This window comes from Sphingopyxis sp., from assembly GCF_965279725.1.
Taxonomy (GTDB): Bacteria; Pseudomonadota; Alphaproteobacteria; order Sphingomonadales; family Sphingomonadaceae; genus Sphingopyxis.
Map to the genome: position 1 here is coordinate 687,501 of NZ_CBDIIL010000003.1, position 451,671 is coordinate 1,139,171.

A 451,671-nucleotide genomic window follows, 5' to 3' on the forward strand; every position below is an offset into this window, starting at 1 on the left:
GCCTTGGTGAGCTTTTACCTCACCAACAAGCTAATCTTACGCGGGCTCATCCTTGGGCGATAAATCTTTGGACCGAAGTCATTATACGGTATTAGCACAAATTTCTCTGAGTTATTCCGTACCCAAGGGCAGATTCCCACGCGTTACGCACCCGTGCGCCACTAACTCCGAAGAGTTCGTTCGACTTGCATGTGTTAGGCATGCCGCCAGCGTTCGTTCTGAGCCAGGATCAAACTCTCAAGTTTGATGTTCGAATTTGCCAAGGTGGAATTCCCTCGCAAACCCGCTCATTTTAAGGAGCCTGGCCTACACAAATTTGGAACGGTCCCGTCATCAACCTGTAGCGAACCACAGGCAAACGAAGAGCCGCTCCCACGTAATGGAAACGTGTTAGACATGTAGGTCAGGCTTGGCTTTTTATCCTGAGTTACTGACACCCTAAAGCTGTCAGACCCAGGGCCGCCGCCCACATGTCCCTTCATCGACAATCACAATTTCAAAGAGCCACCGACAAGAAATGGCGGACAGTTGTCGTTCCCCGCTATTGCTATCGGGGGACATCTGTCCGTATCTGTTGGCGACCGGGTGGAGCGTAGCAGTTTCTGCCGCGCCCCGTCCGGTGAACAGGCCTCTAAGCCCCTCCTCGATTCGCGTCAACAACCTTTTTGCAATTTTGTTTCACTGGCCCTGGAAATTGGCGGAAATACTGGAGTTTTGCGGTGGTCGCTCTTGCTTGTGCCGCGCTGGGGTGGCGGATCGGACCGCGCCAATGCTGGCAAATCCGCGCGAATATCGATTCGATGGACGGCCCCAAGCCCAGCAAAACCGGGTTCCACCGCGTTCGACTCACCAAACATTAGCGGATGCATGCTAGGACATGTGCGATGAATAGCCTTAATGACCAAACCGACCCGCAGATTTCCGTCATTGTCCCCGCTTATGGTGTCGCACACCTGGTGGGCGAGGCGCTGGATTCGCTTATCGCGCAGGATTTCACTGCGTGGGAAGCGATCGTCATCGACGACGGCGCGCCCGACGACGTCGCCGGTGCGGTGGGCCGTTATCTGGCCGACCCGCGCATCCGTTTTCTGGCGACCGCGAATCATGGCGTTTCGGCGGCGCGCAATCGGGCGATCGCCGCGAGCCGCGCACCGCTGATTGCGCTCCTCGATGGCGACGACCTGTTTCGGCCCGGCTATCTGGCCGCGATGGTCGCCGCGATGAACGACGATCCGGCCGCGACCGTCACGACGTGCAACGCCCGCGTCTTCGGCGCCGTGGCGCAAGAGGATCTGGTAGTGGGCGACGACCAGAACCTTGGCGCGACGGGGAAAGTCGCGGATGTTCTGGAACGACGTTTCAACATCTACATCGGTTCGACGTTCCGGCGTGCTGCGTTCGACCGGGTCGGCGGCTTTGATACCGCGATGACCAATTCCGAAGATCTCGACCTGTGGGTCCGCCTGTTGATGGATGGCGGTCACGCCCGCTATATCGACGCCGTACTGGCCGATTATCGGGTTCGCCCGCGATCGGCATCGGTCAACCTGCTGCGGAATATCCGCGGAAACATCCGGGTGTGTGACAAGGTCATTGCCGCGATGCCCGGCACCCATGAAGCCGAAGTCGCCAAAGCCGTTCGCAATGGCGAGCTTGAACGGCAGGAAGTGGAAGCTGCCCTGGCCGCGGTCATTGCCGGAGACACGCAGCGCGGACTGACGATCTTGCGCGCGCAGCGCCACTATCTGGGCAACCCATTATGGTCGGTCGCCTTTGTCTTATGGGGCGTCGTGCCATGGCTTGCGCCGCCGATGCTGGCCTGGCGCCAGCGGCTCCACCAGGGATCGAGCCGCCGTCGTCCGGTGCGGGCCACGACAAAGAAACAGGCATAGCGCAGTTGAGCCTGGTGAGCGGACATGACGAGGCGATCGACGCGGCGCGGTTTGGCGATCGCGTCCGCTCGGCCGTGATCTGGCGCTCAGGCAGTCAGATCCTGGCCCAAATCATCACCTGGACGTCGACGCTGATGGTGATTCGGCTGCTCGACCCGGGCGATTACGGGCTCTTCGCGATGACCCAGGTCGTCCTCGCCTTCCTCGCCTTCCTTAATGGATACGGGTTTGCGAGCGCGCTGATCCAATCCGAAGAGCTCGATCCCTTGCGCGTCCGCCAGGCATTCGGGCTGCTTTTGCTGTTGAACGCGCTGCTCGCGGCGGTGCAATATTTTGGGGCACCGCTTGCAGCCGCCTATTATGGCCAGCCGATCGTTGCCGACCTGTTGCGCGTCCAGGCGCTGATCTTCCTCGCCACGCCCTTCATCGCGCTGCCCGAAGTGATGATGAGCCGAACGCTCGATTTCCGCAAACAGGCCTTCGTCAATCTCGCCGCGGCGCTGGTGGGTGCCGGGACCGCGCTCGGCTGTGCGCTCGCAGGCTATGGTGTCTGGACGCTCGTGTATGCACCAATCGCCTTGTTCTGGACCCGCGCCATCGGACTGACGGTCGCAGCGCGGTTGCTCGTGTGGCCCAGTTTCGATTTTCGCGGGTGCGGCCAGATCATTGGATTCGGTTCGGCGGTCCTCGCCAGTCACTTCTTCTGGTTGATTCAGACGCAAGCCGACATCTTCATTGCCGGGCGCCGATTCGATCCGCACGCGCTGGGGCTTTATGCCGAGGCGCTGTTTCTGGCGCAGATATTTGTGTCGAAGTTCGTACCGCCGCTGAACGAAGTCGCCTTTCCGGCCTATGCTCGGATCCAGGGCGACAAGGACGCGGTGCGCTGGAACTTTCTGAAAGCGGTCCGGCTGCTGCTGTTGGTCCTTGCGCCCGCCTATGCGGGCCTGGCCGTCTGCGCGGCGCCGCTGGTCGAAACGGTGTTCGGGCTAAAATGGCTGGGCATGGTGCCTTATGTCCAGGTCCTCGCGCTGGCGCTGTTGGTGATGACGGTACAAATATTATTCGCCCCGGTGACTAATGCGCTCGGCCGTCCCGCGATTGCGATGAAAGCGTCGCTGTGCGGCGCGATCCTGTTCCCTATCAGCTTCCTGATCGGAGTGCAGTTCGGCCTGATCGGTCTTGCCTGGGCGTGGTTCGTCGCAATGCCGCTGCTGCTGATCATCACCGCACGGCTGTCGGCGCCGGTGATCGGGGTGACCTTGGGCGACATCGGCCGCGCGGCGCTGCCCGGCCTAGCCCCGGCGCTGGTGATGGCGGTCGCGGTCGGGCTGATCGACCATTCTCTTCCCGCAAGTTTCACCGCCCCGATGCGGCTCGCGATCCTCGTCGCCGCGGGCGGGCTGATCTATCCGGCCCTGCTGTGGCTGCTCGAAAAAGACGCGATCGCCGAAGTGCTGCGACTTGTGCTGAGACGTCCCGCGCCGAGCCCAGCGCATGAGACGGCCGTGACGTCAGCTGGACGTCACGACGCAATATAGTCGCGCATCGCCGCCGCTTCAGCCTCGATCCGGTCGATGCGATATTTGACCAGATCGCCGATCGACACGAAACCGACGAGACGCCCGCCGTCGACGACGGGCAGATGACGGATGCGGCGCTGGGTCATCTGCGACAGCGCGCCCATCACCGCGGTTCCCGGATCGCAGGTCACCGGCGATTTCGTCATCACCTCATCCAGCTTTCGGTCGAGCGCTTCGGGGCCATAGGACGACATCAGCCGCACCAGATCGCGTTCGGAAAAGATGCCGACGATCGCGTCGCCCTCCATCACCGGCACCGCGCCGATGCGGTGCTGGGCGAGCAGGTCGAGCACCGCGCGCACCGTATCTTCCTTACGCGCCGAAATCACCGGGCCTGTGTGGCCGTGGAGGATCGCTCCGATCGTCATGCCTTGCCGCTCCCCATGTCGATTCTCTGGATGCAGAGCCTATCATGATTCGCAGCAAAGCCGAAACATCTGGCCGTATTCCATTCGCGCTTGGTCTTGGTCGCGGGTTGGTTCATGGAGGCGCGCATGGTCAAACCCTCTCCGCTCGACAAAGACGCCATCGCGAAAATCGCGTGGGCGCGCTACCGCCGCCTGATGCGCGGCATGGTGCTAGTGTCATTGATCGCGGTCGTCGGCGCGCTCGGCTGGCTGCGTTTCAGCATGGGCGAGGCGCTGAGCATCCACATGATCATCGCGACCGCCGCCGGAGTCGGCCTGTCGGTCATGCTCGGTGCGGCGCTGATGGGGCTGGTGTTCCTGTCGAGCGGCAGCGGCCATGACGAGGCGATCGAAGACCCGTTTGAGAATGATCCGGATATGAACCATGACCGATAGCATTCCGTCCGAAGCCCGCCGCGATCCGATCCTGCGCGTTGTGCCCGCCCCCGCCGACATCAACAGCAATGGCCATATCTTTGGCGGCTGGGTGCTCAGCCAGATGGACATCGCGGGCGGCATCGTCGCCGCACGGGTCGCGCAGGGGCCGACCGCGACCGTGGCGATCGAGGCGATGGAGTTCATCGCGCCGATCCTGCTGCGCGACATCATCTCGGTCTATGCGCATCTCGAACGGCGCGGGCGCACATCGATGGGCATCCGAATCGACGTCATCGCGATGCGTGGCCCCGGTCAGCAGGAGGTCAAGGTGACCAGCGGACTGTTCACCTTTGTTGCGCTGGACGAGAATCACCGTCCGCGCGCGCTGCCGCCCGCCTGACCCCCTATCGGGACAGCAAATCAGCCACCCTTCAGTTTCTGCCGGAAACTTTGCACCACGCTGTCGGTAGCGGGCACGCGCACCCGCCAAACCCAGCTGCTGCCGCGCCGCTCCCACCCCTCGGGCGCCGGATCGATCGTAAAGGGGATCAGGATTTCGACCTCGGCATCGAAAGGCCGCGCGTTGGTCAGCGTGACGTTCCAGGTCTGAAATTCGCCTTTGGCGTCGCGGTCCTGGACCAGCGCGCGAAATTGCACCGCCGGGCTTTGACCGACGTCGTAATCGACCCGCTCGTCCTTGGCCTTGTCGCCGATCGCGGCTTCACCGACGAGCAGGCGCTGACCGCCGATCGTCTCGAAGACCGCGGCAGACCCGGCGGGCAGCGCCAGCCCGAGGCCGTCGGATTCGCGGTTCTGAACGCGCAGCCGCATCATCAGCGGTTGCGGCGCGCTGTTCTGGTATAGCGTTCCTGAATAAAGCTGTTCGACCGCCACTTTGTCTTTGGCCAGCAACGCCACCTGCTTCTGCCCCTTCGCCGACACATCGACACGGAACGGGACGCGGTAGAATTTAAGGTCACCCAGATCTTCGGCTGGTGGCGGTGGCGGTGGGGGCAGTACGACCATCGGTGCGGGGGCTGGCAAGGATCTCATCATCTCGCGCCGATCGATACGGCTGGCGGTGACGACCACATCTTCGGCCTCATTCAACCCGAAATTCTGTTCGATCTCAATGATCGGCGGCAATTGCCAAAGCGGATGTGTGCTGGTGATATCCATCGGCCAGCATTTGAGCAGCAGCGGCCCCGGGGTGCTGCGCGGTAGCGGCGGGCTGTACACCTTGTTCAGCCGCCCTGCGATGACGTTGAGCTGCGCGCCGGGAAAGCTGGTGACACCGCCATTCGCAACCGTGATCCATCCCGTCAGCCCCAGCGTCCTGCCGTCCGATCCGCGGTCGGCGACATAATTGGCCGCCCAGTCGAAGCCTTCGGCGAGATAGAGCAGCTGCACCGTCACCGTCCGCGCGGCCTTGCTATCGACCAGCACCGACAGCGTCGGCTTCGCCGACAGGTCCTTGGGCACCCGGCGATATAGCATCCGTTCGGGCAGGCCTGAACAGGCCAACGCCTCGAAGCCTCCTGCTGCATTTTGCAGGATCACCCCGCCGTTCGGACCAGCCTGAATCACCGCTTCCTGCTCGACCACCTTGCCAGTGGCGCGGTTGGTCCGGCGCAACGTCACGCTGCGTTTCAGATAGGCGTCGACCAACCCCGCGGGCGACAACAGCCGCGCGTCGCGGTTCTTTTCGATCACCCCGTCGGGCAGCCCGCTGACCACCGCGGTTTCGGGCAAGAGCCCCTCGGCGACGCCTTCGAACCGCAGCACCGACGTCCCGGCGGGCAGCGTGACGGTGCGGGTTTCGGTGATGAAGGCAAAGCCCTGCGGCCAATTGGGGTTGATCGGCCCACCACCACGATTGGGCGCGCGATAGACGGTGACCGCGGCGTCGTCGATCTTTGTCGATACGGTGACTGCCGGTTCGGCCTGCGCGCGCGCCATCACCGGCGCCAGCAGCGCCGCGATCCATGTCAGCAGGAGCGCGCCCCGCATCCTGCGCGCCTTAGTAACGCGTATCGAAAGTGACGGTGACGTCCGTCTTGCCATTGGCGGGCACCGGCACCTGCCATTCGACACGGTCGGCCGAGATGCGTTCGCCCTTCAGGCTCTCGTCGCTGATCCGCACATCGCCATAGAGCCCGTCCTGCGCCAGCAGCACCTTCACCGGCGCCGGGCGCGCGTTGGTCACGCTATATTTCATCTTGGTCACCCAGCGCGAATCGCCCTTGCGGGTGCGCGACACCACGGTCGGCTGGACCTTGACGTCAAAGGCATCGCCGGTGCGCAGCGACATCGCCGATCCCATCGGGGTGTGGCCGATGCTGTTTTCGCCGATGAATTGCGGGTCGCCGCGCGCGTCGCGCATATAGACGCGGATCGTCCCGGCGGGCAGCTGGTCGCCGAGGCCGCCCTGGCGGGAGGTCGAGAAACGCAGCACGCTGGACGTGCTCACCGCTTCGGTGCTGCTGCCCAGCCAGCGGTTGACATATTCATAGGTCGATTGCGCCGGAGCGCCTTTTACGTCGAGAAAGCTCACCTGCTTTTGCTGGGCGTTGGCGATCGTGGTGCGGGCGGCGAGCGGATAGAGATAATAGTCGCCGAGCCGCTCGCGATCGTTGCTTTCAGTCCCGGCCGAATCCATCGTACCGGTCATCTGGCGAAAACCGCCGCCCCCGCCCGGATTGCCCGCGACGAGCAAGGTGCGCGCATTGGCAAAGGTAGTCCCGGTGCTGTTGGTCAGCGTCACCCAGCCCTGAATGTCCATCGCACCCTTTGCCGCATCGAACAGCGCGACATAATCGGCGGTCCAGCCCAGATTGGGGGTCAGGTACGACAGCCGCGTCGGAACCGTCCCAGCACTGGCGGCATCGACGGTCACCGACAGCGTCGGGCGCGCGCGCAAATTGGGCGGCAGGCGATCGAACACCGCGCGCACCGGCAAGCCATCGTCGCGCAGCACCTCGATCCGTTCGCCGATCTGGAGCACGATACCGCCATTCGCGGCGAGCACCTTGGCGCGTTCGGTGCGCTCGGCGCCGGTGGCGGGATTGGTGCGGATCAGCGTGATCGACTGGCCGACGGCCTTGTCCATCAACTTGTCGGGGGTGAGCAGGTCGAAATCGAAATTCTGCTCCACGATGGCAAGCCCGCCGCCCGACAGCGTGACCGTTTCGGGGCGGATGCGCGCCGATACGTCGGGAAACTCGATGCGGTTGCGGCCCGCCGCAACGGTCAGCTGTCGTTCGTCCTGCACCAGCGACTGGCCATTGTTATAGATGGTGACGGCGACATCGCCCTGAGCATTGCCCGGCATCGCGTCCTGCGCAACCGCGGGGAAAGTCGTCGCCGCCGCGACGATCGCAACCGCACTGCAAGTCTTTGCCAAAGCGCGCATAAAAAAGCCTCCCCGCCGATGTTTCTGCGGGGAGGCTATGTCATGTCCTGATCAAAGACCAGTGCGAAGATGTACCTACTCGGCAGCCTCGACCCCCGGGCTGCGCGTCGCCAGCGTCCGGCGGGCGCGGCGCGGCTTGGCGGCCGGAGCATCCTCGCTGCCGTCGGCATTCGTATCGGGTTCGGCTTCAACTACGCGCTCGGGGCGACCGATCGCCGGCGGCAGCACCGCGGTGTCGATGCCGGCATTGCCACCATCGTCGTTGCCGTCGGCCTCGGCCGCGCGCGGACGGCGCGGGCTGCGGCGATTGGTGCGCGGGGCAGGCGCTTCATCGGCGGCGGTTTCGACCGTGCCGGCGTCGTCGCCATCGTTGCTGGGCGCTTCGCTGCGTCCTTCGTCACGGTCGCGGCGTGGGCGTTCCTGCGGCTGGCGATTGCCGCGATTGTCATCGCCCTGATCGCTGCGCGCGTCGCGATTGCCGCGCGGTTCGCGCTGGCTACGCTCTGGACGATCGTTGCGGTCGCCACGATCGTTACGATCGTTACGATCGCTGCGTTCATTCCGGTCGCCACGATCATTCCGCTCACTGCGGTCGCTGTCGCTATTGTCGTCGCGGTCGGCGTCCATATCCAGATCGCTGTCGTCATGACCGTCGAAATCTTCGACGCCGCGAATTTCACGCTGGCGGTCCTGCCCACGGTCCTGTCCGTTCTGCGCGTTCTTTTCTTCCTGGCGGATGCGGAAATCGCTCACGACGCGGAAATAATGATCGGCGAACTGGAGGTAATATTCGGTCTGGACCCGGTCCCCGGCCAGCTGCGCATCGCGCGCCAGGTTGCGGTATTTCTCGATCATCTGGGCGCCGTTGCCGCGCGCCCGGCTGTCGATGCGGTTCGCCTGATCGACCCCGCCGCGGCCACCCGATTGCGGGCGGTTATTGTTGTTGCTGTTGTTATTGTTGCGGCCGCGACGGCGACCGCTTTGGCGGTTGTTCATGTTCAACTGAGACATCCTGTCGAAAAGCTAAATAAGCTATGCCAACCCCTTTTGGCCGATCGCGCCATTTGCGCGTCGTGCCCGCGCTTCTCACGCGGTTCTTGCCCTTTACCGCTCGTCTGGACCGAAGCCCGGCACGAACATCGTAAGTGGGAAGCAGATCCACCGGACCAGTATCGATGCGGTGCATCGCCAAAGGTACCCCAGTCGGGTCTGTGACTGGCCCCTAACCCGCTTTGCGGCGAAAACCAAGCAATATTTGCGGGGGCAGGTCAGGCGCGGGTCAGCGAAAGCGCCCGGTCGCGGCCAGCCAGATCCTGGCGGCAGGTGACGGCAAATCCGACGGTTTCAGCGAGATCGCTGACCAAGATGCGCTGCGTCGCGCCGATTTCAAGAATTGCGGCGCCGCCGGGGGCGAGCAGGCGCGGCAGCTCGGGGATGATGCGGCGGTAATCGTCGAGCCCATCGGGACCGGCAAACAGCGCGCCCGCGGGCTCGTGATCGGCGACATCGGGCATCAGCGGCTCGTCGGCGCTGATATAGGGCGGGTTGCACAGGATGAGGTCGAACCGGCCGTCGATGCCAGCGGCCCAGTCGCCCGACTGGACGACGGTACGACTAGCCATGCCCAATTCCTCGGCATTGTCGCGCGCATAGGCCAGCGCCTGTTCAGACATATCGACACCCAGCCCCGTCGCCGCAGGAAACTCGCTGAGCACCGCGAGCAGCAACGTCCCCGGCCCGGTGCCGAGATCGAGCACCCGCGACGGCCACCCCGCTTCCCGTTCGCGCGCCGCGTCCAAGCAGACCTCGACCAATATTTCGCTGTCGGGGCGCGGGATCAGCACCCCCGGCCCGACCGCGATCCGCAGCGTCCAGAAATCGCGATAGCCGACGATATAAGCGATCGGCTCGTGCGCCATGCGGCGCGCAATCAGATGCGCGTAAAGTTCAGGCACAGCATACCGCGCCGGATCGAGCAACACATCCTGCCGCTCGACCCCGAGCGCATGCGCCATGAGCAGTTCGGCATCGAGCCGCGGCGTATCGCTGATCCCGGTGAGCAGATTGGCAGCGGTGCGAATATTGTCAGCAACCTCGCTCATGCCCGTTCATCCACGCCCAATTCCGTTCGTGTCGGGAGAAGTCGAGCCACCCCGCCGCATAGCGCCGTTCCGAGGGGCATCTCGACTTCACTCGATGCGAACGGGTTTGGAGAGGTGAGGCCCGCCCCAACCCCTCCCGTTTGCGGGAGACTAGTCACCCAGCCCTGCCAGCCGCTGTGCCTGATCCTCGGCGATCAGCGCGTCGATCAACTCGTCCATCGCGCCTTCGATGATTTCGGGCAGGCGGTGGAGGGTCAGGTTGATGCGGTGGTCGGTGACGCGCCCCTGCGGGAAATTATAGGTGCGGATGCGTTCGGAGCGGTCGCCCGATCCGACCATCGACTTGCGTGCCGACGCCTCGGCGTCGTGAATTTTCGCGCGCTCCAGCTCGTACAATCGCGTGCGCAGCACCCCCATCGCCTTGGCGCGGTTCTTGTGCTGGCTGCGCTGGTCCTGCTGGATCACGACAAGGCCGCTGGGAATATGGGTGATGCGGATCGCGCTGTCGGTGGTGTTGACGTGCTGGCCGCCCGCTCCGCTCGCGCGATAGATGTCAATCTTGAGGTCACTGTCGTTGATCGCGACATCGACCTCCTCGGCCTCGGGCAGCACCGCGACGGTCGCGGCGCTGGTGTGAATGCGCCCCTGGCTTTCGGTCGCGGGGACGCGCTGGACGCGGTGGACGCCGCTTTCGAACTTCAGCCGCGCGAACACCCCCTGCCCCGACACCGACGCGACGACTTCCTTATAGCCGCCCATTTCGGCCTCGTTGGCCGAGATGATTTCGACCTTCCAACCCTGACCGTCGGCAAAGCGGCTGTACATGCGCAGCAGGTCACCCGCGAACAGCGCCGCCTCATCGCCGCCGGTCCCGGCGCGGATTTCGAGCATCGCGGCGCGCGCGTCGGCGACATCCTTCGGCAGCAATTTTATCGCGAGGTCATGCTCGGCAGCGGGCAGCGCGATTTCGACCGCCGCGATTTCCTCGGCCGCCATCGCCTTCATTTCGGGGTCGGTCAGCATCTCATTCAGCGAGGTCAGTTCGCCGCGCAGCCTTACGACTTCGCGCGCCGCGGTGGCGACGGGCTCGAGCTCGGCAAACTCCTTCGACGCAGCGACAAAATCAGCGGGCGCCATATCGCCGGTCGCCATGCGCGCCTGAAGGGCGGCGTGGCGTTCGATGATCGCATCGATCTGGCGTTCGGAAACCTGGGTCATCTACTCACTGTCGTTTCAATTCTTCGTCATTCTGGATCAATTCTTCGTCATCCCGGACTTGATCCGGGATCCACTGCCGCCGGCGCCGCCTGGACCCCGGATCAAGTCCGGGGTGACGAGGCAGGGAGGTCACTATTTCTCGCGAACAATCCAAGGGCGTGAATGGCCTTGATCAATTTCTTCAATCGAAAAATACTCTTCCAAAGCTCGCTGCACTTTTCCGCGAACGGGCGAAGCGTCATCGGCATTCAAATCCCTAATACGAGCAATGCAAATGGCATCGTGATGCACCTCCAAACTCAAACCTCGGGCGTATCCAGCGCTTTTCGCTTTATCGTACCGCTTCTTGAAAGCCCCGGAAATTGGAACGTCTGTCGTCACAGGTTTGGCTGCATTACGCAGCGCACCCGCGATGCTTGGCGTTATCCGTTCCATCTCAGCATTTTCAGCCAAGATGATAATCTCAGCCAAGTTCGCCTTGCTTGAATCGCCCACCAGCATCGCCAGCCGCTCGATCCCCGCCGCCCAGCCGACCGCTGCCGTCGGCGGGCCGCCGAGCGCTTCGATCAAACCATCGTAACGCCCGCCGCCCAGCACGGTGCCTTGCGCACCCAGCCGGTCGGTGACGAACTCGAACGCGGTGTGGCGATAATAGTCGAGCCCGCGCACGAGCCGCGCATTGCGTTCCCAAGCGACACCCGCCGCATCGAGACCCGACGTCACCGCGCCAAAGAAATCCTGCGCTTCGCCGGTCAGGAACGCATCGATGTCGGGCGCGCTGTCGGCGATCGGGCGGTCCTTGGGATCCTTGCTGTCGAGGATGCGCAGCGGATTCTTGTCGAGCCGCGCAAGGCTGTCCTCGGACAGGTCGCCGCGATGGGCTTCAAAATGCTCGACCAGTGCCGCGCGCCAGGCGTCGCGGCTCGCCGCATCGCCGAGCGTGTTCAGCGTCAAGGTCACGCCCTCGCTGATCCCCAATTCCTTGAGCAACTGATCCGCGAACACCAGCAGTTCGGCATCGGCGAGCGGGCTGTCGCTGCCCAGCACTTCGGCGTCGAGCTGGTGGAACTGGCGGTAGCGGCCCTTTTGCGGGCGTTCGTAACGGAACAGCGGGCCGTGCGTTGCGACCTTCAGCGGCGCATACTGCTGCCAGCCGTTGGTGATGTACGCCCGCGCGATCCCCGCGGTGAATTCGGGGCGCAGCGTGATCGATTCGCCGCCGCGATCCTCGAACGAATACATTTCCTTCGACACCACGTCGGTCGTTTCGCCCAGCGAGCGCGCGAACACCGCGGTCGGCTCGATCACCGGCACCTCGATGCGCTTGTAGCCATAGAGGCGGCGCACCCGTTCGAACGTGTCGACGACATGCGCGAAGCGATCGGCGAAATCGCCCAGCATGTCTTGGGTACCACGCACGGCCTGCGGCGTCGCGATCTTGGCGGATTTGTCCTTGCTCATGGCGGCGGCGTCTAGTCGATTTTGGGGGAGGCGCAAAGGGGGACAAGCCCCTCCCCTTCAGGGGAGGGGCAGCGAGACTTGGTCCGGCGTCAGCCGGGCCTTTAGTCGAGCGGGGTGGGGGGCATCGGCATTGCGCAATCTCGCGAGCCCCCACCCCAACCCCTCCCCTGAAGGGGCGGGGCTATGTCTGGACCTGACGCGCATTTCCCGCCACAATCCGCGTATGAAAAAACAACTGCTCGTTGCCACCGCCCTGATCATCCTCGCCATCCCCGCCGCGTCCGCGCAGGACGGCAACAGCCGGCCGCAGCCGGTCGTCCAGCCGCTGACCATCCCGCTGCCCGCCGACAAGCCCTATCCCGGCACGATGCAGTTGAAGGTCGATGCGACCGACGTCGCGCGCGGCATCTTTCATGTCCGCCAGACGATCCCGGTCGCCAAGGCGGGCAAGCTGACCCTGCTCTATCCGGAATGGCTGCCCGGCAAGCACGCCCCGCGCGGCGCGATCGCCGAGGTTGCGGGGTTCAAGGCGTCGGCGGGCGGCAAAGCGCTGAGCTGGACGCGCCAGCCGACCGACGTCTATGCGTTCGACATCGATGTACCGACGGGCACGAAAAGCATCGAGGTCGCCTTCGATTTCCTGTCGCCGACCCGCACGGCCGAGGGCCGCGTCGTCGTCACGCCCGCGATGATGAACCTGCAATGGGAACAGGTCAGCCTGTATCCCGCAGGATATTTCACCCGCCAGATTCCGGTGCAGCTGGAGGTAACCTTGCCCGACGGGTGGACCGGAGCCGCGGCGCTCGACGGGCTGAAGGTGGCGGGGAACCGCTACAGCTTTGCCCCGACCAATTACGAAATACTGGTCGACAGCCCGATGTTCGCGGGCAAATATTTTCGCAAATGGAGCCTTGGCCAGAATGTCACGCTGAACGTCGTCGCCGACGAAGCCAAATATCTGGAGGCACGGCCCGATCATATCGCGCGGCACGCGGCGCTGGTGTCCGAGGCGGTCGCCTTGTTCGGGGTCCGCCATTTCGACCGTTATGAATTCCTGCTCGCGCTGACCGACGAATTGGGCGGCATCGGGCTGGAACATCATCGCAGCAGCGAGAACAGCCGCAACGCCGACTATTTCACCAAATGGGACGACAATGACAGCGAGCGTGGGCTGCTGCCGCACGAACTGACGCACAGCTGGAACGGCAAATATCGCCGCCCCGACAAATTATGGACTCCCGATTTCCGCACCCCGATGCAGGACAATCTGCTGTGGGTGTACGAAGGCCAGACCAGCTATTGGGATTTGGTCCTGGCGGGCCGGTCGGGCATGCAATCCAAAGACATGATCCTGAGCGAATGGGCGACCAATGCCGGATATTACAGCGCCCAGGCGGGGCGCGCGTGGCGATCGGTCGAGGATACGACGCTCGATCCGGTCATGGCGGGGCGCAAACCCAAGCCCTATCCTAGCTGGTCGCGCGGCGAGGATTATTACAACGAAGGATCGCTGACCTGGCTCGAGGCCGACCTGTTGATCCGCCAGGCGACGAACGATGCCAAAAGCCTCGACGATTTTGCGCGCGCCTTTTTCGGCGGGCGCGAGGGAGATTGGGGGCAGGACACCTATGATTTCGACGATGTCGTCGCCGCGCTGAACGCGGTCCATCCTTATGACTGGGCCGGTTTCCTGCGCCAACGTCTGCAAACCCCCGGACAGGCCGCGCCCGTCGCCGGGATCGAGCGCGCGGGATACCGGCTCGTCTGGCGTGACACCCCCAACGTCTATGACCGCGACCGCATGGCGCAGGCGAAAAATTACGATCTGACCCATTCATTGGGCCTGACGATCGACAAGGACGCGGTCGCCACGGGCATCTTGTGGGACAGCCCCGCCTTCAAGACTGATATCGTCAACGGCACCAAAATCATCGCGGTCGATGGCACCAGCTATAGCAAAGAGCGGCTGGAGGCGGCGGTGCGCGCCGCCACCGACGGCAAGACGCCGGTGCGGCTGCTGGTCGAACGTGGTGGTCGCTATCGCCAGATCGATATCGCTTATCACGGCGGCCTGCGCTGGCCGCATCTCGAAAAAACCGGGAGTGGCCCCGACTGGTTCGACCGGTTGCTCGCGCCGAAACGGCGGCTTTAGACCAGACCACTTCAGCCAGGATCGTCATTGCGAGGAGCGAAGCGACGCGGCAATCCAGAGCGCGCGGTAACCGCCCTGGATTGCTTCGCTTCGCTCGCAATGACGAATTGGAGTAACCTAAAGTCATCAATCTCTAGCGTCCTCTGCTGAAACGGAAGGGCTTAAAGCCTCGACTTTTCGAGCCATCCGGCGCTAAAGGCGCCCGCGATTCTAAAAACAAAGGACTCCACTCTCCCATGCGCATCGACTTGATCCCCGCCGGCGACAGCCCGCCCGACAGCCTGAATGTCCTGATCGAAGTACCGATCGGCGGCGAGCCGGTGAAATATGAATTCGACAAGGCATCGGGCGCGCTGTTCGTCGACCGCTTCCTCCATACTCCGATGCGCTATCCCGCCAATTACGGCTTCATCCCGCACACGCTGGGCGACGATGGCGATCCGCTTGATGCACTCGTCGTCGCGCGCTCGCCGATCGTTGCGGGCGCGGTGGTCAAGTGCCGCCCGGTCGGCGTGCTGATGATGGAAGACGACGCCGGCGGCGACGAAAAGCTATTGTGCGTCCCGGTCAACAAGACCTTCCCCTATTATGCCGATGTCGCGAGCTACACCGACATGCCGCCGATCGTGCTGCAGCAGATCGAACATTTCTTTACCCACTATAAGGATCTCGAACCCGGCAAATGGGCGAAGCTCAACGGCTGGGGCGATGTCGACGAGGCCAAGCGCATCATCGTGGAATGCATCGAGCGCGCGAAGACGGTCGGGTACTGAGGCCAGCGCGCCCCTGCGCCGGCAGGGGCCGATCACCGGCCGGTGCGAGGTTGAACCGCCCGGTGATGGGTCCCCGCCTTCGCGGGGACACGGCTATTCTTCGATGTCCGGCGCCTGCGCATCCCTGATCATCCGCACATCGGTCCGCGGATAGGGGATGCGAATTCCGGCTTCCTTGAACCGGTCCCATATCCCCAGAAACACCTCGCCCTGAATATTGCCTAGCCCCGCCTCGGGGTCTGAAATCCAGATGCGCAGTTCATGCTCGACCGCGCGTTCGCCGAACGCCGTGATCCACACCGCCGGTTCGGGTTCGTCGAGGATGCGCGGGTTCGTTTTGGCTGTCTCGACGATCAACCGCTGCGCCAGCCGTAAGTCGGCGTCATACGGCACCGGAATACGCATCCGCACCCGCACCTCGGGGCTGGCATAGCTCCAATTTTCGACCGCCTGCGTCATCAGCAGCTCGTTCGGGATCAGATGCTTCTTGCCGTCGCGGGTGACCACATTGACCGCGCGCACCCCGATCTTCGCCACGCGCCCAACATTGGGTACACCCCCGGGCAAGGCCGACCCGCCCATGCTGCTGCCGTCGCCGACGACGATGATGTCGCCGGGCTTGATCGACCGGTCCATCAACAGGATGATCCCGGCGATCAGATTGCCGACGGTCTTTTGCAGGCCGAAACCAATTGCGAGACCAGCCGCACCCGAAAACACCGCGAGCGCGGTCAGGTCGATGCCGAGCAGGTCGATACCGAACAGCATCGCAAAGACGAACAAGGAGATCGCGATCAGTTTTTCGGTCAATATCCGCTGGGTCTGGTCGATATGGGTGTTGCGGCGGAGCAACCATTTGGTCGCGCGCATCACGACCTTGACCGCGAGATAGAGCAGAACCGCGACGATGATCGTCGAAAACAGGCCGTAGAGCGACAGGCGATAGGCGCCGACGTCGAGCCCGATCGCCTTCATCGCAACGACAGCGCCGTCGATCCCTTCACGCAGACCGGCCGCCGCACTCATAAGGCCGCAAATCCGCGTTCGAGATCGGCGATCAGATCGGCGGGATCCTCCAGCCCGATCGACAGCCGCACCAGCGGGTCGGGATCGTTCCACGCGGTCGCGGTGCGAATCGGGTTGCCGGGCACCACCAGGCTTTCATAACCGCCCCAGCTGAACCCGATACCGAACAGTGACAGCGCGTCGATGAAACGGGCACGGCCCGCGTCGTCGGCGCCTTTCAGGGTAAAGCCGAACAGCCCGCTGGTCCCGCCAAAGTCGCGCGACCAGATCTGATGGCCGGGGTCGTCCTCCCGCCCGGGGTGGAGGACACGCGCGACCTCGGGCCGCGCGGCAAGCCAGTCGGCAACCACCAGACCATTTTTGCCGTGCCGCTGCATCCGCACGTCAAGCGTCCGCAGGCCGCGCAGCATCAGCGCGCAATCGTCGGGAGAAACTGCCTGCCCCAATTGGTACGCCGCGCTGCGCAGCCGCGGCCACACCGCTTTTGTGGCAGTCAGCGACCCCATCATTGCGTCCGAATGTCCGCCGACATATTTGGTCAGGCTCATCATCGTCACATCGACGCCGTGCGCCAGCGCGGGGAACAGCAACGGCGTCGCCCAGGTGTTGTCGAGCATCGTCAGCACCCCCCGCTCGCGCGCGACCCGGGTGATCGTGGGGACGTCCTGCACCTCAAAGGTCAGGCTGCCCGGTGATTCGAGGAAGATCAGCCTGGTTTGCGGCGTGATCAGCTCGGCGATGCCCGCGCCGACCAGCGGGTCATAATAGGTGGTCGTCACGCCATAGCGTGCGAGCAAGCCGTCACAGAAGGCGCGCGTCGGTTCATAGGCGCTGTCGACCATCAACAGATGATCGCCTGGCGCCAGCAGCGCCAGCAGCGCCGCCGAATTGGCCGCAACCCCCGAGGGGTAGAGCAAAGTACCCTCGGCGCCCGGCTCCATATCGGTCAGCGCATCGGCGAGCGCCCACACCGTCGGCGTGCCGCGCCGTCCATAATATAGCTTGTCATGCGTCGCGTGGCCGCGCGCCGCGAGGTCGGCCATATTGTCATAGAGGATCGTCGAGGCGCGCCACACCGGCGGATTGACGACGCTGCCGCCCAATCGCGGGTCGCCGGTCCATTCGGGCCGGCGACCGCCCTGCACGAGTTTTGTGGCAGGGCGGCGCTCGTCCTTATCCTTGTCGGTTGGGCCGGCCACCTGGCGGGTCAGGCCGCGCCGGTCGCCTTGGGCGTCGCGGGGTCGGCGCCCCATTCGGTCCAGCTGCCGTCATAAACCGCGACATCCTCTTTCCCGAGCAGATGCGCGCCGAACGCGAGGACGGTCGCGGTCATGCCGCTGCCGCAGGTGGTGACCAGCGGCTTGTCGAGATCGACGCCCGCCGCATCGAAAGCCGCTTTCAGGTCGTCGCCTTGTTTCCAGGTGCCGTCGGCGTTGAACAGCGCGCTGTGCGGCAGGCTGCGCGAATTCGGGATATGGCCAGGCGCCAGGCCGGGACGCGGATCGCGTTCCTCACCGGTGAACCGCGCGCCGGGCCGCGCATCGACGACCTGTTCGGCGGCGCTGTCGACATTGGCCAGCATCTGATCCTTGGTGCGCACCGCCTTGGCATCGCGCCATACGGTGAAGTGACGGTGGCGCAGTGTCTGTTTGCCCATTTCGAGCGCGCGGCCTTCGGCCTTCCACTTCGCCAGACCGCCATCGAGCAGCGCGACGTCGTGCGCGCCGAACAATTTCAAAAGCCACCAGGCGCGCGCCGCGCTTTTCAGCGGGCTGTCGTCGTAGAGCACGATGCGGCTGCCGTCGCCAAGGCCCAGCGATTGCATGCGGCTGGCGAATTTTTCGGCCTGCGGCGCCATATTGTCGATGTCGCTCGACGGATCGGTCAGTTCGGCCAGGTCCATGAACACTGCACCCGGGATATGCCCCGTCTCATATTCGGCGCGCGCGTTGCGGCCGGCGTCATCCATGAATTTCGTCGCATCGACGATCCGCAGGTCCGAAGCCCCCAGTTCGCGTTCCAGCCAGTCGGTTGAGACCAAGGCGTCCATGTCATGCTCCTGTTGCGACCGATCGGAACCTTATTGTCCCTTCGTCGGCCATCCTGCTCTGTTCTTTCCGGGGAGGACGAGCCTATGCCCCGCGCTGCGCTTTTTCAAGCGCGCTGGCGCTGTGCCTCAGCCGATGCTGCGCTGCAACACAAAAGCTGCGCTTGTTCGGCGGCGTAGGCAAACTACTGGCTGCGTTTGATCGCCGTGGCGCGCGCACCGGGACGGTCGACCAGATAGGCCGCGCGATCGAGCGCCAGCGGCGCAAGTTTGTCACTGCCGCTGGTGCCTTGCTCGCGGCCGAGCACGAAGCTGGCGGCATTCTGGCCAAAGGCCTCCCCCTCGCCATCCCAATGATAGGTCACGTCAAGCGCGATCACCGGCACCAGCATCGGTTTGCCGCCAATGATCAGCGGCTCGATCGCCGCGCGCGGCAACATGACCTCGGTCGACAGATCTTCGCCGGACCCGACGCCCAGCATCATGTCGTCGCGCAGCACGCTGCCGCCCGCACCGTCGAAGAAGCGACCCAGCACCGCCTCGGGCATCGCCGACCCCTGATTGAGCGCGATGCGGACCATCAGTCCAGTCGCGGGCAGGCTGCCCTGGTTGAGCAAATGGAGCGCAAAGCCCACCGCGACATGGTCGGCGGCAAACCGAATGCTGCGGATGTCGAGTGTCATCGCGACCAGCGCGCGCTGTTCGCCCGCAGCGCGGGTGACCAGCGGCGAGGCGGCGCGCGGCTCGTCGCGGCGCATGGGCGGCACCGGGGCTGCGGGGCGCGGCGTCGGCTGCGGCTCGACAGGCCGGGTGGGCGGGACGGCTGAGCGCGCCGCCGGGGCTGGGGGCGGCGCGGGCGTGTCATCGACAGCCGGACCGGCGAGCGCTGTCCGACGGCGCCAATACCAGAAGCCCGCCCCCAGCGCGGCGAGCAGCGCAAGCAGCCAGGCCCAGAGCGGGACACCCGACGACGCAGCGCCGGGCGCGGTAATCGGTCCAGCTTCCGCCACAGGAGGCGCCAGGGTCGGCGCCGCGGCGCTGTCGGGCGCTGCGCTTGGCAGCGGCAGCAGCACGGAACCTTCGGGCGCAGCTTGCGTCGGCGCTGCGGGGTCGGACGACGGCGCGGCGCGGGACACGGTAGCAGGCGCATCGCCCCGCGCTGCGGGCGGCGTGGGCAACGAAATCGTCGACGTGGACTGAGTTGTGGCGACGCGCGGCGGGGTGGCGGGCTGCGACGGAAGCGGTGTGGGGGTCGGGGTCGGGGTCGAATTCTGGCCGCGTCGTTCGTTCGGCGCGACCGGCGGCAGGCCGTTATCGGAAGGTCCCTGTACCCCCGGCGCGCGGCCATCGTCGGCGGGCGGCAGGCGAAAGATCGATGATGGCGCGGGCGTCGGCGCCGGCGTTTCGGTTTGTTGCGCGGTCGCGGATACCGACGCGCCGGCGGCGATCATCGCGGTCGCCAGCGGCAAAGCCGTCAGCCACCGTCCCTGTCCGAATTTCCGCACCGTCATCGAAATGTCCGCGATCCCAAACTGTTCATATGCTCGCCGCGCCGCTGAATTGGCGCTGAACCGGGCCATCCACGGGATGACAGCGGCCGCGCGCGTCCCTAGATGGTTTCCATGTCCGATTCTACCCCTGCACCGCTCGCGCCGAAACATCTTGGCCAATCCAGCGACCTTCCTGCCGCGCCCGAGGCAGCGATCCTCGACTATGTGCCCAATCCGCGCGCCGGTGAATTATATCTGGTGCGCTTTGCGGCGCCCGAGTTCACTTCGCTTTGCCCGGTGACCGGTCAGCCAGATTTTGCCCATCTTGTCATCGATTACGCCCCTGGCAAAACCATAGTCGAATCGAAAAGCCTCAAGCTGTTCCTCGGCAGTTTTCGCAACCATGCGGGGTTCCACGAGGATTGTACCGTCGGTATCGGTCGCCGCCTGTTCGACGAGATGCAGCCGCAATGGCTACGCATCGGCGGCTATTGGTATCCGCGCGGTGGCATCCCGATCGATGTGTTTTGGCAATCGGGCGCGCCGCCCACGGACCTGTGGCTGCCCGATCAGGGCGTCGCCCCCTATCGCGGGCGCGGGTGAAAATTCATCTTCTCGTCACAATTTATTGACACTAGTGTAAACATTATGACCGCAGCATCGCTTCCGCACGACCATCCTATCGCCGTTGGTTCCGACCAGATCGATTTCATGGGCCATGTGAACAACGCCCATTATCTCAGCTGGGTGCAGGACGCCGTGCTGTCGCACTGGCGCCACATCGCGCCGCCGGAAGCGGTCGCCGCGCATCTGTGGGTCGCGTTGAAGCACGAGATCACCTATCGCCGCCCCGCCTTTCTGGACGACCAAGTCATCGCGACGGTGATCCTGGAAAAGGTTCAGGGCGCACGCGCCTTTTACGAAACGATCATCAAACGCGGCGAAGAGGTGCTCGCCGAAGTAAAATCGAGCTGGTGCTGCATCGACGCCGAAACGCTGCGCCCGGCGCGGCTGGCGAGCGACGTCATCGCGCGGTTTTTTCCGGGTGAGAAAGTCTGAAGCTTTATCCGCTTCTTTTGCTCGTCGCAACGATGTCGGCGTGCGCGCCTAATAGCGATTCCGTGACGGCGCTCGCCACAAGACTGGTGAACGAAGCCGGGGCGGTTCCACCCTCTACGCTCCAGCACGCTTATATCGCCTGCGGCGAGCGTGCGCTGTCAAGGCTTCCAAGCCGCAAGATCGGTGATGCGTTGGCGGCGCCGGACGTTCCGGCAATGTGGGACAGGCTGGGCAGCGATGCACTCGATGCCTATGTTACCGAGTGCCGCAAGGTAGACTTGGCAAACCGTTCTACACATAGCGGAACCTAAGCCGCCACAAAGCGGATCGGCAGCCGCTTCAGCCCGCCCACAAAAACCGATTCGACCCGCGCGGGCTCGCCCGCAAGTTCGAGACTTTTCAGCCGCGGCAGCAGCTCTTCCATCAATATCCGCATCTCCATCCGCGCCAGATGCTGCCCAAGGCACACATGCGCGCCGAAGCCGAAGGCGATCTGCTGGTTCTTTTCGCGGTCGGGATTGAACGCGAACGGATCGCCGAACACATCCTCGTCGCGGTTGCCCGACACATAGTTGAGCATCAGCCAGTCGCCCGCCTGGATCGTTTGACCGCCGATTTCGACATCCTCTTTCGCGCTGCGCATGAAATGCTGGACGGGTGTCGTCCAGCGGATCGCTTCCTCGATCAATCCCGCCTTGTCGCTCTCGGCGCTGCGGAAGCGGTCGAACAGCGCCGGATTTTTCGCCATCTCCATCATCGCGCCCGCAGTCGAGGCGCTCGTCGTATCGTGCCCCGCGGTCGCGACGATCATATAATATCCCGACATTTCGCGGTCGGGGATCGGCTCCCCATTTATCGTCGCATTGGCGATCACCGTCGCGATGTCCTCGCGCGGGTTGGCGCGGCGGTCGGCGGTCAGCGCGCCGAAATATTGGGTGAAATCGGCGATGACATAGTCGAGCATCGCAATCGCCTGTTCGGCGCTGGTGATCGCCTCGCGGCTGCGGTTCAGTTCGGGGTCGGTGGGGCCGAACAATTGCTGGGTCAGCATCAGCATCCGCGGCTCGTCCTCGGGCGGGACGCCTAAAATGTCCATGATCACCCGCAGCGGATAATGCGCCGCGACGTCGCGCGCAAAATCACACTCCCCGCCCTGCGCCAGCATATGATCGACCGTCTCGCGTGCGATCTGCCGAATACGCTCTTCGACGATCTTGAGGTTCTTCGGCATGAACCAGCTCTGGGTGAGCAGCCGGTATTTCATATGGTCGGGGGCGTCCATCTGGACCAGCGAGCGGATCAGATGCCCGTCATTGTTTGGCGTTGCGGCGCGTGCCAGTGCTTCGCCGTCGCGGTTGGTCAGCACCGTCGGGCGGATGCCGTTGGCGAAGCGCTGCGGATCGCGGCTGATCGCCATGATGTCGGCGTGGCGGGTGACAAGCCAGAAGGGGTCGTGATCGTGATTCTCGGCGACCGCGAGCGGCGCGTTCGACCGCGCCCACGCAAGCTGTTCGTGCAGCGGATCCCATTGGCCGTATGCGACGGGGTCGACAACGGCGGCGGCTACCTCTCCAGGCAATATTGGTTTTGTCATGCGCGACAGGTTGCCGATTGAAACTGGCCTTGTCCAGAGCCACGATGCCGCGCCCCATTTTGTCGGCTTAGCCCGAGCCGCGATGGCAATTCAGGCGATTTGCGGCGCACCCGCGGGCATCGCGCTCGCCCATTCGGTCCGCGCCTTACGGATCAATGCCTTCAGGGCATCGGCGTTCCGCCGCCATGCTGCGGCGACCGGCGCGCTCCACGCCGCGCCCACCGCCTTGCCAAACTCTTCGACGGTCATATCGATGAAGGCGTCATATTCGGCGATCGGCAAGGCGCCGTAATTACGGTGGGTGAATACCAGTTCGGTGACGAGCGGCCACACCCAGCTCTCGCCGCTGGCCAGCCCGAACATCATTTGAAGCGTCTCGTCGGTCATCCGCCGCGACGCCGCATCGACCGAAATGAAGCTGGCACGCCGATCAGGATACGCCGCAAAGAAGCGATCGAACAAGCTATGGCGAATCTCGATCCCCGCGTCGACGGCGGCGATCAGACTCGCCTCCATCAACGCGACGTCATTCACTTGAACAGGCTGCCCAAAATCCCGCGCATCAGCTGGCCGCCGAACTTGCCCGCGACCTGGCGCCCGATGCTCGTCGCCGCCGAACGCGCCGCCGACTGGACCATCTTCTCGGTCATCGAGGGCTTGGCGGCCTCGCGCGCGGCGGCGGTTTCCTGGCGCAGCCGCTCTTTCTCTTCGGCGACCTTGCGCTTCGCTTCTTCCTTGGCGGCGATCGCGGCCTGCTTGTCCGCCTCGCCCTGCGCCTTGGCTTCGATCGCGGCGGCCTGTGCCTGATCGGCTTTGGCGGCGAGCAACTCCTCGGCGCTCTCACGGTTGACCGCCGTGTCATATTTGCCCTCGACCGGGGAGATCGATTTGATGATCGCGCGTTCTTTGGCGTCGAGCGGACCGGCGCGCGAACAAGGTGGCTTGATCAAGGTGCGCTCGACCGGCGAGGGCGATCCGTCGGGCATCAAGAGCGAGACGAGCGCCTCGCCGACCTTGAGTTCGGTGATCTCACGCGCGACGTCGATCTTGGGATTGGGACGGAAGGTTTCGGCGGCGGCCTTCACCGCCTTTTGATCGCGCGGGGTAAAGGCGCGCAGCGCATGCTGGACACGGTTGCCGAGCTGGCCCGCGACATCTTCGGGGATGTCGATCGGGTTCTGGGTCACGAAATAGACGCCAACACCCTTCGACCGGATCAGGCGAACGACCTGCTGGATCTTTTCAGCGAGCGCAGGCGGCGCGTCGTCGAACAGCAGATGCGCCTCGTCGAAAAAGAAGACGAGCTTGGGTTTGTCGGGATCGCCGATCTCGGGCAGCGTTTCGAACATCTCGCTGAGCAGCCACAGCAGGAAGGTCGCATAGAGCTTGGGGCTCGCCATCAGCTTGTCGGCGGCGAGAATGTTGACATAGCCGCGGCCATTGTCGTCGCAGCGGATCATGTCCTGAATGTCGAGCGCCGGTTCGCCAAAGAAATGCGCGCCGCCCTGGCTTTCGAGCGTCAGCAGCTGCCGCTGGATCGTGCCGACCGTAGCCTTCGACACATTGCCATATTTGGTCGTGAGTTCGTCGGCGTTTTCGGCGCACCACACCAGCATCGCCTGCAAATCGCCCATGTCGAGGAGCAGCAAATTCTGTTCGTCGGCTACCCGGAAGGCAATCGCGAGCACGCCTTCCTGCACCTCGTTGAGTCCCATCAGCCGCGCGAGCAGCAGCGGCCCCATTTCAGAAATCGTCGTGCGGATCGGGTGGCCCTGCTCGCCGAACAGGTCCCAGAAGATCACCGGATTGTCGCGGTACGCCCATTCGGTGTCGCCGATCTCGGCGGCGCGCGCGGCGAAAATCTCGTGCATCTTGGACATCGGGCTGCCCGCCATCGCCATGCCGGCAAGGTCGCCCTTCACATCGGCGACGAACACCGGAACGCCGACCGCCGAAAAGCCTTCGGCCAGACCCTGCAACGTCACCGTCTTGCCGGTGCCGGTCGCGCCGGCGATCAGCCCGTGGCGGTTGGCGCGTTTCAGCACCAGCGACTGGCGCGGACCGTCAGCGGCCCCGCCGCCGCCAAGGCCGATATAAATCTCCGTCGCGGTGCTGCCATCGGTCATGCGCTGTCCTTCACTCAAAAAGCCTTATCCGAGGTTTAGAGTGACGGCACAGGTCAGGCAATCGCCAAACGGGGTGGGGATGATGCGGTAGGCGTTCCGGCAGCAATCGACCGAAAGCCGATACCACTTATCTCGTCACCCTGAACTTGTTTCAGGGTCCATGGCCTGCCGTTTCCTTTGGCGCAGCGCCTCATTTAGCAGTCAGGCCATGGATGCTGAAACAAGTTCAGCATGACGAGGTTTGAATGGCAGAGCCCCACCCCAAAGCCGACATTACAGTGCCACCATTCACCCCATGATGAATGCATTCAGCTTGTTGCCATCGGGATCGCGGAAATAGCCCGCGTAAAATCCTTCGCCGCGCGGCCCCGGGGGGCCTTCGCACGTGCCGCCGTTCGCCAGCGCGATATCGTAAAGACGCTGGACCTGGTCCTTGTCCTTCGCCTCGAGCGCGACCATCACGCCATTGCCGACCGTTGCAGCGTTGCCATCGAACGGCTTGGTCAGACCGATGCCGGCACCGCCGCCCGGCTTGCCCCACGCGATGAAGCCATCGAATTCCATCATCCGCGGCGTGTCCAGTTCGCCCGCGATAGCATCGTAAAACACTGCCGCTTTGGCCAGATCCTTGGTTCCCAGCGTGACATAACCAATCATCGTCATTCTCCCGACTCGAAATAATGAGAACATAATATGAACAAAGGCCGCGCCGCGCAAATAAAAAGGGCGCCGGACCGGTTGGTCGCGGCGCCCCTTTTATCGGGTCCAAAGCCGAAGCCTATTTCACGCGCACCGCGATAAAGGCCGACGGGCCGCCGCGGCGGAGGATTTCCAACAGCACCGCGTCGCGGCCTGCCTTTTTGGCGTCCGCCACCGCCTTCGCCAGCGCATCGCTGGTTGCAACCGGCGTACGGTTGGCGCTGAGGATTACGTCGCCGCGGCGCAGACCCTTGCGGCCCGCGTCGCTGTTGGCCGACGCGGCGCCGATCACCAAACCCTTGGTTCCGGCATCGACGCCCACCGCGCGCGCGATATCAGGGGTTAGCACCTGCACCGACAGGCCCAGTTCTTCCTGAAGCGCCTTGTCGGCGGCGCCAGTCGGATCCTCGGGCTCGGCCTGCTCCGCTTCGGGGTCGAAGTTGGCGGCGGCTAGCTCTTCTTCGGGCGGACGCGTGCCGACCAGCACGTTCAGCGTCATCGGCTTGCCGTCGCGAATGATTTCGAGCGGGATGCGCGTCCCGGGCTTGGTGTTCGACACGATGTACGACAGGGTCTGCTGCGGCGTGACCTCCTTGCCATTGACCTTGGTGACCACGTCGCCGCGCTTCAGCCCGGCCTTTTCGCCCGCCTGCGCCGGCTCGACGCGCTGGATGAACTCGCCGCGATCCTTGGGCAGACCGAGCGCCGCCGCCAGATCCTCATCAACCGGTGCGATGCCGATGCCGAGATAGCCGCGCTCGATCTTCGCGCCCGAGCGCAGCGAATTGATCACCGGGATCGCCGCGTCGGCGGGAATCGCGAAGTTGACGCCGATGTTTGCGCCGACGGGTGAGATCAGCATGTTGTTGATACCGACGACATTGCCCTGCAAATCGAACAGCGGCCCGCCCGAGTTGCCGCGGTTGATCGCGGTATCGGTCTGGATATAGCGGTCATAGGCGCCGCCCTGGCCCAGATTGCGCTGCACCGCCGAAATAATCCCCGCGGTCACCGTCGAGCCGAGGCCGAGCGGGTTGCCGATCGCAACGACCCAGTCACCGACGCGTGCGGTGCTGCTGTCGGCGAACTTTACGAAGGGAAGCCCGGTCGCCTCAATCTTCAACAACGCGAGGTCGGAGGCGACATCGCGGCCGATGATCTTCGCCTTATATTCTTTTTGATTGGTCAGCGTGATCGTCACCTGACTGACTTCCTCGCCGCGGGGACCGCCCGAGATGACGTGGTTGTTGGTGACGATGTATCCGTCGGCCGAAATCAGGAATCCCGAGCCGCCGCCCTGCTGTTCCTGGGTGATCGGCTCGCGCGTCCCGGCGAAGGGGTTGATGCGGGTGCCGAGCGTGACTTCCTGCTTGGTCGAGATGTTGACCACCGCGGGCTGGAGCTGTTCGACTAGGTCGGCGAAGCTTTCGGGTGCGCCCGAACGCGGCACGACCTTGGCGATTTCGCTCTTTTCATTCTGCGCGACCTGCGCGCCGACAGGAGACTGGGTGACCAGCGCCAGCGCGGTGCCACTCGCCAGCAAAGCCGAAGTGATGCCATAAACATAACGCACGATCGGTAATCCTCTTCTCATCCGAAAAACTCAACAACCCCGGCTGCGGCGGTCTGCGGCGCAGCGGCTGAACGCCAATTGAACATGAATGGGGGCTTTCGGTTCCATTCACCAAAGCACCCGGTCACATCAACCGCCGCTGAATCGTTTCAAATATTCATTGTCGGGCGACATGATGATCGACGTTCCGCCTTGGTTGTTTTCACCCAGGAAGGTCTGGCGATAGCTTTGCATGGCGCGGTAGAAATCGTAGAATTCGGGATCCTTGCCAAAGCTGGCGGCATAGATGCGGGCCGCTTCACCGTCGGCGTTACCGCGGATGATCTGCGCTTCCTTCTGCCCCTCGGCGCGGATCGCGGTGGCTTCCTGCTGGCGGGCAGTCCGCATCCGGTTGTATGCCGCCTCGAGCGTTGCGCCTTCGGGCAGGTCGGCGCGCTTGATCCGCACGTCGATGATCTCGGCGCCATATTTCTTGGCCTCGCGGTTGAGCGCGATCTGGATATTGTCCATCACCGCGCCGCGTTCGGGCGACAGCAAGGTCGCGAAGGTGCGCTTGCCCAGCTCGTTGCGCAGCGACGAACCCAAGATTGTGGCGAGCTGTTGCTGCAGCCGCTCCTCGGTACGGATCGCGGTGTACATGCGCACCGGATTGGTGATGCGAAAACGCGCAAAGGCATCGACCTGCAACCGCTGCTGATCGGTCGAGAGCACCTGCTGGCGCTCCATGTTCACGCCCATGATACGCTTGTCGATATATTGGATGCCGTCGGTGAACGGGACGCGCAGCACGAGCCCGGCGCCCGAGCTGCCGAACTGCTCGTCGGTTTTATAGCGGTTCACCGTGCGCTCGATTTCGCCGAATCGCAGGATCAGCGCCTGCTTGTCCTCGGGAACGATCGCCAGCGATTGCGACAGGATAACGAGAACCGCGACGGCGCCGACGAGCAGGCGCACAGGGTTCTGGAACAGCGAATTCAACATCATTCGCCTCCCTTCGGCGCCGCGGCGGCGGGCGGTGCGACCGGGACGCGTTTCTGGACCTCGTTCAGCGGCAGATAGGGGGTTACCCCGCGCGCTTCGACGACGGTCTTGTCGACGTTCGACAAAACATTCTCCATCGTTTCATAATAAAGCCGCTTGCGGGTCACGCCCGGCGCTAGCCGATATTGTTCGTAGATCTGGTCGAACGCGGCGGTGTCGCCGCGCGCGCGTTCGAGCACCTGTTGCTGATAGGCGCGCGAAAGGTTGATCGCCGATTCGCGTTCCTGCAGCGCCGCGGTGACTTCCTTGAACGCTTCGTCGACCTGGCTCGGCGGATCGGCCTGGCGGATCGCGATGCCCTGAATCGACACGCCGGCGCGATACTGGTTGAGCAGATCCTGCATGCGTTGCTGCACCTGCGCCTCGATCTCGACGCGGCCGGGACCGATCGCATCGGTCAGATTGAAGTTCGCGACCGTCGCGCGCATCGAGCTTTCGGCGACTTCGCGGATCGTGCCTTCGGGATCGGCGAGCTGGAAGAAGAACAGCTCGGGATCACGCACCGACCAGCGCACCTCATACGCGAGGTCGATCAGGCTCTGGTCGCGGGTCAGGACGAAATTCTCATCCGTAGCGTTGGGCGAACCGACCGCCATGGTGCGGATCGCGCGGACGTCTTCCAGCCGAATGCGCTCGATCGGCGCTGGCCAAGTCAGCTTCACGCCCGGACCCGCGGTGCGCGAATAGCTGCCGAGGCGGGTAATCACGCCTTCCTTTTCGGGCGGGACGATATGGAACGAAGAAAAGATGACCCACAATACGACCGCCGCGAGCACGCCCCATTTCCAGAATTTCGCCGAATCGCCGAGATCGAACTGGCCGCCGCCGCCCGAACCGCCACCGCCGAATCCACCGCGTCCCTTGCGCAGCAATTCGTCGAGCGCCGAAGGCCCGCGCGGCTTGCGACCGCGATTGATGTCGATCGGATCGGGGGTCACCCACGGGTTGCGCGGGCCGGGCTTTTTGCCGTCGCCAGACCCATCGTTCCCGCCGTCGCCGCCGCCGCCCTTGGGGCCACTGCCCCATGGGCTGTTCGCCATCAGGCTGATCGCCTCGAAAAATTGCCGCAATCCCCTGGGGCTGCGGCGTTCGATATTGCCGTCGATTTTGTCGTTCATAAGGCTTTTATAGGGTCGGCGCGCGCGATTAACAGGGGGTGCGCGCGAAAATGGGTGGCAATTGACCCGCGCATGCGTATCTGCCGCGGACATGACCGATCAAAGCGCAGACATCGCCCGCCTGGCCGCCGCCGCCGCCGACCTCAGCGAAGGGCGCTCATCGGGACTGCGCCTGCTGGACGACGCCGGATTGCTGGCGGTCGTGCTCGACGTGTCGGGACTGACAGTCGAAGAACGCAAACCGCTGGAGGGCAAGTTACGGACGGGCTTGCTCACAGAGCCGGGCGTGCGCGAAGTCCGCATCGCGATGACCGCCGAGAAAAAAATGATGACGATCATCGCGGTCGGCAGCGGCAAGGGCGGGGTCGGCAAATCGACCCTCGCCGCCAATCTGGCGGTCGCGCTGCAGCGGCGCGGGGTGAAGGTCGGGCTGGTCGATGCCGACATCTATGGCCCGTCGCAGCCCCGACTGATGGACAGCGAAGGCGTGAAACCCGAATCGCGCGGATCGAAACTGGTCCCCGTTCCCAATGCTTACGGCGTGCCGATGCTGTCGACCGGACAGATCGCGGCGCCCGGCCAAGCCATCGCCTGGCGCGGCCCGATGGCGGGCAAGGCACTCGAGCAATTGGTGGACGCGAGTTGGGGCGACATCGACACGCTGATCGTCGATCTGCCTCCCGGCACCGGCGACGTCCAGCTGACGATGATCCAGAAGCACAAGCCCGCCGGCGCGGTGATCGTATCGACCCCGCAGGACCTGGCGCTGATGGACGCAACCCGCGCGATCAGCCTGTTCGAGCAGGCCGAGGTGCCGATTATCGGGCTGGTAGAAAATATGGCGGGCTATGCCTGCCCGCATTGCGGCGAGGTCAGCGACCCGTTCGGCAGCGGCGGCGCCGAAGCGGCGGCGAAGACGATGGACATCGACTTTCTGGGCCGGGTACCGTTGTCGATGGGGATCCGGCTGGCCAGCGACGGCGGCGTGCCGCCCGCGGCCGGAACCGACCCGACGGGCGAGCCGTTCCATGCGATAGCGGCGAAGGTCGCCGAATGGCTGGAAGCCCGCAGGCGCTAACCAACATTGGGGAAATAGCATGGCGATCAACGACGAAAGCGAAATCCGCGAACTGCTCGGGCAAAAGCGCCGCATCGCGGTGGTCGGCGCGTCGCCCAATCCGGCGCGCGCATCAAACGGCGTTCTCGCCTTTCTGGTCGCGCAGGGTCACAATGTGATTGCGGTCAATCCGGGGCATGCCGGGACGACGATCCACGGGGCGCCGGTCGTCGCCACGCTCGCCGATGTCGAACCCCCCGCCGAAATCGTCGATATTTTTCGCAATAGCGACGACGCCGGGTCGGCGGTCGACGAGGCGATCGTGCACGGCGCCAAAGCGGTCTGGATGCAGCTGGGCGTCATCAACGACGCCGCGGCCAAACGCGCCGACGCGGCCGGACTGGTGGTCGTCATGGACCGCTGCCCCAAGATCGAAATCCCGCGGCTAGGCCTGCTGCGGTGAAGACCGCGCTTGCCCTGCTCGCCGCGACGATGCTCGCGGGATGCGTCACGACGCCGAGCGCAAAGCCGCAGGATGCCTTTTTCGCCGCACTGACCGCGCGCTGTGGCAACGCCTATGCCGGAAAGCTCGCCAGCAATCAGGCGGCGGACGCCGACATGCGCGGCCAGGCGATGGTCATGCATATCCGCAGCTGTACGCCCGACCGCATCGAAATCCCTTTTCACATCGACGGGGTCGGTCCCGATGGTGGCTGGGATCGCTCGCGCACCTGGATCATCATGCGGACGACCACCGGCCTGCGCCTGAAGCACGATCATCGCCACGCCGACGGCAGCAAGGACGAGCTGACCATGTATGGCGGCGACACCAACGACGGAGGCACTGCGGCGCGTCAGTCATTCCCGGTCGATGCCGAATCGATCGCGTTGTTCACCCGCACCGGCCGCAGCGTATCGAACACCAATATCTGGTCGGTCGAAACCACCGCCGAAGGCTTCACTTATGGCCTCAATCGAGCGGGACGCGATTTCCGCGTGACCTTTGATTACCGCCAGCCGGTGGCACCCCCGCCCGCTCCTTGGGGCTGGTAGCGCAAAAGCCTTTGCCCTCGCGACTCGCGCCGCTTATCAGCGTCGGCGATGGCGGGTATTCGCGACACGGTTGGAAAAAACAAATCGCGCCTGCCGCAGGTCAGCCGTCGCCAGATGCTGGTCGGCGCGACCGCGGCGGGCGGGCTTGCCATCGCGTGGAGCCTGTGGCCGCGCGACTATCAACCGAACGTCACCGCCGCGCCCGATGAGCATGTCTTCAACGCCTTTCTGAAGATCGGCGACGACGGGCATATCAGCGCGGTCGTTCCGCAATGCGAGATGGGCCAGGGCGTCACGACGCTGCTGCCCCAGATCATGGCCGACGAGCTGGGTGCCGACTGGCGGACGATCGCAGTCGAAACCGCGCCGATCAGCCCGCTTTACACCAACACCCTGCTGATCGACGAGGATAGCGCGGTGTTCATGCCGCGCCCCGGCGTCCCCGATTTCGTGTCCGACGTGCGCGGCTGGGTGCGGCGCGAGTGGGCGGTACGCAACGCCGTGATGCTGACTGCGAATAGCTCGTCGGTGCGGATGTTCGAAGCACCGTGCCGCGCCGCCGCGGCGCAGGCGCGGGCGCTGTTGATGATGGCCGCGGCGGCGCGCTGGGACGCCGACTGGGAAGACTGCGACACACAGGACGGCTTCGTCATATTGGGCAAGAAAAAGCTGCGCTTTGGCGAGCTTGCCGCCGCCGCCGCGCAGCTCGAACCGCCCGCCGAACCGGTCTATCGCGCCAGCAGCGGCGACCCGCTGTACGGCAAGGAACTGACGCGGCTCGACCTGCCCGCCAAGATCGACGGGTCGGCCAATTATGCCGGCGACATCCGCCTGCCCGACATGGTGTTTGCCGCGATCCGCCAAGGCCCCCTGGGTGCGACGCGGCTGAAGAGCATCAATCGCACGAAAGGGATGTCCGCGCCCGGCCTGCTCCACGTCGTCACGCATGAGCGCTGGGTGGCGACGGTGGCGCGCAACTGGTGGGCGGCGAACCGCGCACTCGACCGTTTTGCGCCGGTGTTCGAAACCGCCGGGACGCCCATCTCGACCGACCGGATCAATGCGGCGCTCAAACAGGCGCTGAAGGACGGCGGCTATCGCATATCGCACAAGGGCGACGTGGCCGAAGCGATGACCGGGCGGACCAAAATCGCCGTCGAATATGCCGTCGCTCCCGCCCTGCATGCGCCGATTGAAACGCGCACCGCCACCGCCGCTCCCGACGGCGACGGGCTGCGCGTCTGGGTCGCGACACAGGCGCCCGCGCAGTGCCGCGATGCCATCGCCCGCGCGACCGGCCTGTCGGCGAGCAATGTCGTGCTGTTCCCCATGATGGCAGGGGGCTCGTTCGACGCCTGCCTAGACCATAGCGCGGCAGTACAGGCGGCGATCATTGCCCTGCAAGTCAAGCGCCCGGTCCAGCTTGCCTGGTCGCGGGCCGAAGAGATCATGCGGCTTCCGCCCCGCGCGCCGGCGCGGGCGCGGCTCAGCGCGACGCTGAACGCCGCGGGAGGGATCGACGCGCTCGTCACGCGCATCGCGGTGCCGCCGACCAATCACGAAGTTCGCGCGCGCCTGTTCGACAATATGCCCGCCGACGTCGCGCAACGCGCTGCCGTGGGCAGCGCCGACGCCGCCGCGGTCGAAGGCGCGGCGAGCAGCTATACGTTTCCGCACCACGCGGTCGACCATTGCCCCGCTAACATCGGGCTGCCAACCGGACGCTGGCGCGGCAACTCCGACAGCTACACTGCCTTTTTCACCGAATCGTTCATCGACGAAATGGCGGCGCGCGCCGGAACCGATGCGCTGTCCTATCGTATCGCGATGCTAGGCGACGCGCCGCGGCTCGCGCGGTGCCTGCTCACCGCGACCAGCCTTGGCGGCTGGGAGGGCGGCCTGTCGGGGACGGCGCAGGGGCTGGCGTGCCACAGCATGCGCGGCAGCCATATCGCGCTGATGGCCACGGCGCGGCAGAGCGACAAGGGGTTGCAAGTCGAACAATTGGTTGCGGTCGTCGATGCCGGGCGCCTCGTCAATCCGGCGGTCGCGCGCCAGCAGATCGAGGGCGGGCTGATCTTTGGCCTCGCCGCCGCGGTCGGCGCCACCACCGATTACGAAGGCGGCGTCGCGACGGCGCGCAAGCTGGGCCAGCTCGGCCTGCCGCGCCTGTCGCAGACCCCGCAGATATTGGTCGAATTCGTCGACAGCGACCGCGAACCCGGCGGGCTGGGCGAAATCGCTGTCCCGGTCGTCGCACCCGCGATCGCCAATGCGATGTTCGCCGCGACCGGCCGCCGCAGCCGCCGCATCCCGCTTTCGGCGCACCCCCTATGACCCTGCCCCCCGATCATCCGCCCGTCGCCGCACCCCGCATTGGATTGCTGCTCGTCAACCTTGGCACCCCCGACGCGCCCGATGCGCCATCGGTGCGGCGCTATCTGGCCGAGTTTCTGTCCGACCGCCGCGTCGTCGAAATCCCGCAAATCCTGTGGCAACCAATCCTGCGCGGCATCATCCTGACCACCCGGCCCAAAAAATCCGCGCATGCCTATGCGCAGGTGTGGACCGAGAACGGGTCGCCGCTCGCCGCGATCACGCGCTTGCAAAGCGAGGCGTTGCAGACGGTGTTCGGCGATACGGTGCAGGTCGCTTACGCGATGAGGTACGGCAACCCCGCGATCGGCGTTGCAATCGACGCGCTGATCAGCGCGGGATGCCAACGCATCCTGATCGCGCCGATGTACCCGCAATATTGCGCCGCAACGACCGCGACGGTGGTCGATGCAGTGGGCGAGCATTTGAAAACGCTGCGCTGGCAGCCCGCGCTGCGCTATCTGCCGCCCTATCATGACGACGCCGCCTATATCGGCGCGCTGAAGACATCGGTGGAGGCCGGGCTCGCGGGACTCGATTTTACGCCCGACGTGCTGCTCGCGAGCTTCCATGGCATGCCCGAACGCACGCTGCATTTGGGCGACCCCTATCATTGCCAGTGCCGCAAGACGGCGCGGTTGCTGTCCGAAGCGATGGGCCGCCCGGTCGAGGTCGCGTTCCAGTCGCGCTTTGGCCGCGCCAAATGGCTCGAACCCGCGACCGACACCCAGCTCGAAGCATTCGGTAAAGCAGGCCAGAGCGTCGCGATTTTTGCTCCCGGCTTCTCCGCCGATTGCCTGGAGACGCTCGAAGAGCTGGCGATCCGCGGCAAAGAACAGTTTGAGGCCGCAGGCGGCGGGCGTTTTGCCTATCTGCCATGCCTGAATGCCGACGCCCCCGGCATGGCGATGCTTGAGGCACTAATGCGCCGCGAACTCGCAGGCTGGCTATAGTTACCAAGTGTTTAGGTTGATGCGCTAGATTGCTCCGACGCGGCACCGAAACGGTCCAGCCGCGGCAATTTGGAGATACGCGATGAACCAGATCCAATCGGCAGCGCTGGCGCTCGCCGGGATCGTGCTGGCCTTTGCCGTGCTCGTTTTTGCCATCTGGTGGCTGCGCCGTCCGCGCACTGCCCCTGCCGCGCCGCGCGCGCAGCGCGTTGCTGGCGAAAGCCGGATACCCAAGCTGTCGCGCAAAGCGAAGGTTGAGGTCGAGCCGGTCGAAATCTCTGCCTCCCGGCTGGCGCGGGTGAGCGGCAAGGCGCCGCTCGAACCACAGGCGGCGACCGACTATGATTATCGACCAGTACCCGCCCCTGATGGCGGGGCCGTCGCGGTTGAGGCAACGCTCGACGCACTAGCGTCCGAAGTCGAAGACGAAGCGCATCGGATCGAAAAGGCCAAGGTCGAAGCCGTCACCCTCCGCCTCGTGCCGCAGATCCCGCTGCGCGACGCGATCTCGACCAAGAGCTGGCTTGGCGGGCGCCCGCGCCTTCCCGACGGGATGGCGTGGCCGCAGATCGACGGCGAGCCCGCCGACTTCCTCGCCCAGATCGATTGCGCCAGCCTGCCGCCCGCTTTGTGGGACGGGCTGGGGCCGCGCGATGGCGCGCTCGCCTTTTTCATCCATCGCCGCGGCTATCATATGCAGGTGCTGCATCTACGCGATACCGATGTCGCGGTATCGCCGCCGCTGCCGCTCGATGATCCTGACGGCTGGTTCGGACCGCACGGCGGTCTGCGCTTTGGCGACCTGGAAAGCTTTGCAGTGCGCGCCTTTCCCGAATGGCCGGTCGATCTGGTCGCAGTCGGGCCCGACGACGCCGATCCGCGGGTCGGGGCCGATCCGAACGACATTGGCGCAACGCTCTATAACCGCAGCTACGACATCGCCGACCCCGCCTTTCATCCGTTCGATTGGGGCAGCATGACGGCGATGGCCGCACTGCTCGAAATGCGGCTCGACCGACTGACCACCGAAGTGGTGCCGCTGCCGGGCGCGAGCGCCGCGGAGATGGTCGAACTAGAACAGCGCGCTGCAATGAACCGGAAGGCACGCATCCGCGCCGAGGAAATCATCGCCATCGTCCACGAAAGCGCAGCAAAAGAAGTTTTTTCAGCGAGCGATGCGTCCGCGGTGATGTCGGCGCTGCACGCAATCCATTGGGCGAAAGCGGTGCACCGCATCGATCCCGAAACCGGCGTAGAAGCGCACGACACAATTACCCTGCCGCTGACCACGCACCGCGCCGACGCCAATCTGTGGGTCCATGATTATCAGACGATCCTGTTCGACCGCGCCAAGCACAACTGGTGCGCGAACCCGGACAGTCTGTCGGCGCCGATGCGCGCGTTCTATGAACCGCGCTGGAGTGATCAGGCGGCACGTGAAATGGCAGCTATCGGCCACGAACCCTTCCGCTATGTCCATGATTATGACGAGGATCGCGACGCGGTGCTGCTCGAACTGCCGACCAGCGGACTGATGAGCCGGATGTTCGGCGATTGCGACAATCTGGTGGTGACGATCGACAAGGCGGACCTCGCCATCGGCGACTTTTCGAAGCTGCGGGTGCAGGTGAGCAACTAGCGCCGTCGAACAGCTTTGCAATTGACGTTCCGGTAAACTTGCGGCGCCCGCGCGCCCGGCCTAATCACGATGCCAATAACTCTTTGGGAGAGTAGAATTTATGGCACGTGTAGCAATCGTCACCGGCGGCAGTCGCGGCATCGGCGAGGCAATCAGCCTCAAATTGCAGGAACAGGGCGTCACCGTCATCGCCAATTATGGCGGAAATGACGAAAAGGCGAAGGCCTTTACCGACCGCACCGGAATCGCAGCGATGAAATGGGATGTCGGCGACCATCAGGCGTGCCTCGATAGCTGCGCGCGAATCGCCGAGGAGTTCGGCCCCGTCGATATCGTCGTCAACAACGCCGGTATCACCCGCGACGGTACCCTCGCGCGCATGAGCTATGGCGACTGGGACGATGTGATGCGCGTCAACCTGGGCGGCTGCTTCAACATGGCCAAGGCGACGTTCGGCGGGATGGTCGAGCGCGGCTGGGGCCGCATCGTCAACATCGGCTCGATCAATGGCCAGGCCGGCCAATATGGCCAGGTCAACTACGCCGCCGCCAAATCGGGCATCCACGGCTTTACCAAAGCGCTGGCGCAGGAAGGCGCCAAAAAGGGCGTCACCGTGAACGCGATCGCGCCGGGCTATATCGACACCGACATGGTCGCCGCGGTGCCGCCGCAGGTGCTGGAAAAGATCGTCGCCAAAATCCCGGTCGGCCGCCTCGGTCAGGCCGACGAAATCGCGCGCGGCGTTGCATTCCTGTGCAGTGAGGATGCCGGGTTTGTGACCGGGTCGACGATGTCGATCAATGGCGGGCAGCATATGTACTGACGATGGCAGGCGCTTAACCAAGGCGTTCGCGAAGCGAACGGCAAGTTAGGCGCCGGTGCCGCACAGCGGCAGCCATCGGCACGGTCAGACGGGGCGGCAATCCCAAAAGATCGCCGCCCCGTCTGACCGCCGCCTTCGCGGGGGCAGGCGCAAGCGGCGGCTTTGCCGTCGCTGATCAACACGCTACAACCGCCCCATGACCACCCACCCCCTCTCCGCCGCCCAGCAAGACCTCGCCCAAGCCTATGCCGGCGGCGCGCCTGGCGTGTTCGTTTCGGGTCTCGTCTGGCTGATCGCCGGAATCATTTGGCAGCTTTACGGCATCAATGCCGCTTTCGCCGCGATGTTCATCGGCGGCATGGCGATCCACCCGCTGGCCGTCCTGATCGAACGTATGGCCTTCCGCGCCCCCAAGGCCATCATCGGCAAGCCGCTCGAAACGCTGGCGCTCGAAGCGACGATCTCGCTGTTCGTCGGGGTGATGATTGCCTGGGTGATGCTCGTGCGCGCGCCTGATCTCGCCATACCCATCTTCGCCGCCATCATCGGCGCACGCTATTTCCTGTTCCGAACGCTCTATGGCGAGATAGCCTATTGGGTGCTTGGCGCCGCGATCCTGCTTGTGGCCGGTCTGGCGCTCTTCGGCCTCACCTTGCCCCTCAACCTCGGCTTCCTCGTCGGCATCATCGAACTCGTCGCCGCCGTATGGGTCCTGCGACGCTGGCGCGCCCGCGCTTGAGTGCCCCGCTCCACCCCCCCGTCAAACGGTCGGTCACGATCGCTGGCCACCCGACCTCGATCAGCCTCGAGCCGATGTTCTGGGACGCGCTGGCGGCCGAAGCCGCACGGCAAGCTTTGCCGGTCAACGCACTCGTTGCGCGGATCGACGTGGAGCGCATGGAGGCCGACGACCCGCCGAACCTGACCTCGGCGATCCGCCAGTGGCTGTGGAAAAAACGGGCCGCAGATTAGATCGCGGCATAGACCGCATGCCCAAACGCCGCGCCCTTGTCGGGCGCATGATGCAGAAACAGCGATGGTTCGATCAGCTCGAGTTCCATGATGTGCAGCCGGCCCGCCCCGTCGCCGACCATATCGACCCGCGCGTAAACCGGCAGCGCCGGAGCGGCCGCCAGCGCCATCATAGCGAGGTCGCGCGCCGATTCGTTGGGCTGCCACGGTTCCTCGCGCCCGCCGAATTGCTCCTGCACGCGAAAATCACCCGATGCGGGGCGTTTGACGATCGCGTGGCTGAATTTCCCGCTGAAGTAGAACAGCGAATATTCGCCGTCGGTCAAAATGCCCGGCATCAAAGGCTGGACAAGTCGCCGATGGCCGAGCGCATCGGGGGGTATCACATCGTGCGCCGTAATGCGGTGGGTGCCGTCCGCGCCCCCCGAAATCGCGGGCTTGATCACGACCTCTTTCGCGCCGAGCTTGGCGCGCGCGTCCGCAAGGCACGCGTCGTCCAGCGCGGCGACCTCGATCGTCGGCACCACTGCGACGCCCTTTGCGCCCAATTCGCCGAGATACGCCTTGTCGCTGTTCCAGCGCAGCACCGAGACCGGATTGACCACCGGCAAGGCCTCGGCTTCCAGCCGGTCGAGCAGCGCGTACCAGCCCGCGACATCGCGCTGATACCCCCACGCAAAGAGTGGCAGCACCAGATCATAGCCCGTCAGATCGCCGGGATCGGTCCACACCCGCTGCTCGACGATCAGCCCGGCGCCGGTCAGCGCCGCCGCTTTGCGGGCAAAGGCGGGTTGCCAATTCTCGTGATAGCCCGCCGTCGGAACGAGGATCGCGATGCGAGGTTGGAAGGGCATGGGGAAGCTTTCCTGAAGCCACTCCCTTTGGGGGAGGGGTTGGGGTGGGGCTGTCGAGGTGGCGCGAGGCCGATGGCCCCCACCCGCTGCGCCCCGGATCAGGTCCGGGGCTCGCTGCCCTCCCCTGAAGGAGAGGGCGTATTGCCTATCGTCCCAACAATCCGCGCGCTTGGCCCGCGATGTGCGAGAGCATCGCGCCGTTCGGGTTCGGGATCGTCCGTGCCCGTTCGACCGTCGCGCGGAACTGCGCGACGCGCGGGGCTTGGTCGGCGAGCCATTTGGTCACTGCGGTATCGAGATCGCCCTTTGGCAACTGCGCCAGGAAAATCAGCCGCATCTGCTGGAAATCGCGCGCCAGGCTGTTGACCAGCAGGCGTTCCCATGGATCGGCCGGACTCATATGCGCCGCCAGCGTCTGCGCCCAGTCGAGGCCCAACGCCTCGCCCAGATGGGTGAAAGCGTGGGTCACCGCGACCTCGTCGTCGCCGCGCCGTTCGGCCAGATCAACGATCCCGATCGCGCCGTCGGTCTTGAACAGGCTGACAACCGCCGCGGTCAGCGGTTCGGGCGCCCCGGCGTCGAGGAGCTGCTGGGTCAGCATGTCCCACTGGTGTTTGACCGACGGGCTGAGCAGCGCATCGACCCCCGCCATCAAACGATCGACCCCCGGTTCAAGCCGCGCCACGACCGGCCCCGCCTGCGCCAGCGTCTGGGTGACGCGGAGCAGATCGGCCATTTGCGACGTCATCGCCGATGCCGCCTGGCTGAACAGCGACAGGCGGACGCTCTCGGCGATCTTGGCATCGTCGAGCGCGGTCCAGATCGCGGGCAAATCGAGCAGGCGCTCGACCGCGACGAACGCCGCCGCGATGTCGCCGAGTGCACAGCCTTCCTCTTCGACCAGTTCGAACGGATGGACGATGCCCATGCGGTTGATGATGCGGTTCGCCAGCTTGGTCGCGATGATTTCGCGGCGCAGCTGGTGGTCGGCGATCGCCGCGGCGAAACCGCGCTGCATTTCGGACGGGAACGCCGCGGCAAGATCGCTGCCCAGCGCCGGATCGTCGGGCAGACTGCTGTTCTCGATTGCTTCCTGCAACGCGAGCTTGGCGGTCGACAGCAGCACCGCGAGTTCGGGCCGCGTCAGCCCGCGCCCTTCGGCAGCGCGGCGCAGCAGTTCGTCGTTCGCCGCCAGTCCCTCGACCTTGCGGTCAAGGCGGCCCGACGCCTCGAACGTCTCCATCAAGCGGACATAAGAAGCGACCGCCGCCGAGCCGCCCTTTTCAGCGATCGACAGCGCCAGCGCCTGCAGCCGGTTGTCCTCGAGCACCAGCGCCGACACATCGTCGGTCATCCGCACCAGCAGCGCATCGCGCGCCTCCTGAGCGAGCCGCCCTTCGGTCATCTCGCGGTTGAGCGCGATCTTGATATTGACCTCATTATCCGAACAATCGACCCCGGCGCTGTTGTCGATGAAGTCGGTGTTGATCCGCCCGCCTTTCGCCGAGAAAGCGATGCGCGCGGCCTGGGTGGTGCCCAGGTTGGCGCCCTCGCCCACCGCCCGCACCCGCAGATCCTCGGCATCGACGCGCAGCGCGTCGTTGGCGGGGTCACCGACCTCGGCATTATTCTGGCTCGCCGCCTTCACATAGGTGCCGATGCCGCCGAACCACAGCAGGTCGGCGGGCGCCTTAAGGATCGCGGAAATCAGCGAGCCGGGATCGATTTCGGACACCGACAGGCCGAGCAGCGTCTGGACTTCGGAGCTCAGCGGGATGCTTTTCTGGCTGCGCGGGAAGATGCCGCCGCCCTTCGAAATCAGCTTGGCGTTGTAATCGGCCCAAGATGAGCGCGGCAGCGCGAACATCCGCTCGCGTTCCTTCCAGCTTTTCGCCGGATCGGGATTGGGGTCGAGGAAGATGTGGCGATGGTCGAACGCGGCGACGAGTTGGATCGCTTTCGACAGCAACATGCCGTTGCCGAACACGTCGCCCGACATATCACCGCAACCGACGACGCGGATCGTATCGGTCTGCACATCGACGCCGAGTTCGGCGAAGTGGCGCTGGACCGACAGCCACGCGCCCTTGGCGGTGATCCCCATCGCCTTGTGGTCATAGCCGTTCGACCCGCCGCTGGCGAATGCGTCGCCGAGCCAGAAGTCGCGCTCCATCGCGAGCGCATTGGCAACGTCGGAGAAGGTCGCAGTGCCCTTGTCGGCAGCAACGACGAAATAGGGGTCGTCGCCGTCGTGGATCACGACGCCCTTCGGATGCACGACCTTGCCCGCGACCAGATTGTCGGTGATCGACAGCAAGGAGCGGATGAAGATGCGGTAGCATTCGGTGCCTTCGGCGAACCACGCATCGCGATCAAGCGACTGGTCGGGCAAAGCCTTGGGATAGAAGCCGCCCTTGGCGCCGGTCGGCACGATAACGGCGTTCTTGACGCGCTGCGCTTTCATCAGCCCGAGGATTTCGGTGCGGAAGTCGTCGCGGCGATCGGACCAGCGCAGGCCACCGCGCGCGACCGGGCCGGCGCGCAGGTGAATGCCCTCGACGCGCGGTGAATAGACCCAGACTTCGCGCCACGGCAGCGGCTTGGGAAGGCCGGGAACGAGGCTCGAGTCGATCTTGAACGCCAGCGCTTCCTCTGCCGCAGGGGCAAAGGCGTTGGTGCGCAATGTCGCGCCGATCACGGCGTGGAACAGGCGCAGGATGCGATCCTCGTCGATCGATTTGATGTCGGCAAAGCCCGCGAGGATATCGGCCTCCAGCGCGTCGGCGCGCTTGGCATCGCGCGCCTTGGGATCGTGCAGCGCGCTGAATCGCTCGATCAACGCCTCGGTCAGCTTGGGAGCGTGGCGCAACGCGCTGACGACGGTATCCATGCCATAGGCCGACCCGCCCTGACGCAGATAGCGGAACCAGGCGCGCAGCCACACGATCGCGCGCGGATCGGTCTGGTTGGTCAGCACCAGCTCGTTGAACGCGTCATTCTCCGCCTTACCGCCAAGCACCGCGGCGATCGCGCCTTCGAGAACCTCGGCATAGGGGAGCAGCGCCAATTCATCGACATTGGCGGGCAGGCGCAGCGTGAAATCATGGATCACAATCGGTGGTTCGTCGTCATCCTCGGCCCCCGGAGCGCGGCTTTGGCCAAGCGCGGTGGGGATTTCCTCAAGCACTTCGAACCCGAAATGTTCGAGTGCCGGAACGACGTCGGACAGCGCGAGCGGACCCACCGCGCTGTAAACCTTCAGCCGCAGCCGGTCGTCACCATCGAGGCTCTTGCGCGCCAGCCGGACGCTGCGCGGATTGTCGGCGTCGAGATCGCGCAGCCGCAGGATGTCGCGCGCCGCTTCCTCGGGGTTATAGAGGTTGCGATAATTGGGCGGAAAGGTCGGCGCAAAGCGCGCCGCGAGCGCCGCGGCGCGGCCCGGGTCGCCGCGCTTTGCCAGCGCTGCCTCGACCTCGGGCTGCCAGCCGCGCACCATCTGCTCAAGCTGAGCATTGAGCGCCTCGGTTTCAGGAACGACCCCGCCGCTACGCAGGTCGAGCGTGTAGCGCAGCAACGCCGCGCCGCCGTCTTCCAGCACCATCGTCCAGCCGATGACACCAGCCTTGGCGCTGCGGACCAGCATGGCCTCGACCGCGATGCGGCGACCGGTCGATACTTCGTCGCGCGGCAACCACACGAACACGAACAGGTGGCGGCCCAACGCACTGCGCACCGTCACCAGTTTCGGGCGCGGACGGTCGGTGATCGACATCGAGGTCAGCACCAGCTCTTCCAGCGAGGCGGCGTCGAACGCGATCAGCAGGTCGTGCGGCAGCGCGGTCAGCGCGTGCGCCAGCGCTTTGCCGGCATGTCCCGCCGGATCGAAGCCAAATTTTGCCATCAGCGCGTCGAGCTGCGCGCGCAGCACCGGCACCTTGTCCGGTCGCGCCGACAGCGCCGCACTGGTCCATAGACCGGCGTGGATCGACAGGCGTTCGACCTTCTTGCCCTTCACTTCAGGGACGATCACCAGGTCGAGCAGCACCCGGCGATGGACTGCCGACAGCCGGTTCGACTTGATGAGCAGCGGCGCCTGCCCGCCACCATCGAACCAAGCGAAGGCGGCATCGAGCGCCGCAGGCGACAAAAGCTGACTCTCGCCGCTCTCGCTGACCCCTAACGCATGTTGTACCTTGCCGTCGCGGGTCCGCCATTCATGGCCCAGCTGGGTCATCGCCCCGCCTTCGAACCAGCGGAGCAGCTCGGCCGCCTCGCCGTCGACGCGCATCGCCGCATCGGCGAGCATCGCGGCGCGCATCGCGCGCCAGTCGCGCACGGCGGCGCGCACGTCGCGCAGCGCACCCTCAAGGGCGTCGAGCAGACGGCGGCGCGCGCGCGCATCGCCGCGCTCCAGTTCCATATAGATCACCGACTCGCGTGCCGGCCCTTCGCCCGCCTCTTGCAGATGCCCCTTGGCATCGCGTTTCACCGTGACGACGGGGTGCAGGATGCAATGGACAGCAAGGCCTTGGGCAGCGACAACCTGCGATGTCGAATCGACGAGGAAGGGCATATCGTCGTTGATAATGACGAGCCGCATCCGGCGGTCGGTGCCGTCCGCTGCCATCGGTTCAAGCAACAGCGACGGGGTTTCGGCGATGCGATCAAGCGACGCGCGGCCGGCAAACTGGCTTGCGTCGGCAAGCGCCGCCTTGTCCATGTCGTCCCCTTCGCCGGGCAGCGCGCTGCCGCGCAGCGCGGCCAGATAGGCGGCGGCGATTTTGGCAGGGACTTTGGCGGTGGTGGCGGTGAGCGTGTCCGTTTCCGGCGTGGCGGACGAATTCTGAGGCATAAAGTGCAGCATCCCGAACCAAAAGAAGGGGATCCCTGCCGACGATCGGCGGGGGCCCGTTCGCTTCCCACCCTATGCGCCTGTGGCGCGCGCGGCTCAAGGCCTCGTTCGCTGCTCCGCGTTAATTTATTTCAATATTTGGTTTGTCTATTGCGCGAACGCGATCAGCCGCCGGTGATCGGTACCGCCTTGCGCGCCAGCTTCGCGATCAGCGCCGGATCGTCCGCCGCCTTCGCAACGATGCCGATATGGCCGCCCGGCATCGTGCGCGCGATCAGCACGACAAATTCCGCGTCGCCGGCGTCGTGCTCCAGGATGATCGCCGGATGCGCAGTGCGCAGCGCGGCGAGTTTTTCATCGACGTTGGCCACCGCGTCCCCATCGGGCTTGCGGCGCGCCCGCGCGTCCTTGACTACGCCCTTGAGGCCGCCTGGATAGCGATCGAGATAGGCGGCGAGTTCGCCGCGGCCAACGCCTTCCGCTTTGGCGTGGCCCAATACGCAGGCATATTCGGCAAGTCGCGTCTTGTCGTAGGTCGCCCCGAAAACCAGCTTCACCACCGGCGTCATCGGAGCGCGATCCTGCACCGCCAGCCCGGCGTCGTCGAGCAAGGCGGCAAAGGCTTCGGGCTGCTGCTCGGCAACCAGCGCGAAATCCCATGCCTTGGCGACGGCCTGATAGAGCGCCCCGCGGCTGCGGCTGTCGGCGGCCATGGCGTGTTCGGCGGTTTCGCGCGCCAGCGCCAGCCAGTCGGCGAGTTCGGCATCGGCGCCGGGATCGAGGGCAAAGTCGGTTGCAGACACATCGCTCGCGTTCACGGGCGCGGCGACCTGCCCATCGCTGCTATCGACCAACGCGGCAAAGCCGGGACTCGCATCGCCATCAACGTCGTCGTCGAGATGTTCGCTGTCGGGACCGTCGGCCCACACCGGCACCGGAGCGGTCAGCGGCGCGGCGCTGCGCAGCGCCTGTTCGACCGACAATTGCAATTCCGCCGCTTCGTCGGCGGGTGCCGCTTCCTTCCAGTTGATGACGCCCATGATGAAATCGATGGTGTCGTCGTCGGACGAGAAGGGCAGCAAGATGCCGCGATACATGATCGTGACGCCGCGATCGTTGACGAATTCGGCCTCGAAACCGATCGGCGCGCGGTTGGCAATGATCTGGAGATAATGGTCGGTCAGCCGCGACAGCAGCGAGCGGCCAGGAATCTGGCTGATGTAATGCACATCCTCGTCGATCTGCGACTCGGCGCGCAGCCGGTCGCCGACGAAGGCGATACCGGGATTCTCGACCCCGGCGGTGAAGTCCAGCAGCACTGCATTCGAACCGAAGTCCGCACCCTCCAGATCGAGATCTTCGACCGAGGGATAAGCGCGGTCGGCGAGCAGCGAAGCCCAGTAATTATAAGCCCGTACCTGCATTCGCCGTTCATCGACGCCGACGGACACAGGCGCATCGATCGCCCCGTCATCCTGGTCGTGGCTGCCCGAAAGCAGTCCGCGCATGCTGTCCATCATTCATCCCCAGCCAAAAACATCGAAGCATGTCATGGACCAGAAGTGGTAAAAGCCGCGTAAACGATGATGAAAAGGCCGGGCGACCATCGGCGCGATGGCGAAGGGTGCCGCCAGCCCGATGCAGGCAGTTCCGGCCGCCACCCGACCCTTGTCGCGCGGCGGCCGGTCCGGGGGAGAGCCGGTTTATGTACTGGATGGTATATAAGAAGCCCGGCATGGCGTCAAGCGCATTATGTACCGGTCGGTAAGGCGGTTTTACTAACGCCCCGGCCACAGCTTCAGGCTGGTTTCGACAAGTCGCTCAAGCTCGGCGCGAGAGGCACCTGCCCCCGCCTGCACGGCCATGCCCTGGTTCACGGCAATCAACAGTTGCGCGAGCCCGTCGGGATCGGTGTCGGCCGGGAAATCGCCCTCGTCCTTGGCGCGCGCAAAACGATCGAGCATCGCGCGCTTCGCGGTTGCACTGCGCGCCACGACGGCATCGCGGATGCATTCCGCCTCGGCACCGCAGGCGACCGAGCTGATCACCCCCAGGCATCCGTTCGGATTTTCGGGGCAGCTGTACAGGTCGAGGGCGCCGTACATCAGCCGTTCGGCGACCCCGCGCGCGGTCGGCGCGTCGAGCGCGACGCGCATATAGTCGGTTTTTTCGCGCTCATACAGATCGAGCGCTTTGTTGAAGAGCGCTTCCTTGTTGCCGAACGCGGCGTAAAGGCTGGGCTTGGTAATCCCCATCGCTTCGGTGAGGTCAGCCATCGACGCGCCCTCATAGCCTTTCGACCAGAACACGCGAAGCGCCGCCGCCAGCGCAGCATCGACGCAGAACTCGCGCGGACGCCCTTTCGTGGCAGAGGGAGCTTCGATTTCCATAACGGCTGGTATATAAGTGAAGCGCCGGAAAATGTCCAGCAGCGCCTGGCGTGGACGCGGGCGCCGTCGCGAATGGACTATTCCGGCCGCAAGACAAAAAAGGGAGAGCCGTCGCCGGCCCTCCCTTTTCGTTCGTTCGTCTCAGGTCACTTCAGTTTAAACCGCACCCCGACGCGGAATGCACGTCCCAGCAAATCCGAATAGGTGCTGTTCGCCGCGAGGCCGGTTTCGGGCAGCAGGATCGGGTCGTCGTTGAGCAGATTGGTCACATTGAGGAAGAACTCCCCCTGCGCGTCATTTCCGGCGGAGAATTTCTGCGTCAGGTTAAGGTCGACGTAGAACGCCCCCTTGATGCGGTTGCTGTCATAGGTCGGCGCGTTGACCGTCGAGGTGGGGCAATTGGTCTGGCATTCGATACCATTGGCGACATATTTGCCGGCGCTCACGCCGCGGCCGACCGCGGTGATGCTGAAATCGTCGGCATCGTAAGACGCGCTGACGCGGTAGATCCATGTCGGCGTGCTGGACTGGCCGCCGTTCACTCCGGTCGAATCCACCACTACCGTGCCCGGCACGCCGCTGTCGAACAGGTTCTCCAGATAGCGGGTGGCGAGGCCGCGAAGCGTGAATGCGCCGTTACCGTTGCCAACCGGCAGCCGATAGGACGCATCAAAGTCGATGCCCCGGACTTTCTGGCTTGCCGCGTTGAATGGCTGCGTCTCGATGATCAGATACGGCCGCGCCGGATCCTGCGTGCGCGCGGGATCGGTGGTGATCGCGTCGCAGAAGGCTTGCTCCCCAAGGAAGCACAGATTGACGATCTGCTGTGCACTAAAGGCACTGATCCCACTGTTCACCTTGATGTTGAAATAATCGACCGCAAAGTTGAAGCCTGGGAGGAAGGTAGGCGTGAAGACCGCCCCGACGTTCCATTGATTGGCCTTTTCCGGTCCAAGATTCGTATTGCCGGTGGCAAAACCGGAATAGCTGTAGCCCGACTGCACGGTCAGGCCCGGTGGCACGAAGGACGGGCTGGTCCCGGCCGCGAAGCCGGGATTGGTAACGGCATCGCTGTTGGCCGTACCCGCTTGGAACAGGTCGTTGAGATTCGGCGCGCGGATATCACGCGAACGGGTGACGCGCAGGCGAATGTCCTCGATCGGCTGCCAGGTTGCGCCCACTTTCCAGGTCGTGACATAGCCCGCCGTCGAATAATCGGTTCCACGCACCGCGCCATTGAACTCCAGCCCAAAGCCGAGCGGGACCACGGTTTCGAAATAGGCTTCCTTGACGTCATACGATCCGAAGCTGGGCAGGTAATTGCCGACCGACCAGCGGTTGGTCGCGCCGGTGACGTTGCCGTTGGTGATGATCGGGACCGGCTGGAACTCGTCGGGGACGAATCCCTTGACCTCTTCCTTCCGATATTCGGCCCCGATCGCGATGCTGACATCGCCCGCCCAAGTCGCAAACGGCGTGGCCGAGAAGTTCGCGCCGACCACGGTCTGTTCGATCACCTGGTCGCGATACGGATCGCCCAGCACATAATCGATCGCCGCCGGGTCGGCGACGCCGATACCGAGGCGGTTGAGCGGAACGCATGCGGCGTCGTTATTGGTCGGGTTGGCATCGACGTTGATCAGGCACTGGATCGACCCGGTAGGGAAGCCGCTGCCCGCGGGCGCAAAGGCCGCGTCGCGCGCGGCGTTGATACGCGCGACGTTCTGAATATCGCGCAGCTGCTCGCGCAGCTCGGCGCGGCCATATTGACCGAATATGTCCCAGCGCGCGGTATTGCCGAACGCTTCGAACTCGCCCTGCGCACCGACCAGGTAGCGCTGCACCTTACGCTTGTTGTCGATCCCGCGGCCGGGCAGATCGGCCGATGTCGTGGCGATGGTTACGCTGGTGATACCCTGCAACTGTGCTGGGCCGAGCGCGTTGAGCAGGAAAGCGTTGCAGGTGATCGGGACCGGCGTCTGGGTACAGCCCGTTGCGTTGAGCACGATGCCGGTTTGCAGGTTCGGCCCGGCGTTGAACCGCACCTTCTGCTGGTTGTACGCGGCTTCTGCGAACAGTTCGATGCCGTCGGTGACCTCGAAGCTAACGCGGCCGAACAACCCGTAGCGGTCGTCTTCGGGGTCGAGGCCGATGCGGCGGCCCGAATCGTTGACCTGCCACGATCCACCCTGCGTCAGTGACGGCGCGGCGGTGCCGGTCGCCGATGGGAAGGTCAGCGCTCCATAAGTGTAGGTGAGAGGCGTGCCGCCATTGCCAAAGTAAATTCCGCGCAGGCGGTTGGCGGCGCCGCCAGCCGAATTGGTAATGAGGCTGCCCGGCGCCGAGTTCGCCGCGCCGACCTGGCGGCGGATCAGATACTGCGGGCCGCCGCTGGTCGCCGTGTAGGCGGGGTCCTGGATGCGGACGAAACCGGTGGCATTCCAGTCCCGGTTTACATCGAAGATACCGTCGCGATGGGCGATCTCGCCGCTCACCAAAACATGACCGCGTCCGCCCGCAAACGCCATCCCACCCGCGACGCTGGCCGAATAGTTGAAGCCGTCGCCATATTGGGTAATGCCGCTGTCGGCCTCGATCTTCAGCCCCTCATATTTGTTGTTGAGCATGAAGTTGACGACGCCCGCAACCGCGTCCGAGCCATAGGCCGCGGAGGCACCGCCGCTGACGACTTCGACGCTTGAGATCAGCGCCTGCGGAATAGTGTTGATGTCGACCAGCCCGGTGATCGTCGAACCCACCGAACGCCGACCGTTAACCAGAATCAGCGTCCGTTCCGCCCCCAGGTTGCGAAGGTTGAGCGCATTGATGCCCGCCTGACCGCTCGAAATGTTGAGGCGCGAGTTCGACGGGCGCGTCGAACCTGCAAGCGACGGCAGCGTGTTGACGAAATCGGCAATGTTGTTCGACGGCGAGCTGTTTTCGATCTCCGTTTCAGTAAGCACCGTCAGCGGCGTTGGTGCCTGAAAGCCATCGCGCGCAACGCGGGAGCCGGTGACGATGATCTGATCGCTCGCAGCCGCTTCGCTCGCGTCTGCGGCAGCGACCTGTTCCTGCGCCATCGCGGGCGCGCTGTGAACGAGGGCCAGCGCCGTCATTGCCACGCCAAAGCTTCCCTGGCCGATAAACGACCGACGATTTCGTCCAAGATCACGCATGTTAACCGTCCCCTTAATATTGCACAGAAGCCATGCCACACATCGTTCGATGATGCCCCGGTGCCGATGCACCGGGTCGGCTCGCCCCACTTTGTCCCGCCTGACCGCCCGACGGGCTCGTGGCACCGCCTTTTTGTTTTTGTTGAGTATCCCTCGTACCGATCCGGCTATCGCCGCGTTCAAGGCGCGCGGACAGCCGGTTCCGTGACGGGGAGGTTACAGGGTGGTTACGGTCGGTCAACCGCTTCGCGATGACCCTGACGATATGGACCTATAGCCATAAGGCATGGGGTGCCAATTGCCTCGGTCCGATGCGGATAGCTTGCAGTTATAGGCGGCGGCCCGCTTGCTATGGGGTGACGGCACGGGGCTACGATAGGTTCGCTCTTCATCGTAGGTGTATTTTTTCGAGGAGGGCCTGTTGATCCAGCGCCGCGCATTCCTGCTGGCTTCGGTCGCGCTCGTCACCCTGCCGGGAAGCCTGATGGCAAAGTCCGGCGACAAAAGCGGCAAAGGCTTGGCGCGCACCATCAGCCTGTCCGGCGCGCGCGCGCCGATCGAGATTGTCGAGGACGAGCTGGGGGTGCCGCATGTTCGCGCCGCGTCGCGCCATGATGCCTTTTTCGGGCAGGGCTATCTGGTCGCACGCGACCGCCTGTTCCAGCTCGATATCGATCATCGCCGCGACATGGGGCGCATGGCCGAAGCTTTTGGGCCGCGCTTTGTCGCGGCCGACCGGGCGGCGCGGCTGTTCCTGTATCGCGGCGATATCGACGCCGAGTTGGCGGCCCTGCCGCCCGATGTGTTGGAATGCGCGCGCGGCTATGTTGCCGGGGTCAACGCGCGGATCGACGAACTGGCGGCCGATCCGGCGCAGATGCCGCTGGAATATGGCATATTCGGGATCAGTCCGCTCCGCTGGGATATGCGCGACCTGGTGCGGCGGCGCGGCGTCGGCATGGGCGACGCCGACGACGAGGTGCGCCGCGCGCAGCTTCAGGCGCGGGGGCTGCTCGAGGTCGACCAGCTCATGGCGCCGCTGCGCCCCGCCTGGTCGTTCACGATACCCGAAGGGCTGGACCCCGCGGCGGTAACCGACGCCGACCTTGGCATATTGGATCCGGCGAACCGGCCCGTTCCCTTCGACGCGATCCACGAGGTGCCGCTCGACCCCGGACAGCCGGAGGGCGATCGCTTCGCGCTGGGGAGCAACGCCTGGACAATCGCGCCATCGCGCAGCGCGACCGGGCGACCGATTCTGGCCAATGACCCGCATCTGGGCATCGGCGGCATCAGCCCTCGGCACATGATTCATCTGTCGGCGCCGGGGCTGGACGTCATCGGCGCGGGTGCGCCGGGCCTGCCTGGTATCATGCAGGGGCACACCGATCGCTTTGCCTTTGGCCGCACCAATTTTCACATCGACCAGACCGACCTGTTCATCCTGCGCACCAAAAAAGATGATCCCAGCCGATATTGGCACAAGGGCGCATGGATGCCATTCGAGACGTTCGAGGACGAGATTGTGGTCAAGGGCGCCCCGTCCGAACGCGTGACCTTGCGCTACTCCGCCGGACGCCCGATCGTGTCGCAGGACGCGGCGCGCCATCGCGCCGTCGCCCTGGCCACGGTCAGCATGCTGCCGGGCGCCAACATGCGGTTCGCGATCATCGCGATCAATCTGGCAACCGATTGGGCTTCGCTGCGCCAAGCATTCAAGTTGCATGTGTCGCCGACGAACCTCCATTATGCCGACGTGGACGGCAACACCGGCTGGCAGACGATCGGGTTTACGCCGGTACGGCCCAAGCATGACGGGCTGCTGCCCGCGCCCGGAGACGGCGATTACGACTGGACGGGGCTGCTGCCCGTCGAGGATATGCCCCACGTCTATAACCCGCGTGAGGGCTGGTTCGCGTCGGCCAACCAGATGAACCTGCCGACGGGCTATCCGTATCGCGAGCGGATCATCAGCTTCAACTGGAGCGATCCCTTTCGCTACGATCGCATCGCCGAGGTGCTCCGCGCCCAACCCAAGCACCGGATCGAAGACAGTATTGCGCTGCAACATGACGTCCAGTCGCTACCGGCGCGGGCGCTGGTAAAGCTCCTTCCGGCGAACCTCTCGGCCCAAGCCGCCCCCGCCGCCGCGCTGCTGCGGCGATGGGATTGCGGGATAGAGGCGGACAGTGCGGCGGCGCTGCTTTTCGAGATGGTGATGGTGGCGCTATCGGCGGATTTTCGCGACCGCGTGGTACCAGCCGCGGCGCGTGACCTGATCCCTTCGGTCAACCTGTCCGAAATGCTCCGCATTCTCGCGAGGCCAGACACCCGCCTGGGCGACGATCCCGCCGCCGCGCGCGACGCGCTGATCGATAGCGCGCTGGCAGTCGGCTGGGCCAAAGCGGTCGAACTGGGCGGCGCCGATCCGGCGAAATGGCAGTGGGGTGATCTGCACCGCGTGACGATCCAGCATCCGCTATCCACGAACCCGGCGATCGCGGCCGCCTTTCCTAAGATCGAAGGCGGCCGGTCGGGCGGCGACGGCACCACGCCGATGGCGCGCGGCTTCAATTCCAAGCGTGGTTTCAACGTGTCGCATGGCGCGAGTTATTTGTTCGTGGCCGACGTCGGCGCGTGGGACAACAGCCGTTTCCTGCTGCTGCCCGGCCAGTCCGCCGATCCCCGGTCACCGCGCTATCGCGACTTTTATCCCAAATGGCTTGCCGGGACGATGCAGCCTTTATGGTTCAGCAAGGCGGCTGTGGACCGGCATGCGGCCGAGCGGATGATATTGGCGCCTTCGGCGGGATGACTTAAGCCACCACCAAATCCGTTTGCATCGAGCGAAGTCGAGATGCCCCTCGACCTTACGCTACCCGACGGGTGTCTTGACTTCGCCCGACACGAACGGATCAGACTAAAATCAACCCATCCTATAGCGCCTCGGCAATTGCGACCAGCGCGCGGTCGACCGCTGCGGTGGCTTGGCTGTCGGTGCCGTCGGGCATATCGTTGGCCAGCGCCGAAAAGATCAACGTCTTGCCGCTGCGGGTGGTGAGATAGCCCGACACCGCGCGCGACGCGTTGAGCGAACCGGTCTTGGCGAACAATTTGCCTTCGAGGATCGTACCCTTGAAGCGGCTCTGCAACGTGCCGTCGCGCCCGGCGATCGGCAGTGTGCCACGCCACGCCATGCCCCACGGTTGGCGCGCGATCCACGTCAGTAGGCCGACGGCAGCGCGGGGGCTGATGCGGTTATAGCTCGACATGCCCGACCCGTCGGCGAAGTAATATCCCGCATCGGGCAGCCCCGCCTGCGTCATTACCTGCCGCATCACCGCCTGGCCATCAGCGATCGAACCGCTGCCCGCTTGCCGTGACACGCGGCGCAGCATCAGTTCGGTATGGAGATTCTGGCTCTCTTTATTGATCCGCACCATATTTTCGGCGAGCGAAGGCGCAGGCAGTTCGGCGAGCATCGCGGGTTCCGCGGGCAGAACCACCGGTGCGCCCTTGCGGGCCTTCGGATCGTCAGCGGGCGTCAGCTGCCGGTGGCGCACATCCACATCGCCGTCCACGCGTACGCCGCGCGCGCGCAGCATTCCCTGAAAGCGCCACGCGGCGTAATGCGCCGGATCGTCGATGCCATAGCGCAGCGTCATCGGCGCGGCGTCGGCACCGACCGTACCGGTCATACGGAGGGTGCGGCTGTTCGGCATCCGATCGGCCTCGACCCCTTCTTCCTTGCCCGCGACGGTGACGACCCGATTTTCGATGCTGTAATAGCCCGAAGTCTGAATTGTCGGCGCGGCCCCGACCGCTCCCGGTGCGAGCTGCACCACCAACTCGTTATCGTCGAGTGTCAGCGCCGACGTGCCGGTGCCATAGCGTGACGAGATATTGTTCCAGCTCATCCCCGGGCTCCAGCGCTCGTCGGGGAACCAGCTGTCGTCGCCAATGATATTGCGGACGACGCGCGTCTTGGCCGCGACCGCATCGGCCAGCGTCCGCAGGCAATCGACGGTGCAGTCGTCGGCACTCGACAAAGTCGCATCGCCGCGGCCGTGCAGAATGACGTCGACCGCGCCATCGGCGCCCGTTTCGAGCCGCACCCCGGTGCCTTTCGCATTCTGCTGGAGCAGCGGCAGCTCGGCATAGGCGATGGCGGTCGTAAACATCTTGGTGTTCGACGCCGGAATGAAACGCTCGTCGGGGGCGATCGACACCAGCACGTCGCCGTCGAGCGTCGTGACCAACAGCCCAAACCGCGATCCGGCCGGCCCTTCGGCCAGTTTCTGCTCGACCGTCGTCAACAGCGGTGCGGGCGCCGGGCTGGTCGCCGTCTGGGCGTGGGCCGGAGCAAGAAGGAGCGCGAGCGCGAAGGCCGGAGCGTAGCCTTTGATGAATATCGTCATATGCTCTCCCGTGCATCCCATGCTGTGATAACCCGGTCGCTCACCGTGGGGCGCAGGGTCGTGATGCCGCTGTCGGCGTGGCGGGTCGGATGGACCCGGTTGGTCAGCAGCGTCCAGGCGAGACCGCGCTCAAAATCGATCCACAGGCCGGTGCCGGTAAAGCCGGTATGGCCGATCGTGTCGGCCGAACAGGCGTCGCCGCCATGCCACCCGGCGAAGGCGCGTTCCCAGCCGCAGGTGCGATGGCGTTCGTTCGCTCGGCGCGCTTCGCCCATCATCGCAGGCGACAGCAGCGATCCATCGAGCATCGAGCGGGCAAAATCCAATACCCCGTCGACGGTGCCGAACAGCCCCGCATGACCCGGCGCACCGCCGAGCGCAAAGGCATTTTCGTCATGCACTTCGCCCTTCATCACGCGCCCGCGCCAGCTGCAATCTTCGGTCGCCACCGCCGGGCCGGGCGGCGGTCCATAGCGCAACCCTTCGTTCAGCGGCCAGGCGGAAAGCGCCGCGCCGGTGATGCGTTCGATCGCGATGCCGAGCAGGATGAAGTTGATGTCCGAATAGACCGGCGGTCCATGCCGCCATTCGCGTTGCAAGACGAAAGCGCACAACCGCGCCGGATCGTCGCCATAGGTATAGAGTGGCTCGACCGCGGGCAGGAAGCTGCGGTGCATCAGGCAATCGCGGAAGGTCAGCTGCCGCTCGGCGGCACCCACGACATCATATTGGCGCAGGTCGGGGATCGCGTCGGTCAGCGGCCGGTCGAGCCCGATCCGCCCCTGCTCCGCCAGGGTCAGGATCATCGTCGTGGTCGCGATCACCTTGCTGAGCGATGCGAGGTCAAACCAATGTTCCCGCGTGAGCGCTTCGCGCTCCGGGGCAACAGCGGCCATCCCGGCAAAGCACACCGCGCGCTCACCCGCCGCGCCCACCACGCCCAGCGCCGCGCCAGGAATGCGGCCGCTATCGACCGCCGCCAGCGCCGGAGCAAACCCGCGCTCGCAAATCGTCGCGATCGTCATGGGACCCCCGCCGCGGATGGCGGCGCTGATGGCTCGACGACCGGCTCGATCGCCTTTTCCCAGCGCGCGACCACGCTCGTGACGGTCAGATTGGCGCTGGCGCTCGCCACGGTGCGCGTCATGTCGAGCAATCGATCAAAGGGCAGGATGAAGCCGACGACCAACGCCGTCTGCTCGGGCGTAATGCCGACCGACGAGAGGACCGCGGCGAGCATGAACAGCGAGGCTGACGGGATAGGTGCGGTCCCGAAAGCGGCCAGCGCGCCGGTCAGCAGAATGATGACGAGCATCGACAGGTCGGGGTCAATGCCGACCGCCTGCAACGCGAAGATGCTAAGCAGGCCGACATACATCGCGGTGCCGTCTTTGCCGATGCTCGCGCCGATCGGCAGCACTGTCTTTGCTACCCCGGGGGCGATCCGCAGATCTTCGAGCGCGATGCGCAGCGCGACGGGCAGCGTCGCAGCCGATGATGCGGTCGAAAAGGCGACCGCCAGCGCGTCGACGATCGTCCGGTAAAAGCGGATCACTGGCTGCCGCGCCACAAAGGCAATCAGCGGCAGATGGACGAGCAGGATCTGCAGGATCACCCCCGCCGCGACCGCGACCGCCAACCAGCCGATGTTGGTGAACACCGCGACGCCATTGTCGGCGACCGCCTTGGCGATCAGCGCGAGCACCCCGAAGGGCGTCACTTCCATAACGATCCGCACCAGATGGAACAGCACTTGCCCCGCCGATTGCAGCAAATTCGCCATTGGGCGCCCCTGTTCGCCCGCCAGGATGACCCCGAAACCGAACAGCATCGAAAAGAAGATGATCGCCAGCATGTCGCCCTCGACCAGCGCCTGGACGATGTTGACGGGGACGATACCGACCAGCTGATCATGCAGCGACTTGGCCTCGCCCAGCGCATGCGGGACGGCGCTGCCGAGCGCGGCGCCCGCGCCGGGTTCGATCAACAGCCCGACGGCCATGCCGATCGACACGGCGCAGAAGGTCGTGAAGGCGAACAGCCCGATCGTGCGCGCGCCGACCGAACCCAGCTTGCGCGGGTCGGCGAGCGCGGTAACCCCCGACGCGATGCTGATGAAGACGATAGGGACGACGAGCATCCGGATCAGCCGCACGAACAATTCGCCGATGACGGCGATGGCGGACGTTGCGGCGGGCCAGGCGAGGCCCAGAAACACGCCGATCGCCATGGCCCCCAGGACGCGTTGCCACAGCGGAATCGCGAACCAGCCGCGAAGAAACCCTGTCATCGACCCATATGCCCTGTCCCTATCAGATCCCGCCCCAAAAGCCGGGCTGCGGCGGCGACAGCAGGCCGTTCGCGCCGCTGACTCCGCCGGCGCGATCCTCGGCAAGCCAGAGCGGTCCGTCAAGGTCGGCGAAGGCACTGTTCGCGGCAATCGCCCATGCCGGGGCGATCGACAGCGATGAACAGATCATGCAGCCCGTCATCACGCCCAGCCCGCGCGCGCGCGCCGCGTCCGCGAGTTCAAGCGCGCCGGTCAACCCGCCCGTCTTGTCGAGCTTGATATTCACCACCCCATAGCCATCGGGCAGCGCGTCTAGATCAGCGGCGACATGCACCGATTCATCGGCGGCGATCGGGATCGCCGAGCGGAAACCGACGAGATCACCGTCGGCGTCGGCGGGCAGCGGCTGTTCGAGCAAGTCGACACGCAGATCGGTCATCAGTCCTTGCAGATTGCGAACCTCGTCGATCGTCCAGCTTTCGTTGGGATCGACGATCATCCGCGACTGCGGCGCCGCTGCGCGAACCGCGGTGAGCAAAGCGGTGGGGTCGTTGCGGTCGACTTTGACCTTCAGCAGCGGCGCGGCGGCGAGCGCGGCGGCGGCGCCCGCCATATTTTCGGGGGTGTCGAGGCTGATTGTCATCGCGGTGACGATCGGGCGCAGCGGCTGTTCCAGATCGAGCACCGCGGCCATATTGCTGCCCGCCAGTTGCAGCTCCAGATCCCAGAGTGCGCAATCGATCGCGTTACGCGCCGCCGAGGCGGGCATGCGCTGGAGCAGCTCCTGCCGACCCAGCCCCTGTTCAAGCGCGCCGCGCATCGCCTCGATCGCCGCAATCGCGCTTTCGACGCTCTCACCATAACGGGGATAGGGGACGCCTTCGCCGCGCCCGGTCATGCCGTCCTGACCGATGGTCACTGTCACGACCTCTGCCGCAGTCTTGACCCCGCGCGAGATGCGAAAGGGTGCGTGCAGCGGAAACGTCTCGCCAAAGACGGTCAGGGTGCGACTCACGGCGAAAAAGTCAGGCGGTTTCGGCGAGGGCGGGTGCGCCCGTCGCGTTGACCAGCAGCCGGTCGAGAATCGTCTCGACTCCGAACCGGTAAGGATCGCTGGTCGGCAGGCTGAATTCGGCCTCGGTCGCGGCGCACAGCGCGCGCGCTTCGTCCTCGGCCATCGCCGATGTGTTGAGCGCGATGCCCACGAAGCGCACATCGGCGTTGGTCAGCCGCGCGGCGCGCAGATTGGCCTCGATGCAGTCGGCGATACCCGGCAGCTGATAGTGCGACAGGCCGCGCATATGCGGCCGCACCGGATCGTGACACAGGACGAGCGCGTCGGGCCGCGCGCCGTGCAGCAGCCCCATCGATACTCCGGCGAACGACGGATGATAGAGCGAACCCTGCCCCTCGATCAGATCCCAGCCGCTATCGCTGCGCGCGGGCGAAATCTGTTCGATGGCGCCCGAAATAAAGTCGGCGACCACCGCATCGAGCGGGACGCCGTCGCCCGCGATCAGGATGCCGGTTTGCCCGGTCGCGCGGAAATCGGCGGCGACGCCGCGCTTTTCCAGCGCGCTGGCCAGGCAAAGCGTCGTGTACATTTTACCGACCGAACAGTCGGTGCCAACGGTCAGCAGTCGGTTGCCCGCGCGCGGCTTGCCGTTGCCGATCGGAATGTCGGGCCTTGGGTCGCGCACATCGTGCAGCTTGCGGCCGAGCCTCGCCGCGGCAGCGATCAGGCGGGGTTCGGCGTTCAACCGGTGGTGCAGTCCCGACGCCACGTCGAGTCCGGCCTCCATCGCCGCCAGCGCATCGACGATCAGATCTTCGCCCAGCCTGCCCCCGGCATTGGCGATACCCAGCACCAATGTCCGAGCCCCGGCCGCGCGCGCTGCGGCAAAATCCATTCGCGGCAGATCCAGCGTCAGCCCGCAATCATCGTGGCGATATTCGCCGATACAAATGTCGGGCCGGAACACCGCGAGCCCGCGCGAGGTCTTGATGTCAGCGGCGTCGTTCGCTTGGCCGAGGTAGAGAAGATAGGGCGTTTCGATCATGGCTCAGAGCAACCTGCGGGACGATGAAGGCACCGACATTAACCTCACCCGCGGCGCGGCCCCAATATCCAGCGCCCCATATCCTATAGCTTGACGCTATAGCCCTTCGATCACCGTCGCGAGCACGGTGAGGAAGTCCGCTGCCGTTCGCGATAGCGGACGATTCTGCAAATAGACCGCGTTGATGTCGAAGGTGATCGCGGGCTGCAACGGTCGGCTGGCGAGGCCGGGGGGCAGCGCGGCGTGGGCGGTGAAATTGTCGACGATCGCCATGCCGACCCCTGCGCTGACTAGCCCCGCGGCAACATAATAGGTGCGGGCCGACACCACCTCGTCGAGCTCGACCTCCAGACGGCTGAGTTCGCTCGACAGCATCCGGCCGATCGGGCCGCTCTGAACCGGGCTGATGAATTTTTGCCCGCGCAGCTCGTCCAGATGCAGGCGCGGCGGCGCGGCGGGCATATCCTCTTCGCGGTAGATCACCACCAGCTCGCCCTCGCCGATCACCTGATGCGCGACGGGGGCGGTCAGCGGCACTTCGAAACTGATCGCGATGTCGGTTTCATGCTCATAGAGTTTGCGCACCATTTCGTCGTGATGGAGCGTCTGGAGGTCGAACATGATATCCTCATGATCGCCCAGAAACCGCGCCACTGCGGCGGGAATCGCGCCGAGGCCCAGCGAGGGAAGCGCAGAAATGCGGAGCAAGCCGCCACGCCCGTGGCGCAGATTCTGGCAGGCCTGGCGGAGCGAGCGCACCCGGTCCTGAATGTCGGAGACTTCGGCGAACAGCGTATGCGCGTCCTGCGTCGGGATCAGCCGCCCCTTCGACCGTTCGAACAAGGTCAGGCCGATCGAGCGTTCGGCATGGCGCAGAACCTTGGTCACCGACGGCTGCGAGACATTGAGGGACCGCGCAGCGGCGCTGACCGTGCCGTGCAAGAAGACCGCGTGAAAAATCTCGATCTGGCGCAGGTTCATTCGGTCTTTGTCCCAAGCAGCAGCAATCGGGCCGCGAAAGGCCCGCCTTGCCGCCTTATGCCATTGGGTTATAGGGGCTGCAACTCCCCCCTCTGGACGCGGGACGTCGGTTCGGGACATCTTCCGCGCAGGAAAAGCTGCACCGGCGGCGCGCGCTTCATGCGGCTCACCATCGTTCGCACGGAAGGATCACACCGATGCCATCGCCTGTTTCGTCCCCGGTTCGCCGGACCATCGGCGTGCTTGCGGTGGTCACGGCGTTGCTTGGAGTCGCCGGAGCCATGGCGCGGACGGACGAGGCGGTCGATGTGATCATCCGCGGCGGGACGATTTATGACGGCAGCGAGGGCGAATCTTTTGTCGGCGATGTTGCAATCCGCGGCGACCGGATCGTCCATGTTGGTCTCTCCGGCGGCTATTCAGCCAGGCGGATCATCGACGCGACGGGGATGATCGTCGCGCCCGGCTTCATCGATCCGCACACCCACGCCGACAGCTTCCTGCGTTCGCCCGACAAGGACGTGCGCGTCAACGCCGCCTGGCTGCACCAGGGGGTCAGCACCGTGATGATCGGGGTCGATGGCAACGGCACGCCTGACGTTGCCGCCGATAGCGGCAAACTGGCAGCGTCGGGGATCGGCACCAATATCGTGCCGTTCGTCGGGTTCGGCCCGGTGCGGCAACGGGTGCTGGGTCAGGATGCGCGCGCGCCGGCCGCGGGCGAACTGGGCGCGATGAAGGCGCTGGTTGCCAAGGGCATGTGCGAAGGCGCGGTGGGGCTATCGACTGGGCTCTTCTATGCGCCGCAAAGCTTTGCAAACACCGACGAGGTCGTGGCGGTGGCGCGCGAGGCGGCGATTCGCGGCGGGCTTTACGACACCCACCAGCGCGACGAATCGAGCTACAGCATCGGCCTGCTCGGGTCGGTCGAGGAAGCTATCGCGATCGGCAAGCAGGCGGGAATGCCGGTTCATTTCGCGCATCTCAAAGCCCTGGGCGTCGACGTTCATGGGCAGGCGAGCGCGGTGATTGCCGCAATTGATGCGGCGCGGGCCGCGGGCGTCGATGTGACCGCCGACCAATATCCCTGGCTCGCGTCGGGATCGAACCTCGACGCGGCGCTGCTGCCGCGCTGGGCAGTCGATGGCGGCGGCGCGGCGCTGCTAAAACGGCTCGACGATCCCGCCATGCTGGCGCGGATCCGGGACGAGATGCAGGAAAATCTGCGGCGGCGAGGCGGCGCGAGCGCCCTGCTGCTGATAGACCAGGACTTTCCCTGGACCGGCCGGACGCTGGCGCAGGTCGCGGCCGAGTGGAAACTGGATAGCCGCGATGCATCCCTGCGGATCATCCGTCAGAGCATCACGGCAAAGCAGCAGGGCCAAAAGGGGGGCGGCACGTCGGTCGCATCGTTCAACATGGCGCAGGCCGACGTCGACCTGTTGATGCAGCAGTCGTGGATGGTCACCTCGTCCGACGGATCGAACGGCCACCCCCGCATGTTCGCGACCTTCCCCGAAAAATACGCGCGCTATGTCCGCGAGCGCAATGTCATCAGCGTGCGGACGTTCATCCGCCAATCGACGGGTCGCACCGCCGACATCTATAAGCTGGACCGGCGCGGCTATCTCCGCCCGGGGTACTTCGCCGACGTGGTGGTTATCGATCCCGCCGAATATGCGCCGCGCGCCGATTATGTCCGCCCTCGCGAACTGAGCGTCGGGGTCCGAAACCTGTTCGTCAACGGCGCCTTGGCTATAGATGACGGCCAAACCACCGGGATAGCCGCGGGCCGCGCCCTGTTGCAGCCCCGCCCGTCCAACTGCGCCGCACGCTAAAAGCCGGTTGGCACCGACGATCGTCGCTGCGGGCGAGCAACAAGGACGCCACGCAAAAACGGCATCCGAAGACCAGCCTTGGTCCAACGTCGGACGCAAAAACCCCATAACCGCTCAGTTTTAAGTGATAATTCGGAGATTTTGGAGGCCCGAGCCGGAATCGAACCGGCGTGCGCGGATTTGCAATCTGAACGCCTAGCTACTGGCGGTTTCTTTCGGCCCCTCTTGGGTACGTCTGATCCACAGAAAAGCTGGTTTTTTCGGTTTCCAAATACGGTGTGCGACGGTGAGAGGCTAGCAGGACCCCCAACCTGAGTGCTGCCCACGTGCTGCCCGTCCGTAAACTAGGGCCTTGTACGCGAGCGACATACTCCCGATATTTCGGGGATTGGGGAGTCACCTGCCTGCGATTTGACGGGTCGCATGTTGAAGGAGATACCCAGTGCCGAAGACCCCACCGACCAAGGCCGACCTGTCCACGCGAAGCTTGCGCGGTCTGAACCCTGCGAGTGCGGAGGTAATTTGGGATATCCGCATCTCCGGCTTCGGTCTCCGAACGCGCCGCAATAACGACCCCGCTCAATGGCGCTGGGTCTTCTCCTATCGCGAAGGTGGTCGAGGAAGCGCCCAAGTGAAGCTGTCAAAAGCATATGCTGAAATGACACCCGAACAAGCAAGGCGCTGGGCGGAACGCGAGCGCGGGCGAAAGGGGACCAGCGAGGGTGAACGGCAGAAGCGGTTGACCGCTGACGCCGCCCGGATCAAAGATAAGCGCACACCCACCGTTCAACGCTTGTGGGATGAATATTGGGAAGGCGAAGGCCGCCTCAAGAAAGCCGCGCATAGCTATAGGCAGCTTTGGCGAGACCACCTGTCCCCGACATTTGGTTCGATCAAGGTCACCGATCTCACTCCCGCGATGGTGGAGCGTTTCAAGGTCACGAAGAGGGAAACTCCCGGCGCATGTAACCGCGCTCTGGCTCTCCTGAGCAAGATGCTCTCGCTAGCTGTCCTGTGGGGCTATCGGGAAGGGTGTGCGCCTGAGCACCCGGTGAAGGGAGTTAGCCGCTATCCTGAGCACCAGAGCGAGTTTTACTATACGGCGGATGAATGGGGTCGACTGTTGGAGGCCGCAGACAACGACCAGCACCGGGCGGGGGGACTAGCATTGCGTATGCTTGCATTGACCTCGGCAAGGCTGGGAGAAGTGACACGCGCACACTGGGGTCAAATCGAGTTCGAGACAGAAGAAAAAGGCGGGGGCGCTTGGTGGACGGTTGAAAGCACCAATACCAAAATTGGACGCCCGGTGACCCGCTTCCTCGATCCCGATCTCGCCCAGCGCCTCTTAGAATGGAAGCCTATTTCCATTGCATTGCAGTCTGCGAGACCCGTAGTCGAGCTGGGCCAAGCGGCTCAATGGTGGGTGTTCCCGCAGCAGTTCGATCCCCGATTGCCGCTCTTGCGGCTCAACAACGTTTGGGAGCGAGTGTGGAAGCGGGCAGGCGTAAGGAAGGGCCGCATCCACGACCTAAGGCATACGGGGGCTACCCATCTGGTAATCGCAACGGGTTCGTTGGAGGCAGCGATGATACAATGCGGCCACGCCACCCCCATCACTACTCGGCGTTATGCACACGTAGTTCCTGAGGTTCGCAGGGCGAACGGCATGAGACTGGCGGGTCTCGCAGCACAGGCTGAGGAAGACGCAAAGGCCCGGAAGGCAGCGGATAAAACGGTAGTGCCGATGAAAGGGCAGCGCGATGTGTCAGACGCGATTGGCCGTCCTGCATTGCAAGTCTACAGCGAACGGGTGCCCCGGCAACGTGGATAAGAAGCACAATCCCAAAACTGATTTCCTTGTCGGGCCGTGCCCAGCCTCCTCAGCCGCTTGGCTGCGAGTGAATTACAAGCGCGTCTGTTCGCTGGTGGAAGCTAAGCCGATGCCCCTTCGTCCCCGCTTTGAATAGCAGGCGGGACGGGGGCAGCCCCAGCCTTGCCTTTGCTGAGCCGCCCAACAATCAACTCAGCCCAAGGGCTCCCGTGATTTTCTTCTTCAACGTGTCGCAACGGAGCTTCATCGAGGCGATCAAGAATTGAGGCAAATAGGCGCTTTTCAAAGGCTGGATCAACTTTGACCGCCTCGCGACGGTAGCCTTCGAACGCTTTTGCAACAGAAGCCTTGAACGCGTAGTCCTCTGCAAGGCGAAACCGCTGACCTATTTGCTTAGTCAATATCCAAGCCAACCAGACCGGCCCAGCGACGCTGATGGCAGTCAACAGGACATGCACCCAAAGCAATTGAAGTGACACGTTCGGCTTTTCAATCAACGTGTGGATAGCTTCAATTCGTCCTGCCGAAAGCCATGCTGCCGTTCCTAGGGTTAAAGCGAGAAGGCCGCCAAGCACCATAGTTGACGTACCCAACGCCTTGGCCTTGTTATCAAACGCCGCCCCGAGACCCTGTGTGGTTGCGGCAGCCTGAGCCGCTTCGGTATTCGCAACTAGCTGCTCGGCCTGTTGCTTGAGCAAGTCGATTGCCTTCTGATCGGCATCCGCCGCTGCAAGAGCTTCGCCTACCTTGCCCTTCACTCCTTCGATTTCTTTCATTGCCTTAGCATACGCGGTCTGGGCTTCAACCAACGCCTGTAGATCGGCAGGAAGTGCCTCCGCCGTCGCCCGAGCCGCGTTAATCTCGTCAATCTTAGCGGCGATATCGCCCCCGTCGGTGACGGCTTTGTCGATAGAAGCTTGTAGTTGTCGTAGCCGCCGGAGCTGAGACGTTGGGACTAGCTTTTGATCCTCTATCTTCGTCCAATCAGGATCGGATAACGCGTATTGTTCCAGCAAAACCTTCAAAGCATCAATCATTGAAATGGCGGTGATGTAAACGTGAAAGGCATTTCCGCCCGCAACGTTTGGCAATACTTCGCTTTGGAAGTGCGAGATTCGGCCCGGATATCCGTTCAAAATATTGAGATCTACGTCGCTCACCTCTCTGTCCGGCAAACTTTGAATGACGAGGATCGGCTCACGGATCAGCGCAGCGAATTCATCGCGCGTGATCGCGGGCATATTCCAACCCCAAATCTGGTTTAATGGCTCATCTCGCCCGATATTGGCATGTAGCTGAGTTGCTAGCGCGTCTAAAGCTCCAGATATCTGGTCGAGTATTGCGGTCCCATCAGTCATCCCGTCCCCCACGCTACATGCAGCATTGCCGCTATTCACAATAATATAGTGGCCAATTCTATATACACAACGATGGGTCTTGCCGTTCTGCAATTGATAACGTCGGGCTGGCCTCTCAATCATCTATCCCGAATGACTCCATGCGTTCTCGGCGCGCAAGGAGGGTAGGCTGCGCATCCTCTAACCCTCAGCAGGTCTTGTCGTGAACCGAACACCTGAGCTGTGGTTCGCCGCGCGCAATAACCAGGGCTCGACCACTGGTAGCTAATATATAAGAGAGACCATCATTCGGTCTTTCGGTTAAAACCCCCCCGCCCCCGGTGACCCCATAAGGGAGGGGTTTAGGGGAGGGAGGATGTCACATTCTAGGAGAGAGGAGGGTAGCTGGTGCTGAACCTCGCCCTTCCCTCAGCCCAAGCAATAACGTCAGACCGACAATAGCGAACGCAGTTGCGAGACAACCGAAGATACCTCGGTCCTCCGCCTCTCCATCGCATATCTTCAAGCGTCCGGACACTGAGCTTCAAGACACCGGCTGCTTCCGTGGGCGTCAGAATGATATCGCAGCCTCGGGGGTCGCGAGTGTCAGCCATTGCAGACGCCTTCCACCACCAAGACAGAGGGGTCGAGGCGGTACAGCTTCTTTCGGCCCGTGCCCTGCTTGCTCTCGACGAGAACCCCGTGCTTGTTCCTCAGCTGGGACAACCGCGCCGGAACCTCGGAAGTTCTTAACTCGCAGACGATTTCTAGCACTGTCACCCAGCGATGGCGATTGAGCCACAAATAGCAAAGGAGCCGCGACCACTCACTTTGGCGGATGGTTTTCACCTCTCCTTCGTCAATTTGGAAGGCAACGGAGTTGTTAGGGTAGTTCATCGTGGATCTCCGACGATATGGACGGAGCGCATGAATCAAGAACGCCCGCCCGAATGGGCGCGACGCCTTTACCAAGGGCGAAGCAGAAATGTGGGATGGTCGGCGGCCAACTATATTAGGCCTAATGATCTCTTCGGTGGCCACCGGTGAAAAGCGGCCCTTGCCGCAACCTTATCCGGTTTGATCTTCGAAATAGGAACGCTGGGAAACATTACAAGAGAAAGCGCGCTAACGAGAACCACTGGGCCTCGTGCGTTCCATCTAACGACGTAACAAGTCCCGCAATTCTCCCTCTCGATCAGGGTTATTGGCCAAATCCATCGTGTCTCGAATGGCATCAATCTGGGCAATGAATGGGGAGCTTCGCTGTTCAAGAACCACGCTTCGCGCGCTCCTCAATGTCCGTCCCTGAGCACGCAGAATATCGATTTGCAGTTGCTCGTTGGCTGTGAAGCGAGGGCGACCAGATTGTACCCATCCCCAGTAACTCCAAAGCGCGCCGCCCCCCGCAACCACTGCGGCGAACACCAAGAGCGAGCCGAACGAAATAAGAGCTGTATTCATCGACAATCTCTCCTCGCCCCATACCCGAGAGGCAATGTCACGATTAGCATACATACTCGCGAGGGTGAATGCCGCCAAGTCCTCCAATGGATGTGGTCCGGCTCTTCGGTGAAAATGTGCGAAAAGAACGGCTCGCGCGCGACCTTACCCAGCAGGACCTAGCCGCCAAATTGGGGATGGAACGCAGTTACCTCAGCGAGCTAGAGCGTGGCAGGCGCAATCCGACCGTTCAGGCTTTGGGAAGGCTCGCCGACGCGCTTGAATTAGAACCTTGGGAACTGCTCAGACCCTAGCCGCAAATTTCAGCACAAATTCCTCCGCCCCTGCGTATAGCGTCGGTCAAGCACCGCCTGTCCCCCGTACCCCCTTGGCGACCCCGGCTCGGTATCTTTCATGGCGTAATCGCCTTAGTGTCTCAATGCCATCGCTTCACTGAAATCAACAGCTGCTCTGCTCAGGATGCGGTGCGTCACAGTCGGAACAGCGAGAGTAGCAACGCAACGACCGTGCTGCCCCAGTGCTGCCCAATACGACCGAGCACAGATCAGACGTAGGTCGCATGCGTCCCGCTTACGGCCAAGGCCATTGAGATTCCTCGCGGATTCTGCTATTGAGTTTGGAGGCCCGAGCCGGAATCGAACCGGCGTGCACGGATTTGCAATCCGCTGCGTCACCACTCCGCCATCGGGCCTCATGCCAAATTACCGCATCCCTGAGGGATGGGCCGGGTGTTGGACGGCGCCGCTAGTGAGGGGCTTTCACTGCCTTGTCAAGGATTCGCCCATGCACCGGCTTGTCCCGATGATACAGGGTTGGCGGCACCCCCGTTGCCAGCTATGCGCGTCTATATGGGCAAGGGCTGTATTAGCATTGCAATACAGCCGCGCTTGGGCTAGAACTGCCCCGCACAGGTTCATGCCCCAGGGAATCGGAAAAGGCTGATGGCAACCAAGTTTAGCGAAATCACTGCGGCGGACATGCGCTCTGCCATGATCGACAGCCAGCTGAGGACCAACGACGTTATTGACGCGGCGGTGGTCGGCGCGATGGCGGCGGTGCCGCGCGAGGCGCATGTCCCTGCCGCGCTTGCCAGCGTCGCATATATGGACCGCGCGATCGCGCTTGGTCATGGCCGCGCGCTCAACGCACCGCTGGTTACTGGCCGCCTGCTCGTCGCCGCGGCGATCCGTCCCGGGCAACGCGTGCTGCTGATTGGCAGCGCCACCGGTTACACCGCCGCGCTGCTCGTGCGGCTCGGCGCCGACGTACACGCCGTCGAGGAACAACCCGAGCTGATGGCGATGGCACAGGCGGCGACCGTCGACGCGAAGATACATTGGGTTGCCGGACCGCTGAGCGCTGGCGCCCCCGATGCCGCGGCGTTCGACCGCATCATTATCGAAGGCGCAATCGACACGCTGCCCGACGCGCTTGCCGCACAGCTGGCCGAGGGTGGCCGCCTGGTCGCGGCGCGCCGCGACGGCGCGGTCACCCGGCTGGTCCAGGGGGTGAAGGCCGGCGGCGCGATCGCGCTGCGCAGCTTCGCTGATATGGATGCCGCGCCGCTGCCCGGCTTTGCTGCCCCGGCCGGCTTCCAATTCTAAAGCCATATCCCTCCTTGTTTCAGGCTGACATAACGATGCTCGATACCGATAAAAAACGGCCCCTCTCTCGCGCACGCTGGCTTGCCGGGCTTGCCATCGGCGCCTTGACGCTGTCGTCGGCGGCGCACGCCGAAACGCTGCAGGATGCGCTGGCGAAGGCTTATGAAAACAACCCGACGCTGACTGCGGCCCGCGCTGGACAACGTGCCAACGACGAAAATGTACCGATCCAGAAAGCCGCTGGCTTGCCGAATGTCGGGGTCGGGGTCGATTATCAGGAAAATCTGGTCCTGCCTGGCAACAGCTTCTTCTCGCCCAAACGCTTCGTCAGCGTCGGCGGACAAGTTTCGGTGCCGATCTATCAAGGCGGCGCGGTGCGCAACGCGGTAAAGGCCGCCAAATATCGTGTCGAAGCGGGCCAGGCCGACCTGCGCGCGACCGAGGCGAGCATTTTTTCGCAGACCGTCGGCGCCTATATGGACGTCATCCGTGACCAGGCGATCGTCCAGCTGAACCAAAAGAATGTCGCGGTGCTGCGCACCAATTTGCAGGCATCGAGCGACCGGTTCGAGATCGGCGATCTTACGCGCACCGACGTCGCGCAGTCGGAGGCGCGGCTCGCGCTGGCCGAGGGTGATTTGCGTACGGCGGAGGCCAGCCTCATCGCCAGCCGCGAATCCTATACCCGTCTCGTCGGTGACGCGCCGGTCGACCTTGAACAACCCCCACAGCTACCAAACCTGCCCGCATCGCCTGATGAAGCAGTCGCAATCGCGCTGACCAGCAATCCCGACATCGAGGCCGCGAATCAGGTCATCAATGCCAGTCGCGCCGACATCGGCGTCGCGCGTGCAACGCGGCTGCCCACGCTGTCGGCGACGACCAGCGCCGGTTATAATAACAATCTGAATTCGGTGAATGACCCGACGTCAGACAATACAACAAAACGCGCTTCGGCCGGGCTGTCATTGTCGATCCCGATCTTTCAGGGTGGGCGCCCGTCGGCGCAGGTCCGTCAAGCGCAGTCGCGCACCAGCCAGTCGATCGAAAATTATGTCGAGGTCGAACGCAGCGTGATCGCCCAGACGCGCGCCGCCTATGCCGCGTGGCGCGCGAACGAACAGATCATCGCCGCGACGCAGCAGGCGGTGAGCGCCAACGGGCTTTCGCTGGAAGGCGTACGCGCCGAAAACAGCGTCGGGACACGGTCGATTCTCGACATTTTGAACGCCGAACAGGAATATTTGAACACCCAGGTTCAGCTCGTGTCGGCGCAGCGCAACAGCTATGTCGCGGCCTTCTCGGTCCTTGCCGCGATGGGCAAGGCCGAAGCCCGCGATTTGGGGATCGAAGGCGGTGCGCTTTACGATCCCGAAGTCAATTACAAGCGCGTGCGCGGGCAGATTTGGGACTGGGCCGACGACCCGGCGCCGCAGCAGCAGGCAACCGACACGCGCGCCGTTCCGGCCGCCACTGCGAGCGTACCGGTGGGTCCGCCCGCGCTGTCGTCACAATAACGCTTGGCAAAACACGCCCCAAATCGGTAAGACGACGGTTAACCATACGGTAACGGTGATGGTTTAGGGGGCTAGTGTATGGGCGATATGTCGCGGGAACCATCGATGGAAGATATTTTATCGTCGATTCGTCGCGTGATCGCACGGGATGAGGCGCCGGGTTCGGTACGCGATATCCGCGTCCCCGAGGCCGACGACATTCTCGACCTTCAGGACGAAGAAGATGAAGTCGCCGCCGAGGCGGCGACCGAGGCCGACGAGCTGGTTTCCGAAGCCAGCGCCGGCGCCGCGCGCCAATCACTCGAAGCGCTGACTGCAGCAATCGCCCCGACGGTCGCCGCTGCCGCAGTAACCGCGCCTGCGACCGCCGGGCGCACGATGGAAGATGTGGTCATTGACGCGTTGCGCCCGATGCTCAAAGATTGGCTCGACAGCAACCTGCCGCCGCTGGTCGAGGCGATGGTGGCCAAGGAAATCAGCCGGATTACCGGGCGGCGGATTTAATCAAACCCACAGATCTGGTCTGAACGATCTGCCCGGAACTTGTCGAAGGGCCGTCTTTTCCTCACGCGACAGATCGGAAGCGCGGTGCTTCGGCAAGCCCAGCACGAACGGGCGAAACGGAATCGCGATTTCCTCGGTGAGCCTATCTATCCCGCCCAATCTTCCAGCAAATAGCGCGCGATTGCCAGCGGCGGCGGCGCCGTGAACGGCGCACCCATATCGCCCGCGAGCGCAGCGCGCACGTCGGTCTTTTCGACCCACATCGCTGCCTCGATCTCGGTCGTATCCAGCGTCAGCGCCGGATCGGTCGCGACAGCACGGCAACCGATCATCAGCGACGACGGGAACGGCCAAGGCTGGCTCGCCACATAGGTTACGTCCGAAACGCGGATGCCCGCTTCCTCGAACAATTCGCGCGCCACCGCTTCCTCGAGCGATTCGCCTGGCTCGACGAAACCAGCCAGCGCCGAGAAGAATCCTGGTGGAAAGCCGCCCTGCCGACCGACCAAAACGCGATCTTCAAACTCGGCGAGCATGATCACCACGGGGTCGACGCGCGGAAAATGTTCGGCGTTGCAACTGCCACAGCGGCGTCCCCAACCGGCACGAAACACCGTCGTCGGCGTGCCGCACACCGCGCAAAAGCGGTGCCGCGCGTGCCAGTCGACCAGACTGCGCGCGCCGCCGTAAAGAGCCGCCTCTTCGCCTGAGAGCAGGGGCAGCAAGCGCATGACGGTGCGCGACCGTGCATCGATGCGCGACGCGGCAGCCGCTTCGCGCACAAAATGCGGGATTCCATCGCCATCGAGTCCAAGCAGCAGCAGCGCGCGGTCATCGGCAGGGTCGAGCGCGTCCCACAGCAGGCCGCCGCCCTCGCCTGGCACGAAGTCGATCCCGTCGAGCGTCAGGCACCGCGCGCGCGGATCGGCGACCGCGGCAGCGAAGCCGTCGGCATCGCTGCGCAACGGATCGGCGCGGTCGAGCCACGCGCCGGTGAACCCCAGCGGCAACGGCATCAGCCGATCACATCCTTGAAGAAGGTTTCGCCGAACTTTTCCTGAAACGGCAGCGCGCCCGAGGGCATATATTGGGCGTAGCCCGCGACGCGATACCCCAGCCCCCGGTGGACGAAACCGATCGTCCCCGCTGCCCCTGCCCAGCCGAAAATGCCCTCGCCACCCGGCGAACTCGGCAGCGACACGCGGCCGCCGGCGCCAAAGCCCTGGCCATCGATAAACGTCCCCTTGCGATCGACGCTGTCGGCCAGCAGATTCGACATCGCGAGCCGCGCGGTTTCGGCCTTCATCACCCGCACGCCGCCCGTCGCGCCTTCCCCCAGCAGCATCGCGAGGAAGCGGTCGTAATCGCGCGCGCTCGACACCAGCCCGCCGCCGCCGAACGGATAGGGCGGCGGATCGAGATAGATGGAACTGGTCGCCGGATCGAAGGGGATCAGCGCGCCGCCATAGGGGGCGTAGTTGGTGGTGAAGCGCCCGACGTCCTTTGCCGCGACCATGAAGCTGGTGCTCGTCATGCCGAGCGGGTCGAACAGCCGCGCTTTCAGGAAAGCATCGAAGGACTGGCCCGATACGACCTCGATCAGCCGCCCCATCAGGTCGAGGGCGATCGAATAGCTCCACTTGGTCCCGGGCTCATATACGAGCGGCAGCGCCGCCAGGCGATCGGCCATCGCCGCCAAACTCGGCGCGGGGGTTACTGGCGCAAAGCCCGGGATCGGAAGGCGGCTGGCCGAGCCGCCGACGATGCCGGCATCGTCATAGGCCTTTTTGATCGGGCCTTTCTGGATGATATTATAGCCCAGGCCTGCGGTGTGGGTGAGCAGGTGACGCACCGTGATCGGGGTCTTGGCCGGATGCACGGCGGTGATCGATCCGTCGGGGGTGTCCTGAACTTGCATTTTGGCGAAGGCGGGCAGGAAATCGGCGATCGGCTGGTCGAGCTTCATCTTGCCATCTTCGATCAGCAGCATCGCCGCGATGCCGGTGATCGGCTTGGTCATCGAATAGAGGCGCCACAGCGTGTCGGGGCCGACCGGGGTCGTCGAATCGTTCGACTGCACTCCGGCGCCGAAAAACACCGCCGCCTCCTGTCCCTTGCCGATCGCGGCGAGGGTGCCGGCGAGTTCGCGGCGATCGACGAAGCCTTTGATGAAGGCATGGGTCGCGGGATAGAGCCCGGCGCCGTCGACCTTCCATGCCAGTGCGGCGCGCGGCAGCAACGCGGCGCCGCCGCCCAGCGCGATGCTGCCGAGCAGCGCCCGGCGTGAAACCATCATGTTCATGTGCGTCTCTCCAGCATCATCTTGTCGACCAGCTTGCGATAGAGCGTCGGCAGGCCCGCCGCGTCAAGGTCCGAGATCGGCCACCATTCGCCTTCCGCTGCGGCAGCGGGGGTTTCGGGGGGTGATTGGCGCTGCACGAGTTTCAGCGTCAGGTCGAAATGGGTGAAGCCATGATCGACCTCGGCGATGCCCGACTCGGTCGGGCGCGCATCGGTCCAGTCGCCGCCGGGCAGCGCACGCATCCCGCCGAGCATCCCTTTGTCAGGACGCCGGACGAGCCAGATCCGCGCGTCGCGCTCGATCCAATGCGCCAGCCCGTAACGATGCGGCTTCGCCTTCTTTGGCGGCTTGACCGGCAGGCGTTCGATGTCCGACCGCCCGCGCGCGCGGCAATCGTCCATCAGCGGACAAATCGCGCAGGCGGGGTTTCGCGGCGTGCAAATGGTCGCCCCGAGGTCCATCAGCGCCTGCGCAAAATCGCCGGGCCGGTCAGCAGGCACGAGCGGCGCCAGCGCGGCACGTATCTCGCGCTTCGCCATCGGCAGCGGGGTCTCAATCATCCGGTGGCGTGCGATCACACGTTCGATATTGGCATCGACGACGACCGCCGCGCGGCCAAAGGCAATCGCCGCCACCGACGCCGCGGTATAGTCGCCTATACCCGGCAGCGCGCGCAAGGCCGCCTCACTGTCCGGAAAGCGGCCGCCATGATCCGCGACCACGGCGCGGGCGCAGGCGATCAGATTGCGGGCGCGCGCATAATATCCCAGCCCGGCCCACGCCGCCATGACATCGGCATCGTCGGCCGCCGCCAGATCAGCCACCGTCGGCCATTGTTCAGTGAAGCGCCCAAAATAGCCCGCGACCGCAGCGACCGTCGTCTGCTGCAACATGACCTCGGCCAGCCAGATGCGATAGGGATCGGGTACTTCGTCGCTGCCCGGCGCGATCCGCCACGACAGCACCCGCGCGGCGCGATCATACCACGCCAACAGGCGCGCCGCGACGCTATCGCCGGCATCACCTGTCGACTCACTGGTACATGGGGAAGTCTGGACGCTCACCCCCCGCCTATGGCATGGCACCCGCGATGACGAAAGATACGGGAGAAGACGCGCCGGCCAAAAAGGCGAAGGGGAAGGCAAAACCTGCCAAGCCCGCAGCGCGCATCTATGAACGCCCGCGCGGCGGCGAAGCACGCATGATTTCCGACCTTGTTCCCGAAATCGGCCGCGCCGCCTTTCGCAAATTTGGCTTTATCCAAAGCTCGGTGGTCAGCCGCTGGCGCGAAATCGTGGGCGACCGGCTGGCCGACGTCACCCAGCCCGCGATGATCCGCTTTCCCGTGGGCGCCAAGGCAGGCGGCACGCTGCACCTGACGATCAGCGGCGCGCATGCCCCGATGCTGCAACATGTCGCGCCGGACATCCTCGCCGCGGTCAACCGCTTTTTTGGCTATGCTGCGGTATCGCAGGTGCGCATGACGCATGGCCAAGTCACCCCCGCCGCGCCCGTTCAGCCACCGGCAATGCTCAAACCCGTACCCGCCGAACTGGGGGATAGTCTTCGCGACATCGGCGACCCGGAACTGCGCACCGTGCTCGAACGCATGGCGTCGGGACTGGCGACCGCACCGAAACTCCCCCGGATCAGTTGAAGAAAGACCTGCCGACGATGTCCGTTTTTGACGATTCCCCGCTCGATCGCCGCACTGCGGTGCTGGCGATATCGGGCGCCGCGCTGACGCTGATCGCCGCGACTCCAGCCAAACCTGCACTCTGGTCATCGAAGGTGTCCACTAGCCCGGTCGGCGCGCATGTCGTCGGCAACCCGGCGGCAAAGGTCCGGCTGGTCGAATATTTCAGCTACACCTGCCATGTCTGTGCCGATTTCGCCAAGCTGGGTTCAGCGCCGCTCAAGGCGCAATATGTCGATCGAGGGCTGGTCCTGTTCGAATATCGCAATCTGGTGCGCGACCCGGTCGATATGACCGCGGCGCTGCTCGCGCGCTGCGGCGGACCGGCAGCATTCGCGCGCAACCATCAGGCGATTTTTGCTGCTTTCGACACTTGGATGGCCAAGGTGACAAAATCCACCGACGCACAGAAAACCAGCTGGTTCGAAGGCACCACCGCCCAGCGCGCGCGCAAGATCGCCGCCGACACCGGGCTCGCCGCGCTGATGCGCGCGCGCGGCTACTCGCAGGCACAGCTTGACGCCGCTCTCGACAGCGAGGTCGCGCAGGCCGAGTTGACCGGTATGACCAATATCGGGCGGGGGACCGACCGTGTCGGCGGTACCCCGACCTTTTTCGTCAACGGCCGCAACGCAGAAGTAACGTCATGGCCCGCGCTCAAATCGAAACTCGACCAAGCGATCAAGGGATCGTAAAAGCCTCGCATATTCAGTTTCCGGAGAACATCGCATCATGACCGCATCGCTTCGTATCGCCCTTTTGTCGTCGCTCGGCGCGCTCGCTCTCGCCGGTTGCGGCGGCGGCGCCACCGACACATCCAAAGAACAGGACGTCGTCGCCAAGGTGGCCGCGCCCGCTGGCAAGACTTGGTCGCAGGTCGTGCGCGTCGATGGCGACGGGGTGGTTATGGGCAACCCCGACGCACCGATTAAGCTCGAGGAATTCGGCGCTTTTACCTGTGGCCATTGCGCGCAGTTCGCCAAGGATTCGCACGAGGAGTTGAAACGCGATTTCGTCGACACCGGCCGGGTGTCGTACAAGCTGACCCCGTTCATGCTCCACCCCGTCGACGCGATTGCGGGGGCGATCGTCAAATGCACCGGCCCCGACCGCTTCTTCCCGCTCGCCGACGCGACCTTCCTAGAACATGAGGCATTCATTGCAGGCGCGTCGAAGCCGGCGCCGGGGATTGAAGAATCGATGAAACTGCCGCCGGCGCAGCGCTTTGCCGCGCTCGCCAAGGGCTGGGGTATCGATCAATTCTATCAGCAGCGCGGTGTCCCCGCCGCGACGATTCAGCAATGCCTGAGCAAGGTCGAGAACGTCGAAGCGATCGAAAAGGGCACCAACGCCGGGGTCGCGAAATATCAGATCACCGGTACGCCGACATTTATCATCAACGGCCAGGTCGTCGAAGGCGTCGCCGCCTGGGGTCTGCTGCGCGACCGCCTGCGCACGATGGGCGCGCGCTGATCCGATTTTGCGGGGGGTGGGCATAAGCCTACCCCCTTGCGACTCCCCCGCCCGCGCGGCATGACCGCCGTCAGGGGGATATGTGACACCAAGGTTGCAACCGGTCCGATTCGATAGACTGCACGGGGACGTTCCGTGCAGATAAAACGGCTGCGCCTGACGGGTTTCAAATCCTTCGTCGAACCCACCGAGCTGCGGATCGAACCTGGGCTGACCGGCGTCGTCGGCCCCAATGGCTGCGGCAAGTCGAACCTGCTGGAGGCAATCCGCTGGGTGATGGGGGAATCCAGCCCCAAATCGATGCGCGGCGGCGGCATGGAGGATGTGATCTTCGCTGGCACCGCGTCGCGCCCGGCGCGCGATTTTGCCGAGGTCGCGCTGCACTGCGACACCGAAGGCGCACTCGTCGCGGGCCTGTCCGATGGCGGCGACGGCGACGATCTGGAGGTTATTCGTCGCATCGAGCGCGGCACCGGCAGCGCCTATCGCGCCAACGGCCGCGACGTGCGCGCCAAGGACGTCGCGCTGATCTTTGCCGACGCCGCGACCGGTGCACACAGCCCGGCGCTGGTCAGCCAGGGCAAGATTGCCAATGTCATCGCCGCAAAACCGACCGACCGCCGCGCGATGCTGGAAGAAGCGGCGGGCATCGCCGGGCTGCATGTGCGCCGCAAGGATGCCGAACAGAAACTGCGCGCGACCGAAACCAACCTGACGCGCCTGTCCGAAATCACCGCCGACATGGAAGCGCGCGCCAACGCGTTGCGTCGTCAGGCGCGCGCCGCCGAACGCTATAAGAAACTGAGCGACGAAATCCGTATTACTGAGGGACGGCTGATCTATGCGCGCTGGCGCGATGCCGCCGCCGCCGCCGATCAGGCGCGCCGCGATTCGGATGCCGCCGAGGCTGCGGTCAAAACCGCGCAGCACGAACTCGAAACTGTGTCTGCAGCACAGACCGAGGTCGCGACCCGTGTCGCCGCGGCGCGCAGCGATGCGCAGGCGCAGCGCGATGCGCTGGCCGAGGCTACCGCGAACCAGGTTCGGCTGCTGGGCGAGGAGCGCGCGGCGCGCCAGCGGCTCGACGACCTTGCGGCGCAGCAGGCGCGGCTCGCCGACGATCGAGCGCGCGAGGGCGAATTGGCCCGCGAGGCGCATGGCGCGCTGACCGCGCTGGACGCCGAAAGCAAAGCGCTGGCGCACGACATCGCGGAGCGCGATGCGGGTAAATCGGCGCTCGCCGACGCGAGTCTGGCGGCGCAAGCGCGGCTGCGCGATGCCGAGATTGCGCTGGCGCAGGCGCGCGCCAAGGCAGCGAGCGAAGCCGCCGACCGGCGCATTGCGGTGTCGGCCCGCGAAAGCGCCGACGCCGCCATCCGCCGGATCGCCGCCGACAAGGCGCGCGTCGATGCCGAAATCACCGCGCTGGGCGATAGCGCCGCGCTGGCGGCAGCTCGTGCCGATAGTCTGAAAACCGCCGATGCTGCCGAAACCGCGATCGCTGCCGCCGAAACCGCACTGCAAAATGCCGAAGCCGACCGCGAAGCGACCGCCGGCGATCTGGCGGGCATCGAAGCCGGACTGGCCGAAGCGCGTACCGCACTCGCCGCGCTCGACGGCGAAGCGGCGACCCTCGAACGCGCGCTCGCCGCCGGACGCCGCGACGAAGACCGCATCCTCGATCAACTCCGCGTCGCGCCCGGATATGAAGCCGCGCTCGCCGCCGCCTTGGGCGACGACCTCGACGCCGGGACCGACGGGGACGCGGCGCGCAGCTGGGGCGGCGCCGACGCCCGATCAGACGACCCCATATTGCCCGCTGGGACTCCCTCGCTCGCCGCATTCGTGACGGCTCCCGCCGCGCTAGCCCGCCGCCTCGCCCAGGTCGCAGTCGCCGACAGCGATGGCGGCCAGACGCTTGCGGTCGGCCAGCGGCTTGTCACCACCGATGGCGTGATGCGCCGCTGGGACGGTTTTGTCGCGCGCGGCGATGGCGCCACGGCGACCGAGCGCCTGCAACGCCAGAACCGGCTCGACGCGCTGGCGGCGCAGCGCCCGCAGATCGAGCTTGGCGTCCAGGAACTGCGCAATCGCCGTGACGCCACCGCCGCGCGGGCTGCCCAGCTGACCGAGGCGGCCGCCGCCGCACGCAAGGCGCTGGCGCAGGCCGACGAGGCGCGCCGCACCGCGCTACGCGCTGCCGACCAGGCGCAGGCGGCGATGGATCGCCATCGCGACGCCGCGGCATTGTTCGACCGGCGGCTGGCCGAGATCGCCGACCTGGCCCAGGAGGCCGTCGCCGCGCTGGCGGTGCAGGAAACCGCGCTCGCCGCGCTTCCCGACGACAGCATTGCGCGCGCCGCACTCGATACCGAGGAGCAGGCCGCTGAACGCGCACGAAGCGATGCGAACGGCGCCCGCGAAGCGCTCGCCGCGCATGAACGCGGCCTCGCGGCGCTGAGCGAACGGCAAGCGGTCGTCACTGCCGAAATCAAAAGCTGGAAAGCCCGCGCAGGCGAAGCGGCGCGGCGGGTGGCCGAGATGGACAAGCGCGCCGATGCACTAGCCGCCGAAGCGACCAAGATTGCCGATGCCCCCGCGCAGCTTGCTCAACAGCGCGCCGCCGCTGAAGCGCAGCAGGCGGGTCTGCGCGAGAAGGTCGCAGCGGCCGAGGCGCAGGAACGCGCTGCCGAAGCGGCGCTACGCGAGGCAGAGACCGCGCTGGCGGCGATCCGCGAACGCGTCGCTGCGGCGCGCGAAACCCGCGCCGGAGCGATCGCGCGCTCCGAAAATGCCGAGCTGCGCCGCATCGAAATGGGTCGTTTGTCGGGCGAGCGTTTCGAATGTCCGCCGCCGCTGTTGCCACAAAAGGTGGGATTCGACGGCGAAAGCGTTCGTGATGCGGGGCAGGAATCGGCGCAGCACGACCGGCTGATCGCGGACCGCGAGCGGCTTGGCCCGGTCAACCTCGTCGCCGCCGACGAACTCGTTGAACTCGACACCGAACGCGAAAAGAGCGCCGCCGAGATCGAGGAACTGACGCAGGCGGTGCACCGCCTTCGCGGGTCGATCGGCAACCTCAATCGCGAAGGCCGCGTCCGCCTGCTCGCCGCATTCGAGACCGTGAACGGTCATTTCCAGCGGCTGTTCACAACGTTGTTCGACGGCGGCCAGGCGCATCTCGAGCTGGTCGATTCGGACGATCCGCTCGAGGCCGGGCTCGAAATCATGGCGCAGCCGCCCGGCAAGCGCCTCGGCACACTGACCCTGCTATCGGGCGGCGAACAGGCGCTGACTGCCGTCGCACTGATCTTTGGCCTGTTCCTGACCAACCCGGCGCCGATCTGTGTCCTCGACGAGGTCGACGCGCCGCTCGACGATGCGAATATCGAGCGTTTCTGCGACCTGCTCGACCGGATGACGCGCGAGACCAACACCCGCTATCTGATCGTCACCCACAATGCGGTGACGATGGCGCGTATGCACCGCCTGTTCGGGGTCACCATGATCGAAAAGGGAGTCAGCCGGCTGGTGTCGGTCGACCTTGGCGCAGCAGAGGAACTGCTCGCAGCCGAATAGGCTAAGGCGCCATTCCGACCACCAGCATCGCCGCGAATATCAGCAATCCGGCAAAGCGATTGCTGCGGAACTTGGCGAGTGCGTCCTCGCCATTCGCGGGATCCAGCGTTATCACTTGCCCCATAAAATGTACCGCTGCAGGCAGCAGTGCGATGATCACCAGCGGATCGGGGCGCACCGCCCACAGCGCGCCGCCCCAGCATCCCAGCGCGAACGCATAACAGAGCGCGACCCCGCCCTTCACATGGCGCCCCATTGCACGGGCGCTCGATTTGACCCCGATCAGCATATCGTCCTCGATATCCTGGAGCGCATAGATGGTGTCGTAACCGATCACCCACGCGATGCAGCCGGCATAGAGCAACGGCAGCGCGAATCCCGCTCCCTCGCTATCGGCACCGCCACTCACCGCGACCCAGGCGACAAGCGCACCCCAGCTGAACACCAGTCCCAGCCATGCCTGCGGCCACCAGGTGATACGCTTCATAAACGGATAGCCCGCAACCAGGATCAGGCTGGCGAGGGCGACGATCTGCGCCGGCCGTGGCAGCTGAAGCAGCACCAGCAGGCCGACCAGCGCCAGCAGAATCGCCCACAGAACGGCATTGCGGACCGACACCGCGCCACTCGCGATCGGGCGCGATGCGGTGCGCGCCACCTGCGCGTCGAGGTCGCGGTCGACGATGTCGTTATAGACGCAGCCCGCGCCGCGCATCGCAATCGCGCCGAGCAGCAGCCAAAGGAACAACGGCCAATGGCTGATCGCGCCGCCGCCCAGCCCCAGCGCAAAGGCGCAGGGCCAATAGAGCAGCCACCAGCCGATCGGGCGGTCGAACCGAGCGAGCAGCGCATAGGGGCGCACCGCGGCCGGCAGCAAGGCCATGAAACCACGAAGCTGGCTGTCGGGAGGATGGGGTGCGGTCATCGGCAGATGCCCGATAGCAGCCGCCGCGCCCGTGATAAATGCCTGATCTTTCCGTCAGACGACGGCCACGATCAAGTGGGGCAAAGCGACGGCGTGACGCCAGCGGACGGATAGACCCGCGTCAGATCGCGTCCTTCGCGAACATTATAGGCGGCCTCCGACCGGATCGTCTTCGGTCCCAGCCAGCTGCCATAGGCAATCGGTTGGTAGGTGTAGGTGAGTTCCACCACCATCACCGCCGTGCCTTGGACGGCAACAACCCGCTTGCCAACCGGACCCATGCCCGGGAACCCTGTCCCGGTGGCTCCCGTGCCCGCAGGACCATAAAACGACCGGACCGGCAGGTCGCCATAGCAGCGTTGCCATTTGATTGTTTGGCCGCCATCGGCGTTGCGTTCGAGGCTCGACAAGATGATGCGGCCGTTGCCACGCAAGTTCAGTCCGCGCGCCTGTTCTTCGGCGCCCGTGAACACCTCGTTGATATCCAGTTCGCGCACCTGCGGCAGCGACATATTCGTGCCAAAGGCAATTCTTGACGCATTGTCGGCGGCGCTGAGGCTGATCTGGCTGATCCGCGTGTTTACCAGGGTCAGATTGGCCATCTCGATCCCGCCAAAGCCGACAAGCACCAGCAGCGGGATACAAAAGGCCATTTCGATCAAGACCGTGGCGCGGTTGTCGCGTGCAAATCGGCGGCGCAACATACGGCGCGCGGCCAATTTCGTCCGGATTGAAAAGAGGATCATGGGCATACGCGCCTGCTTGTTTCGGTGTTGTTGTTGTACGGCTGGTTACGCAACACGGACGTCGATCGAAGCGTCGTATGGTCCGATTGACCGAGCATGCGCCATACCGGCAGTACGTTTTCAAAGGTCATGCTGACGGTGTAGAGTACGACGTCTTCGGCGCCGCCATTGCCTTCCAAACCGCGATCTCGGTCGTAGGTGCTGTTGCCATTCAGGTCGGTAAAGCACTCGTTGGAGTCACGAACGCCATTGTACGGCGTCAGGTCCTCCCACGGTTCGGGTCGGCCGATCGCGTCGTAACTCTCATAGGCTTTCCGCGAGAAACTCACCTGCGCGTCCTTGAACACCACGAGAACCTTTGCGCGGACAGAGGCATCAAGCCCGGCCTGATCGAGCGCGTTGCCCTCCAGCGTCGCGGCACGCGCGGCATTGCTGACCGCGCCCTGCAGCACGTGCTGGCCATAAAATTTCCAGCCATAGTCGATGATGCCGAGCAGCAGCAGCAAGAACACCGGCGCCGTCAGGGCAAATTCGACCATCGCCGTTCCACGGCTGTCACGACCGAGACGGCTGCGGTTCACGAGGAGCCGACGGATCATTGCGACAACCTCAATTTCGAAATCTGCCGGGCGATCGCCTGGAACTGTTCGTTGAGCTGCGCGGCGTTATTCGCCTGATAGGCAGCACCGGGCGACGCGCAGTTGCGCAGATTGGTGGTCAAAGTCGTGCCGAAACTGACAACCCAGATGGTGGTGTTGTTGCCCCTTGCCTGCGCACAGATTTGCTGGAAGCGGTTCGTGTGGCGGTTGACGGCATCAGTGTCGCTGCTGGCGCCGATCCGGCCGGTCGATCGCTCCTCGCTCTGGAACGAGAAGTTGTTGCGCGGCGCCGTCGGATCGCCGTCGGTCATGAACACGATGTGCCGGTTGATCGGCCGGTTGTTCGGCGCGGTCGCATTTTCGGCCGCGAGGATGCCCGTCGGCGATAACAGCCGTGCTCCCCACACCATCCCGACGTCATGATAGGTATAGCCTTGCGCCCGCAACGCATTGATCCGGTTCACAAAGGTCGAACGATCGGCCGCGGTCATCGTCGTGAGCCGCATTGCTGGCGGCGGACAGGCAGCGATGTCCGAACCGCTATCGGCCTGGTCGCCGAAGCTGCTGACGTTCGAGGTGCTGGTCGATGTCGTTTCGGCCGTTGATGCGCGACTATAAGCAAATTCAGGAAAGAACATCTTCCATTGCGTTCTGGCATCCGCGGTCGGCACCATATCGATGTTCATATCGAAGGCGTTCGACGGCGCCGTGCTGGTCGGGCCGAACGTTGTCGTGTCACGCTCGATGATGCAGCCGTCCCAGGTAAAGGTTTTGTCGACGCCGCGGGTTCCCGTCTTCAACGTCACCGCATTGCCCGATTTGGCCGGCGCGACGGGCAGGTCGAAGTTCTTGTACGTGAAGTAGCTGAACTGCTTGACCGGCGGCTGCGTCAGCGCCGAAGGCGTCGTTTCGGTATAGATATGGGGACGCGTTTGCCGCTGACAGCGGTTGCTGCTCCAGCGATAGGCATTGCGGGTGTAGGTCCAGTCCTGTTCGTTGTTATAGGTGGTAACGCGGTTCCCGTTGCTATCGAGATACTGCCCCGTCTGCGTGGTTCGCACCGCGCCCGACTTCGTCGCCGTCCCGCCAGCCGCCTGCGTCGGAATGACGCAATTCGCCTGCGTGATGCCGCTGCCAAAATTCGCCCAGGCCGACCAGCTGCTGCCCGACGTGGGATTGCCGGGATAGGTGGTACCACTGGGCGATCCGGTCGTGGTTGTCCCCGTACCCCAGACATCGACAAACGTCGCCACGCGCGTCGGCGTTGATGCGACGTCCGATATCCAATCCGGATTTTCCTCCAGCAGGATGGCGCCGACATTCACAGTGCCGCTGTACGGCACGACGCCGAACCTCAGGCGCCCGTCGCCCATGTCGGCGGTGGTGAGCGTATCGAAAAAATCGACGGCGGCGGTGCGCAGTGCTTCGATGCGCGACACCGAGTCGCCCGAATTGACCGTGTCCATCGACCCCGTCACATCGAGGACCATCATGATGTCGGTGTTGGAAACTTCGAGTTTTGCGGCGCATGACACCGCCAGGTTGAAATCGTTAAACCCGAATATCTTCATGATCTGGGCCGGAAGGCGCGCCGACGCCGACCCGGCGACATCCGACGCGTTCAGCGCCTGCGACGAAAAAGTCACACCGGTGCTGCCATAGGCGCCCGCGCTATAGTTGAATGCGAACATCTTGTTCGCCTCGGCCTTTGCCGCGTTGGTATAGGTGCCGCCCGCCTGTGCGCGGCGACCGGCAAGCACGCCAGCATCGCACGCCTGTTGCAGACGGAGCTGGGCCATATAGGCGCGGCCGATGTCGATCCCGGAACCGACCATGCCGAGCACAGGCACGATCGCGGCTGCGGTCAGCATCATCGCGTTGCCGCGCTGGTCGCGCGACAGCCTTTTTATGCCCCGCCGCAGCCGGGTGAATACGGTCCCTCGCATGGTCAAACCCCTCTTGGTCCAGACACGCGGCCCACTACAGATGCGGGTCTGGCACCTCGCACTAGGGCGAAACTGCTTACCAAACTGCTAATCGAGCGGCACCGGATACGGCTCGAAAACGGCCGTTTTGCCCCGGAACGGGACAATAAGGCTTGAGACACGTGGCAGGTGTGCAGAATAACAGTGTCTGCTATCGCGGAGTTATGCCCGCAACTCCCGCCTGGCCGCCCGCCAGCACGCCCCGTCTGTTCGTCAATTTGCCGCTTGCGCACGACGCTGAGCCATTAATCGACGGCGCTGCGGCGCATTATCTGCTGAACGTCATGCGGCTCAAGGTCGGCGCGCCGATTCTGTTGTTCGACAACCGCAGCGGCGAATGGCTGGCCAGCATCGTCGATGCGGGCAAGCGTGTCCTGACGGTCCGCATCGAACGCCAGACGCGTCCTATCGAACAGGTGCCGGATCTGTGGCTGTGCTTTGCGCCCGTTAAAAAAGCGCGGCTCGACTGGATCATCGAGAAAGCGACCGAGCTCGGCGTCGCCCGGTTGCAACCCATCATCACCGAACGCACGATCGTCGAACGGGTCAAGCGCGATCGGCTGGAGGCGCAGGTGATCGAGGCATGCGAGCAGTGCGGACGCACCGCGCTGCCGGTGCTTGGCCAGCCGGTCAAACTGGCGCAATTGCTGGCAGACTGGCCCGCCAATCGCGCATTGCTGTTCGCCGACGAAGCCGGCGGTGCACCGCTGGCTGCCATCGCGGCCCCGGCTCCCGCCGCGATCCTGATCGGCCCCGAGGGCGGTTTTACCGAACGCGAGCGCGATCTGTTGCTCGCAAACGCCGCGGTGCGCCAGATGACGCTGGGTCCGCGTATCCTGCGCGCCGAAACCGCCGCGATTGCGGCCACGAGCCTGTGGATGGCGCAGCATGGCGATTGGATGGCCGACCGTTGAATACCGAAATTGTTCCGTTCCCGGACAGTTTTCGCGCCAAGCCTCCGATTTTAACCGCATATTAGCTATGCCCTAGCATAGCAGCCCGATGCAACGGCAGGACCAGAGCCGATATTGCTGGCGTGGGGGTCAGCACGCACAGTTTGTACGAGCCATCTTGATGCTCGTCGGGCTGGCGATGACGCTTGCCGCAAATCCCGCCGCCGCGCAGACGACCACGACCTACAGCAACACGACCACCGGCACGATCAGCGAAACCGCGACCACGTGTGCTAGTCCGATGGTGCGCAATTTCTCTGTTGCCGCGAGCGCGCAGATTACGGACGTGAATATCGGGGTGCAATTCACTCATAGCTATCGCGGCGACATTCGGGCCACGTTGGTTTCGCCGACCGGCACCGTCGTCAATCTGATTACCAATGTCGGCACTTCGGCGGACAATCTGAACGTCCTGTTCGACGACAGCGCCGCGACGAGCATTGCCACTCACACGGCAAACGACAGCACGGCCGCCGCGCCGCCCTACCAGCGCACTTTTTCGCCGGAAGCATCGCTCGCGGCGTTCAACGGCCAGGGATCGGTCGGGACGTGGCAGCTCACCATCTGCGATTCGCTGAACGGCGACACCGGCAATTTCACCCGCAGCGACCTGACGCTGACGACGGTACCGATGACGCCGTCGGCCGACCTGTCGCTGACCAAATCAGTGAGCAACGCTGCTCCGGCCTTTGGCGCCAGCATCAATTACGTTCTCAGCGTCACGAACGCGAGCGGTTCGGCGCTCACCGCGAACGCCGTGACGGTGCAGGACATGTTGCCCGCGGGTTTTGCATTCACCGGCGCATCGGGTTTCGGTAGTTACAACAGCACCACCGGCGTCTGGACGGTCGGTAGCATCCCACCCGGCACGACGCGAACGCTGACGATCGCCGGCACCGTGACCGCAACGGCGGGCGCGACGGTCGCTAATATTGCAGAGGTCAGCGCCTCGTCGGGTTTCGATTTCGATTCGACCCCCGGTAATGGCGCGGCGAGCGAGGATGATTATGATACCGCCAGCTTTACCGTGTCGGGCACGCGGGTCGCCGGGACGCCGCCAACACTGGTCTGTCCGGTCGGCTCGACCGTCCAGGATTGGGACGGCGTCACCTGGGCGGCAGGCACGACCAGCGGCAGCTATCCGCTGACCGCGATCGGTACGATGAACTTCAATATCGCGATCAGCGGCGGCGCGTTCTTGAACAACGCGACCTATGGCGGCCAGTCGCCGACGCGTCAGAATGTCTCCACCGGCGGCCTGACACCCGCGCAATTTTCGATCTTCCAGATCGTCGATTTCACCAGTCAGTCGGGGGCTGTCACCACGACGATGACGCTGCCGACCGCCGTCCCTGGCGCGCAGTTCCGCGTCTTCGACATCGACTATGCGGCAGGCCAGTTCGCCGACCGGCTGACCGTGATCGGCAGCTTCAACGGTGCGCCGGTCACCCCGACACTGACCAACGGTGTGAGCAACTATATCATCGGCAACAGCGCCTATGGCGACGCGGCGTCGGCCGATGCGAGCGCCAACGGAAATGTCGTCGTGACGTTTTCGGCGCCGGTTGACACGATAGTCATCACTTACGGCAGCCATAGTCTGGCGCCCACCGACCCGGGCCAGCAGGGCGCCGCGATCCACGACATCACCTTCTGCCGCCCGACGACCAACCTGACGATCGCCAAGACCAGCAGCGTCGTGAGCGACCCGACCAATGGCACCGCCGATCCCAAGGCAATCCCGGGTGCCACGATGCGCTATTGTCTGCTCGTCACCAACAGTGGCAGCGGGACCGCGACTGCGATCAACGTCGCCGACCCCCTGCCACCGACGGTAACCTTCGTTCCCGGCTCGTTGCGCAGCGGCAACAGCTGTTCCAGTACGACAGTGGTCGAGGATGACGACCCGAGCGGGGCGGACGAAAGCGATCCGTTTGGCGCCTCGTTCGGCGGCGGCACCGTTGCCGCCACCGCACCAACGTTGGCACCCGCGAGCGCCCTTGCCGTCGCTTTCAATGTGACAATCAATTGATTTTCTGCAATTTTCATAATCCGATGCGACTTGAGCAGACCGGTACGACGAACAGTGTTCGCCGGGCCGATCGCCGATTCGGCCGCCTGTCGCGGCTTTGCGCGCTGGTCGCTGCCGCCGCGTCGCTGGTCACGGCTCTGCCGGCGGCGGCGCAACGCGTCATCGTCAATCCGTCTTTCGAATCGAACGATCCGCAGGGACCAGGCGCGGCCAATTACGAAATCTATCCGAATGGCTCGGTCATCGGCTGGGATTCGGCATCGGGCGAGATCGAGTTGTGGGACACCAATTTTAACGGTGTTCCGGCCTATGCCGGATCGGTCTTCGCGGAAATGAACGCCAATGTCCCCGGCGCGCTGTATCAGAATATCTGCATGGTCAACGGCGAGTCGATTGGCTGGACCTTTGCCCATCGCGCCCGCGCGGGCGGACCCGCGACGCAGACCGCGCGGTTCCAGATCGCGAACAGTTCGGGAACCCAGCTTCAGGCGCTGGCGTCGCAATCGTCCACGATCAACAATGTGTGGAATGTTAATACCGGATCGACGACCTATTCGGGTCCGTCTGGGGTGCAGCGCGTCCAGTTCATCACGACCGACCCGGGAAGTTTCGGCAACTTCCTCGATGACATCCGCATCACGCTCAACCCGTTCATCGAGCTATCTACGGCGAGCGCATCGGGGGTCGAATCAATCGCTACCGCCAATCTGCCGACGCTGACCGTCAACGGCACGCTGTTCACCGCTCGTACGGTCAATGTCAGCATCACCGGCGGCACCGCAACGCTCGGTACCGACTACACGACCCCGGGTAGCGGCACGAATTTCACGGTCACGATTCCCGCCGGCACGTATCAAAACACCGCCGTGCCGCTCGGCATCCAGATTATCGACGACACCGCGACCGAAAGCAGCGAGACGATCCAGATCGCGCTGAACACCGGCACGGGTTACACGGTTTCCAGCACGTCGAGCTGCGGCGGCGCGGCGCGGACCGCCAGCACCTATACGATCACCGACAATGATTCGCCGGTGGTGCTGGCCAAGGCCTGGACGAACGGAATCGCCGGCGACGCGGTCAGCCTGACGATGTCGGGCGGTCTGCTGCCGACCGCCGGCAGCTCGACCGTCGGCGGATCGACGACCAACGCCACGATGGTCGCTGTGGCGGGCAGCACGTTGACGCTCACCGAGGCCTTTACCGCTGGCGCCGCAGCGAATTACAACAGCAGCATCGAATGTCGGCGCAACAGCGACAATGTCGTCGTCGCCACTGCCGGCAGCGGGCTCAGCCGCACCGTGGTGATGCCGACGGGTACCTCGCTGACCTGCACTTGGACCAACAGCCGTAAATCGGCGACGCTGGTGGTCCGCAAAACCTGGGTCAATGCGCTGACGACCAATGCGGCGACGGTTCAGGCCAGCGGGCTGATCAACAACGCCAGCCTGGCCTCGGTCGCCAACAGCGTCAACGAAACCGACACCAACGCGGCGGTCACCGTCTTTGCTGCCGAAAGCGCGACATTGACCGAAACCTTCACCGTCGGCGACGGCGCCAACTATGCGCAGGCGCTCAGTTGCACCGGCAATACGGCCGCGCTGACCGGCAATGTGCTGACCGTGAACCCGGCCGACACGGCGATCGTCTGCACCTTTACCAACAGCCGCATCGCGCAGCAGCTGCGCCTCGCCAAGCTGTGGTCGGGCGCGACGACAGGCCACACCGCCAGTGCCACGACCAGCGGCGGCACCGTCAATGCGACCTTCAGTTCGACAGCTCCCACCGCGACAAACGGCACCCTCGTCACGGTGCGGGCGGGCGATGTCGTCACGCTGCCTGCCGAAACCTATGGCGGCGGCGCGGCGGCGGCGCTCTACAATGCCACAGTCGAATGCATCGGCGGCAGCCCGCTGGCCAGCGGCGCCACCGGGCGTACTGTGACGATTCAGGGTAACACGACCGCGACGACCTGCACCTATACCAATGCCTATGTCCTGCCGCTGGCGATCGCCAAGACGTCGCTCGCCTACAGCGATCCCGTCAACGGCCTAACCAATCCGAAGCTGATTCCCGGCGGCTTTGCCAATTACAGCCTGACCATCACTGCCCCGGCTGGCACCGCACCGACCAACAACAGCGTCATCGTCACCGACGCAATTCCCGCAAACCTCAGCCTGTTCGTTGGCACCTACGCGCCCGGTCCCGGCCCGATTGCCTTCACCCCAAGCAGCAGTGGGCTAACCTATAGCTTCACCAGCCTCGCAAGCACGGCAGACGATCTGGAATTTTCCAACAATGGCGGCACCAGCTGGACCTATGCGCCCACTGCGGATGCCGACGGCGTCGATGCCACCGTCACGCATGTCCGCATCCGTCCCAAAGGATCGATGATCGCGGGATCGAACTTTACGATCAACCTTCGCGGGCTGGTAAAATAGCCGAGCGAAACGGCCCCGATTGTATTTTGTACCGAACCGTCTAAATGCGCGATATGAGCACGCGAACCGCTTCGGACAGCAACGATCCCATCGTCGAAAGCCGCGACCAGCTCGCGGTCCCCATGATCCAGGGCGAGAAGCCCAAGGACCGCTGGCGCATCGGCACCGAGCACGAGAAATTCGTTTATCGCACCGCCGATCATCGTGCGCCCAGCTATGACGAACCCGGCGGCATCCACGATTTGCTGATGGCGCTGACCCGCTTCGGCTGGGAACCGGTGATCGAGGGCGGCAAGGTGATCGCGCTCGCCGGTAGCGACGGCACCGTCAGCCTCGAACCCGCGGGGCAATTGGAACTTTCTGGCGCGCCGCTCGAAAATCTCCATCAGACCTGCGCCGAAACCGGCCGCCATCTGAAACAGGTGAAAGAGGTCGGCGCCGAACTCGGGCTTGGTTTCCTGGGCGTCGGCATGTGGCCCGACAAGACACGCGCCGAGCTGCCGATCATGCCCAAGGGCCGCTACAAGATCATGCTCGACCATATGCCGCGCGTCGGCAGCATGGGGCTCGACATGATGCTGCGCACCTGCACCATCCAGACCAACCTCGACTATTCGTCCGAGGCCGACATGGTGCAGAAATTCCGCGTGTCGCTGGCGCTGCAACCGATCGCCACCGCGCTGTTTGCCAGTTCGCCGTTCACCGAAGGCAAACCCAACGGCTTCATGTCGTATCGCAGCCACATCTGGACCGACACCGACCCCGCGCGCACCGGCATGCTGCCCTTCGTGTTCGAGGATGGCTTCGGATACGAACGCTATATCGACTATATGCTCGATGTGCCGATGTATTTCGTCTTCCGCGACGGCAAATATATCGACGCCGCGGGGCAAAGCTTCCGCGACTTCCTGAAGGGCGACTTACCCGCGCTCCCCGGCGAAAAGCCGCGCCTGTCCGACTGGAACGATCACCTTTCGACCGCCTTCCCCGAAGTGCGTTTGAAGAGCTTCCTCGAAATGCGCGGCGCCGACGGCGGTCCTTGGAACCGCATCTGCGCGCTCCCGGCCTTGTGGGTTGGCCTGCTCTATGATCAAGGCGCGCTCGACGCAGCTTGGGATCTCGTCAAAGGCTGGAGCATCGAGGAACAGCAGGCGCTGCGCGATGCGGTCCCCAGCGAAGGCCTCGACGCCCCGGCCCCCGGCGGCGGCACCGTCGGCGAACTCGCGCACCGCGTCCTCGACATCGCCGCGCTGGGCTTGGCCGCACGCGGCGAGGTCAACTCGATGGGCGACAATGAAGTCGGCTTCCTCGAACCGCTGCGTCGCATTGCCAAAAGTGGCAAGTCCCCGGCCCACGACCTGCTCGATCGCTACGAAGGACCGTGGGGCCACGACCTTTCCAAGATTTATGACGAACTGAGCTTCTGACGCCAGCCATTGTCACAAACTGCAGCAAATGCGCAACACTGCTGACATGAACGTTAACGGTGCGTGCTTCGGCGATTGATCGAACGCGCGCGCAGGGCCAAGGATCGGCGCGCTTTTCCGCTCTCCATCTCCCACTCTGTTTCAGGAAGCTTGCCATGCGCCACTTTCCTTCCGCCACCGCTATTGCTCTCGTTCTCGCCTCGGCCAGCTGGGCCGCTCCCGCCGCCGCGCAGGACGCGCCCGCCGTCGAAGACAGCGGTCTCGGCGACATCGTCGTCACCGCACAGCGCCGCGAAGAAAATCTTCAGGACGTACCGGTGTCGGTCAGCGTGCTGTCGGGCAACACCTTGGACGCGATCACCTCGTCGGGCAGCGACGTTCGCGTCCTTGCCGGGCGCGTCCCCAGCCTGAACATCGAAAGCTCATTCGGGCGCACCTTCCCGCGCTTCTATATCCGCGGCCTTGGCAACACCGACTTCGATCTCAATGCGTCGCAGCCGGTCAGCCTGGTCTATGACGATGTCGTTTTGGAGAACCCGATCCTCAAGGGCTTCCCGATCTTCGATCTCGACCGCGTCGAGGTGCTGCGCGGACCGCAGGGCACGCTGTTCGGCCGCAACACTCCCGCGGGCATCGTCAAGTTCGATACCGTCCGCCCTGGCGAGACCGGCGGCTATGCACGCGTCAGCTATGGCCGCTATGGCAACAGCCAGGTCGAGGTCGCGGCGGGCGCCGCCGACGACAGCGGCTTTTCGGTCCGCCTGTCGACCTTGTTCCAGCACCGCGACAATTGGGTCGACAATATCGCGACCACCGCGAAAAACGACCTTGGCGGCTATGACGACATCGCCGCGCGGCTTCAGCTGCAATATGAAGATGGTCCCTTCACCGGCCGCGTGACCGGACAGGTTCGCATTTACGACGGATCGGCGATCATCTTCCGCGCCAACACTCAGGTGCCGGGCAGCAATGACCTCGTCGGCCTCGGCGGCGCCGGCACCGAATTCAAACGCGACGAAGTGTATCAGGACGGGCTCAATTTCCAGAAGCTCAATACCTATAATGTCGGGCTGAACCTTGAATATGATTTCGGGCCGGTGACGGCCTATTCGGTCACCTCGTACTGGAACGGCAATTTCCGCAGCCGCGGTGACATCGACGGCGGTTTCGGCGCGGTGTTCCTGCCGGTGTCGGGTCCGGGGCTGATCCCATTCCAGGCGCAGAGCCAGGACAATGTGCCGAGCCTCGACCAGTTCACGCAGGAAATCCGCATCGCGTCGAACAACAGCGGCGGGCTAGGTTACCAGTTCGGCGGCTTCTATTTCAAGGAAGACCTCGACATCTCCAGCTTCGAATTCGGCGGCCCCACCGACGCAACGCCCTCGGCGATCGCGGTGCAGCGTCAGGAGAGCGAGGCCTATGGCATCTTCGGATCGGTCAATTACGCCTTCGACAATGGCCTGAAGCTGCAGGCCGGCGCGCGCTACAACCATGACACGCGCGATTTCGTCGCGTCGCGTCCGGTCGAAACCCGCCCGATCTTCGTCGTCAGCCCGAACACCCCGGTCCCGCCGCAGGCGGCCAGCGTCACCGGCAAGCTGCTGACGTGGGATGCCAGCGCGACCTATGAAGCGTCGGACGCGCTGACCTTCTACGCCCGCGTCGCGCGCGGCTATCGCGCCCCGTCGGTGCAGGGCCGCCTGACCTTCTCACGGACAATCTCGACCGCCGATCAGGAAGAGACGATGTCGTATGAAGCCGGGATCAAGACCGCGTTCTTCGACGACCGCGTCCGCTTCAACCTCACCGGCTATTATTTCGATACCAAGGACCTGCAGCTCACCGCGGTCGGCGGCACGTCGAACGCCGCCAGCCTGCTCAACGTCGACGCCAAGGGTCATGGCATCGAGGCCGAACTGCAGGCCGCTCCCGCCAAGGGTCTGACCTTCTCGGTCGGCGGCGCATGGAACGTGGCAGAGATCGACGATGCCAACGCCTTTGTCGCGGGCTGCGGTTCGGCGACGCCGTGCACCGTGCTCGACCCGGTTCGCCCCGGCAGCCCCGGCATCTTCTCGATCGACGGCAACCAGTTGCCGCAATCGCCGAAATGGACGCTCAACTGGACCGCGGGTTATGAAGTCCCCGTCGGCAATGGCGCGCTTTACGCGTTCACCGACTGGTATTACCGCTCGAAGATCCAGTTCTTCCTCTATCGCTCGGTCGAATTTTCGGACGACAAGCTGCTCGAGGGCGGCGTGCGCATCGGCTATCGCACCGATCGCTTCGACATCGCGGCGTTTGTCCGCAACGTCACGGGCGACGCGTCGCCGACCGGCGGCATCGATTTCAACAACATCACCAGCTACGTCAACGAGCCTCGCATCTGGGGCTTCGAGGCAGGAATCAAATTCTAGGCCGGGACAAGGAAAAAGGGGCGCACTGCCATCGCGGGGCGCCCCTTTTTCGTTCAGGCGACCGGCCCGATGCGGTCGTCGGGTTCAAGTCGGATCAACGGCCGGTGGCGCCCCGCCAGCTTGGCAAAGAAACGCGGCACCGCCGCATGCTCCTGCGCCCAGTTCCAATAGGCGACATAGGCGGGATCGGCGAGGAGATGCTTTTCCTCGGTCTTGGCGCGCCAGTAATAGATGCCGCTGATCATCCCGAGCAGCGCGACGTTGCGCGCGCCCTCGACCCACCCGCCCGTCGTGACGAGGAAGGGCATCGCGCCAACCCACCAACTCAGATTCTTCGACACATAGGCCGGGTGGCGCGTGAACCTATATGGCCCATGCGTGATGATGCCGCGGTGGGTCAGGTTCGAGAAACGGATACCGAACGCCATCGTCGCCCAGCTATAGATCGCGGTGAGCAGCCCAAGCGCGATCGCCCAAGCGACAAGAAGCCCGTAATGACCTTCCAGCCAATGGCCCCAGTCCGACCCATATACCTGATAATCGAGCGGTCCATTCATCAGAATGAAAGGCGGGTAACAGACCAGCGCCGCGACCCATGCCATGCCATAGGGATTGGCGGTGCGGATATGCGCATCGAGCGGCTTCAACGTCAGGATGTAGCCGACGGTCGCAATATGGACGTCGATCAAATAGAGAAGATTGATTGCCCACAGCCCGGTCATATAGGGGTTGGCGAGCACCTCGCTCATCTCCACGGTGACCAGCCCCGAAAAATTTCCCGGTACGATCGAAAGCATGAACGCGGTGAAAAACCCCTTCACCGCCCAGGCGCGCAGATGGTGTCCGATAGCGCGGCTGTCGACCGGTTTCCCCGGCGCGATCAGCCAGCGCCCGAACTGATAGCAACCGTCGCGCGGTTCGACCATGCGGCGGTCAAGCCACAGCATATAGGGCACCGACACAAGCAACAGCCACGGCGCGACGGTTTCGAGCAGGTTCATCGAAAAGGCGTAATTGCCCTCCCAATAATAGCGCATCGTCGCATAGATCAGCGCGATCAGCCCCCAGGTCGCCCACAGACCGGCAAGCTTGGTCAGGCTGATGTCGATCGTCTCGCGCCACGGGCGGCGCAGCGTCCAATCGATCCCGGTCGATGGATTGCGATGCACCTTGTCGACCAACACCGACCACAGCACCATGGGAATACCGCACGCCAGCACGCTGGCGATCGCGGAATTTGGCCCATTCATCCGCCCGCGATCGCCCCAGTCGACCCCCAGGAACGTGGCAATGTCAGGAGCAAACCGGGCGATCAGCAAATAGCTGACCAGACCGGCCAGCCCGACAATGCCGACCCCCGCACTGACCGCCGATCGGGGGCGCGTCCGGCTTGTCGGCGGCGGCGACGCAGCCGGGTTGGCAGCGGCGGGCGGATCGGTTTTCATCATGGGATTCATCGGCTTGACCCTAGCAAAAATTGGTAAGCAAGCCGTCAATATTATTGCCCGATTCGCTGCAAATTTCCTGCCAGAATGACAGTGTTCCAGCCGTTTGACACCGTTCACCGTATGCCCGGTTCGACTCGGCGCGAGTCGCCCCGCAAAGATTCGCCGCGCCGCAAACGGCCTGTTAAGGCGCCCATCAATCGGAGCCGAGGGTTCCACAGAACAACAAGATGGGGTCGCCACTTGTCATCGAAAACTACGGGTCTGCGCCATTGGCGCCAGCGCTTGTCTGCGCTGTTTCAGGACCATGAAATCTTTGTTCGCACGCATGGGCAGGTCCGATTTTTGCGGATTAGTGCGGTCTGGCAAAAGCGCGTCGCGCTGATCGCCGGTATCGTGCTGCTCGCGTGGGCCGGCGCAACGCTTGCCGTGGTCGTTAGCCAACTCCTGAGCGCTGACGAACGCGCCGACGTCGCGCAGCAACAGGCCGCCGCCGCCGCGTCAGAAAAGCGCATCGCGCAATATCGCGACCGGGTCGCCGAAACCGCCGCCGACCTGGAAGAACGCCAAGCGCTGCTCGAGGGGGTCGCAGAAACCCATTTCGGTATCGACCCGGAAGCGATGACTGCACAGCCCGCTGCCGCGACCGACGGACAGGCCCAAGTCGAGCCGCTGAAGACCAGCGCGATTGATCCGAACCTGCCGCCCGAAGCGCAAACACTCGCCCGGCTCGAGGTTCGACAGGAGCGCTTTGCCAAGCGCTTGCTTGCCGCCGTCAATATTCGCGCTGCCAATGCCGAGGAAGCGGTCGCCAAACTTGGCCTCAACCCCGCCGCGATCGTGCGGAGCGCCGCAACCGGCCGCGGTGGTCCGCTGATCCCGTACAAGGGCCGCATGGGCAAAGCCAAGGCGCTCGGCGCCTCGTTCGCCGCACTTGAGGGCGCGTTGTTCCGCATGGAGGTGCTCGAACGCACCCTCGTCGCCGTCCCGTCGGGCAATCCCGCCGACGTGCTGATGATGTCGTCGGGCTTCGGTTATCGCAGCGACCCCTTCACCGGCGCCGGCGCGATGCATTCAGGCCTCGATTTCCGCGGTCCGATCGGGACCCCGATCCTCGCCGCCGCCCCCGGCCGCGTCAGCTTCGTCGGTCAGAAATCGGGGTATGGCAATGTCGTCGAAGTCGATCATGGTCAGGGTATCTTAACCCGCTACGCCCACTTGTCAGGCTTTACCTCGACCGTCGGCGCGCAAGTTGCGGCCGGTCAACAGATCGCCAAAATGGGCTCGACCGGCCGCTCGACCGGCAGCCACCTGCATTTCGAAGTCCGTCTGAACGGCGTCGCGGTCAACCCGCGCCGCTTCCTGGAGGCCAAAGCCGATGTTCTCGAAGCCAAAAACGACGCCCGACAGCGAGTCGGTGCCATCACTGCCCGGGGCACCCACTAAGATGGCGACCGGCGCGCGTCATACGACCTTTTCGATCCTGGGATCGGACGTCGTCGTCACCGGCAATGTCGCCGCCAGCGTCGACCTGCACGTCGACGGCAAGATCGACGGCGACCTGAAATGCGCCAATCTGGTGCAAGGCGAGGCGAGCGAGATCAAGGGCGCGGTGACCGCTGAAACGGCAAAGATCGCGGGTTTGCTCGACGGGTCGATCGAGGCCAAGACGCTGATCGTCCACGCGACCGCGCGGATCACCGGCGACGTCGTCTATGAAACGATCACGATCGAAAATGGCGGCAAGGTCGATGGCAAACTGTCGCACCGCCGTCACGGCGCCGCCGCGATCAAAGCGCCGCCGCCGCTGGAAGTCGTCGAGAACAAGTCGGCACTGGGCATCTGATCCCGCCTCTCGCGGGCACGACATGACCGCGCACGAGTTCGATATCGACTCCCATGTCCACTGGACGTGGGGCCGCGGCGAAGCGCATGGCCGCATCTCCGAACGCTTCGAAACGCGCGTCGAGCGCATCATCAAGGGCGCGCGTATCGTGCGCAACGGATCCGCCGCCAATCCGGCCTATCTGATCGAAATGATCGACGGGCGCGAAGTGCTGAAACTCGGCAGCGAACTCAGCGGCGGATGACGCGGCTGACCTGCATGGTGACGGCGACCCGGTCGCCCAATCCCAAACCCTCGGCGCGCTGAACCGCGACCTTGATCGGCAAGACATAGGTGTCACCGCGCCGGAACAGCGCAGTGGCAAATTCGGTCGAACCAATCTTCGCGGTCGCCGGGACCATGCCCCAGCCATAGCTCGCTTCGCGCGCCGCGTAGCGAACTTCGCCGACCAGTTCGTCGGGGACAGCCGCGAACAGATAGGGCGGTGGGCCGCGCCATTCGATAATCTCGGCTTCAAACGCGAGCATCAGCTGCGCGGTGCCTGCCGTCGGTAGCTCAGCGCCTCGGCAATATGGATGCGCCCGACGGCATCGGCGCCCGCCAGATCGGCAATCGTCCGCGCCACCCGCAAAATCCGCGTATAGCCGCGCGCCGACAGCCGCAGCGCCTCGGCCGCCTGTGCCAGCAATTTACGGCCCGCCTCGTCGGGGGTCGCGACTGCCTCCATCAGCTCGCCATCGATTTCGGCGTTGGTTCGCGCCTTGTGATCGGCATAGCGCGCGGTCTGGCACGCCCGCGCCGCGGCGACGCGCGCCGCGACCTCGGCGCTGCCCTCGGCGGGGGGCGGCAGGACGAGGTCGGCGGCGCTGACCGCCTGCACTTCGACATGCAGGTCGATGCGGTCGAGCAGCGGGCCGGAAACCTTCGCCTGATAATCGGCGGCGCAGCGCGGGGCGCGGCTGCATGCGAGCGCGGGGTCGCCCAAATGGCCGCAGCGGCACGGATTCATCGCCGCGATCATCTGCACCCGCGCCGGAAAGGTGACATGCGCGTTGGCACGCGCGACGCTGACCTCGCCGGTCTCGAGCGGCTGGCGCAGGCTGTCGAGCACGGCGCGTTGAAATTCGGGAAGCTCGTCGAGGAACAACACCCCCAGATGGGCCAGGCTGACCTCGCCGGGCCGCACGCGCAAGCCCCCGCCGACGAGTGCAGGCATCGATGCGCTGTGATGGGGCGAGCGGAACGGTCGCGCGCGAACCAGCCTTCCGCCTTCGAGCTGGCCAGCGACCGAGGCGATCATCGAGACCTCAAGCGCTTCCGGCATTATGTAGCAAACGCACCAAGAGCCATCTGCCCATTTTCTGCCATCGGAAGTAAGTTCCGGCAATGACAGACTACATGGTAACAGGGCTGGTGAAGCGCCGCGCGACACTGGCTGGCGAGATGAAGGCAGCTCAAGCCGCGCTAGGCCAGATGGCCCGCGATCTCGAAACGCTGGACGCTGCAATCAAGCTGGTGGCGCCCGATCTCGACATACCCGCGATTGCGCCAAAGATGGTGCGCCCGCCCGATGACTGGTCGCGCCGGGGTGAAATGTCGCGGGTGGTGCTGGGCATCATGCGGGTGGCGAACAAGCCGCTGACGTCGCGAGAGATTGCCGCACAGATGATCTTACAGCGCGGGTTGACCGCTACCCCCAAGCTGGTCGCTTTGATGACCAAGCGCGTCTCTACGTGCCTTCGTGATCGACGGGCACAAGACTTGGTTCGCAACGTTGAAACTCGCGGCGGGCAATATCTTGAATGGGTGATTGGCTACGGGGTTGGCATCAATGGCATCAATCACCATGTTCATTCCTCAACCGATACCCGTGCACGTTGCCAATTCTAATCGTTACGCTGGTCGTATTGATCAGTACGTTGGTCGATTAATGGGGAACCCGTTAACCTGGCGAACATTGACACGGTGGTATTGACTATGAAATAGCACCCTTAAGCGGCGAAAAATATCGTGCGCGGGGGCATTTGTAACTAAATGGAGTATGTCATGAGCGACGCGATCAAGCGGACTCTTCGAATCGTGGCTTTTCAGTCGAACGATGCGTGGATTGCTCAGTGCATTGAATATGATGTTTGTGCACAGGGCAGCGACGTTGCCCAAGCTATGCGCCGCATCAAAGTGGCGCTAGACGCGGAAGCTGAATTTACGCGCGTAAATCACGGTAAGGAATTTGCCGGGATAGACGCTGCGCCTGATTTTTATGAAGCCATGTTCGAAGAATCCGAGGCTTCGTTGACTTCAGATATGGATTTCCGCATAGCCGCTTAATGGCTTACCCTTTCGGCGGACACCCTACACTTCGCGATTACGTCGAGTGGTGCAACTCTCAAGGTTGCACCACTAAAAGTGGTATGACGACCTCTGACGGAAAAATGATCACGTTTCACACGTTGGCATTTCCCGATGGAAAACACGTCATCGTCTCGGGTATCTCAATGCACGAGCGGCTTGTGCCAACCTACGTTGCCTATTTAGACCGACGGCTTGATGTAAACTCGCCGTTTGCCAAAGTGGGCGACGGCACGGCAGTGCCTGACTGCTAGGCCGCTCGCTGCCAGTAGCCTTTCCACTCCCGGCTTACTCTCGACCCCATCGCCGCTGCCGTTACCATTGCAGCCTGATCTCCATTCGACACGCGACGGTTATCTTCGCGCCACGATGCTTCGCGGGCATAGGCACCGATGTAGGGGCCAGCGATATGATGGTGGGTGCCGACTTCCATCCGGCGAAGGCGGCTGAAATAGCTTTCGGCCTGATTGGTGCAAGCGCCCTTGTCGAAGAACTGGACCGAGTGATTGACGCGCTCGGTCATCCAACCGGCGTGAAGTGCATCCCAGCCAGCGCCTTCGTCGGCGTGGAGAACGGCAAGGTTGGCAACATGGTCGCGGACGTAGGGAACGGCATCGCCTTCGTTGGCGACAACGAACGGAAGCGACTTGCCACCGCGTTCGCGCATGATGACGACGCACTGGCGCTTGCCCGAACGATTGAACGCGAGGCGACGATCCTTGCGATCATCCTTGTGGTTTTCCGGCTTCACGTAGCCGCCAAAATACGCGCCGTCGATTTCGACGATCCCGTCAAGCTGGCGACCCATCTGCTCGCGGGCCATCGCTTCGCGCATCTTGTGGGTCAGGACGAACGCCGTCTTATACTGGCAATCTAGATCGCGGCTCAATTGCAGGGCTGCAACGCCCTTGGCGCCGTTCACGAAGATGACGATCGCTGCGAGCAGATCGACGAACCCAAGCTTGCGGCTGGCGAAAATCGTGCCGCTGGTGACGCTGAACTGGTGGTGACAGGCAACGCACTTGAACTTGCGGCGGGTGGCAATGTCATAGGTTTCGACACAGCCGCAACGCGGGCAAACTGCCTCGCCATCGGTTTCCGGCCAACGCATGTCGCAGAACGCCTTGTATGCGCCATCCTCACCCATCGTGAACACAGCTTTGAGGCTCAACGTGCGAGCCTTTGCAGAGAGAAGAAAGTGTGAACCGTGTGCCATTGTCATCATATCCGTTGCTTATGCATCGTATATAGTGACATTCATGCACTGTTGTCAATGACGAATGTATCGCATATGATGATTTTCACATCATGGGAGATACAAGGTGGCTGACACCGAATGGGAAGCGCGCGTAAAGGGGCTGTTGAAGGCTGAATTGAAGCGGCAAAATGTCTCGTACGCCCAGCTTGTGGATAAGCTGGCAGCGATAGGCGTGGCAGAAAGCGAGCCCAATGTTAGGAACAAGCTAAGTCGGGGGAAATTTACCGCCGTATTTCTGCTCCAATGCCTCACGGCGATTGGTTCACGCGAATTGCGCCTTTAGCTAGCCCTCGTCGCTTTCCGATTTGATTGTCCCGATCATCGACTGACGCCACCATAAAAGGGCGGCGGCGGCAATGTAGAACGCTGCGCCGAGGTAAAGGCAAATTGGCTGAATGGAGTCGATCAGGATGTTGGCTTCCTTCGGAATCTCGGTCGCCAATATGGAGTCTTTGAAAACATCGACGCCAAAGGCGAAGAGCGCAGATCCGATGCCAACGCAAATCGTGGCGCCTAAATTGGCAAGGCCGATTTGCTTCAACTCACTTTCTGTCACGCTGTAGCACTTCATTTTTCGTCTCGAGTAAACGGTTTCGATCGTCGAGCCGTGCATCGGCTGTTGGCCGTTTGAGCTTTGACCTGAATCAACTGCCATCGGTGTCGCCCTCCCCCGAGGTTTCGCCTGTTTCGGGCGCTTCTTCCGAGTAAGGAGAGACGTTCATGTATGATGCTGCGAACGTCTTTGTATTGCCGCATTTGTTGCAGACAAAAAGCACTACCGAAAGACGAAATTTCGCAACAGCCGGGCCATCCACGGCATCGCCGATAATTGCATTTACCGTCCGCGGAACTTCCCACACAATGTTCCCGCAAACCTCGCACTCGAGATCGTGACCGCGCTCTTTTTCCCATTTTTCGAACTGGGCTGCGGCGGCGTTCATCTCCGGCGGCAACAGGTAGCCAAATTTGTCCGGCATGAATTATCCTCGAATTTTCCCGATTTTCCTTTGGAGGTAAAATCAACATTTGAGGAGTCCTTTTTGCCTTGGTGCGTTTGCTACATAATGCCGAGCGCTTCGCCCGGATCGAGATCGGGCAGGATGCCGGGCAGGCAGGCCGCCATCAATGACTTGCCCGCCCCCGGGGGCCCGACCATCAACAGGTTATGCCCGCCCGCCGCAGCGATTTCGAGCGCGCGCTTGGCGACCTCCTGCCCCTTCACCTGCGCCAGGTCGGCCATGCGGCGCGGCTCTTCGACTTCGCCCGGCTGCGGCGCGGGCAGCAAGGCGTTGCCCTTGAAATGATTGAGCAGCGACAGGAGGTCGGGCGCCGCCAGCACCTCGACATTGCCCGCCCACGCCGCCTCGGGTCCCTGCGCCACCGGGCAGATCAGGCCGCGGTCCTCGCTGCCCGCGTGGATCGCCGCGAGCAGCACCCCCGGCGAGGCGGCGACCCGGCCATCAAGGCCGAGTTCGCCGACCACGACATAGCTTGCCAGCGTTTCGGGATCGACCACCCCCATCGCGCCGAGCAGCGCCAGCGCGATGGGCAGATCGTAGTGCGAGCCTTCCTTCGGCAGGTCGGCCGGCGACAGGTTGACGGTGATGACCTTGGGCGGCAGCGACAGGCCGATCGCGGCGATCGCGGCGCGCACCCGTTCGCGGCTTTCGCCGACCGCCTTGTCGGGCAGGCCGACAACGACGAAGCGCGGTACGCCGGGGGTGATCTGGCACTGCACTTCAACCCCACGCGCCTCGAGTCCCAGATAGGCGACGGTGGAAACGATCGCGACCATGATTGTCCCCCGTTTGTTCTCGCGCCTTTCTGGCGGCAAAATGTGGCGAGGTCGAGTCGCTTTTCGTACCGGTTCGGATGTTGGCGAAGGTGCCACGTAGCGTGGGGGTATCGGGCGATTTGACAACATACCAACCAGTCGGTATGACGAGTCGCATGAACCCGAATCAGCCCCCTTCCAACACCCCGTCCGGTCCGTCTGGCGCCCCCGTCCAGTCCGGCCCTGGCAGCAAGGTCGTCAGCGGCGTGGGCGCCGGCATCGCCGCTGTCCGCGCGCCGCGCGGCAGTGCGCGGGCGGCGTTGATTGCAGCGGCGCACACCACAGTGCGCAAGCAGGGCTATTCGGCGACGACCGTCGATCAGATTTGCGCCGCCGCGGGGGTCACCAAGGGCGCCTTTTTCCATCACTTCGCGTCGAAAGAAGCACTGGCGGTGGCGGCGGCCGAAGGCTGGACCGAACGCGCGCGGCCGATGTTCGAGGCGGCGCCGCATAATCAGCTGGCCGATCCGCTCGACCGGCTGATGGGGCATATCGAGCTGCGCCTGGCGATGCTCGACGGGCCGACCGAGGATTATACCTGCTTCGTCGGCACGATGGTGCAGGAAGCCTTTGCGACGAACGACGCAATCCGCGCCGCATGCGAGGCGAGCATCAACGCCTATTGCGAGGCACTGGCGCCCGACATTGCCGCCGCGATGGAAGTTTACGGTGCGCCCGAAGACGTCACCGCGCTGGGTCTGGCTCAATATGTTCAGGCGGTGCTGCAGGGCAGCTTCATCCTGGCGAAAACCACAACCGATCCGGCGATTGCGCGGGAAAGTGTCACCCACCTGAAGCGTTATGTCCGGATGCTGTTCGGACGAATTTGAAGCGAGAGAGAGAAGGAGTCCCCCCAATGCCCCAGATGATTTTTGTCAACCTGCCCGTCACCGACCTCGCCAGGTCGAAGGCCTTTTACGAGGCGGTCGGCGCGGCGAACAATCCCGCCTTCACCGACGAAACCGCCGCGTGCATGGTGGTCGCCGAGGGTTCGATCCACGTCATGCTGCTGACCCATGAAAAATGGGCGACCTTCACGTCGAAGGCGATTCCCGATGCGCATACAACGGCGCAGGTCCTGCTCTGCGTATCGGCCGACAGCCGCGCCGATGTGGACACGCAGGTCGCCAAGGCGACCGCCGCGGGCGGCAAGGCCGACCCGACCCCGACGCAGGATTATGGTTTCATGTACGGGCGCAGCTTCGAGGATCCCGACGGCCATATCTGGGAAGTGATGTGGATGGACCCGGCCGCCATCCCCGCCGCCGAACCCGCCGAAGCCGCGGCCTGACGCCAGCCAAGAGGAGGAGGAAGAGATGACCGATGCAGTCCCCGCCAAGGGTCAGTTGATCGCCGGCCGTGTTTTGAGCGGCCTCGTGATCCTCTTCCTCCTTTTCGATGCCGGGCTGAAGCTGGCGTCGCCCGAGACGGCGATCAAATATAGCCCGCCCGGCCTCGGCTGGCCGCTCGACGTCGGCACGATGTATCTGCTCGGTATCCTGCTGTTGATCCCGACGCTGCTGTATATCTGGCCGCGCACCGCGATCCTCGGCGCGATCCTGATCACCGGCTATCTGGGCGGCGCGATCGCCACCCATGTGCGGATCGGCAGCCCGCTGTTCAGCCATAGCCTGTTCGGCGTTTACCTCGGCGTGATGCTGTGGGGCGGATTGTGGCTGCGCGATCCCCGGGTCCGCGCGCTGATCCCGCTGCGGACGGGAGCGGACCAATGAGCTTTCAAGCCTATCTGGACAATATCGAGGCGAAGACCGGCAAGTCGGCCGAAGACCTCAAGGCGCTGGCGGTCGATAAGGGTCTGGCGACACCCGACGGCCTCGCCCCCGGTATCAAGCCCGGCGCGATCATCGAATGGCTGAAGGCCGATTTCGACCTGGGCCACGGCCACGCGATGGCGATCGTCGCCTATCTCAAAGGGAAGAGGGACTAGATCATGCCCGTCGATCCCAACGCCCCGATCGAAATCACCGGCTATCGCCGGGTACCGCCGTTCGCCGAAGGGCGCATCAAGGACCTGCGCGTGCGATGGGCGCTCGAAGAGATCGACCGACCCTATCGTGAGCGCCTGATCGGTGGCATCTTTGAGGATAAGCCCGAGGCGTATCTGGCAGACCAGCCGTTCGGGCAGGTTCCGGTTTACAAGGAAAACGGCGTAACGCTGTTCGAATCGGGCGCCATCCTGCTTCACATCGGCGAGCAGGACGAGCGCTTGCTCCCCAGCGACCCGGCACAGCGCGGACAGGCGATCAGCTGGATGATCGCCGCGCTCAACAGCGTCGAACCGATGCTGCAGATACTGGTCATCCTGAACGTCACGGGCGCCGGGCAGGACTGGCGGGAGGCCGCAACCGACGCGGCCCGACCGTTCGCCGAAAAGCGGCTGGCGCAACTGGCGCATGCGCTTGGCGACCGTGAATGGCTGGGCGCGGGCTTCACCGTCGGCGACCTCGTGATGATCGACGTGCTGCGCGCGGTGCCGGCGCCGATGCTGGCGCCCCATCCCAACCTGGCCGCCTATGTCGAACGCGGCACCAAGCGGCCCGCGTTCGAGCGGGCGTTAACGGCCCAGCTCGCTTCCTACGCAAACCATGCGCCGCAAGACGCGTGATGGCTGCCGTCCGATCCAAGGAGAGTTATCATGTCTGTGAACCCTAACGCCAAAATCGAAATCACCGCCCTCGACTGGGTTCCCGACTTCGCCCGCGGCTATGTCCGCGATCTGCGCCCGCGCTGGGCGTGCGAAGAAATCGGGCTCGATTATGCCGAGCATCTGATCAGCACGCTGCATCGCCCCGCCGACCATTTCCTGTTTCAGCCGTGGGGCCAGGTGCCGGTGCTCAACGACGGCGGCATCCGCCTGTTCGAAAGCGGCGCGATCCTGCTGCACCTCGCCGAAAAGGATGCGCGCCTGATGCCGCACGACGCCCAGGCCCGCGCCAGCACGCTGGCATGGGTGTTTGCCGCCTATAGCAGCATCGAACCGATGCTCCTCGAACTCGGTAACGTCGATCTGTTCGCCAAGGACGAAGAATGGGCGACATTGCGCCGACCCAGCCTGATCGACTTCATCCACGGTCGTCTCGGCCGACTGGAGGATGCGCTGGGCGACAAAGACTATCTGGTCGGCGAATTCAATGTCGCGGATATCGCGATGGCGACAGTCCTGAAGGGCGGCATCGAGGCCGGGCTGATCGCCGAGCACGCGCGGCTTCAGGCCTATCTCGACCGCTGTCTCGCGCGCCCGGCCTATCGGCGCGCGCTCGATGCCCAGCTTGAATCATTCAACGAAGAAGCGGGTCCACCCGCCTGACACCACCCTGCCCCCGAAGGAGAGACAAGATGACCTATGTAGAAGGATTTGTGGTCGCGGTGCCGACCGCCAACAAGGAAGCTTACCGAAAACATGCCGCCGACGCGGCGCCGCTGTTCAAGGAATTTGGCGTCGCCCGCATGGTCGAGGCGTGGGGCGACGATGTTCCCGACGGCAAGGTCAATGATTTCAAGGGCGCGGTGCAGGCGAAGGATGACGAGACCGTCGTGTTCAGCTGGTTCGAATATCCCGACAAGGCGACCCGCGACGCGGCGACCCAAAAGATGATGAGCGACCCGCGGATGGCGGAGATGGGCGGCGAGATGCCGTTCGACGGCAAGCGCATGATCATCGGCGGTTTCGATTCGATCGTCGACGACCGAACCGGCGGCGCGATGGGCTATGCCGACGGCTATATCCTGCCGGTCCCCGACGGCAACAAGAACGCCTATCGCGCGCTGGCGACCAAGGCGTCGCAGGTGTTCCGCGACCATGGCGCGACGCGCGTCGTCGAGGCGTGGGGCGACGACATCCCGACCGGCAAGGTCACCGACTATGCCCGCGCTGCGCACAAGCAGGACGGCGAAACGGTCGTGTTCAGCTGGGTCGAATGGCCGAACAAGGATGCGCGTACCAAGGGATGGGAAAAGGTGATGGCCGACGAGCGGATGAAACCCGATGGCGGCGAGATGCCCTTCGACGGCAAACGCATGATCTACGGCGGCTTCGCGCCGATTGTCGAGGCGTAGCTTTTGTTCCCCCTGTCGCGCAGCGATGGGGAGGATCAAGAGGAGAAACCAATGGCCGACCCGAAAAAACCCGAACCGCGCATCGCATCATGCCAATGCGGCCAAGTGACGCTGGCGCTGACTGGCAAGCCCATCGTCACGGCCGTCTGCTATTGCGACAGCTGCCGCACCGCCGGCGAGCAATTTGCCCGGCAGCCCGGCAGCCCGGCCGTGGTCGACGCCGACGGCGGCACCCCGCTGGTCCTGTTCCGCAAGGATCGGGTGCGCTGCCTGTCGGGCGCCGACCTGTTGCAGGAGCATCGGTTAAAGCCGGAATCGCCGACGCGGCGCTTTACCGCCAGCTGCTGTCAATCGCCGCTGTTCCTGGAATATACCAAGGGCCATTGGCTGAGCGTATTTCGCAGCAGCCTGAAGCCCAATGAGCGGCCCGCGATCGACATGCGGGTCGTGACCAAGGAGCGACCCGAGGGCGTGACATTGCCGGGCGATGTTCCCGATTATGCGACCCATTCCGGAAAATTCATTGTGCGCTTGATGGCTGCGTGGGCGGCGATGGGGTTCCGATCCCCACCACTTGAAAAAGTGATGGGAGCCGGACGATGACCAAAGCCAGCGCCATCGAGCGCGTCGAAATGCACAACGTCATGAGTCCTGACCATGTGGTGCGCGTCGACAAGGCCAAATATGACGCGATGAAGGCGGCTTTGCTGGCCGCCGTGCCCCCGACGCAGCCGGGCCTGACCGTCGCCGAGATCAAGGCGCGGGTGCTGCCTTTGCTGCCCGACGATTTGTTTCCCGGCGGCGCCAAGGCTGGCTGGTGGCTGAAAGGCGTCCAGCTGGACTTGGAAGCCAAGGGCGTGCTCGCCCGCGAGGCCAGCAAGCCGATGCGGCTGCACCGATTATAGACAAGGCGGAATGAGGAGAGCGACAATGAGCGAAGCATCCAATTTCATCTGGTACGAACTGATGACCACCGACCCCAAGGGCGCCGCCACCTTTTACGGCGCGGTCGTCGGTTGGACCATTGCCGCCGAAGGCGAAGCGACCGCCGGCGGCGTCGATTATCGCATGATCGGCCGCAGCGACGGCGGCCAGGCCGGCGGCGTGCTGGCACTCGATGCCGATATGCTGGCGGGCGGCGCGCGGCCGATCTGGCTTGGCTATCTCCACACCCCCGACGTCGATGCCGCGGTCGCCGCGATCGTCGCCGATGGCGGTGCGGTGCAGATGCCCGCGATGGACATCCCCGTCGGCCGCATCGCGATGGTCACCGACCCGCAGGGCGCGCCCTTTTACATCATGGACCCCGTCCCGCCGCCGGGCATGGAAGGCATGGAAAGCGACGTATTTTCGGTGACCGAGGCACAGCGGGTGCGCTGGAACGAGCTGTCGACGAGCGACCCCGACGCGGCCATCGCCTTTTACAAAAGGCACTTCGGCTGGGGCCAGGAGGGCGAGATGGATATGGGCGAGATCGGCGCCTATCGTTTCATCCAGCGCGGCGACGTCGGGCTGGGCGCGGTGATGCCGCTGATGACGCCTGCGCCGATGTGGTCCTATTATATCGGGGTCGACGACATCGACCGCGCACGCGCCGCGGTGACCGCGAACGGCGGCACGATCACCAGCGAACCGATGGAAATCCCCGGCGGCGAATTTTCGATGAACGGCGTCGATCCGCAAGGCGCTTCGTTCGGGCTGGTGGGTCCGCGCAAGGGCTGACGTAACGCAGAAGGAGAGATACGATGGATAATCAAGGTCCGACCGGCGGGCTGACCCCGCATATCGCGATCGCCAACAGCCGTGCGAGCGAGGCGATCGAATTTTATAAAAAGGCGTTTGCGGCGACCGAACTGGCGCGCATGGCCGCCGACGACGGGGTGCGATTGATGCACGCGCATCTGCTGATCAACGGCGCATCGCTGATGATGCACGACGAATTTCCCGAATATGTCGAGAATGAAAGCGGTCCGCCCGACGGCGTGACGCTGCATCTGCAGGTCGATGATGCCGACGCCTGGTTCAACCGCGCGGTCGCCGCCGGCGCGAGCGTCGTCATGCCGCTCGACAACATGTTCTGGGGCGACCGGTACGGTCAGATCAAGGACCCGTTTGGCCATCAATGGTCGATCGGCTGCCCCGCGAAAGGAGAATGACGATGTCCGACAAAGCAACGCTGTGCCTGTGGTACGACAAGGACGCCGAGGAGGCGGCAAATTTTTACGCCGCGACCTTCCCCGACAGCGAGGTCGGCGGCATCCATCGCGCCCCCGGCGACAATCCGAGCGGCAAAAAAGGCGATGTGCTGACCGTCGATTTCACCGTGCTCGGCTTTCCGTGCATCGGGCTGAATGGTGGCTCGACCTTCAAACATAGCGAGGCCTTTTCGTTTCAGGTCCATACCGACACGCAGGAAGAGACCGACCGGCTGTGGAATACGATCGTCGGCAATGGCGGCGCCGAAAGCATGTGCGGGTGGTGCAAGGACAAATGGGGCATCTCGTGGCAGATCACCCCGCGCGTGCTGACCGACGTGATGACGAGCGGCGACCAGGCCGCCGCCAAGCGCGCGTTCGAGGCGATGATGTCGATGAAGAAGATCGACGTTGCCACGATCGAAGCCGCAATCAAAGGCGAAGGCTGATGCTGATCTATTATGGCCACCCTTTTTCCAGCTACAGCTGGAAAGGACAGATCGCGCTGTATGAAAAAGGGCTCGATTTCGAATATCGCAACGTCGATCCCGAATTCCCGGAGCATGGCGAGCAGTTGCACGCGCTGTGGCCGGTGGGCAAATTCCCGTTGCTGGTCGACGGCGACCGGACATGGTTCGAAACGTCGATCATCGTCGAATATCTCGACCGGGTGCAGCCCGAACCGCGGTTGATCCCGGGCGACCCCGATGCGGCGCTGCGGGTGCGGCAGCTGGACCGAGTCTTCGACCTGCATGTGATGGCGGTGATGCAGGAGATCGTGAACGACCGCATTCGCGGCCCCGAAGGCCATGCGCCGATGATTATCGAGAAGGCGAAAGCCGGGCTCGACACGATCTATGCGTGGCTCGACAAAGAATTGGCGGGGGGCGGCTGGGCGATCCCAGCGGGTTTCACCCTCGCCGATTGTGCCGCGGCGCCGTCGCTCTTTTATGCCGACTGGGTGTATGAGATTCCGGCTAAGCATGAAAATCTGCGCGCCTATCGCGCCCGGTTGCTCGCGCGGCCATCGGTTGCGCGCGCGATCGACGGCGGGCGCCCCTATCGCCACTATTTCCCCGGCGGCGCCCCCGACCGCGATTGATTGTTCCAAGGAGGTTTTATGACGGCCACAGCTGACAATGGATGGGCGCTGTCCATCACCCGCCACATCGCCGCGCCGCCTGAAAAGTTGTGGCAAATTCTGACCGAGCGCCAAGCCGAATGGTGGTGTCCGGTGCCGTGGCGCGCCGAGTTTCTGGTGCAGGAATGGTACGCGGGCGGGCGGACCAGCGTCGTCATGCACGGCCCCGACGGCGAAGAGCATCCGCACGAAGGCATTTTCCTCGAGGTAACCCCCGGCGTCCGCTTCGTATCGACCGATGCCTTGGTGAGGGACGCGGACGGGCGCTATATACCGGCCGGCCCGTTCATGGTCGGATGCTGGGAAATCGCTGCCGAAGCGGGGGGAACCCGCTATACCGCGACCGCGCGGCATTGGGACGAGGACGCCGCCCGGCGTCACGCCGAAATGGGCTTTGACGAAGGCTGGGGCGCCTGTGCCGACCAACTCGCCGCGCTGTGCGAGTAGCGCCCGGCCGGTCCCGTACGGCCGTCCCATATCGGGGTTAACGCGCCGCTGACCGTGCCGCTTGACGCCTTGGTAGGTGCCCGCGCGCGAGGGCTGGGGCATGACGTCGCCAATCGCCCTCGCCCGCACCTTTTTCGTCGCGCTTTGCGCGGCGGTGCTGGCGTTCGCCCCGGCGCAGGCGCAGCAGAGCTTTACCGTTACAACAACGGTGAACTGGACCTGGGAAGACGGCGGTGACGATGATGGCGCGGTCATCGAGGACGAGGACGCCTCGCTCGATGACGCCTCGCTCGATGACGCCCTGCTGGACGATGAGGCGCTGGCCGAGGACGTCGATATGGCGGCAACGCGCCGTTATGCGCCAAGCGCCGCGCTGGCGACGCTGGGCCACGCCAAGGCGCATTACGGCCCCTTTGCGGTGATCGACGCCGCCACCGTCCGCATGGCCGGCGATGTGACATCGGCCACCCCGCGCCAGTTCGCGGCGATGCTGGCGGCGTATCCCGGACTCAAGCGGCTCGAAATGATCGATTGCCCCGGCAGTCTCGACGAGGAAGCGAATTTGATCCTTGCCCGCGCAATTCGCCGTCAGGGCATGGAAACCGTCGTCCCGCTCGGCGGTTCGGTGCGATCGGGTGCGGTCGAGCTCTGGCTCGCCGGAAAGACCCGCCGCGCCGCCGCGAACGCCGAATTCGGGGTCCATAGCTGGGCCGACGAAACCGGGCGCGAGGCGAATGATTATGCCGCGAGCGACCCGGTCCACGCCGAATATCTGGGATATTACCGCGAAATGGGGATGGACGACGCCAAGGCGCGCGCCTTTTACGCGCTGACCAACAGCACCCCGTTCGACGAAGTCCGCTATCTGACCCGCGAGGACATGGCGCGGTTTGTGGCGCTGAACTGACGCATAAGGTCGTCGGGCAAATCAAACCCGAATTTCGTCATGCTGAACTTGTTTCAGCAGCTATGGCCGGACCTGTCCAAAACCGCGGCGCTCCTCGGTAAGGCGGACCATGGACCCTGAAACAAGTTCAGGGTGACGAGGTTTTAGAGGATCTCGTCCGACGCGCTGCATTAGCCTTGCAACACGCTTGACCCGCCCCCACATCGGCGCGCATGGCGAAACGCAGCCTTTACCAGCGATTACGGTCGACCGCGCAGGTCCGGCTCGCGCTGTTCGCCGTCGGTGTGCTGTTGATCATCGTGTCGCCGATCGTCGGCGTGTTGCCCGGTCCCGGCTTTATCATCCTGTTTCCCATCGGGCTGATGCTGTGCCTGCAGAATAGCGCCTGGGCCAAGCGCATCTATGTCCGGTTCAAACGGCGCCACCCACGCTATGCCGGTTGGACCGATCGGGTGATGCGGCGGACCAGCGCGGCGCGGCGGCGCGAGCGCGAGGCGCTGGCGGCGGCCGAGGGCGAAACGCTGGAAAACCGCCGTGATGACAATTGATCGCCCAAAGCGATCGGGGCCAATTGACTTTACTCCGACTCTCGCTTATCCGCGCCTCCATCAGTGGCCGCCCACGTTTGGCGGCCCTTTTCTGTTAAAGCATTTGACGAGATTTAGGGACAACCGCGATGAAGCGTACCTTTCAACCGAGCAACCTCGTGCGCGCCCGTCGCCACGGTTTCCGCGCCCGCAAGGCGACGGTCGGCGGTCGCAAGATTCTCGCCAACCGCCGCGCCCAGGGCCGCAAGAAGCTGTCGGCCTGATCGCTGACGCTTCTGCGCCAGTAAAACTGGTGCGAACGCTTTCAAAACGCAGCGAATTTCTGGCCGCAAACCGCGGCCTTCGCTTTCCCATGCCTGGCTTTGTCCTGCTCGTCCGCGCGCGCGCCGACGACGATGACGCGATGGGCATCGGCTATACCGTCAGCAAGAAAGTCGGCAACGCCGTCACCCGCAACCGGATGAAGCGACGGCTGCGCGAACTGTGCCGCGCCGCGCTGCCCGAATCGGGGATCGCGGGCGCCGACCATGTGCTGATCGGCCGACCGGGCGGCAACGACATCGTTTTTGCCGAGCTGGGCGAGCAGCTCGATTCGGCGTTGCAGCGCGCGGCGAAGAAATTGGCGCGATGAGCCTGACTCCTCTCCCTCGTCACCCCGGACTTGATCCGGGGTCTATCACCGCCGGCGCCGCCTGGATCCCGGATCAAGCCTGTCCTGAGCATAGTCGAAGGGACCGGGGTGACGATGCGGAGGAAATCGCGCGTGAAGTTGCGCAGTTTTCCGGGCATCCGGCATGATCGCCCGCCTGCTCATCCTGATTGCGCGCGGGTGGCAGCTTGGCCCCTCGCGCATCCTGCCACCGACCTGCCGCTACGCGCCGTCGTGCAGCGCCTACGCGATCACTGCGCTGCAACGCCATGGTGCGATCAAGGGTGGCTGGCTGGCGACAAAGCGGCTATTGCGCTGCCATCCATGGGGCGGCCACGGCCACGACCCGGTGCCATAGGATTTCGACCAAGGCATCATCCCCGACATTTTGAGACGAAGAGAGACCAACCAGCGTGGACGACAAGCGTAACCTGATCGCGGCAATTTTATTGTCGGTGGCCATCCTGCTGGGCTGGAATTTCGTTTCCGAGAAATTCTTCCCCACGCCCGACAAGCCCGATGTGACGAAGACGGTCGCTGGGCCGACCGGCGCGGTGACGCCGGGTCAGCCCGCCGCGCTGCCCGCCCCCGGGGTGCCGACAACCGCTGCGGCGCAGGCCGTCCGCCCGATCGAGGCGGTGCTCGGTGAAGGCAATCGCATCGCCATCGACACCCCGGCGATCAAGGGTTCGATCAACCTGGTCGGCGCGCGCGTCGACGACATCACGCTGAGCAAATATCGCCAGACGATCCAGAAGGATTCGCCGCCGGTCCGCCTGTTCGCCCCCGCCGGCACCAAGGCCGCCTATTTCGCCAGCATCGGCTGGTCGGCGCAGGGCGTTGTCGTTCCCGGCCCGACCACATTGTGGACCGCGACCGGAACCAGACTGACCCCGACGACCCCGGTGACACTGAACTGGGCGAATGGCGCGGGTCAGAATTTCCGGATCGAATACAGCATCGACAATGATTATCTGATCACCGCGAAACAGACGATTACCAACACCGGCGCCGCACCTGTCGCGGTGCGCAGCGGCACCTATATCGACCGCACCGGCAAGCCGACCGATCCGCATGAGCAGGACAGCTTGACGATCCACGTCGGCCCGACCGGCTATCTCGACGGCAAGTCGAACTTCACCAATTATGACGAGCTGGAAGAAGCCGCCAACAACACGGTATCCTACACCGCGGCGGGCTGGCTGGGCTTCACCGACAAATATTGGCTCGCCGCGGTGATCCCGGCGAAGGGCGAAAAAGTCTCCGCCGCGTTCAATTCGCTGCCCGGCGGCGCGTTCCGTGCCGCCTTTGCCCGTGACCTCGTCGAAGTCGCACCGGGAACACAGCTGACAACCACGAGCCGCGTCTTTGCCGGAGCCAAGGAAGTCAGCACGCTGTCGCACTATCAGGATGATCAGGGCATCACCCGCCTGTCGAACGCGATCGATTGGGGCTGGTTCGAGTTCTTCGAGGTTCCGATCTTCAAGCTGCTCGACTGGCTGTTCCGCATGGTCGGCAATTTCGGCGTCGCGATCATGGCGCTGACTTTGATCATCCGCCTGGTGATGTTCCCGATCGCGCAGCGCCAGTTCGGATCGATGGCGCAGATGCGCCTGGTCCAGCCGAAGATGAAGGCGCTGCAGGAACGGCTGAAGGACGATAAGCCGAAGATGCAGCAGGAGCTGATGAAGCTCTATAAGGACGAGAAGATCAATCCGCTCGCGGGCTGCCTGCCGATCGTGATCCAGATCCCGATATTCTATGCGCTGTACAAAGTGCTGATGCTGACGATCGAAATGCGGCACCAGCCGTTCATTCTGTGGATCAAGGATCTGTCGGCGCCCGACCCGCTGCACATCCTGAACCTGTTCGGCCTGCTGCCCTTTACCCCGCCGTCGATCCTGTCGATCGGCATTCTCGCGGTCATCCTGGGCATCACCATGTTCCTGCAGTTCCGTTTGAACCCGCAGGCGACCGACCCCGTGCAGCAACAGGTGTTCAAGATCATGCCGTGGCTGTTCATGTTCATCATGGCGCCGTTCGCCGCGGGCCTGCTGCTGTACTGGATCACCAACAACTTGCTGTCGATTGCGCAGCAGCAGTGGATGTACCGCAAGTTCCCGGCGCTGAAGGCGGCGGCAGCGAAGTGAGCGACACCGATCTCGACCTTGAGCCCGGCGCGGATCCGGAGCGCGCCGAGCGCGCGCGCAAGATGTTTTCAGGGCCGATTGCGTTCCTGAAATCGGCGCCCGCGCTCGAACATTTGCCGCCGCCGACGATGCCCGAAATCGCGTTCGCGGGCCGGTCGAACGTCGGCAAATCGTCGCTGCTCAACGCGCTTACCAACCGCCACAATCTGGCGCGCACGTCGGTGACCCCGGGGCGGACGCAGGAGCTCAACTATTTCGACGTCGGCGAACCGCTGATTTTCCGGCTGGTCGACATGCCGGGCTATGGCTTTGCCAAGGCGCCGAAGGATGTCGTCAAGAAATGGCGCTATCTGATCAATGACTATCTGCGCGGGCGCGCGGTGCTGAAACGCACTTTGGTGCTGATCGACAGCCGCCACGGAATGAAGGATGTCGACCGTGAATTTCTCGAGATGCTCGATGTCGCTGCGGTCAGCTATCGCATCGTGCTGACCAAGGCCGACAAGATCAAGGCGAGCGAGCTGGCGGCGGTTCATGCCGCAACCGGGGCCGAGGCCCGCAAGCATGCCGCCGCGCACCCCGAGGTAATCGTGACGAGCAGCGAAAAGGGACTTGGGATTGCCGAACTGCGCACGGCGGTGCTGGAGGCGGTCGAGATTTGACTTTCGCTCCTCTCCCCCTGCGGGAGAGGATGGTGCAGGTTGCGGACGTGTCCGCTACCGGAACCTGGAGAGGGGAGCGTGCTTACGCAACCGTTGACACCCCCTCTCCCAGCTACGACTAGGCAGCAAGCTGCCAAGTCTGCGCAACCCTCTCCCGCAAGGGGAGAGGGATCAAAGGAGACCCCATGAAACTCTTCCTCGGCAACAAGGCTTACTCGAGCTGGAGCCTGCGCGGCTGGCTGGCGGTCAAGCATAGCGGCCTGCCGTTCGAGGAAGTCACCGTCCCGCTGTACGACGAGGAATGGAACAACCGGCGCGAGGGCGACGAGTTTGCGCCGTCGGGCGGCAAGGTGCCGATCCTGTGGGACGGCGACGAGATTGTCGTGTGGGACAGCCTGGCGATCATCGATTACCTCAACGAAAAGACCGGCGGCACCCGCGGATTTTGGCCCGAGGACATCGCGGCGCGGGCGATGGCGCGGTCGATGGCGGCCGAAATGCATGCGAGCTTTGCCGCGCTGCGCCGCAACCACAGCATGAACATCCGCCGCATCTATCCCGCCGCCCCGCTGCTTCCCGAAGTTCAGGCCGATGTCATCCGCATCCTGCAAATCTGGGCCGAGGCGCGAGCCCGGTTCGGCGGCGAGGGCGATTATCTGTTCGGCGACTGGTCGGCCGCCGACATGATGTTCGCGCCGGTGGTCACGCGTTTCATCACTTACTCGATCCCGCTGCCGCCCTTTGCGCTCGCCTATATGCAGGCGGTGGTCAGCCATCCCTGCATGCAGGACTGGATCGGCGGCGCGCAGGCCGAGGACTGGATTATCGAGAAGTTCGAGGGGCCGGAGCAGGGTTAGCGGGCGTCGGCTAGCGACCAATTGCCGACCTATATTGTCGTCATCCCGGACTTGATCCGGGATCCATCCGCCCTCTCAGTATAGGCGGTGCAAGGCCGCATGGACCCCGGATCAAGTCCGGGGTGACGAAGATATGAGGGCAGCTCCCCACCCCAAAGTCGCCATTCGACCTCACTCACGGAATCCGCTTCGTCGGATAGGGTGTGCCGTCTTTATGGAAATAGCCGTCCGGCCCGAACAGCATGTCGATGTCCGAATAGCCGCCGCCGGTGTCGTATTTCTTGCCGCCGCCGAGCGCGACGAAGACGCAGTCGGCGTGCGATTCGTTGATCAGATGATGGCCGTTGGTGCTGCCCTTGGGCCACACGGCAATGTCCCCGGGGCGCATCGGCCAGCGGCCGTCGTCCTCGATCAGTACCGCCTCGCCCGATATCATCACCAGCATCTCGTCTTCGCCGTCGTGCCAGTGGCGCTGCGACGACCAGGCGCCGGGTTTGAGCACGACATGGCTGGCGGCGAAATCGCTGAGCCCGGTCGCGGGGGCGAGGCGGCGATACCAGCGGCCCTGGACGGGCGCGTCATAGGGGGCGGGATAGCCGGTGGTGTTGGTTTGCGGGATGGCATCGAGATCGAGTTTGGGCATGGCGGTCTCCTGCCTCCTCTTGCCGTTCGCATCGCGCGAAGTCGAGATGCCTGCGCCGCGAACGAACGATTGGTGTCTCGACTTCGCTCGACACGAACGGATAAAGGGGTGGCATGGATATTGACCCCGTGAACCTCGCCAAGGCGCTGATCGCCGCGCCCAGCGTCACCCCCGCCACCGGCGCCGTGTTCGACGTCATCGAGGCGGCGCTCATCCCGCTCGGCTTCGCCGTCGAGCGTTTTATCGACGGCATCGAACCCGACGGGCCGGTGGAAAATCTGCTTGCGGTGCGGCACGGCAAAGGTCCGAAGCATTTCGGCTTTGCCGGGCATCTGGATGTCGTGCCGCCGGGCGTCGGATGGACCGGTGACGCCTTTGCCCCCGAGGTGCGCGGCGACCTGCTTTATGGCCGCGGCGCGGTCGACATGAAGGGGGCGATCGCGGCGTTCGTCGCCGCTGCCGCCGCGACGCCGGTCGAAGCGGGGACGATCAGCCTGATCATCACCGGCGACGAGGAAGGCCCGGCGATCTTTGGCACCCGCGCTCTGATGGAGCATATGGAAGGCCGCGGCATCCGTCCCGACATGATCGTCGTCGGCGAGCCGACCTCGGTGAACCGGCTCGGCGACATGGTGAAGATCGGGCGGCGCGGGTCGGTCAATATCTGGATCGACGTGCCGGGGACGCAGGGGCATGTCGCCTATCCGCATCTGGCCGACAACCCGATCCCCAAGCTGATCCAGATATTGGCGGCGATCGATGCGGTGGTGCTTGACAGCGGCAACGACTGGTTTCAGCCATCGAACATCGAATTCACCGACATCGAGGTCGGCAATGGCGCCACCAACGTCATCCCAGCTTCGGCCCGCGCGCGTCTGTCGATCCGGTTCAACGACCAGCACAAGGGCGCCGATCTGGTCGCGATGATCGAGCGGATCGCGCACGATGTCGAACCGAGTGCCAAGGTGCTCGGCAAGATTTCGGGCGAAGCGTTTCTGACCCCGCCGGGCGACCTGTCAGGGCTGGTCGCCGAGGCGATCCATGCCGAGACCGATATCATGCCCGAGATGTCAACGACCGGCGGCACGTCGGACGCGCGCTTTCTCCACGCGCTTTGCCCCGTGGTCGAGTTCGGGCTGACCAATGCAACGATGCACAAGCTGGATGAGGCGGTCGCGGTAGCAGACCTGCACAGGCTTGCCGCCATCTATCGCGGGATATTGATCCGCGCCTTCGCTTAATCGTCGCGGGTGCGGCGCAGGATGACATAGACCGCGCCGGCGCCGCCGTGGCTGATATGCGCCGGGCGCAGCGCGACGATTCCGTCGGCATGGGGCGAATAGGCAAGCCAGTCGGGCAAGGACGCGCGGATCGCACCGCGCGGGCGCGGGTCGCCGTGCATCTGCGGCAGCCGGTCGGCGCCGGGGCGCAGCCGTCCCGCCACCACCAGCAACACGCGCGCGCCGCGCAACAAGCCGCGCCCGATCGCCTCGTCGAGCAAAGCCTGCGCCGAGGCCAGCGTGTGACCGTGGAGGTCGATGCTGAGGTCGGGGCGCACCAGCCCTTTGCGCAGGCGCCGGTCCCAATGGCCGTCGAGCGTCGCCGCCTGATGGGTCCGGCGCGGTGGCGGCAACGGGGCGAGGGGGCGCGATACGAGGGGCGCCGCGGGTGCTGCCGTGTTCCTGGGGGTCGGCGGGGGTGGCCGGACGGTGGGCGGGGCCGTGGGGGCGAGCGGCGCCTTTGCCTTGGGCAACGGCTTTACGGTCGCCGCGACTTTCTTCCAAAGTGCGGTTTCGTCGGAGCCGAGCCGCCGCGCCATGACGACGTCAGCGCGCCGGGATCAGCCGCGCGACGCTGACGCGCGGCAGCAGCAAAAGCGCCGATCCGCGCGCGGACATGCCGCCCGCGATCGCGCGCGCATCGTCACCCGCTCCCCAAAAGCTGTCGATGCGGTTGGCGCCCTTGATCGCGCCGCCAGTGTCCTGCGCGATCCACAGCCCATTGGGTTCGGCGCGGTCGAGCGACAGAAAGACGGGGGCGCCGAGCGGCACATATTTGGGATCGGCAGCAACGCTCGCCCGGCCGGTCACCGGCACCCCGAGCGCGCCAAGCGGACCGGGGCCGGTGAGCTCGCGGAAAAATACCCAGCTGGGATTTTCGTTCATCACCGCGGCGCCGCGCACCGGATCGGCACGGAGGTAATCGAGGATGCCCTGCATCGACGCCTGCCCCGATCGGAGCGCGCCGCGGTCGAGCAGCAATTTGCCAATGCCCACATAGTCGCGGCCGTTCTGCGTGTCATAGCCGATCCGCATGACGCCGCCGTCGGGCAGACGCAGGCGCCCCGAGCCCTGGATTTGCAGGAAGAAGAACTCGGCGGCATCGGCGGCGTAGGCGATTTCAAGCCCGCGGCCTTCGAGCGCCCCGCCTTCGATCGCAGCGCGGTCGTAATAATGCACCAGGTTGGTGCCATCGACGCGGCCCCGAATCTTCTTGCCCTTCAGATCATCCGAAAACTGCCCGAGGTCGACATCGACCAGATCCGCTGGCCGACGGTAGATCGGCACGTCATAGCCCGCGCGTTTCGTCCGGGAACCCGCGATTTCGGGTTCATAATATCCGGTGACGAAGGTCGTACCCGCCCCGATCTGTACCGTGCCGAAATAGCGGGAGAAAAAAGCGAGCGCATCGCTGTCGGACCAGTTTTTCGCTGCGCTGCAGCTTTCGGCCCAGTCCGCGCCCTGCGTCAGGCCACTGGTATCGGAACGACGCTGTACCGAGGGACAGCTGATACGGAACGCCGCGAGCGCCGCTGTCGCCTGCTGCGCCGACACGCCAAGCGTCGCGAAATCCGGACCGGCGAGGACGCCGCTGGTCGCGGCCGTCGTCGCGGCGACGGGAACGGCGGGCGCGGGAAGCGGCGGGCGCGGGGTGGCCGGAATCGGCCGCGCCGCAACGCCGCCCGTTTCCGACGGGCGTGGCTGATACGGGCGGGGGCCGGTCGTCGGCCCGGACGGAGCCGGCTTGGCGGCGGCCGGGCGATTGCCCGAATCGGGGATCACCGACGCGCAGCCCGCGAGCAAAGGCAAAGCGGCGAAGAGGGTAAACCCGAAAACCCGCGTCCGGCGCATCCCGGACGAACCAACCGCGGGCATCGGCGTCAGGCTGCTTCGATTTCGTCGAGCAGCCAGTTGGGATCGTTGCTGCCGATCGCGCGGCGGAACGTCCACAGGTCGTCGGTCGGCGCCGCGTCGCTCATTGAACCGCCGATCAGTTTACCATCCGAATCGCGGGTGATCGCACTGATGTCGGCCTGATAGCGCACCGTGACGCGGGCTTCCTTCCGGTCGAGTTCGACCGCCGTAATTTTCGCCGAATCGATGCGGACGATCCGGTTGTCGAGCTTTTCACCGCGCCCGTCACGCGCCTCGATCGCTTCCACAAACGCTTCATAGCTATCGTCGTCGCACAGGTCGCGCAGCGTGTCGCGGTCGCCCGACCAAAAGGCCTCGAGGATCATCCGATACGCCGATTCGGCGCCCTCCATGAACCGACCGGCATCGAAATTGCGATCGGTCGCGAGCAGTTGGCGCAGGCCGATTTCGGCGGCGGGCTCGTAAACGAGACCCGACGTGTCGGCAGCGCTCGCGGTCGGCGACGACGATGTTTCGCCTTCTTCAAGACGCACCGGCGAGGGCGCCGCGCGCTCATCGCGGCGCGGCAAGACAGGCTCCTGCTCGTGCCCGGTGCGCTTGCCGAGCACCGAATACAGCCGCATGCCAAGGAAGGCGGCAATCATGGCAAGCAAGACGATCGAAAAAGCAGTCACGGGCAAAAGTCCAATGCGGGCAATCGAAACATATTGGCCCATACATAGGCGATGCACGGCCAAGTTTCAAACCACCATGGCCTTCGCCACGCGGGAGGTCAACGATTGCCCATCCCATTTGAGCGGTGATCGCGGCGCTGCGCGCCCATTGTGCTGCCTGTCGCGCGCTGCTAAGCGCCGCCGCAACCGTCCGCCGCGGTCCCGACACGGCCTGCGGCACGGATCCTGTTTCATCTTTTCGAGCGAAAGCAATAGACCATGGCTGACGAGACCAGCGCCGACATCAACAACCCCGCCCTGCAGCCCAATGGCGAAGACACGAGCCCGGCGATCGGCCTGATCTCGCAATATGTAAAGGATCTGTCGTTCGAAAATCCGAACGCGCCGGCGGTGTATCAGTGGCAGGATGCGCCGCAGATCGACGTCCAGTTCAACATCGCCGCCGAGGGTGTCGGCGACGGCCTGTTCGAAGTGGCGTTGAAAATCGACGTCACGTCGAAAGGCGACGCGGGCACGATGTTCGTGATCGATCTGAAATACGCCGGCCTCTTCGGCGTTCGCAACGTCCCCGACGACCAGTTGCAGCCGTTCTTCCTGGCCGAAGCGCCGCGCATCCTGTTTCCGTTCGCACGCCGCGTTGTCGCCGATGCCGTCCGCGACGGCGGTTTCGCGCCGCTGCTGCTCGAACCGATCGATTTCCACGGCCTGTTCATGCAGCAGGTCCAGCAGGCCGAAGCCGAGCAGGCGGGCGACGTCGCGCCGGTCGGCCAGGCGTAACCCGCATCGACGCGGCGGGCTGACGGGGTGAGCAGCCTGATCAAAAATGTCGGGACGATCGGCGGGCTGACGATGGTCAGCCGCGTTTTCGGTTTCGCGCGCGACATGCTGCTCGCACGGGTGCTGGGCGCCGGGCTGGCTGCCGACGCCTTCCAGCTGGCGTTCACGCTGCCCAATACCTTTCGGCGGCTGTTTGCGGAGGGCGCGTTTTCGGTCGCCTTTGTCCCGATGTACAGCCGTGCGCTGCATGGCGCGACAAGCGAAGGCGGCGGCGAGGATGCAGCGGCCAGGTTCGCCGACGATGTGCTGTCGGTCTTTCTGTGGGTGCTGCTCGCCTTTTCCGCGGTCATGATGATCGCGATGCCGGGGATCGTCTGGCTCCTCGCGCGCGATTTCCAGGAGGTGCCCGGCAAGTTCGAGCTGGCGGTGTTCCTTAGCCGGTTGACCTTTCCCTATCTGGCGCTGATCAGTTTTGTGGCGATGCTGTCGGGGCTGCTCAACGCGCGATCGCGCTTTGCCCCCGGTGCCTTTGCCCCGGTGCTGCTCAACATCGTGCTGATCGCAGGCATCACCGCCGGTTGGTGGCTGCGCGGCGACAGCGGCGACGACCGCATCGTCGCCACCGCGCTGGCGGTTTCGGTCAGTCTCGCCGGGGTGGCTCAGCTCGCCTATCTGATCTGGGCGGTGCGGCGCGCCGGACTGAAACTCCACTGGCACCTGCCCAAATTCACCCCCGAAGTGCGCAAGCTGGGGATGCTGATCCTGCCCGCAACCTTCGGCGCCGGAATCTACCAGATCAGCCAGTTCGTCGACACCTTCTTCGCGACGTCGCTGCCACAGGGATCGCTGACCTTGCTCAAGCTGGCCGACCGGCTCAATCAGATGCCGCTCGGTATCGTCGGCATTGCGCTCGGTACCGCGATCCTGCCGATGCTGTCGCGCCATATCCACAGCGGCGACGCCGACGAAGCCCAGCGATTGCAGGGCAATGCGTTCGAGATCGCGACGCTGCTGACGCTGCCGGCCGCGGCAGCGCTGGCGATCTGCGCCCCGGCCTTTGTCACCGCATTCTTCGTCGGCGGCAAATTCACCGATGCCGACGGCGCGATCATGGCCCAGATTGTCGCGGCGCTCGTCGCGGGGCTGCCCGCCTATGTGATCATCAAGATCCTGAACCCGGGGTTTTTCGCGCGCGAAGACATGCGCACCCCGGTGTGGACCGCGCTGGCGGCGCTGATCGTCAATATCGCGATCAACCTGTATGTCGTCGAACGGTACGGGATCGTCGGGCTGGCGGGGGCGACCGCGGTGTCGGCGTCGCTTAACTGCCTGCTGCTCTATGCCATGCTCCATCGCCGCGGCTGGTTCCATTTCACCGCCAAGCTGGCGGCGCGGATCGCCCGCCAGATCGTCGCCGTCGCCGCAATGTCGGTGCTGCTATGGTGGATGATGCCGATGCTGGCGCCCTATTATGGCGGCGGCGTGTTCGAGCGTATCTGGTCGCTAACGGCGCTCGTCGGCGCGGGCGGCGCGGTGTTTTTCACTGTCGCCTTCCTCGTCGGTGCGCTTGACAAGGATCTGGTCGCCATGTTGACGCGGCGGCGCACGAAATCGGCGCCACTAGAGGAGTAAGACATGCGGACGCTATCGGGCATCCAGCCCACCGGAAATTTGCATCTGGGCAATTATCTGGGCGCGATCCGCAACTGGGTGCGGATGCAGGACGAGATGCCGGGCGAGAAGCTCTATTTCTTGGCCGACCTGCACGCGATCACCGTCCACAACGACCCCGCCGAGCTGACCGCGAACACCCGGGAGATGGCCGCGGCGCTGATGGCCGCAGGGATCGACCCTGCCAAGGCGATATTGTTCAACCAGGCACGCGTCCCCGCGCATGCCGAGCTTGGCTGGTTGCTGTTCTGTACCGCGCGCATCGGCTGGCTGAACCGGATGACCCAGTTCAAGGAAAAGTCGGGCAAGAACCGTGAGGGCGCGAGCGTGGGCTTATACGCCTATCCGGTGCTGCAGGCGGCAGACGTGCTGCTGTACCAGACAACGCATGTGCCGGTCGGCGACGACCAGAAACAGCATCTTGAGCTGGCGCGCGACATTGCGACCAAGTTCAACCTCGATACCGAAACCGAGACCTTCACCCTGCCCGAACCGACAATCCCGCCGACCGCGGCGCGGATCATGAGCCTGCGCGACGGCAGCGCGAAAATGTCGAAGTCGGACCCCAGCGATGCCAGCCGCATCAATCTGGTCGACGACGCCGACACGATCATGGCAAAAATCCGGAAAGCCAAGACCGACGCCGAGCCACTGCCGTCGGAAGCCGCCGGGCTGGAGGGACGCGCCGAGGCGAAGAACCTGGTCGCCATCTATGCCGCAATGGCCAACGAGAGCATTGATGCCGTGCTGGCGCGCTTTGCCGGACAGGGATTCGGCGCGTTCAAGCCTGCGCTCGGCGAGCTGCTCGTCGAAACCTTGCAGCCGATCGCGACCCGTCTCGGCCAGCTGAAGGCCGACCCGGCGGCGATCGACGCGGCTCTGGCGGACGGCGCGGCGCGCGCGCGCTCGCTGGCCGAGCCGACGCTCAACGCTGCCTATGCTGCACTGGGGCTTTGCCGCTAATCTCCTGTCAGGGATTGCTTATGGGCAGCGGCACCCCATATTTCTTGATGGAACCAAGGTGCGACGAGCCGGGTTCAACCAAGGTTAAGTCGCATTGGCGCAGTCATGGTATAGAGCGCCAAGGATGCGCGCCCCCGAATCACGGAGCCAAGACGATGAGCAATATGACCCTTCGCCACCTCGGCCTCGCCGCCATGACCGGCGCGGCGCTGGCCCTCGCTGGCTGCGCGACCCCGTTCAAGGCCGATGTCGCGCGTTTCCAGACCCAATTGCCCGCGCCGCAGGGCCAGAGCTTTGTCGTCGAGGCCGGTAACCCGGCGCTCGCCGGCGGCATCGAGTTCAGCCAATATGCCAATCTGGTCGCGGGCGAACTGACCCGCTACGGCTATCGCCCGGCGGCCCGCGGTGAAAGTGCCGACCTGGTCGTGCGCCTGGATTATGGCGTCGACAAGGGGCGCGAGCGCGTCGTGTCGAGCCCCGGCTTTGGCGATCCCTGGTACGGCGGTTATGGTGGCTACGGCCGCGGTTTCTATCGCCCGGTGATCGTCAGCGGCCGCGGCGGACGGCGCTATGTCTATGGCTATCGCGACCCGTTCCTGTGGGGCGGTTTTGGTGGCGGTTTCGGCGGATATAACGATGTCAGCAGCTACACCGTCTATACCAGCGGCCTGAACCTGCAGATCAACCGCGCCGCCGACGGTTCGCGCCTGTTCGAAGGCAGCGCCGAGGCGCAGTCGCGCGACAATAATTTGCAGGCAATCGTCCCGAACCTGGTCGAGGCGATGTTTACGGGTTTCCCCGGCAATTCGGGCGAGCGGGTACGGATTACGGTGGCACCGCCTGAAAAGGGGTGAGATTGCCGCGAGGTTGATGACAAAGGCCCGCCTTTCGAATGAAAGGTGGGTCTTTTTTGCGTCACGGGCAATGTCGGGTTGTGACCAGTTGCGGACATGGAAGGCAAACAGCCCTTCCTCTTCAGAGGAGGGGATAGCGGACCGGCCGCTTCCCATCCCAAAGCGGACATTCTGTCGCTCTGTGGACAATCCCGGGGATAACCCCGGCATAACCCGGTGGATCAGCTGTTGAGGCTGCGCCGGATCGCGGCGATTTCGGCGTCGAGTTCGCTGTCGGCGACGCGCAGCGCCTCGACCGTGCGAACTGCGTGGATCACCGTCGAATGGTCGCGCCCGCCAAAGCGTCGGCCGATCTCGGGATAGGAGCGCGGCGTCAGTTCCTTGGCCAGATACATTGCAACCTGACGCGGGCGCGCGATCGCGCGGACGCGGCGCTTCGATGCCATTTCGGACTTGTCGAGCCGGTAATGCGCGCACACCGCGCGCTGAATCTCGTCGATCGTGATCCGCGGCCGCGCGGTGCGGACATTTTCGGCGAGCCGGTCTTCCGCCAGCCGCAGATCGACCGTCGTGCCGGTCAGCGCCGCATAAGCGAGGAGCTTGTTGAGCGCGCCTTCGAGTTCGCGGATGTTGCGGGTGAAATGCTTGACCAGATAGGCGACGACATCGTCGGGCACGTCGAGCATCGGCATCAGCGCGAGGCGCTGGCGAATAATGCGTTCGCGCAGATCGTCCTCGGGCGCTTCGATGTCGGCGACGAGGCCGCCCGCCAGCCGCGACAGCAGCCGCGTTTCGACCCCGTCGAGCATCGACGGCGGGCGGTCGGCGGTGACGACAAGGCGTTTGCCCGCGGTCATCAGATCGTCGATCGTGTGGAGTAATTCTTCCTGGGTCGAATTTTTGCCGATGACGAATTGCAGATCGTCGAGCAGCAGCAGGTCGGCGGCGCGCAGCCGCGCCTTGAACGCCATCATGTCGCCGCCGCGCATCGCGCCGACGAATTCGAGCATGAACTTTTCCGCCGACATCAGGATGATCGTCGCGGTCGGATGCGCCGCGGCATAATCCTGCGCGATCGCCTGGAGCAGGTGGGTCTTGCCCTGACCGGTCCCCGAGGCGAGGTAGAGCGGGTTGAACTGCGGCGCTTCGACCATCGCCATGCGGCGCGCAGCATTAGCGGCGAGGATGTTGCTGCGCGCGATCACGAAACGGTCGAACGACAGCCGCGGATCGAAGGGCGACGGAACAGTGACTGCCGCCGGAACGGGCGTGTCGAAGGTCGGCAGCGGCGGGCTGGCCAATATCGCCGCACGGTCGCTCGCCCCTGCCCCGCCGCGGACGGTCACGCCGCGCACCGTCGGCAAGTGCTGACGCCACGCCAGCTCGAGCCGGTCGCCGAAGCGCTCGTTGATCCAGTTGGCCGAAAAGCGACTGACGGTTTCGAGCGTTACCACCCCCGACATCGCGCAATAATCGCCAAAACGCACAGGCTTCAGCCAATGGTCAAAGGTGCGAACGCCCAGATCGCGGCGCAATCCTTCGGCAACGCGCGGCCAGAGCGTCGCGGCATCACCGCTCATCGCTCCATCCCTTGCACCATCGCCATGTAGATTTCCGCTCTCTGTCACGCCGTACCGCCCCCGCTGATCCCCCTGCCCTCAAAGCTTCGCGCGGCCAGCCACACGCCGATTCGTCACTTACGCAAGGGCGCAAGCATCCCGCCCGGGACCGAAGGCCCGAAGACGTGCGAATCATGTCGATGTGGCGGCCACCGGCGAAGGCCGACGACGCACCTGTCTAGTCAGGGCGACGCGAGTCGAGCAAGGGGCGGTCGTGTAAAAATACTGAAATAAAAATCTTGACTCGGCAGGGGTACCAGAATCACGTCAAAGTCACATTTATCGACTATTTATCAGATACTTAAATGTTACATTCGCGTTGCAGATCAACGAATCGCCGTAAATCCGTCACTTACCGCGCTGCAACACATTTGCCATCGTCCGGTCACAATCGGAGGCACAAAAAAAGACCCGCGGGCTCTGGGCCGACGGGTCATTTTTGTTCCCTTTCGGGACAGCGTCGATCAGGCGATCAGATTGACGCTCTTGGTCAGGCGCGAGAATTTGCGCGCGACGGTGTTCTTGTGCAGTACGCCCTTGGCGACGCCGCGTGCCATTTCAGGCTGTGCGGCCTTCAGCGCGGTCGCTGCGGCGTCTTTGTCACCGGCGACGATCGCATTTTCGACCTTCTTGACCAGCGTGCGGATGCGCGAGACGCGATTCTTGTTCACGATGGTGCGCGCGGTGTTGCGGCGGATGCGCTTTTTTGCCTGCGGCGTATTGGCCATAAATTCCTCGGTTTCCAAACGGTCTAAGTCAGTCGGAGCGCAGCGTCACCGGAGCAGCCGAATCGCGCGAGTGCAGCGAATCAATGTCCGGATACGGCCGGTTCCGGTAACCCGGACCCTGCTCGAAGGGTGCGCGCATAGCCAGACAGGCCCAGTTGGTCAATCATTTTTGCGCCAAATGGGCAGATCACCGCTGGCATTTGGGGCAGTAGAAGGTCGATCGGCCGCTCTGGACAATCCGCACGATCATGCCGCCGCATACGCACGCATCACCCTCGCGGCCATAGACGCGCCAGTCCTTGGCGAAATAACCGAGTTCGCCGTCAGGTTGCTTGTAATCGCGCAGCGTCGATCCGCCCGCCGCGATCGACGCTTCGAGCACCGCCTTGATCGCCGGGACCAACACCGCAAGCTTCGCCTTCGACACATCCGCGGCTGGCCGGGTCGGCGCGATGCGCGCCATGTTGAGCGCCTCGCAGACATAGATATTGCCAAGCCCGGCGACGATCGTCTGATCGAGCAGCATCGCCTTGATCGGTGCGCGGCGGGCCGCGAGCACGCGACCGAGATACACAGCGTCAAAGGCATCGGACAAAGGTTCTGGACCCAGCGTCACAAAGGCCGGAAAGCCGACAAGCGGATCGCCCGCGACCAGATCGACCGATCCGAATCGGCGTGGGTCGTGGAGCATCAGCCGCTGCCCCGCCGCGGTGTCGATGAGCAGATGGTCGTGCTTGCCCGGCTCGCCAGCGCCGATACGCCAGCTGCCCGACATGCCAAGGTGAAAGATCATGTGATCGCCGCGGTCGGTGGCGATGATACCATATTTGGCGCGGCGCGACAGGCCGGTAACGATCGATCCGGTCAGCCGCTGCGCGAGGTCAACGGGGAACGGGCGGCGCAGGTCGGGACGCATCGTCGAGACGCGGACCAACCGCTGGCCGGTCAGGTGCGGCATCAGGCCGCGGACGGTGGTTTCGACTTCGGGCAGCTCGGGCATGGTCGGGCTGAGCTACGCGCCATTTGCTTGGACGACAAGGCCCGGCTAAAGGCGCATTGCACGATCGCTCTCCCCGCAAAGGCGCATATTTATGGCTACCCCCGAAACCGTCAGCTTCGGATATGAAACGGTCGCCGCGACCGACAAAACCGCGATGGTCGGCGAGGTGTTCAGCCGGGTCGCGCGCAAATATGACATCATGAACGACGCGATGTCGGGCGGCATGCACCGGTTGTGGAAGGACCGCTTCGTGCGCCGGGTCAAACCGCGCGCCGGCGAGGCCATCCTCGACATGGCGGGCGGCACCGGCGACATCGCCTTTCGCATGGAGCCGTCGGGCGCCAGCATCACCGTCGCCGACATCAACCCCGACATGCTGGGCGTGGGTGTCGAGCGCGCCGCCGAGCGCGGTGTGGATTCGCTGGTGTGGAGCGAACAAAATGCCGAGACTTTGTCATTCCCCGACCAGTTTTTTGACGCCTACACGATCGCCTTCGGCATCCGCAATGTCACCGACATTCCCGCGGCCTTGGCCGAAGCACACCGCGTGCTGCGTTATGGCGGGCGGTTTTTCTGCCTGGAATTTTCGACCAACGAATGGCCGGGCTTCGCGCAGGCCTATGACGCTTATTCGCATCATCTGGTCCCCAAGCTGGGCAAGCTGATCGCACAGGATGAGGACAGCTATCGCTATCTGATCGAATCGATCCGGCGGTTCCCGCCGATGCCCGAGTTTGCCAGGATGATCAGCGCTGCGGGCTTCACATCGGTGAAGGTCGAGCCGATCATGGGCGGGCTGGTCGCCATTCATAGCGGGTGGAAGGCTTGACCCGTCCCGTCACCCATATCCTGCGCCTGCTGAAGTGGGGCCGCATCCTCGCGCGCCATGGCGCGCTGCGCGGAATCGAGGGGGCGCCGACGACCCCGCCCGGGGTCAAGCGGCTGTGCCGGATCGCGCGATTCGGAACGATCCAGCCGGAGATTCCCGACTATGCCGCAGCGTTCCAGGCGATCGGCCCCGCCGCGGTCAAGCTGGGCCAGACGCTGGCGACGCGCCCCGACATCGTCGGCGAAGAGGCGGCGCGCAACCTGCTGACGTTGCAGGATGCGCTCGCACCCGTCGCCTTCGAGCGGATCCGCCACGAGATCGAGCAGGCGTTTGAAGCGCCGCTTGAGACATTATACGCCGAATTCGACCCTGTGCCGGTGGGATCGGCGTCGATCGCACAGGTCCACCGCGCGGTGACGACCGAGGGCCGCCAGGTTGCGGTGAAGGTGCGCCGCCCCGGCATCGACAAGCAGTTCGCGCGCGACATCGACACCTACGAATGGGCGGCGGCGCATCTCGAGGCGCTGGGCGGCGAAGCGACGCGGCTGCGCCCGCGCGAGGTGATCGCCAATTTCCGCCGCTGGACGCTGCGCGAGCTCGACCTGCGGCGCGAAGCGGCGTCGGCGTCGGAGCTGAAGGACGCAATGGTCGGGGTACCGACCTATGAAGTCCCGGCGATCGACTGGGACCGCACGACCAGCAAGGTGATGACCCTGGGTTGGATCGATGGCATCAAGATTTCGCACCGAGATGCACTGATCGCTGCGGGGCATGACATGGAGGCGCTCGCGGGCAATCTGGTCCACGCCTTCCTGCGCCAGGCGATCGCCGAGGGATTTTTCCACGCCGACATGCACCAGGGCAATTTGTTCGTGAAGGCCGACGGGACGATCGCTGCGGTCGATTTCGGCATCATGGGGCGGATCAACCGACAGGCGCGCTACTGGCTCGCCGAAATCCTGTACGGCCTGACCACCGGCAATTACCGCCGCGTCGCCGAAATTCATTTCGAGGCGCAGTACGTTCCCGATTATCATAATGTCGAGGAATTCGCGACGGCGCTGCGCGCGGTCGGCGAACCGATGCGGGGCAAGCCGGTGAGCGAACTCAGCGTCGGTCAGATGCTCGACGGGCTGTTCGCGATCACCCGCGATTTCGACATGCAGACCCAGCCGCACCTGCTGCTGCTGCAAAAGACGATGGTCATGGTCGAGGGGGTGGCGACGATGCTGAACCCCAAGATCAACATGTGGGACGTGTCCGGCCCGTTTGTGCAGGAATGGATCCGCGACGAGCTGGGTCCCGAGGCCGCGCTGGCCGACGGCATCCGCGAACAGGGCAAGACGCTGGCGCTGATCCCCGACATCATCCGCCGCCTCGACGCGCAGTTGCCCAGAAAAGGCGCGGCACCGCCTGCCCCGCCGCTGCCCGCCATCGCGCTGATGTGGGAGAGGGGCGAGAAGCGCCGCTGGTGGCGTTATGCGCTGATCGCGCTGGTGGGCGCGGCGGCTGGCGGCGGCGCAATGTACTGGGTCACTTAATCCTCCACTCCTGACGCATTGATCCTATCGCCCCGACGCCGCTCCCCATATGCCCGCATCTTCAGGGATGAAGCATCGGGGGGTGTTTGTGGGACATTATATGAAGCGGTGGATGCTGTTGACGACGGGCGTTTGCCTGTCGGCACTGGCCGGGACGACGACCGTCGGCGCACAACCGACCGCGCCGGAAAATGGTGCGACGCTCGAAGCCCAGATCGCCGCTTTGCAGAAAGCGGCGGAGCAGGCGCGCAAGGACGCCAAGGCGGCCCAGGATTCGGCCGCCCGGGCCGAGGCACTGATTGCCGAACTTCTCGGCAGACAAGCGCCGCCGCCGTGTGACGCCACCGGTTCATCGGCGCCTTTGCTCGATTGCAGGGGCGGTTTGGATCGATATGTCGAAAAGACCGAAGAAACCGAGGGTGAATTGCTGGCCTATCTGAGGCAAAAGCCTTCGGCCGACGGAAAGCCGGTGACCGGCGGCCCACCGCCCAAAAGTCTGGCCAGCGCGACGGGTGATTTCCGCGGCAGCGTCGCCGCCTCGAAAGATGGCACGAACGTCAGCCTGACCAATGATTTCCCGCTCAGCCGTACGAAAGACGACAGGATTCGGGACGGCGAACGGCAACAACGCGCCATTACCCGCAATCTATCCTTGGGTCTGAGCGCGACGTTCGAAGAGGGAAAATCGGGCTATATCGGGAGTTTTTCCGATCTGTCCGACAAGCCACTTGGCGTCGCCCTCGGATTCAACGTTCAATATTATCGGTGGCGGCCGGCCAAAGTCGAAGCCGGTGGGCGCCTGAGCGATATCGGCGAAAAGAAGGTCGCCGATATCATCGCGCTGTGCCGGGCCGAGCAAGTGAAGGACGCTTCGTCGCGGAGCCTGCGGACCGAGATTTTCGGGGCGACCCCTGCGGCAGCGGATATCCCCACACTGTCCGTGGCGACGGACCCATGCCGCCACGAAAACCTGTTGCGCTGGACTTTTGCGACCAAAGAAGACGGTACGTTCAAACATCCCGACGCGGTCGATATCTATAATGCCGCTTTCTGGGTCACCCCGGGCAAGGACGAATTGCCCAAATATGGCTTTGGCGTGACAGCCGAATTCACGCGCCAGCGTTTTTCCTTCATCGACCCCGGAAGTTTTGCGCCCGGCATCATCGTCCCGGGCGCCAACCCGCCGCTGCTCTCGACGCTGGATTTCGACACCTTGGGCGGGGATCGCAAGGTCACCTATGACTGGTTCGGCGGCGGCTACGGCTTTTATCACTGGCCTATCGATGTAACGGTTCTGGAGGGATTAACCCTGATCGGGCGTGGTCGGTACGGGCGCAAATGGGAAATCGATAAAGCCGCGAAGGACGTGGAATTTTGCGCCATCGATGCACCGCTGGCGGGCAGTGTTCCCATTCCCGGTGCCGACGACCGGACCTGCCAGAAATTCCATATCGCGGCGCCCCGCCATCAGTCGGGGTTCGAGGTCACGGGGGAAATCCGGACGCTGTTGCCGCTGACCCGCTTGCACCGATATTTGCCGGAGATCGGGCTCGGCCCCTCGTTCGGCTATAGCGGTATCGACAAGCGCTACCGGGCAGTTGCCCCCTTCTACGTCGCCTTCGACAAAGATCGCGGCCTGAACGGGGGCCTGCAAATCGCCCATGAATGGGGCAATGGCGAGGACAAGGAAACGGTCATTTCGATCTTCTATTCGACGCCCTTCACCTTGGCTGGCAATAAATAACGCCCGCGCCGAGTGGCAACGGAGGCCTAGGCGAGGGCGTCTTTTCGCGCCATATAGGCTGGGTGACCAATCCCCGCATCCTGCTGATCATCGGCGGCGGTATCGCCGCTTACAAATCGATCGAACTCGTCCGCCTGCTTCGCAAGGCGAACCATGTCGTGCGCTGCGTCATCACCCGCGCCGGCGAACAGTTCGTGACCCCGCTGACGCTGGCGGCGCTGAGCGAGAACAAGGTTTACACCAACCTCTTCGACCTGAAGGACGAGGTCGAGATGGGGCATATCCAGCTGAGCCGTGAGGCGGACCTGGTGGTTGTCGCGCCCGCGACCGCCGATTTGCTGGCCAAGATGGCGGCGGGGATCGCCGACGATCTGGCGACCACCCTGCTCCTCGCGACCGACAAGCCGGTGCTCGCCGCGCCCGCGATGAATGTCCGCATGTGGCTGCATGCCGCGACGCAGCGCAATGTGGCGACGCTGCGCGGCGACGGCGTGACGGTGATGGCGCCCGACGAGGGCGAGATGGCGTGCGGTGAGTTTGGGCCGGGACGGTTGCCCGAACCGGCGGCGATCAAGGACGCGATCGATGCCGCGCTGGCCGCTGCTCCCGCGGTCACCGCAATGACTGGCCAGCCCGATTTCGCGCCCGCCAATCACCGCCCCCTGTTCGGCCGCCGCATCCTGATCACAGCTGGACCGACGCACGAGCCGATCGATCCGGTGCGCTACATCGCCAACCGGTCGAGCGGCAAACAGGGCTTTGCGATCGCCGCCGCCGCCGCCGAGGCGGGGGCCGAGGTGCTGCTGATCGCCGGCCCCGTCGAACTGCCAACGCCGCCGGGGGTCATCCGCGTCGATGTCGAAACCGCGGTCGAGATGGCAGCCGAGGTGCAGGAAGGCCTGCCGGTCGATGCCGCGATCATGGTCGCCGCGGTCGCCGACTGGCGCGCCGCCGACCCCGCGGGACAGAAGATCAAGAAGGATGGCAGCGGCGCGGTCCCGCCGCTCGCGCTCGCCGAAAATCCCGACATCCTTGCGGGGGTCGCCAAAAGTCCGCAGCGCCCGACGCTGCTGGTCGGCTTTGCCGCCGAGACCAGCGACGTCCTTGCCCACGCCGAGGCGAAGCTGGCGCGCAAGGGCTGCGACTGGATCGTCGCCAACGACGTCGCCGCCGACCCGATGGGCGGCGAAAGCAACCGGGTGCATATCGTTAGCAAAGCCGGGATAGACAGCTGGGACCGACTGCCGAAAGCGGCGGTCGCCCGCAAATTGATGGAAAAGATCGCCGATGAGCTCGATGCGCGTAGCCCCCGCCAGTCCGATTGAAATCCGCGTCCAGCGCCTGCCGAACGGCGGCGGCCTGCCCCTGCCCGCCTATGCCAGCGACGGTGCGGCGGGGATGGATGTCGTCGCGGCCGAATCGCTGACGATCCGCCCCGGCACACGCCATGCGGTCGCGACCGGCTTCGCAATGGCGATCCCGCCGGGATATGAGGTGCAGGTGCGCCCGCGCTCAGGGCTCGCGCTTAAACATGGCATCACCTGCCTCAACACGCCGGGGACGATCGACAGCGATTATCGCGGCGAGGTGAAAGTGATCCTGGCCAATCTGGGCGAGGATAATTTCGAGGTGAAGCGCGGCGACCGCATCGCTCAGCTCGTGCCCGCCCCCGTCCAGCGGGCAACCTTCGCCGAGGTCACAACGCTCGACGAAACGACACGCGGCGCGGGCGGTTTCGGGTCAACCGGGGTTGAGAGCGAACCCATTGACGAAACCGCTGATGCCGAGGGGCTGGCGTCGCTGTCGGGCATCAAGACGCGGCGATCGAGCGAGTAATTGCTGACCGACGCCGAACTCGACCGATATGCGCGCCAGATCATCCTGCCGGCGTTCGGCGGGGCAGGGCAGGCGAAGCTGAAGGCGAGCCATGTCGCGGTGATCGGCGCGGGCGGCATCGGGTGTCCGGCGATTACCTATCTGGCGGCGGCGGGGGTCGGCAAGCTGACGATCATCGATGATGATGTCGTCGAATTGTCGAACCTGCAGCGCCAGCCGTTGTTTACCGACGCCGACATCGGCGCGCGCAAGGCCGTCGTGGCGGCGGATGCGGCGCGGCGGATCAACCCGCATGTCGAGGCGGTCGCGGTCGCCCAGCGGATCGACGACAACAACGCCGCCGTTTTGCTTCGTGGCGCCAGTCTGATCCTCGACGGCTGCGACAATTTCGAAAGCCGGCTTGCCGTCAATCGCGCCGCGGTTGCGCTGCGCATCCCGCTGCTCAGCGCCGCGATCGGCGCCTTCGAGGGGCAGGTCGCGCATTATGAAGGCTGGCGCGCGGGACAGGCCTGTTACGCCTGCCTGGTCGGCAGCGATCCGGCGCAGGACGGCGTCAATTGCGCTGAAACCGGGGTCATGGGTGCGCTCGCCGGGATGATCGGAACGATGGCGGCGCTGGAGGCGGTGCGCGCGCTCACCGGCTGGGGTTCAGCGTTGACCGGCCGGCTCGCGATTGTCGATATGCTCGATCGGCGCTGGCGCGAAGTCGCTATCGCCAAGGATCCGGAGTGTCCGACATGCCGGGGTTGAACATCATCGTCGCATCGGCCGAGGGCGAGCGTTTCTATGCCGCGCTCGAAACAGCGGCGGCTGCGGCTGCCTTGGGGCAGCCAGCACGGATTTTCCTGCAAGGGCCAGCGGTGGCATTGCTGCGCACGCCCGTAGCCTTTGCAGGCGATGCGACGCGGCGCGGCGCGGGGCAGCCCGATCTCGTGTCCTTGATCGCCGAGGCCATGGCGATGGATGTGCGGCTGATGGTTTGCCAGTCGGGCTTGACGCTCGTTGGCATGACGGCGAGCGAGCTGGTGCCGCAGGTGCGGACCGGTGGGCTCGTGAGCTTCATGGCCGAGATCCGCGGGGCGGATCGGTTACTGGTGTATTGAAGCCACGTCGTCCGCGCGAGGGCCGGGGCGACGTTTATCTCAAGGATTATCACACACCGTAATTGCGTCGGGTTCGGGGCGTTTTCCGGCCGGAACGAAGCGCGCGAGATAGCCGCCGGCATGCTGTTTGTCGTCATAGGACACCAGCTTGTACCCGACCGCCTGAAATTCGCAGACGAGCAGGCGGAACGGGGTGCCATGTTCGGCAATCGGTCGGTCGCCATCGACGACGAGCACCTGTCCACCTGCGCGCAGCGCGGGTCGCAGCCGCCACAGGAAGGCGTAGGGCTCGCCGATTTCATGATACATATGGACCATGAAGACGCGGTCGAAGCTGTCGGCGGGCAGCCGCGGGTCGTCGACGGCGCCAAGCTTGATCGAGACATTGTCGAGCCGTTCGCGGCCGACGCGATCGGCGAGGCGTTCGATCACGTCGGGCATGATGTCCTGCGCCAGCACGCGGCCCCCGGCGCCGACCCGCTGGGCCAGGCGGACGGTGTAATAGCCGTCACCGGCGCCGATGTCGGCGACGGTCATGCCCGGACGGACAATCGGCCGAATCCATCACATCCTCGGCCTCGTTGACCCGGTTCGCGCGCTTCCTCTGTCGACCATTTCGTCGACGTGATCGGTGCGATGGGCCGGTCGGCGGGCGGAAAGTCGCGCGCGGTTTCGGTGCGATCGCTGCCGTCATTCCATGGCGCGTTACAGCCGCCGAGCAGCGGCAGGGAACGCAAGCAGGATGGCGGCGGCGGATCGCTTCATCAATCGATATCCTCGACCTCGACCTTTTCGCCCGTCACCTTCTGCGACAACGCGGCCGCCATGAAGGGATCGAGCGCGCCGTCGAGGACGTCGCCGGGCGCGGTCGAGGTCACCCCGGTGCGCAAATCCTTCACCAGCTGATAGGGCTGGAGAACATAGGAGCGGATCTGATGGCCCCAGCCGATTTCGGTCTTGGCCTGATATTCGCCCGACGCCTCGGCCTCGCGCTTTTGCAGTTCGGCCTCGTACATCCGCGCTTTGAGCATCCCCATCGCGGTCGCGCGGTTCTTGTGCTGCGAGCGGTCGTTCTGGCTGGCGACGACGATACCCGTCGGAATATGGGTGATTCGCACCGCCGAATCGGTCGTGTTGACGTGCTGGCCGCCGGCGCCCGAGGCGCGATAGGTGTCGATCTTGAGATCGCCTTCGTTGATGTCGATTTCGATATTGTCGTCGATCACCGGATAGACCCAGACGCTGGAAAAGCTGGTGTGGCGCCGCGCCGAGCTGTCGTAGGGCGAAATGCGGACCAGGCGATGGACGCCGCTTTCGGTCTTGGCATAGCCATAGGCATTCTCGCCCTTGACCAGCAAAGTCGCTGATTTGATGCCCGCCGTCTCACCGCCCTGATATTCGACCAGCTCGACCTTGAATCCGCGCTTTTCGGCCCAGCGACCATACATGCGCTGGAGCATTTCGGCCCAGTCCTGGCTTTCGGTGCCGCCCGCTCCGGCGTGGACTTCGATATAGGCGTCGTTGGCGTCAGCTTCGCCCGCGAGCAGCGCCCGGATCTTATCCTCTTCGGCGCGCGCCGCGAGCGTTGCCAGCGAGGCGACTGCTTCATCGACCATCGCCTCATCGCCTTCCATTTCGGCGAGTTCGATCAGCTCGGCGGTGTCGGCGCATTCGGTCTCGATCGCGCGCGTCGCGGCGATGGCGGCATCGAGCCGCTGCCGCTCGCGCATGACTTCCTGCGCCGCTTTCGGGCTGTCCCATAGGGTCGGATCCTCGACCTTGGCATTGAGCTCGTCGAGCCGCCGCACCGCACGGTCCCAGTCGAGGAACCGCCGCAGCAGTGCCAGCGCGGCGCCAATCTTGTCGATATGATCCTGCGCTTCGGCGCGCATGTCCTTGCTCCTGAAACTAATGGAGACCGGCCATAGAGGCTCAGCCGTCAGAGACAAGCGGTCAGATGATGCCGCCGCGGTCGTCGAGGAAGTCGTTGTCGCTGCGACCTGCCGGACCCTTCTGCGTCGGCGCGGCCTGCCGCTTGGGGGTCTTGATCGGCTTGATCTCTTCTTCGCGGATCGTCCGGCGCGGTTCGCTTTCGGGCTTGAACGCTTCCCAGATGATCGCCGCCTTGGGGTCGGTGCCCGGCCAGCTGCCATAGACGCGGCGGCCCGACTGGCGATCGATCCGCACCATCCGCACTCCCTTGGGCGCCGCAAAGGGGATCGGTTGGCGGTCGGCGAGCGCCGCGAGCGCGAAATCCTTGAAAATCGGCGCCGCATAGCTGCCGCCTTGAGCATAGCCGCCCATGCTGCGCGGCTTGTCGAACCCGATATACATGCCGGCGATCACGTCGGGCGTGCCGCCGACAAACCACACATCGTTCGGACCCGTGGTTGTCCCGGTTTTGCCGAACAACGGGACATTCAGGTCACGCAGCCGCACCGCGGTGCCGCGCTGGACGACGCCTTCGAGCATGTGGACAACCTGATAGGCGGTCATCGCATCCATCAGCTGCTTGCCCGATTTGGCAAAGCGCGGCATCGGGCGGCCGTCCCAATCCTTTTTGTTACAGCCGTCGCAGGGTTTCCAGTTCGCCGGGAAAATTACCTTGCCGCGGCGGTCCTGCGCATAATCGATCACCCGCGGTTTCAGTTCGCGGCCATGATTGGCGAGCATCGCATAGGCGTTGGTGATTTTTTCGACCGTCGTCGATCCGGCGCCGAGCGCGGTCGACAGATATGGTTCGTGCTTGCCGATGCCCATCGTCTGGATCGTTTCGACGATCGGTTCCATGCCGATCTGGCTGGCGGTCTTGACCGTCATCAGGTTGCGCGACTGTTCGAGGCCCCAGCGCATCGTATGCTCGCCCGACCCGCCCGCGCCGCCGAAGTTGCGGAAGCATTTGTTGCCGAAGCGCGCGCCCTGATAGACGCAGAACGGCCCGTCGACGATCATCGTCGCAGGGGTCATGCCATTGTCGAGCGCCGCGGCATAGACGAACGGCTTGATCGTCGAGCCCGGCTGGCGCTCGGCCTGGGTGGCGCGGTTGAACGGCGACAAACGGACGTCGAACCCGCCCTGCATCGCATAGATACGGCCCGAATGCGGGCTTTCGACGATCATCCCGCCCGACACTTCGGGAATGTTGCGTAAGGCATAGTTATCGCCGCTCGTCGATTTGACGACAATCAGGTCGCCCGGACGCATCGCCGAAAACGCATTGCCGCCAGTTTTGCGATAACCGAGCGTCGCGGCGTTGGCGGGAAGCGTCCCGGTATCGCCGTTGGAAAAGCCGATCTGCGCCGCGCCCGCCGATTTCGACAGCACCGCGGCGACGCGCCAATTGTCATAATCGATGCCGACGAAGCTCGACGCCAGGCGGCTCTGCCACTGGTCATCGGCCTCGATCGTCGCGATCGGTCCCGACCAGCCCTTGCCGGCGTCGTAGCGCTGGAGTCCCTTGCGCAGCGCCATCGTCGCTGCGGCCTGCATCTTGCCATCATAGGGCGTCCGGACCCACAAGCCCCCTGCATAGACGCTGAGCGGTCCGTCGTCGGCGGTTTCGCCGAACTGGGCAATCAACTGGCGCCGCACTTCTTCCATATAATAGCCGCCGACCTGCGCGATCGCGGTGTTGCCGCTGTTGGTCAGGCCGAGCGGCATGGCGCGCGCCGCGTCACGCTGCGCCGCGGTGATCCAGCCATTGCTTTGCATCGAACCCAGCACAAAATTGCGCCGCGTCACCGCCTCCGCCTCGTTGCGCGACCGCCCATATTTCTCTGGCGCTTTCGGCAGGATCGCAAGAAACGCCATTTCGTGCAGCTGAAGCTGATCGACATCCTTGTCGAAATAGGCGCGGCTTGCCGCCTGCACGCCGAACGCGCGGCGGCCGAGCGGGATTTCATTGAGATACAGCTCGAGGATCTGTTCCTTGGTTAGCGCATCTTCGATGCGCATCGCCAGGATCGCCTCGCGCACCTTGCGGCGATAGCTGAGCTCGTTGGTCAGCAGCAGGTTTTTCGCGACCTGCTGGGTGATCGTCGACGCCCCAACCGGGCGACCGCTGTTGGTGAGGTTGGTGAAGATCGCCGACGCAATGCCGGGATAGTCGATGCCGCCGTGGCTGAAAAATGTCTTGTCTTCAGCAGCAAGGAACGAGCGCACGAGGAGCTGCGGATATTCGCTATATTCCAGCTGGACGCGGCGTTCGCGGGCATAGCTGTGCACCGGCTTGCCCTCGGCGTCGCGGACCATTGTCGGCAGCGGCGGTTCATAATCGCGCAGCTGATCGACCGACGGCAGGTCGCGCGCAAACACCGCCCAGATCAGCACGAGTCCGAGCACGCCCGCCAGCGCCAGATAACCAAGCCAGCGGAACCAGCGCCGCGTCCACATATCGCGCAGCCATGCGATGACGGCATTGCTGTCGCGGCGCAGGCGCAGGCGGAAATCGGGCGGGCTGTCAGCGGCCATATGCCCCGCCTCTAAAGCGTGGATCGCCGAAAGGGAAGCGTGCTTGCGGCGAGTTGGCTCACGAGCGTCGTTGGGGCAGGCCGCGCCGCGTTGAGCGGGCGCGGGCGGCGATCATGTCGGTGGGGATGCGTTCGATTCCGACCTCGGCCAGCCATGCGCCCGCGACGCCGAGCAGGCGAGCTTGCGTCTCGTGCGCGCTCCCGCTGCGGCGGCGGGCGCGGGATCGTGGGCGGAGTTACCGGGCGCAGCCGCGCGCGCTCACCGACCAGATGTCGACCAGCGTATCGTCGGCGACGACGTGATAGCTGTCATAGAGATTCACCGTCGGATCGCAGTGAGGCACCGTCAGGCTGACGGGATCGCCGGGCGAAAGCTGCGTCCCGATCCCGGGCGCAATGAGTGCCGCATGCTCGTCGCCCATGAAGGCGAAGGCGGCGGTTTCGGGCGCGCCGCGCTGGACCACCGCGACCCCGCCGTCGGTCGACAGCGACTTGTAGCCGGCATCGATGGTGACAAGGCCGCTGTGGTTGGCGCTGACGACGCGGGCATCGACCGACAGGGCGACTTCGAACGGCGGCTGGTCGCCGTCGCCGGTCAGGTCGCAATCGCAATATTGTTTGTCCATGAAGACATAGCTGCCCGCCTGCAGTTCGGTGAAGATGCCAAGGTCGAGGTCGATGCGGTGGGTGCCGGTACCCGACCCGGTGACAAGCACGGGGGCGAAACCCGCATCCGTCAACGCGGCGATGACACTCTGTAGATAGGCGGTGCGATCGACGATCGCGGCGCGGCGGTCGGCATAGCGTTCGATATGCTGCTGCGACCCGCAGTAAAATTGCACCCCGCGATATTCGAGATTGGACGACGCCGCGATGACCTTGGCCAAGGCGACGGCGGCATCGGCGGATGCGACGCCGGTGCGCCCGCTGCCCGGGTCGATGTCGATGACAACCTCGAGCGTCGCCGCGGCCTCGCCCAGCGCAGCGTCGATCCGCGCCGCGACCCCGGGATGGTCGACGACGGCCATCAACCCTTCGGTGCGACCTGCCAATGCGGCAAGGCGATTGACGGCGCCAGGCGCGGCGACCGGCGAGGTGATCAGGATGCCGGTGACCCCGCCGCTGGCCAGCACCTCGGCCTCGCCGATTTTGGCGCAGCACAGGCCGACCGCCCCCGCCGCCTGTTGGCGCCGGGCAATTTCGACGCTCTTGTGCGTCTTGGCATGCGGGCGCAGCGCGACGCCATGGTGGGCGGCAAGCCCGGCCATCGCCGCAATATTGCGGTCGAGCGCGTCGATATCGAGGATGAGCACCGGCGTGTTGAGGTCGGCGCGCGAGCCTTGCTGGCCGATCAGATGGTCGTGCAAATCGCGGTCGGTCGTCATGCGCGTAAAGCTTTCGGATGCGGTTGAGGAATTTGCCACCTGGGCTGGAGCGGTGACGCTACCCGATCAGTTGCGCGAGCGCATGACCTTACTCCCGCAGCCGGATCGCGGAAGCTCTCTATCAGCGACAAATTCGTCAAGACTAGCTTATCAGCGCGCTGCAATCTGCCGCGCAAAATGGATCTGCACCGCGTCGCGCACCCCGCGGGCAACCTTTTTCTGGCCCGCCGCCGACGCGAGGAATTCAGCGTCCTCCTTGTTCGAGATAAAGCCGGTTTCGAACAGGATCGACGGCGTGTCGGGCGCCTTCAATACCACGAACGAAGCGAAACGGTGGGCGTTGGTGCGAAACTTGACCGCCTCACCCGCCTCGCGTTGCAGCAGCCGGGCAAAATCGGAAGCGACGTTCATCGTTTCGCGCTGGGTCAGGTCGAGCAGGATCGACGAGACATCGCCGCTGTGTGCGCCCAGATCGACGCCATTGATGACATTTGCCTTGTTTTCGCGGGCCGCGAGCCGAGCGGCTTCGCGGTCGGAGGCAACTTCGGACAGCGTATAGATCGACGCGCCGTTGGCGGTCTGATTTTCGGCGGCGTCGGCGTGGACCGAGATGAACAGATCGGCCTTGAGCCGCCGCGCAATGCCAAAGCGTTCCTCGAGCACGAGATAGCGGTCGTCGGCGCGGGTCAGCGCGACGCGCACCCGGCCCGAAGCGAGCAGATCGTCGCGGATGGCGCGGGCGAGCGCAAGGGTGATGTCTTTTTCGCGTTTGCCGCTGTGCGGACTGATCGCGCCGGGATCATGGCCGCCATGCCCGGCGTCGATCACCACCAGCGGCAGGCGGCTGTTGGCTGGTCCTTCGATCCGCGGCAATGCCACCGCGGGCTTTGGTTTGCCGATCGGGACGCTGACGCTGTAGCGCTTTTCGGGCGGTTTGGCACGAAAGCCCGTGGGCGGCACCAATTCGGTGCGCGGACCGCGCGATACCCGGGCAAACTCGTCGGCCGATACCGGACGCAGTTGAAAGGTCAGGCTGCGGCCGTCGGCGGCAAAGCGCGCGCTCGACACAACGGCGGGCCGCGCAAGGTCGAGAACGATACGGGCCGTGCCGGGATCCTTCTGCCCTTGGCGCACCGCGCGCACCAAGCCAATGCCCTGCGGCGAAGGCCCGGGCTGCGCGCCCGCAATGTCGAGCGCAATGCGGTCAGGGCCGGCGAGCAGAAAGGTCGATGCGCCGACGACCAAATCGTCGAACCGCAGGGTGATGTCCGAATCGCCAATTTCGACCGCGCCGATCTGGCCCGCCAGCGCCGCTGCGGGGTTCGATATCATCACCATCAGGACGAGCAGCAGGCCCATGGCGCTTCTATGCCGCCGCGCACGCGCGATGGTCCAGTGCTTATTCGAAAACATATGGCCCCCAGCGGCAGAATGTCGTGAACCATCCGTTAGCCATAGGCCGTCAAACCCCCGTCAACCGGCAGGGTTAACCGGCAATTCAGTATCTTTTGCGGCGACGCGGGGGTTGCGGCCACACGACGGCGTCCCATCTTTCTATCGTGGCGCTGTTGCCGTCTGCCCGTGCCGATGCTAGCACAGCATCACTGACGGTGTCGTTCCCGGTGCCGTCCGGCCTTTTGAGGGGAAGGCCTGCTCCGCAACAATTGCGGAACAAGGCCGCCTTGGCGCCGGATATGCGGGGATCGACAACCTGCCGTCAGTTCACCCGGTTGACCGGACAGTCGGGGCGATCGCCAGACGCCCGCCCTGCCCGCCCGCTCACCCCATGTAACAGGTTGATGCCGCATGAGGCTTGCCATGCCCTCTTTTCATCCCGACGCGGGCGGTTTCGCCCCGGTCGTCGCCGGATGCGGAGACCGCATGCGCGTCCAGGACCGGACGCAAGCCCCCCGCAGCAATAACGTCTTTTTTCTTTTCACCCGTATCCGCCGCGACTTTCCATCCAGGAAGGTCGCGGGATTTTTTGATGGCGCGCCGCGGCGCGCTTGGAGTGTAACTAATGACCACGCGCATGTTGATCGACGCGCGGCACCGGGAAGAAACCCGTGTCGCGGTCACCTTGGGAAACCGCATCGAGGAGTTTGATTTCGAGTCCGCCGAGCATAAACAGCTCAAGGGCAATATCTATCTGGCCAAAGTAACCCGCGTCGAACCGTCGCTGCAGGCGGCGTTCATCGAATATGGCGGCAATCGCCATGGGTTCCTGGCGTTCAGCGAAATCCACCCCGACTATTACCAGATTCCGAAGGAAGATCGCGAAGCGCTGCTGCGCGAAGAAGCCGAGCATGCCGCCGCCGCTGCGCAGCGCGCCGAAGAGGATCTGGACGAGCTGGAAGGCGATGTCGCCGACGTCGAATATCATGACGAAGACGAAAATGGCGACAATCGCGACCACCGCGACGACGATCGGGATGATCGCGACGACGGGGATGACGGCGACGATAACGGCGATGCCGAGAATGGCGACGCCGAAGAGAATAGTGAAGGCGCCGAAGAAGGCCGCGGCGACCGCAAGGGCCGTGGCCGTGGGCGCGGCAACGGCCGCAAGGGCGGTGGCCGCGGTCGCAGCAGCCGCCGCGACGACGACGACAGCGAAAACCGCATGTCGCTGCGCCGCCGTTACAAGATCCAGGACGTCATTCGTCGCCGTCAGGTGATGCTGGTCCAGGTCGTCAAGGAAGAGCGCGGCAACAAGGGTGCGGCGCTGACCACCTATTTGTCGCTGGCCGGCCGTTATTGCGTGTTGATGCCCAACACGATGCACGGCGGCGGGATCAGCCGCAAGATTTCGAACGGCGCCGATCGCCGCAAGCTGAAGGCGATGGTCGACGAGCTGGCATTGCCGCCGACGATGGGCTGCATCGTCCGCACCGCGGGAATGAGCCGCACCAAGGTCGAGATCAAACGCGACTTTGATTATCTGGCCCGCCTGTGGGACGAGATTCGCGAAAAGACGCTGGAATCGAGCGCCCCGGCGCTGGTTCATTCGGACAGCGACCTGGTGAAGCGCGCGATCCGCGATATCTATCACAAGGACATCGAGGAAGTGCTCGTCGAGGGCGACGAGGGCTATAAGGCCGCCAAGCAGTTCATGAAGCTGCTGATGCCCAGCCACGCGCGCCGCGTGAAGCAATATGCCGATCCGGTGTCGCTCTATCAGCGTTACGGCGTCGAAGATCAGCTGGCGGGGATGCTCAATCCCGTCGTCCAACTGAAATCGGGCGGCTATCTGGTGATCAATCCGACCGAGGCGCTGGTGTCAATCGACATCAACTCGGGCCGGTCGACCCGCGAGCATAATATCGAACAGACCGCGGTCAGCACCAATCTGGAGGCTGCGCACGAAATCGCCCGCCAGCTGCGCCTGCGCGACATGGCCGGGCTGGTCGTGATCGATTTCATCGACATGGATCACAGTTCGAACATCCGTAAGGTCGAGCGGGCGATGAAGGATGCGCTGAAAAACGACCGCGCCCGCATCCAGGTCGGCCGCATTTCGGGCTTTGGCCTGATGGAGATGAGCCGCCAGCGCCTGCGGACCGGGGTGCTCGAAGCGTCGACGCGTCCCTGCCCGCATTGCGAAGGCACCGGGCTGGTCCGCACCGCATCGTCGGCGGGCCTCAGCGCGCTGCGCTTGATCGAAGAGGAAGCGGCACGCGGCAGGGGCAACAGGATCACCCTGCGCGCCAGCCAGGAAGCAACCTTCTACCTGCTCAACGAAAAGCGCCGCGAACTACGCGATATCGAGGAACTGTACGGCGTAACGATCGAAATCCTGCCCGACGGCGAGACCGAAGGCGCGCGGATGGCGGTCGAGGTCACCGGGCCGCCGCCGACCCAGCGCCGCAGCTTTGCCCCGATCGCGCCGATCGAGGACGACGACGACGATTTCCCCGAGGATGAGGATACGGACGAAGCCGAGGAAGCGGTCGAAGAGCGCCCCGTCCGGCCGCGCGACCGCGAAGAAGGCGATACCAGAGCCGATGGTGAGGGGCGCAAGCGCCGCCGCCGCCGCCGCGGTCGCCGCGGTCGCCGTGACGAAGACGGCAATGAAATCGTCGAAGGCGGCAATGATGCCGAGGCCGAGGCCGAGGCCGAGGGTGAAGCTATCGACGACAGCGAAGCCGCCCCGGCGGACGCCGCGAGCGAAGGCGATAGCGACGGCGAATCCAGCGAAGCCGCAGCCAAGCCGCGTCGCCGCCGTGGCGGCCGCGGCCGCAAGCCCAAGGTCGATGCGGCAGAAACTGCCGACGAAACCGTAACCGACGCCGTCGAAGCACCGGTGGCCGCGGAGGTCGCCGAGCCGGTCGCCGAAGATGCACCAACTGCCGAGGAAAAGCCGAAGCGCAAGCGCGCGCCGCGCAAAACCAAGGCCGCCGCCGAAGCGGAAGCCGCCGACGCAGCGGTAAAAGCGGCGCCGGAAGCGGTGGAGGCAGCACCCGTTGCCGACGCCGCCGAGCTTGAAGCCGAGGCCGTCAAGCCCGCGCCCAAAAAGCGCGCCAGCCGCGCCAAAAAGGCGGTGGCAGCCGACGCCGCGCCCGAAGCGGCAACGACGGGTGATGCCGAAACCGAAGCCGCCAATGGCGACGAGGACGGCGTTGGTCCCGACGGCGAACCGCGCCGCGGCTGGTGGCAGCGCACCTTCGGCTGATCCAAGCGGAGCACGTCTCATCACTGCTTCCCCCGGCGAAGGCCGCGGGAAGCAGTGATGGCGTTCCGACAAAGTCTCGCCTTGCCTCCACGCTCGCCGCCCCCCACAAAGCTTGCATGGCTTCAGTCGATGTTCAGATGCGCCGCGCGAGGGTGGGGAAGATGATACCACCCTTCCCCCGATCGATGGTTCGAAGGGGCGCCTGGCGTCCGCTGCTCCGGATCGTATTGACCCTGCTCGCAATGCTCGCCGTCGCGATGCGCCCCGCGATGGCGCAATCGATTCTGCGCGATGCCGAGACCGAGGCGCTGTTTCAGGACATGATGGACCCGCTGCTGGTCGCTGCCGGGTTGCAGCCCGGACAGGTGCGCGTCCACCTGCTCGGCGATCGCAGCATCAATGCGTTCGTGGCGGGCAGTCAGGATATCTATGTCTTTGCCGGGCTGATCGAGGCCGCCGACACCGCCGAAGAGGTGCAGGGCGTGCTCGCGCACGAGCTGGGCCATGTCATCGGCGGCCATGCGATTCGCGTCAACGATGGCGCCAAGACCGCGACCGGTATCTCGTTGCTCAGCCTGCTGCTCGGTGCGGCGGCGATCGCGGCGGGTGCAGGCGAGGCGGGTATGGGGGTCATGATGGCGGGGCAGCAAGCCGCGCTCGGCAAATTCCTCGCCTTCAGCCGGGTGCAGGAATCGACTGCCGACGCCGCGGGCGCCCAATATCTGTCGAAAGCCGGGATCAGCGGCCGGGGTAGCCTGGCGTTCTTCAAGAAATTGCAGAATCTGGAATTCCGTTACGCGGTGAAGCAGGACGACGAGCAAGCCTATGGCCGCACCCACCCGATGTCCGGTGATCGCATCCAGACGCTGCGCGAGGTCTATGTCATCGATCCGGCGTGGACCAAGCCCGGCGACCCCGCCATCGAAAAACGCTTTCAGCGGATCAAGGCGAAGCTGTCGGGTTTTATGACCGATCCCGACCGTACGCTGCGCAAATTTCCCGAAACCAACACCAGCATCCCCGCGCGTTATGCGCGTGCCTATGCCTGGCACCGGAGCGCTTATCCGCAAAAGGCGCTGTCGGAAGTCGACGCCTTGCTCAAGACCGATCCGAACGACCCTTATTTCCTGGAACTCGAAGGTCAGGTGCTGCTCGAATCGGGGCGCCCAAAAGAAGCCATCCCGGCGCTGCGCAAGGCCGTGACGATATCGCGGTCGCAGCCGCTGATCAGTGCGACGCTGGGCCATGCGCTGATCGCGACCGAAGATCCGGCGAATTTCGCCGAGGCCGAAGAGGTATTGAAAACTGCGGTCGCGCTCGACAATCAGAACCCCTTTGCCTGGTATCAGCTCGGCATCGTCTATGCGAACAAGGGCGATCAGGCGCGCGCCGCGCTCGCCTCGGCGGAACGCTACACCCTCGAGGGTGGACAGGCATCGCTCGCGCTGCGTAATGCCGAAACAGCGATGCAGGGGCTATCCGAAGGCGCGCCCGACTGGATCCGTGCACAGGATATTGCACTCGTGGCGCGCGCCGAGGTGGAACGCGAACGCAAACGGCGCTAGATTCGCGCGGAGACAAGGGGCGCATCGCTACAACGTGATGCACAAGGGCGACAAGTGACCGATAAGAAAGACGATTATTACCAGCCATGGCTGCGCGATGCGGAGCCGGCCCCGACGCCTGCTCCGCTGCCGCCGACGGCGCCGGGCGAAGGTCTGGCGAAGCCGCGCGACATACCGCCGGTCGGAATCGACCTATCGCGCTATGTTGCCGAGGACAAGCCGCCGCGCAAACCCGTGGTTACATCAGACCAGATGAAAGAAGGCGCGGTCGGAGCATGGCAGGCGCTCCGCGATGGCGCCGACGGCTTTGCCGACTGGACGATCAGAATTGGCGACCGAGCCGATATTCCGGCGCGCGTCGAAGCGATGGAAATCCCGCGCCGCGCGCGCGAACTCGCGGCAAAGACCGGCGCCCTCACCGCCAGCGCCACGCGCGCCATCGGGCGTGGATCGGCGCTGGCGGGCCGCGCCGCCGCCAAAAGCAGCGGAGCAGCGTGGGACAAAATGGCGCTCGGCGACAAGGTCGCCAAACTGTCGAGCGACGCAGGCCGCGGTCTGGGTGACGTCGCGGACCGGACCAAGGCCGGGGTCGGCAATATCGCCAAAGCGGGGACCGAAAGCATCCGGGGCAGCATCGGCGAAGCGGCAACGAAGCTGCGGCCAAGCGCACGCGAGGAACTGGCACCGCCGCCATCCGGCCTCGAACAATTGCTCGCGCGCGAGGAAGCCGCGGCGCGCACCAACAACCCGTCGGCGCCAGACCTGCCCCTCTTTGCTGGCGACGCTGCGATGGCCGCTGCACCGCCAACCCCCACCCTGTCCGAAGGCGACGACCGTTCGCCGCTGGTCGCGCCGACGCCCAAAAGGCCCGCTGCGACCAAAGCGATGGCGGGACCGCGCTTGCCGCAGATCAAGGGGACCGGGATGAACGGCGGAGCAACACGCCTGTTGGGGATGGCGTTCGGCGGCCTGCTGTTACTTGCCGCGGTGTTCTGGCTCGGCGGCCGCATGGGCGGCGGGATGAGCAAGAGCGAGGTCGAAACCATCGTCGCCGACTATATCAAGGCGAACCCGCAGATCATTCCCGAGGCGCTCGAAGCGCAGCGCAATGGCGAAATCGCAAAGGCGATCGGCGCGATCCGCCCGGCGCTCGAAAAACCCTATGCCGGGGCGTGGGCGGGCAATGCCGACGGCGACGTCACTTTGGTGGTGTTCACTGATTATGCCTGCGGTTTCTGCCGCGCGAGCGTTCCCGATGTCGACCGGTTGATCCGCGAAGACAAACGCCTGAAGGTCGTATTCCGCGAACTCCCGATCATCGCACCGCAAAGCCGCGACGCCGCCCTGATGGCATTGGCGGCGGCGCGGCAAGGCAAATATGATGCGTTCCACCACGCGATGTTCGCCGCCAGCTCGCTCGATAAATCCGCGATCGCCGCCGCCGCCGCCAAGGTTGGCGTCGTCACCGATGGCACCGCCGATGCGACAGCGAACGAGGCGTTGTTCCAGCGTGAGCTCGACAGCAACCTGGCGATCGCTACCCAGCTACAGCTCAACGCCACTCCAACCTGGATCGTCGGCGATCAGCTGTTCCAGGGGCAGATCGGCTATGACGGCTTGAAACAGGCGGTCGCCAAGGCGCGCGCGGCGACAAGCTGACCCGGTGACGTTCGACCCCGCCCAACAAGCAATCGCGCGCGGCGTCGCCAATCCCCAGATGATGGCGGCAGCACTCGCGCTCTACGAAGGGCGGCTGCACGAGGCCGAACCGCTGCTCAAGGCACAGTTGAAGCGCGATCCGTTCGACGTCGCCGCGATCCGCATGCTCGCAGAGCTGGCAGCGCGGATCGAGCGCTATGGCGATGCTGAAAATCTGCTCCGCCGCGCGATCGAGATAGCGCCGGATTTCGTCGCGGCGAGGTCGAATCTGGCGACGGTGCTGCATCGTCAGGGCCGTTCGGTCGAAGCGGTCGAGGAGCTCGACCGGCTGCAACAGCTCGACCCCGACAATTTGATGAATGCCAATCTGAAAGCTGCGGTACTCGGCCGCGTCGGCGAGTTCGACGAGGCGCTGGCGCTTTACGAGCAGGTTCTGCAGGGCTTCGTCAAACAGCCCAAAATCTGGATGTCCTACGGCCATATGCTCAAGACCGTCGGGCGGCAGGCCGATGCAGTCACCGCCTATCGCCGCGCACTGGCGCTGGCGCCGACGCTCGGCGAAGTGTGGTGGAGCCTCGCCAATCTCAAAACGGTGGCGTTCGACGATGCCGACCTTGCCGCGATGCTGGCAGCTCTGGACCAGCCCGAAATCAGCGCTGCCGACCGCTTTCACCTGCATTTCGCGCTTGGCAAGGCGTATGAGGATCGCCGCGAACCCGACGCGGCGTTCCGTCATTACGGCGAGGGCAATACGCTCCGAAAAGCGCAGATCCACTATGACGCCGATCAGACCCGCGCGGCGGTCGATCACGCCAAGACGCTCTACACCCCGGCATTTTTCGAAGCACGGAGCGATTTTGGCGCTGATGCGGCCGATCCGATCTTCATCGTCGGCATGCCGCGCGCCGGGTCGACGCTCATCGAGCAGATATTGGCGAGCCATTCGATGGTCGAGGGGACGATGGAATTGCCCGACATCCCCAAATTATTCGCCAAGGCGCGCAATCAGGGCGGGATCGCCAAGCTGACCGGCGCCGACGCACGGGCGCTGGGCGAGCAATATCTGCGCGACACGCGGGTCCAGCGGAAAACCGACAAACCCTTCTATATCGACAAGCTGCCCAATAACTGGCTGCATGTCGGTTTCATCCAACTCATCCTGCCCAACGCGAAGATCATCGACGCCCGCCGTCATCCGCTGGATTGCTGTTTTTCCAACTTCAAACAGCATTTCGCGCGCGGTCAGGCGTTCAGCTACAGCCTGTCCGACATGGGGCGCTATTATGCGGATTATGTCGACCTGCTCAATCATTTCGACAATGTGTTGCCGGGCCGGGTGCATCGGGTGATCCACGAACATGTGATCGACAATCTGGAATCGGAGGTCCGCGGGCTGCTCGCTTATCTCGGCCTGCCGTTCGAGGAGGCTTGCCTCCATTTCTACACCAACGATCGCGCGGTACGCACCGCCAGCTCCGAACAGGTGCGGAGGCCGATCAACAGCGACGGCGTCGGGCAATGGCGCACGATGGAGGCCCATCTGCAACCGCTGAAAGATGCGTTGGGCGCAGCCCTCACGCAATATCCGGCGGCGCGCTGAACCGATTGTGGCAATTTTGTCATACTCGCGTCGAAACCGTTCGCTCCACGGCCGGATGACCGATGCGTCGATTGACGAGGGGAACAAATAGTAAGAGCTTCACTCATCGCTGCGCTGCACCATCTGTAGCGCGGCGCATGAGGGGGGTCTCTATGTCTGGTTTTTCGCGCCGCGCTTTACTTCTGGCATCCTTGTCGGGGAGCATCCTGTCATCGACCGCGCTGTTCGCACAGGAGGCGACGGACCGCGGCATTGATGATGAGATCGTCGTGACGGCGCAAAAGCGCGAAGAAAATCTGCAGAATGTGCCGATCAGCATCCAAGCGCTGAGCACGCGGAAGCTCGACCAGCTCAACATCACCAATTTCGAGGATTTCTCGAAACTGCTGCCCAGCGTATCGTTCCAGTCGAGCCAGCCGGGGGTGACCACGGTCTATATGCGCGGCGTCGCGAGCGGCGGCGACGGCAATCATTCGGGTTCGCTGCCCAGTGTGGGCGTCTATCTGGACGAACAGCCGGTGACGACGATCGGCGGCACGCTAGACATCCATGTCTATGACATCGCGCGCATCGAATCTCTCGCCGGGCCGCAGGGCACTTTGTACGGCGCTTCGTCGCAGGCGGGCACAATCCGCATCATTACCAACAAGCCAAGCACCGCCGGCTTTGAAGGCCGCGTCGACGGCGAGGTCAACAGCGTCAAAAGCGGCGGCATCGGCGGCCGGGTCGAAGGCATGATCAACGCGCCGATCAGCGACATGGCGGCGCTGCGCGTGGTCGGCTGGTACCAGCGCAACGCGGGTTATATCGACAATGTCGCCGGGACGCGTAGCTTCCTGCCGACCCCAGGTGGGATCACGGTCAACAATGCAACGTTCGTCGAAAAAGACTTCAACGACGCCAAAGTCTATGGCGGACGCGCCGCGCTGAAGGTTGATCTGGACGACAATTGGACGGTGACGCCGACCGTGCTCTACCAAAAGCAGACCAGCAGCGGCGTGTTTTCACAGGATCCGCGGGTCGGCGACCTTCAGACTCAACGCTTCAACCCCGATCAGCGGAGCGACAAGTTCATCCAGGCGGCGCTGACGATCGAGGGCAAGCTGGGCAATTTCGATATCACCTATGCCGGTGCCTATCTTGATCGCAAAACGTACCAGATCAACGACTATACCGATTATGCCGAGGCCTATGACGCGCTCTACGCCTCGTCGGGCGGCCTGGCCGGCTATTTCTACTTTGAAGACAGTGCCGGGAACGACATCGACCCGCGCCAGTACATCATCGGCACCGATCATTTCCGCAAGACGAGTCAGGAACTGCGCATCGCATCGCCGCAGGACGAGCGCTTCCGCATCGTCGCCGGACTGTTCTATCAGCGGCAGAGCAACGAGATTCATCAGGATTACAAGGTCGATGGTCTGGCGGCGGCGCTGTCGGTCAACGGTCTGCCCGGAACGCTCTGGCTGACCGAACAAAAGCGCGTCGACAAGGATTATGCGGCATTTGGCGAAGCCAGTTTCGACATCCTGCCGAACCTCACCCTGACCGGCGGCGGGCGCTATTATAAATTCGACAACAGCTTGATCGGCTTCTTCGGCTTTGGCCGCAATCCGGCCGGACCGCCGTTCAACGGCGCGGGCAGCTCGCGCACCGGGGTCGCGGGATGCTATACGACGACGGGCGCAATCCTGCGCGACAATCCGGGCGGAACATTGCTTCCTGCGGCGGTACCCGGCGGTCCCTGCACCAATCTGGCCGATTTCGTCGGCGGCGGACTGGTCCCGAAACGCACCAAGGACAACGGGTTCACGCATAAGTTGAACATGACCTGGAAACCGACCGAAGACCTGATGACCTATGCGACTTGGTCGCGCGGGTTCCGGCCGGGCGGGATCAACCGGCGCGCGACGGTCGCGCCCTATGCCGCCGACTTCCTGACCAATTACGAGCTCGGCATCAAATCGACCCTCGCCGACGGACGGGTACGGCTCAACGCGGCGATTTACCAGCAGCGTTGGAAGAGCTTCCAATTCTCGTTTTTGGGCGCGAACAGCTTCACCGAAATCCACAATGGTCCCAATGCCCGCATTCGCGGTATCGAAGCCGACATCAACGTCCGCGCGACCGAGGGGCTGACGATCACGGCGGCGGCATCCTATACCAATGCCAAGACGCGCAACAATCTGTGCGCAATCGACGATCCGACCTTCACCTGTACCGGAGCAGGCAATTCGATCAGCGCGCCGGCAGGTACGCGCCTGCCGGTCACGCCGAAATTCAACGGCAATGCGACGATGCGCTATGCCTTCCCGGTGGGTTCGGGCGAGATGCATCTGCAATCGGTGATCGCGCATCGCGGGTCGGCCAGCGCCGACATCCGGGTTGCCCAGGCCACCGAGCTGGGCCGGATCGGGGGATCGACAACGGTCGATTTTGCCGTGGGTTATGACTTCGGCAAGTTCAGCCTCGAAGCGTTCCTGGAAAACGCCTTTGACGAACGCGCCGAGCTCGCCCGCTCGTCAAACTGCGGCCAGTGCAACGGACGGGTTCAGATTTTGGTGAACCAGCCGCGAACGATCGGGCTGCGGGCCGGAACCAAGTTCTAGTTTGTTGAACGAGACCCTCACCAAACACAAAAGGCCGGGCCAAAAGCTCGGCCTTTTGATGTGTGTGGCGCTTGGCATGGGCAACATGATCGGGTCGGGGGTGTTCCTGCTCCCGCGCGATCTGGCGCCGCTCGGCTGGAATGCGGTCATCGGCTGGGGGGTGTCGATTGCTGGCACCCTGTGCCTCGCGGTCGCTTTCGCCCGATTGGCCAAAAAGCTGCCCGGCGGCAGCGCCACCTATACCTATGCCGCTGCGGCCTTTGGTCCGGGTACAGGCTTCATCGTCGCATGGAGTTACTGGATCAGTTGCTGGACCGTCGTCGCGACGCTCGCGGTTGCGGCGATCAGCAATTTGTCGATTCTGGCGCCGTCGCTGGACAATGCGGGTGCCGGGACGGCGCTGATCGCGATCGGCTTCATCTGGCTCTTCACCCTCGTTAATCTGATGGGGGTGCGCCGCGCGGGCGGGGCGCAATTGCTCACCCTCGGGCTCAAGCTGATCCCCGTCGTCGGCGCGGTGCTCGTCGCGCTGTGGCTGTGGGGTGCCGGTGACGCGCCGACCCCGACGATGATCGGCACAAAGCCGGTCAGCCTCGACAATATCGGCACTGCTGCAACGCTGACCCTGTTCGCGCTACTCGGTTTTGAAAGCAGTTGCGTCGTCGGCGACCGGGTGCGCGACCCCGAACGGACAGTTCCGCGCGCGACGTTGATCGCGGCCGCGGCGACCGGGCTGCTCTATCTGCTGTCATGTACGACGGTGACCTTGTTGCTGCCGCTCGAAACGCTCGAGGGATCGAACGCCGCCTACGCGACCTTTTTCGGGACGCTGGTGAGCCCGTCGGCAGGGCAAGCGGTCGCGCTGTTCGCCGCGATCGCCGCGCTGGGCGCGCTCAACGGCTTTGTGCTGTTGCAGGGCGAAATCCCGCGCGACCTCGCGCATCGCGGCCTGCTTCCCGCCGCCTTCGCCCGCGACAACCGCTTTGCCGTGCCGTGGGTTACCCAGATCGTGTCGAGCACGCTCGCCAGCCTGGTGGTCTATGCCAATTATTCGCGCGGGCTGGCCGAATTGTTTAAATTCATGGTGCTGGTGACGACGTCGACCGCGATCATCTTTTACATCGTCGGCGCGCTTGCCGCGATCAAACTTGAGCATGAAGGGACGATCAAGGCGTCACCCGCCTTCGTGGCGCTGACCGTCCTCGGCTTTCTATACAGTTGTTGGGCCTTTTACGGCGCGGGTTGGGAACCCGGCCTGTGGAGCGTCGGCCTGACCGCCGCAGGGCTGCCCATCTATCTCGCGATGCGCCGGTCAGCGCCAGCGGGGCGCAAAGAAGCCCCGGTCGCGTAGGATCACCTGCGCCGCATTATGCCCCGGCGCGCCGGTCACGCCGCCGCCGGGATGGGTGCCCGCACCGCACATATAAAGTCCCTTGAGCGGCCCGCGATAGGCACCATTGCCCAGCACCGGGCGCGCCGACCACAGCTGGTCGAGGCTCATATTGCCGTGCATGATGTCGCCGCCGACCAGTCCGAATTTGCGTTCGAGCCCCTTGGGGCTGAGGATCTGGCGCCCGACGATCGAGGCGCGAAAGCCCGGCGCGTGCGCCTCGACGGTATCGATGATCGTATCGGCGGCCTTGCCTTCCTCGGCATCCCAGTCGCGGCCATCAGGCAGATCGGGGGCGAATTGCTGGCAAAACAGGCTGGCGACATGCTGTCCCGGCGGCGCGAGACTGTCGTCGATCGTCGAGGGGATGAGCATTTCGACGATCGGTTTTTTCGACCAGCCATATTGCTTCGCGTCGAGGAAGGCGCGGTCCATATAGTCGAGCGTCGGGGCGAGGATGATGCCCGACTGGTGATGCTCGCCGGGTTCGGGGAGGCAGGTAAAGCGCGGCAGCTCGCTGAGCGCGACATTCATGCGGAAGGTCCCGCTGCCCGCCTTGAACGCCTTAATGCGGCGCTGGAATTCGGGCGCGATGTCGCCTTCGTCGAACATCCGTTCGTAGAGCAGTTTTGGGCCGACATTGGCGATGACGCGCGCGGCGGCGATTTCCTCGCCGCCGACCAGCTTGACCCCGACCGCCTTGCCGTCATCCACCAGCACCCGCAACACCGGCGCTTCAAGGCTGATCTCGACTCCGAGCTGGGTGCAGACCTTCGCCATCATCTGGGTGATCGCGCCCATGCCGCCGATGCTGTGGCCCCACGCGCCCTTCTTGCCATTCACTTCGCCAAACACATGGTGCAGCAGGACATAAGCGCTGCCCGGCGTATCGGGGCTGGCATAATTGCCGACCACCGCGTCGAATCCGAACGCAGCCTTGACCGCTTCGCTCTCGAACCAGCTGTCGAGGAAGGTGCGCGCCGATTTGGTGAACAGTTCGAGCACGTCGCGCTGCTGCGACAGGCTGAGCCTGGTCAGCCCGCGCCCTTGGCGGGCGGCATCGAGCAAGGTCTTGAACCCGTCGCCGACATTGGGCGGCGATTTGAGCGCGAGGTCGCGCAGCACATCGGCGACGCCCTCGAGCATGTCGTAATATGCGGGGAGGCGCGCTGCGTCGTGGGCGGAGAAGCGGGCGAATTCCTTTTGGGTGCGTTCGAGCCCGCCACCAAGCTTGAGGTAGCCACCATCCTCCTGCGGCAGGAAGTTGCTGATCGGCCGCTCGATGACGCGGTAGCCCTGCTCGACCAGCTTCATGTCGGCGATCACCTTCGGCTGGAGCAGGCTGACCGTGTAGCTGGCGACCGAATTGCGGAAACCCGGCGCGAATTCTTCGGTTACCGCGGCGCCGCCGACAACGTCGCGTGCTTCGACGATGCGGACCTTCAGCCCCGCCTTAGCGAGATAGAAAGCGCAGACGAGGCCGTTGTGGCCGGCGCCGATGATCAGGGCGTCATATTGCTTGGTCATATCAAATTCCGTTCGTGTCGAGCGAAGTCGAGACACCGTGAAGGCGTGTATTTCCGATAGGCATCTCGACTTCGCTCGATGCGAACGGGGATTTTAGCGTCATGTTTTGCTCCATCCCGCACGCGGGGCTTGTTCGAGGCGGGATTGAGGGATCAGGTCGCGCATCCGGGCGCAGAAATGCTTGAGGCACACTTCCTTGTCGCTGAGCGGTCCCATGGTGAAGCTTTGCGACTGCATGCCCTGCTGGACGCGGGTAATCAGCACCGTGTCCTCGGCATTCACCTGACGGTTGATCCGCCAGTTGAGGTAACGCGCGGCGCGCATCTCTCGCCGATCGTCGGGCAGCACGTAGGAGATTTCGCGGATCAGGCAGCTGGTCGGGCCGGTCGGCAGCCACTGCATGAAATCGACCTGGTCGGGATAGATGTCGAAGGCGACATTGGGCCACAGCTTGAAATAGAGCCAATGGCGCTGCTTATTGTCGGGCAGATGCGGCACCGGCGGCAACAACCGCTGGTACATGCGCTCGGACCAGTTGACCGACGGCCGGTCGATCAAATCGCCCCACATGCGGTCGACATGGTCCTCGGCCTCGACGCCATAGCTTTTGCCGAACAGGCGGGTCAGGCCAGGGTGCGCGACGGCGATGTGGAGGCCGTCGGAATAATTGTCGCCGACATTCTTCCAGTTCACCTCGCGTTGGCGCAGCGTTACGCGGCCGAGCGCGCCGAGCTCCTGGAAACGATAAGGCGCAACCTGCGCTCCATAGGGTGCCATCATGTCGGCGACCGAGGGGCCGCCATCGTCAGTCAGCCGGACGAACCAGAAGCCGCGCCATTGTTCGAGATCGACGGGGATGAGTGACGCCTTGCCCTTGTCGAGTGTCGGATAGCTGGCGCTGTCGGGAACGCCGGTCAGGCGGCCGTCGAGTTCGTAGGTCCAGGCGTGATAGGGGCAAACGAGCTTTTTCGCGCAGCCCGTAGCGCCATCGACGAGCCGCGAGCCGCGGTGACGGCAGACGTTGGTGAAAGCGCGGACGACGCTGTCGGTGCCGCGCACGACGAGGACGCTTTCGCCGCAATAATCGATACTGTGCCAGTCGCCGGGGTTCGGGATGTCGCTGTCGTGGCAGACGACCTGCCAGCTGGGGCGGAAGATGCGCTCCATCTCAACCGCATGGAACTCGGGATCGCTGTAGGTCCAGGCGGGCAGCGACCAGCCGTCCAGAGAATCGGCGGGGGGCGGGTCGATGTGGTCGAAAGTGTCGCGCAGCGTTGCCATGAGTCGATCCTTGTTGTACAAACGTATAACAAGATGCAGCCCGCTCGCCAAGCCTTTACGCGCGAAAGCGCCGATGCCCGCAGGGCGGACCTGATCGAGGCGACCGCCGCGTGTCTCGCCGAATATGGCCTGGCGGGGACCAACGTCCGCGCGATCTGTGCGAAAGCGGGGGTGTCGCCGGGGCTGCTGCGCCATTATTTCGGCGGCATCGACGATCTGGTCGCGGCGACCTACGAGGCGACGAGCGACCGGATGGACGCGATTTTCGCTGAGGCGGTGGCGGTCGCCGCGCCCGATCCGCGCGCGCAGCTGCTGGCATATCTCACCGCCAGCTTCCGCCCGCCGGTGACCGATCCCGAGCTGCTGGGGGCGTGGACGGCGTTCTGGGCGCTGGCGCGAAGTGATGCGCGAATGGCGAATATTCATGCGGAAAGTTACGCCGGGTACCGCGCGCGGCTGGGCGAGTTGCTGGTCGCGTGCGGCGCGGCCGACGCCGAGCGGATGGCGATCATGCTGACCGCGATGGTCGACGGGCTGTGGCTCGAACTGTCGCTCGATGAAGGCAGCTTCGGCGCCGAGGCGGCGGTGGCGATGGTCGAGCGCGCGGTGGGTGCGCTGCTCCAATAGCTGCGCCCCTGCGAAGGCAGGGGCCCATGTCCCGTCCTTGGTTTTTCGCCAGCGGCAGTTTAACGCGCAACTTCGGGTGATGGACCCCTGCCTGCGCAGGGGTACGGCCTCACTTCGACAAATCGCGCAGCAGGCTGTCCCAATGCGCCAGCGCCGGGGCGATCGCAGCGACCGGCACCCGCTCGTTGAGGCCGTGGGCGAAGCTGTCGCTCGCTTTCGAGAACAGCCCGGCGACGCCATAGCTCGGCACTCCGACGCGGCGGAAATGATAGCTGTCGGTGGCGCCCCCGCTCATCGACGGCACGATCGGCAGGCCGGGCGCGCGCGCATGGACCGCCTTGGTCACCGCGGCGACGACGTCGGGGCGCAGCGGCGAGGCGTCGCTCGCGCTGGCGTCGGGATCGGTGTTCACCTTGACCGCGGGATCGGCGATCACCTTTTCCAGTTCGGCGCGCACCGCTTCGACCGCGACGCCGGGGAAGATGCGGCAGTTGATGTTGGCCGTGGCGCGCTGGGGCAGCGCGTTTTCGGCATGGCCGCCCTTGACTAGGGTCGGCACGCAGGTGGTACCGATCTGGCCAATATATTCAGGGTCGGCGCGGATCGCGGCGATCGCCTTGGCATCGGCCGGGTTGGCGGCAAAGGCTTTGAGCGCCGCGCCAATATCGCCGCCGACCTGATCGGCGACTATCGGCATACCGATCTTGGTCAGCTCATTCTGTTGCGGCGCGAAGCGATAGCTGCCGATTTTGGCGAGCGCGTTCGACAGTTGGACGATGGCATTGGGGTCCGATGGCCGTGAGCTGTGACCGCCCGGATTGGTGACTTCAAGGACGAAGTCGGCATAGGTTTTCTCGCCCGCCTGCAGGCCATAATATTGCGGCTTGCCGTTTTCGCCGATCAGCCCGCCGCCGCCGTCGCCGTTGAGCGCGAATTCTGCGCCCTTATATTTGGCGGCGAGCGCGCGCGTCGTGGTCATCGAGGTTTCCTCGTCGCCCGACAACAGCAGGATAATCGAGCGCTTCGGCTTGAAGCCCTCTTTCTTGAGTTGCGCCATTGCGGCAACCATCATCGACACGTCGAACTTGTTGTCCTCCGACCCGCGGCCGAAAATATAGCCATCCTCCTCGACGGGCACGAACGGGTCGCGCGTCCAATCCTTTGCGTCGGCTTCGACGACGTCCATATGGCCGAGCAGCACGATCGGCTTGCCCTTGCCCGTCCCGGTCAGCGTCGCGGCGAAGGTCGCGGTTTCGCCCATCGGGGTGATGACGATGTCGCTGTCGGCATAGCCCGCGGCCTTCAGCACGCCGGCGTAATAAGCGGCGAGTTCAGGCACCTTGCCGCGCCCCATGACGGTCGGGATCGCGACGCTGTCCATCAGAATCTTTTTCGCGACATCGGTGTCGGCGGGTTTGGCGTGGGCGGGCGCGGCGGCGATCAAGGCGGCGGCGAGGGCGAGCGGGGCGGTGAGGTTGCGCATGGGTGCGGACTATGGCGCGGTCGAGCGGGTTCGCAAGCGATATGGTGACGGAAAGCAATCCGTCATCCCGGGCTTGACCCGGGGCCCGCCCTTTTTGCCTTCAGAACAAGGCAGGCCCCAGGTCAAGCCCGGGGTGACGATAGAAAATCAGGCCGCGATCTTCTTCGCCTTCGGCGCCGGGGTTTTCGGCTTGAACCGGCACAGGTCATCGACCGGGCAACGCCAGCATTCGGGCGTCCGCGCCTTGCAGATGTAGCGGCCGTGGAGGATCAGCCAGTGATGCGCGCCAACGCGGAACGGCCCGGGCGTTCCTTTTTCCAGCGCGTTTTCAACTGCGAGCACCGTCTTCCCCGGCGCCAACCCGGTGCGGTTGCCGACGCGGAAGATGTGGGTGTCGACGGCGAAGGTTTCGGCGCCGAACGCGCAGTTCATCACGACATTGGCGGTCTTTCGCCCGACCCCCGGCAGCTCGACCAAGGTGTCGCGGTCGGCAGGGACTTCGCCGCCATGGTCACGGACAAGGATTTCGCTGAGCGCGATGACGTTTTTCGCCTTGCCGTTGAACAATCCGATCGTCTTGATATGCTGTTTCAGCTCCTCCTCGCCGAGATCGACCATTTGCTGCGGGGTCGTCACCGCGGCGAACAATTTCCGCGTCGCCTTGTTCACCCCGACATCGGTCGCCTGCGCCGACAGCACGACGGCGACGAGCAACTGATAGGTGTTGCCGAACTGAAGCTCGGTCTCGGGACTCGGGTTGAGCTCGGCAAGGCGGCGATAAAATTCGAAGATGTCGGCTTTTTTCATCGCCGTCAGTTCAGCCCCAGCACCTGCGGCATCGTATAGCGCCCGGGCTGTTGACCGGTCAGCCATAATGCCGCGCGGACCGCACCGCGCGCAAAGATCATGCGGTTTTCGGCGCGGTGCGACAGGGTGATCATTTCTTCGTCGCCGGCGAAGATCACGTCATGATCGCCCGCCACCGTGCCGCCGCGCACGCTGGCGAAGCCGATGTTGCCATGACCCCGTGCGCCGGTGACGCCGTCGCGGCCGCGTTCGGAGAAATGGCCAAGATCGACCCCGCGCCCTTCGGCAGCCGCCTGCCCCAACAGCAGCGCGGTACCGCTTGGCGCGTCGACTTTCATCCGGTGATGCATTTCGACGATCTCGATATCCCAGCCGGCGTCGAGCCGCGCCGCGGCCTCGCGCACCAGATGCGCGAGCAGCGTGACGCCGAGCGAGGTGTTGCCGGTCTGAAGGATAGCGATTTCGCCCGCCGCGTGATCGATCAGATAATGATGGCGTTCTTCAAGGCCGGTCGTGCCAATGACGATCGGCGTCCTGGCCGCGATGCACGCGTCGAGCGTGGCTTCGAGCGCCGCGGGCGAAGAGAAATCGACAAGCGCATCGGCGTCGCCGGCGAGCTTCAGAATGTCGCCGCCCTTGTCGATGCCGCAGTACCGCCGCCCGGCTTCGGATATGGCGGTGGCCAGTGCGACGCCCATGCGTCCTTCGCTGCCGATAATGCCGATGCTGGTCATATGCCGTCCCCTGATGCGCGGCCTTCCTTTAGCCGTTGGTGTCGAGCGAAGTCGAGACACGTTGGCCCGGCGCCAAACGCCTCTCGACTTCGCTCGAGGCGAACGGATAGGGTTGGGCATGGAAAAAATTCAGAACATCGTCATCCTGACCGGCGCCGGGGTTTCGGCCGAGAGCGGCATCGACACGTTTCGCGACGGCGGCGGATTGTGGGAACAGCACCGCGTCGAGGATGTCGCGACCCCCGAAGCCTTTGCGCGCGATCCCGACTTGGTGCTGCGGTTTTACGACATGCGGCGCGCGGCGATCCAGACCAAGGCGCCGAATGCGGCGCACGCGGCGCTGGCGCGGCTTGACGCCGCCTGGCCGGGCGAGTTGCTGATCGTCACCCAGAATGTCGACGATCTGCACGAGCGCGCCGGGGCCAAGCGGCTGATCCATATGCATGGCGAGCATTTGAATGCGTGGTGCACCGCATGCGATGCGCGGAGCCCATGGACCGGGACGCTGCTCGACCGTCCCGCCTGCCCGGCGTGCGGCGCGGTCGGCATGCTGCGCCCCGATATCGTGTGGTTCGGCGAGATGCCGTACCGGATGGATGAGATTTATCATGCGCTGAACCGCGCCGACCTGTTCGTGTCGATCGGCACGTCGGGTGCGGTGTACCCGGCGGCGGGGTTCGTCCGCGAAGCCCGCGCGGCAGGAGCGCAGACGTTGGAGCTGAATATGGAGCCGAGCCAAGGGTCGCACTGGTTCGACGAAGCGCAGCATGGGCCGGCGGGCGCGCTGGTACCGACGTGGGTGGATGAGGTTTTGGGCCGCTAGCGCCGCGCGGCGAAGAAGTCCCGTAGCAGCACCGCCGCTTCATCCGCGCCGATGCCGTCATACACCTCCGGTCGGTGGTGCACCGTCGATTGCGAAAAGATGCGGGGACCGTGCACGACGGCACCGCCCTTTGGGTCATCGGCGCCATAATAGAGCCGCGCGATGCGGGCGTGGGCGATGGCGCCGGCGCACATCGAGCAGGGTTCCAGCGTTACGTACAGATCGCAGCCGTCGAGCCGTTCGTTGCCGAGCGCGGCGGCGGCGGCGCGAATCGCGACGATTTCGGCATGCGCCGTCGGGTCGTGCGATTCGCGCGGACGATTGTGGCCCTCTCCGACGATCGCGCCGTCCTTGACGACGACCGCGCCGACAGGCACTTCGCCCAAATCCCGGGCTTTTGCCGCGAGTTCGAGCGCGCGGCGCATGGCGGGAGGAAACAGCGAAGCAGTCATGATCAGGCGCTAGTCGCTTGACGAATCTGCGGCAAGCCGATAAGCGCGCGCCTTTCCCGGCTCACTCCGGTCCTGCCCTCCCCGTTTTGCGGGAAGCACCCGGACGCCGAACCGAAATTTTTTGTACGAGGACAAACATCATGTCGCGCATCTGCGAACTGACCGGCAAGGGTCGTATGGTCGGCAACAATGTCAGCCACGCCAACAACAAGACCAAGCGCACCTTCCTGCCCAATCTGCAGAATGTGACTTTGCTGTCGGACGCTCTGGGCAAGGGCATCAAGATGCGCGTGTCGACCCATGGCCTGCGCACCGTCGAGCATAATGGCGGTCTCGACAACTGGCTGGTCAAGGCCGGCGACGATCAGCTGTCGGCTTCGGCGCGCAAGGTGAAGAAGGAAGTGACTAAGAAGCTGGCTGAAAAAGCCGCTTAAGTCGAGTTCACTTCGCTAAAAGCAATCAGGCGGCCGGTTTACCGGGCCGCCTTTTTGCTGTCCGGCGCTTTTTTGGGTGGCAGATCGACCAGTTCGAACTGGAGCAACAGGCTGCGCTGCCAGCGGTTGAAATTATTGTCGGCGACGAGCCACAGCCACGTGCGGCCCTGTTCGACCGTGACCGCCGCGCCTTCGTAATTTTCGGCGAGCGGGCGGGGGACGCGGCCGATGGTTTGCGATTCCACCACGGCGTCTTTACCGATGTCGGCGGGATCGACGACCGCGATGATCGTTGTGAAGACGGGATTCCAGCCTGTTTTGCGATGAACGAGCAGGATGCGCCCGTCGGGGAGCGGCGCGGCATCGCTGACCGCGCCTTTGCCCTGCGAATCATAAAAAAAACGTGCCGACGGTTGTTTCGAGATGCCGGGAAGGCCCGCGAGCATGACCCCGTGATTCTGGAAGGGATCGTCGCGGCCGCCTTCGGCAAAGATGATGATCCGCCCGTCGGAGATTCGCGCCATGGCCTCCGGTCCGCGCCCATGCGGCCAGTAACGCATCGCAGGAGGTGCGTAACGCGCCTCGAGGTGCGTGATGGCTGCATCGAATTTCCACAGCTGGTTGGTGCGTTCCAGACCGATCCAAGCGCTTCCTTTGACCGGATCGATAAAGAGCGATTCGCTGTCGACCATCGATTTCAGGGCGGGCCAACCGCGGGGCACCGGCAGGGGTGCGATGTCAGCGGCGACCTGCCGTCCCTTGCGATCAAGGGTGAGCCGCGTCCGATAGCCATTGTCGCCAATCAGCAGAAAGCGGCCCGGTGCTATCCGCGCGAGGCCGGAAAACCCGCCAAACCGGCTATGCGGACTGGTCAAATGCCAGCCACGCACGAAGCGCAGCGCGCCGCTGGTCTGCGGCGCAACCGCCAGCGGACGCGCGGTGGCGCGCTGGGTCAGGTTGTCGATCGGGAACCGCTGCACCGTTCCTGGCGCCGGCCCGATGGCGAGAAAGATCAGAGCAGCAAATAAAAGGCGGCGCATCGGCGCGGGATTAGGGCCGCGGCGCGCGAAAGGGAAGCGTTGCGGGGGGCAAAGCTGAACCGCAGCCAACAAGCGCGTTCAGGCTTGGCTCAATGCGAATCACCCATAACCCCTTCATCGACCCACCGCCCAGACGGGCAGCCCCAAGGGGCAGAAGACGAAAGAAGGAGAACGACGATGAAAAAGATGGTGACCCTCTCGATCGCCGCCCTGATGTCCACCGCGACGCTGGGCATGGCGGCTCCCGCTGCAGCGCAGAACGGTTATTACGACCGTGACGGCTATTCGAGCTATGACGTTCGCTACGATCGGAACGATCGTCGTTATGATCGCCGCGACTATCGCCAGGCCGAGCGCCGCGATTACCGCAACGATCGTCGCAACTATCGCAACGACCGTCGCAATTATCGCCAGTGCGACAATGGCACCGGCGGCACCATCATCGGCGCAATCGCCGGTGGCCTGGCCGGCCATGAAATCGCTGGTCGCGGCGACCGTGCCGTCGGCACGATCATCGGCGGTGCAGTCGGCGCAATCGCCGGCCGCGCCATCGACAAGGGGAATGACGGCTGCCGTTAAGGGCAGTCCCGACCTCCAATAATTTGCAGTCCCCCTACATGCCCCGTCCGGCCACCGCCGGGCGGGGTTTTCTTTGCGCCGCGCGCCCAGCCAGGCGACGGGGTTGCCTTAAACGCCGCCAAAGCCTAGGTTCTTGCCCAAGTGCACATCCGCGATTGGCGGATGCGTGAGAGAGACAGGTAATACCAGCCATGCGGCAAATGGCAGCGCCATCAGGGCGACCGCCGCGGCCCGGGCCGACGGCGAAGGGGCGAAGCAAGGCGGAACCCGCCTCGCGGCCCGCAAATTTCGTTCGTCCGCGGAGCTATGCCGCGATCGACCTTGGCACCAACAATTGCCGCCTGCTGATCGCCCGGCCGCAGGACGGCGAGCTGGTCGTCATCGACGCTTTTTCCCGAATAGTCCGGCTGGGCGAAGGTTTGCACGGCAGCGGCCGGATCAGCGACGCGGCGATGGACCGGACCGTGGCGGCACTGGCGATCTGCGCCGACAAGTTGCGCCGCCGCCATGTGTCGCTGTCGCGCGCCGTCGCGACCGAAGCGTGCCGCCGTGCCGATAACGGCGTTGAGCTCGCCGACCGGGTGCGCCGCGAGACCGGCATCGTTCTCGACATCATTTCCGCCGCCGAAGAGGCAAAACTCGCGGTTCTGGGCTGTCACAATTTGATGGAGCCCGGCGACGGTCCGGCGCTGATCTTCGACATCGGCGGCGGCTCGACCGAGTTGATGCACGTCGATGTGTCCGATCATGACGTGAAAATCCACGACTGGATCAGCGTCCCGTGGGGCGTCGTGTCGCTGACCGAACATGCCCCGCTACCCGAAGACAGCCTGGCGGGCCGTCAGGCGGCCTATTCCCACATGCGCGACGTGACCCGCGACGCCTTTGCCGCCTTTGCCGAACGCGCCGTGCAATTTGCCGGACAGGATCTTCGCCTGCTCGGCACCAGCGGCACGGTGACGACGCTGGCTAGCGTCTTTTTGAATCTGCCACGTTATGATCGCCGTGCGGTCGACGGGCTGGTCGTGCCGACCGATGCCATGCGCGACATCAGCCGCCGCCTTGCCGATGCGAGCATCGCCGACCGCGCCGAAATCGCCTGCATCGGCCGCGAGCGTGCTGACCTGGTCGTCGCCGGCTGCGCGATATTGGAAAGCATCATCGACCTGTGGCCCGCGGCGCGCGTCGGCGTCGCCGACCGCGGTATCCGCGAGGGCATTTTGCGCACCTTGGCGATGCAGGGCCGCGACGTACCCGTGACGCGGCGCGAGTATCGCAAATGAGCGGCGGCAGCGGCAAAAGTGGCGGCGGCAGCGGTAGGGGCGGCCTGCATGTGCGGGTCAAAACCGCCAAAAAGCGGAGTGTGTCGTCGACGCGCTGGCTGCAACGCCAGCTGAACGACCCCTATGTCCGGCGCGCGCAGGCCGAAGGCTATCGTTCGCGCGCCGCGTACAAGCTGATCGAACTCGACGACAAATTCGGGTTCATCAAAAAGGCACGCGCCGTCGTCGATCTGGGCATCACCCCCGGCGGCTGGTCGCAGGTCGTGCGCAAGGCCAATCCGCGGGCGCGCGTTGCCGGGATCGACCTGCTGACATGCGAACCGATCGAAGGCGTCGAAATCCTGGAAATGGACTTCATGGACGATGCGGCGCCGGACGCGCTGATCGAGGCACTGGGCAGCGCCCCCGACCTGGTCATTTCGGACATGGCGGCGAACACCGTCGGCCACCAGCAAACCGATCATCTGCGCACGATCGGGCTGGCCGAAACCGCCGCCGATTTTGCGGTGCAAACACTGCTGCCCGGCGGCGCGTTCGTTGCTAAAGTGTTTGCGGGCGGCGCGGACCAGGTGCTGTTGACGCTGCTCAAACGGCATTTCACGACGGTCAAGCACGCCAAGCCGCCGGCGAGCCGCAAGGGTTCCCCCGAACTGTACGTCGTCGCGCAAGGGTTCAAAGGCCGCGCGAGCGTTGGTGACGAAACGACGGGTGCGACCGACGGCGATGCTGGCCATAACGACCGCCGCTGATCGCTGCTTGCCCGGCGGTTTTATGATGCATACAAACGGCGATGACCGCCGTATCTGCAAGGACGCGGCGGAGGTTCACGCCCATTCCCAAGGACAGTCCATGAAGCATCGGTCGCGAAAATCCATTGCCCTGCTGACGATGTCGGCGTTCGTGCTGGCATCATGTGGCGGCGGTGGTGGAAGTTCGAGCACCAGCGGTGGCGGCGGACCGGTGACCGTCACCCCGACCCCGTCACCCACCCCTACGCCAACCGCTGGCTGCAGCCTCGGCGCGCGGCAGACCTTCGCCAAGGCGGTGATCGACGAATGGTATCTGTTCCCCAGCGACGTCGCGAGCGGGGTCAATCCGGCCAGCTCCAGCAGCGTCCAAGCCTATATCGACGCGCTGGTCGCACCGGCGCGGGCGCTCGGCAAGGACCGTTTTTTCACCTACATCACCTCGATCGCCGAGGAGAACGCCTTCTTTTCCAGCGGATCGAGCGCGGGTTTCGGGGTTCGCCTGACCTATGACGCTGCGGGCCAGCGGGTGATCATCGCCGAGGCCTATGAAACCGCACCGGCCTTTGCCGCGGGCATCGACCGCGGCACCGCGATCGTCGGGATCGGGACCAATAGCGGCAACATCCGTACCATCGCCAACATCGTTGCCGCCGAAGGTACCGCGGGGATCACCAACGCGCTGGGGCCAAACGATCCGGGGGTCACCCGCGTTCTGCGCATTACCGATGCCGGAGGCACTCGCGACCTCACCGTTGCCAAAGCCGATTATGCGCTCGACCCGATTTCTGACCGTTACGGGGCCAAGATCATCACCGAGGGGGGCCGCAGCTATGGCTATATCAACCTGCGCACCTTCATCTCGTCGGCAAACCCGCAGCTGCGAGCGGCGTTCCTGGACTTCCGCAATCAGGGCGTGACCGACGTCATCATCGATTTCCGTTACAATGGCGGTGGACTGGTTTCGACCGCCGAGCTGATGGGCGACCTGCTGGGGCGCAATCGCACGTCGAGCGAGCTATATTCACAGACCAATTTCCGCGCCTCGAAAGCGGCCGAAAACGATCGCCATTTCTTTGCCGCGCAGCCCGAATCGATCGCGCCGACGCGGATCGCCTTCATCGGCACCGGATCGACCGCGTCGGCGAGCGAGCTGGTGATCAATTCGATGCTGCCCTATCTCGGCACCAATATGACGCTGGTGGGCAGCAACACCTTTGGCAAGCCGGTCGGCCAGATCGCGCTCGACAAGGCCGAGTGCGACGACCGGATGCGCGTCGTCGCTTTTGCTACCGGCAATGCAACGGGCGCGAGCGATTATTATGGCGGCCTGGCGCCCAAGATCGCCAACAGCTGCGCCGCAAACGACGACCTCAGCCTGCCGCTCGGCGACGCGCGCGAGGCGTCGGTGCGCGCCGCGATCGACTTCCTCGCCGGGCGCAGTTGCACGACGCGCATCGCCGAGGCCAGCGTCGGCCCCGCCGCGCAGGCCAGAAATGTGTCGGTGACGGCCGAACCCGAAATGCTGATCCCCGATCGCCCGAGCGCGGCACAGCGCGAAATGCCCGGGCTGTTCTAGGGCGGGATGGCTTTAGGCCGACCACAATAGTCCGTTCGCATCGCGCGAAGTCGAGATGCCCCTCGACCTTACGCCACCCCGATGGGTTTGGCAGTCACGTCAGTACGACGCTCGCCGCCGCAGACGGCGATTGACCATCTGATCGAAACCGATGTAACGGGCGCCAAGCGACAGGTTCCCCGGCGACGGGGACTAAGAGGGAACGGGATAACCCCGGCTGCCCCTGCAACTGTACGCGGCGAGCTATCGGCCAAATGCCATTGGGACTTTCAGTCCCGAGAAGGCGGCCGATCCGGCGCTGACCCGCAAGCCAGGAGACCTGCCCGTCGCCGTCGTCTTTCGCGCGGGCAGGGTGCACCGAGCGGACGGGGGTGAACCCGCATGACGACAAAGTTGACCGCGTTCGCGCGGGGACGTTGTCGTGCGCCAAAGGGCCAAGGCATCGATCCCGCGTGCGTGCGGTGTTGTCGATGAGGTTACCCTAGATGAATCCCGTATTCCGCTTGTCCGTTTCGCTCGCCGTGCTGGCGGCGTCATCCCCCGCCTTTGCCGAAGAGGTTTCCACCACTCACGCCGTCGCCGACGCCGGCGACAGCATCATCGTCACCGCAACACGCGCGCCGTTGACGCTGGACGAAGTTCCCGCCGCGATCACCGCGCTCGACAAGGCCGCGATTGACCGGTCGCAGGACATCGGGGTCACCGAGCTGCTGCTGCGCACCCCGGCGATCAGCATCTCACGCAATGGCGGCTATGGCACATCGACGTCGCTGCGCATCCGCGGCGCCGAATCCGATCACACCGTCGTCGTGATCGACGGGGTGAAGCTGAATGACCCGTCGTCGACCGGCGGCGGCTTCAACTTTGCCAATCTGCTGGTCGGCGACATCGACCGGATCGAAATATTGCGCGGACCGCAGTCGATCCTGTGGGGCAGTCAGGCGATCGGCGGGGTCGTCAATGTGGTCACCGCGTCGCCGGATAAAGACCTCGAGGGCAGTTTCGACGTCGAGGCGGGTTCGCGCCAGACGGTCAGCGCCCGCGCCGCGATCGGCGGCAAGACCGGCCCGCTGCGCTGGCGGATCGGCGGCCAGCGTTTCACCACCGACGGCATTTCGTCGCACGCCAAGGCGTTCGGCGGGGTCGAGCGCGACGGCTATCGCAACCACAATGTCTCCGGCCGTGCCGAACTGGCGCTGGCCGACAATGTCAGCGTCGATGTGCGCGGCACCTATTCGAGCGGGCGGGTCGAATTCGACGGGTTCAATATCGACAGCAATGATTATGGGTTGAACAAGGAGCTGGTCGCCTATGCGGGTCTGAACATCGATCTGGCCGATGGGCGCTTTCGCAACCGCATCGCCTATGCCCACACCGACACCAACCGGGACAATTTCAACCCCGATCGCGCGCGGCCGCGCAGTTTCGAATCGGATGGCCAGAACAAGCGCTGGGAATATCAGGGCGGTTTCGACCTGAGCGACCGCGTTACCGCGATCTTCGGGATTGAGAACGAACGGTCGGATTTCCGCAGTCGCTCGCCCTCGGCCTCGCTTGGCGTTCCGCTGCCCGTGTTCGCGCGCGGCGAGGCCGAAATCACCAGCGCTTATGGTCAGCTGAGCGTCGAACCCGTCGATGGGCTGACGCTGAATGGCGGCGTCCGCTATGACGATCACGACCGGTTCGGCGGTCAGACCTTGTTCGCCGCGGGCGGGGTGTGGCGGCTGCCGACCGGGACGATCCTGCGCGCGAGCTATGGCGAGGGGTTCAAGGCACCCAGCCTGTTCCAGCTGTTCAGCGAGTTCGGCAACGCCGCGCTCGACCCCGAGGCCGCCAAGGGGTGGGAAGCGGGGATCGCGCAGCAATTGTTCGGCCGCGCGCTGACGATCGGGGCGACCTGGTTCGACCGGCGAACGACGAACCAGATCATCTTCAACAGCTGTTCGGGCACGTCAACCAACCCGCTGTGCTTTGCGCCCGGCAATCCGGGGCAGCGCCGTTCGGGCTTCTACTCGAACGTCTCGCGCGCCGAGGCGCATGGGATCGAGGCGACGGCCGCGTTGACCCTTGGCGGCTTCACCGTCGATGGCAATTATAGCTGGGTGTTGGCCGAGGACCGGTCGCCCGGCACCGCCAATTTCGGCAAATGGCTGCCGCGTCGGCCGCGCCAGACCGCCAATGCGTCGGTGAGCTATGCCTTTGACTTCGGGCTGGGCTTGGGCGCGGCGGTGCGTTGGTCGGGCAAGAGTTTCGACAATGCGAGCAATGCGACGCGGCTCGACGATTACACGCTGGTCGATCTGCGCGCCGAGTTCGCGCTGTCGGATACGGTGAAGCTGTTCGCGCGCGCCGAGAATGTGTTCGACGAGCAATATATGAGCGCGTTCCGCTACGGGTCGCTAGGACGCAGCGTCTATGCCGGCATTCGGGGGAGGTTCTGACATGGGCGCGATCTCGGAACGCCGCGCATCGGCGCTGTGGGTGACGCTGCTGACCGCGGCGAGCACCGCCACGACGCTGGCGCTGGCCTGCGCAACGCCCTTCCCCGCGCTCGCAGCGCTGGCCGCAGTGCATATGCGACGGCGGGACGGGGTGGCGCTTATGCTGCTGGCGTGGCTGGCGAGCCAATGCGTCGGTTTTTTCCTGCTCGGCTATCCGCGCGATGGCAGTACATTGGCTTGGGGCTTCGCGCTCGGCACTGCGGCAGTGGGGTCGGCGCTAGCGGGCTATGCAGCGCTGCGGGCGCTGGCGTACCGAGCGGTCGCGGCGCGGCTGAGCCTTGCCTATGCGGCGAGTTTTACGGCGTATAAGGGGATCATCGTCGTATGGGCGTTGGGTCTTGGCGGATTCCATACCGCGATGGCGCCCGACCTGCTCGCGGACCAGTTTGTCCGCAACGGCGTGATCCTGATCGGGCTGTACGGCCTCTATCGCCTGCTCGTCGCAGCGGGCGTCCCGGCGGCGCCGCAGCCCGCAACGAGCGCAGTCTGATGCTGACCCGCGTCGATCCGGGGCCGGCGGTGGTGGTGTGCAACAGCTGTCGCCATAGCCGTGACGCGCAGGTTGATGCGGGCGGGGTGCGCGGGGGGGCGCGGCTGGTTGCGGCGCTGCGGGATGCCAAGGCGGCCGAGCCGCGCTACGCCCAAATCGCGGTGCAGGAGATGGCGTGCCTGTTCGCCTGCCAGGAGTTCTGCACCGTCCATCTGCGCGCGCCGGACAAGATCGGTTATGTGCTGGGACGGTTCGGCGGCGATGCCGACACAGCGCGCGCCATCCTCGACTATGCGGTGCATTATGCCGCGAGCAATGATGGCCGCGTCGCCTATGCGCTGTGGCCCGAGGGGGTCAAAGGGCATTTCATCACCCGCATCCCGCCGCCGGGATGGATCGTCGAATGACTGCCTTTGTTTCCATCGCGGCGTTCGAGGCGGCGCTCGCCGATCTGCGTGATCTCGACTCTGATGCGCAGGCCGACGCGCGGATGCGGCAGAGCGAGCTTACCAAGCCCGCGGGGTCGCTGGGGCGGCTGGAGGATCTGGCGATCTTCTTCGCCGGCTGGCAGCGCCGCGCGCGGCCGCGGATCGACCGAGCGCGCGCCGCCATCTTCGCGGGTAACCACGGCATCACCATACATGGCGTCAGCGCCTTTCCGGCGAGCGTGACGGCGCAGATGGTGGCCAATTTCGCAAGCGGAGGCGCGGCGATCAACGCGCTGGCGGGGGCGGCGGGGCTAGAACTGACCGTGGTCGCGCTCGACCTCGACCGGCCGACCGCCGATTTTACCGTCGTGCCCGCGTTGCATGAGGCCGAATGTCTCGACGCGCTGAACCGCGGCGCAGCGGTCATCGAGGCAGATCTCGACCTGATCGTGCTGGGCGAAATGGGAATCGGCAATTCGACCGCTGCCGCGGCGCTGTGCGCGCGCAGTTTTGGCGGCGATGCGGCGGCGTGGGTCGGCCCCGGCACTGGGGTCGATGGCCATGGCGTCGCGCGCAAGGCCGCGGTCGTCGACCGCGCCATCGCCTTTCATGCCGATGCGCCGACGTCGGCGTTCGAGACGCTGCGCCGCGTCGGGGGACGCGAGACTGCGGCGATTGCCGGGGCGATCGTTCGCGCGCGCCAGCTGGGCGTCCCGGTGCTGCTCGACGGCTTCATCTGCGGCGCGGCGCTCGCCCCGCTGGCGGCAGACAATCCGACGATCGCTGCGCATTGTATCGCGGGCCATTGTTCGGCCGAGCCGGGGCATCGGCACCTGCTCGACCTGCTCGGGCTCGAGCCGCTGCTGCGGCTCGATATGCGGCTGGGCGAAGGCAGCGGGGCGGCGGTGGCAGCGAACATCATCCGCAGCGCGCTCGCCGCGCACGACCAGATGGCGACCTTTGCCGAGGCGCAGGTTTCGGCGTCACTGTGAGCGGCTTCACGCTCCATCTGCTCCGCCACGGCGCGCCCGAAACGCCGGGATTGCTAATGGGCCGCACCGATGGCGCGCCGACACCCGCGGGCATTGCGGCCTGTGCGGCGCAGGCGGTGGGCCTCGGCATCGAGCATCTGGTTGCCTCCGACCTTCGCCGCAGCCGCGCTGCCGGCGAAGCAATCGCCAAAATTCTAGGCCTGCCGCTGACCATCGATTCGCGCTGGCGCGAGCTTGATTTCGGTGACTGGGACGGACTAGCGAGCGGCGCGGTCGACCGCGATGCGCTTGGGCGTTTCTGGGACGATCCCAACGCCCATCCGCCGCCGGGCGGCGAACGCTGGTCGGCGCTGGTGGCGCGCGTGGCGGCGGCGATCGGCGATCTGGCGCCTGTCCCGACGCTGATCGTCACCCACGGCGGCGCCATGCGTGCCGCGCTCCACACGCTGTGCGGGTTCGAGCAGCGCCAGATCTGGGCGTTCGATCTGCCCTATGCGGCGCGGCTGTCGCTGCGCGTCTGGCCGGGCGAACCGGTGAGCGCCCAGATCATCGGACTCGCGCGATGAAGGGCTTGCTGATCGCGATCCAGTTCCTCACCCGCCTGCCGACGCCGCGCATTACCGTGTCGAGCGACGAATTCGCCGCGTCGATGCGCTGGTTTCCCGCCGTCGGGCTGATCGTCGGCGCGCTGGTTGCGGGCGCCGGGTGGGCCGGAGGGCAGATAGAGCCATGGACTGGGGCGCTGGTCGCACTACTGGTCTGGGTCGCGGCGACCGGCGCGCTGCACCTCGACGGGCTGGGCGACATCGCCGACGCGAGCGGCGCGGCGCACAAGGATCGCGAGCGCCTGATCGCAGTGCTGGGCGATCCGCATGCCGGCACTTTCGCGGTGGTCGCAATCGTGCTGCAGCTGATCGCCAAGCTGGTGCTGCTCCACGCGCTGATCGACGACCGGGCGTTTATCTCCATCGCGCTGATCCCCTTTGCGGCCCGCATCGGGCCGCTGGTCTGGTCGCGCGCGCTGCCCGATCTGCACGCGGGTCTGGGTTCGCGGTTTCGGGATGTCGTGCGGCCGGTCGATTTCGCGATCTGGAGCCTGCTGCTGTTGACCGCCGCATGGTTTTCGCCTTCGCTGCTCACGGCCCCACTCGTCTTTCTGTGCTGGGGCTGGTGGCTGCTGCGACGGATCGGCGGCATTTCGGGCGATGGGCATGGCGCGGGGATCGAGATCGGCGAAAGCATATTGCTCGGCGCGGCGCTGTTACTGGCGCACAGCGGATGAGCGGGCGCTGGACCTGGCATGGCGGCGGACTGGTGGCGGCAAGACGTCATTTCGGAGATGGCGACTGGATCGATCTGTCGACCGGGATCAATCCGCACCCTTGGCCGGGTGTAACCGACGTGGCGCTCGACTGGCAGCGGCTGCCCGAACCAGAGGCGTTGGCGGCAATCGAAAGCGTTGCCGCATCGCATTTCGGGGTTGATCCACGCCATGTCTGCGCGGTGCCGGGAAGCGAGATCGGGTTGCGACAGATCGGCGCGCTGATCGGCGGTCCGGCGCAGCATATTGCGCCCGGATACCGAACGCATGGCGCGATGATCGCGGGTAGCACCGCGACGATGCTCAGCGCCGTCCGCGACGGCGGCACGCTGATCCTCGCCAACCCCAACAATCCCGACGGCCGCGTGATCGACAGCAACGCCATGCAGATGCTGCTGCGCAGGCGCGGGTCCGACGGCTGGCTGCTGGTCGACGAGGCGTTTGCCGACGCCGATCCGGCGGTGAGCATGGCGGCGGCGGTGAGCGACGCGCCGCGGCTGGTCGTCTTCCGGTCCTTCGGCAAATTTTTCGGGCTGGCGGGGGTCCGGCTGGGCTTCGTCATCGCGCCGCAAGCCATCATCGCGGCGCTGCGCGACCAGCTCGGCGCGTGGCCGTTGTCGGCGGCGGCGATCGCGATCGGCAGCGCCGCCTATGCCGACCATGCATGGACCGCCGCGACGCGCGAGCGCCTGCCGCGCGACGCCGCCGCGCTTGATGCGGTGCTGACGACCCACGGGCATCAACCCATCGGTTCCTGCCCGCTCTTCCGCCTGATCGAAGTCGACGACGCGCGCGCGCTGTTCGAGCGGCTGGCGCAGCGCGCGATCCTGACCCGCCCCTTTGCCGACCAGCCGCGCTGGCTGCGCATCAGCCTGCCCGCCGATGCCGCGGCGTTGACGCGGCTCGACGTGGCGCTGGCCGATGGCTGATCCGATCGCGCTCACCGCGCTCGCACTTGATGCTGCTTTCGGCTGGCCTGCCGCACTCTATCGCCGCCTTGGCCATCCGGTCGGGCTGTTCGCGTCGATCATCGACCGCTGCGAAGCCGGATTGAACGAGCCGACGCGCAGCTTTGCGATGCGGCGGCCGCTGGGTATTCTCACCCTGCTCCTCCTGTTCATCGTCGCCATTGGTCCGGCTTTGGCCATCCAAACCTGGCTGCTCGCGGCGCCCGGCGGCTGGGGCTGGATCGGCGTTGCGATCCTCGCGTGGCCCGCGCTGGCCCAGCGCAGCCTGTTCGACCATGTCCGGGCGGTGGCCGACAAACTTGACAGCGGCGACCTGCCCGCGGCGCGCGCTGCGGTCGGCGCGATCGTCGGGCGTGATACCGCGGCGCTGGACCAAGCCGGGGTTGCGCGCGCCGCAATCGAAAGCCTCGCCGAAAGCTTCTGCGACGGGGTGGCGGCGCCGTTGTTCTGGCTGCTGTTGCTCGGGCTGCCCGGCGTGTGGGCGTATAAGGCGGTGAATACCGCCGACAGCCTGATCGGCCACCGCGAAGATCGCTGGCGCGCGTTCGGCTGGGCGGCGGCGCGGACCGACGATCTGGCCAACTGGATTCCGGCGCGGCTGTCAGGCGCCATTCTGTGCCTTGCCGGAAGCGGCGGCTGGCGCATCCTGTGGCGCGATGCCCGAAACCACGCCTCACCCAACGCTGGCTGGCCCGAGGCGGCGATGGCGGGCGCGCTGGGGCTTCGGCTGGCGGGTCCGATCGCGTATGACGGCGTGATGCATGACAAGCGCTGGATCGGCGACGGCCACAGCGAAGCCGACGGCGGTGATATCGACCGTGCCCTGACGATCTATCTGCGCGCTTGCCTGATCCTGTGGTTGATCGCAGGAGGCACCCTATGGCTGCGTTGATGCTTCAGGGGACCGGCTCCGACGTCGGCAAGTCGGTGCTGGTCGCGGGTCTGTGCCGCGCCTTTGCCAATCGCGGGCTGGTCGTCCGCCCGTTCAAGCCGCAGAATATGTCGAACAATGCCGCAGTGACGATCGACGGCGGCGAGATCGGGCGCGCGCAGGCGTTGCAAGCCATCGCATGCCGCGCCGAGCCACACAGCGACATGAACCCGGTGCTGCTGAAGCCGCAAGCCGATCGCACGTCGCAGCTGATCGTCCACGGCCGCGTGCGCGGGACGCTGGGCAGCGGCAATTTTCGCGAAGCGCGCGGCGCGCTGCTGACCGAGGTGATGGAAAGCTATGACCGGTTACGCGCGACATGCGATCTGGTTGTCGTCGAGGGGGCGGGGTCGCCCGCCGAGATCAACCTGCGCGCCGGCGACATTGCCAATATGGGCTTTGCCCGCGCCGCGAATGTGCCGGTGGTCCTGATCGGCGACATCGACCGCGGCGGGGTGATCGCATCGGTCGTCGGCACCCGCGCGGTGATCGACCCGGACGATGCGGCGATGATCCGCGGGTTTTTGATCAACAAATTTCGCGGCGACCCGGCGCTGTTCGACGATGGCTATCGCGAAATCGAGCGGCGCGGCGGCTGGCCGGGGTTCGGGGTCATCCCGTGGCTGAACGCCGCGGCGCGGCTGCCGAGCGAGGATGCGGTGATCCTGGAGCGTCCCGCCGACCCGCGCGACGGACGCCAAATGATCGCCTGCCCGATCCTGCCGCGCATCTCCAATTTCGACGATCTCGATCCGTTCAAGCTCGAACCCGGGGTCGAAGTCGTGATGGTGCCGCCGGGGCGGCCGATCCCAGCCGAGGCGGCGATCATCGTGCTGCCGGGGTCGAAAGCGACGATCGCCGATCTGGGCGCGCTGCGCGCCGAGGGCTGGGACATCGACATATTGGCGCATCACCGGCGCGGCAGGATGATCGTCGGGCTGTGCGGAGGGTATCAAATGCTCGGGCGGCGCGTCACCGATCCGCTGGGGATCGAGGGAGCGGCGGCGGCGGTTGAAGGGCTCGGGCTGCTCGACGTCGAAACGAGGTTGTCGCCCGCCAAGACATTGCGGCACGTCACCGGATCGGCGCTGGGCGCCGACGTGGCAGGCTATGAAATGCATATGGGCGAAACGCGCGGTCCGGGCACGATGGACCCCTTTGCGACGCTCGTTGACGGCGCCAGCGACGGTGCGGTCAGCCACGACGGGCGGGTGATCGGATCCTATCTCCACGGGCTGTTCGCCTCGGCCGAGCTGCGCCGCGCGCTGCTGGCGCGCATCGGGGTGGCAGGCGGCGGGCGCGACTATGCGGCCGATGTCGATACGGCGCTCGACGACATCGCCGCGGAACTTGCGGTCCATGTCGATCTGGACGGCTTGCTGGCGCTGGCCGGGGTGCGTGGATGACCCGAAACAGCCTGTTTGTCCTCGGCGGCGCGCGGTCGGGCAAGAGCCGTTATGCGCAGGCGCGCGCCGAAATACTGGCCGGTCCCCATCATTTTGTCGCAACTGCCGAAGCCTTCGACGATGAAATGCGGACCCGCATTGCGCGCCATCAGGCCGACCGCGACGCGCGCTGGCAGACGGTGGAGGCGCCGCGCGACCTGCCCGGCGTCCTCGCCACGCTGAACGCCTCCAACGCGGTGGTGCTGGTCGATTGCCTGACGCTATGGTTGTCGAACCTGATCCTTGCCGATGCCGACGTCGATCGCGCCGAGGTAGAATTATGCAATGTTATCAATGATTTTGACGGATGTATCATCCTGGTGTCCAACGAAGTCGGGTTGGGCATTGTCCCGGCCAACGCGCTGGCGCGGCGCTTTGGTGACGCCGCGGGGCGGCTGAATCAGGCCGTTGCGGCGGTCGCCGCCGAGGTCGTGCTGATCACCGCCGGACTGCCGCTGACGCTCAAACCAGCGCCGCAACCGCGATAAGCGCCATTCCGCGGGGCATCGAGCCGCAAATCCGAGGGCTTGGCGAACGCCATATCATGCGTCTATGGCAGCGCATTGGCCGGGAATCGCCCGACCGAAACCAGGAGAGAATTTATGAATCACGCCGAACTGTCGGACGCCGTCGCCGCGTCGCTGGACCTGAGCAAAGCCGACGGCCGCAAGGCTGTCGATGCCGTTTTCGCCGCGATCGGCGATGCCGCCGCCAAGGGTGACGAAGTTTCGGTCAACGGCTTTGGCAAGTTCAAGGTCAAGGCGACCCCGGCGCGCGAAGGCCGCAACCCTTCGACCGGCGCGACGATCCAGATCAAGGCCGCCAAGAAGCTGACCTTTGGTCCGGCCAAGGCCGTCAAGGATCGCCTGAACGGCTAATCCATCTCGGCTCATCGCCGTGCGCAGGGCTCCGCCGAACCATCGGCGGAGCCCTTGCTGTTTCAGCCCGGCGGCTTTTTCAGTTCGGAGTCAGGGCTTCAATGGGTTTGGCGCGCGGCCTCGACGGCTTGATCACCACATCGCCGACATAGTCCATCGCCGCCAGCGTTTTCAGATGCGCCTCGATCAGATCGAAAATCACTGCGTCCTCGCCCAAGTCGAACTTGCGCGCGAACAGGTCGGGGCTGAGCGTCAGGCGCAGCGCATCGGCAGTCACAAAGGTGCGCGGGCGTAGCTTGATGTCGCCATCGGGTACCCAATCGATCGTCCGCAGATCGTCGTTCATCACTTCGCCTTGGTTGGGGCTGTTCATGATCAGTGTCTGAAAAAACGCCTCGTCAGGAATGAAGCTGCGACGATAGAAGGTCTTGAAGCGCTCGGCGCTCGGATGATGGACCGCAAACTGGCAAAAGCCGCGCGTTACAACCTTCCACTGAGTGCCGATGAACGGCGTCGCGCCCTTGAGAAAGGCGCGCGGCACACCGGTCCGGAACATCCGCCCCAGCGCCTCGACGAACATATGGCTGACGCGGTTCAGCGTTTCGGGCCGGATCGCGCGCTGGTCGAGCGCCCGGATATATTGGCGGCGCGGGTTGGCGCGCAGGAAATCACGGATATAGGCCTGCGACTTCAGAGGAAAATCCTGGCCGCTGAGGTTGATATAATGGGTCCAGCTGCTGCTCATCGCCAGCAATTTGCCCATGCCGCGCAGCTCGGCGTCGACTAGGCTATAGCCGCCCCACAGCGCCTTTTTCGATTCGATGATCGCGACGCCCTGATAGGGTTTCAGGAATTCGGCGATGTCGGCGGCAAATTCCGCGCCCGACCCTTTGTCGACATGGATCACATAGCTGTTGCCGGGCGCATAAATGGCGCGGAACATCCGTTTGAACTGTTCGGGAAAGCGGTGGAGGAGGATGAAATAGCCGATCATTTGAGCATGCCTTTCGGACCGCCAACCCGGGCTGTCAGCCCACCGGATGCGCGATCATTTTCCTGTCCCGGAAAACCCAATCAAAATCATTCTGATCGATAGGAGACAATGCCCGACAGTTGGCCCGCCACGTTACGACGCGGCGCGGTCCAGCGGCATGGTACCCATATGGGGAGTAGCGGCCGGTTTGTAAGGCGTGTCCCGGCCGTTGACGGCGGTTATGCGCTCAGTCGATGCTGATCGGGTTCGGCCACCATGCCGGCGATGAACACATGCACCGCATCGACGTCGATCGGGCGGCTGAGCAAATAGCCCTGGATCTGGTGGCAGCCCTCCTGCCGCAGAATTTCCGCCTGCGCCGCGTCCTCGACCCCTTCCGCCAGCGTTTCCATGCCCAGCGCGTCGGCAAGCGTCGTGATCGCGCGAATGACGGCGTTGGCGTTGCCGCCCTGCGCCAGGTCGCGGACAAAGCTCTGGTCGATCTTGAGTTTGTCGAAGGGGAACGAGCGCAGATAGCTGAGCGACGAATAGCCGGTGCCGAAATCGTCGAGCGCAATGCGGACGCCGAGCGCGCGCAGGCTGTGCAAGGTTTCGAGCGTCTTCTCGACATTGGCGATAAAGATGCTCTCGGTGATTTCGAGCTCGAGCCGGTTCGCCGGCAGCCCCGACGACGCCAACGCCGACAGGACGATATTCGCGAGCCCAGGGGTCAGGAACTGCTTGGGCGAGATGTTGACCGCCACCGACAATTCGCCGGGCCAGGTCGCCGCCTGGCGGCACGCTTCGCGGATCACCCATTCGCCGATCTGGACGATCAGTCCGGTTTCCTCGGCCAGCGGAATGAATTCAATGGGGCTGATCATGCCCTTGTCGGCATGCGGCCAGCGAATCAGCGCCTCGAACGCCATCAGCCGTTCTTCGTGCATGCTGTACAGCGGCTGATAATAGAGTTCGAACCCGCCGTCGCGGATCGCGAGCCGCAGGTCGAGTTCCATCTGACGGCGGTGGCGCGCCTGCTCGTCGAGCGATTGTTCGAAGAAATGATAGGTCGCCTTGCCGTCGCGCTTGGCGCGATAGAGCGCCAGGTCGGCATTTTTCATCAGCGTGATGCCGTCGATGCCGTCGTCGGGCGCGACCGCGATTCCCATGCTGGCCGACGCATCGGCCTGTTGCCCGTCGATCATGATCGGGCGGTCGAAACAGCTTTGCAATTTGTCGGCGAGCGCGGCGAGATTTTCACTCGCGGGCAGATCGCCGAGCAGGATCGCAAACTCGTCGCCGCCGAGCCGCGCGACGATCGCATCGCCCAGCACCGCCTGCAGATGTTTGGCGACGTTGCGCAGCAGCGCGTCACCGGCGGGATGGCCCAGCGTGTCGTTGACGACCTTGAAATCGTCGAGGTCGACATAGACGACCATCAACCGCGCCGCGTCACGCCGCCGCGCCAGCGCCTGATCGAGCTGTTCGACGAACAATTTTCGATTGGGCAGGTTGGTGAGCCCGTCGTGCAACGCGACATGGGTGATCTGGCGTTCGCGTTCGGCAATCGCGGCGACCATTGTGTTGAAGCTGGCGCCGAGACGGCCGATTTCATCGTCCGACGTCACCTCGACCGACGCATTCTTGCCTTCACCCAGCAGCCGCGTCGCTTCGTCGAGCGCGCTGAGCGGGCGGGTGATCGTGCGCGCGATGCGCCAGCTCAAAACAATGACCAACGTCAGCCCCGCGACGGCAAGCGCCACGAGCAACCACTGCAGCCCCGAAAACTCGCCGAGCGCCTTGCTGAGCGAATGGTTCAGCACCAGTCGCGGCCGGATGCCCGCCTGCAAGCTTGGCAGCGCGGTCACATGGTGGAGGATGCGTTCGCTGTCGCCGCTTTCGACGACGCGGCCCGAAGGGACGGCGGCGAGCGCGGGGGGAAGCTGCGATGCGCGCAGCACCCGGGCATCGATGTCGACGGCGGCGAGCTTGGCGAGCCGCCGCATTTCCGCGGTGTCGAGCGGCTGCGCGAGGACGAGCCAGCCGATCGTATCGGGAACTTCGATCGGCGATGCCGCCGCGAGCGCCAGCTTGCCGCCGATCTGGATGATGCCATGATCCCGCCCGCCGTCGAGCGCCTCCCAAAGATCCTCCGACGCGGGCAACGCCCCCGTCGCCGATCCGACCATCGCGCCGTCGATGCCGACGACAAACGCCGCCTCGCTGCGCGAGCGTTCGCGCAAGCTGACCAGCGCGCTTTCGATCGTCGGCTCGTCGCCGGTCGCCACCGCTTCGCGAAAGCCGAAATCGCGCGACAGCACGTCGGCCGATCCGCGCATCTGCTGCGCGCGCAACGCAATGATCTCGTCGAACACCCTGGCATTGGCGGCAAGATCGCGCGCGGCGCTGTCTTCGCCGAAACGCGCGATGCCGTTGCCCGCGAGCAACAGGATGGCGGCAAGGATCGCGGTCGATAGCGCGGCATAAGCGACCGCGATCCGCAACTTGAGCGACCGGAAGCGAAAGCGCTGGGGGAGGGTCGGGATTTGGATCATCGCAGCTTCAGCGCGATCTTCTGGCGGCTGGCGCCCGCGCCAACCGCGAGCACGCGCTTCAGCTCGCCACCCGGCGTCCGCGCGCGGGGGTGCCAGACGGTCAATTGATAACCGCCCGCCGTCAGGCCCGACAGGCTCACCAGGCCATTCTGGTCGGTCTTGCCCGCGAACGGGGTGTCGACGACGCGAATATAGCCGCGCATCTGGTCGTGGATGTTGCACCCGAGCGCGACCGTGCCGACGATCGGAAAATTCTGCGTCCGCGTCTGGTCGCGGCCATAAAGATCGAATTCGAACCGCGCCGCTTTCGAGAAACTATAGACGCTGTGGCGGACGGTATCGAGATTGGGAAAGGCGACGCTGCTGCCGCGCGCCACGATCAGCGTGCCGGGGACGAAGGCGACGCCTTTTTGCGCCATCGCGGGTTTCCACGCAAAGCGAATCGCGCCGCGCCACCCGCCCGTCGGCGTCAGTTCGACGACGGCGTCGCGAACGGGCAATCCGCGCTCGTCGACGACCTGCACCTGAACAGCCGTCGGCGCAGCCGCCCATGCGGCGGCCAGCGGCACAGCGAACGCAAACGCCATCGATAAAAGAAGTGGTCCCTTCACGCCGTCCGGTTAAGCGCCAGAGCTTAAGATTCTCTCAAATTATCAGTTTCATAGTTAACGCAATTTTTGCCTCTTGCTGCGATTGTGCCAGCATGGACCAACCGCTCATTCGCCTGCTGGCACCGCTTTCGCTCGCCTGTCTTTGCGCCGCGTCGCCCGCTGCGGCGCAAGAAACGTCACTGATTGATGGTGGCAAGCTGCTGCTCACCAATGGCGTGACGACGATCGAGGGCAGCAGCGGCGGCGGGGTTGCCACCTGGTCGACGATCGCCGGACGCGAAACCGATCGCGGCATCGGTCTGTCGGGGCATGTCACGCTGATCGAACTGCCCGATTATGGCTGGCAGAGCCACGGCGTTGCGGTCGGCATCGCGAACCGCGTCGAAATCAGCTATGCGCGGCAAAATTTCGACACCCGCGATGTCGGCACAGCGCTGGGGCTCGGCCGCGGCTATACGCTCAATCAGAATATTTTCGGTGCCAAGCTCCGCCTCGCGGGCGATATCGTTTATGGCGACCCGCTGCTACCGCAGATCAGCCTTGGCGTCGAACATAAGCGCAATCGCGACACACCTGTGGCGCTCGCGGTCGGCGCCGCGCATGGCAGCGGCACCGACTTCACACTCAGCGCGACGAAGCTGTTCCTCAGCCACAGTGTCCTGGTCAACGCGACCGCGCGGCTGACCAAGGCGAACCAGGCCGGGCTGCTTGGCTTTGGCACCCCCGGCGACGACGCGCATCGGGTGCAGTTCGAAGGATCGGTCGCCTATCAATTGTCGCGCCGCGCCGTCATCGGCGCCGAATATCGCACGAAACCCGACCAGCTGGCGATCGCGCGCGAGGATGATTGGTGGGATCTGTTCGCCGCCTATGCGCTGACCGACCATCTGACCGTCACCGCCGCCTATGTCGATCTGGGCTCGATCGCCACCTTTGACCAACAGCGCGGCGGCTTTCTCTCCGCACAAATCGCTTTTTAAGGGATCGTCTGATGTTGCTGCTCGCCATCGCCCTGCTGATACAACCCGCCACCGAGCCACCGGTCGATTGGGACAAGGAATTCGGCGTCGAGGAAAAGGTTCGCGATCCGGCGACCGGCGAACTGCCGGTCGATCCCTATGTCCAGAGCAACAGCCATGCTGGCGCGGCGCCCTTTGCGGGTTCCACGATGGCGGCCGCGTTCGGCGGACAGGACGGCATCCGGCGTATCGCCAACCGCACGGTAGAACTGTCCGAGGCCGATCCGCGTATCGCGGCGATCTTTCAGGCGCACGACATGGTGCGGCTGAAACGCACGCTGTTCGAACAATTCTGCTACATATTGAACGCGGGCTGCGATTACAGCGGCCGCGACATGGCGGCAGCGCACAAGGATTTGGGCATCCGGGTGCGCGACATGAACGCGCTCGTCGAAAACCTGCAAATCGCGATGCGCGACGACAACATCGCCTTCGCCGCACAGAACCGCTTCCTCGCCAAGCTAGCGCCGATGTCGCGCGACGTTATCACGCGCTAGCGAAGCGCAAAACGCAGTCGATGGGCATCCACGTCGCGAGAGGCGGCGGAGCCGCGCGCGGTGCGCTACAATATTTGAGATGCGGATTTGCTCGGTTTTGGTGTGCGTATCAACGTCCGAGGAACCAAAACATTTTCACATTCGCCATCGCGCCGATGGTAGCGGACGCATCGCCCCGACAAGGCCCATCACGATTGGTCGCTTCGGCGTTCTGACCCTCAATAAAGCGAGAAAGCGGACACGCCAACTTTTCGCCGAAGCGATGATGGGCTCCGATCCAACGCCGGAACGAAACGCCAAGCGAGCCGCGCTTCGGCTCTCGCAGCTCATCGATCTCTATGAAACCGAAGGATACTTTATCCAGCGCGGCGAGCGGCAGGGTGAGCCAATGAAGGCTCTGACCGAACAATATACTTCGCGCGATTGCGCCATAATATGGTCCCGCTGCTCGGAGCAAAGCGCCTGGCCGGGTTGGCGTTGACCTCGGCGCGCTATGCGCCGGCCGTCGACCAAACGGCGGAAACCGAAACAATCTATCGAACGGAACGATCGCGGTGGCGGGGGCGGTAGGCCTTCTCGTCGTCGTAGGCGGAGCGTTAGCGCTCTCGGCCAGTGGCAATCCCGACCGCTGCAACCCCGGCGAGTGCGACAACAATTAGTTGCCCAAGACTCCGGTATGTCAGCCCAATCCAAACGGCTTTCGCGAAAGCTCGGCGACCAGAAAATCGAATACAGTCCGGACGCGCTTACTGGTGTTCAATTCGCGATGCGTCGCGAGCCACATGGGGACGATCATCGGCTCCATATCGGGAAGGATGCGGCAGACAAGCGGTTCGGCGTCACCGATATCCTTTGTTATACCGCCAATCCCGACGCCCTGCTTCACGAGCTGCCACTGAACGATATGGTTGTCGCAGATGATCGGAAAGTTTCTCTTTGTGACATCGAGGCCCTGCGCATTGAGCACGTTCATCAACGCATCGTTGCTCGCAAATGCCAAAAAATCGGCTTCATTTAAATCGGCAAAAGATCGCGGATTGCCGATTAGATCACGGTAGCTGTGTGCGGCGTAAAAATAGGCTTCGTCGTCGCGAATCTTCTTGGTGATCAGATCCGGTTGGGGCGACACCATGTTTCTTACCGCAATATCCGCCTCGCGACGCAGCAAGTCCGAAGCGCTGTTGGAAGCAATAATTTCAATCGAAATGCCCGGGTATTCCTGACGCAACTTCTGGATGATCGGTGGCAAAAGATAGGCAGCATAGACTTGACTGGCAGCGATGCGAATAGAGCCCTCTATCGATTGTGACTGCCCTGATGCCGCGAGTGACAAGCGGGAGGCCGCGCTCCCCATCCCGCGCACATGTTCCAACAATTCGTGTCCGCTTGGGGTCAATATCAGCCCCCTGCCCGCTCGCTCAAACAAAACGAGGCTCAACTCTTCTTCGAGAGCGTCCACCTGTCGACTGAGTGTAGGCTGCGTCATTCCCAGCGCACGGGCAGCAGCCGAAAGCGACCCTTCCTCAGCGGTCACGAGAAACGCCCGAGCCCTGTTCCAATCAAATTTTACCGTCCGCCAATCCATGCATATTTGCATATGTGAAATAGAGAATACTGCAATTTTTATTTCGGATCCGCATAGCTACTTCGCTTTCTCAGCTGCCCTGAAGGAAGAACCATGCGTGCCCATTGAAGCCGGAGAAGCCTTCAAAACTCCAGTCCGCCCCAGCTTTTCTCAGATCGACCAGCGCCAGCAACCGTTTGGCGCTGGTCGCCGGCGAAGCCTTAATTTGCTTAAGTGAGTAAGATTGCCTTCGCCGGTGCGGGTGAAGGCCGAATATTGCGCCTCTCCCCCCAATGCCCCCGGTGCGCAATGTTCGGTCTTCCCCGGAAATTATACAAATCAGCAACTTCGCCAAGCCCGCTAGCGGCCCATCGTTGCGTGGGTCGGTCGGTCTTACGACAGCCAAATCCAGGAACCTAAATATGACCAAGACATTCCGAAAGATCCTGATCGCGGGTTTGGCCTTAGCCGCGCCAGCATCCATTACGTCCGCAAAAGAGAATGATGAAGGTCAGAATGAAAACCATGTCATTGTCGGTGCAGGGGTTCTCGACCGGCACACCCCTTTCAACTCGGCGTCGACGCAGACCTCGCCTATTCCATTTGTTTCCATAAGGCAGGGTGTATATTATTTTGAAGCTGCGGAGACCGGCTTGCATTTCGATAAGGATCTGGCTGGCATCACGCCATCCCTAGCGCTTTTCGTAGCTGCCCGTAGCCCGCAGGGGCGGGATCGCGAAAAACTGTCCGTTGACGCGGGAGCGCGTATCTCCCTTGACACCAAATGGGGTAAGCTGAGCGGCGAATTTCGTCATGATGTCACCGACAAGTTCAATGGGACGGAAATCATTGCCCGCTACAGCTATCCGGTGTCTGTCGGACGATTTTCTGTCACTCCATCTGTACAAGCGAGCTGGCTAGACCGGAAGGCTGCCAACTATATGTACGGCGTGACCGCTGCACAGCGTGCGCGCATGGTCAGAAAAGACCGACGCGTAATTCTGCCGGTTGCCCCGATCACAGATGAGGCCCTGAATCTGGGCGGTGACCTCTCAATGACCTTCCAGCTTACTGAGCGGCTGATGCTCTTCGCTGTCGTGGGCGGCACCTATCTCGACAAATCTATTCATCGCAGCGCCGCAATCGAGCAAAAGTGGGAGGCGCAAAGCGGGCTGGGCGTGACTTACAAATTCTGACGCCAGTGTAGAAAAATTTGAGCCACAAAACGCCGCAAATGGGGATATAGAAATGACTCCGTGGTTCACGAAGCCCGCTGTCGTCCTTGCTGCGCTATTGGGCGGCACTCTACTCACGATCCTTCTGGCATTAGTGCAAGTGGTGCAGATTCCGCTAGGTTCTCTGCCCGAGGACAGTCGGCACCTGAGCGCCGCGCCGGTCTGGCATTTCATGCATGTGCTGGGCGGCGCTACTTTTGGCCTCCTCGGACCCATTCAATTCAGTCGGGTTTTGATGCGCAAATATGGGGTTCTGCACCGCCTTATGGGCCGCGTGTTTGTGGCAGCGGGGACAATGATCTCGCTGAGTTCGCTGGGTCTACTTTGGCACTTTCCTGACACATATTCGGTGGCCGTCAGCAGCGGGCGGTTGCTATTCGGGATCGCCTTAGGCGTGGCTTTGGCGGTTGCGATGTGGACCATCCGCAAACGGGATTTTACCCGCCACCGCAACTGGATGATTCGCGCTTATGCAGTTGGGATCGGGGCGACTGCCGTGTCGATGGTGTTTTTTCCCATCTACCTAATCACGGGAAAGCCCCCGATGGGCCTTGCCTCCGACATCGTATTTTTGGGGTCTTGGACGGCTTGCGTCATTTTCGCCGAAGGCGTGGTGCGCAGAATTTGAGTCGTATGATTGATGGACACAAGTTGCCCGTCCGCGCACGCCGATCTGCGCATCCTGCGCAAACTGAGCTCGCGCATGCACGTGCCGGCCAAAGCCGCACGTGGGGTCGAACGATGAGGGCGATCGATGACGAGGCCAGCTAGATATCTAACGTCACTGCCGACCCTGACGATTCCAGTCGATGCTGTCGGGTACCTACAGCGCCCCGGTGTGATCACGTCGCCCGGCCTCAGTGTCGCAACCGGCCTCTTGGTTATCTTCGGCGCGGTCTGGCAACGGACCGCCGCGTGGACAGTAAAGCGCGCAATTTCGTTACTGAGTCCCCAATCGTTTCCGCTTGGGTAACTCCGGTTTTTTTGCCGGCATCTTCTTACGCTAACTTCAGGATCCACGCGCATGCATGCTGTTGACGCTTCAAATCTGCTTAAACGATTCGGAGATCGAACCGCTGTAGATCGAATTTCGCTCACAATTCCTTCGCATGGCGTATTCGGCCTCCTCGGTCCTAATGGCGCCGGGAAAACGACGTTGATGCGGCTTATGCTGGGGCTGATCAAGGCAGATGGCGGCACCACCCGGATATTTGGCTTCGACGTGCGGCGCGATCGTCTTGCAGCTTTACGGCATGTCGGCGTATTCCTCGAGGCTCCGTCACTGTACGAGCATTTGACCGGGCGAAAGAACCTTGCCGTGCGCTGTCGCTTGCGAGGCATCGCTCGCGAGGCAATCGATGTCGCCCTCGACATCACCGGCATGGCTTATGCTTCGAACAAGATCGTTCGCACATATTCTCTTGGTATGAAGCAGCGTCTGGCGATCGCACAGGCGCTGCTTGGACAACCCAAGCTGCTTATCCTCGACGAACCAACCAATGGCTTGGATCCAGATGGGATTGCGGACGTCAGACGCCTCATTGCAGAGTTGCCGGACAGGATTGGTGGATCGGTACTTCTTTCGAGCCATCTACTGAGCGAAGTGGAGATGGTGGCACAGCAGATTGCAATCGTGCGGGACGGTCGAGTCGTAGCGAACGGCGAGCTATGCGCTTTGCTCGGCGGAAATCGCGAACTGTTGGTCGAGACAGCAGATTCCGCGCGAGCCTTATCGATCCTCCACGGCATAGGACTTTCCGCCCGGTCAGCCGGCGGCGGCATTATGGTGATGGGCGAAAATGATGTCGCAGAGAGAGTCCGCATCAATCGCGCGCTTGTCGAAGGCGGGTGCAATATCAGCGGGCTCGTCGTGAGAGCGAAGACGCTTGAAGATCTTTATGCCGATTTTTCACCACCAGCGTCGGCAAGTTTAACCGGAGAATTCGCATGATGCGTCTCGTTGAGGTTGAATTTTGGAAACTAAACCGCTCGCTTGCGGTCGCCCTCGCCGTGCTCGCGCCCGCACTTCCGGGGGTTCTTGCAGCCTTCGCGATCACGTCGTCGGAACGGACTATGACATGGAATGTTATCTACAACCAATTCGCCCTGCCGATATGGGTGGTCTTTCTGTATCCCATGGCTGTTGCCGCCTTTGCGACGTTGGCAGGGCAGATTGAGCATCGATCAAATGGATGGGAAAACATGTTTGCTCTTCCCGTCTCGAAGTCGGCAATATTTCTTGCGAAGATATTGGTGTGCTTGTCTGTTGCGGTCAGCATGACGATATTGATGTTCGGTTTGACGGCGCTGGGCGGCGCTGCCGGAATCGTAACAAGCGGGCGGCCACCTTCGGATATTTTTCCGATCGAAGAGCTGGCTCGGCGCGCGCCTGCGATCCTAGCCTCGACGCTGCCGCTGACCCTTCTTCAGATATGGGTGGCGCTTCGCTTTTCAAACTTTGTTGCGCCGCTGGCTTTCGGGATCGCGGGCACCTTCATCGCATTGGCAGTTGCTATGACCAACACCGCAAAAGCGGACCTGTTTCCTTGGGTTTTACCGTTCCGAAGCCTTTTGGAGAAAGACCCGTCGATTTTAACAGTGCAAGCGATCGCTATGTCAATTGCGGTGGCTATTGTGATGATGATTGATTTGAGTCGGGCTCAGATTCGCTAGGGTCAGGACCCATTGATTTGAGCAGGTCGCAGTGATTCAGGCTCACTGCGAGGGGCCGGGATGATGAGTGATTTATATTGGCTGGCGGACGAGCAGATGGCGCGTCTTCAGCCCTATTTTCCGTAAGCTTGTGTGCGTATTGTCCGTCAGCTTGAAGTCTAAGCGATAGGTCCCGCCCGTTCGAATTACAGATCCGACCGGCCCGAACAACGTGAAGGCACGGTCCTTGTATCGCGGCTCAAAGGAAACGCTGCTGCTCCTGGCTTCGCGTGCCATCTCGCAGCAAACTCATCCAGCTTAGGCCGCAGCGCCCTCGTCCGCCAGCGCCAGTCACGCCTTCCCGCCCTGCAATCTTGCCAGGATGCCCCACATCTCGGTGCGCGCTGCGGCGTCCCGAGCGCCATCTCGGCTGCGATTGAACGAGTGCAAGCATGATGGCGGCCACCAACGAGGAATTGAGCAACACCAATTGTCTCCGTTTGATGAACAGAATTCAGCGCTGCAATCGGACGACGAACTTGCGGCTTGGGCTCAGCGCGGCCACGAGGCTGCCGTCTTCCTGCCGGCGGAAGTCGTAGGTGCCGCTTGGCGTCACCAGCGCAGCGCGATCCAGTCGATTGCCGGGCAATATCGAGATCACTGTCAGATTGTCGGTGCTGCCCTGTGGCAGGGCGTCGAACCACGCGCCAGCAGCATTGGCCATACTGAGTGTCCCGCGGCAGATCCCGTCTGAAACTGTGAACTGGACGGTGCCGGCTATGGGCTTGTCGCCAAAGCTGCCGCTGTATCCGGTCGCCCAGGTCGGGCATGGAGTATGAGGCCCCGCAGAATTGGCCCGAAATGGCGCGACCAGCATCTCTGCGGTTTCCCTGATGTCGGAAACCCAGCCTGCGTTCGACAGCACGCTGACGCTATCCCCGCTATCGGGATAGACTATCAACGTACTGCGCGCGCCGATCGCGGCCCCGGAATGATGCGCAATCTTTTGGCCATCCGGGTCAGTTCCGATGCGCCATCCGAACGCGAGCCCGTCCTCGCCATCGACGACCGGTGAGCCATCGGTCATCTGAGCCGGCTTCCACATCGCCGCCTTTGCCTCTGACGAGAGGAATCCGTCGCGCATCACCCGTGCTCCGAACATCGCGACGCCGGGAGCCGTCCCGCGAAAACCCGCACCGCCCCACGAATAGCTATAATCGTGCGGACCAGCAGGCTTGATGATGCCATCGACGAATTCATAGGCGACGGTGTCGTTCTGCGGGTCGGGCGTGAGATCCGGGCGTAGCGGCAGATCATTGATGACCGTGCGCGCGACGTAGGACAGGAACGGCTTGCGTGTAGCGCCCTCGATGGCCGCGCTCAACAGAGTGAATCCGTTTGAGCTGTATCGATAGCCCGTGCCGGGTGTGAAAAGGAGTGGGCGGTTGGCGAAAACCTCGACAGCTTCATCCACGGTGCCAAAATGGACGCCCCCACGTGCGGCATCAACATCCTGATAGTGCGGGATACCGGACGTGTGCGCAGCCAGCTGCCGCAAGGTTATGGATGACGGCCAGACGAGTTGGCGGCCCGGGAGGTAGCGCTGAACCGGTGCATCGAGGTCCAGCATTTTCCGATCGTATAACAAGATCGCTGCCGTCGCGGTCACCAGCTTGGAAACGCTGGCGAGCCGGAAACTGGTGTCGGGTTCGACCGGCAGTTTGCGATCCAGATCGCGATATCCTGCGACACCGGTCCAGATCAGCTGACCATCTCGCGTCACGGCCGCGGCCATACCGGGTACGCCGTTGGCTTCTACCTGGGCGGCCAGGATAGCATCGGCGATCCGGCGTTGCGCAATTGCATCATTCTCGCGAGTGCGGGCTGACTCGTGGGTGCCGGCTGACACGGGAGTGTTGCATCCGATCGCAGCGAGGGCAATGAGGGCGGAGGGTATGGAGAGTTTTGTCATGCCCCAAAGCTGCGGGTCAATCCGGCGTTGGGACAAGAAAAGAACGGTGAAGATTGGTGAAATGAAGATGGAACTCTGCCGCGTGCGTCACGCGATCATCGCGAATGGCCGTGCGCATCGATTGCCCGACCTGTCGTTCCGGATGCTCGACCTGCTGTTATCGCGGGCACCCGACCCGATATCATTCGCGGACATCGAGCAGATCGTCTGGAACGCGCAAGTGACCCGCGAGACAATCAAGCAGAGGGTGACTTTGTTGCGGGAGAGTCTGGAACAGGTCGGAATCGATGGAGCCACCATCGAAGCGGTCCGCAATCACGGCTATCGCACCACTTTGCAGACGAGCGTGACCGAACCTGCGCGGCGATGGCCTGGTCGCAGCAAGATTGCATTGGCGGCCGGCTCAATCTTGATGGCAGCCGCCGCCATGCTGCTTATATGGTCGCTGCGCGGCACGGGCGATAGTGGCCCAGCGGTGTTGGCTGTTGTTGCGTCTCCGTCCGCTCCGGGCAGCGATCCGGCGGAGTGGGAGGCGCTTCGGCGCGACATGGTACGAACAATCTCGAAGTTCGAGGGCGTTCAGGTCATCGACCGACTTCCTTCGTCGGGTGCGCGGCCAACCTATATCGTGCGGCTCGCTCGTGGACGCTCCGGGCAGAATCCGCGGCTGGCAACCGAGCTCGTCGATGGCCGGACGGGTGCTGTCCTGTTTGCGGAGGAGTATCTCCTGTCATCATCGGGACCTGACCGCGCAGTCATGCATTTTGCGAACAACGTCCACGCCCACGTGACTGCATTGTCGCCAAGCGGCGCCGGTATTTCAGACGATGCGCGCGTCCGTTATGCAGAAGCATATCGGCTCTGGCGGCTTGGGGATCGGCAAAGCCTTGTCGGTGCCCGCGTCAGGCTTCGGGCATTGGTAAGCGACCCCGGAGCAAACCTGCTCGCCCGTTCGCTGCTGGCTCGCGTGCAATCCGACATGGTGCTGCGACATGGCCTACCCACCTCCCTAGCCCGGCAAGCAGAGCTGGACGTTCGCGCCTTGATCGCAAGACAACCTAGCGTTGGAGATCTTCGCTACTCGCTGTCGCGCACCTTGCTGGCGCAGGGCAAGCGCGAGCAAGCCCTCGATGAGTTACGCATCGCCCAACGGACGATGCCCTTTCTCGGACGCGACATTATGGCGATCGAAGATCGTTTCGAAGCGCATCGTGGTCGACCTGACACCTGATTGGCAGCTTCGTGTTTCACTGTGTCAGCTTCTGGCAACCGACGGGAAACCGTCCAACGGCCGCGATCACGCGCAAAACGGACTGTGCTGCCATTTGCCATCTCATCGGACCAACCCCAACCTAATCATATTGATCGGGGCATGCCGCATCCTCAACGCCCGTAGAACCAACGCTAAAAACCTATATCTTGCCCATAGGTCGTGGCAGCCGAATGCAAAAATGGTACATATAAACCAACCATGGCCAGCATCTCGTAGAAGCCGGGCGGTATCCACCGTGCGACCGGCACGTCTGCGCGCGCCAACTATAATCATGGATTATATAGGAAAACTGGAGCGGGCGAAGGGATTCGAACCCTCGACCCCAACCTTGGCAAGGTTGTGCTCTACCCCTGAGCTACGCCCGCTCTGGCGGCTGAAACCGGTCGGTTCCAGCGGGTGAGGCGGGCGCTTAGCATCGGGTTTTGGAGTCGGCAACCCCCTTCATGCTTTTCGCATCTTATCGCGGGTGAAGGGTTGGCATATTCGCCGCAATTCCCACATAGATAGTCAGGCATTTTGAACAGGAGCATGACGCGTGGCCACTTTGGGTCTGAACCCCACCGAGAAGGAAGCGGTCGAAGCGTTCCGCCGCGACATCGTCGAACCGTCGATGACCAATCTGGTCATCCTCGATTTCTGGGCCGAATGGTGCGGGCCGTGCAAGCAGCTGACCCCGATCCTGGAAAAGGTCGCCGCCGATTACGCTGACAAGGGCGTGTTGCTGGCCAAGATCGATGTCGATGCCAACAAATTTATTGCGAGCCAATTTCAGGTCCAGTCGATCCCCACCGTCTATGCGATTTTTCAGGGTCAGCCGGTCGCGAACCTGACCAATGCGCGCACCGAAAGCCAATTGAAGACGATGCTCGACCAGTTGCTGGCGCAGCTGCCGATCGAGAGCGAGGCGACGGCCCGCGCGGTCGAGATCGCGCCGCTGATCGAAATGGGCGACGCGGTGCTGGCCGAAGGCGACGGGGAACGCGCTGCGAGCATTTTTGGCCAGATCCTGGAGATGGCGCCCGACAATGCCGCGGCGCATGGCGGTTTGATCCGGGCCTTTGTACTCGCGGGCGATCTGACCAGCGCCCAAGGCGTGCTGGATATGGTGCCCGCCGAGATCGCCGAAGACCCTGCGATCGCGCAGGCGAAAAGCGCGCTGGCGCTCGCCGCCGATGCCCCCGACGCGGGCGAACTCACCGCGTTCGAAGCCGCGGTTGCGGCCAATCCCGACGATCATCAGGCGCGGTTCGACCTCGCCAGCGCGCAGATCGGCGCGGGCCAGCGCGATGCCGCGACCGGCAATTTGCTTCACATCGTCGCCGCCGACCGCGAATGGCAGGAGGATGCGGCGCGCGCCAAGCTGCTGTCGCTGTTCGAAGCCGTCGGGCTGGAAGATCCTTGGGTCGCCGCGCAGCGCCGCCGCCTATCGCTGATCCTGTTCGGCTGATGGGCGACACCGCGCCCCTGACCATCCAGCGGATCGCGATATTTCCGCTGCCCGGCGCGGTGCTGTTTCCCGGACTGCACCTGCCGCTGCATATTTTCGAGCCGCGCTATTCGGCGATGGTGCAGGAGGTGCTGGCGCGCGACCGGCAGATCGGGATGATCCAGCCACGCCAGCTGCCGGGTGAAGAAAATCGCGAACCACCGTCGCTGTACGACATTGGCTGCGTCGGCCGCATCGTCGATGTCGAAGCGCTCGACGAGGGGCGCTTCAATCTGGTGCTGGAAGGCGTCGCGCGCTTTCGCGTCCGCCGCGAACTCGATGTCACGACCCCGTTCCGTCAAGTCGAGGCCGAGATCGAAACCGAGATTGAGGACGACGCGGTGTTGTCGAGTATCGAGCGCGCCAGCCTGGAGCGAGAGGCGAAACGCTTTGCGGCGCGGCAGGGCTATGTCGTCGATTGGGATTCGGTCGGCCAGCTCGACGATGCGACGCTGGTCAACGGCATTGCGCAGGTCGCGCCGTTTGATGGCGCCGCGAAACAGGCGCTGTTGGAGGCGACCCCGATCGATGCGCGCGCCGAGCTTGTGGTCCAGCTCATGCAGTTTTTCGGCCGCTACGACAACGACGACGGCCGCGCCACGCTGCAATAGGCGGGCGCTCAGTTCGGTTTACGAGGCACCGCATGGCGTGTGATGTCGGCGAGCGCACGACGCACGATGTGGCGATCGCTTTCCCGCAGCCGATCCGCTGCCTCCCTGTGCCGGAGTTGATCGCGGACCAGCGTCCGTTCAGCGGCGACGCGCGCCTCGATCCGATCGTCAATGCGCCGCGATCCCCGCGACAGCGTGGTACGACGCCGCGCGGCCCATTCGCCGACGAGCCGGTCGGTGACGAGATCGGCGAGGCGATCGCCTGCAGCCTGCTCGGTCGCGACCTCGGCGGCGGGGTCAATCAGCCAGTCGTCGGCGCCGTCAGCCTGCAACGCATCGAGCGACAGCGTCGCGGTGACATGCCGCCGTCCCGCCGAACGCTGGTCGCCATGAAGACGCAGCCGCAGCGCCTGCAGCTCGGCGCGCAATTGCCAGTTCACATAGGTGGTGAAGCGCGCCCGTGCCGGATCATAGCGTTCAGCGGCGCGGTGGAGCGCGATGGCGCATACCTGCGCCGCGTCGTCGGCAACATCCGCCAGGCCGTAAGCGCGGGTGAAGTAGCGGATGCGCGGCGCCGCCAAGGCGGCGAGGCGGGCAAAGCTGCGATCGACCAGCGCCCGCGCTCGCGCGCCCGGCGCCGCATCAAGCGCGGTCCGCGCCTGAATATAATCCGTCACTGCGTGTTCGAGCGCGTCGCTTTTTGCCGACATGGTCCGTCCCCATCTGCCGCGGCGTGGGTGCCGCAGCGACCGGGATAGGCAAACATGATGAGCGGTGCACTGAGGGGCGGATAGGTAGAAATACCTATACGGGCGCTTACCCATTTGCCGTTTGTGTCGAGCGCAGTCGAGACACCGTGAAGACGTACCCGAATGATAGGCATCTCGACTTCGCTCGATGCGAACGGACGAATCGGTTGCGTCTAAACCTCCGCCCCCGCGAGTAACCGTGGCAGATCGCCCGCCTCGCCGCGCGCCTCGTCCATGAAGAAGCGCTTGAGCAGCGGCATGCGCTGCACGGCGCCGAGCCCGGTGCGGCGCACTGCCGCGGCGGTGCGGCCGGGGATACCAAACAGGCGGGTCAGCCCGTCGGTCGCGAGGCTGACCATCATATTGTCGAGCCCGCGCCAGCGCTGGTACCGCGCGAGCAGCGCCGCGTCGCCAAAGTCGAGCCCGAGCCGCGCGCCCTCGACCAGCACTTCGGTCAGCGCCGCGACGTCGCGCAGCCCCAGGTTCAGCCCCTGCCCCGCGATCGGGTGGATGCCGTGCGCGGCGTCGCCGACCAGCGCGATGCGCGCCGCCACGATCGACGCGCTATGGTGGAAGCCGAGCGGATAGGTCATGCGCGGCGCGACCAGTTCCATTGCGCCGAGCACACCGCCGGCACGCTTGTGCAATTCGGCGACAAAGCCGCGGTCGCCCAGCTTGGCCAAAGCCGGACCGTCTTTTTCGGACACCGTCCACACGAAGGCCGAGCGATGCCGTCCTTCCGCGTCGTCGACGAGCGGCAGCAGCGCGAAGGGACCCGACGGGTAGAAGATTTCGTGAGCGACGTTGCCGTGCGGCCGCTCGTGCGCGAGCGCGCCGATCAGCGCGTGATGGTGGTACGACCAGTTGGCGATGCTGAACCCTGCGGCGTCGCGAGTCGGCGAGCGGCGACCTTCAGCGACGATCAGCAGCGGTGCGGCCAACATTGATCCGTCGGCGAGCGTCAAAGTGACGCCATGGTCGTCCACGTCGCGCGCGATGACGGTGGCCGGCATATGTCGCCGCACCAGCGGCGCATCGGCGAGTGCCGCAGCGAGCACGAGGCGAAGCTGGCGATTCTCGACCATCGTCCCGAGCGGCGGGTCGCCGTCGGCGGTGGTGAAGTCGAGGTCGCCGCCACGGCCGCTGTCGGGCGTACCATCGCCCACTTTAATCGCGCGGATCGGACAGCCGTGACTGGCCAGCCGTTCAGCGATCCCGAGCACCTCAAACATCTGCCATGTCGCGCTGGCGATCGCCGACGCGCGGCCGTCGAAGCCCGGTGCGATCGCCGCGATCGGGTCGGCGGGATCGACGATCTGCACCGAAAGGCCGTGATGCGACAGGGCGAGGGCGAGCGCCTGGCCGACCAGGCCGCCCCCCGAGATCAGGATATCGCTGCGCAGCGTTTCACTCATTAACCGGCCCTAGCGCGCGGCGGAGCGGTTGGAAAGGCTGTGGACGCGCGCGGGCCTGCGCTTGACGGCGAGTCCGCCGCATGTGCATATCGCCGTGGTTAACTGATGGGGACCGTTTTCAGCATGGCTAGCCGCAAGGCCGCACCGGTAAAGGCCGATTGGCGCACCGTTTTCCGCCAAAGCATCGCGCGATCGCTGGTGATCGGCGAGGCAGCGCTGCTTGCGCTGTTCACGCTGTTCCTGACCCTCGCGCTGATCACATACGACAGCACCGATGCCGCGCTCAACACCGCCGCCGGCGGCACCGCCGCCAACTGGATGGGCAGCATCGGTGCGTGGTTCGCCGACCTTGGCCTGTCGATCGGCGGCGTCGGGGTCGCGCTGCTGCTGCCGCTGCTCGGCCTTTTGGCATGGCGACTGTGGGTGGGTGAACCGCAGCCCTATTGGCTGCGCCAGCTCGCTTACAGCTTTGTCGGCATATTGCTGGTCGGGTTGGGCGCCGAGCTCTGGTCGCCCGCGACCAGCGCGCCGATGCCCGCGGGTTGGGGCGGGATCATCGCGCTGCTGATCGGCGGCGCGATCACGCCCTTGTTCGCGCAGGCGGGCGAACCCGCGGCAGCGCTGATCCGCATCGCAACGATCCTGGTGCTTGTCGGGGTTGGACTATGGCTCACATGGCGCGCTCTCCGGCTTGAAAAGGGCTGGGCATCGCGCTTCCGCCTGCCCGCAGCCGAAGGAAGCCGCGTCGTCGAGGACGTGCGGGCGGCAGGCGACGGCACGAAAGCCCCGAACCTGATGGAGCGCGTCATCCGTCCACGCGCGGTCGCCGAACCGAGCGACCGCGCGCCGCCCGAGATCGCCGATCCGGCGCAGCGCACCGCGCCGTCGAAACCCAAACCCAAACCGCAGACCGAATTGTTCACCAACTACCGTCTGCCGTCGATCGACCTGCTCGCACCGCCGCCGCCGGGGCCGACCGGACAGATCGACAAGGCGGGGCTGGAACGCAATGCGCGCCTGCTCGAATCGGTACTCGAGGATTTTCAGGTCAAGGGCGTCGTCACCGCGGTCCGCCCTGGCCCCGTGGTCACAATGTACGAACTCGAACCCGCGCCGGGGACGAAGGCGAGCCGCGTGTCGAACCTGGCCGACGACATTGCGCGCAACATGTCGGCGCTGTCGGCGCGCATCGCGCCGATCCCCGGCCGCACCGTGATCGGCATCGAGCTGCCCAATGCCAATCGCGAGTCGGTGGTGCTGCACGAAATCATCGGCAGCGCGCTGTTCCAGGACCAGACCGGCGCGCTGCCGATCATCCTCGGCAAGAATATCAGTGGCGACCCGATGATCGCCGATCTGGCGCCGATGCCGCACCTGCTGATCGCGGGTACGACCGGATCGGGCAAGTCGGTCGGCCTCAACGCGATGATCCTGTCGCTGCTCTATCGCCTTGGCCCCGACCAGGTGAAGATGATCATGATCGATCCCAAGATGCTGGAACTCAGCGTCTATGACGATATCCCGCACCTGCTCGCCCCGGTGGTGACCGAACCCAAGAAGGCGATCCGCGCGCTGAAATGGGCGGTCGAGCAGATGGAGGATCGCTACCGGATGATGTCGTCGCTGTCGGTGCGCAACCTGGCTAGCTACAATGACAAGGTGCGCGGCGCGCTGGCCAAGGGCAAGTCGCTCGGGCGGCGCGTCCAGACCGGCTATGACCCCGACACCGGCCAGCCAATCTATGAGGAAGAGGCGCTCGATTATGCGCCGCTGCCGCAGATCGTCATCGTCGTCGACGAACTTGCCGATTTGATGATGACCGCGGGCAAGGAAGTCGAATTCCTGATCCAGCGGCTGGCGCAGAAAGCGCGCGCGGCGGGCATCCACCTGATCCTCGCGACGCAGCGCCCGTCGGTCGACGTCATCACTGGCGTCATCAAGGCGAACCTGCCGACGCGCATCAGCTTTAACGTCACCAGCAAGATCGACAGCCGCACGATTTTGGGCGAGGCGGGCGCCGAGCAGTTGCTCGGCAAGGGCGACATGCTGTATGTGCCCGGCGGTAAGCAGATTACCCGCATCCACGGGCCGTTCGTGTCGGACGACGAAGTGCGCGCGGTCGCCGACCATTGGCGCGGACAGGGCCGCCCCGACTATGTCGAAAGCGTCACCGAGGATCCCGAGGATGGCGGCTTTGCGATGGAAGGCGCGCCCGCGGGCGGCGACAGCGCCGAGGACCGCATGTATGCCAAGGCCTGCCAGATCGTCGTCGAAAGCCAGAAGGCGTCGACCAGCTGGCTGCAACGGCAATTGCGCATCGGATATAATAGCGCTGCACGCCTGATCGAGCGGATGGAGGAGGAAGGGCTGGTCAGTCCGCCCAACCATGTCGGCCGCCGCGACGTACTCACCGACCAATATGGCCAGCAGCGGTAAGGAACTTTTGCCGTGCTCGCGGTTTGAACGGCGTCTGACGAGGAGGTTCACGGCGGGTTCAATGCCCGCCTGCGATGAGCCGAACCAACATGATGCAGAATGAGAGTCCAATGACCCTGACGAATCCCCTTACCCGCATCGCCGCCTGGACGATGACACCTCTGGCCGCTGTCAGTCTCGCGATCGGCGTCCCCGCGATCGCGCAGTCGTCGACCACGCTGGCATCGGTGCAGTCGCACCTCAAATTGACGACGTCGATGACCGCCGATTTTGTCCAGACAGACCGCAATGGGCAGCGGTTGAATGGCAAGCTGACCCTCAAGCGCCCCGGCAAGATCCGGTTTCAATATCAGAAGGACGTCCCGCTGTTGATCGTCGGCGACGGCAGTTCGCTGACGGTGATCGATTATGAGGTGCGGCAGGTTCAGCGCTGGCCCGTCAAAAATTCGCCGCTTGGCGCGTTGCTCGACCCCGACCGCGATCTGACCAAATATGCCAAGGTCGTCCCCACGGGCAGCAACGACGTGCTGAGTGTCGAGGTCAAGGATAAGAAGCGGCCCGAATATGGCACCATCACGATGGTGTTCGTGCGTGACGGTTCGGCCCCCGGCGGCCTGCGCCTGCGCGGCTGGGTCGCGCTCGATTCGCAAAATAACCGGACGCGCATCGATCTGAGCAACCAGAAATTCAATGTTGCGGTCGCCGATTCGGCATTCCGGTGGACCGATCCGCGCCCGAACAAGCGTGGTCGCTGACCGAAGCTGAACGGAAAATTCAGGGTCGAGACTTTTTTCAAAAATTTCCGGCCTTTTTCCGCCGAACCGTCGCCCAGCATCGACGAACTGCAAAAACGGCGCTGCGCCGCCGATTTTCGTTCAGCTTGGCGACAGGGAGGCAGGGCTATTTCAACTCTCGAAGACGCCAACACGGCCCCGGATTTGGGTTTCCCCCTGTTGCCCCACCCGGATCGCCCGGTGTCTTCTTTCAAGAGCGTGACGAACGCTGACCTTGAACCCCCGTTCCACCGCCCCTGGAACGGGGGTTTATGATTCGCGGCCACGCCACCTCGTGGTCAGCATCCTCGTTGCGCCGCAGGCGCAGCGCCGATAGAGCCACCGCATGACTCGCACCAGCATCGCTTCGTGGAATATCAACAGCGTCCGCGCCCGCATCGGCATCGTCGAAAAGTTCCTGCGCGAAGAATCTCCCGACATCCTGTGCCTGCAGGAAACCAAGGTCGAGTGCGTCACCTTTCCCAAGGATATGTTCCAGTCGCTGGGATACACACATATCGCCACCCACGGCCAGCGCATGCACCATGGCGTCGCGATCGTCAGCAAGGTACCGCTGACCGACGTCCGCAAATATGACTGGCAGGCGAATGGCGAAGCGCGCCATGTCGGCGTAACGCTGCCGTCGGGGGTCCGCCTCGACAATGTCTATATTCCTGCGGGCGGCGACATTCCCGACCGAGAGCTCAATTCCAAATTCGGACAGAAACTCGATTTCTTTGGCCGGATGACCGAATGGGCGAGCACGCTGACCGGCACCCCGACCGTGCTGACCGGCGATTTCAACGTGGCGCCGCTCGCCAGCGATGTGTGGAACCACAAGGCGCTGCTCGACGTCGTCAGCCACACGCCGGTCGAGGTCGATACGCTCGCGCGCTTGCAGGCGGCGTCGAACTGGGTCGACCTGGGCCGCCACTTCATCGCCGCGCCGACCCCGCTTTACACTTGGTGGAGTTACCGCGCGAAGGATTGGGAGGCGTCAAACCGCGGCCGCCGGCTCGACCATATGTGGGTGACCCCCGACCTGCTGTCGAAAGCGGTCTCGCACCGTATCGTCCAACCGACGCGCAGCTGGGAGCGGCCGTCGGATCATATCCCGCTGGTGACGGAGTTCGCCTTTTGACCGACAGCGCGATCGACCGCGGCTCCCGTCAGGCGGCGCGCGCGATCGATGCGCTGCGGCGCGGATGGCCGTTTCGCGTCGCCGGCAGCGACGGCGCACTCGATCTGCTCGCGGTCGAAAGCGCGCGCGACGCCGCGGTGGCTGCATTTGGCGCCACCGACATCCTGCTCTCGGGCGAGCGCGCGGTGACGTTGAAACTGACCAACCAGCGCGCCGCCGCAGCACCCGGGCCCGTGCGGTTGGCGAACGCCGCCGACAGCGTTGCAGCGGCGCTGGCAATTGCCGACCCCGCGCTCGACCTTGCCTATCCGCTCAAAGGCCCGTTCCGCACCGTGGCGACCGGCGGCGAAACCGCCGCAGCCGCCGCGATGACGATGGCGCGCCATGCGGGGCTGCTCCCCGCGTTTTTCGTGCGCGAAGCGGCTGGCGAAACCGAAACCCTTTGCTCGGCAGACGATGTCGCGACGTTGCTTGATCCGGCGCGGCTTGCCATCGCCGCGCGCGCGCGCCTGCCTGTAGCGGCCAGCGAAACCGCCGAGATCATCGCTTTCCGATCGCCCGAGGAAGCGTCGGATCATGTCGCGCTGGTCATCGGCAAACGCGACGGAAATCCCCCCGTCGTCCGGTTGCACAGCGAATGCCTGACCGGCGACGTGCTCGGCAGCCTGAAATGCGATTGCGGGCCGCAGCTCCACGCCGCGCTCCACGCGATGGCCGACGCGCCGTGGGGGGTGCTGCTGTACCTGCGCCAGGAAGGGCGCGGGATCGGGCTGGTCAACAAGCTGCGCGCCTATGCGCTGCAGGATCAGGGCTATGATACCGTCGACGCCAATTTGCGGCTTGGCTTTCCGGTCGAAGCGCGCGATTTTGCAATCGCTGGGCGGATGCTGGAACTGCTGAACATCCCGCGCATCCGGTTGATGACCAACAACCCCGAAAAGGTCGCGCGACTGGAGAAGGAGGGCGTCGAAGTCGTCGAGCGCCTGCCGCTCGCGCTGCCGACGAACAAATTTAACGAGCAATATCTGGCGACGAAGCGTGATCGGACTGGGCACCAGCTGTAGTCAGTCGCCATTGCGAGGAGCAAAGCGACGCGGCAATCGAGAGTAGGCATAAACCGCTCTGGATTGCTTCGCTACGCTCGCAATGACGAGATTTGTTGCCGACCTTAATGCACGAACCGCGCCACCACGTCGCGGTAACTGCGGCTGACCTTCACCTGCGCGCCCGAACCGAGCACGAGGAAACATTCGCCGTTGGTGTGCGGCTTCACCTGCTTGACCTGTGACAGGTTCACGATCGTCGAGCGGTGGACGCGCTGGAAATTGCGCGGGTCGAGCCGCTTTTCCAGATCCTTCATCGTTTCGCGCAGGATCAGGCTGTTGTCTGCTGTATAGATGCACATATAGTCGCCGGCGGCGTCGATGCGTTCAATGCTGTCGACATCGACGCGGAAAATCTGGCCGCGGTCCTTGATGTTGATCATCTTTTCATAACGGTCGGCGGCATGAGCGTCAGGAGCATTTTCGCTGCCATAATCGTCGGCGGCGTCGGGCGCGACCTCGGCCAGCACATTTTTCAGCCGCTCAACCTCGGCAACGCCGCGCTTTTCGGTCAGCCGCTGGCGCACCCGGTCGAGCGCATCGGCGAGCCGTTCGGGCTCGACCGGCTTGACCAGATAATCGACCGCCTGCGCTTCGAAGGCCCGGATCGCATGGTCCGAATATGCGGTGACAAAGACGACCAGCGGGGGTTCGACTTCCATCAGCCCCTGAATCACCGAAAAGCCGTCGAATCCCGGCATCTGGATGTCCAGAAAAACCAGGTCGGGCTTGTGCGTCTTGATCTTTCGGATGGCTTCGCGGCCATTTTGCGCTGTGTCGACAATTTCGACGTCCGCATGCGGCTCCAGCCGCAGTTGCAGGCCTTGGGTGGCCAGTTTCTCATCATCCACCAGGATGGTTCTGATCGTCATGTCCGTTCGGTTCCAATCGTCATTTGCCCATCGGGCTGAAACGGAAACTCGATAATCACCGTGAATCCGCCGTCATCACCGCGTTGAGCGTCAAACCGGTGCTGGTCACCAAAAGCCTGCGCCAGTCGGTCCCTGATATTGGCTAAACCCACGCCGGTCGATTCCGTTGCAAGACCTGTGGTGGGGTCCGTGCCGTCGACTGGCAATCCCGTGCCGGTGTCCGACACGGTAATCCGAACATTTTGACCGGCCAGCTGTGCTGAAATCGTAATATCGGCGCCGTCTTCCAGCGGCGTGACCGCGTATTTGATTGCATTCTCGACCAGCGGCTGCAGCAACAACGAGGGTAGCCGCGCCCGCGCCACCACCGGATCGATCGCAAAATGCGGACGTAACCGTTCCTCGAACCGCATTTTTTCGATGTCGAGATAGAGCTTCAGCGTCTCGACTTCCTGCGCCAGCGTGACTTGCGCGGTTGGTTCGTTGGCAAGCGTGTAGCGCAGGAAGGCGGACAGGCGCGATAGCATCGCGTTCGCGGGTTCGGTCTGTTTGAGCAGCACCAGCGTCGAAATGCTGTTCAGCGTGTTGAACAGGAAATGCGGATTGAGCTGATAGCGCAGCATCGCGAGCTGCGCCGACGCAGCCTGCGCCTCCAGCCGGATGACGCGGTCATTCTGTTCCTCGAGCTGGAGGAAATAGTTGATCGCGAAATAGAGCGCCGACCAAGCGGCGAGCGAGGTTGCGTCGATATAGACCGCGCCGAGCAACAGGCCGGTAAAACCGGCTTCGCTGCTCGGATTCTGGATCTGCGCGACCCACGCATCGATAAAGGCCCATAGCGCCGTGGCCAGACCCGAGAGACCGAAGCTGACCCCCCACATCAACAACGGCCGCCGGCTGATCAGGGTGCGGTAACAAACCGACAGGATCAGCGACAGCGAGAAGCCGGTGATCGCCGAAATTGTTTGCGGGATCAGAAACGCCAGCGGCTGGCCATTGGCGAGGCCCGACACACCGCGCAGACCGAGCCACGCGGCCCAGCCCAGGATCTGGAGATTCCAGAAAGCGCGAACCTTGTTGTCGAAAAAGGGTCCCGGCGAAGACAGGCGAAACAGTGGCATGGGGGTCCGTAAGGTAGCGATGATCAGCGCCCGTGCGTGCGTCGCCCGAAACCGGCGCTGCCCGTCATTCGGCTGCCACCGGCGCCATGGCGGCATCGCCGCGCACCCGGGCCTGCCCGAGCGGCTGGAGTTCGGCGCGATGCTTCCACAGCAGTTCCTTGTAATTGATCACCCGGCCATCGTGCGCGGTCAACGTGACCGGCCCGATCGGCTGTTCGTCGCGCGCATCGACCAGCACCGGGGTCGACGGCACCCCCGCGCCCCATTTTTCGCCCCATTGGCGTAGGGCGATCATCGCAGGGAGCAGTTCGATACCCTTTTGGGTCAGCTGGTACTGGACCTTGCGCCGGTCCTCCGCCATCACTTCACGCGCCATGATGCCATGATCGACCAGCCGCGACAGCCGGTTCGACAATATGTTGCGCGCGATGTTCAGTTCCTGCTGAAATTCCTCGAAATGATGGACGCCGTTAAACGCGGCGCGCAGGATCATGAACGACCAGCGTTCCCCCATCGCTTCCAGCGCCAGCGGCAGGGCGCAATTGCCCCCCTCCATGTCGTTCAGCAGTTCGCGTAATTTTCCCATGACCCATGCCCTAACGTAAAATCGACCCCTGCGCCAAAAAAATATAGTGGCTCCGTTGCATTCCGCAACGCGATATATTGCCAGCCACCGCGCGCGCGAAAACGACGAGCCGGCGCCCTGCAGCGATGCACTTGGGGTGCCTGACGCGGTCGAATCAAGCGCTGAAATACCCGCCGGCGTCGCGTCGACGACGCCGCAAATGACGCTGCCCACCGCCTTTGCCAGAATTGCCGAGACAGTGCCGAACCGCCCAATCAAGTTTCGCATTGCAATATTGCCGATAGGAACGACATTGGGCGCAATGCTGCGTCAATATGAACTTGTCGAGCGCGTGCGCGCTTATGATCCCGACTGCGACGAGGCGCTGCTCAATCGCGCCTATGTCTTTACCGTCCAGAAGCACGGCAGTCAGAAACGCGCCTCGGGCGACCCCTATTTCAGTCATCCGGTCGAAGTCGCGGGGATTTTGACCGACCTGCACCTCGATTGCGAAACCATCGTCACCGCGTTGCTCCACGACACGCTCGAAGATACGCTGGCCACCCCCGAAGAAATCGAGCGCCTGTTCGGGGCCGATGTCGCGCGGCTGGTCGATGGCGTTACCAAGCTCAGCAAGATCGAAGCACAGACCGAAAATGAGCGCGCCGCCGAAAATTTGCGCAAGTTTCTGCTCGCCATGTCCGACGACATTCGCGTGCTGCTGGTCAAACTTGCCGACCGGCTGCACAATATGCGCACCCTGCATTTCATCCAGAGTCCCGACAAGCGCCGCCGCATCGCCAAGGAGACGATGGATATCTATGCCCCGCTCGCTGAGCGGATCGGCATGTATGAATATATGCGCGAAATGCAGCTGTTGGCGTTCAGCGAACTTGAGCCTGAGGCCTATGCAACGATCACCGGCCGTCTGTCGAAGCTGACCGCCGGCGGCAAGGACAAGGTCGCGACCGTCACCCGCGACTTCAAAGAGCTGCTTGTCAAAAACGGCATCGAGGCCGATGTGTCGGGCCGCGAGAAGCACCCCTATTCGATCTGGCGCAAGATGCAGGAGCGTCATGTCAGCTTCGAACAGGTCACCGACATCATCGCGTTTCGCATCATCACGCCGACCGACGCCGATTGCTACGCCGCGCTCGGCCTGATTCACCGCAAATGGAAAATGGTCCCGGGGCGGTTCAAGGATTATATCTCGACCCCAAAGCGCAACGGCTATAAATCGCTGCACACGACGATCATGCACCAGCAAAATATGCGGATCGAGATCCAGATCCGCAGTCTGGGCATGCACCAGCAGTCCGAATTCGGCTTCGCCGCGCACTGGGCGTACAAGCAGGGCGGCACCGCTCCCGACGGGCAGGCGGGGTGGATCCGCGACCTCATCGAAATCCTCGAGCAGACGCAGGATCCCGAAGAGTTTCTGGAGAACACGCGCATCGCGATGTACCAGGATCGCATCTTTGCCTTCACCCCCAAGGGTAGCCTGCACCAGTTGCCCAAGGGCGCGACGCCCGTCGACTTTGCCTATGCCGTCCACACCGGGCTGGGCGACCGCACCGTCGGCGCCAAGGTCAACGGGCGGCTGGTGCCGCTGCGCACCCAGCTCAACAATGGCGATACCGTCGAAATCCTGTCGTCGGACAAACAGACGCCGCAGCCCGCGTGGCTGGGCTTTGCCGTCACCGGCAAGGCGCGCGCCGCGATCCGCCGCCATGTCCGGTCCAAGGAAAAGGTCGAGCTCGCGGCGCTGGGTCGCAAGATGTATGACGAGATTGCGCTCCGCCTGCCGAACAAGGTGGGCGACAAGGCGCGCGCCGCGGCGCTGACGCGGCTCAAGCTCGACAGTGACGCCGCACTCTACGTCGCGATCGCCAAGCAGCGCCTGTCCGACAATGCGGTGCTCGAAGCGCTGGTCCCTGGCATCACCGCCGAAATGAAGTTGAAGCCGGGCAATTTTGCGCAAGGCGCTGCGGTATCGATCGCGGGACTGACCCCGGGCGTCGCCTATCAGCTCGCCGATTGCTGCCACCCGGTCCCCGGCGACCGCATCGTCGGCCTTTCCCGTCCCGGCGAAGGCATCGAGGTGCATGTCATCGACTGCCCCAGCCTGGCCGACGGCGTCGATGCCGACTGGATTGATCTGCGCTGGCAGGAAGACAGCGAGGGCGGCAACGCGCGGCTGTGCATCGTCATTCTGAACGAACCCGGCACCCTCGCCGAAATGTCGGGCATCCTCGCCGCCAATTCAGCGAACATCACCAACTTGCGGCTGTCGAACCGCGAGGGCGGGTTTCACACCTATGACGTCGTCGTCGAAGTGCGCGACGTCCATCATGTGATGCGCATCCTGTCGGCGCTCCGCGCGTCGGACATGGTGGTGCAGGCGGAGCGGCTTTAAATAGCCCTGTCATTGCGAGCGTAGCGAAGCAATCTCCAGCTAAGCGTATAGCGTTGCCGTAAGCTGGAGATTGCTTCGCTACGCTCGCAATGACGCTCGGTTAGTTCGCGTACAGCAACGGTGGCCGCCAAGCGTTCTGATCCACCTCGTCTCTAACCTTGTACACCAGCCCCCTACTGTTGAGGAACAGCTTCTCCATCTCCGGCCGCGTGAACGGCCGCGAACCGAGACGTCCGAACACCGCCATCTGGCCGCCGGTCTCGTCGACCGCGCGGTCGCGGTCGAGACCCTTTGACAGCGCGAGCGCCGGCGATGGGGTCTTGGCCCATGCGATCAGTTCGGGGGTCGGTTTGGGTGAGAAGCCATAGAGGCCGGGATTGTCGGGGCTGGTCAGCTGGAGCACCTTGATGCCGCCGCGGCCGTCGGCGACGTAGCCGAACAGCGAGGCATTGGTCGATGCGACGATGACATCCTCGGCATCGGTCAGCTTGCCGCCAAAGGTCAGTCCCGGCCACACGATCGGCGCCGCGGGGCGCGTCACATCGACGATGACCAGCCCGTCCTGCTTGGCCGCGACATACATATAGGTGCGAGCCAGATAAATCTTCCGCGCATTGGCGAGCCTGACGGTTCCCTCGGGCACCGCGACCGGCACCGCTAGATTGGTGACGTCGAACAGCTTCACACCCTCGGCATCGGTGACCCAAAGATAGCGGAACTGCACCGCGCTGGCCCGCGCGTCGGTCAGCGGCAATTGCGCCGTCACCTTGGGCTGGAGCGGTACAGACAGGTCGAGCACGACTAGCCCCGCATCGGTGGTGATATAGGCCATACTGCCCGCGAGCGTCACATGCCGCGCGCCCGCCAGCACATTGCCCTCGTTCCAGGTCAGCGCACGGGTCAGCTTGTTGTTGCGGAATTCGGCGTCGGCCAGCGTGTCGATATCGACGAGAACCAGCCCTTCGACGCTGTCGGTGATGACGGCGTAGCGGTAGATGTCGTGCATCACCTGCTCGTGGTTCTCAGGGTAGTTCTTCACGATATTCTCGTTGCGCGACACGCTGATCGGCTGCGTCGTCGCAATCGCCATGCACGTCGCATTCTTTGTCTTCACTTGCGTGTCCTGACCGAGCGGCGAGAAGGGCGCGCGGACGATGCGGTCGGAGAAGCCCTTGTTGCCGACCGACGCGATGTCATAGACGCGGAAGCCGCCCTTGCCCTCGGCAACGAACATATATTCGCCGCGCTGTTGCAGGCAATTCACCCGGCCGCTGGTGCCCTGAACGATATTGGCGAATTCCTCGAGCGCGTGGGTTTCGCCCGATCCCTTTTTGTCGAAGGTCTTGCCGCGCACCCAATTTTTCAGCTCGCGGCCGTTCTGCTCGACGTGCAGTTTCCAATAATCGGGATAGCTATATTTCTGCAGATAGCTGCCGATTACCGCCTGCGGTTCGTCCCATTCGGTGACGCGTGTCGCCTGGAAACTGTTTTCCTGACCCGACCAGACGTTGAGCCCAACGAAGTTGACGAAATTGGTCCCGAGCAAATTCAGCTGCGCCATGATCGCGTTGTTGTCGTCGGCCGCCGACAGATGGCAGTCGCTGCACTGCTTCGTTTCCGACCGGCGCACCGTATGCGGGAAATGCGGCGCAAACGCCTGGCTGGAATAGCCCGCCGACGAAATCGGCGGCTGCTGCACATAGATGCGTTCGCGGTTGATGTTGGTCGACGACAGCACCAGCGCCGAGGTCGAGCGCACCGGGGTGATGATCCCCCGCGCCTCGCCGTTCGGGCCGGGCTCGCCGGGCTTGGTCAGCTGATGCCGGCCGAGCTGGAACATCTCGTCGCGCGCCACCTGCGGGTTGTAGGTCGCAAAGTTGCGCGTCTCCTCGCCCTCGAAATGGTGCGTCTTGGTCTTCCAATTGGCCTCGATCGGCAAATGGCAGCCACCGCAACTCGTCGTCCACGACAGGTGACAGGTGAAGCAGGTCATCTTGTCGTCGCCGTGCGCGCGGTCTTCCTTGGCGACCCCCGGCCCCCATTCGAACTTGCCGTCCTCGGCGCCCGACCGCGCCATCAATTTGGCGCGCGCCGCCTTGGCGTTGAAATGCGGCCCCGGGGTCACCGCCTGTTTGACCAGGCTGACCTGCCATTCGAGCTTGGGATCGACGATCGAGCGCTGGATCAGGCCGATCACCTCGGCATCGTCATTATACTGGAATTCGAAACGGCGCCGCCCGTCGGGATTGCGGAGCAGCGCCAGATTATTGCCCTGCGGCCGCGCCGCGACGTTCGACGTGAGCAGGTTCGGGAAAGCGTCGGCGGTGCCGTGGCAATCCTTGCAGCTGATCTCGACCGCGTTGGCGACTTCGCCCTGGATAAAGCCGTTGCCGTGGCTGTCCTGCGCAAAGTGGCAGTCGGCGCATTGCATGCCCTTTTCAGCGTGGATGTCCATCATATGGACGGCCTTGCCGGGGTTGATCCCGGGCGGCACAAACTTGCCCTCGACGCCGGGTTTGCCCGGATCGGCACTCGACAGGCACAGGTCGCGCTCCTTGGGATCGGCGTAATGGCTACAGCTCTTGCGCCATTTCTCGGGATCCTTCGGGTCGATGATGTTCGCGGTATCGGTGCCGTAGGTCGCCATATTGCCGTCGGCGGTCAGTAGATTGCCGGTGCGATCGCGCTTGAAGATGCCGCGGAAGTTCCAGCCATGGCCGTGATAGTCGGCGAACTGGGTGTCCTTGTTGCTGTCGTTGACGTCATAGACGTCGCGCAGGAACTCCACGTCGGCCCACAGCCCGCGCGTTGCCGCGGCTTCGGGATTGCGTTCGAGTACCTGATGCACCTCGGCGGCGGTCGGGTAGCGCTGCTGCTTGTATTTTTTCTGATAGTCCGCGTTGCTCATCCCCGGCGGGCGCGGCGCGGTGTTGTCGGGGCCCGGCCACATCTGCGGCGCGTCGGATTCATAATCCCACATCGTGTAGCCAAGGTACGAGTTCAGGAAGATGTTCGGCTGGTGCATGTGGCAGGACATGCACTGCGACGTCGGGATCGCGCGGGTGAAGGCGTGGCTGATCGGATGCCCAGATTCGCGGCGCGGCCGCGGCGGTTGCTGCTGCGGCCCGGCGGTCGCCGCCGCCGGATCGATCAGCGAGCCATGGCCGCCGGCACCCGCCGGTTCGGCGTTGGGCGCCATATGGTCGGCGTCGGCATGACCGCCGCCGCCGGGTTTTTTCTCAGCCCCATGACCGTCGCCCTCTACCCGCAGCTTTTCGCGGATCGTCGGGTCGACGGTGTCGGTTTCGCCATCGCGGCCATATTTGGCATAGGTGAGGCTATGCCGTGGTTCGCGGTCGTTGGCATAGATGACATGACAGCCCGAGCAGCCCGAATGGCGATAGTCGCCGGGCTGGTCGTTGGTCCCCATGAACCATGACAGCGGGTCGTTGAGGCGCGTCTTGTGGATGTTGAGCACCGGGATCGAGACGCGCAGGCCAGTACCGGGCCCACGGTTCGACTGTTTGAGGTCGGGACGCCCTGGTTCCTCGAGCCGCTGGATGCTGCCGGTGGGGTTCGGCAGGCCGATTTCCGGAAATTGCGTGTTGATGTTGCGCCCGCCGCGTTCGAAGACGCGGAAGACGTCGCCCGGCGGGATGACGCTCCAGCGCGGCAGCGGATACATTTTCGCCAGCGCGCCGCGCTTTGTCTCGTCCTCGGTCAGGATCTTGTCGAAGCCGAAGCTCGGCTTGCACGCTTCCTTATATTCCTCGGCGGTGAGCCGCGACGAGGGTGACAGGATGCAAGCGGGTTCGCCCTTGCGCGTATAGGCTTCGCCAAATACGTAATTTTTATACGGCACGATGCCGTTGTTATACGCCGCCCCGCCCCACAGCATCGCACCCGTCGACATCAGCGAGCGTTCGGTCGCCTCGATCACTTCGAGGTGACACGATCCGCACGCCTCGCGCGCGACGCGATAATCGCTGGGGTTCACGAAACGGATGAATTCGGGCGATTCCTTGTTGAGCAGGGTATAGCTGCGCTGCGGGTTCGCCGAACTGTCGTGCCACGCGCCAGGCAGCGTCGGCTGCGGGTGTGCGAGCGCCATCACAGCTTTGTTGGTGGCGTTGGCGTAGCCGAGGCTGGGGGTGCCGACCTGCGATGCATCGCCGCCGTGGCAGTCGGTGCAGCCGAGCCGCACCGCCGGGGTCGCGTGCATCGACGGCTGGTCGGTGCGGGTATGACAGCTGTAGCAACCTTCGGACTTCGCCGTCACATCGGCCTCGGTCTGCTCACGCGGCGCCGGCGGCGTAAAGCGATATTCGATCTTGAGCGGCTTTTCCTCCTCGGCGGCGCGCACGACGCTGGCGCCAAAGGCGGCGCACATTGTGACAAACGCCAGCAAGGCGAAAAGTTTACGCATCATCATCAGAAACTCAAAATCACATTGGCGAGGATCGACACGTAGGCGTCGTTCTTCTGCTTGTTATCGAACAGATCCTTGAACCCGTCGCCGGGCAGCAGCACCGCGGCGCTGAGGCGCCCAACGATATTCTGCGTCGCCTTCGGCCGCCAGATCGTCGCCACCGACAGGTCGAAGCCGATGTCCTTGGGGATCGATCCTTCGGTGCGTAGCGCCTGCAACGACGACGTGTCGGCGAACCACAAATGGTTGGCGTTGGCGCTGATCCGAAATTCGGGGGTCAGGTCGAAATCGGCGCCGGCGCCGATGAACACGGTGCCGGGGTTGTTGAAATTCGACTGCCCCTCTTCCTTCGACGAGCGCAGCGAGTTCAATATGCCGTTGCGGCCGTTGATGGCGATGACGCGCCCGCCGCCCGCAAAAGGGATCGTCTGGCGGATCCAGTAGCTGGTGTCGGCGCCGCCGAAGATCGGGTTTTCGAAGATCGCGTCAAAGCCGCCTTCGGTGTTGTTATGCGGGTCGCCGTCGCCGGTGGCATACAGCCCCGATAGGCGGAACCGCATCCAGTCATGATCGTAACTGAGTTCGACCGCGCCGAAACCCGCGCGGATTTCGGCGGGCTTGCTAGTAAAGAAGCTGTTCCGGTCTTCGCCGAGCGCCGCGTAGAAGCTGGCCGTGACGTTGATCCGCCCGATCCGCCCGTCGGCGCTATACCCCAGATAAACGACGTCATATTCGCGCCCGCGCAAATCGCCGAGCAGCGCCGGACGAACCGGGAAACCATTGTGGTCGATCTGGATGTCGTTCTTTTCGCGGTTCATATTGTACGTCGCGCTGATCTGGCTGGTCAGCCCGACGAACGGGAAATCCTGGCGATAGAGATTGGCGGTGAGGATGAAATCGTCGCGCGGGGTCTGGGTGATGTCGTTGAGACCGCTGTTGGTGTCCTTTTCGAGTCGCCAGAAGGCCGCGAGATTATATTGGAAGCGGTTGTTGTCGCGGTTGCCGAACAGACGGATGCCGAGCTGGCTGTCGTTGAACAGAAAGCCGCGAAAATCGCTCTGAAACGGCTGGATGCCCAGCCGGATCGAATAGAAGTCGAAGCGGTCCGACGTATTGCCGAGATGCTTGTCGACGAACAATTCCTGTACCCCCAGGAACGAGTCATAGCGATGGCTTGCCTTCGACGGGCGCACGTCGAGGACGCGGCGTTCGGGCACGTCGACATAATTGGCCTGATAGGCGAGGGTAACGCGATATTCGATGTCGGGCGGTTTGAACGCGGTCGACCCCTTGATGAGCGCCGCGCCGACAATGAAGGTTTGCGCGAATACAAAGCTGCGGTCCTTGCCGAAAACATCGAGGCTGCCCGGTCGCTCGGTAGTCTGGACCCCGACCGGGATCGGAAAGGTGCGCGGTTCGAACACGGTATCGGACACCGCATTGGCGACGATGAACCAGTCGTCGCCCTTGATCGGCAGCCATGGCACCTTGCTGCGGTCGATCGCACGGTCGCCCTTATAAGTGTTCTGGTGATAGGGATCGAACCAGCGTTCCTTGACCACCCCCAGGCTTTCGATCAGGCGCCAGCGGTCGGGAACCGGCAACTGGTCCTCCATGCCTGGGAACGCCTGCGGCGGCGGCGGACGCAGCGCGCCGACATTGTCCTGAGTCAACTGGTCGGGAAGATCGGGCGTATAACCGGGGCGGCGGCGACCTTCGATGATCTGGGTGACCAGATCGTCCTTGACCATTTCCTGCCAGTCGACCGGCGGCGGCGGCGGGATCAATTCGTCGGCGGGCTGTTCGGAAGCGGCGGCGTCACCGGCGAACGGCGGATCGTCAAGCGCGGGCGGCGGCGGCGGGACCTCGATCCCCGGCGTACCCTGCGCCGCGAGAGTCGCGATAATCGGCCAAAGGCTGCCCCCCGTCATCATCGCCTACAGCCCGTCGCAGACATTTTGCTGCGCCGTGTCGAGGAATGGCGCGAAGGGGCAGCCGATATAGCGCAAGCGGACCGTCCGATTGTCGGCAAGGGTCACGACCACTCGGTCGGCGCGGATTGCCGACGGGGCATTGCCGATCGACCCGACCCGCGCGCCGCCGTTGTGGAGCCCAAGGAAACTGATCATATCGTCCTGGTCGATGCCGTCGCCCGACACCCCGATACCGCCCACAAGCTGGCCGCCGCGATAGATGGGGACCGAGCCGGGAAAAATCTGAATCCCGTTCTGAAGCCGGTTCAATCCCGGCTGGACGTCGGGCAGCGTGGTGCAGCGCTGCGGCGTGTCGGTCGGGCTGGCGCCGGTCACAAAGCCCAGATGCGCGCCGATGTTGCCGATGATCAGCGCCGATTGCAGGCCGGTCGAGAAGGGGTTGAATTGCTGAATCGGACGCGACAGCGGACCGTGCGGGCGTCCGACCTCACCATCGGGAAAATAGGGACGTGACAGATTGCCCCCCGACCGATCGGCAAAGGCGATCGTGCCGGTCAGCGCCGCAGGATTATTGAGGAAGGCGCGCGTTGCCGGCACGAACTGGCGGACATCGGCGCTGGCATTGGCACTCAGTTCGGCGCCCGCGACCGCATTGGAAAAGAAGGTCGCGGTGCGCGCCTTTTGCAAGCTGACGTCAGTGCCGAAAATCGGCGCATCGGGCGAACGAACGATGCCGAGGATCGCACCATGGGTATCGACAATGCTGATCGACACTTGCGCGCGGCTGTCAAGCGGACGGCGAATCTGACCCCGCGCGCGGCTAACGATCTTGAAGGCTTCCTCCATGACCGCGCGCACTTCGGCCTGGGTGAGCGGCGCGCTGTTGCTTGCCGCATCGGTGGCGGCGCGCACCGGGAAACGGTTGGCGCCGCTGCCGTCGGTCAGGACATAAGCATCGGCGTTGGTGAATTCGGCAGCGGTCGACGGCCGCATTCCCGAGGCCTCGGTGCCATAAACGGTGCCTGCGATGACCGCGGCGTTCGCATAGCCAATGACCGCCACCAAGTTGCCAGCGACTCCGTTCAAACTGGCAAAACTTGTCCCGCCGCTGGTCGACAGCCCGCCATAGGTCGCGTCTGAAAAGCGCAGACTGGTCCCATCGACTGTGATCTTGTCGGCGGTGATGCTGGTCGGCGCCTCGAATCCGCGGGTGCCGGCAAGCGCGACAAATTCTTCGGGATCATTGTCGATGTCGAGAGTGTTGGGATCGCTGCCATAGACCCCGTCACCCATCACGCCGATGCCGCCGACAAGCTTGCCATTTTTGTATAGCGGCAGGCCGCCGGGATCGGCCGACAGGCCAAGCGGCGAGCGCTTTGGTCCGATCAGCGCCGCGCCGCCCAGCGCGCCGAACCGCGCATTAAGGTCGCTGCAGGGAAGCTGGCTGAACTGCACCCCGAACAATGGACCGCTTTCCAGCCCGACCGTCGTCGGTGCGGGCGGGAAATGTTCCTGCACGATCTGGCTGGCGGTGCGGGTCGAAAAGGCGTTGCCCGCGCTCGAAAGATAGGCGCCGGTCACCGCTTTCGCGATGGCGCCCGCTTCGGCTGGAACGGTGACATTTTGCGCGTCGATGTTCATCCCGTTGGGCGCCGCAGCGGTGGTCGCCGTGGCGCGTGCGCCGTTCATGCGAAAAACCGCGAGCACATTGCCGACGCGGTCGGTCACCGCGATCACCGACGGCAGGCTGCGCGCCTGCGCCTCGACGGTCGCCTGCGCGATCACTTGCTGAACATCGGCGATGCTCAGCGATTCATTGCCCGGCTGGGTGAAGACACTGCCCGTCGGGGTCGGGGTTGGCGTGGGGGTGGGGGTCGGTGTGGGCGTTGGAGTCCCACCCCCGCCGCCGCCGCCGCACGAGGCGAGGAGCAGCGAACCAATCGCGGCAAAGGCCGCAGAGCGGAAAAAATGGGTCTTGCTTCGCATGATCTTACCGCAGCGCCCGGATGGAGCGCACCGCGCTGCCGAACGAGGCCTGGAATTCGGAAGGCTTATAGGCGTTGGGATCTTTCACCGCCGCATAAGCGCGGTCGATGTCGCCGCGAATGCCCGCCGCCGCGCCAACCGTCACCCGGCCCGAAGAAACCATCGCGTTGAGCAGGGTATCGACTCCCATCACCGCCTGCTGCGATCCCGAATAGTCGGTGTAACGATCGCTGATCGCCTTTGCCGAAATCGCATCGACCATCGCGAAGGCGTCGGCGCCCGAGAAGCTGCGCGACGCGAAAGCAGATTTCAGCGCCGCGACCGTCTGCGACAATTGTGCCGCCGCAGCGACCGCGCTGGGCCGGTCGGTCGCCATCGCCTTGTGGAACGCCGCGGTGCGCGCTGCGAGTTGGTCGGCGAGCGCGGGCGCGGCGAGCCGCGCGGCGGCGGCGAGCATGATCAGATTCTCGTCATTATAGGGCGGCATGCCTTCGGGGATGCTCCGCCCCGGATTGTCGAGCCCCGTCCGCACCGGCTTCGCCTGATCAAAAATGCGGCGGTGGCAACTGTGACAATCGAGGAAATAGAATTCGGGAAACATGCCCTCGGTCCCGCGCCGCGACTGGAACAGCGTCAGACTACGCTCGATCGCGGTCGCCTGTCCCACCGCCCACATCTGAACATGGTCGGTGCGCCCGTTCGCAGCGCCGAATTTGCGCCAGCTATAATCACCATCTTCCTGATGATGCGCCTGGAGCGACGAGAAAAGGTCGAGCTCGAACGCGATGCGCGGATGGCCGGCGGCCATGATGCGGTGGGTAACGAACTGCCCCTCGCCCGCCGACCCGAAGTGGCAATCGACGCAGACGCTGGCGCGGACGACAGGATCCTCAAGCTTTTTGAGGCCCGCCGACAGATTGGCAAGATGCTTGTCGCGCATTTCGCGGTCGGGATCGGCGTTCGTGCCAACCCCGGCATAGTGACTGGCGAGCCAGCCGCCCGCAGGGCCGTGGCACGATTCGCAGCCAACGCCGTCTTCGGCAGGGACGGCGCGCGCGGTACCCGCGGTGCTGTGGCACCCAAGGCACATCTGCGCCTTGGCCGGGTCGCCGATCCCCAAATTGCGCGCGATGAACTGGCTGCGATTGTTGCTGAGCACCGCCCAGGCGCGGCTGTGCGCACCGCCGGGGGTCGATGGCTCCTGCCATTTCATCAGCTCGTCCTGGCGCACGACGCTGCCATCGCCCTCCATCCGGCCGTGGCAGGTCGAGCCGGCGCACGAGGCAACGCCGGTATAGCGCGCACCGCTTTCGCCTTGCGACCGGGCCGGGGGAGCCAGCACGACCGCCGCGATTGCCAGCGCAAACAGCATCGCCGCGAACGCCGCAATAGCCGCCCACGGTCGTTCGCCGCGCCTTGAAACCGCGTCGGTCGTCATGCCCAGAGTCCCCTTTTCCCGGTCGGACGCTTTTGCGCCTAAACCACTCCAAACGCTAGCATTGCGTCAGCAACTTTTTTGAAGCCGCCGATGTTCGCGCCTTTTACATAATCGATATAGCCGCCACCCTGATCGCCATAGGTGATGCAGCTTTTGTGGATGCCGTCCATGATGTCTTTGAGCATCTGTTGCAGTTCGGGCTCGCTCCAGCTGCGACGCCCGCTGTTCTGGCTCATTTCGAGGCCAGAGACCGCGACACCCCCGGCATTGGCGGCCTTGCCCGGCGCGAACATGATCTTCGCATCCTTGAAGACATGCACGCCTTCCAGATTGGTCGGCATGTTGGCGCCTTCGCTGACCGCAATACAGCCATTCTTGACCAGCTCGCGCGCATCGTCGCCCAGCAATTCATTCTGCGTCGCGCAGGGCAGCGCGACATCGCATTTGACCCCCCAGGGGGTCTTGCCCGCGGTGAAGCTGGCGCCTTTAAACTCGGCGCAATAATCCTCAATCCGGCCGCGACGAACCGTCTTATGCGCCTTCACCCAGTTGATTTTTTCCTGATCGATGCCGTCGGGATCATGGATGAAGCCAGCCGAATCGGACAGGGTGAGCACCTTGCCGCCCAGCTGGACGATCTTTTCGGCGGCGTGGGTCGCGACATTGCCCGATCCAGAAATCACCGCGGTCTTGCCGGTCAGATCCTGCCCCTTGGCAGCGAGCATGTTGGCAAGGAAGTAAACGGCGCCATAGCCGGTCGCCTCGGTGCGGATCAGCGAGCCGCCCCATTCGAGGCCCTTGCCGGTGAGCACCCCGGTGAATTCGTTAGTGATGCGCTTATACTGGCCGAACATGAAACCGATTTCGCGCCCGCCCACGCCGATGTCGCCCGCCGGAACGTCGATGTCGGCGCCGATGTGGCGATACAGCTCGGTCATGAAGCTCTGGCAAAAGCGCATGATCTCGCGCACGCTCTTGCCCTTGGGATTGAAGTTTGACCCGCCCTTGCCGCCGCCCATCGGCAGGCCGGTCAGCGCATTTTTGAACGTCTGTTCAAACGCCAGGAACTTGAGCACCGATTCGGTGACGCTCGGGTGGAACCGAATGCCGCCCTTGTACGGGCCGATGGCGTTGTTGTTCTGTACCCGCCAGCCACGCTGGACGCGCACATTGCCCTGATCATCTTCCCAGCAGACGCGAAAAGAAATGACCCGATCGGGCTCTGCGATGCGCCGCAAAATCTGCTGCGCGTGATAGTCTTCCTTGTCCGCGATGAAATCGAAAATATCTTCCGATACTTCCTGTACGGCTTGCACGAACTCGGGTTGCCCCGGGTTACGCTTTTTCACGCCTTCCATGAACGTCGAAAAATCGACGTGATCCGAAACTGCCATGCACCCCTCCCCTAAAAATGACTGGGAAAGTCGGTGCGACCCCGACGATTTTAATCGTTGACCGACCTTGTATGTCAAAGGCTACACCATCGCCAAGCAAAGGCAATATGACAGCGCGCACAGACGGCATTTTTTCGTGGGCCGCACAAAGGGGCAAAAATGAACGAGACCAAGAGCATGATACGCGGCATGACGGGTACCAACCGTGCGATTTTGATCACCGCCTTCGTGCTGCTAGCGGCGGCGGTCGGCTACGCGATCTGGCGCGATTCGGCGCCGTCGGCTGACAATCCGGCGGCGCAGACCGCCGCAGCGCCGTCCGATCAGCTCGCCGCCCTGGAGGCACGCACCAAAAACGAACCGAACAGCGCCGAGGCGTGGACGGCACTGGGCGCGGCGCGATTCGACCTGAGCGATTTCGTCGGTGCAGGCGCCGCTTATGAAAAAGCTGTCGCTCTGTCGCCCGATTCGGCGGGGCTATGGTCGGCGCTGGGCGAGGCGCGGGTGATGGGCAGTGACAGCGACCCGATGCCTCCCGAGGCGCTGGCGGCGTTCGAAAAGGCGATCGCACTCGATACCAAGGATCCGCGCGCACGCTATTTTCTGGCGGTGAAGAAAGACATTGGCGGCGACCACAAGGGCGCGATCGACGACTGGTTCGCGCTGCTCGCCGACACGCCGCAGGGGGCGCCGTGGGAGGCTGACCTGCGTCGCACGATCGAACAGGTCGGGCAGATTCACAAGATCGACGTCGCGCTCCGGCTGACAAACACGCAGGCGCGGCCGCTGACCGCTGACGAAATGCCCGTCGCCGCGCGCGCCATTCCCGGTCCGACCCGGTCGGACATGGAAGCCGCGTCGCAGCTGCCCAAGGGCCAGCAGGACCAGATGATCGAGGGCATGGTAAGCGGGCTGGAGGCCAAGCTGAAAGCCAATCCGGCCGACGTCGACCGCTGGATCATGCTGATGCGCAGCCGCATGACCTTGGGTGAAACGGCGAAAGCGGCGCAGGCGCTGAAGGATGGCATTGCCGCCAACCCGGCGGCGGCGGGGCGGTTGAAGGCGCAGGCGCAACTGCTGGGGGTGCCGGGGGCATGACAATCGACCAAGGGGAATATCGAATGAGAATGATGACGGCAGTCCGAGCGGCGCTGCTCGCCGCGATGGTTGCGGCGATGCCCGCCGCCGCGCTGGCAGCGAGCCCGGTGAATTTTTCTATCGACGGCGTGGCGATTACCGGCTCGAGTCCGGAAGGGTACTGCACCCCGACAGGTCAAGCCAAGCTCGCGGGCGACCTGCTCGCCAAGGGTGATGTCGAAAACCAGACCCCCGCCATGTTTGTTCGCTGCGAGCAGCGCGACAGCGCCCTGGACATGAAATATGACTATTATCTGATCAAGTCGCCGCGTGTTTCCTTTCCGGAAATGAAACGTGCCGAGTTTATCGCGTTGATGGTCAAAGAACTGGCGCTGCCCCTGTACAAGAATGGCGGGCCTTGGGTCGACAACGCCGAAGACGGGTTGTCGACCGCATTCGGTACAAAAGTCGACCTGAGCGGTGATATCAAACCGCGCGGGAATGACGATGTCTGCATCTATTTGGGCGGCGAGGTGAAGGTCGCGAGCACCATCGCCACCTATCCAATCGCGGTCGGCGGCTGCGGCACCATCATCGGCGGCAAGATGCTGTTCATCTATTCCTATGACGATCCGGCCAAACCCAATAGCGTCGCGGTCCAGCTGCGCCGGGCGCGCGCCTTGGTCGACAAACTGGCCGCTGCCGACGGGCGCGCCGACTAAGGTCAGGAGATGGGGGGTCAGGAGATGGGGGTCAGCCCGCCATCAGCGCCGCATTGCCGCCCGCTGCGGTGATGTCGGTGCTGATCGTCTTCTCCTCGGCAAAACGGTGCAGATAATGCGGGCCGCCGGCTTTCGGGCCGGTCCCCGACAGCCCGCGGCCGCCGAACGGCTGCGACCCGACGATCGCGCCGATCTGGTTGCGGTTGACGTAAACATTGCCGACCTGCGCGCGCGCCGCGATATGTGCCGCAACCCCGTCGATGCGGGTGTGGACGCCCAGCGTCAGGCCGTAACCCGAGGCGTTGATCGCATCGATCAGCTGGTCGAGTTCGCCGCCTTTCCACGTTGCGACATGCAGCACCGGCCCGAAAATCTCGCGCTTCAAATCGGTGATATGGTCGAGGCGAATCACCACCGGCGGCACGAAATGACCGCCCGCGGGCAGGTCGTTCCGCATGGCTTCGGCGATCACGCGCCCCGCCGCGCGCGCTTCGGCAACATAGGCGGCGATGTTCGTCTGCGCTTCGTCGTCGATGATCGGGCCAACGTCGGTCGATAGCAGCGCCGGATCGCCGATATTCAGCTCGGCCATTGCGCCCGCAACCATCGCGATCATCGTATCGGCGACGTCTTCCTGCACGCACAGCAGGCGCAAGGCCGAACAGCGCTGCCCCGCCGACTGGAAGGCGCTGGCAACCGCGTCGCGCGCTACCTGTTCGGGCAGTGCGGTCGAATCGACGATCATCGCGTTGGCGCCGCCGGTCTCGGCGATCAAGGTCGCGATCGGGCCGTCGCGCAGCGCGAGACCGCGGTTGATCGCGCGCGCGACCTCGGTCGACCCCGTGAAGGCAACGCCGATGATATCGGCATGGCCAGTCAGCGCGGCGCCGACGGTCTCGCCGCGACCGGGCAGATAATGGAGCACGTCGCCGGGTATCCCGGCCTCGAGCAGCAGCTCGACCGCCGCATGCGCGATCAGCGGAGTCTGTTCGGCGGGTTTCGCAAGCACGGCGTTCCCCGCTGCGAGTGCCGCCGCCACTTGGCCGAGAAAAATCGCGAGCGGGAAGTTCCATGGGCTGATGCACACGAACACCCCCTTGCCTTCGAGCATCAGCTCGTTGCGTTCGCCGGTCGGGCCGGGCAGTGCGACGGGATAGGTGAAGTCGGCGCGCGCCTGACCGGCATAATAGCGCAGGAAGTCGACCGCCTCGCGCACTTCAGCGATCGCATCGATCAGCGTCTTGCCCGCTTCATCGATCGCAAGGCCAAGGAACAGCGCGTCATGCTCTTCGAGCAGATCGGCAGCGCGTTCGAGCCGTTCGGCGCGGAAAGCACCGCCCGCGAGGCTCCAATTGTCCTGCGCCTTGCGCGCCGCGGCGACGGCATCGGCAACCGCGGCGGTATCCGCCTCGATTACCTGCCCGACGATGGCCCCTGTCGCGGGGTTGCGCACCGGATCGACCGCACCCGTTCGCGCCACGCCGCCGACGACCGGCGCGGCAACCCGATCGCTGCGCCGCGCGGCGCCGATCGCGGCGACCAGCGCTTCAGGCACGCCGGGTTCGCCGAGGTCATAGCCGCGCGAGTTTTGGCGCGCGGGACCGAACAGCCCGATCCCGTTCGCGATCTTCGACGATGACGCGCTGGCGACGCTGCGCGGATCGACCGCGAGCTGTTCTGCGCTGACGTCAGGGTCCGAAAACTGGTGGACGAAGCTGGAGTTCGCGCCATTTTCAAGCAAGCGGCGGACGAGATAGGCGAGGAGGTCGCGGTGGGTGCCGACCGGCGCATAGACGCGCACCGGACGCGGCGGCGGGAACAGTGCGACGAGCGCGTCATGCGCGCCCTCACCCATGCCGTGCAGCCGCTGCAGTTCGTAATCGGCGCCCGCGAACAGTTCGGACACATAAGCCAGCGTCATCGCATTGTGGCTGGCGAACGCCGGATAGATGCAATCCTGCGCGTTCCGCAACAGCTGGGCGCAGCGCATATAATTGAGGTCGGTGTGGAGTTTGGCGGTGAACACCGGGAAATCGCCAAGGCCCAGCGTCTGCGCGCGCTTGATCTCGGTATCCCAATAGGCGCCCTTGACCAGCCGCATCGACAGCTTGACCCCGCGGGCGCGGGCGCGCTCGGCCAGCCAGTCGATCACCGCCGGGGCGCGCTTCTGATACGCCTGGATGACGATGCCAAGCCCGGTCCAGCCGTCGGCGATTCCGGCGTCGATCAGCGCCGCAAACACATCCATATGTGGTTCGAGCCGGTCGCTTTCCTCGGCATCGATCATCAGCGGGATGTTTACCGCGCGCGCCGCGCGCGCGAGCTCGATGACGCGCGGCACCAGTTCGCCGGTCACCCGCGCGCGCTGAAGATATTCATACCGCGGGTGGAGCGCCGACAGCTTGATCGAAATACCGTGATTGGCGTGCGGGTCGCCCGCTTTGGCGTCGCGGCCGATGCGCGCAATGGCATCGGCATAGCTGTCATAATAGCGCGCCGCATCTTCCGCGGTGCGCGCCGCTTCGCCCAGCATGTCGAAGCTGGCAAGTTCCGACTTTGCCTTGTCGGCGCGCTTCACCGCGGCGTCGATCGTTTCGCCCATGACAAACTGCTGGCCCAGCAGCTTCATCGCCGCGAGTGCTGCCTGCCGGATCACCGGCTCGCCCGAGCGGCGCACCATCGATTTGAGCAGGGTCAGCGGATTTGCCTTGCTGCCCATCGCGCCCAGCATCAGCGTCGCCGACCCGAACGACAGGCCGCGCGACGACAGCGCGACGATCAGCGGACTGTCGCCGCCATCGCCCTCGGCCCAATGACGTCCGGCGATCTTGTCGCGGATCAGCGCATTGGCGGTCGCATTGTCAGGCACGCGCAGCAGCGCCTCGGCGAGGCACATCAGCACCACGCCCTCCTCGGTCGACAGGCGGTACCGGTTCATCAGCTGCGCGACGAGCGTCTCGCGGTCACCCTCAGCCTTTGCCTTACGGATCAGTGCGAGCCCGCGCCGGGTCACCGCGTCGACGCTCGCCGAAGAGGTCGCCAGCGCGGTGCGCAGATCGGTGACGATGTCGGCTTCGCTGCGGCGGGCCAAGGTGCGGAGGGCGGCGCGGACAGGCGCGCGGTCTGAGGTGGATTCGGTCATCGCACGACTATATCGCACGACTGCTCAGCAATCCGCCTAAAATCTGGCCCATGAAACGACATTTTGACCTATTATCGAAACTATTTTAGGCGATTTATATGAAAGACAAGACATACTCAGTCGATCTGGACGATTTCGATCGAAAAATCCTGTCGATCCTGCGCCATGACGGTCGCATCACCTTCACCGAGCTCGCAGAGCATGTCGGCCTGTCCAAGACCCCGTGCCAGCAACGCGTCCGGCGGCTCGTCGATAGCGGCGTGATCACGGGCTTTGCCGCGATCGTCGATCCCGCCAAGGTCGGGCTGGACCATGTCGCCTTTGCGGAGGTGAAATTGTCGGACACGCGCGAGGCCGCGCTCAAGGAGTTCAACGCGGCGGTTCGCCGTATCGCCGAAATCGAGGAATGCCACATGATCGCGAGCAGCTTCGATTATCTGCTCAAGGTGCGAACATCAGACATGCGGCGATACCGCACCGTGCTGGGCGAAAAGATTTCGAGCCTGCCGCACGTCGCCAGCACCTCGACCTTCGTCGTCATGGAAACGGTACGCGAAGCCGCGCGCTGAGGGTGCCGGCATCACGACGGCAAAAACATTGACCCGCGCCGCGGATGGCGGCAAAGGCGCGCTATCGGCAACGTATCGCCGCGCGCGGGTGTAGCTCAATGGTAGAGCTTTTGCTTCCCAAGCAAGTGACGAGGGTTCGATTCCCTTCACCCGCTCCAGACTTTCGCAGCGATTAAGCGGAGCTAGATCGCGATCAGCGAAAGTCCGGCCGACCTCGCGTAGCGAGGATCGGCGGCATGGCTTTGTCATGCCGAAACACCCTACCCCACCGCCTGCACCGTCACCTGCTGGTTCAACATCTCGATCTCGCCATAAGCGGTCAGGAAGCTGATGTCGGCGGCGTCGCGGCCGACGGCGATCTTGGCCATTTCGCCCGCTTTCGCCATGCCGGTCGCATCGACCAGATGCCAGGCACCGCCCAGAAACACCTCGGCCACCGCGTGGAAATCCTGCGGTTCGACGCCAAGCGCATAGACGCTGACGACGCGCGCCGGAATCGCCGCGGCGCGCGCCAGGCTGACCATGACATGCGCATAGTCGCGGCACACGCCCTGGCGCAGGACAAAGCTGTCGAGCGCGCCCGTTTCGGCGTCGCTCGATCCCGATACATAGGTGAAATGCGTCTCGATCCAGTCGCGCATCCGGCCGATCTTGGCGCCGCCCTCGACATCGCCGAATTCGTCCTGGACGAAGTGGATGAATTTGTTCGCCGGGCAATAGCGCGATTCGTTGAGATACTGGACCGTCTCGCCGGGCAGCCGGTGCATCGGCACCTTACCGAGCGTCCGATAATCGACGAGATCGCGGTTGATTTCGACCGTCGAGCGATAGCGGACATTGAGCTCGCCGCCGCGGCGGAGCCATATCCGGTCCCCGATCAGGTCCTGCGCCGCGACCCGCGCGAAATATTCGCAAGGCCCGACGTCGAGCACCGCGTTCAGGATCGCTTGTTCGGGGATCGCCGCCGCCTCGATGTGCAGCATCAGGTCGACCGGATCGCCAAGGCGGTAGTCGAGCGCGGCGGTGATTTCGAGTTTCATCGGCAGGTAACGCTCCAAAGCGGGATCGGTGCCGCTAGGGCGAGAAAAACAGCGGCACAACCGAAAAGCATTGGCGCGATCCTCCGCCGCCGCTGTATGACGCGCCGACCCCTTCGTTCCCGGGATATTTTGTGACCGCATCGCGTACCATCCCCTTCATCGTCGCGACGATCTTTATCGACGCAGTGGGCTTCGGCATCATCATGCCGGTGCTGCCGCAGCTGGTGATGGAAGTCGGGCGCATCGATCTCCCGCACGCCATCGAGGTCGGCGCGTGGATCGGGCTGGTGATGGCGGTCGCGACCTTCCTCGCCTCGCCGTTGTTGGGCAATCTGTCGGACCGGTTCGGGCGGCGGCGCGTGCTGTTGTTGTCCCTGACGGGCCTGACGATCGATTACGCGTTGCTGACCGTTGTCGGCACCCTGCCGTGGCTGTTCGTCGCGCGGGCGCTGTCGGGGGTATTCGGCGGCAGCTATGCGGCGGCGCAAGCCGCCATCGCCGACATTACAAAGCCCGCGGAGCGCGCGCGCAACTTCGGCTTCGTCGGCGCGGCGTTCGGGGTCGGCTTTGTCGCCGGCCCGGCGATCGGCGGCTTTCTGGGCGAGATCGGCCCGCGCGCGCCGTTCGTCGCCGCGGCGATCCTCGCCGCCGCCAACATGTTCTATGGCCTGTTCATCTTCCCCGAAACCTTGCCGCCCGAGCGCCGCCGTGCCTTTGACTGGCGGCGTGCCAATCCGCTCGGCGCGCTGCAGACGATGCGCGGGTTGCCGGGGATGGGCGGGGTCGCGAGCGTGCTGACGCTGTGGCAGATCGCCAGCCTCGTCTATCCGATGACGTGGAGTTTTTACTGCATCGCGCAGCTCGGCTGGACCCCGGGGATGATCGGCGCCAGCCTGGCCGCGGTCGGGGTGATGATCGCGCTTGGGCAGGCGTTTGTCGTCGGGCCGATGGTCGCACGCTTTGGCGAGCGCGACGCGGCGACGATCGGCATCTTGGTCGCGGTTGCCAATTATGTCGGCTTCGCCTTTGTGACGTCGACCTGGGGCGCTTTTCTGTTGTTGTTGCCCGTTGCGTTGCAGGCTCCGGTGCAGCCGTCGCTGAACGCCCTGATGTCGCGCCGCGCCACGGCGAACACGCAAGGCGAGGTGCAGGGCATATCGGCCATGTCGATGGGCTTGGGTCAACTCTTCGCACCGATCCTGCTCACCGGAACGATGGCGTATTTCACAGCCGACGCCGCGCCGGTCCATTTTCCCGGCGCCGCGTTCATTGTCTCGGCAGTGTTCGGCTTGTTTGCGGTGGTGATGCTGCGCCGCCTGCCGCGAGTGACGCGAACCAGCGACGACGCGCCTGATCAGATACCCCCGTCGGTCACCGCATAGCCCGCGGCCTCGATCCCGGTGGTGAGCATCGCAACGCAAGCCTCCACATCGGCGGCGACCGTCGACCGGATGACAAAATTGGCCCCGACCTTGCCCTCGCGAAAAAACGGATAGCTGCCGATCACAACTCCCGGATGATCCTTTTCGCCCTGACGGAGCAGGTCGGCGATCTCGCTTTCGGGTGACCAAGCGCCGATTGTGTGCGCAACCAGCGGCGCACCGCCTTCGAGTTCGCCAGTCAGCGCGTCGAGCATACCCGCAGTGATATGCGGCACCCCGGCCATCACGAACAAATTGCCGATACGGATCCCCGGCGCCCCCGACATCCGATTCGGAATCAGGGCGGCGCCTTCGGGGGTGCGCGCCATGCGCAGCCGCGCCTCGGTCAGTTCAATGCCGCGGCCGCTGTAATAGCGTTCGAGGATCGCCCGCGCATCGGGATGGATGGTCACCCCGACCCCCAGCGCCTTGGCCACTGCATCGACGGTGATGTCGTCGTGGGTCGGGCCAATGCCGCCGGTGGTAAAAACATAGTCGTAACGCGCTCGCACCGCGTTCAGGGCGCCGACAATCTCGTCCTCGACGTCGGGGACGATACGCACCTCGCGCAGGCGAATCCCCTGCGCGTCGAGCCAGGTCGCGATCTGGGCGACGTTCTTGTCATGCGTGCGGCCCGAGAGAATCTCGTCGCCGATCACCAGTACGGCGGCTGTCCAAATGCGTTCGTCGCTCATCGCTTTGCCTTAGCCGGACGCCGTGACAAAACAAGCCCACTGGAACTCGGACAATGTTCCTGATATGTTCGCAACCGAATCGAAACGCACGGGAGACGCACGATGGCCGACGACTTGATTTTCTATACCAATCCGATGTCGCGCGGGCAGATTGCGCGCTGGATGCTCGAAGAGGTCGGCGCCCCCTATGAACCGCGCATTCTGGATTATGGCACGACGATGAAGGACGCCGCCTATCTGGCGATCAACCCGATGGGCAAGGTTCCGGCGCTCGTTCACGACGGCAAGGTCGTGACCGAGTGCGCCGCGATCTGCGCCTATCTGGCCGATGCGTTTCCCGATGCCGGGTTGGCGCCCGCGCCCGCCGACCGCGCCGATTATTATCGCTGGCTGTTTTTTACCTCAGGCCCGGTCGAACAGGCGATCACCGCCAAGCATTTCGGCGTCGAACCCGAAGGTGACCAGCAGCGGATGGCCGGTTTCGGTTCGCTCGACATGGCGCTGGACGCGCTGGAAAGCGCGGTTGCGGGCCGGGCATTTGTCGCGGGCGACCGTTTCAGCGCCGCCGACGTCTATGTCGGCAGCCAGATCGACTGGGGGCTGCAATTCGGCACCATCGCGTCGCGCCCGGCGTTCGAGGCCTATGTGGCACCGCTGCGCGAGCGCACCGCGTACAAGCGGGCCAAAGAAATCGACAACGGCCTGATTGCAGAGATGCAGGCGGCAGGCACAGCACCAGCTTAAGGCAATGCTTTCAGCAATCCGGCGGCGAGCGGCACGAGCCGCCGGACTTGGGGATCCTGCGATTCGCTGGCGGCGACATAGACGGCGTCGCCAAAAGCGCTGCTGTTGTGCACCGCCGCCAGCCCTGCCGCGCTGGCATAGGGCGTCTGCCACCGCACCGCCGCATCGGGATGGAGCGTCTGAAACCACGCCGCCCACGCCGCATCGTCGATGTCAGCGCGTTTTGCGAGGAACAGCAACGGCCGTGCCAGCCGCCGCGCTTCGCCATGAACATATAAGGGCGATGCGACGGGCGCGACCTGCGCCGCGATCGCCCCCAGCAAAAGATCGGCGTCGGCGCGCGCCAGCCGCGGGTTAAGTGCGAGTTGCATCAACAGGTCGGCACCGTGCGCCACCCCGTGCCGCCAGCCTTCGTCGGCAAAGAAACCGCGATAGTCGCGAACATCGCGCAGATAGGATGCTGCCGTTTCGGCAAGGGCGTGCAGTTCCGGCGCGGTCAGAAACGGATCGATCCAGTCAGCCCGCGCGATTTCGGAAAGAGTAAGCGCGGCGAAGGGTTTTCGGAAACCGGCAGCATCGTCGGGCTGGACCAGGATCGCGGACAGCTGCTGTCCGGTATAGCGCATCCATTCGGGCGAAAGCTGTTTGCCGCGAAGCCCTTCGGACCACAGCGCGAAAGCGAATTCGTCGCGCACCGCAGGATGCGGATCGCCCAGACACGCGATCAGCCCGTCGATACCTGTTTTGCCCGCGGCAGGGAAATAGCGCGCGGCGAACGCCTTAAGATCGCCGTCTGCTGGCTGCGCGACACGGCATATCGCCGTCGTTCCCGGTTCGAGCTCGGGCTCTTCTGCCAACGTCGGAACCGCGCACAGCATCGCCGCCGCCATCGCCCATCCCTGCATGATCCCGCTCCCCAGTTGCCCAAAACAAAGAACCCGGCGAATTGCTTCGCCGGGCTCCGATTTCTTTTTCTGTATCCCTCCGCTTAGTCGCGGCTGCCCAGCAGATTGAGCAGGAAGGTGAACATGTTGACGAAGTCGAGGTAGAGCGTCAGCGCGCCCATCACCACCGACTTGCCGACAAAGTCGGTCCCTCGGACATAGAAATACATGCTCTTGATCTTCTGCGTGTCATAGGCGGTCAGGCCCGCGAACAGCAGCACACCGATGACGCTGATCGCCATGCTGAGCGCGCTCGACTGCAAAAACAGGTTGATCAGCATCGCCACCAGAATGCCGACGACGCCCATGATCAGGAAGGTGCCGAAACCCGACAGATCCTTCTTGGTGGTATAGCCGTAAAGGCTGAGACCAATGAACGCCGCAGCGGTCGCGAAGAAGGTGGTTGCGATCGACGTGCCGGTAAACGCAATGAAGATCGTCGACATCGACAGACCCATTACCGCGGCATAGACCCAGAACAGCGCCTGCGCCGCCGTCGTCGACAGCTTGTTGATGCCAAAGCTGAGCACCAGCACAAAGGCCAGCGGGGCAAGCATCACCACCCACATCAGCGGGGTGCCGACCATCGAGGCGGTAAAGCCCGACTGGAACGCCAGCAGCGCGACAATGCCGGTCAGCAGGACGCCCGAACCCATATAATTATAGACCGACAGCATGTACGACCGCAGGCCGGCATCGACGGCCTGGTCCATTGCATTCGCGCCGGCCCCAAAACCGGAAGCCGCCATATTGGGGTCGTTCCAATTCGCCATTGTTTTCACTCCATCTTCGGCCAGCCCATACCGGCCGTTGGGGGCAATATCGTGATTTTCTTGTCGGCTTTCAAGCGAAACCGGTAATCGGGCAAGTTTCGATGGTGGCGTCGCGGGGAACGACTATGCTGCATGGGTCATGTCGAGCCATCGCCTGTTCGTCGCGCTGCGGCCGCCGCGCCCCATTCGAGACCTGCTGCGCGCCGCGATGCACGGCATCTCGGCGGCGCGGTGGCAGGACGACGAGCAGTTACACCTGACGCTGCGCTTCGTTGGCGCGGTCGATCATCACCGGGCAGAGGATATTGCCGCAGCGCTCGGTGCGCTCCACGCCCCCGCCATCACCGCGCGAATCGCCGGGGTCGGGATGTTCGATCGCCGAGGCACGCCGCATATGGTGTGGGCGGGGGTCGAACCGCTGGCACCGCTCGCCGCGCTCCAGCGCAAGGTCGATCAATTGCTTGCGCGCGTCGGGGTCGATGCCGAAACGCGCGCCTTTACGCCGCATGTCACGCTGGCCCGGCTCAACCGATCGGCGGGGCCGGTCGCGCCGTTCCTGACGTTGCACAGCGATTTGGCGAGCGCGCCTTTCCTCTTTGATCATGTCACGCTTTACGAAAGCGAGATGGGGCATGGCGGTTCGCGCTATCACCCGGTAGCGCGTTATCCGCTCGCGCTCGCCGCTTCGGCGACCAGCGCTGCGGCGACGGCGCTGACATCCGCCCAGGTTTCGGCGAAGCCATCGTCCGCGCCATAATAGGGGTCGGCGACGCTCTCGCCGCGGCGCCCCGGAACCAGATCGAGCATCAGCCGCAGCCGCGCCGTCGCATCGGGCGGCGCCAGCGCCCGCGCCTCGCGAAGATTTTCGGTATCCGCGGCGAGGATCATGTCGAAGCGGTAGAAATCCTCAGGCGCCAATTGCCGACCGCGCAGCCCGCCGATGTCGATACCCCGGCGGCGCGCCTCGGCCTGCGCCCGGCGATCAGGCGGCCGACCGATATGCCAATCGCCGGTTCCCGCCGAATCGATTGTGGCGTTCACGCCCGCGGCGGCAAAGGCCGCACGCGCCGCCGCCTCGGCCAGCGGAGAGCGGCAGATATTGCCGAGGCAAAGGAAGAGAATTGCCGGGGCGGCGGCGCCATCGCTATGCATTTTGTCCTCTTTTTGCTTCTCGTCGGCCAAAGTTGAACCGACTTTCAACTTGCGCCATTTTTCGGCTCTGCTAGCCATGAGCCATAATGATAACGGGTCAGGGAGAGGGTTGCCAGATGGCTGAAGTCGACACGACCGGGGCGCCGGTTTTTGCGGAACCAAAGGCCACTGGTTACAGCTGGTACGTCCTGTCGGTGCTGGTCGTCGTCTATATCCTCAATTTCATCGACCGGCAGATCCTGAGCATTCTGGCGGTCGATATCAAGGCCGACCTGGGCCTGACCGACGCCGATCTGGGATTCCTTGGCGGCGCGGCATTTGCGGTATTTTACGCCTTGTTCGGCATACCGCTCGGGCGGCTCGCCGACAATTGGAGCCGGGTCAAATTGCTGTCGATCGGTCTGACGCTGTGGTCGGCGATGACCGCGGCGTCGGGCCTCGCGTATAATCAGCTGACCTTGACGTTCGCCCGCATGGGGGTCGGCGTCGGCGAGGCGACCGCAAGCCCGACCGCCTATTCACTGATTTCGGACTATTTCCCCAAACGGCAACGCGCGACCGCACTCGCGATCTATTCGTCAGGCCTGTATTTGGGCGGCGGCGTTTCGCTGTTTATCGGCGCGCTGATCGTCAAGGCGTGGAACGAGGCTTATCCGGGCGGCGGCCCGATCGGGCTGGTCGGCTGGCAGGCGGCGTTCCTGGCGGTCGGTATCCCCGGGCTGATCGTCGCGCTGTGGGTGGCGACGCTGCGTGAACCGGTGCGCGGCGCGATGGACGGGGTGGTCAGCCCCAGTTCGCCAAGCCCTTTCCGCCAGTTCGCGCATGATTTGTCGACGATCGTACCCCCGTTCACGTTGATCGGCGCGTGGCAACGCGGGCCTCGCGCGCTGGCGATCAACATCGGGTTTGCCGCCCTGATCGCGGCCTTTGCCTGGTGGATGATCGACCTGACCGGCAATTTCCCGCAATGGTCGGCGGTCGGCCTTGGCTATTATGCCGTCTTCTCATGGGCGTGCACGCTGCGCGCGCGCGATACGGCGACGTTCCGCCTGATCTGGGGAACACCGGCCTTTCTTTGCACGACGCTGGGATATGGCTTGGTCAGTCTCGCTGCCTATGCACTCGCCTTCTGGTCGGCGCCCTATGCCGAAACGGTGCTCGGGCTTCCCAAGCAGGAGCTGGCGTTCATATTGGGCGCCAATGGCGCGGTCAGCGGCTTTATCGGGGTGATCGTCGGCGGCCGTATCGCCGATGCGCTGCGGGCCAAGAATCCCGCGGGCCGCATCCTGATGGTCATCTTTGGCGTGGTGGCGCCGATCGTCCCGATCTGGATCGGCTATACGACCGAGAATTCGACCCTCTTCTACACGATGAATTTTCTGGCCGGGATGTTCGGCGCGACCGCGTTGGGGGCCGCTGCCGCGACGACGCAGGATCTGGTGCTGCCGCGAATGCGCGGAACGGCGACCGCCGCCTTCTTCCTGGGTACGACATTGGTCGGGCTGTCGTTCGGCCCTTATATGGTTGGACAGATTTCCGATCTGGCAGGGACGGTCGTCGATGGCCAGCCGGTGGGCGATCTGCGCACGGGCATCTTGTCGCTGATCGGGGTCGCCCCGATCGCGCTGATCCTGTTGCTCTATGCGTATCGCGCCGTCCCGCAGGCCGAAGCGACGATCGTCGAACGCGCTGCAGCTTAACCGGCGGGTGCAGTCATAATGACGCCGCACGCGATGCGGTCGCCGCTGTTGCCGCTGGGATCGGTTTTCATGTCGTCGGGACCGGCATGAATCATAAACGCGGCGCCGTCGGCGTCGAGCACCGCGCCATCGCCGGTCAGGCGCGTCCCGACCAGGTGCAGCGTCGCGCGGCCGATCGTATCGGGTTCGACGACCAGATTGGGCAAATCGCCATGATGCGCACCCATCGGGTTTTCTCGGCCGTGCTGTGCGCCGGTCGGATTCCAGTGCGGGCCGGCGGTCGTGAATTTGGGCCCGTCGCACTGCCCGGTGGTGTGAACGTGCATGCCGTAGGTGCCAGCAGCAAAGCCGCGCGCGACGAGTTCGATTCGCAGCCCGCTGCCTTCCTTGAACACATCGATGCGGCCGCGGTCGGCGCCGCGCGCATCGACCAGGTCGGCATAGGCGTCGGGAACCGGAAGCTTGGTCACCGATTTTTTGCCCATCCCCGCGCAGCCGGCAAGCGTCACCGCGGAGAGAAGGAGGAGCCCATGAACCATTGTCTGTTTGCGGCGCGAACCAATCGTCATCTTGCTGCTCCCTGCGAATATGATCGGACTCAGAACGTCGCGAGTGCGCATTCCGATCCCTATTCGGCAACGATGGCGGGTTTTGTCGCCGGTTCCAAGCACATAGTCGGCTTTGGAGGAAAAGGGCAGGCCGTGGGCAATCGTCGCCGCCGCGAAGGCGGAGGACCATTGCTACCGCAACGCGTCATATCGCAATCCGCGTAAACCCGAAGATGCGCCAAGAGAAAGGGGCCGCGAATTGCTTCGCGGCCCCCCGAATTTTTTTGCCTGACGGCTTCGATCAAAGATCAGAAGACGCGGGCATATTGCTCGTTACCGACGAAGCCCAGCTTGCCGACGCCGCTGCGCTTGATCACCGCCAGCACCCGATCGACGACGATGTACCGGGCGTAGGGATCGGGCTGGACCTGGAGTTCGGGTTCGACCGGCAGTGCCTTGGTCTGTTCCAGATAGGTCGCCAGCTGCGCCAGATCGATCGGAGCCCCGTTCCAGGTGATCGTTCCTGCCGGATCGATCATCACCTTGTTCTTTTCGGGATCGACATTGCTGGTGCTGTTATCAGCGATCGGCAAATCGATCTTCACCGCGTGGGTCTGGACCGGGATGGTGATAATGAACATGATGAGGAGCACGAGCATGACGTCGATCAACGGCGTCGTGTTCATATCCATCATCGGTTCATTTTCGTCCCGTTCTCCAACTGCCATGGACATGGGTTTATTCCTTCAAAGCTTTGGCGAATCCGCCGATTAGAGGCGGGTCACCTTGATCGATCCAGCGGCCGGTTCGGAAAGGAATCCGATTTTCTGGAAGCCGGCGAACTGCATCGTATAAATCACGCCGCCAATGCATTGGTAAGGCGTGTTCACGTCACCGCGAATATGGACCTCGGGGAAATTATCATCGGTGATATTTTCCGGACCGCCGATTGCTTCGAGCAGTTCTTCGAGCTTTTTCTGCCCACGTTCCAGCAATTGCTTCGAATCGACCGGGGTTTGCCCCCAATATACTTCGCACGATGCGCTATCGACATTCGGCTCGCCGTCACCGTCGGTGTCGGCCGAACGGATCGACAACAGCACATTTTCAGGCTTCGTCGTTGTCACCTCGAACTGCACATCGGGCAGCTTGAGGTTCACCGTCTGCACCACCACGGGAACCGTGATGAGGAAGATGATGAGCAACACGAGCATGATATCCACGAGCGGAGTCGTGTTGATTTCGGACATTGGGCCTTCTTCGCCCTTGTCGCCTACACTCATCGACATAGGATTATCATCCTGTCACAAAAAATTCATGTCACGGACATTGGGTTGGCACGGCATCAGCCTTGCGCCCTGTCCAGCGGACCCCGCCTCCGCCACAAGGGCGAAAGGCGAGGATCCAGAGAAGTTAGGCCTTTTTCGGCGCAGCAGCGGTCGTCGCCGGGCCAACGCTGACCGGCTTCACCTGGCCGTTCGACATGATCGAACCGAGCACGTCGTTCGAGAAGGTCGACAGGCGGCGAGCGATCGACTTGTTGCGGCTCTGCAACCAGTTGAAAGCAAGCACCGCGGGAACCGCCACGATCAGACCGATAGCGGTCATAATGAGCGCCTCACCGACCGGACCGGCGACGGTGTCGATCGAAGCCTGACCCGATGCACCGATCTTCACGAGAGCGCGAAGAATACCGATAACGGTACCGAACAGACCGACGAACGGTGCGGTCGAACCCACGGTCGCAAGGAAGGCGAGGCCGCTGTTCAGCTTCGAGTTGATGTGGTTCTGCGAACGCTCGAGCGTGCCGTGCATCCAGTCATGCGCTTCGACGGGATCGGTCAGCTTGTTATGCTCTTCGTTGGCGCGCAGGCCGTCTTCGACGACCTGACGATAGGCGCTGTTCTTTTCGAGCTTTGCGGCACCATCGGCCAGCGTCGGGGCGCGCCAGAAATTGGCATCGACCGCCTTGCCCTGGTTCATGACCTTATTCTGTTCGAACAGCTTGGTGAACAGGATGTAGAGCGTGCCGATGAACATGATGAGCAGCACCAGGAAGGTGACCTGCGACACGACACCGCCATCGCACAGCGCGGGAACGAGACCATAAGGGCTCGCGCCTTCTTCCTTCACGCACATCGCCGCAGGCATCAGGGTGAGCCCAACCTCGTGGGCTGGCGCCGCAGCAGCGGCATTTGCGATCAGATTAAACATACTGGATATTCCCTCTCAAGAAATTCGATAAAATTCGAAAACAGACTGCCGCGCGCTGAAATCAGCGCGGGATCTGCCACCGGATACGATTGCTGTAGCTTCCGCCCGTGGGGTTACCCGCGCGATCCTTGCCCGGATTGAACCGGCCCCGGCGCTGGATAAGCTTGCAGGTTTCGGCATCAAGGTCGGCATGACCGCTCGACGCGGTGACGTCGCACGACGTGATCCGGCCATCGGCACCATAGGTGACGCGGAAACCCGTCGTCCCTTCGCGCTCTTCACGCATGGCGCGCGCCGGATAGTCGTCGTTCGTCGCCCAACGGCCCGGGTTGCCACGCGGCGTGCCAGCTGCGCTGAGATCAGCGGCAGGCGGCGGCGGCTGCGGCGGCTGGGGCGGTATATATTGCGGCGGCGGCGGCGGCGGTATCTCGCGCACAGCCTGAACGACGTTCGGGCTCGGCAACGCGATCGGCGGCCGCGGAATCACAACCGGCGGCGGCGGCGGCAGAACATTGTCTGGCGGCGGCGGCGGCGGCGGCTCTTCGGGTGGCGGCGGCTCTTCGACGTCCACCACGTCCAACTTTTCGGCAATTGTCTTGACGATGCTGATGTTCAGGCCGTTGACCAGGCCATAGCCCAGCACCGCCGTAAACAAACCAACCAAGACAATGGCCACTACCCTGTTTTTAGGGTCGACATTATCACCATAAGCCATTCAGGGACGACGCTCCTTGCTAGATCATCCTGACACCAATTCCCACCCGACAGGTCCAATGCCAAAAGCCCGGATGATTTCCGATGCGTTCCACAGACCCGGCGGAGCTACGTTCGGCTTATTATGTTCTTGCCGGACGCTTCACCGCCCGTCCTATCGCGGTGGCGGCAAGTTCGCAAACCCTTTATCAGGGGTTAATGTACGATGTCCCATGATGGGGACCAATGCGCCGTGACCGGTGTCAACAATGATGGAAAGTCAATCGACCATGCGCCTGTACCTGTCGGCGGCGATCGCCGGAATTTTGGCCCTTAGCCCCGGATTTACTGGCGTTTCCGCCATGCAGACGGCGGCACCAGCGACCGCGGCGAGCCCTTATAGCTATGCCGACATCGCCGATTTGGCGACCGCCGCACCCATGGCGTTGCACGCCCGTATCTATAAGGCCGCAGCGCTCAAACCCGATCGGTCGCCGGGTGTCGCGCCGGGTCAGGCGCGATTCTATGTCGAAGCCGATGTGGTCAGCCTGATTCGCGGATCGGGTCCGCTCGCGGCGCGCATTTCCTATCTCGTCGACCTGCCGCTGGACGCCAAAGGCAAGCCGCCGAAGCTGAAAAAGAAGCAGCCCGTCCTGCTCTTTGCGCGCCCTGTCGCAGGCGCGGCGGCGGGCAGCAGCAGCACCGGCAGTATCCGCCTGATCGCTCCCGATGCCCAGCTGCCGTGGGACGCCGCCACCGAGGCGCAATTGCGCGCGGTGCTGACCGAACTCGTCAAGCCCGGGGCGGCACCCGCGATCACCGGCATCGCCAACGGCTTCCACGTCCCGGGCACGCTGCCGGGCGAGGGTGAGACGCAATTGTTTCTCAACACGCCGACCGGCGAGCCCGTGTCGCTCACCATCCTGACCACCGCCGACGGATCGCGCCGCTGGGCGGCCGCATTCGGCGAGATCGTCGACGGATCGGCGGCGGTGCCGGCACGAAATACGCTGGCATGGTACCGGCTCGCCTGCGGCCTGCCGCGCCAGTTGCCGCTCAACAAGCTGGCCGGGACGGCGCCGGAGGATCGCCGCAAGGCCGCGTCGGACTATGGTATCGTCCTCGGCGCGCTGGGTGAATGCACGCGGACGCGCAAGCCGCCGACAGCCGGATAAACTTTGGCTTCGGCGCCGCACAGGCGCGCCAGGGTTGTTTCGATCGCAAAAGCCGATAGGGCGCTGGCAACAGCGGGGCGAAGCTTCGCGCCTTTGACGGAGTCCTGCATGTCGCCCCATCCTGCCCCGACCGCCCCTCGTCCGCCGCTGCGCGTTGCACTGGCGGGGATTGGTGTCGTGGGCGGCGGGGTCGTCCGGCTGCTCGAGACGAACCGCGACCTGATCGCCCGGCGCGCGGGACGCACGATCGAGATCGTCGCCGTATCGGCGCGCGACCGGCACAAGGATCGCGGCATCGACCTGACCCCCTATCGCTGGGAAGACGATATGGACGCGCTGGTCGCAGCGGACGATATCGACGTCGTCGTCGAGATGATCGGCGGCGCCGACGGATCGGCGCTGACCCTCGCGCGCCACACGCTGGGCGCCGGCAAGGCGCTGGTCACCGCGAACAAGGCGATGATCGCACATCATGGATTGGACCTGGCGCGGCTGGCCGAGGAAACCGACACGCCGCTGAAATATGAGGCCGCGGTCGCGGGCGGCATCCCGGTAATCAAGGCGATCCGCGAGGGCGCGTCGGCGAACGAGATCGCCCGCGTCTATGGCATCCTCAACGGCACCTGCAATTATATCCTGACGCAGATGGAGCGGAACGGCGCGAGTTTTGCCGACGCGCTGACCGCCGCACAGGCCGAGGGTTATGCCGAGGCCGACCCGACCTTCGACGTCGACGGCATCGATGCCGCGCACAAATTGTCGATCCTGGCAGCGCTGTGCTTCGGCACCCGGCTCGACATCGGCGCGGTGACTGCGAACGGTATCCGGAACCTGATCGCCGCCGACATCCGCGAGGCCGAAGCGCTAGGCCACCGCGTCCGCCTGATCGGCATGGCCGAGCGCAACGAAAACGGCCTGTACCAGCATGTCCAGCCGTGCTTGGTGCCTGCCGACCACCCGCTCGCCTATGTCCCCGGCGCGCTCAATGCCGTGGTCGCCGAGGGCAATTTTGTCGGACGGCTGTTCTTCGAAGGCGCAGGCGCGGGCGCAGGACCGACCGCTTCCGCCATCGTCGCCGACATCATCGATATCGCGCGCGACGAATATGGCCCTGCCTTTGCGATGCCCGTCGATTCGCTCGACCAGGCGCCGACTGCCGATGCGGGCGCGCGCGTCGGCAAGCATTATGTTCGCCTGATCGTCGAGGACCGCATCGGCGTGCTCGCCGAAATCGCGACCGCGATGCGCGATGCGGGGGTGTCGATCGAAAGCTTCATCCAGCGCGGCACCGACGAGGAGGATGGCGTCGTCATCGTGCTCGTCACCCACGCCGGCCCGGCGCGCGCGATCCACGCGGCGCTGGCGATCCTGGCGGGGTCGGACCATGTCGTCGGGGCGCCGATGCTGATGCCGATATTGGCTCTGTAGCCGCGCTTGAAATTGCCCCCGGGCTTGTTACTCCGGCACGAGCGAGCGGGGGAGCAGATATGGACATCGAAATCCGGCGCGGCTTGGCCGAAGCATGGGCGCTGGCGGGCGACCATCGCAACATGCTGGCGGTATATACTGCCATCGGGGTGATCGTCCCCTTTCTGCTGCTGTCGAGCGAGCCTATCTTCAGCCTGCGGACGATCATCGCGATCCTGTCCGATCCTTGGACCTACCGCGTCGGCGGGTCGATCACCGGCCCGCTCTATCTGCTCGGCATCGTCGCAGTGATCGTCGCGGGCGCGATGCTGGCAGCGTGGAACGGCATCCTCGCCGAACTGCGCGAAGGCTTTCTGTCCGAAGTGATGTATGGAATGGTCGCTGGCGTCGCTTATCTGCTCGCCAATCTGGTGCTGGCAATCACCATCGGATTAGTCGCGGCGCTGCCACTGTTCGTGCTTGGACCCGACGCGCTGTTCGGCACCGGCGGCGCGCTCGACATCGTCATCGCGCTGTATCGCCTGATCGTCTCGCTCGTCGGCAGCTGGATCGCGGCGCGCCTTTGCCTTGCCGGTGCGATCATGGGCGGACGCGGCAAGCTGGAGCCGGTGACCGCGTTCGTCGAATCGTGGCGGCGGACGCGGAGCGCTCAGTGGCGGCTGTTCGGCTTTTACCTGCTCTATGGCCTGCCGTTCGGCATCGCCGCAGCGGGGTTGATCATCGCCCACGGCGCGGTGATCCTGAACAATGCGCCGGGTGGCTGGATCGAAACGCTGATGAGCTTTGGCTGGATCCTGCTGTTTGCGCTCTATTTCGTTGGCCAGATCCTGATCCCTGCCGGACTTTATCGCACCAGCGAGCCGGAGATCACCGCCCGCGAGGTCTTTGCCTAATCTTCGGGCTCGGCGGCCGGCGGCTGGCCGGTCTCGGGATCGGTTGCGCGCTTCGCCTGTTCGTAAAGCGCATTATATTCAGGGCCGGGCTTCATCCGGCCGCCGATCGACATCCAGTTATAGGGCAGCTTGTCGAGACTCATCGCCTTTGCCTCGGCGCGCGGCAGCTTGGGCGGCGCTTCGCGGCCCTCCTGCGCAATCGCACGCAATTCGGGGGTCAGCCGGTGACGCTGGGTATCGGAGCCGCACACATTGATCGATCCGTCGTCGGCGGGTTTGCAGCGGCGGATCGGATCGACCAGCTCTTTCGCATTGGCCGCGGCGGTTTCGGCATCGCGCGGCGGCGGCGGCGCCGGCGGCCCCTGCACCTGCGCCGCAGATGTCACGGCGATGACGCACGATAGCGCGACAGCGGCCCCGAATCGGGCGAAGTATCCTCGACAAGCAGCGCGCGCGACCATATGGCGCCCACCATGCCCGACCGGGGCGGCAAGGCAAGATCAAAGACGGAGAGCAGCGGATATGACGGATAGCGGCAGCAACCTCGACCGGGTACTCGTGCTCGAAATGGTGCGCGTCACCGAAGCCGCGGCGATCGCCGCCGCCAAGCTGATCGGCCGCGGCGATGAAAAGGCCGCCGATGCCGCCGCCGTCGAAGCGATGCGCACCGCGTTCAACACCCTGTATATGGACGGCACCATTGTCATCGGCGAGGGCGAGCGCGACGAAGCCCCGATGCTGTTTATCGGCGAAAAGGTCGGCAACGCACCCGGGAAAGGCCCGAAGATCGACATCGCGGTCGATCCGCTGGAAGGCACCACGATCACCGCCAAGGCCGGGCCGAACGCCCTCGCGGTACTGGCCATCGCCGAAGAAGGTTGCCTGCTCAACGCCCCCGACGTCTATATGGACAAGCTGGCGGTCGGTCCCGGCTATTCGCCGAACATCGTCAATTTCGACAACAGCATCAGCGAGAATGTCGCCGCGGTTGCCAAGGAAAAGGGCTGCGGCCCCGATGGCGTCATGGTGTGCGTGCTCGACCGCCCGCGCCACGAAGCGATGATCGCCGAGCTGCGCTCACTTGGTTGCGGCGTCGCGCTGATCCCCGATGGCGACGTCGCCGGGGTGATCGCGACGACCAATCCCGAAACCAATGTCGACATCTATATGGGCAGCGGCGGCGCGCCCGAAGGCGTGCTGGCGGCCGCGGCGCTGCGCTGCGTCGGCGGTCAATTCAAGGGCCGCCTGCTGTTCCGCAACGACGACGAGCGCAAGCGCGCGGCCAAATGGGGGGTCGAGGATCTCGACCGCGTCTATGACCTGGAAGACCTGGCCAAGGGCGACGTGATCTTTGCCGCGACCGGGGTCACCGACGGATCGCTGCTGCGCGGCGTCAAGCACCGCCGCGACGGGGTGATGACGACGGAGACGGTAGTGATGCGCGCATCGTCGGGCACGGTGCGCTGGGTGCGCGGCGAGCATCGGTCGAGCTGACGCCCGAACGGTTCCGAGTAGAACAGCCGGGTGAGCAGCAACGGCCGATAGGGCTCAACCGCCTCGCTTCTGCGCCCGCGCCGCCTTGACCCCTTCGACAAACTCCTTCTCGTTCACTTTCACCGCCAGCCCGTTTTCCGACAGGAAAAACGCGGCGCGCGGCATCGTGATATTGCCGTCTCTGGTGGCCAGAACCGCGCCCCGCGGCGCTACCTCCTTGACCTTGCCGAGTACCGCGGCACCGTCGGCGCTGCGCACCTCTGCCCCCGGCTTCAGCGCCCCGTCGACCGCCGCCGCATCCGTCTGGGCTTCCTTCAGCACTGCCAGAATTTTCGCTTTCGGCGCTTTTAGCGCCAAACCTTTTTCGGTCTTCAAAAAGGCGTCTTTCGGAACCACCAGCCCGTTACCGTCGATCGCCACCGCGACTTTGTCGCCCGCAACCTTGACGATCTGGCCGATCTCTTCGCCGTCCTGGTCATAGACTTTGGTGCCGGGGGTCAATGAAGCGGGCGCTGGCGCCGCCGCCTTCTGCGCCTGTGCGGCGGGCGCGGACAGCGCTGCGCCAGCAAGGCACAGCGCGGCAAGCAGGCGGTGGTGCTTAGGCATAAGAAACTCCGGTCGAACGACGATGATTGTCCGTGTCGCATCACAGGGGGCCGCGCCAAATGGCATGTTGCCCGGCCGTGCACGGGACGCGGCGAGCCGACGGAGCCTGCTTAGACGACCGGCAGAAAGATTTTCCCGTGGCGCCGACCATCGCCCGCGAACGGATGCGACCGTTCGCTTGACCAGCCCATCCTCAAAAGATTCCGGCCGCGAGCCCCTCGGCCAATGCCGCGCCGAGATCGCGGGCTTCGGTCAGCCGACCGGCAGCGATCGTCTTCGGCGCCAATACCGCATCGGGCGTCTGCGCATCGGTGTTGACGATCACCGGGTCGGCAACGCGCTTCAGCCGCCAGCCGGTGGCGATGCGGTCGAGTTGGCGCTGGGCGTTTTCGCCGTCGGAGCCCGCGCAGATGATTGTCGCATAGGGGCGGCCTTCGAGTTTGCCGAGGCAGGGATAATAGCAGCGGTCGAACATCTCCTTCATCGTGCCGGACAGCGCGGCGAGATTTTCGGGGCCGACGAAAAGATAGCCGCCAGCGGCCATCAGCAATTCCGGCGTCACGTCATCCGCGGCGACGAGCTTTGCAGCCCCCGCGCCCACCGCCGCCGCCTGCGCGAGCGCTTCGCTGCCGCCGGTGCGGCTGTGCCAGGCGATCAACAGATAGGGTGCGTCGGTCATGGGCCGATGCTTGCCAAGCGCCGGGGCGCGGCGCAAGCTACCGCGAAATATGGGGGAGACATAAGATGCGCCGATTAACCGTCCTGCTGCTTGCCAGCACCCTGCCCTTTGCCGCCACTGCGCAGGACGCCGCGAGCGAGACGACGCGCAGCGCGCAGGCCGACCTCGCAAAACGCCTGCCGCTCGACGATCCGCGCGACATGGCGAACGCGACGCGCGGCAAGCTTGCCGAAATTCCCGGCGGGGTGATTCTGGGCAAGGACGGCAAGACGGTGTGGGACCGGCGGCCCTATGAATTTTTGAGCAGCGCAGCGGCGCCCGATACGGTCAATCCGTCGTTGTGGCGGCAGGCGCGGCTGAATGCCGTACATGGCTTGTTCGAAGTAGTGCCGGACAAGATCTGGCAAGTTCGCGGCTATGATATTTCGGTGATGACGATCATCCGCGGCAAGTCAGGGTGGATCGTCGTTGATCCTTTGTTGTCCGAGGAAGCGGCGGCGGCGGGGTGGAAGCTGTTCGCCGATACGGTCGAGGCCAAGTCGGGCCAGCGTCCGATCAAGGCGGTGATCTTTTCGCACAGCCACAGCGATCATTTCGGCGGCGTCGGCGGGATCGTCACCCCCGAACAGGTAAAGCGCGGGAAGATCCGCATCATCGCGCCGCACGGCTTTTCCGAGGAAGCGACCGCCGAGAATGTCCTCGCGGGCACCGCGATGGGGCGGCGGGCGCTGTATATGTTCGGGTCGATCCTGGCCCCCGGTCCGGCGGGACAGGTCGACACCGGGCTGGGGCCAAAGCTGTCGTCGGGGACGATCGGCTATATGGAACCGACCGAGACCGTCGGCGAAAGGGGCGGGACGCTGACCATCGACGGGCTGGGGTTCGACTTCCTCGACGCGGGCGGCACCGAAGCGCCATCGGAGTTCGTGTTCTACATTCCGGCTTACAAGGCGCTGCACACGACCGAGGTCGTCACCCACACGCTGCATAATGTGCTGACGTTGCGCGGCGCGCAGGTGCGCGATGCACTGCACTGGTCGAAGGTGATCGACGCGATGTTGCTGAAATGGGGCGGTACCGCGCAGGTGGCGCTGGCGTCGCACCATTGGCCGACGTGGGGCGCGGGCGAGGTCGCCGAATTGCTGACGAACCAGCGCGACGCCTATCGTTATGTCCACGACCGCACGCTGTTCCTCGGCAACAAGGGCGCAACGCTGCACGAGCTAGCCGACGCGACCGCCGAGGCGCCGGTGCAGAGCCGTGATTTCTCGACCCGCGGCTATTATGGCACGCTGAACCACGACATGAAGGCGGTGTATCAGCGCTATTTCGGCTGGTGGGACGGCAATCCCGCGAATTTCAACCCGCTGCCCCCCGAGCAATCGGCGCCCAAATATGTGGCGCTGGCGGGCGGCGCCGACAAACTGCTGTCGGCGGGCAAGGCAGCGATCAAGGCAGGCGATTATCGCTGGGCGGCGGAGCTACTGAACAAGCTGGTGTTCGCCGAGCCCGAGAACAAGGCAGCGCGCGCGGCGCTGGCGTCGGCGTATGACCAGTTGGGGTATCAGGCCGAGTCGGGGGCGTGGCGCAACTATTATCTCGCCGGTGCGGCGACGCTGCGCGGCAATGCGGTGGAGAATATGTCGGGCAATGGCCAGAGCCGGTCGTTCGTTAGCGCGATCCCCACCGCGGTGTTTTTCGATGCACTTGCGACGCGCTTCGACGCCGTAACAGGCAGCGCTTTGAAAGGGACGTTCCAGTTCGTTTTGCCCGACAGCAAGGAGGCGGTCGCGGTGGTCGTCGGCGGCGGGGTCGAGGTGCCGCGCTATGGCGTCACCGACCCCGCGCCGACCGCGACGGTCACGCTGAACCGCGCGACGCTCGACGATGTGATGCTGGGGCAGGCGCAGTTCCCGGCGCTGATGCGGTCGGGCGCAATCAGGATCGACGGCGACCGCATGGCGTTCCTGTCGTGGTTCGCACTCCACCCGCCCGCCGACCCGCGCTTCAATGTGGTTGTGCCTTGATGGCCCGAGCGACTAACGGAGGATTATGACCGACGCTACTGCCCATCCGACCGATCCCTTTGACCCCGAGGCGCTGAACGCCGCCGAGGGGCTTGACCCGGTCGATCCCGCCTTTGCCCATGTGCTGCGTATCTCGACGGCGCTGAACCTGATCCCGCTAGCGATCGGGGCGAGCGTGTTCGACTATCTGCTGATCCGGCACATCGAGGGACCATATGGCCTGATCACCGCAGCGGCGTGGCTGATCGCGATTATCGTGATCATGACCTTTCCGTCGCGGCGTGTGTCGCGCTGGGGGTACAAGATCGGCGAGGGACAGCTGCGCGTCGCGCGCGGGTGGCTGTTCCGCACCGACACCATCGTTCCGTTCGTGCGCGTCCAGCATATCGACGTCGGACAGGGGCCGATCGAACGCTGGTTCGGGCTGTCGCACCTGATCGTCCACACGTCGGGGACGCATAACAGCACGGTGACGCTGCCCGGGCTGCACGCTGACCTGGCCGCGGCGATGCGCGAGACAATCCGCCGACACATCCAGACGGACTTTGCATGAGCGAAGCTGACGCCGCCAAAACGAGCGAGGGAGAGCCGCATTGGCAGCGGCTGCACCCCGCGACGCTGGCGCTTGCCGTCGTCAAGCTGGGGCCGCGCTCGCTCAACTTTCTGCCCGCGGTCGCCGTGCTCGGCTTTACTAAAAACTGGATCTATATCGTCCCCGCGATCCTCGCCTTTCTGCTGATCTCGCTGCTTGCCGCGTGTTTCCAGTGGCTGCGCTTTCGGTTTGTGGTTGGCGACGATGAAGTCGCGATCGAAAGCGGGGTGTTCTCGCGCCAGCACCGCACCATCCCGTTCGACCGCATCCAGGACGTCAGCATCGAACAGGGGCTGGTGTCGCGCGCACTCGGCATCGCCAAGGTCGGGTTCGAAACCGGCGCGGGGGGCAAGGAGAATGACGCGCATCTCGACGCGATCGGGCTGGACGCCGCGCAGGCGCTGCGCACGACGATCCGCGCCCATCGCAGCAGCGAAGCGGTGGCGCCTGTCGTCGCCGACACGCCCGAAACACCGCCGGTTGCCGAAGACCGGCTGCTCTTTGCAATGACGCCGCGTCAGTTGCTGATTGCCGGATTATTCAACTTCTCGCTCGCCGCGCTCGCCGTCGTGGGCGCGGGCATGCAGTTTTTCGACGGCCTGCTGCCGTTCAAGTTCAATGTCTTTAACCCGATGGACTGGGTCGACGTCGCCGAGGATTATGGGCTGGATCAATGGTTCCTCGCGCATCGCTGGATCGCCGCGGTAGGCGGTGTGGTGTCGCTGCTGCTGATCGGTTTCGCGAGCGGCATCGCGACGATGTTTTTCGCCAACTGGGATTTCCGCCTGACCCGCGAGCCGCGCGCGCTGCGCCGGACGCGCGGGCTGACGACGCGCACCGACGTCGCGGTGCCGGTGCGGCGGGTGCAGGCGGCGATTATCGTCACCGGCTGGTTTCGCAAACGCTTCGGCTGGCACGAACTGCGGCTGCAAAGCCTGGCGAGCGACGGCGGCAAGGAAAAGGACCATCAGGTCGTCCCCTTTGCCAAGCTGGACGCGATCGACCCGGTGCTGACCGAAGTCGCGATCGTCCGCCCCGATCGCGATCAGCCGTGGCAGCACAGCCACCGCATCATCGCGCTCGGCGGGCTGATGGGCATGGTCGGCGCGAGCATCGGCGGGCTGATCGCGGTATCCTTCGGGCAGCCGCTCGGCTGGTTCGGCCCCATTATCGGCGTGCTGATCGGTGCCGGATCGCTGATCGGCGCGCGCTTCCACCGCTGGACCGACCTCGGCGAACAGGTCGCGATCCAGCGCGGGATGTGGAAACCCAAAATGACGCTGCTGCCGCATGCGTCGGTGCAGAGCGTCGACCTCAAGACCGATTTTATCCTGCGCCCGCTGGGCCTTGCGACATTGGTGTTCGGGGTTCCCGGCGGCAGTTCGCTCGCCAGCCACGAGATACCCGCCATCCCGCTCGCCACCGCGCAGGATTTGCGCACCCGTATCCTCGCCGCGCGAGCGCGACGGGAGCATATGGCATGAGCGGCGCCGCGCTGGGCATCACCCGATCGATCATGGGCCAGCCGTGGCACTGGCGGCGGATGAGCGCCGACATGGCACCGGAGAATCTGGCGCCCGATGATCTGGTCACCCAGTTGCTGCTGGCGCGCGGGGTGACGCGCGACGATCTTGACCGCCAGCGGACCCCGACGCTGCGCGGCTTCATGCCCGACCCGTCGCTGTTCCGCGACATGGACGCCGCCGCGGCGCGGCTCGCCGATGCGGTCGAACGGCAAGAGGCGGTGACGATCTTTGGCGACTATGACGTCGATGGCGCGACATCGGCGGCGCTGCTCGTGCGCTTGCTGCGCGGGCTCGGGCTGCCCGCGGGCGCCTATATCCCCGACCGCCTGATGGAGGGTTATGGCCCGTCGGGCGCGGCGCTGGTCAAGATCGGCGAGGCGGGGTCGAAGCTGGTCGTCACCGTCGATTGCGGCGCGCAGGCGTTCGAAGCCATAGCCGAAGCCAATGCCGCCGGAGTCGAGGTGATCGTCGTCGACCATCATCAATGCGCGTCGATCCTGCCGGAAGCGTTCGCGCTGGTGAATCCCAACCGCCTCGACGAAGCACCGGATGCCGCCATCCACGGCAATCTCGCCGCGGTCGGGGTCGCCTTTCTGCTCGGCGCCGCGCTGCTCCGGACACTCCGCGCGCGCGGCTTTTTCGCGAACCGCGACGAACCGGCACTGATCGACCTGCTCGACCTGGTCGCGCTCGGTACCGTCGCGGATGTCGCGCGGCTCACCGGTTTCAACCGCGCGCTCGTGACGCAGGGGCTGAAGGTGATGGCGCGGCGCGGCAACACCGGCATCGCCGCGCTGATGGACGCAGCGCGGCTGACCAAGCCGCCGACGGCAAGCGACATGGGCTTTGCATTGGGTCCGCGGATCAACGCGGGTGGACGCGTCGGCAAGTCCGACTTGGGCGTCCGGCTGCTGACGACGTCGGACCCGCAGGAAGCCGCCGACATCTCGCAGGAGCTCAACCGGCTGAACGAGGAACGTCGCGCGATCGAAGCAGGGGTGCTTGAAGAGGCGATGACCGCCAGCACCGCGTGCGGCAACGCGCCGGTCGCAATCGTCGCCAGACAGGGCTGGCACCCCGGGGTGATCGGCATCGTGGCCGGGCGCCTGAAGGAAAGACTGCACCGCCCCGCGATCGTCATCGCGGTGGGCGACGACGGCGTCGGCAAGGGGTCGGGCCGGTCGATCAGCGGCGTCGATTTGGGCGCCGCAATCCTCGCCGCCAAGGAAAACGGCTTGCTCATCGCCGGCGGCGGCCATGCGATGGCGGCGGGGCTGACCGTCGCGGCCGACAAGGTCGACGCGCTCGGTGCCTATCTCAACGACCGGCTTGCCGCCGATGTCGAACGCGCCAGCGGCGACAAATCGCTGTTGATCGACGCGGTGCTGGCGCCGCGCGGCATCTCTCCGCTCTGGTGCGATGCGATCGAGAGCGCCGGGCCTTATGGCGCCGGCTGGCCCGCACCGCGCGTTGCGACCGGGCCGGTGCGAATCGTCGAGGCGGGAATCGTCGGCACCGACCATGTCCGCCTGATCGTGTCGGGCGACGATGGTGCGCGGTTCAAGGCGGTCGCATTCCGCAGCGCCGAAACCGAACTTGGCCAGACGTTGCTCCACGCGCGCGGGGGACGCAAGCTGTGGCTCGCCGGCCGTGCCAAGCGCGACGATTGGGGCAGCCGTCCCGCGGCCGAACTTCACCTTGAGGATGCGGCATGGGCAGAGTGACGCGTCGTCCCGCAACATTTTTGCGCGCGCGGTCCGCCGCTGCGCTTGACCGCGCGGATATGCCCGTCTAATGCGCCGCTTCACCGAATGACGGCCCCTTCGTCTAGCGGTCTAGGACGTCGCCCTTTCACGGCGAAAACACGGGTTCGATTCCCGTAGGGGTCACCACGGTTTGGCGAGCGGTCGGCTCGCGCTATCGCGAAAAATTCCGACCTTGCGGCCCCTTCGTCTAGCGGTCAGGACGTCGCCCTCTCACGGCGAAAACACGGGTTCGATTCCCGTAGGGGTCACCAACCAGCGATTTTCGGCGAACCCGTGATTCCGGTTCAGCGGATCGGCAACAGCCGACCCGCCGGGGTTCGATTGCCGCAGGGGCCACCATCTTTCGATAGCACTAACCCACTCAGCGTCGTTCGTAGCGGTTGTCGGCGACCAGTTCCCAGCAGGTCGCGGTCGGATAGAGCAGCAGCTGACCATCGGTTGGGCCATCGGCTTCATAAGGCTGGCCGCTCAGATCCAAAGCGTTGCCCAGATCGTCGCCGCCTTCGGACTTGCCGTCATAATGGACGCGGGTCCATTCGACCGAAATCTGGTTGGCCTGGCTCTGGTTGAACGCCAGGATCACATACTCGTCCTTGTCGCCAGCGCGGGCGGGAACGACGCTTTTCCGGTAATAGTCGACCATCTGGATCGGAAAAACGCGGTAATCGCCCGCCGCGATCTTTTTTTCCTCGATCGCGGCATAGGGCGTGCGCGATGCGTCGAAGCGGCCGAAGTCGATCGTCGCCGCCGAATATTTGCGGCGCACCGCCGCCGACGAAATCATCGCGTCGAAAAAAGCCTTATAATCCTCAGCCTCGCAGGCGCTGGCCGCGGACGCGAGCATGATCGTGTCGGTTTCGTCGCGGGCAGCCGCAGCGGAGGGCGCGCTTGTCGTCGGCGTCGCTGCGGCGGGCGCGGCGACCTGATCCTCGGCGGCGGCCTCGCCAGCCGGACCGCCGCAGGCCGTCAACACGATCAGCGTCAGGGCAGTGAGCGTTTGGCGCATCGTCATATCCTCTTTATCTTTCAGCTAAGTCCATGATGTAACAGGCGGAAGGGAGAGGGCAACCCGTCTAACGCAGCCATCCTGCAGCCTGGGCCAGTTGCCGCGTTTCGGCGCAGTGGCGCTGCTTTTGCTCTTCGGTCAGGCGCGGCAATACTCGCGCATAGCCGCGGAGTTGCAGTTCGATCAGTCCCGGCGAAAGATCGGGCAGCTTTGCCGCGATAAGCGCCCGGATCGCCTTTTCATCGACGCGATATCCGCACAATTGCTGCGACGCGATGGCAATGGTCGTCCCGTCGAGAATCTCTGCCTCGCTATAGCGCGGCGGCGCTTGGGCGGCGGCGGGTATGGCCGACAGGCAAGCGATCAGGACGGCAAAGCGAAACGGGGGGTGCGCGGTTGTCATGGGGCGATCATGGCTGACGCGACGGCGGCCCGCTATGCGCTTGCACACACCGGTGCATCGCGAGCCCATCCGAAACGGCGCCATCGCCGAGCCTTTGTCGCTGGTCAGCGCGGGGTGCCGACGCCAGCACCGCCGGGTGAGCGATTTTGCGGGCCATATCCACCTGATCCTGCCCGACGCGACCGAGCGCGCCGCCTGTTTTCGCGCGCTGACCGCAGGCGGCGACCGGGTCGTTCGCAGCTTTGCGAGCGCCGACGACTGGCTCGATGCCGAAGCGGATCGCGATTGTCCGGGTGCCATCTTGCTCTTTCACTGGCGTCAGCCGGGCCGGGTCGGCGGCGCAGCGCTGCTCGACCGGATCGCGGCGCGCGCCGACGTCATCGCCTTTGTCGCCGCCGAGCAGTTGAGCATCGCCGAATCGCGCGCGATCCTGCGCGGCGGGGCGCACGACCTGCTGCCCGCGCCGCTCGACCCACGCCTGGTCCTCCGCGCCATCGACCGGGCGCTGACCGATCTGACCCGGCGGCAGACGGTGCTAAACCGGCAACGCGAGGCCGAGGCGCGGCTGGCGGCGCTGACCCCGCGCGAACGCAGCATATTGGACGCTATTGCCGCAGGGCAAAGCAACAAGGTGATCGCACGGCAGCTCGAATTGAGCCCGCGCACGGTCGAGGTCCACCGCGCCAATATCATGCGGCGCGCCGGCGCCGGCAATGTCGCCGAGCTGTTGCGATGGCAGTTCATCGCCGAGCAGGCGCACGGTGCGGCGGTCAATCCGGTCCATTATGGCGCATGATCGCGCGCCGGTGCGGCCAGCGTCGCGCCGCCCCGCCTATAAGGATGATGAACGGCGCACCGCCCCTGTGTTGGTCCCCATGGGCGCTGCCGTTCACCCGCAACGGGTCAACCCCACCTGACCCCGCGCGACCGACAGGGCCGGCAGAGGATGTTCCTTTTTCTGCCGGCCCTATTTATGTCCGGTCACTGCAGCGCGCTGGTCGGCGCGGCCCATCGAGAGCAGGATCGGGTCGGCGGCCTGCCGCGCCGCAAAGTCGGCCTTGCTGGCAATCCCCTGCCATCCAATAGCGATCAACGACTGCGCGATCGCGCCGCCCAGCGTGTCGCCGGGACCGGGCAGGATGATGACGTCGGGAGCAAACTCTTTCACCGCGACCTGCACCGATAGCGCGAAATCATAGGGCGCGAGGATCTGGTGGCCGAAGGTGTAATCGCGCACAGCGGCGGAATCGCCGGCGAAGCGGCGCCAGATATGGCCGCGGCCATCGATCAGCGGCAGCGCGGGGGTGCCGAACAGGGCGGCGGGTAGTTCGGCCTTCGCCTTGTCCGAACTGCCGACCATCAGCGGAGTGTGGAAGGGGCCGTGGCCCGCGAGGCGAAGCGGATCGCGCCCCGGCGTCGGCGGCGCTTCGGCGAGCAGCGCAGCAAGACCTTCCTCATTACCCGCAAAGACGAGCATCCCGGCGAGGTCGATCGACAGCGCGAGGGCGTGGCCGGGGCGCGAAGCGATAGCGGCGACGAGCGCGAACAGGGTTTGGCGCAGTCCCGGCACCGGGCGCCAATCCTCATCGACAACCTGTAGCAGGATCTGGCCGCCGGGGCCGTGGGTCTGGCTGTTTAGCCCCATCGCGTTGCTGATACGGAACCCGTTCGCGACTGACACCGCACCGCCGAGCGCCAGCGCGCTATACCAGCCCATCGAATTGCCCAGGGCCCCGACGACGTCGAATTTTTCGCGGTCGATGCTGAGATAATCGAGGACGGTCGCGGTGTAGATGAGCGGCGCCGCGACATCGCCGCGCATGTGCGTCGCAACGCTGAAACGCTCGGCGCCGTCGAGTTCGCTCACCGTCGGCTGGCCGCGGTCACGGCGCTGGGCGTCAAAGTGGGCGATGAGGTCGGCGAAGCGCGCGCCGTGCAGCCGCGCGATGCTGCCGAGTTCATTCTTGCCATAGGTGCCGCGGCCGGGGGCGACGACGAGCGCGGTCTTGCGCGCGGTCATGCGAGCAACTCCTTCGCCGCAGCGTAGATCGAATCGCGGCTCGGCAGGGTCAGCGTTGCGGCGCGACCCAGGGGAATGAAGCTGTCGTCGGCGGCGATACGTGCGAGTTTTTTGTCTGGCGTCTCTTCGACGAACAGCGCCATCAGCGCTTCGCTCTGCGATCCGGTGATCCGGCACTCGTCGACGATCAGGATGCGCTTCGCATCGCCAACCGCGGCAACGAGCTTCACCTCATCGACGGGGCCGAGCCAGCGCAGATCGATAACACGCGCCTTCACGCCCTCGGCGGCGAGCAGCTTTTCGGCCTGCTGCGACAAGTAAAAGCCGTTTCCATAGGTCACGATGGCCAAGTCGGTGCCGTCGCCATGGATACCGACATCGCCGAGCCGGATCGGTGTGCCATCGCCGGGCGCTTCATAGACGCTGGTCCACAGGCCGTCGCCTTCGTCATGCAGGTCGCGCGTCATGTAGAGCGCGATCGGTTCGACAAAGATGACGACGCGCTGTTCCTCGCGCGCCAGCCGGACGCATTCGCGCAGCATCGCCACCGCATCGCGCCCGTTCGACGGCACCGCGAGGATCACGCCCGGAATGTCGCGGAAAACCGCAAGGCTATTGTCATTATGGAAGTGGCCACCAAAGCCCTTCTGATATCCCAGCCCGGCGATGCGCAGCACCATCGGGTTGGTATATTGACCGTCGGAGAAGAAGCTGAGCGTCGCCGCCTCGCCGCGGATCTGGTCCTCGGCATTGTGGACATAGGCGAGGAACTGGATTTCGGGCATCGGCAGGAAGCCATTGTGCGCCATGCCGATCGCGAGGCCGAGGATCGCCTGTTCGTCGAGCAGGGTATTGACGACGCGCGCCGACCCGAAACGCTGGTGGAGCTTGGCGGTGACATTATAGACCCCGCCCTTCGGCCCGACATCCTCGCCCATCACGGCGATTTCCGGGTAGGCGAGCATCAGGTCGGCGAGCGCCCAGCTCAAGAGCCGCGCCATATGCTGCGGCTTGTCCATCGCGCCCGCGTCGCTGCCGAACATCACCTTGCGGTCCTCGTCCGACGGGGTGTTCGCGCGGGCGATGTCGCGCCGGGGCGGGACGATGCTTTTCATCACATGCGCCGGGGTGGTGATCTTGGGGCGCAGGATCGCCGCTTCGGCCTGCCGCGCGAGCGTGGCGCCGATCTCCTCATAGGCATCGGCGATCTCGGCGGGGGCCATCCATCCTTGCTGCGCCATCAGCGCCGCCCCCGCGAGCAGCGGATCGCGTGCCTCGTCAGCCTCGATCAGCGCCTTGGGCAGATAGGCGCCCTGTACGTCGGATCCGGCATGACCGTAGAGCCGCACGGTCGCCATGTGGAGGAACACCGGCTTGCGATACCGCCGCGCATAGTCGGCGGCTTCCGCTGCACCGGCATAGGCCGACGCGAGGTCGCTGCCGTCGCACTGGATATAGTGCAGCCCGGCGCGGTGGCGGAACTGCGCCTCGATCCAGCCGGTCGGGGTACGCGTCGAGATGCCGATGCCATTATCTTCGCACAGGAAAATCAGCGGCATCGGCGAGCCCTGGAACGCCGCCCAGCCCGCGGTATTGAACGCACCCTGCGCGGTCGAGTGATTCGCCGACGCATCGCCGAAACTGGTCAGCACCACCGCGTCGTCGGGCAGCGGCAGCCCGGTCATGCCGAGGCGGCGCGCGATGCCGATCGAGAACGCCGCGCCGACCGCTTTCGGCAGATGCGAGGCGATCGTCGAGGTCTGCGGCGGGATATTGAGCGGTTTCGACCCGATCACCTTGTGCCGCCCGCCCGAAATCGGGTCGTCGGATGAGGCGGCAAAGCTGAGCAGCATGTCCCAGGTCGGCGTCCCGCCCGGAAGCTGGCGCGCGCGATGCAGCTGGAACGCGTTCGAGCGATAATGGAGAAACGCCATGTCGGTGACGCGCAGCGCCGCGGCGACCGCGGCATTGCCTTCATGCCCCGACGATCCGATCGTATAAAAGCCCTCACCGCGTGCCTGCAGCGTCCGCGACAGCCGGTCCATCTGGCGGCTGGTCAGCTGCGAGAGGAAAATGTCGGTAGCCTCGGCGCGAGAGAGGCCGGAGGCAGCAGGATCGGGCGCATCGGCGCGATCGGGCAAGCGTCCACCCGCCAGCGCGGCGAGGAATTTTTCATGTACTGCCTGCGCCGCGTCCACCGACATCCTCCTGCCCGGCCTTTTGCGTGATGAAGCACGTGGTTACGCGCGCAACCATCGGCCCCTGCGGCAGCGCGCTATAACGGGGCAGTCTGTGACGCAAGCATCTCTTGCCTTGGCGCGCCGCGTCGCGCTACGACCTGATGCGATGACGATATGGGGCGGAACAGTCTTTTGGGCATGATGTCCCTGTGGATCGCCCAAGCGTCGGCGACCGTCGACGCCCCGAGCGCCGGTGGCGGCTGGCTGATCGATCCCGAGCTCGTCGATCCGGCGTATAACCAGACGATTGCGGGCGGTGAGATCCAGACCGTTTTTCCGCCCCCGCCGCCACCGCCGCCGCCCACCCCCGAATGGCTGCGCTCCTTATTCGATGCCATCGCCAGTTTTTTCCAGTGGAGCGCCCCCGCCGCCAAGCCGTTGCTGTGGATTGGCGTCGCGCTGCTGGCGCTGTTCCTGCTCTATCATTTCGTCCCCGCCTTTGCCCGTTGGGTCGATAACCTGCCGTTCCGCCGCAAGGCGGGCGACGATGACGCCGCCGACGCCATCGGCTTGGCCGAAGCGGGCGCCGCCCGCGCGCTGCTGAGCGAGGCCGATGCGCTGGCGGCAGAGGGCCGTTTCGCCGAGGCGGTTCACTTGCTGCTCTATCGCAGCGTCGAAGATATCGAAGGCCGCCGCCCCGGACTGGTCAAGCCCGCGATGACATCGCGCGACCTGGCCGAAGCGCGAGACCTGCCGACGGTCGCGCGTGAGGCGTTCAGCCGCATCGCGCGTGCGGTCGAGATCAGCCTGTTCGGCGGGCGATCGATCGACGCCGGTGCCTGGCAGCAATGCCGCGCCGCCTATGCCGAATTGACGGTCCCGAAGAATTGGGCGCGGGCGTGAGCGAGCCGACGACGAACGACGGCGGGTTCAATCCGCGGCTGATCGCGGCGGTGGTGGCGATCGGGGTGATCGCCTTTATCGCGCTGTGGGCGCTGATTGCGCTCGGTCCGCAGCTGAGCAGCGGCAACGACGGGGGGGGCCACGCGCTGTCAAAGTCTGCCCCGGGCTATGCGGGCATCGTCGATCTGCTCGAGCGCAGCGATGCGGCGGTCGACCTGCGGCGGCGCGAAGAGGCGCCGACGACCGAGGATCCCCAACTGCTGATCCTGACCCCGAGCCATACGACCAAGCCCGACGATTTGGCCCGCCTGATCAGCGAACAGCGCGGCGGCGCGGTCCTGATCATATTGCCGAAATGGCGGACCAGCCGCCACCCGTCGAAAGCGGGCTGGGCGGGCAATGGATATGCATCGGCGCCGTCGCCCAAAATGCTGCCGCCCGCCGCCGGATCCGTCGACAAGATCGGCAGCGAGCCGCATGCGCGCGGTGCCCGGGCACAGGGCTATCTGGGCGGCTATCCGATTTCGCTGGCGCTGCCGTCCCTGCGCACCCAGGTGCTCGACGCCCCCGATATGGAGACACTCATCGCGTTTCCGCACGGCGGCGCGGTGCTGGCCAAACACTCCGATGCGCCGATTTACGTCCTGTCCGATCCCGACCTCGTCAACAATCTGGCGTTCGCCAACCGCGACCGCGCCCGGGCGGCGGCGATGCTGATCGATGCGGTGGCGGAGGATGCCGGAGCGTATGGCGTCGCGTTCGACGTAACGCTCAACGGCTTCGGCAGCCAGCGGTCGTTGCTGCGCTTTGCCTTCGTGCCGCCGTTCATCGGCATCACCTTGTGCCTGATCGCCGCCGGGTTGCTCGCGCTGTGGCAGGCGTGGATGCGCTTCGGCCCGGCGCTGAAACCGGCGCGCGCAATTGCGGTATCGAAGGCGGCGTTGATCGCCAACAGCGCGGACCTGATCAAGCAGGCGCGGCGCGAACTGGACGGCGCCGACGCCTATGTCCGCAGCCAGCGGACCGCTATCGCGCGGCGGCTGCATGCGCCCGGCGGACTTGACGACGCAGCGACCGACCGCTGGATCGACAAGCATCTGCGCGGCGGCAGCGACCTGTTTTCGGCGCTCGCACGGCGCCTGCCGCTGGCGCGGAACACTCATGAATTTCTCAGCGACGCCCAGGCGATGCACGACATCAGGAAGGATTTACTGCGTGACAGCTAACCCCATCGCCAAAGGAGTCGAAAGCGTTCAGGCGCTCGGTGCCGCGATCGAAAGCGAAGTTGCCAAGGTCGTGTTCGGGCAGGGACCGCTGACCCGGATGGTGACGATCGCATTGCTCGCGGGCGGCCATGTCTTGCTCGAAGGCCCCCCGGGGACCGCCAAGACCCTGCTGGCGCAGGCGTTTGCCCGTGCGACCGGGCTGGCGTTCGGGCGCATTCAGTTCACCCCCGATTTGATGCCAGGCGACATTTTGGGATCGAACCTGTTCAATTTCCAGACGTCGAGCTTTACCCTGACCAAGGGACCGATCTTTACCGAGCTGCTGCTCGCCGACGAAATCAACCGCACCCCGCCCAAGACCCAGGCCGCGCTGCTCGAGGCGATGCAGGAACGCCGCGTGACGATCAACGGCGAGGCGCATGTGATGAGCCCGCGCTTCACTGTGCTCGCGACGCAGAACCCGATCGAACAGCAGGGCGTCTATCCGTTGCCCGAAGCGCAGCTCGATCGCTTCCTGTTCAAACTGGTTGTCGATTATCCCGCCGCCGACGAAGAACGGCGCATCGTCGCCGACCATGGCGGCCGCTTCAAAAGCCCCGCGGTGGCCGATTTCGGGGTGACCGAAGTCGCCAATGCCAAGACGATCGAAGCCGCGATCGATACAATTGCGACCGTCCGGCTCGCCGACGAGATCGTCGATTATATCGTCCGCCTGGTCCGTGCCACGCGCGAAAGCGCCGATCTGGAATGCGGCGCATCCCCACGCGCCGCCACCTTGCTGGCACGCGCCGCCTGCGCCGCGGCGGCGCTCGACGGGCGCGACTATGTGATCCCCGACGATGTTCAGCGGCTCGCCGGCGGCGTCTTGCGCCACCGCGTCATCCTGTCGGCGGCGGCCGAAATAGAAGGGCGCAGCGTCGAACAGGTCGTCGCGGCGCTGCTCGACCGCGAGGAAGCGCCGCGGTGATTTACCCGACCCGCCGGGCCATATATCTGCTGCTGGCGGGCGCCCCGATGGCGCTCGCGCTCGGGCTGGTGCGGCCGGAACTGTGGTTGATCGCGCCCGGCTGGATTGCGATCATCGTCGCCTGCCTGATCCTCGACACGATCGCGGGCGCCAACCCGCGTCAATTGACCCTCGACGCGCATTTTCCGCATCAAGTCGGCGTCGGCGATCCTTTCGACCTGTCGCTTGCGGCGCGCGGCCCCGCGGTGCCGCCACGCGCCGAACTCGCGCTGGCGCTCGACGAGCGCTTCGCCGAGGGCGGGCGGCTCGCTGGCGATATGCGCAAGGCGAGCACGGGCGAGATTTTGACCCGCACCCTGTCGCTGACCGCCTCGCGGCGCGGGCAGGCGTTGATCGAGGCGCTGTGGGTCCGCTGGGCGGGACCGCTCGGGCTCGTGTGGAAACAGCGGCGCTTTGCGATCGGCGGCGCGATCAGCGTCGTCCCCAGCCTGCGCGCGGTGACCGACGAGGGCAGCCGGTTGTTCCAACGCAACAGCTGGTTCGGGCTGCGGCAACAGCGCATTCGCGGTGAGGGCAGTGAATATGAAGCGCTCGCCGAATATCAGCCGGGCATGGACCGCCGCGCCATCGACTGGAATGCGTCGGCGCGCCACGTCAAACTGCTCGCCAAGGAATATCGCGTCGAACGCGACAACCGCGTCGTGCTGGCGATCGACAGCGGACGGACGATGGCTGAGCCCGTCGGCGGCATGCCGCGCGTCGACCGCGCCGTGTCGGCGGCGCTGCTGCTCGCCTATGTCGGGCTGAAGCTGAACGACCGGATCAGTTTTTTCTCCTTTGCCGCCAAGCCGCAGACGCTGACCCCCGCCTATATGCATACGCAGGATTTTCCGGCGCTGCAGCGCGCCGCGAGCCTGATCGATTATGCCCATGTCGAAAGCAATTTCACCCTCGCCCTGACGACGCTCGGCGCGCAGCTCAACCGCCGCTCGCTGATCATATTGTTTACCGAGTTCACCGATGCGACGAGCGCCGATCTGATGATCCGCGCCGCCGGCCGGTTGGTGAAGAAACACCGGCTGTTGTTCGTTGTCATCAAGGATGAAGAGGTCGAGAGCGAGGAGCGCCGCCGCCCCGAAAGCGGCGCCGATGTCACCCGGTCGAACGTCGCGGCGGCGATGCTGCGCGATCGGCAGCTGGTGATCGCGCGGCTCCAGCGCCTCGGCGCCGATGTCGTCGAGGTGCCCGCCGACGCGATGGGCGCGAGCGCGGTCGAGGCCTATCTCGGCATCAAGCGGGCCGGCACCTTATGATCCCCGCGACCGCCCCCACCCGAGCGCTCGACGCGCCGAGCTTTTCGACGAGCCGCTTTCGCGCCGAACGCGAAGCCGACTGGATCGCCTTCGACCTGTTGCTGACCAAATTGGAGAAAAAGGGCGCGAAGGCACTGACCAGCGACGAGTTGCTGCAACTGCCCCTGCTCTATCGCGCGACCCTGTCGTCGCTGTCGATCGCGCGCGCGACCAGCCTCGACAAGGCGTTGCTCGATCATCTCGAGGCACTGTCGATCCGTGGCTATTTCCTCGTCTATGGCGTCCGCGAAAGCCGCCTCAACCGGCTACGCCGTTTCTTCCTTTACGACTGGCCCGCCGCGGTGCGATCGGTGTGGAAGGAAACGATCATCATATCGCTGATCATCCTGCTCGGCGCCATCACGAGCTATTCGCTCGTCGCCAGCAACCCCGAATGGTATTATAATTTCGTCGGCGACGACATGTCGGGCGGCCGCGATCCGCGCGCCACCGCCGAATTTCTGCAATCGACCTTGGGGCATGGCAAGGCGGCCAGCGCGGGCGAAAGCGGCCTCCACGTGTTTGCGACCTATTTGTTCACCCACAACAGCCAGGTGTCGATCATGTCCTTCGCGCTGGGTTTTGCCTTTGGTGTGCCGACGATGATGCTCGAATATTATCAGGGCATCGGACTGGGCGCGATGGCGGCGGTTTTTTCGGCCAAGGGCTTGGGCTTTGATTTCGGCGGCTGGCTGTTCATCCATGGTACCACCGAATTGTTCGCGGCAGCACTCTCGGGTGCAGCCGGCCTCAGGATCGGCGCTGCGGTGGTCTTTCCCGGCGCGCGCAGCCGGTTGCAGGCCGCGTCCGAAGCGGGGCGGACCGCGGGCAAGGTGATGGTCGGCGTCATCGTGATGTTGTTCGCCGCCGGGCTGCTCGAAGGATTCGGCCGCCAGCTGATCACCGATACGATGATGCGTTACGCGATCGGGTCGCTGATGCTGCTGTTCTGGATTGCCTATTATTACATCCCGCGGCGCGAGGATGTCGCATGAGCGTCGCCGCCGCCCAGGCCAACGCCAAATCGCGCGACGCGCGGGCGAAGAAAATCCGCCAGTTCATCACCCCCGAAGGGGTCGACCTGGAACTGAAGATCGCGAGTTCGGGCCTGCGGTTCGGCGCGCTGTTGGTCGACATCATTCTGATCCAGATTATCCTGCTCGCCTTTTCCCTGTTGATGCTCTGGATCGGACTGGCGTCGCAATCCGACACCACGATCGCCATCTGGATGCTCGGCGCGTTTCTGCTCCGCACCTTCTGGTTTATCGGTTTCGAGCTCGGTTCGCGCGCCGCGACGCCAGGCAAGCGGCTGATGGGCATCCGCGTCGTCGCCCGCGATGGCGGCCGTTTGACCGCCGACGCCGTGGTGGCGCGCAACCTGATCCGCGAGCTGGAACTGTTCCTGCCGCTGATGATGCTGGGGGTGGGCGCAGCCGAGGATATGGTGTCGGGCTGGACCATGGCGGCGGGGGTGCTGTGGTCGCTGACGCTCAGCCTGTTCCTGCTGTTCAATCGCGACCGGATGCGAATGGGTGACTTGATCGCGGGAACGTGGGTGGTGATGGCGCAGCGGATAAAGCTGGACGCCGAGATCGCCGCTGGCACCGCAGGCGATGCGATGCAATTCAGCGAGGCCGAGCTGGCGGTGTACGGCATTTTTGAACTGCAGGAGCTGGAACGCGTGCTGCGCGGCAATGACGCGCGCGCGATGCGCGAAGTGGCCGACGCGATCCGCGCCAAAATCGGGCGCCCCGTGGCCGAAGAGGATGACGCCTTCCTGCTCAGCTACTACCGCCAATTGAAAGCCCGGCTCGAACGCAAATTGCTGTTCGGGAAACGGCGAGAGGATAAATATGCCAGCGACTGACACCCCAATTACCGACAAGGGCGTGACCGCCGCGCTGCACCAACGGCGGTCGGTCCGAAAATTCACCGATCAGGCCGTTGATCCGGCGCTGCTCCGCGATATTTTCGCCGCGGCGCAGCGGGCGCCGTCGGGCGGCAATCTCCAGCCTTGGCAGGCGACAGTGTTGACCGGCGCGCCTTGGCAGGCGGTGAAGGATGCGGTCGCCGCGCGGCTCGCGATGGGGCGCGAGGGCTATCAGCCTGAATATGACATCTATCCCAAAGGCCTGACCGATCCATGGGAAGCCCGGCGCTTCGGGGTCGGCGAGGGATTATACGCCGCACTCGGCATCCCGCGCGAGGACAAGGCGGGACGGCTGGCTCAGTTCGTGGAGAATTACCGGGGTTTCGGCGCACCGGTGATGCTTTTCCTGCATTGCTCGCGCATCATGGGACCACCGCAATGGTCGGACATGGGCATGTGGCTGCAATCGGTGATGCTGCTGCTCGTCGAAGCCGGGCTCGCGAGCTGTCCGCAGGAATGCTGGGCGATGTACGGCGCCACGGTGCGACAGACGCTGGCGCTGGGCGACGACCAGATTTTGTTCACCGGCCTCGCGATCGGCTATGCCGAGCAGAGCGCAGCGGTGAACCAGTGGCCCGTGCCGCGCGTATCGCCCGATGAAGCAATTGATTGGCAGGGATTTTAAGGATGAAACAGCAGCGGATCAGGACGCAATACAGCCTGTTGGTTCCGGTGATGCTCGCAGTCGCTGGCTGTTCGGCGGTGCCGACCCCCGCCGCGCCGCCGCCGCGCCCGGCGCCCGTTGCTGTGGCGCCCACGCCCGCACCGCTGCCGACCCCGAGCAAGGGCTGGGAAGAACGCGCCGTCGACAGTGGCGCGTGGCGTTATGACGCCGCCGACCGCACCGCCGCTTTCGTACCGACCGGCAGCGCCAATCCGCTGCTGACGATGGCGTGTAATGGCGGCAGCATTCGGCTTACCTCGGCGCTTGGCGGCAATGTCAGCCTGCGGACCAGCGCCGGGACCGACGCGATCCGCTTCGACGGCGGCAACGCGACGCTGCCGAACCGCGACCCGCGGCTCGACCGCATCGCGTTCAGCCGCGGCCGTTTCGCGCTCGAGACGCCGGGCGGCGGTGCGCTGACCCTACCCGTGCAATCGGAGATTGGCCGCGTGATCGAGGATTGCCGGAGCTAACCGCCTAGCTGGACCGTTCCGCCCTTGATCCAGCCCCAGCGGCACGGACCCTGATATTCGCGGGCGTTGGTCACCGATTTACCGACCCCGCACATGTCGGGATCGGTCCCGGGCGCCGCGAACACCACCCCGAACCACGCGTCGTCATCGGCCGCCTCGCAGAGCGATACATTGGCGCCGCCGGCCAGCTTCGCCTTGACCGCGCGCGTTTCACCGGGCGCCCAATAGACGTCGGTGCCGCCGGTTTTGACGCGCGAAATGCTCGAACAGGCGGGCAGGCTTGGCCCTTCGGTGCCGATCATCACCGCGCGCGCCGCGAGTGGTTCGCCGCTGACTTCGGGAGCATTTTCGGCGGGCGGCGCGGGCTGACTGCACGCGGCGAGCGCGGGAATGACAAGGGCGGCGAGGAAGAGGGTAGGGCGCTGTTTCATGGATGCGAAACTAGCGGCCGCGGCGCGCGCACGCAACGCTCGTCCTGCAATGGCCAAGACCCGCATTTTCGCTTGGGTTTTGGCGCCTGCGACCCTATATAATCGCTATGACGGACACCCCAGAAAATACGGCGCCGAGCGCCAACACCAACCTGCCCAATGCCAATGCTTATGGCGCCGATTCGATCAAGGTTCTCAAGGGCCTGGACGCGGTGCGCAAGCGCCCGGGCATGTATATCGGCGACACCGACGATGGGTCGGGTCTGCATCACATGGTGTTCGAGGTGTCGGACAATGCGATCGACGAAGCGCTCGCGGGGCATTGCGACCTCGTCCTGATCACGCTCAACAGCGACGGATCGGTCAGCGTCGAGGATAATGGTCGTGGTATCCCGACCGGGATTCACGCCGAGGAAGGCATTTCGGCGGCCGAGGTCATCATGACCCAGCTCCACGCCGGCGGGAAGTTCGAGAATACCAGCGACGACAATGCCTATAAGGTGTCGGGCGGCTTGCACGGCGTCGGCGTCTCGGTCGTCAATGCGTTGTCCGAATGGCTCGAACTGACGATCTGGCGCGATGGCGAAGAACATTGGATGCGCTTCGAACATGGCGATTCGGTCGCCCCGCTCAAGGTCAACGGCCCGGCTCCGGCGGGCAAGAAGGGCACTCGCGTGACCTTCTCGGCCTCGACCGACACGTTCAAGAACGTCCTCGAATTCGATTTCGAAAAGCTTGAGCATCGTTACCGCGAACTGGCATTCCTGAATTCGGGCGTTCGCATCAAGCTGGTCGACGCGCGCCACGCCGAACATGTCAGTCATGACCTGTTCTACGAAGGCGGCATCGGCGCCTTCGTCAAATATCTCGACCGCAACAAGACCGCGATGCTGCCCGATCCGATCGCGATCAGCAGCGAACGCGACGGCATCGGCATCGAGGTCGCGCTCGAGTGGAACGACAGTTATTATGAAAATGTGCTGTGCTTCACCAACAACATCCCGCAGCGCGACGGCGGCACGCATCTGGCTGCGTTCCGCGCCGCGCTGACGCGAACGATCAACGGCTATGGCGACAAGTCGGGCATCCTCAAGAAAGAGAAGGTGTCGCTGACCGGCGACGACATGCGCGAGGGGCTGACCGCGATCGTGTCGGTCAAGCTGCCCGATCCCAAATTCTCTTCGCAGACCAAGGACAAGCTGGTCTCGTCCGAAGTGCGCCAGCCGCTCGAAAGCCTGATGGCCGACCGGATGACCGAATGGCTCGAGGAAAACCCGGCCTATGCCAAGGCGGTGATCCAGAAGGTCATCGACGCCGCCGCAGCGCGCGAAGCCGCGAAAAAGGCGCGCGAGCTGACGCGGCGCAAGGGCGCGATGGACATCGCTTCGTTGCCCGGCAAGCTCGCCGATTGCCAGGAACGCGACCCGGCCAAATGCGAATTGTTCCTGGTCGAGGGTGACTCGGCTGGCGGCAGCGCCAAGCAGGGGCGCGACCGCAAGGTTCAGGCGATCCTGCCGCTGAAGGGCAAGATCCTGAACGTCGAGCGCGCGCGCTTCGACCGCATCATTTCGTCGAAAGAAGTCGGGACGCTGATCCAGGCGCTCGGGGCGGGGATCCGCGACGAATTCAATATCGAAAAGCTGCGCTATCACAAAATCGTGATCATGACCGATGCCGACGTCGACGGCGCGCATATCCGCACGCTTTTGCTCACCTTCTTCTATCGCCAGATGCCCGAGATCATCGAGGGCGGCTATCTCTACATCGCGCAGCCGCCGCTCTACAAAGTCGCCAAGGGGCGCAGCGAGGTTTACCTCAAGGACGACACCGCACTCGAAAATTACCTCGTCGACGGCGGCATCGATGCGCTGATGCTCGAGACCACCGGCGGCGCGCGGTCGGGCAACGACCTGCGCGGTCTGATCGACCATGGCCGCCGCCTGCGCGCGCTGATGCGTTATGTGCCGCGCGGCCATAATTACGAACTGGTCGAGGCGCTGGCGCTGAACGGTGCGCTCGATCCGGAACTCGACAGCCCCGGTCGCACCGCTGCGGGTGTCCGCGCCGCCGAATGGCTCAACGCGGCCGAACGCGCGCTGACCGGCGGTAGCGAGGCGAAATGGACGATCACTGCGAGCGACGGCGGCTATACGCTGGAGAAGCGCTGGCGCGGGGTTAGCGACCATCATGCGATCGACGCCGCCTTCCTGGCGAGTCAGGAAGGGCGCCGCCTGCACAAGCTCGCCGCCGAACAGGCCGAGACCTATGCGCATCCCAGCCGGTTGGTGAAGGGCAGCAGCGCCGCGGCGATGGCCGCCGACGCCGCCGCGCTGGCCGCAGCCGAGGCCGCCGAAGACGATGCCGAAGCGAGCGACAGCGACCTGCCCGCTGCGAGCACCGGCAAGGTCACCCCGATCACTCGCCCGTCCGAACTGCTCGAGGCGATCTTCGCGCACAGCCGCAAGGGGTTGGCGATCAGCCGCTACAAGGGGCTGGGTGAGATGAATGCCGAACAGCTCTGGGAAACCACGCTCGACCCGTCGAACCGCTCGCTGCTGCGCGTCGAGGCCGAACAGGCCGACATCGCGCATGAAATCTTTGAACGGTTGATGGGCGACGAGGTCGAACCCCGGCGCGATTTCATCCAGACCAACGCGCTGTCGGTGGCGAATCTCGACGTCTAGTTTGAGTTGGTTCCGCGGAAATGGGACGAATTTGAACCTCCGGACGTAAATAAGGTTCCGTCCAACGCGCAGCGGCTTGCCATCACAAGCCGCCGCTGCTTTTGGCGCATCCTCGACAAGGGGATGATGTCATGCGGGTGTTTTCAGCATTGCTGATGCCACTTCTGCTGACGGCTTCGGCCGCGGCGCAAGAAGTCGAAGTCACGGAAAATCCGATCGCCGACATTGTTGACGAAACCGAAATCGATGGCGGAATGGCGAGCTATTACGGCAATGAGCTTGCCGGCAATCGCACCGCGAGCGGCGAGCGCTTCAATCCCAGCCAGCTGACCGCCGCGCACCGGTCGCTACCCTTTGGCAGCATGGTGCGTGTCACCAACATATCGAACGGCGACAGCGTGGTCGTCCGCATCAACGACCGCGGCCCCTTCTCCCGCGGCCGTGTGATCGACGTCAGCCAAGCCGCGGCGCGCGAGATCGGCATGCACCGCAGCGGCACCGCGCGGGTGAAGCTGGCGCTGCTCGACGATTGATGAGGCAAACCCCTTCCCGCTTGCGGGAGGGGGTGATTCAGTCGAACACCGACCACCCGGCCGCATAGGCGAAATGCTCAAGCGCCACCGCGCCCGCCAGCGATGTCCCCGCCGCGTTCAGCCCGGGCGACCAGACCGCGATCGACCCCTGCCCCGGCGCGACGCACAAAATGCCGCCGCCGACCCCGCTCTTGCCGGGCAGGCCGACGCGAAAGGCGAATTCGCCCGAATTGTCATAATGGCCGCACAGCATCATGATCGCGTTGATGCGGCGCGCCCGGTGGGCTTCGACCAGCTGCTCGCCGGTCAGCGGATCGCGGCCTTCCATTGCGAGGAACAGTCCGGCGCGCGCGAGTTGGCGGCAGCTCATCGCGATCGCGCATTGGCGGAAATAGACGCCGACCACCGTTTCGACCGGATGCTGGAGATTCCCGAACGCGTCCATGAAATAGGCAAGACTGCGATTGCGCGCGCCGGTTTCGGATTCAGAAAAGGCAACGTCGAGGTCGATCGCGACGCGATCGTCGCCCGCCCGCCCGCGCATGAAATCGACGATTTCGTTGGCCACCGCATCGCCATCGCGCCCGTCGATCAGCCGGTCGGTGGTGGCGATCGCGCCCGCGTTGATCAGCGGATTGCGCGGGATACCCTGCTCGCTTTCGAGCTGGACGACCGAGTTAAAGGCGCTGCCCGACGGTTCGCGCCCGACGCTGTCCCACAGCGAGCTGCCGACGCGGCGCAAGGCGAGCGCCAGCGTGAACACTTTTGACACCGACTGGATCGAAAAAGCCTCGTCGGCGTCACCGGAGCAGTGGACGGTGCCATCGGGAAGCGCGAGCGCGAAACCAAGCTTGTTGGGATCGACGTTTGCGAGCGCTGGGATATAATCGGCGACTCGGCCTTGGCCCAGATGCGCCGCCGCCAGCAGCATCGCCTCGTCAATATGGTTGCGCAGATTATCGGTCATGGCGATGACCTAACGCATGATGGCGTGCGAATGAAGGGCTGCCTCCCATTTCCGGGACGACGGATGAAATATATTTTCATTAAACTGGAAATATTCTATAATAGAGAAATTACATCTACCGATTCGGGAGCATGAAACATGGTCGATCATCCACGCGGCAAGGGTCTCTCCAGCGCCGTCAGCTATCAGGACAGCAAGGCGGCGTTCCGCTGGCTGGAAGACGCGTTCGGGTTCGAACCTTTGTTCGTGCTGCTCGATGAAGACGGCAATCTGGCGCATTCAGAAATGGCCTATGGCGATTCGGTGGTAATGATCGGCAATGAATGGTCGGATGATCACAAAAGCCCCAAGTCGATCGGCGGCAAGAATACCCAATCGGTGCACGTCCAGCTGGCGGTGGGCGACGATATCGACGCGCATTGCGAAACCGCGCGCGCCGCGGGAGCCGAGATTATCGGCGAGCCCGAAACGCAATTCTACGGCGACCGCAGCTACCGCGCCAAGGATCCGGAGGGCCATATCTGGACGTTCGGTGTGACGGTCGAGGCGAAGACCCCCGAACAATGGGATGCCGAGGGCGGCTTTACGACCAAGACGCGACTCGACGATTGAGCGCCGCGATCGATCGCACCCTGGCCGCGCTCGCCGATCCCTATCGGCGGCGCGCGGTCGAACTGCTTGGCGAACGGCCGCGCAGCGCGGGCGAGCTCGCGGGTGCACTCGGCCTTGCGGCACCGGCGATGAGCCGTCATCTGCGCGCGCTGAAAGTGGGCGGGCTGGTCGAGGACGCGCATCCCGCGTTCGACGCGCGGGTGCGCATCTATTCGCTCAAAGACGGCGCGACCGCCGACCTCAAGCAATGGCTGGCGGAGACCGAAGCATTGTGGGTGCACCAGCTCACCGCGTTCAAGGCGCATGTCGAGACGGGCGGATGAGCGCGGCGGTGATCGTCGCGCTCCGCGTCGGCGTGTCGCCGGACGTCGCCTTCACCGCCTTTACGCGCGACATCGGCCAGTGGTGGAAAAGCCACCCGTTGTTTCAGCTATCGCGCCGCGGCGACGGGGCCTTGCGCTTTGACCCCGCGGGTCCGGGCGGCCGCCTCGTCACGCGCTTTGACGACGGCAAGGAATGGGAGATCGGCGCGGTGCACCACTGGGTTCCGGGCGAACGGCTGGCGTTCGCTTGGCGTCTGCCGAGCTTCAAGCCTGATAAGGTTACCGAGGTCGATATCCGCTTCGAAGCGGTCGGCGACGAGACGCGCGTGACGGTCGAACATCGCGGCTGGGATACGATCCCGCAGAAACATGTCGCACGCCACGGGTTTGAACTGATGCTGTTCCAGCGAAGATTGGGCGAGCATTGGCGGGGTTTGTTAGGGGCAATGGCGGAGTCGGCCCAAGCCAGATGACCCTCCGCATCGACTTGCGATGGGAAGTTGGCAGCCCGCAAGGCTGACGGAGGGGCTATAGTGCGGCGGCGGTCCCTCTCCCCATCGCAAGTCGATGCGGAGGATCTGAAAGGGTTGCCCCTCATTGAAGGACACGCCACATCCGATCGATGGACCTCCCCGCCCCTTTCACCGACTGGTTCGCCGCGCGCGGATGGCGGATGCGGCGGCATCAGGCCGATATGCTCGGCGCAGCGCGGCGCGGCGAGCATGCGCTGCTGGTTGCGGCGACTGGGGCGGGCAAGACGCTGTCGGGGTTTCTGCCGACGCTCGTCGATCTGGCCGAGAATCCCAGCGATCGGCTGCACACGCTCTACGTTTCGCCGCTGAAGGCGCTTGCGGCCGACGTCGAGCGCAATCTGATCGGGCCGATCGCCGACATGGGATTCGATATCAGTGTCGAGAGCCGCAGCGGCGATACGAGTTCGGACAAGAAGGCGCGCCAGCGCAGCCGGCCGCCGAACATCTTGCTGACGACCCCCGAATCACTGTCACTACTGATCTCCTATCCCGACAGTTTCACGATGTTTGCCGACCTGAAGACGGTGGTAATCGACGAAATCCATGCCTTTGCTCCCGGCAAACGAGGCGATCTGCTCAGTCTGGCGCTCGCGCGGCTCCAGACTATCGCGCCGGGTCTCCGCCGCGTCGGCCTGTCGGCGACCATCGCCGACACCCATGCCTATCGCGGCTGGCTGGCGCCCGGTAGCGACGCCGAAAGCGTCACGCTGGTCGAGGGCGAAGCGGGTGCCGATCCCGATATCCAGATCCTGCTGCCCGAAGGCGCTGTGCCATGGGCGGGCCATTCGGGGCGCTATGCGGTGCATCAGGTGATGACCGAAGTCGCAAAGAACCGCACGACGATCATCTTTTGCAACACCCGCGGTCTCGCGGAGCTGATCTTTCAGGAGCTGTGGAAGGTCAACGATCTGTCGCTGCCGATCGCGATCCATCACGGCAGCCTCGACCGCGAAGCGCGCCAGCGCGCCGAAGCGGCGATGGCCGAAGGGCGGCTGCGCGCGCTCGTCGCGACCTCCAGTCTCGATCTCGGGCTCGACTGGGGCGATGTCGATTGCGTGATCCAGATGGGGGCACCGAAAGGGTCATCGCGGCTGCTGCAGCGGATCGGGCGCGCCAACCACCGGCTCGACGAGCCGAGCAAAGCGCTAATCGTCCCCGGCAACCGTTTTGAATATCTCGAGGCGCAAGCGGCGCTCGATGCCGTCGAAGCGGGGGAGCGCGACGCCGACCGGTTCCGCCCCGGCGCGCTCGACGTGCTGGCGCAGCATGTGATGGCGCTCGCCTGCGCGGCGCCTTTCAAGGAAGAGTCGCTGCTCGCCGAGATCCAGAGCGCCGCGCCTTATGCGTGGGTCGATGCGGCACTCTTCACGCGCCTGCTCGGCTTTGTCCGCGACGGCGGTTATGCGCTCAAAAGCTATGACCGCTTTCGCCGCCTCGCTCCCGACGGGCAGGGCGGCTGGCGCATCGCGCACCCGCGGCTCGCGGCGCAGCACCGGCTCAACGCCGGGATCATCGTCGATGCGCCGACGCTCGACGTGCGCTTCAAGAACGGCCGGCGTCTCGGCACTGTCGAGGAATATTTCGCCAGCACGCTATCCCCCGGCGACACCTTTGCCTTTGCTGGCCTCAGTCTGGAGGTCGAGGGTATCCGCGACAGCGACATCCTGGTCCGCGCCACGGCAAAGCCCGCCCGCATCCCATCCTATGTCGGCGCGCGGATGGCGCTGTCGACGCGGCTGGCCGACCGGGTGCGCGGGTTTCTCGCCGACCCCGCAAGCTGGCAACGCTTTCCGCCGGACGTCCGCTTCTGGCTCGAGATGCAGCAACGGCGATCGGTGCTGCCGCGCCCCGGCGAGCTGCTCGTCGAAACCTTCCCGCATGAGGACGCGCATTATCTGGTCGCCTATCCGTTCGAGGGATGGAACGCCCACCAGTCGCTCGGTATGCTCATCACCAAAAGGATGGAACGCGCCGGGTTGCAACCGCTGGGCTTTGTGGCGTCCGATTATGCGCTGGCGATCTGGTCGCTGCGTCCCGTCGCCGACCCCGCCGCACTGTTCGACGCGGCGATCCTCGAGGCCGAGTTCATCGAATGGGTCGAAGGATCGCACCTGCTCAAGCGCGCCTTTCGCGAGGTTGCGGTGATCGGCGGGCTGATCGAACGCCAGCACCCCGGCAAACGCAAGACCGGCAAGCAGGTCACCTTTTCGACCGACCTGATCTTCGATGTGCTGCGCAAATATGAGCCCGACCATCTGCTGCTCGAGGCCGCGTGGGCCGATGCGCGCGAGCGATTGACCGATGTAGCGCGGTTGGGCGACCTGCTAGACCGGGCGGCGGGGACGATGCTGCACCAAAAGCTCGACCGCATCAGCCCGCTGGCGATCCCGGTGCTGGTGCTGATCGGGCGCGAGAATGTTGCAGGCGCCGACATCGACGATGCGTTGCTGGGCGAACTGGCCGACAGCCTGGCGGCCCAAGCAATGGCGACGGGTCCGGGCGCCACATGAGCGCCGCCGACGCCGCTTGCCGCCAACCCGCAACAGGCGTAGGTTCCCGGCACAGAGAATGAGGATGCCCGCGATGACCCACCTTTTCAGGCGGTCGATGTTCTGGACGGCCCTGCTCGCCGCGCCGCTGTTGATCGGTGCCAGCCAAACACCTTCCGCGCCGCCCGACGCCGCCGACCCGGCGGCCAGCGACCCCGTCGATGGCCTTGTCGAACCGGGAACGGCAAGCGATGTTGTTCCGTTCATCCAGCCCTTCGACCTCGACGCGACGCGACGGATGTCGGTGAAGGTCATGGTCGGCGGCAAGGGACCGTTCGCCTTTCTGGTCGATACCGGGGCCGAACGGACGGTGATCGCGCGCGAACTCGCCGCACGGCTCGGCCTGGTCGAAGGCGCCAAGCTGCGCCTTGCGACCATTGGCGGGTCGGCCACGGTCCCCAGTTTTCGCGTCGCGGCGCTGCAAATGTCGGACCTGCTGCTCGCGTCGGTCGAGGCACCCGCCTTTCACGGCCGCCACATTGGCGCTGCCGGCCTGATCGGCGTCGACATGCTGGAAGAGCGCCGCGTGCTGATCGATTTTCGCAAGGAAACGATGCAGATATTGGCCACGCGCCGCCGCGCGCCGTCGCTGATCAAGGACGATGACGCCATCGTCGTCACTGCGCGCAATTCGGCGGGCCGCCTGATCCTGTCCGACGCGCGGCTGAACGGCAAACGCATCGACGTCATCGTCGATACCGGTGCCCAGACGAGCGTCGGCAATCTCGCGCTGCAGAAACTGGTCGCCGACCGCCGCGCCAATCGTTACCCTTTCGTCGCGACCGAGCTGAGCGCGGTCACCGGTGAGGCGGTGCCAGCGATGCGCACCGCGATCAAACGGATCGTGATCAACGGCATGGACGTCAACGATCTGCCGGTCAGCTTCGCCGACAGCCAGGCCTTTCGCGTCCTGGGCCTTTCCGAACGCCCCGCGCTGTTGCTCGGCATGGACAGCCTGTCGCTGTTCGACCGGGTCGAAATTGATTTTCCGAACCGGCGCGTCGTTTTCGACCTGCCCGACGCGGCAAACCGTCAGACTGGCCAGCGGATGGCGTTCCATATGACCGGTCGCGGCGGATAGGTTGCTTGCCCGGCACGCGGCGTGCCGTCATAGCGACGCGATGACCACGACCCCGACGTTCGATTTTGCCGGCCATCAGTTTGTCGTGCTGGCCGACCGGGCGCTCTACTGGCCGCTGCACAGCGCGCTGATCGTCGCCGACCTGCATCTGGAAAAGGCCAGTTGGTACGCGGCGCTCGGCCAGCCGCTGCCGCCTTATGACAGCCACGACACGCTGGACCGGCTGGCGCGGCTGGTCACCGAAACCGGCGCGCGCGCCATCTGGTGCCTCGGCGACAGTTTTCACGACCGCGATGCCGCAAGCCGCATCGTCCCCGCCGTCGCCGAGCGTTTGCGCGCGCAGGCCGCCGCAACCAAGCTGCTGTGGATCGCGGGTAACCACGACGGGCTGAGCGGCGGGGCGTGGGGCGGGGCGGTCGCCGACGAGCTGCTGATCGACGGCATCGTTCTGCGCCATCAATGCGATCCGCGCGAAAGACGCCCCGAAATGTCGGGCCATTTCCATCCCAAATTGCGCATGACCGTGCGCGGGCGCAGCGTCGCCCGCGCCTGCTTCGCGGCCGACGCGCAGCGCCTGATTTTCCCGGCGTTCGGCAGTCTAACCGGGGGCCTGGACGTCGGGGCGCCGGTAATCGCGCGCAATTTCAGCGGCGATTACGGTGCGATGCTCGTCGCGCAGGGAAAATTAATTTCATTTCCGTTCCGCAACGGACAGGAAAATGACGCTACGGCAAGCGGCACGGATATCGGCTTGGGAGCAAAAGGGTAACGCCCACGCCCCTTTTTCGCCTGTGGCGCAAAAGCCTCACCTGTCCAAAGAATCGCGAAAATGCTGGCCTCCGGCTGGATTGGCGCCGCGTTTCAGCTATGAATCGGGGTCTAAAAATAATGATATTGAGAGAGGAGTGCCCGACATGAAATCATCTTCCCTTTGTGCTGCGCGATTTATGCGCACAACCGCGCTCGGTGTTTCGATCGCGATGGCCGTCGTTGCCGCGCCTGCCTTTGCCCAGGATGCGCCGACTGACGAAGCCGTCGACGACAGCGACAACACCCCGATCATCGTCACCGCGCAGGGACGCTCGCAGCTGCTTACCGACGTTCCGGTCGCGATTTCGGCGGTGACCGCCGAAACGCTACAGAACAGCGGCGCCAATGACATCCGCCAGCTCAACCAGCTCGCACCATCGTTGCTCGTCTCGTCGACCGGCTCGGAAGCCAATGGCTCGGCGCGTATCCGCGGTATCGGCACCGTCGGTGACAACCCCGGCCTCGAAAGCTCGGTTCCGGTCTTCATCGACGGCGTCTATCGCTCGCGTTCGGGCATCGGCCTAAACGAACTGGGCGAGATCGACCGCATCGAAGTGCAGCGCGGGCCGCAGGGCACGCTCGGCGGTCGCAACTCGTCGGCCGGCCTGATCAGCATCTATTCGAAAAAACCCAGCTTCGAATTCGGCGCCACGGGTGAGGTCACCTATGGCAATTACGATTATTGGCGCCTCGGCGGCAGCGTCACCGGACCGATCAGCGACACCCTCGCGGCGCGCATCGACGGCGTGTGGGTCAAGCGCGACGGATTCCTGCGCGATACAGCCAACAACCGCGACATCAACAATCGCGACCGCTATTTCGTCCGCGGCCAGTTGCTGTTCGAACCGACCGACGCCCTGTCGGTGCGGCTGATCGCCGACTACACCTCGCGCGACGAGGAGTGCTGCGGCGCGACCTATGTGAGCCCGTCGGTCAATCCCACGATCGGCAATCTCAACACCCCAAGCAGCCCGGGCGCAGGGGCGACCCCGACCACCAACAACATCATCAATGTGCTGCGTGACCTCGGCCAGCCGCTCGCGGCGTTCAACCAGGGCTATGACCGCAACATTTCGGTCACCCCGGGCCGCAGCTATGCCGGCAAGACCAAGGATTACGGTTTCTCGGGCCAGATCGATTATGATTTCGGCGGCGCGACGCTGACCTCAATCACCGGCTACCGCGAATATCGGTCGAGCCAGGCGGGCGACGTCGATTATGGCACCGTCGACATCCTCTATCGTGCCGACAGCGACGACGCTTATCGCCAGTTCCACACCTTCACCCAGGAACTGCGTCTGCAAGGCGAAGCCTTTGACGGCAAGCTCGACTGGCTGGTCGGCGGCTTTTACGCAAATGAAAAGCTGACGGTTCGCGACAATCTACGCTTCGGCACCCAATACGGCCGGTTCGCCGCCTGCCGCGTCATTTCGGGTGGCGGGCTTGCTGGTCTCTATGCCCCGACCCAGCCTGGCTGCGTTGCACAGGGTATCGGTAATTTGGCAGGCGTGGGCCGCAATACGATCCTTGGTGCCACCGGCACTTCCGGCCCCGACATCGTCGCAGCCTTTGCAGCGCTCGACGGCCTTAGCGACAAGGGCAGCATCAACGACCGCTATTTCCAGGAAGATAACAACTGGGCGCTGTTCACCCACAATATTTTCCACATCACCGATAAGCTCGATTTTACCTTTGGCGTGCGTTACACGAACGACAAGAAGAAGTTCGCGGCGACCTTTACCAACGACAACACGGTGTGCACGACGGTGCAGGGGCTGGTTCTCAACGATCTGACGACCACCACGGCCGGGACACCTGCCCAGATCGCCACCGCGCGCGCGCTTGCCGGCGCCCTCATCGGCCTCAGCTGTCAGGGCAATTCGACCGCCGAACTCAACAATGTGTCGATCAATGACAAGCGCAGCGAGGATGAGTTTACCGGCACCGCGATTCTGTCGTACAAACCGGTGGATGACCTGATGGTCTATGCCAGCTATTCGCGCGGCTACAAGGCAGGCGGCTTCAACCTCGACCGTTCGGCGCTCAAAGCTCCGATCCTGCCGTTTGCGGCATCGGGCGGGGCGCAGGCGCTGGTCAGTAACCTGCAGTTTGATCCCGAAACGGTGCACAGCTATGAACTGGGCGCCAAATATTCGAACGGCCCGTTCGGCATGGGCTTGACCTTCTTCCGGTCGGACTTTTCGAGCTTCCAGCTGAACACGTTTAACGGCACAGTCTTCCTGGTGCAAAACGTCAATGGGTGCGACAGCGACCTCGCTGGCGGCGACCGCGATCAGAGCAAGTTCACCGGCGCGCCGAACTACAACCCGGCGGCGGCTACGACCGGCGCCTGTGCGGCGGACGACGTGAGCTACGGCGTTCGTACGCAGGGCTTTGAACTCGAAGCCTCGCTCGTTCCGGCGCGCAGCTTCCGCATGACCGCGGGCCTGACCTATGCGAAAACGAAATATCGCAACGATCTGGTCGGCAATGATTCGGGCGCTCCGCTCGATCAGGCACTGCGCCTGCTGCCTGGCAACAACCTGTCGAACGCGCCCGAGCTGGTCGCGACCGGCAGCGTCGCCTGGACCCCAGACATCGGCAGCAGCGGCCTGACCGGCCTGGTCTATATCGATGGCCGCATGACCAGCGATTACAACACCGGTTCGGATCTGTTCCCGCAAAAGGCGCAGGACGGTTACGCACTGTTCAACGCTCGCATCGGCGTTCGCGGTCCCGACGATAAATGGGGCATCGAATTCTGGGGCCAGAATATATTCAACAAGCAATATGCCCAGGTCGCGTTCAACTCGCCGTTCCAGGAAGGCGGCACCTCGGCAACCACCGCCTTTGCAGACCCGCAGTATCCTGGCGGCCGTCAGATCTTCTCGCAGTTTCTGGCCGAACCGCGGACCTATGGCGTGACGCTGCGCGGCAAGTTCTAAACCGCGCGCATCGCTGAACAACGGGACCGCCCGCTTTCCACCAGGAAAGCGGGCGGTTTCTTTTTTCTGGCTTCTTTTCTCCACCACCCCATAGACTTGGCGCCATGTTCGCCATTGAATCGCTGCTCGTCAAAATTGCCCTGATCGGCGTGATCGGGATCGGCGCGCAGTGGGTGGCGTGGCGTACCGGCAAGCCCGCGATCGCACTGATGCTGGTCGCCGGGATTCTGGCCGGCCCGGTGCTCGGACTGATCGACCCCGAACGCGATTTCGGCGCGCTGCGCGAACCGATCATCAAGCTCGCGGTCGCGGTTATCCTGTTCGAAGGTGGGCTCAGTCTGAAATTCCGCGAGCTCCGGCAGGCCGGCGCCGCGGTGTTCGTGCTGGTCTTTATCGGCGTCCCCGTCGGCTGGGCGCTCGGCACCGCCGCGGCCTATTATGGCGCCGGCCTGCCGTTCGAGCTCGCGGCGTTGTTCGGCGGTATCATGGTCGTCACCGGCCCAACCGTGATCGCACCGCTGCTGCGCTCGCTCAACATTTCGCCGCGCGTCAAGAATATGCTGAAATGGGAAGCGATCGTGAACGACCCGATCGGCGCGCTGCTGGCGGTCGGAGTCTATAGCTATATCACCCATGGCGGCGCCGACGCGAACAGCGCCAGCATCGTCATCGACGTGGTCGCCGCCAGTACGCTGGCGATCCTGCTCGGCGGCGTGGTCGGCTTTGCGCTGACCTGGGCCTTTCCGCGCGGCTGGGTTCCCGAATATCTGAAGGCGCCGGTGCTGCTGACCACCGTCATCGCGGTCTTTGTCCTGTCGGACCTTGTCATGCACGAAACCGGTCTGATCACTGTCACTGTGATGGGCGTGGTGATGGCCAATCGCGAAACCTATTCCAGCCACATGCTGCGCCGGTTCAAGGAGGATCTGACCGTCCTGCTCGTGTCTGGCGTCTTCATCATATTGGCGGCGACACTGGATTGGGAGGTGGTGCAGAATTTCCAGCTGCGCTTTGTCATCTTCCTGTTGCTGCTACTGTTCATCGTCCGCCCGCTGACCATCATGATCGCGCTGCTGTTCACGCGCATCCCGTTCAAGGAGCGGCTGTTCGTCGCATGGATTGCGCCGCGCGGGATCGTCGCGGTCGCGGTGACCGGCCTGTTTGCGTTGCGCCTGTCCGATTATGGTTTCGCGGGTGCCGAGGCGCTGGTCCCGCTGGGTTTTGGCGTCGTCATCGTCACCATTTTTGCCCATGGCTTTACCGCTGCGGCCTTTGCCCGCTGGCTCGGGCTCGATCAGGGCAAGGGCGAGGGCGTGTTGCTGGTCGGCGCCAACAGCTGGACAATCGCCTTTGCCGAATTCATCAAGCGCCAAGACCGCGAGGTGCTGGTCGCCGACGCCAGCGTGCTGGCGCTGCGCCGCGCGCGGCGCGCCGACCTGCCCGTCCACCACGGCGACATATTGGACGAGGCGCACGACGACCATATCAACATGGGCCAGTTCCAACAGCTGATCGCCGCGACCGACAACGACAGCTACAACGCGCTCGTTTGCAGCGAGCTGGCGCCCGAGATGGGACATGATCGGGTCAGCCGGATGGTCGGCGCGTCGCGTTCGGGCAACCAGCGGCGTGGCCGCGTCTTTACCCTCGCCGGCACCCCGATCGAGGAACAGCTCGACCGGTTGCAGGCCGGGTGGACGTTCGGGCGCACCCGAATCACCGAGAAATTCCCCTATGCCAATTTCGTCGCGCGGATGAAGGCATCGGGCGGCGACAGCCTGGCGGTGGTGCGCGCGTCGGGCGAACTGGCAATTTTCACCACCCACCACCGGCCCAGCGTCGAGGCTGGCGATACAATCTGGACCTTTGTTCCGCCTGACGCGCCGAAACCACCGCCGCGAAAGACGGTGACCGGCGAGGAACCGGTCGCCTAAGACCTGACCTAGCGCGCCCGCGCCGCCTGGTGCGCAATGTCGGTCATCAGCTTGCGGAACAGGACGCCGCCCGGCGTCCCCGATGATTTCAGCGCACGTTCGCAGTCGAGCAGGCGGCTCATCAGCCGCGCGACGCGCACCGAATCCCAGATCCGCAGCTGCGCCGTGACCGCATCGCGCTCTTTCCAGAAAATGCCGCTGGTGCGCGCCGCGACGACGGTCGCCGGATGCGCCCCGGCATCGACTTCGGCGCGCAGCCGCGCCAATGCCATGGCGCGGATCGCCAGCGCACGGATGATACGGATTTCGGCCACGCCGACCGCCGTCGCTTTGGCCAGCATCGCGGGCAGGTCGCGCACCTTGCCGCCCAAGGCGACATTGATGCATTCGCTGACATCCTCCTCGTGCGTCGCAGCGCCCAGCGCGGCAATGTCGGCGGCGGCGACCTGGCGCTGGCGATCCGCGCCGGCGTCCAGATAAAGCGCCATCTTCTCGATCTCGCGCCGCATCAACGCCTGATCGCCCGAGACCAGATCGACGAGCAATTGCGCCTCGGCATTGGCCAACCGCAACCCCTGTTCCTCCGCCGCACCCATCGCGATCCCGATCAGCGCACGGCGATCGGGCTGATAACAGATCGCCGCGGCGGCATGCGCCGACCCTTCGACCAGCTTGACCAGTTTCGACTTGGCGGTGACCGATGCGCCGGTGGCGATCACGGGATTGATCACGGTGTCGGCGGCCAGCAGCGCCTCAACCGCGGCCAGGCTGTCGTCGCCGCTGCCGCCGATCTCCAGCCGGATGACCCGGCTCGGCGAAAAAAGCGACATCGATGCAGCTTCGGCAGCGAGCAGCGAGGGATCCTGCGCGATTTGCGATCCCGACAGGTCGACCCGTTCGGCGTCCTTGCCGGCAAGGCCGATCAAATGGCTTGCGACCGCCGCCATCGTCGCCTCGTCCGGGCCGGTCAGCAGCGTGAAACGAACGACGGGATCAAGCCGCGCGAGGCGTTCGAGGTCGGATGGTTTGACCGCCTTCATCGCCCGTTACGGCGTCGGCGCGGGCGTTTCGGTCGGCGTTTGGCCGCCACCGCGATCGGCATACACCGCGAGCCGCGTCACGATCTGGTCGGCAACCCCCGAGGCGAGTCGTTCGAGCACCGAACTTTCTGCGGCGATCGTCGCATATTCGCTGCCCACGACGTCGATTCCGGCATCCTGCGCCGCGGTCGCATCGAGCAGCACCTCGCCCGACGCAGCGTCGACCAGCTGATAGCGCGCGCGCAAGGTGCGGCGTTCGCGTGTCACCGCATCATCGGCGCGAACGCCAAAGCCGGTGATCGAATCCTCGAGCCGGACGTCGAGTCGCAAGCGTTTGCCCGCGCCCCGGCCCGCCTGCGTCGCCTGGAACCGGTCACGCAGCGCGTTGCGCACGAGCCACCCCGAATGGCCCTCGATCGGCGCGACATCGACATCGGCGAGCACCGTCGCCACCGCACCCCGGCTGCCATTGGCGTATAGGGGACGTAAACCGCAGCCGCCGACAAGCAGCGACGCGGCGACAAGCGAGGAGTTGAAGAGGTTACGCATATTGCACAATGACGACCCTTAGTCCGTTCGTGTCGAGCGAAGTCGAGACACCCCGAAGGCACGCACAAACGATAGGCATCTCGACTTCGCTCGATGCGAACGGAAGCGGGGAGATGCGTTTGAAAACATCTAGAGAACAATATTCACCAAACGGTCGGGGACCACAATGACCTTCTTCGGCGCGCTACCGCCGAGCAGTTCCGCAATCCGCGGGCGCGCGAGTGCCGCGGCCTCGATTGCGTCCTTGTCGAGACCTTTGGCGAGGGTCATCGTATCGCGCAATTTGCCCGCCATCTGGATGGCGATCGTCACTTCGTCATCGACGAGTAGCGCGGGATCGGCAGCGGGCCAGGCGGCATCGGCGACCATATCGGTCGTGCGCTGCGCTGCGGGCAGTGCGGCCCAGGCTTCCTCGGCGAGATGCGGAAGCATTGGTGCAATGAGCAGGATCAGGGTGCGGCATGCCTCGGCGCGGGTGGCCGAAGGCTTCGCTTTCTCGATCTCGTTGGCGAGCGCGTGGATTTTCGCGACCGCTTTGTTGAAACCAAGCGCCTCGACGTCGGTCGCGACCCCCGCGATGGCTTGGTGCAGCTTGCGCGCCAGACCCTTGTCTTCCGATCCGTCACCGACATTTTCGGTGTCGCCGAACAACCGCCACAGCCGCTGGACGAAGCGCCATGCACCCTCGATCCCCGCTTCACTCCACGGCAGGTCGCGCTCCGGCGGGCTGTCGGACAGCATGAACCAGCGCGCGGCGTCGGCGCCATATTGATCGAGGATCGCGTCGGGATCGACGACATTCTTCTTCGACTTCGACATCTTGATCACGCGGCCAACATCGACCGGTGCACCGTCGCCGGTCAGCGTTGCGCCATCACCGCTGCGCTCGATCTCGTCGGGCGTGAAATAGAGCGGCGGCAGGCCTTCGCCCTGATCGCGGCTGTAGGTTTCGTGCGTCACCATGCCCTGCGTGAACAGGCTGGCGAAGGGTTCGACGATATCGATCATTCCCATCTTGTGCAGCGCGCGTGTCCAGAAGCGCGCATAGAGCAGGTGGAGGATCGCATGCTCGATGCCGCCGATATATTGATCAACGGGCAGCCAGCGGCGGATCACTTCGGGATCGAAGGGCTTGTCCGACGGCGAACTCGCGAAACGCAGGAAATACCACGACGAGTCGACGAAGGTGTCGAGCGTATCGGTTTCGCGCACCGCATCGCCGTTGCAGGTGGGGCAATGGACGTGCTTCCACGTCGGATGGCGGTCGAGTGGATTGCCGGGAACCGAGAAATCGACATCCTCGGGCAGCACCACCGGCAACTGCGCCTTTGGCACCGGTACGGTGCCGCAGGTGTGGCAGTGGATGAACGGGATCGGGGTGCCCCAGTAACGCTGGCGCGACACGCCCCAGTCGCGCAACCGCCATACGGTGGTGCCCTTGCCCCAGCCTTCATGTTCGGCGCGCGCGACAATCGCGGCCTTCGCCTCGTCGATGCTCATGCCGTCGAGGAAATGACTGTTCACCAGCTTGCCGGGGCCGGTGTAGGCCTCGTCGCCGGTGAAATGCTGTGCGGTCTCGTCGCCGTCGGCGATCACGCGGTGGACCGGTAGCGCGTATTTGTGCGCGAAATCGAGGTCGCGCTGGTCGTGCGCCGGGCAACCGAAAATCGCGCCTGTGCCATAATCCATCAGCACATAATTGACGACCCAGACCGGCAGGTGCAGCGCCGGGTCGAGCGGATGTTCGACCGACAGGCCGGTGTCGAAGCCGAGCTTTTCGGCGGTCTCCAATTGCTCCGCCGACGTGCCTTGGCGACGGCACTCTTCAATGAACGACGCCAGTTCGGGCGCGTCTTTCGCGAGGCTTTCGGCGATCGGATGGTCGGGCGAGATCGCCGCGAAACTCGCGCCATACAGCGTGTCGGGGCGCGTTGTGAAGACGTCAAACCCGGGAGCGCCGCCGGCAAGCTTGAAACTGAATTCCAGCCCCTGCGACTTGCCGATCCAGTTTTCCTGCATCAGCCGGACCTTGTCGGGCCAGCCGTCAAGGCTGCCCAATCCTTCGAGCAGTTCGTCCGCAAAGTCGGTGATCTTCAAAAACCACTGCGACAGCTTTTTCTTTTCGACCAGCGCGCCCGACCGCCAGCCGCGGCCGTCGATCACCTGCTCGTTGGCGAGCACGGTCATGTCGACCGGGTCCCAGTTGACGTAACTTTCCTTGCGCGTCACCAGCCCCGCGGCGAACAGGTCGAGGAATAGCGCCTGTTCCTGGCCATAATAATCGGGCTCGCAGGTCGCGAGTTCGCGGCCCCAATCGATCGCGAGACCGAGGCGTTTCAGCTGGCCGCGCATCGACGCGATATTGGCACGGGTCCAGCCGCTCGGATGCACACCATTTTCCATAGCGGCATTTTCGGCCGGCATGCCGAACGCGTCCCAGCCCATCGGGTGGAGCACGTCGTGGCCGGTCATCCGTTTGAAGCGCGCCAGCACGTCGCCCATCGCATAGTTGCGGACATGCCCCATATGGATGCGCCCCGAGGGATAGGGGAACATCTCGAGGATATAGGCCTTGGGCTTGTCAGCCGTGTCGGTGGTGGCAAAGCTGTTCGCCGCCTCCCACGCCGCTTGCCAGCGGGCGTCGGCGGCGAGGGCGCCAAAGCGCGGTTCGCGGGTCATTCGTCGGTTACCCCGTTTGTCTGTTTGTCGGCGCGAGCCCGCGCCGCCGGATTAGCCCTCGATGGCGCTGCGGCGCAAATCACGAGCGCGGGTGAGGATGATTTCCTCCAGCTTTTGCACGGTCGCCGCCTGCACCGGCGCATCGACCCAAGTGCCGCCCTGCGCCACCTGACGCGACGCAGCGACGCGCAGCGCATCGGCGCGCAAGTCGCGGTCGAGGATCGAAACCGTCACCTTCATCCGCTCGCCGGGATTGCCCGGGTTCGCATACCAGTCGGTGATGATCACGCCGCCCGACGAATCAGCCTGCAGCAGTGGCATGAACGATAAGGCATCAAGCGAAGCGCGCCACAAATAGCTGTTCACGCCGATCGTCGTGACCTGCGATGCGGCAAGATCGGCGCGCGGCCGGTCTTTGCTGGCGCAGGCCGAAAGCCCGAGCGCCGCGAGCCCGAGCAGCGCGAACGCGACCGGACGGCGACCGCGCGAAGCAAGGACGGAAAGCTGGGACATGCCGATAACACCTTATCTTTTTTGGGCGCCGCCGGATCGCTTGATCCGCGCCGCGCAGAACGGAATTGCCAGCGTCTCTATCGCCCTTGCCGCCGTCGGGCAAGCGCGGCAATTCCGGCTTTGTCCTGGTTCAGATTCTGGTCAGAATCGCGAAGCAGTGTGACGATCGCGCAACAATCTCGGTCAAAAACGGTTTTGCTGTAATAATTTGCTCGGATTCACTGGCAAAATCACGATGGAGAGCCTATCTCCTGAATCACTTGGGGTTGGAGTCGCAGGGCTATGACGCGGAAACCGCGACATTTTTGGAAGGGCAGTCTCACCGCTTTGGCGGTGGTTTCGCTTGCCTTGCCGCCTGCTCTCGCCGCGATGTCGCGGTCTGAAGGCAGCCGCGACACCGAGCTGTCCGATACCCTGCTTGGCCAATTCACCCCCGCGTCGGGCGACCCGCGCCTGATTGCGCGCTACGCCAAAATGTCGGCGGAACAACGCCGCAGCTTCAGTTTCACCCCCGCGCTCACCGATGAAAGCCGCAAGAACCGCGCGATCACCGTCGTGATTCGCGCCCGCGACGACGCATCGAGCGCCGCGCGCACCTCCGCCATCGCCGCCGGCCGCACCGCGCCGGTCGCAATCACCCCGGTTGCCTATAATCTGGGCGCGTCGGTCGGGTTCGAGAAATTCGTCACCCCCACGCTGCCGCGCGGCACCGACTTGCGCAACCTGCCGGTCGCCAAGGCGCCCGAACAGGCCGAAAAGAAGTCGCGCTTCGCAACGCGGATGATCAATCGCCCGGCCGACCCGAGCGGCGCCACCGACCGCATCACCGCACCCGGCGATGCCGCCGCCGTCGATGTCGTCAGCAGCTATCGCCTGACCAAGAATATCGATGTGACCGCCGGCGTCCGCTATCGCAGCGACGACCGCGTCGAACCGCTGACCGACACCCGCCGCGACAGCCAAGCCGTCTATGTCGGAACCGCATTCCGTTTCTGACGCGTCCGGCGCTTCGTCGCCGCTTTTTCCCATGCATCGATCGCCGCCCAACCGGGTCTGATTCCGCTCGTTCGGCGGTTCAGTGTCCGCGCCCGCGCAGCCGTCATCCCGCCCAGCGCCATGGGCTGTACCCCCGCCAAGCGCGCCAGCCGCAGCCATGCGGCCGGGCCGAGCGCCGCGGCATCTGGGTGTGAGCGCGTCGGATATAGCGGCGAGATGAAGACGCCGTCGGCCCCCGCCCGGCGGGCGCGGCGCGCCTCTTTCGCGCCGTGAACCGGCATCGTCAGCAGCAAGCCCAATCGCCGCGCCTGCCCCGCATGGCGTAGGTCATGTTGGCGCAGATGAATTCCGTCGGCGCCCCAACGGCGGGCCATATCGGGCTTTCCAGCGAGCAATATCGTCAGACCGCGTGATCGCGCCGTCCGCGTCAGCCGCCGCAGCAGGCGCCAGCGGGCGCCGGCAGCCAAGCCGTCATGGCGCAGGACGATCCCGCTGCCCGGCGGCAGCATCGCCGCCAGCTGGACGATTCCGACCGCCAGCCGTTCATCGCTGAACAGCCATTGCTGCGGCAGGGGGTGGCGTCGGACCATCGCCCTTCCTATAGGCGCGTCGCGGGCGCACGCAACGCGCCGGGATGGGAAGAGTGATGAGCGACGCGGCGGACAGACTGACCGAAGTACGGGCGAAGATCGCCGATGCAGCCACGCGCGCGCAGCGGCGCGCCGACGACATCTGCCTGATCGCCGTGTCAAAGACGCACGATGCCGCCGCGATCCGCCCGCTGATCGCTGCTGGTCAGCGTCACTTTGGGGAGAACCGCGTGCAGGAAGCGGCCGCAAAATGGCCCGAACTGCGTGCTGAAACTCCCGATATTGTCCTGCACCTGATCGGCCAGCTGCAATCGAACAAGGCCGAAGAAGCGGTGGCGTTGTTCGACTCGATCCATTCTGTCGATCGCTCGTCGCTCGTGCAGGCGCTCGCAAAGGCCAGCGAAAAGGCGGGCAAGCAGCCACAGCTGTTCGTGCAGGTGAATATTGGCGACGAAGACCAGAAAGGCGGCTGCGCCGTCGCCGACCTCCCGGCACTGCTAACCGAAGCCAAAAACGCGGGACTGACGATCGACGGCCTGATGGCAATCCCCCCCGCCGATATCGAACCCGCACCGTTTTTCGCGCTGCTCGACGAACTAGCCGAGCGAAACAGCTTGCCGGAGCGCTCGATGGGGATGAGCGGCGATTATGAAACCGCAGTGATGCTTGGCGCAACGCATGCGCGCGTCGGGACGGCGCTTTTCGGGGTGCGGGGGTAAACCGACCGCTAGCGACCGGTTTCGGTCCTACAAGTTCGTCATCCCGGACCTGATCCGGGATCCATTTGCCCCCGAGGCATCGCGCGGTGCGGGCGGTCATGGACCCCGGATCAAGTGCAGGGTGATGAAATCATGATCTCTGTCTCCCGGCATCAAAGCCGCGCTTTGGTGCCCTATTGATACTCCACCGTCACCGGAATCCGTCCGCGATAATCGCCGTCGTCCAGTCCCGCGATCTGCAGCCGGCCGCCGAAGCGGAACTGGAGGCGGCCGTCGGCGCCGAGCCGCGGCGATGCCGACAGGTCGGTGACCAGACCGGTGACGCGTGCGGTGCGGCCATAGCCGCCCTCTAGGTCGACCGTGGCGGGCAGAATAACGCGCACTTCGGCGCCGGGTTCGCCGCGCACCGTGACGACTCCGGTGAGGGCAAAGCCGCCGAGGTCGACGACGTCGCCGCGCACACGGCGCGCGCCCGACACCGGATCGACTTCAATCTCGCCGCCCATCGCGCCGACCGCGACACGGCCCATATCGAGCTGGGTTTCGACTTCCACGCGCAGCGGCACCTCGGCTTTACGCACCGTGGTGCCTGCCGCCTGGTCCGGCGCGCAGAGCAGGCACTGCGCCGCTGCGGAGGGGGCGCCAGCGACGGCCAGCATAAATCCAAGAAAAACGCGCAGTTTCACAGCATAACTATAGCCCTGCCATGGTTAAGCTGCGGTAAAGTCGGTGCAGCGCTAATCGCTGGCCAGCCCCCCTCTTTTCGGCCACATGTGCGCGATGACCACATCCCCGCCGTCCCCCCGGCTGAACGCCCTCGCCACCGCGGTGCCGGGACATGATATCCATCATGCTTTTATCGACTGGGCGACACCGCGCATCGCCGACGAGCGCCTGCGCGCGATCTTTACCCGGATGACGACCCGGTCGGGGATCGACCATCGCTGGTCGGTGCTGCCGCCCACATCGAATGGCGGTTCGCCGGTCGCGGTCGGCGGATTCTACGACGTCCCCGGGCTGCCGCCGACGTCGGTGCGGATGCGGGCCTATGCCGACCATGCCCCCGATTTGGCAATGCAGGCCATCGCGAAGCTGGGTGATGCGTTCGATCCGGCGCGGATCACGCATATCGTCGTCGCGAGCTGCACCGGCTTCGTCGCACCGGGGATCGACCAGATCCTTGCCCGACGGCTCGGACTGTCGTCGACGGTCGAGCGGGTGTTGATCGGCTTTATGGGCTGTTATGCCGGGGTCACCGCGCTGCGCACCGCGCGGCATATCGTCCGGTCAGAGGCGGATGCCGCGGTGCTGGTGGTCAGTGTCGAATTGTCGACGCTGCATCTGCAACTCGAAGATGCCCCCGAACCGCTGCTCGCGATGCTGCAGTTCAGCGACGGCGCTGCGGCCGCGATGGTGTCGACCGATCCGACCGGTTTCGAACTCGGCGCCGGGGCAAGTCTGGCGCTTGAAGACAGCGCCGAGCTGATCCGCTGGGACATCGGCGACACCGGTTTTGCGATGCAGCTGTCGGGCGAGGTGCCGGGACGGCTGCGCGAGGCGTTGTCCGCAGCCGGGGTGCGCGAGCAATTGTTCGGCCCGGGCGATCCGCCGCCGCTGCTCGCGGTCCATGCCGGTGGCCGGTCGGTGCTCGACGCGGTCGAATCGGCGCTCGGCGTCGCGGCTGAAGCGCTTTCCGACAGCCGCGCGGTGCTCGCCCGCTTCGGCAATATGTCGTCGGCAACGATCCTGTTCGTGCTGGCCGACATGATGGCACGCGGTGCGACCGGCGAGGGGATCGCCATCGCTTTTGGCCCCGGCCTCGCCGCCGAGGCGATCCGCTTCAACGCACCATGAATCCGTTTATCAGCCTTCGCGCGCCGATCGACGCCGAGGAGGAAATGGACGCCGCCGAGCTGGCGCCCGCGCGCTACGCCCGCGTACTCGCCGACCTGTCGCGGATCAACGCGCTGACGTTGGCGGCGCGGCCGACCCTGGGCTTTCTGGATCGCGTCGCGGCACACGGCGCCGGCGACCGGCCGTGGCGCATTCTCGATGTCGGGTTCGGTAGCGGCGACATGCTGGCCCGAATCGCGCGCTGGGGGAGGCAGCGCGGCATCGCGCTTGATCTGGCGGGGGTCGATCTCAACCCGAAAAGTCTGACGGTGGCCGAAGCGCGGCTGAGCGGCCAGGCGCGGCTGGTCGCGGGCGACTATCGCGATCTAGCAGGGCAGGGGTGGGACATCATCCTGTCGAGCTTGGTCACCCACCATATGAGCGGCGGTGAGCGCACCGAATTTCTGCGCTTCATGGACAGCGAGGCGGCGCGCGGCTGGCTGGTCAACGACCTCGACCGCCAGCGCCTGCCCTTTGCCGGCTACCCGCTGCTTGCGACGCTCGCCTTCGTCGATCCGATCGTTCGCCGCGACGGCCAATTGTCGGTCGGTCGCAGTTTTCGCCGCGCTGAATGGCAGGAAATGCTGACAGACGCCTTGCCTGACACCGCCGCGCGCGCGCGTATCTTCCGCAGTTTTCCTTATCGGCTGTGCGTCGAGCGGATCCGATGACCGATGCGATCGTCATCGGCGCAGGACCCGCCGGAACCGCAGCGGCGATCGGACTGGCGCGCGCCGGTGCCAAAGTGCTGTTGCTGGAACGAACGCGCGAAACCGGCGACGCGTTGTGCGGCGGGTTTTTGAGCTGGCAGTCGCTGGCGCGGCTCGACGCGCTGGGCATCGACCGCGCCGCGCTGGGCGGGCAGGCGGTGCGCAGCGTACGGCTGATCGCAGGATCGAGGCGCAGCGAGACGATGTTGCCGCAAGCCGCGATGGGGGTGTCGCGCCGCCGCCTCGATTCGGTGTTGCAGGCGGTGGCCGTGGCGGCGGGAGCAGACATGCAGCGCGGCGTTCATGCGACGGGCGCGGACGATGGGGCCGTGCTGACCCGCGACGGGGCGCGGCTGATGGCGTCGTCGCTGTTTCTGGCGGCGGGCAAGCACGGATTTCGCGGCCAATCGCGCGACCCCGCGCGTTGGCAACAGCGCGATCCGGTGATGGGGCTGCGACTGCGCTTGCCCCAGCATAGCGCGCTCGACCGGCTGATCGGTGACGCGGTCGAGCTTCATTTGTTCGACCGTGGCTATGTCGGGCTGGTGCGGCAGGAGGATGGCAGCGCCAACCTGTGCCTGGCCACCCACAAATCGCGGCTCGACGAAGCGGGCGGTGACCCTGCCCATCTGCTACACGCCCTTGGCGCCGCGCATCCGATGCTCGGCGAGCGATTGGCGTTCGCCGACTGGTCGCGCCCGATCGATGCGATCGGGCATGTTCCTTATGGCTGGCGCACCGCCGACACGGCGCCTGGGCTGTTCCGGCTCGGTGACCAAGCAGGCGTGATTCCCAGTCTGGCAGGCGAGGGCATGGGTCTGGCGCTGGCCAGCGGTGATGCAGCGGTCGGAGCCTGGCGGGCTGGCGGCGCCGACGCCGCACCGGGTTTTCAGCGCGCGCTCGCGGCGCGCATGGCCCGGCCCTTTACCATCGCGAGCGCCGTTTGGCGCACCGGAGAGAATCCACACACAGCGGGCGTGTTGACATCGTTGGCGGCATCCTTTCCGTCACTGGTCCGCTGGGCCTCGCGGGCGACCCGGATCGGCGACGCGTGAGGCCGCCCCCTTGCCGCACCCCCTTGCGACATCCTGGTTTCGTTCCGATATTGTCAGTCACCGCTGCGCCGCCGACGATCGGCCCCGGCTTTAGGAGAAATCCATCATGACCGACCCGAACACCGACAAACCGCTCGACCCGATGGCGCACCATGTGCTGCGCGAAGGCGGCACCGAACGCGCCTTCACCGGTAAATACACCGACCATAAGGGCGATGGTATGTACCGCTGCGCCGGGTGCGGCGAGCCATTGTTCGACAGTCGCACCAAATATGACAGCGGCTCCGGCTGGCCGAGCTATACGGCGCCCGCCGAAGGCAGCGCGGTGGCTGAACTCACCGACAGCAGCCACGGCATGGTCCGCACCGAAGTGCGCTGTGCAAAATGCGAGGGCCATCTGGGCCATGTCTTCCCCGACGGTCCCGGGCCGACGGGGCTGCGCTATTGCATCAACAGTGCAGCGCTTGACTTCGAGGGTCGCGCACCGGAAGAGGCTGAGACCGGCGAAGGTTGAGACCAGCCGCACCGGTTTGACGCATCAGGGGCGACGCGAGGGAAGGAACACGGGCTTTGCGCCGCGAAAGAAAGCAGGCTTCGTCGAATAATTCGTCATCGTCCAGCAAGCGCAGCGGCACGTCCGACGACGCGCCGTCGCGCTTTCGTGTCTGGGTACGGCGGCTGTTTCGCTGGGGCTTGGGACTCGCTGTCGTTGGCCTTGTCGCTCTGGCGGTGGCGGTCGGCATCGCCGTGCAGCGCATGCCGAGCTTCGAAGAACTCAAAAAATCGCCGGCCGGCCAGACGATCCGCGTCCGCGCCGCCGATGGCACGGTCTTTTTGTCGATCGGCCCGAATTACGGTCGCTGGCTGACGCTGCGCGAAACGCCGCAGGTGATGCAGGACGCGATGGTCGCGGTCGAGGACCGGCGCTTTCGTTATCACCCCGGGCTCGATCCGGTGGGAATGGCGCGCGCGGCGGCGGTCGCAGTGAAAAATCGCGGCAGCGGGCGGCGTCTGCAAGGCGCGTCGACGATCACCCAGCAACTGGCGCGCAACGTATTTCTGTCGAACAGCTATGACTTCCGCCGCAAGGCGCGCGAAATGATCCTTTCGCTGGCGCTCGAATGGAAGTTTTCGAAGGACGAGATCCTCGAACTCTATCTGAACAAGGTTTATTTCGGCGGCGGCAGCTATGGCATCGATGCGGCTTCGCGCCGCTTTTTTGGCCATAGCGCGACCGAAATGTCGCTGTCCGAGGCCGCAGTGGTCGCGGGACTGGTCAAGGCGCCGTCGCGCTATTCGCCGACCGCCGATGCCAGCGCCGCGCTCGGCCGCGCCGGGGTCGTGCTGAGCGTGATGGTCGACGCCGGGGTGATCACCCAGAGCCAGGCCGACAGCGCCAAGCCCGCCGACGTCAAGCTGGCGCAGGAAACCGGACAGAACAGCGCGCGCTATTTCAGCGACTGGGCGCTGCCGCAGCTCGATCTGCTGATCGACGAGGGCAGCGAAGCCCTCGACGTTTACACCACCATCGACCTGGGCATGCAGCGCGCCGCGACCGCATCGATCCAGGCGAACACCCCGCGCGGGGTGCAGGGCGCGCTGGTGTCGCTCGACCGCGACGGCGCGGTACGCGCGATGGTCGGCGGCACCGACTATGTGACGTCGAACTACAACCGCGCGACACAGGCGATGCGTCAGCCAGGATCGGCGTGGAAGCTGTTCGTCTATATGGCAGCGCTCGAGGCCGGGTATAAGGTTGACGATCCGGTGGTCGACGAACCGGTGACGATCAACGGCTGGTCGCCGCGCAACTCGTCGGGGCGATTCGCTGGCGCGATGGATTTGCGCAGCGCCTTTGCCTATTCGGTCAACACCGTTGCGGCGAAGCTGGGCGACGAAGTCGGCTTTTCATCGGTCGCCAACATGGCGCGGCGGTTCGGTATCACCACCCCGATCAACACCCACCCGTCGATGGTGCTGGGCAGCGCCGAAGTGCGGGTGATCGATATGACTGCCGCCTTTGCTGCGGTGTCGCGCGGTGGGGTGTCCGTACAACCCTATGGAATCACCAAGGTGACGACTGCGGACGGCCGCCTGCTTTATCAGCGACCCGCCGAGCGCGGCCAGGTGCTGGTCGATAATTGGGTTGCCGCGGGAATCACCGACCTGCTGCAAACCGCGGTCAACACCGGTACCGGCCGCGCCGCGCAGATCGGCCGCCCCGTCGCGGGCAAGACCGGCACGACGACGAGCAACAAGGACGGCTGGTTCCTGGGCTTTTCGAGCGGGCTGACGACGGGCGTGTGGATGGGCCGCGACGATGCCAAGGCGGTTGGCGGGCTGCAGGGCGGCCGCGCACCCGCGCAGGCGTTTGCCGATTATATGCGCGTTGCGGTGGCGCGGCGCCCGGTCGAGGCGTTCGACACCGACGTCAAGCTTCCCGACTGGCAGCTAGAGGACGAAGGCGAGGCCTATATGGGCGAGCCTGGCGAGGGCGGGCTGGTCGATGACAATGGTATGCCGATCGAATTGCCTTATGATATGCGTCCACCCGAAGAGGCTGCACCGCCGCCGCCAGAAGATGGCCCGGTGCTGAATCAGCAGTGGATCGAAGAACAGACCGGGCGACGGGGTCCGAACGACAGCGGCGCGGCGCCCAAAAATGGGGCGACGCCGAAAGGGGCGCCGCCGGTCGTCAAAGTCCCGGCAACCCGCCCCCAACCTCCCGATATCGACGAAGGTTAAGCGGCGAAGCGGTAGCGGTGGAGACCGCGCCCTTCGCGGCGGAGCCACGCGCGCGCCGCAGCGACGTCGCCGTCGTGCAGCGCGTCGACAAGCGCATGAAAAGCCGGGCCATGATCCATATGTTCCAGATGCGCGACCTCGTGCGCCACCGTCGCGCGCCGGACATGGTCGGGCGCCATCACGAGCCGCCAGCTGTAGCGCAGATCACCGTCATGGGTGCAGCTGCCCCAGCGGCTGCGCGGATCGCCGACCCCGACGCGGCCGACCGCTAACCCGGCGTGCGCCGCCAGCGCGCGGCTCTCGCGTTCCATCAGGGTGAGCGCCTGCCCTTTCAACCAGCGCTCGACCCGGCGCCCGACCGTTTCAGCAGGGCCGCCGACGCGCAGCGCCCCGGGTACGACGGCGATCGCGCGCGGCGCCGCCTGATCCCATTCGATCCGGCGATCGATGCCAAGAAACGGCACCGACGCGCCGGGACCGACGATCACCGGCAATGCCGCCTTGCCGACCTGTTCGGCCAGCCATGCCTGTTGCTCGCTGGCCCATTTCAGCGCGGCGCGGACATTGGTCCGGCGCGGGACGGTTAGCCGCAACTGGCCGCGCGCCGCATCGAAGACCAGCCGGTATCGCCGCGATTGGGCATGCTGGACGACGCGCACCGGCCACGCGTCATCGCCGACCCAGATGTGCGGCGCCTCAGCGCGCGAATCAAACCACGCGTTCGACAAGGTGATTTTCCAGCGGCCCGGCGAGATTCTCGCTGACCGTCCAGCCGGCGATCGACTGGCCGACGCGGTGAACGGCATCGCGGTCGCCGCAGACCAGATAATGCCATTCGGGCAAAGGTTCACCCTCGGCGCGCAGGCGGTAAGCGCATGTCTGCGGCAGCCATTCGATATCGGCGACCTTGGCCTTGGTCAGCGTCAGGCAATCGGGAACGTGGCGGCGGCGATGCTTGTAATCGCCGCAGCGCGCGGTCGCGAGATCGAGCAGGCGGCACGCAACGTTGGTCGGATATATCCGGCCCGTATCCTCATCCTCGATCTTGTGCAGGCAGCATTTGCCGCAGCCGTCGCACAACGCCTCCCACTGGCCCGCGTCGAGACTGGCGAGCGGCGCTTCCCAAAAGGGGCGTGGCGCCGCCGCTCCGGTCACTTGACCCATTTCGCCAGATCGGCGGCGACCGCGGCGGGCGCGCCTTCATCGCCCTCGGTTGAAGGGTCGTCGAGCGGCAACAGCGCAAGCGGCTTGCCCGCCGGATCCATCAGAAAGGCGAGCTGGCTGTGCGCCATCAGATAGCGATCGGGGGCCGAACCATCGACCTTGTGATAGGTCACGACATAGGCCTTCGCGACGGTGGCAATCTGTTCGGGGGTGCCGGTCAGCCCGAGCAGGCGCGGATGATAGCGCGCCACGAACGGCTTGAGCGCCGCGGGGGTGTCGCGGGCGGGATCGACGGTTATAAACAAAGGCGCAACCTTGGCACCGCGGGCGGGATCGGATTTTTCGAACTGCGCCAGGCCGCGCATCAGTTTTTGCAGATCGACCGGACAGATGTCGGGGCAAAAGCTGTAGCCGAAATAGACAAGCCGATATTGCCCGGCAAAATCACTGTCGCGGACCGTCCGGCCGTCCTGATCGGTCAGGGTGAAGGGACCGCCGATGCGCGCGCCTTCGAGCGGCGGGGCGGCCGGCGGCGCTTCGGCGGCACCATTGCATCCCGTCAGCATCGTGCCCAAAGCAACGATCAGGCTTGCGCGGGCAAGCTTTTGTCCCATATTCGCGATATTCATCATGAGGCCAGCCTTGGTCGGCTAGCTCGTGAAAATCAACCATTCTCGTCGCGACGCCGCGCCGGTTCTTGCCAAGGGTCACCCAGATCATGTTTCGACGCGCGGAGTTCCGCCTCGCCTTCCTCCTCCTCGCTGTCGTCGCGGTCGCAGGCCTTGCTCACAGTCCGGCGTGGGCGCAGTTCCGCGGCGGCTTTGCCTTTCTGCAGGCGGTCGACGGCCGCGACGGGACCAAAGCGACCGATGCGTTGAAGGGCGATGCGTCGCTGATCAACACCAAGCATCCCGACACCGGCGAGACCGCGCTGATCATCGTGACCAAACGCCGCGACGCCACGTGGTTGCGCTGGCTGCTGGGCAAGGATGCAGATCCGACGATCGGCGACAAACAGGGCATGACGCCGCTGATGCACGCCGCGTTGCTCAACATGACCGACGGCGCCGAGGCATTGCTGGACGACAAGGCACCGGTCGACCAGACCAACCGGCGCGGCGAAACCGCGTTGATCCTCGCGGTGCAGACCAAAAATGTTGCGATGGTCCGCCTGCTTGTCCGGCGCGGCGCCAACCCTGACAAGGCGGACCACGCCACCGGCATGAGCGCGCGCGGCTATGCCAAGCGCGACGACCGCACGGGACAGATCGTCGCCATCCTCGAGGCGAAAACCGATGGGCCAGCCCGCGATCTGGGGCCAAGCTTCGGCCCCAATTGATCAGTACAATGTGATATCGTGATTGACATTCACATCACAGTGTGAGACTGCCTTGTCATGTCCACACAACTGATCGATCGCATCCGCTCCATCGTCGACGACGGCAGCATGTCCCGCTCTGGCCTCGCGCGCGCTGCAGGTCTTCATGCCAACAGCCTGCGCGACCTCGATTCGCCCGGCTGGAATCCGACCGCCGAAACCTTGCGCAAGCTGGAAGACTGGATTGCGCACGGCAGCGACCTGTCACCGATGGCGACGCCCGAAGAAATCATCGCCGAGGCGCGCAACGGCCGCATGTTCATTCTGGTCGACGACGAGGATCGCGAAAATGAGGGCGACCTGGTCATCCCGGCGCAGATGGCGACCCCCGACGCGGTCAATTTCATGGCGACCCACGGCCGGGGGCTGATCTGCCTGACCCTGACCAAGGCGCGCGTCGACCAGCTCGGGCTCGAATTGATGAGCCGCCAGAACGGCACCCGGCACGAAACCGCCTTCACCACGTCGGTCGAGGCGCGCGAAGGGGTGACCACCGGCATTTCTGCCGCCGACCGCGCCCGCACCGTGTCGGTCGCAATCGACGCCAGCAAAGGTCGCGACGACATCGTCACCCCCGGCCATGTCTTCCCCTTGATCGCGCGCGACGGCGGCGTCCTGGTGCGCGCCGGCCATACCGAAGCGTCGGTCGACATCGCTCGGCTCGCTGGACTCAACCCGTCGGGCGTGATCTGCGAGATCATGAACGACGACGGGTCCATGGCGCGGCTCGACGATCTGGTCCCCTTCGCGCGGCGCCATGGGCTGAAGATTGGCACGATCGCTGATCTGATCGCGTACCGCCACCGCAACGACCGGTTGGTCGAATGTGTGTCCGACGAACCGTTCGAATCGGATTATGGCGGCGACTGGCGGCTGAAATCCTATCGCAACAAGATCGACGGCAGCATCAATCTGGTGCTGCAAAAAGGCCCGGTCGATCCCGACGGGGTAACGCTGGTCCGCATGCACCCGGTGTCGATCTTCGACGATATTATGGGGCGCCCGGGGCCAAAGAAGCGGCGCCTGCAACGCTCGATGGAAGCTGTCGGCGAAGCCGGTTCGGGTGTCATCGTCATGCTGATGCGCCCGTTGCCCGGATCGACGGCCGCCGACGAAATCCCGCCGCCCACTGGCGGCATGGACCTGCGCACGTACGGCATCGGCGCCCAGATCCTCGCCGACCTGGGCGTCCACGCGATGGAGTTGCTGACCCCATCACACAACAATCTTGTCGGGCTGGAGGGCTATGGCCTGTCGGTCGTCGGCGAACGCTCAATCCCCGGGGAGGCCGCATAATGGCGCATGTATTGATCGTCGAAGCCCGTTTCTATTCGCAGCTCAACGACATGCTGCTCGACGGCGTGCGCAGCGCGCTCGAGGCTGGTGGGCATAGTCATGAGACGGTGACCGTTCCAGGCGCGCTCGAGGTTCCGGCGGCGATCTCGCTCGCCGTCGATACCGGTCGCTATGACGCCTTTGTCGCGCTCGGGGTGGTGATCCGCGGCGAAACCTATCATTTCGAGGTCGTGTCGAATGAAAGCGCGCGCGGCATCATGGCGCTGACGCTCGACGGTGTCGCGATCGGCAACGGCATCCTCACGGTCGAGAATGACGAACAGGCGCTTGCGCGCGCCGACAAGACGCGCAAGGATAAGGGCGGCGAAGCGGCAAAGGCCGCGCTCGCCATGCTGGCCCTGAAGGAACAATTCGGCATTGGTTGATCGCCCACCCCCCAGCCGTTTTTCCGTCGTCGAGCGCGGCGGTCGGCTGGTGGTGATCGACAAGGAAACCGGCCAGACCCCGCTAAGCGCCGCCGAGCGCATGGACCTTCACGACCGCAAGCTGGGTATCGAACCGATCCGGCCCGCACGGACGAGCAACGCCAGCGCGCCCGACATGTCGGCGGCCGCCCGCGCCGAATCGGGGCTGAGCGCACGGCCCGCGCCTGTCCAACAAGCGACGAAGCCGGCCGCAACGCCCCCGAAACCGACGAGCAATGACCGGATGGCCGCCGCAGTCGCCGCGCGGAACAAGCGGCCGTGGAACTCGCAGCCCACCGACCGCCCGGCGCTCAAATCCAATCAGGCGCCGACACAGGCCGCGAGCCGCCCCGCGCCGCAGGCCGCCGGCGGCGGGCGCAAGACGATCGTCACCGGCAAATGGTGGGATGCAAAAGGCCCGCGCACGATCGAGCTGGGGGCCAAGGGTCAAAAGGTGCTGAGCAGCAGTTTCGTCACCCTGTTCTTTGTCGTGGCGATTGCGGCGATCGCGGCGCTGTTCATCGAGCCGGTCGTTTTCTTCGTCGGCGGTTTCCTGCTGTTCCGCTTCGGCGGCAACATATTGGGGCCGATCGGCGCGGGCATTGTCGACAAGGCGCTTGCCGAAAACGGCTAGCGGATCCCCCCCATCGCGTTGCGACAGGGAGGATTCGAGCCCGTTACGCGTTCACCAGCGCCGGATAGTCGGTGTAGCCTTCGGCGCCCGCCGAATACCAGGTCTGCGGATTGTCGGCCGACCATTCGGCGCCGCTCTGGATGCGTTCGACCAGATCGGGATTGCCGATATAGGGCCGGCCAAAGGCGATTGCGTCGGCCAGCCCGCTTTCCAGTGCGGCCTCGGCCTTGGCCAGGTCGTAGTCGCTGTTGAGGATCAACGGCCCCTTGAACACCTGACGAATCGCGGGTGACTGCTTTGGAACGTCGGTGCTGCCGAAGGTGCCGTCAGGACCGGGTTCGCGCAGTTCGAGGAAGCCGATACCCAGCGCATCGAGCGCGGCGGCGGCGGCGGTGAACAGGGGTTCCGGATTGCTGTCGTCGACGCCCTGCGAACTGCCATTGGGCGACAGACGGACCGAGACGCGGTCGGCGCCCCAGATGCCGATCAGCGCTTCGGTGGCTTCGCGCAGCAGGCGGATACGGTTTTCGACCGAACCGCCATAATCGTCATCGCGCAAATTGCTGTTGTCGCGCAGGAACTGGTCGATCAGATAGCCGTTGGCGCCGTGGAGCTGGACCCCATCGAAGCCGGCGCGCTTCGCATTCTCGGCGGCCTTGGCGTAATCGGCGATCAGGCGCGGAATCTCTGCAAGCTCAAGCGGGCGCGCGACTTCGAGATCGCGGCGACCGACCGGCGTATGCGCCCGGCCCTCGCCTTGCGTTGCCGAAGCCGACACCGGCGGCTTGCCATCGTTGAACACCGAATGGACCAGGCGGCCCATGTGCCACAGCTGCGCGACGATGCGCCCGCCAGCCGCGTGAACGGCGTCGGTCACCGGTTTCCAGCCTTCGACCTGCGCGTCGGTCCATAGCCCAGGCGCCGACGGCCACCCCAGGCCTTCCTGCGAAATACCGGTCGCTTCCGAAATGATCAGGCCCGACGACGCGCGCTGGCGATAATATTCGACCGCAAGTTCGGTGGGAACGAAACCGGGGCCGGCGCGGCCGCGGGTCAGCGGCGCCATGATGATGCGGTTCGGCGCCGCGATGGCGCCCAGCTTGATCGGGTCTAAAAGCGATACGGCCATAAATCCTCCACGTCCTAAATTCCGCGCGACGACCGATCGGGCCACCGCTATGGCCCGCAAGCTATGGATGCCGCGGTGCCTGCACAATGGTGAGTATCAAAAGAAAATCTAAATGACAGCCAAGATCGAAAGCCTCGACGGGAAACAGGGCACGGCGCCGGTCACGGGACGCTGGGCCTTTGTCGCGCTGCTTGCCGGCAACGTCTCGCTGTCGATCGGCGCGATGCTCGTCCGCCTTGCCGATACCGGGCCGACGGCGTCGGCCTTCTGGCGGATGACGATCGCGCTCCCCTTCCTGCTCGCACTGGCGTGGCGCGAGAGCGGCGCGCGGTTGCCCCCGCGGCCGGCGATCCTCGTCGCCAGCGCCGCGGGCATCTTTTTCGCGCTCGACCTCGCGGCTTGGCATATCGGTATTCTCCAGACCAAGGTCGCCAACGCGACCCTGTTCGGCAATTGCGCCAGCCTGTTGCTGGTGATCTGGGGCATTTTCCTCGCGCGCCGCTGGCCGCGCGGTTGGCAGGCGGTAGCGATCCTGCTCGCCTTCGCCGGGTCGGCGCTGTTGATGGGGCAAAGTTACGAACTCTCCCCCGCCTTCCTGATCGGTGACTTGCTCAGCTTGCTCGCGGGGGTGCTCTACACCGTCTATGTCCTGCTGATGCTGCGCGTTCGCGGAACGCTCGAGCCCTGGACGGCGCTTTCTATCTCGTCGATCGTCTGCGTCCCGATCCTGCTCGGCATCGCGCTGGCGCTCGGTGAACAGATTACGCCGCACAACTGGACCCCGCTGATCTTGCTCGCGCTGACCAGCCAGATCATCGGGCAGGGGCTCATGACCTGGTCGCTGCCGCGTTTCTCGCCGCTCGTGATCGGGTTGACGCTGCTTGTTCAGCCCGCGGTCGCTGCGCTTGCGGGATGGCTGATGTTTGGCGAGATGCTCGGTCCGATCGATATTTTCGGCGGGATGCTGGTCGGCGCGGCGCTGGTGCTGATCCGGTTGCCGAGCCGCCGAACAGCGCCTATCTGACGGTCATGGCTTCGATCCTTCCTGCCGACCCAACCCTCGACGAGATTCGCGCCGCTCTCGCGCCGCTGATCGCGCAGTCGGCGGCGTTCGACGGTTTCAGCGCCGCGGCGCTGGATGATGCCGCGCGCCGCGCCGCCGTCGACCCCGATGTGGCGCGGCTCGCCTTTCCGGGCGGCGGGCGCGACATGGTCGATGCCTGGTTCGCCGATATCGATGCGCGCATGGCGGCCCAATGGCCCGCCGACAAATTGGCAACGCTCAAAATTCGTGACCGCATCACAACGCTGGTCGAGACACGCATTGATCTGCTCGCGCGCGAGCGCGAATCGCTGCGACGCGCGCTGGCGCTGCTCGCCTTGCCGACCAACGCGCCGCATGCTGCCAAATTCGGTTGGCGCGCCGCCGACATCATGTGGCGCCTCGCAGGCGACACTGCGACCGATTATAATCACTACAGCAAACGCGCGATCCTCGGCGCGGTCTATGCCTCGACGATGGCGGTGTTCCTGAACGACGAGAGCGACGGCTTTGCGGATACCCGCGCTTTTCTGGCACGCCGCATCGACCAAGTCATGCGCTTTGAAAGCTGGAAGTATCGCCGCGCGTCGCGCAGCATGGAGCGCCCCAGCCTTGCCCGTTTTATAGGACGGCTGCGCTACCCGGGGCGATAAAGAACTGGCGCTTCCCAGTTGGTATTGATAATCGCTAGCAAATGAACCCAAGGCTCGATTCCGTCCCGCTGGGCGTTGCTGTCCGCATATCCCGCATCGACTGGCCCGCCATGTCCGATGACGAAGGTCGGCGGCTGCGCGAGTTCGGATTGATGGAGGGCGTCGAGATCACCCCGCTGCACCGCGGGAGCCTGTTTTCGCGCGACCCGCTGGCGCTGTCGGTCGGGCGGATGCAAGTGATCATCCGTGCACGGCAGGCGGCGATGATTTCGGTCGAGGGTATCGCGCCATGACCGGTGCCGTTCCCACTATCGCGCTGGTCGGTAACCCCAACGCCGGCAAATCGAGCCTGTTCAATGCCTTGACCGGCGCGCGGCAAAAGATCGCCAATTATCCCGGCGTTACCGTCGAGCGCAAAGCCGGCCATGCGAGCTTTGCCGACGGCCGCTCGATGTCGCTGGTCGACCTGCCCGGCAGTTACAGCCTGATCCCCGCGAGCCCCGACGAGGCGGTGACGCGCGATGTGATATTGGGGAAACAGGAAGGCGAGCGCCAGCCCGACGCGCTGATCATCGTCGTCGATGCCGCCAACCTCGACAATCATCTCTGCTTCGCGCTCGAACTGATCGCGCTTGGGCTACCGACGGTCGTGGCACTCAATATGCTCGATCTGGCGGAGCGCGACGGGCTGACGTTGGATCCCGCAATCTTGTCGCGCGAACTGGGCGTGCCGGTGGTACCGACGGTCGCGGTGCGGAAGCGCGGGCTGACCGAATTGCTCGCCGCGATTGATGGCGTGATCGGCGCGCCAAAGGCGGCCCCCGCGGTCGCCAGCCCGGCGCCCAACGACGCCGCGCTCCATCAGCGCGCCCGCGCCATCGCCCGCGCCACGACCCTCGCCGAAACCCCGGTGCGCCGCTGGACCGGGCGCGTCGATGCCGTCGTGCTTCATCCCATCGCTGGGTTCATCATCCTGATCGGGTTGATGTTCATCATGTTCCAAGGGGTTTACGCTTGGTCCGAAGCGCCGATCGGCTGGATCGAGGGTGGTATTGCCGCGCTGCAGGACATGGTGACCGCGGCGCTGCCCGACGGCTTCCTGCGCGGCATGATCATCGAGGGCATCTTGGGCGGGGTCGGGTCGGTGATCGTCTTTCTGCCGCAGATCCTGATCCTGTTCCTCTTCATCTTGGTGCTCGAGGCCACGGGCTACATGACCCGCGCCGCGTTCCTGATGGACGGCATCATGGCGAAAGTCGGGTTGTCGGGGCGCGGCTTCATCCCGCTGCTGTCGAGTTTCGCCTGCGCGGTGCCGGGCATCATGGCGACGCGCGCCATTCCCGATGCGAAGGACCGCCTGACGACGATATTGATCGCGCCGCTGATGACCTGTTCGGCGCGGTTGCCGGTCTATACGCTGATCATTGGCGCCTTCATCCCGAACCGCACCGTCGGCGGATCGCCGGTTGGTTTGCAGGGGCTGGTGCTGTTCGGCCTGTATGTGTCGGGCATCGTCGGCGCGCTGCTCGTCGCGCTGGTGCTGCGGCGGACCCTGGCCAAAGGCACGGCCGCCGGGTTCATGATGGAAATGCCGCGGTACCAGATGCCGCGGCTGAAAGACGTCGGCATCGCGCTGTGGCAGCGGGCGTGGATCTTCCTGCGCCGTGCGGGCACGATCATCTTTGCCACCACCATCGTGCTGTGGCTGCTGCTGAGCTATCCGAAGGTACCCGAGGGGCACAGCGACAGCCAAGTGGACTACAGCATCGCTGGCCGCATCGCGAGCGGGCTGGAAGTCGTCGTCAAACCGATCGGGTTCAACCATGATATCGCACTCGCACTGATCCCCGCAATGGCGGCGCGCGAAGTTGCGGTCGCGGCGCTCGCCACCGCCAATGCGATCGACGCGGGCGATGACGAGGACGCGATGGCGCAATCGCTGAGCGAACGCCTGCAAGGTCGCTGGAGCATCGCCACCGCGCTCGCGTTCCTCGCGTGGTTCGTGTTTGCGCCGCAGTGCATTTCGACGATCGCGATCACCCGGCGCGAGACAAACGGATGGAAATGGCCTCTCTTCATGGTTGGCTATTTGTTCCTGCTCGCCTATGTCGCTGCTGGAATCACTTACTGGACAGCCGTCGCCTTTGGACTAGGCTGATCCTTCCCATTTTCTAGCGGAGCGGAGCGGCATGGCTGGCAGCGTCAACAAGGTAATTTTGATCGGCAACCTCGGCGCCGATCCGGAAATCAAGTCGTTCCAGAATGGCGGCAAGATCGCCAATATCCGCATCGCGACGTCGGAAAACTGGAAAGACCGGATGACCGGCGAAAAGAAAGAGCGCACCGAATGGCATAATGTCGTGATCAACGGCGAAGGGCTGGTCGGCGTAGTCGAGCGCTACCTGAAAAAGGGCTCGAAAGTATATATCGAGGGCAGCCTGCGGACGCGCAAATGGCAGGACCGCGATGGCAACGACAAATATACCACCGAAGTCGTGATCGCCGGGATCGGCGGCGCGCTGACCATGCTCGACGGCGCTCCGGGCGGCGGCGGTGGCGGCGGATCGCGCGGCGGTGGCGGCGAGGATAGCTGGGGCAATGGCGGCGGGTCGAGCGGGGGCTCGGGTGGCGGCTGGAACCAGGGCGGCGGTTCGGGCGGATCGTCCGGCGGCGGCAGCGGCGGATCGGGCGGCGGACGTCCGCCCTTCGACGACGATTTGGACGACGACGTCCCGTTCTGACGATAGTTTGAGGCAATGGCGAGCGACCTGATCACCGCCGCGGATGTCGCGCGCGGCGTGTGCCGCCTGTTCGCGCAGGCGGGGCTGGTCGCAATCCCCGAAGTGCCGCTGCCCAATGGGCGGCGCACCGACCTCACCGCGATCGACGCCAAGGGCAATATCACCATCGTCGAGATCAAGGTCAGCCGTGCCGACCTGCATGGCGACGGCAAATGGCCCGACTATTGCGATTGGTGCGACAATTTTTACTGGGCGCTGGCATCGGGGCTGGACCCCGCAATCCTCGAGACCGAGGGCTATCGCCGCGAGACATCGGGACTGATCGTCGCCGACCGCTATGGCGCCGCGATCGTGCGCGAAGCCACAAGCTGCAACCTCGCCCCTGCGCGTCGCAAGGCCGAACTGCTACGGATCGGGCGCATCGCGATGCGGCGGGCGATGGTAGCGGCGGATCCTGAACTCGCGGCGGGGTGGCTCGAGGGCTGAGCTTTAGAGCAGCTCGGTGCGCTCATAATAGACACACCAGACCAGCGCAGCGCCTGACAGCGCGGTCCAAAGGATAAGGCCGATCCACAGCCCCGCGCCCATCATCACCGGCATGACGATCAGGACCAGGGCGAGGGCGAACGATGCCAGGACCACCCGCAGGAAGTTCTTGAGCGGACGCCGACTGTACGTTTCGACATGGTCGATGGCGAACCCGAGGGCGACGACAATTGCCGTCAGCGCGATGCTGAAAAGATCGATCCCAAGACGCAGGAAGTTCAGCAGGAAAAGGACGACCGCCGCCAGCCACACCGCATAGCGCCAGCGCTTCGGGCGGGGCCCGGGGGCGCCGTCTGCGATCATCCCCGCGCCTGCATCCGCGCGAGATAGCGCGCGAGAATATCGATCTCCAGATTGACCGGCCGCCCCGCAACCGCTTCGTTGAATGTCGTCATCGCGCGGGTGTGGGGGATGATGTTAAGGGTGAAATGCGCACTGCCATCGGGCTGGTCGGTGACATCATTGACGGTCAGCGAGATACCCTCGACGGTGATCGAGCCCTTGGCCGCGATATGCGGCGCGAGCGATGCGGGGGCCGATATGACCAGGCCCCAGCTATCGCCGACGGGCGTCACCGACACGACCTGTCCGACGGCATCGACATGCCCAGTGACGATATGCCCGCCAAGCTCATCGCCGACTTTCAGCGCGCGCTCAAGGTTGAGGCGGCGGCCCGCGTCCCACATCCCCGGCGCGGTGCAGGCGAGCGTTTCAGCGCTTGCGTCGATCGCGAACCAGTCGCCCGCATCGTCGCGCCCCTTGTCGACGACGGTCAGACACGCGCCCGAACAGGCGATCGAGGCGCCGAGGTCGATGGTGCCGACGTCGTAAGCGGTGCCGATGATCAGCCGCGTATCGCCGCGATCCTCGCGCGTGCGGACGGTGCCGATGTCGGTGATGATGCCGGTAAACATAGGGCCGCTTATCCTTCTCTGACCCGCTCGTAAACGTCGAGCCGGTCGCTGCCAAGCATGCGGCTGTCGGTCAGGCGCCAACGGCGGTGTGCGTCGGCAAGGTCGGTGAGGCCAATGTCGCCCAGCGCAGGCTTGCCGCCGCCAATCAGGATCGGGGCGCGGTAAAGGAGCAGGCGGTCGACGCGATCGGCGGCGGCGAAGGCTGACGCCGTGCTGGCGCCGCCCTCGACCAGCACCGAATCGACATCGTCGATCGCTTCGGGCGAAGCAACCGCGCGCCAGCCTTCGGGCGCTTTGCCCGAGGTCAGCAGCAGCTTCTTCGGGCTGCGATCCTCCAATCCCGCCAGTCGTACATCGAGCCGGGGATTGTCGGCCGCCAGCGTGCCGCGCCCGACGAGAATCGCCTGATGGCGCGCGCGTTCGAGGTGGCCGTGCGCGCGGGCGCGATCGCCGGTTATCCAGCGGCTCGACCCGTCAGCCATCGCAATGCAGCCGTCGAGCGAGGTTGCGAGCTTGAGCGTGACGAACGGCCGCCTTGCGGCTTGCCGCGTCCACCAAGGCGCCATCGCGGCGCGCGCCTCGACGGGCAGAACGCCCTCGATGACCTCGATCCCCGCCGCACGGAGGCGCGCGATGCCTTTGCCGTCGGTGCGGGCATCGGGATCCTGCGCCGCCACAACCACGCGCGCGATGCCCGCAGCGATCAGCGTGTCGCTGCATGCCGGTCCGCGCGGGCTGGCGTGCGCGCAAGGTTCGAGCGTCACATAGACGGTGGCGCCGCGCGCCGCATCACCCGCCAGCACCAGCGCGATGGCCTCGGCGTGCGGGCGGCCACCTGCCTGCGTCCAGCCACGTGCGACCACGACGCCATCGCTGACGATCAAGCAACCGACATTAGGGTTGGGCGCCGACATCGGCCGGCCGCGCTGCGACAGCGCGATGGCGACCGCCATCCAATCGGTATCGGCGGGCGCGCGGTGCATCGGGTTAGTTGGCGGTTTCAGATTGCGGCCCGCGCGCCGCGCGCTCGGCCAGTGTCGAGCGCTGGGCGGGCGCCGGCTTTTTCTGCTTCGCCGCCGCCGCGGCGTCTTCGCCCAATGTTTCCCGCGTCACTTTGTCGGCTTCGGTCGAATCATATTCGACGCCCATGGCGTCGGCAAGCCGCTGATACTCGGCCCGCTTTTCGGCATTGGCGCGCGTCGTTTCCTTGGCGCGCGCCACCCAGTCGGCGCGAATCTGTGCCGCGCTGCGATCTTGGGTCCAGTTTTCGAAATAGATGATCTTGGACGTCGGCTTCTCATAAGGGATCAGATGTTCGGAAAATCCGTAGAAAATCACGATCGGTAATGTGATCGCGACGCCCCAGATCGCCCAGCGATGCGGGCGCGGTTCGCGGATATAGGCCCAGAAATCGGACAGGCCGCCGGTGACATCGACAGTGTTGAACATTCCCATTCACTCAATTTAGGCGATGTCGAAGCAATTTGCGAGAGGGCAGAGGATTGCGCCGAACGATTGCCAAAGACGCCAACGATTGCAAAAAATGCAACAGCAGATGCTTATTTCGCAGTTGCACAATTTATTGTGCGCTGCAATATGAGCATGCCTTTTAGGCATCCTCTCCCAAAACTTTCATGGGCCGCCCTCGGGTGGCCCTTTTTTTCGACCTTTTTGGTTGAGAGGGTCGATCCGGCACGGATCGAATCAATCCTGTAACGGCATCCGCTTTTCGAATCGGCGCGCTTCAGCGATAAAACTGCCGGGTAACGGCGTCGCGCCGCCGCCGTCGAGATCAATATGCGCATAGCTGATCTCGATATCGGTCAACCGCTCGGCATCGCGAAAGATCGCGCAATGGACGGTGAAGCTTGTCCGCCCAAACCGGCTGATCCGCGCCGCGATGGTAATCCGGTCGTCGAGCCGCGCCGATCCATGATAGTCGATCTCGACATGTACCTCGCGGATGTCGGTACCATATTGGTGAAAATATGGACCTGGCTGCCCCTCGCCCAACGCGCGGAAATATTCGGTCACGCCAATGTCGGCATAGACCAGATAATTGCCGTTGAAGACGATATTCTGGCCGTCGATCTCGTTGAAGCGAACGCGCACCGTCTCGTGGACGCGAAAATCCTCGCGCGGCACGTCCCAATTGCTGTGGTCCATGACCGCGTCAGGCCGCAAGCGCGGCGGGGGTACGGTCGAGCGGCGCGCACGCGGCCTCCAGCCACGCGCGATGGGCATCCTTCATCCCCGGCGCGAGCTTTTCGCGCACTGCGGCATGATAGGCGTCGAGCCAGTCCGCTTCGGCGGGCGACAGCAGCGCGGTTTCGACCAGATTCTGCGCAATCGGTGCAAAAGTGATCGTCTCGAACCCCAGCATATCCTCTTCGGCGTCGGCGATGCTAACCGGGACAACAATGACGAGATTCTCGATGCGGATGCCAAAGGCGCCCGCCTTGTAATAGCCCGGCTCGTTCGACAGGATCATGCCGGCGTGCAGCGGTTCCTCCGTCCCGGCCTGTCCGCCGGCGGGCTTGGCGATGCGCTGCGGCCCTTCGTGGACAGCCAGATAGGCGCCGACGCCGTGGCCGGTACCATGCGCGTAATCGACGCCGTCGGCCCACAAATATTGGCGCGCCAATATATCGAGCTGGCTGCCGCGCGTCCCCTTGGGAAAACGCGCCGTCGCAAGCGCGATATGACCTTTCAGCACCTGCGTGAAGCGGCGGCGCATTTCGGCGCTTGGCGCCCCGATCGCGATCGTCCGCGTGATGTCGGTAGTGCCATCGGCATATTGTCCGCCCGAATCGACCAGATAGAGCGTCCCGGTCTCGACCGCCCGGTTGGTCGTCTCGTCGACCTTGTAGTGTGGCAGCGCGCCATTGGGGCCGGCGGCCGAGATCGTGTCGAACGACAGATCGACGAGCCCGCCGCCTTCCTCGCGAAATTCGCGCAGCTTCGCCGCGGCGCCGAGTTCGTCGAGGCCGCCCTGCGGTGCGACATCCTCCATCCATTGCAGGAAGCGCGACACCGCCACCCCGTCGCGGACATGCGCGGCGCGGGTGCCATCGAGTTCGGTATCGTTCTTGATCGCTTTCGGCAGCACTGCGGGGTCGCGGTGGCGCGCGATCTTCGCGCCCGCGGTTTCGAGCGCGGTGAAGATCGCGGCAACCGCACGATCGGGATCGACGGCGACCTTTTTGTCTTTGAGCGCGGCGAGCGCCGCCTCGAAGGCCTCGCGGTCGTGGATCCGCACGCTGTTGCCCAGATGCGCGCGCACCGCGTCGGTGACCTTCTCCGGTGCGATGAACAGGTCGGCGGTGGCGTCGGCGTGGAGCAGCGCGAAAGCGAGCCCGACGGGGGTATGGCTGACGTCTTGGCCGCGAATGTTGAAGGTCCACGCGATCGAATCGAGCGCGGTCATCACCGTGGTGTCGAGACCATTTGCCTTCAACCAATCGGCGATCACTTCGCGCTTTTCGACCGCGCTCTGGCCCGCCAGCGCCACGTCGTGGACCGTCACCACCGCAGCGCTCGGCGCCGGCTGGTCCTCCCATGCGGCGTCGAGCGGGTTGACGTCGACTGCGACCAATGTCGCGCCCTTGGCCGTCAGCGCCTTACCCAGACTGCGCGCCCAGTCGATGCCGTGCAGCCACGGGTCGAAGCCGATCTTTTGCCCCGCGCTCACGTGGCTGCCCAGCCATTCGCCAACGCTCGACTGCGGCACCCCGACATAGTCGAACAGCGATCCGTCGACCTGGTCGCGGACCTGCACCGTATAGCGGCCGTCGATGAACACCGCGGCCTTTTCGGGCAGCACCGCCGCGGTTCCGGCCGATCCGCCAAAGCCGGTCAGCCACGCCATGCGCTGGGCATATTCGCCGACATATTCGCTCATATGTTCGTCGCTGATCGGGACGATAAAGCCGTCGATACCGCGCGCGGCGAGTTCGGCGCGGACCCGGGCGAGGCGTTCTGCATGGACGGGGCTGGACATGACGCGTTCCTTGTTTCTACATCGCGGCCATCCCGCCCATCGGGGCGACACCGCGGGAGTTTTTCATGATGCGCGCTATTTGGATGTTTCTGGCAGCAATTGCCACCCCGCTTGTCGCATCTCCCGCGCTGTTCGCCAAAGAGAAAGACCCCGCATTGACCAACCCCACCCCTGCCCTGCCCGCCGCGCCGCTCGCGGAAAAGCGCCCGCACGAAACGGTGCTGCACGGCAAAAAACTGTCCGATCCCTATCACTGGCTGAAGGACGAGAGCTATCCGACGATCGATGACAAGGATGTGCTCGATTATGTGAAGGCCGAGAACGCCTATTTCGACGCCGCGATGAAGCCGCACGCGGCGCTGGTCGAAACCCTGTTTCAGGAAATGAAGGGCCGAATCAAAGAAGCTGATTCGAGCGTCCCGCAAAAGGACGGCGACTGGATATATTGGGTCGAATATGAGGAAGGCGCCGAATATAAGAAATGGTACCGGAAACCTGTCGCGGGCGGTGATGCGGTCCTGATCCTCGACGAAGTCGCAATGGCCAAGGACAAGGAATATTTCCGCCTGTCCGACGTGTCGATCAGCCCAAATGGCAGGCTGATGGCCTATGCCGTCGATGATAATGGGTCCGAACGGTTCGAAGTGCGCTTCATCGATCTGACGACCGGCAAAGCGTTGCCCGACGTCATCCCCGGCACCCTGTCGTCGCTGGTCTGGACCGCGCAAAGCGATGCGTTGCTTTACGGCCTCGCCAACGAGAATTGGCGTACCGACAATGTCCGTCTGCACAAGCTCGGCACCCCGCTGACCGCCGACAAGCTGCTGTACAAGGAGGCCGACATCGGTTTCGGGGTCGGCATCGGCAAGACCGCCGCCGACAATTATATCGTCATCGCGACGGGCGATAACGAAACCAGCGAAGTCTATCTGCTCCCCGCCGACAATCCCGAAGCGAAGCCGCAGCTCGTGTCGGCGCGCCAGAAGGGCCGCGAGTATAGCGTCGATGAGCGCGAGGGGACGCTCTACGTCTATACCAACGACGAGCACGCCAATTTCCGCGTCGCGACCGCAAGCCTCGCCAAGCCCGGCGAGTGGACAACGCTGATCCCCGGCTCAGACGAAAGCTACATCACCGGGCTCGCGATCTTCCGCGACTATTTCGTCCTCGAAGCGCGCGAAAAGGGCGTCGATCAGGTCGATATCCGCCGCTATGACGCGCCGCTGACCCCCGGCCGGATCGAATTCCCCGAGGCGACGTATGTCGCGGGGCTGGGCGACAATCCCGAATATCATCAGGATAAGCTGCGCCTCGATTATGAATCGATGGTCACCCCCGACACGGTGTTCGATTATGATCTGGCGAGCAAAAAGCTTGAAACGCTAAAGGTTCAGGAGATTCCATCCGGTTATAACGGTCAGGAATATGTAACCGAATTGGTAAATATGCCTTCGCGCGACGGCACCGCGGTGCCGGTGTCGCTGGTGTATAAAACGGGTACGCCGCGCGACGGCAGCGCGCCGATGCACCTCTATGTCTATGGCTCATACGGCTATCGCGTACCGCCGGGTTTCTCGACGACGCGGCTCAGCCTCGTCGATCGCGGCATGATCTATGCGATCGCGCATGTCCGCGGCGGCGACGATCTGGGCCGCGCCTGGTATCTCGCGGGCAAGACGACCGAACGCAAGAACACGTTCAACGACTTCGTCGATGTCGCCAAAGGTCTTATCGCGGCGAAATATACCAGCGCCGGCAAGATTTCGATCGAGGGCCGCTCAGCGGGCGGCCAGGTGATGGGAGCGGTGTATAACGAGGCGCCCGAACTGTGGGGCGCGGTCCTCGCGGGTGTGCCGTTCGTCGACGTCATCAACACAATGGTCGACGAAACGCTGCCGCTGACCCCCGGCGAATGGCCCGAATGGGGCAATCCGATCACCGACAAGGCGGCGTTCGACTATGTGCTGAGCTACAGCCCGTACGACAATGTCACCGCCAAGGCCTATCCGCCGATGCTGGTGTCGGCGGGGCTGAACGATCCGCGCGTTACCTATTGGGAACCCGCCAAATGGGTCGCCAAGCTGCGCGCGACGCGCACCAACGACGCGCTCCTGTTGCTGCGCACCAATATGGGCGCGGGCCATGCGGGCAAATCGGGTCGCTGGGGTGCGCTGCGTGAGGACGCCGAGGAATTTGCCTTTGTGCTGACGCAGCTGGGGGTGGAGAAATAATTCCTCTTTTCGTTATTCCCGCGAAAGCGGAAATGAGGAAATGGCGGAAGGCTGGCGGGGCGCTAGATATCCCTGCCGAAACGCTCCAGCCATGCCTTGGCCTGTTTGGGTTCGCCCGGAGCGTTTGTAGAGACCGGTCCGCGTGAAGCCTCGAACTCTTCGTGGAGGGGGAACGGCTCGAGCCCCAGCGACGCGCGCAGCTGGTCTATTTCCTCGCCCCTGCCGCACAGGTCGGTGACGACCGGATCCCATTTCGCGCGCATCGCGCGATCTTTCGTGTGACCGAACAAGCCCCAAGAACCGGCAGCTACCCTGCGCAAGGCATCGAGGAGCACCTCCTCATACTCGGCTTCGAGCTCAACGCGGCGCGTATCGATGCGTTCAAGGCGATCGGCCCTGCTCATCAAGCTGGCAAATAACCGCGCGCGACCAGTTCGGCTTCCAGCGTCGCGGCATCGACAAAGAGATGCCCTGCGATGCCGACCGATTCGGCGCCCGCGACATTGGCCGCGACGTCGTCGATGAACAGCGCGCCCGCGGGGTCGATGCCGAATCGCGCGATCGCCAGGCGGTAGATCGAGGGGTCCGGCTTCATCAGTTTTTCGGTACCCGACACGACGATGCCCCGGAAACGGTCGAAGATCGGCTGGGTCGGGCGGAAGCCTTCCCAGAATTCATGGCCGAAATTGGTGATCGCGAACAGCGGCACGCCCGCCGCATCTAGTCGCTCGACCAGTTCTAGGCTGCCGGGCATCGCCGCCGGGATCGTTTCGTTGAAGCGCGCGGCATAGGCGTCGATCAGCGCGGCGTGGTCGGGAAATTCCGCTTTCAGCTCGGGCAGCATTTCGGCGATTGGGCGGCCCGCGTCGTGCTTGAAATGCCATGCAGGCGTAACCACGGTCGATACGAACCATTCCAGTTCATCCGAATCGGCGATCAGCTTGGCAAAGAGATGGCGCAGGTCCCAATCGAACAGGACGCGGCCGACGTCGAAGATGACGCTTTGCCGAATCATACCCACTCCACACACGCGAAAGCGCCGCCGGAAGCATCCGACGGCGGTTCGCGGTCTGTCAAAAGCAAACGGGGCGAAAACACCCCGCGCAGGGGCATCAGCCCTGGCGCGCCTTGAAGCGGCGGTTGGTCTTGTTGATCACATAGGTACGGCCACGGCGGCGGATAACGCGGTTATCGCGGTGGCGGTCCTTCAGCGACTTCAGGCTGTTGCGAATCTTCATGATCTCTGTCCGTAAAACTTGGCGTGGTCACGCGAAGCGGCGCAACTATGGGGATGAGGGTCAAAAGTCAACCGTCCCCCGGCACAAAATCCCCATTTTTCCCGTTCACATCGAGCCCTTCGACTGCCTTGGCAGGCGCTCAGGATAAACTTCGGCCTTTGGCCGAAGTCGAGATGCCGATCAGCGCAGCGCCATCCCGATGGATATCTCGACTTCGCTCGACACGAAGGGGCCGGGAGTTCACCTATCCCGCCAGCGCCTTTTGACGGCGCCGCTGCACCGACGAGCCATAGCCCATCGCCTCGCGGTACTTCACCACGGTGCGCCGCGCGATGTCATGGCCCTCGGCTGACAGTTTCTGCGCGATCGTCTCGTCGGACAGGATCGCTTTGCCGTCCTCGGCCTCGATCATCGCCTTGATTCGGCTCTTGATCGATTCGGACGACACCGCGCCGTCGCCCTCGGTCGCCGAAATGCCGCTCGAGAAGAAATATTTGAGCTCGAACAATCCGCGCGGACAGCTGAGATATTTGTTGCTGGTGACGCGGCTGACGGTCGATTCGTGCATGCCGATTTCCTCGGCGACCTGCCGCAAGGTCAGCGGCCGCATATGCGCGACGCCGTGCAGGAAGAACCCTTCCTGCTGCTTGACGATCGCGCTCGCGACCTTGACGATCGTGCGCTGGCGCTGGTCCAGCGCGCGGACCAGCCAGTTCGCGCTGGCCAGCTGTTCGGACAGCCACGCCTTGCTCTTCGCCGCAGCGCCGGTGGCCAGTTCGGTATAATAGCGGCGGTTGACGAGCAGGCGCGGCAGGGTTCCGCTATTGATCTCGACCGCCCAGCCCTGAGCCGTCCGGCGGATGTACAGGTCGGGAACGACCGCCTGCGACGCATCGCCGCCGAATTTCAGCCCGGGCTTGGGATCATAATTGCGCAGTTCGCGAATCATGTCCGCAAGATCTTCGTCGTCGACCCCGCAGATGCGCTTCAATTGGGGAAAGGCACCTTTGGCCACCAGTTCGAGATGCGCGATCATTGTGGCCATCGCGGGGTCGTAGCGATCGGCCTCGCGCGCCTGGATAGCAATGCATTCGGCGAGGTCTCGTCCGCCGACCCCCGACGGGTCGAAGCACTGGACCCCCGCGAGGATGGTTTCGACAAGCGCGAGCGGCACCCCCAGCCGCTGCGCCAGTTCGGCCAGATCGGCGCGCAAATATCCGGTCTCGTCGATCAGCGCCACGATCTGTTCGGCGACCATCGCCTCCAGCCCGCTGAAGCGTTCGCCGACCTGTGCCAGCAGGTGGCCGTGGAGCGTTTCGTCCTCGCCCGCGAAGCTGTCGAAATCGATGCCTTCGCTGTCGCTGCCCGATACGCCGACGCTGTCGCTGGCGCTGTCGTGGTGAAAGCTGTCGGCGGTCAGATCGACATCGAGGTCGTTGGCGGTGCCGTTGTCCGACGAGAGCGCCTGATCGGCATCGAGCGACGCCGCCTCGGTCGCGGGCGCTTCGCCGCCCGGTTCTCCGTCCGCGTCACCCGCGCTGCCGTCGCTATCGCCGGCGGTCGCATCGAGCAGCGGGTTGCCCTCCAGCGCTTCGGCCAGATAGGCTTCGAGTTCGAGGTTCGACAGCGCGAGCAGCTTGATCGCTTGCTGCAGCTGCGGCGTCATCACCAGCGATTGCGACTGGCGGAGATCGAGGCGCGGACCCAACGCCATCAGCAGCTCATGTCGTCACAGGGAGAAGCCCTCGCCGAGGTAGAGGCGGCGGACCTCGGGGTCGGCGACGAGCTCTTCCGGCGAACCGGCCAGCAACACCTTGCCGTCATAAATGATGCACGCGCGGTCGACGAGGTCGAGCGTTTCGCGGACATTATGGTCGGTGATGAGAACGCCAATGCCGCGCGTTTTCAGGTCGGCGACCAAATCGCGGATGTCGCTGATCGAAAGCGGGTCGATGCCCGCGAACGGTTCGTCGAGCAGCATGATCGACGGATTGGCGGCGAGCGCGCGGGCGATTTCGGCGCGGCGGCGTTCGCCGCCTGACAGCGCCATCGCGGCGGCGTCACGCAGCCGGGTAAGGCCGAATTCGTCGAGCAGTTCTTCCAGTCGCCGTTCGCGCGACACTTTGTCGGGTTCGGCCAGTTCGAGCACCGCGCTGATATTCTGCGCCACTGTCATGCCGCGAAAGATCGAAGTTTCCTGCGGCAGATAACCAAGGCCCAGGATCGCGCGGCGGTACATCGGCAGCGCCGTAATGTCGGCGCCGTCGAGCATGATGCGCCCGGCATCGGGTTTTACCAGCCCCATGATCGAATAAAAACAGGTGGTCTTGCCCGCGCCGTTCGGGCCAAGCAGGCCGACGACCTCGCCCTTGCCGACCGACAGAGACACATCGGACAGCACGGTGCGTTTGTCATAGCTTTTGGCGATCGAAATGACCGCAAGGCCATTGCCCGCCGCCGCGTCTTCACGCGCGTGCGCCTGTTGTTCGGTAACGCCGTGATCGCTTTCGGAAAGCGTGCTCACCGTGGATTCGTCGGTCATAGGCTGGTCGGTTCCGTTCTACCCTCGTGCGGGCGTTACCCCAGCGACGCGGCGAAGGTCAATCTGGCAAGATTTTTGCATCCGATCTTCGCCCTCCCCTTTAGGGGAGGGCAGCGAGACTTGCGGACTTGTTCGTTAGTCGCAGCGGGTGGGGGCCATCGGCCTTGCGCCACGCCGCGAGCCCCCACCCCAACCCCTCCCCTGAAGGGGAGGGGCTTAAGATAGCCTAATGCCCCACCGGCTCGCCACGCACCATTCCCGACAGCGCGAGCTGTTCGTCGATCGCGGCGAGCAGCCGCGCCAGCGCCGCTTCGTCCTTCGCCTCGGCGCGCGCGACGAGCACGTCCTGGGTGTTCGAGGCGCGGAGCAGCCACCAGCCGTCGTCGGTCAGGACGCGGGCGCCATCGGTGCGGTCGACCTGCGCGCCCGCTGCGGTCAGCCGCGCCAGAACTTCGTCCACAATGGCGAATTTGCGCACCTCGTCGACCTGAAAGCGCAGCTCCGGCGTGTTGACCATCGGCGCCATATCGCCGCGCAATTCGGTGACACTCTGGCCGAGCTTCGTCGCCGCCTCGATCAACCGCACCGCAGCATAAGGCGCATCGTCATAGCCATAATAGCGGTCGGCAAAGAAGATATGGCCGCTCATCTCGCCGGCGAGCGGGCTGCCGGTTTCCTTCATCTTCGCCTTGATCAGGCTATGGCCGGTTTTCCACATCATGGGTGTCCCGCCCAGATCGGCGACCCGGTCGAACAGCGCCTGACTCGCCTTTACATCGGCGATGATCGTTGCGCCGGGCATGTCCTGCAGCAGCGCCGCGGCATAGATTTGCAGCAGCTGATCGCCCCAGATCACCCGGCCCTGTCCGTCGATCGCGCCGATCCGGTCGCCGTCTCCATCGAAAGCGACGCCGAAATCGAGGCTCTTCTCGGCGACCAGCTTGCGCAGGTCGGCCAGATTCTTTTCCTCGGTGGGATCGGGATGGTGGTTCGGAAAATGACCGTCAATGTCGGTAAACAGCAAATGATGCTCGCCCGGCAGGCGCGCGGTCAGCTTTTCGATGACGGTGCCGGCGGCACCGTTGCCAGCGTCCCAGCCGATCCGGAAAGCACCGCCGGCGAAACCCTCGACCAGCCGATCGACATAGGCGTCGACGATGTCGATGCTCTGCGACGTGCCTTTGCCCGCCTCCCAATCCCCGGCGGCGGCCATTTCGCCGATGCCCAAGATGTCGGCGCCGTAAAAGGGGCGCCCCTGCATTACAAATTTGAAACCATTATAGTCGGGGGGATTGTGGCTGCCGGTTATCTGGATGCCGCCGTCCACATCTTCGGTTGAGGCCGCATAATAGAGCATCGGCGTCGGTCCCAGCCCAACGTTCAGCGCGTCGATGCCGGCGGCATTGATGCCTTCGACTAGCGCCTCGCACAACATCGGCGACGAGAGGCGCCCGTCATAACCGACCGCGACGCGCTTGCCGCCTGCGCGCGCGACCAGCGTCGCGAAGCTGCGCCCGATGGCATAGGCATCTTTATCGGAGAGCGTGTCGTCCATGACGCCGCGAATGTCATATTCACGCAGCAGGGTCGGGTGGAAGCTATGGGTCATCTTTGGTCCTTGTAGGGATGGAAATTGCTCAGGCGGCGGCGAACATGTCGCCGTCGGGATGAAAACGTTCGCGCGCCGGAAGGTTCAAGCCGCCCATCGCCTCGCGCAGCTCCTGCCGCGCGACGACATGGCCGATGCCCATGCCGCCAAGATGCGCCTTGTCGAGCAGGGTGAGCCCGGCTGGGAACAACTCGCGATAGATGACGCGCTCGCCAAGCCCCGGGATGACGCGGAAACCGACGCGTCGCGACAGCTGGCTCAGCGCTTCGCCGACCCGGCGCATATTGTGCGCATCGACGTGCTGAAGGCGGTTGCGCAGGATGATCCAGTCGATCGTCCGCCCGTCAGTCTTGGCGCGCGCCTTGCGCGTGTCCCAGATCAGTTCGGAATAAAAGCTCGGGCGGGTGACCTGAAACGTCTCGGGATCGACCTGCCCGATCAGGTCGAAATCGATGAAGCTGTCGTTGATCGGGGTGACGAGGGTGTCGGCCGTCATCGCCAGATGGCGCGCAAAGACATCGTCGCGGCCGGGGGTGTCGGCGACGAAATAATCGCAGTCGGCGGTCATCCGCGCGACCTGTGCGTCAAGCTCCTCGACCGTGGTTCCTTCGAACACTTCGAAGTGCGGTATCGGCAGCTCGATATCGCGGCGCTTGGCCGTGCCGACGCGATTTTCCAGATAGCGGTGAAATGTGCGCTGGCGCGGGTCGAGGTCGAGCCCTGCGACACGCCAGCCCTGGCTGGCGAGCGCGACCGCGAAATGCACCGCGCAGGTCGATTTTCCGGTCCCGCCCTTTTCATTGGCAAAGATGATGCGGTGCGGGGCGGGCTTCGTCGCGTTAGTCGTCATGAGCCGTTGCGATTTTCCTGTTGGCGCGGCATGGGCGGCCAGCGCGCGAAGTGATAGAGTCGCGCCAATATCGGAGGGCGACCGGGCGTGCAAATCATCCGTGACATTGCGATGCTGCACCGTGCCGTTACGGCACTGAAGCAGGGGGGCAAGAGCGTCGCCCTAGTGCCGACGATGGGCGCGCTGCACGACGGCCATCTCTCGCTCGTCCGCATGGGGCGGCGCGTTGCCGACCAAGTGATCGTGTCGATCTTCGTCAATCCGACCCAGTTCGGCCCGAACGAGGATTTCGCCGCTTATCCGCGCGACGAGGCGCGCGACGCCGCGCTGCTCGCCAGCGAAGGCGTCGGCCTGCTGTGGGCACCCAATGTCGCGACCGTCTATCCGCCGGGACACAGCACCCATATCGAGGTCGCCGAACTCGGCGCCGATTATTGCGGCGCTGCGCGCCCCGGCCATTTCGACGGCGTCGCGACCATCGTCGCCAAATTGTTCAACCAAGTGCAGCCCGATGTCGCGATTTTTGGCGAAAAGGACTGGCAACAGCTGGCGATCATCCGCCGCATGGCGCGCGATCTGGATTTCGGGCTCGATATTTTGGGGGCGCCGATCGCACGCGACCATGACGGTCTCGCGCTGTCATCGCGCAACGCCTATCTCTCGGCTGGACAACGCAGCGCGGCCACCGCCTTCCCCGACGCGCTGAAGGCGGCCGTTGCCGCGCTGGCGAACGGCGGCGACATGTACGAAACGCTCGCAAAAGCCGAAGCCGCGATCCTTGCCGGCGGGTTCGACAGCGTCGATTATATCGCCCTCGCCAACCCCGACACCCTCGGACGGCTGGACGCCTTTCGCGCCCCCGCGCGGCTTTTGGCGGCCGCTCGAATCGGAAAAACCCGGCTGATCGACAATTATTCGGTCGGTTGATTGATCCGCAGAATGGCTGAATTCGGCGGTTTCGGCGCAATATCCACAAGAAAATCGGATCGTCGTTAACGTTTTGTTGACCACGAACGGCAAGGGTGGACCTCGAAGCTTCCTGTGGGGGGAAGCGACAGGGGGTTTTTATGGCCAACAGTCTGAAGTCTGCGCAATATCTGATCGAAAGCCGGTTGCTCGACGCCGCCCGCGGCGACGCCGGTGCCTATTTCGACCTCGGCATCGCTTTTTCGACCGGCACCGGCGGGGTCGATGTCGACCTGATCCAGGCGCATAAATGGTTCAATCTGGCTGCGCTTGGCGGCAACAAGGAAGGCCAGCAATGCCGCGCCGACCTGTCCGACGAAATGAGCCGCGACGAAATCGCCGAAGCGCAGCGTCAGGCGCGCGCCTGGCTCGACGAAACCGCGCGCCGTCCGGCCGCCCGCCGTTTCGCGGCCTGATCCTTCCAAACTCTATTTCCTCGTCATGCCGGACTTGATCCGGCATCCATCCAACGGGCGAGGCTTGGACCCCGGATCAAGTCCGGGGTGACGAAAATGGCAGAGGCTTAGCCTTTGCGCCTGAACGGCGTGTGCCCCTCCAGCCACTCCATTTCGATTTCTTCCGCGTGCCGTTCCTGGTCGAGATAGTCGGCAACGGCGCGGCGGAATCCGGGATCGGCGATGAAATGCGCCGACCAGGTCGCAACGGGACCATAGCCTCGCGCGAGCTTGTGGCCGCCCTGTGCGCCCGCCTCGACGCGCGCCAGACCGCGCGCGATCGCGATGTCGATCGCGCGGTAATAGCATAATTCGAAATGCAGATAGGGGATGTCGATCTGGCAGCCCCAGTAGCGGCCATAGAGCGTATCCGCACCCAGGAAATGCAGCGCGCCCGCGACCGGACAGTCTTCGCCGTCATAAGCGATCAGCAATATGACCCGCTCCGCCATGCACTCGCCCATCAGGTCGAACGCGTCGCGGGTCAGATATGGCTGGCCCCATTTTCGGGCGCCGGTGTCTTGATAGAATAGCCACATCGCGTCCCAATGTTCGGGCTGGATCGCGTCGCCGGTCAGTTCCTCTATCCGCAGCCCGTCGACCGCCCGCGCGCGCTCCTTGCGCAGCTGTTTGCGTTTCGCCGAGGTCAGAGTTGCCAGAAAATCGTCGAAGCTGCCATAGCCTGTGTTGGCAAAATGGAACTGAATATCGCGCCGGACAAGCCAGCCGGCGTCTTCGAACATCGGCATCTGATTGGGCGCGACAAAGGTCGCATGCGCCGACGACAGGCTATTCTGCCGCACCACCGCCTCCGCGGCGCGGATCAGCAAGCTTTCGTCGTCGGCGCTGTTCGCCAGCAAGCGCGGCCCCGGCACCGGGGTGAACGGCGCCGCAATCTGCAGCTTGGGGTAATAATCCCCGCCGGCGCGCGCCCACGCATCGGCCCACCCCTGATCGAACACATATTCGCCTTGGCTGTGCGATTTGAGGTAGGCTGGCGCGGCGGCGAGCAAGGCGCCCGCTTCATCCTCGACCAGTAAGGGCGCGGGCTGCCAGCCGGTGCCGGGTCCGACGCTCCCCGATTCCTCCAGCAGCGACAGAAAGGCATGGCCGACAAACGGGTTGGCGCCGTCGTGCAGCGCATCCCACGCCGCCGAATCGATTGCGGCCACACCCGTGCCGAGCGAAATCGTCCGTGCGGGTGGGTCGGCTTCGGCCATGGCAGTCTTTAGGCGATCTTCACCGCGACGATCGCGTCGGCCTCGACCGCCGCGCCCAGCGGCAGCACGGCGACCCCCACCGCCGCACGCGCATGGCGACCGGCTTCGCCGAACAAGGTTTCAAACAGCTCCGACGCGCCATTGGCGACCTTGGCCTGATCGGTAAAGCTGGGGGCGCTGTTGACGAACACGCCGAGTTTGACGACGCGATCGAGACGCGACCAGTCGCCACCCAGCGCTTGACCGATCTGTGCCACCAGCATCAATGCGACGCGCTGCGCGGCATCCTGACCGCCCGCTACATCCATGTCGTCGCCCAAGCGGCCGGTGACCACCTGACCGTCGCGGAAGGGCAGCTGGCCGCTGACATACAGCATCCCGCGATGTTCGACGACGGGGACATAGGCCGCCACCGGCGCGGCAGCCTTTGGCAGTTCGAGGCCGAGTTCGGCCAGTTTTGCGGTAATATCCATGATGTTTCCTTCTTACGCCGTTTGGGGGGCAGGGGCGGGAATGTTTTCGGTGAGGCGCGCCAGGATCCAGTCCTGCGCTGCCGTCCAGTCGTCGATCCGTGCATGGGCGTGTTTCGATGGCGCGATCTTGCCCGCGATTGCGGGTTCGCCAACCAGATGCAGCCGCCAAACATCGGGCGCTTCCTGCGCGACAGAATGATGATGCCCGGCAAGGTCGTCGATGAACACCGCGACCGACGGCCGATATTGCTCGATCAACCGGCGCACCGGCTCGCCCTTGCCGCCGCGGCTGCCGATCACCGGGGCATGAAAATCATGCAGCGCGAGCTGGTCGATCCGGCGCTGCTGATGCTCGGGGCCGACGTTGGTCAGCACGACGATATCGGCTTGCTGCGCGATCGCGGCCATCGCCGCAAGCGCGCCAGGGATCGGATATTGGCGCGTCATTTCGGTGGTGAAGAAACCGTCGAGCAACGGCCAGACCTCGGCTGCCTCCAGCGGGGTCCCGCATTCCTTCCGCTTCAGCGCCCCGGCGAAGCTGGCATCCTCGATACGGAACAATACCCCATGTTCGGCATCGACCCATTCTGCAAAGGGCACGACCATATGCATCAGCACCTCGTCGCAGTCGGTGATCACAAGCGGGCGGTTCATGCCTCGCTCCGTTCGTCATCGCCGAGTCGCCGCGCGGCGGCAACCAGCTCCTCCGGCCGCACCGCCAGCGTATCGGCACAGGTAACAAGGTCGGGCTCATGGGCGGCGAGAAAGGACAGGATTGCTGCGAGGGTCGCCGGTTCGCCCAGCGCTTTGCGCAGCGAATCGGGGCCGAGCCCGGTCATCGCCAGCAGTCGCTCGGCGCGCGGATCGTCGCTCAATATCCAGCCAAGCGCGTGAAGCGCCAGGGCTGCGTCATCGTCGTGCAAGGCAGTTTTCCCTTCCAAGGGAGGCAATTGTGTCATGCCGCCGATTCGCCTAAACGGACCGCGGACGCAAGGTGGGGAAGCGAATAATCATGGGCAAGACCATATTGGTCGTCGAGGATAATGAGCTGAACCTGCGCCTGTTCTGCGACCTGCTTAATGCGCATGGTTATACCGCGCATCCGGTCCGAGACGGGCGCGACGCGCTGGCCCGGGCGCGCGAAGTATCGCCCGACCTGATCATCATGGACATCCAGTTGCCGCATGTCAGCGGGCTGGAACTGATCGGCCAGATGAAAACCGACCTGACCTTGCGCGCGGTGCCGATCATGGCGGTGACCGCCTATGCCGGCAAAGGCGACGAGGAACAGATCAAGGCAGCGGGCGCCGAAGCTTACGTGTCGAAGCCGATTTCGGTGATAAAGTTCATCGAGAGCGTGGGGGCGTTTGCCTGACGCCACGCCGTAGCGTGACGACATGTGCTATCGATCGGAAGCAGATCGTTCCGTCATCGTCATCCCGGACTTGATCCGGGATGACAAAGCTGGTCGAACGACCGTCCGCTTCCGCCCCACGGCCAAGATTGGCAGGCGCGCGAAAAAGGGCGGCACCGTCGGCCGACCTTTACACGTGGTTCTAAACTCAGGCGTTACAGCGTCCATCGTCGTCGGTGCGTCGCGCGGTGCGCTGTCCGCTCCAGGGCGCCGCGTAACGGATCGCCACCATCGCGGCGGACGCTTCGATCACGGCGGTCCACAGGCGATGGAGCCGGTTCGTTTCGGTGTTGTAGGTCATGGTTCGTCTCCTGCATCCGGCGCCGCAAGAGAGGGAGAGGGGCGGCCCGGACACCCCATTTCTAATCCGGCCGCGATGGCAATTGGCGCTAAAATTGACCGTGCAGGCGACTAATTTTCGCGTTATTAGGCCAATCATGCGAAAAATGAGCGATCTCGATAGTTTTGACCGGCGGCTACTAGAGCTGGTGCGGCACAATAATCTCGAACCCGCGCGGGTACTGGCGGACAAGGTCGGCCTGTCGCTGTCGGCGGTGCTGCGCCGCCTGCGGCGGCTGCGCGACGAAAAGGTGATCGTCGCCGACATCGCGGTGGTCAATCCGGCGCTCACCGGATCGGCGCTGACGATGCATGTGCTGGTCCAGATGCAACAGGCGGGGCCGCAGACGATGGACAATTTCGCGCGCGACATCGTGCGCCATCCCGAAATTACCGCCGCGTGGGACGTCACCGGCGACGATGATTTCCTGCTGAAGGTTCAGGTCGGCACGATGGAGGAATATGACGCCTTCGTCCGCCGCGCGCTGGGCGAGGACAAGGGTGTCCATTCGTTCACGACGCTGATCGCGATCCGCAACATCATCGAGAACGAAGCCGCGCGGCGGCCGCTGCGGGGCGTGTAGGGCGAGCGGTTTGGGTTGACGGAGCGGATGCCGGCTAACGACCGAACGCCGATACCATTTATCTCGTCACCCTGAACTTGTTTCAGGGTCCATGGCCTGCCGTTTCCTTTGGCGCAGCGCTCCGTTAGCGTTCAGGCCATGGATGCTGAAAAAAAGTTCAGCATGATATGGTTTGAACGGCCGCTCACCACCCCAAAGCAGACATCGGCCGGACGCGAAAAAGGGCGGCACAATGGCCGCCCTTCTGGATCGATCCCGGCTTTCACCGCAACGACGCATTTCCAGACCCGCGCGCTTTCAGCGCCCGGGGAAAGGCATCACTTGATCTTCGATTCCTTGAACTCGACATGCTTGCGCACGCGCGGGTCATATTTGCGCACAGACATTTTTTCAGTCATCGTGCGCGGGTTCTTTTTCGTCACATAGAAAAAGCCCGTGTCGGCGGTGCTCACCAGCTTGATCTTGACGGTCGTCGGCTTGGCCATGGCCCTGTTCCTCGAAATATTGGCGCATTGTCCGCCGGGCGGGCGATGCGGCGGGACCTTGCGCCCCGACGGTTCGTGATGAAAAAATATGAGGGCCGCGCACGAGGCGCTGCCCCCAATATCCGCGCGCCTCTGACCGGATTCGGCCCTTCTGTCAAGCCAAACGAGCGGGCGGGCGACACAAAACCGCCCGCCCGGGAGGGGTATCGTCCGGTTTTCTAGGCGTTCTTGATCTCGAACCGGACCGTCATCACCTTCCAGCTTTCTTCCGGCACCCCGCCACGCGTCGCAGGCTTGAAACGCCATTTGGCGAGCGCGCGGCGCTTCGTTTCTTCAAAGAATCCCGGGCTGTCGGTGCTGACCAGTTCGACCGCCTTCACCCGTCCGTCGGTGCCGATCAGCACACGGACCTTCGCAGCCCCCTCGACCCCGCCGCGCTGCTCGCGCGCCGGATAGTCGGGCTGGAAGCCCCCCGCATAACGCGGGTCAAGGTCGGCGAACACCAGCTTTGGCGGCGCGGGCGGCTCGGCGGCCTTCACCGGCGGTCCCGGATCCTGGGGATAGGGTTCGGGAATGGAGGGACCGGGCGTCACCCGGTCGTCGCTCAGCGGCGGCGTCTCCACAATCGGCTTCACCGCATCGGTCGCCGAGGCCGTTTTCGGCGTCGGCTTGACGTCCTTCGCCTTTTCCGGTGGCGGCGGCTTGGGCTTGTCGAGTTCGATCAATACCCCTCCCATCGGCTCGCTCTTTGGCAGCGTCTCCATGATCATCGGCGATAGCGCAACAGCGACAACCAGCGCGGCGGGCAACCCCACCGCGAACAGCGCAGCGACCGGGTGGCGGCTGCCCTCGCTGCCATAAGCGTTGCGGGGTGAAAATGTCGCCGCTCCGGCGGGTGATGCGGCCGCGGCATGGGCTACGGTCGCTTCTGGCGCAGTCAAAATCGCCGAAATTAACGGTATCAGGGTCATGGCATCTCTCCTTGCCGAAATGACCGGGCCCGCCGTGTTTTGACCACCGCTGTCGGCCAAGTCTAATTGAGAGATAGTATAACATAACTATATTTGTCAAGTGGATCGATAGGCAAGAGAGAAGCCGCCGCGACGGCGCGGGGACATTCCGGAACTTAAACGGCCGACAGTCGCGCGACCGCCTGGTCCTTGGCGATCAACGGCAGCATTTCGGCCATGTCAGGACCATGATCACGGCCGGTGAGTGCGCGGCGCAGCGGCAGGAACAGCGTGCGCCCCTTTGCCCCAGTGGCCTCTTTCACCGCACCGGTCAGTGCATGCCAGGGGTCGGCGTCCCAATTGATACCCGGCGCGGCGGCGGCGGCGGCGGCCAGCACCGCCCGGTCGGCTTCCTCGATCGGCGGCGGCAGCAACGGCCCGTCGAACACCGACACCCAGTCGGCGGCCTCGGCCACCGTCATCAGATTCGGGCGAATCGCATTCCAGCGCGCCTCGGTGATCGCGGCGGGCAGGCGGTCCGCGACTGCAGCATGATCGGTGTGATGCAAAATTTTTTGGTTGAGCAGCGCCAGTTCGGCTTCATCGAAGCGCGCGGGGGCGCGGCCGAAGTGGGCGAAATCGATGCCCTCGATCAGCGGCGCGAGCGAGGTTACCGGCTCGACCGGATCGCTCGTCCCCAGCCGGGCGAGCAGCGCGGCGAGCGCAATCGGTTCGATCCCCGCGTCGCGCAGGCCGTCCATGCCGAGCGACCCAAGCCGCTTCGACAATTTGCCCTCGGTTCCAACCAGCAGCGCCTCGTGCGCAAAAGCCGGCGGTTTAGCGCCGAGCGCCGCAAACATCTGAATCTGCGTCGCGGTGTTCGATACATGATCCTCGCCGCGGACGACATGGGTGATGCCCATCGCGATATCGTCGATTACGCTCGGCAACAGATAAAGCCAACTGCTGTCGGCGCGCCGCACGACCGGATCAGACATCGTTTTTGGCTCGAAACTCTGATCACCGCGAACCATATCGGCCCATTCGATCGGCGTTTCATGATCGAGACGAAAGCGCCAGTGCGGCGCAACGCCCTCAGGCGCCCGCGCATCGGCCGGCTTGCGCTCGTAAACCGGCGGCAACCCGCGCGACAGCAGGATCTTGCGGCGGATATCGAGCTCTTCGGGTGTTTCGTAACAAGCGTAAACGCGTCCCGCCGCCTTCAGCTTTGCAAACTCGCCCTCATACAGCGCAAAGCGCGCCGACTGCCGCTCCTCGCCGTCGATGTCGAAACCCAGCCACGCCAGGTCAGCGCGAATCGCATCGACATACTCCGCCTTAGACCGCGCCAGATCGGTGTCGTCGATGCGCAGCAGAAAGCGTCCGCCATGTTTGCGCGCCCACAGCCAGTTATGCAGCGCGGTGCGGACATTGCCGACATGCAGGATGCCGGTCGGCGAAGGAGCGAAACGGGTTACGACGGTCATGACGCGCGTATAATCGTTTTCGCCGCCAAGGCGAGTCAGGCGGTGCGAAACCCGTGCGTGATCGGATAGCGGCGGTCGCGGCCGAAATTGCGCGTCGAAAGCTTGACCCCCGGCGGCGCCTGGCGGCGTTTATATTCGGCGAGCATCAGCAGCCGTTCGATCCGCGCCACCGCATCGCGATCGAAGCCATATTTCGCCACGACATCGTCGACGCTCGCCTCCTCCTCGACCAGCATATGCAGCATGCGGTCGAGATCGGCATAGGGCGGCAGGCTGTCCTCATCCTTCTGGTCGGGGCGCAGCTCGGCGCTCGGCGGCTTGGTGATGATGGTATCGGGCATCACCGGGGTGACCGGATTGCGCGACAGGCGCGGGACGTTTTCGTTGCGCCATTTCGCGACCGCGAAAACAGTCATTTTATAGGCGTCCTTCAACGGATTATAGCCGCCTGCCATGTCGCCATAGATCGTCGCATAACCGACGCTCATCTCGCTCTTGTTGCCGGTGGTCAGCAGCATCGGGCCGAACTTGTTCGACAGCGCCATCAAGGTGACGCCGCGGATGCGCGACTGGACATTTTCCTCGGTGGTATCGACGTCGGCATCGGCAAAGCTGCCCGCCAGCATGGCGTCGAACGCCTCGACCGCGGGGACGATTGATATCGTGTCGAGCTTGCACCCGATCATCGCCGCGCAACCAGCGGCATCGTCCAGGCTTGCCTGGCCCGTAAAGCGGCTGGGCATCATCACGCACCACACTTTGTCGGGGCCGAGTGCGTCAGCGGCGATCGCGGCGCAGATCGCCGAATCGATCCCGCCCGACAGGCCGAGCACAACTCCGGAGAAGCGGTTGCGTTCGACATAATCGCGCAGGCTGACGATCATCGCGCTGTAAATGTCGGCCGGATGCGCCTCCCATTCGACGATTGCGCCCGCGTCGCATGTCCAGCCGTCCAAGCCTTTCGTCCAGCGCGTCATCCGCTCTTCGGACTCCCAGTCGGTCAGGCGATGCGCCGCCGCGCCATTGGCGTTCAGGACGAACGAGCAGCCATCGAACACCAGCTCGTCCTGTCCGCCGATACGGTTGAGGAAGATCACCGGCAGACCGGTTTCGGCAACGCGGCTCGCAAACACCTGGCTCAGCCGCCGGTCGTCCTTGTCGATTTCATAGGGGCTGCCGTTGACCGAGATGAGCAGTTCGGCGCCCTGTGCGGCCAGATGCTGACACACTTTGGGCAGCCACCCATCCTCGCAAATCGGCAGGCCCAGCTTGATCCCGCGCCATTCGACGACATCGGGCAACGGGCCGGGGGCAAACACGCGTTTCTCGTCGAAGGTGCCGTAATTGGGCAATTCATGCTTGCGCCGCGTCGCGATGATCCGGCCGCCATCGAGCAATGCGACGATATTATAGAGACTATCTCCTTCCCACTTGACCGATCCTACCAGCATCGCCGGGCCGCCATCGGCGGTTTCGGTGGCCAGTTCAGCGAGCATAGCGGCGGCACGCGCCGCAAGCGCGGGTTTCAACACCAGATCCTCGGGCGGGTAACCGATCAGTTGCAGCTCGGGGTAGAGTATGAGGTCGGCATCTTTATGCCTCGCCCGAACGTCGCGCATTGCTTTGGCGTTGGCAGGAAGGTCGCCGACGACCTGCGTCATCTGGGCAAGAATGATGGTGAGCTGCTGGGTCATGTCCCAGCGTTTAAGACCATCAGCCCCAAGCATTCAACCGAAGAGAAGCGCCCACAGCGTCCGGCCGGGTGCCATCGCAAAGATACCCGCCGCGATCAGCCCGAAAAACACCCCGCGCATCGTTTTGCGATGCCGGTCGATCTGGCTGCTTTTGGCAAACCAGATCGCGCGTGGCAGCTGCACCAGCGTCAGCACCGAGAACAGGTGGATGGGACCAATGCCGCCAGTGATCGTGCGAATCCAGAAACTGTCAATCGCCGTGACGATCATCAGCAGCGCCCACACCCGGCCGCCGACACGGTGCGCCGTATCGCCCTTTGGCGCGCGCCAGAGCAACCACGCGCCAAGCGGCAGTGCGGGGATGACCGTCGCCAGGTGCAACTGAATTGCCCACGCCGGGGTGCGATAATCAGCGCCGCCGCCAAAGCCGCGCATCAACACGGCAAGCGCGGTCACCCCCATGATGATGAGGACGGTCAGGCCGATCCGGCGGATCGGGTCGGTGCGGACAGCGATGGTCGTCATGGCATGGATCCCTGTGGTTGGTGTCGATGCCCTGTTCGTGCCGTACCGCCGTTCGCGGGCAATCATATCTTCGCCAGACCGGCCGATTCCTTCGCAAATCTGCCGCTCTGCCCGTTGACGCTTCGTGAAATGGCACCCACAAGCGGGCATGATGGCAAAGCGGCTGACGATCGAACTGCTGGTGATGGTCGCGATCGGGCTGCTGATCGGGCTGCTCGGTCCGTTCGGCACGTTCGAGGCGCCGCCGGCCGCGCGGATGGTGAGCTGGGTCGTCTGGCTGCTCGCTGGCTATATCTTTTTTCGGCCAACTGGCATCGTGGCGAACTGGCTGTGCGAGGCGACGGGCCTGCCGCGCTTCGCCGGAACCCTTCTGGCGTTGATCGTAGCCAGCGTACCGGTTACCCTCGTCATCACCATGATGGCGATGCACAAAAGCTTTGCCGACGCGCTGCGCTGGCCGGGCTTCTGGACGATGTACCTCTATATCTGGATCGTCTCGGCCGTTGTTGCGACGGCCATGACGGCTATTTTTCGGCGGGTCGAGGCGCCACAGCCCGCGCCCGGGGCCCCGTCCGAAGCCGCGCCGGCGCTCTCCGAACCAGCAGCCCCGACGCTTCCGCTACCGCCCGGATTCGGTGCCGTTCGCGCGTTGAAAGGCGAGGATCATTATGTCCGCGTCATCGGCGATGGCCGTGAGGAATTGATCCTGATGCGGATGCGCGACGCGATCGAACGGCTGGAAAACAGCGACGGCCTGCGCGTTCACCGCAGCTGGTGGATCGCCCATGACGCCGTTGCATCGGTCCGCCGCGATGGCCGCGCCGCGGTCGTCACGCTGACAACGGGTCACGAAGCGCCGGTGTCGCGTGACATGATGCCGCAATTGCGCACGGTTGGATGGCTTTAACCCCTTCCCCTATTGGCCGTCGCTGGCTAAGGGGCGCGCAATCCTATTCCGCCGCGAAAGGGCCGCGCACCCCATGAAACTGATCTCCGGCAACAGCAACCTTCCCCTCGCCCGCGCCATCGCGGACTACCTGGAACTGCCGCTGACCGATACCAGTGTGCGCCGCTTTGCCGATGAGGAAGTCTTCGTCGAGATCCACGAAAATGTCCGTGGCCAGGATGTCTTCATCGTTCAGCCGACGAACTTTCCCGCCAACGACAATCTGATGGAGTTGCTGATCATCACCGATGCGCTCCGCCGCGCCTCGGCCAAGCGGATCACCGCCGTCGTTCCTTATTTCGGCTATGCCCGCCAGGATCGCAAACCCGGCCCGCGCACGCCGATCTCGGCCAAGCTCGTCGCAAATCTGATCACCACGTCGGGCGCCGACCGTGTCCTCGCGATCGATCTGCACGCCGGACAGATCCAGGGTTTCTTCGATATCCCGACCGACAATCTCTATGCCGCCCCGGTGATGAGCGCCGACATTCAGGCGCGCTTTTCCGGCAAGAATCTGATGGTTGTGTCGCCCGACGTGGGCGGCGTGGTGCGCGCCCGCGCGCTGGCCAAGCGGCTCGACAACGCCCCGCTGGCGATCGTCGACAAGCGCCGTGAACGCGCCGGCGAATCCGAAGTGATGAACATCATCGGCGATGTGAAGGGGCGCTTCTGCATCCTGATCGACGACATCGTCGATTCGGCGGGGACATTGTGCAACGCCGCGGCCGCCCTGAAATCAGCAGGGGCCGAGGGCGTCGTCGCTTATTGCACCCACGGCGTGTTGTCGGGCGGCGCGGTCGCGCGCGTCGAGGCGAGCGAACTCACCGAACTGGTGATCACCGATTCGATCCAGCCCACCGACGCCGTCAACGACAGCACGAAAGTCCGTGCTCTGACGGTCGCCCCGCTGCTCGGCGAGGCGATCAAGCGGATCGCCGACGAATCGAGCGTTTCCTCGCTCTTCGACTGATTGCCTCAGCGCGCGAGCATCGCGGTGATGATCAGCTCAATTTCGCGGCGAAAGCTCGCGTGATCGGGCGCCGCGTGAACCAGACCTTTGGCCGTCCAGCACAGCGCCTGTGCCATGCTGCCCGCGCGTGCGACAGCGGTGCCGGGTCCGCCGCGCCGGATCGCGTTGGCCATCGCGGCGACAAGCTTGCGCTCGGCCAAGCGTACGGCGTCGCTCGGTTCGGGCGCCGCCATCGAAACGATCTCTATGCCGTGAGGTGATGCGCGGAGCATCGCCATATGCTGCCCTCCCCAGGCATCGAGCGCCGCCAGCAGGCGTGCCACGAGCGCAGCGGCGGGGTTGTCCAGACTGCGCAGCGCTTGAGCCAGTGACCGGTCGGTCAGCGCAGCCATAGCCCAATCGATCAGCGCATCCTTCGATCCGAAGCGATTATAGAGCGCTTGACGTGACACCCCGGTCGCCAGCGCCAGATCGTTCATAGACGCTTTGCGAAATCCATGGCGCGCCAAAACGGTCAGAATAGAATCGGCAGATATACGATCAGACATCGGCATATTTTACAAAATATACGAATAATGTAAAATGTGTATAACGCGGATATTTCGCACCAAGTTCGGCACGCTCGGACTGGCGGTGACGCGATCGCTGCGCTAGCGCAAAGCGCATGACCATTGCCTCCGACCTCGCGCTCGCCAACCGTCTCGCCGATGCAGCGGGCGCTTCCATCCGACCGCTGTTCCGTGCCGCCTTTGGCCATGAAAGCAAAGCCGATGCCTCGCCGGTCACCGACGCCGACCGCGCCGCCGAGGCCGCGATGCGGCGGCTGCTCGACGCCGAGGCGCCGCGCGATGGTATCATCGGCGAAGAATATGGCGCCGAACGCCCCGATGCGACGCGCCAATGGGTGCTCGACCCGATCGACGGCACCGTCAGTTTCATGGCCGGACGCCCGATTTTTGGCACCCTGATCGCGCTATTGCAGGACGGCTGGCCGATCCTTGGGATCATCGACCAGCCGATCGCAGGCGAACGCTGGGTCGGCGCGCTGGGGCAGCCCACCTTGTTCAACGGCAGGCCCGCGCGCACCCGCACCTGCCGCGCCCTCGCCGATGCGACCCTCGCCACCACCGGGCCGCAATATTTCGGCGATCATGACGCCGAGCACTTCATGGCGCTCGCCGCGCAGACCGCACACAAGCGCCTGATCTTTGGCGGCGACTGTTACAACTATGGCCTGCTCGCCAGCGGCCATATCGACCTGGTGGTCGAGGCGGGGCTGAAGCTGCATGATTTCGCGGCGCTGGTGCCCATCGTCGAAGGCGCAGGCGGGACGATGTGCGATTGGAACGGCGATCCGCTCAGCATCGACAGCGCGGGCCATGTCATCGCACTGGGCGATCCGGCGCGGCTCGAGGATGTGATCGAAGGCCTCGCCTGCGCCCATTAACCGCGCGGGCGAAATGCCTTAAAAGATCCCCAGGAATTTCTTGCGCTGCTTGCCGCTCTCGTCCTTCGACTGCTTGCCATCTTCCGACTTTGCCGTCGTCCCCCGACCGACATCGTCGCGCACTTCGCCCTTCGTCGTGCGCTGTGAACTGGCGCGCGCGCCAGCGAGGATCGGACCGCATTGCGCCGATTTCGCATCGCCCGGATCGACGAAGGGGATGATCGCCACAACTGGCGTCGCGACAATGGCCAGCCCCAGCCCGGCCCCCGCGCGGCCCATCAGCTGGTCGCTGATCGGGTCGATGCGCGGCGCCGCAAAATAACCGCCGACACTGACCGGCGACTGCCCCGAAAACAGGCTGAACTTCTTGCCGTCGGCGCGCACCGCCAAATCGAGCGCCTCGGTACGGAAGGAAAAGCCGCCGCGCCCGACCATCACATTCTTTTGCGTATCAATCAGGATCGGATCGGCAGCGCCGACGCCGTTGCGAACGGTGAAAGCGATCACGCCGCAATTGATCTCGACCGGCTTCTTCAATTTATCCTCGAACAATTTTTGCACGAAGGTGCCGACATCAAGCTCAGCAAGCTGGATGTTGCGCGTCCAGAAACTGCCCCGCGGCAACACGAACGCCATGCGGCCGTTCGAACTGGCGAGCGACTGGCGCAGGCTGTCGCCATGGCCGACCATCTGGATCCGGCCGCTGACGGTCCCGGTCGTCCCCGATTCGGCCACCCCGAACCTCGCCAGCAACGTCCCAAGCCGCGTCGGCGAGAGGCGAATGTCATAGGCAGTGCGCACGACCGCGGGGCGCGAATCGATCGAAATGTCGCTCGCGACCTTGCCTCCCGCGAGCAGGAAGGTCAGCGGCTTCATTTCCATCAACCCGCCCTTGAGCGACAGCGTCAGGTCGACATTGCTGACCGGGAAGCTCTCGGCGCGTACTTGCGCAACCTTGTAACGCAGATCGGCATCGAACGCCTTGAGCGAGTCCGCGCGCAGCGGAGAATCGGGCAGGACGCGCGGGCGACCGCCAACGGTCTTGATCACGCCATCGGTGCCCATCCGGTCAAGCCGATCGACTTCGTAACCGATGAATGGGCCCGCATCGATGATGTTAAGCGACCGAGTGGTGAGGTCGGCGTTCAGATAGACGCGCCCCTTGGGCATGCTGACCGCGAAGGTTCCCGCCAGGTCGCTGTCGCCGAAGACGCCCTTCAGGCTAGTGAATTTCCAGACCGTGCCGTCATAGCCAAGCTTCGACGTCGCGCGGTAGCGGCGGGTGTCGGGGATCGCGACGCCCAGAAAATCGAACAATCGCGACAGGTTCGCACCGCGCGCGGTCAGCGCGAGGTCGGCGCCGACGAGTTCGGTCGGGCCGGGCAGCGTGCCAACCACGTCCACCGTATTGCCCAGCCCGATCGCGCGCATCGTCAGGCGATTCTTGCCGCCCGCGACGGTCTGGTTCGGCGACGACAACCGCCCGGTCAGCGTGAACGGCTGCGCGCGCATCGTCCCCCGCCCGTTGAATCCGATCGCCTCGTCGATCCGGCTGCCGGTCGAACGCACCGTATCGATGTCGATGTCGGCGAACAGGCGCAGCCGCGGGTCGCGATAGGTCAGCCCGCTCTTGGTGATCGCGGCGCGCTCGATCGTCGGCAGGTTCAGCGGTTGGGGCGGACGATCGGGATCGCCGAAGGTCCAGCTGTTGTGCCGATTCTGCGCATCCCATTCGAGCGCCACCTGCGCCTGATCGATGTCGGCAAAGGTCATCACGCGTTTGCCGAAGATCAGCGGCATCGTGGCCAGCCGAGTGTCGACCCGGCGCGCGGTAAAGAACTGTTTCGCCTGCGCCCATTCAGGATTGGCGATACGGACATCTTCGGCGAGGAATTTGACGTTGAACGGTGCAAAATAGAGCTGGAAGTCGCCGCCGATCGCGACCTGTCGTTCGAGCTGCGACGAGGCGACGCTTTCGAACGTTCCTTTCAGAAAGCGTCCCTTGGTGATGAACAACACCAGCCAGATCGTCGCCAGCAGCAGCAGGATGATCGCAGCCGTGCGTGCCGCAATCCGCACCGCGCGCGGGCGCTTTTCCAGCCAGCGCGGAGTCCAGATGCGGCGCGCGACGGTCGACGGGACGGTGGACCAGCGCGAATACGGCGATCCACCGTCAGGCTCGACAGTCGCGGCGGGCGGATGGCCCATCTGTCCGGTGGGCAGGTTCATGCGCTGTGAACGGCTGCCACCACCCTTGGTTCCGCTGGCCCGGCCCGGTAGGCTTGCATTTGCGGGCGAATCCCCCTAAGCGCCCCGCTTCCGATTGTGTCGGCTGGCTGAAAGGGCTGCCAGGCCGATACGCAAACGGACTTCCAAAGGAGACCAAAATGCCCAAGTTGAAGACCAAGAGCGGTGTGAAGAAACGCTTCAAATTCACCGCCTCGGGCAAAGTGAAGCACGGCGTTGCCGGCAAGCGTCACCGCCTGATTTCGCACAATTCCAAATATATCCGCACCAACCGCGGCACCAGCGTGCTGAGCGATTCGGATGTGGCCCATGTGCGCCTCTGGGCGCCCTACGGCCTGAAGTAAGGAGCGCTAAGGCATGTCACGCATCAAACGCGGCGTCACCACGCGCGCCAAGCACAAACGCGTATTGGAACAGGCGAAGGGCTATTATGGCCGTCGCAAGAACACCATTCGCGTCGCCAAGCAGGCGGTCGAAAAGGCTGGCCAATACGCCTATCGCGACCGCAAGGTTAAGAAGCGCAATTTCCGCGGTCTGTGGATCCAGCGCATCAACGCCGCGGTTCGCGCCGAAGGCCTGACCTATTCGCAGTTCATGCACGGCGTAAAGCTGGCCGGGATCGATCTCGACCGGAAAATCATGGCCGACCTGGCGATGAACGAAGCGACGGTGTTCACGACGATCATCGCGCAGGCGAAAGCGGCGCTGCCCAAGGCAGCCTGACGTTTTTCAGCGAGGCGACAAGAAACAAGGGCGGTCCTAAGGGGCCGCCCTTTTTCGTTGGCGCTTGCGGTTTGGAATGGCGGCTAACGACCAATTGCTGACCTATATTGTCGTCATCCCGGACTTGATCCGGGATCCATCCGCCCTCTCAGTATAGGCGGTGCAAGGCCGCATGGACCCCGGATCAAGTCCGGGGTGACCAAGATATGAGGGCAGCTCCCCACTCAAAAGCGGCGCCCTGCCCGCACCTCAAACGAAGAAGCGGCGCGAAGCTTTCGCTCCGCGCCGCCTCGACAATGGTTCCAGTGGAAACCATCGCCCCCCCGCCCGTTCCGAAAAGCCGTGGGTCGCAGAAAGCTGCCGGCCGGGTGAAGTTCGAATAATCAGTCGCGCGGTACGATCCGGTGCCAAATCCCCATCGTTCGGCACGGACGCCGCCAGCGACCGATATTGGTCCTTACGCTCGCCCCCCCCCGAGCCAGCGACGCAACTATGGCGCAGCACCGACGTAGAAAATTGTACAAACCCGACATGGAATGCCGTCAAAATGTTGTTTTTCGTCGTTAATGCCCGTTAGAGGGAGATCGATGCCCGAACGCAGCGCGCCCGAACCTGAACCGTCCGACGTCCGAATCGCCACGCGCTTTTTCGCGGTGTCGTCGGCGCTGCGTCCCTATCTCAGCACCATCTATCTGACTGAAGTGTCGGTGCCGACCGGCACCCGCGTCGACGATTATCTGCACCCCGAATGGGCCAATCTGCGTTTTATCGAAGGCGATCCGCCGCTCGCGTCGTTGGGCGGCGCGCCAGCAGTCCTCACTCCGGCCTTCATCGCTACTGGCGCGACCAGTACCGCGAGCTATTTTGCCGCGGGCAACATGCGGGCCTGGGGTATCGGAATACTACCGATGGGCTGGGCGAAATTCATCCCGCTGCCCGCCGACGAGCTGGCCGACCGGTCTTGCGACGGCGCCGTGCACCCCGCCTTTGCGCCTTTTGCGCCGCTCGGTGCGGCATTGCGCGGGGCGAATGATGTCGACGCTGCCGCGGCGATGATCGACGCCCATTTCTGCGCCATGCTCGATCGGGCACCGCCCGACGATCCCGCGATTCTGGCGGCGCACCGCGCGCTGGTCGATGACGATCTTGCGACCGTCGCCGACCTGTCTGCCAAGCTGGGGCTATCCGAACGCTCGGTCGAGCGGCTTAGCCACCGCGCCTTCGGCTTTTCGCCCAAGCTGTTGTTGCGGCGTCAGCGCTTCCTGCGCTCGCTCGCGCGCTTCATGCTCGACCCATCGATGGCGTGGATCGACACGATGGATCATCATTATTACGATCAGGCGCAGTTCACCCGCGACTTTGCCAAATTCATGGGGATGAGCCCGCGCGAATATGCCGGGCGGCCCAAGCCGATCCTCGGCGCCGCCGCCAAAGCCCGCGCCGCCGCGGCGGGCGCTGCGGTGCAGGGACTGCACAAGCCCGGGGCTTGACCCGCCAAGGGCTTGACCCATGCATTGCCTTCGGTGCAAGCGGCGGCGCGGGCGAAGCGCGGCCGCTGCAGGACAAAAAATGATGAGCGATATTCAGGCGACCCAGACCCGGCTGGTCGACGACATAGCGGCGGCGAGCGATCTCGACGCGCTCGAAGCGCTGCGCGTCGCCGCGTTGGGCAAGGCGGGCAGCATCACCGCGCTGCTCAAATCGCTCGGCGGCATGTCGCCCGATGAGCGGCAGGCGCAGGGGCCGCAGATCCACGCGCTGCGCGAGGCCGTCACCGCCGCGCTGGCCGACCGCAAGGCCGCGCTCGACGCAGCGGCGCTCGACATCAAACTCGCCGCCGAGGCGATCGACATGTCGCTGCCCGCCGACACCGGCCCGCGCGGCAGCGTCCACCCGGTCAGTCAGGTGATGGACGAGCTGGCCGAAATCTTTGCCGATATGGGCTTTGCCGTCGCCACCGGTCCCGAGATCGAGGACGACTGGCGCAACTTCACCGCGCTCAACATTCCCGAGACGCATCCCGCGCGGGCGATGCATGATACTTTCTATTTTCCCGATGTTGGCGAAGGTACCGCGCAGCGGATGTTGCTGCGCACACATACGTCGCCGGTGCAGATCCGCACGATGATGGAAAAAGCACCGCCGATCAGGATCATAGCGCCCGGCCGCGTCTATCGCAGCGACAGCGACGCGACGCATACGCCGATGTTTCATCAGGTGGAAGGTCTCGTCATCGACCGCGGCATCCACATGGGGCATCTGAAATGGACGCTCGAGACGTTCCTGAAGGCCTATTTCGAGCGCGACGACATCGTACTGCGGCTGCGCCCGAGCTATTTCCCCTTCACCGAACCGTCGGCCGAGGTCGATGTCGGTTACAAGCAGGAAAAGGGCCGCCGCGTCGTTGGCGGGCATGGCGACGATGATGGCCATGCGTGGATGGAGCTGCTCGGCAGCGGGATGGTCAACCGCCGCGTGATTGCGAATTGCGGGCTCGATCCCGACGAGTGGCAGGGCTTTGCCTTCGGGGTCGGGGTCGATCGGCTCGCGATGCTGAAATATGGCATGGACGATCTGCGCGCCTTCTTCGATGGCGACCTGCGCTGGCTGGCGCATTACGGGTTTGGTGCGCTGTCGGTGCCCACGCTGAGCGGGGGGATTTCGGCATGAAGATCACCCTCGAATGGCTGAAAGAGCATCTGGACACATCGGCGAGCGTCGATGACGTCGTCGCGGCGCTCAACCGCATCGGCCATGAGGTCGAAGGCGTCGCGAATCCCGCCGACAAGCTGAAGGGTTTCCGCGTCGCCAAGGTGCTGACCGCCGAGAAACATCCGCAGGCCGACAAGTTGCAGGTGCTGACCGTCGACACGGGCGACGGCGGCGCGCCGCTGACCGTGGTGTGCGGCGCGCCCAATGCGCGCGCCGGTCTGATCGGCGTCCTCGGCCTGCCCGGCGCCGTGGTTCCGGCAAACGGCATGGAGTTGAAGGTCGCCGCCGTGCGCGGGGTCGAATCGAACGGCATGATGTGCTCGACGCGCGAACTGGAGCTGGGCGACGACCATGACGGGATCATCGAACTGCCCGCCGATGCGCCGGTCGGCGCCAGCTTTGCCGATTACAGCGGCGCGGGCGACCCGGTGGTCGACATTTCGATCACCCCGAACCGGCAGGATTGCATGGGGGTGCGTGGGATCGCGCGCGACCTGGCCGCCGCGGGGCTCGGTACGCTGAAGCCGCTCGACGTTCCGACGATCACCGGCGAGGGCGCGCCAACCACCGAAATCGCGACCCTCGACTCTGAGGGCTGCCCCGCTTTCTTTGGCCGCACGATCAGCGGCGTGACCAACGGCACCGCCCCCGAATGGATGCGCCGCCGGTTGGAAGCCGTGGGCCAGCGCTCGATCTCGGCGCTCGTCGATATCAGCAATTATGTGATGTTCGACCTCGGCCGTCCCAGCCATATCTATGACCGCGCCAAGCTGACCGGTCCGCTCGTCGCGCGCCGCGCGGAGGCGGGCGAGATCGCGGCCGCGCTCAACGGCAAGCAATACACGCTCACCGACACGATGATGGTGCTGGCCGATGACAGCGGCGTCCACGACATCGCCGGCATCATGGGCGGCGAACATTCGGGGTGCAGCGAGACGACGACCGACGTGCTGCTCGAAATCGCCTATTTCACCCCCGAACGCATCGCGCTGACCGGACAGGCGCTGGCGCTGACCAGCGACGCGCGCAGCCGCTTCGAGCGTGGGGTCGATCCGGCGTTTCTGGACGATGCGACCGCGATCGTCACCGCGCATGTGCTGGCGATCTGCGGCGGCACCCCGTCGGCGGTCACCCGCGCCGGGACACCGCCCGCCGAGGTGAAGACGGTCGATTACGACCCCTCGCTGTCGGCGACGCTCGGCGGCATCGCAATCGCGCCCGAGCGGCAGCAGGAGATCCTGACCGCGCTGGGCTTCACCATCATCGAACAGGGCGGCCGCTGGCAAGTCGCAGTGCCGAGCTGGCGCCGCGACATCGACGGCGCCCCCGATCTGGTCGAGGAAGTCACCCGCATCACCGGGTTCGACGCGATCGCTTCGGTGCCGCTGCCGCGCGGTGACGGCGTGGCGAAACCGACCGCGACCCCCGAACAGATGCTCGAACGCCGCATGCGCCGCGCCGCCGCATCGTCAGGCTTCCACGAAGCGGTGACCTGGTCGTTCATCAGCGACCGCGACGCGGCGCCGTTCGGCGGCGGCGACTGGTCGCTCGCCAACCCGATCAGCGAAGATTTGAAGGTCATGCGTCCGTCGCTGCTCCCCGGCCTGCTCGCCGCGGCACAGCGCAACCAGAACCGCGGCGCGGCCAGCATCCGGCTGTTCGAAATCGGCCGCCGCTATCGGGCGGACGCCGAGCATCCGACGCTCGCCATGCTGATGGCGGGCAATAAAAGCGCGCGCGGCTGGCAGGCGGGCAAGGCGGCGGCGTTCGATGCCTTCGATGCCAAGGCGGCGGCGCTGGTGCTGCTCGAAGCCGCCGGGGCACCCGCCGACCGTTTGCAGGTGATGGAAGCGGTCCAGACCGGCAGCATCTGGCACCCCGGCCAGTCGGCGACGCTGCGGCTTGGCCCCAAGGCGGTGCTCGCCGAATTCGGCGCACTCCATCCCGCGCTGACGCGTCATTTCGACGTCGATGGCCCGGTAATGGCGGTCCAGATCTTCCTCGATGCGATCCCGGCGAAACGCGCCAGCGGCCCGGCGCGCGCGGCCTTCACCCCACCCGCGCTGCAATCGGTGCGCCGCGACTTCGCCTTCCTTGCCCCCACCAGCCTGACCGCCGCCGACTTGGTCCGCGCGATCCGCGGCGCCGACAAGGCGAGCATCGTCGATGCCCGCCTGTTCGACCGCTTCACCGGGCAAGGCGTGCCCGAGGGTCAGGTGAGCCTGGCGGTCGAGGTCGAATTGCAGCCGGTGGAAAAAAGCTTCACCGATGCGGAGTTGAAGGCTGTTGCGGATAAGGTGGTCGCGGCGGCGGCGAAGGTTGGGGCGGTGCTTAGGGGGTAATTCCTCAAAAAAGGGACGAGCGTAAGCCATTCAGGCAAAGCTCGCTCAGTCCCGCTCCCCGGCCCATGGCTCGATCCGGACCATCGCCCGCTCATACAGGTCCGATGCCACAAGAATGGCGAGCCATTCGCGTACCTGCTGCGGCGCACAGGCCGCGAACCACGCCGCATCGACCCCGGCGAACTGCCGCACGAAGGGAAAGATCGCGATATCGTTGAATCCCGGCTTCGAACCGCCGAGATAGTCCTGATCAGCGAGCCGCGTGTCGAGATCCGCCAGAATCGCCAATCCCGCCGCGCGGTTTGCCAGCGGATCGGCGTCGTATCGCCCGGCATATTTATAGCGGTCGAGGTGATGTTTGAACGCGCCGTCGAACAGGGCGACCAGTTCCGCATCAACGCTGGCGAGCCATTCCTGCGGATCGTGCTGTGCCAAGGCCCAGTGCATGATGTCGATGCTCTCGTCGATCACCGTCGCGTCCGCCAGCACAAGCACCGGCACCGTTCCTTTGGGCGACGCGGCCAGCATGGCGGCGGGTTTGTCCCGAAGCAGCACCTCGCGATGCGCGTAGCTGGTCCCGCTCACCAGCAACGCCATCCGCGCGCGCATCGCATAGGGACAACGACGAAAGCTGTAGAGGACCGGGACGTCGGACATAGCGGGCGCCATAGGCCGGCGAAAGGCCGGTTGCCAGTTGGCATCGCCACAGCAGACTGCAAATATGGTCCGCCCCCTGGGGTCAGGACCCTAAGCCGCCACCGCTTCCTCGCTCTGGCTCGTCGCCGCCTCCAGCAGGCGTTTCTCCAGCGACTTCACCCGCGTCGCGCTGTCGATCTTGCCGCCGAGCAGGTCGGTGACATAGAAGGTGTCGACGGCGCGTTCGCCATAGGTCGCGACATGCGCCGAATGCACCGTCACCTTCGACTGGAACAGCGCATAGGCGAGCTGGTTGAGCAGTGCGGGGCGGTCCTGCGCGTTGACTTCGATCACGGTGAAGCGGTTCGATGCCTTGTTATCGACGAAGACATTAGGGGCGATGCGGAAGGCTTCGGCGCGGGTGCGGGGGAGCGCGCGGGCTTCGAGTTTGGGGAGCAGTTTCTGGCGGTTGGCGAGCGCGTCCTCGATCGCGCGGGTCAGTCGGCCGATCTGGCCGGGTTCGTCGAACGGGCGTCCGATCGGGTCCTGCACGAGGAAATTGTCGAGCGCGAGGCCGTCGCGGGTGGTGTGGATGCGCGCGTCGATGATGTTGCCGCCGGCCAGATGAATGCCCCCGGCGATGCGATAGAACAGCCCGGGGTGATCGGCGGCGAGCACCATCACCAGCGTCGCGCCGCGATCGTCGTCGGGGACCGCGGCGATGTGCAGCGGGGCATTGCCCGCCTGACGGATATGGACAAGGTTGGCGGCGATGACTTCGACTGGTTCGGCGATCCAGTAACTTTCGGGCAGGCGCCGCGCGACCTTGTCGAAGGCTTTCTGGTCGAAACCGAATTGGGCCGCGACCGCTTCCTTCTTGCTCGCGATGCGCTGTTCGCGGCCGCGTTGCTTGTGGCCGAGCCGCAGCACTTCCTCGGCGGCGTCGTAGAGTTCGGTGAGCAGCTGGCGTTTCCAGCTGTTCCACACCCCGGGGCCGACGGCGCGAATGTCGACGACGGTCAGCACGAGGAGAAGGCGCAGGCGCTCAGGGCTTTGCACGACCTGCGCGAAGTCGAGGATCGTCTTGAAATCGGCCAAGTCGCGTTTGAACGCGGTCGCCGACATCAACAGGTGATGGCGCACCAGCCACGATACGGTCTCGGTTTCGGCCGCGGTCAGCCCCAGCCGCGGGCAGACGCGCAAGGCCAGTTCGGCACCCAGCACGCTATGATCGCCGCCCCGCCCCTTGGCGATGTCGTGGAGCAGCACCGCGAGGTAGATGACACGCCGCGAATGGATCTGGCCCATGATCGCAGTCGACAGCGGATGGTCGCCCTGTAGCCGGTTCTGTTCGATGTCAGCGAGCAGGCCGATGGCGCGGATCGTATGCTCGTCGACGGTATAATGGTGATACATGTCGAATTGCATCTGCGCGACAACGCGGCCGAAATCGGGGACGAAGCGGCCGAAGACCCCCGCCTCGTTCATCCAGCGCAGCACCGTTTCGGGATCGCGCTTCGAGGTCAGCACATCGAGGAACAGCGCGTTGGCGCGCGCGTTGCGGCGCACGCCCTGGGTTTCGATCAGCTTGGCGTCGTGGCGCGTCTGGCGCATCGCCTGCGGATGGATTTCGAGGCCATGTTTGTCGGCGAGCGCGAAAATCTCGATCAGTCGCACGGGGTCCTGCTGAAAGAAACCGTCCGACGGTAGCGCGAGCCGGCCGCGGTCGAGGACGAACCCATTGAGTTTACCGGGGCGGCGCCGGATCGACGGCAGGAAGCGTCGCCCGCGCGCTGCCATCTGGTCGTCGAGATGCGCCAGGAAAGTGCCGGTGACATCGCCGACGCTTTTGGCATGGAGGAAATAGAGCTGCATGAAGCGCTCGACCGCGCTTTTTCCAGGTCGCTCGGCAAATTGCATGCGCTCGGCGATCTCGCGCTGGAAATCGAAGGTCAGCCGGTCCTCGGCGCGCCCCGCCAGGGTGTGGAGGTGGCAGCGCACCGCAAGCAGGAAGTTTTCGGCGCGCGAGAATTGCCTGAGCTCGCGCGCGCTGAGCAACCCGGCATCGACGAGTTCGGGAACGGTCCGGACGCGGTGGATGAATTTGCCGATCCAGAAGAGGGTGTGAAGATCGCGCAAGCCCCCCTTCCCCTCCTTTACATTGGGTTCGACGACGTAGCGCGAATCGCCCATCCGTTTGTGGCGTTCGTCGCGCTCGGCAAGCTTGTCGGCGACGAAGGCGCGCGAATTGCCCGCGACGACCTCGGCGTCGAAGCGCGCCGACGCCTGATCGTAGAGGTCGCGGTCGCCCCAGATGAAGCGGCCTTCGAGCAGCGCGGTGCGGATCGTCAGATCGTCTTTTGCGGCACGGATCATTTCGTCGAGCGAGCGGGTCGAATGGCCGACCTTCAGCCCGAGATCCCACAGCGTATAAAGCTGCGCCTCGATCACCTGTTCGGTCCAGCTCGTCTGCTTGAACGGGGTCAGGAAACCGATATCGATGTCGCTGTGCGGCGCCATTTCGCCGCGGCCATAGCCGCCGACCGCGATCAGCGTGATGCGCTCGCCCGCCGAGCGATTGCCCGAGGGGTAGAGATGATCGACGGTGAAATCGTGGCTGAGGCGGATGATCTGATCGATCAGAAAGGCAGTGGCGTTCGCCGCGACCCGTCCCGCCGACGGGCGCGCGAGCAGGCGGCGGTCGATTTCGGCGCGTCCCTGATCGAGCGCGACCTTGAGCAGCGCGACCATCGCGCGGCGGCGCGCCGCGGTATCGGCGTTGTCGGCGACGATCTCGTCGAACCGGCCCGACAGCGCGCGCCGGTCGATGATGGCCCGGCGATTGTCGAGATTGTCGAACAGGTCGCTCATGCCTCGTCCGCCAGCAGTTGCTTCAGCCGGTAAAGCGCCTCGAGCGCCTCGCGTGGTGCCAGCGCGTCGGGTTCGATTCCCGCGAGCGCTTCGCGCAGCGCGTCCTGCACCGCCGCGGGTGCCGCGGCCAGCGTCGCGGCGAACAGCGGCAGGTCGTCGAGCCCGGCGGCGAGGCCGCCGGTTGCTTCGCGGCCCGCTTCAAGTTTGGCGAGCACCGCCTCGGCGCGCTTGACGACGCCTGCGGGAACCCCGCGAGACGCGCGACGGCAAGGCCGTAACTCCGGTCGGCGGGGCCGTCGGCGACTTCGTGGAGCAGCACCAGGTCGCCCTGCCATTCGCGCGCGCGGACATTATGGAGCGAGAGCGCGTCCAGCGTTTCGGCGAGGCGGGTGAGTTCGTGATAATGGGTGGCGAACAGACAGCGGCAGCGGTTCACCTCGTGCACCGCCTCGACCACCGACCAGGCGAGCGCGAGCCCGTCGTAAGTCGAAGTGCCGCGCCCGACCTCGTCGAGGATGACGAAGCTTTGCGGCGTCGCCTGCGCGAGAATCGCGGCGGTCTCGACCATTTCGACCATGAAGGTCGATCGCCCGCGCGCCAGATTGTCGCTGGCGCCGACGCGGCTGAACAATCGGTCGACGAGCCCGAGCTTTGCCGACGCGGCTGGCACGAAGGCGCCCGCCTGCGCGAGCACGACGATCAGGGCATTCTGGCGCAGGAAGGTCGATTTACCGCCCATGTTCGGGCCAGTGACGAGCCAGAGCCGATTGTTCTGCGACAGCGAGACGTCGTTGGGAACGAAGCGCTCGCCCGATTTGGCGAGGGCGGCCTCGACAACAGGATGGCGGCCGCCCGCGACATCCAGGCAGGGCTCGTCGGCCAAGTCGGGACGGCACCAATTGTGGCTCATCGCATGGTCGGCGAGTGCGGCGGCAACGTCGATCCGCGCGAGCACGTCGCAGCTCGCGGCGATCGCCTCGCGGCGCTGAATTGCCGCCTCGGTCAACGATTCGAGATGCGCGGCTTCGGCGGCGATCGCGTGGACCCCCGCCTGCGTCACCCGGCTCGCGGCTTCGTGAAGGTCGGTCGAGTTGAAGCGCACGACCCCAGCGAGCGTCTGGCGGTGCGTGAAGCCCGATTCGGGGAGCATCAGCACGTCTGCATGCTTGGCGGGAACCTCGACATGATAGCCGAGGACGCCATTGTGGCGGATCTTGAGCGCGGCGATGCCGGTGCGGTCGCGATACCCCGCCTCGAGCAGGGCGATCGCTTTGCGCCCGTCGCGCGCCGTTTCGCGCAAAGCGTCGAGCGCATGGTCATAGCCCTCGGCGATATAACCGCCCTGCGCCGCATCGACCGGCGGCGTGTCAATCAGCGCCCGCGACATTTCGTCAACGAGCGCGCCGTGGCCGTCGAGGGCGGGAAGCAAGCGTGCGAGCAAGGGCGGCAAATCAGCGCGGCGCGCCAGCCGTTCGCGCAGCAGCCGCGCCCCGCCGAGCGCATCGCGCAGCTGCGCCAGATCGCGCGGGCCGCCGCGTCCGGCGACAAGGCGGCCGAGCGCGCGCCCGGCGTCGGGTAGCGCGCGCAGCGCGGCGCGGAGTTCGCCGCGCCACAGCGCATCGCGCGCAAGGCCATCGACGAGGTCGAGCCGGTCGATGATCGCGCCCTTGTCGGTCAGCGGGCTGGCGATGTCGTCGGCGAGCAGCCGCGCCCCCGCGGCGGTAACGGTACGGTCGATGGTGCCGAGCAGGCTGCCGTCGCGCGTCCCCGCCATGGTGCGGACGAGTTCGAGGCTCTCGCGCGTCGCGGCGTCGATCGCCATGCGGTCGCCCACCGACACGCGCAGCGGCGGCTGGAGGAAGATCGGCTGGCCCGTACCGACATGATCGAGATAGGCGACGAGTGCGCCCATCGCCGCGACCTCGCCGCGTGAAAAGGCGCCAAAGCCGTCTAGGGTCTGGACGCCGAAGAATCTTTCGAGCCGTTTCTGTGCCGCGGAGCTGGAAAAATCGCCCGGTGGCCGCCGCACAAGCTGGCGCGCCGTCCATGACGGTGCGTCCCCCGCCGCTTCGCTGACGAGCAGCTCGGTCGGCGCAAGGCGTGCGAGTTCGGCATCGACCGCGTCGCGGCGCACCGCGACGACCTCGAACCGGCCGGTCGAAATATCGGCGGCGGCGATCGCGACGTCGCCTTCGCTGCCGACCTCCGCCAGCGCAGCGAGGCGGTTGGCGCTGCGACCCTCGAGCAGCGATTCCTCGGTCAGCGTGCCCGCGGTGACGAAACGGACGATTGCGCGCGCAACGAGCGCCTTCGATCCGCCGCGCGCTTTAGCCTCGGCGGGGCTTTCGATCTGTTCGGCGATCGCGACCCGATGCCCGGCGCGGATCAGCCGCGCCAGATAGGATTCGGCGGCGTGCACCGGCACCCCGCACATCGCCACCGGCCTGCCATCATGTTCGCCGCGCGAGGTCAGCGCGATGTCCAGCGTCGCCGCCGCGGCCTTGGCATCGTCGAAGAACAGCTCGAAAAAATCGCCCATGCGGTAGAAGAGCAGACAGTCGCCCGCCTTTTCCTTGAGCGACCAATATTGCGCCATCATCGGCGTCGCGGCAGGGGCGTTGCTGTTGCTGTTGGCGGGTTTGGCGGCGGTCGCGGGCATCGGACCCTGCTTAGTGATTGGGGGCGGCATGGCAAGGCGGGGTTGAGCGATGTCGGCTTTGGGGTGGGAAGCTTCCATTCAAATCGTCATGCTGAACTTCTTTTCAGCATCCATGGCCTGAACGCTAATGGCGCGCTGCGCCAAAGGAAACGGCAGGCCATGGACCTTGAAACAAGTTCAGGGTGACGAGATAAGAGGTATCGGCTTTCGGTCGTTTTCAGACCCACGTCATCCCGGACTTGATCCGGGACCCGCCTTTTTCTTCAAAGCAGGCAGGCTCCGGGTCAAGCCCGGCGTGACGAAAGCGAGGATGGCGCGTTCGCGGACCACCAGACTGCAACATTGGCGGGGTTACAATCGCGGCGCGTGACGTTAGGGAATAGGCTTGGGCGCGCAGCTTGTGGATCAATTGAGGGGATAGATGATGGACAGCGGCAGCAAGGTGCAGTTTTCGGACCGCGAGGCCCTGCTTTACCATGAACATGGCCGGCCCGGCAAAATCGAGATCGTCGCGTCGAAACCGATGGCGACCCAGCGCGACCTGTCCCTGGCCTATTCGCCCGGCGTCGCCGTCCCGGTGCTGGCAATCGCCGAAGATCCGGCCAAGGCCTATGACTATACGATCAAGGGCAATCTGGTCGCGGTGATTTCGAACGGCACCGCGATCCTGGGTCTGGGCAATCTCGGCGCGCTCGCCTCGAAGCCGGTGATGGAAGGCAAGGCGGTGCTGTTCAAGCGCTTCGCCGACGTCGATTCGATCGACCTCGAGCTCGACACCGAAGATCCCCAGCGTTTTATCGAAGCGGTCGAACTGCTCGAACCCAGTTTCGGCGGCATCAACCTGGAAGATATTGCAGCGCCCAACTGCTTCATCATCGAGCAGGCGCTGAAGGAAAAGATGAACATCCCGGTGTTCCATGACGATCAGCATGGCACCGCGATCATCACCGCCGCGGGCCTGATCAACGCCTGTTACCTGACCGGGCGCGACCTCGCGACGGTCAAGGTCGTCGTCAACGGCGCCGGCGCCGCCGCGATCGCCTGTACCTCGCTGATCAAGTCGATGGGCGTGCGGCACGAAAATGTCATCATGTGCGACCGCAAGGGCGTGATCTATCAGGGCCGCACCGAAGGCATGGATCAGTGGAAATCGGCGCATGCGGTGCCGACCGAGACGCGCAGCCTGACCGAAGCGCTGGTCGGAGCCGACGTGTTCCTGGGCCTGTCCGCGGCGGGCGCGCTGAAGCCCGAGATGGTCAAGGACATGGCGCCGGCGCCGATCATCTTTGCCATGGCAAACCCCGATCCCGAAATTTCGCCGCCGGATGCGCGCGCGGCGCGGCCCGACGCGATCATCGCGACCGGGCGATCGGACTTTCCGAACCAGGTCAACAACGTCCTGTGCTTTCCCTTCATCTTTCGCGGCGCACTCGACGTGCGCGCAACGGCGATCAACGAAGAGATGAAGATCGCCGCCGCCTATGCGATTGCCGATCTCGCGCGCCAGCAGGTGCCGGAGGAAGTCGCCGCAGCCTATGGCGGGCGCGCGTCGAGCTTTGGCCCCGAATATATCATCCCGTCGCCCTTCGACCCGCGGCTGATGGAAATCGTCCCCGCCGCGGTCGCCAAGGCGGCGATGGAAACGGGGGTCGCGCAGAAGCCGATCGCCGACCTCGACGCCTATCGCACCTCGCTGCGCGCACGGCTGAACCCGACGACATCGGTGCTGACGCTCGCCTATGAAGCGGCGCGCGCCAATCCCAAACGCATCGTGTTTGCCGAGGGCGAGGAAGAGGTGGTGCTGCGCGCCGCGATCCAGTTCCGCGACGGTGGCTATGGCATTCCGGTGCTCGTCGGGCGCGAAGGCCTGCACGACAAGCTGAAGGAAATGGGGGTCGCCGATCCCGAAAGCTATGAAGTGCACAACAGCGTCAATTCGCCGCATGTGCCGCAGATGGTCGACATCCTGTATGAACGGCTGCAACGGCGCGGCTATCTGCGCCGCGACGTCGAACGGATGGTCAACCGCGACCGCAACATCTTTGGCTCGCTGATGCTCAAGCTGGGCCTTGCCGATGCCATGATCACCGGCACCACGCGCACCTATTCGCACGCGATGCGTGAAGTTCGCCGCGTGATCGACCATGCCGAAGGCAAGACGCCGTTCGGCATCCATGTTCTGGTCGGGCAGCACCAAACCATCTTCATGTCCGACACGACGGTCAATGAGCGGCCGACCGCCGAAATGCTCGCCGATATCGCCGAACGTACCGCGCAGGTCGCGCGGCGCATGGGGCATGAACCGCGCGTCGCGTTCCTGTCCTATTCGACCTTTGGCAACCCGCCGGGCAGCTGGCTCGACAATATCCGCGATGCGGTGTCGATCCTCGATCAGCGCAAGCCCGGTTTCGAATATGAAGGCGAAATGGCGCCCGACGTCGCGCTCAATGAAAAGGTGATGGCGAAATATCCGTTCTGCCGTCTGTCAGGACCGGCGAACGTCCTGGTCATGCCGGGGCTGCAGTCGGCAAATCTGTCGGCGAAGCTGATGCGCGAATTGGGCGGCGGCGCGGTGATCGGTCCGATGCTGGTCGGCATGGAACATCCGGTCCAGGTCGCGACGATGGCGTCGACCGCGTCGGATCTGGTGACGCTGGCGGTGCTGGCGGCAGGCGGGATCGCGCAGTAAAGATGGCGTCGCCCCCGCGAACGCGGGGGCCGCTATCGGTGTGGTGCAATACTTCCAGCAGCCCCCGCCTTCGCGGAGCCGACGTTGGTTTTACTGCCCGCTGGGCGCGCCCGCACCCGGCGCGCCGACCGACCCGATGTTGCCGAAGATATCTTCGAAGAAACTGCGTTCGCGGCCCAGCGTCGGAGTCTTGTCGCCTTCGGGGCTGATCCGGCTTACCAGTTCCAGCCCGGTACGATCGACCGCGACGACGTTGCCGGCAGGGTCGAAGCGGATGCGCAGCACCTGCTGATCGACCGGGCGCGGCTTGGCAAAGGCGAGCTGGCGCGTTTCGCGCGACACGTAATAATATTCATTGTCGCTGAACTGGCCGACGAAGGTCGGGCGGCCGAGCGTCTTTTCGACCGATTCGCGGTTGTCGACGCCAGCAGTAATCGCCTCGGTCAGCAGCGGATCGACGACATAGCCCTGTCGGCCCTTGAGCTGCGCACAGCCGCTGGCGGTGAGCGCGACGGCAAGACCGAGGACGATCAGGCGCGCGCGCGGAGCGGCAGACGAAAGCTTGATATTCGGCATCTATAATCTCCGTTGCGCCTGTCGCGGCCTTTGCCAGCGGTCGGCGCTCGCTCTCGCGCCTCTTAACCGCAAGCGGACGCGGCGCACAAGCTGCTTGTGGCGCGGCAAAGCTTGCCACAAGCTGACCGGGGACGTGAACATCCGCCCCTTTTCCGCGGCGCCAATTGCGCCTAAGCGGGGCGCATGTTCTCGCTCCGCAACCTTTTCCGCTCGCAGCCCGACCCGCGCGACGCGCGACGCCCGCTGTGGAACGCCGTGGTCGCGACCGCGCGCGCGCCGCATTGGTATGCCACAGGGGGTGTCCCCGATACGCTCGACGGTCGCTTCGACATGGTCAGCCTGGTGCTGGCGCTGGTTCTCCACCGCATCGACGACGACGCGGCGCAGGCGCGCGCCGGGGTCGAGCTGACCGAATTGTTCGTGACCGACATGGACGGCCAGATGCGCCAGATCGGCTTTGGCGACATGGTGGTCGGCAAACAGATCGGGCGGATGGTCAGCGCGCTCGGCGGACGGCTCGGCGTCTATCGCGCCGCCGATGGGTCGGAGGAATTGCGCGCGGCGCTGGTTCGCAACCTGTGGCGCGGCAACGAGCCCGACGCGGCGGGACTGGCGCACGTCATGGCCGAGGTCGCCAAACTGCGGACGGCACTGGCGGCGACGCCGGTCGCCGCGCTGATCGTCGCCGATCGGCTGGGCGGAGCAGCGGCGTGAACGCAGAACCCGAATTTTCACTTGTCCTGACCTTGGCCGATGCCGCGCAGGGCCGGGCCATTGCCGTCGAAGCCGATGCCGAGGCGCGCGACCGGATCGCGCAGCGGCTGGCGCTCATCGCCGTCGATCGCTTTGCCGTCACGGCCGAAATTCGCGCCGTTGCGGGTGGGATCGGCGCCAAGGGCGCGGTGAACGCGGTAATTGTCCAGCCGTGCGCGGCAACGGGCCTGCCCGTTCCGGCGACGCTGAGCGAGCCGTTCGACCTGCGCTTCCTGCGCGACATCGACGCGCCGGTCGATGCCGACGAAGAGATCGAGATCAGCAGCGAGGATTGCGACCTGCTATCGCTCGAGGGCGACCGCGTCGATCTGGGCGAAGCGGCGGTGCAGACGCTCTCGCTCGCGCTTGACCCCTTTCCGCGCCACCCCGACGCCGACCGCGTCCTCGCCGAAAAAGGCGTGCTAAGCGAAGAAGCCGCCGGGCCGTTCGCGGCGCTGGCAAAGCTGCGCGGCAAGCCCGACGCCTAGAACTCGGGGTCGGGTTCGGCCTGCGGGGTGTCCTCGACCAGGTCCGCGACCGCAGCATCGAGTCCGGGTTCGTCCTTCGCCGGCGGCGCCTCCGCGGCGGGCTTGCCTGCGCCTTCGGCGGCAGCCGCCGCCTTTTCCTCACGCGACGGCGGCAACGCGCCGCCCAGCGCGTTCGCCAGCCCCAGCAATTGTTCGCCGATCACCTTGTCGACCGCAGGCGCAATGTCCGCCACCTTGAAGCGCATATGACCGCCAACGACATAATCGAAGCGCAGCGCACTACCCGTGGGCGTTGCCTTGATCTGGATCGTCAGCGTGCCGGTCATTGCTTCGCCCTGCAGTGGGCCAAATGCCCCGGACAGGCGCAGCAGCTGATTGGGTTTGGAAAACAGGATGCGGGCGTGCTGGACGCTGCCGACCCCCGCCCCGGTGTCGGGCAGTTTCTCGCAGAAACAGCCTCCGGCCTGCGAATCCAGCCAGAAATTGGCCGCGTCGCCCGACCAGCTATGATCCTTTGACCACCAATTTTGCGGCATGCGGAGCATTTTCCACACGTCGGTGGGCGTTGCGGCGACCTGCGCGGTGTGCGCGACGGTGAATCCCGCTTCGCTTTGCTCGACCACTTTGGCGTGTGCCGCAGGCGCGAGATACAAAGGTGCGCCGGTCAAAAATGCGGCGGCTAACAATATTCTGAAGTTCATGGCCCGTCCCCCTTACCGCCACCCGGCTTCGTCATTGCGAGCAAAGCGAAGCAATCCAGGGCGGCCTTGCACCGCCGTGGATTGCCACGGGCCTGCAGCCCTCGCAATGACGATTACGGATGGCCGCTTGCGACTAGCCAGCCGGCGCGAGAACAGCCTCGATGGCGTCATTGACCTCGTCGATCGGCGCCATGCCATCGACCCGCGTCACAATCCCGCGCGCATCGTAAATCGGCAGGATCGGCGCTGTCTTGGCCCGATATTCGGCCATGCGGGTGCGCACGGTTTCCTCATTGTCGTCGGGGCGGCGTTTGAACTCGTGGCTGCCGCACACGTCACAGGTGTCGGCGACCTTCGGCAGCTTGTAGCGGTCGTGATAGCCTGCACCGCAATTGCCGCACGAAAAACGCCCGGTGATCCGGTCGACCAGGGCGTCTTCTTCGACCAGCAGTTCGATGACATGGTCGAGCTTGCGGCCGCGATCGCTGAGGATCTTATCGAGCGCCTCTGCCTGCGCCGCCGTGCGCGGATAGCCATCGAAGATTACCGATATTTCGGCGCCGAGCTGGTCGAGCCGTTCGCCGATCAGGCCCGAGACGATGTCGTCCGACACCAGCTCGCCCGCGTCCATCACCGCCTTGGCCTGAACTCCGATCGGCGTTCCCGCCTTGACCGCGGCGCGCAGCATGTCGCCGGTCGACAGCTGGACCATGCCATGCTCGTCTTCCAGGCGCACCGCCTGCGTTCCCTTGCCCGCCCCCGGCGGACCCAGCAAAATGATATTCAGCGTCATGGAGGCCCCTGTTTCCTGCCCTGCGCGTGTTGCCGTAGCGGGCGCTTTAGCGCCGCGCAACGCCGCCCTTCAATTTGGCCTTCTTGATCAGATCGCCATATTGATGCGCGAGCATGTGGCTTTGAATCTGGCTGATCGTGTCGATCGTCACATTGACGATAATCAGCAGGCTGGTCCCGCCGAGCTGGAACGGCAGTCCCGACTGGGCGATGAAATATTCCGGTACCAGACAGATCGCCGCCAGATAGGCCGCCCCCAGCACGGTGATGCGCGTCAGCACATGGTCGAGATAGGCGGCGGTGTTCTTGCCCGGGCGGATGCCAGGGATGAAGCCGTTCTGGCGCTTCAGATTGTCGGCGGTTTCCTCGGGATTGAACACGACCGCGACATAGAAGAAGCAGAAAAAGATGATGCCGAACGCATAAAGCGCCATGTACAGCGGCTGGCCGTGCGCCAGATACTGGTTGAGCATGATCAGGAAATCGCCGGTCGCGGTGTCGCCCGACACATTCTGGCCCATCATCTGGGTGATCGTCAGCGGCATCAGCAACAGCGACGACGCAAAGATCGGCGGGATCACGCCGGCGGTGTTGACCTTGAGCGGCAGATGGCTGCGGTCGGCCTGCATCCCGCCGCGCTGCGTTGCGCGCTTGGGATATTGGACGAGGACGCGGCGCTGGGCGCGTTCCATGAAGGCGATGAAGGCGATGACGATGATCGCGCCCGCCAGAACCGCGATGATCGTGCCGCCGCCCATCGATCCTTCGCGGACCTGGGTGAACATCTGGGCAAAGCTGCGCGGCAACTGGGCCAGAATGCCCGCCATGATGATCAGCGAGACGCCATTGCCGATGCCGCGGCTGGTGATCTGTTCGCCCAGCCACATCAGGAACAAGGTACCGCCGACGATGCTGATCACCGCGCCGATGCGGAACATCATGCCGGGGTCAACGACCGCAGCGATGCCCTGGCTCGCGCCAAGCGTTTCCAGCCCGACGGCGATAAAATAGCCCTGAATCGCGGTCAGCAAAACGGTGCCGTAACGCGTATATTGGTTGAGCTTCTTGCGCCCGCTTTCGCCCTCTTTCTTGAGCGCGGCAAGGCTGGGCGACAAGGCCGCGGCCAGCTGCACGACGATCGACGCCGTGATATAGGGCATGACGCCGAGCGCGATGATGCTCATGCGCTCCAGGCTGCCGCCCGAGAAGGTGTTGAAAATGTCGAGGACGCCGCCCGATGCGGCCTGGCTGTACAGCGCCGACAGCGCGACAGGATCGACCCCCGGCAGCGGCACGAACGACAGGAAACGAAAAACGATCAGCGCGCCGATCGTGAACCAGATGCGGTTCTTGAGTTCGGTCGCCTTGCCGAATTTCGAGAAGTTCAGGTTGGAAGCAAGCTGGTCGGCGCGAGAGGCCATGGTGATCTTTCCTCAGTGGCGGACCGCGCCCCCCGCGACCCGGCGCCTATGTGCGTTCGCCCGTGTCGAAGCGCAAGGGGAAAGGCCCGAATTCAGATGCGTCGGGGGCGGATCGACGTGTGCCGACCCGCCCCCAGATGCCTTAGTCCTTCTTGGCCGCTTCTGCCCGGCGCTTGGCTTTCTTGCCGTCGCCTTCGGGCTTGGGTTCGGGCAGTTCGACCTTGCCGCCGGCCTTTTCGACCGCTTCGATGGCGCCCTTCGACGCACCGGCAACGGCAAAGTTCAGCTTGGCGGTGAGTTCACCCTTGGCGAGGAGGCGGACGCCGTCCTTGCCGCCGCGCGCCAGGCCAACCGCCTTGAGCGCGGCATGGTCGATCACCGCCTTGGCATCGAGCTTCTTCGCATCGACCAGCTTCTGGATCATGCCCAGATTGACGATCGCGAAGTCCTTGCCAAAGATGTTGTTAAAACCGCGCTTCGGGATGCGCATGTGAAGCGGCATCTGGCCGCCTTCGAAGCCGTTGATCGCGACGCCGCTGCGGGCCTTCTGGCCCTTTTGGCCGCGGCCGGCGGTCTTGCCCTTGCCCGAACCGATGCCGCGTCCGACGCGCATCCGGCCCTTGCGGGCACCATTGTTGTCACGAAGTTCGTTCAGTTTGATCGTCATTTTGCACTCGCTTTCGCTTTTGTCGCGCGGATAGGATTGGATCGGTCCAGAAGGGTTTAACCCTCGATGACTTCCACCATGTGCGGCAGCTTGCGGATCATGCCACGCACTTCGGGGGTGTCGACCAGCTCGACCTCACGGTGCATCTTGCCCAGGCCGAGGCCGGTCAGGATAGCACGCTGGCTCTTGGGACGACGGATCGGCGAGCCGATCTGGCGGATCTTGATTGTCTTGTCAGCCATGATCTTACTCCGTCACCGCCGCGGCTTCGGCTTCGGCTGCCCGGTCGGATGCACCGCCGCGCTTGATCAGATCCGACACCTTCTTGCCGCGACGCTGCGCGACCGACTTGGGGCTGGTCTGTTCGCCGAGCGCCTCAAAGGTCGCGCGGATCATGTTATAGGGGTTCGACGTGCCGTTCGACTTGGTCACCACATCGGCGACGCCCAAGCTTTCGAACACGGCGCGCATCGGGCCACCGGCGATGATGCCGGTACCTGCCGGTGCCGAGCGGACGGTCACCAGGCCGGCGCCGAAATGGCCGAGGCCATCATGGTGCAGGGTGCGGCCGTCGCGCAGCGGAACGCGGATCATCGACTTTTTCGCGGCAGCGGTCGCCTTCGAAATGGCTTCCGGCACTTCGCGCGCCTTGCCATGACCAAAGCCTGCACGGCCCTTGCCGTCGCCGACAACAACGAGCGCGGCGAAACCGAAGCGCTTGCCGCCCTTGACGGTTTTCGACACGCGGTTGATGTGGACCAGCTTTTCGATCAGCTCTTCGCCGCCGTCATCGTCGCGCGGACGACGATCGTCGCGGCGACCACGGCCACCGCCATCACGGCCGCCACGATTGCCACCGGGTCCGCCAGCGCCGCTGCCACGGCCGCGGCGCGGAGCCTGGCCATCAGTGGGGGTCGTGGTGGGAGCCGCTTCGGGAGCGCCTTCGGCGTTCTGTACTTCGTCTGCCATGATTAGAACTCCAATCCGCCTTCGCGAGCCGCGTCGGCCAGCGCTTTGATGCGCCCGTGGAACAGGAAACCGCCGCGGTCGAACACGACCTGCGTCACGCCCGCCTTTTTGGCGGCAGCGGCGAGGCGCTTGCCAACGTCGGCAGCCGCCGCCGTGGTCGCGCCGGTCTTGCCGCGCACATCCTTGTCCAGCGTCGAAGCCGCAGCCAGCGTCTGGCCGGCGGCATCATCGATAAGCTGGGCATAGATATGCCGGCCCGAACGGTGCACCGACAGGCGCGCGCGCCCACCGGCCCGCTTGCGGAGGGCAGTACGAACGCGCTGACGGCGTTTTTCGAATTGGGTAAGATGTGCCATGGCTTACTTCTTCTTGCCTTCTTTGCGGAAGATGTACTCGCCGCGATATTTGATGCCCTTGCCCTTATAGGGCTCCGGCTTGCGCCAGCGGCGGATTTCGGCTGCAACCTGACCGACCTGCTGCTTGTCGATGCCGCTGATCTCGATCGTCGTGTTGTCGGGCGTCTTGATCTCGATGCCGTCCGGCACCGCGAAATCGACATCGTGGCTGTAGCCGAGCTGCAGCTTCAGATTTTTGCCCTGCGAGTTGGCGCGATAGCCGACACCGGTGATTTCGAGCACCTTGGTGAAGCCCTCTGTCACACCCGTGATCAGGTTCTGCACCAGCGTCCGCTGCATGCCCCAAAAGGCGCGCGCTTCGCGGGTGTTGTTCGCCGGCTGCACCGAAATGCTGCCGTCGCCGACTTCATATTTGATGTTGTCGGAAAGCGTGAGCGCGAGCGTGCCTTTCGGACCCTTGACCGACAGCTGACCGCCATCGATCGCGGCGGTGACGCCGCTGGGGATTTCGACTGCTTTTTTACCAATGCGCGACATCAGAACACCTCCGCCAGCACTTCGCCGCCGACATTATGCTCGCGAGCCTCGGCGTCCGACAGGACACCGCGCGGGGTCGACACGATAGTGATGCCCAGGCCGTTGCGCACGATCGGCAGTTCTTTCGAACCCGAATAGATGCGGCGGCCCGGCTTCGAAACGCGCGCCACATGGCGGATCGCCGGCTGCCCTTCGAAATATTTCAGTTCGATGCGGATGCCCTTGTGCTGGCCCTTGGCACCCAGCGCTTCTTCGCTGTAGCCGCGGATATAGCCTTCGCGCTGGAGAACATCGAGAACGCGGACACGCAGGGTCGAAGCCGGCGTCAGGACGCTGTCCTTCTTCGCCGTCTGGCCGTTGCGGATGCGGGTGAGCATGTCACCCAAAGGATCGGTCATTGCCATCTTGTCTGTCCCTTACCAGCTCGACTTAACAACACCGGGGATCAGGCCCTTGTTGGCCAGATCGCGGAGCTGAATACGGCACAGCCGGAATTTGCGATAATAAGCGCGCGGGCGCCCCGTCAGCTCGCACCGGTTACGGATACGGGTCGGGTTACCATTGCGCGGGATTTCCGCCATCTTGAGGCGCGCGATCAGACGCTCGCCATCGTCGAGGGAGGTGTCCGCTGCAATCGCCTTCAGCTTCGCGTAACGGCCGGCATATTTCTTTACCAGCTGCTTGCGACGCTCGTTCTTGTTCGTCGAACTCAGTTTCGCCATGACTTAAGTTCTCTTTCCTTTTGAGAGAGAGCCAGCCTGATCCCGAAGGATCAAGCGGCTGCCTTTTCTTCGGCTTCGATCGGGAAGGGGAAGCCGAACAGCTTGAGCAGTTCGCGGGCTTCGTCATCCGTGCGCGCCGTGGTGGTCACGATCACATCCATGCCGCGCACCTGGTCGATGCGGTCATAGTTGATTTCGGGGAAGATGATCTGCTCTTTCAGGCCCATGGCATAATTGCCACGACCGTCGAAGCTCGTCGCCGACACGCCGCGAAAATCGCGGATGCGCGGCATGGCGATGGTGATCAGGCGGTCGAGGAATTCGTACATCCGTTCGCGGCGCAAGGTCACCTTGCAACCGATCGGCATGCCTTCGCGCAGCTTGAACTGGGCGATCGACTTCTTCGCTTTGGTCACGACAGGCTTCTGGCCGGCGATCAGCTCCATTTCTGCAGCAGCCGATTCGACCTTCTTCTTGTCCTGCGTGGCTTCACCGACGCCCATGTTGAGCACGATCTTTTCGATCTTCGGTACTTCCATCGCATTTTTGTACCCGAATTTCTCGGTCATCGCCTTGACGATCACCTCGTCATAGCGAGTCCGCATGCGGGGGGTGTAATTATCAGCCACTGATGGTCTCCCCGGACTTCACGGCGACACGCACCTTTTTGCCGTCCTTGGTTTCGAAACGCACGCGGGTCGGCTTGCCGGTCTTGGGATCGGCAATCGCGACCTTGCTCGCGTACAGCGGCGCTTCCTTGCGTTCCAGGCCACCCTGCGGGTTGGTCTGGCTCGGCTTGCGGTGCCGCGTGATGATGTTGACGCCCGCGACGACCAGCTTGCCGTCTTTCGGCAGGCTTTGCGTCACTTCGCCGGTCTTGCCCTTGTCCTTGCCGGACAGGATGACAACCGTGTCGCCCTTTTTTATCTTGGCCATACCCATGGTCAGAGAACCTCCGGTGCCAGGCTGATGATCTTCATATAGCCACGGCCGCGCAGCTCGCGGACGACGGGGCCAAAGATACGGGTGCCGATGGGCTCTTCGTTCTTGTTGACGAGCACGGCGGCGTTGGTGTCGAAACGGATCACCGAGCCATCGGCGCGGCGCACATCCTTGCGGGTGCGAACGATGACGGCACGATGCACGTCGCCCTTCTTCACCTTGCCGCGCGGCTGGGCTTCCTTGATCGACACGACGATCACGTCGCCGACGCCGGCAACGCGACGCTTCGACCCGCCCAGCACCTTAATGCACTGGACGCGCTTGGCACCGCTGTTGTCAGCGACTTCCAATTGTGACTGCATCTGGATCATCGATGCATTTCCTTCTATTTTGGCCTACCGGGAAACCCCGGCGGTTCCGTGAACTTGTGTCAGCCTTCGGCCGCGGCGGGGGCAGTCGAAGCCGGCTTGCTGTGGGTGTCGACCTTGTCGAGCACCTTCCAGGTCTTCAGCTTCGAAATCGGCTTCGTTTCCTCGATGCGGACGGTTTCACCAGCCTTGATGACATTGTCCTCATCATGGGCGTGGTATTTTTTCGAACGCCGGATGATCTTGCCGTACAGAGGGTGCTTAACCTTCCGCTCGACTTTCACCACGACGGTCTTGTCGCCCTTGTCGGACACCACCGTACCGGTCAGAATGCGCTTCGGCATCGATAGTCTCCTTACTTCGCGGCCGAGCGCGTGCGCTCGGTCTGCTGCGTCTTGATGCGGGCGATCGAACGCCGCACTTCCTTGACGCGTGATGCTTTTTCAAGCTGGCCGGTGGCCGCCTGGAAGCGGAGGTTGAAGGCCTCGCGCTTTAGTTCGCCAAGCTGTTCCGACAGCTGATCGTCGGTCTTGGCCTTGAAATCTTCGGTCTTGGACATGGCCCTTAACCCTCCAGATGCGAGGTGTCGCCGAGACGGGCAATCACCTTGGTCTTGATCGGCAGCTTCATTGCCGCACGTTCGAATGCCAGCGCGGCCACGGGGCCGGGAACGCCGTCGAGTTCGAACAGGATGCGGCCCGGCTTGACGCGCGCGGCCCAATATTCGGGAGCGCCCTTACCCTTACCCATGCGGACTTCCGCGGGCTTCGACGACACGGGGACGTCGGGGAAGATGCGGATCCACAAACGGCCCTGGCGCTTGATCGCGCGGCTGATCGCACGGCGAGCCGCTTCGATCTGGCGTGCGGTGATCCGCTCGGGTTCCATCGCCTTCAGCCCGTAGGAGCCGAAGTTCAGGCTGGTGCCGCCCTTGGCATTGCCATGGATGCGGCCCTTGAAGGCCTTGCGAAACTTGGTTTTCTTCGGTTGCAACATGTCAGTTGTCCTTAGCGGCGATCTTCACGAGCCGGACGAACGCCCGTCGTCTGTGCATCGAGCATCAGACGGTCGGTCGCCATCGGGTCGTGGCCGAGAATCTCGCCCTTGAAGATCCACACCTTGATCCCGCACACGCCATAAGCGGTGTGTGCAGTCGATTCGGCATAGTCGACATTGGCGCGCAGCGTGTGCAACGGCACCCGGCCCTCGCGATACCATTCGGTACGCGCGATTTCCGCGCCGCCGAGACGGCCGGCGCAGTTGATGCGGATGCCTTCGGCGCCCAGACGCATCGCCGACTGAACCGCGCGCTTCATGGCACGGCGGAAAGCGACACGGCGTTCGAGCTGGTCGGCAATGCCCTGACCGACGAGCTTGGCGTCGACTTCGGGCTTGCGGATTTCGACGATGTTCAGCGACACGTCGCTGTTCGTCAATTCGCCGAGCTTCTTGCGCAGCTTTTCGATGTCGGCGCCCTTCTTGCCGATGATGACACCCGGACGGGCAGCATAGATCGACACGCGGCACAGCTTGGCGGGACGCTCGATCACGACCTTCGAGATCGCGGCTTGCGGCAGGGTCTTGAACACATACTGACGGATCTTCAGATCCTCGACCAGCATGCGGCCATAGTCCTGGCCTTCGGCGAACCAGCGGCTGTCCCAGGTACGGTTGACCTGCAGGCGCAGGCCGATCGGATTGCTCTTCTGGCCCATGTTACGCCTCTTCTTCCTGTTCGCGGACGACGATGCGGATGCGGCTGAACGGCTTGACGATCCGGGTCGACTTGCCGCGGCCACGTGCGTGCCAGCGCTTCATCGAGATCGACTTGCCGACGCTGGCTTCCTGGATGACCAGGGCATCAACATCGAGGTTGTGATTGTTTTCCGCGTTGGCGATCGCGCTTGCGAGAACCTTGCGCACGTCGACCGCCATCGCCTTCTTCGAGAAGGTGAGGATGTTCAGCGCGTCTTCGACCTTGCGGCCGCGGATCAGCGCGGCAACGAGGTTCAGCTTCTGCGCCGAACCGCGAATCTGCGTGCCGACCGAGAGCGCCTCGTTATCCGCAACGCGGCGGGGGGACTTTTCCTTGCCCATTAGCGTTTGCCCTTCTTGTCGGCAGCGTGACCGGGGAAGAAGCGCGTCGGCGCAAATTCACCCAGCTTCATGCCGACCATGTCTTCATTGACCGACACCGGCACGAACTTGCGGCCGTTGTAGACGTTGAAGGTCAGCCCCACGAACTGCGGCAGGATGGTGGACCGGCGCGACCAGGTTTTGATAGGCGCACTGCTGCTGCCTTCCTGGGCCGTTTCGGCTTTCTTGAGCAGATGGAGGTCCACAAAAGGACCCTTCCAGACCGAGCGAGCCATGGCTTACCTCTTCTTCTTCGCGTGACGCGACCGGATGATCATCTTGTCGGTCGACTTGTTCGAACGGGTGCGAGCACCCTTGGTCGGCTTGCCCCACGGGGTCACCGGATGGCGACCGCCCGAGGTCCGGCCTTCACCACCGCCGTGCGGGTGATCGACCGGGTTCTTGGCCACACCGCGGGTCAGCGGGCGCTTGCCCGCCCAGCGGTTGCGACCGGCCTTGGCGAGGGTCTGGTTGCCGTTGTCGGGGTTCGACACCGCACCAACAGTCCCCATGCAATCGCCGCGGATATAACGTTGTTCGCCCGAACCGAGACGCACGATGACGAGACCGCGGTCACGACCGACGACTTGGGCATAGGTGCCAGCCGAACGGGCGATCTGGCCACCCTTGCCCGGCTTCATTTCGATGTTGTGGACGATCGTGCCAACCGGCATCTGCGACAATTCCATCGCATTGCCCGGCTTCACGTCGGTCTTTTTGCCCGCGATGACCTTGTCGCCAACTGCCAGACGCTGCGGCGCCAGGATGTAAGCGACGCGATCCTTGCCGGCATCGTCCTTGCCATAGTTGACGAGGGCGATGAAAGCGGTGCGATTGGGATCATATTCCAGCCGCTCGACCGTGCCTTCGACGTCCCACAGGCGGCGCTTGAAATCGACGATGCGATAGCGCTGCTTATGTCCGCCGCCGATGCCGCGCGAGGTGACGTGACCCTTGTTGTTGCGGCCGCCAGTCTTGCTCTTGCCTTCGGTCAGCGCCTTGACGGGCTTGCCCTTCCACAGCGAGGACCGATCAATCAGGATCAGGCCGCGTTGCGCGGGGCTGGTCGGATTATAGGATTTAAGTGCCATTTTCTCTGCCTTTCCCTACAATCAGACGCCGGTGGTGACGTCGATCGACTGGCCTTCGGCCAGACGAACAATCGCCTTCTTCACGTCGCTGCGGGTGTAGGGCTTGCCCTTCCAGCGCTTGGTCTTGCCTTTGGTGATGAGCGTGTTGACGCCGATCACCTTGACATCGAACAGCGCTTCGACGGCAGCCTTGATGGCGGGCTTGGTTGCATCGCCTGCAACCTTGAACACCACCGCGTTAAATTCGCTCAGCATCGTCGACTTTTCGGTGATCACTGGAGCCAGGATCACGTCATAGTGACGCGCGTCGACTGTTTTTGCCTTAGCCATTGAAGCGTGCCTCCAGCTTTTCGAGGCCGGCGCGGGTCAGGACCAGCGTATCGGCGCGCAAAATGTCATAAACGTTGGCACCCATCGCCGGCATCGCGTCGATGCCGATGAGGTTGGCCGACGCCATGGCGAAGCTTTCGTGCACCGCATCACCATCGATGAAGAGTGCGCGATTGCCGAGTTCGAGCTTGCCGAGCTGGCCGGCGAGCGCCTTGGTCTTGGCATCCTTGAGCTCGAGCGTGTCGAGGACGAGGATCTTGCCGCCCTTCGCCTTGTCGCTCAGCGCCATCTTCAGGCCGAGCGTGCGGATCTTCTTGTTCAGCGAGTGGCCGAAGGTGCGGGCCCGGGGACCATGCGCCTTGCCGCCGCCGATGAAGATCGGGGCTGCGCGATCGCCGTGACGAGCGGTACCGCCGCCCTTCTGATTGCCGAACTTCTTGCCGGTACGCGACACATCGCTGCGTTCGCGGGCGGCGCGAGCCGGACCACGGCGCTTTTCGAGCTGCCAGCTGACAACGCGGTGGAGGATGTCGGCCCGGGGATCGACGCCGAATACATCGTCATTGAGATCGATGTCTGCGCCGGCCTTGCCGTCAATGGTGTGAACCTTGACCTTCATGATCAGGACTCCTGTGCGCCGTCGGTGGTGGCAGTGTCGACCACGGTGTCTTCGACCGGGGTGTCCACAGGCGCATCAGCCGGGGCTTCGTGATTGGCGTTCGCCGCGCTCTTGATGCCGCCGGATAGGGGGCCTCGGGGTGGCGCGGCAGCTTGACGGCATCGCGGACCATCAGCCAGCCGCCCTTCGAGCCAGGGACCGAGCCCTTGACGAAGAGAAGGCCGCGCTCGACGTCTGTGCGGACGATTTCGAGATTTTGCTGGGTGCGATTGCGGGCGCCCATATGGCCGGCCATCTTCTTGTTCTTGAAGACGCGGCCCGGGTCCTGGCGGTTACCGGTCGAACCATGCGCACGGTGGCTGATCGAAACGCCGTGGGTTGCGCGCATACCGCCGAAACCCCAACGCTTCATCGCACCGGCAAAGCCCTTACCCTGGGTCACGCCCTGGATATCGACGATCTGGCCAGCGACGAAATGGTCGGCCGACAGAAAGGCGCCGACGTCGAGCGTTGCGTCGTCAGCGACGCGGAATTCGACGACCTTTGCCTTGGGCTCGACTTCGGCCTTGCCGAAAGCGCCACGCTGCGGCTTCGCAACATTTTTCGCCTTGGCCGATCCGGCACCGAGTTGGACGGCGACATAGCCGTCGCGTTCTTGTTCGCGCACAGAGATAACCTGACAGCCTTCGAGGCTCAGGACGGTGACGGGCACATGGCGGCCGTCGTCCTGAAACAGGCGGGTCATCCCCATTTTCTTCGCGATCACGCCAGTCCGCATGATCATACTCCTCAACAGAGGCCGGGCGGACCATTCCGCACGGCGTGTGGGACCTCATCAAGGCGAACCCCGATGAGAACCCTCCCAGCCCAAAATTTCGATGCATCGCCCCGTCCGGGCTGAGGTGCCGCCTTCCTGCGAGGGAGGGCGGCGAGACGGGGGACGCAGCCCGGACCCTGTTGCTTCCAAAGAAGCGGTCCGGCGGTATCCACCCTATCGTCGGTCCGGATCGCTCCGGACAATGCAGGAACCGAAGTTCCTGCCGATAGAGACCCTGGTTTTCACCGGGGCGTCACTGACTTACGCCAGCTTAATTTCTACGTTCACGCCCGCGGCGAGATCAAGCTTCATCAGCGCATCGACCGTCTGCGGGGTGGGCTGCACGATGTCGAGCAGCCGCTTGTGGGTACGCACCTCGAACTGCTCGCGCGACTTTTTGTCGATGTGCGGGCCGCGGTTCACGGTGAATTTTTCAATGCGCGTCGGCAGCGGGATCGGGCCGCGAATAAGCGCGCCCGTACGACGTGCCGTGTCGGCGATGTCGGTGGTGGCCTGATCGAGCACGCGGTGATCAAAGGCCTTGAGGCGAATGCGAATATTCTGCGTTTCCATGACTATTCCAGTCGAATCCCGTCTGACGATGCGAAAGAGCCGAAATGGCCTGTTCCGGCCCCCTAGTGGAAGCCGGCCCGGCCATCAAAATTCTTAAAGCTGCGAGCCGCCCGAATCGCTTCCGAATCAGGCGGCTCGCGGCCCTATATTACTTTGTGATCGTCGCGACAACCCCTGCGCCGACCGTGCGGCCACCTTCGCGAATTGCGAAGCGCAGACCCGGGTCCATGGCGATCGGAGCAATCAGCTTGACCGCCAGCTGGACGTTGTCGCCCGGCATGACCATCTCGGTACCCTCGGGGAGAATGACCTCACCGGTGACGTCCGTGGTGCGGAAGTAGAACTGCGGACGATAGTTGGCAAAGAACGGCGTGTGACGGCCGCCTTCGTCCTTCGACAGGACATACACTTCCGAGGTGAACTCGGTGTGCGGCTTGATCGAGCCCGGCTTGCAGAGAACCTGGCCGCGCTCGACTTCTTCACGGCCGACGCCGCGAATCAGCGCACCGACGTTATCGCCAGCCTGGCCCTGGTCGAGCAGCTTGCGGAACATTTCGACGCCGGTCACGACGGTCTTCTTGGTGTCCTTGATGCCGACGATTTCGACTTCTTCACCGACCTTGACGATGCCGGTTTCGATACGGCCGGTGACGACGGTACCGCGACCCGAGATCGAGAACACGTCTTCGATCGGCATCAGGAAGGGCTTGTCGAGCGGACGGTCGGGCTGCGGGATCCACGCGTCGACGGCTTCCATCAGCTTCAGGATCGCATCCTTGCCGATGTTGTCGTCGCGGCTTTCCAGAGCGGCAAGTGCCGAACCGGTGACGATCGGAATATTGTCGCCGTCAAAGCCACGCTTCGAAAGTTCTTCGCGGATTTCCATCTCGACGAGTTCGAGCAGCTCAGGATCGTCCAGCTGGTCGACCTTGTTGAGGAAGACGACCATGGTCGGCACGCCGACCTGCTTGGCGAGCAGGATGTGCTCTTTGGTCTGCGGCATCGGGCCGTCAGCAGCCGACACCACCAGGATCGCGCCGTCCATCTGGGCGGCACCGGTGATCATGTTCTTCACATAATCGGCGTGGCCCGGGCAATCGACGTGCGCATAGTGGCGCGCGCCGGTTTCATATTCGACGTGTGCGGTCGAAATGGTGATGCCGCGCTCGCGCTCTTCGGGAGCCTTGTCGATGTTCGCGAAGTCGACGGCGGTGCCGCCGGTCGTTTCGGCGAGCACCTTGGTGATCGCTGCGGTCAGCGAGGTCTTGCCATGGTCAACGTGACCGATGGTGCCGATGTTGCAATGCGGCTTGTTCCGCTCGAATTTTGCCTTGGCCATGATTTTACCCTTGTCCTTCGTCTGGCGTGTCTAAATGCTCAGAAATTGTTCACTCGGCGGAACCGCCTGTTGAAACAGGCGCCGCCCTTAGTCGGCTTTGCAGAAGAGGGCAAGCCCTGCGGGGTGAAAGCGGCCCAAAAGCCGTCCACCCCGCAAAAGCTTACGCCATTTTGGCTTTCACCTCTTCGGCGACATTCGTCGGCACTTCTTCATAATGCGAGAATTGCATCGAATAGTTGGCGCGTCCCTGGCTGAAGCTGCGCAGCTGGTTCACATAGCCGAACATATTCGCAAGCGGCACCATCGCCTCGACGACCTGGGCGTTGCCCCGGCTGTCGGTGCCCTGAATCTGCCCGCGGCGGCTGTTGAGATCGCCGATCACGTCGCCCATGAAATCCTCGGGCGTCGTCACTTCGACTTTCATCACCGGCTCGAGCAGCTTGATGCCGGCTTTCGCGGCCACTTCGCGCATCGCCGCACGGCCCGCGATTTCGAACGCCAGCGCCGAGGAGTCGACGTCGTGATACGCGCCGTCGGTCAGCTTGATTTCGAAATCGATGATCGGGAAGCCGATCATGTGACCGTTTTCGGCCGACTCGCGCATGCCCTTTTCCACCGACGGGATATATTCGCGCGGGATGTTACCGCCCTTGATCTCGTCGCTGAAAACGATGCCCGAACCACGTTCGCCGGGAACAACCGTCACCTTGACGCGGCCGAACTGGCCCGAGCCACCCGACTGCTTCTTGTGAGTGTAATCGACGTCGACCGACTTCGCGAGCGATTCGCGGTAGGCCACCTGCGGCGCACCGACATTGGCTTCGACCTTGAATTCGCGGCGCATGCGATCAACCAGGATGTCGAGGTGAAGCTCGCCCATGCCCTTGATGATCGTCTGACCCGATTCATGGTCGGTCGAGACGCGGAACGAGGGATCCTCAGCGGCCAGACGGTTGAGCGCGATGCCCATCCGTTCCTGGTCGGCCTTGGTCTTCGGTTCCACCGACAGCTCGATGACGGGATCGGGAAAGACCATGCGTTCAAGAATGATCGGCGCGTTCGTGGCGCAGAGCGTGTCTCCGGTCGTGGTTTCCTTGAGGCCCGCCAGCGCGATGATGTCGCCGGCAAAGGCTTCATCGACGTCTTCGCGGCTGTTCGCATGCATCAACAGCATACGGCCGACCTTTTCCTTCTTGTCCTTGACCGAGTTCAGATAGGTGCCCTTGGTCAGGGTGCCCGAATAGATGCGGGCAAAGGTGAGGGTGCCGACGAACGGATCGTTCATGATCTTGAACGCCAGCAGCGACAGCGGCGCATCATCCTCGGGCGGACGCGAATCGGGCGTCTCGCCATCGAGCTTCAGCCCCTGAACGTCGGGAATGTCGAGCGGGCTCGGCATATAATCGACGACGGCATCGAGCAAAGGCTGAACGCCCTTGTTCTTGAATGCCGAACCACAGCAGACCGGGACGAACGACTGGTTGAGCGTACCCTTGCGGATCAGGCGCTTCAGCGTGTCGATGTCGGGTTCGTCGCCGCCCAGATAGGCTTCCATGACATCATCGTCTTGCTCGACGGCCATTTCGATGAGGTTGGTGCGATATTCGGCGGCCTTGTCGGCGAGGTCGGCCGGAATGTCTTCATAGAAGAATTCGGCGCCCAGCGCTTCGTCCTTCCAGACGATGGCGCGGTTGTGGACGAGGTCGACGAGGCCCTTCAAGTCGGCTTCGATCCCGATCGGGATGTAGAGCACGGCCGGACGCGCACCCAGGCGATCGATGATCGACTGGACGCAATATTCGAAATTCGCCCCGGTGCGGTCGAGCTTGTTGATGAAGCACATGCGCGGCACGCCGTAACGGTCGGCCTGACGCCACACGGTTTCCGACTGCGGCTCGACGCCGGCAACGCCGTCGAAGCAGGCAACCGCGCCATCGAGCACGCGCAGCGAGCGTTCGACTTCGATGGTGAAGTCGACGTGCCCGGGGGTGTCGATGATGTTGATCCGGTGATCGTTCCAGAAACAGGTGGTGGCAGCCGACGTGATCGTGATCCCGCGCTCCTGCTCCTGCTCCATCCAGTCCATCGTCGCGGCGCCGTCATGGACTTCGCCGATCTTGTAGGACTTGCCGGTGTAGTAGAGGATACGCTCGGTCGTCGTGGTCTTGCCGGCGTCGATGTGCGCCATGATACCGATGTTGCGATACATGCTGAGCGGATGGCTGCGTGCCATGAGAGGTTCCTTGAGTTTGGGGGGAGGCTTTGACGGCCTCCCCCAATATAGGAAGAATTGTTACCGGTGCGAGTCCCCGGCCCTGTCGCTGTCGCCAGCCGAGCCCGGTCCCCGCCGATATTACCAGCGGTAGTGGCTGAACGCGCGGTTGGCTTCGGCCATACGGTGCGTGTCTTCGCGCTTCTTCACCGCGTTGCCGCGGTTGTTCGAGGCGTCAAGCAACTCACCCGACAGGCGCGCGGCCATCGTCGTTTCGCTGCGATTGCGCGCCGCGGTGATGAGCCAGCGGATCGCGAGCGCCATGGCGCGGTCGGGACGGACCTCGACCGGAACCTGATAGGTCGCACCACCGACGCGGCGGCTGCGCACTTCGAGGTTGGGACGGATGTTCGCCAGCGCTTCGTGGAACACGCCAAGCGGTTCCTTCTTCGCACGGGCTTCGACCGATTCGAGCGCACCGTAAACGATGTTTTCGGCGACCGACTTTTTCCCGTCCAGCATGACGCTGTTCATGAATTTCGACAGCACCGTATCACCGAAACGGGGATCGGGCAGGATTTCGCGGCGTTCAGGACGACGACGACGAGCCATAGGGTATTCCTTTACAACAGCATCCCGGCGCAAGGCGCTCTGGGATGATCAAATAGCCGAAAAAGCGGTCCTTACTTCGGACGCTTCGCGCCGTACTTCGAACGGCTCTGCTTGCGGTCCTTCACACCCTGCGTATCGAGCACGCCGCGCAGGACGTGGTAACGCACACCGGGAAGATCGCGGACACGACCGCCGCGGATCAGCACAACGCTGTGTTCCTGGAGGTTGTGGCCTTCGCCGGGGATGTAGGTGATGACTTCGCGCTGGTTGGTCAGGCGGACCTTCGCAACCTTGCGGAGTGCCGAGTTCGGCTTTTTCGGGGTCGTCGTATAGACACGGGTGCAAACGCCACGCTTTTGCGGGTTTGCGTCCATCGCCGGGACCTTGGACTTCACCTTTTGGGGAGTCCGGCCCTTGCGGACCAGCTGGTTGATCGTGGGCATGAATGCTTCACCTTAAAATGTTCGCCCATCAAAGCGAACGGTTACTGTACCGCGGTGGATGAAGCATCGGTCCGAACCTTCGCGAAACCGCGAAAAACGGGCAACCTTGTAACAGCAAAAGACCCCGGCCAATCGCAATTGATCATCCGGAGGCTCCATCCGCGCCAGCAATGTTCAGCGCTGTTGTAACCGAATGCGGCGGTTAAGTGCCGCTTTCGATCGACGCGGCCCCTAGCTGCGATTCCTCCAATGGTCAAGGGCAGGGGTCAAGGGGCCAGCAAGATTGTTGCGCCAGCCGCGCCAGGCTATCGCGCGCCGATGCCCGCCATTCGCCATGCCAGCTTTGCCCCCCATGTCGCGCCCGATACCCGGTTGCTGATCCTCGGCAGCCTGCCCGGCGCGCGGTCGCTGGCCGAGCGGCAATATTATGCGCATCCGACGAATCAATTTTGGCGACTGGTCGGTGAGGTCGTCGACCTGCCACTTGCGGCACTGCCCTATGCAGACAGGCTTGCCGCACTGCATCAGGCGAAAATCGGGCTGTGGGATGTGATCCGCAGCGCCGAGCGGCAAACGAGCAGCGACTCGCTGATCCGCGAAGTCGAAGCGCACGACCTCACAGCTCTGATCGCCGGGCTGCCCGATCTGCGGATGATTGCCTTCAACGGTGGCAAGTCTGCTGCGATCGGACGGCGCCAGCTGCCGTCGCTGCACGGAATCGCAATCATCGACCTGCCGTCGAGCAGCGCCGCGCATACGATCGGCTTTACGGCGAAGCGCGATCGCTGGCTGGCGCTGCGGAGCGCGCTGTGATCATTCGACCACCAGCCCGCGCGCCATCACGAAATCGACGCTCTTCAGCACCCGCACATCGGCGATCGGGTCGCTGGCCACCGCGATGATGTCGGCACTCTTACCCGGCGCAATCGTGCCGATCTGATCCGACAGGCCGAGCAGATCGGCGGCGTTCACCGTTGCCGCGCGCAGCGCGGCGACCGGGGTCATGCCGTGCTGGACCATCAATTCGAATTCATCGCCGTTGCGTCCGTGTTTCGACACGCCGGCATCGGTGCCAAAGGCGATGCGCACGCCGCGCGGGACAAGCTGTTCGAGACTTTTGCCGGTGATCGAAATGCGCCATTGGATCTTTGCCAGCACATCGGGCGCATAAGCGTCGGGATTGGCGGCGAGCCGTTCCCTATAACCATTCACCGTCGCCAGCGTCGGGACATAATAGGTTTTCGATTTAGCCCACAGGTCGATCGTCGCGTCGTCAAGGATCGTGCCATGCTCGATCGAATCGGCACCGGCGACAAGCGCAAGGCGAATGCCGTCGGCGCCGTGCGCGTGGACCGCGACCTTTTTGCCAAACAGATGCGCGGTATCGACGATCGCCTGCGCCTCATCGTCGAACATCTGCTTGCCGAGGCCAGCGCCGATGCGGCTGTTAACGCCGCCGGTCGAGGCGAATTTGATCACGTCGGCGCCGCGTCCGACCTGCAGCCGCACCGCGCGGCGGCAATCGTCGGCGCCGTTGCAGGTGTTGCCCGCGCCCGCAAAGAAGGGCCGCAGCTCGTCACGATAGCCGAGCGAACCGTCCATATGCCCGGCGCTGCCCGAAATCGCGTTGCCGGCATCGACGATGCGCGGTCCCCGCACCTTGCCCGCGGCGATCGCGTCGCGCAGCGCCAGCGTTGCCCCGTCACCGTCGCCAAGATTGCGGACTGTCGTGAAGCCCGCGCGCAGCGTCTTCATGCCGTTGACTTCGGCATTGAACGCCTGCGCGGCGGGACTGAGCGTGATCTCTTCAAGCTGCCCGGCGAGCCCGCCGGCGTCGCTGGTCAAATGGACGTGGCTGTCGATCAGGCCGGGGAGGACATATTTGTCCTTGAGATCGATGACGGTCGCGCCGGGCTCTGCCGGTTGATAACCTTCGGTGACCGCAACGATTCGGCCATTTTCGACGACGATTGTCGACGCGCCGCGCACCGGCTTGCCGGGTTCGGCGAGCAGATGTCCCGCATGAATGACCGCGCGCGCGGGCGCCTGCGCAGCCAGTGGCACCGCGAGCAGCGAAGCGGCCAGCGCGAGCGGCAAAAGATAAATCGGCTTCGTCATCCTGCGTCCCCTGTTTTGTTCGGGACGGTTAAAGCCGATCAGAAGCCCATCGTAAAGCGTAGCGCCGCGCCCTTGTCATCGGGTAACGCCGCGATATGGCCGGGGTCGCGGCGCACCCACATATTCGCCGTCAAATCGCCGCCCAAGAGCGCGACAAGATAACTCGCCTCTACCACCAGTTCGCGGCCCGTCGGCGCGAGATTATAGGTGCGGCGGCCGAAATCGGTGCGACCGCTGGCATAGTCGTGCGCGATCGGAAGCATCAGATCGATACCGCCGCGCGCGACGCGTAGCGGCTGCGCGAAGCGGATCGCAGCACGGTCGCCGGAGCGAAACAATTCCGATTTGGCGACGTCGAACGAGAAAGCCGACGACCAGAGCGCGCCGCCCGCCACGAGTCCGGCGCGATCGGGGCGTGTCCGCATCTGGCGCCACGCCGCGGCAATCTGCCAATCGTTGCGCATGTCGAGGATGACGCTGGCGTCGCCGACCAGGCTGGTCGCGCCGCCGCTGCCGAACAGCGGGCCGAGGCGGGCGCCGAGCAGACTGTCCGATTCGCGCAGCCAGGCGCCGCCGAGGGCAAGACGGACCGGGCCGACACGGCTGTCCCATCCCGCGCCCAAGCGTTGATAGCGGCTGTCACGGCCCGAGCGATAGCGCAGCAGCGGATCGTCCTGCCAGCGCGAGCCCGACACCCAGCCATTTTCCATTTCGATGTTAAAATATTGATTTTTATATATATTATGCCGAATCATCATCGCAAATCCCGGGCTGGCAGCAAAGCCGAGACCGTCGTGCGCGCCGTCACCGATCAGCATCGCATGACCCGATTCGCCGCGTTCGCCCGCGAGCATGCCGCCGGTCCCGCGTCCGGCCGCGAAACCGATCCGGGTTTGCGCATCGATGCGGGTCACCACCGACGCCGCAAGGGTACGCGCCTCCTGCGCGTCGTAGAACGACAGGCCCGCAAGCGCATCCCCCCGGGGCGCGGTGACCAGTGACAGCGCGGTCGCCTGGCTGGCAGCGACTTGCTGGCGCACGAGGCCGCCGAGCGCGCCCGACAGCTTGAAGTCGGGGCGGCGCTGGGCCAGCGAATGGCCGAAATCGACGCTGAAGGCGCGGCCAAAGCCGTCGGCGACAAGACCGACGGTCGATCCCGGGCGGGTTGCGCCGGCGTCGCCCATAGGCCCGCCCAGCATCCCGAGTGCGCTGCCCAGATTGACAGCGGTCGCGGTACCGGCGAGCGTCGTCGCGCCCACAGGCTGGAAAGCGCGCGCGATGTCGAGGACGCCCTGTCCAAACACGGCATCGGCGCCCGCTGTGCCGACGTCGCGCGCCGATTGATAAAGCAGCTGGACGATCTGCTGGCTCGAAAGGTTGGGAAAAGCCTGGGCGAGCAGCGCGACCGCGCCCGCGACTTGCGGCGCGGCGAAACTGGTACCGTTCAGGATAAAGACGAAATTACCCTCGGTTTTGAGAGCCCCATTCTCATAGGCACAGCAAACCCCCTCGCCGAGCGCCGCGAGGTAGGATCCGGCATAAGTCCCGGCCCGGTTGCTGAAATCGGAACTCGCGCCATTTTCATCGACCGACCCGACGATGATGACCAGCCCGCCGCCGGCGTCGCGCAACCCCTGCGCAAAGCGTTCGGGATTGTTCGGGTCGTTGCCGTTTGTCGTGTTGTCGCCTTCGTTCCCCGCCGACAGGATGACGATGATCCCGGCCGCGGTCGCGCGCGCCACCGCGGCGCGCAACGTCGGGCCGGGGGCATCGCCGCCGCCGAGCGAAATGTTGACCACCCGCGCCCCGGCCGTCACCGCGCGGTCGAGCCCGGACGCAATCGCGCTTTCGGGAAAGCGGCACCCGCTTTCGTCATTGGTCGGATCCTCGGTCGCGCAGCTGCCCGGCCGGTCGGCGCGCAGCACGAGCAGATTGGCGTTGAAGGCAATGCCCACCGTACCGCTGTCGTTCTTTGCCCCGAGCAGGATCTGCGCGACATTGGTGCCGTGGCTGCCCTCGCCATTTATGCCGCGCGATCCGGCGACGTCGGCGGACTGCGCAGAGATGCGTCCGGCGAATTCGGGGCTGTCCTGGTCGATGCCGTCGTCGATGACGCCCGCCAGGATCCCCTGCCCGGTCGCACCCGCCTGATAGGCGGTGATCGCGCCGTGAAAATTGACCCCGTCGGAGCGGCGGACCTCGGCGGTGTTGAAATTGCCCGTCGGCGGCGTGGGCGTTGGGGTTGGCACTGGAGTCGGGGTAGGGGTAGGGGTGGGGGTCGGCGCAGGCGATGCCGGCGGCGCCGGGGTTGGCGAGGGCCGTGCCCCGCCGCCACCCCCGCAACCCGCGAGCGACAGGGCAGCAATGCTGAGCAGCATGGGCAAAGGCCGCCGTGCGATCCACCGGATGTCGCTGCGTCGGTTCGCGTCGGCCATTGCCGTTCCCCTTTGCCCTGAATATCCGCTTTTAGCGCGGTAGAGGGGCAAGGGGTAGCATCATGCGGTTAATTGATCCTCCCCCTCCCCAACGCTTCGCGACTGGGAGACTTTTGCTACCCTTGCCGCCACGCCCCCCAGGCTTTAAGCGCCACCCCGCCATGCCCACCCCACTCGACCATATCGATTGCTGGATCTTCGATCTCGACAACACGCTCTACCCGCCGGCGGCGGCGCTGTTCGACCTGATCGACGATCGCATGGGGGCGTTCATCATGCGGTTGCTGAACATCGATGCGATCGAGGCGCGGCGGGTGCAAAAGCAATATTTTCACGACCACGGCACGACCATGGCCGGACTGATGCGCCATCATGGCGTGGACCCCGAACATTTTCTGCTCGACGTTCACGATATCGCGCTCGACCGGATCGGGCCTGATGACCGGCTGCGCGCCGGGCTGACCCGATTGCCGGGCCGGAAGCTGATATTCACCAACGCCGACGCCGATTATGCCGCGCGGGTGCTGGACGCCCGCGGCATCGCCGACCTGTTCGACGGCATCTGCGACATTCGGGCAACGCGTTACATCCCGAAGCCCGAACCCGACGCCTATGCCGCGATGGTCACGCATCTGGGAATCGACCCGGCGAAGAGCCTGTTTGTTGAGGATATGGCGCGCAACCTGACCCCGGCCAAGGCGCTGGGAATGACCACCGTGTGGCTGGACAATGGCAGTGAAAGCGGCCATCGCGACCACCTGCCGGACCATGTCGACTATCATGTAAACGACATTTCGGACTGGCTGGACAGCTTGCCGACACCCTGGGGGATTTCATGACAACCGACCTGCAAACGACGATCGAAGCGGCATGGGACGATCGCGATACGCTGGGCCTGACGACGCAAGGCGCGGTGCGCGACGCGGTCGAAACCGCGCTGGCGGGACTCGACGACGGCAGCTTTCGCGTCGCCGAACGACAGACTGACGGCCAGTGGCAGGTCAACCAGTGGCTGAAAAAGGCGGTGCTGCTGTCGTTCCGCCTGAACGATATGGAATTGATCGAGGGCGGTGCCGGCGGCGCGCGCTGGTGGGACAAGGTGCCGTCGAAATTCGCCGGCTGGGGCGAGAATCGCTTTCGCGACGCGGGCTTCCGCGCCGTCCCCGGGGCGATCGTCCGCCGCGGCGCCTTTATCAGCAAGGGCGCGGTGTTGATGCCGAGCTTCGTCAACATCGGCGCGTATGTCGGTGAGGGATCGATGGTCGATGCCTGGGCGACCGTCGGCAGCTGTGCGCAGATTGGCGCCAACGTCCATCTGTCGGGCGGCGCCGGGATCGGCGGCGTGCTCGAACCGTTGCAAGCTGGCCCCGTGGTGATCGAGGACGGCGCCTTTATCGGCGCGCGCGCCGAGGTCGCCGAAGGGGTGATCGTGCGCGAGGGCGCGGTGCTGTCGATGGGGGTCTATCTGGGCGCCTCGACCAAGATCGTCGATCGTGCGACGGGCGAGATTTTTGTCGGAGAAGTGCCGCCCTACGCAGTTGTTGTCCCCGGCGCGATGCCCGGCAAGCCGCTGCCCGACGGATCGCCCGGGCCGTCGCTGTATTGCGCGGTGATCGTCAAGCGCGTCGATGCCAAGACGCGCGCCAAGACCGGCATCAACGAGCTGCTGCGCGATTGAGTTCGCGTCATCGCCGCCACCGCGTCACTTTTTCGTCGATGTACTAGTTCGATGTCCTGGTCGATCTCCGCGCGGCGTTGGTGGATAAGCTTTTGACTTCCAGCCCCTGAAAACGATCGCCGCAGGTGCTGTGTCAATGGGACAGCGCCGAGGGAGGGATTATGATGCGGATGACCGCGAGGACATCGACGCTGGCGATGGCCATGGGATTATTGGCGCCCGAATTTGCGATGGCGCAGAATGCCGAGCCGGTGGCGGGCGACACCCGGGTCGCCGTTCCGGCGCCCGCTAACGGCGCGCAACGCTACAGCCCCAGCGATTTCGTCAGCTTTTCGCCGCGCACCGCGCTCGACATGGTCGAAAAGGTGCCGGGCTTCCTGATCGTCACCGGTACCAACGGCGGTGCCCGCGGTCTGGGCGCAGCGACCGAAAATGTCCTGATCAACGGCGAGCGGATCGCCAATAAATCAACCGATGCACGCAGCGCGCTGCAACGCATTGCCGCCACGCAAGTGGCCTATGTCGATATCGTCGATGGCGCGAGCCTGAACGTTCCCGGACTGACCGGCCAGGTGGCCAATGTCGTGCTCGTCGCGGGCGCGGCGCAGGCCGGATTCACGACCACGATCCGCTGGCAGCCCGATTGGCGGCCACGTCTCGATGACAATTGGCTGAACGGAGAGGTTTCGACCACCGGCAAGATCGGCGGCGCCCATGTGACGCTCAGCCTGAAGAATGAAGCCAACCGGAATGGCCATTGGGGTCCGGAGCAACGATTTGACGGCAATGGCGTGCGGCAGTTCACGCGCGACGAGTTCGCCAGCTACAGCGGTGACAGGCCGCGTCTCGCATTGGCTCTGGCGCGCACCACGACCGAAGGTAACAAGTGGAATTTCAATCTGGGCGGCCAGTTGCAGAAGCTCGTTGACTCGGCCAGCAGCATTTCGGTGGGACCAACGAACGGCGCTGTACGCGAGACGTTCAAATCGGTTGAAGACGAGCATAATTTTGACGTTGGCGGCGACTATGAGCTTGGGCTGGGCAAAGGACGGCTCAAACTGATCGGGCTCTACCGGTTCGAACATAGCCCCAACGTCGACACGTTCATCGTCGATCAGGCACTTGGCGGGCGCAGCGGCGAGCGTTTCACGCAGACCGCCGACGAGGGCGAGTCGATCCTGCGCAGCGAATATGGTTGGCGCACCGCGGGGGGCACCGACTGGCAGGTCGCGCTAGAGGGGGCGTATAATACGCTCGACGTCGATGCCGAGTTCGCGACGCTCCAGCCAGACGGCAGCTTCAAACCCATTATCTTTGGTGGCGAAACGACGAAGGTCGAAGAAAAGCGCGGCGAAGCGTCGCTGACCTGGGGTCGCGCACTCGCGTCCAACCTGACCGCGCAGATCAACCTTGGTGCAGAATATAGCGAGCTGTCGTCATCCGGTCCCGGCGGCCTGACGCGCCGCTTCATCCGCCCGAAAGGCAAGCTCGCGCTGGCATGGAAGGTCGGACCGCGCACGACGATCAACTACCAGCTCCAGCGCCGCGTCGACCAGCTCAACTTTTTCGATTTCGCCAGTTCGGTCGATGTCGCCAACGGCCAGGGTAATGGCGGCAACGGCCTGCTTGTGCCACCAGTGGTCAACCGCACCGAGCTGGAGTTCGTTCAGGACATGGGCGCGTGGGGCGGTGCCTCGGTCGCCCTCGCTTATGCCTATGCGCAGGATCTGGTCGACCAGATCCCGCTGTCGCCGATCACCGAAGGCCGCGGCAACCTGCCAGGTGCGAATCTGTATCGCATCAGTTCAAAGGCAACGCTGTTGCTCGACCGGCTGGGCTGGAAAGGGGCGCGGATCAACAGCGACCTGACCTGGCGCCGCAACCGCGTGCGCGACCCGCTGACGAGCGGTTGGCGCGAACAGAGCGAGGGACAGGAATATCTGGTCGATCTCAGCCTGCGCCACGACATCCCGGGTTCGCAGCTCGCTTGGGGAGCCAGCTATCTCGACGAACAATTCAGCCCCAATGTGCGGCTCAATGCGATCGAAAATGATTATAACGACGGCGCGTTCGTTACCGCCTTCGTCGAGCATAAGGATCTCGCGGGTTTCACGGTGAGGCTGACGTACCGGAATCTTGCCGGGCAAAAGAACAGGTTTGACCGCACGGTCTTTGTCGACCGGCGCGACGGGCCAATTGCGTTCAGCGAAAGCCGTCGGCGCGAGTTCGGGCGATATTTCCAGCTGACCGTGACGGGGACGCTTTGACCCTCGCCATCACGGCGTAGGCCGGGATGGCGACGGTGCGTTAGAACGCTCAGGTGAGATGCCGACCGTCGCCGGGATGACGAGGGACAGACAGAATCCCCTCGTTACCGCTCGCTCAGATAATAGCGTTCGCGCGCACTCAGATCGTCGTTCAGGTCATATATTATCGGCTGGCCGGTCGGGATTTCGAGGCTTGTGATGTCGGCGTCCGAAATGCCCGACAAATGTTTGACCAGTGCGCGCAGGCTGTTGCCGTGCGCCGATATCAGCACCGTCTTGCCCGCCGCAAGCTCTGGCACGATCGCGCTGTCATAATAAGGCAGGACGCGCGCGATCGTGTCCTTCAGGCTCTCGGCCGAGGGGATATCGATGCCGGCATAGCGCGGGTCGCTGGCGAGATCCCACGGCGAGCCCGCTTCGAGCGGCGGCGGCGGAATGTCGAAGCTGCGGCGCCAGATCTTGACCTGATCCTCGCCATGTTTCGCCGCCGTCTCGGCCTTGTCGAGTCCGGTGAGCCCGCCATAATGGCGCTCGTTCAAACGCCAGTCCTTGGTCACCGGCAGCCACAACCGCCCCATCGCCTCGAGCGCCAAGTTGAGCGTCTTGATCGCGCGCGACTGGACCGATGTGAAACAGGTGGCGGGGGCGATGCCCTTTTCCTTCATCAACTCGCCCGCCGCCCATGCCTCAGCCACGCCCTTTTCGGTGACCTCGACATCCCACCAGCCGGTGAAGCGATTTTCCAGGTTCCACTGCGACTGGCCGTGACGGATAAGGATGAGCTGGGGCATTTTGGATCCTTGCGCTGGAGGGTTGCGCTGCCCCTTAGCGTGGCTTTCGCATGAACGCCAACCGCCCTCTTGAAATGGTCTCGCCCGCACCCAGATTTGCAGCATCCGGTCGCCGAAACGGGACCGGGTGGCGATCGCGGCGCGCTGCCGCGGTCCCTGACTTCGCTTTTTAGGAAAGGAAGAAAGACCATGCGTAACAGTTTTGACTGGACCCCCTATCGCCGTTCGACTGTCGGTTTTGACCGATTGTTCGATTTCCTGGAAACGAGCGGGTCGGGCGCCGAAAATTATCCGCCGTTCGACATCGAAAAGATCGCCGACGACCATTTCCGCATCACTGTCGCGGTCGCGGGCTTCAAGAGCGACGAAATCGAGATCGTCGCACAGCAGAATATGCTGACCGTCAGCGGCCGCAAGGCGCCTGCTGCCGAGGGCGAAGGCCGCCAGCTGCTGTACAGCGGCATCGCGACGCGCGCGTTCGAGCGCCGCTTCCAGCTCGCCGATTTCGTGCGGGTCGATCTGGCCGATCTGGCCGACGGCCTGCTCACCATCGACCTCGTGCGCGAAGTGCCCGAGGCGATGAAGCCGCACAAGATCGCGATCGGCGGCAGCGCCCCGACGCTGGTCGAGGATAAAAAGGCCGCCTGAGGCCAAAACCGCGTTCGCGCGGCATGGTGAGCGGGGTCCGGAGTCCCTTCCGGACCCCGTTTTGTGTCTAGAGCGCGCGCGTCATGAAGCGGCTGAACGGGTCCGGCTGATAGTCGGCAAAGGGCGCGCAATCATCGAAGCCATAGCGGCGGTAGAGCGCAATCGCCGGTTCGAACGCAGCGCCCGATCCGGTTTCGAGGCTGAGGCGGTTCAGGCCGCAGGTCCGCGCTTCACCCATGATGTGATCGAGCATTCGCGCCGCGACGCCGCGGCGCAGAAACGCGTCGGACGTTCGCATCGACTTGATCTCGCCGTGCTCGGCGTCCAGCAGCTTGAGCGCGGCGCAGCCCGCCAGTTCACCTTCTCGGTGGATCGACCAGAAAGTGACGTCGGGGGCATTGAGGCCGTCGAAATCGAGGAAGTGACAGCTGCCTGCCGGCGAATTGGCGAGCATGCCGGCGAAATGCTGTTCGAGCAGGGCGCGGATCGCGGCGCCGGACACATCGTCTTCGACGATCTGCCAGCTCCCCGTCACAGCATCTGGTCCAGCGTCGCGAGGCATGCATGCGCCAGCAGTTTCGAGCGTTCGGGCGACCAGCCTGCGACCGGGTCGGGCAGGTCGTCATTGTCCTTGAACGGCATTTCGATCGTCATCGACACCGCGCCGAAGCGTTCGGCGAGCTGCGTCGTCGACATTGATAGATTCGCCTTGCCCGGCGCCGATTCGCCATAGCCGAGCGCCACCTGAAAATCGGGCGTGTTCGCCGCGAGCGCGGTCTGGAACGCCTTATATTTGTCCAGCTGTCCGGGCTTCAGCGACGGGATGCCTTCAAAGCCCGCGAGGAAGACCGCCGGGATCGCCTCGTCGCCATGGACATCCATTGCCCAGTCGACACCGGTTTCGTCCATCGCGTCCCGTACACACAGCACTTCGGGACTACGGTCGGCGGTCGGCGCATGCCATTCGCGGTTCAGGTTCACCCCGGCGAAATTGGTGCGCAGATGGCCGCGCCGCGAGCCGTCGGGATTCATGTTCGGGACGATGTGGAAACGGCATTTTTTTAGCAGCGCGCGCGCATGCGGATCGGCGGGGTCGGTGAGCTTTTCCAGCGCGCCTTCCATCCACCATTCGGCCATGCTCTCGCCCGGATGCTGGCGGGAATAGAGCCATACCTGGGTGTCGCCGGTCCCCATTTCGAGGCAGTCGATCGGCTGGCCCTCTAGACTGGTGCCAAGGCAGCGATAGGTCACGCCTTCGCATTCGGCGACGCTGGCGATCAGGTCGTGGTGACGCTCCATGGAATAGGGAGCGAAATAGGCGAGATAGAGGATCGGGCTTTCGGCGGTGTGACGGATCGTTAACGTGCCAGCGTCGTACCCGGTATCGAGACGGAACCAGGTTTCGCGGTCATAGCTCGCGCAGGCGGCGTAACCGGGCCAGCCGTCAGGATAAGCCGAATCGGCAAGACCCGTGATCGCGAGTTCGAGCGCATCGCCGACCGCGCACGACACGCGGAAGTGAAACCACTGGAAGAAATCCGATTCGCGGTCCTTGCGGATCGACAGGCGGGCGGACGTGCCGTCGACGGCGTCCACAACGATATTGCCGCTGTCGAAAGCGGCGTTGATGGTGATGCTCATTTGACGCTGATAGTGCGTCCCGATTCGCCGGGGAAGTCCTTGAATAAGGCCTCGGCCAATTTCGCCGCAGCGAGTGAGGGTTGCGACGCGGGCGCCTTGACCGGCACCGCGGCGAGCGCGCGGCCTTCCCACAAAGCCTGACCGGTCGCGGCATCGTCGATGCGGACCGAAAGCTGCAGATCGGCCATCCGCTTGGGACCGCCGCCAAGATTCAGGCCAATTCCGAGCCCGACCCCTGAGCCATAGCTGCCGGTTGAACCACCCACACCGACCGATACCGGTGAGCGGCGGCCCTCGCGGGGCTCTTCGCTCCGCTCGAATGCGATGCGAACCAGCAGCGGGGCGCGCTCATTGCTGCCAGCCGCCACCAGGCCCTGGCGCTGCAACTGCTGATCGACAGCGGTGCGATAGCTGTTCCATTCCAGCGAGGGCATGCCCGTACCCGGACCGTCCAGCGGCGCCGTTGCGATGGCGTAACGCGTCTCCGGCGCCCAGTTTGGCACCGCATTATGGAATCGGGTGACTTCGACCGGCGGAACCGCGGTGGCACATCCGCCGAGAGCGAGCGCCGCTGCACAAAGCAGGGCGACTGAAGAATGACGCGTCATTCCTGCACCATGCGCCACGAAATATGGCTTGGCAATGAACGGGATACGCGCGGCACCCCGTGTTCCTTGCGATCAGCGATAGAAGATGTGGTTGTCGATCTGCGCGATGCGCGTCTTGCGCCAGCCCGGCGAGACATAGCGAGCGTGGAAAAAGAGCGCGCCGGGCGCATGATTTTTCCAGCTGCCGTCACGGGCGATCTGGGCGATCGCGATGGCGTTCGACCATTGCGCACCCTCACGAACGGCGGGCATCTTGCCGCCGCGCACAAAGCTGAACTGGCTCCGCTGATGGACGACGCCGCACAGGCTTTTGGGGAAGCGGCCCGACTGGGCGCGGTTGATGACCACATGCGCGACCGCAAGCTGGCCAACGAGCGATTCGCCGCGCGATTCGAAATAGACCGTTCCGGCCAGACAGCGCAGTTCGGGGTCCATCTCCGCCGGGCGCGGGGTGGCGGCAACCAGTGCTGCAAGCGATTCCGCGGTCACCGGCGCCGTCTTTGCGTCGGGCGTATCATCGCTATTTTCGGTGATGTCGCCAACCGGCACGTCGGTCTTGATCGACAGATCCGCCGGTTCGACCGCCACGGGCGCTTCTGCGCTCGGTGTGATCAGGGCGGGAAAATTGGCGTCGGCAGCCAGATCGCTTGCGAAGCCGGGTTCCGCCAAAAGCAGCATGGTGGCGGCAGTCATGCCGACGGCAGCCATGCTGGCCACGTTCAAAATACGACTCATAGTGTCCGTCAAAAGTGCGGCCGATGAACCGAAACGTCCAGAACAGGCGAGGGGCTATGGCCCAATATCGCCTGCGGTCATCGTCCGACTGCGTGTCCAAACCGTTTTACCGGGGCACCACCAAGGCGATGCAACCCGCGGAACGACCTACGCGTTATCGAATGCGCGCCACCTATGTTGCACCGCAACAGAGTCAAGTTAACGCGGCCCATTCCGCGACGAGCCGTGGCGCATCTGCGATATCCAGTTCGACGATCCACAGATCGGGATCGGCCGATTGCCGCCGCTCCTGGTAGTTGTCGCGTGATTCACCATCTTTGGGGTCGTCGGGGCCAACCGCTTCCCAGATATAGTGGCCGCCCGCTGAAAATCGCCGTTCGAGCAGCGGGCCGGGCTGACCGCGTTCGCTGCATTGGACCAAAATGATGCCCGAATGCTCGTCGCCGGTCGCAAGCACCGTCGCAAAACCGCCGGCCGATTCGGTGCGGCGGAGCAGCAGATCGACGAGAAAGCGGCTGGTCAGCCGCGCCATGGGAACGATCGCACTGCGGCGTTACGCCGCATCACGCGTTTCGGTGTCGGCGAGCAGCGCATACAACGCTTCATCGCTCTTCGCGCCGCGTAGCCGTTCGGCGATCGCTTCGTTGCGAAGCATGCGCGATACGCCGGCGAGCGCTTTCAGATGGTCGGCACCGGCATCGAGCGGCGACAACAGCACAAACAACAGATCGACCGGCAGGCCATCGACCGCGTTGAAGTCGATCGGGCGCGACAATTGCAGAAAAAGCCCGCGTACCCCGGTCAGATCAGCCATTTTGGCGTGGGGCAACGCAATCCCGCGTCCGAATCCGGTCGAGCCGAGCCGCTCGCGTTCCAGCAGGGCTTCGCTGACTTCACCCGCGTCGAGGCCGAGCGAACGGCTGGCGAGGTCTCCCACGAACGGAAAGAGCGCCTTTTTCGAATCGAGCTGCACATGCGCGCGCACGGTCGCAGGATAAAGGAGAGAAGAAAGGTTCATGGGTCTGGTCAAATCTGTGTAGCCGCTCGGCGAAGGGGCCGGCCGTTCCTGAGCAAAATTGCGGATCGGTCGTACCGGCGCCCCGCCATCACGGCTTAGGACGTGTTTGGGGACGTGTTGGGCGCGGCCCTTATGCCGGATGGCGAAGAAAATCCAGCCCTATCGTGGTTCAACCCAGCCGATCGTGCCGTCGTCGCGGCGATAGACCATATTGTGCGTGCCGGTCTTGCTGTTGACGAACAGCAATGCATTGGTGTTGCGCAGATCGAGCATCATCACCGCGTCGGACACGCTACTGCTGGGAATATCGACACGTGTTTCGGCAATGATCGCGGGCGCATCGCCCGCATCTTCATCGTCGCCGCCATCGAAGACGATATAGCTCGCATTATCCTCGATCTCGTCAATCGTCGGTGACGGTTGGCTCGCGCCATTATGATCCTTCAAACGGCGCATGTAGCGGCGGAGCTGCTTTTCGATCCGTTCCGCCGCGCCTTCGAACGCGACATGCGCGTCCTGCGCCTGGCCATGCCCCTTGAGCACCAGCCCCTGCATCACATGCGCGACGATGTCGCATTGGAAACTGTCATGCGGCCCCTTGCCGAAAGTGGCGTGGGCGCCGATCGCCCGGGAGAAATATTTGTCGGCAATCGCGTTCATCCGGTCCGACACATGCGCCTGCAGCGCTTCGCCGGTTTCGATCTGGTGTCCAGACACGCGAATTTCCATTTTTCTTCTCCTGCTATGTCCGGTGTGATGACAATGGGAGAGTCATCACACCGTATCGAGCCACAGCGGCTGATTCAGCCCTGCGACAAATTCGGCATGGCGCGCGAGGTCCGCGGCCGATGCCATGTGGGGACGAGGTTCGCGAAACGGACGGTAGGCGCCGCGCGGAGCACTCGGCGCGCTGGCCACCGAGGCTGCGGCGCCCGAGGCCGAAGACGCCAGCCCCAAGCCGATCTGCCGCCCGCCGGTCATTTCGATATAGAGATGCGCCAGCAGTTCGGCGTCGAGCAGCGCGCCGTGTTTGACCCGGTGGCTGCGGTCGATCCCATAGCGCGTGCAAAGCGCGTCGAGGCTGTGCTTTGCGCCAGGATGGATCTTGCGCGCCATTTGTACGGTGCAACACATGCGCGTCATGTCGAGTGCCGGCCGGCCAGCGCGCGCGAGTTCGGCATTGACGAAACCGAAGTCGAAGGTGGCATTATGCGCAACGAGCGGGGCATCGCCCAGGAATTCGATCAGCTCATCGACGCGAGCCGCAAACAACGGCTTGTCCGACAGAAACTGGATCGACAGACCGTGGACCGCCTCGGCCGCGGCGGGCATGTCGCGTTCGGGATTAAAATAGGCGTGGAAGGTGACGCCCGTCTCGCGGCGGTCGACCAGCTCGACACACCCGATTTCGACCAGCCTGTCCCCTGTTTTGGGATCGAAACCCGTGGTTTCGGTATCAAAGATAATCTCACGCATCGAAGCCATAATCTGGACGCTATCGGGCGCGGAAACAAGAGGCGATGAAACGAATCTGGCGGTGCGTCTCGCTTTTGGGGCGGCCCGTTTCGATGATGAAATCGGCCCGCGCGCGCTTGACCCGGTCAGGAACCTGCAGGCGGCGGATCGCTTTGAGCTTGGCGGCGGCCATGCCGGGGCGGCGCATCACGCGCTTGCGCTGCATCCACGCAGGCGCCGAGACGACGGCGATTGCGCCGACCTTTCGCCACCCTCCCTTCTCGAACAGGAGGGGGATGTCGAGCACGACGACGTCGCGGGCACGGTGGCGCGCGAGGAAGCGCTTCTGCGCCTTGCCGACCGCGGGATGAACGATCGCCTCAAGCGCCGCCAGTTCATGCGTGTTGCCGAGCACGAGTGCGCCGAGTTTCTGCCGGTCGACCCCCTTGGGGCCGGTGGTGCCGGGAAAACGCGCCTCGATTGCGCCCACCAGTGCGCCGCCGGGACCTTGCAACCGGTGCACTTCGGCATCGGCATCGAACACCGGGACGCCCTCACGCTTGAACATTGTCGCCGCGGTCGATTTGCCCATGCCGATCGAGCCGGTCAGGCCGAGAATGAAAGGACGGCGAAGCCGCGAGCCGAGGCGCTTGGCATATGTCATGCGGTGAGGAGTGCGCGCAATTCCTCGTCGCGGCCTTCGGGCGGGACGGCGCCGAAGAACAGCTCGAAGGCGAGAGCGGCTTGGCCGATCAACATGTCGAGCCCGTCAACGGTGTCAAGTCCGCGCGCCTCGGCCGCCTTGAGCAGCCCGGTCTGGAGCGGCGAATAGACAAGATCGTAGACGATCGCGTCATCGGGAAGCGGCGACAGGTCGAGATCGAGTGGCGGCTGGCCCTTCATCCCGAGGCTGCTGGCATTGACGAGCAACGATACCGGTGGAAGCTGTGCGTCGAGGCCGACGACATCGCCTTTTAGGCCGAAGGTCGCGAGCAGGCCCATCGCTTTCAACGGGCTGCGATTGGAGATCGTGACAGGCCCGACGTTCGCGCGCGCCAGCGCGAACAGCACGGCGCGTGCGGCGCCGCCAGCACCGACGACCGCGACGGGAGCGCCGTCGAGGTCGAGTTCGGCAAGCGGGGAATAAAAGCCCGCGGCGTCGGTGTTGGTGCCGATCAGCGCGCCGTCCTTTTGCCGGACGATCGTGTTCATCGCGCCGATCGTGCCGCGGATGTCGCCGGGATCATCGACGAGATCCATCACCGCACCCTTGTGCGGCATAGTAACGTTGCAGCCGCGCCAATCGCGATCGTCACGGCGTTCCTCGACATAGGCGGCAAGGCCTTCGGGCTTTACATGTTCGCGGCGATAATCGCCGGCCAGTCCCAGCGCATCCAGCCAGAAGCCGTGAATGAGGGGCGATTTCGACTGCGCGATCGGGTCGCCGATCACCTCGGCATAGGGGATGCCGCTCATTCTGGCGCCAATCCGGTGGTCCGCAGCCACGAAAGCAGCGGCAGCATCGGCATGCCGATGATCGTCCAAGGATCGCCCTCGACCTTTTCGAACAATTGCACCCCCGCTCCTTCGATTTCGTAACAGCCGACGGTCCAGCGGATGCTGTCCCAGTTTTGCGCGACATAGGCCGCGATGAAGGCGTCGGACAAGGGGCGCATCCACAGCTTGGCCTCGCCGATCGCGCGCCAGACCGGGGCGCCGTCGCGCGCCGCGACTGCGGCGCTGAACAAGCGGTGCCGCGTTCCGGCCATTCGGCGAAGATGATCCGCCGCCTCGCCCGGGCTGTCGGGTTTCGACAGCATCGTCCCGTCATCGAGCGCCAGAGTCGAATCGGCACCGATCACGATGACGCCGGGCAGGCGCGACGAGACTTTGATCGCCTTGGCCTCGGCCAGCGCATCGGCGATGTTGCGCGGAGTCTGGCCGGTCACGAGCAGCGACGCGGTCAGCGCCTCCTCGTCGACATGCGCGGCGGTCGTCTCGAACACGAGTCCGGCGGCGCGGAACATTGCGGCGCGGCCGCTGCTTTGTGAAGCGAGCAGCAGCGTCATGCAGCACCGCGATCCTCGACCAGCTTGATCACTGCCGCCGCCGTTTCTTCGATCGATCTGCGCGTCACGTCGATCACCGGCCAACCATTGTCGGCAAACATGCGGCGGGCATAAGCGAGTTCGGCCTTTACCGTATCGTCCTGGACATAAGCGGTCTCGGGCGCCTGGTTCAGCGACAGCAAACGGTTGCGGCGGACCTGGACCAACCGGTCGAGCCCGGTGGTGAGTCCGACCACCATCGGGCGCCTCAGATGAAACAGCGCATCAGGAGGCGGCGATTCGGGAACGATCGGGATGTTCGCGGTTTTGAACCCGCGGTTGGCAAGATAGATGCTCGTCGGGGTCTTGGATGTCCGCGACACCCCGGCAAGAACAATATCGGCCTGTTCCCAATTTTCCCACCCGATGCCGTCGTCGTGCGCGACGGTGAACTGGATCGCCTCGACCCGCGCAAAATAAGCGGCATCAAGCTGATGCTGCCGCCCCGGTCGCGCTTTGGCTTCCTGGCCCAGCATCCGCGACAGCGCATCGGTCACTGCGTCGAGTGCCGGGACGAGTGGCAGGTTAAGCGCCCCCGCACGGCGTTCGAGACTGACTCGCAGGTCGCCGTTAACAAGGGTGAACAGGATCATCCCCGGGCTCGCCTGCACTTCGGCCATGATCCGGTCGAGGTGCGATTCCGAACGCACCATCGGCCAGAAATGCCGCACCACCTCGACATCGTCGAACTGCGCGATCGCCGCCTTGGCAATATTTTCGAGTGTCTCGCCCGTGGAGTCGGATATGAGATGAAGGTGGAGACGGCCCATCGCATCATCATGGCGGGAAGCCGCGGAAAAAGGCAATCCCGGATCAAGCTCGCGACGACAAAAAGGCTCCTGTGGATAAGTTCTGGAGAAGCGCGGGGGGCAAATGGGTACAGATGATTCATCCCCGACGCTGCCGATTCCGCTCGGCAGCTTGCCCACAAGGGATGAAAATTATCCACAGCCTGTGAGTTAGGCGCGAAGCCAACCGCGACTCCGCGGCAAGCGGCGGCAAGATGAGAGTCAAGCTGTTGGCAAAAACGACGCCCCCGCCTAAAGCCGCGCTGTCCGCCGACCAACAAACCACCACAATATATTTAAGTGTTATATTGAAGAGAGAAAGAGGGGCCGTGTGAAGGCGTCACCGAAGAGCTTGCTGGCAGTACTGCGCGGGACGCGGCAAGCGCGGCCGCCCCTGTGGCTCATGCGCCAGGCCGGACGCTATCTTCCCGAATATCGCGCCCTTCGCGAAACCAAGGGCGGTTTCCTCGAGCTGTGCTACGATCCCGAAGCCGCGGCCGAGGTAACGTTACAGCCGATCCGGCGGTTCGGGTTCGACGGCTCGATCCTGTTTTCCGACATATTGATCGTCCCGCATGCGCTCGGTCAGAATTTGTGGTTCGAGGCAGGCGAAGGCCCACGGTTGGCCCCTCCGCTGGTCGATAGCGCCTTGGCGTCACTCACAGCGGCGCCGGAGCGGCTCGACCCCATTTATGCAACCGTTGCGCGCGTGGCGGCCTCGCTACCCGCCGAGACGACCTTTCTGGGCTTTGCAGGAAGCCCGTGGACGGTCGCGACTTATATGGTCGCCGGGCAGGGATCGAAAGACCAGTCTGCGGCGCGGCGGCTGGCGTTCGGCGACGCGGCAGCGTTTCAGGCGATCATCGACGCGATCGTCGAACTCACCGTTACCTATTTGTCGGGGCAGATCGAACATGGCGTCGAGGCGGTGCAATTGTTCGACAGCTGGGCGGGCAGTCTAAGCCCCGCACAATTTGAACGCTGGGTAATCGCGCCGAACGCCGAGATCGTCCAGCGCTTGCGGACACTGCATCCCGAGACGCCGATCATCGGCTTTCCAAAGGGTGCGGGCGGCAAACTGCGGGCCTACGCCGATGAAACCGGGGTCGACGCGATCGGCCTCGATGAAACGGTCGATCCCGATTGGGCCGACCGCGTGCTGCCGCAACATCTCCCCGTCCAAGGTAATCTCGATCCGCTGGCGCTCGTTGCCGGCGGCAACGCTCTCGATACCGCGATCGACCGGATCCTTGCGGCGTTTCCATCGCGTCCCCATATTTTCAATCTCGGCCATGGCATCGTGCCCGACACACCGATTGCCCATGTCGAGCATCTGATCAAACGCGTTCGCGGCGGATAATATGGAACTGGCAGGATTTTTGGGGGCGACGATGCTTTGGGTCAAAGCGGCGCACATCATTTTCGTGATCTTTTTGATGGCCGGCCTGTTCATGATGCCGCGCTTTTTCGTCTATCACCACCAATGCCCCGTCGGATCCGACGAGGACAGGAAATGGATCGAGCGCGAGAACCGGCTGGCCCGGATCATTCTGAATCCTGCTTTGACGATCGTCTGGGTCTTTGGCCTGATGCTCGCATTCAACGGAAATTATTGGGGCGAAGGATGGTTTATCGCCAAGCTCATCCTCGTGATCGGGCTGTCGGGTTATCATGGCTGGATGATCGGCTATGCAAAAAAGCTGGCGCGCGGTGAGCGAGCGCTCAGCGAAAAGCGCCTGCGTCTGCTCAACGAGGTCCCCGGCATAGCCGCGGCGATCATCGTTATCCTGGTCGTCGTTCGTCCCTGATTGCGCCCCGTCCCGGCGCAGCCCGATTGACTTGAACCCAGCCGGGTTATAGGGGCCGATCAACCCCGCCCCGCGCGGGCGGCGCTTTCTGGCGCCGACGCTATCTTTAACGGTCGTCCCACGGCCGGATAGGCACTCCAGTAGTGCATCGAAATCGACTGTATTTTCTCCCAAAATCTATCCTGGAATCCATCCATGCATCTTAAAGAACTCAAGACAAAATCGCCTGCTCAGCTTGTCGAAATGGCAGAAGAATTGGGCGTCGAGGGCGCGTCGACGCTGCGCAAGCAGGATCTGATGTTCTCGATCCTGAAAGAAGTCGCCGAAGACGAGGAAATCATCGGATCGGGAACGATCGAGGTGCTCCCCGACTCTTTCGGCTTCCTGCGGTCGTCGGAGGCCAATTATTTGGCCGGTCCCGACGACATTTATGTCTCGCCGAACCAGGTCCGCAAACATGGTCTGCGCACCGGCGACACCGTCGAAGGCGAAATTCGCGCCCCACGCGATGGTGAGCGCTATTTCGCGCTGACCCGCCTGATCAGCGTCAATTTCGACGATCCCGATGTCGTCCGTCACCGCGTCAATTTCGACAATCTCACCCCGCTGTATCCGAACCAGAAGCTGTCGCTCGATACCCTCGACCCGACGGTCAAGGACAAGTCGGCGCGCGTGATCGATCTGGTCAGCCCGCAGGGCAAGGGCCAGCGCGCCCTGATCGTCGCACCGCCGCGCACGGGTAAAACCGTGCTGCTGCAGAATATTGCGAAAGCGATCACCGACAATCACCCCGAGGTGTATCTGATCGTCCTGCTGGTCGACGAGCGTCCCGAGGAAGTCACCGACATGCAGCGCAGCGTCGTTGGCGAAGTTGTTTCCTCGACCTTCGACGAGCCCGCGACACGCCACGTCCAGGTCGCCGAAATGGTCATCGAAAAGGCCAAGCGGTTGGTCGAGCACAAGAAGGATGTCGTCATCCTGCTCGATTCGATCACCCGCCTTGGCCGTGCCTACAACACCGTCGTGCCCTCGTCCGGCAAGGTATTGACCGGCGGCGTCGACGCCAACGCGCTGCAGCGTCCGAAGCGTTTCTTCGGCGCCGCGCGTAACATCGAAGAAGGCGGCTCGCTGTCGATCATCGCCACGGCGCTGATCGACACCGGCAGCCGCATGGACGAAGTGATTTTCGAAGAGTTCAAGGGCACTGGCAACTCGGAAATCATTCTGGACCGCAAGGTTGCCGACAAGCGCATCTTCCCCGCGCTCGACGTCGGCAAGTCGGGCACCCGCAAGGAAGAGCTGCTGGTCGAGAAGGACAAATTGTCGAAAATGTGGGTCCTGCGCCGCATCCTCATGCAGATGGGGACCATCGACGCGATGGAATTCCTGCTCGACAAGATCAAGGATTCGAAGACCAACGAGGATTTCTTCGACTCCATGAATCAATAAGCCACCGCCGCAATGGCCGCGATCGAACATGCCTTGCTTCCCGTTCGTGCGGGCAGCGAAGCAGCGTTCGAGGCGGCCGTCGCCAAGGCGCGACCGCTGATCGAGGTGTCACCGGGCTTTCTTTCGCTGGAAATTCATCGCCCGACAGGAACCGGACAGCCTTATCTGCTTTTAGCAGAGTGGCGGTCGGTCGAAGATCATCGGGATGGATTTCGACAATCGGACCGCTATCAAGAGTGGCGTAGGTTGCTGCACCCCTTTTATGACCAGATACCTGTGGTCAGCTATTTCGGAGACGTCGTGTGATTTTTGAACTGATGGTCCAGGTCGGCGCTGCCGCCAGTGGTTTTGGCGGCCCGGCGGAAATTTGGGGCCATATCGTCAATGATTTTTCGAACATCACCGAGCCTGCGGCCTTTGCCACTTTCATTCAGGTGCTGATGATCGACCTCGTGCTGGCGGGCGACAATGCGATCGTCGTCGGCGCGCTGGCCGCCGGACTTCCCGCCGAACAGCGCAAGAAGGTGATCCTGATCGGTGTCCTTGCCGCGCTGGTGCTGCGCATCGCCTTCGCGCTGGTCGTCACCCAGCTGATGCAGATCGTCGGGCTGATCTTCGTCGGCGGGCTGCTGTTGATCTGGGTTGCCTGGAAAATGTGGCGCGAGCTGCGTCACGCCGGCCAGTCGCATGGCTCGCCCGAAGTCGACGGTGACGAATCCTCGGGTCTGAAGCCCGCCAAGAGCTTTGCGGGCGCCGCCTGGGCAGTTGCGATCGCCGACGTCAGCATGAGCCTCGATAACGTCCTCGCGGTCGCAGGGGCGGCGCGCGAACATCCGGGAATCCTGATTGTCGGCCTGATCTTTGCCGTCGCGCTGATGGGTCTCGCGGCGAACATCATCGCCAAATATATCGAGCGGTATCGCTGGATTGCCTATTTCGGCCTCGCGGTTATCGTCTATGTCGCGATCAAGATGATCTATGAAGGCTGGATCGATCCGGCGGTCGGGATCGGTACTTTGTTCGGCTAAGCGATCAGCGCGGAGCATTGGTTTTGGGCGTGCGCGCGCCTATCTGCAGCTGATGCCCCCGCTTCATCTCACCAAAGTCGCCGTCGGCTGTGCAAAGGTCGAAACCTTTGCCCGCCGCGTCGAGACGCGGGCGCAGGGCGGTGAATTGCGGGTACCAACGCGGATGCGGCCCAAGCGGCAGGCCGAGCTGATCGGCGGCTATCTCCACTGGATCATCAAGCACCGGATTGTCGCGCGCCAGACGATCCTGCGTTTCGACGACCGCAAGGATGGGCGGCTCGATATCGTCTGTTCAGAGGCGCTGGAGATCTTGCCGCCGACCCATCGTCGGGCACATCAGGGGTGGCGCTATCTGACCGATGAAGATGCCCCGGCGGCGGGCGGCGAGGCTGGCAGCGGCGATGCGTTGCCGCCGCATATGCAGCGCGAACTAGAGGCGTTGATGCTGCTCTAAAGCGCGGCGCGAAAGCTGTCGGCGCGGGCCATGTTCCAATAGCGGGCGCAGCCGACCGAATCGGGATCGTCGAGTAATACGCCGCGCTGGTAGAAATTATAGATCCGGTTGATCGAATCCGAACGCGCCGAATTGAGCCGTTCGTGCAAATGGTGCGGCATGATCTGCCACGGTGTTTCCAGCCCCATCGCGCAGGTGATGTCCCACAGCGCATTGACCGTCGCGGCCTGAAACCGATGCACGCGCGCGGCCTTGTCGGCAACGACAAGTCCCCGTTGACGCCCCGGATCCTGGGTCGCGATGCCGGTAGGACAGCGGTCAGTATTGCATTGCAGTGACTGGACGCAGCCGAGCGAGAACATGAAGGCGCGCGCCGCGTTCGACCAGTCGGCGCCCAGCGCTGCGTTGATCGCCAGCCCGGCGCCCGAATGGACCTTGCCCGATGCGGCGAGCCGCACCTCTTCCTTGAGCCCGCAGCCGACGAGCGCGTTGCGTACCAGGATCAACCCTTCGCGCAGCGGCATGCCGACGCGGTTCGAAAATTCGACCGGGGCCGCGCCGGTGCCACCTTCGGCGCCGTCAACGACAATATAGTCAAGCCGGATGCCGGTTTCGATCATCGCCTTCATGACGGCATAGATTTCGTGCGGTTGGCCGACACATAGCTTGATGCCCACGGGCTTTCCGCCCGATAGTTCGCGCAATTTAGCGGCCCAGCTAAGCATCTCCATAGGCGTCGAAAAAGCTGAATGGACCGCAGGAGAAATGCAATCCTTGCCTTCGGGAACGCCGCGGGTAGCCGCGATTTCGGCGCTGACCTTCGCGCCGGGAAGGACGCCGCCATGGCCGGGCTTGGCGCCTTGGCTGAGCTTGATCTCGACCATTTTGACCTGATCGGCCTGCGCCGCGTCGCGGAACCGCGCGGGGTCGAAATGGCCGGCGTCGTCGCGGCAACCGAAATATCCGCTGCCCAGTTCCCACACAATGTCGCCGCCATGCATTCGGTGATAGGCGCTGAGCCCGCCCTCGCCGGTGTCATGATAGAAATTACCCATCTGGGCGCCGAGATTGAGCGCCTCGATCGCGTTGGCGCCCAGCGAACCAAAGCTCATTGCGGAAATATTCAGCAGCGCTGCCGAATAGGGCTGCGAACATTGCGCGGTACCGACGGTGACGCGCGCGCCGCGATCTCCGTCCATCGCCGGCGCCATGCTGTGGCCCATCCATTCATATTCGTCCGAATAGACATCGAGTTCGGTGCCGAAGGGATGCGCGTCGAGGTCACCCTTGGCGCGCGCATAGACAAGGCTGCGCTCGGCGCGTGCAAAGGGGCGGCCGTCGAGCGGGCTTTCGACGATATAGGCATAGAGGAAAGGACGTAGCGCTTCGAAGAGCCAGCGCACGCGCGCGATCAGCGGATAGTTGCGGCGCAGGCTATGGTGCGATTGCAGCGAGTCGTAGAGCGCGAGGAGCAACAGCGGGCTCCAAAGCAGCAACGACCAGCGCGCCGGTGGCCACCAAGCTGCGAAAGCGATCGCAGCGAGCAGGGTCGGGATGGCAATCCAGCGCGGGATGCGGACCATGCGGCTAAGCCGACTGCGCCGCGAGCATCGCCGCCATCTTCTCCCACACCTTGTTGATCGCCTTGAGTGGGCGAACCATCACCTTGAAATCGCTTATTTGTCCATTGTCGTTCCAGCGAATGATGTCGACACCATTGATCTGGACGCCATCAAGGACGGTCGCGAATTCGAGCATCGCCTGATCGCCATCGACGATTTCCCGCAAATAGCGAAAATCATCGCCGCCGAGGGCATGGCTTGCTGCGTGGAGGTAAGCGAAGACCTTGTTGCGTCCTTCCTGCGGGGTGTGGACGACTGGCGAGTGAAAGACCGCATCGTCTGCGAGCATGTCCTTGAGCGCCTGCGGGTCACCGCCGCCCGCCATATAGGCGTGCCATGCCGCGACGCTGACGTGGGCGCTGTTTGGGGCGTTCACGCCAGATGCTCGGCGAAAAACGCTTTGGTGCGGGCATCGGCCAGCTGCGCGCCGACTTCGTCGCGGCGGTTGCCGCTGGTCGCGGCAAAACCGTGATCGAGCCCCGCATAGTCGTGGAGCGTCACCTTGGGATGCGGATCAAGCCCTTCGTGCATCTTGGCCTGCGATTCGGGTCCGACGAGATGGTCGGCCGTCGGGATATGCAGCATGAGCGGGTGCGCGATGGCGTGGCTTTCGTTCAACATCTGGTCGATCATGACGCCATAATAGCCGACCGAAGCGTTGATGTCGGTGCGCGCCGCGGTCATGTAAGCGAGCCGCCCGCCAAGGCAGAAGCCGACACAGCCTACTCTGCTCGCGCCCTGCGCGTGGAGCCAACGGATCGCGGCCTCGATGTCCTTCACGCCCAGGTCGGCATCATATTGGCCGAAGTAGCCAAAGGCTTCCTGCAGCTCGGCCTCGACGTCGGGATCGAGTTCGACCCCGGGGGCAAAGCGCCAGAAAAGGTCAGGGGCGATCGCGAGATAGCCTTGGGCAGCCCACTCGTCGCATTTTTCGCGAATTCCGGCATTCACCCCGAAAATTTCGGGGATGACGATGATCGCGCGCGACGAATCGGCGTCGGGCCGCGCGACATAGGCGGGAATGTCGCCTTCTCTGTCGAGCGCGGAGATCGAGATGTTCGTGGCGGGCATGAGGGGAGCTCCTGACTCTTGCTAAATGGCGTTGAAAGCGCGAAGCTAGCCGCGCTGCGGGCATGGCTCAAGCGGCTTACCGGCATTTCGGGGCGGAGACTGGCGATGAAGTTCAATATCGAGATCGATTGCACCCCCGAAGAGGCGCGTCAGCTGTTCGGCCTGCCGAATCTCGAGCCGCTGCACGACATCTATCTCGACCGCGTCAAGGAATTGATGGCGAAGGGGATCACCCCCGACATGGTACAGGCGATGGTCAAGACGTGGGTGCCGATGGGCGAGAGCGGACTGGGATTGGTCCAGTCGCTGCTTGGCCAGTTCGGCGGCGGATTGATGGGCGGCGCGAGCAAGGCGACCGCGAAATCGGCCGATGTCGACGACGACAAGCCAGCGCGGGGGCGCAAGAGCTGATCCAAGACATCGTAAGCGATACGATTTTTGCGCTGTCGAGCGGGATGCCGCCGGCGGCGATTGCGGTCGTTCGGGTAAGCGGGCCGCAAGCTGGCGCGGCGTTGCAGCAGCTTGCCGGGCGTCTTCCCGCGGCGCGGCGCGCGGTGTTGGCCGATCTGCGCGATCGGGAAGGTAAGCCGCTCGATCGCGCGCTCATCCTGTGGTTTCCAGGCCCGGCGACCGCGACCGGCGAGGATCTGGCCGAGCTGCACCTGCACGGCGGCCGCGCGGTGGTGGCTGCGGTCGAAACGGCGTTGGCGGCAACTCCCGGACTGCGGCGCGCCGCGGCGGGAGAATTTACCCGGCGGGCGTTTTTCAACGGTCGGATCGATCTGGCCGAGACCGAGGGGCTGGCCGACCTGCTCGCGGCGGAGACCGAGAGCCAGCGGGTGCAGGCGCTCGGCATGGCGAGCGGGCATGTGTCGCGCGCGGTGGCGGCTTGGCAAGACAGGTTACTGACGTTGATGGCGGGAGCCGAGGCCGAGCTCAATTTCGCCGATGAAGACGATGTCGAAGTTGGCGAAGGTGTCGCGCAGCGTTTGATTTCGGGAATGGGTGCGCTCGCGGACGAGCTCGATCAATGGCTGGCACGACCTGTGGCAGAGGTAATCGCCGAGGGGCTGTCGGTGGTGATCGCTGGGCCGCCGAACGCTGGAAAATCAACGTTAATCAATGCCTTGGCACAGCGTGAGCTGGCGATCGTGTCGCCGGTGGCGGGGACAACGCGGGACGTGATCGAAACTCCGCTAGCGCTGGACGGAATTGCTATGCGCTTTTCGGACACAGCCGGGCTGCGTGCGGATAGTGCCGATGACATCGAAAAGATCGGGATCGATCGCGCCAAGGCGGCGGTTGAGGGCGCCGATATCCTGTTGTGGCTGGGACCGCCAGAGGACGCGCCTGTCCATCCGCGTCCGATTCCTGATTGCAGCGCAGGCCGACCGCTGGCGCGGGCGCTGCCGCCGCGGAGGCCGACGCAACCCATTGTGATCTGATCCTGTCGGCGACGACGGGCGAGGGGATGGACAAGCTTCACCAATATATCGTCGCCAAGGCGCGCACCTTGTTGCCGCGCGAAGGCGAGGCGGCGCTGCGCCAGCGTCAGCGACTGGCCCTCGCCGAAGCGCAGGGCTGGTTGCGCATCGAAGCCGGATCGCGCGAGGCGAACGACCTGATCTTGCTCGCCGAACGGCTTCGGCTCGGCGCGGGCGCGCTCGACCGGATTACAGGGCGGGCGGGCGTTGACGACATGCTCGACGTCTTGTTTCGGGCGCTTTTGCATCGGAAAATGATGTTTCACGTGAAACATCGGATTGGCCGCGGGGCAGTGGATTCGCATTCGGCTTTGCGGTAAAGGTCGAAGCAATCATGCACAGCAGCACAATATTCGATGTCATCGTCGTCGGCGGTGGCCATGCCGGAACCGAGGCCGCGGCAGCGGCGGCGCGGCTGGGTGCCCGGGTGGCGCTGGTTAGTTTTGACCCGGCGTTGATCGGGACGATGTCGTGCAACCCGGCGATCGGCGGGCTGGGCAAAGGCCATCTGATGCGCGAAGTTGATGCGCTCGACGGGTGGATGGCGCGCGCGGCCGACAGCGCGGCGATTCATTACCGGATGCTCAATGCGTCGAAGGGTGCGGCGGTGCAGGGGCCGCGCATTCAAGCTGACCGGACATTGTATCGCGACGCGATTCAGGCGCTGCTGGCGGCCGAAGACGGCATCACCGTGATCGCGGGCGAGGCGGCGGCGTTGCGGCTGTCCGACGACGCATCGCGCGTCATCGGACTGGAGCTTGGCGATGGCTCGGCCCTGACGGCTTCAGCGGTGGTGCTGGCGACCGGCACGTTTCTTGGCGGGCGGATGTTTCGCGGCGAGGAGCGCATGGCGGGCGGGCGGATCGGTGAGGCCGGTGCGCACAAGCTCGCTGAGCAACTCCGCGCCGCCGATCTGCCGATGGCGCGGCTCAAGACCGGAACGCCGCCACGGCTCGACGGGCGGACGATCGACTGGGCGCGGCTCGAAGAACAACCGTCGGATAGCGGCAGCTGGACCTGTTCCACGTGGAACAGTCAACGGACCATCCCGCAGATTTTCTGCGCGATTACCCGCACAAATGCCGAATCGCACCGGATCATCGCCGAGAATTTGCATCGTTCACCGCTGTTCACGGGTGCGATCGGCGCAGCGGGGCCGCGCTACTGCCCGTCGATAGAGGACAAGATCCATCGGTTCGCCGATCGCGATGGGCATCAGGTGTTTCTGGAGCCGGAAGGGCTCGACACGCATCTCGTCTATCCAAACGGGATTTCGACCTCACTACCCGCCGACGTCCAGCTCGCGATGCTGCGGACGATGGAGGGGCTGGAGGCGGTCGAAATGGTCGTCCCTGGCTATGCGGTCGAATATGACCATATCGACCCGCGCGCCCTGGACCGGACGTTACAGCTGCGCGCGATCGCCGGGCTCTATTGCGCGGGACAGATCAACGGGACGACGGGGTATGAAGAGGCCGCGGCGCAGGGCTTGATCGCCGGCGCCAATGCCGCGCTCGCTGGACAGGGCCTTGACGCGCTGATCCTTGATCGCGCGCAGAGCTATATCGGGGTGATGGTTGACGACCTGGTTCTGCAGGGGGTGACCGAACCCTATCGCATGCTCACTGCGCGGGCTGAGTATCGCCTGCGGTTGCGCGCCGACAATGCGGCGACGCGGCTGACCCCGATCGGGATGGCGCTGGGGTTGGTCCGGCCCGCGACGGGAGCGCTATTTGCGGTTCGGCAGGCAGAACGGGCAAGAGCCAATGCCGTTCTCGCCGCGCCAGTAACGACCGCCGATTATGCGGCCATCGCGATGAATGTTCCGGGCGACGGCGCGCCGCGGACGCGGATCGACCTGTTGCGGTTTGCCGACGTGACGATGGCCACGCTGACAACGCTTGCGCCCGATCTCGCGAGGATCGACCCCGCCATTTTAGCCGAGATCGCCGAGGATGCGCATTATGCGCCATATATTGCGCGGCAGGACGCCCAACTGCGGTCGCTCGCCGCGAATGAGGCGATATTGCTCGATCCGGTGCTCGATTATGGCGCGATCGGCGGATTGTCGCGCGAGATGGTCGAGCGGCTATCGAAGGCTCGGCCGGAGACATTGGGGCAGGCGGGACGGATCGACGGGGTGACGCCGGCGGCGCTGACTGCAATCATGGTGTTTAGTCGGCGGCGGGCGGCGTGATGTGGCGGATGCCGACCGCGACGGTGGTTTCGTCATACCTGCGGAAGCGGGAACCCAGTGAGCCGAGGTTGAAACCGGGTTCCGGCTTTCGCGGGAATGACAAAAAGGGATGACGGGCTTGTCTGAAACAGCGGATCTATTGGACAGCGAAGACGCGGCGCGGGCATGGATCGGTGCCGCCTTCGAGCCCACCCCCGATCAGTGGAAACGGTTGGAGCGTTTCGCCGAATTGCTGGTTGCCGAGAGCGTTCGACAGAATTTGATCGCCGCTTCGACGATCCCCACCCTGTGGGTGCGGCATATTGCCGACAGTGCGCAGCTGCTTGCGCTCGACGCGCGTGACGGCAATGGGTGGTGGCTCGACTTGGGCAGCGGGGCGGGGCTGCCGGGGCTGATTGTTGCGATCTTGAGCGGGCGTCCGGTGGCGCTGGTCGAATCGCGCAAGAGGCGCTGTGACTTCCTGCGTGATGTGGCTGCGGATTTGAAGCTGGCCCATGTCGAGGTCGTCGAGGCGCCGCTCGAACGCGTCAAAACCCGCGCAGCGGCGACAATCAGCGCGCGCGCATTCGCGCCGCTCGACAAGCTGGTCGACGTATCCGCGCGTTTTTCCACCGAATCGACGCGCTGGCTGCTGCCAAAGGGACGAAACGCGGTTAAGGAACTGGCGTTACTGCCCCAAGCGTGGCAGAATCTGTTTCACGTGGAACAAAGCCGTACCGACGCCGATAGCCAGATTTTGGTCGGCACCGGAAAAATCCCGGCCAAACAGCGAGGAAAGTCATGATCCGCATTTGCGTGGCGAACCAGAAGGGCGGGGTTGGCAAAACGACGACCGCGATCAATCTGGCCACCGCACTTGCGGCGACGGGATGGCGGACGCTGATCATCGACCTTGATCCGCAGGGCAATGCTTCGACCGGGCTGGGGATCAAGCAGGCGCAGCGCGAATATTCGAGTTATGAATTGCTGCGCGGTGACGCGACGTTGCGTGAATGTGCGATTCCTACCGCGGTGCCGCGGCTCGACATCGTACCGGCGACGGTCGACCTGTCGGGGGCCGAGATCGAGCTGATTGAATTTCAGGACCGCCTTCACCGGATGCAGCAGGCGCTGTCGGGACCCGACGCAGCGCAGTGGGACATTTGCCTGATCGATTGCCCGCCGTCGCTCGGAATGTTGACACTCAACGCGCTGATCGCCGCCGAATCGCTGATCGTCCCGCTGCAATGCGAATTTTTCGCACTCGAAGGGCTGAGCCAGCTGCTCACCACCGTCGAACGGGTGCGCGAGCGTTTCAATCAGAAGCTTTCGATCCTGGGCGTTGCGCTGACCATGTTCGATCGCCGCAACCGGCTGACCGACCAAGTGTCGGATGATGTCCGCGACGTGCTGGGTCCGGTGGTGTTCGAAACGGTGATCCCGCGCAACGTCCGCCTGTCGGAGGCGCCGAGCCATGGGCTGCCGGCGCTGATCTATGATCATCGCTGTGCCGGATCGGCCGCCTATATCGCGCTGGCGCGTGAGTTGATCGATCGCTTGCCAAACGTCCGCAAGGCTGCATAGATGACTGATAATAATGAAGAAACTGGTTCATCTCCAGCTCGCAAGCGGCCGTCGGGGTTGGGACGCGGGCTGAACGCCCTGTTCGGCGACGTCGCCGCCGAGGCGCCCGTGCTGGCGACGGCCGGCAGTGCTGCGAAGACGGCGCCGACGGTCTCGGGCGACGCTGTACAGCATGTGCCATTGGGGTCGATTCGGCCGCTGCCCGGCCAGCCGCGGCGCCATTTCGATGACAACGCGATTTCCGAACTGGCCGATTCGATCGGGCTGCGCGGGTTGTTGCAACCGATCATTGTGCGCCGGGCGCCCGACGGCGACGGCTATCAGCTGGTCGCCGGTGAACGGCGCTGGCGGGCGGCGCAGCGCGCCGGGCTGCATCAGATTCCGGCGCTGGTGCGCGACCTCGACGATGCCGCGACCTACGAAATCGCGCTGGTCGAGAATATTCAACGCCAAGACCTGAATGCGATCGAAGAAGCGGGGGCTTATCGCCGTCTGATCGACGATTTCGGGCATAATCAGGAGGCGCTGGCCAAGCTGGTCGGCAAATCGCGCAGCCATGTCGCGAACCTGATGCGATTGCTTGATCTGCCCGCGCCGGTTCAGGCGCTGGTCGGCGATGGATCGCTGGCGATGGGCCATGCGCGCGCGCTGATCGGCGCCGATGATGCCGAGGCGATCGCGCGGCGCGTCGTCAAAGAAGGCCTGTCGGTCCGCGCGGTCGAGGCGTTGGTGCGCGACGGCAAGGGAGGCGGGCGCAAGGCGCCGCTGGAATATAAGAGCATGGACGGCGTCGGCGGGCGCGATCCCGACATCGTCGCGGTCGAGCGCCATCTGTCCGAATTGCTCGGCATCGGGGTGGCGATTCAATATTCCGGGGGCGGCAAGGGGGCTTTGACGCTCAAATTCGCATCGCTCGACCAGCTCGACATGATTTGCCAGCGACTGAGCGGCGAAGCGATCTGAGTCGCTATTCCGGCCTGGGTCGCAATGACGCAAAGCAATACATAACAACTCAATGACCTGTCGGCAGCGAATCGATTCGCCCGCTTAATTTGTGCCAGTCCGGGCCGTTAAAGAAGTGCAGGTGGTCGCCATGACCCCCCTATTATCAGGCTAAAGCTCTGATAAATCTCGCTTACCAGGTGTAAGACGGGCCAATTTCTAATGCGCTGTTAACCAAGCTTGCTGGCAAAGGTTGAACCTGTCGCCCGCTAAAGAGGTCGGCGAATGGGGTGGGATATCCATTCGATTATCGACTCTTCAAGGGACCAAAATCTATGCGCAAATTTGGAATGAAGCGCGCCCTCATCGGCGCCGCGATTGCTGCTCTGGCCATGAACGCTTCGGCGGCCCACGCAGCATCGGCAACGGGGACGGCGAAGGCCAAGATCCTGCGCCAGATCACGCTCACCAACACGAGCGATCTGCAATATGCGACGATCATCAGCGGTGCCACCGCTTCGACCGTCGCGGTGACGACGGCCGGTGCCCGCACGTGCGGTGCAGGCCTGACCTGCACGGGAACGGCGACATCGGCCAATTTCAACGTCGCCGGCACCGATGGTGCGGTGGTGTTGGTTGGCGGCGATTCGACCGTTTCGCTGACCGGTTCGCTGGGCGGCACGATGGCATCGACGCTGACCTATTCGGCGGCGAACATCACGCTGGGCGCTACCGGCGGCAGCTTCCAGGTCGGCGGCACGCTGAGCGTCGGCGCCAACCAGGCGTCGGGCGACTATACGGGCACGTTCAACGTCACCGCCAACTACCAATAATGGCGGTGTGCCGGCGGGCCTGGGTCCGCCGGAAGAAAATTGGGGGGTCGCCAGACGCAGGTCTGGCGGCCTCTTTTTTTGTCCAGCCGCCAAGGCACAGGAATGGTTAGCAAAATATCAACCATGTTGGCGCAAACCGGATGCGACCATCGGGATGGTGTGGGCCATTTCGCCAAAACGATTGTGGGGATCGTATCCATGCTACGCTTTTTCAAAGGCTTCGGCCTGTTTTTCGCAATTTCATTTGGTGCGGGCGTTGCGCCGGCCCAGGCCGCGGGCGACCTGCTCGTTGCCCCGACGCGCGTTGTCCTCGACGGATCGCGCGGGACCGAAGTGGTGCTCAACAACATCGGCGCCGAACCGGCGACCTATCGCATCAGTCTCGAAATCAAGCGGATGACGGCGGCGGGCGGGCTCGACGAGATCGCCGAGGCCGACGCCAATGCGGCCGAACGGACCGCGCTCGACATGATCGCGTTCAGCCCCCGCCGCGTTACGTTGCCGCCCAATCAGCCGCAGGTGATCCGCGTCGGCGTCCGCATTCCGGAGGGTACACCGCCGGGCGAATATCGCGCCCATATGCTGTTCCGCGCGGTACCCGATGCGACCGCCGCGGTTTCCACCGATGCGGCGAAACCGGATGGCACCGGCGTGTCGATCGCGCTGACTCCGATTTATGGCATCACGATCCCGGTCATTGTCCGCGTTGGCGATCTGGGCGCCGAGGCGGTAATCGGCGATGCGTGGGTTGGCGATACCCCCGACGGCCCGGCGTTCAACTTCGGGCTGACGCGGACGGGCAATCGCTCGGTCTATGGCGACATCGAAGTGACGCGGCCGGGCTTGCCCGAACCGTTGCTCGTCGCGCGCGGCATCGCGGTTTATCCCGAGGTTGGCGCGCGCGCGGTATCGCTGCGCGTTCCGCCCGAACTGGCGGCGAAGCTCAAAGGCCCGGTGCATATTCGGTATACCGAAGACCGCGAAATCGGCGGCGGCACGATCGACGAGGCGGACCGGGTGGTGAAGTGACGGCCTAGGGGCCGCCAAGAGACCAAAGCCGTGATCCGCGCGGTGCTTGCTCGATGGAAACCGGCGATCCTCGCCGGATTGGCGCTTGTGGGGCTGTTCCCCGCTGGCGCTCAAGCTGTTGATAACAAGCCCGTCTCTGTTGTTATCGACAGCTGGTCACCGAATGAAGATGACAGCTGGCTGTTCGACCTGCGCTCGGGCCAGTATCGGCTGGGCGACGGCGTCCGTGGATATCAGACGCCGCAAGGCATCTGCGTCGACCTTGCCGACATGGTGCTGGCGCTCGACTTGGCGGTGCGTGTCGACAAGAAGTTGCGCCGCGCAACCGGCTGGGTGTTCGACGAACGTCGCAGCCTGGTGATCGATCGCGAAGCCGGGGAAGTTCGCGCGGGCAGCCAGGGTTTTCGGCTGTCGGCAACCACGATCCGGGACACGCCGGCCGGCTGGTGCGTAGATCTTGACAGCTTGACCAACTGGTTGGGGGTGCCGATCGCGCCCGATCTGGCGAATGCGGTGCTGCGGATCGATACCAAGGACAAGCTGCCGTTCCAGCTCGCCGCAGAACGCCGCGCCCGCGCCGCGGGCATCCGCCCGGCGGCGCAATTCGACTTGGCCAGCCTGCCGCAGGCGTCACGGCCATACCAGGCGTGGGGGACGCCGTCGGTCGATGTGGTCGCCTCGGCGGGATTTGTTTCGGACAAGCGCGGCGGTTCCTATGTCCAGGGTCGGTACGAAATTTTCGCGGCGGGCGAGGTGCTGGGGCAGAGTTTCGACGCGCGGCTGTCGTCGAACAATGAAGGCGTTCCCGACAGCCTGCGCATGCGGCTGTATCGCACCGATCCCGAAGGACGGCTGCTCGGGCCGCTGAAAGCCACCCATTATGCCGTCGGCGATGTCAGCTTGCTGTCGACCGGGATCGTCGCATCGTCGGCGCCCGGTCGCGGCGCGGTGCTGACCAATCGCCCGATCGAGCGCCCCGACAGCTTCGATCGCACGACCTTTCGCGGCGACCTGCCCGCCGGCTGGGACGCCGAACTCTATCGCAACGGGCAATTGCTCGCGTTTACCAGCCCCAACGGCGACGGACGTTATGAATTTCTGGACGTTCCGCTGCAATATGGGTCCAACCGCTTTGAAATCGTCCTTTATGGCCCGCAAGGACAAATAAGGCGCGAAATCAAGCAGGTGCAGGTGGGGATGGATTCGATCCCGCCGCAGCAAACCTGGTATTGGGCTGGTTTCGCCCAGGAAAATGCCGACCTGATCGAGTTTGGCGGCGGGCGGCGGGGGGCATTTCGTCGCGGTTGGCGCGGAACGCTGGGTGCCGAGCGCGGGCTCGATGCCCGCACGTCGGTCGCCGCCTATGCCCACAGCCTGATGATAGAGGATGTCCGGCGCAATTATGCCGAGCTCGCGTTGCGCCGCTCGATCGGACCGACTTTGCTCGAGGTCGGCGCCTCGCAGGCCGACGACGGCGGCGGCGCGGTGCGCGCGAGCTGGTTGGCGGCGTTCGGTGAAACCTATGTCCGCGCCGACGCGATGCGCGGCTGGAATGGTTTCGTGTCCGATCGTTTTATATCCAATATCAACGGGCTATACTCGGTTTCGGTCGATCAGTCGGTCAAGCTGGGGCAGACCGTGCTGCCGCTGCATTTTGATGTCCGTCAGATTGAGCGGCGCTCGGGGATCGACAGCCTCGAGGCCAGCGCACGCGCGTCGGCCAGCTTCCGCGCCATGACGCTCACCGGTCAACTCGACTGGAGCCGCACCAAGGCGCCGATCGGCCCCGATCCCCCGGACAATCTGACGGCCAGCCTGCTCGCCAATGCCCGGATCGGGCGCGTCCGCCTGCGTGGTGAGGCGCGCTTTGCGCTGTCCGGCGACAATGCGGATACGCGCATGTCGGTGATCGGCGAATGGGCAGGGAAGGGCGAGGCCGAATGGCGCGCCGAGCTCGGCTATGATCGCGGTCTCGAACGGGCGCGGGTCGGTGCAGGATATACACGCCGTTTCAATAGATTACAGCTGAGCGGTTTCGGCGAAGTGGCGAGTGACGGCTCGCTCGCGGCTTCGCTTTCGCTCGCTTTCAGCTTTGGCCCCAAGCCGAATGGCGGCTGGCGCGTGTCGAGCGAAAAGCTCGCGAGCCGCGGCCAAGTGATTGCCGATGTTTGGATGGACGACAACGGCGACGGCATCCGTCAGTCCGGCGAAGCGGCGCTGGCGGGGGTGCCGCTGACCGCGGGCAACGCCTATATCGACGCCGCGACCGATAAACAGGGCCAAGCGACCGTCGACGGGCTCGAGCCGTTCCGCCCGGTGCTGATCGGTATCGACGCCGGCAGCCTGCCCGACCCCTATGTCCAGCCTGCGCTGCCCGGAATTGTCGTCTCACCGCGTCCAGGGGTTGCCACGCGCATCGCGTTGCCGATGGTCGCGGCGGGCGAGATCGAAGGGACGATCCGGCGCGACGGCGGCAATCCAATCGAGGGGCTCAGCCTGGAGTTGGTCGATATCGAAGGCCGGATCCGTGCAACGACGCTGAGTGAATTCGACGGATATTTCCTTTTCGAAAGTGTGGTTTACGGACGCTATACGGTGCGGCTGAGCAAGACGTCGGCGGCGGCGTTGCGGCTGGACGGCAATTTTACGATCGGTGCGGTGCCTGGCAAGGCGATGCCGCGGGTACGGCTCGGCACGCTGGCGTTGAAGCCGCTGCGGCGTGACGTCGCGATGGGCGAAGCGGATTCGGCCGGGAGCGGAAACAGCGCCCGCGGACCTCCGGGCGCTGGCGACGAGGGGCTGTGAGGTTTTATCATAGGATTTGGGGCGGAGAAGCGGCCGTTCCGCATTCGTCATCCCGGGCATGACCCGGGATCCGCCTTTTCTTCAAGACAGGCAGGTCTTGGGTTTCAAGCCCAGGGTGGCGAGGAGTTGAGTCTCATGTCGGCGTTGACATCGCGCCGGACTTCGGTCGATAGGGTCGCATCGGGCCATCGCGGACGCCCGTTCAGACGGGGTCCGTCCAAGTCCGCTCCATCCGCCGCATTTGCGGCGCGCGGAGCGTTGATATGACGAATGATATGGCCCAATTTCATCCCCCGCAGCTGAGCCTGATGGCTTTGTTCCTGAAATTCCTGCGCTTCGGCTTCCTCGCATTCGGCGGGCCTGTCGCGCAGATCGCGATGATCCGCCAGGCGCTGGTCGACGAGGAGCGCTGGATTGCGCCCGAGCGCTTCAACCGGCTGCTTGCGGTGTTGCAGATCTTGCCCGGGCCCGAGGCGCACGAGCTGTGTGTGCATCTGGGCATGGTCGCGCGCGGCCGACTGGGCGGATTGCTCGCCGGACTGGGGTTCATGCTGCCGGGGCTGGCGCTGATGCTGCTCGCGGGGTGGCTTTACGTCACCTGGATCGCGCAGGATGCCGCGCTGTCGGGCGTCTTGCTCGGCGTACAAATCGTCGTGCTTGCGATCATCTTGCGCGCGGTGGTCCGGATCGGGCAGCATATCGTCGAAGACTGGCTGCTGGCGCTGATTGCGGTGGCGAGCCTGCTGGCGACGCTGGCGGGGGTGGCGTTCTGGATTCTGCTTGCGGTCGGGGGGCTGATTTACGCCTTTTCGCACCGCCCGTGGCTTGCCGTTGTCGTTGTAGTTCTGGCCCTCGGCGCCGCGGTCGCCACCCATTTGCTCGTCGCGCCCGACGTTCCTGTCGCGATCGGGACCGGCGCCCCCGTGACGTTGGTTGCGCTGTTCGTAGCGGGTCTCAAGGGCGGGCTGCTGACCTTCGGCGGCGCCTATACCGCCATTCCTTATGTCCGCGCCGACACCGTCGGGCGCGGCTGGATCGGCGATGCGACCTTTCTCGACGGGATTGCCCTCGCCGGGGTGCTGCCGGCGCCGCTGGTGATCTTTGCGACCTTTGTAGGTTATGTGGCCGGCGGACCCGGCGGCGCGCTGGCGATTACGGCGGGGATGTTCCTGCCGGCTTTCGCTTTTTCGCTGATCCTGTTCGAGCGGCTGGAGGCGGTAGTCGAAAATCCGGCGCTCCACCGGATCCTGGCGGGGGTTGCCGCCGCGGTCGTCGGCATTATCGCCGCGACCTTCGTCCAGCTTGGCGAAGCGACGGGCGCGCGCGTGTCGTATTGGCTGTTTGGCGCGATCCTTTTTGCCGCGGCGCTGGCGATTGTCTGGCGGGTGAAGGGGGCGTGGGTAACGCCTGCCCTCGTCGCGGTGGGGGCGGTGGCGGGCTGGCTGATCGCGCTTTAGATTCGGTCGCCAGGATCGGCGCGAGAGCCCGCGGGCCGAAATTCGTCGCAGCATTAACCACTTTTTATCCATGATTGGCCACAGCGGAGGGGAGCATGAATTTGCCTGTGGGGAAGTAATCAATGTCCGTTTCATCTGGCTCGAAAAGCCATCCGACAAGCGCCGACGTCGCCATCATTGGCGCCGGTCCGGCCGGGTTGACCGCGGCTTATCAGCTGACCCAGCAGGGTTATACGGTCATCGTGATCGAAAAGGACCCCGTCTATGTCGGCGGCATCAGCCGCACCGTCGAGCATGAAGGCTTTCGTTTCGACATCGGCGGCCACCGCTTCTTTTCGAAAGCCCAAGAAGTCGTCGACCTGTGGAACGAGATCCTGCCCGACGATTTCATCCAGCGCCCGCGAATGAGCCGCATCTATTATGAGGGCAAATTCTACTCCTATCCGCTGCGCGCGTTCGAAGCGTTGTGGAACCTTGGTATCGTGCGCTCGACTTTGTGCATGGTGAGTTATGGGCAGGCGAAGCTGTTTCCGAATAAAAAAGTCCGCAGTTTCGAGGACTGGACGATCAACCAGTTCGGACGGAAGCTCTATTCGATCTTTTTCAAAACCTATACCGAGAAGGTGTGGGGCATGCCGTGCGACGAAATGTCGGCCGACTGGGCGGCGCAGCGGATCAAGGGCTTGAGCCTCGGCGCTGCGGTCCTTGACGGGCTGAAGCGCAGCCTAGGCCTCAACAAGCGTCCGAATGACGGCATGGCAACCAAGACGCTGCTCGAAACCTTCCGTTATCCGCGGCTTGGTCCCGGCATGATGTGGGACGCCGCGCGCGACAAGGTCGTCGCGGGCGGCAACCATGTGCTGATGGCGCATAGCTTCAAACAGCTGACCCAGGATCAGAAGACCGGCCGCTGGCGGATGACCGCGAACGGTCCCGATGGCGACATCGTGATCGATGCGGGCCATGTCATCAGCTCGGCGCCGATGCGCGAGTTGGCGGCGCGTATTCATCCGTTGCCCGCCTGCGCGCTGAACGCCGCGCCGAACCTGAAATATCGCGACTTTCTGACCGTGGCGCTCAAGATTCGGTCGGCGGATCTGTTTCCCGATAACTGGATCTATATCCACGACAGCAAGGTCCAGGTCGGCCGGGTGCAAAATTTCCGCAGCTGGTCGCCCGAAATGGTGCCCGACCCGGACCTCGCGTGCGTCGGCCTCGAATATTTCTGTTTCGAAGGCGACGGGCTGTGGGCGTCGAGCGACGACGATCTGATCGCGCTCGCGACCAAGGAAATGGCGATCCTCGGCCTTTGCGACCCCAAGGATGTCGTCGGCGGCGCGGTGGTGCGGCAGGAAAAGGCCTATCCGGTCTATGACGACGATTATGCCAAGCATGTCGAGACGATGCGCAGCGAACTCGAGGCGCGGTACCCGACGCTGCACATGGTCGGGCGCAACGGCATGCACCGTTACAACAACCAGGATCATGCGATGATGACCGCGATGCTGACGGTGCGCAACATCGTCGCCGGCGAGCGTGTCTATGATATCTGGGGCGTCAACGAAGACGCCGAATATCATGAGAGCGGCACCGAGGGTGAGCAGGCGGCGCTGGCGTCGGTCCGCGACGTTCCGGCGCGCGTGACGAAGGCCGCCTGAAGGCTTTGGCCCCAGGCGTATTGCCATGCAACCCGCACTCAAATTGATCGCATCGATCCGCCGCGGCGAGATTCGCTGGCTGAACTATCTGCTTGCCAGCGGCCTCGCGCTCGGCAGCGATGCCGGATTGTTCCTGTTGCTGCTCGATTCGGGGCTGTCGCCGATGGCGGCGTCGGCGAACGGCTATTGCGTTGGCATATTCGTGCACTGGATGGTGTCGAGCCGCCTCGTTTTCGCCGACGGTGCCGCGGCGCGCGGTACCGGCGAACGGCATCGGCAGAAGATGTTGTTCGTCGGATCGGCGATGGTCGGTCTTGCCGTCACAACGGCGATTGTCGGCACCGGCAGTGCGCTCGGGCTTGATCCGCGGCTGGCGAAGCTGGCCGCGATCATCGTTAGTTTCCAGACCACTTATCTGCTGCGCCGCCATATCGTGTTCCGGGCCGTCGCGGCATGACCGGTGCCGCGGCGCCTGCTGCGGACGGCGCGGCCTCACCTCGGCCGCCGCTGAATTCGGACGGGATCGCGTTCGGCCCCTGGTTCACGCCGGTGCGAATCGCGCTGATCCTGTGGACGGCGATGAGCCTGATCGCGATCATTGTCAGCTGGCACGCGATCGTGATGCTCGACCTGTCGGACACCGACGATGCGATGCGGATGGCGCAGGTGCGCGACCTGCTGGCCGGGCAAAGCTGGTGGGATTTATCGCAATATCGCGTCAATCCCGCAGGCGGCGGGGTGCTGATGCATTGGTCGCGGATCGTCGACGCGCCGCTGGCGCTTGGCATCCTGATCCTTGAACCGCTGTTCGGGCAGATCATGGCCGAACGGATCGTGATGACATTGTGGCCGCCGATGCTGGGGGCCGCGCTGTGCGCTGCCTGCGCGTTGGGGTATCGCAATCTGTCCGACTGGCGGATTGCCTATGCGGTGCCGCTGTTTCTGATCATGGCGGGGTTCATCGTGATGCAGTTCCGCCCGCTCCGGGTCGATCATCACGGCTGGCAGATTCTTCTGGCGATGCTGATCATGGCGCAGGCGCTGCGTCCGCCGTCCTGGCAAGCCGGGCTGTGGGGCGGTTTGTTCGGCGCGGCGCTGCTATCGATATCGATCGAAGGGTTGCCGATCGTCGCTTTATTCGCTGCGCTCGCGGCGCTGCGCTGGGCCTTGCATGCTCGCACCGCCGATCGCGACCGGCTGTGCGGCTTTCTGGGTGCGCTGGCAGGCGGCGCCATCCTGTTCCAGTTCGTGACGCGCGGCCCGGTCGGGCTGATCGGCACTTGGTGCGATTCGCTGTCGGCGCCCTATATGGCGGCGTTTGTGGCCGCGGCGGCGGCGACCTTTGCCGCGGCGCGCGCCAATCCGGGCGCGGCATGGATCCGCTTTTTTCTGCTCGGTGCGGCGGGTTTGGCGGCGGCTGGCGCGCTGTTATGGGCCGAACCGCGATGCGCCAATGGCCCCTTTGCGTCGCTCGACCCGATCGTGGTCCAATATTGGTATCGGCATGTGCTCGAGGGTCAACCGCTATGGGTGTCCAAGCCGCACGATGCGATCCATGTCCTGATCCCATCGCTCGTCGGGCTAGTCGGATCGGTGTTGGCTTGGCGCGATTGCGGGGCTCCCGTCGATCGTCGCAATTGGGCGACGGTGATCGCCGCGCTGTTGGGTGCGGCTGCGCTGTCGCTGCTCGTCATGCGAAGCGTATCGACAGCGCATCTTTTTGCCCTGCCTGGCTGCGCGTGGCTCGGCCTACGGATATGGGCTCGGGCGCGGACAATTTCGTCGTTGGTCCCGCGCATTCTTGCCTCGGCAGCGGCGGCCTTGACGCTGCCGTTGATTGGCAGCACCGCGGTTGCAGCGGCGCTGACGATGATTATCCCCTCGTTGCAGGCCGATGAAGACGCGGCGGTCGAAACGGCTGCCGCCGCCGCCAATCCCTATCAGTCCACCTGCCTCGACCCCGCAGCGGTTGCGGCGCTCAACCGCTTGCCGACGACGACGATCCTGACGCCGATCGACTTGGGCGCACCGGTGATTTTCTGGACGCGTCACAGCGTGGTCGCGACGCCGCACCACCGCAATAAGGACGCGATGGCGGACAGCATTCGCGCGTTCGCTGGCGACCCGGCAAAGGCCGAGGCGTTGGTGCGCAAGAACGGCGCCACCCTGATCGTTTTTTGCCCCACCGCCAATGACTTGGGCCAATATCGCCGCGCGCGCAAAGATGCGCTGGCGGCGCAGCTCTATGCCGGAAAAGCGCCGACGTGGCTGGCCGCGGTGCCGGTCGCATCGCGGGCGGGATTGTCGGTATGGCGAGTCAAGCCCGCGGCAAGGTGACGTTGCGGCCTCACTTGAGGCGGCGTCAGCAGGGGCGGCCTCAGGCGGGGCGGAAGGTCAGTGCAGTGCCGTTCATGCAATAGCGCTTGCCGGTCGGTTTCGGGCCATCGTCGAAGACATGGCCAAGATGCCCGCCGCAGCGTTTGCAATGCACTTCGGTGCGCGCGTAGCCGAGGTCATGGTCGGTCGAGGTGGCGATTCCGCCGTTGAGCGGCGCCCAGAAGCTCGGCCAGCCGGTCTTGCTGTCATATTTATTCTTGCTCGAATAGAGCGGCAGCGCGCAGCCGGCGCACACAAAGGTGCCCGCGCGCTTTTCCTTGTCGAGCGGGTGGCTGAACGGGCGTTCGGTGCCGGCCTCGCGCAGCACATAATATTGCGAGGCGGTCAGGCGCTTTTTCCACTCGGCCTCGGACAGTCGCCATCCGGGCGCTGCTTGAGGGCGCGCCGATTTGGCAAACAGCATCGGTGCAGCGATCACGCCGCCGCCAAGGGCGAGGCCAGCGAGCAGAAAACGGCGGTCGATCATGGCGGACTCCTGACCCGGTTATCGGGTTCATGCCTAATATACGGAGCGGGATGGCGCGAGGTTTCACCCGCGCGTCAATATTTCTCCAGCTCGACCTGCATATGGCGATAGCCATGGACAAAGCTGGCGTTCACGCGCTCGGGCTCGGCGAGCACATTGACCCGCAGGCGGCGCTTCTGCATTTCGGAGATCAGCGTCGTCAGCTGCAATTCGGCGACGCGCGCCCCGACGCAGCGGTGGATGCCGTAACCGAAGGCCAAGTGGCGGCGGGCGTTCTCGCGGTCGACGATGATCCGGTCGCCGTCGGGAAAGACGCTCTCGTCGCGGTTAGCCGAGGCGTACCACAGCGCCAGTTTGTCGCGTTTCTTGATCTGGTGGCCGAACAATTCGGTGTCTTCCATCGCGGTGCGGCGCATGTGCGCGAGCGGCGTCTGCCAACGGAGGATTTCGTGCATCGCGTTGACCGCGAGTTCGGGGTCATGGTTCGCTTCGAGCTTGGCGCGCTCTTCGGGAAAGCTGTGCAGACCGTAAGCATAAGCCGACATCGAGTTGCGCGTGGTATCGTTGCCGCCGACGATCAGCAGGATGAGGTTCCCCATGAACTCATGCTCGCTCATATGCTTCATCGCGTCGGATTGCAGCATGATCGAGATCAGGTCGTGCTGGCCGGGGTTCAGCGCCTTGCGATCCCATAATTCTTTGAACGCGGCGCCCATTTCAAACGCTTTGGCGGTGCGTGCGTGACGCTGTTCGGTCGTGTCGAACGATTCGATGTCGCCCAGCGCATCGGACCAGCCGGTCAGCCGGTGGCGTTCGGCCCATGGAAAATCGAACAGGATCGCGAGCATGTCGGTGGTGAGCTCGATCGAGAGTTTCTCAACCCAATCGAACGCCTCGCCGATCGGCAGTGTGTCGATCATGTCGCTGGTGCGTTTCTGGGTGTCGGCGCGCATGCGCTCGATCTCCGACGGACCAAAGGCCGGGGCGACGGTGCGGCGCTGCGCGGTGTGTTGCGGCGGGTCCATCGCGATGAACATCGGCAGCGGGATCTCACCCTCTTTGAGATGCTCGACGCCGTCGCCAGCGACGGTGATCCCGCCATATTCCCACGACGACGAGAAAATCTTGGGCAACGCCTCGATATGCTGGATCGGTTTGTAGGTGGTCACCGACCAATAGGGGCCGAATTTCGAATCCTCGCAATGATAGATCGGTGCTTCGGCGCGCAACTGGCGCATCGGTTCCTGCCAGCGGTCCTCGCGCCACAATTCGGCGCGGCTGACATCGAGCGGGTTGGCGATTTCGGGAGCGGTGCGAATTTGGGTGGCCATGGCTATCCTCCGTCCAGCCGTCATCGCGCGGCCGATTCAGTTGCAGAATGCCACTATTTACAGCTTTGTCAATGAGGGGTGGACGCTTCCGCCGCTGAGGCGGCGACGGCAGTAGCGGCGGCGATCGGGCGCGCGCGTTTCCAGAATTTCCAGCCGTTGCCGCTACTCAGCACCCCGGCCCGGAACAGGCGCACCGACAGGAAGATGACGAGCGCGACCCAGATCGCCTGCCAACCCAGCGCGAGCAGATGAACCGCTTTGTCGCCGTCGGTGGCGGCGCGCGCCGCCATTGCGAGCGGCGATGAAAAGGGAAATATTTGCGCGAACCGTGCCAGCCCGCTGTCCGGCGCGGCGGCGGCGGCGGTCGACATGCTGAACATGCCGACCTGGAAAATGGTGATCGGCAGGCTGAGCATCTGGATCTCGCGCACCGTCGCCGCCTGTGCTCCGACGCCAAGGAAGACCGCGCCGAGCAGAAGGAAGGACAGGATGAAATAGACAAAACCGATGCCGAGGAAAAAGGGCCAACCGGTGGCGGGCATTGAGGCGAGCGCCGCTGTCGCCTTGCTGGCACTTTGCGCGGTGGCGAGCGCTGCGGGGTCCAACTGGGTCGCAAAGATCAGTCCGCCGACCACCGCCATGACCATCCAGAAGGCGATGAACAGGATCGCGACGCCCAGAAAGCCAAGCAGCTTGCCCAGGAAGACGCTTTCAAGCGGCACCGCGGCGGCCAAGATCTCGATGACTTTGTTGCCTTTTTCTTCGGCCAGCGAACTGACGGTTTGACCGGCGAGGAGCAGCGTCAGCAAAAAGATGATGAAGACCGCACCGAAACCGAGCGACTGCTGGAGCGCAATGCTGGTGCCGCCGCTTTCCAGCAATTCGAATCGCGGCGCGACCGGTGGCGGCGTCCCCGCGGCGCGCGTCCGGAGCACATCGTCGGCGAGCAGGGCCAGATAGCGGCCCGCCTTGCTGTCCGATTCGCGTTCGACGATGCGCGGGGCGGCGAGCGGGCCGCTCAGGACGGCATAGGTGTCGCTGCCCTTTTCACGGGCAATGGCGATGGGATCGGCGGTGGCGGGACCGGTGATCCGCACGTCGAGGGCCGGCACGTCGCGCGCGACGCTGCCGCGCAGGCGCGCGTCGGCGGCGCGCACCGCCTCGACATCATCGGGCGATATAATCGCGACGATGCGCCCGGCGCCGCGCGCACTATCGGCGAGTTGCGAGGCGCCCATGCCGCCGGCAAGCCCCATGCCGACCATGAACAGCGGCGCGAGCAGAAAGAGCAGGAAGGTCGGGGTCGCGACGATCGCCAGAAAGTCGCGGCGCGCGATGACGAGCATGTTTTTCAAGAAAGGGGTCATGCGACGGCCTCCTCGATCGCATCGCTGGCGGGATCGGCGGCGAAGCTGGCATCGACTTGGCGGACGATATGGACGAACGCGTCGTGCAGCGCCGGACGCGCGATCGACAGGCCCGCGACGCCAAGGCCGCTCGCGGTGATGCGCGCGAGTAGCGGTTCGACATCTTCGTCCTGGATGGCGAAATGCCACGCCTCGCCGCGCAATTCGGCGCCCGTGGGGAGCAGCGCGGCGATTGCCCCGACGCTGGCGTCGGCGCGCGGGGTGTAACGCACCTGCATCGGTAGCAAGCTGCGCGCGTCGTCGACGGTGCCTTCGAACCGGCGCTGCGAGCGGGCGATGATCGCCAGCCGGTCGCAAAGGCGTTCGGCGTGCGCCATGACATGGGTCGAGAACAGGATCGTAGCGCCGCGATCACGTTCGCGGCGGACGAGCATTTCGAGCCGTTCCTGGTTGACCGGATCGAGGCCCGAGAAAGGTTCGTCGAGCACGATCAGGTCGGGGGCGTGGACGATCGAGCCAATCAACTGGATCATCTGCGCCATGCCCTTCGACATTTTGCGAATCTTTTCGTCGATCACGCGCTCGAGGCCGAGTTCGATCATGAAGGTCGCGGCGCGGCGGCGGCCTTCGGACCAGTCGAGCCCGCGCAGTGCGCCCATGAACGCGATCGCTTCGCGCGCTTTCATCCCGGGATACAGGCCGCGTTCCTCGGGCAGATAGCCGATGCGGTGGCGCACCGCCTGCGGCCGCTGGTCGCTGAACAGACGGCTGATGCCTGCGTCGGGATCGATAATCCCCAGCGTCATCCGCAGGCTGGTGGTCTTGCCCGCGCCATTGGGGCCGAGCACGCCGTAAATGCTGCCGGTCGGCACCGCGAGGCTGACATTGTCGACCGCTTTGAAATCGCCGAAATATTTGGTGAGGCCGGTCGCCTCGACGCTGAACTCGTTCAAGCTTCGGTCCCTGATCTGATGGTCCGCAAGCTATGGCACGGACAGGCGGCTCGCGTATAGAGCAGCAATGGTTGCCGAAGCCTTGCCTGTTGAAACGCCTTCGCTCGAACAGCGCCTCGAATTGGTGGCGCGCGCGCATGGCTTTGTTGCGTTCGGTGTCGCCGATGCCGGCGCGGCGCCGCAAACCGCCGAACGTTTGAACCAGTGGCTGGCCGACGGCCGCCACGGCGACATGATCTGGATGGAAAGTCGCGCAGCGCAGCGCGGTTCGCCCGCGGGGCTGTGGCCCGAGGTGCGTTCGGTGATCGCGCTCGGCATGAGCTATGCCCCCGTGCACGACCCGCTGGCGCTCGCCGATCATCCGACACGCGGGCGGATTTCAGTCTATGCGCAGGGTGGTGATTATCATGACGTCGTCAAACGGGCGCTGAAGGGGGTGGCGCGCTGGCTGGTCGCCGAAGCGCCCGGCGCCGAGGTCAAGGTGTTCGTCGATACCGCGCCGGTGATGGAAAAGCCGCTGTCGGCGGCGGCGGGACTCGGCTGGCAGGGTAAGCACAGCAATCTGGTCAGCCACGAGCATGGCAGCTGGCTGTTCCTCGGTGCGATCTACACGACGCTCGATCTGACACCGAGCATCCCCGGGCGCGACAGCTGCGGCAGTTGTACGGCGTGTCAGGACGCCTGTCCGACGCAGGCATTCCCGGCGCCGTACCAGCTCGATGCGCGGCGCTGTATTTCGTACCTGACGATCGAGCATGACGGGCCGATCCCGCCCGATCTGCGGCGGGGGATCGGCAACCGCGTCTATGGCTGCGACGATTGCCTTGCCGTCTGCCCGTGGAACAAGTTCGCCGACGCCGCGCACGCTCATCGCGCCTTTCTGCCGCGCGCCGAGCTGGTCGCGCCGTCGCTATCCGATCTGCTCGCGCTCGACGATGCGGGGTTCCGGCAGGTGTTTGCGGGGTCGCCGATCAAGCGGATCGGGCGCGGCCGGATGGTGCGCAATGCGGCAATCGCTGCGGGGAACAGCGGCGACGTGCGATTCCGGCCGGTACTGAAGCGACTGGCCGACGACAATACCCCGATGGTTGCCGATGCTGCGCGGTGGGCGCTCGCCGAACTGACGCTATGACGTCTGTTTAGCGGCGTAGCGCCTCGATGCAGCTCGGCACATTGGCATCGCGGCCTTCGGGCGTGCGCGCATCGACATGGGTAGCGAGCGCGTCGGCGCCCTGCCGCGGCGCATAATAATAGACATCGAGGATGCACGCGCTGCCGCTGAATTGCAGCTTTCGTCCTGCGCCCTCGGCGACATCGAGCCGGGGCTTGCCGAACAGGCCAAGCGCGGCGTTGGCATTTTGGCCGATCAGGCTGTTGTTCTGCGTCGGGCGCGGCGGGGTGATGGCTGTTGCCCGGGGCTGGCCCGGGGGCGGGGCGGCGCGCGGTATCGCATTGCCGGCGCAGCCACCGAGCAGCAGGGTAAGGCTGGCGACGGTGGCCAGACGGCGGTTTTGGATCATATGTTCCGGTCCCCGCTCCGCAAGTGGAGCATGTGGACGGCCATAGCGGCGCTGACGATGGGCGCCAACAGATTGGCGACAGGCACCACAAAGCTTGCGGCAGACAACAGTCCGAGCGACCACCGCGCGCGCCGGTCGAGGCGCGGACGGTCGGGGTGGCGCGCCAGCACCATCGCCTCGAGATCGCGGCCGAGCAGCAAGGCGTTGACGAACAGCGCAAAGATCGGCGTGCCGATGCCGGTGACGAGCAGCAGGATATAGATCGGCAACGCGAGCAGGTTGCCGCCGATCAACCGGATCAGCGACGCCAGCGCGAGACCGATATTCTGCCGCCAGCCGACATCGACTGCGCGCGCTGCCGCGGCGGGATAATAGCGACCTTCGACGTCGGCGACGATCGCGTCGGCGAACAGCCCGACGACGACGATCGCGACGGCGCGGAACAGCAGCCAGCTTCCCGCGATGATCGCAAGGACGACCAACAGGCCGGCCATGTCGCGTTCGGCGGCGCCCAACCATTGCCAATGTTCGAGCGCCCACTGCACGGCGACGAAGATCGCGGCGCCTGCCGCAAGCAACAGCAACAGGGTAAGCGCGAGGCTTTGCAGCAGGATACGCAGAACGCGCGGTTGGGGCAGGTCCCTGAGCGCAAGCAGAAAGGCGTGGACGGCGCGGGTCATGGCCCGAGGGATGCGAGGGAGAGATGCGCGCGTCAAGCGCGGCGCTTGCCTTGCCCTGCCGCCATCCCTAAAGCGCGGCAGCATTTTTCCACGCAATACAGGATATTTCATGGCCTCCACCGCCCGTTTCGACGTCGTCGCCATCGGCAATGCGATCGTCGATGTCATCGCCCGCGCCGACGATTCGCTGATCACCGCCGAAGGGCTGACCAAGGGATCGATGCGGCTGATCGACGCCGAAGAGGCCGAACGGCTTTACACCGCGATGGGCCCGGCGATTGAAATGTCGGGCGGCTCGGCGGCGAACACGCTCGCTGGCATGGCGGCGCTCGGGCGCCGCTGCGGCTTTATCGGCCAGGTCGCCGACGACCAGCTTGGCCAAGTGTTCACGCATGACCTGACCTCGCTCGGCGTCGCCTTCGATACGCCGCCGCTCGCCGAAAGCGACCCGACCGCACGCTGCCTGATCCTGGTGACCCCCGACGGCCAGCGGACGATGAACACCTTCCTCGGCGCGTCGCAGAATCTGGGGCATGACTCGCTCGATGCGGCGCTGATCGCCGACGCCGACATCCTCTATCTCGAAGGCTATTTGTGGAACGCCGATGCCTCGCGTGCGGCGATGGCCGAGGCGATCGGCCTGGCGCGCGCCGCGGGACGGCGCATCGCCTTTACCTTGTCCGATACCTTCGTCGTCGCGGGGCATCGCGACGATTTCTGCCGCATGGCCGCGGCGCGCGAGATCGACATCCTGTTTGCCAATGAGGCGGAGCTCCTTGAACTGGCGCAGGTGGATGATTTCGAAACCGCGCTTTCGCGCGTTGCTGCCGATGTGCCGTTGCTGGTCGCAACACGCGGCGAAAAGGGTGCGGTCGCCTTGACGAACGGCGAACGCACCGAGGTGGCCGCCGAGCCGATCGACGATGTCGTCGACACGACGGGGGCGGGCGACCTGTTCGCCGCCGGTTTCCTCGCGGGCCTGGCCGAAGGGCGCCCGATCGCCGATTGCCTGACGATGGGCGCGGTGTGCGCGCGTGAGATCATCGCGCAGGTGGGTCCGCGCGCCCAGACCGACTTGCGCGCCAAGGTTGCCGAACGGCTGGCTTAAGTCGCCGTTGCTGCGTCCGCTGCCTCGGGGCTTTTCTTGAACAAGGCACGATCGGCAGGGCCGAAGCCGCGGGTCCAGATCAGCCATGAATAGATGGCGAGGATGACCGGAACGCCGATCAGCAGCTCGGCCCATTCGGGCAGCTGGGTCGCCCCCCAGCCGAGGATGGCCGCCCCGGCTGTCGCCCAGACCAGCGCCCAGCGCAGGCTGTTGACAGGTGCCCCCAGCACATGGGCGAGCAGCCGCGCTTTTACGACCGAGGCAAAGCCAAGCGCGAGCATCAACGCGAGCGCCACCGCCGCGGCGTAATATATCGGCGGCAGTCCCATCGATTTCGCGATCAGGATCAGCGCGACGCTGAATATCGCCTGCAGCGCCAGTGTCGCCATGCTAATCAAAAGATTACGATGCCGCGCGACATACACCAGCGCAGCCTCGCTGACGACTGCGGTCGCCGCCACGACTTCGGCGGCGAGCAGGAAGGCGAGCGCCGCGGTGCCGCTGACAAATTCGGGGCCGACAAGGCCCATGACCGCTTCTCCGGGGATACCAAGCGCGAGTGCGACACCGGCCTGTGCGGCGATGATCCAGAAACCGACCTGGCTGACTTGTGCCGCCACGGCGGCAAGCCGATTTTCGGCAAGGTTGCGGGTGATGACCGGGCCGAGGATCGGTTCGAAACTGGTTTTCAGCTTTTGCGGCAGCGATGCGACCTGCTGCGCCATATAATAAATGCCGTAGATGGTCGGCGAGGTGAACTGGCCGAGGATGAACAGATCGAGGCGGCGCGTCCCCCATTCGATCGCGTCGGCGGCGGCGAGCGGGGCGTTGCGCCGCGCCACGGCGATAAGATGCGCGGGGTGGGGCCGCCAGCCGCGTGGCCCGCCATAATGGCGCAGCATCGGGATCAGTGCGGTCAGAAACGCGCCGACCATCGCGGCGGCATAGGACAGCATCAATCCGTCGCGCGCCGACACGAACCAGAACCCCGCCGCGGCGGCGCTGATCACCCAGGGTTCGACGATCGCGCGCGCGCGCACCGTCGCGCCGACGTCGAAGCGATAAGCGCAGGCGGCGAGCGCGATGTCGGTACCTGCGATGGCGAAGACGAGCAGCGCCATCCAGCGATCGATCCAGTCGAGATCGCCGGCGGGGAACATCAATTGCGGCAGGAGAAAGAGCAGAGCCGACCCCGCCGCCGAAGCCAATAAGGCGACGAACATGCCGTCCCAAACGACCATGCGATGATCGGCCCCCGGCGCGCTCAGCTGTTCGGCGAGGCCACGCTTCAGGCCCAGCGTTGCGAGCTGCGCGATCAGTTCGATGACGAGCACGGCGAAGGCGAAGCGCCCAACCGCTTCGGGGCCGTACCAGCGGCCGGCGACATAAAGAAAGGGCAGGCGCGCGACGAGGCGCAGGATGAAACCAAAAAAATTGGTGCGGCCGCCTTTGGCGAGCGCGGCGGTGTCGGCGTCGCCCGTAGGGACGCCCGATGCTGGCGGCGCGGCTGCGCTGTCCGTCTGGCTCAAGCCCGCCGCCCCTTCTGCTGGTCCCCGGACGCCAGTCTAGCGCGCGGCGGGGATACAGGCAATTGGATGGCCGGTTTCATCGTCCCTCGGATCGCAGCGGTCGGCTGAGCAGGGCGTGAATGGCATCGGACACGCGCGTTTCACCGGCAATCAGCCGCGCCACAGTGTCGGTGATCGGCATGTCGATGCCGTCGGCGCGCGCTGCGGCGGCGACGACCGGGGCGCTGAACGCGCCTTCGGCGACGGTGCGGCGGTCGGCCATCAGCGCGCTGGCATCCTCGCCGCGGCCCAGGCCCTGACCCAGCGCGAAGTTGCGCGAATTGGACGAGGTGCAGGTGAGGACGAGATCGCCGAGGCCAGCGAGCCCGGCGAGCGTTTCCGCCTGCGCCCCGCGCGAAAGGCCAAAGCGCGTCATTTCGGCAAAGCCGCGGCTGATCAGGGCAGCGCGCGCGTTGAGGCCGAGCCCGGCGCCGTCAACGACGCCGCAGGCGATCGCGAGGATATTCTTGATCGCGCCGCCAATTTCGGCGCCGATCACGTCGGTCGAAACATAGGGGCGGAAATGCCGCCGCGCGATTGCGCGCGCAATGTCGGCGGCGAGGTCGGGATCGGCAGCAGCCAAGGTGACGGCGGTTGGCAAGCCGGCGGCAACCTCGTGCGCGAAGGTCGGTCCCGACAGCACCGCGTGCGGCCGCTGCGGCGCAAGTTCGCGCGCTATGTCGATCGGAAAGGCGAAGCTGCCCGCCTCCATCCCCTTGCTGCAAAAGATCAACGGCGCGTTAGCCGCGGGCAATTCGGCGAGCACCGAGCGCAGGAAGGGCACCGGCACGACGACGAGCAGCGCGTCGCAGTCGGCCATATCGGCGAGCGCGCTGGTTGCCGTCAGCGAAGCCGACAGCACAGCGCCGGGCAAAAACACCGGATTGCGATGCTCGGCGTTGATCGCGGTCACGACTTCGTCCTCGCGTGCCCACAGCCGCACCGGGGCGCCGTCGGCCGCGAGCATCTGCGCCAGCGCGGTTCCCCAGGCGCCGCCGCCAATGACGCCGAAATTTTGATAGGACGTCATGCCTTCACTCCCGCACCGCGCACCGTCTCGGCGGCGGGATCGAGCGGCCAGCGTGGCCGCGCCGCGACTGAGAGATCGTCGGTAAGACCTGCCGCGAAGCGCTCGGCACCTGCCCAGGCGATCATCGCACCATTGTCGGTGCACAACCACAGCGGCGGCGCGACAAAAGGCCGATCGAAGCGCGCCGCGAGATCGGTGAGCGCGGCGCGGATCGCGCCGTTGGCAGCGACCCCGCCGGCGACGACAAAGGCGGTTGCCTCAGGGCAGGCGGCCAGCGCGATGCGGCTGCGATCGACGAGGCAGTCGACGACCGCCTGCTGGAACGAAGCGGCAAGGTCGGGGGTGCTGTGGGCTCCGGTGGCTGCGGCGCGCGCCACGGCGCTTTTGAGCCCGGCGAAGGAGAAATGCGGCTCCGCGCTGCCGACCAGCGGGCGCGGCAGCGGCACGGCGTGGGGATTGCCGTCCTTTGCGATGCGTTCAACCGCGGGGCCGCCGGGATAGCCGAGTCCGAGCAGCTTCGCGGTTTTGTCGAACGCCTCACCGGCGGCGTCGTCGATCGTGGTGGCGAGGCGGCGATAATCGCCGACGCCCCTCACAAGCAGCAACTGACAATGGCCGCCCGAGACGAGCAGCAACAGATAGGGAAATTTCAGGGCCGGTTCGACGAGCCGCGGCGACAGCGCATGGCCCTCAAGGTGATTGACCGCGATCAGCGGCTTGTTCGCCGCGTGGGCAAGCGCCTTGCCGGTGACGAGGCCGACCATCACGCCGCCGATCAGGCCGGGACCGGCGGTTGCGGCGATTGCGTCGACATCGGCGAGCGACACCCCAGCATCGGCCAGCACCCCGGCGACGATCGGCGCGAGCCGGTCGACATGCGCGCGCGCCGCGATTTCGGGAACGACGCCGCCAAAGGGACTGTGCTCGGCCTCTTGACCCGCGACGCGATGCGCCAATATGCGCCGGTCGCTGTCGACAAGCGCTGCTGCCGTTTCGTCGCAGCTCGATTCCAGGCCGAGGATCAGGGTCATAATATTACGCGTTCCTTTACCCGCCCCTTTATCGGCAGGGCAAGCCGCGCTAGCAGCAACGCGATGAATGAGCTTCCCACACCCGAAAACCCGCTGCGTATCGGCACCCGCGCCTCGCCGCTGGCGATGGCACAAGCCCATATGACGGCCGCGGCACTGATCGCGACCCATGGCATCACAGCCGAGGCGCTCGCAATCGTGCCGATGACCGCGACCGGCGATCGCATTCAGGATCGCGCGCTTGCCGAGGTTGGCGGCAAGGCGCTGTGGACGCGCGAGCTCGATGCGGCGCTTGACGCCGGGGTGATCGACATCGCGGTCCATTCGCTGAAGGACGTCGAAACGCTGCGCGATGCGCGCTTTGCACTCGGCGCAATGCTCGAACGCGCCGATCCGCGCGACCGGTTGGTGGTACGCGAAGATCTGACGGCGACCAGCATCGCCGACCTGCCGCAGGGCGCCCGGTTGGGGACGAGCAGCCCGCGCCGTGCCGCGCAGGTCAAGCGGATCCGGCCCGATCTGGAGACGGTGCTGCTGCGCGGCAATGTCGCGACCCGGTTGGCCAAGCTGGCGGCGGGCGAGGCCGATGCGACGTTGCTGGCGGCAGCGGGGCTTGATCGGCTGGGGATGCATGCCGTCGGGACGGTGCAGGCCGCGGCGGTGCTGCTTCCCGCTGCATCGCAGGGCGCGATCGGTATCGAGTGCCGCGCCGACGACGGCGCCGCGTTCGCTTTGCTGGGCGCGATCGACCATGCGCCGACGCATCGCGCGGTGGCTGCCGAGCGCGCCTTTCTGGCCGAGCTGGGAGGTGATTGCCGTTCACCGGTCGCGGCACACGCGAATTGGCTGGGCGATGGTACGCTGCGGCTCGATGCCGAAATCTTTTCCGAAGACGGCGCCGATCATGCCGCCGGCCACGCCGTGATCGACCATGACGATGCCGCCGCCGCACTGGCGCGCCGCTTGCTCGATGCCGCCCCGGATACGGTGCGGCGGCTGTTCGCGGCATGATCGGCGGGCTGCCGCTGCTTGTCACCCGCCCCGAACCGGGCAATCGCGCGACGGTCGCGCGGGCAGCTAGGCTGGGGATCGACGCTCATGCGGTGCCGCTGTTTGCGGGGCGCGCGGTAGGCTGGACGACGCCTGCGGCGGCCGATTTCGACGCCCTGTTGCTCACTAGCGCGCAGGCGGTGCGACACGCCGGTCCGCAGCTTTCGCGATTGGCGACGCTTCCGGTTCACGCAGTGGGCACCGCAACCGCCGAAGCCGCGCGCGCGGCAGGATTGACGGTGGCTCAGACGGGAGAGGGCGACGCTCAAAGCCTTCTTGATGCCATGACGTCGCGTAAGACTGCCCGGATATTATGGCTTTGCGGTCGTGATCGGTCCGAACTTGACCCTCGCGGCGCGACGCTGGAGCCACTGGCCTGCTATGCGGTCGATCCGGTAGAGCCGCCCGATGCGTGGACGGCGCTGGTTGCGGCGCCCGCGGTGCTGCTCGCGCACTCCGCGCGCTCGGCGCAACGGATTGCGGCGCTTGTCGGCGGCGCGCGCGCGCATATAAAGTTGGTCGCGATCAGCCCTGCGGTCGCAGCGGCGGCGGGCGAAGGCTGGGCCGAATTGGCAGCCGCCGAGCATCCCAATGACGCGTCAATGTTGGCACTGGTCCATGCTTTGTGCCACAAGGGCGGGAAATAGGGTCGTTCGAAAGAGACATATGGCAACCGACAGCATCGACACCACCTCGCCTTTGGCCGAGGCGGTCCCGGCGAGGGGGCCGTCGTTTCGGCTGCTCGCCATCGCTGCCCTGCTCCTGCTGCTCATCGGGGTTATTGGCGGCGGATGGGCCGTAAACCGCTGGCTCGCTGGCGATGGCACCGCTCCGGCCGCAAAAATGATTGAAACTCCGGTGGTCGGCGAGACTGCCGATCCCGCGCCGCTCGCGGGGGCGGCGGTCAAAACGGCGGCCGGGCAGCCGCTGGTGGTCGCGCCCGTCGACGGCGCCAATGCGCTGGCGGCACGCGTCGCCGAACTCGAACAACGACTGTCGCGGATCACCCTTGAGGCCGAATCGGCGTCGGGTAACGCCTCGCGCTCCGAGGGGTTGCTGGTGGCCTTTGCCGTCCGCCGCGCGCTCGATCGCGGCCTGTCGCTTGGTTATCTGGATGCGCAGCTGCGCCTGCGCTTTGGCGACGATCAGCCCAACGCGGTGAAAACGATTATCGAAACCTCGCGCGAGCCGGTGACGCTCGAACAATTGCGATCAGAGCTTGATACGCTCGCGCCGCAGCTGGTCGGACGCGGCGGCGACGACAACGGCAGCCTGTGGACTGGCTTTCGTCGCGAGCTGAGCGAGCTGTTCGTCGTGCGCGCCGCGGGAACGCAGTCGCCGCGCGCCGCCGAACGGCTTGAGCGCGCGCGCCGCTATCTGGGTGCTGGTCAAGCCGATCTCGCGATCGCCGAGGTGGAAGCGATGCCTGGCGCTGCGATGGCGAACGACTGGCTGATTGATGCGCGGCGTTATCATGAGGCGCGGCGTGCGCTTGACCTGATCGAGACCGCGGCGATATTGGAGCCGCGCGACAGCCCGGCTGCCGTGCCCGCCCGCAACACCGCGGCACCGACCCGCTAGCGCGCATCCCGAAAGGGCCGCTCGCCTTTTAGAGAAAGCCCTTCCTCATGGCCCTCGCCGATCCGCAGCGTGTCGAAGCGCTCGACCCGCTCGACCCCCTCCAGCTCGACGCCGAACTGAGCGAAGAAGAGCGGATGGTGCGCGATACGGCGCGTTCCTACGCGACCGACGCTTTGTTGCCGCGCGTTACCTCGGCCTTTCTGGACGAGCGCTTCGACCGCGAGATCATGTCCGAAATGGGCGCGCTCGGGCTGCTCGGCGCGACGATCGATCCCGAATATGGCGGCGCCGGGCTGAACTATGTCAGCTACGGTCTGATCGCGCGCGAAGTCGAGCGGATAGATTCGGGCTACCGGTCGGCTTGCTCGGTGCAAAGCTCGCTCGTGATCCACCCGATCAACGCTTATGGCAGCGAGGAACAGAAGCGGAAGTATCTGCCCGGGCTGACGTCGGGCGAACTCGTCGGCTGTTTCGGCCTGACCGAACCCGACGCGGGCAGCGACCCAAGCGGGATGCGGACGCGCGCCGAAAAGATTGCAGGTGGTTACCGGCTCAAGGGCGCCAAGATGTGGATCACCAATTCGCCGATCTCCGATGTTTTCGTCGTGTGGGCGAAGTCCGAGGCGCATGACGGCGCAATTCGCGGCTTCGTACTGGAAAAGGGCATGAAAGGCCTGTCGGCGCCGAAGATCGAGGGCAAGGTGTCGTTGCGCGCGTCGGTCACCGGCGAGATCGTCATGGATTCGGTCGAGGTCGGCGAGGACGCGCTGTTGCCGCATGTGTCGGGGCTGAAAGGCCCGTTCGGCTGTCTCAACCGGGCGCGTTACGGCATCGGCTGGGGCGCGATGGGTGCGGCGGAATTCTGTTATGAAGCGGCGCGCAATTACACCGGCGAGCGCAAGCAGTTCGGACGCCCGCTCGCGGCGAACCAGATCGTCCAGCTGAAGCTCGCGAACATGCTGACCGAAATCGCGCTCGGCTTGAACGCGGCGCTGCGTATCGGCCGGCTGATCGACGAGGGGCGGCTGATTCCCGATGCGATCAGCCTGCTCAAGCGCAACAATTGCGGCAAGGCGCTCGATATCGCCCGCGTCGCGCGCGATATGCACGGCGGCAACGGCATTTCGGCCGATTATCATGTGATCCGCCACGCGGTGAACCTGGAAACGGTGAACACCTATGAAGGGACGCACGACGTCCATGCGTTGATCCTGGGCCGCGCGATCACTGGCATTTCGGCTTTTGGCGGATAGTATAGCGAAACCTTTGGCAGGCATCCGCGTCGTCGAACTGGCGCGGGTGCTGGCGGGGCCGTGGTGCGGGCAATTGCTGGCCGATCTGGGCGCCGAGGTGGTCAAGGTCGAGCGGCCCGGGGCGGGCGACGACACGCGCAGCTGGGGACCGCCGTTCGTTACCGGCGCCGACGGTGAAAATCTGGGCGCGGCCTATTATCACAGCTGCAATCGCGGCAAATCGGGGGTGGCGATCGACATCGCGACGGCCGCGGGGCAGGCCGCGGTTCGCGCGCTGATTGCCGATGCCGATGTGGTGATCGAAAATTACAAGGTCGGCGGACTGGCCAAATATGGGCTCGATCCGGCGACACTGATCGCCGATTTTCCGCGCTTGATCGTCTGTTCAATCACCGGCTTCGGCCAGACCGGCCCTTATGCGCACCGCGCGGGCTATGATTTCATCATTCAGGCGATGGGCGGCGCGATGTCGTTGACCGGCGAACCCGACGGGTCGCCGCAAAAGGCGGGGGTGGCCTATGCGGACCTGCTGACCGGCATCTATGCGACGATCGGTATTCTTGCCGCGCTGCGCCGCCGTGACGTCAGCGGGATTGGCGCGCATGTCGATATGGCATTGCTCGATTGCCAAGTCGGGGTGCTCGCCAATCAGGCGGCCAATTATCTGGCCAGCGGCGTGGCGCCGCGCCGGATGGGCAATGGCCATGTGAATGTCGTGCCGTATCAGGCGTTCGCGACCGCCGATGGCGAACTGGTGATCGCGGTCGGCAACGACGGACAATTTCGGAAATTATGCACCATATTGGGTGAGCCCGGCTGGGCCGACGACGCACGCTTTGCGATCAATGGTGCGCGCTTGGAGAATCGCCGCGAACTTATCCCGCTCCTGGCGGGCCGCATCGCAAGCTGGGATACCGAAGACTTTGCCGCCGCGCTGGAGGCGGAGGGCGTTCCGGCGGGGCCGATCAATGACCTTCAGGCGGTCTTTGCCGACCCGCAGGTCCAGGCGCGCGGGATGCGCTTCCGGCCCGATGGCGCGTCGGTCGACGGGCTCGCGAGCCCGATCGTTATCGATGGCGAGCGGATGGTGGCGGTTGGCGGCGCGCCGCCGCTGGAAAAGCTGACCTGACAAAAACCGTTCGCATCGAGCAAAGTCGAGATGCCGTGAGGCGATGCACCACGATGGGTGTCTCGACCGCGCTCGATACGAACGGAAAGAGGACGCTTAGGTCTAGAACTTCACCGAGCCGGTGACGAAGACCTGGCGCGGGTTGCCGTAGAAGGCGGTCAGCGTGCCTTCGGTACCGAGCGACGACGTCGGCAGGCCGTTGCCGCCGATCACCGGGACGCCGGTGGTCGGGTTGACGTTGATGAAGGTATAGCCCGAAGTCTTATATTCCTTGTCGGTCAGATTCTTGCCGAACAGGCCGATGCTCCAGCGATCGTCGGGGGCGGTATAGACGATGCTGGCGTCGAGCATCGCGAAACCCTTTTGGTCGATATAGGGGTTCGGGACTTCGAATTGATACGTCTTGCTACGATACGACAGAGTCGTGCCGAAGTTCAAATCGCCGTCGCCGATCGGGGTGGCATAGGCGAGGGTCCCGCTGGCGGTCCATTTCGGCGTATTCTGGACTTCACGGAAATCAGCGACATCGGTCGGCGCACCACCGATGTTCGAGATATATTCCTTATAGTCGGCCTGAATATAGCCAAGCGCGGTCGATAGCGTCAGCCGGTCGCCCGCCGCCGCAATGTCCTGACCCAGCCGCGCGCGGCCTTCGAACTCGATGCCCTTGAAGGTCGCCTTGCCGGCGTTCGAGACGATACCGCAAAAGCTCGGCAGGCCGCTGACGGTGCAGGCGACCGAACCCGGGATCTGGACGTCGGTATAATCGGCGTAGAAGCCGGCGATGGCGACGTTGAGCGCGCCGTCCATCAGGCTACCCTTGTAACCGAGTTCATAGCTTTCGACCTTTTCGGGACGGAAGCTGAGGAACGCGGCGATTTCGGCATCGCTGCGGGTGCCGTTGCCATCGAGGTCGGGAGCATTGACGCCGACCCCGCGCGGATCGAAGCCGCCACCTTTGAACCCCTGCGAATAGCTGGCGTAGAGTGTGTGGTCAGGGGTCGGCTTGAACGACAGCGAGGCGCGCGGGGTGAATTTGTTGAAGCTGCGCTGGCCGTCGAAATCGGTCCCCGGGGCGCCGAACGCAACGCCCGCACCGCCGAACACCGGCGAGCCGCCGCCGAGGTAATTCTGGCGCAGGATCGATGCCTCGCGCTTGTCCCAAGTGTAGCGTCCGCCGACCGACAGGCTGAGCTGGTCGGTGAAATCGAAGGTCGCGTCGCCGAACACCGCAAAGGTTGTGGTGTCGACATCGGCCTCGGTAAAAGCGGTCAGCCCGGCGAGAGTGTTGAAGATGCGGACATCGAACAAGGTGTCGGCGGTCGCGTCGAGATAATAGAAGCCGAGCAGACCTTTCAGCCGGTCGCCTTCATAGAGCAGCTGGAATTCCTGGCTGATCTGTTCGTTGAAGTAGAAGCCGGGGACGTCGACGTCGACCGCGGGCAGCGCGTCGAAATCGATCGGGGTCGCCGACGTATCCTTGCGCCAGGCGCTGATCGAGCGGAGCGTCAACGTGTCGGTCAGTTCGGCGGTGACGTTCATCGCCAGACCGTAGGATTCGATTTCCTGCTTCGGATCGACAAGGCCGCCGCGGCTGTCGAACACATTGTCGAGCACCGGCGCGTTTGTGCGCAGCGACGGGATCAGGCGGTGGCCGCCGCGCGGCGCGCTCTTGTCCTTGGTATAGTCGCCCGAAATGCGAATCAGCACCGGTTCGCCATAGCCGCCGAGTTCGACGGTGCCGCGGCCCGCCCACACGTCCTTGTTGTAATTTTCAAGGCCAGTGGTGAGATTGTCGCCGAAGCCGCCGCGCGACAGGCGGGCGACCGATCCGCCCACGCGCAGCAGGTCGCCGATCGGCGCGCTGGCGGTCACGACCAGATCGGCCTGCTTATAGGTGCCGAGCGTGCCCTTGATCTTGAGCGAGAACTCCTCGGGGAGCTGCTTGGTCACATATTTGACCGCGCCGCCGATGGTGTTGCGGCCATAGAGCGTGCCCTGCGGTCCGCGCAGGATTTCGATGCGTTCGACGTCATAGATGTCGAGCACCGCGGCCTGCGGACGGTTGAGATAGACGTCGTCGAGATAGAGGCCGACGCCCTGTTCGAAGCCCGACACCGGATCTTGCTGGCCGACGCCGCGGATGAAGGCGCTAAGCGTCGAATTGGTGCCGCGCGACACTTCGAGCGTCGTGTTCGGGGTGGTCTGGCCGATGTCGGTGATGTCGATCGCGCCAGCCTTGGCCAGCGCGTCGCCCGAATAGGCGGTGATCGCGACGGGGACGTCGATCAGGCGTTCGTCGCGGCGGCGCGCGGTGACGATGATTTCGTCATCGCCCGTATCCGCGGTGGCGCCCGCGTCAGACGCGTCGGCGCCTTGCGCAAAGGCGGTGGGGGCAAAGGCGAGCAGGGACAGCGCGCTCGAGGCAAGAATGGCACGGCGCAACGGACGAGCGAAAGGACGCATGTAGGACTCTCCCATGTGAGGGGCGATCGATACGCCCTTTTCGTTTTTCTTGGGCTCGGTGCTTGCCAAGCCGCGACGCACCCAATAATGAAACATGAACCAAGTTTCAACTTGGAATATGACTTCGACGTTTTTTGCTTGCCAGTGGTGCGAAAAAGCCACGATGCAGCAAGGGGCGAGCGGAAGGGAGACGAAGGGCAGCCATGGATCAGCCGCGAGTCACGACACCGGCCACCGACGCCGAAGCACGCGACAAGACGCCGCGCACCGAACGCGGGCGTCGTACCCTGCGCAAGCTGCTCGACGCCGCGGCGATTGAGTTCGGCGAGCGTGGTTTTCATGAGGCGTCGATCAGCGGTATCACCCGCCGCGCTGGAACCGCACTCGGCAGCTTTTACACCTATTTCGATTCGAAGGATGAGATTTTTCAGGCGCTTGTCCGCTACATGAGCGAGCAATTGCGCGACCATGTCACGCCGCTGGTCCAAGCGGCGCCCGACGAAATCAGCGCCGAGCGCATCGGGCTTGAATCCTTCCTCGGCTTTGTGCGCGAGCATAAGGAAATCTACCGGATCATCGATGAGGCCGAGTTCGTCGATTATGCGAGCTATCGCCTGCATTATGAAACCACCGTGGCGCGCGTGCGTCAGCGGCTGGAGGCGGGCGCGGCGCGCGGGGAAATTCGCGCCGATGTCGGTGAGATCCACGCGTGGGCGATCGGCGGGATGAACGTTTTTCTCGGCATGCGCTACGGCCTGTGGGACGAGGATGCCGATATTTCGGAGATTGCGCGGATCGCGAATGATTTTGTCGCGAACGGGTTGGTGAAGCGGGATTGAGACACGCCCCTTCGCTGAAAGGGAGAGGAGTTAAGTCCGCCCAATCAGGAAAATGGCATGTTCGGCGCGCCAGCTTGCTGCCGCGTCGCTCGTCGGCCGGTCGCCCGACAGATACCACGCCGCTTCGACACTTATTCGCTTGGCCTGCACCAAGTCGCGAAAATCGCTGACGGTAACATGGTGAATATTGGGCGTTTCGTACCATGCGACGGGCAGCAGCCGGGTCACCGGCATCCGCCCGCCCCACAAGAGCGCAAGGCGGATGCGCCAATGCGCGAAATTGGGGAAGCTGACAAAGGCGCGCGGCGCGATGCGCAGCAGCTCGTCGATCACCAGATCGGGGCGTTCGGTCGTTTGCAGCGTCTGCGACAGGATCGCATAGTCGAAGGCGTCGTCGGGATAATCGGCGAGGTCGCGGTTGGCGTCGCCCTGTACCACCGACTGGCCGCGCGCGATCGCCGCGGTGACATTGGCGGCGTCGATCTCGAGCCCGCGGGCGTCGACTCCCTTGTTGCGCAGCGCAACCATCAGCTCGCCGTCGCCGCAGCCGACGTCGAGCGCGCGCGATGCCATTGGCACCGCCGCGGCGATGATCGCGAGGTCGGGGCGCAGCGCCATCGTCAAAAACCCCCGCCGAGCGCGCCGGCGACGATGCGGTCGAGCGCGGGGACGTCGAGCAAAAACGAGTCGTGGCCGAAGGGCGCCGACAGTTCGACGAAGCTTGCCGAGGCGCCAACGCTTTGCAGCGCCTGGACAATGCGGCGCGATTCGGCGGTCGGATAGAGCCAGTCGGTATCGAAGCTCACCAAGGTGAAGCGCACCTCCTTGGCCGCCACGAAGGCGCCCGCGAGGCGGCCGTCGTGCGGATCGGCGAGGTCGAAATAGTCCATCGCGCGGGTAATATAGAGATAGGCGTTGGCGTCGAAGCGGTCGGTAAAGGCGAGCCCCTGATGCCGCAGATAGGATTCGATCTGAAAATCGGCGTCGAAACCGAAACTCTTGATATCGCGCGCCTGCAGGCGGCGGCCGAATTTCTCGGTCAGCCCTTCTTCGGACAAATAGGTGATGTGCGCCGCCATGCGCGCGACCGCGAGCCCTTTGGTGGGAGCGCGGCCGCCGTCATAATATTGACCGTCCTGCCAGTCGGGGTCGGCCATGATCGCCTGCCGCCCGACCTCGTGAAACGCGATATTCTGCGCCGAATGGCGCGCGGCGCTGGCGATGACGAGCGCCGCGCCGACGCGCTCGGGATAGGTCGCGGCCCAAGCGAGCGCCTGCATCCCGCCCATCGAGCCGCCGATGACGGCATGAAGCCGCGATATGCCCAGATGGTCGAGCAGCATCGCCTGCGCGCGCACCATGTCGGCAATGGTGATCACCGGAAACGCCATGCCCAGCGGCGTGCCGGTCGCGGCATCGGGCGATGCCGGGCCACTTGATCCCATGCAACTGCCGAGCACATTGGCGCAGATGACGTGAAAGCGGTCGGTGTCGATCGGCTTGCCGGGGCCGACCATGCGTGCCCACCAGCCGGGTTTGCCCGTCGCCGGATGGTCGCTTGCGACATATTGGTCGCCGGTCAACGCATGGCAGATCAGCAACGCATTCGACTTGTCGGCGTTCAGCGCGCCATAGCTTTGATAGGCAATCGTCACCGACGGCAGGCTTTGCCCGCTGTCGAGCGGCAGCGATGCTGCGATCGTCACGCTTTGATGCTGGATCCGGTGGAGCAGGCTGGCCATGATGCGGCGGGGCTAAGCGGGCGCGCGCACCCTGTCAACGTGCTGGACTCGGGCCATCGAAGCGTTAAACGGCGCGGCATGACCGATGCGACCCAGACCCTTAGCCCGAAGCCGTGGATCAGCGGCATCGCTCCCTATGTTCCCGGTAAATCGGCGGGCGCCGACGGCCGCCCGCTGATCAAGCTCAGCGCCAATGAAAATCCGCTCGGGACGGGTGAAAAGGCGCGCGCGGCGTTCGCCGCGGCGCAGGCGGCGCCCGATGCGCTCTCGCGCTATCCCGACCCCGGTTCCGCGGAGCTGCGCGAGACGATTGCGGCGAAGTTTGGGCTCGATCCGGCGCGGATTATCTGTGGCAACGGGTCTGACGAGCTGCTGCATCTGGCGGCGGGCACCTATGCCGGTGTCGGCGACGAGATATTGTATGTCCGCTACGGCTTTGCGGTGTACGAGATCGCGGCGCGGCGCGTCGGCGCGGTCCCTGTCGAGGCGGACGACAAGGATTATGCGACCGACGTCGATGCGCTGCTTGCGGCGGTGACCGACAAGACGCGCGTTGTCTATCTCGCGAATCCGAACAACCCGACCGGCACGCTGGCATCGCGCGACGAGGTCGCGCGGCTCTATGCGGGGCTGCCTAAGGCCGTGCTGTTCGTGATCGACCAGGCCTATTCCGAATATCTGTCGGAGGCCGAGGATGACGGCGGGCTAGAGCTCGCAAAGACCCAGCCGAACGTCTTTGTCACCCGCACCTTTTCCAAGATCCACGGCCTCGCCGCCGAGCGGATCGGCTGGGGCTATGCCTCTGCCGATGTGATTTCGGCGCTGCATCGTATTCGCCTGCCGTTCAATGTCACCCGCGCGGGGCAGGCGGCGGCGATCGCCGCGATCGGCGACGACGCGTTCATCACCGCCAGCCGCGATCACAACGCCAAATGGCGTGCGTGGCTGGCGCAAGAGATCGAAAGCCTGGGCAATCATGGCCTGCGCGTGGTGCCATCCGCGTGCAACTTCCTGCTCGTGCTGTTCGAAGGCGATGTGAGCGCCGAGACGGTGTACAACCGGCTGATGGAGGCAGGATATATCGTCAGATGGCTGCCGGGGCAGGGATTGCCCGGCGCGCTGCGGATGACGATCGGTACCGAAGAAGAGACGCGCGGCCTTGCGGCAGCGATCCGCGCCGCGCTGAACGGCTGACCATGACGCGTCATATCGAGCGGCTATCGATCATCGGGCTGGGCCTGATCGGATCGTCGATCGCGCGCGCGGTCAAGGAAAAGCTGCCGGGCGTCATGGTTACCGGCCATGACGCCAACAGCGACGTCCGCGAAATTGCTCGGACGCTGGGGCTGTGTGACGCCGTGATCGACGCTGCCGACGCCGCGGTCGCCGACGCCGATCTAGTGATCTTGGCGGTGCCGGTCGGCGGCATGGCCGCCGCGGCGTCAGCAATGGCGCCGGGTCTGGGCCAAAATACGATCATTTCCGACGTCGGATCATCAAAGGCGAGCGTGGCCGAGGCGCTGGCAAAAGCGCTGCCCGGTCATATCGTCATCCCGGCGCATCCGGTCGCGGGGACCGAGAATAGCGGCCCTGCCGCGGGCTTTGCCAGCCTGTTCGACGGGCGCTGGTGCATCATTACCCCCGACGCAGCGGCGCCCGCCGACGCGGTCGCAGCGCTGACCGCATTCTGGGAGGCGCTCGGCGCCAAGGTCGATGTCATGGACGCCGCGCATCACGACATGGTGCTCGCGGTGACCAGCCATTTGCCGCATCTGATTGCCTATACGATCGTCGGCACCGCCAGCGAGCTGGAAGAGGTCACCGAGAGCGAGGTGATCAAATATTCGGCGGGCGGCTTCCGCGACTTCACCCGCATCGCCGCGAGCGACCCGGTGATGTGGCGCGACGTGTTCCTGGCCAACAAGGATGCGGTTCTCGCGACTTTGCAGCGCTTCAACGAAGATCTGACCGTGCTCCAGCAAGCAATCCGCCGCGGCGATGCCGACAAGCTGGAAGAGTGGTTCACGCGGACGCGGGCGATCCGCCGCTCGATCATTGCCGAGGGGCAGGACGATGCGGCGCCCGATTTCGGGCGGAAGCATTAGGGCGAATACGGCGTCAAACTCCGTTGGTATCGAGCGAAGTCGAGATACGCTTGCACAGCGCGAGCCTCGCGTTTCTCGACTTCGCTCGGCACAATCGGGATTTAGAGGGCGGCGTTGTTTTCCAACAATGCCTCAGGCGGATTCAGCGCATTGATCGCTACCCGTACCTGCGCCTCGGCCACTTCGCGCGGCAGGCCGGCAGGGATGGTCTGGCCGACCTTGTAGGTGATGGTGCCAGGCCATTTGACCCAGCGGTGCGGAGGAAAGGCGAGGCCGCTGTTCACTGCGACGGGGATCACCGGTACCCCGAGCAGGCGGTACATGCCGGCGAAACCCGGTCGCAATCCCGGCGCTTCACCGTGCGGCACCCGCGTTCCTTCGGCGAACAGAACCAGCGGGCGTCCTGCGGCCAGCGCCGCCTTCGCCGCGCTGAGCATCGCGCGCATCGCTTTGCCGCCGCCGTCGCGATCGACGGGGATCAGGCCATAGAAACGTGCCGCCTGACCCCAGACGGGGATCGAAAACAACTCTTCCTTGGCGAACACCGCCGGATGTTTGAACAGCCCTGGTTGCTCGACGGTTTCGAACGCCGATTCATGCTTGAAGACATAGAGCACCGGAATATCGGGCATGTCGCCCTCGACGACGATCGTCTGGCCGAGCAGGAAACGGCAGAACAGCCGATGCGCCTTCGCCCAGATGCGCACGAAAAATATCGTGCCGCGGTGCGAGATCGGCAAGGCGATGACCCCGCCGATCGACGAGATGGCGCTCATCACGAAAAAGGCGATCCAGAACAGGATCGATCGGAACAGGGCTATGCTATATCTCACAGACCGAGCAGTCCGCCTGCCAATCCGGCCAGAAATTTGTGATATTCGCGAAACAAGGTCGCGAAATTGGGCTCGCTGCGCACCGCATCGGGCAGGATAGTGACCTTGTCGCCGATCGCGCGGCCGATTTCATATTCGGCGCGGCGCATGTGCCAGTCGGTGGTGACCAGCCGTACCGTTTTATAGTTGCGCCGCGCAACCCAGGTTGCGACCTCGGTCGCGTTTGAACGCGTATCCTCGGCCTCGAACCCCAGCGCGATGCAGCAATCGAACAACGCCGCGGGCCGCTTATACTCGGCCGCCAGCTCCTTGGGCTTCACCTCGCGGGCGACGCCGCTGATCAACAGCCGCTTGGCATCGCCGGCTTCCAGCCGTTCGAGCGCGCGGTCGATCCGTCCCGGGCCGCCGGTGAGCACGACGATCGCGTCGGTTTTCTGCGCCGCGGCTGGCAAGGGCGGCAGCAGCGCGAACCACGCAAACCCCAGAACCCAAGCCAGAAAGAGAAAGGAAATCAAACGCTTGATCATAAAATCTTCTTGAGCGCGGCGAGCAACGTCTGGCGCGCCGTCAGGGCTGCGAGCGCGATAGCCAATAGCGGCAGCCCCAGCAAGAGCGCCCAGCCAGTCGGCCCCAGCGAGGCGGTTGCGGCCAATCCCGATGTGATCCCCGTCCATTGCCAGCCGATCAGCAACAGGATCGCCGCGGCAACGACGGTACCGAGCGCGATCCCATAGGCGGTGTCGATCGCGATACGCCGCTGGAACAGGCGAGTTATCTGGCGGTCGGTCGCGCCGATCAGATGCAGCATCTCGATCGTCGCAAAATGGGTGCCGAGCGCGGCGCGCGCGGTCATGATCACCACGGCGGCGCTGGCGAGCGTCATCAGCAGGACAAGCCCGCCGGCGATCCATGCCAGCGAACGGATCAGCCGTGCGACCGGCCCCAGCCATTCGGCGTGGGGAATGATCCGAGCGCCGGGCGCTTCGGCCGCCACCAGCGCGCGCAATTGCTGCATCGGACGGCGGCGGTCCTCGCCGACAAAATCGATATCGACGAGCGCGGGCAACGGCAGCGATTTGAGGACGGGATCGTCGCCTTCGGCGCTGCCGAACCACTGACCAAGGGTCTTTTGCAACTCTTCCTGCCCGACCGAGCGCGCCGACCGGACGAAAGGTTGGGCCGCGGCAGCGCGGCGCAGCGCCGCCGCCTGCTGGGCGCGGGTCACCGGATTGGCGGTAACGATCTGCACCGTGACGCGCCCGGCAATTGCGCTGCCGATCGCGTTGGCGGAGCGCGCGAGCCCGACCCCGGCAGCGGCGGCGAGCAGCGTCAGCATCATCAGGATCGCGATCACCCACGGCGTCGGCCCCGACAGGCGGCGGTCGGGAAGCAGGCGGCGATGCTGCACAGGGACGCGGGGGATGATCATCCCGCTAGACCCGGTTCGCCGGTGGATAGCGTAGCGCGCCGGTCGGGTCGGATAGACGGCCTTTTTCCAGCCGCATCATCTGGGCGTTTTCGATGCGGCTGATCAGATGGACGTCGTGGGTGGCGACGACGACGGTGGTCCCGAGCCGGTTGAGCGCTTCGAACAGGCCGAGCAGGCGCATCGCCATTTCGGGATCGACGTTGCCGGTCGGTTCGTCGGCGACCAGCAGTTGCGGGCGCGCGATCACCGCGCGGGCGATCGCAACACGCTGTTGCTCGCCGCCCGACAGCGTTGCGGGATGCGCATCGGCGCGCTCACCCAGCCCGATCCAGCTGAGCATTTCGCCGACCGGTCCCGACAAATCCTCTTCGCCGACCCCCGCAATGCGCAGCGGCAGTGCGATGTTGTCGCGCGCCGACAAATGCGGGATCAGGCGGAAATCCTGGAATACGACGCCGATGCGACGGCGAAAGCCGGGCAGACGCGGACGCGGCATATTCACCAGATCCTCGCCGAACAGACGGACGATGCCGCGGCTTGGGCGCTGCGCCAGATACAGCATCTTGAGCAACGACGTCTTGCCCGCGCCCGACGCGCCGGTGAGGAAGTAAAAGCTGCCTGGTTGCAGGTTGAAGCTGATGTCAGTCAGCACCTCGGCATCGGGGCCATAGCGCAAGCCCACCCCGTCGAATTCGACCATCGCGCCGCCGGGGCGCGGGCTCGGCACATCCGTCATGGCGTCACGCGCGCACCGTTTGGCGCGGACAGCGTTGCTCGAAATGGGGGCGCGGCGGCGCTCATGCCCCGCCTGTTACACGGCTGCTGTGTCAGGTAAAGCGGGGAGTGGGCGGCCAATGGCGACACCGCACTTGCAACACCGTGAATCAGCGTGTTTAGAGAGGTCCATGATCCTCGCCTGTCCGTCCTGCCACACGCGTTATGTCGTACCCGATACGGCGATCGGCCCGACGGGGCGTACCGTGCGCTGCGCCAATTGCCGCCATAGCTGGTTTCAGGAACCTGCGACGCTGGACTTGGCGGAGCCTGAGGCCGTGGTTGAACCGGTCGCGGCACCGCCGTCCGAGCCGGCGGCAACCTATGCCGAGAGTCCGGCGCCGGTCGCCGATCCTCCGCCGCGCGAGGCTTTCGCCGCCGACCCCGCGCCGCGCCCCGCCCCTGCTGCCGCAGAAGAGGCGCCGCTGCCTTTCCGCCGCCCGCGCCGTAATCCGGCGAAGCGCTGGACGCTGATCGCCGCGAGCGCTGCAGCGCTGATGGTCGCAGCGACGGTGGGGCTATATTATTTCGGTCTGCCCAGCTGGGCGCAGGGGCTCGGCCTGCCGGGGATCGCCGCCGAACCCGATCTGGTTATCGAATTGCCGCCCAACCAGGATCATCGCGAACTGGCCGACGGGACGATCTATTTCGCCGCATCGGGGGTGATCATCAACCCGACCGACCGCGAACAGCGGGTGCCGCCGATCTTGGCCGAACTGCGCGATGCACAAGGGACGATTGTCTATAGCTGGACGATCAAGCCGCCGGTGCGGATGTTGCCGCCGAATGAAAAGGTCAATTTCAGCGAGGCCAAGCTCGACATTCCACGCCGCGCGACGCAGCTGACGGTCAGCTGGGCGCTACCTAAAAGCTAAAGATTCAAAGTCGTTGCGGTGACGTCACGGCGTCACAGACAAAGCGCGGCGGCAAGCGCGAGCAAGAAGCTCGTCAGCGTCGCGATGACAATTGGTGCAAAACTGCGCCACCCCTGATCGAGCAGCAGGTGCAGCCGCGCCTTCATTGCCGTCGCAACGATTGCGAGCAGCAAGAGCGCCTGGGCACCCGTCGCCGCTGCGTTCTGCGCGACCTTCGGGATCGCGATCAGCGAATTGACGGCCGCGATGGCAAGAAAGCCGAGAATGAACCAGGGCAGGCGTAGCGGAATGCGGGTCTTGGTGTCGCCCGCGCCGCTGCGCCCCAGCCAGAGCGCGACGAGCATCAGCATCGGTGCGAGCAGCGCAACACGGGTCAGTTTGACGATCGTCGCGACCTCGCCGGCTTGCGGCGAAAAGGAAAAGCCGCCGCCAATCGCCTGCGCGACGTCATGGATCGATGCGCCGATCAGGAACCCCGCCTGTGCGTCGGTCAGCCCCAGTTCGGCGGCGAGCACCGGGTAGAGCGTCATCGCGAACGCGCTGGCGACGGTGATGCCGACCAGCGTGAGCGTGAAGCGCGCCTGGTCGACACGTTTGTCGCCGATCAACGAATATAGCGCGAGCGCCGCCGACGCGCCGCAGATCGCCGTCGCGCCGCCCGCGAGCAGCGCGGCGTGGCGATCCTGCGCGAACAGCCGGGCGCTAGCGACGGTGACAACAATCACCGCAAGCATGATGACGACAAGCAACGCAAAGGGCAGCGGTCCCAGTTCGACCAGCTGTTCGGCGGTAATTCGCGCGCCGACGAGCACGATCCCAACCCGCAGCGCGGTCTGCGACATCAGGTCGAGTCCCGCATGGGTGCGCCGGTCCTGCGACAGAAAGCTCATTGCAAGGCCGATGAGCAGCCCCATCAGCACCAGCGGCGCAGCATAATGATCGGCGATCCACGCGGCGGCGAGCGCGGCGATGGCGGTAACCAGAACGCCGGGCACATAGTCGCGCCAGCGTCGCCCGGCCGGCGGACGCGCCTCAAGCTGCATCTCGCCATATAGGTCGGCGGCCATCGGCCAGCTCTGTTCGGATGATGTCACGCCGGCGTCCCCCCTGACCATTGCCCGGGCCTTCGCCGCCCGCTTTGCACATCGGCGCGCCGCGGTCGATAGGCCATTGCTGCCCGGCGAAGCTCTTGCTAGAGGCCGCGCTCTATTGGCACCCGTAGCTCAGCTGGATAGAGCGCTGCCCTCCGAAGGCAGAGGCCAGGGGTTCGAATCCCTTCGGGTGCGCCATTTCTCATTGTACTTCAATGGCTTGATTTGATTTTGGCATTTCGCTTTGAAGGCCGGATTTGCCGCGGAAACATCCCGTCGGCGGTGTGTGGACGAGGAAGTCGCATCCGGCTTTCCGCTCTCGAAATCGATCGAGACAATTTTGTGGAATTTCAATATTTTAGGGTCTCTACGGGCGCTGACGTCGATCGTCACCCGCTGATGTTGCGCATGCCGGCTTTGAGCCGCGATCCGGTCATAAGGTGTGACATTGACGGTCGCCGAAGATTGCCGTCCGTTCGGTTCGCTCATCGGTTTGGCGACGGTTATTATAGTGACGAACCGCGCTGGAAACATGAAAACCACATCGCCGGATCGCTGCCAGCGCCGCGCTCGCTTTTCCGCGCCCGCGCGGTTCTTTAAGAGAATCGGGGAGCGCGCCAAATAATCCAGCTCGGCACTTTGGTTGAGGGGTGATGCGCTGCGGTGCGTATGTACAAGGGTGGGCAGTCGGGAAAAGACGATCGATGGATGACGCGCTTCGCATTTTGGACCGGATCGATCTGCCCGCGGCGCTGGGCGCGCTCGACGACCACATCATGGGTGCCTTGGCGATCCGTCGGCGCGAGGCGGTGGCGATGCGCCGTCTGATGGCGCTGGCGGCCTTTGTATCGCTCGGCGGCGGCCTATTGGCGGGGAGCGCGATTTCCCGGCCAGCGGTCGCGGCAAGTCCGCTGACCCCGTTCGGTCCGCCCAGCGCGCTCGCGCCGTCGACCTTGCTGGACATGTCTTGACGATGCCAGCCCGCCGCCTGCTTCTCGTCGGACTTGTTGCTTTCATCGCCGCGATGGCCGGGGTGTTTGTCGGCCGCCTGGTGACCGATGCGCCTAACGCCAGCGAAACCGAACTTCACGCGCTTCTCCACAGCCAACTCGACCTGACCGCCGCGCAAGAAACGAAGCTCGATCGGATCGAAGCCCATTTTGCTGATCGCCGTCAAACGCTCGAATTGAAGATGCGCGCTGCCAATGTTCGCCTCGCGCAGGCGATCGAAGCCGAGCATGGCTATGGACCGCGCGTCACCGCGGCAATCGACGAAACCCATGTGGTGATGGGGGCATTGCAGAAGGAAACGCTCCAGCATCTTTTCGCGATGCGCGGGGTTCTGAGCCCCGATCAGACGGCAATGTTTGACAAGAGCGTGGTCAAGGCGCTGACCGCCGATGCACGGTGACCGCCGACCTCACGCGGCATAGCGATCAGGACCTGGCGATCCTCGCTCGCGTCGACCGCGAGGATGCGTACCGCGAGTTGCTGCACCGCCACAAAGCGGGCGTCTATCGGCTCATCGTCCAGCAGATCGGTGACGCCGACGAAGCATTGGACCTGACGCAGGAAAGCTTCGTCGCCGGATTCGCGGCGATCGATCGCTATGATGGCGACCGCCCCTTTCGGACCTGGATGGCCCGGATCGCGCTCAACAAATGTCGCGACTGGGCCCGCCGACGCAGGGTGCGCGCCTTTTTCGCCCGCGCCCTTCCGCTCGACAGCGCGCATCATGTCGCGAGCGACGGTCCGGCGCCCGACGCGGAGGCAGCCGACAAGCGCGAGCTGGCAAGGGTGCGCGGGGCAATCGACCGGCTGCCGCAAAATTTGCGCGAGGTGTTGCTGCTTCGCGGAATCGATGACGTCAGCCAAGCCGAAACCGCGCTGATTTTGCGGGTCAGCGAAAAGACGGTCGAGACCCGCCTCTACCGTGCCCGGACCAAACTCAGGGAATTGCTCGCCGGTCCATCGGCGAGCGCGCGGGATTAATCTCGCGATCGGTCGTTCGGACAGCGCGCCCGTCGCACGGCATTTTTATTGAGGGATGGCCGTCTCGCCCGCGTATGGCTTTAGGAACAATCGCTAACGGTCGGAAAGAATATGCAGATGGAAAGGCGTCGGTTCGTCCGTGGGGCGTTTGGCGGCGGCGCGGCCGCGGCGATGGCCGCCTGGTTTCCGGCCTGGGCGCAGCCGGTGTCTTCGGGCATCATGGCGCCGCTTCCGACGGTATCCGGCAACGACATCACGCTGCGGATCGCGCGCCAGACAATGCGCATCGACGGCAAGCTGAGCCGCGCCATCGGGATCAACGGCACCGTCCCGGCGCCGCTTGTCCGGCTGAAGGAAGGACAGACTGCGCGCCTCACCGTCGTCAATGATCTCGACGAGGATAGCTCGATCCATTGGCACGGGCTGATCCTTCCCTTCCAGATGGACGGTGTGCCGGGGGTCAGCTTTCCCGGCATCAAGCCGCGCGCGACCTTCGTCTATGAATTCCCGGTCGTGCAGTCGGGAACCTATTGGTATCACAGTCATTCCGGGCTTCAGGAGCAGCTTGGCCACTATGGGCCGATCGTCATCGATCCGGCAGGCGCCGATCCCGTTGCTTATGATCGCGAACATGTCGTCGTGTTGTCGGACCACAGCCAGCTGTCACCCGAAGCGATCTTCCGCAAGCTGAAGGTCAACCCCGGTCATTTCAACATGCAGCGTCAAACGCTGTCCGGCCTGCTCGCGGGCAGGGATCAACCGCTCGGCGAACGGATCGATTGGGGCAAGATGCGGATGGACCCCGCCGACATCGCCGACGTCAACGGTTCGACCTACAGCTTTCTCGTCAACGGCCACGGGCCGCGCGACAATTGGACCGCGCTGTTCGGTCCGGGCGAGCGGGTGCGGCTGCGGATCGTCAATGCGTCGGCGATGACGATCTTCAACGTCCGCATCCCCGGCCTTCGGATGACCGTCGTGCAGGCCGACGGGCTCAACGTCGTGCCGACCGAGATCGACGAGTTCCAGATTGCTGTCGCCGAAACCTATGATGTCATCGTCACCCCGGTCGAGGATCGCGCCTATACACTGGTCGCCGAAGCCAGCGACAGATCGGGCATGGGCCGCGCGACGCTGGCGCCGCGCGCGGGTATGGTCGCCGATGTTCCGCCGCTGCGCGAACGGCCACTCGCGACGATGCGGGATATGGGCATGGGTGACATGGACATGTCGGTCGCCGCGGGCAGCGAGGCTTGCGCGCCCGAACATGCCAAGATGGGCCATTGCACCCCGGCTGCCGTTGCGGCGCCGGTCGATCATGCCGGGATGGGCCATCCCACTGGCGGCATGCAGCACAGCATGCGCGATTTCAGCGCCGCGCCGCAGGTCAGGCGCGATCCCGGTGTCCAGACGATCTCCCCCATGCCCGTCGATCGCCTGGGCGAGCCGGGACAGGGGCTCGAGGACGCCGGGCACCGGGTGTTGACCTACCACGATCTCGTGGCGCTCGATCGCAATCCCGACCGGCGCGCCGCCGGGCGGTCGCTCGACATCCACCTCACCGGCAACATGGAACGCTTCATGTGGTCGTTCGATGGCGTGAAGATGTCCGACTATCACGCGCCCATTCCGTTCATCGAGGGCGAGCGAGTGCGGATCAACCTGATCAACGATTCGATGATGAGCCACCCCATTCACCTGCACGGCCATTTCTTTGAACTGGTGACGGAGAAGGGCGACCGCTCGCCGCGCAAGCATACGGTCCTCGTTCAGCCTGGCGGGACGGCGAGTTTCGATTTCACCGCCGACGCGGTCGGCGACTGGGCGTTCCACTGCCATCTTCTCTACCACATGCATGCCGGGATGATGCGCGTCGTCAGCGTTCGTCCGAAAGGAGACGCCGAATGACCCGGATCGCGCTCCTCTTGGCCGGCATCGCGCCGCTGGCCGGCGCGGTACCGGCTGTGGCCCAATCGATGGATCATTCGATGCACGGCCCGGCGCCTGCCCCGACGGCTGCGCCAGTCAAAGAGCCGATGGACCCTTGTTCGCCCGAGCATGCGGCGATGGGCCATTGCACCCCAAAGGACGCGCCGGCGGACGCCACGCCGGTAACGGCAGATGGGGCAGCGACGAGCAGCGGCAGCGGCACCGATCTGCCGCCCGGCGATGGCGCCGCGCCCGAACCGCCGGGTAACTGGTATGCCGATCGCCTGTATTCCAAGGCGGCGATGGACCACGCCCGCCACGCCATGATGATGGAAAATGGCGCGCAGACGATCGCGTTTGTCAGCTTCAATCTCGCCGAATATCAGGCGCGTCACGGCCGGGACGGTTTCCGCTGGGACGGCGAGGCTTGGTATGGCGGCGACATCGACCGGCTGACGGTCAAGAGTGAGGGCGAAGGCATTTTCGGCGCAGGCATCGAGGGCGCCGAGGTACAGGCGCTCTACAGCCGGGCAATCGGACCCTATTTCAACGTCCAGGCGGGGATCCGGCAGGATCTGGGGCCGGGTCCCGATCGTCGCTATGCGACGGTCGGCTTTGAAGGACTTGCACCCTATTGGTTCGAGGTCGAAGGCGCGCTGTTCCTTTCGAACAAGGGCGATCTTCTCGGCCGGATCGAAGGCTATTATGACCAGCGCATCACCCAGAAGTTGATCCTACAGCCCCGCGCCGAATTCAATCTCGCCCTGCAGGACGTCCCCGAAACCGGCGTTGGATCGGGGCTGTCCGATCTCGAGCTCGGCCTGCGTCTTCGCTATGAAATCGTAAAAGAATTCGCGCCTTATGTCGGCGCCGAATGGGCGCGTAAGGTCGGCGAGACGGCGCGTTTTGCGCGCGCTATGGGCGATGATCCGGGCGGCGTCAGCATCGTTGTGGGGGTGCGGGGCTGGTTCTAGGGTCAGGCGACCTGAAGGGAAAGCAACGTGTCGCAGACGACGCTGTCGATCAGCACTCCCTCACCCAGTTTTGCGGCGATGATGGCGGCGATCGGCGGGTCGAGATGGTCCAGCTCGATTTCGATATGGAGCATGGCGCTGTGCCGGTGCGATGACATCGTCGTCGGGACGAGCGAGCGCTGAGCAAAGATGGCGATGATGCGCGGCAGCGTTTGCGGATCGGGAACCGCGACGATCCGAAACACTTGTCTCATGCCGCGAGGCGGCCCGCCGATGCGATGAGGCGCTCGGCGGTTTCGTCGGCGACCGCCGCGGGGGACAGGCCGCGGCGCGCGGCTTCTTCCAGAATGGCCGCCACGCGCGGGCCGATTTGCGCCACCCGCTGCGCGACGCTGGCGGCGCTTTCGCCCAGATATTCGGCGGTGACGCTGACGATGCCGCCGGCGTTGGCGACATAGTCGGGAACATAGGTGATGCCGCGGCCCATCAGCATGTCGGCGACCTCGGGCGTCGCCAGTTGATTGTTCGCGCCGCCGCAGACGAGTTTGGCCGACATCGCCGCGACGGCCGGTTCGTCGAGCACGCCGCCCAGCGCGCAAGGGACAAAGATGTCGGCGCCGACCGACGCGATGGTGTCGGCGCCGACGACGCGGGCTCCCAGGATCGAGGCGAGCCGGTCGCGGCGCCCCGGCGCGACATCGGCGATGACTAGCCGTGCCCCGGCGTCGGCGAGACGGCGGCACAGTTCGGCGCCGACATTGCCGGTCCCTTGCACCGCGACGGTGAGCCCCTTGAGGTCCGATCCGAGCGCGAAGGCGGCGCCTGCCTCGATCGCGCCGAACACCCCTTGCGCGGTCCATGGCGACGGATCGCCGCCCGCTGCCGCGCCAACCGCCGCCAGCCCGGCGACATGGCGGGTTTCGCGCGCCACCTCTTGCATGTCGGCGACGGTCGTCCCGACGTCCTCGGCGGTGACATAGCGTCCGCCCAGCGCCGCGACCGCTTGGCCAAAGGCGCGGAACAACGCGGCGCGATCGAACGGGCCGTCGGGTCGGCGCAGCACCGCCTTGGCGCCGCCGAAGGGCAGGCCCGCCATCGCATTTTTGTAACTCATCCCCTCGGCGAGCCGGAAAGCGTCGGTGAACGCCTGATCAAGGTCGGGATAATGCCACAGGCGGCAGCCCCCGGCGCCCGGGCCGAGCGTCGTCGAATGAACGACGATGATGCCGTCGAGACCGGCGCTCTTGTCCTCCAGTCGGACGGTTTCGACGGCGGGCAAACGGCCCGAAAATTGAACAACCATGGCAGCCTCCTGTGCTCCGCTGCTTATCGCAGTGGAGCCAAGGTCATTCTTTCTCGATTTTTTGAAAATTCGGCGCTAAACCGGTTAAAAATTCTCCTATTATGGATGAAGAAGGTTGAAATGACCGACTTGGACCCCTTCGAAAAGAATATCATTCGCGAGCTGCAACGCGATGCCAGCCTGACCACCGCCGAACTGGCCGAGCGCGTCGGGCTGTCGCCCTCACCATGCTGGCGGCGCATCGATCGACTTGAACGCGACGGTTATATCAAGGGGCGCGTCGCGGTGATCGACCGGCGCAAGGTCGGGCTGCACGCGCATATCTTTGCGCAGGTCAAACTCAACGCCCACGGCCGCGCCAACCTCGACGAGTTCAGTAACGCGATCGCCGCCTTTCCCGAGGTGCTCGGCGCCTATGTGTTGATGGGCAATATGGATTTCATGCTGCGCATCGTTGCCAAGGACATTGATGCCTATGAGGCGTTCTTCTTTGACAAGCTGAGCAAACTGCCCGGGGTGCAGGAAATCAATTCGACGGTGGCGTTGTCGGAGATCAAATCAACGAACGAGCTGCCGATTATCTAGAGTTCGATACGGCGTTGCAGGCGCGGCGCGCCGTTTGACTCGGACCGCCGGGTGCGCCAGATGGCCCGGCGTGGCGGTTTCGGCCATGCACGGGAGGGAGACGGTACCGGATGTACGACCTGCTGACCGGCCTGTCGGTGATCGAGGCTTCGTCCTTCGTCGCCTCGCCCACGGCCGGGCTTTATTGCGCGCAAATGGGGGCCGAGGTGATCCGCGTCGATCAGATCGGCGGCGGCCCAGATTTTCGCCGCTGGCCGGTGACCGAGGCCAATGACTCGCTCTACTGGGAAAATCTCAATCGCGCCAAAAAGTCGGTCGCGCTCGACCTTGGGCGGCCGGAAGGGCGTGAGCTGTTGCAGGCGCTGGTGCGCGCGACGGGCCAGTTCATCACCAACTTTCCGGTCGGCGGCTTTTTGTCGCATGACGTGCTGGTGGCAGGGCGCGCTGACCTGATCACCGTCCGCATCATGGGCTGGGCCGACGGCTCGCCCGCGCTCGACTACACCGTCAACAACAGCGTCGGTTATCCGATGCTCACCGGCACCGGCCCCGCGCCGGTCAACCATGTGCTGCCTGCGTGGGATTTGCTCAGCGGCGCTTATGCGGCCTTTGCCTTGCTCGCCGCGATCCAGCGCCGGACCGCAACCGGCGAAGGTGGCGAGGTGCGGATTCCGCTATCCGATGTCGCGATCGGCACTGTCGCCAATCTCGGCGGGGTGGCCGAGGTGCTTTATTCGGGCGTCAACCGGCCGCGGCTCGGCAACGCCGTCTATGGCCTGTTCGGACGCGATTTTGTCACCGCCGATGGCCAGCGGACGATGATCGTCGTGGTCACGCCGCGCCAATGGGCCAATCTGGTCGCGGCGCTGGCTCTCGGCGAAGCGATTGCGGCGGTCGAGGCGGCGCGCGGGGTGTCCTTTGCCAAGGACGACGGCCTGCGCTTCACCCATCGCGATGCGCTGTATCCGCTGTTCGAGGCGGCCATCGCCGGTCGGAGCCATGCCGATCTCGTCGCCGCGTTCGACGCGGGCGGCATCGTCCATTCGCCCTATCGCACGATGCTGGACGCGGTGCAGGATCCGGCGCTGGTCGCGGGCAACCCGATCTTTGGGCAGGCCGACAACCCCAGCGGTTTTGCCTATCCCGCCGCGGGCGCCTTTGCGACCTTGCCGCAGGAGCCGCGTCAGCCGCCACGCCCCGCGCCGCGCAATGGCGAACATAGCGAAGAAATATTGGCGGACCGGCTGTCGTTGCCGTCGGGCGAGATTGCCCGGCTGATCGATGCCGGTATCGTCGGCATTGCCTGAAACCTGGAGAATGACATGACCCTGCGCCGCGCTGCCATTGTTGCCCCGATCCGTACCGCCGTCGGCAAGTTCGGCGGCGCCCTCGCCAGCCTTGATGCCGGGCAGCTGGGTGCGGTGGTGCTCAAAGCGCTGATCGAGCGCACTGCGATCGATCCGGCGCGCGTCGACGATGTCGTGTTTTCGCAAGGTTACGGCAATGGCGAGGCGCCAAGCATCGGTCATTGGTCGTGGCTGGCCGCGGGATTGCCGCTCGAGGTTCCCGGCTATCAGCTCGACCGCCGCTGCGGCTCGGGGCTGCAGGCGATCGCCAACGCCGCGATGATGGTTCAGACCGGCATGTCGGACGTTGTCGTCGCGGGCGGGGTCGAATCGATGTCGAACGTCGAACATTATAGCATCGACGTGCGCAAGGGTGTGCGGTCGGGGAATTTGACGCTGCATGACCGGCTGACCCGTGGGCGGCTGATGTCGCAGCCGATCGAGCGGTTCGGGGTGATCAGCGGGATGATCGAGACCGCCGAGAACCTTGCCAAGGATTATGGCATCACCCGCGAAGCCGCCGACGCTTATGCCGTGGGCAGCCACCAGCGCGCCGCGGCGGCGTGGGCGAAGGGGCTGTTCGACGACGAGCTGGTCCCGGTCGCGGTGCCGCAGCGCAAAGGCGATCCGGTGATCTTTGCCCATGACGAAGGGTACCGTGCCGATGCGACGCTCGAATCGCTCGGCGCGCTGCGCGCGATCGAGGCCAAGACTATTCCCGGGGCGGTGGTGACCGCGGGCAATGCCAGCCAGCAGAATGACGCGGCCGCCGCCTGCCTGGTCGTCGCCGAGGACAAGCTTGAGGAGTTGGGGCTCGAACCGATTGCCTGGTTCCATAGCTGGGCCGCGGCGGGCTGCGACCCCAGCCGGATGGGCATCGGCCCGGTTCCCGCGGTCGAACGGCTGTTCGCGCGCACCGGGCTCGGCTGGGGCGACATCGATCTGGTCGAACTCAACGAAGCGTTCGCGCCGCAGGTGCTCGCGTGCCTGAAAGGCTGGGGCTGGGCGGACGACGACAGCCGCCTCGACATGCTCAACGTCAACGGCTCGGGCATCTCGCTCGGCCATCCGATCGGCGCGACCGGCGGGCGCATCTTGGCGAACCTGACCCGCGAGCTCGTGCGCCGCGACGGGCGTTACGGGCTGGAGACGATGTGTATCGGCGGCGGGCAGGGCATCGCCGCGATTTTCGAGCGCGCCGCCTGATGGATTTGCGGCAAGCGCTGCAAGCGGCCGACATCTACCGCGCCGCCGCGGCCGATGCGCTCGCCGCACGATTGGCCGAGCGGCCGATCGATCAAGAGCAGCGCGCCGCACATGGCTTTGCATGGGTGGCGACGACAGTGGCGGCGCTCGATGCGGTGCTGGCGTGGTGCGCGGCGGGGCAGGATGCAAACCCGCTCGATGCGAAGATTGCGATGCTCGCCTTTGCCGAAGGGATCGGCCAGCTCGTCGGCGGAATGCCGATGGGGCAGAACGAGATGTTCCGGCCCGCCGACCTTGGCATCGGAGCCGCGGCGCGGACGCTCGCCAACACCTGCGGCGACCTACTTGATATCGACCATGCCGCGACGCGGGCGGAGGTCGCGGCGGCGCTCGCCGACGGCCATTGGCCCAGCGAAACGCTGCACGATGCCGACCTTGACGCGATCCGCGACCAGTTTCGCCGCTTCACCGATGCCGAAATCCTGCCGCATGCGCATGGGTGGCACCTCGCCAACGAGCTGATCCCCGATGCCACGGTGCGCGCGATGGCCGACCTCGGCACCTTCGGCGTCTGCATCCCCGAGGCGTTTGGCGGGCTGGGCCTGTCGAAGCTGGTGATGTGCATCGTCACCGAGGAATTGTCGCGCGGCTGGATCGGCGCCGGATCGCTCGGTACGCGGTCGGAAATCGCGGGCGAGCTGATCGCGATGGGCGGCACCGACGCACAGAAAGCCGAATGGCTGCCGCGGATCGCCAGCGGCGCGGTGCTGCCGACCGCGGTGTTCACCGAACCCGATGTCGGATCGGACCTTGGCTCGCTTCAGACCCGTGCGCGGCGCGGAACGGATGGGGCGTGGGTGATCGACGGGGCAAAGACCTGGATCACCCATGCCGCGCGATCCGACCTGATGACTTTGCTCGCGCGCACTTTGCATGACGCGAAGGGCTATGCCGGGTTGTCGATGCTGCTCGTTCCCAAGCCGCGCGGGACCGAAAGCGACGCTTTTCCAGCCGACGGCATGACCGGCAGCGAGATCGAAGTGCTCGGCTATCGTGGCATGCGCGAATATGCGCTGCAATTCGATGCGATGACTGCGCCGGCCGACGCTTTGCTCGGCGGCGAAGAGGGGCAGGGGTTCAAGCAATTGATGCGGACGTTCGAGGGCGCGCGCATCCAGACCGCGGCGCGCGCGGTCGGGGTGGCGCGGCGGTCGTTCGAACTGGGGCTGGATTATGCGTTGGCGCGCAAACAATTCGGCAAGGCGATCGTCCACTTCCCGCGCGTCGCCGACAAGCTGGCGATGAGCCTGGTCGATTTCGTCACCGCGCGCGAGCTGAGCTATGCGGCGGCGCGCGCCAAGGACAGTGGCAAGCGCTGCGACATCGAGGCGGGGATGGCGAAACTGCTCGCCGCGCGTGCCGCCTGGTCGAACGCCGACGCCAGCCTGCAGATCCACGGCGGCAATGGCTATGCGCTGGAATATGAGATCAGCCGGGTGCTGTGCGATGCGCGCATCCTCAACATTTTTGAAGGCGCGGCAGAGATTCAGGCGCAGGTGATCGCGCGCGGGCTGATCGAACGGCGCAATTGATCGAGGGTTAGGCCGCGAAACTGCTTTTTTTAGGCTTCAAAAAATAATTTGCCTCAGAACAGGGTTAATGCGAGAGGCGCCAATCGCCGCGAAGCGAGCATTTTGGGGGATGGATTGCGTTTCAGCCGCGTGGTGCGCGGTCGCGTGTACCCGCTACCAAACTTGATTTCGACTCGTGATGCTCTATTCAAACCCCGTGCACGGCGATCCCGACAATTACATCAGTCTGCTGTCGGTCGCGCAGATTGAAACGTTGCGACACGTTTATGAGCACAAAAATTCCAAACAAATTGCGCGACTGATGAATGTTTCGCCCCACACGGTGGACGAACGGGTGCGACGGTCCTTGAAAAAACTAAATGCTTCCAATAGGATAGAGGCTGCCCGCATCTTGGCAGTTAACGGTGTCTTCGATCATGTTACCCCTTATCAGCCTTTGACATATCAATTGATCGACCTAGGCGACTCTCCCCCCGCCCCCGATGCCGAGCCGGGGCGCAGTTCGTTTCGGCGACTATTCGACATCGGTTCGCCATTTCCGACCGCGTCCCAGCCGGCCAACCGGCATGGGTTGATGGAAAGGATTATCTGGCCAATCTTGATCGCTTTTGCGACCATTTTGGCTTTCTCCGCTCTCTATTCGATCCTTGTCGGACTTGGTCGGGTGATGACCTGATAGTTCGAGCCGAATGCTACGGGGGGGAAACCGGTGGCATTCTTTTTCAAGGAAAAAGAACATGCTGAATGAACGCGTTTCTGCGGCGAAAAAAATCGCTTCTGACCTCCACCAGGCCGAAGACGCCATCGACGAAGCGATGATCCGCATTGCCCAGCTCGCCGCGACCCTGCCCACCGCGCGCCGCGACACCAATATGTCGGCGATCGTCGGCCAGGCCGCGATGTCCAAAGTCGCGAATGCGCTCGCCGCCGCCGGCGAAGTCCGCCAGCTGCTCACCGACGCGCATCTGGCGCTTACCGTGACGCAGAAAGAAGTTGGCCTGGGAACGCGCATGTTCGGTGCGGGCGTCAAGCCCGCCGCCAAGCTGATCGACGAAGGCAGTAACGACCAAGCGGTCGCCGAGGTTGCCATACTGCCGCTCGCGCAGGCCGTCTGATCATCAGGAAGGGTTAACAGCCACAATGTGGTCCGTGGCGATTTACTATTTGGTACTGCTCATCACGGTGGCCGTCGCGATAAGGCGCGGCGGTCCCTTTGAGCGGTGGGCGGCTTATACCGCCTTGATCGCCTCGGCTCTCACCAGCGCTGTGACTCCGTTTCCGACCTGGACCGATATTGAACTGAATATCTTCGTGATCGACGTGCTGGTTTTGCTCAGCTTCTGGTTCATTGCCCTGAAGACGCAGAGTTTCTGGCCGTACTGGATCACCGGGTGGCAATTGATCGCCATTTTCGGCCATATCCAGAAATATATGTTCGCAGAGATATTGGCGCGACCCTATTCGCTCCTGTCCGTCTATATATCGTATCCGATCTTGCTGTTGATCATTTATGCAGCGGGCTCGTCCAGCCGGAAGCGTGACGTTGCAGCCTGATGTGCGTGGCACCCCAGGGGACATCCTCTCATGCAGCAATTTTCGAACCAAGAAGTTGCCGAGCTAAAGTCGCGTATCGATGAGATCCACGGCCTGTTGGCAGGCCGCGGTGGCGAATTGCCGGCGCCCCCGACCTATCGCAACGGGGGCGGCGAGGGCTCGCCCCAAACGGCGCTGCTGAACCAGCTGTCGTTCAGCATCCAGATCCGGCGAATCCGCCGCAGCCATTTCGGCAGTGCCGAACTGGCGGGTCCGATCTGGGATATGATGCTCGACCTGATGCTGGCCGAAAGCCATGGCCGCGCGCTCAGCGCCAGCGATCTGGCGACCGGTGCCGGGGTTCCTTTGTCTTCGGGGCTGCGCATGATCAGCACGCTCGAACGGCTTGGTCTGGCCCAGCGCTCGATCGACGAGCGCGACCGGCGGCGGACGATCGTCCGTCTGACCACCAGCGGCGCCGAACATATGGCGGCTTATTTCGAAAAAATCGGCGTGGCCTGGCAGAACAACCAGACGCTCGCCGCCTGACCTCCCCCGGCCGGGTGCGGTGTCGAGCGGGTCGCGTTCCGCCGTACCCGGTCACTTTTGATTTTCGACCTTACTCCGTCATCTGGCGCATCATGCGATCGACCTTGGCCATCGCTTCGCGCTTGATCTGGCATATCCGCGCCGCGCTGACGTCAAGGGTCAGGCCGATCTCATGCAGATTGAGCTCTTCAAAGAAATAGAGCTGCAAGACCATCTGTTCGCGGTCCGACAGGCAGCTGATACATTGGCGCAGCGCTCCCATCAGGTCGGCCTGTTCGCATCGATCGCCCGCGCCGACGCCGTCGTCGGGCAGCAGGAAGGCGCCGATGTCGGTCAGTTCGTCGAGCGAGGTCGAGCGGCCGTGGGTTGCATTGCGTTCCAGCGCAAAATAATCTTCGGGCGACAGGTCGAGCGCTGCCGCCATTTCGGTGGCGGCGGGCGCGCGCATCAACTGCTGTTCCAACGCCGAGCGGGTTGCCTGGATGCGTTTTGCGGCGACCATCGCCGACCGCCCGACATCGGCTTCGCGGCGCAGCTGGTCGATCATCGCGCCGCGGATACGCGTCGTGGCATAGGTGGCAAAGGCAAAGCCGCGCTCCTCATAATTCTGGCTCGCCTCGATCAGCGCGATCAGCCCGGTCTGGATCAGATCGTCGAGCTCGCTCGTCCGCGACACGCGCGAAAACACCTGCCAGGCGATCTTGCGGACCAGCGGCGCATATTCGTCGACCAGCGCCTCGACGCTTTCGCCATAGCCGCGCGCGCGCGGGGCGCGGGCCGTCGGCGCCGCGAATTGCTCGGCGGGCTCAATTCTCATGCACTTGGTCCTCCATATGGGCATCCGTCCCGGTCGCGAGACGCGGCACTTCGGCGCCGATCGTCGCGACGATTTCGGTTTGTTTGCTGGCCGGAATCTCGAGATAGGAGATCACGGCGACGTCAGGAAAAGTGGCGCGGATCAGCCGCGACAGCGCCGACCGGCAGATCGGTGAGGCGACCAGGGCAAAGCTGCGCGTTTGGAGCAACAGCGGTTCGACCGCCTGTCCGACCTGATCGATAATCTTCATCGCCATGCCATGTTCGAACGGCCATTCGGCGCCCGGATTGGCGCGCACCGACTGGTTGAGCAGTATTTCGACGTCAGGGCTGAAGGTCACGACGGGCAGCGGCATCCGGCTCGGTACGATCGTCTGGACGATCAGCGCGCCGATGCGCTGGCGCACCGCCTCGACCAGGTCGACTTCGCCCAGCTGCTGAGCGGATGTCGCCACCATGGCTTCGGCGATCTTGCGGAAATCGCGCAGCGGGACGCGTTCGATCAACAGGGATTTGCACAGGCTGGCGACGCGTGGCAGCGGATAACCCTGCGGCGAAAGATTCTGCGCCAGCTGCGGGTAATGCGCTTTGAGATTGTCGATCAGCGCCTGCGCGTCATCGATCCCGAACAGCTCGGCGGCGGCGCCGACGATACTGTTGTTGAGGTGGGTGGCGACGACGGTGGCGGGATCGACAACGGTATAGCCCGCCGCGATCGCGTCATTCTGGGTCGCCTTGGGAATCCATAGCGCGTCGAGGCCGAAGGTCGGATCCTTGCACGGTCGGCCCAGCACTTTGGTGACGAGATCACCCGAATCGAGCGCGAGCATTTCGTTGGGAAAGACCTCGTCCTCACCAACGATCACCCCGGCGACCGAGATGCGATAGACGTTGCCGGGCAGCGACAGATCGTCACTGACCTTCACCGGCGGAACGACGAAACCGAGTTCTTTCGACAATTGGCGGCGGATGCCGGTGATCCGCGTCATCAGCGGCGCGCCCTTGCGGTCGTCGACCAAGCTGACCAGCGCATAGCCGATTTCGAGCTGGCAGGCGCTGGAGTCGCTGACATCGGCCCATTCGATGTGATGCGGATCGGGCGCAGGGGCGGCGAGTTCGGGGGCGTCGGCGATCAGCGTGGCGCTGCGGCGCAGCTGCCAGCCAACGGCAAAGGACAGCGCCGCGGCGGGCAGGATCAGCATCTGCGGCATCGCCGGAACCAAGCCCAGGATGAACAGGATCGCGCCGACCGCCATCCACACATGGGGCGAAGCGAACTGGCTGCCGATCTGGCCGCTGAGGTCGAGCGGCGAGGCAACGCGGGTGACGATCGCCGCGGCAGCGATCGACAGCAGCAACGCCGGGATCTGCGCGACGAGCGCGTCGCCGATCGCCAGAGTGACATAGGTGCTGCCGGCCTCGGAAAAGCTGAGGCCGTGGCTGAAAATACCCAGGATTAGCCCGCCGACGATGTTGACGAACAGGATCAGCAGGCCGGCGATCGCGTCGCCCTTCACAAACTTCGAGGCGCCGTCCATCGAGCCATAGAAATCGGCCTCGGTCGCGACTTCGACGCGGCGTGCCTTGGCCTCTTCGGGGGTGAGCAGCCCGGCGTTGAGATCGGCGTCGATCGCCATCTGCTTGCCCGGCAGCGCGTCGAGGGTGAAGCGCGCTGACACTTCGGACACGCGTCCCGCGCCCTTGGTGATCACCACCATGTTGATGATCATCAGGACGAAAAAGACGAACAGGCCGACGACATAATCGCCGCCGATCAGCACCTCGCCAAAAGCCTCGATAACATGGCCCGCCGCGGCGGTGCCTTCGTGGCCATGTACCAGCACGACGCGCGTCGAGGCGACGTTGAGCGCGAGGCGGAAGAGCGTGGCGAGCAGGAGCACGGTCGGAAAGGACGAAAAGTCGAGCGGCTTGGCCGCCGACAGTGCGACCATCAGGATCGCGAGGCTGATCATGATGTTGGCAACGAAGCTGATGTCGAGGATCAGCGGCGTAACCGGAATCACCATCAGCCCGACGAGGATGAGCATCCCGACCGGAAGCGCCGAAGCGCCCGCGATCCGTCCGATGTCACGAAGCTGGAATCCGGCGGTCATGCCGCGCCACCCGACATTGCGGCGAGCCGCCGATAGGCGTCGGCGGCAAAGCCCATCGAAAGTTTGCGGGGCATGGGCTGGATTTCCATCATTTGCAGGGGTGGACGTCCGCCGCCGCTCGCCAGACCGCTCGAACTGCTCGCAGCAGCGTGCCAGCCGGCAGGGGCGAAGGATTTCAGATTTTCGATCTTGCCGCCGTCTTCGAGTTTGACGCGAAAGCGGTCGCGAATCTCAGCGAGGCTGCGCATGCTGCCATCGGGAGCGTAAAAGACCGAACGGTTGGCGGCGGCCGCTTCCGGCATCATCGATGCGCCGGGCTGGTCAGGATTGGCGTCGAGCGCGGTCAGGAATTTGGCGGCGCCGCCTGAGCCAAGGAAATGGGCGAGATAGAGATCGACGGGTTCGGCGCTGCGACCGATCCGGCTTTCCAGATAGTCGCGATTGTCGCCGGTGAGCGCTGCGGCCATGTTCGACGCCGCGGCGGGATCGTCGCGCAGATCGAAAATCTGTTGGCGCAGGGTCGGATCGGTGACCGTCAGCCGTCCCGATGCATCGCGGCCGATCGCGTCGGCGGCCCAGGCGAGCCCGTGGTTGGCGCCGTGGCGATCGAGCGTTGCGAGCCAGGTCTGTTTGGTGAACTGATACAGCCCGCGGGCCGACGAGGTCGACGCTTTCGCGGTCGGATTATAGCCGCTTTCAACCCGGGCGACATCGACCAGATAGTCGAAATCGACGCCCGTGCGGGCCGACGCCGACTGCACCGCATCCATGACGGGTGCGGCGATGCGGCGGGCGGCCTGGGGATTGTTGATTGCGTTCATAAACTGGGTTCCGCTGGTTCAGCAAGGCTGTCTCAGCAAACCCAAAGCAATCATCGTGCCATTTAAGGTTAACGGCGGAAACCCAGAGGATAATCAGTAGTTTAAAGCGGCACCGCGATGATGGGTGCCGCGGATCTCATGGTTCCTGTCAATCCGCTGACGCGTCCAGTCTTTCAGGACATTGACGCGGATCGCCGCGGCTTCGAGCTGGCGCAGCGTCTTGCCGATCAGCAGTTCCGCGCGCTGTTCGCTGCCTCTGGGGATGCCCGCGCCGCGAAACAGGATCACCGCGGTCGCCAGCTCTTCGGTGGCGGCAATGATCGCGCCCGCATCATGGCCGTCGAGCGCGCCGACCAGCGTATCGAGCCGCGATTGGACGTCGTCGAGCATCAGTCGGCCCCGCCGGTGTGATAATCGATCATGGCGCTGGCGATGATCGCGGGGTGAACGCCGTAGTTGCCGTTGGCGATCGCGGTACGCAGCGATGCGACGCGTGCGACATCGACCGGCGGCGCCTGGGTTGCGAGGCTCCCCGCGAGGCGGATGATTCGTGCGGCGGGCAGGCTGTCCGGCACGGCGGCAAGCGGTGCCGGTGCGCGCGCCGGCTGGGCGGTGGTTTCGCTGGCGACGCTGCGCAGCGGGGTCGTGCGGACGATGCCGCCGACGGGTCCGATCTTGCTGCTGTCACCCGACATAATTGCCTCCATCCGGGGCCGTCAGAAAAGTGACGGCGCGGTTCACGAAGGCTTTAACGGACGTAGCGCAGCCCGATTAAATCGGTTCGCCGCAAAAAATCAAAAGAAAGGCCCGGTGGCGTCGGAAAGCCGACAGTCACCGGGCCAGTCGCTGGGCAGGGTCAGGAAAAGAGAGGGAGGGTCAGTCGTCGAGGCGGGCGCGGCCGGGACCGATCACCGTCGCGCTCAGCGACGATTTGGCGTCGTTACCGCGCAACGCAATCGTCTCACCGACGCGGCCGTCTTCGGCGGCAACCGCGGCATAGCTGATCGAGAAGCTTTCGGTGTCGATGGTCACCCGGACATTGTCGCCGCGGCGGATGACAGGGGCGCTGGAGGCGGGCCGGGCAAAAGCGGCGGCCGTCGGCGCTGCGTTTGCCGGGCCGCTCATCGGGACGCGCAGGCGCCAGCCGAGCGACGCACAGCGCACCGCGAGGGCATTGGCGTCGATCGCGGTGACCGACGCCTGTTCGGGACAGCGCGCCAGCTTGATGCGGCGATCGACGGGGGTCGCAGTGCGGCCCAGCGCGTTGGCAACCATCGCGGTCAGGACGTCGATCGTCTGCCAATCTTCGCTGACTTGCTGGGCGTGGGCGGGATTGGCGGCGGCGCAGGCGATCAGGCCGAGGGCCAGACGCGTGGTGATCGTAACGGACAAGGTCCATCTCCTTCGGTCCAAAATGGGTATCCATCATTTTGCAGGAAGTGTGCCAGTCGCGGTTTGCGGCGCGATTGGGGGTGGCCCGCCGCTGCGACGTCGGTTTTTTGACGAGCCTGCCGACGCGTTGGCGACGCGAGTTCATAAATATCTGAAAAATATAGTTAAATACATTTTGGCACGGCCGTTGCATCGTTCTTTGTGTTTTCCGCGCGTCGGCGCCGGCAGCGACCGGCCCAGCGGCGAAAGAAGGATATTGATGATGGCATCCGAGAAACTCTTTGGTCTGCACGCGACGGCGCTTCAGCTGCGCAGCCAGCGCATGATGATGCTCGCCTCGAACATCGCCAATGCCGCGACGCCAGGTTATAAGGCGCGCGACCTCGATTTTTCAAAAGCACTCGATCTTGCCCAGCAGGGCGGTTCGACCGCCGATGTCATGAAGGGCGCGATCGGTTATCGCGTTCCGGTCCAGGCCTCGCTCGACGGCAACACCGTCGAAATGGTGACCGAACAGACGGCCTTTGCCGAAAACGCCCTCGCTTATCGCTCCAGCCTTTCGTTCCTCAGCGGCCGCGTCAACACGCTGACCCGCGCGATCAAGGGCGAATGACGATGAACGGGAACTTCTCGGTCTTCGACATCAGCGGCCGCGCGATGTCGGCGCAGCTTGTCCGGCTCAACACCACCGCATCGAACCTCGCCAACGCCGGAACGA

General features: G+C 64.4%; 436 protein-coding genes, 7 tRNA genes, 1 rRNA gene, 6 pseudogenes and 1 riboswitch (2 of these 451 running past the window's edge). Of the genes and pseudogenes, 234 read left to right on the plus strand and 216 right to left on the minus strand.

All coding sequences use genetic code 11. The features are described 5' to 3' along the window. A 16S ribosomal RNA gene (locus ACQY6T_RS12200) occupies positions 1–245 on the minus strand; it reaches 1,244 nt to the left of the window's first position. 639 nt (positions 246–884) lie between these two features. On the opposite strand from ACQY6T_RS12200, the gene ACQY6T_RS12205 reads away from it, so the two are divergent. Continuing rightward, entirely contained in the window at positions 885–1,892 is a 1,008-nt protein-coding gene (locus ACQY6T_RS12205; protein WP_428631064.1) for a glycosyltransferase family 2 protein, read from the plus strand. 14 nt (positions 1,893–1,906) lie between these two features. Next, complete coding sequence (locus tag ACQY6T_RS12210) at positions 1,907–3,433, plus strand: lipopolysaccharide biosynthesis protein (protein ID WP_428631065.1); 1,527 nt, start codon at positions 1,907–1,909, stop codon at positions 3,431–3,433. Here the strand turns inward: ACQY6T_RS12210 and ACQY6T_RS12215 are convergent. Beyond that, the gene (locus tag ACQY6T_RS12215) at positions 3,418–3,843 is read right to left on the minus strand and encodes a CBS domain-containing protein (RefSeq protein ID WP_428631066.1); all 426 of its coding nucleotides are present in this window, start codon (positions 3,841–3,843) and stop codon (positions 3,418–3,420) included. The two genes, ACQY6T_RS12210 and ACQY6T_RS12215, sit on opposite strands and share 16 nt — an antisense overlap. A gap of 126 nt (positions 3,844–3,969) precedes the next feature. Between ACQY6T_RS12215 and ACQY6T_RS12220 the strand changes: the two genes are divergently transcribed. Further along, on the plus strand, positions 3,970–4,278 hold the full coding sequence (locus ACQY6T_RS12220; protein ID WP_428631067.1) for a hypothetical protein: 309 nt from the start codon (positions 3,970–3,972) through the stop codon (positions 4,276–4,278). Beyond that, positions 4,268–4,660: an acyl-CoA thioesterase gene (locus ACQY6T_RS12225; RefSeq protein ID WP_428631068.1), complete on the plus strand. Its 393-nt coding sequence runs from the start codon at positions 4,268–4,270 to the stop codon at positions 4,658–4,660. The genes ACQY6T_RS12220 and ACQY6T_RS12225 overlap by 11 nt, the downstream gene beginning before the upstream one ends. A 20-nt stretch (positions 4,661–4,680) precedes the next feature. Here ACQY6T_RS12225 and ACQY6T_RS12230 read toward each other — a convergent pair whose 3' ends face one another. The 6 genes from ACQY6T_RS12230 to hisS form a co-directional block, all read right to left on the minus strand. Further along, positions 4,681–6,270, minus strand: a complete 1,590-nt coding sequence (locus ACQY6T_RS12230) for a DUF4139 domain-containing protein (protein ID WP_428631069.1) — start codon at positions 6,268–6,270, stop codon at positions 4,681–4,683. A gap of 10 nt (positions 6,271–6,280) precedes the next feature. Next, the gene (locus ACQY6T_RS12235; protein ID WP_428632642.1) at positions 6,281–7,591 is read right to left on the minus strand and encodes a DUF4139 domain-containing protein; all 1,311 of its coding nucleotides are present in this window, start codon (positions 7,589–7,591) and stop codon (positions 6,281–6,283) included. A gap of 156 nt (positions 7,592–7,747) precedes the next feature. Beyond that, the gene (locus ACQY6T_RS12240) at positions 7,748–8,668 is read right to left on the minus strand and encodes a DUF4167 domain-containing protein (RefSeq protein WP_428631070.1); all 921 of its coding nucleotides are present in this window, start codon (positions 8,666–8,668) and stop codon (positions 7,748–7,750) included. Positions 8,669–8,940: 272 nt separating this feature from the next. Further along, positions 8,941–9,774 carry a peptide chain release factor N(5)-glutamine methyltransferase gene (gene prmC / locus ACQY6T_RS12245; RefSeq protein WP_428631071.1) on the minus strand — a complete coding sequence of 278 codons (834 nt, stop codon included), beginning with the start codon at positions 9,772–9,774 and terminating at the stop codon, positions 8,941–8,943. A 150-nt stretch (positions 9,775–9,924) separates the two neighbouring features. Further along, positions 9,925–10,992, minus strand: coding sequence for a peptide chain release factor 1 (gene prfA / locus ACQY6T_RS12250; RefSeq protein WP_428631072.1), 1,068 nt, complete (start codon positions 10,990–10,992; stop codon positions 9,925–9,927). 132 nt (positions 10,993–11,124) lie between these two features. After that, positions 11,125–12,453, minus strand: coding sequence for a histidine--tRNA ligase (gene hisS, locus ACQY6T_RS12255; RefSeq protein ID WP_428631074.1), 1,329 nt, complete (start codon positions 12,451–12,453; stop codon positions 11,125–11,127). Between the two features lie 223 nt (positions 12,454–12,676). On the opposite strand from hisS, the gene ACQY6T_RS12260 reads away from it, so the two are divergent. Further along, complete coding sequence (locus ACQY6T_RS12260; RefSeq protein ID WP_428631076.1) at positions 12,677–14,605, plus strand: M61 family metallopeptidase; 1,929 nt, start codon at positions 12,677–12,679, stop codon at positions 14,603–14,605. A gap of 236 nt (positions 14,606–14,841) precedes the next feature. Further along, the gene (ppa, locus tag ACQY6T_RS12265; protein ID WP_428631077.1) at positions 14,842–15,378 is read left to right on the plus strand and encodes an inorganic diphosphatase; all 537 of its coding nucleotides are present in this window, start codon (positions 14,842–14,844) and stop codon (positions 15,376–15,378) included. 93 nt (positions 15,379–15,471) lie between these two features. Here ppa and ACQY6T_RS12270 read toward each other — a convergent pair whose 3' ends face one another. The 4 genes from ACQY6T_RS12270 to ACQY6T_RS12285 all read right to left on the minus strand — a co-directional run bounded on the left by ACQY6T_RS12270 (position 15,472) and on the right by ACQY6T_RS12285 (position 19,962). Beyond that, positions 15,472–16,404, minus strand: coding sequence for a mechanosensitive ion channel family protein (locus ACQY6T_RS12270; RefSeq protein WP_428631078.1), 933 nt, complete (start codon positions 16,402–16,404; stop codon positions 15,472–15,474). Next, entirely contained in the window at positions 16,401–17,657 is a 1,257-nt protein-coding gene (gene metC, locus ACQY6T_RS12275) for a cystathionine beta-lyase (RefSeq protein WP_428631079.1), read from the minus strand. Before metC ends, ACQY6T_RS12270 begins: the two co-directional genes overlap by 4 nt. Next, the gene (gene sseA / locus ACQY6T_RS12280; RefSeq protein WP_428631080.1) at positions 17,612–18,454 is read right to left on the minus strand and encodes a 3-mercaptopyruvate sulfurtransferase; all 843 of its coding nucleotides are present in this window, start codon (positions 18,452–18,454) and stop codon (positions 17,612–17,614) included. The genes metC and sseA overlap by 46 nt, the downstream gene beginning before the upstream one ends. Positions 18,455–18,636: 182 nt before the next feature. Then, the gene (locus tag ACQY6T_RS12285) at positions 18,637–19,962 is read right to left on the minus strand and encodes a hypothetical protein (RefSeq protein ID WP_428631081.1); all 1,326 of its coding nucleotides are present in this window, start codon (positions 19,960–19,962) and stop codon (positions 18,637–18,639) included. Between the two features lie 111 nt (positions 19,963–20,073). On the opposite strand from ACQY6T_RS12285, the gene queF reads away from it, so the two are divergent. Then, on the plus strand, positions 20,074–20,544 hold the full coding sequence (gene queF / locus ACQY6T_RS12290) for a preQ(1) synthase (RefSeq protein ID WP_428631082.1): 471 nt from the start codon (positions 20,074–20,076) through the stop codon (positions 20,542–20,544). Between the two features lie 45 nt (positions 20,545–20,589). Beyond that, positions 20,590–21,000 (plus strand): acyl-CoA thioesterase, encoded by a 411-nt coding sequence (locus ACQY6T_RS12295; RefSeq protein ID WP_428631083.1) that lies wholly within the window; start codon positions 20,590–20,592, stop codon positions 20,998–21,000. 307 nt (positions 21,001–21,307) lie between these two features. On the opposite strand, the gene ACQY6T_RS12300 is transcribed toward ACQY6T_RS12295, so the two are convergent. The 7 genes from ACQY6T_RS12300 to hflK form a co-directional block, all read right to left on the minus strand. Continuing rightward, a complete protein-coding gene (locus tag ACQY6T_RS12300) occupies positions 21,308–22,594 on the minus strand; it encodes a cytochrome P450 (protein ID WP_428631085.1) in 1,287 nt (428 codons plus the stop codon). Positions 22,595–22,684: 90 nt separating this feature from the next. Next, a complete protein-coding gene (locus tag ACQY6T_RS12305) occupies positions 22,685–23,128 on the minus strand; it encodes a hypothetical protein (protein WP_428631086.1) in 444 nt (147 codons plus the stop codon). Beyond that, positions 23,125–24,720 (minus strand): helicase HerA-like domain-containing protein, encoded by a 1,596-nt coding sequence (locus ACQY6T_RS12310; protein ID WP_428631087.1) that lies wholly within the window; start codon positions 24,718–24,720, stop codon positions 23,125–23,127. Before ACQY6T_RS12310 ends, ACQY6T_RS12305 begins: the two co-directional genes overlap by 4 nt. A gap of 288 nt (positions 24,721–25,008) precedes the next feature. Continuing rightward, positions 25,009–25,377: a VOC family protein gene (locus ACQY6T_RS12315; RefSeq protein WP_428631089.1), complete on the minus strand. Its 369-nt coding sequence runs from the start codon at positions 25,375–25,377 to the stop codon at positions 25,009–25,011. Between the two features lie 121 nt (positions 25,378–25,498). Beyond that, on the minus strand, positions 25,499–26,992 hold the full coding sequence (locus tag ACQY6T_RS12320; RefSeq protein ID WP_428631090.1) for a Do family serine endopeptidase: 1,494 nt from the start codon (positions 26,990–26,992) through the stop codon (positions 25,499–25,501). 129 nt (positions 26,993–27,121) lie between these two features. Further along, positions 27,122–27,973 (minus strand): protease modulator HflC, encoded by an 852-nt coding sequence (gene hflC / locus ACQY6T_RS12325; protein ID WP_428632643.1) that lies wholly within the window; start codon positions 27,971–27,973, stop codon positions 27,122–27,124. Beyond that, positions 27,973–29,151 carry a protease modulator HflK gene (hflK, locus tag ACQY6T_RS12330; protein WP_428631092.1) on the minus strand — a complete coding sequence of 393 codons (1,179 nt, stop codon included), beginning with the start codon at positions 29,149–29,151 and terminating at the stop codon, positions 27,973–27,975. The genes hflC and hflK overlap by 1 nt, the downstream gene beginning before the upstream one ends. A gap of 91 nt (positions 29,152–29,242) precedes the next feature. On the opposite strand from hflK, the gene ACQY6T_RS12335 reads away from it, so the two are divergent. From ACQY6T_RS12335 to ACQY6T_RS12375, 9 genes are all read left to right on the plus strand, one after another. Further along, positions 29,243–30,229 carry an Mrp/NBP35 family ATP-binding protein gene (locus tag ACQY6T_RS12335; protein ID WP_428631094.1) on the plus strand — a complete coding sequence of 329 codons (987 nt, stop codon included), beginning with the start codon at positions 29,243–29,245 and terminating at the stop codon, positions 30,227–30,229. A 19-nt stretch (positions 30,230–30,248) separates the two neighbouring features. After that, on the plus strand, positions 30,249–30,671 hold the full coding sequence (locus tag ACQY6T_RS12340; protein WP_428631095.1) for a CoA-binding protein: 423 nt from the start codon (positions 30,249–30,251) through the stop codon (positions 30,669–30,671). Further along, complete coding sequence (locus ACQY6T_RS12345) at positions 30,668–31,261, plus strand: hypothetical protein (RefSeq protein WP_428631096.1); 594 nt, start codon at positions 30,668–30,670, stop codon at positions 31,259–31,261. The genes ACQY6T_RS12340 and ACQY6T_RS12345 overlap by 4 nt, the downstream gene beginning before the upstream one ends. A 48-nt stretch (positions 31,262–31,309) precedes the next feature. Then, positions 31,310–33,598 carry a xanthine dehydrogenase family protein molybdopterin-binding subunit gene (locus tag ACQY6T_RS12350; protein ID WP_428631098.1) on the plus strand — a complete coding sequence of 763 codons (2,289 nt, stop codon included), beginning with the start codon at positions 31,310–31,312 and terminating at the stop codon, positions 33,596–33,598. Then, on the plus strand, positions 33,595–34,590 hold the full coding sequence (gene hemH, locus ACQY6T_RS12355; RefSeq protein ID WP_428631099.1) for a ferrochelatase: 996 nt from the start codon (positions 33,595–33,597) through the stop codon (positions 34,588–34,590). The genes ACQY6T_RS12350 and hemH overlap by 4 nt, the downstream gene beginning before the upstream one ends. A gap of 82 nt (positions 34,591–34,672) precedes the next feature. Continuing rightward, complete coding sequence (locus ACQY6T_RS12360; RefSeq protein ID WP_428631100.1) at positions 34,673–36,229, plus strand: DUF1963 domain-containing protein; 1,557 nt, start codon at positions 34,673–34,675, stop codon at positions 36,227–36,229. Between the two features lie 100 nt (positions 36,230–36,329). After that, positions 36,330–37,052: an acetoacetyl-CoA reductase gene (phbB, locus tag ACQY6T_RS12365; RefSeq protein WP_428631101.1), complete on the plus strand. Its 723-nt coding sequence runs from the start codon at positions 36,330–36,332 to the stop codon at positions 37,050–37,052. 196 nt (positions 37,053–37,248) lie between these two features. Further along, positions 37,249–37,791, plus strand: coding sequence for a DUF7010 family protein (locus tag ACQY6T_RS12370; protein WP_428631102.1), 543 nt, complete (start codon positions 37,249–37,251; stop codon positions 37,789–37,791). After that, the gene (locus ACQY6T_RS12375) at positions 37,758–38,024 is read left to right on the plus strand and encodes a ribbon-helix-helix domain-containing protein (RefSeq protein WP_428631103.1); all 267 of its coding nucleotides are present in this window, start codon (positions 37,758–37,760) and stop codon (positions 38,022–38,024) included. Before ACQY6T_RS12370 ends, ACQY6T_RS12375 begins: the two co-directional genes overlap by 34 nt. On the opposite strand, the gene ACQY6T_RS12380 is transcribed toward ACQY6T_RS12375, so the two are convergent. The 5 genes from ACQY6T_RS12380 to ACQY6T_RS12400 form a co-directional block, all read right to left on the minus strand. Continuing rightward, positions 38,021–38,878, minus strand: a complete 858-nt coding sequence (locus ACQY6T_RS12380) for an ATP-grasp domain-containing protein (protein ID WP_428631104.1) — start codon at positions 38,876–38,878, stop codon at positions 38,021–38,023. The genes ACQY6T_RS12375 and ACQY6T_RS12380 overlap by 4 nt on opposite strands. A 145-nt stretch (positions 38,879–39,023) precedes the next feature. Further along, positions 39,024–43,730, minus strand: coding sequence for an NAD-glutamate dehydrogenase (locus ACQY6T_RS12385; RefSeq protein WP_428631106.1), 4,707 nt, complete (start codon positions 43,728–43,730; stop codon positions 39,024–39,026). A gap of 164 nt (positions 43,731–43,894) precedes the next feature. Next, a complete protein-coding gene (locus ACQY6T_RS12390; RefSeq protein WP_428631107.1) occupies positions 43,895–45,247 on the minus strand; it encodes a PAS domain-containing protein in 1,353 nt (450 codons plus the stop codon). Positions 45,248–45,508: 261 nt separating this feature from the next. Next, on the minus strand, positions 45,509–46,120 hold the full coding sequence (locus ACQY6T_RS12395; RefSeq protein ID WP_428631108.1) for a TetR/AcrR family transcriptional regulator: 612 nt from the start codon (positions 46,118–46,120) through the stop codon (positions 45,509–45,511). A gap of 146 nt (positions 46,121–46,266) precedes the next feature. Next, positions 46,267–49,236 carry a TonB-dependent receptor plug domain-containing protein gene (locus ACQY6T_RS12400; protein WP_428632644.1) on the minus strand — a complete coding sequence of 990 codons (2,970 nt, stop codon included), beginning with the start codon at positions 49,234–49,236 and terminating at the stop codon, positions 46,267–46,269. Positions 49,237–49,717: 481 nt separating this feature from the next. Here ACQY6T_RS12400 and ACQY6T_RS12405 point away from each other — a divergent pair, with 481 nt between their 5' ends. Next, complete coding sequence (locus tag ACQY6T_RS12405; RefSeq protein WP_428631109.1) at positions 49,718–52,111, plus strand: penicillin acylase family protein; 2,394 nt, start codon at positions 49,718–49,720, stop codon at positions 52,109–52,111. A 121-nt stretch (positions 52,112–52,232) separates the two neighbouring features. Here ACQY6T_RS12405 and dacB read toward each other — a convergent pair whose 3' ends face one another. The 6 genes from dacB to ACQY6T_RS12435 form a co-directional block, all read right to left on the minus strand. Continuing rightward, complete coding sequence (gene dacB / locus ACQY6T_RS12410; protein ID WP_428631111.1) at positions 52,233–53,714, minus strand: D-alanyl-D-alanine carboxypeptidase/D-alanyl-D-alanine endopeptidase; 1,482 nt, start codon at positions 53,712–53,714, stop codon at positions 52,233–52,235. Continuing rightward, entirely contained in the window at positions 53,711–54,739 is a 1,029-nt protein-coding gene (locus tag ACQY6T_RS12415) for a serine hydrolase domain-containing protein (RefSeq protein WP_428631112.1), read from the minus strand. Before ACQY6T_RS12415 ends, dacB begins: the two co-directional genes overlap by 4 nt. Continuing rightward, positions 54,736–56,004, minus strand: a complete 1,269-nt coding sequence (locus ACQY6T_RS12420; protein ID WP_428631114.1) for a dicarboxylate/amino acid:cation symporter — start codon at positions 56,002–56,004, stop codon at positions 54,736–54,738. Before ACQY6T_RS12420 ends, ACQY6T_RS12415 begins: the two co-directional genes overlap by 4 nt. A gap of 22 nt (positions 56,005–56,026) precedes the next feature. Beyond that, positions 56,027–57,019, minus strand: coding sequence for an N-acetyl-D-Glu racemase DgcA (gene dgcA, locus ACQY6T_RS12425; protein WP_428631115.1), 993 nt, complete (start codon positions 57,017–57,019; stop codon positions 56,027–56,029). Between the two features lie 10 nt (positions 57,020–57,029). Beyond that, entirely contained in the window at positions 57,030–58,064 is a 1,035-nt protein-coding gene (gene dgcN, locus ACQY6T_RS12430; protein ID WP_428631116.1) for an N-acetyltransferase DgcN, read from the minus strand. Positions 58,065–58,160: 96 nt separating this feature from the next. Further along, on the minus strand, positions 58,161–59,045 hold the full coding sequence (locus ACQY6T_RS12435) for a LysR family transcriptional regulator (protein WP_428631117.1): 885 nt from the start codon (positions 59,043–59,045) through the stop codon (positions 58,161–58,163). 281 nt (positions 59,046–59,326) lie between these two features. Between ACQY6T_RS12435 and ACQY6T_RS12440 the strand changes: the two genes are divergently transcribed. After that, a complete protein-coding gene (locus ACQY6T_RS12440; protein WP_428631118.1) occupies positions 59,327–60,883 on the plus strand; it encodes an N-acyl-D-amino-acid deacylase family protein in 1,557 nt (518 codons plus the stop codon). 142 nt (positions 60,884–61,025) lie between these two features. Here the strand turns inward: ACQY6T_RS12440 and ACQY6T_RS12445 are convergent. Further along, positions 61,026–61,105 (minus strand) — tRNA-Ser (locus ACQY6T_RS12445). A 220-nt stretch (positions 61,106–61,325) separates the two neighbouring features. Here ACQY6T_RS12445 and ACQY6T_RS12450 point away from each other — a divergent pair. Beyond that, positions 61,326–62,717 carry a tyrosine-type recombinase/integrase gene (locus ACQY6T_RS12450; RefSeq protein ID WP_428631119.1) on the plus strand — a complete coding sequence of 464 codons (1,392 nt, stop codon included), beginning with the start codon at positions 61,326–61,328 and terminating at the stop codon, positions 62,715–62,717. A 101-nt stretch (positions 62,718–62,818) separates the two neighbouring features. On the opposite strand, the gene ACQY6T_RS12455 is transcribed toward ACQY6T_RS12450, so the two are convergent. From ACQY6T_RS12455 to ACQY6T_RS12470, 4 genes are all read right to left on the minus strand, one after another. Next, positions 62,819–64,075 carry a hypothetical protein gene (locus tag ACQY6T_RS12455; RefSeq protein WP_428631120.1) on the minus strand — a complete coding sequence of 419 codons (1,257 nt, stop codon included), beginning with the start codon at positions 64,073–64,075 and terminating at the stop codon, positions 62,819–62,821. Positions 64,076–64,440: 365 nt separating this feature from the next. After that, positions 64,441–64,668, minus strand: coding sequence for a helix-turn-helix transcriptional regulator (locus ACQY6T_RS12460; RefSeq protein ID WP_428631121.1), 228 nt, complete (start codon positions 64,666–64,668; stop codon positions 64,441–64,443). Further along, complete coding sequence (locus tag ACQY6T_RS12465; RefSeq protein ID WP_428631122.1) at positions 64,661–64,951, minus strand: hypothetical protein; 291 nt, start codon at positions 64,949–64,951, stop codon at positions 64,661–64,663. The genes ACQY6T_RS12460 and ACQY6T_RS12465 overlap by 8 nt, the downstream gene beginning before the upstream one ends. Positions 64,952–65,212: 261 nt before the next feature. Continuing rightward, positions 65,213–65,515, minus strand: a complete 303-nt coding sequence (locus tag ACQY6T_RS12470) for a hypothetical protein (protein ID WP_428631123.1) — start codon at positions 65,513–65,515, stop codon at positions 65,213–65,215. A gap of 86 nt (positions 65,516–65,601) precedes the next feature. Here ACQY6T_RS12470 and ACQY6T_RS12475 point away from each other — a divergent pair, with 86 nt between their 5' ends. Further along, complete coding sequence (locus ACQY6T_RS12475) at positions 65,602–65,808, plus strand: helix-turn-helix domain-containing protein (RefSeq protein ID WP_428631124.1); 207 nt, start codon at positions 65,602–65,604, stop codon at positions 65,806–65,808. Between the two features lie 324 nt (positions 65,809–66,132). Here ACQY6T_RS12475 and ACQY6T_RS12480 read toward each other — a convergent pair. Beyond that, a tRNA-Cys gene (locus ACQY6T_RS12480) sits at positions 66,133–66,206 on the minus strand. Between the two features lie 250 nt (positions 66,207–66,456). Here ACQY6T_RS12480 and ACQY6T_RS12485 point away from each other — a divergent pair. The 3 genes from ACQY6T_RS12485 (at position 66,457) to ACQY6T_RS12495 (ending at position 69,140) form a co-directional block, all read left to right on the plus strand. After that, positions 66,457–67,119 (plus strand): protein-L-isoaspartate O-methyltransferase family protein, encoded by a 663-nt coding sequence (locus tag ACQY6T_RS12485; RefSeq protein WP_428631126.1) that lies wholly within the window; start codon positions 66,457–66,459, stop codon positions 67,117–67,119. A gap of 35 nt (positions 67,120–67,154) precedes the next feature. Beyond that, complete coding sequence (locus tag ACQY6T_RS12490) at positions 67,155–68,636, plus strand: TolC family outer membrane protein (protein ID WP_428631127.1); 1,482 nt, start codon at positions 67,155–67,157, stop codon at positions 68,634–68,636. 78 nt (positions 68,637–68,714) lie between these two features. Continuing rightward, positions 68,715–69,140: a DUF2497 domain-containing protein gene (locus ACQY6T_RS12495; RefSeq protein WP_428631128.1), complete on the plus strand. Its 426-nt coding sequence runs from the start codon at positions 68,715–68,717 to the stop codon at positions 69,138–69,140. 146 nt (positions 69,141–69,286) lie between these two features. Here the strand turns inward: ACQY6T_RS12495 and nudC are convergent, their stop codons facing one another. Genes nudC through ACQY6T_RS12510 form a run of 3 tightly spaced genes read right to left on the minus strand, consistent with a single transcriptional unit; the run spans position 69,287 to position 72,506 of the window. Continuing rightward, positions 69,287–70,156 carry an NAD(+) diphosphatase gene (gene nudC / locus ACQY6T_RS12500; protein ID WP_428631130.1) on the minus strand — a complete coding sequence of 290 codons (870 nt, stop codon included), beginning with the start codon at positions 70,154–70,156 and terminating at the stop codon, positions 69,287–69,289. After that, positions 70,156–71,442: a serine hydrolase domain-containing protein gene (locus ACQY6T_RS12505; RefSeq protein WP_428631131.1), complete on the minus strand. Its 1,287-nt coding sequence runs from the start codon at positions 71,440–71,442 to the stop codon at positions 70,156–70,158. The genes nudC and ACQY6T_RS12505 overlap by 1 nt, the downstream gene beginning before the upstream one ends. Beyond that, positions 71,439–72,506: an A/G-specific adenine glycosylase gene (locus ACQY6T_RS12510; RefSeq protein ID WP_428631132.1), complete on the minus strand. Its 1,068-nt coding sequence runs from the start codon at positions 72,504–72,506 to the stop codon at positions 71,439–71,441. Before ACQY6T_RS12510 ends, ACQY6T_RS12505 begins: the two co-directional genes overlap by 4 nt. A 26-nt stretch (positions 72,507–72,532) precedes the next feature. Between ACQY6T_RS12510 and ACQY6T_RS12515 the strand changes: the two genes are divergently transcribed. The 4 genes from ACQY6T_RS12515 (at position 72,533) to ACQY6T_RS12530 (ending at position 78,190) form a co-directional block, all read left to right on the plus strand. Then, entirely contained in the window at positions 72,533–73,099 is a 567-nt protein-coding gene (locus ACQY6T_RS12515; RefSeq protein WP_428631133.1) for a DUF721 domain-containing protein, read from the plus strand. A gap of 17 nt (positions 73,100–73,116) precedes the next feature. After that, entirely contained in the window at positions 73,117–73,833 is a 717-nt protein-coding gene (locus ACQY6T_RS12520; RefSeq protein WP_428631135.1) for a thioredoxin domain-containing protein, read from the plus strand. A gap of 37 nt (positions 73,834–73,870) precedes the next feature. After that, positions 73,871–74,611, plus strand: a complete 741-nt coding sequence (locus ACQY6T_RS12525) for a thioredoxin domain-containing protein (RefSeq protein WP_428631136.1) — start codon at positions 73,871–73,873, stop codon at positions 74,609–74,611. Positions 74,612–74,746: 135 nt separating this feature from the next. Further along, complete coding sequence (locus tag ACQY6T_RS12530; protein WP_428631137.1) at positions 74,747–78,190, plus strand: chromosome segregation SMC family protein; 3,444 nt, start codon at positions 74,747–74,749, stop codon at positions 78,188–78,190. Between the two features lies 1 nt (position 78,191). Here ACQY6T_RS12530 and ubiA read toward each other — a convergent pair whose 3' ends face one another. From ubiA to ACQY6T_RS12550, 4 genes are all read right to left on the minus strand, one after another. After that, the gene (gene ubiA / locus ACQY6T_RS12535; protein ID WP_428631138.1) at positions 78,192–79,115 is read right to left on the minus strand and encodes a 4-hydroxybenzoate octaprenyltransferase; all 924 of its coding nucleotides are present in this window, start codon (positions 79,113–79,115) and stop codon (positions 78,192–78,194) included. A gap of 71 nt (positions 79,116–79,186) precedes the next feature. Beyond that, positions 79,187–79,861 (minus strand): TadE/TadG family type IV pilus assembly protein, encoded by a 675-nt coding sequence (locus tag ACQY6T_RS12540; protein WP_428631139.1) that lies wholly within the window; start codon positions 79,859–79,861, stop codon positions 79,187–79,189. Next, on the minus strand, positions 79,858–80,460 hold the full coding sequence (locus ACQY6T_RS12545) for a TadE/TadG family type IV pilus assembly protein (RefSeq protein ID WP_428631140.1): 603 nt from the start codon (positions 80,458–80,460) through the stop codon (positions 79,858–79,860). The genes ACQY6T_RS12540 and ACQY6T_RS12545 overlap by 4 nt, the downstream gene beginning before the upstream one ends. Next, positions 80,457–82,406 carry a pilus assembly protein TadG-related protein gene (locus tag ACQY6T_RS12550; RefSeq protein ID WP_428631142.1) on the minus strand — a complete coding sequence of 650 codons (1,950 nt, stop codon included), beginning with the start codon at positions 82,404–82,406 and terminating at the stop codon, positions 80,457–80,459. The genes ACQY6T_RS12545 and ACQY6T_RS12550 overlap by 4 nt, the downstream gene beginning before the upstream one ends. 203 nt (positions 82,407–82,609) lie before the next feature. On the opposite strand from ACQY6T_RS12550, the gene ACQY6T_RS12555 reads away from it, so the two are divergent. The 5 genes from ACQY6T_RS12555 to ACQY6T_RS12575 all read left to right on the plus strand — a co-directional run bounded on the left by ACQY6T_RS12555 (position 82,610) and on the right by ACQY6T_RS12575 (position 91,709). After that, complete coding sequence (locus tag ACQY6T_RS12555; protein WP_428631144.1) at positions 82,610–83,359, plus strand: 16S rRNA (uracil(1498)-N(3))-methyltransferase; 750 nt, start codon at positions 82,610–82,612, stop codon at positions 83,357–83,359. A 178-nt stretch (positions 83,360–83,537) separates the two neighbouring features. After that, the gene (locus ACQY6T_RS12560) at positions 83,538–85,430 is read left to right on the plus strand and encodes a proprotein convertase P-domain-containing protein (RefSeq protein WP_428631146.1); all 1,893 of its coding nucleotides are present in this window, start codon (positions 83,538–83,540) and stop codon (positions 85,428–85,430) included. 23 nt (positions 85,431–85,453) lie between these two features. Then, complete coding sequence (locus ACQY6T_RS12565) at positions 85,454–87,868, plus strand: hypothetical protein (RefSeq protein ID WP_428631147.1); 2,415 nt, start codon at positions 85,454–85,456, stop codon at positions 87,866–87,868. Between the two features lie 53 nt (positions 87,869–87,921). Beyond that, positions 87,922–89,295, plus strand: a complete 1,374-nt coding sequence (locus ACQY6T_RS12570) for a glutamate--cysteine ligase (RefSeq protein WP_428631149.1) — start codon at positions 87,922–87,924, stop codon at positions 89,293–89,295. 155 nt (positions 89,296–89,450) lie between these two features. After that, the gene (locus tag ACQY6T_RS12575) at positions 89,451–91,709 is read left to right on the plus strand and encodes a TonB-dependent receptor (RefSeq protein ID WP_428631151.1); all 2,259 of its coding nucleotides are present in this window, start codon (positions 89,451–89,453) and stop codon (positions 91,707–91,709) included. Between the two features lie 53 nt (positions 91,710–91,762). Here ACQY6T_RS12575 and ACQY6T_RS12580 read toward each other — a convergent pair whose 3' ends face one another. Then, complete coding sequence (locus tag ACQY6T_RS12580) at positions 91,763–93,157, minus strand: methyltransferase family protein (RefSeq protein ID WP_428631153.1); 1,395 nt, start codon at positions 93,155–93,157, stop codon at positions 91,763–91,765. Between the two features lie 342 nt (positions 93,158–93,499). On the opposite strand from ACQY6T_RS12580, the gene ACQY6T_RS12585 reads away from it, so the two are divergent. From ACQY6T_RS12585 to ACQY6T_RS12595, 3 genes are read left to right on the plus strand one after another with little or no spacing between them, the layout of a single operon-like run. Further along, the gene (locus ACQY6T_RS12585; RefSeq protein WP_428631154.1) at positions 93,500–94,600 is read left to right on the plus strand and encodes a M23 family metallopeptidase; all 1,101 of its coding nucleotides are present in this window, start codon (positions 93,500–93,502) and stop codon (positions 94,598–94,600) included. A 1-nt stretch (position 94,601) separates the two neighbouring features. Continuing rightward, the gene (locus tag ACQY6T_RS12590) at positions 94,602–95,000 is read left to right on the plus strand and encodes a bactofilin family protein (RefSeq protein WP_428631157.1); all 399 of its coding nucleotides are present in this window, start codon (positions 94,602–94,604) and stop codon (positions 94,998–95,000) included. Positions 95,001–95,022: 22 nt separating this feature from the next. Beyond that, the gene (locus ACQY6T_RS12595; RefSeq protein WP_428631160.1) at positions 95,023–95,244 is read left to right on the plus strand and encodes a DUF2945 domain-containing protein; all 222 of its coding nucleotides are present in this window, start codon (positions 95,023–95,025) and stop codon (positions 95,242–95,244) included. Here the strand turns inward: ACQY6T_RS12595 and ACQY6T_RS12600 are convergent. Next, positions 95,231–95,527 carry a DUF1905 domain-containing protein gene (locus tag ACQY6T_RS12600; RefSeq protein WP_428631163.1) on the minus strand — a complete coding sequence of 99 codons (297 nt, stop codon included), beginning with the start codon at positions 95,525–95,527 and terminating at the stop codon, positions 95,231–95,233. The two genes, ACQY6T_RS12595 and ACQY6T_RS12600, sit on opposite strands and share 14 nt — an antisense overlap. Further along, positions 95,527–96,321, minus strand: a pseudogene (locus ACQY6T_RS12605) (YifB family Mg chelatase-like AAA ATPase); the annotation flags it as partial. The gene ACQY6T_RS12600 and the pseudogene ACQY6T_RS12605, both read right to left, overlap by 1 nt. Positions 96,322–96,398: 77 nt before the next feature. On the opposite strand from ACQY6T_RS12605, the gene ACQY6T_RS12610 reads away from it, so the two are divergent. Together ACQY6T_RS12610 and ACQY6T_RS12615 are read left to right on the plus strand one after the other, a co-directional pair. Beyond that, a complete protein-coding gene (locus tag ACQY6T_RS12610; RefSeq protein WP_428631164.1) occupies positions 96,399–96,890 on the plus strand; it encodes a hypothetical protein in 492 nt (163 codons plus the stop codon). Between the two features lie 156 nt (positions 96,891–97,046). After that, positions 97,047–97,328, plus strand: coding sequence for a hypothetical protein (locus ACQY6T_RS12615; RefSeq protein ID WP_428631166.1), 282 nt, complete (start codon positions 97,047–97,049; stop codon positions 97,326–97,328). A 271-nt stretch (positions 97,329–97,599) separates the two neighbouring features. On the opposite strand, the gene ACQY6T_RS12620 is transcribed toward ACQY6T_RS12615, so the two are convergent. Then, on the minus strand, positions 97,600–98,574 hold the full coding sequence (locus tag ACQY6T_RS12620; RefSeq protein ID WP_428631168.1) for an IS1595 family transposase: 975 nt from the start codon (positions 98,572–98,574) through the stop codon (positions 97,600–97,602). 97 nt (positions 98,575–98,671) lie between these two features. On the opposite strand from ACQY6T_RS12620, the gene ACQY6T_RS12625 reads away from it, so the two are divergent. Then, on the plus strand, positions 98,672–98,890 hold the full coding sequence (locus ACQY6T_RS12625) for a DUF6471 domain-containing protein (protein WP_428631170.1): 219 nt from the start codon (positions 98,672–98,674) through the stop codon (positions 98,888–98,890). Here ACQY6T_RS12625 and ACQY6T_RS12630 read toward each other — a convergent pair whose 3' ends face one another. The 3 genes and pseudogenes from ACQY6T_RS12630 to ACQY6T_RS12640 all read right to left on the minus strand — a co-directional run. Further along, the gene (locus ACQY6T_RS12630) at positions 98,891–99,262 is read right to left on the minus strand and encodes a hypothetical protein (protein ID WP_428631171.1); all 372 of its coding nucleotides are present in this window, start codon (positions 99,260–99,262) and stop codon (positions 98,891–98,893) included. Next, positions 99,252–99,584, minus strand: a complete 333-nt coding sequence (locus ACQY6T_RS12635) for a hypothetical protein (RefSeq protein ID WP_428631173.1) — start codon at positions 99,582–99,584, stop codon at positions 99,252–99,254. Before ACQY6T_RS12635 ends, ACQY6T_RS12630 begins: the two co-directional genes overlap by 11 nt. Positions 99,585–99,676: 92 nt before the next feature. Continuing rightward, positions 99,677–100,402, minus strand: a pseudogene (locus tag ACQY6T_RS12640) (magnesium chelatase domain-containing protein); the annotation flags it as partial. A gap of 155 nt (positions 100,403–100,557) precedes the next feature. Between ACQY6T_RS12640 and ACQY6T_RS12645 the strand changes: the two are divergent. The 22 genes from ACQY6T_RS12645 (at position 100,558) to ACQY6T_RS12750 (ending at position 114,074) form a co-directional block, all read left to right on the plus strand. Next, entirely contained in the window at positions 100,558–101,271 is a 714-nt protein-coding gene (locus ACQY6T_RS12645) for a TetR/AcrR family transcriptional regulator (protein ID WP_428631175.1), read from the plus strand. 26 nt (positions 101,272–101,297) lie between these two features. Next, entirely contained in the window at positions 101,298–101,732 is a 435-nt protein-coding gene (locus ACQY6T_RS12650) for a VOC family protein (RefSeq protein ID WP_428631176.1), read from the plus strand. A gap of 25 nt (positions 101,733–101,757) precedes the next feature. Further along, positions 101,758–102,174, plus strand: a complete 417-nt coding sequence (locus tag ACQY6T_RS12655; protein ID WP_428631178.1) for a DoxX family protein — start codon at positions 101,758–101,760, stop codon at positions 102,172–102,174. Further along, entirely contained in the window at positions 102,171–102,389 is a 219-nt protein-coding gene (locus tag ACQY6T_RS12660; protein ID WP_428631180.1) for a DUF4287 domain-containing protein, read from the plus strand. Before ACQY6T_RS12655 ends, ACQY6T_RS12660 begins: the two co-directional genes overlap by 4 nt. A 3-nt stretch (positions 102,390–102,392) precedes the next feature. Then, entirely contained in the window at positions 102,393–103,067 is a 675-nt protein-coding gene (locus tag ACQY6T_RS12665) for a glutathione S-transferase family protein (protein WP_428631183.1), read from the plus strand. A gap of 30 nt (positions 103,068–103,097) precedes the next feature. Then, positions 103,098–103,769, plus strand: a complete 672-nt coding sequence (locus tag ACQY6T_RS12670; protein WP_428631185.1) for a glutathione S-transferase family protein — start codon at positions 103,098–103,100, stop codon at positions 103,767–103,769. A 29-nt stretch (positions 103,770–103,798) separates the two neighbouring features. Further along, positions 103,799–104,518, plus strand: a complete 720-nt coding sequence (locus ACQY6T_RS12675; protein WP_428631187.1) for a DUF1428 domain-containing protein — start codon at positions 103,799–103,801, stop codon at positions 104,516–104,518. Between the two features lie 51 nt (positions 104,519–104,569). Continuing rightward, on the plus strand, positions 104,570–105,121 hold the full coding sequence (locus tag ACQY6T_RS12680) for a GFA family protein (RefSeq protein WP_428631188.1): 552 nt from the start codon (positions 104,570–104,572) through the stop codon (positions 105,119–105,121). Continuing rightward, a complete protein-coding gene (locus ACQY6T_RS12685) occupies positions 105,118–105,423 on the plus strand; it encodes a DUF6958 family protein (protein ID WP_428631190.1) in 306 nt (101 codons plus the stop codon). The genes ACQY6T_RS12680 and ACQY6T_RS12685 overlap by 4 nt, the downstream gene beginning before the upstream one ends. Before the next feature lie 25 nt (positions 105,424–105,448). Then, positions 105,449–106,240 (plus strand): VOC family protein, encoded by a 792-nt coding sequence (locus ACQY6T_RS12690; protein WP_428631191.1) that lies wholly within the window; start codon positions 105,449–105,451, stop codon positions 106,238–106,240. A 23-nt stretch (positions 106,241–106,263) separates the two neighbouring features. After that, the gene (locus tag ACQY6T_RS12695; RefSeq protein WP_428631192.1) at positions 106,264–106,674 is read left to right on the plus strand and encodes a VOC family protein; all 411 of its coding nucleotides are present in this window, start codon (positions 106,264–106,266) and stop codon (positions 106,672–106,674) included. A 2-nt stretch (positions 106,675–106,676) separates the two neighbouring features. Further along, positions 106,677–107,162, plus strand: a complete 486-nt coding sequence (locus ACQY6T_RS12700; protein ID WP_428631194.1) for a VOC family protein — start codon at positions 106,677–106,679, stop codon at positions 107,160–107,162. Continuing rightward, positions 107,162–107,815 (plus strand): glutathione S-transferase family protein, encoded by a 654-nt coding sequence (locus tag ACQY6T_RS12705; protein WP_428631196.1) that lies wholly within the window; start codon positions 107,162–107,164, stop codon positions 107,813–107,815. The genes ACQY6T_RS12700 and ACQY6T_RS12705 overlap by 1 nt, the downstream gene beginning before the upstream one ends. Before the next feature lie 18 nt (positions 107,816–107,833). Next, positions 107,834–108,301, plus strand: a complete 468-nt coding sequence (locus ACQY6T_RS12710) for an SRPBCC domain-containing protein (protein WP_428631197.1) — start codon at positions 107,834–107,836, stop codon at positions 108,299–108,301. Positions 108,302–108,401: 100 nt separating this feature from the next. Next, a complete protein-coding gene (locus ACQY6T_RS12715) occupies positions 108,402–109,208 on the plus strand; it encodes an alpha/beta hydrolase (protein WP_428631199.1) in 807 nt (268 codons plus the stop codon). A gap of 212 nt (positions 109,209–109,420) precedes the next feature. Next, positions 109,421–109,756 carry a hypothetical protein gene (locus ACQY6T_RS12720; protein ID WP_428631200.1) on the plus strand — a complete coding sequence of 112 codons (336 nt, stop codon included), beginning with the start codon at positions 109,421–109,423 and terminating at the stop codon, positions 109,754–109,756. Between the two features lie 128 nt (positions 109,757–109,884). Further along, a complete protein-coding gene (rpmH, locus tag ACQY6T_RS12725; protein ID WP_039570342.1) occupies positions 109,885–110,019 on the plus strand; it encodes a 50S ribosomal protein L34 in 135 nt (44 codons plus the stop codon). 29 nt (positions 110,020–110,048) lie between these two features. Next, positions 110,049–110,387, plus strand: a complete 339-nt coding sequence (gene rnpA / locus ACQY6T_RS12730) for a ribonuclease P protein component (RefSeq protein ID WP_428631203.1) — start codon at positions 110,049–110,051, stop codon at positions 110,385–110,387. A gap of 163 nt (positions 110,388–110,550) precedes the next feature. Continuing rightward, positions 110,551–110,763: a membrane protein insertion efficiency factor YidD gene (gene yidD / locus ACQY6T_RS12735; protein WP_428631205.1), complete on the plus strand. Its 213-nt coding sequence runs from the start codon at positions 110,551–110,553 to the stop codon at positions 110,761–110,763. A 55-nt stretch (positions 110,764–110,818) separates the two neighbouring features. Then, positions 110,819–112,555, plus strand: a complete 1,737-nt coding sequence (gene yidC, locus ACQY6T_RS12740) for a membrane protein insertase YidC (RefSeq protein WP_428631207.1) — start codon at positions 110,819–110,821, stop codon at positions 112,553–112,555. Positions 112,556–112,617: 62 nt separating this feature from the next. Beyond that, entirely contained in the window at positions 112,618–113,217 is a 600-nt protein-coding gene (yihA, locus tag ACQY6T_RS12745) for a ribosome biogenesis GTP-binding protein YihA/YsxC (RefSeq protein ID WP_428632646.1), read from the plus strand. Between the two features lie 185 nt (positions 113,218–113,402). Continuing rightward, positions 113,403–114,074: a glutathione S-transferase family protein gene (locus ACQY6T_RS12750; protein WP_428631208.1), complete on the plus strand. Its 672-nt coding sequence runs from the start codon at positions 113,403–113,405 to the stop codon at positions 114,072–114,074. A gap of 175 nt (positions 114,075–114,249) precedes the next feature. Here ACQY6T_RS12750 and ACQY6T_RS12755 read toward each other — a convergent pair whose 3' ends face one another. Next, positions 114,250–114,717 carry a cupin domain-containing protein gene (locus ACQY6T_RS12755; protein WP_428631210.1) on the minus strand — a complete coding sequence of 156 codons (468 nt, stop codon included), beginning with the start codon at positions 114,715–114,717 and terminating at the stop codon, positions 114,250–114,252. A 113-nt stretch (positions 114,718–114,830) separates the two neighbouring features. Here ACQY6T_RS12755 and dapE point away from each other — a divergent pair, with 113 nt between their 5' ends. Continuing rightward, complete coding sequence (gene dapE, locus ACQY6T_RS12760) at positions 114,831–115,958, plus strand: succinyl-diaminopimelate desuccinylase (protein WP_428631211.1); 1,128 nt, start codon at positions 114,831–114,833, stop codon at positions 115,956–115,958. Here dapE and ACQY6T_RS12765 read toward each other — a convergent pair. The 3 genes from ACQY6T_RS12765 to ACQY6T_RS12775 are packed head-to-tail and all read right to left on the minus strand — an operon-like array spanning position 115,955 to position 118,588. Then, the gene (locus ACQY6T_RS12765) at positions 115,955–116,536 is read right to left on the minus strand and encodes a Smr/MutS family protein (RefSeq protein ID WP_428631212.1); all 582 of its coding nucleotides are present in this window, start codon (positions 116,534–116,536) and stop codon (positions 115,955–115,957) included. The two genes, dapE and ACQY6T_RS12765, sit on opposite strands and share 4 nt — an antisense overlap. Before the next feature lie 7 nt (positions 116,537–116,543). Beyond that, complete coding sequence (gene mltA / locus ACQY6T_RS12770) at positions 116,544–117,872, minus strand: murein transglycosylase A (RefSeq protein ID WP_428631214.1); 1,329 nt, start codon at positions 117,870–117,872, stop codon at positions 116,544–116,546. Positions 117,873–117,877: 5 nt separating this feature from the next. After that, on the minus strand, positions 117,878–118,588 hold the full coding sequence (locus ACQY6T_RS12775) for a Tim44/TimA family putative adaptor protein (protein WP_428631215.1): 711 nt from the start codon (positions 118,586–118,588) through the stop codon (positions 117,878–117,880). A gap of 216 nt (positions 118,589–118,804) precedes the next feature. Here ACQY6T_RS12775 and secB point away from each other — a divergent pair, with 216 nt between their 5' ends. The 4 genes from secB (at position 118,805) to ACQY6T_RS12795 (ending at position 122,811) form a co-directional block, all read left to right on the plus strand. After that, on the plus strand, positions 118,805–119,323 hold the full coding sequence (gene secB, locus ACQY6T_RS12780; protein ID WP_428631216.1) for a protein-export chaperone SecB: 519 nt from the start codon (positions 118,805–118,807) through the stop codon (positions 119,321–119,323). 27 nt (positions 119,324–119,350) lie between these two features. Beyond that, positions 119,351–120,955, plus strand: coding sequence for a murein biosynthesis integral membrane protein MurJ (gene murJ, locus ACQY6T_RS12785; protein WP_428631218.1), 1,605 nt, complete (start codon positions 119,351–119,353; stop codon positions 120,953–120,955). A 3-nt stretch (positions 120,956–120,958) separates the two neighbouring features. Further along, positions 120,959–121,957, plus strand: coding sequence for a tryptophan--tRNA ligase (gene trpS, locus ACQY6T_RS12790; RefSeq protein WP_428631220.1), 999 nt, complete (start codon positions 120,959–120,961; stop codon positions 121,955–121,957). A 164-nt stretch (positions 121,958–122,121) separates the two neighbouring features. After that, positions 122,122–122,811, plus strand: a complete 690-nt coding sequence (locus tag ACQY6T_RS12795) for a DUF4136 domain-containing protein (RefSeq protein WP_428632648.1) — start codon at positions 122,122–122,124, stop codon at positions 122,809–122,811. Between the two features lie 221 nt (positions 122,812–123,032). Here ACQY6T_RS12795 and dnaA read toward each other — a convergent pair whose 3' ends face one another. The 3 genes from dnaA to mutM form a co-directional block, all read right to left on the minus strand. Continuing rightward, positions 123,033–124,391, minus strand: a complete 1,359-nt coding sequence (gene dnaA, locus ACQY6T_RS12800; RefSeq protein ID WP_428631221.1) for a chromosomal replication initiator protein DnaA — start codon at positions 124,389–124,391, stop codon at positions 123,033–123,035. A gap of 503 nt (positions 124,392–124,894) precedes the next feature. Continuing rightward, entirely contained in the window at positions 124,895–125,158 is a 264-nt protein-coding gene (gene rpsT / locus ACQY6T_RS12805) for a 30S ribosomal protein S20 (protein ID WP_428631223.1), read from the minus strand. Positions 125,159–125,345: 187 nt separating this feature from the next. Continuing rightward, the gene (mutM, locus tag ACQY6T_RS12810; RefSeq protein ID WP_428631226.1) at positions 125,346–126,158 is read right to left on the minus strand and encodes a bifunctional DNA-formamidopyrimidine glycosylase/DNA-(apurinic or apyrimidinic site) lyase; all 813 of its coding nucleotides are present in this window, start codon (positions 126,156–126,158) and stop codon (positions 125,346–125,348) included. Between the two features lie 91 nt (positions 126,159–126,249). Between mutM and ACQY6T_RS12815 the strand changes: the two genes are divergently transcribed. The 7 genes and pseudogenes from ACQY6T_RS12815 to ACQY6T_RS12845 all read left to right on the plus strand — a co-directional run bounded on the left by ACQY6T_RS12815 (position 126,250) and on the right by ACQY6T_RS12845 (position 133,211). Further along, complete coding sequence (locus ACQY6T_RS12815; protein WP_428631228.1) at positions 126,250–126,987, plus strand: class I SAM-dependent methyltransferase; 738 nt, start codon at positions 126,250–126,252, stop codon at positions 126,985–126,987. After that, a complete protein-coding gene (ubiB, locus tag ACQY6T_RS12820; RefSeq protein WP_428631231.1) occupies positions 126,984–128,528 on the plus strand; it encodes a 2-polyprenylphenol 6-hydroxylase in 1,545 nt (514 codons plus the stop codon). The genes ACQY6T_RS12815 and ubiB overlap by 4 nt, the downstream gene beginning before the upstream one ends. A 100-nt stretch (positions 128,529–128,628) precedes the next feature. Next, positions 128,629–130,272: a hypothetical protein gene (locus tag ACQY6T_RS12825; protein ID WP_428631233.1), complete on the plus strand. Its 1,644-nt coding sequence runs from the start codon at positions 128,629–128,631 to the stop codon at positions 130,270–130,272. A gap of 62 nt (positions 130,273–130,334) precedes the next feature. Continuing rightward, positions 130,335–131,597: a bifunctional phosphopantothenoylcysteine decarboxylase/phosphopantothenate--cysteine ligase CoaBC gene (coaBC, locus tag ACQY6T_RS12830; RefSeq protein ID WP_428631236.1), complete on the plus strand. Its 1,263-nt coding sequence runs from the start codon at positions 130,335–130,337 to the stop codon at positions 131,595–131,597. Next, positions 131,569–132,024, plus strand: a pseudogene (dut, locus tag ACQY6T_RS12835) (dUTP diphosphatase); the annotation flags it as partial. The gene coaBC and the pseudogene dut, both read left to right, overlap by 29 nt. Before the next feature lie 84 nt (positions 132,025–132,108). Then, positions 132,109–132,858 (plus strand): HesA/MoeB/ThiF family protein, encoded by a 750-nt coding sequence (locus ACQY6T_RS12840; RefSeq protein WP_428631238.1) that lies wholly within the window; start codon positions 132,109–132,111, stop codon positions 132,856–132,858. Then, the gene (locus ACQY6T_RS12845; RefSeq protein ID WP_428632650.1) at positions 132,846–133,211 is read left to right on the plus strand and encodes a DsrE family protein; all 366 of its coding nucleotides are present in this window, start codon (positions 132,846–132,848) and stop codon (positions 133,209–133,211) included. Before ACQY6T_RS12840 ends, ACQY6T_RS12845 begins: the two co-directional genes overlap by 13 nt. A 39-nt stretch (positions 133,212–133,250) precedes the next feature. Here ACQY6T_RS12845 and ACQY6T_RS12850 read toward each other — a convergent pair. The 5 genes and pseudogenes from ACQY6T_RS12850 to ACQY6T_RS12870 all read right to left on the minus strand — a co-directional run bounded on the left by ACQY6T_RS12850 (position 133,251) and on the right by ACQY6T_RS12870 (position 140,424). After that, positions 133,251–133,939 (minus strand): annotated as a pseudogene (locus ACQY6T_RS12850) (class I SAM-dependent methyltransferase). Positions 133,940–133,975: 36 nt separating this feature from the next. Then, on the minus strand, positions 133,976–135,103 hold the full coding sequence (prfB, locus tag ACQY6T_RS12855; RefSeq protein ID WP_428631240.1) for a peptide chain release factor 2: 1,128 nt from the start codon (positions 135,101–135,103) through the stop codon (positions 133,976–133,978). Positions 135,104–135,164: 61 nt separating this feature from the next. Continuing rightward, positions 135,165–137,681 carry a penicillin-binding protein 1A gene (locus ACQY6T_RS12860; protein WP_428631242.1) on the minus strand — a complete coding sequence of 839 codons (2,517 nt, stop codon included), beginning with the start codon at positions 137,679–137,681 and terminating at the stop codon, positions 135,165–135,167. 235 nt (positions 137,682–137,916) lie between these two features. Further along, entirely contained in the window at positions 137,917–139,065 is a 1,149-nt protein-coding gene (locus tag ACQY6T_RS12865) for a DSD1 family PLP-dependent enzyme (protein ID WP_428631243.1), read from the minus strand. 150 nt (positions 139,066–139,215) lie between these two features. Further along, the gene (locus ACQY6T_RS12870; RefSeq protein WP_428631245.1) at positions 139,216–140,424 is read right to left on the minus strand and encodes an N-acetylmuramoyl-L-alanine amidase; all 1,209 of its coding nucleotides are present in this window, start codon (positions 140,422–140,424) and stop codon (positions 139,216–139,218) included. A 661-nt stretch (positions 140,425–141,085) separates the two neighbouring features. On the opposite strand from ACQY6T_RS12870, the gene ACQY6T_RS12875 reads away from it, so the two are divergent. The 6 genes from ACQY6T_RS12875 (at position 141,086) to ACQY6T_RS12900 (ending at position 152,521) form a co-directional block, all read left to right on the plus strand. Then, positions 141,086–143,737, plus strand: coding sequence for an Rne/Rng family ribonuclease (locus ACQY6T_RS12875; RefSeq protein WP_428631246.1), 2,652 nt, complete (start codon positions 141,086–141,088; stop codon positions 143,735–143,737). Between the two features lie 185 nt (positions 143,738–143,922). Further along, entirely contained in the window at positions 143,923–145,302 is a 1,380-nt protein-coding gene (locus tag ACQY6T_RS12880) for a M48 family metalloprotease (protein WP_428632653.1), read from the plus strand. Positions 145,303–145,356: 54 nt separating this feature from the next. After that, positions 145,357–146,961 carry a thioredoxin domain-containing protein gene (locus tag ACQY6T_RS12885; protein ID WP_428631249.1) on the plus strand — a complete coding sequence of 535 codons (1,605 nt, stop codon included), beginning with the start codon at positions 145,357–145,359 and terminating at the stop codon, positions 146,959–146,961. A gap of 61 nt (positions 146,962–147,022) precedes the next feature. Continuing rightward, complete coding sequence (locus ACQY6T_RS12890; RefSeq protein ID WP_428632656.1) at positions 147,023–148,561, plus strand: sulfotransferase; 1,539 nt, start codon at positions 147,023–147,025, stop codon at positions 148,559–148,561. Positions 148,562–148,713: 152 nt separating this feature from the next. After that, a complete protein-coding gene (locus ACQY6T_RS12895) occupies positions 148,714–151,170 on the plus strand; it encodes a TonB-dependent receptor (protein WP_428631251.1) in 2,457 nt (818 codons plus the stop codon). A gap of 58 nt (positions 151,171–151,228) precedes the next feature. Further along, a complete protein-coding gene (locus tag ACQY6T_RS12900; RefSeq protein WP_428631253.1) occupies positions 151,229–152,521 on the plus strand; it encodes an APC family permease in 1,293 nt (430 codons plus the stop codon). On the opposite strand, the gene ACQY6T_RS12905 is transcribed toward ACQY6T_RS12900, so the two are convergent. Both ACQY6T_RS12905 and ACQY6T_RS12910 read right to left on the minus strand, forming a co-directional pair. Further along, positions 152,483–154,087 (minus strand): phytoene desaturase family protein, encoded by a 1,605-nt coding sequence (locus ACQY6T_RS12905; RefSeq protein WP_428631254.1) that lies wholly within the window; start codon positions 154,085–154,087, stop codon positions 152,483–152,485. The genes ACQY6T_RS12900 and ACQY6T_RS12905 overlap by 39 nt on opposite strands. A gap of 99 nt (positions 154,088–154,186) precedes the next feature. Further along, entirely contained in the window at positions 154,187–155,368 is a 1,182-nt protein-coding gene (locus tag ACQY6T_RS12910) for an aromatic ring-hydroxylating oxygenase subunit alpha (protein ID WP_428631257.1), read from the minus strand. 33 nt (positions 155,369–155,401) lie between these two features. On the opposite strand from ACQY6T_RS12910, the gene ACQY6T_RS12915 reads away from it, so the two are divergent. Then, positions 155,402–155,995, plus strand: coding sequence for a TetR/AcrR family transcriptional regulator (locus tag ACQY6T_RS12915; protein WP_428631259.1), 594 nt, complete (start codon positions 155,402–155,404; stop codon positions 155,993–155,995). Between the two features lie 109 nt (positions 155,996–156,104). Here the strand turns inward: ACQY6T_RS12915 and ACQY6T_RS12920 are convergent, their stop codons facing one another. The 3 genes from ACQY6T_RS12920 to dapB all read right to left on the minus strand — a co-directional run bounded on the left by ACQY6T_RS12920 (position 156,105) and on the right by dapB (position 159,019). Next, positions 156,105–157,478 (minus strand): M20/M25/M40 family metallo-hydrolase, encoded by a 1,374-nt coding sequence (locus ACQY6T_RS12920; protein ID WP_428631261.1) that lies wholly within the window; start codon positions 157,476–157,478, stop codon positions 156,105–156,107. Positions 157,479–157,625: 147 nt separating this feature from the next. Then, entirely contained in the window at positions 157,626–158,285 is a 660-nt protein-coding gene (gene nth, locus ACQY6T_RS12925; RefSeq protein ID WP_428631264.1) for an endonuclease III, read from the minus strand. A 5-nt stretch (positions 158,286–158,290) separates the two neighbouring features. Then, positions 158,291–159,019: a 4-hydroxy-tetrahydrodipicolinate reductase gene (gene dapB / locus ACQY6T_RS12930; protein WP_428631266.1), complete on the minus strand. Its 729-nt coding sequence runs from the start codon at positions 159,017–159,019 to the stop codon at positions 158,291–158,293. Between the two features lie 118 nt (positions 159,020–159,137). Between dapB and ACQY6T_RS12935 the strand changes: the two genes are divergently transcribed. Then, positions 159,138–159,842 carry an NAD-dependent deacylase gene (locus ACQY6T_RS12935; RefSeq protein WP_428631268.1) on the plus strand — a complete coding sequence of 235 codons (705 nt, stop codon included), beginning with the start codon at positions 159,138–159,140 and terminating at the stop codon, positions 159,840–159,842. On the opposite strand, the gene tadA is transcribed toward ACQY6T_RS12935, so the two are convergent. Beyond that, entirely contained in the window at positions 159,839–160,294 is a 456-nt protein-coding gene (tadA, locus tag ACQY6T_RS12940) for a tRNA adenosine(34) deaminase TadA (protein ID WP_428631270.1), read from the minus strand. The genes ACQY6T_RS12935 and tadA overlap by 4 nt on opposite strands. A gap of 140 nt (positions 160,295–160,434) precedes the next feature. Here tadA and rpmB point away from each other — a divergent pair, with 140 nt between their 5' ends. After that, positions 160,435–160,728, plus strand: coding sequence for a 50S ribosomal protein L28 (rpmB, locus tag ACQY6T_RS12945; RefSeq protein ID WP_327475389.1), 294 nt, complete (start codon positions 160,435–160,437; stop codon positions 160,726–160,728). 38 nt (positions 160,729–160,766) lie between these two features. On the opposite strand, the gene ACQY6T_RS12950 is transcribed toward rpmB, so the two are convergent. Then, entirely contained in the window at positions 160,767–161,768 is a 1,002-nt protein-coding gene (locus ACQY6T_RS12950) for an esterase-like activity of phytase family protein (RefSeq protein WP_428631272.1), read from the minus strand. A gap of 177 nt (positions 161,769–161,945) precedes the next feature. On the opposite strand from ACQY6T_RS12950, the gene ACQY6T_RS12955 reads away from it, so the two are divergent. From ACQY6T_RS12955 to ACQY6T_RS13025, 15 genes are all read left to right on the plus strand, one after another. Next, positions 161,946–162,347: a glycine zipper 2TM domain-containing protein gene (locus ACQY6T_RS12955; RefSeq protein WP_428631273.1), complete on the plus strand. Its 402-nt coding sequence runs from the start codon at positions 161,946–161,948 to the stop codon at positions 162,345–162,347. Positions 162,348–162,538: 191 nt separating this feature from the next. Continuing rightward, positions 162,539–163,630, plus strand: a complete 1,092-nt coding sequence (locus tag ACQY6T_RS12960) for a Ppx/GppA family phosphatase (protein WP_428631275.1) — start codon at positions 162,539–162,541, stop codon at positions 163,628–163,630. Beyond that, positions 163,627–164,379, plus strand: a complete 753-nt coding sequence (locus tag ACQY6T_RS12965) for an RlmE family RNA methyltransferase (RefSeq protein ID WP_428631277.1) — start codon at positions 163,627–163,629, stop codon at positions 164,377–164,379. The genes ACQY6T_RS12960 and ACQY6T_RS12965 overlap by 4 nt, the downstream gene beginning before the upstream one ends. 100 nt (positions 164,380–164,479) lie before the next feature. After that, positions 164,480–165,955 carry a S41 family peptidase gene (locus ACQY6T_RS12970; RefSeq protein ID WP_428631279.1) on the plus strand — a complete coding sequence of 492 codons (1,476 nt, stop codon included), beginning with the start codon at positions 164,480–164,482 and terminating at the stop codon, positions 165,953–165,955. 155 nt (positions 165,956–166,110) lie between these two features. Then, positions 166,111–166,296: riboswitch (cobalamin riboswitch) on the plus strand. Positions 166,297–166,440: 144 nt separating this feature from the next. Continuing rightward, on the plus strand, positions 166,441–168,396 hold the full coding sequence (locus ACQY6T_RS12975; protein ID WP_428631282.1) for a TonB-dependent receptor plug domain-containing protein: 1,956 nt from the start codon (positions 166,441–166,443) through the stop codon (positions 168,394–168,396). Position 168,397: 1 nt separating this feature from the next. Next, complete coding sequence (locus ACQY6T_RS12980; RefSeq protein WP_428631284.1) at positions 168,398–168,946, plus strand: hypothetical protein; 549 nt, start codon at positions 168,398–168,400, stop codon at positions 168,944–168,946. Continuing rightward, positions 168,946–169,353, plus strand: coding sequence for a DUF1636 domain-containing protein (locus ACQY6T_RS12985; RefSeq protein ID WP_428631286.1), 408 nt, complete (start codon positions 168,946–168,948; stop codon positions 169,351–169,353). The genes ACQY6T_RS12980 and ACQY6T_RS12985 overlap by 1 nt, the downstream gene beginning before the upstream one ends. Next, entirely contained in the window at positions 169,350–170,366 is a 1,017-nt protein-coding gene (gene cobT, locus ACQY6T_RS12990; RefSeq protein WP_428631289.1) for a nicotinate-nucleotide--dimethylbenzimidazole phosphoribosyltransferase, read from the plus strand. The genes ACQY6T_RS12985 and cobT overlap by 4 nt, the downstream gene beginning before the upstream one ends. Beyond that, positions 170,363–170,932 (plus strand): histidine phosphatase family protein, encoded by a 570-nt coding sequence (locus tag ACQY6T_RS12995; protein WP_428631291.1) that lies wholly within the window; start codon positions 170,363–170,365, stop codon positions 170,930–170,932. The genes cobT and ACQY6T_RS12995 overlap by 4 nt, the downstream gene beginning before the upstream one ends. Beyond that, positions 170,929–171,648 (plus strand): adenosylcobinamide-GDP ribazoletransferase, encoded by a 720-nt coding sequence (locus ACQY6T_RS13000; protein WP_428631294.1) that lies wholly within the window; start codon positions 170,929–170,931, stop codon positions 171,646–171,648. Before ACQY6T_RS12995 ends, ACQY6T_RS13000 begins: the two co-directional genes overlap by 4 nt. Then, positions 171,645–172,616 carry a threonine-phosphate decarboxylase gene (locus ACQY6T_RS13005; RefSeq protein ID WP_428631295.1) on the plus strand — a complete coding sequence of 324 codons (972 nt, stop codon included), beginning with the start codon at positions 171,645–171,647 and terminating at the stop codon, positions 172,614–172,616. Before ACQY6T_RS13000 ends, ACQY6T_RS13005 begins: the two co-directional genes overlap by 4 nt. Then, the gene (cbiB, locus tag ACQY6T_RS13010; protein WP_428631296.1) at positions 172,609–173,547 is read left to right on the plus strand and encodes an adenosylcobinamide-phosphate synthase CbiB; all 939 of its coding nucleotides are present in this window, start codon (positions 172,609–172,611) and stop codon (positions 173,545–173,547) included. The genes ACQY6T_RS13005 and cbiB overlap by 8 nt, the downstream gene beginning before the upstream one ends. Further along, positions 173,535–174,992, plus strand: a complete 1,458-nt coding sequence (locus tag ACQY6T_RS13015; protein WP_428631298.1) for a cobyric acid synthase — start codon at positions 173,535–173,537, stop codon at positions 174,990–174,992. Before cbiB ends, ACQY6T_RS13015 begins: the two co-directional genes overlap by 13 nt. Then, positions 174,989–175,519, plus strand: coding sequence for a bifunctional adenosylcobinamide kinase/adenosylcobinamide-phosphate guanylyltransferase (cobU, locus tag ACQY6T_RS13020; protein WP_428631301.1), 531 nt, complete (start codon positions 174,989–174,991; stop codon positions 175,517–175,519). The genes ACQY6T_RS13015 and cobU overlap by 4 nt, the downstream gene beginning before the upstream one ends. A gap of 114 nt (positions 175,520–175,633) precedes the next feature. Next, a complete protein-coding gene (locus ACQY6T_RS13025; protein WP_137752732.1) occupies positions 175,634–175,909 on the plus strand; it encodes an HU family DNA-binding protein in 276 nt (91 codons plus the stop codon). A 79-nt stretch (positions 175,910–175,988) separates the two neighbouring features. On the opposite strand, the gene ACQY6T_RS13030 is transcribed toward ACQY6T_RS13025, so the two are convergent. The 3 genes from ACQY6T_RS13030 to ACQY6T_RS13040 form a co-directional block, all read right to left on the minus strand. Then, positions 175,989–176,903: a beta-1,6-N-acetylglucosaminyltransferase gene (locus ACQY6T_RS13030; RefSeq protein ID WP_428631303.1), complete on the minus strand. Its 915-nt coding sequence runs from the start codon at positions 176,901–176,903 to the stop codon at positions 175,989–175,991. A 218-nt stretch (positions 176,904–177,121) separates the two neighbouring features. Beyond that, positions 177,122–179,437 (minus strand): putative bifunctional diguanylate cyclase/phosphodiesterase, encoded by a 2,316-nt coding sequence (locus ACQY6T_RS13035; protein WP_428631305.1) that lies wholly within the window; start codon positions 179,435–179,437, stop codon positions 177,122–177,124. Beyond that, positions 179,434–180,024: a methylamine utilization protein gene (locus tag ACQY6T_RS13040; RefSeq protein WP_428631306.1), complete on the minus strand. Its 591-nt coding sequence runs from the start codon at positions 180,022–180,024 to the stop codon at positions 179,434–179,436. Before ACQY6T_RS13040 ends, ACQY6T_RS13035 begins: the two co-directional genes overlap by 4 nt. Before the next feature lie 116 nt (positions 180,025–180,140). On the opposite strand from ACQY6T_RS13040, the gene ACQY6T_RS13045 reads away from it, so the two are divergent. Further along, positions 180,141–181,028 carry a DUF3034 family protein gene (locus ACQY6T_RS13045; RefSeq protein ID WP_428631308.1) on the plus strand — a complete coding sequence of 296 codons (888 nt, stop codon included), beginning with the start codon at positions 180,141–180,143 and terminating at the stop codon, positions 181,026–181,028. An 11-nt stretch (positions 181,029–181,039) separates the two neighbouring features. Then, positions 181,040–181,564 (plus strand): group I truncated hemoglobin, encoded by a 525-nt coding sequence (locus tag ACQY6T_RS13050; RefSeq protein ID WP_428631311.1) that lies wholly within the window; start codon positions 181,040–181,042, stop codon positions 181,562–181,564. 109 nt (positions 181,565–181,673) lie between these two features. Here the strand turns inward: ACQY6T_RS13050 and ACQY6T_RS13055 are convergent, their stop codons facing one another. Both ACQY6T_RS13055 and ACQY6T_RS13060 read right to left on the minus strand, forming a co-directional pair. Further along, entirely contained in the window at positions 181,674–181,973 is a 300-nt protein-coding gene (locus ACQY6T_RS13055; RefSeq protein ID WP_428631313.1) for a hypothetical protein, read from the minus strand. 270 nt (positions 181,974–182,243) lie between these two features. Beyond that, a complete protein-coding gene (locus tag ACQY6T_RS13060; protein WP_428631314.1) occupies positions 182,244–183,149 on the minus strand; it encodes a LysR family transcriptional regulator in 906 nt (301 codons plus the stop codon). Between the two features lie 401 nt (positions 183,150–183,550). Between ACQY6T_RS13060 and ACQY6T_RS13065 the strand changes: the two genes are divergently transcribed. From ACQY6T_RS13065 to ACQY6T_RS13080, 4 genes are all read left to right on the plus strand, one after another. Next, the gene (locus tag ACQY6T_RS13065) at positions 183,551–184,324 is read left to right on the plus strand and encodes a MipA/OmpV family protein (RefSeq protein ID WP_428631316.1); all 774 of its coding nucleotides are present in this window, start codon (positions 183,551–183,553) and stop codon (positions 184,322–184,324) included. 52 nt (positions 184,325–184,376) lie between these two features. After that, positions 184,377–184,991, plus strand: coding sequence for a DUF2306 domain-containing protein (locus ACQY6T_RS13070; protein WP_428631317.1), 615 nt, complete (start codon positions 184,377–184,379; stop codon positions 184,989–184,991). A 396-nt stretch (positions 184,992–185,387) separates the two neighbouring features. Continuing rightward, positions 185,388–186,314 carry an ABC transporter ATP-binding protein gene (locus ACQY6T_RS13075; protein WP_428631320.1) on the plus strand — a complete coding sequence of 309 codons (927 nt, stop codon included), beginning with the start codon at positions 185,388–185,390 and terminating at the stop codon, positions 186,312–186,314. Then, positions 186,311–187,036: an ABC transporter permease gene (locus ACQY6T_RS13080; protein WP_428631322.1), complete on the plus strand. Its 726-nt coding sequence runs from the start codon at positions 186,311–186,313 to the stop codon at positions 187,034–187,036. The genes ACQY6T_RS13075 and ACQY6T_RS13080 overlap by 4 nt, the downstream gene beginning before the upstream one ends. A gap of 493 nt (positions 187,037–187,529) precedes the next feature. On the opposite strand, the gene ACQY6T_RS13085 is transcribed toward ACQY6T_RS13080, so the two are convergent. Next, positions 187,530–188,987, minus strand: coding sequence for a serine hydrolase domain-containing protein (locus ACQY6T_RS13085; RefSeq protein ID WP_428631324.1), 1,458 nt, complete (start codon positions 188,985–188,987; stop codon positions 187,530–187,532). On the opposite strand from ACQY6T_RS13085, the gene ACQY6T_RS13090 reads away from it, so the two are divergent. Continuing rightward, positions 188,971–190,218 carry a winged helix-turn-helix domain-containing protein gene (locus ACQY6T_RS13090; protein ID WP_428631326.1) on the plus strand — a complete coding sequence of 416 codons (1,248 nt, stop codon included), beginning with the start codon at positions 188,971–188,973 and terminating at the stop codon, positions 190,216–190,218. The genes ACQY6T_RS13085 and ACQY6T_RS13090 overlap by 17 nt on opposite strands. 332 nt (positions 190,219–190,550) lie before the next feature. Here the strand turns inward: ACQY6T_RS13090 and ACQY6T_RS13095 are convergent. After that, positions 190,551–190,625, minus strand: a tRNA-Gly gene (locus ACQY6T_RS13095). A 170-nt stretch (positions 190,626–190,795) separates the two neighbouring features. Here ACQY6T_RS13095 and ACQY6T_RS13100 point away from each other — a divergent pair. Then, positions 190,796–191,707, plus strand: coding sequence for a tetratricopeptide repeat protein (locus tag ACQY6T_RS13100; RefSeq protein ID WP_428631329.1), 912 nt, complete (start codon positions 190,796–190,798; stop codon positions 191,705–191,707). Next, entirely contained in the window at positions 191,707–192,357 is a 651-nt protein-coding gene (locus ACQY6T_RS13105; RefSeq protein ID WP_428631330.1) for an LON peptidase substrate-binding domain-containing protein, read from the plus strand. Before ACQY6T_RS13100 ends, ACQY6T_RS13105 begins: the two co-directional genes overlap by 1 nt. Before the next feature lie 8 nt (positions 192,358–192,365). Here ACQY6T_RS13105 and ACQY6T_RS13110 read toward each other — a convergent pair whose 3' ends face one another. Together ACQY6T_RS13110 and ACQY6T_RS13115 are read right to left on the minus strand one after the other, a co-directional pair. Beyond that, positions 192,366–193,067 (minus strand): sigma factor, encoded by a 702-nt coding sequence (locus tag ACQY6T_RS13110; RefSeq protein ID WP_428631332.1) that lies wholly within the window; start codon positions 193,065–193,067, stop codon positions 192,366–192,368. 212 nt (positions 193,068–193,279) lie between these two features. After that, positions 193,280–194,521, minus strand: coding sequence for an FAD-dependent monooxygenase (locus ACQY6T_RS13115; protein WP_428631333.1), 1,242 nt, complete (start codon positions 194,519–194,521; stop codon positions 193,280–193,282). A 123-nt stretch (positions 194,522–194,644) separates the two neighbouring features. Here ACQY6T_RS13115 and ACQY6T_RS13120 point away from each other — a divergent pair, with 123 nt between their 5' ends. From ACQY6T_RS13120 to ribA, 4 genes are all read left to right on the plus strand, one after another. Beyond that, a complete protein-coding gene (locus ACQY6T_RS13120; protein ID WP_428631335.1) occupies positions 194,645–196,957 on the plus strand; it encodes a DNA translocase FtsK 4TM domain-containing protein in 2,313 nt (770 codons plus the stop codon). 110 nt (positions 196,958–197,067) lie between these two features. Beyond that, a complete protein-coding gene (locus ACQY6T_RS13125; RefSeq protein WP_428631336.1) occupies positions 197,068–197,712 on the plus strand; it encodes a LolA family protein in 645 nt (214 codons plus the stop codon). 364 nt (positions 197,713–198,076) lie between these two features. Next, on the plus strand, positions 198,077–198,871 hold the full coding sequence (locus ACQY6T_RS13130; protein ID WP_428631338.1) for an exodeoxyribonuclease III: 795 nt from the start codon (positions 198,077–198,079) through the stop codon (positions 198,869–198,871). Continuing rightward, the gene (gene ribA, locus ACQY6T_RS13135) at positions 198,868–199,935 is read left to right on the plus strand and encodes a GTP cyclohydrolase II (RefSeq protein ID WP_428631339.1); all 1,068 of its coding nucleotides are present in this window, start codon (positions 198,868–198,870) and stop codon (positions 199,933–199,935) included. The genes ACQY6T_RS13130 and ribA overlap by 4 nt, the downstream gene beginning before the upstream one ends. 104 nt (positions 199,936–200,039) lie before the next feature. On the opposite strand, the gene ACQY6T_RS13140 is transcribed toward ribA, so the two are convergent. From ACQY6T_RS13140 to ACQY6T_RS13150, 3 genes are all read right to left on the minus strand, one after another. Next, positions 200,040–200,846: a LytR/AlgR family response regulator transcription factor gene (locus ACQY6T_RS13140; protein ID WP_428631340.1), complete on the minus strand. Its 807-nt coding sequence runs from the start codon at positions 200,844–200,846 to the stop codon at positions 200,040–200,042. Next, the gene (locus ACQY6T_RS13145; protein ID WP_428631342.1) at positions 200,843–201,967 is read right to left on the minus strand and encodes a sensor histidine kinase; all 1,125 of its coding nucleotides are present in this window, start codon (positions 201,965–201,967) and stop codon (positions 200,843–200,845) included. The genes ACQY6T_RS13140 and ACQY6T_RS13145 overlap by 4 nt, the downstream gene beginning before the upstream one ends. A gap of 64 nt (positions 201,968–202,031) precedes the next feature. Continuing rightward, on the minus strand, positions 202,032–202,553 hold the full coding sequence (locus ACQY6T_RS13150; RefSeq protein ID WP_428631344.1) for a winged helix-turn-helix transcriptional regulator: 522 nt from the start codon (positions 202,551–202,553) through the stop codon (positions 202,032–202,034). 301 nt (positions 202,554–202,854) lie between these two features. Between ACQY6T_RS13150 and ACQY6T_RS13155 the strand changes: the two genes are divergently transcribed. After that, positions 202,855–204,948 carry a RelA/SpoT family protein gene (locus ACQY6T_RS13155; protein ID WP_428631346.1) on the plus strand — a complete coding sequence of 698 codons (2,094 nt, stop codon included), beginning with the start codon at positions 202,855–202,857 and terminating at the stop codon, positions 204,946–204,948. Between the two features lie 100 nt (positions 204,949–205,048). On the opposite strand, the gene ACQY6T_RS13160 is transcribed toward ACQY6T_RS13155, so the two are convergent. Genes ACQY6T_RS13160 through gdhA form a run of 5 tightly spaced genes read right to left on the minus strand, consistent with a single transcriptional unit; the run spans position 205,049 to position 216,129 of the window. Then, complete coding sequence (locus ACQY6T_RS13160) at positions 205,049–209,377, minus strand: hypothetical protein (RefSeq protein ID WP_428632658.1); 4,329 nt, start codon at positions 209,375–209,377, stop codon at positions 205,049–205,051. Between the two features lie 2 nt (positions 209,378–209,379). After that, the gene (locus tag ACQY6T_RS13165) at positions 209,380–211,311 is read right to left on the minus strand and encodes a hypothetical protein (RefSeq protein WP_428631347.1); all 1,932 of its coding nucleotides are present in this window, start codon (positions 211,309–211,311) and stop codon (positions 209,380–209,382) included. Between the two features lie 3 nt (positions 211,312–211,314). Next, positions 211,315–213,297 carry a heme-binding protein gene (locus ACQY6T_RS13170; RefSeq protein WP_428631349.1) on the minus strand — a complete coding sequence of 661 codons (1,983 nt, stop codon included), beginning with the start codon at positions 213,295–213,297 and terminating at the stop codon, positions 211,315–211,317. Positions 213,298–213,301: 4 nt separating this feature from the next. Next, positions 213,302–214,735: a multiheme c-type cytochrome gene (locus ACQY6T_RS13175; RefSeq protein WP_428631351.1), complete on the minus strand. Its 1,434-nt coding sequence runs from the start codon at positions 214,733–214,735 to the stop codon at positions 213,302–213,304. 38 nt (positions 214,736–214,773) lie between these two features. Beyond that, a complete protein-coding gene (gene gdhA, locus ACQY6T_RS13180; protein WP_428631353.1) occupies positions 214,774–216,129 on the minus strand; it encodes an NADP-specific glutamate dehydrogenase in 1,356 nt (451 codons plus the stop codon). 159 nt (positions 216,130–216,288) lie between these two features. On the opposite strand from gdhA, the gene ACQY6T_RS13185 reads away from it, so the two are divergent. Then, complete coding sequence (locus tag ACQY6T_RS13185; RefSeq protein WP_428631354.1) at positions 216,289–217,227, plus strand: tetratricopeptide repeat protein; 939 nt, start codon at positions 216,289–216,291, stop codon at positions 217,225–217,227. A gap of 23 nt (positions 217,228–217,250) precedes the next feature. Continuing rightward, complete coding sequence (locus ACQY6T_RS13190; RefSeq protein ID WP_428631355.1) at positions 217,251–217,928, plus strand: hypothetical protein; 678 nt, start codon at positions 217,251–217,253, stop codon at positions 217,926–217,928. 31 nt (positions 217,929–217,959) lie between these two features. On the opposite strand, the gene putA is transcribed toward ACQY6T_RS13190, so the two are convergent. Then, positions 217,960–221,070, minus strand: coding sequence for a bifunctional proline dehydrogenase/L-glutamate gamma-semialdehyde dehydrogenase PutA (gene putA / locus ACQY6T_RS13195; RefSeq protein ID WP_428631358.1), 3,111 nt, complete (start codon positions 221,068–221,070; stop codon positions 217,960–217,962). Between the two features lie 98 nt (positions 221,071–221,168). Here putA and ACQY6T_RS13200 point away from each other — a divergent pair, with 98 nt between their 5' ends. Together ACQY6T_RS13200 and ACQY6T_RS13205 are read left to right on the plus strand one after the other, a co-directional pair. Then, complete coding sequence (locus ACQY6T_RS13200) at positions 221,169–221,639, plus strand: Lrp/AsnC family transcriptional regulator (protein ID WP_428631359.1); 471 nt, start codon at positions 221,169–221,171, stop codon at positions 221,637–221,639. Between the two features lie 84 nt (positions 221,640–221,723). After that, a tRNA-Gly gene (locus ACQY6T_RS13205) sits at positions 221,724–221,797 on the plus strand. A gap of 102 nt (positions 221,798–221,899) precedes the next feature. Here the strand turns inward: ACQY6T_RS13205 and ACQY6T_RS13210 are convergent. Next, the gene (locus ACQY6T_RS13210; RefSeq protein ID WP_428631361.1) at positions 221,900–222,679 is read right to left on the minus strand and encodes a transglutaminase-like domain-containing protein; all 780 of its coding nucleotides are present in this window, start codon (positions 222,677–222,679) and stop codon (positions 221,900–221,902) included. Positions 222,680–222,810: 131 nt separating this feature from the next. Between ACQY6T_RS13210 and ACQY6T_RS13215 the strand changes: the two genes are divergently transcribed. Continuing rightward, a complete protein-coding gene (locus tag ACQY6T_RS13215) occupies positions 222,811–224,061 on the plus strand; it encodes a TCR/Tet family MFS transporter (RefSeq protein WP_428631362.1) in 1,251 nt (416 codons plus the stop codon). Here ACQY6T_RS13215 and ACQY6T_RS13220 read toward each other — a convergent pair. Beyond that, complete coding sequence (locus tag ACQY6T_RS13220) at positions 224,034–224,795, minus strand: competence/damage-inducible protein A (protein WP_428631364.1); 762 nt, start codon at positions 224,793–224,795, stop codon at positions 224,034–224,036. The genes ACQY6T_RS13215 and ACQY6T_RS13220 overlap by 28 nt on opposite strands. A 102-nt stretch (positions 224,796–224,897) precedes the next feature. Here ACQY6T_RS13220 and ACQY6T_RS13225 point away from each other — a divergent pair, with 102 nt between their 5' ends. Beyond that, entirely contained in the window at positions 224,898–225,539 is a 642-nt protein-coding gene (locus tag ACQY6T_RS13225) for a glutathione S-transferase family protein (protein ID WP_428631365.1), read from the plus strand. Here the strand turns inward: ACQY6T_RS13225 and ACQY6T_RS13230 are convergent. Both ACQY6T_RS13230 and ACQY6T_RS13235 read right to left on the minus strand, forming a co-directional pair. Continuing rightward, a complete protein-coding gene (locus tag ACQY6T_RS13230) occupies positions 225,536–226,444 on the minus strand; it encodes a DUF2785 domain-containing protein (RefSeq protein WP_428631367.1) in 909 nt (302 codons plus the stop codon). The two genes, ACQY6T_RS13225 and ACQY6T_RS13230, sit on opposite strands and share 4 nt — an antisense overlap. Before the next feature lie 83 nt (positions 226,445–226,527). Further along, positions 226,528–227,256, minus strand: a complete 729-nt coding sequence (locus ACQY6T_RS13235; protein WP_428631369.1) for a Bax inhibitor-1/YccA family protein — start codon at positions 227,254–227,256, stop codon at positions 226,528–226,530. Positions 227,257–227,395: 139 nt separating this feature from the next. Between ACQY6T_RS13235 and thpR the strand changes: the two genes are divergently transcribed. Further along, on the plus strand, positions 227,396–228,013 hold the full coding sequence (gene thpR / locus ACQY6T_RS13240; RefSeq protein ID WP_428631370.1) for an RNA 2',3'-cyclic phosphodiesterase: 618 nt from the start codon (positions 227,396–227,398) through the stop codon (positions 228,011–228,013). Here the strand turns inward: thpR and ACQY6T_RS13245 are convergent. After that, on the minus strand, positions 227,920–228,408 hold the full coding sequence (locus tag ACQY6T_RS13245) for a low molecular weight protein-tyrosine-phosphatase (protein WP_428632660.1): 489 nt from the start codon (positions 228,406–228,408) through the stop codon (positions 227,920–227,922). The two genes, thpR and ACQY6T_RS13245, sit on opposite strands and share 94 nt — an antisense overlap. A gap of 116 nt (positions 228,409–228,524) precedes the next feature. Here ACQY6T_RS13245 and ACQY6T_RS13250 point away from each other — a divergent pair, with 116 nt between their 5' ends. Next, complete coding sequence (locus tag ACQY6T_RS13250) at positions 228,525–230,108, plus strand: spinster family MFS transporter (RefSeq protein WP_428631373.1); 1,584 nt, start codon at positions 228,525–228,527, stop codon at positions 230,106–230,108. Here ACQY6T_RS13250 and ACQY6T_RS13255 read toward each other — a convergent pair. The 5 genes from ACQY6T_RS13255 to ACQY6T_RS13275 form a co-directional block, all read right to left on the minus strand. Continuing rightward, on the minus strand, positions 230,105–230,677 hold the full coding sequence (locus tag ACQY6T_RS13255) for a superoxide dismutase family protein (RefSeq protein ID WP_428631375.1): 573 nt from the start codon (positions 230,675–230,677) through the stop codon (positions 230,105–230,107). The genes ACQY6T_RS13250 and ACQY6T_RS13255 overlap by 4 nt on opposite strands. Before the next feature lie 287 nt (positions 230,678–230,964). Then, positions 230,965–231,390: an ExbD/TolR family protein gene (locus ACQY6T_RS13260; protein WP_428631378.1), complete on the minus strand. Its 426-nt coding sequence runs from the start codon at positions 231,388–231,390 to the stop codon at positions 230,965–230,967. A gap of 36 nt (positions 231,391–231,426) precedes the next feature. Continuing rightward, positions 231,427–231,945, minus strand: coding sequence for an ExbD/TolR family protein (locus tag ACQY6T_RS13265; RefSeq protein ID WP_428631380.1), 519 nt, complete (start codon positions 231,943–231,945; stop codon positions 231,427–231,429). Positions 231,946–232,069: 124 nt separating this feature from the next. Next, a complete protein-coding gene (locus ACQY6T_RS13270) occupies positions 232,070–232,870 on the minus strand; it encodes a MotA/TolQ/ExbB proton channel family protein (RefSeq protein ID WP_428631382.1) in 801 nt (266 codons plus the stop codon). Positions 232,871–232,931: 61 nt separating this feature from the next. Next, positions 232,932–233,585 (minus strand): energy transducer TonB, encoded by a 654-nt coding sequence (locus tag ACQY6T_RS13275; protein ID WP_428631384.1) that lies wholly within the window; start codon positions 233,583–233,585, stop codon positions 232,932–232,934. Between the two features lie 340 nt (positions 233,586–233,925). On the opposite strand from ACQY6T_RS13275, the gene ACQY6T_RS13280 reads away from it, so the two are divergent. The 3 genes from ACQY6T_RS13280 to ACQY6T_RS13290 all read left to right on the plus strand — a co-directional run bounded on the left by ACQY6T_RS13280 (position 233,926) and on the right by ACQY6T_RS13290 (position 237,059). After that, entirely contained in the window at positions 233,926–234,738 is an 813-nt protein-coding gene (locus ACQY6T_RS13280) for a hypothetical protein (protein WP_428631387.1), read from the plus strand. 108 nt (positions 234,739–234,846) lie between these two features. Beyond that, positions 234,847–236,166 (plus strand): homoserine dehydrogenase, encoded by a 1,320-nt coding sequence (locus ACQY6T_RS13285; protein WP_428631390.1) that lies wholly within the window; start codon positions 234,847–234,849, stop codon positions 236,164–236,166. Positions 236,167–236,225: 59 nt separating this feature from the next. Continuing rightward, entirely contained in the window at positions 236,226–237,059 is an 834-nt protein-coding gene (locus tag ACQY6T_RS13290; RefSeq protein WP_428631392.1) for a hypothetical protein, read from the plus strand. Here the strand turns inward: ACQY6T_RS13290 and ACQY6T_RS13295 are convergent. Next, positions 237,056–237,445: a hypothetical protein gene (locus ACQY6T_RS13295; RefSeq protein WP_428631394.1), complete on the minus strand. Its 390-nt coding sequence runs from the start codon at positions 237,443–237,445 to the stop codon at positions 237,056–237,058. The genes ACQY6T_RS13290 and ACQY6T_RS13295 overlap by 4 nt on opposite strands. A gap of 136 nt (positions 237,446–237,581) precedes the next feature. On the opposite strand from ACQY6T_RS13295, the gene glpX reads away from it, so the two are divergent. Continuing rightward, positions 237,582–238,553 carry a class II fructose-bisphosphatase gene (glpX, locus tag ACQY6T_RS13300; protein ID WP_428631397.1) on the plus strand — a complete coding sequence of 324 codons (972 nt, stop codon included), beginning with the start codon at positions 237,582–237,584 and terminating at the stop codon, positions 238,551–238,553. Positions 238,554–238,607: 54 nt separating this feature from the next. Here the strand turns inward: glpX and ACQY6T_RS13305 are convergent, their stop codons facing one another. Continuing rightward, the gene (locus tag ACQY6T_RS13305) at positions 238,608–239,159 is read right to left on the minus strand and encodes a hypothetical protein (protein WP_428631399.1); all 552 of its coding nucleotides are present in this window, start codon (positions 239,157–239,159) and stop codon (positions 238,608–238,610) included. Positions 239,160–239,352: 193 nt separating this feature from the next. Next, positions 239,353–239,838 carry a flavodoxin family protein gene (locus ACQY6T_RS13310; RefSeq protein ID WP_428631401.1) on the minus strand — a complete coding sequence of 162 codons (486 nt, stop codon included), beginning with the start codon at positions 239,836–239,838 and terminating at the stop codon, positions 239,353–239,355. A 65-nt stretch (positions 239,839–239,903) separates the two neighbouring features. Between ACQY6T_RS13310 and ACQY6T_RS13315 the strand changes: the two genes are divergently transcribed. The 6 genes from ACQY6T_RS13315 (at position 239,904) to ACQY6T_RS13340 (ending at position 246,000) form a co-directional block, all read left to right on the plus strand. Further along, complete coding sequence (locus ACQY6T_RS13315) at positions 239,904–241,865, plus strand: alkyl/aryl-sulfatase (protein ID WP_428631403.1); 1,962 nt, start codon at positions 239,904–239,906, stop codon at positions 241,863–241,865. Positions 241,866–241,890: 25 nt separating this feature from the next. Next, the gene (locus ACQY6T_RS13320; RefSeq protein WP_428631405.1) at positions 241,891–242,418 is read left to right on the plus strand and encodes a PH domain-containing protein; all 528 of its coding nucleotides are present in this window, start codon (positions 241,891–241,893) and stop codon (positions 242,416–242,418) included. Beyond that, complete coding sequence (locus tag ACQY6T_RS13325; RefSeq protein WP_428631407.1) at positions 242,415–243,941, plus strand: PH domain-containing protein; 1,527 nt, start codon at positions 242,415–242,417, stop codon at positions 243,939–243,941. Before ACQY6T_RS13320 ends, ACQY6T_RS13325 begins: the two co-directional genes overlap by 4 nt. Next, positions 243,938–245,707: a single-stranded-DNA-specific exonuclease RecJ gene (gene recJ / locus ACQY6T_RS13330; protein WP_428631409.1), complete on the plus strand. Its 1,770-nt coding sequence runs from the start codon at positions 243,938–243,940 to the stop codon at positions 245,705–245,707. The genes ACQY6T_RS13325 and recJ overlap by 4 nt, the downstream gene beginning before the upstream one ends. Before the next feature lie 92 nt (positions 245,708–245,799). Then, a tRNA-Glu gene (locus ACQY6T_RS13335) sits at positions 245,800–245,875 on the plus strand. Between the two features lie 50 nt (positions 245,876–245,925). After that, positions 245,926–246,000 (plus strand) — tRNA-Glu (locus ACQY6T_RS13340). Positions 246,001–246,110: 110 nt separating this feature from the next. Here ACQY6T_RS13340 and ACQY6T_RS13345 read toward each other — a convergent pair. Further along, a complete protein-coding gene (locus ACQY6T_RS13345) occupies positions 246,111–246,761 on the minus strand; it encodes a hypothetical protein (protein ID WP_428631411.1) in 651 nt (216 codons plus the stop codon). 61 nt (positions 246,762–246,822) lie between these two features. Continuing rightward, positions 246,823–247,158 (minus strand): hypothetical protein, encoded by a 336-nt coding sequence (locus ACQY6T_RS13350; RefSeq protein WP_428631412.1) that lies wholly within the window; start codon positions 247,156–247,158, stop codon positions 246,823–246,825. 136 nt (positions 247,159–247,294) lie between these two features. Between ACQY6T_RS13350 and ACQY6T_RS13355 the strand changes: the two genes are divergently transcribed. After that, complete coding sequence (locus ACQY6T_RS13355) at positions 247,295–247,954, plus strand: response regulator transcription factor (RefSeq protein ID WP_428631415.1); 660 nt, start codon at positions 247,295–247,297, stop codon at positions 247,952–247,954. Between the two features lie 171 nt (positions 247,955–248,125). Here the strand turns inward: ACQY6T_RS13355 and ACQY6T_RS13360 are convergent, their stop codons facing one another. After that, positions 248,126–249,178 carry an ACP S-malonyltransferase gene (locus ACQY6T_RS13360; RefSeq protein ID WP_428631417.1) on the minus strand — a complete coding sequence of 351 codons (1,053 nt, stop codon included), beginning with the start codon at positions 249,176–249,178 and terminating at the stop codon, positions 248,126–248,128. Further along, positions 249,175–251,382, minus strand: coding sequence for a thiamine pyrophosphate-dependent enzyme (locus ACQY6T_RS13365; protein WP_428631419.1), 2,208 nt, complete (start codon positions 251,380–251,382; stop codon positions 249,175–249,177). Before ACQY6T_RS13365 ends, ACQY6T_RS13360 begins: the two co-directional genes overlap by 4 nt. Positions 251,383–251,556: 174 nt before the next feature. Here ACQY6T_RS13365 and ACQY6T_RS13370 point away from each other — a divergent pair, with 174 nt between their 5' ends. Genes ACQY6T_RS13370 through ACQY6T_RS13405 form a run of 8 tightly spaced genes read left to right on the plus strand, consistent with a single transcriptional unit; the run spans position 251,557 to position 258,873 of the window. Then, positions 251,557–252,261 carry a DUF4129 domain-containing protein gene (locus ACQY6T_RS13370; RefSeq protein WP_428631421.1) on the plus strand — a complete coding sequence of 235 codons (705 nt, stop codon included), beginning with the start codon at positions 251,557–251,559 and terminating at the stop codon, positions 252,259–252,261. After that, positions 252,258–253,487, plus strand: coding sequence for a DUF4350 domain-containing protein (locus tag ACQY6T_RS13375; RefSeq protein WP_428631423.1), 1,230 nt, complete (start codon positions 252,258–252,260; stop codon positions 253,485–253,487). The genes ACQY6T_RS13370 and ACQY6T_RS13375 overlap by 4 nt, the downstream gene beginning before the upstream one ends. Next, positions 253,477–254,454, plus strand: a complete 978-nt coding sequence (locus ACQY6T_RS13380) for an AAA family ATPase (protein WP_428631424.1) — start codon at positions 253,477–253,479, stop codon at positions 254,452–254,454. The genes ACQY6T_RS13375 and ACQY6T_RS13380 overlap by 11 nt, the downstream gene beginning before the upstream one ends. Further along, on the plus strand, positions 254,451–255,767 hold the full coding sequence (locus ACQY6T_RS13385) for a DUF58 domain-containing protein (protein ID WP_428631425.1): 1,317 nt from the start codon (positions 254,451–254,453) through the stop codon (positions 255,765–255,767). Before ACQY6T_RS13380 ends, ACQY6T_RS13385 begins: the two co-directional genes overlap by 4 nt. Continuing rightward, entirely contained in the window at positions 255,764–256,801 is a 1,038-nt protein-coding gene (locus tag ACQY6T_RS13390) for a stage II sporulation protein M (RefSeq protein ID WP_428631427.1), read from the plus strand. Before ACQY6T_RS13385 ends, ACQY6T_RS13390 begins: the two co-directional genes overlap by 4 nt. Next, the gene (locus tag ACQY6T_RS13395) at positions 256,798–257,673 is read left to right on the plus strand and encodes an RDD family protein (RefSeq protein WP_428631429.1); all 876 of its coding nucleotides are present in this window, start codon (positions 256,798–256,800) and stop codon (positions 257,671–257,673) included. The genes ACQY6T_RS13390 and ACQY6T_RS13395 overlap by 4 nt, the downstream gene beginning before the upstream one ends. Then, complete coding sequence (locus ACQY6T_RS13400) at positions 257,660–258,361, plus strand: nitroreductase (RefSeq protein WP_428631431.1); 702 nt, start codon at positions 257,660–257,662, stop codon at positions 258,359–258,361. The genes ACQY6T_RS13395 and ACQY6T_RS13400 overlap by 14 nt, the downstream gene beginning before the upstream one ends. Before the next feature lie 2 nt (positions 258,362–258,363). Further along, positions 258,364–258,873 (plus strand): hypothetical protein, encoded by a 510-nt coding sequence (locus ACQY6T_RS13405; protein ID WP_428631434.1) that lies wholly within the window; start codon positions 258,364–258,366, stop codon positions 258,871–258,873. On the opposite strand, the gene ACQY6T_RS13410 is transcribed toward ACQY6T_RS13405, so the two are convergent. Then, positions 258,870–259,304: a hypothetical protein gene (locus ACQY6T_RS13410; protein ID WP_428631437.1), complete on the minus strand. Its 435-nt coding sequence runs from the start codon at positions 259,302–259,304 to the stop codon at positions 258,870–258,872. The two genes, ACQY6T_RS13405 and ACQY6T_RS13410, sit on opposite strands and share 4 nt — an antisense overlap. Before the next feature lie 107 nt (positions 259,305–259,411). Here ACQY6T_RS13410 and gyrB point away from each other — a divergent pair, with 107 nt between their 5' ends. Together gyrB and ACQY6T_RS13420 are read left to right on the plus strand one after the other, a co-directional pair. Continuing rightward, positions 259,412–261,988, plus strand: coding sequence for a DNA topoisomerase (ATP-hydrolyzing) subunit B (gene gyrB, locus ACQY6T_RS13415; protein ID WP_428631438.1), 2,577 nt, complete (start codon positions 259,412–259,414; stop codon positions 261,986–261,988). A gap of 131 nt (positions 261,989–262,119) precedes the next feature. Then, positions 262,120–262,521 (plus strand): septal ring lytic transglycosylase RlpA family protein, encoded by a 402-nt coding sequence (locus ACQY6T_RS13420; protein WP_428631439.1) that lies wholly within the window; start codon positions 262,120–262,122, stop codon positions 262,519–262,521. A 37-nt stretch (positions 262,522–262,558) separates the two neighbouring features. Here the strand turns inward: ACQY6T_RS13420 and ACQY6T_RS13425 are convergent, their stop codons facing one another. Beyond that, complete coding sequence (locus ACQY6T_RS13425) at positions 262,559–263,488, minus strand: glutaminase (protein WP_428631441.1); 930 nt, start codon at positions 263,486–263,488, stop codon at positions 262,559–262,561. Positions 263,489–263,626: 138 nt separating this feature from the next. Here ACQY6T_RS13425 and ACQY6T_RS13430 point away from each other — a divergent pair, with 138 nt between their 5' ends. From ACQY6T_RS13430 to ACQY6T_RS13465, 8 genes are all read left to right on the plus strand, one after another. After that, a complete protein-coding gene (locus ACQY6T_RS13430) occupies positions 263,627–264,100 on the plus strand; it encodes a VOC family protein (RefSeq protein WP_428631442.1) in 474 nt (157 codons plus the stop codon). Then, complete coding sequence (locus ACQY6T_RS13435; protein ID WP_428631444.1) at positions 264,097–264,423, plus strand: ArsR/SmtB family transcription factor; 327 nt, start codon at positions 264,097–264,099, stop codon at positions 264,421–264,423. Before ACQY6T_RS13430 ends, ACQY6T_RS13435 begins: the two co-directional genes overlap by 4 nt. Beyond that, positions 264,420–264,896: an SRPBCC domain-containing protein gene (locus ACQY6T_RS13440; protein ID WP_428631446.1), complete on the plus strand. Its 477-nt coding sequence runs from the start codon at positions 264,420–264,422 to the stop codon at positions 264,894–264,896. The genes ACQY6T_RS13435 and ACQY6T_RS13440 overlap by 4 nt, the downstream gene beginning before the upstream one ends. 149 nt (positions 264,897–265,045) lie before the next feature. Beyond that, a complete protein-coding gene (locus tag ACQY6T_RS13445) occupies positions 265,046–267,466 on the plus strand; it encodes a ligase-associated DNA damage response DEXH box helicase (protein WP_428631448.1) in 2,421 nt (806 codons plus the stop codon). Positions 267,467–267,539: 73 nt separating this feature from the next. Further along, on the plus strand, positions 267,540–268,586 hold the full coding sequence (locus ACQY6T_RS13450) for a retroviral-like aspartic protease family protein (protein ID WP_428631449.1): 1,047 nt from the start codon (positions 267,540–267,542) through the stop codon (positions 268,584–268,586). Between the two features lie 40 nt (positions 268,587–268,626). Further along, positions 268,627–269,355, plus strand: a complete 729-nt coding sequence (gene pdeM, locus ACQY6T_RS13455) for a ligase-associated DNA damage response endonuclease PdeM (RefSeq protein ID WP_428631451.1) — start codon at positions 268,627–268,629, stop codon at positions 269,353–269,355. 178 nt (positions 269,356–269,533) lie between these two features. Then, positions 269,534–272,341, plus strand: a complete 2,808-nt coding sequence (locus tag ACQY6T_RS13460; protein ID WP_428631453.1) for a TonB-dependent receptor — start codon at positions 269,534–269,536, stop codon at positions 272,339–272,341. Positions 272,342–272,445: 104 nt separating this feature from the next. Then, on the plus strand, positions 272,446–274,275 hold the full coding sequence (locus ACQY6T_RS13465; RefSeq protein WP_428631455.1) for a cation:proton antiporter: 1,830 nt from the start codon (positions 272,446–272,448) through the stop codon (positions 274,273–274,275). A gap of 8 nt (positions 274,276–274,283) precedes the next feature. On the opposite strand, the gene holA is transcribed toward ACQY6T_RS13465, so the two are convergent. The 4 genes from holA to ACQY6T_RS13485 all read right to left on the minus strand — a co-directional run bounded on the left by holA (position 274,284) and on the right by ACQY6T_RS13485 (position 279,056). Further along, on the minus strand, positions 274,284–275,315 hold the full coding sequence (gene holA / locus ACQY6T_RS13470) for a DNA polymerase III subunit delta (RefSeq protein ID WP_428631456.1): 1,032 nt from the start codon (positions 275,313–275,315) through the stop codon (positions 274,284–274,286). Between the two features lie 6 nt (positions 275,316–275,321). After that, positions 275,322–275,864 carry an LPS assembly lipoprotein LptE gene (lptE, locus tag ACQY6T_RS13475; RefSeq protein WP_428631458.1) on the minus strand — a complete coding sequence of 181 codons (543 nt, stop codon included), beginning with the start codon at positions 275,862–275,864 and terminating at the stop codon, positions 275,322–275,324. A 129-nt stretch (positions 275,865–275,993) separates the two neighbouring features. Continuing rightward, entirely contained in the window at positions 275,994–278,543 is a 2,550-nt protein-coding gene (gene leuS / locus ACQY6T_RS13480) for a leucine--tRNA ligase (RefSeq protein ID WP_428631461.1), read from the minus strand. A 51-nt stretch (positions 278,544–278,594) separates the two neighbouring features. After that, a complete protein-coding gene (locus ACQY6T_RS13485) occupies positions 278,595–279,056 on the minus strand; it encodes a DUF3576 domain-containing protein (RefSeq protein WP_428631463.1) in 462 nt (153 codons plus the stop codon). An 86-nt stretch (positions 279,057–279,142) separates the two neighbouring features. Here ACQY6T_RS13485 and ACQY6T_RS13490 point away from each other — a divergent pair, with 86 nt between their 5' ends. After that, on the plus strand, positions 279,143–279,439 hold the full coding sequence (locus ACQY6T_RS13490) for a hypothetical protein (protein WP_428631465.1): 297 nt from the start codon (positions 279,143–279,145) through the stop codon (positions 279,437–279,439). Beyond that, positions 279,426–280,052, plus strand: a complete 627-nt coding sequence (locus ACQY6T_RS13495; protein ID WP_428631467.1) for a hypothetical protein — start codon at positions 279,426–279,428, stop codon at positions 280,050–280,052. Before ACQY6T_RS13490 ends, ACQY6T_RS13495 begins: the two co-directional genes overlap by 14 nt. Here the strand turns inward: ACQY6T_RS13495 and ACQY6T_RS13500 are convergent. Beyond that, the gene (locus tag ACQY6T_RS13500; RefSeq protein ID WP_428631470.1) at positions 280,025–280,642 is read right to left on the minus strand and encodes a thiamine phosphate synthase; all 618 of its coding nucleotides are present in this window, start codon (positions 280,640–280,642) and stop codon (positions 280,025–280,027) included. The two genes, ACQY6T_RS13495 and ACQY6T_RS13500, sit on opposite strands and share 28 nt — an antisense overlap. A 56-nt stretch (positions 280,643–280,698) precedes the next feature. On the opposite strand from ACQY6T_RS13500, the gene ACQY6T_RS13505 reads away from it, so the two are divergent. Then, positions 280,699–281,361, plus strand: coding sequence for a YggS family pyridoxal phosphate-dependent enzyme (locus ACQY6T_RS13505; protein WP_428631472.1), 663 nt, complete (start codon positions 280,699–280,701; stop codon positions 281,359–281,361). Between the two features lie 173 nt (positions 281,362–281,534). Here the strand turns inward: ACQY6T_RS13505 and ACQY6T_RS13510 are convergent, their stop codons facing one another. Further along, positions 281,535–282,020 (minus strand): DUF4402 domain-containing protein, encoded by a 486-nt coding sequence (locus tag ACQY6T_RS13510; protein ID WP_428631474.1) that lies wholly within the window; start codon positions 282,018–282,020, stop codon positions 281,535–281,537. 112 nt (positions 282,021–282,132) lie between these two features. Here ACQY6T_RS13510 and ACQY6T_RS13515 point away from each other — a divergent pair, with 112 nt between their 5' ends. From ACQY6T_RS13515 to ACQY6T_RS13535, 5 genes are all read left to right on the plus strand, one after another. Next, positions 282,133–283,215, plus strand: a complete 1,083-nt coding sequence (locus ACQY6T_RS13515; protein ID WP_428631475.1) for a type III polyketide synthase — start codon at positions 282,133–282,135, stop codon at positions 283,213–283,215. Next, on the plus strand, positions 283,212–283,925 hold the full coding sequence (locus ACQY6T_RS13520; protein ID WP_428631476.1) for a methyltransferase domain-containing protein: 714 nt from the start codon (positions 283,212–283,214) through the stop codon (positions 283,923–283,925). Before ACQY6T_RS13515 ends, ACQY6T_RS13520 begins: the two co-directional genes overlap by 4 nt. After that, complete coding sequence (locus ACQY6T_RS13525) at positions 283,922–285,019, plus strand: NAD(P)/FAD-dependent oxidoreductase (RefSeq protein WP_428631477.1); 1,098 nt, start codon at positions 283,922–283,924, stop codon at positions 285,017–285,019. The genes ACQY6T_RS13520 and ACQY6T_RS13525 overlap by 4 nt, the downstream gene beginning before the upstream one ends. Positions 285,020–285,125: 106 nt before the next feature. Beyond that, positions 285,126–285,533, plus strand: a complete 408-nt coding sequence (gene msrB / locus ACQY6T_RS13530; RefSeq protein WP_428631479.1) for a peptide-methionine (R)-S-oxide reductase MsrB — start codon at positions 285,126–285,128, stop codon at positions 285,531–285,533. 56 nt (positions 285,534–285,589) lie between these two features. Next, positions 285,590–287,764, plus strand: coding sequence for a transglycosylase domain-containing protein (locus ACQY6T_RS13535; RefSeq protein ID WP_428631481.1), 2,175 nt, complete (start codon positions 285,590–285,592; stop codon positions 287,762–287,764). Here the strand turns inward: ACQY6T_RS13535 and ACQY6T_RS13540 are convergent. Genes ACQY6T_RS13540 through ACQY6T_RS13550 form a run of 3 tightly spaced genes read right to left on the minus strand, consistent with a single transcriptional unit; the run spans position 287,761 to position 289,560 of the window. Next, positions 287,761–288,492, minus strand: coding sequence for a M48 family metallopeptidase (locus ACQY6T_RS13540; RefSeq protein WP_428631483.1), 732 nt, complete (start codon positions 288,490–288,492; stop codon positions 287,761–287,763). The two genes, ACQY6T_RS13535 and ACQY6T_RS13540, sit on opposite strands and share 4 nt — an antisense overlap. Beyond that, positions 288,473–288,928: a YcgN family cysteine cluster protein gene (locus ACQY6T_RS13545; RefSeq protein ID WP_428631485.1), complete on the minus strand. Its 456-nt coding sequence runs from the start codon at positions 288,926–288,928 to the stop codon at positions 288,473–288,475. Before ACQY6T_RS13545 ends, ACQY6T_RS13540 begins: the two co-directional genes overlap by 20 nt. After that, positions 288,916–289,560, minus strand: coding sequence for an SCO family protein (locus ACQY6T_RS13550; protein WP_428631487.1), 645 nt, complete (start codon positions 289,558–289,560; stop codon positions 288,916–288,918). The genes ACQY6T_RS13545 and ACQY6T_RS13550 overlap by 13 nt, the downstream gene beginning before the upstream one ends. 86 nt (positions 289,561–289,646) lie before the next feature. Here ACQY6T_RS13550 and ACQY6T_RS13555 point away from each other — a divergent pair, with 86 nt between their 5' ends. The 4 genes from ACQY6T_RS13555 to ACQY6T_RS13570 are packed head-to-tail and all read left to right on the plus strand — an operon-like array spanning position 289,647 to position 292,700. Then, positions 289,647–290,267 (plus strand): ankyrin repeat domain-containing protein, encoded by a 621-nt coding sequence (locus ACQY6T_RS13555; protein WP_428631488.1) that lies wholly within the window; start codon positions 289,647–289,649, stop codon positions 290,265–290,267. Between the two features lie 57 nt (positions 290,268–290,324). Next, on the plus strand, positions 290,325–291,602 hold the full coding sequence (gene ribB, locus ACQY6T_RS13560; RefSeq protein ID WP_428631490.1) for a 3,4-dihydroxy-2-butanone-4-phosphate synthase: 1,278 nt from the start codon (positions 290,325–290,327) through the stop codon (positions 291,600–291,602). Beyond that, positions 291,602–292,027 (plus strand): 6,7-dimethyl-8-ribityllumazine synthase, encoded by a 426-nt coding sequence (gene ribH, locus ACQY6T_RS13565; protein WP_428631491.1) that lies wholly within the window; start codon positions 291,602–291,604, stop codon positions 292,025–292,027. The genes ribB and ribH overlap by 1 nt, the downstream gene beginning before the upstream one ends. Continuing rightward, on the plus strand, positions 292,020–292,700 hold the full coding sequence (locus ACQY6T_RS13570; RefSeq protein WP_428631493.1) for a hypothetical protein: 681 nt from the start codon (positions 292,020–292,022) through the stop codon (positions 292,698–292,700). The genes ribH and ACQY6T_RS13570 overlap by 8 nt, the downstream gene beginning before the upstream one ends. Before the next feature lie 43 nt (positions 292,701–292,743). Here ACQY6T_RS13570 and ACQY6T_RS13575 read toward each other — a convergent pair whose 3' ends face one another. Then, positions 292,744–293,829, minus strand: a complete 1,086-nt coding sequence (locus ACQY6T_RS13575; RefSeq protein WP_428631494.1) for an alkene reductase — start codon at positions 293,827–293,829, stop codon at positions 292,744–292,746. A 112-nt stretch (positions 293,830–293,941) separates the two neighbouring features. Here ACQY6T_RS13575 and ACQY6T_RS13580 point away from each other — a divergent pair, with 112 nt between their 5' ends. From ACQY6T_RS13580 to ACQY6T_RS13605, 6 genes are read left to right on the plus strand one after another with little or no spacing between them, the layout of a single operon-like run. After that, positions 293,942–294,853, plus strand: a complete 912-nt coding sequence (locus tag ACQY6T_RS13580) for a DMT family transporter (RefSeq protein ID WP_428631496.1) — start codon at positions 293,942–293,944, stop codon at positions 294,851–294,853. A gap of 5 nt (positions 294,854–294,858) precedes the next feature. Next, the gene (locus tag ACQY6T_RS13585) at positions 294,859–295,524 is read left to right on the plus strand and encodes a COQ9 family protein (protein WP_428631499.1); all 666 of its coding nucleotides are present in this window, start codon (positions 294,859–294,861) and stop codon (positions 295,522–295,524) included. Positions 295,525–295,565: 41 nt separating this feature from the next. Further along, positions 295,566–295,817, plus strand: a complete 252-nt coding sequence (locus tag ACQY6T_RS13590) for a FeoA family protein (protein ID WP_428631501.1) — start codon at positions 295,566–295,568, stop codon at positions 295,815–295,817. Further along, positions 295,814–297,682 carry a ferrous iron transporter B gene (feoB, locus tag ACQY6T_RS13595; RefSeq protein WP_428631503.1) on the plus strand — a complete coding sequence of 623 codons (1,869 nt, stop codon included), beginning with the start codon at positions 295,814–295,816 and terminating at the stop codon, positions 297,680–297,682. The genes ACQY6T_RS13590 and feoB overlap by 4 nt, the downstream gene beginning before the upstream one ends. A gap of 31 nt (positions 297,683–297,713) precedes the next feature. Then, positions 297,714–298,265 carry a single-stranded DNA-binding protein gene (gene ssb, locus ACQY6T_RS13600; RefSeq protein WP_428631505.1) on the plus strand — a complete coding sequence of 184 codons (552 nt, stop codon included), beginning with the start codon at positions 297,714–297,716 and terminating at the stop codon, positions 298,263–298,265. Between the two features lie 15 nt (positions 298,266–298,280). Beyond that, positions 298,281–298,751, plus strand: a complete 471-nt coding sequence (locus tag ACQY6T_RS13605; protein ID WP_428631508.1) for an MmcB family DNA repair protein — start codon at positions 298,281–298,283, stop codon at positions 298,749–298,751. 3 nt (positions 298,752–298,754) lie between these two features. On the opposite strand, the gene ACQY6T_RS13610 is transcribed toward ACQY6T_RS13605, so the two are convergent. The 6 genes from ACQY6T_RS13610 to ACQY6T_RS13635 all read right to left on the minus strand — a co-directional run bounded on the left by ACQY6T_RS13610 (position 298,755) and on the right by ACQY6T_RS13635 (position 303,725). Next, on the minus strand, positions 298,755–299,114 hold the full coding sequence (locus ACQY6T_RS13610) for a hypothetical protein (protein ID WP_428631511.1): 360 nt from the start codon (positions 299,112–299,114) through the stop codon (positions 298,755–298,757). After that, on the minus strand, positions 299,111–299,725 hold the full coding sequence (locus ACQY6T_RS13615; protein WP_428631513.1) for a riboflavin synthase: 615 nt from the start codon (positions 299,723–299,725) through the stop codon (positions 299,111–299,113). The genes ACQY6T_RS13610 and ACQY6T_RS13615 overlap by 4 nt, the downstream gene beginning before the upstream one ends. Positions 299,726–299,733: 8 nt before the next feature. After that, complete coding sequence (gene ribD / locus ACQY6T_RS13620; protein ID WP_428632662.1) at positions 299,734–300,678, minus strand: bifunctional diaminohydroxyphosphoribosylaminopyrimidine deaminase/5-amino-6-(5-phosphoribosylamino)uracil reductase RibD; 945 nt, start codon at positions 300,676–300,678, stop codon at positions 299,734–299,736. A gap of 34 nt (positions 300,679–300,712) precedes the next feature. Beyond that, positions 300,713–301,174: a hypothetical protein gene (locus tag ACQY6T_RS13625; RefSeq protein WP_428631515.1), complete on the minus strand. Its 462-nt coding sequence runs from the start codon at positions 301,172–301,174 to the stop codon at positions 300,713–300,715. 255 nt (positions 301,175–301,429) lie between these two features. Next, a complete protein-coding gene (locus tag ACQY6T_RS13630; RefSeq protein ID WP_428631518.1) occupies positions 301,430–301,891 on the minus strand; it encodes an acyl-CoA thioesterase in 462 nt (153 codons plus the stop codon). Between the two features lie 7 nt (positions 301,892–301,898). Continuing rightward, on the minus strand, positions 301,899–303,725 hold the full coding sequence (locus ACQY6T_RS13635) for an aminopeptidase P family protein (RefSeq protein ID WP_428631520.1): 1,827 nt from the start codon (positions 303,723–303,725) through the stop codon (positions 301,899–301,901). Positions 303,726–303,790: 65 nt separating this feature from the next. On the opposite strand from ACQY6T_RS13635, the gene ACQY6T_RS13640 reads away from it, so the two are divergent. After that, the gene (locus ACQY6T_RS13640) at positions 303,791–305,956 is read left to right on the plus strand and encodes a S9 family peptidase (RefSeq protein WP_428631522.1); all 2,166 of its coding nucleotides are present in this window, start codon (positions 303,791–303,793) and stop codon (positions 305,954–305,956) included. A gap of 62 nt (positions 305,957–306,018) precedes the next feature. Here ACQY6T_RS13640 and ACQY6T_RS13645 read toward each other — a convergent pair whose 3' ends face one another. The 7 genes from ACQY6T_RS13645 to ACQY6T_RS13675 all read right to left on the minus strand — a co-directional run bounded on the left by ACQY6T_RS13645 (position 306,019) and on the right by ACQY6T_RS13675 (position 312,195). Then, on the minus strand, positions 306,019–306,360 hold the full coding sequence (locus ACQY6T_RS13645) for a hypothetical protein (protein WP_428631524.1): 342 nt from the start codon (positions 306,358–306,360) through the stop codon (positions 306,019–306,021). Beyond that, positions 306,360–306,971, minus strand: a complete 612-nt coding sequence (locus tag ACQY6T_RS13650) for an HAD family hydrolase (RefSeq protein ID WP_428631526.1) — start codon at positions 306,969–306,971, stop codon at positions 306,360–306,362. Before ACQY6T_RS13650 ends, ACQY6T_RS13645 begins: the two co-directional genes overlap by 1 nt. A 97-nt stretch (positions 306,972–307,068) precedes the next feature. After that, complete coding sequence (gene ykgO / locus ACQY6T_RS13655) at positions 307,069–307,194, minus strand: type B 50S ribosomal protein L36 (RefSeq protein ID WP_003046794.1); 126 nt, start codon at positions 307,192–307,194, stop codon at positions 307,069–307,071. Between the two features lie 244 nt (positions 307,195–307,438). After that, positions 307,439–308,908 (minus strand): RNA polymerase factor sigma-54, encoded by a 1,470-nt coding sequence (rpoN, locus tag ACQY6T_RS13660; RefSeq protein WP_428631528.1) that lies wholly within the window; start codon positions 308,906–308,908, stop codon positions 307,439–307,441. A 15-nt stretch (positions 308,909–308,923) separates the two neighbouring features. Continuing rightward, the gene (lptB, locus tag ACQY6T_RS13665) at positions 308,924–309,736 is read right to left on the minus strand and encodes an LPS export ABC transporter ATP-binding protein (protein ID WP_428631530.1); all 813 of its coding nucleotides are present in this window, start codon (positions 309,734–309,736) and stop codon (positions 308,924–308,926) included. Positions 309,737–309,962: 226 nt separating this feature from the next. After that, on the minus strand, positions 309,963–311,345 hold the full coding sequence (pgmG, locus tag ACQY6T_RS13670; RefSeq protein WP_428631532.1) for a phosphoglucomutase/phosphomannomutase PgmG: 1,383 nt from the start codon (positions 311,343–311,345) through the stop codon (positions 309,963–309,965). A 28-nt stretch (positions 311,346–311,373) separates the two neighbouring features. Next, on the minus strand, positions 311,374–312,195 hold the full coding sequence (locus tag ACQY6T_RS13675) for a division plane positioning ATPase MipZ (protein ID WP_428631535.1): 822 nt from the start codon (positions 312,193–312,195) through the stop codon (positions 311,374–311,376). An 87-nt stretch (positions 312,196–312,282) separates the two neighbouring features. On the opposite strand from ACQY6T_RS13675, the gene panC reads away from it, so the two are divergent. Both panC and ACQY6T_RS13685 read left to right on the plus strand, forming a co-directional pair. Beyond that, positions 312,283–313,122, plus strand: a complete 840-nt coding sequence (panC, locus tag ACQY6T_RS13680) for a pantoate--beta-alanine ligase (RefSeq protein WP_428631537.1) — start codon at positions 312,283–312,285, stop codon at positions 313,120–313,122. A gap of 140 nt (positions 313,123–313,262) precedes the next feature. Continuing rightward, positions 313,263–313,577 carry a hypothetical protein gene (locus ACQY6T_RS13685; RefSeq protein ID WP_428631539.1) on the plus strand — a complete coding sequence of 105 codons (315 nt, stop codon included), beginning with the start codon at positions 313,263–313,265 and terminating at the stop codon, positions 313,575–313,577. A 107-nt stretch (positions 313,578–313,684) separates the two neighbouring features. Here the strand turns inward: ACQY6T_RS13685 and ACQY6T_RS13690 are convergent, their stop codons facing one another. Genes ACQY6T_RS13690 through ACQY6T_RS13705 form a run of 4 tightly spaced genes read right to left on the minus strand, consistent with a single transcriptional unit; the run spans position 313,685 to position 316,232 of the window. Next, on the minus strand, positions 313,685–314,836 hold the full coding sequence (locus ACQY6T_RS13690; RefSeq protein WP_428631541.1) for a GNAT family N-acetyltransferase: 1,152 nt from the start codon (positions 314,834–314,836) through the stop codon (positions 313,685–313,687). 8 nt (positions 314,837–314,844) lie between these two features. After that, on the minus strand, positions 314,845–315,309 hold the full coding sequence (locus ACQY6T_RS13695; RefSeq protein ID WP_428631542.1) for a RidA family protein: 465 nt from the start codon (positions 315,307–315,309) through the stop codon (positions 314,845–314,847). Between the two features lie 12 nt (positions 315,310–315,321). Then, entirely contained in the window at positions 315,322–315,963 is a 642-nt protein-coding gene (locus ACQY6T_RS13700) for an HAD family hydrolase (RefSeq protein WP_428631544.1), read from the minus strand. Beyond that, positions 315,960–316,232: a DUF3572 family protein gene (locus ACQY6T_RS13705; protein WP_428631546.1), complete on the minus strand. Its 273-nt coding sequence runs from the start codon at positions 316,230–316,232 to the stop codon at positions 315,960–315,962. The genes ACQY6T_RS13700 and ACQY6T_RS13705 overlap by 4 nt, the downstream gene beginning before the upstream one ends. Positions 316,233–316,321: 89 nt before the next feature. Here ACQY6T_RS13705 and ACQY6T_RS13710 point away from each other — a divergent pair, with 89 nt between their 5' ends. After that, entirely contained in the window at positions 316,322–316,684 is a 363-nt protein-coding gene (locus ACQY6T_RS13710; RefSeq protein ID WP_428631548.1) for a response regulator, read from the plus strand. Positions 316,685–316,871: 187 nt separating this feature from the next. Here the strand turns inward: ACQY6T_RS13710 and ACQY6T_RS13715 are convergent, their stop codons facing one another. After that, complete coding sequence (locus ACQY6T_RS13715; RefSeq protein ID WP_428631549.1) at positions 316,872–317,024, minus strand: hypothetical protein; 153 nt, start codon at positions 317,022–317,024, stop codon at positions 316,872–316,874. A 145-nt stretch (positions 317,025–317,169) separates the two neighbouring features. On the opposite strand from ACQY6T_RS13715, the gene ACQY6T_RS13720 reads away from it, so the two are divergent. Beyond that, positions 317,170–317,646, plus strand: coding sequence for an Lrp/AsnC family transcriptional regulator (locus ACQY6T_RS13720; RefSeq protein ID WP_428631552.1), 477 nt, complete (start codon positions 317,170–317,172; stop codon positions 317,644–317,646). A 317-nt stretch (positions 317,647–317,963) separates the two neighbouring features. On the opposite strand, the gene rpmG is transcribed toward ACQY6T_RS13720, so the two are convergent. The 5 genes from rpmG to ACQY6T_RS13745 form a co-directional block, all read right to left on the minus strand. Then, the gene (gene rpmG, locus ACQY6T_RS13725) at positions 317,964–318,131 is read right to left on the minus strand and encodes a 50S ribosomal protein L33 (RefSeq protein WP_058818055.1); all 168 of its coding nucleotides are present in this window, start codon (positions 318,129–318,131) and stop codon (positions 317,964–317,966) included. 218 nt (positions 318,132–318,349) lie between these two features. Next, complete coding sequence (locus tag ACQY6T_RS13730) at positions 318,350–319,102, minus strand: energy transducer TonB (protein WP_428631554.1); 753 nt, start codon at positions 319,100–319,102, stop codon at positions 318,350–318,352. Positions 319,103–319,257: 155 nt separating this feature from the next. After that, on the minus strand, positions 319,258–320,568 hold the full coding sequence (locus tag ACQY6T_RS13735) for a glutamate--tRNA ligase (RefSeq protein WP_428631557.1): 1,311 nt from the start codon (positions 320,566–320,568) through the stop codon (positions 319,258–319,260). A gap of 35 nt (positions 320,569–320,603) precedes the next feature. Next, positions 320,604–322,262, minus strand: coding sequence for an NAD+ synthase (locus ACQY6T_RS13740; protein WP_428631559.1), 1,659 nt, complete (start codon positions 322,260–322,262; stop codon positions 320,604–320,606). A gap of 33 nt (positions 322,263–322,295) precedes the next feature. Continuing rightward, positions 322,296–322,787 (minus strand): DUF2306 domain-containing protein, encoded by a 492-nt coding sequence (locus ACQY6T_RS13745; RefSeq protein WP_428631562.1) that lies wholly within the window; start codon positions 322,785–322,787, stop codon positions 322,296–322,298. A gap of 148 nt (positions 322,788–322,935) precedes the next feature. Here ACQY6T_RS13745 and ACQY6T_RS13750 point away from each other — a divergent pair, with 148 nt between their 5' ends. Both ACQY6T_RS13750 and ACQY6T_RS13755 read left to right on the plus strand, forming a co-directional pair. After that, complete coding sequence (locus ACQY6T_RS13750; RefSeq protein WP_428631564.1) at positions 322,936–323,694, plus strand: LytTR family DNA-binding domain-containing protein; 759 nt, start codon at positions 322,936–322,938, stop codon at positions 323,692–323,694. A gap of 73 nt (positions 323,695–323,767) precedes the next feature. Then, positions 323,768–324,703, plus strand: a complete 936-nt coding sequence (locus tag ACQY6T_RS13755) for a ribose-phosphate pyrophosphokinase (RefSeq protein ID WP_428631566.1) — start codon at positions 323,768–323,770, stop codon at positions 324,701–324,703. A gap of 5 nt (positions 324,704–324,708) precedes the next feature. Here ACQY6T_RS13755 and ACQY6T_RS13760 read toward each other — a convergent pair whose 3' ends face one another. Further along, on the minus strand, positions 324,709–325,257 hold the full coding sequence (locus tag ACQY6T_RS13760; protein ID WP_428631567.1) for a TetR/AcrR family transcriptional regulator: 549 nt from the start codon (positions 325,255–325,257) through the stop codon (positions 324,709–324,711). A 110-nt stretch (positions 325,258–325,367) separates the two neighbouring features. Between ACQY6T_RS13760 and hisN the strand changes: the two genes are divergently transcribed. Beyond that, the gene (gene hisN, locus ACQY6T_RS13765) at positions 325,368–326,150 is read left to right on the plus strand and encodes a histidinol-phosphatase (RefSeq protein ID WP_428631569.1); all 783 of its coding nucleotides are present in this window, start codon (positions 325,368–325,370) and stop codon (positions 326,148–326,150) included. An 18-nt stretch (positions 326,151–326,168) separates the two neighbouring features. On the opposite strand, the gene ACQY6T_RS13770 is transcribed toward hisN, so the two are convergent. After that, positions 326,169–328,379, minus strand: coding sequence for an AsmA family protein (locus ACQY6T_RS13770; protein WP_428631570.1), 2,211 nt, complete (start codon positions 328,377–328,379; stop codon positions 326,169–326,171). 158 nt (positions 328,380–328,537) lie between these two features. Here ACQY6T_RS13770 and rpmI point away from each other — a divergent pair, with 158 nt between their 5' ends. From rpmI to pheT, 5 genes are all read left to right on the plus strand, one after another. Beyond that, positions 328,538–328,741, plus strand: a complete 204-nt coding sequence (rpmI, locus tag ACQY6T_RS13775; protein WP_106000796.1) for a 50S ribosomal protein L35 — start codon at positions 328,538–328,540, stop codon at positions 328,739–328,741. Positions 328,742–328,754: 13 nt separating this feature from the next. Further along, entirely contained in the window at positions 328,755–329,120 is a 366-nt protein-coding gene (gene rplT / locus ACQY6T_RS13780) for a 50S ribosomal protein L20 (protein ID WP_293701417.1), read from the plus strand. Positions 329,121–329,707: 587 nt separating this feature from the next. Next, positions 329,708–330,610, plus strand: a complete 903-nt coding sequence (locus tag ACQY6T_RS13785; protein WP_428631573.1) for a helix-turn-helix domain-containing protein — start codon at positions 329,708–329,710, stop codon at positions 330,608–330,610. 82 nt (positions 330,611–330,692) lie between these two features. Next, entirely contained in the window at positions 330,693–331,790 is a 1,098-nt protein-coding gene (gene pheS / locus ACQY6T_RS13790; protein WP_428631575.1) for a phenylalanine--tRNA ligase subunit alpha, read from the plus strand. Further along, positions 331,787–334,174 carry a phenylalanine--tRNA ligase subunit beta gene (pheT, locus tag ACQY6T_RS13795; RefSeq protein ID WP_428631577.1) on the plus strand — a complete coding sequence of 796 codons (2,388 nt, stop codon included), beginning with the start codon at positions 331,787–331,789 and terminating at the stop codon, positions 334,172–334,174. Before pheS ends, pheT begins: the two co-directional genes overlap by 4 nt. Before the next feature lie 45 nt (positions 334,175–334,219). On the opposite strand, the gene ACQY6T_RS13800 is transcribed toward pheT, so the two are convergent. From ACQY6T_RS13800 to mutS, 3 genes and pseudogenes are all read right to left on the minus strand, one after another. Then, positions 334,220–334,831 carry a glutathione S-transferase gene (locus tag ACQY6T_RS13800; RefSeq protein ID WP_428631580.1) on the minus strand — a complete coding sequence of 204 codons (612 nt, stop codon included), beginning with the start codon at positions 334,829–334,831 and terminating at the stop codon, positions 334,220–334,222. 90 nt (positions 334,832–334,921) lie between these two features. Next, a complete protein-coding gene (locus ACQY6T_RS13805; RefSeq protein ID WP_428631582.1) occupies positions 334,922–337,681 on the minus strand; it encodes a [protein-PII] uridylyltransferase in 2,760 nt (919 codons plus the stop codon). Beyond that, positions 337,678–340,280 (minus strand): annotated as a pseudogene (gene mutS, locus ACQY6T_RS13810) (DNA mismatch repair protein MutS). The gene ACQY6T_RS13805 and the pseudogene mutS overlap by 4 nt, the downstream one beginning before the upstream one ends. A gap of 484 nt (positions 340,281–340,764) precedes the next feature. On the opposite strand from mutS, the gene ACQY6T_RS13815 reads away from it, so the two are divergent. Continuing rightward, a complete protein-coding gene (locus tag ACQY6T_RS13815) occupies positions 340,765–343,029 on the plus strand; it encodes an NADP-dependent malic enzyme (RefSeq protein WP_428631585.1) in 2,265 nt (754 codons plus the stop codon). Positions 343,030–343,119: 90 nt separating this feature from the next. On the opposite strand, the gene ACQY6T_RS13820 is transcribed toward ACQY6T_RS13815, so the two are convergent. After that, positions 343,120–343,605, minus strand: coding sequence for an outer membrane protein assembly factor BamE (locus tag ACQY6T_RS13820; protein ID WP_428631587.1), 486 nt, complete (start codon positions 343,603–343,605; stop codon positions 343,120–343,122). A 183-nt stretch (positions 343,606–343,788) separates the two neighbouring features. Here ACQY6T_RS13820 and ACQY6T_RS13825 point away from each other — a divergent pair, with 183 nt between their 5' ends. Both ACQY6T_RS13825 and ACQY6T_RS13830 read left to right on the plus strand, forming a co-directional pair. Next, positions 343,789–344,319 carry a ubiquinol-cytochrome C chaperone family protein gene (locus ACQY6T_RS13825; RefSeq protein WP_428631590.1) on the plus strand — a complete coding sequence of 177 codons (531 nt, stop codon included), beginning with the start codon at positions 343,789–343,791 and terminating at the stop codon, positions 344,317–344,319. Then, on the plus strand, positions 344,316–344,846 hold the full coding sequence (locus tag ACQY6T_RS13830; protein WP_428631591.1) for a YceD family protein: 531 nt from the start codon (positions 344,316–344,318) through the stop codon (positions 344,844–344,846). Before ACQY6T_RS13825 ends, ACQY6T_RS13830 begins: the two co-directional genes overlap by 4 nt. Here ACQY6T_RS13830 and ACQY6T_RS13835 read toward each other — a convergent pair. The 28 genes and pseudogenes from ACQY6T_RS13835 to rpsL all read right to left on the minus strand — a co-directional run bounded on the left by ACQY6T_RS13835 (position 344,843) and on the right by rpsL (position 362,493). Then, complete coding sequence (locus ACQY6T_RS13835; protein ID WP_428631594.1) at positions 344,843–345,547, minus strand: hypothetical protein; 705 nt, start codon at positions 345,545–345,547, stop codon at positions 344,843–344,845. The genes ACQY6T_RS13830 and ACQY6T_RS13835 overlap by 4 nt on opposite strands. Before the next feature lie 133 nt (positions 345,548–345,680). Further along, a complete protein-coding gene (locus ACQY6T_RS13840) occupies positions 345,681–346,340 on the minus strand; it encodes an adenylate kinase (protein ID WP_428631596.1) in 660 nt (219 codons plus the stop codon). Between the two features lie 46 nt (positions 346,341–346,386). Then, positions 346,387–347,760, minus strand: coding sequence for a preprotein translocase subunit SecY (gene secY, locus ACQY6T_RS13845; protein ID WP_428631598.1), 1,374 nt, complete (start codon positions 347,758–347,760; stop codon positions 346,387–346,389). Between the two features lie 142 nt (positions 347,761–347,902). Continuing rightward, positions 347,903–348,427, minus strand: coding sequence for a 50S ribosomal protein L15 (gene rplO, locus ACQY6T_RS13850; RefSeq protein ID WP_428631600.1), 525 nt, complete (start codon positions 348,425–348,427; stop codon positions 347,903–347,905). A gap of 56 nt (positions 348,428–348,483) precedes the next feature. After that, positions 348,484–348,669 (minus strand): 50S ribosomal protein L30, encoded by a 186-nt coding sequence (gene rpmD, locus ACQY6T_RS13855; protein WP_428631603.1) that lies wholly within the window; start codon positions 348,667–348,669, stop codon positions 348,484–348,486. Between the two features lie 4 nt (positions 348,670–348,673). Beyond that, positions 348,674–349,396: a 30S ribosomal protein S5 gene (gene rpsE, locus ACQY6T_RS13860; RefSeq protein ID WP_428631606.1), complete on the minus strand. Its 723-nt coding sequence runs from the start codon at positions 349,394–349,396 to the stop codon at positions 348,674–348,676. Positions 349,397–349,398: 2 nt separating this feature from the next. Continuing rightward, positions 349,399–349,752, minus strand: coding sequence for a 50S ribosomal protein L18 (rplR, locus tag ACQY6T_RS13865; protein WP_088439820.1), 354 nt, complete (start codon positions 349,750–349,752; stop codon positions 349,399–349,401). 3 nt (positions 349,753–349,755) lie between these two features. Continuing rightward, positions 349,756–350,289: a 50S ribosomal protein L6 gene (rplF, locus tag ACQY6T_RS13870; protein ID WP_428631610.1), complete on the minus strand. Its 534-nt coding sequence runs from the start codon at positions 350,287–350,289 to the stop codon at positions 349,756–349,758. Next, positions 350,289–350,693, minus strand: a complete 405-nt coding sequence (gene rpsH, locus ACQY6T_RS13875) for a 30S ribosomal protein S8 (protein ID WP_167920387.1) — start codon at positions 350,691–350,693, stop codon at positions 350,289–350,291. Before rpsH ends, rplF begins: the two co-directional genes overlap by 1 nt. Before the next feature lie 12 nt (positions 350,694–350,705). Continuing rightward, the gene (rpsN, locus tag ACQY6T_RS13880; RefSeq protein ID WP_058818030.1) at positions 350,706–351,011 is read right to left on the minus strand and encodes a 30S ribosomal protein S14; all 306 of its coding nucleotides are present in this window, start codon (positions 351,009–351,011) and stop codon (positions 350,706–350,708) included. A 50-nt stretch (positions 351,012–351,061) separates the two neighbouring features. Next, positions 351,062–351,640, minus strand: coding sequence for a 50S ribosomal protein L5 (rplE, locus tag ACQY6T_RS13885; protein WP_428631613.1), 579 nt, complete (start codon positions 351,638–351,640; stop codon positions 351,062–351,064). Continuing rightward, a complete protein-coding gene (gene rplX, locus ACQY6T_RS13890) occupies positions 351,633–351,953 on the minus strand; it encodes a 50S ribosomal protein L24 (RefSeq protein WP_428631615.1) in 321 nt (106 codons plus the stop codon). The genes rplE and rplX overlap by 8 nt, the downstream gene beginning before the upstream one ends. A gap of 2 nt (positions 351,954–351,955) precedes the next feature. Beyond that, complete coding sequence (gene rplN / locus ACQY6T_RS13895) at positions 351,956–352,324, minus strand: 50S ribosomal protein L14 (protein WP_088439828.1); 369 nt, start codon at positions 352,322–352,324, stop codon at positions 351,956–351,958. Between the two features lie 59 nt (positions 352,325–352,383). After that, positions 352,384–352,665, minus strand: coding sequence for a 30S ribosomal protein S17 (gene rpsQ, locus ACQY6T_RS13900; RefSeq protein WP_428631617.1), 282 nt, complete (start codon positions 352,663–352,665; stop codon positions 352,384–352,386). Between the two features lie 11 nt (positions 352,666–352,676). Continuing rightward, complete coding sequence (gene rpmC / locus ACQY6T_RS13905) at positions 352,677–352,880, minus strand: 50S ribosomal protein L29 (RefSeq protein WP_088439832.1); 204 nt, start codon at positions 352,878–352,880, stop codon at positions 352,677–352,679. 5 nt (positions 352,881–352,885) lie between these two features. Next, positions 352,886–353,317, minus strand: a complete 432-nt coding sequence (gene rplP, locus ACQY6T_RS13910) for a 50S ribosomal protein L16 (protein ID WP_137751517.1) — start codon at positions 353,315–353,317, stop codon at positions 352,886–352,888. Positions 353,318–353,328: 11 nt separating this feature from the next. Further along, positions 353,329–354,036 (minus strand): 30S ribosomal protein S3, encoded by a 708-nt coding sequence (gene rpsC, locus ACQY6T_RS13915; protein ID WP_167920395.1) that lies wholly within the window; start codon positions 354,034–354,036, stop codon positions 353,329–353,331. Position 354,037: 1 nt separating this feature from the next. Further along, on the minus strand, positions 354,038–354,418 hold the full coding sequence (rplV, locus tag ACQY6T_RS13920; protein ID WP_428631620.1) for a 50S ribosomal protein L22: 381 nt from the start codon (positions 354,416–354,418) through the stop codon (positions 354,038–354,040). Next, positions 354,418–354,693, minus strand: coding sequence for a 30S ribosomal protein S19 (gene rpsS / locus ACQY6T_RS13925; RefSeq protein WP_166945010.1), 276 nt, complete (start codon positions 354,691–354,693; stop codon positions 354,418–354,420). The genes rplV and rpsS overlap by 1 nt, the downstream gene beginning before the upstream one ends. Positions 354,694–354,696: 3 nt before the next feature. Then, positions 354,697–355,548: a 50S ribosomal protein L2 gene (rplB, locus tag ACQY6T_RS13930; RefSeq protein ID WP_428631623.1), complete on the minus strand. Its 852-nt coding sequence runs from the start codon at positions 355,546–355,548 to the stop codon at positions 354,697–354,699. Positions 355,549–355,569: 21 nt separating this feature from the next. After that, a complete protein-coding gene (locus tag ACQY6T_RS13935) occupies positions 355,570–355,878 on the minus strand; it encodes a 50S ribosomal protein L23 (RefSeq protein WP_088439842.1) in 309 nt (102 codons plus the stop codon). Then, complete coding sequence (gene rplD / locus ACQY6T_RS13940) at positions 355,871–356,497, minus strand: 50S ribosomal protein L4 (RefSeq protein ID WP_428631625.1); 627 nt, start codon at positions 356,495–356,497, stop codon at positions 355,871–355,873. Before rplD ends, ACQY6T_RS13935 begins: the two co-directional genes overlap by 8 nt. A 2-nt stretch (positions 356,498–356,499) precedes the next feature. Beyond that, positions 356,500–357,275: pseudogene (gene rplC, locus ACQY6T_RS13945) on the minus strand (50S ribosomal protein L3). A gap of 300 nt (positions 357,276–357,575) precedes the next feature. Then, positions 357,576–357,887 carry a 30S ribosomal protein S10 gene (rpsJ, locus tag ACQY6T_RS13950; RefSeq protein WP_011543089.1) on the minus strand — a complete coding sequence of 104 codons (312 nt, stop codon included), beginning with the start codon at positions 357,885–357,887 and terminating at the stop codon, positions 357,576–357,578. A 148-nt stretch (positions 357,888–358,035) separates the two neighbouring features. After that, the gene (tuf, locus tag ACQY6T_RS13955) at positions 358,036–359,226 is read right to left on the minus strand and encodes an elongation factor Tu (RefSeq protein WP_428631628.1); all 1,191 of its coding nucleotides are present in this window, start codon (positions 359,224–359,226) and stop codon (positions 358,036–358,038) included. A 160-nt stretch (positions 359,227–359,386) separates the two neighbouring features. Next, on the minus strand, positions 359,387–361,459 hold the full coding sequence (gene fusA / locus ACQY6T_RS13960; protein WP_428631630.1) for an elongation factor G: 2,073 nt from the start codon (positions 361,457–361,459) through the stop codon (positions 359,387–359,389). Positions 361,460–361,579: 120 nt separating this feature from the next. Continuing rightward, complete coding sequence (gene rpsG / locus ACQY6T_RS13965) at positions 361,580–362,050, minus strand: 30S ribosomal protein S7 (protein ID WP_428631632.1); 471 nt, start codon at positions 362,048–362,050, stop codon at positions 361,580–361,582. A 71-nt stretch (positions 362,051–362,121) separates the two neighbouring features. Beyond that, positions 362,122–362,493: a 30S ribosomal protein S12 gene (rpsL, locus tag ACQY6T_RS13970; protein ID WP_037515637.1), complete on the minus strand. Its 372-nt coding sequence runs from the start codon at positions 362,491–362,493 to the stop codon at positions 362,122–362,124. A gap of 318 nt (positions 362,494–362,811) precedes the next feature. Between rpsL and ACQY6T_RS13975 the strand changes: the two genes are divergently transcribed. Then, complete coding sequence (locus ACQY6T_RS13975) at positions 362,812–363,306, plus strand: DNA-deoxyinosine glycosylase (RefSeq protein ID WP_428631635.1); 495 nt, start codon at positions 362,812–362,814, stop codon at positions 363,304–363,306. Here the strand turns inward: ACQY6T_RS13975 and ACQY6T_RS13980 are convergent, their stop codons facing one another. Beyond that, the gene (locus ACQY6T_RS13980) at positions 363,307–364,611 is read right to left on the minus strand and encodes an amidohydrolase family protein (protein WP_428631636.1); all 1,305 of its coding nucleotides are present in this window, start codon (positions 364,609–364,611) and stop codon (positions 363,307–363,309) included. Positions 364,612–364,649: 38 nt separating this feature from the next. Further along, positions 364,650–367,046, minus strand: a complete 2,397-nt coding sequence (locus ACQY6T_RS13985; protein ID WP_428631638.1) for a S8 family peptidase — start codon at positions 367,044–367,046, stop codon at positions 364,650–364,652. Positions 367,047–367,207: 161 nt separating this feature from the next. On the opposite strand from ACQY6T_RS13985, the gene ACQY6T_RS13990 reads away from it, so the two are divergent. The 3 genes from ACQY6T_RS13990 to ACQY6T_RS14000 all read left to right on the plus strand — a co-directional run bounded on the left by ACQY6T_RS13990 (position 367,208) and on the right by ACQY6T_RS14000 (position 370,991). After that, positions 367,208–367,885 carry a pyrimidine 5'-nucleotidase gene (locus tag ACQY6T_RS13990; RefSeq protein ID WP_428631640.1) on the plus strand — a complete coding sequence of 226 codons (678 nt, stop codon included), beginning with the start codon at positions 367,208–367,210 and terminating at the stop codon, positions 367,883–367,885. Beyond that, the gene (gene dapD / locus ACQY6T_RS13995; RefSeq protein ID WP_428631642.1) at positions 367,882–368,724 is read left to right on the plus strand and encodes a 2,3,4,5-tetrahydropyridine-2,6-dicarboxylate N-succinyltransferase; all 843 of its coding nucleotides are present in this window, start codon (positions 367,882–367,884) and stop codon (positions 368,722–368,724) included. The genes ACQY6T_RS13990 and dapD overlap by 4 nt, the downstream gene beginning before the upstream one ends. Before the next feature lie 161 nt (positions 368,725–368,885). After that, entirely contained in the window at positions 368,886–370,991 is a 2,106-nt protein-coding gene (locus ACQY6T_RS14000) for a TonB-dependent receptor plug domain-containing protein (protein WP_428631644.1), read from the plus strand. A 104-nt stretch (positions 370,992–371,095) separates the two neighbouring features. Here the strand turns inward: ACQY6T_RS14000 and gpmA are convergent, their stop codons facing one another. Next, the gene (gene gpmA, locus ACQY6T_RS14005; protein ID WP_428631646.1) at positions 371,096–371,782 is read right to left on the minus strand and encodes a 2,3-diphosphoglycerate-dependent phosphoglycerate mutase; all 687 of its coding nucleotides are present in this window, start codon (positions 371,780–371,782) and stop codon (positions 371,096–371,098) included. Positions 371,783–371,971: 189 nt separating this feature from the next. On the opposite strand from gpmA, the gene ACQY6T_RS14010 reads away from it, so the two are divergent. After that, positions 371,972–372,430, plus strand: coding sequence for an Hsp20 family protein (locus ACQY6T_RS14010; RefSeq protein WP_428631648.1), 459 nt, complete (start codon positions 371,972–371,974; stop codon positions 372,428–372,430). Between the two features lie 67 nt (positions 372,431–372,497). On the opposite strand, the gene ACQY6T_RS14015 is transcribed toward ACQY6T_RS14010, so the two are convergent. The 12 genes from ACQY6T_RS14015 to ACQY6T_RS14070 form a co-directional block, all read right to left on the minus strand. Further along, entirely contained in the window at positions 372,498–372,965 is a 468-nt protein-coding gene (locus ACQY6T_RS14015) for a GNAT family N-acetyltransferase (RefSeq protein ID WP_428631650.1), read from the minus strand. Next, positions 372,962–374,071 carry a M14 family metallopeptidase gene (locus tag ACQY6T_RS14020; protein WP_428631653.1) on the minus strand — a complete coding sequence of 370 codons (1,110 nt, stop codon included), beginning with the start codon at positions 374,069–374,071 and terminating at the stop codon, positions 372,962–372,964. Before ACQY6T_RS14020 ends, ACQY6T_RS14015 begins: the two co-directional genes overlap by 4 nt. Continuing rightward, positions 374,068–374,679 carry a DUF4136 domain-containing protein gene (locus ACQY6T_RS14025; protein ID WP_428631655.1) on the minus strand — a complete coding sequence of 204 codons (612 nt, stop codon included), beginning with the start codon at positions 374,677–374,679 and terminating at the stop codon, positions 374,068–374,070. The genes ACQY6T_RS14020 and ACQY6T_RS14025 overlap by 4 nt, the downstream gene beginning before the upstream one ends. Before the next feature lie 72 nt (positions 374,680–374,751). Then, positions 374,752–375,372, minus strand: a complete 621-nt coding sequence (locus tag ACQY6T_RS14030; protein WP_428631656.1) for a cell wall hydrolase — start codon at positions 375,370–375,372, stop codon at positions 374,752–374,754. A 235-nt stretch (positions 375,373–375,607) separates the two neighbouring features. After that, entirely contained in the window at positions 375,608–375,946 is a 339-nt protein-coding gene (locus tag ACQY6T_RS14035; protein ID WP_428631657.1) for a DUF1491 family protein, read from the minus strand. Between the two features lie 21 nt (positions 375,947–375,967). Next, complete coding sequence (locus ACQY6T_RS14040; protein ID WP_088439859.1) at positions 375,968–376,432, minus strand: PTS sugar transporter subunit IIA; 465 nt, start codon at positions 376,430–376,432, stop codon at positions 375,968–375,970. 159 nt (positions 376,433–376,591) lie between these two features. Further along, entirely contained in the window at positions 376,592–377,161 is a 570-nt protein-coding gene (gene hpf / locus ACQY6T_RS14045) for a ribosome hibernation-promoting factor, HPF/YfiA family (protein WP_428631660.1), read from the minus strand. A gap of 45 nt (positions 377,162–377,206) precedes the next feature. Continuing rightward, complete coding sequence (dnaQ, locus tag ACQY6T_RS14050) at positions 377,207–377,908, minus strand: DNA polymerase III subunit epsilon (protein WP_428631662.1); 702 nt, start codon at positions 377,906–377,908, stop codon at positions 377,207–377,209. Between the two features lie 19 nt (positions 377,909–377,927). Next, positions 377,928–378,551 carry a dephospho-CoA kinase gene (gene coaE, locus ACQY6T_RS14055; protein ID WP_428631664.1) on the minus strand — a complete coding sequence of 208 codons (624 nt, stop codon included), beginning with the start codon at positions 378,549–378,551 and terminating at the stop codon, positions 377,928–377,930. Beyond that, entirely contained in the window at positions 378,548–379,363 is an 816-nt protein-coding gene (aroE, locus tag ACQY6T_RS14060) for a shikimate dehydrogenase (protein WP_428631666.1), read from the minus strand. Before aroE ends, coaE begins: the two co-directional genes overlap by 4 nt. After that, on the minus strand, positions 379,360–379,956 hold the full coding sequence (locus tag ACQY6T_RS14065; RefSeq protein ID WP_428631668.1) for a Maf family protein: 597 nt from the start codon (positions 379,954–379,956) through the stop codon (positions 379,360–379,362). The genes aroE and ACQY6T_RS14065 overlap by 4 nt, the downstream gene beginning before the upstream one ends. After that, a complete protein-coding gene (locus ACQY6T_RS14070; protein ID WP_428631670.1) occupies positions 379,953–380,765 on the minus strand; it encodes a pyruvate, water dikinase regulatory protein in 813 nt (270 codons plus the stop codon). Before ACQY6T_RS14070 ends, ACQY6T_RS14065 begins: the two co-directional genes overlap by 4 nt. 349 nt (positions 380,766–381,114) lie before the next feature. On the opposite strand from ACQY6T_RS14070, the gene hemE reads away from it, so the two are divergent. The 6 genes from hemE to ACQY6T_RS14100 all read left to right on the plus strand — a co-directional run bounded on the left by hemE (position 381,115) and on the right by ACQY6T_RS14100 (position 385,522). Further along, positions 381,115–382,143: a uroporphyrinogen decarboxylase gene (gene hemE, locus ACQY6T_RS14075; RefSeq protein WP_428631671.1), complete on the plus strand. Its 1,029-nt coding sequence runs from the start codon at positions 381,115–381,117 to the stop codon at positions 382,141–382,143. Positions 382,144–382,174: 31 nt separating this feature from the next. After that, complete coding sequence (locus tag ACQY6T_RS14080; RefSeq protein ID WP_428631672.1) at positions 382,175–382,591, plus strand: CopD family protein; 417 nt, start codon at positions 382,175–382,177, stop codon at positions 382,589–382,591. 195 nt (positions 382,592–382,786) lie between these two features. Next, the gene (gene rho / locus ACQY6T_RS14085) at positions 382,787–384,040 is read left to right on the plus strand and encodes a transcription termination factor Rho (protein WP_428631674.1); all 1,254 of its coding nucleotides are present in this window, start codon (positions 382,787–382,789) and stop codon (positions 384,038–384,040) included. Positions 384,041–384,052: 12 nt separating this feature from the next. Next, positions 384,053–384,346, plus strand: a complete 294-nt coding sequence (locus tag ACQY6T_RS14090) for an antibiotic biosynthesis monooxygenase family protein (RefSeq protein ID WP_428631676.1) — start codon at positions 384,053–384,055, stop codon at positions 384,344–384,346. A gap of 11 nt (positions 384,347–384,357) precedes the next feature. Then, complete coding sequence (locus tag ACQY6T_RS14095) at positions 384,358–385,068, plus strand: TerC family protein (RefSeq protein WP_428632664.1); 711 nt, start codon at positions 384,358–384,360, stop codon at positions 385,066–385,068. A gap of 52 nt (positions 385,069–385,120) precedes the next feature. Next, positions 385,121–385,522, plus strand: coding sequence for a DUF1489 family protein (locus tag ACQY6T_RS14100; protein ID WP_428631677.1), 402 nt, complete (start codon positions 385,121–385,123; stop codon positions 385,520–385,522). Here ACQY6T_RS14100 and ACQY6T_RS14105 read toward each other — a convergent pair. Genes ACQY6T_RS14105 through ACQY6T_RS14115 form a run of 3 tightly spaced genes read right to left on the minus strand, consistent with a single transcriptional unit; the run spans position 385,519 to position 388,215 of the window. Further along, on the minus strand, positions 385,519–387,105 hold the full coding sequence (locus ACQY6T_RS14105; protein ID WP_428631680.1) for an FMN-binding glutamate synthase family protein: 1,587 nt from the start codon (positions 387,103–387,105) through the stop codon (positions 385,519–385,521). The two genes, ACQY6T_RS14100 and ACQY6T_RS14105, sit on opposite strands and share 4 nt — an antisense overlap. A gap of 4 nt (positions 387,106–387,109) precedes the next feature. Next, the gene (locus tag ACQY6T_RS14110; protein ID WP_428631681.1) at positions 387,110–387,520 is read right to left on the minus strand and encodes a nuclear transport factor 2 family protein; all 411 of its coding nucleotides are present in this window, start codon (positions 387,518–387,520) and stop codon (positions 387,110–387,112) included. Continuing rightward, entirely contained in the window at positions 387,517–388,215 is a 699-nt protein-coding gene (locus tag ACQY6T_RS14115; RefSeq protein ID WP_428631684.1) for a dienelactone hydrolase family protein, read from the minus strand. Before ACQY6T_RS14115 ends, ACQY6T_RS14110 begins: the two co-directional genes overlap by 4 nt. A 105-nt stretch (positions 388,216–388,320) precedes the next feature. On the opposite strand from ACQY6T_RS14115, the gene ACQY6T_RS14120 reads away from it, so the two are divergent. The 14 genes from ACQY6T_RS14120 (at position 388,321) to ACQY6T_RS14185 (ending at position 404,520) form a co-directional block, all read left to right on the plus strand. Beyond that, positions 388,321–388,626, plus strand: coding sequence for a DUF6489 family protein (locus ACQY6T_RS14120; RefSeq protein WP_428631686.1), 306 nt, complete (start codon positions 388,321–388,323; stop codon positions 388,624–388,626). 23 nt (positions 388,627–388,649) lie between these two features. Then, entirely contained in the window at positions 388,650–389,660 is a 1,011-nt protein-coding gene (gene mnmE / locus ACQY6T_RS14125; RefSeq protein ID WP_428632666.1) for a tRNA uridine-5-carboxymethylaminomethyl(34) synthesis GTPase MnmE, read from the plus strand. A 26-nt stretch (positions 389,661–389,686) separates the two neighbouring features. Continuing rightward, positions 389,687–390,019 carry a hypothetical protein gene (locus ACQY6T_RS14130; RefSeq protein WP_428631688.1) on the plus strand — a complete coding sequence of 111 codons (333 nt, stop codon included), beginning with the start codon at positions 389,687–389,689 and terminating at the stop codon, positions 390,017–390,019. A 14-nt stretch (positions 390,020–390,033) separates the two neighbouring features. Further along, positions 390,034–391,896 carry a tRNA uridine-5-carboxymethylaminomethyl(34) synthesis enzyme MnmG gene (mnmG, locus tag ACQY6T_RS14135; RefSeq protein WP_428631689.1) on the plus strand — a complete coding sequence of 621 codons (1,863 nt, stop codon included), beginning with the start codon at positions 390,034–390,036 and terminating at the stop codon, positions 391,894–391,896. A gap of 118 nt (positions 391,897–392,014) precedes the next feature. Then, the gene (gene rsmG, locus ACQY6T_RS14140; RefSeq protein ID WP_428631691.1) at positions 392,015–392,680 is read left to right on the plus strand and encodes a 16S rRNA (guanine(527)-N(7))-methyltransferase RsmG; all 666 of its coding nucleotides are present in this window, start codon (positions 392,015–392,017) and stop codon (positions 392,678–392,680) included. Continuing rightward, the gene (locus ACQY6T_RS14145; protein WP_428631693.1) at positions 392,677–393,459 is read left to right on the plus strand and encodes a ParA family protein; all 783 of its coding nucleotides are present in this window, start codon (positions 392,677–392,679) and stop codon (positions 393,457–393,459) included. Before rsmG ends, ACQY6T_RS14145 begins: the two co-directional genes overlap by 4 nt. Then, entirely contained in the window at positions 393,460–394,422 is a 963-nt protein-coding gene (locus ACQY6T_RS14150) for a ParB/RepB/Spo0J family partition protein (RefSeq protein ID WP_428631695.1), read from the plus strand. Between the two features lie 314 nt (positions 394,423–394,736). Continuing rightward, a complete protein-coding gene (locus tag ACQY6T_RS14155; protein WP_428631697.1) occupies positions 394,737–395,234 on the plus strand; it encodes a DUF4402 domain-containing protein in 498 nt (165 codons plus the stop codon). Between the two features lie 198 nt (positions 395,235–395,432). Next, positions 395,433–396,263 carry a fimbrial biogenesis chaperone gene (locus tag ACQY6T_RS14160; protein ID WP_428631698.1) on the plus strand — a complete coding sequence of 277 codons (831 nt, stop codon included), beginning with the start codon at positions 395,433–395,435 and terminating at the stop codon, positions 396,261–396,263. A gap of 30 nt (positions 396,264–396,293) precedes the next feature. After that, complete coding sequence (locus ACQY6T_RS14165) at positions 396,294–399,068, plus strand: MSCRAMM family protein (RefSeq protein ID WP_428631700.1); 2,775 nt, start codon at positions 396,294–396,296, stop codon at positions 399,066–399,068. Positions 399,069–399,343: 275 nt separating this feature from the next. After that, positions 399,344–400,525, plus strand: a complete 1,182-nt coding sequence (chrA, locus tag ACQY6T_RS14170) for a chromate efflux transporter (protein ID WP_428631701.1) — start codon at positions 399,344–399,346, stop codon at positions 400,523–400,525. Between the two features lie 122 nt (positions 400,526–400,647). Continuing rightward, entirely contained in the window at positions 400,648–402,183 is a 1,536-nt protein-coding gene (locus tag ACQY6T_RS14175) for an NAD(P)/FAD-dependent oxidoreductase (protein ID WP_428631702.1), read from the plus strand. A gap of 25 nt (positions 402,184–402,208) precedes the next feature. Beyond that, the gene (locus tag ACQY6T_RS14180) at positions 402,209–402,640 is read left to right on the plus strand and encodes a GtrA family protein (protein ID WP_428631704.1); all 432 of its coding nucleotides are present in this window, start codon (positions 402,209–402,211) and stop codon (positions 402,638–402,640) included. After that, complete coding sequence (locus tag ACQY6T_RS14185) at positions 402,637–404,520, plus strand: hypothetical protein (protein ID WP_428631706.1); 1,884 nt, start codon at positions 402,637–402,639, stop codon at positions 404,518–404,520. Before ACQY6T_RS14180 ends, ACQY6T_RS14185 begins: the two co-directional genes overlap by 4 nt. Positions 404,521–404,560: 40 nt before the next feature. Here the strand turns inward: ACQY6T_RS14185 and msrB (ACQY6T_RS14190) are convergent, their stop codons facing one another. The 4 genes from msrB (ACQY6T_RS14190) to ACQY6T_RS14205 all read right to left on the minus strand — a co-directional run bounded on the left by msrB (ACQY6T_RS14190) (position 404,561) and on the right by ACQY6T_RS14205 (position 408,697). Beyond that, the gene (gene msrB, locus ACQY6T_RS14190) at positions 404,561–405,046 is read right to left on the minus strand and encodes a peptide-methionine (R)-S-oxide reductase MsrB (RefSeq protein ID WP_428631708.1); all 486 of its coding nucleotides are present in this window, start codon (positions 405,044–405,046) and stop codon (positions 404,561–404,563) included. A 74-nt stretch (positions 405,047–405,120) separates the two neighbouring features. Further along, positions 405,121–406,377 carry a cytochrome P450 gene (locus ACQY6T_RS14195; RefSeq protein WP_428631711.1) on the minus strand — a complete coding sequence of 419 codons (1,257 nt, stop codon included), beginning with the start codon at positions 406,375–406,377 and terminating at the stop codon, positions 405,121–405,123. Between the two features lie 68 nt (positions 406,378–406,445). Continuing rightward, positions 406,446–407,744 carry an ABC transporter permease gene (locus ACQY6T_RS14200; RefSeq protein ID WP_428631713.1) on the minus strand — a complete coding sequence of 433 codons (1,299 nt, stop codon included), beginning with the start codon at positions 407,742–407,744 and terminating at the stop codon, positions 406,446–406,448. Continuing rightward, on the minus strand, positions 407,741–408,697 hold the full coding sequence (locus ACQY6T_RS14205; protein WP_428631715.1) for an ABC transporter ATP-binding protein: 957 nt from the start codon (positions 408,695–408,697) through the stop codon (positions 407,741–407,743). Before ACQY6T_RS14205 ends, ACQY6T_RS14200 begins: the two co-directional genes overlap by 4 nt. 67 nt (positions 408,698–408,764) lie before the next feature. Here ACQY6T_RS14205 and queG point away from each other — a divergent pair, with 67 nt between their 5' ends. Then, positions 408,765–409,829, plus strand: a complete 1,065-nt coding sequence (queG, locus tag ACQY6T_RS14210) for a tRNA epoxyqueuosine(34) reductase QueG (RefSeq protein ID WP_428631717.1) — start codon at positions 408,765–408,767, stop codon at positions 409,827–409,829. A 7-nt stretch (positions 409,830–409,836) separates the two neighbouring features. On the opposite strand, the gene ACQY6T_RS14215 is transcribed toward queG, so the two are convergent. Together ACQY6T_RS14215 and ACQY6T_RS14220 are read right to left on the minus strand one after the other, a co-directional pair. Continuing rightward, on the minus strand, positions 409,837–410,217 hold the full coding sequence (locus ACQY6T_RS14215; RefSeq protein WP_428631720.1) for a hypothetical protein: 381 nt from the start codon (positions 410,215–410,217) through the stop codon (positions 409,837–409,839). Then, positions 410,214–410,897: an EI24 domain-containing protein gene (locus ACQY6T_RS14220; protein ID WP_428631722.1), complete on the minus strand. Its 684-nt coding sequence runs from the start codon at positions 410,895–410,897 to the stop codon at positions 410,214–410,216. The genes ACQY6T_RS14215 and ACQY6T_RS14220 overlap by 4 nt, the downstream gene beginning before the upstream one ends. A 109-nt stretch (positions 410,898–411,006) precedes the next feature. Between ACQY6T_RS14220 and ACQY6T_RS14225 the strand changes: the two genes are divergently transcribed. Then, positions 411,007–412,005 carry an adenosine kinase gene (locus ACQY6T_RS14225; RefSeq protein WP_428631724.1) on the plus strand — a complete coding sequence of 333 codons (999 nt, stop codon included), beginning with the start codon at positions 411,007–411,009 and terminating at the stop codon, positions 412,003–412,005. Here the strand turns inward: ACQY6T_RS14225 and ACQY6T_RS14230 are convergent. The 3 genes from ACQY6T_RS14230 to tsaD all read right to left on the minus strand — a co-directional run bounded on the left by ACQY6T_RS14230 (position 412,002) and on the right by tsaD (position 415,634). Further along, positions 412,002–413,534 carry a lipopolysaccharide biosynthesis protein gene (locus ACQY6T_RS14230; RefSeq protein WP_428631726.1) on the minus strand — a complete coding sequence of 511 codons (1,533 nt, stop codon included), beginning with the start codon at positions 413,532–413,534 and terminating at the stop codon, positions 412,002–412,004. The two genes, ACQY6T_RS14225 and ACQY6T_RS14230, sit on opposite strands and share 4 nt — an antisense overlap. A 76-nt stretch (positions 413,535–413,610) precedes the next feature. Then, positions 413,611–414,603, minus strand: coding sequence for an NAD(P)H-dependent glycerol-3-phosphate dehydrogenase (locus ACQY6T_RS14235; protein WP_428631728.1), 993 nt, complete (start codon positions 414,601–414,603; stop codon positions 413,611–413,613). Further along, positions 414,600–415,634, minus strand: coding sequence for a tRNA (adenosine(37)-N6)-threonylcarbamoyltransferase complex transferase subunit TsaD (tsaD, locus tag ACQY6T_RS14240; RefSeq protein ID WP_428631729.1), 1,035 nt, complete (start codon positions 415,632–415,634; stop codon positions 414,600–414,602). The genes ACQY6T_RS14235 and tsaD overlap by 4 nt, the downstream gene beginning before the upstream one ends. A 63-nt stretch (positions 415,635–415,697) precedes the next feature. Between tsaD and hemC the strand changes: the two genes are divergently transcribed. The 5 genes from hemC to ACQY6T_RS14265 are packed head-to-tail and all read left to right on the plus strand — an operon-like array spanning position 415,698 to position 420,647. After that, a complete protein-coding gene (gene hemC / locus ACQY6T_RS14245; RefSeq protein ID WP_428631730.1) occupies positions 415,698–416,645 on the plus strand; it encodes a hydroxymethylbilane synthase in 948 nt (315 codons plus the stop codon). Next, the gene (locus ACQY6T_RS14250) at positions 416,642–417,331 is read left to right on the plus strand and encodes a uroporphyrinogen-III synthase (RefSeq protein ID WP_428631732.1); all 690 of its coding nucleotides are present in this window, start codon (positions 416,642–416,644) and stop codon (positions 417,329–417,331) included. Before hemC ends, ACQY6T_RS14250 begins: the two co-directional genes overlap by 4 nt. 19 nt (positions 417,332–417,350) lie before the next feature. Further along, positions 417,351–418,265 (plus strand): mitofilin family membrane protein, encoded by a 915-nt coding sequence (locus ACQY6T_RS14255; RefSeq protein ID WP_428631734.1) that lies wholly within the window; start codon positions 417,351–417,353, stop codon positions 418,263–418,265. Positions 418,266–418,312: 47 nt separating this feature from the next. Then, positions 418,313–419,518, plus strand: a complete 1,206-nt coding sequence (locus ACQY6T_RS14260; RefSeq protein WP_428631737.1) for an acyl-CoA dehydrogenase — start codon at positions 418,313–418,315, stop codon at positions 419,516–419,518. Positions 419,519–419,531: 13 nt separating this feature from the next. After that, positions 419,532–420,647, plus strand: coding sequence for a CaiB/BaiF CoA transferase family protein (locus tag ACQY6T_RS14265; protein ID WP_428631738.1), 1,116 nt, complete (start codon positions 419,532–419,534; stop codon positions 420,645–420,647). Between the two features lie 102 nt (positions 420,648–420,749). On the opposite strand, the gene ACQY6T_RS14270 is transcribed toward ACQY6T_RS14265, so the two are convergent. Beyond that, complete coding sequence (locus tag ACQY6T_RS14270) at positions 420,750–423,113, minus strand: TonB-dependent receptor (RefSeq protein WP_428631740.1); 2,364 nt, start codon at positions 423,111–423,113, stop codon at positions 420,750–420,752. 203 nt (positions 423,114–423,316) lie between these two features. On the opposite strand from ACQY6T_RS14270, the gene ACQY6T_RS14275 reads away from it, so the two are divergent. Then, a complete protein-coding gene (locus ACQY6T_RS14275; protein WP_428631742.1) occupies positions 423,317–423,952 on the plus strand; it encodes a TetR/AcrR family transcriptional regulator in 636 nt (211 codons plus the stop codon). Positions 423,953–423,982: 30 nt separating this feature from the next. Here ACQY6T_RS14275 and metW read toward each other — a convergent pair whose 3' ends face one another. Together metW and metX are read right to left on the minus strand one after the other, a co-directional pair. Continuing rightward, positions 423,983–424,570 carry a methionine biosynthesis protein MetW gene (metW, locus tag ACQY6T_RS14280; RefSeq protein ID WP_428631744.1) on the minus strand — a complete coding sequence of 196 codons (588 nt, stop codon included), beginning with the start codon at positions 424,568–424,570 and terminating at the stop codon, positions 423,983–423,985. A gap of 2 nt (positions 424,571–424,572) precedes the next feature. Next, on the minus strand, positions 424,573–425,694 hold the full coding sequence (metX, locus tag ACQY6T_RS14285; protein WP_428631746.1) for a homoserine O-acetyltransferase MetX: 1,122 nt from the start codon (positions 425,692–425,694) through the stop codon (positions 424,573–424,575). 78 nt (positions 425,695–425,772) lie between these two features. On the opposite strand from metX, the gene hisC reads away from it, so the two are divergent. Further along, on the plus strand, positions 425,773–426,888 hold the full coding sequence (gene hisC / locus ACQY6T_RS14290; protein ID WP_428631747.1) for a histidinol-phosphate transaminase: 1,116 nt from the start codon (positions 425,773–425,775) through the stop codon (positions 426,886–426,888). 2 nt (positions 426,889–426,890) lie between these two features. Then, positions 426,891–427,799, plus strand: coding sequence for a prephenate/arogenate dehydrogenase family protein (locus ACQY6T_RS14295; RefSeq protein WP_428631748.1), 909 nt, complete (start codon positions 426,891–426,893; stop codon positions 427,797–427,799). A 101-nt stretch (positions 427,800–427,900) separates the two neighbouring features. On the opposite strand, the gene ACQY6T_RS14300 is transcribed toward ACQY6T_RS14295, so the two are convergent. The 4 genes from ACQY6T_RS14300 to ftsE are packed head-to-tail and all read right to left on the minus strand — an operon-like array spanning position 427,901 to position 430,797. Next, positions 427,901–428,632, minus strand: coding sequence for a lysophospholipid acyltransferase family protein (locus tag ACQY6T_RS14300; RefSeq protein ID WP_428631750.1), 732 nt, complete (start codon positions 428,630–428,632; stop codon positions 427,901–427,903). After that, entirely contained in the window at positions 428,629–429,159 is a 531-nt protein-coding gene (locus tag ACQY6T_RS14305; protein ID WP_428631751.1) for a YdcF family protein, read from the minus strand. The genes ACQY6T_RS14300 and ACQY6T_RS14305 overlap by 4 nt, the downstream gene beginning before the upstream one ends. Then, a complete protein-coding gene (locus ACQY6T_RS14310) occupies positions 429,156–430,061 on the minus strand; it encodes a cell division protein FtsX (protein WP_428631753.1) in 906 nt (301 codons plus the stop codon). Before ACQY6T_RS14310 ends, ACQY6T_RS14305 begins: the two co-directional genes overlap by 4 nt. Positions 430,062–430,065: 4 nt before the next feature. After that, complete coding sequence (gene ftsE / locus ACQY6T_RS14315) at positions 430,066–430,797, minus strand: cell division ATP-binding protein FtsE (protein ID WP_428631754.1); 732 nt, start codon at positions 430,795–430,797, stop codon at positions 430,066–430,068. Positions 430,798–430,966: 169 nt separating this feature from the next. Here ftsE and ACQY6T_RS14320 point away from each other — a divergent pair, with 169 nt between their 5' ends. Continuing rightward, entirely contained in the window at positions 430,967–431,710 is a 744-nt protein-coding gene (locus tag ACQY6T_RS14320; protein WP_428631755.1) for a zinc-ribbon domain-containing protein, read from the plus strand. 32 nt (positions 431,711–431,742) lie between these two features. Here ACQY6T_RS14320 and ACQY6T_RS14325 read toward each other — a convergent pair whose 3' ends face one another. Next, positions 431,743–432,825 (minus strand): YeiH family protein, encoded by a 1,083-nt coding sequence (locus tag ACQY6T_RS14325; RefSeq protein ID WP_428631756.1) that lies wholly within the window; start codon positions 432,823–432,825, stop codon positions 431,743–431,745. Positions 432,826–432,922: 97 nt separating this feature from the next. Between ACQY6T_RS14325 and ACQY6T_RS14330 the strand changes: the two genes are divergently transcribed. The 6 genes from ACQY6T_RS14330 to ACQY6T_RS14355 all read left to right on the plus strand — a co-directional run bounded on the left by ACQY6T_RS14330 (position 432,923) and on the right by ACQY6T_RS14355 (position 437,696). Next, positions 432,923–432,999, plus strand: a tRNA-Arg gene (locus ACQY6T_RS14330). Positions 433,000–433,505: 506 nt separating this feature from the next. Beyond that, complete coding sequence (locus ACQY6T_RS14335; protein ID WP_428631758.1) at positions 433,506–433,772, plus strand: hypothetical protein; 267 nt, start codon at positions 433,506–433,508, stop codon at positions 433,770–433,772. 2 nt (positions 433,773–433,774) lie between these two features. Beyond that, positions 433,775–434,212: a periplasmic heavy metal sensor gene (locus tag ACQY6T_RS14340; RefSeq protein WP_428631760.1), complete on the plus strand. Its 438-nt coding sequence runs from the start codon at positions 433,775–433,777 to the stop codon at positions 434,210–434,212. Continuing rightward, complete coding sequence (locus tag ACQY6T_RS14345; protein WP_428631761.1) at positions 434,209–434,793, plus strand: RNA polymerase sigma factor; 585 nt, start codon at positions 434,209–434,211, stop codon at positions 434,791–434,793. The genes ACQY6T_RS14340 and ACQY6T_RS14345 overlap by 4 nt, the downstream gene beginning before the upstream one ends. Positions 434,794–434,904: 111 nt before the next feature. Then, complete coding sequence (locus tag ACQY6T_RS14350) at positions 434,905–436,701, plus strand: copper resistance system multicopper oxidase (RefSeq protein WP_428631762.1); 1,797 nt, start codon at positions 434,905–434,907, stop codon at positions 436,699–436,701. Further along, positions 436,698–437,696, plus strand: coding sequence for a copper resistance protein B (locus ACQY6T_RS14355; protein ID WP_428631765.1), 999 nt, complete (start codon positions 436,698–436,700; stop codon positions 437,694–437,696). The genes ACQY6T_RS14350 and ACQY6T_RS14355 overlap by 4 nt, the downstream gene beginning before the upstream one ends. 2 nt (positions 437,697–437,698) lie before the next feature. On the opposite strand, the gene ACQY6T_RS14360 is transcribed toward ACQY6T_RS14355, so the two are convergent. Both ACQY6T_RS14360 and ACQY6T_RS14365 read right to left on the minus strand, forming a co-directional pair. Further along, positions 437,699–437,950, minus strand: coding sequence for a hypothetical protein (locus ACQY6T_RS14360; protein ID WP_428631766.1), 252 nt, complete (start codon positions 437,948–437,950; stop codon positions 437,699–437,701). Then, positions 437,947–438,999: a Leu/Phe/Val dehydrogenase gene (locus ACQY6T_RS14365; protein ID WP_428631767.1), complete on the minus strand. Its 1,053-nt coding sequence runs from the start codon at positions 438,997–438,999 to the stop codon at positions 437,947–437,949. The genes ACQY6T_RS14360 and ACQY6T_RS14365 overlap by 4 nt, the downstream gene beginning before the upstream one ends. A 120-nt stretch (positions 439,000–439,119) precedes the next feature. Between ACQY6T_RS14365 and ACQY6T_RS14370 the strand changes: the two genes are divergently transcribed. The 8 genes from ACQY6T_RS14370 to ACQY6T_RS14405 all read left to right on the plus strand — a co-directional run bounded on the left by ACQY6T_RS14370 (position 439,120) and on the right by ACQY6T_RS14405 (position 445,810). Then, a complete protein-coding gene (locus tag ACQY6T_RS14370) occupies positions 439,120–439,584 on the plus strand; it encodes an Lrp/AsnC family transcriptional regulator (RefSeq protein WP_428631769.1) in 465 nt (154 codons plus the stop codon). Between the two features lie 110 nt (positions 439,585–439,694). Beyond that, positions 439,695–440,891 (plus strand): CoA transferase, encoded by a 1,197-nt coding sequence (locus ACQY6T_RS14375; RefSeq protein ID WP_428631771.1) that lies wholly within the window; start codon positions 439,695–439,697, stop codon positions 440,889–440,891. Positions 440,892–440,906: 15 nt separating this feature from the next. Further along, positions 440,907–442,136: an acetyl-CoA C-acetyltransferase gene (locus ACQY6T_RS14380; RefSeq protein ID WP_428631773.1), complete on the plus strand. Its 1,230-nt coding sequence runs from the start codon at positions 440,907–440,909 to the stop codon at positions 442,134–442,136. Continuing rightward, positions 442,136–443,728: an acyl-CoA dehydrogenase family protein gene (locus ACQY6T_RS14385; RefSeq protein WP_428631775.1), complete on the plus strand. Its 1,593-nt coding sequence runs from the start codon at positions 442,136–442,138 to the stop codon at positions 443,726–443,728. Before ACQY6T_RS14380 ends, ACQY6T_RS14385 begins: the two co-directional genes overlap by 1 nt. A gap of 178 nt (positions 443,729–443,906) precedes the next feature. Further along, entirely contained in the window at positions 443,907–444,404 is a 498-nt protein-coding gene (locus ACQY6T_RS14390) for a response regulator transcription factor (RefSeq protein ID WP_428632668.1), read from the plus strand. A 61-nt stretch (positions 444,405–444,465) separates the two neighbouring features. Then, the gene (locus ACQY6T_RS14395) at positions 444,466–444,843 is read left to right on the plus strand and encodes a hypothetical protein (RefSeq protein WP_428631777.1); all 378 of its coding nucleotides are present in this window, start codon (positions 444,466–444,468) and stop codon (positions 444,841–444,843) included. Between the two features lie 49 nt (positions 444,844–444,892). Next, positions 444,893–445,282: a hypothetical protein gene (locus tag ACQY6T_RS14400; protein ID WP_428631779.1), complete on the plus strand. Its 390-nt coding sequence runs from the start codon at positions 444,893–444,895 to the stop codon at positions 445,280–445,282. Between the two features lie 30 nt (positions 445,283–445,312). Further along, complete coding sequence (locus ACQY6T_RS14405) at positions 445,313–445,810, plus strand: MarR family winged helix-turn-helix transcriptional regulator (RefSeq protein WP_428631781.1); 498 nt, start codon at positions 445,313–445,315, stop codon at positions 445,808–445,810. Positions 445,811–445,880: 70 nt separating this feature from the next. Here the strand turns inward: ACQY6T_RS14405 and ACQY6T_RS14410 are convergent, their stop codons facing one another. The 6 genes from ACQY6T_RS14410 to ACQY6T_RS14435 form a co-directional block, all read right to left on the minus strand. Continuing rightward, on the minus strand, positions 445,881–446,627 hold the full coding sequence (locus ACQY6T_RS14410; RefSeq protein ID WP_428631783.1) for a sigma-70 family RNA polymerase sigma factor: 747 nt from the start codon (positions 446,625–446,627) through the stop codon (positions 445,881–445,883). Beyond that, positions 446,617–448,740 (minus strand): flagellar biosynthesis protein FlhA, encoded by a 2,124-nt coding sequence (flhA, locus tag ACQY6T_RS14415; RefSeq protein WP_428631785.1) that lies wholly within the window; start codon positions 448,738–448,740, stop codon positions 446,617–446,619. Before flhA ends, ACQY6T_RS14410 begins: the two co-directional genes overlap by 11 nt. Further along, a complete protein-coding gene (locus tag ACQY6T_RS14420; protein WP_428631787.1) occupies positions 448,737–449,561 on the minus strand; it encodes a transglycosylase SLT domain-containing protein in 825 nt (274 codons plus the stop codon). Before ACQY6T_RS14420 ends, flhA begins: the two co-directional genes overlap by 4 nt. A gap of 93 nt (positions 449,562–449,654) precedes the next feature. Further along, on the minus strand, positions 449,655–449,951 hold the full coding sequence (locus ACQY6T_RS14425) for a hypothetical protein (protein ID WP_428631789.1): 297 nt from the start codon (positions 449,949–449,951) through the stop codon (positions 449,655–449,657). Beyond that, positions 449,951–450,256 (minus strand): flagellar biosynthesis anti-sigma factor FlgM, encoded by a 306-nt coding sequence (gene flgM, locus ACQY6T_RS14430; RefSeq protein WP_428631792.1) that lies wholly within the window; start codon positions 450,254–450,256, stop codon positions 449,951–449,953. Before flgM ends, ACQY6T_RS14425 begins: the two co-directional genes overlap by 1 nt. Before the next feature lie 181 nt (positions 450,257–450,437). Beyond that, positions 450,438–450,953, minus strand: a complete 516-nt coding sequence (locus tag ACQY6T_RS14435; protein WP_428631794.1) for a flagella basal body P-ring formation protein FlgA — start codon at positions 450,951–450,953, stop codon at positions 450,438–450,440. A 259-nt stretch (positions 450,954–451,212) separates the two neighbouring features. On the opposite strand from ACQY6T_RS14435, the gene flgB reads away from it, so the two are divergent. Further along, positions 451,213–451,566 carry a flagellar basal body rod protein FlgB gene (gene flgB, locus ACQY6T_RS14440; RefSeq protein WP_428631795.1) on the plus strand — a complete coding sequence of 118 codons (354 nt, stop codon included), beginning with the start codon at positions 451,213–451,215 and terminating at the stop codon, positions 451,564–451,566. Continuing rightward, positions 451,563–451,671, plus strand: the start of a protein-coding gene (gene flgC, locus ACQY6T_RS14445; protein WP_428631797.1) for a flagellar basal body rod protein FlgC. It continues 302 nt past the right edge of the window; the window shows 109 of its 411 coding nt (coding positions 1–109); it begins with the start codon at positions 451,563–451,565; the stop codon falls past the right edge of the window. Before flgB ends, flgC begins: the two co-directional genes overlap by 4 nt.

Coding starts and splice junctions, on each gene's coding strand:
- ACQY6T_RS12205 (WP_428631064.1), top strand. CDS start 885: ATGAATAGCCTTAATGACCAAACCGACCCGCAGATTTCCGTCATTGTC.
- ACQY6T_RS12215 (WP_428631066.1), bottom strand. CDS start 3,843: ATGACGATCGGAGCGATCCTCCACGGCCACACAGGCCCGGTGATTTCG.
- ACQY6T_RS12220 (WP_428631067.1), top strand. CDS start 3,970: ATGGTCAAACCCTCTCCGCTCGACAAAGACGCCATCGCGAAAATCGCG.
- ACQY6T_RS12225 (WP_428631068.1), top strand. CDS start 4,268: ATGACCGATAGCATTCCGTCCGAAGCCCGCCGCGATCCGATCCTGCGC.
- ACQY6T_RS12230 (WP_428631069.1), bottom strand. CDS start 6,270: ATGCGGGGCGCGCTCCTGCTGACATGGATCGCGGCGCTGCTGGCGCCG.
- ACQY6T_RS12235 (WP_428632642.1), bottom strand. CDS start 7,591: ATGCCGGGCAATGCTCAGGGCGATGTCGCCGTCACCATCTATAACAAT.
- ACQY6T_RS12240 (WP_428631070.1), bottom strand. CDS start 8,668: ATGAACAACCGCCAAAGCGGTCGCCGTCGCGGCCGCAACAATAACAAC.
- prmC (WP_428631071.1), bottom strand. CDS start 9,774: ATGAGCGAGGTTGCTGACAATATTCGCACCGCTGCCAATCTGCTCACC.
- prfA (WP_428631072.1), bottom strand. CDS start 10,992: ATGACCCAGGTTTCCGAACGCCAGATCGATGCGATCATCGAACGCCAC.
- hisS (WP_428631074.1), bottom strand. CDS start 12,453: ATGAGCAAGGACAAATCCGCCAAGATCGCGACGCCGCAGGCCGTGCGT.
- ACQY6T_RS12260 (WP_428631076.1), top strand. CDS start 12,677: ATGAAAAAACAACTGCTCGTTGCCACCGCCCTGATCATCCTCGCCATC.
- ppa (WP_428631077.1), top strand. CDS start 14,842: ATGCGCATCGACTTGATCCCCGCCGGCGACAGCCCGCCCGACAGCCTG.
- ACQY6T_RS12270 (WP_428631078.1), bottom strand. CDS start 16,404: ATGAGTGCGGCGGCCGGTCTGCGTGAAGGGATCGACGGCGCTGTCGTT.
- metC (WP_428631079.1), bottom strand. CDS start 17,657: ATGGGGCGCCGACCCCGCGACGCCCAAGGCGACCGGCGCGGCCTGACC.
- sseA (WP_428631080.1), bottom strand. CDS start 18,454: ATGGACGCCTTGGTCTCAACCGACTGGCTGGAACGCGAACTGGGGGCT.
- ACQY6T_RS12285 (WP_428631081.1), bottom strand. CDS start 19,962: ATGACGGTGCGGAAATTCGGACAGGGACGGTGGCTGACGGCTTTGCCG.
- queF (WP_428631082.1), top strand. CDS start 20,074: ATGTCCGATTCTACCCCTGCACCGCTCGCGCCGAAACATCTTGGCCAA.
- ACQY6T_RS12295 (WP_428631083.1), top strand. CDS start 20,590: ATGACCGCAGCATCGCTTCCGCACGACCATCCTATCGCCGTTGGTTCC.
- ACQY6T_RS12300 (WP_428631085.1), bottom strand. CDS start 22,594: ATGACAAAACCAATATTGCCTGGAGAGGTAGCCGCCGCCGTTGTCGAC.
- ACQY6T_RS12310 (WP_428631087.1), bottom strand. CDS start 24,720: ATGACCGATGGCAGCACCGCGACGGAGATTTATATCGGCCTTGGCGGC.
- ACQY6T_RS12315 (WP_428631089.1), bottom strand. CDS start 25,377: ATGATTGGTTATGTCACGCTGGGAACCAAGGATCTGGCCAAAGCGGCA.
- hflC (WP_428632643.1), bottom strand. CDS start 27,973: ATGTTGAATTCGCTGTTCCAGAACCCTGTGCGCCTGCTCGTCGGCGCC.
- hflK (WP_428631092.1), bottom strand. CDS start 29,151: ATGAACGACAAAATCGACGGCAATATCGAACGCCGCAGCCCCAGGGGA.
- ACQY6T_RS12335 (WP_428631094.1), top strand. CDS start 29,243: ATGACCGATCAAAGCGCAGACATCGCCCGCCTGGCCGCCGCCGCCGCC.
- ACQY6T_RS12340 (WP_428631095.1), top strand. CDS start 30,249: ATGGCGATCAACGACGAAAGCGAAATCCGCGAACTGCTCGGGCAAAAG.
- ACQY6T_RS12350 (WP_428631098.1), top strand. CDS start 31,310: ATGGCGGGTATTCGCGACACGGTTGGAAAAAACAAATCGCGCCTGCCG.
- hemH (WP_428631099.1), top strand. CDS start 33,595: ATGACCCTGCCCCCCGATCATCCGCCCGTCGCCGCACCCCGCATTGGA.
- ACQY6T_RS12360 (WP_428631100.1), top strand. CDS start 34,673: ATGAACCAGATCCAATCGGCAGCGCTGGCGCTCGCCGGGATCGTGCTG.
- phbB (WP_428631101.1), top strand. CDS start 36,330: ATGGCACGTGTAGCAATCGTCACCGGCGGCAGTCGCGGCATCGGCGAG.
- ACQY6T_RS12370 (WP_428631102.1), top strand. CDS start 37,249: ATGACCACCCACCCCCTCTCCGCCGCCCAGCAAGACCTCGCCCAAGCC.
- ACQY6T_RS12375 (WP_428631103.1), top strand. CDS start 37,758: ATGGGTCCTGCGACGCTGGCGCGCCCGCGCTTGAGTGCCCCGCTCCAC.
- ACQY6T_RS12380 (WP_428631104.1), bottom strand. CDS start 38,878: ATGCCCTTCCAACCTCGCATCGCGATCCTCGTTCCGACGGCGGGCTAT.
- ACQY6T_RS12385 (WP_428631106.1), bottom strand. CDS start 43,730: ATGCCTCAGAATTCGTCCGCCACGCCGGAAACGGACACGCTCACCGCC.
- ACQY6T_RS12390 (WP_428631107.1), bottom strand. CDS start 45,247: ATGGACAGCATGCGCGGACTGCTTTCGGGCAGCCACGACCAGGATGAC.
- ACQY6T_RS12395 (WP_428631108.1), bottom strand. CDS start 46,120: ATGGAAATCGAAGCTCCCTCTGCCACGAAAGGGCGTCCGCGCGAGTTC.
- ACQY6T_RS12400 (WP_428632644.1), bottom strand. CDS start 49,236: ATGACGGCGCTGGCCCTCGTTCACAGCGCGCCCGCGATGGCGCAGGAA.
- dacB (WP_428631111.1), bottom strand. CDS start 53,714: ATGACGATATTCATCAAAGGCTACGCTCCGGCCTTCGCGCTCGCGCTC.
- ACQY6T_RS12415 (WP_428631112.1), bottom strand. CDS start 54,739: ATGACGATCGCGACGATTTGCGAGCGCGGGTTTGCTCCGGCGCTGGCG.
- ACQY6T_RS12420 (WP_428631114.1), bottom strand. CDS start 56,004: ATGACAGGGTTTCTTCGCGGCTGGTTCGCGATTCCGCTGTGGCAACGC.
- dgcN (WP_428631116.1), bottom strand. CDS start 58,064: ATGATCGAAACGCCCTATCTTCTCTACCTCGGCCAAGCGAACGACGCC.
- ACQY6T_RS12435 (WP_428631117.1), bottom strand. CDS start 59,045: ATGAACCTGCGCCAGATCGAGATTTTTCACGCGGTCTTCTTGCACGGC.
- ACQY6T_RS12440 (WP_428631118.1), top strand. CDS start 59,327: ATGGCGCGGACGGACGAGGCGGTCGATGTGATCATCCGCGGCGGGACG.
- ACQY6T_RS12455 (WP_428631120.1), bottom strand. CDS start 64,075: ATGACTGATGGGACCGCAATACTCGACCAGATATCTGGAGCTTTAGAC.
- ACQY6T_RS12460 (WP_428631121.1), bottom strand. CDS start 64,668: ATGGCTGACACTCGCGACCCCCGAGGCTGCGATATCATTCTGACGCCC.
- ACQY6T_RS12465 (WP_428631122.1), bottom strand. CDS start 64,951: ATGAACTACCCTAACAACTCCGTTGCCTTCCAAATTGACGAAGGAGAG.
- ACQY6T_RS12470 (WP_428631123.1), bottom strand. CDS start 65,515: ATGAATACAGCTCTTATTTCGTTCGGCTCGCTCTTGGTGTTCGCCGCA.
- ACQY6T_RS12475 (WP_428631124.1), top strand. CDS start 65,602: ATGGATGTGGTCCGGCTCTTCGGTGAAAATGTGCGAAAAGAACGGCTC.
- ACQY6T_RS12485 (WP_428631126.1), top strand. CDS start 66,457: ATGGCAACCAAGTTTAGCGAAATCACTGCGGCGGACATGCGCTCTGCC.
- ACQY6T_RS12490 (WP_428631127.1), top strand. CDS start 67,155: ATGCTCGATACCGATAAAAAACGGCCCCTCTCTCGCGCACGCTGGCTT.
- ACQY6T_RS12495 (WP_428631128.1), top strand. CDS start 68,715: ATGGGCGATATGTCGCGGGAACCATCGATGGAAGATATTTTATCGTCG.
- nudC (WP_428631130.1), bottom strand. CDS start 70,156: ATGCCGTTGCCGCTGGGGTTCACCGGCGCGTGGCTCGACCGCGCCGAT.
- ACQY6T_RS12505 (WP_428631131.1), bottom strand. CDS start 71,442: ATGAACATGATGGTTTCACGCCGGGCGCTGCTCGGCAGCATCGCGCTG.
- ACQY6T_RS12515 (WP_428631133.1), top strand. CDS start 72,533: ATGACGAAAGATACGGGAGAAGACGCGCCGGCCAAAAAGGCGAAGGGG.
- ACQY6T_RS12520 (WP_428631135.1), top strand. CDS start 73,117: ATGTCCGTTTTTGACGATTCCCCGCTCGATCGCCGCACTGCGGTGCTG.
- ACQY6T_RS12525 (WP_428631136.1), top strand. CDS start 73,871: ATGACCGCATCGCTTCGTATCGCCCTTTTGTCGTCGCTCGGCGCGCTC.
- ubiA (WP_428631138.1), bottom strand. CDS start 79,115: ATGACCGCACCCCATCCTCCCGACAGCCAGCTTCGTGGTTTCATGGCC.
- ACQY6T_RS12540 (WP_428631139.1), bottom strand. CDS start 79,861: ATGATCCTCTTTTCAATCCGGACGAAATTGGCCGCGCGCCGTATGTTG.
- ACQY6T_RS12545 (WP_428631140.1), bottom strand. CDS start 80,460: ATGATCCGTCGGCTCCTCGTGAACCGCAGCCGTCTCGGTCGTGACAGC.
- ACQY6T_RS12550 (WP_428631142.1), bottom strand. CDS start 82,406: ATGCGAGGGACCGTATTCACCCGGCTGCGGCGGGGCATAAAAAGGCTG.
- ACQY6T_RS12555 (WP_428631144.1), top strand. CDS start 82,610: ATGCCCGCAACTCCCGCCTGGCCGCCCGCCAGCACGCCCCGTCTGTTC.
- ACQY6T_RS12560 (WP_428631146.1), top strand. CDS start 83,538: ATGACGCTTGCCGCAAATCCCGCCGCCGCGCAGACGACCACGACCTAC.
- ACQY6T_RS12565 (WP_428631147.1), top strand. CDS start 85,454: ATGCGACTTGAGCAGACCGGTACGACGAACAGTGTTCGCCGGGCCGAT.
- ACQY6T_RS12570 (WP_428631149.1), top strand. CDS start 87,922: ATGAGCACGCGAACCGCTTCGGACAGCAACGATCCCATCGTCGAAAGC.
- ACQY6T_RS12575 (WP_428631151.1), top strand. CDS start 89,451: ATGCGCCACTTTCCTTCCGCCACCGCTATTGCTCTCGTTCTCGCCTCG.
- ACQY6T_RS12580 (WP_428631153.1), bottom strand. CDS start 93,157: ATGATGAAAACCGATCCGCCCGCCGCTGCCAACCCGGCTGCGTCGCCG.
- ACQY6T_RS12590 (WP_428631157.1), top strand. CDS start 94,602: ATGGCGACCGGCGCGCGTCATACGACCTTTTCGATCCTGGGATCGGAC.
- ACQY6T_RS12595 (WP_428631160.1), top strand. CDS start 95,023: ATGACCGCGCACGAGTTCGATATCGACTCCCATGTCCACTGGACGTGG.
- ACQY6T_RS12600 (WP_428631163.1), bottom strand. CDS start 95,527: ATGCTCGCGTTTGAAGCCGAGATTATCGAATGGCGCGGCCCACCGCCC.
- ACQY6T_RS12610 (WP_428631164.1), top strand. CDS start 96,399: ATGGTAACAGGGCTGGTGAAGCGCCGCGCGACACTGGCTGGCGAGATG.
- ACQY6T_RS12615 (WP_428631166.1), top strand. CDS start 97,047: ATGAGCGACGCGATCAAGCGGACTCTTCGAATCGTGGCTTTTCAGTCG.
- ACQY6T_RS12620 (WP_428631168.1), bottom strand. CDS start 98,574: ATGATGACAATGGCACACGGTTCACACTTTCTTCTCTCTGCAAAGGCT.
- ACQY6T_RS12630 (WP_428631171.1), bottom strand. CDS start 99,262: ATGGCAGTTGATTCAGGTCAAAGCTCAAACGGCCAACAGCCGATGCAC.
- ACQY6T_RS12635 (WP_428631173.1), bottom strand. CDS start 99,584: ATGCCGGACAAATTTGGCTACCTGTTGCCGCCGGAGATGAACGCCGCC.
- ACQY6T_RS12645 (WP_428631175.1), top strand. CDS start 100,558: ATGAACCCGAATCAGCCCCCTTCCAACACCCCGTCCGGTCCGTCTGGC.
- ACQY6T_RS12650 (WP_428631176.1), top strand. CDS start 101,298: ATGCCCCAGATGATTTTTGTCAACCTGCCCGTCACCGACCTCGCCAGG.
- ACQY6T_RS12655 (WP_428631178.1), top strand. CDS start 101,758: ATGACCGATGCAGTCCCCGCCAAGGGTCAGTTGATCGCCGGCCGTGTT.
- ACQY6T_RS12660 (WP_428631180.1), top strand. CDS start 102,171: ATGAGCTTTCAAGCCTATCTGGACAATATCGAGGCGAAGACCGGCAAG.
- ACQY6T_RS12665 (WP_428631183.1), top strand. CDS start 102,393: ATGCCCGTCGATCCCAACGCCCCGATCGAAATCACCGGCTATCGCCGG.
- ACQY6T_RS12670 (WP_428631185.1), top strand. CDS start 103,098: ATGTCTGTGAACCCTAACGCCAAAATCGAAATCACCGCCCTCGACTGG.
- ACQY6T_RS12675 (WP_428631187.1), top strand. CDS start 103,799: ATGACCTATGTAGAAGGATTTGTGGTCGCGGTGCCGACCGCCAACAAG.
- ACQY6T_RS12680 (WP_428631188.1), top strand. CDS start 104,570: ATGGCCGACCCGAAAAAACCCGAACCGCGCATCGCATCATGCCAATGC.
- ACQY6T_RS12685 (WP_428631190.1), top strand. CDS start 105,118: ATGACCAAAGCCAGCGCCATCGAGCGCGTCGAAATGCACAACGTCATG.
- ACQY6T_RS12690 (WP_428631191.1), top strand. CDS start 105,449: ATGAGCGAAGCATCCAATTTCATCTGGTACGAACTGATGACCACCGAC.
- ACQY6T_RS12695 (WP_428631192.1), top strand. CDS start 106,264: ATGGATAATCAAGGTCCGACCGGCGGGCTGACCCCGCATATCGCGATC.
- ACQY6T_RS12700 (WP_428631194.1), top strand. CDS start 106,677: ATGTCCGACAAAGCAACGCTGTGCCTGTGGTACGACAAGGACGCCGAG.
- ACQY6T_RS12705 (WP_428631196.1), top strand. CDS start 107,162: ATGCTGATCTATTATGGCCACCCTTTTTCCAGCTACAGCTGGAAAGGA.
- ACQY6T_RS12710 (WP_428631197.1), top strand. CDS start 107,834: ATGACGGCCACAGCTGACAATGGATGGGCGCTGTCCATCACCCGCCAC.
- ACQY6T_RS12715 (WP_428631199.1), top strand. CDS start 108,402: ATGACGTCGCCAATCGCCCTCGCCCGCACCTTTTTCGTCGCGCTTTGC.
- ACQY6T_RS12720 (WP_428631200.1), top strand. CDS start 109,421: ATGGCGAAACGCAGCCTTTACCAGCGATTACGGTCGACCGCGCAGGTC.
- rpmH (WP_039570342.1), top strand. CDS start 109,885: ATGAAGCGTACCTTTCAACCGAGCAACCTCGTGCGCGCCCGTCGCCAC.
- yidD (WP_428631205.1), top strand. CDS start 110,551: ATGATCGCCCGCCTGCTCATCCTGATTGCGCGCGGGTGGCAGCTTGGC.
- yihA (WP_428632646.1), top strand. CDS start 112,618: ATGTTTTCAGGGCCGATTGCGTTCCTGAAATCGGCGCCCGCGCTCGAA.
- ACQY6T_RS12750 (WP_428631208.1), top strand. CDS start 113,403: ATGAAACTCTTCCTCGGCAACAAGGCTTACTCGAGCTGGAGCCTGCGC.
- ACQY6T_RS12755 (WP_428631210.1), bottom strand. CDS start 114,717: ATGCCCAAACTCGATCTCGATGCCATCCCGCAAACCAACACCACCGGC.
- dapE (WP_428631211.1), top strand. CDS start 114,831: ATGGATATTGACCCCGTGAACCTCGCCAAGGCGCTGATCGCCGCGCCC.
- ACQY6T_RS12765 (WP_428631212.1), bottom strand. CDS start 116,536: ATGGCGCGGCGGCTCGGCTCCGACGAAACCGCACTTTGGAAGAAAGTC.
- mltA (WP_428631214.1), bottom strand. CDS start 117,872: ATGCCCGCGGTTGGTTCGTCCGGGATGCGCCGGACGCGGGTTTTCGGG.
- ACQY6T_RS12775 (WP_428631215.1), bottom strand. CDS start 118,588: ATGGGCCAATATGTTTCGATTGCCCGCATTGGACTTTTGCCCGTGACT.
- secB (WP_428631216.1), top strand. CDS start 118,805: ATGGCTGACGAGACCAGCGCCGACATCAACAACCCCGCCCTGCAGCCC.
- trpS (WP_428631220.1), top strand. CDS start 120,959: ATGCGGACGCTATCGGGCATCCAGCCCACCGGAAATTTGCATCTGGGC.
- ACQY6T_RS12795 (WP_428632648.1), top strand. CDS start 122,122: ATGACCCTTCGCCACCTCGGCCTCGCCGCCATGACCGGCGCGGCGCTG.
- dnaA (WP_428631221.1), bottom strand. CDS start 124,391: ATGAGCGGTGATGCCGCGACGCTCTGGCCGCGCGTTGCCGAAGGATTG.
- rpsT (WP_428631223.1), bottom strand. CDS start 125,158: ATGGCCAATACGCCGCAGGCAAAAAAGCGCATCCGCCGCAACACCGCG.
- mutM (WP_428631226.1), bottom strand. CDS start 126,158: ATGCCCGAGCTGCCCGAAGTCGAAACCACCGTCCGCGGCCTGATGCCG.
- ACQY6T_RS12815 (WP_428631228.1), top strand. CDS start 126,250: ATGGCTACCCCCGAAACCGTCAGCTTCGGATATGAAACGGTCGCCGCG.
- ACQY6T_RS12825 (WP_428631233.1), top strand. CDS start 128,629: ATGAAGCGGTGGATGCTGTTGACGACGGGCGTTTGCCTGTCGGCACTG.
- ACQY6T_RS12845 (WP_428632650.1), top strand. CDS start 132,846: ATGCCGGGGTTGAACATCATCGTCGCATCGGCCGAGGGCGAGCGTTTC.
- prfB (WP_428631240.1), bottom strand. CDS start 135,103: ATGCGCGCCGAAGCGCAGGATCATATCGACAAGATTGGCGCCGCGCTG.
- ACQY6T_RS12860 (WP_428631242.1), bottom strand. CDS start 137,681: ATGGCCGCTGACAGCCCGCCCGATTTCCGCCTGCGCCTGCGCCGCGAC.
- ACQY6T_RS12865 (WP_428631243.1), bottom strand. CDS start 139,065: ATGACGACCGACCGCGATTTGCACGACCATCTGATCGGCCAGCAAGGC.
- ACQY6T_RS12870 (WP_428631245.1), bottom strand. CDS start 140,424: ATGGGCCTGCTGCTCGTCCTGATGGTGATGATATCGAACCCCGCAGCG.
- ACQY6T_RS12875 (WP_428631246.1), top strand. CDS start 141,086: ATGACCACGCGCATGTTGATCGACGCGCGGCACCGGGAAGAAACCCGT.
- ACQY6T_RS12880 (WP_428632653.1), top strand. CDS start 143,923: ATGGTTCGAAGGGGCGCCTGGCGTCCGCTGCTCCGGATCGTATTGACC.
- ACQY6T_RS12890 (WP_428632656.1), top strand. CDS start 147,023: ATGGCGGCAGCACTCGCGCTCTACGAAGGGCGGCTGCACGAGGCCGAA.
- ACQY6T_RS12895 (WP_428631251.1), top strand. CDS start 148,714: ATGTCTGGTTTTTCGCGCCGCGCTTTACTTCTGGCATCCTTGTCGGGG.
- ACQY6T_RS12900 (WP_428631253.1), top strand. CDS start 151,229: ATGTGTGTGGCGCTTGGCATGGGCAACATGATCGGGTCGGGGGTGTTC.
- ACQY6T_RS12905 (WP_428631254.1), bottom strand. CDS start 154,087: ATGACCAAGCAATATGACGCCCTGATCATCGGCGCCGGCCACAACGGC.
- ACQY6T_RS12910 (WP_428631257.1), bottom strand. CDS start 155,368: ATGGCAACGCTGCGCGACACTTTCGACCACATCGACCCGCCCCCCGCC.
- ACQY6T_RS12915 (WP_428631259.1), top strand. CDS start 155,402: ATGCAGCCCGCTCGCCAAGCCTTTACGCGCGAAAGCGCCGATGCCCGC.
- ACQY6T_RS12920 (WP_428631261.1), bottom strand. CDS start 157,478: ATGCGCAACCTCACCGCCCCGCTCGCCCTCGCCGCCGCCTTGATCGCC.
- nth (WP_428631264.1), bottom strand. CDS start 158,285: ATGAAAAAAGCCGACATCTTCGAATTTTATCGCCGCCTTGCCGAGCTC.
- dapB (WP_428631266.1), bottom strand. CDS start 159,019: ATGACCAGCATCGGCATTATCGGCAGCGAAGGACGCATGGGCGTCGCA.
- ACQY6T_RS12935 (WP_428631268.1), top strand. CDS start 159,138: ATGGAAAAAATTCAGAACATCGTCATCCTGACCGGCGCCGGGGTTTCG.
- tadA (WP_428631270.1), bottom strand. CDS start 160,294: ATGACTGCTTCGCTGTTTCCTCCCGCCATGCGCCGCGCGCTCGAACTC.
- rpmB (WP_327475389.1), top strand. CDS start 160,435: ATGTCGCGCATCTGCGAACTGACCGGCAAGGGTCGTATGGTCGGCAAC.
- ACQY6T_RS12950 (WP_428631272.1), bottom strand. CDS start 161,768: ATGCGCCGCCTTTTATTTGCTGCTCTGATCTTTCTCGCCATCGGGCCG.
- ACQY6T_RS12955 (WP_428631273.1), top strand. CDS start 161,946: ATGAAAAAGATGGTGACCCTCTCGATCGCCGCCCTGATGTCCACCGCG.
- ACQY6T_RS12960 (WP_428631275.1), top strand. CDS start 162,539: ATGCGGCAAATGGCAGCGCCATCAGGGCGACCGCCGCGGCCCGGGCCG.
- ACQY6T_RS12965 (WP_428631277.1), top strand. CDS start 163,627: ATGAGCGGCGGCAGCGGCAAAAGTGGCGGCGGCAGCGGTAGGGGCGGC.
- ACQY6T_RS12970 (WP_428631279.1), top strand. CDS start 164,480: ATGAAGCATCGGTCGCGAAAATCCATTGCCCTGCTGACGATGTCGGCG.
- ACQY6T_RS12975 (WP_428631282.1), top strand. CDS start 166,441: ATGAATCCCGTATTCCGCTTGTCCGTTTCGCTCGCCGTGCTGGCGGCG.
- ACQY6T_RS12980 (WP_428631284.1), top strand. CDS start 168,398: ATGGGCGCGATCTCGGAACGCCGCGCATCGGCGCTGTGGGTGACGCTG.
- ACQY6T_RS12985 (WP_428631286.1), top strand. CDS start 168,946: ATGCTGACCCGCGTCGATCCGGGGCCGGCGGTGGTGGTGTGCAACAGC.
- cobT (WP_428631289.1), top strand. CDS start 169,350: ATGACTGCCTTTGTTTCCATCGCGGCGTTCGAGGCGGCGCTCGCCGAT.
- ACQY6T_RS13000 (WP_428631294.1), top strand. CDS start 170,929: ATGAAGGGCTTGCTGATCGCGATCCAGTTCCTCACCCGCCTGCCGACG.
- ACQY6T_RS13005 (WP_428631295.1), top strand. CDS start 171,645: ATGAGCGGGCGCTGGACCTGGCATGGCGGCGGACTGGTGGCGGCAAGA.
- cbiB (WP_428631296.1), top strand. CDS start 172,609: ATGGCTGATCCGATCGCGCTCACCGCGCTCGCACTTGATGCTGCTTTC.
- ACQY6T_RS13015 (WP_428631298.1), top strand. CDS start 173,535: ATGGCTGCGTTGATGCTTCAGGGGACCGGCTCCGACGTCGGCAAGTCG.
- cobU (WP_428631301.1), top strand. CDS start 174,989: ATGACCCGAAACAGCCTGTTTGTCCTCGGCGGCGCGCGGTCGGGCAAG.
- ACQY6T_RS13025 (WP_137752732.1), top strand. CDS start 175,634: ATGAATCACGCCGAACTGTCGGACGCCGTCGCCGCGTCGCTGGACCTG.
- ACQY6T_RS13030 (WP_428631303.1), bottom strand. CDS start 176,903: ATGATCGGCTATTTCATCCTCCTCCACCGCTTTCCCGAACAGTTCAAA.
- ACQY6T_RS13035 (WP_428631305.1), bottom strand. CDS start 179,437: ATGATCCAAATCCCGACCCTCCCCCAGCGCTTTCGCTTCCGGTCGCTC.
- ACQY6T_RS13040 (WP_428631306.1), bottom strand. CDS start 180,024: ATGGCGTTTGCGTTCGCTGTGCCGCTGGCCGCCGCATGGGCGGCTGCG.
- ACQY6T_RS13045 (WP_428631308.1), top strand. CDS start 180,141: ATGGACCAACCGCTCATTCGCCTGCTGGCACCGCTTTCGCTCGCCTGT.
- ACQY6T_RS13050 (WP_428631311.1), top strand. CDS start 181,040: ATGTTGCTGCTCGCCATCGCCCTGCTGATACAACCCGCCACCGAGCCA.
- ACQY6T_RS13060 (WP_428631314.1), bottom strand. CDS start 183,149: ATGGATTGGCGGACGGTAAAATTTGATTGGAACAGGGCTCGGGCGTTT.
- ACQY6T_RS13065 (WP_428631316.1), top strand. CDS start 183,551: ATGACCAAGACATTCCGAAAGATCCTGATCGCGGGTTTGGCCTTAGCC.
- ACQY6T_RS13070 (WP_428631317.1), top strand. CDS start 184,377: ATGACTCCGTGGTTCACGAAGCCCGCTGTCGTCCTTGCTGCGCTATTG.
- ACQY6T_RS13075 (WP_428631320.1), top strand. CDS start 185,388: ATGCATGCTGTTGACGCTTCAAATCTGCTTAAACGATTCGGAGATCGA.
- ACQY6T_RS13080 (WP_428631322.1), top strand. CDS start 186,311: ATGATGCGTCTCGTTGAGGTTGAATTTTGGAAACTAAACCGCTCGCTT.
- ACQY6T_RS13090 (WP_428631326.1), top strand. CDS start 188,971: ATGGAGAGTTTTGTCATGCCCCAAAGCTGCGGGTCAATCCGGCGTTGG.
- ACQY6T_RS13085 (WP_428631324.1), bottom strand. CDS start 188,987: ATGACAAAACTCTCCATACCCTCCGCCCTCATTGCCCTCGCTGCGATC.
- ACQY6T_RS13105 (WP_428631330.1), top strand. CDS start 191,707: ATGGGCGACACCGCGCCCCTGACCATCCAGCGGATCGCGATATTTCCG.
- ACQY6T_RS13110 (WP_428631332.1), bottom strand. CDS start 193,067: ATGTCGGCAAAAAGCGACGCGCTCGAACACGCAGTGACGGATTATATT.
- ACQY6T_RS13115 (WP_428631333.1), bottom strand. CDS start 194,521: ATGAGTGAAACGCTGCGCAGCGATATCCTGATCTCGGGGGGCGGCCTG.
- ACQY6T_RS13120 (WP_428631335.1), top strand. CDS start 194,645: ATGGCTAGCCGCAAGGCCGCACCGGTAAAGGCCGATTGGCGCACCGTT.
- ACQY6T_RS13125 (WP_428631336.1), top strand. CDS start 197,068: ATGACCCTGACGAATCCCCTTACCCGCATCGCCGCCTGGACGATGACA.
- ACQY6T_RS13130 (WP_428631338.1), top strand. CDS start 198,077: ATGACTCGCACCAGCATCGCTTCGTGGAATATCAACAGCGTCCGCGCC.
- ACQY6T_RS13140 (WP_428631340.1), bottom strand. CDS start 200,846: ATGACGATCAGAACCATCCTGGTGGATGATGAGAAACTGGCCACCCAA.
- ACQY6T_RS13145 (WP_428631342.1), bottom strand. CDS start 201,967: ATGCCACTGTTTCGCCTGTCTTCGCCGGGACCCTTTTTCGACAACAAG.
- ACQY6T_RS13150 (WP_428631344.1), bottom strand. CDS start 202,553: ATGGGAAAATTACGCGAACTGCTGAACGACATGGAGGGGGGCAATTGC.
- ACQY6T_RS13155 (WP_428631346.1), top strand. CDS start 202,855: ATGCTGCGTCAATATGAACTTGTCGAGCGCGTGCGCGCTTATGATCCC.
- ACQY6T_RS13160 (WP_428632658.1), bottom strand. CDS start 209,377: ATGATGCGTAAACTTTTCGCCTTGCTGGCGTTTGTCACAATGTGCGCC.
- ACQY6T_RS13165 (WP_428631347.1), bottom strand. CDS start 211,311: ATGATGACGGGGGGCAGCCTTTGGCCGATTATCGCGACTCTCGCGGCG.
- ACQY6T_RS13170 (WP_428631349.1), bottom strand. CDS start 213,297: ATGCGAAGCAAGACCCATTTTTTCCGCTCTGCGGCCTTTGCCGCGATT.
- ACQY6T_RS13175 (WP_428631351.1), bottom strand. CDS start 214,735: ATGACGACCGACGCGGTTTCAAGGCGCGGCGAACGACCGTGGGCGGCT.
- gdhA (WP_428631353.1), bottom strand. CDS start 216,129: ATGGCAGTTTCGGATCACGTCGATTTTTCGACGTTCATGGAAGGCGTG.
- ACQY6T_RS13185 (WP_428631354.1), top strand. CDS start 216,289: ATGAACGAGACCAAGAGCATGATACGCGGCATGACGGGTACCAACCGT.
- ACQY6T_RS13190 (WP_428631355.1), top strand. CDS start 217,251: ATGAGAATGATGACGGCAGTCCGAGCGGCGCTGCTCGCCGCGATGGTT.
- putA (WP_428631358.1), bottom strand. CDS start 221,070: ATGACCGAATCCACCTCAGACCGCGCGCCTGTCCGCGCCGCCCTCCGC.
- ACQY6T_RS13200 (WP_428631359.1), top strand. CDS start 221,169: ATGAAAGACAAGACATACTCAGTCGATCTGGACGATTTCGATCGAAAA.
- ACQY6T_RS13210 (WP_428631361.1), bottom strand. CDS start 222,679: ATGAAACTCGAAATCACCGCCGCGCTCGACTACCGCCTTGGCGATCCG.
- ACQY6T_RS13220 (WP_428631364.1), bottom strand. CDS start 224,795: ATGAGCGACGAACGCATTTGGACAGCCGCCGTACTGGTGATCGGCGAC.
- ACQY6T_RS13225 (WP_428631365.1), top strand. CDS start 224,898: ATGGCCGACGACTTGATTTTCTATACCAATCCGATGTCGCGCGGGCAG.
- ACQY6T_RS13230 (WP_428631367.1), bottom strand. CDS start 226,444: ATGCAGGGATGGGCGATGGCGGCGGCGATGCTGTGCGCGGTTCCGACG.
- ACQY6T_RS13235 (WP_428631369.1), bottom strand. CDS start 227,256: ATGGCGAATTGGAACGACCCCAATATGGCGGCTTCCGGTTTTGGGGCC.
- thpR (WP_428631370.1), top strand. CDS start 227,396: ATGTCGAGCCATCGCCTGTTCGTCGCGCTGCGGCCGCCGCGCCCCATT.
- ACQY6T_RS13245 (WP_428632660.1), bottom strand. CDS start 228,408: ATGCATAGCGATGGCGCCGCCGCCCCGGCAATTCTCTTCCTTTGCCTC.
- ACQY6T_RS13250 (WP_428631373.1), top strand. CDS start 228,525: ATGGCTGAAGTCGACACGACCGGGGCGCCGGTTTTTGCGGAACCAAAG.
- ACQY6T_RS13255 (WP_428631375.1), bottom strand. CDS start 230,677: ATGACGATTGGTTCGCGCCGCAAACAGACAATGGTTCATGGGCTCCTC.
- ACQY6T_RS13260 (WP_428631378.1), bottom strand. CDS start 231,390: ATGTCCATGGCAGTTGGAGAACGGGACGAAAATGAACCGATGATGGAT.
- ACQY6T_RS13265 (WP_428631380.1), bottom strand. CDS start 231,945: ATGTCGATGAGTGTAGGCGACAAGGGCGAAGAAGGCCCAATGTCCGAA.
- ACQY6T_RS13270 (WP_428631382.1), bottom strand. CDS start 232,870: ATGTTTAATCTGATCGCAAATGCCGCTGCTGCGGCGCCAGCCCACGAG.
- ACQY6T_RS13275 (WP_428631384.1), bottom strand. CDS start 233,585: ATGGCTTATGGTGATAATGTCGACCCTAAAAACAGGGTAGTGGCCATT.
- ACQY6T_RS13280 (WP_428631387.1), top strand. CDS start 233,926: ATGCAGACGGCGGCACCAGCGACCGCGGCGAGCCCTTATAGCTATGCC.
- ACQY6T_RS13285 (WP_428631390.1), top strand. CDS start 234,847: ATGTCGCCCCATCCTGCCCCGACCGCCCCTCGTCCGCCGCTGCGCGTT.
- ACQY6T_RS13290 (WP_428631392.1), top strand. CDS start 236,226: ATGGACATCGAAATCCGGCGCGGCTTGGCCGAAGCATGGGCGCTGGCG.
- glpX (WP_428631397.1), top strand. CDS start 237,582: ATGACGGATAGCGGCAGCAACCTCGACCGGGTACTCGTGCTCGAAATG.
- ACQY6T_RS13305 (WP_428631399.1), bottom strand. CDS start 239,159: ATGCCTAAGCACCACCGCCTGCTTGCCGCGCTGTGCCTTGCTGGCGCA.
- ACQY6T_RS13310 (WP_428631401.1), bottom strand. CDS start 239,838: ATGACCGACGCACCCTATCTGTTGATCGCCTGGCACAGCCGCACCGGC.
- ACQY6T_RS13315 (WP_428631403.1), top strand. CDS start 239,904: ATGCGCCGATTAACCGTCCTGCTGCTTGCCAGCACCCTGCCCTTTGCC.
- ACQY6T_RS13320 (WP_428631405.1), top strand. CDS start 241,891: ATGACCGACGCTACTGCCCATCCGACCGATCCCTTTGACCCCGAGGCG.
- ACQY6T_RS13325 (WP_428631407.1), top strand. CDS start 242,415: ATGAGCGAAGCTGACGCCGCCAAAACGAGCGAGGGAGAGCCGCATTGG.
- recJ (WP_428631409.1), top strand. CDS start 243,938: ATGAGCGGCGCCGCGCTGGGCATCACCCGATCGATCATGGGCCAGCCG.
- ACQY6T_RS13345 (WP_428631411.1), bottom strand. CDS start 246,761: ATGACGATGCGCCAAACGCTCACTGCCCTGACGCTGATCGTGTTGACG.
- ACQY6T_RS13350 (WP_428631412.1), bottom strand. CDS start 247,158: ATGACAACCGCGCACCCCCCGTTTCGCTTTGCCGTCCTGATCGCTTGC.
- ACQY6T_RS13360 (WP_428631417.1), bottom strand. CDS start 249,178: ATGACCGCGCGCAAGACCGCGCTCGTCGTCGCCCCCGGCCGCGGCACC.
- ACQY6T_RS13365 (WP_428631419.1), bottom strand. CDS start 251,382: ATGTCGGTGGACGCGGCGCAGGCAGTACATGAAAAATTCCTCGCCGCG.
- ACQY6T_RS13370 (WP_428631421.1), top strand. CDS start 251,557: ATGATGTCCCTGTGGATCGCCCAAGCGTCGGCGACCGTCGACGCCCCG.
- ACQY6T_RS13390 (WP_428631427.1), top strand. CDS start 255,764: ATGATCCCCGCGACCGCCCCCACCCGAGCGCTCGACGCGCCGAGCTTT.
- ACQY6T_RS13395 (WP_428631429.1), top strand. CDS start 256,798: ATGAGCGTCGCCGCCGCCCAGGCCAACGCCAAATCGCGCGACGCGCGG.
- ACQY6T_RS13400 (WP_428631431.1), top strand. CDS start 257,660: ATGCCAGCGACTGACACCCCAATTACCGACAAGGGCGTGACCGCCGCG.
- ACQY6T_RS13405 (WP_428631434.1), top strand. CDS start 258,364: ATGAAACAGCAGCGGATCAGGACGCAATACAGCCTGTTGGTTCCGGTG.
- ACQY6T_RS13410 (WP_428631437.1), bottom strand. CDS start 259,304: ATGAAACAGCGCCCTACCCTCTTCCTCGCCGCCCTTGTCATTCCCGCG.
- gyrB (WP_428631438.1), top strand. CDS start 259,412: ATGACGGACACCCCAGAAAATACGGCGCCGAGCGCCAACACCAACCTG.
- ACQY6T_RS13420 (WP_428631439.1), top strand. CDS start 262,120: ATGCGGGTGTTTTCAGCATTGCTGATGCCACTTCTGCTGACGGCTTCG.
- ACQY6T_RS13425 (WP_428631441.1), bottom strand. CDS start 263,488: ATGACCGATAATCTGCGCAACCATATTGACGAGGCGATGCTGCTGGCG.
- ACQY6T_RS13430 (WP_428631442.1), top strand. CDS start 263,627: ATGGTCGATCATCCACGCGGCAAGGGTCTCTCCAGCGCCGTCAGCTAT.
- ACQY6T_RS13440 (WP_428631446.1), top strand. CDS start 264,420: ATGAGCGCGGCGGTGATCGTCGCGCTCCGCGTCGGCGTGTCGCCGGAC.
- ACQY6T_RS13445 (WP_428631448.1), top strand. CDS start 265,046: ATGGACCTCCCCGCCCCTTTCACCGACTGGTTCGCCGCGCGCGGATGG.
- ACQY6T_RS13450 (WP_428631449.1), top strand. CDS start 267,540: ATGACCCACCTTTTCAGGCGGTCGATGTTCTGGACGGCCCTGCTCGCC.
- pdeM (WP_428631451.1), top strand. CDS start 268,627: ATGACCACGACCCCGACGTTCGATTTTGCCGGCCATCAGTTTGTCGTG.
- ACQY6T_RS13460 (WP_428631453.1), top strand. CDS start 269,534: ATGCGCACAACCGCGCTCGGTGTTTCGATCGCGATGGCCGTCGTTGCC.
- ACQY6T_RS13465 (WP_428631455.1), top strand. CDS start 272,446: ATGTTCGCCATTGAATCGCTGCTCGTCAAAATTGCCCTGATCGGCGTG.
- holA (WP_428631456.1), bottom strand. CDS start 275,315: ATGAAGGCGGTCAAACCATCCGACCTCGAACGCCTCGCGCGGCTTGAT.
- lptE (WP_428631458.1), bottom strand. CDS start 275,864: ATGCGTAACCTCTTCAACTCCTCGCTTGTCGCCGCGTCGCTGCTTGTC.
- leuS (WP_428631461.1), bottom strand. CDS start 278,543: ATGACCCGCGAACCGCGCTTTGGCGCCCTCGCCGCCGACGCCCGCTGG.
- ACQY6T_RS13485 (WP_428631463.1), bottom strand. CDS start 279,056: ATGTCCCAGCTTTCCGTCCTTGCTTCGCGCGGTCGCCGTCCGGTCGCG.
- ACQY6T_RS13495 (WP_428631467.1), top strand. CDS start 279,426: ATGTCGCGGTCTGAAGGCAGCCGCGACACCGAGCTGTCCGATACCCTG.
- ACQY6T_RS13500 (WP_428631470.1), bottom strand. CDS start 280,642: ATGGTCCGACGCCACCCCCTGCCGCAGCAATGGCTGTTCAGCGATGAA.
- ACQY6T_RS13505 (WP_428631472.1), top strand. CDS start 280,699: ATGAGCGACGCGGCGGACAGACTGACCGAAGTACGGGCGAAGATCGCC.
- ACQY6T_RS13510 (WP_428631474.1), bottom strand. CDS start 282,020: ATGCTGGCCGTCGCTGGCGCCCCCTCCGCAGCGGCGCAGTGCCTGCTC.
- ACQY6T_RS13515 (WP_428631475.1), top strand. CDS start 282,133: ATGTGCGCGATGACCACATCCCCGCCGTCCCCCCGGCTGAACGCCCTC.
- ACQY6T_RS13520 (WP_428631476.1), top strand. CDS start 283,212: ATGAATCCGTTTATCAGCCTTCGCGCGCCGATCGACGCCGAGGAGGAA.
- ACQY6T_RS13525 (WP_428631477.1), top strand. CDS start 283,922: ATGACCGATGCGATCGTCATCGGCGCAGGACCCGCCGGAACCGCAGCG.
- msrB (WP_428631479.1), top strand. CDS start 285,126: ATGACCGACCCGAACACCGACAAACCGCTCGACCCGATGGCGCACCAT.
- ACQY6T_RS13545 (WP_428631485.1), bottom strand. CDS start 288,928: ATGGGTCAAGTGACCGGAGCGGCGGCGCCACGCCCCTTTTGGGAAGCG.
- ACQY6T_RS13550 (WP_428631487.1), bottom strand. CDS start 289,560: ATGATGAATATCGCGAATATGGGACAAAAGCTTGCCCGCGCAAGCCTG.
- ACQY6T_RS13555 (WP_428631488.1), top strand. CDS start 289,647: ATGTTTCGACGCGCGGAGTTCCGCCTCGCCTTCCTCCTCCTCGCTGTC.
- ribB (WP_428631490.1), top strand. CDS start 290,325: ATGTCCACACAACTGATCGATCGCATCCGCTCCATCGTCGACGACGGC.
- ribH (WP_428631491.1), top strand. CDS start 291,602: ATGGCGCATGTATTGATCGTCGAAGCCCGTTTCTATTCGCAGCTCAAC.
- ACQY6T_RS13575 (WP_428631494.1), bottom strand. CDS start 293,829: ATGGCCGTATCGCTTTTAGACCCGATCAAGCTGGGCGCCATCGCGGCG.
- ACQY6T_RS13580 (WP_428631496.1), top strand. CDS start 293,942: ATGACAGCCAAGATCGAAAGCCTCGACGGGAAACAGGGCACGGCGCCG.
- ACQY6T_RS13585 (WP_428631499.1), top strand. CDS start 294,859: ATGGCTTCGATCCTTCCTGCCGACCCAACCCTCGACGAGATTCGCGCC.
- ACQY6T_RS13590 (WP_428631501.1), top strand. CDS start 295,566: ATGAACCCAAGGCTCGATTCCGTCCCGCTGGGCGTTGCTGTCCGCATA.
- feoB (WP_428631503.1), top strand. CDS start 295,814: ATGACCGGTGCCGTTCCCACTATCGCGCTGGTCGGTAACCCCAACGCC.
- ssb (WP_428631505.1), top strand. CDS start 297,714: ATGGCTGGCAGCGTCAACAAGGTAATTTTGATCGGCAACCTCGGCGCC.
- ACQY6T_RS13605 (WP_428631508.1), top strand. CDS start 298,281: ATGGCGAGCGACCTGATCACCGCCGCGGATGTCGCGCGCGGCGTGTGC.
- ACQY6T_RS13610 (WP_428631511.1), bottom strand. CDS start 299,114: ATGATCGCAGACGGCGCCCCCGGGCCCCGCCCGAAGCGCTGGCGCTAT.
- ACQY6T_RS13615 (WP_428631513.1), bottom strand. CDS start 299,725: ATGTTTACCGGCATCATCACCGACATCGGCACCGTCCGCACGCGCGAG.
- ribD (WP_428632662.1), bottom strand. CDS start 300,678: ATGGCGGTCGCCATCGCGCTGTCGCAGCGCGGCCGGCCGATGTCGGCG.
- ACQY6T_RS13625 (WP_428631515.1), bottom strand. CDS start 301,174: ATGTTCAACACTGTCGATGTCACCGGCGGCCTGTCCGATTTCTGGGCC.
- ACQY6T_RS13630 (WP_428631518.1), bottom strand. CDS start 301,891: ATGGACCACAGCAATTGGGACGTGCCGCGCGAGGATTTTCGCGTCCAC.
- ACQY6T_RS13635 (WP_428631520.1), bottom strand. CDS start 303,725: ATGTCCAGCCCCGTCCATGCAGAACGCCTCGCCCGGGTCCGCGCCGAA.
- ACQY6T_RS13640 (WP_428631522.1), top strand. CDS start 303,791: ATGATGCGCGCTATTTGGATGTTTCTGGCAGCAATTGCCACCCCGCTT.
- ACQY6T_RS13645 (WP_428631524.1), bottom strand. CDS start 306,360: ATGAGCAGGGCCGATCGCCTTGAACGCATCGATACGCGCCGCGTTGAG.
- ACQY6T_RS13650 (WP_428631526.1), bottom strand. CDS start 306,971: ATGATTCGGCAAAGCGTCATCTTCGACGTCGGCCGCGTCCTGTTCGAT.
- ykgO (WP_003046794.1), bottom strand. CDS start 307,194: ATGAAGATTCGCAACAGCCTGAAGTCGCTGAAGGACCGCCACCGCGAT.
- rpoN (WP_428631528.1), bottom strand. CDS start 308,908: ATGGCGTTGGGTCCGCGCCTCGATCTCCGCCAGTCGCAATCGCTGGTG.
- lptB (WP_428631530.1), bottom strand. CDS start 309,736: ATGACCGACGAATCCACGGTGAGCACGCTTTCCGAAAGCGATCACGGC.
- pgmG (WP_428631532.1), bottom strand. CDS start 311,345: ATGACCCATAGCTTCCACCCGACCCTGCTGCGTGAATATGACATTCGC.
- ACQY6T_RS13675 (WP_428631535.1), bottom strand. CDS start 312,195: ATGACGACTAACGCGACGAAGCCCGCCCCGCACCGCATCATCTTTGCC.
- ACQY6T_RS13685 (WP_428631539.1), top strand. CDS start 313,263: ATGGCCAACAGTCTGAAGTCTGCGCAATATCTGATCGAAAGCCGGTTG.
- ACQY6T_RS13690 (WP_428631541.1), bottom strand. CDS start 314,836: ATGGCCGAAGCCGACCCACCCGCACGGACGATTTCGCTCGGCACGGGT.
- ACQY6T_RS13695 (WP_428631542.1), bottom strand. CDS start 315,309: ATGGATATTACCGCAAAACTGGCCGAACTCGGCCTCGAACTGCCAAAG.
- ACQY6T_RS13700 (WP_428631544.1), bottom strand. CDS start 315,963: ATGAACCGCCCGCTTGTGATCACCGACTGCGACGAGGTGCTGATGCAT.
- ACQY6T_RS13710 (WP_428631548.1), top strand. CDS start 316,322: ATGGGCAAGACCATATTGGTCGTCGAGGATAATGAGCTGAACCTGCGC.
- ACQY6T_RS13715 (WP_428631549.1), bottom strand. CDS start 317,024: ATGACCTACAACACCGAAACGAACCGGCTCCATCGCCTGTGGACCGCC.
- ACQY6T_RS13720 (WP_428631552.1), top strand. CDS start 317,170: ATGAGCGATCTCGATAGTTTTGACCGGCGGCTACTAGAGCTGGTGCGG.
- rpmG (WP_058818055.1), bottom strand. CDS start 318,131: ATGGCCAAGCCGACGACCGTCAAGATCAAGCTGGTGAGCACCGCCGAC.
- ACQY6T_RS13730 (WP_428631554.1), bottom strand. CDS start 319,102: ATGACCCTGATACCGTTAATTTCGGCGATTTTGACTGCGCCAGAAGCG.
- ACQY6T_RS13735 (WP_428631557.1), bottom strand. CDS start 320,568: ATGACCGTCGTAACCCGTTTCGCTCCTTCGCCGACCGGCATCCTGCAT.
- ACQY6T_RS13740 (WP_428631559.1), bottom strand. CDS start 322,262: ATGACCCAGCAGCTCACCATCATTCTTGCCCAGATGACGCAGGTCGTC.
- ACQY6T_RS13745 (WP_428631562.1), bottom strand. CDS start 322,787: ATGACGACCATCGCTGTCCGCACCGACCCGATCCGCCGGATCGGCCTG.
- ACQY6T_RS13750 (WP_428631564.1), top strand. CDS start 322,936: ATGATGGCAAAGCGGCTGACGATCGAACTGCTGGTGATGGTCGCGATC.
- ACQY6T_RS13755 (WP_428631566.1), top strand. CDS start 323,768: ATGAAACTGATCTCCGGCAACAGCAACCTTCCCCTCGCCCGCGCCATC.
- ACQY6T_RS13760 (WP_428631567.1), bottom strand. CDS start 325,257: ATGCCGATGTCTGATCGTATATCTGCCGATTCTATTCTGACCGTTTTG.
- hisN (WP_428631569.1), top strand. CDS start 325,368: ATGACCATTGCCTCCGACCTCGCGCTCGCCAACCGTCTCGCCGATGCA.
- ACQY6T_RS13770 (WP_428631570.1), bottom strand. CDS start 328,379: ATGAACCTGCCCACCGGACAGATGGGCCATCCGCCCGCCGCGACTGTC.
- rpmI (WP_106000796.1), top strand. CDS start 328,538: ATGCCCAAGTTGAAGACCAAGAGCGGTGTGAAGAAACGCTTCAAATTC.
- rplT (WP_293701417.1), top strand. CDS start 328,755: ATGTCACGCATCAAACGCGGCGTCACCACGCGCGCCAAGCACAAACGC.
- ACQY6T_RS13785 (WP_428631573.1), top strand. CDS start 329,708: ATGCCCGAACGCAGCGCGCCCGAACCTGAACCGTCCGACGTCCGAATC.
- pheS (WP_428631575.1), top strand. CDS start 330,693: ATGAGCGATATTCAGGCGACCCAGACCCGGCTGGTCGACGACATAGCG.
- pheT (WP_428631577.1), top strand. CDS start 331,787: ATGAAGATCACCCTCGAATGGCTGAAAGAGCATCTGGACACATCGGCG.
- ACQY6T_RS13800 (WP_428631580.1), bottom strand. CDS start 334,831: ATGTCCGACGTCCCGGTCCTCTACAGCTTTCGTCGTTGTCCCTATGCG.
- ACQY6T_RS13805 (WP_428631582.1), bottom strand. CDS start 337,681: ATGAGCGACCTGTTCGACAATCTCGACAATCGCCGGGCCATCATCGAC.
- ACQY6T_RS13815 (WP_428631585.1), top strand. CDS start 340,765: ATGGACAGCGGCAGCAAGGTGCAGTTTTCGGACCGCGAGGCCCTGCTT.
- ACQY6T_RS13820 (WP_428631587.1), bottom strand. CDS start 343,605: ATGCCGAATATCAAGCTTTCGTCTGCCGCTCCGCGCGCGCGCCTGATC.
- ACQY6T_RS13825 (WP_428631590.1), top strand. CDS start 343,789: ATGTTCTCGCTCCGCAACCTTTTCCGCTCGCAGCCCGACCCGCGCGAC.
- ACQY6T_RS13835 (WP_428631594.1), bottom strand. CDS start 345,547: ATGAACTTCAGAATATTGTTAGCCGCCGCATTTTTGACCGGCGCACCT.
- ACQY6T_RS13840 (WP_428631596.1), bottom strand. CDS start 346,340: ATGACGCTGAATATCATTTTGCTGGGTCCGCCGGGGGCGGGCAAGGGA.
- secY (WP_428631598.1), bottom strand. CDS start 347,760: ATGGCCTCTCGCGCCGACCAGCTTGCTTCCAACCTGAACTTCTCGAAA.
- rplO (WP_428631600.1), bottom strand. CDS start 348,427: ATGACGATCAAACTGAACGAACTTCGTGACAACAATGGTGCCCGCAAG.
- rpmD (WP_428631603.1), bottom strand. CDS start 348,669: ATGGCTGACAAGACAATCAAGATCCGCCAGATCGGCTCGCCGATCCGT.
- rpsE (WP_428631606.1), bottom strand. CDS start 349,396: ATGGCAGACGAAGTACAGAACGCCGAAGGCGCTCCCGAAGCGGCTCCC.
- rplR (WP_088439820.1), bottom strand. CDS start 349,752: ATGGCACATCTTACCCAATTCGAAAAACGCCGTCAGCGCGTTCGTACT.
- rplF (WP_428631610.1), bottom strand. CDS start 350,289: ATGTCGCGCATTGGTAAAAAAGCAGTCGAAATCCCCAGCGGCGTCACC.
- rpsH (WP_167920387.1), bottom strand. CDS start 350,693: ATGGCAATGACCGATCCTTTGGGTGACATGCTCACCCGCATCCGCAAC.
- rpsN (WP_058818030.1), bottom strand. CDS start 351,011: ATGGCGAAACTGAGTTCGACGAACAAGAACGAGCGTCGCAAGCAGCTG.
- rplX (WP_428631615.1), bottom strand. CDS start 351,953: ATGGGTATGGCCAAGATAAAAAAGGGCGACACGGTTGTCATCCTGTCC.
- rplN (WP_088439828.1), bottom strand. CDS start 352,324: ATGATCCAGATGCAGTCACAATTGGAAGTCGCTGACAACAGCGGTGCC.
- rpsQ (WP_428631617.1), bottom strand. CDS start 352,665: ATGCCGAAGCGCATTCTGACCGGTACGGTGGTGTCCGACAAGGGCGAC.
- rpmC (WP_088439832.1), bottom strand. CDS start 352,880: ATGTCCAAGACCGAAGATTTCAAGGCCAAGACCGACGATCAGCTGTCG.
- rplP (WP_137751517.1), bottom strand. CDS start 353,317: ATGTTGCAACCGAAGAAAACCAAGTTTCGCAAGGCCTTCAAGGGCCGC.
- rpsC (WP_167920395.1), bottom strand. CDS start 354,036: ATGGGCCAGAAGAGCAATCCGATCGGCCTGCGCCTGCAGGTCAACCGT.
- rplV (WP_428631620.1), bottom strand. CDS start 354,418: ATGGGCAAGGAAAAGTCCCCCCGCCGCGTTGCGGATAACGAGGCGCTC.
- rpsS (WP_166945010.1), bottom strand. CDS start 354,693: ATGGCTCGCTCGGTCTGGAAGGGTCCTTTTGTGGACCTCCATCTGCTC.
- rplB (WP_428631623.1), bottom strand. CDS start 355,548: ATGGCACTTAAATCCTATAATCCGACCAGCCCCGCGCAACGCGGCCTG.
- ACQY6T_RS13935 (WP_088439842.1), bottom strand. CDS start 355,878: ATGGCTAAGGCAAAAACAGTCGACGCGCGTCACTATGACGTGATCCTG.
- rplD (WP_428631625.1), bottom strand. CDS start 356,497: ATGAAGGTCAAGGTTCACACCATTGACGGCAAGGCCGGCGCAGACATC.
- rpsJ (WP_011543089.1), bottom strand. CDS start 357,887: ATGGAAACGCAGAATATTCGCATTCGCCTCAAGGCCTTTGATCACCGC.
- tuf (WP_428631628.1), bottom strand. CDS start 359,226: ATGGCCAAGGCAAAATTCGAGCGGAACAAGCCGCATTGCAACATCGGC.
- fusA (WP_428631630.1), bottom strand. CDS start 361,459: ATGGCACGCAGCCATCCGCTCAGCATGTATCGCAACATCGGTATCATG.
- rpsG (WP_428631632.1), bottom strand. CDS start 362,050: ATGGCTCGTCGTCGTCGTCCTGAACGCCGCGAAATCCTGCCCGATCCC.
- rpsL (WP_037515637.1), bottom strand. CDS start 362,493: ATGCCCACGATCAACCAGCTGGTCCGCAAGGGCCGGACTCCCCAAAAG.
- ACQY6T_RS13975 (WP_428631635.1), top strand. CDS start 362,812: ATGCCCGCCATTCGCCATGCCAGCTTTGCCCCCCATGTCGCGCCCGAT.
- ACQY6T_RS13980 (WP_428631636.1), bottom strand. CDS start 364,611: ATGACGAAGCCGATTTATCTTTTGCCGCTCGCGCTGGCCGCTTCGCTG.
- ACQY6T_RS13985 (WP_428631638.1), bottom strand. CDS start 367,046: ATGGCCGACGCGAACCGACGCAGCGACATCCGGTGGATCGCACGGCGG.
- ACQY6T_RS13990 (WP_428631640.1), top strand. CDS start 367,208: ATGCCCACCCCACTCGACCATATCGATTGCTGGATCTTCGATCTCGAC.
- dapD (WP_428631642.1), top strand. CDS start 367,882: ATGACAACCGACCTGCAAACGACGATCGAAGCGGCATGGGACGATCGC.
- ACQY6T_RS14000 (WP_428631644.1), top strand. CDS start 368,886: ATGATGCGGATGACCGCGAGGACATCGACGCTGGCGATGGCCATGGGA.
- gpmA (WP_428631646.1), bottom strand. CDS start 371,782: ATGCCCCAGCTCATCCTTATCCGTCACGGCCAGTCGCAGTGGAACCTG.
- ACQY6T_RS14010 (WP_428631648.1), top strand. CDS start 371,972: ATGCGTAACAGTTTTGACTGGACCCCCTATCGCCGTTCGACTGTCGGT.
- ACQY6T_RS14020 (WP_428631653.1), bottom strand. CDS start 374,071: ATGAGCATCACCATCAACGCCGCTTTCGACAGCGGCAATATCGTTGTG.
- ACQY6T_RS14025 (WP_428631655.1), bottom strand. CDS start 374,679: ATGACGCGTCATTCTTCAGTCGCCCTGCTTTGTGCAGCGGCGCTCGCT.
- ACQY6T_RS14030 (WP_428631656.1), bottom strand. CDS start 375,372: ATGACTGCCGCCACCATGCTGCTTTTGGCGGAACCCGGCTTCGCAAGC.
- ACQY6T_RS14035 (WP_428631657.1), bottom strand. CDS start 375,946: ATGGCGCGGCTGACCAGCCGCTTTCTCGTCGATCTGCTGCTCCGCCGC.
- ACQY6T_RS14040 (WP_088439859.1), bottom strand. CDS start 376,432: ATGAACCTTTCTTCTCTCCTTTATCCTGCGACCGTGCGCGCGCATGTG.
- hpf (WP_428631660.1), bottom strand. CDS start 377,161: ATGGAAATTCGCGTGTCTGGACACCAGATCGAAACCGGCGAAGCGCTG.
- dnaQ (WP_428631662.1), bottom strand. CDS start 377,908: ATGCGTGAGATTATCTTTGATACCGAAACCACGGGTTTCGATCCCAAA.
- coaE (WP_428631664.1), bottom strand. CDS start 378,551: ATGACATATGCCAAGCGCCTCGGCTCGCGGCTTCGCCGTCCTTTCATT.
- aroE (WP_428631666.1), bottom strand. CDS start 379,363: ATGAGCGGCATCCCCTATGCCGAGGTGATCGGCGACCCGATCGCGCAG.
- ACQY6T_RS14065 (WP_428631668.1), bottom strand. CDS start 379,956: ATGACGCTGCTGCTCGCTTCACAAAGCAGCGGCCGCGCCGCAATGTTC.
- ACQY6T_RS14070 (WP_428631670.1), bottom strand. CDS start 380,765: ATGGGCCGTCTCCACCTTCATCTCATATCCGACTCCACGGGCGAGACA.
- ACQY6T_RS14080 (WP_428631672.1), top strand. CDS start 382,175: ATGCTTTGGGTCAAAGCGGCGCACATCATTTTCGTGATCTTTTTGATG.
- rho (WP_428631674.1), top strand. CDS start 382,787: ATGCATCTTAAAGAACTCAAGACAAAATCGCCTGCTCAGCTTGTCGAA.
- ACQY6T_RS14090 (WP_428631676.1), top strand. CDS start 384,053: ATGGCCGCGATCGAACATGCCTTGCTTCCCGTTCGTGCGGGCAGCGAA.
- ACQY6T_RS14095 (WP_428632664.1), top strand. CDS start 384,358: ATGGTCCAGGTCGGCGCTGCCGCCAGTGGTTTTGGCGGCCCGGCGGAA.
- ACQY6T_RS14100 (WP_428631677.1), top strand. CDS start 385,121: ATGCCCCCGCTTCATCTCACCAAAGTCGCCGTCGGCTGTGCAAAGGTC.
- ACQY6T_RS14105 (WP_428631680.1), bottom strand. CDS start 387,105: ATGGTCCGCATCCCGCGCTGGATTGCCATCCCGACCCTGCTCGCTGCG.
- ACQY6T_RS14115 (WP_428631684.1), bottom strand. CDS start 388,215: ATGCCCGCCACGAACATCTCGATCTCCGCGCTCGACAGAGAAGGCGAC.
- ACQY6T_RS14120 (WP_428631686.1), top strand. CDS start 388,321: ATGAAGTTCAATATCGAGATCGATTGCACCCCCGAAGAGGCGCGTCAG.
- ACQY6T_RS14130 (WP_428631688.1), top strand. CDS start 389,687: ATGGACAAGCTTCACCAATATATCGTCGCCAAGGCGCGCACCTTGTTG.
- mnmG (WP_428631689.1), top strand. CDS start 390,034: ATGCACAGCAGCACAATATTCGATGTCATCGTCGTCGGCGGTGGCCAT.
- ACQY6T_RS14145 (WP_428631693.1), top strand. CDS start 392,677: ATGATCCGCATTTGCGTGGCGAACCAGAAGGGCGGGGTTGGCAAAACG.
- ACQY6T_RS14150 (WP_428631695.1), top strand. CDS start 393,460: ATGACTGATAATAATGAAGAAACTGGTTCATCTCCAGCTCGCAAGCGG.
- ACQY6T_RS14155 (WP_428631697.1), top strand. CDS start 394,737: ATGCGCAAATTTGGAATGAAGCGCGCCCTCATCGGCGCCGCGATTGCT.
- ACQY6T_RS14160 (WP_428631698.1), top strand. CDS start 395,433: ATGCTACGCTTTTTCAAAGGCTTCGGCCTGTTTTTCGCAATTTCATTT.
- chrA (WP_428631701.1), top strand. CDS start 399,344: ATGGCCCAATTTCATCCCCCGCAGCTGAGCCTGATGGCTTTGTTCCTG.
- ACQY6T_RS14175 (WP_428631702.1), top strand. CDS start 400,648: ATGTCCGTTTCATCTGGCTCGAAAAGCCATCCGACAAGCGCCGACGTC.
- ACQY6T_RS14180 (WP_428631704.1), top strand. CDS start 402,209: ATGCAACCCGCACTCAAATTGATCGCATCGATCCGCCGCGGCGAGATT.
- ACQY6T_RS14185 (WP_428631706.1), top strand. CDS start 402,637: ATGACCGGTGCCGCGGCGCCTGCTGCGGACGGCGCGGCCTCACCTCGG.
- msrB (WP_428631708.1), bottom strand. CDS start 405,046: ATGATCGACCGCCGTTTTCTGCTCGCTGGCCTCGCCCTTGGCGGCGGC.
- ACQY6T_RS14195 (WP_428631711.1), bottom strand. CDS start 406,377: ATGGCCACCCAAATTCGCACCGCTCCCGAAATCGCCAACCCGCTCGAT.
- ACQY6T_RS14200 (WP_428631713.1), bottom strand. CDS start 407,744: ATGACCCCTTTCTTGAAAAACATGCTCGTCATCGCGCGCCGCGACTTT.
- queG (WP_428631717.1), top strand. CDS start 408,765: ATGGTTGCCGAAGCCTTGCCTGTTGAAACGCCTTCGCTCGAACAGCGC.
- ACQY6T_RS14215 (WP_428631720.1), bottom strand. CDS start 410,217: ATGATCCAAAACCGCCGTCTGGCCACCGTCGCCAGCCTTACCCTGCTG.
- ACQY6T_RS14220 (WP_428631722.1), bottom strand. CDS start 410,897: ATGACCCGCGCCGTCCACGCCTTTCTGCTTGCGCTCAGGGACCTGCCC.
- ACQY6T_RS14225 (WP_428631724.1), top strand. CDS start 411,007: ATGGCCTCCACCGCCCGTTTCGACGTCGTCGCCATCGGCAATGCGATC.
- ACQY6T_RS14235 (WP_428631728.1), bottom strand. CDS start 414,603: ATGACGTCCTATCAAAATTTCGGCGTCATTGGCGGCGGCGCCTGGGGA.
- tsaD (WP_428631729.1), bottom strand. CDS start 415,634: ATGACCCTGATCCTCGGCCTGGAATCGAGCTGCGACGAAACGGCAGCA.
- hemC (WP_428631730.1), top strand. CDS start 415,698: ATGAATGAGCTTCCCACACCCGAAAACCCGCTGCGTATCGGCACCCGC.
- ACQY6T_RS14250 (WP_428631732.1), top strand. CDS start 416,642: ATGATCGGCGGGCTGCCGCTGCTTGTCACCCGCCCCGAACCGGGCAAT.
- ACQY6T_RS14255 (WP_428631734.1), top strand. CDS start 417,351: ATGGCAACCGACAGCATCGACACCACCTCGCCTTTGGCCGAGGCGGTC.
- ACQY6T_RS14260 (WP_428631737.1), top strand. CDS start 418,313: ATGGCCCTCGCCGATCCGCAGCGTGTCGAAGCGCTCGACCCGCTCGAC.
- ACQY6T_RS14270 (WP_428631740.1), bottom strand. CDS start 423,113: ATGCGTCCTTTCGCTCGTCCGTTGCGCCGTGCCATTCTTGCCTCGAGC.
- ACQY6T_RS14275 (WP_428631742.1), top strand. CDS start 423,317: ATGGATCAGCCGCGAGTCACGACACCGGCCACCGACGCCGAAGCACGC.
- metW (WP_428631744.1), bottom strand. CDS start 424,570: ATGGCGCTGCGCCCCGACCTCGCGATCATCGCCGCGGCGGTGCCAATG.
- metX (WP_428631746.1), bottom strand. CDS start 425,694: ATGGCCAGCCTGCTCCACCGGATCCAGCATCAAAGCGTGACGATCGCA.
- hisC (WP_428631747.1), top strand. CDS start 425,773: ATGACCGATGCGACCCAGACCCTTAGCCCGAAGCCGTGGATCAGCGGC.
- ACQY6T_RS14295 (WP_428631748.1), top strand. CDS start 426,891: ATGACGCGTCATATCGAGCGGCTATCGATCATCGGGCTGGGCCTGATC.
- ACQY6T_RS14305 (WP_428631751.1), bottom strand. CDS start 429,159: ATGATCAAGCGTTTGATTTCCTTTCTCTTTCTGGCTTGGGTTCTGGGG.
- ACQY6T_RS14310 (WP_428631753.1), bottom strand. CDS start 430,061: ATGATCATCCCCCGCGTCCCTGTGCAGCATCGCCGCCTGCTTCCCGAC.
- ftsE (WP_428631754.1), bottom strand. CDS start 430,797: ATGACGGATGTGCCGAGCCCGCGCCCCGGCGGCGCGATGGTCGAATTC.
- ACQY6T_RS14320 (WP_428631755.1), top strand. CDS start 430,967: ATGATCCTCGCCTGTCCGTCCTGCCACACGCGTTATGTCGTACCCGAT.
- ACQY6T_RS14325 (WP_428631756.1), bottom strand. CDS start 432,825: ATGGTCAGGGGGGACGCCGGCGTGACATCATCCGAACAGAGCTGGCCG.
- ACQY6T_RS14335 (WP_428631758.1), top strand. CDS start 433,506: ATGGATGACGCGCTTCGCATTTTGGACCGGATCGATCTGCCCGCGGCG.
- ACQY6T_RS14340 (WP_428631760.1), top strand. CDS start 433,775: ATGCCAGCCCGCCGCCTGCTTCTCGTCGGACTTGTTGCTTTCATCGCC.
- ACQY6T_RS14350 (WP_428631762.1), top strand. CDS start 434,905: ATGCAGATGGAAAGGCGTCGGTTCGTCCGTGGGGCGTTTGGCGGCGGC.
- ACQY6T_RS14355 (WP_428631765.1), top strand. CDS start 436,698: ATGACCCGGATCGCGCTCCTCTTGGCCGGCATCGCGCCGCTGGCCGGC.
- ACQY6T_RS14360 (WP_428631766.1), bottom strand. CDS start 437,950: ATGAGACAAGTGTTTCGGATCGTCGCGGTTCCCGATCCGCAAACGCTG.
- ACQY6T_RS14365 (WP_428631767.1), bottom strand. CDS start 438,999: ATGGTTGTTCAATTTTCGGGCCGTTTGCCCGCCGTCGAAACCGTCCGA.
- ACQY6T_RS14370 (WP_428631769.1), top strand. CDS start 439,120: ATGACCGACTTGGACCCCTTCGAAAAGAATATCATTCGCGAGCTGCAA.
- ACQY6T_RS14375 (WP_428631771.1), top strand. CDS start 439,695: ATGTACGACCTGCTGACCGGCCTGTCGGTGATCGAGGCTTCGTCCTTC.
- ACQY6T_RS14380 (WP_428631773.1), top strand. CDS start 440,907: ATGACCCTGCGCCGCGCTGCCATTGTTGCCCCGATCCGTACCGCCGTC.
- ACQY6T_RS14385 (WP_428631775.1), top strand. CDS start 442,136: ATGGATTTGCGGCAAGCGCTGCAAGCGGCCGACATCTACCGCGCCGCC.
- ACQY6T_RS14390 (WP_428632668.1), top strand. CDS start 443,907: ATGCTCTATTCAAACCCCGTGCACGGCGATCCCGACAATTACATCAGT.
- ACQY6T_RS14395 (WP_428631777.1), top strand. CDS start 444,466: ATGCTGAATGAACGCGTTTCTGCGGCGAAAAAAATCGCTTCTGACCTC.
- ACQY6T_RS14405 (WP_428631781.1), top strand. CDS start 445,313: ATGCAGCAATTTTCGAACCAAGAAGTTGCCGAGCTAAAGTCGCGTATC.
- ACQY6T_RS14410 (WP_428631783.1), bottom strand. CDS start 446,627: ATGAGAATTGAGCCCGCCGAGCAATTCGCGGCGCCGACGGCCCGCGCC.
- flhA (WP_428631785.1), bottom strand. CDS start 448,740: ATGACCGCCGGATTCCAGCTTCGTGACATCGGACGGATCGCGGGCGCT.
- ACQY6T_RS14420 (WP_428631787.1), bottom strand. CDS start 449,561: ATGAACGCAATCAACAATCCCCAGGCCGCCCGCCGCATCGCCGCACCC.
- ACQY6T_RS14425 (WP_428631789.1), bottom strand. CDS start 449,951: ATGCTCGACGACGTCCAATCGCGGCTCGATACGCTGGTCGGCGCGCTC.
- flgM (WP_428631792.1), bottom strand. CDS start 450,256: ATGTCGGGTGACAGCAGCAAGATCGGACCCGTCGGCGGCATCGTCCGC.
- flgB (WP_428631795.1), top strand. CDS start 451,213: ATGATGGCATCCGAGAAACTCTTTGGTCTGCACGCGACGGCGCTTCAG.